The sequence below is a fragment of the Streptomyces sp. KMM 9044 genome, assembly GCF_024701375.2.
GTDB lineage: Bacteria > Actinomycetota > Actinomycetes > Streptomycetales > Streptomycetaceae > Streptomyces.
In genome coordinates, this window is record NZ_CP113910.1 from 4,994,279 (window position 1) to 5,455,651 (window position 461,373).

Annotated in this window: 380 protein-coding genes, 8 tRNA genes, 1 other RNA gene, 37 pseudogenes and 1 riboswitch (1 of these 427 running past the window's edge); of the genes and pseudogenes, 233 read left to right on the forward strand and 193 right to left on the reverse strand. The window is 71.1% G+C overall.

The genetic code is table 11. The annotated features are described in order from the left end of the window. Both HUV60_RS22490 and HUV60_RS22495 read right to left on the reverse strand, forming a co-directional pair. A protein-coding gene (locus HUV60_RS22490; protein ID WP_257849035.1) for a DUF7848 domain-containing protein crosses the window boundary here: on the reverse strand, positions 1-180 show its 5' portion. 51 nt of this gene lie to the left of the window's left edge; the window shows 180 of its 231 coding nt (coding positions 1-180); its start codon is at positions 178-180; its stop codon lies off the left edge, out of view. Then, positions 177-374: a hypothetical protein gene (locus HUV60_RS22495; RefSeq protein WP_257849036.1), complete on the reverse strand. Its 198-nt coding sequence runs from the start codon at positions 372-374 to the stop codon at positions 177-179. Before HUV60_RS22495 ends, HUV60_RS22490 begins: the two co-directional genes overlap by 4 nt. 156 nt (positions 375-530) lie before the next feature. Between HUV60_RS22495 and HUV60_RS22500 the strand changes: the two genes are divergently transcribed. Beyond that, entirely contained in the window at positions 531-1,253 is a 723-nt protein-coding gene (locus tag HUV60_RS22500) for a GntR family transcriptional regulator (RefSeq protein ID WP_257849037.1), read from the forward strand. 70 nt (positions 1,254-1,323) lie between these two features. On the opposite strand, the gene HUV60_RS22505 is transcribed toward HUV60_RS22500, so the two are convergent. Continuing rightward, a complete protein-coding gene (locus HUV60_RS22505; RefSeq protein WP_257849038.1) occupies positions 1,324-2,169 on the reverse strand; it encodes a GntR family transcriptional regulator in 846 nt (281 codons plus the stop codon). 259 nt (positions 2,170-2,428) lie between these two features. Here HUV60_RS22505 and HUV60_RS22510 point away from each other — a divergent pair, with 259 nt between their 5' ends. The 8 genes from HUV60_RS22510 (at position 2,429) to HUV60_RS22545 (ending at position 9,492) form a co-directional block, all read left to right on the forward strand. After that, entirely contained in the window at positions 2,429-2,755 is a 327-nt protein-coding gene (locus HUV60_RS22510) for an SCO3933 family regulatory protein (protein ID WP_257850212.1), read from the forward strand. Continuing rightward, on the forward strand, positions 2,755-4,074 hold the full coding sequence (locus HUV60_RS22515) for an FtsK/SpoIIIE domain-containing protein (protein WP_257849039.1): 1,320 nt from the start codon (positions 2,755-2,757) through the stop codon (positions 4,072-4,074). Before HUV60_RS22510 ends, HUV60_RS22515 begins: the two co-directional genes overlap by 1 nt. Before the next feature lie 138 nt (positions 4,075-4,212). Beyond that, positions 4,213-5,559, forward strand: coding sequence for a replication initiator (locus HUV60_RS22520; RefSeq protein ID WP_257849040.1), 1,347 nt, complete (start codon positions 4,213-4,215; stop codon positions 5,557-5,559). After that, positions 5,552-5,737: a helix-turn-helix domain-containing protein gene (locus HUV60_RS22525; RefSeq protein ID WP_257849041.1), complete on the forward strand. Its 186-nt coding sequence runs from the start codon at positions 5,552-5,554 to the stop codon at positions 5,735-5,737. Before HUV60_RS22520 ends, HUV60_RS22525 begins: the two co-directional genes overlap by 8 nt. Continuing rightward, complete coding sequence (locus tag HUV60_RS22530) at positions 5,734-7,002, forward strand: tyrosine-type recombinase/integrase (protein WP_257849042.1); 1,269 nt, start codon at positions 5,734-5,736, stop codon at positions 7,000-7,002. The genes HUV60_RS22525 and HUV60_RS22530 overlap by 4 nt, the downstream gene beginning before the upstream one ends. A 1,013-nt stretch (positions 7,003-8,015) precedes the next feature. Next, entirely contained in the window at positions 8,016-8,240 is a 225-nt protein-coding gene (locus tag HUV60_RS22535; RefSeq protein WP_257849043.1) for a hypothetical protein, read from the forward strand. Then, a complete protein-coding gene (locus HUV60_RS22540) occupies positions 8,237-8,647 on the forward strand; it encodes a type II toxin-antitoxin system VapC family toxin (RefSeq protein ID WP_257849044.1) in 411 nt (136 codons plus the stop codon). The genes HUV60_RS22535 and HUV60_RS22540 overlap by 4 nt, the downstream gene beginning before the upstream one ends. A 653-nt stretch (positions 8,648-9,300) precedes the next feature. Then, entirely contained in the window at positions 9,301-9,492 is a 192-nt protein-coding gene (locus HUV60_RS22545; RefSeq protein WP_257849046.1) for a hypothetical protein, read from the forward strand. Positions 9,493-10,088: 596 nt separating this feature from the next. Here the strand turns inward: HUV60_RS22545 and HUV60_RS22550 are convergent. Next, positions 10,089-12,709, reverse strand: a pseudogene (locus tag HUV60_RS22550) (beta-N-acetylglucosaminidase domain-containing protein); the annotation flags it as partial. A 295-nt stretch (positions 12,710-13,004) separates the two neighbouring features. On the opposite strand from HUV60_RS22550, the gene HUV60_RS22555 reads away from it, so the two are divergent. The 3 genes from HUV60_RS22555 (at position 13,005) to HUV60_RS22565 (ending at position 15,909) form a co-directional block, all read left to right on the forward strand. Beyond that, complete coding sequence (locus tag HUV60_RS22555) at positions 13,005-13,268, forward strand: hypothetical protein (RefSeq protein ID WP_042172227.1); 264 nt, start codon at positions 13,005-13,007, stop codon at positions 13,266-13,268. Next, positions 13,268-15,526: a 4-alpha-glucanotransferase gene (gene malQ, locus HUV60_RS22560; protein ID WP_443047382.1), complete on the forward strand. Its 2,259-nt coding sequence runs from the start codon at positions 13,268-13,270 to the stop codon at positions 15,524-15,526. Before HUV60_RS22555 ends, malQ begins: the two co-directional genes overlap by 1 nt. Before the next feature lie 107 nt (positions 15,527-15,633). Beyond that, positions 15,634-15,909, forward strand: coding sequence for a hypothetical protein (locus tag HUV60_RS22565; protein ID WP_257849048.1), 276 nt, complete (start codon positions 15,634-15,636; stop codon positions 15,907-15,909). Positions 15,910-16,018: 109 nt separating this feature from the next. Here the strand turns inward: HUV60_RS22565 and HUV60_RS22570 are convergent, their stop codons facing one another. Further along, the gene (locus HUV60_RS22570) at positions 16,019-16,564 is read right to left on the reverse strand and encodes a MarR family winged helix-turn-helix transcriptional regulator (protein WP_257849050.1); all 546 of its coding nucleotides are present in this window, start codon (positions 16,562-16,564) and stop codon (positions 16,019-16,021) included. 110 nt (positions 16,565-16,674) lie between these two features. On the opposite strand from HUV60_RS22570, the gene HUV60_RS22575 reads away from it, so the two are divergent. Beyond that, positions 16,675-17,622, forward strand: coding sequence for an EamA family transporter (locus HUV60_RS22575; protein ID WP_257849052.1), 948 nt, complete (start codon positions 16,675-16,677; stop codon positions 17,620-17,622). Between the two features lie 54 nt (positions 17,623-17,676). On the opposite strand, the gene pepN (HUV60_RS22580) is transcribed toward HUV60_RS22575, so the two are convergent. Next, positions 17,677-20,265: an aminopeptidase N gene (gene pepN / locus HUV60_RS22580; protein ID WP_257849056.1), complete on the reverse strand. Its 2,589-nt coding sequence runs from the start codon at positions 20,263-20,265 to the stop codon at positions 17,677-17,679. A gap of 236 nt (positions 20,266-20,501) precedes the next feature. Between pepN (HUV60_RS22580) and HUV60_RS22585 the strand changes: the two genes are divergently transcribed. From HUV60_RS22585 to HUV60_RS22595, 3 genes are read left to right on the forward strand one after another with little or no spacing between them, the layout of a single operon-like run. Then, positions 20,502-20,777 carry a hypothetical protein gene (locus HUV60_RS22585; RefSeq protein ID WP_257849057.1) on the forward strand — a complete coding sequence of 92 codons (276 nt, stop codon included), beginning with the start codon at positions 20,502-20,504 and terminating at the stop codon, positions 20,775-20,777. A 35-nt stretch (positions 20,778-20,812) separates the two neighbouring features. Further along, positions 20,813-21,190: a UTRA domain-containing protein gene (locus tag HUV60_RS22590; protein WP_331462015.1), complete on the forward strand. Its 378-nt coding sequence runs from the start codon at positions 20,813-20,815 to the stop codon at positions 21,188-21,190. A 2-nt stretch (positions 21,191-21,192) separates the two neighbouring features. Continuing rightward, positions 21,193-21,396: a hypothetical protein gene (locus HUV60_RS22595; protein ID WP_257849058.1), complete on the forward strand. Its 204-nt coding sequence runs from the start codon at positions 21,193-21,195 to the stop codon at positions 21,394-21,396. 122 nt (positions 21,397-21,518) lie between these two features. Here the strand turns inward: HUV60_RS22595 and HUV60_RS22600 are convergent, their stop codons facing one another. Further along, complete coding sequence (locus HUV60_RS22600) at positions 21,519-22,535, reverse strand: aspartate-semialdehyde dehydrogenase (protein ID WP_257849059.1); 1,017 nt, start codon at positions 22,533-22,535, stop codon at positions 21,519-21,521. 366 nt (positions 22,536-22,901) lie between these two features. Between HUV60_RS22600 and HUV60_RS22605 the strand changes: the two genes are divergently transcribed. Together HUV60_RS22605 and HUV60_RS22610 are read left to right on the forward strand one after the other, a co-directional pair. Continuing rightward, positions 22,902-23,438: an RNA polymerase sigma factor gene (locus HUV60_RS22605; protein WP_257849060.1), complete on the forward strand. Its 537-nt coding sequence runs from the start codon at positions 22,902-22,904 to the stop codon at positions 23,436-23,438. 1 nt (position 23,439) lies between these two features. Further along, entirely contained in the window at positions 23,440-24,333 is an 894-nt protein-coding gene (locus tag HUV60_RS22610; RefSeq protein ID WP_257849061.1) for a hypothetical protein, read from the forward strand. 76 nt (positions 24,334-24,409) lie between these two features. Here HUV60_RS22610 and HUV60_RS22615 read toward each other — a convergent pair whose 3' ends face one another. Beyond that, a complete protein-coding gene (locus HUV60_RS22615; RefSeq protein WP_257849062.1) occupies positions 24,410-27,724 on the reverse strand; it encodes a S8 family serine peptidase in 3,315 nt (1,104 codons plus the stop codon). A 253-nt stretch (positions 27,725-27,977) separates the two neighbouring features. Here HUV60_RS22615 and HUV60_RS22620 point away from each other — a divergent pair. Both HUV60_RS22620 and HUV60_RS22625 read left to right on the forward strand, forming a co-directional pair. Beyond that, positions 27,978-28,444, forward strand: a pseudogene (locus tag HUV60_RS22620) (NUDIX hydrolase). A 318-nt stretch (positions 28,445-28,762) separates the two neighbouring features. Beyond that, positions 28,763-30,529, forward strand: a complete 1,767-nt coding sequence (locus HUV60_RS22625) for a TIGR03767 family metallophosphoesterase (protein WP_257849063.1) — start codon at positions 28,763-28,765, stop codon at positions 30,527-30,529. A 60-nt stretch (positions 30,530-30,589) separates the two neighbouring features. Here HUV60_RS22625 and HUV60_RS22630 read toward each other — a convergent pair whose 3' ends face one another. Next, entirely contained in the window at positions 30,590-31,642 is a 1,053-nt protein-coding gene (locus HUV60_RS22630; protein WP_257849064.1) for a hypothetical protein, read from the reverse strand. Between the two features lie 166 nt (positions 31,643-31,808). Next, positions 31,809-34,403: an aminopeptidase N gene (gene pepN, locus HUV60_RS22635; protein ID WP_257849065.1), complete on the reverse strand. Its 2,595-nt coding sequence runs from the start codon at positions 34,401-34,403 to the stop codon at positions 31,809-31,811. Positions 34,404-34,574: 171 nt separating this feature from the next. Between pepN (HUV60_RS22635) and HUV60_RS22640 the strand changes: the two genes are divergently transcribed. After that, positions 34,575-35,222: a DsbA family protein gene (locus tag HUV60_RS22640; protein WP_257849066.1), complete on the forward strand. Its 648-nt coding sequence runs from the start codon at positions 34,575-34,577 to the stop codon at positions 35,220-35,222. Positions 35,223-35,271: 49 nt separating this feature from the next. Here HUV60_RS22640 and HUV60_RS22645 read toward each other — a convergent pair whose 3' ends face one another. Together HUV60_RS22645 and HUV60_RS22650 are read right to left on the reverse strand one after the other, a co-directional pair. Further along, the gene (locus tag HUV60_RS22645; protein WP_257849067.1) at positions 35,272-35,514 is read right to left on the reverse strand and encodes a hypothetical protein; all 243 of its coding nucleotides are present in this window, start codon (positions 35,512-35,514) and stop codon (positions 35,272-35,274) included. Positions 35,515-35,646: 132 nt separating this feature from the next. Next, positions 35,647-36,289 (reverse strand): annotated as a pseudogene (locus tag HUV60_RS22650) (superoxide dismutase). Between the two features lie 432 nt (positions 36,290-36,721). Between HUV60_RS22650 and HUV60_RS22655 the strand changes: the two are divergent. The 5 genes from HUV60_RS22655 (at position 36,722) to HUV60_RS22675 (ending at position 41,172) form a co-directional block, all read left to right on the forward strand. Further along, the gene (locus tag HUV60_RS22655; RefSeq protein WP_257849068.1) at positions 36,722-37,327 is read left to right on the forward strand and encodes a biotin transporter BioY; all 606 of its coding nucleotides are present in this window, start codon (positions 36,722-36,724) and stop codon (positions 37,325-37,327) included. Positions 37,328-37,851: 524 nt separating this feature from the next. Then, positions 37,852-38,337, forward strand: coding sequence for a ribose-5-phosphate isomerase (locus HUV60_RS22660; RefSeq protein ID WP_257849069.1), 486 nt, complete (start codon positions 37,852-37,854; stop codon positions 38,335-38,337). Positions 38,338-38,473: 136 nt separating this feature from the next. After that, complete coding sequence (locus HUV60_RS22665; protein ID WP_257849070.1) at positions 38,474-39,298, forward strand: Fpg/Nei family DNA glycosylase; 825 nt, start codon at positions 38,474-38,476, stop codon at positions 39,296-39,298. A gap of 127 nt (positions 39,299-39,425) precedes the next feature. Then, positions 39,426-40,604: a PP2C family protein-serine/threonine phosphatase gene (locus HUV60_RS22670; RefSeq protein WP_257849071.1), complete on the forward strand. Its 1,179-nt coding sequence runs from the start codon at positions 39,426-39,428 to the stop codon at positions 40,602-40,604. An 82-nt stretch (positions 40,605-40,686) separates the two neighbouring features. After that, complete coding sequence (locus tag HUV60_RS22675) at positions 40,687-41,172, forward strand: HD domain-containing protein (RefSeq protein ID WP_257849072.1); 486 nt, start codon at positions 40,687-40,689, stop codon at positions 41,170-41,172. A gap of 112 nt (positions 41,173-41,284) precedes the next feature. Here the strand turns inward: HUV60_RS22675 and HUV60_RS22680 are convergent. Beyond that, positions 41,285-42,389 (reverse strand): annotated as a pseudogene (locus HUV60_RS22680) (acyltransferase family protein); the annotation flags it as partial. Between the two features lie 670 nt (positions 42,390-43,059). Here HUV60_RS22680 and HUV60_RS22685 point away from each other — a divergent pair. Then, on the forward strand, positions 43,060-43,254 hold the full coding sequence (locus HUV60_RS22685; protein WP_257849073.1) for a hypothetical protein: 195 nt from the start codon (positions 43,060-43,062) through the stop codon (positions 43,252-43,254). A 1,308-nt stretch (positions 43,255-44,562) separates the two neighbouring features. Here the strand turns inward: HUV60_RS22685 and HUV60_RS22690 are convergent. Next, positions 44,563-44,636 (reverse strand) — tRNA-Gly (locus tag HUV60_RS22690). A 178-nt stretch (positions 44,637-44,814) separates the two neighbouring features. On the opposite strand from HUV60_RS22690, the gene HUV60_RS22695 reads away from it, so the two are divergent. The 5 genes and pseudogenes from HUV60_RS22695 (at position 44,815) to clpX (ending at position 50,035) form a co-directional block, all read left to right on the forward strand. Next, positions 44,815-44,891, forward strand: a tRNA-Pro gene (locus HUV60_RS22695). A 168-nt stretch (positions 44,892-45,059) separates the two neighbouring features. Then, a pseudogene (gene tig, locus HUV60_RS22700) lies at positions 45,060-46,430 on the forward strand (trigger factor); the annotation flags it as partial. A gap of 676 nt (positions 46,431-47,106) precedes the next feature. Further along, positions 47,107-47,715 carry an ATP-dependent Clp protease proteolytic subunit gene (locus HUV60_RS22705; protein ID WP_257850214.1) on the forward strand — a complete coding sequence of 203 codons (609 nt, stop codon included), beginning with the start codon at positions 47,107-47,109 and terminating at the stop codon, positions 47,713-47,715. 163 nt (positions 47,716-47,878) lie between these two features. Beyond that, positions 47,879-48,559: an ATP-dependent Clp protease proteolytic subunit gene (locus HUV60_RS22710; protein WP_269441225.1), complete on the forward strand. Its 681-nt coding sequence runs from the start codon at positions 47,879-47,881 to the stop codon at positions 48,557-48,559. A 189-nt stretch (positions 48,560-48,748) separates the two neighbouring features. Continuing rightward, positions 48,749-50,035 carry an ATP-dependent Clp protease ATP-binding subunit ClpX gene (clpX, locus tag HUV60_RS22715; protein ID WP_257849074.1) on the forward strand — a complete coding sequence of 429 codons (1,287 nt, stop codon included), beginning with the start codon at positions 48,749-48,751 and terminating at the stop codon, positions 50,033-50,035. Between the two features lie 101 nt (positions 50,036-50,136). Here clpX and HUV60_RS22720 read toward each other — a convergent pair whose 3' ends face one another. Further along, the gene (locus HUV60_RS22720) at positions 50,137-51,048 is read right to left on the reverse strand and encodes a hypothetical protein (RefSeq protein WP_257849075.1); all 912 of its coding nucleotides are present in this window, start codon (positions 51,046-51,048) and stop codon (positions 50,137-50,139) included. 138 nt (positions 51,049-51,186) lie between these two features. Between HUV60_RS22720 and HUV60_RS22725 the strand changes: the two genes are divergently transcribed. The 12 genes from HUV60_RS22725 (at position 51,187) to HUV60_RS22780 (ending at position 67,458) form a co-directional block, all read left to right on the forward strand. Beyond that, positions 51,187-53,835, forward strand: a complete 2,649-nt coding sequence (locus tag HUV60_RS22725; protein ID WP_257849076.1) for a valine--tRNA ligase — start codon at positions 51,187-51,189, stop codon at positions 53,833-53,835. A 102-nt stretch (positions 53,836-53,937) separates the two neighbouring features. Beyond that, entirely contained in the window at positions 53,938-55,506 is a 1,569-nt protein-coding gene (folC, locus tag HUV60_RS22730; protein ID WP_443047384.1) for a bifunctional tetrahydrofolate synthase/dihydrofolate synthase, read from the forward strand. A 6-nt stretch (positions 55,507-55,512) separates the two neighbouring features. After that, positions 55,513-55,863, forward strand: coding sequence for a DUF4233 domain-containing protein (locus tag HUV60_RS22735; protein WP_257849077.1), 351 nt, complete (start codon positions 55,513-55,515; stop codon positions 55,861-55,863). A gap of 70 nt (positions 55,864-55,933) precedes the next feature. Continuing rightward, positions 55,934-56,347, forward strand: coding sequence for a nucleoside-diphosphate kinase (ndk, locus tag HUV60_RS22740; protein WP_257849078.1), 414 nt, complete (start codon positions 55,934-55,936; stop codon positions 56,345-56,347). A gap of 487 nt (positions 56,348-56,834) precedes the next feature. After that, positions 56,835-57,854, forward strand: coding sequence for a rod shape-determining protein (locus HUV60_RS22745; RefSeq protein WP_257849079.1), 1,020 nt, complete (start codon positions 56,835-56,837; stop codon positions 57,852-57,854). Positions 57,855-58,024: 170 nt separating this feature from the next. After that, positions 58,025-58,966 (forward strand): rod shape-determining protein MreC, encoded by a 942-nt coding sequence (gene mreC, locus HUV60_RS22750; protein ID WP_257849080.1) that lies wholly within the window; start codon positions 58,025-58,027, stop codon positions 58,964-58,966. A 12-nt stretch (positions 58,967-58,978) separates the two neighbouring features. After that, complete coding sequence (gene mreD, locus HUV60_RS22755; protein ID WP_257849081.1) at positions 58,979-59,644, forward strand: rod shape-determining protein MreD; 666 nt, start codon at positions 58,979-58,981, stop codon at positions 59,642-59,644. A 34-nt stretch (positions 59,645-59,678) separates the two neighbouring features. Continuing rightward, positions 59,679-61,955, forward strand: coding sequence for a penicillin-binding protein 2 (gene mrdA, locus HUV60_RS22760; RefSeq protein ID WP_257849083.1), 2,277 nt, complete (start codon positions 59,679-59,681; stop codon positions 61,953-61,955). Beyond that, complete coding sequence (gene rodA / locus HUV60_RS22765) at positions 61,952-63,154, forward strand: rod shape-determining protein RodA (RefSeq protein ID WP_257849084.1); 1,203 nt, start codon at positions 61,952-61,954, stop codon at positions 63,152-63,154. Before mrdA ends, rodA begins: the two co-directional genes overlap by 4 nt. A gap of 109 nt (positions 63,155-63,263) precedes the next feature. Then, positions 63,264-64,826, forward strand: coding sequence for a CYTH and CHAD domain-containing protein (locus HUV60_RS22770; RefSeq protein ID WP_257849085.1), 1,563 nt, complete (start codon positions 63,264-63,266; stop codon positions 64,824-64,826). Positions 64,827-64,914: 88 nt separating this feature from the next. Then, positions 64,915-66,873 carry a TIGR03960 family B12-binding radical SAM protein gene (locus tag HUV60_RS22775; protein ID WP_257849086.1) on the forward strand — a complete coding sequence of 653 codons (1,959 nt, stop codon included), beginning with the start codon at positions 64,915-64,917 and terminating at the stop codon, positions 66,871-66,873. Between the two features lie 225 nt (positions 66,874-67,098). Then, positions 67,099-67,458: a hypothetical protein gene (locus HUV60_RS22780; RefSeq protein ID WP_257849087.1), complete on the forward strand. Its 360-nt coding sequence runs from the start codon at positions 67,099-67,101 to the stop codon at positions 67,456-67,458. Between the two features lie 24 nt (positions 67,459-67,482). On the opposite strand, the pseudogene HUV60_RS22785 reads toward HUV60_RS22780, so the two are convergent. Beyond that, positions 67,483-68,310 (reverse strand): annotated as a pseudogene (locus HUV60_RS22785) (HARBI1 family protein). A gap of 267 nt (positions 68,311-68,577) precedes the next feature. On the opposite strand from HUV60_RS22785, the gene HUV60_RS22790 reads away from it, so the two are divergent. From HUV60_RS22790 to HUV60_RS22805, 4 genes and pseudogenes are all read left to right on the forward strand, one after another. Further along, complete coding sequence (locus HUV60_RS22790; protein WP_257849088.1) at positions 68,578-69,342, forward strand: barstar family protein; 765 nt, start codon at positions 68,578-68,580, stop codon at positions 69,340-69,342. Between the two features lie 77 nt (positions 69,343-69,419). Continuing rightward, on the forward strand, positions 69,420-69,734 hold the full coding sequence (locus tag HUV60_RS22795) for a DUF6444 domain-containing protein (protein ID WP_257849089.1): 315 nt from the start codon (positions 69,420-69,422) through the stop codon (positions 69,732-69,734). A 55-nt stretch (positions 69,735-69,789) separates the two neighbouring features. Then, positions 69,790-71,076 (forward strand): annotated as a pseudogene (locus HUV60_RS22800) (ISAs1 family transposase). Between the two features lie 113 nt (positions 71,077-71,189). After that, positions 71,190-71,294 carry a S1 RNA-binding domain-containing protein gene (locus HUV60_RS22805; RefSeq protein WP_257849090.1) on the forward strand — a complete coding sequence of 35 codons (105 nt, stop codon included), beginning with the start codon at positions 71,190-71,192 and terminating at the stop codon, positions 71,292-71,294. Between the two features lie 330 nt (positions 71,295-71,624). Here the strand turns inward: HUV60_RS22805 and HUV60_RS22810 are convergent, their stop codons facing one another. Next, positions 71,625-73,049, reverse strand: coding sequence for a VanZ family protein (locus HUV60_RS22810; protein WP_257849091.1), 1,425 nt, complete (start codon positions 73,047-73,049; stop codon positions 71,625-71,627). 76 nt (positions 73,050-73,125) lie between these two features. Further along, complete coding sequence (locus HUV60_RS22815) at positions 73,126-73,413, reverse strand: hypothetical protein (protein ID WP_257849092.1); 288 nt, start codon at positions 73,411-73,413, stop codon at positions 73,126-73,128. Positions 73,414-73,448: 35 nt separating this feature from the next. On the opposite strand from HUV60_RS22815, the pseudogene HUV60_RS22820 reads away from it, so the two are divergent. The 3 genes and pseudogenes from HUV60_RS22820 (at position 73,449) to HUV60_RS22830 (ending at position 75,803) form a co-directional block, all read left to right on the forward strand. Further along, positions 73,449-74,745: pseudogene (locus HUV60_RS22820) on the forward strand (ISAs1 family transposase). 36 nt (positions 74,746-74,781) lie between these two features. Further along, positions 74,782-75,186, forward strand: a pseudogene (locus tag HUV60_RS22825) (ATP-binding protein); the annotation flags it as partial. 320 nt (positions 75,187-75,506) lie between these two features. Beyond that, positions 75,507-75,803 carry a hypothetical protein gene (locus tag HUV60_RS22830; protein ID WP_257849093.1) on the forward strand — a complete coding sequence of 99 codons (297 nt, stop codon included), beginning with the start codon at positions 75,507-75,509 and terminating at the stop codon, positions 75,801-75,803. 410 nt (positions 75,804-76,213) lie between these two features. Here HUV60_RS22830 and HUV60_RS22835 read toward each other — a convergent pair whose 3' ends face one another. Beyond that, positions 76,214-76,993 carry a GntR family transcriptional regulator gene (locus HUV60_RS22835; protein ID WP_257849094.1) on the reverse strand — a complete coding sequence of 260 codons (780 nt, stop codon included), beginning with the start codon at positions 76,991-76,993 and terminating at the stop codon, positions 76,214-76,216. 165 nt (positions 76,994-77,158) lie between these two features. Between HUV60_RS22835 and HUV60_RS22840 the strand changes: the two genes are divergently transcribed. The 8 genes and pseudogenes from HUV60_RS22840 (at position 77,159) to HUV60_RS22875 (ending at position 82,546) form a co-directional block, all read left to right on the forward strand. Beyond that, the gene (locus HUV60_RS22840; RefSeq protein WP_257849095.1) at positions 77,159-77,509 is read left to right on the forward strand and encodes an SCO3933 family regulatory protein; all 351 of its coding nucleotides are present in this window, start codon (positions 77,159-77,161) and stop codon (positions 77,507-77,509) included. After that, on the forward strand, positions 77,509-78,810 hold the full coding sequence (locus tag HUV60_RS22845) for an FtsK/SpoIIIE domain-containing protein (protein WP_257849096.1): 1,302 nt from the start codon (positions 77,509-77,511) through the stop codon (positions 78,808-78,810). Before HUV60_RS22840 ends, HUV60_RS22845 begins: the two co-directional genes overlap by 1 nt. Next, a complete protein-coding gene (locus HUV60_RS22850) occupies positions 78,807-79,004 on the forward strand; it encodes a hypothetical protein (RefSeq protein WP_257849097.1) in 198 nt (65 codons plus the stop codon). The genes HUV60_RS22845 and HUV60_RS22850 overlap by 4 nt, the downstream gene beginning before the upstream one ends. Positions 79,005-79,305: 301 nt before the next feature. Next, a pseudogene (locus tag HUV60_RS22855) lies at positions 79,306-80,514 on the forward strand (replication initiator); the annotation flags it as partial. 124 nt (positions 80,515-80,638) lie between these two features. Beyond that, entirely contained in the window at positions 80,639-80,992 is a 354-nt protein-coding gene (locus HUV60_RS22860) for a hypothetical protein (RefSeq protein WP_257853088.1), read from the forward strand. Next, a complete protein-coding gene (locus HUV60_RS22865) occupies positions 80,980-81,321 on the forward strand; it encodes a transposase (protein ID WP_257853090.1) in 342 nt (113 codons plus the stop codon). The genes HUV60_RS22860 and HUV60_RS22865 overlap by 13 nt, the downstream gene beginning before the upstream one ends. Further along, entirely contained in the window at positions 81,318-82,097 is a 780-nt protein-coding gene (locus HUV60_RS22870) for a transposase (protein ID WP_257853091.1), read from the forward strand. The genes HUV60_RS22865 and HUV60_RS22870 overlap by 4 nt, the downstream gene beginning before the upstream one ends. A 323-nt stretch (positions 82,098-82,420) precedes the next feature. Next, positions 82,421-82,546 carry a hypothetical protein gene (locus tag HUV60_RS22875; RefSeq protein ID WP_257849098.1) on the forward strand — a complete coding sequence of 42 codons (126 nt, stop codon included), beginning with the start codon at positions 82,421-82,423 and terminating at the stop codon, positions 82,544-82,546. A gap of 60 nt (positions 82,547-82,606) precedes the next feature. On the opposite strand, the pseudogene HUV60_RS22880 reads toward HUV60_RS22875, so the two are convergent. The 3 genes and pseudogenes from HUV60_RS22880 to HUV60_RS22890 all read right to left on the reverse strand — a co-directional run. Next, positions 82,607-82,918: pseudogene (locus HUV60_RS22880) on the reverse strand (recombinase family protein); the annotation flags it as partial. Between the two features lie 89 nt (positions 82,919-83,007). Then, positions 83,008-84,414, reverse strand: a complete 1,407-nt coding sequence (locus HUV60_RS22885) for a recombinase family protein (RefSeq protein ID WP_257850217.1) — start codon at positions 84,412-84,414, stop codon at positions 83,008-83,010. Between the two features lie 282 nt (positions 84,415-84,696). Next, positions 84,697-85,686 (reverse strand): ion transporter, encoded by a 990-nt coding sequence (locus HUV60_RS22890; protein WP_257849099.1) that lies wholly within the window; start codon positions 85,684-85,686, stop codon positions 84,697-84,699. Positions 85,687-85,877: 191 nt separating this feature from the next. Here HUV60_RS22890 and HUV60_RS22895 point away from each other — a divergent pair, with 191 nt between their 5' ends. The 3 genes from HUV60_RS22895 (at position 85,878) to HUV60_RS22905 (ending at position 92,513) form a co-directional block, all read left to right on the forward strand. Next, the gene (locus tag HUV60_RS22895; protein WP_257849100.1) at positions 85,878-86,999 is read left to right on the forward strand and encodes a hypothetical protein; all 1,122 of its coding nucleotides are present in this window, start codon (positions 85,878-85,880) and stop codon (positions 86,997-86,999) included. A gap of 48 nt (positions 87,000-87,047) precedes the next feature. Then, on the forward strand, positions 87,048-87,824 hold the full coding sequence (locus HUV60_RS22900; RefSeq protein ID WP_257849101.1) for a TIGR03936 family radical SAM-associated protein: 777 nt from the start codon (positions 87,048-87,050) through the stop codon (positions 87,822-87,824). A 261-nt stretch (positions 87,825-88,085) separates the two neighbouring features. Beyond that, positions 88,086-92,513 carry an Rne/Rng family ribonuclease gene (locus HUV60_RS22905; RefSeq protein ID WP_257849102.1) on the forward strand — a complete coding sequence of 1,476 codons (4,428 nt, stop codon included), beginning with the start codon at positions 88,086-88,088 and terminating at the stop codon, positions 92,511-92,513. Between the two features lie 140 nt (positions 92,514-92,653). Here HUV60_RS22905 and HUV60_RS22910 read toward each other — a convergent pair whose 3' ends face one another. After that, positions 92,654-93,067 carry a Fur family transcriptional regulator gene (locus tag HUV60_RS22910; protein ID WP_257849103.1) on the reverse strand — a complete coding sequence of 138 codons (414 nt, stop codon included), beginning with the start codon at positions 93,065-93,067 and terminating at the stop codon, positions 92,654-92,656. A gap of 190 nt (positions 93,068-93,257) precedes the next feature. Here HUV60_RS22910 and HUV60_RS22915 point away from each other — a divergent pair, with 190 nt between their 5' ends. From HUV60_RS22915 to HUV60_RS22960, 10 genes and pseudogenes are all read left to right on the forward strand, one after another. Beyond that, positions 93,258-94,721 (forward strand): catalase, encoded by a 1,464-nt coding sequence (locus tag HUV60_RS22915; protein ID WP_257849104.1) that lies wholly within the window; start codon positions 93,258-93,260, stop codon positions 94,719-94,721. 146 nt (positions 94,722-94,867) lie between these two features. Further along, complete coding sequence (locus HUV60_RS22920; RefSeq protein ID WP_257849105.1) at positions 94,868-95,254, forward strand: ankyrin repeat domain-containing protein; 387 nt, start codon at positions 94,868-94,870, stop codon at positions 95,252-95,254. Positions 95,255-95,487: 233 nt separating this feature from the next. Further along, positions 95,488-95,808 (forward strand): 50S ribosomal protein L21, encoded by a 321-nt coding sequence (gene rplU, locus HUV60_RS22925; RefSeq protein ID WP_257849106.1) that lies wholly within the window; start codon positions 95,488-95,490, stop codon positions 95,806-95,808. Between the two features lie 14 nt (positions 95,809-95,822). Then, positions 95,823-96,077, forward strand: coding sequence for a 50S ribosomal protein L27 (rpmA, locus tag HUV60_RS22930; RefSeq protein ID WP_042172004.1), 255 nt, complete (start codon positions 95,823-95,825; stop codon positions 96,075-96,077). A 117-nt stretch (positions 96,078-96,194) separates the two neighbouring features. Beyond that, entirely contained in the window at positions 96,195-97,643 is a 1,449-nt protein-coding gene (gene obgE / locus HUV60_RS22935; protein WP_257849107.1) for a GTPase ObgE, read from the forward strand. A 210-nt stretch (positions 97,644-97,853) separates the two neighbouring features. Then, a pseudogene (locus HUV60_RS22940) lies at positions 97,854-98,363 on the forward strand (PhoD-like phosphatase N-terminal domain-containing protein); the annotation flags it as partial. 63 nt (positions 98,364-98,426) lie between these two features. After that, positions 98,427-99,605, forward strand: coding sequence for a hypothetical protein (locus HUV60_RS22945; protein ID WP_257850218.1), 1,179 nt, complete (start codon positions 98,427-98,429; stop codon positions 99,603-99,605). 224 nt (positions 99,606-99,829) lie between these two features. Then, positions 99,830-101,326, forward strand: a complete 1,497-nt coding sequence (locus HUV60_RS22950; RefSeq protein WP_257849108.1) for a bifunctional cytidylyltransferase/SDR family oxidoreductase — start codon at positions 99,830-99,832, stop codon at positions 101,324-101,326. A 153-nt stretch (positions 101,327-101,479) separates the two neighbouring features. Then, positions 101,480-103,597 (forward strand): CDP-glycerol glycerophosphotransferase family protein, encoded by a 2,118-nt coding sequence (locus HUV60_RS22955; protein WP_257849109.1) that lies wholly within the window; start codon positions 101,480-101,482, stop codon positions 103,595-103,597. A gap of 215 nt (positions 103,598-103,812) precedes the next feature. Beyond that, positions 103,813-105,042 carry a glycosyltransferase family 2 protein gene (locus tag HUV60_RS22960; RefSeq protein ID WP_257849110.1) on the forward strand — a complete coding sequence of 410 codons (1,230 nt, stop codon included), beginning with the start codon at positions 103,813-103,815 and terminating at the stop codon, positions 105,040-105,042. Here the strand turns inward: HUV60_RS22960 and HUV60_RS22965 are convergent. Then, positions 105,008-107,116 (reverse strand): hypothetical protein, encoded by a 2,109-nt coding sequence (locus tag HUV60_RS22965; RefSeq protein WP_269441284.1) that lies wholly within the window; start codon positions 107,114-107,116, stop codon positions 105,008-105,010. The genes HUV60_RS22960 and HUV60_RS22965 overlap by 35 nt on opposite strands. Positions 107,117-107,431: 315 nt before the next feature. Continuing rightward, positions 107,432-108,886 (reverse strand): polysaccharide pyruvyl transferase family protein, encoded by a 1,455-nt coding sequence (locus HUV60_RS22970; RefSeq protein ID WP_257849111.1) that lies wholly within the window; start codon positions 108,884-108,886, stop codon positions 107,432-107,434. A gap of 190 nt (positions 108,887-109,076) precedes the next feature. Between HUV60_RS22970 and proB the strand changes: the two genes are divergently transcribed. The 5 genes from proB (at position 109,077) to HUV60_RS22995 (ending at position 114,093) form a co-directional block, all read left to right on the forward strand. Further along, a complete protein-coding gene (gene proB / locus HUV60_RS22975) occupies positions 109,077-110,204 on the forward strand; it encodes a glutamate 5-kinase (RefSeq protein WP_257849112.1) in 1,128 nt (375 codons plus the stop codon). Positions 110,205-110,348: 144 nt separating this feature from the next. Further along, positions 110,349-110,807 (forward strand): hypothetical protein, encoded by a 459-nt coding sequence (locus HUV60_RS22980; protein ID WP_257850220.1) that lies wholly within the window; start codon positions 110,349-110,351, stop codon positions 110,805-110,807. A gap of 121 nt (positions 110,808-110,928) precedes the next feature. Further along, positions 110,929-112,215, forward strand: a complete 1,287-nt coding sequence (locus HUV60_RS22985; RefSeq protein ID WP_257849113.1) for a glutamate-5-semialdehyde dehydrogenase — start codon at positions 110,929-110,931, stop codon at positions 112,213-112,215. 90 nt (positions 112,216-112,305) lie between these two features. Next, positions 112,306-112,902, forward strand: coding sequence for an SCO2584 family spore wall biosynthesis protein (locus HUV60_RS22990; RefSeq protein ID WP_443047386.1), 597 nt, complete (start codon positions 112,306-112,308; stop codon positions 112,900-112,902). Between the two features lie 120 nt (positions 112,903-113,022). Next, a complete protein-coding gene (locus HUV60_RS22995) occupies positions 113,023-114,093 on the forward strand; it encodes an SCO2583 family membrane protein (RefSeq protein WP_257849115.1) in 1,071 nt (356 codons plus the stop codon). A 33-nt stretch (positions 114,094-114,126) separates the two neighbouring features. Here the strand turns inward: HUV60_RS22995 and HUV60_RS23000 are convergent, their stop codons facing one another. Continuing rightward, a complete protein-coding gene (locus HUV60_RS23000) occupies positions 114,127-115,287 on the reverse strand; it encodes a M48 family metallopeptidase (RefSeq protein ID WP_257849116.1) in 1,161 nt (386 codons plus the stop codon). A 393-nt stretch (positions 115,288-115,680) separates the two neighbouring features. Between HUV60_RS23000 and HUV60_RS23005 the strand changes: the two genes are divergently transcribed. The 8 genes from HUV60_RS23005 to HUV60_RS23040 all read left to right on the forward strand — a co-directional run bounded on the left by HUV60_RS23005 (position 115,681) and on the right by HUV60_RS23040 (position 120,686). After that, positions 115,681-115,845, forward strand: a complete 165-nt coding sequence (locus HUV60_RS23005) for a hypothetical protein (RefSeq protein ID WP_257849117.1) — start codon at positions 115,681-115,683, stop codon at positions 115,843-115,845. A gap of 83 nt (positions 115,846-115,928) precedes the next feature. Next, positions 115,929-116,639 carry a nicotinate-nucleotide adenylyltransferase gene (gene nadD / locus HUV60_RS23010; protein WP_257849118.1) on the forward strand — a complete coding sequence of 237 codons (711 nt, stop codon included), beginning with the start codon at positions 115,929-115,931 and terminating at the stop codon, positions 116,637-116,639. A 16-nt stretch (positions 116,640-116,655) separates the two neighbouring features. Further along, entirely contained in the window at positions 116,656-118,509 is a 1,854-nt protein-coding gene (locus HUV60_RS23015; RefSeq protein WP_257849119.1) for an LCP family protein, read from the forward strand. Between the two features lie 134 nt (positions 118,510-118,643). Continuing rightward, on the forward strand, positions 118,644-119,090 hold the full coding sequence (gene rsfS / locus HUV60_RS23020) for a ribosome silencing factor (protein WP_257849120.1): 447 nt from the start codon (positions 118,644-118,646) through the stop codon (positions 119,088-119,090). Beyond that, positions 119,081-119,758 carry a histidine phosphatase family protein gene (locus HUV60_RS23025; RefSeq protein ID WP_257849121.1) on the forward strand — a complete coding sequence of 226 codons (678 nt, stop codon included), beginning with the start codon at positions 119,081-119,083 and terminating at the stop codon, positions 119,756-119,758. The genes rsfS and HUV60_RS23025 overlap by 10 nt, the downstream gene beginning before the upstream one ends. Positions 119,759-119,863: 105 nt before the next feature. Beyond that, positions 119,864-119,936: transfer RNA gene (locus HUV60_RS23030), tRNA-Ala, on the forward strand. A gap of 340 nt (positions 119,937-120,276) precedes the next feature. Continuing rightward, entirely contained in the window at positions 120,277-120,510 is a 234-nt protein-coding gene (locus tag HUV60_RS23035; protein WP_042172034.1) for a hypothetical protein, read from the forward strand. 103 nt (positions 120,511-120,613) lie between these two features. Beyond that, positions 120,614-120,686, forward strand: a tRNA-Ala gene (locus HUV60_RS23040). A gap of 134 nt (positions 120,687-120,820) precedes the next feature. Here HUV60_RS23040 and HUV60_RS23045 read toward each other — a convergent pair. Further along, positions 120,821-122,428, reverse strand: a complete 1,608-nt coding sequence (locus HUV60_RS23045; RefSeq protein WP_257849123.1) for an NADH-quinone oxidoreductase subunit NuoF family protein — start codon at positions 122,426-122,428, stop codon at positions 120,821-120,823. Continuing rightward, positions 122,425-123,684: a cytochrome b/b6 domain-containing protein gene (locus HUV60_RS23050; protein ID WP_257849124.1), complete on the reverse strand. Its 1,260-nt coding sequence runs from the start codon at positions 123,682-123,684 to the stop codon at positions 122,425-122,427. Before HUV60_RS23050 ends, HUV60_RS23045 begins: the two co-directional genes overlap by 4 nt. Positions 123,685-124,214: 530 nt before the next feature. Between HUV60_RS23050 and leuS the strand changes: the two genes are divergently transcribed. From leuS to holA, 8 genes and pseudogenes are all read left to right on the forward strand, one after another. Then, on the forward strand, positions 124,215-127,103 hold the full coding sequence (gene leuS, locus HUV60_RS23055) for a leucine--tRNA ligase (RefSeq protein WP_257849125.1): 2,889 nt from the start codon (positions 124,215-124,217) through the stop codon (positions 127,101-127,103). Between the two features lie 175 nt (positions 127,104-127,278). Then, positions 127,279-128,028, forward strand: a complete 750-nt coding sequence (locus HUV60_RS23060; protein ID WP_257849126.1) for a hypothetical protein — start codon at positions 127,279-127,281, stop codon at positions 128,026-128,028. A 98-nt stretch (positions 128,029-128,126) separates the two neighbouring features. Beyond that, entirely contained in the window at positions 128,127-129,008 is an 882-nt protein-coding gene (locus HUV60_RS23065) for a DegV family protein (protein WP_257849127.1), read from the forward strand. Between the two features lie 83 nt (positions 129,009-129,091). Beyond that, entirely contained in the window at positions 129,092-130,309 is a 1,218-nt protein-coding gene (locus HUV60_RS23070; RefSeq protein WP_257849129.1) for a ComEA family DNA-binding protein, read from the forward strand. A 47-nt stretch (positions 130,310-130,356) separates the two neighbouring features. Then, positions 130,357-133,008, forward strand: a complete 2,652-nt coding sequence (locus HUV60_RS23075) for a ComEC/Rec2 family competence protein (protein WP_257850221.1) — start codon at positions 130,357-130,359, stop codon at positions 133,006-133,008. A 160-nt stretch (positions 133,009-133,168) separates the two neighbouring features. Then, a pseudogene (locus HUV60_RS23080) lies at positions 133,169-134,006 on the forward strand (arylamine N-acetyltransferase family protein). Between the two features lie 30 nt (positions 134,007-134,036). Further along, a complete protein-coding gene (locus HUV60_RS23085; RefSeq protein ID WP_257849130.1) occupies positions 134,037-134,282 on the forward strand; it encodes a hypothetical protein in 246 nt (81 codons plus the stop codon). Between the two features lie 105 nt (positions 134,283-134,387). Further along, positions 134,388-135,377: a DNA polymerase III subunit delta gene (gene holA / locus HUV60_RS23090; protein ID WP_257849131.1), complete on the forward strand. Its 990-nt coding sequence runs from the start codon at positions 134,388-134,390 to the stop codon at positions 135,375-135,377. A gap of 228 nt (positions 135,378-135,605) precedes the next feature. On the opposite strand, the gene rpsT is transcribed toward holA, so the two are convergent. Beyond that, positions 135,606-135,872: a 30S ribosomal protein S20 gene (gene rpsT / locus HUV60_RS23095; protein ID WP_257849132.1), complete on the reverse strand. Its 267-nt coding sequence runs from the start codon at positions 135,870-135,872 to the stop codon at positions 135,606-135,608. 291 nt (positions 135,873-136,163) lie between these two features. Here rpsT and lepA point away from each other — a divergent pair, with 291 nt between their 5' ends. The 4 genes from lepA to HUV60_RS23115 all read left to right on the forward strand — a co-directional run bounded on the left by lepA (position 136,164) and on the right by HUV60_RS23115 (position 145,453). After that, positions 136,164-138,032, forward strand: a complete 1,869-nt coding sequence (lepA, locus tag HUV60_RS23100; RefSeq protein WP_257849133.1) for a translation elongation factor 4 — start codon at positions 136,164-136,166, stop codon at positions 138,030-138,032. Between the two features lie 341 nt (positions 138,033-138,373). Further along, a complete protein-coding gene (locus tag HUV60_RS23105; protein ID WP_257849135.1) occupies positions 138,374-140,248 on the forward strand; it encodes an AMP-dependent synthetase/ligase in 1,875 nt (624 codons plus the stop codon). Positions 140,249-140,594: 346 nt separating this feature from the next. After that, entirely contained in the window at positions 140,595-144,278 is a 3,684-nt protein-coding gene (locus HUV60_RS23110) for a DEAD/DEAH box helicase family protein (RefSeq protein WP_257849136.1), read from the forward strand. Further along, positions 144,275-145,453, forward strand: a complete 1,179-nt coding sequence (locus HUV60_RS23115) for a restriction endonuclease subunit S (RefSeq protein WP_257849137.1) — start codon at positions 144,275-144,277, stop codon at positions 145,451-145,453. Before HUV60_RS23110 ends, HUV60_RS23115 begins: the two co-directional genes overlap by 4 nt. Before the next feature lie 145 nt (positions 145,454-145,598). On the opposite strand, the gene HUV60_RS23120 is transcribed toward HUV60_RS23115, so the two are convergent. After that, positions 145,599-147,059, reverse strand: coding sequence for an IS1380 family transposase (locus HUV60_RS23120; protein WP_257847758.1), 1,461 nt, complete (start codon positions 147,057-147,059; stop codon positions 145,599-145,601). A gap of 387 nt (positions 147,060-147,446) precedes the next feature. On the opposite strand from HUV60_RS23120, the gene HUV60_RS23125 reads away from it, so the two are divergent. Together HUV60_RS23125 and HUV60_RS23130 are read left to right on the forward strand one after the other, a co-directional pair. Next, positions 147,447-149,063, forward strand: coding sequence for a type I restriction-modification system subunit M (locus tag HUV60_RS23125; protein WP_257849138.1), 1,617 nt, complete (start codon positions 147,447-147,449; stop codon positions 149,061-149,063). A 143-nt stretch (positions 149,064-149,206) separates the two neighbouring features. Further along, positions 149,207-150,703, forward strand: coding sequence for an HsdM family class I SAM-dependent methyltransferase (locus tag HUV60_RS23130; RefSeq protein ID WP_257849139.1), 1,497 nt, complete (start codon positions 149,207-149,209; stop codon positions 150,701-150,703). Between the two features lie 45 nt (positions 150,704-150,748). Here the strand turns inward: HUV60_RS23130 and HUV60_RS23135 are convergent, their stop codons facing one another. Both HUV60_RS23135 and HUV60_RS23140 read right to left on the reverse strand, forming a co-directional pair. Next, entirely contained in the window at positions 150,749-150,943 is a 195-nt protein-coding gene (locus tag HUV60_RS23135; protein ID WP_042172068.1) for a DUF397 domain-containing protein, read from the reverse strand. Then, positions 150,933-151,817 carry a helix-turn-helix domain-containing protein gene (locus HUV60_RS23140; RefSeq protein WP_062191821.1) on the reverse strand — a complete coding sequence of 295 codons (885 nt, stop codon included), beginning with the start codon at positions 151,815-151,817 and terminating at the stop codon, positions 150,933-150,935. The genes HUV60_RS23135 and HUV60_RS23140 overlap by 11 nt, the downstream gene beginning before the upstream one ends. A gap of 138 nt (positions 151,818-151,955) precedes the next feature. On the opposite strand from HUV60_RS23140, the gene HUV60_RS23145 reads away from it, so the two are divergent. Beyond that, positions 151,956-152,429 carry an ATP-binding protein gene (locus HUV60_RS23145; RefSeq protein WP_257849140.1) on the forward strand — a complete coding sequence of 158 codons (474 nt, stop codon included), beginning with the start codon at positions 151,956-151,958 and terminating at the stop codon, positions 152,427-152,429. A 46-nt stretch (positions 152,430-152,475) separates the two neighbouring features. Here HUV60_RS23145 and HUV60_RS23150 read toward each other — a convergent pair whose 3' ends face one another. The 4 genes from HUV60_RS23150 to HUV60_RS23165 all read right to left on the reverse strand — a co-directional run bounded on the left by HUV60_RS23150 (position 152,476) and on the right by HUV60_RS23165 (position 156,887). Beyond that, the gene (locus tag HUV60_RS23150) at positions 152,476-154,647 is read right to left on the reverse strand and encodes an AIPR family protein (RefSeq protein ID WP_257849141.1); all 2,172 of its coding nucleotides are present in this window, start codon (positions 154,645-154,647) and stop codon (positions 152,476-152,478) included. Between the two features lie 366 nt (positions 154,648-155,013). After that, positions 155,014-155,268: a hypothetical protein gene (locus HUV60_RS23155; protein ID WP_257849142.1), complete on the reverse strand. Its 255-nt coding sequence runs from the start codon at positions 155,266-155,268 to the stop codon at positions 155,014-155,016. Beyond that, complete coding sequence (locus HUV60_RS23160) at positions 155,259-155,999, reverse strand: NUDIX domain-containing protein (protein ID WP_257849143.1); 741 nt, start codon at positions 155,997-155,999, stop codon at positions 155,259-155,261. The genes HUV60_RS23155 and HUV60_RS23160 overlap by 10 nt, the downstream gene beginning before the upstream one ends. Positions 156,000-156,224: 225 nt before the next feature. Further along, the gene (locus tag HUV60_RS23165; RefSeq protein ID WP_257849144.1) at positions 156,225-156,887 is read right to left on the reverse strand and encodes a pyridoxine/pyridoxamine 5'-phosphate oxidase; all 663 of its coding nucleotides are present in this window, start codon (positions 156,885-156,887) and stop codon (positions 156,225-156,227) included. 201 nt (positions 156,888-157,088) lie between these two features. Between HUV60_RS23165 and HUV60_RS23170 the strand changes: the two genes are divergently transcribed. The 3 genes from HUV60_RS23170 to hemW all read left to right on the forward strand — a co-directional run bounded on the left by HUV60_RS23170 (position 157,089) and on the right by hemW (position 162,124). Then, positions 157,089-158,303 carry a glycosyltransferase gene (locus HUV60_RS23170; RefSeq protein ID WP_269441226.1) on the forward strand — a complete coding sequence of 405 codons (1,215 nt, stop codon included), beginning with the start codon at positions 157,089-157,091 and terminating at the stop codon, positions 158,301-158,303. A 383-nt stretch (positions 158,304-158,686) separates the two neighbouring features. After that, a complete protein-coding gene (locus HUV60_RS23175; protein ID WP_257850222.1) occupies positions 158,687-160,843 on the forward strand; it encodes an ATP-binding SpoIIE family protein phosphatase in 2,157 nt (718 codons plus the stop codon). Positions 160,844-160,891: 48 nt separating this feature from the next. Further along, the gene (gene hemW, locus HUV60_RS23180) at positions 160,892-162,124 is read left to right on the forward strand and encodes a radical SAM family heme chaperone HemW (RefSeq protein ID WP_257849147.1); all 1,233 of its coding nucleotides are present in this window, start codon (positions 160,892-160,894) and stop codon (positions 162,122-162,124) included. 145 nt (positions 162,125-162,269) lie between these two features. Here the strand turns inward: hemW and HUV60_RS23185 are convergent, their stop codons facing one another. Both HUV60_RS23185 and HUV60_RS23190 read right to left on the reverse strand, forming a co-directional pair. Beyond that, positions 162,270-163,076: a DUF3097 domain-containing protein gene (locus HUV60_RS23185; protein ID WP_257849148.1), complete on the reverse strand. Its 807-nt coding sequence runs from the start codon at positions 163,074-163,076 to the stop codon at positions 162,270-162,272. Positions 163,077-163,118: 42 nt separating this feature from the next. Further along, positions 163,119-163,844, reverse strand: a complete 726-nt coding sequence (locus HUV60_RS23190; RefSeq protein WP_257849149.1) for an MBL fold metallo-hydrolase — start codon at positions 163,842-163,844, stop codon at positions 163,119-163,121. A 169-nt stretch (positions 163,845-164,013) separates the two neighbouring features. On the opposite strand from HUV60_RS23190, the gene hrcA reads away from it, so the two are divergent. The 4 genes from hrcA to HUV60_RS23210 all read left to right on the forward strand — a co-directional run bounded on the left by hrcA (position 164,014) and on the right by HUV60_RS23210 (position 168,140). Then, positions 164,014-165,030 carry a heat-inducible transcriptional repressor HrcA gene (hrcA, locus tag HUV60_RS23195; protein ID WP_257849150.1) on the forward strand — a complete coding sequence of 339 codons (1,017 nt, stop codon included), beginning with the start codon at positions 164,014-164,016 and terminating at the stop codon, positions 165,028-165,030. After that, the gene (dnaJ, locus tag HUV60_RS23200; protein WP_257849152.1) at positions 165,031-166,170 is read left to right on the forward strand and encodes a molecular chaperone DnaJ; all 1,140 of its coding nucleotides are present in this window, start codon (positions 165,031-165,033) and stop codon (positions 166,168-166,170) included. A 159-nt stretch (positions 166,171-166,329) separates the two neighbouring features. Then, on the forward strand, positions 166,330-167,403 hold the full coding sequence (locus tag HUV60_RS23205) for a nitronate monooxygenase (RefSeq protein WP_257849153.1): 1,074 nt from the start codon (positions 166,330-166,332) through the stop codon (positions 167,401-167,403). Then, entirely contained in the window at positions 167,400-168,140 is a 741-nt protein-coding gene (locus HUV60_RS23210) for a 16S rRNA (uracil(1498)-N(3))-methyltransferase (protein WP_257849154.1), read from the forward strand. Before HUV60_RS23205 ends, HUV60_RS23210 begins: the two co-directional genes overlap by 4 nt. A gap of 9 nt (positions 168,141-168,149) precedes the next feature. Here the strand turns inward: HUV60_RS23210 and HUV60_RS23215 are convergent, their stop codons facing one another. Further along, positions 168,150-168,536 (reverse strand): hypothetical protein, encoded by a 387-nt coding sequence (locus HUV60_RS23215; protein ID WP_257849155.1) that lies wholly within the window; start codon positions 168,534-168,536, stop codon positions 168,150-168,152. Positions 168,537-168,608: 72 nt separating this feature from the next. On the opposite strand from HUV60_RS23215, the gene HUV60_RS23220 reads away from it, so the two are divergent. From HUV60_RS23220 to era, 14 genes are all read left to right on the forward strand, one after another. Continuing rightward, positions 168,609-169,181, forward strand: coding sequence for a hypothetical protein (locus HUV60_RS23220; RefSeq protein WP_257850223.1), 573 nt, complete (start codon positions 168,609-168,611; stop codon positions 169,179-169,181). 45 nt (positions 169,182-169,226) lie between these two features. Continuing rightward, positions 169,227-172,463 carry a S41 family peptidase gene (locus HUV60_RS23225; protein ID WP_257849156.1) on the forward strand — a complete coding sequence of 1,079 codons (3,237 nt, stop codon included), beginning with the start codon at positions 169,227-169,229 and terminating at the stop codon, positions 172,461-172,463. 577 nt (positions 172,464-173,040) lie between these two features. Continuing rightward, positions 173,041-173,394, forward strand: a complete 354-nt coding sequence (locus tag HUV60_RS23230) for a histidine triad nucleotide-binding protein (RefSeq protein WP_257849157.1) — start codon at positions 173,041-173,043, stop codon at positions 173,392-173,394. A gap of 12 nt (positions 173,395-173,406) precedes the next feature. Then, on the forward strand, positions 173,407-174,312 hold the full coding sequence (locus HUV60_RS23235) for a ribonuclease Z (protein WP_257849158.1): 906 nt from the start codon (positions 173,407-173,409) through the stop codon (positions 174,310-174,312). 21 nt (positions 174,313-174,333) lie between these two features. Then, on the forward strand, positions 174,334-175,326 hold the full coding sequence (locus tag HUV60_RS23240) for an adenosine deaminase (protein WP_257849159.1): 993 nt from the start codon (positions 174,334-174,336) through the stop codon (positions 175,324-175,326). A gap of 331 nt (positions 175,327-175,657) precedes the next feature. Next, positions 175,658-176,983, forward strand: a complete 1,326-nt coding sequence (locus HUV60_RS23245) for a glucarate dehydratase family protein (protein ID WP_257849160.1) — start codon at positions 175,658-175,660, stop codon at positions 176,981-176,983. Between the two features lie 114 nt (positions 176,984-177,097). After that, entirely contained in the window at positions 177,098-178,357 is a 1,260-nt protein-coding gene (locus HUV60_RS23250) for a carbohydrate kinase family protein (RefSeq protein WP_443047388.1), read from the forward strand. Positions 178,358-178,545: 188 nt separating this feature from the next. Beyond that, positions 178,546-179,616, forward strand: coding sequence for a PhoH family protein (locus tag HUV60_RS23255; protein WP_257849161.1), 1,071 nt, complete (start codon positions 178,546-178,548; stop codon positions 179,614-179,616). 12 nt (positions 179,617-179,628) lie between these two features. After that, the gene (gene ybeY / locus HUV60_RS23260) at positions 179,629-180,126 is read left to right on the forward strand and encodes an rRNA maturation RNase YbeY (RefSeq protein WP_257849162.1); all 498 of its coding nucleotides are present in this window, start codon (positions 179,629-179,631) and stop codon (positions 180,124-180,126) included. Then, positions 180,123-181,475: a hemolysin family protein gene (locus HUV60_RS23265; protein WP_257849163.1), complete on the forward strand. Its 1,353-nt coding sequence runs from the start codon at positions 180,123-180,125 to the stop codon at positions 181,473-181,475. The genes ybeY and HUV60_RS23265 overlap by 4 nt, the downstream gene beginning before the upstream one ends. Continuing rightward, positions 181,472-181,831 (forward strand): MmcQ/YjbR family DNA-binding protein, encoded by a 360-nt coding sequence (locus tag HUV60_RS23270; protein WP_257849164.1) that lies wholly within the window; start codon positions 181,472-181,474, stop codon positions 181,829-181,831. Before HUV60_RS23265 ends, HUV60_RS23270 begins: the two co-directional genes overlap by 4 nt. 101 nt (positions 181,832-181,932) lie before the next feature. Next, positions 181,933-182,286 carry a cytidine deaminase gene (locus tag HUV60_RS23275; protein ID WP_257849165.1) on the forward strand — a complete coding sequence of 118 codons (354 nt, stop codon included), beginning with the start codon at positions 181,933-181,935 and terminating at the stop codon, positions 182,284-182,286. Between the two features lie 252 nt (positions 182,287-182,538). Then, complete coding sequence (locus HUV60_RS23280; RefSeq protein ID WP_257849166.1) at positions 182,539-183,018, forward strand: hypothetical protein; 480 nt, start codon at positions 182,539-182,541, stop codon at positions 183,016-183,018. Between the two features lie 151 nt (positions 183,019-183,169). Continuing rightward, a complete protein-coding gene (gene era / locus HUV60_RS23285) occupies positions 183,170-184,123 on the forward strand; it encodes a GTPase Era (protein ID WP_257849167.1) in 954 nt (317 codons plus the stop codon). A 433-nt stretch (positions 184,124-184,556) separates the two neighbouring features. Here era and HUV60_RS23290 read toward each other — a convergent pair whose 3' ends face one another. From HUV60_RS23290 to HUV60_RS23300, 3 genes are all read right to left on the reverse strand, one after another. Beyond that, positions 184,557-185,885: a GH1 family beta-glucosidase gene (locus HUV60_RS23290; protein WP_257849168.1), complete on the reverse strand. Its 1,329-nt coding sequence runs from the start codon at positions 185,883-185,885 to the stop codon at positions 184,557-184,559. Between the two features lie 74 nt (positions 185,886-185,959). Then, on the reverse strand, positions 185,960-186,226 hold the full coding sequence (locus tag HUV60_RS23295) for a protealysin inhibitor emfourin (protein ID WP_257849169.1): 267 nt from the start codon (positions 186,224-186,226) through the stop codon (positions 185,960-185,962). 54 nt (positions 186,227-186,280) lie between these two features. Next, the gene (locus HUV60_RS23300; protein WP_257849170.1) at positions 186,281-187,351 is read right to left on the reverse strand and encodes a M4 family metallopeptidase; all 1,071 of its coding nucleotides are present in this window, start codon (positions 187,349-187,351) and stop codon (positions 186,281-186,283) included. Between the two features lie 350 nt (positions 187,352-187,701). Between HUV60_RS23300 and leuA the strand changes: the two genes are divergently transcribed. Together leuA and HUV60_RS23310 are read left to right on the forward strand one after the other, a co-directional pair. Then, a complete protein-coding gene (gene leuA, locus HUV60_RS23305) occupies positions 187,702-189,423 on the forward strand; it encodes a 2-isopropylmalate synthase (protein WP_257849171.1) in 1,722 nt (573 codons plus the stop codon). Between the two features lie 186 nt (positions 189,424-189,609). Beyond that, positions 189,610-190,311 (forward strand): TerB family tellurite resistance protein, encoded by a 702-nt coding sequence (locus tag HUV60_RS23310; protein WP_257849172.1) that lies wholly within the window; start codon positions 189,610-189,612, stop codon positions 190,309-190,311. 20 nt (positions 190,312-190,331) lie between these two features. Here HUV60_RS23310 and HUV60_RS23315 read toward each other — a convergent pair whose 3' ends face one another. Then, positions 190,332-190,880: a GNAT family N-acetyltransferase gene (locus tag HUV60_RS23315; RefSeq protein WP_257849173.1), complete on the reverse strand. Its 549-nt coding sequence runs from the start codon at positions 190,878-190,880 to the stop codon at positions 190,332-190,334. A 392-nt stretch (positions 190,881-191,272) separates the two neighbouring features. Here HUV60_RS23315 and HUV60_RS23320 point away from each other — a divergent pair, with 392 nt between their 5' ends. From HUV60_RS23320 to HUV60_RS23345, 6 genes are all read left to right on the forward strand, one after another. Then, positions 191,273-192,025, forward strand: coding sequence for an SCO2525 family SAM-dependent methyltransferase (locus tag HUV60_RS23320; RefSeq protein WP_257849174.1), 753 nt, complete (start codon positions 191,273-191,275; stop codon positions 192,023-192,025). 55 nt (positions 192,026-192,080) lie between these two features. Beyond that, positions 192,081-193,922, forward strand: coding sequence for an SCO2524 family protein (locus HUV60_RS23325; protein ID WP_257849175.1), 1,842 nt, complete (start codon positions 192,081-192,083; stop codon positions 193,920-193,922). A gap of 3 nt (positions 193,923-193,925) precedes the next feature. After that, the gene (locus HUV60_RS23330) at positions 193,926-194,843 is read left to right on the forward strand and encodes an SCO2523 family variant P-loop protein (RefSeq protein WP_257849176.1); all 918 of its coding nucleotides are present in this window, start codon (positions 193,926-193,928) and stop codon (positions 194,841-194,843) included. Next, positions 194,840-195,805 (forward strand): SCO2522 family protein, encoded by a 966-nt coding sequence (locus HUV60_RS23335; protein WP_257849177.1) that lies wholly within the window; start codon positions 194,840-194,842, stop codon positions 195,803-195,805. Before HUV60_RS23330 ends, HUV60_RS23335 begins: the two co-directional genes overlap by 4 nt. Before the next feature lies 1 nt (position 195,806). Further along, positions 195,807-196,841: an SCO2521 family protein gene (locus tag HUV60_RS23340; protein WP_257849178.1), complete on the forward strand. Its 1,035-nt coding sequence runs from the start codon at positions 195,807-195,809 to the stop codon at positions 196,839-196,841. Positions 196,842-196,927: 86 nt separating this feature from the next. Beyond that, positions 196,928-198,118 carry a hypothetical protein gene (locus tag HUV60_RS23345; RefSeq protein ID WP_257849179.1) on the forward strand — a complete coding sequence of 397 codons (1,191 nt, stop codon included), beginning with the start codon at positions 196,928-196,930 and terminating at the stop codon, positions 198,116-198,118. Positions 198,119-198,175: 57 nt separating this feature from the next. Here the strand turns inward: HUV60_RS23345 and HUV60_RS23350 are convergent, their stop codons facing one another. Both HUV60_RS23350 and HUV60_RS23355 read right to left on the reverse strand, forming a co-directional pair. Beyond that, positions 198,176-198,460, reverse strand: a complete 285-nt coding sequence (locus HUV60_RS23350) for a hypothetical protein (RefSeq protein ID WP_257849180.1) — start codon at positions 198,458-198,460, stop codon at positions 198,176-198,178. A gap of 502 nt (positions 198,461-198,962) precedes the next feature. Then, a pseudogene (locus HUV60_RS23355) lies at positions 198,963-199,302 on the reverse strand (helix-turn-helix domain-containing protein); the annotation flags it as partial. Positions 199,303-199,428: 126 nt separating this feature from the next. Between HUV60_RS23355 and HUV60_RS23360 the strand changes: the two are divergent. Genes HUV60_RS23360 through HUV60_RS23375 form a run of 4 tightly spaced genes read left to right on the forward strand, consistent with a single transcriptional unit; the run spans position 199,429 to position 201,525 of the window. Next, complete coding sequence (locus HUV60_RS23360; protein WP_257849181.1) at positions 199,429-199,647, forward strand: hypothetical protein; 219 nt, start codon at positions 199,429-199,431, stop codon at positions 199,645-199,647. After that, on the forward strand, positions 199,644-199,859 hold the full coding sequence (locus tag HUV60_RS23365; RefSeq protein ID WP_257849182.1) for a hypothetical protein: 216 nt from the start codon (positions 199,644-199,646) through the stop codon (positions 199,857-199,859). The genes HUV60_RS23360 and HUV60_RS23365 overlap by 4 nt, the downstream gene beginning before the upstream one ends. Positions 199,860-199,907: 48 nt before the next feature. Then, complete coding sequence (gene recO, locus HUV60_RS23370; protein ID WP_257849183.1) at positions 199,908-200,654, forward strand: DNA repair protein RecO; 747 nt, start codon at positions 199,908-199,910, stop codon at positions 200,652-200,654. A 34-nt stretch (positions 200,655-200,688) separates the two neighbouring features. Further along, positions 200,689-201,525: an isoprenyl transferase gene (locus HUV60_RS23375; protein ID WP_257849184.1), complete on the forward strand. Its 837-nt coding sequence runs from the start codon at positions 200,689-200,691 to the stop codon at positions 201,523-201,525. 66 nt (positions 201,526-201,591) lie between these two features. Here HUV60_RS23375 and HUV60_RS23380 read toward each other — a convergent pair whose 3' ends face one another. The 4 genes from HUV60_RS23380 to HUV60_RS23395 all read right to left on the reverse strand — a co-directional run bounded on the left by HUV60_RS23380 (position 201,592) and on the right by HUV60_RS23395 (position 204,864). Next, positions 201,592-202,014 (reverse strand): Fur family transcriptional regulator, encoded by a 423-nt coding sequence (locus HUV60_RS23380; protein WP_257849185.1) that lies wholly within the window; start codon positions 202,012-202,014, stop codon positions 201,592-201,594. A 65-nt stretch (positions 202,015-202,079) separates the two neighbouring features. Then, positions 202,080-202,982 carry a metal ABC transporter permease gene (locus tag HUV60_RS23385; protein ID WP_257849186.1) on the reverse strand — a complete coding sequence of 301 codons (903 nt, stop codon included), beginning with the start codon at positions 202,980-202,982 and terminating at the stop codon, positions 202,080-202,082. Positions 202,983-202,988: 6 nt separating this feature from the next. Further along, positions 202,989-203,765 carry a metal ABC transporter ATP-binding protein gene (locus HUV60_RS23390; RefSeq protein WP_257849187.1) on the reverse strand — a complete coding sequence of 259 codons (777 nt, stop codon included), beginning with the start codon at positions 203,763-203,765 and terminating at the stop codon, positions 202,989-202,991. A 49-nt stretch (positions 203,766-203,814) separates the two neighbouring features. Then, entirely contained in the window at positions 203,815-204,864 is a 1,050-nt protein-coding gene (locus HUV60_RS23395) for a metal ABC transporter substrate-binding protein (RefSeq protein ID WP_257849189.1), read from the reverse strand. 171 nt (positions 204,865-205,035) lie between these two features. Here HUV60_RS23395 and HUV60_RS23400 point away from each other — a divergent pair, with 171 nt between their 5' ends. After that, complete coding sequence (locus HUV60_RS23400; protein ID WP_257849190.1) at positions 205,036-206,418, forward strand: glycine--tRNA ligase; 1,383 nt, start codon at positions 205,036-205,038, stop codon at positions 206,416-206,418. A 73-nt stretch (positions 206,419-206,491) separates the two neighbouring features. Here the strand turns inward: HUV60_RS23400 and HUV60_RS23405 are convergent, their stop codons facing one another. Continuing rightward, complete coding sequence (locus HUV60_RS23405; RefSeq protein WP_257849191.1) at positions 206,492-206,698, reverse strand: hypothetical protein; 207 nt, start codon at positions 206,696-206,698, stop codon at positions 206,492-206,494. Between the two features lie 67 nt (positions 206,699-206,765). Beyond that, positions 206,766-206,960: pseudogene (locus tag HUV60_RS23410) on the reverse strand (MFS transporter); the annotation flags it as partial. A gap of 138 nt (positions 206,961-207,098) precedes the next feature. On the opposite strand from HUV60_RS23410, the gene dusB reads away from it, so the two are divergent. After that, the gene (gene dusB / locus HUV60_RS23415) at positions 207,099-208,283 is read left to right on the forward strand and encodes a tRNA dihydrouridine synthase DusB (protein ID WP_443047390.1); all 1,185 of its coding nucleotides are present in this window, start codon (positions 207,099-207,101) and stop codon (positions 208,281-208,283) included. A 33-nt stretch (positions 208,284-208,316) separates the two neighbouring features. Here dusB and HUV60_RS23420 read toward each other — a convergent pair whose 3' ends face one another. After that, a complete protein-coding gene (locus HUV60_RS23420; protein WP_443047391.1) occupies positions 208,317-210,230 on the reverse strand; it encodes a CDP-alcohol phosphatidyltransferase in 1,914 nt (637 codons plus the stop codon). A 600-nt stretch (positions 210,231-210,830) separates the two neighbouring features. Between HUV60_RS23420 and ppdK the strand changes: the two genes are divergently transcribed. Next, the gene (gene ppdK, locus HUV60_RS23425) at positions 210,831-213,578 is read left to right on the forward strand and encodes a pyruvate, phosphate dikinase (RefSeq protein WP_443047393.1); all 2,748 of its coding nucleotides are present in this window, start codon (positions 210,831-210,833) and stop codon (positions 213,576-213,578) included. Positions 213,579-213,777: 199 nt separating this feature from the next. Then, positions 213,778-214,371, forward strand: a complete 594-nt coding sequence (locus tag HUV60_RS23430) for a winged helix-turn-helix domain-containing protein (protein ID WP_257850227.1) — start codon at positions 213,778-213,780, stop codon at positions 214,369-214,371. Positions 214,372-215,129: 758 nt separating this feature from the next. Here HUV60_RS23430 and HUV60_RS23435 read toward each other — a convergent pair. From HUV60_RS23435 to HUV60_RS23460, 6 genes are all read right to left on the reverse strand, one after another. After that, positions 215,130-215,579 carry an excalibur calcium-binding domain-containing protein gene (locus HUV60_RS23435; RefSeq protein ID WP_257849193.1) on the reverse strand — a complete coding sequence of 150 codons (450 nt, stop codon included), beginning with the start codon at positions 215,577-215,579 and terminating at the stop codon, positions 215,130-215,132. A 209-nt stretch (positions 215,580-215,788) separates the two neighbouring features. After that, a complete protein-coding gene (locus HUV60_RS23440) occupies positions 215,789-216,946 on the reverse strand; it encodes a PhoX family protein (RefSeq protein WP_257849194.1) in 1,158 nt (385 codons plus the stop codon). A gap of 147 nt (positions 216,947-217,093) precedes the next feature. Then, on the reverse strand, positions 217,094-218,053 hold the full coding sequence (locus tag HUV60_RS23445; RefSeq protein ID WP_257849195.1) for an SMP-30/gluconolactonase/LRE family protein: 960 nt from the start codon (positions 218,051-218,053) through the stop codon (positions 217,094-217,096). A gap of 135 nt (positions 218,054-218,188) precedes the next feature. Continuing rightward, complete coding sequence (gene nirD, locus HUV60_RS23450) at positions 218,189-218,539, reverse strand: nitrite reductase small subunit NirD (RefSeq protein ID WP_257849196.1); 351 nt, start codon at positions 218,537-218,539, stop codon at positions 218,189-218,191. Then, entirely contained in the window at positions 218,536-221,154 is a 2,619-nt protein-coding gene (gene nirB / locus HUV60_RS23455; protein WP_257849197.1) for a nitrite reductase large subunit NirB, read from the reverse strand. The genes nirD and nirB overlap by 4 nt, the downstream gene beginning before the upstream one ends. Next, positions 221,154-222,380, reverse strand: coding sequence for an NAD(P)/FAD-dependent oxidoreductase (locus HUV60_RS23460; protein WP_257849198.1), 1,227 nt, complete (start codon positions 222,378-222,380; stop codon positions 221,154-221,156). The genes nirB and HUV60_RS23460 overlap by 1 nt, the downstream gene beginning before the upstream one ends. A gap of 252 nt (positions 222,381-222,632) precedes the next feature. Between HUV60_RS23460 and HUV60_RS23465 the strand changes: the two genes are divergently transcribed. Further along, positions 222,633-223,415 carry a sulfite exporter TauE/SafE family protein gene (locus tag HUV60_RS23465; RefSeq protein ID WP_257849199.1) on the forward strand — a complete coding sequence of 261 codons (783 nt, stop codon included), beginning with the start codon at positions 222,633-222,635 and terminating at the stop codon, positions 223,413-223,415. A 682-nt stretch (positions 223,416-224,097) separates the two neighbouring features. Here the strand turns inward: HUV60_RS23465 and HUV60_RS34030 are convergent. Beyond that, positions 224,098-224,577, reverse strand: coding sequence for a helix-turn-helix domain-containing protein (locus HUV60_RS34030; protein WP_443047542.1), 480 nt, complete (start codon positions 224,575-224,577; stop codon positions 224,098-224,100). 91 nt (positions 224,578-224,668) lie between these two features. After that, positions 224,669-225,396 (reverse strand): annotated as a pseudogene (locus tag HUV60_RS23475) (NAD(P)-binding domain-containing protein); the annotation flags it as partial. 156 nt (positions 225,397-225,552) lie between these two features. Here HUV60_RS23475 and HUV60_RS23480 point away from each other — a divergent pair. Further along, complete coding sequence (locus tag HUV60_RS23480; protein WP_257849200.1) at positions 225,553-225,900, forward strand: winged helix-turn-helix transcriptional regulator; 348 nt, start codon at positions 225,553-225,555, stop codon at positions 225,898-225,900. Here HUV60_RS23480 and HUV60_RS23485 read toward each other — a convergent pair. From HUV60_RS23485 to HUV60_RS23500, 4 genes are all read right to left on the reverse strand, one after another. Then, on the reverse strand, positions 225,838-226,437 hold the full coding sequence (locus HUV60_RS23485) for a class F sortase (RefSeq protein ID WP_443047395.1): 600 nt from the start codon (positions 226,435-226,437) through the stop codon (positions 225,838-225,840). The genes HUV60_RS23480 and HUV60_RS23485 overlap by 63 nt on opposite strands. Positions 226,438-226,643: 206 nt before the next feature. Beyond that, entirely contained in the window at positions 226,644-227,234 is a 591-nt protein-coding gene (locus HUV60_RS23490) for a hypothetical protein (RefSeq protein WP_257849202.1), read from the reverse strand. A 290-nt stretch (positions 227,235-227,524) separates the two neighbouring features. Then, entirely contained in the window at positions 227,525-229,663 is a 2,139-nt protein-coding gene (locus tag HUV60_RS23495; RefSeq protein ID WP_257849203.1) for a molybdopterin oxidoreductase family protein, read from the reverse strand. Between the two features lie 325 nt (positions 229,664-229,988). Further along, positions 229,989-230,738: a SanA/YdcF family protein gene (locus HUV60_RS23500; RefSeq protein WP_443047396.1), complete on the reverse strand. Its 750-nt coding sequence runs from the start codon at positions 230,736-230,738 to the stop codon at positions 229,989-229,991. 225 nt (positions 230,739-230,963) lie between these two features. On the opposite strand from HUV60_RS23500, the gene HUV60_RS23505 reads away from it, so the two are divergent. The 6 genes from HUV60_RS23505 to HUV60_RS23530 all read left to right on the forward strand — a co-directional run bounded on the left by HUV60_RS23505 (position 230,964) and on the right by HUV60_RS23530 (position 240,767). Next, positions 230,964-231,794 (forward strand): sirohydrochlorin chelatase, encoded by an 831-nt coding sequence (locus tag HUV60_RS23505; protein WP_257849204.1) that lies wholly within the window; start codon positions 230,964-230,966, stop codon positions 231,792-231,794. 178 nt (positions 231,795-231,972) lie between these two features. Further along, positions 231,973-233,319: a deoxyguanosinetriphosphate triphosphohydrolase gene (locus tag HUV60_RS23510; RefSeq protein WP_257849206.1), complete on the forward strand. Its 1,347-nt coding sequence runs from the start codon at positions 231,973-231,975 to the stop codon at positions 233,317-233,319. Between the two features lie 152 nt (positions 233,320-233,471). After that, positions 233,472-234,737 (forward strand): NAD(P)/FAD-dependent oxidoreductase, encoded by a 1,266-nt coding sequence (locus HUV60_RS23515; RefSeq protein WP_257849207.1) that lies wholly within the window; start codon positions 233,472-233,474, stop codon positions 234,735-234,737. Between the two features lie 624 nt (positions 234,738-235,361). Continuing rightward, complete coding sequence (gene dnaG, locus HUV60_RS23520; protein WP_257849208.1) at positions 235,362-237,302, forward strand: DNA primase; 1,941 nt, start codon at positions 235,362-235,364, stop codon at positions 237,300-237,302. 65 nt (positions 237,303-237,367) lie between these two features. Then, on the forward strand, positions 237,368-238,705 hold the full coding sequence (locus tag HUV60_RS23525; RefSeq protein ID WP_257849209.1) for an RNA polymerase sigma factor: 1,338 nt from the start codon (positions 237,368-237,370) through the stop codon (positions 238,703-238,705). Between the two features lie 325 nt (positions 238,706-239,030). After that, complete coding sequence (locus tag HUV60_RS23530) at positions 239,031-240,767, forward strand: IS1182 family transposase (protein ID WP_257849210.1); 1,737 nt, start codon at positions 239,031-239,033, stop codon at positions 240,765-240,767. Between the two features lie 174 nt (positions 240,768-240,941). Here the strand turns inward: HUV60_RS23530 and HUV60_RS23535 are convergent, their stop codons facing one another. Next, positions 240,942-241,571 carry a hypothetical protein gene (locus HUV60_RS23535; RefSeq protein WP_257849211.1) on the reverse strand — a complete coding sequence of 210 codons (630 nt, stop codon included), beginning with the start codon at positions 241,569-241,571 and terminating at the stop codon, positions 240,942-240,944. A 250-nt stretch (positions 241,572-241,821) separates the two neighbouring features. Between HUV60_RS23535 and HUV60_RS23540 the strand changes: the two genes are divergently transcribed. After that, entirely contained in the window at positions 241,822-242,655 is an 834-nt protein-coding gene (locus HUV60_RS23540; RefSeq protein ID WP_257849212.1) for an IS5 family transposase, read from the forward strand. On the opposite strand, the gene HUV60_RS23545 is transcribed toward HUV60_RS23540, so the two are convergent. Then, on the reverse strand, positions 242,624-243,139 hold the full coding sequence (locus HUV60_RS23545; protein ID WP_257849213.1) for a hypothetical protein: 516 nt from the start codon (positions 243,137-243,139) through the stop codon (positions 242,624-242,626). The two genes, HUV60_RS23540 and HUV60_RS23545, sit on opposite strands and share 32 nt — an antisense overlap. A gap of 65 nt (positions 243,140-243,204) precedes the next feature. On the opposite strand from HUV60_RS23545, the gene HUV60_RS23550 reads away from it, so the two are divergent. Next, positions 243,205-243,897, forward strand: a complete 693-nt coding sequence (locus HUV60_RS23550) for a hypothetical protein (protein WP_257849214.1) — start codon at positions 243,205-243,207, stop codon at positions 243,895-243,897. A gap of 212 nt (positions 243,898-244,109) precedes the next feature. Here HUV60_RS23550 and HUV60_RS23555 read toward each other — a convergent pair whose 3' ends face one another. From HUV60_RS23555 to HUV60_RS23570, 4 genes are all read right to left on the reverse strand, one after another. Further along, positions 244,110-246,038, reverse strand: a complete 1,929-nt coding sequence (locus HUV60_RS23555; protein WP_257849215.1) for an ABC transporter ATP-binding protein — start codon at positions 246,036-246,038, stop codon at positions 244,110-244,112. Further along, the gene (locus tag HUV60_RS23560; protein ID WP_257849216.1) at positions 246,038-247,771 is read right to left on the reverse strand and encodes an ABC transporter ATP-binding protein; all 1,734 of its coding nucleotides are present in this window, start codon (positions 247,769-247,771) and stop codon (positions 246,038-246,040) included. The genes HUV60_RS23555 and HUV60_RS23560 overlap by 1 nt, the downstream gene beginning before the upstream one ends. A 134-nt stretch (positions 247,772-247,905) precedes the next feature. Continuing rightward, on the reverse strand, positions 247,906-249,360 hold the full coding sequence (locus tag HUV60_RS23565) for an FGGY family carbohydrate kinase (RefSeq protein WP_257849217.1): 1,455 nt from the start codon (positions 249,358-249,360) through the stop codon (positions 247,906-247,908). An 83-nt stretch (positions 249,361-249,443) separates the two neighbouring features. Beyond that, positions 249,444-249,749 (reverse strand): YtxH domain-containing protein, encoded by a 306-nt coding sequence (locus tag HUV60_RS23570; protein ID WP_257850229.1) that lies wholly within the window; start codon positions 249,747-249,749, stop codon positions 249,444-249,446. Positions 249,750-249,930: 181 nt separating this feature from the next. Between HUV60_RS23570 and HUV60_RS23575 the strand changes: the two genes are divergently transcribed. From HUV60_RS23575 to HUV60_RS23590, 4 genes are all read left to right on the forward strand, one after another. Beyond that, positions 249,931-250,003, forward strand: a tRNA-Asn gene (locus HUV60_RS23575). A 5-nt stretch (positions 250,004-250,008) separates the two neighbouring features. Next, positions 250,009-250,081 (forward strand) — tRNA-Asn (locus HUV60_RS23580). A gap of 201 nt (positions 250,082-250,282) precedes the next feature. Then, a tRNA-Ile gene (locus HUV60_RS23585) sits at positions 250,283-250,356 on the forward strand. Between the two features lie 103 nt (positions 250,357-250,459). Continuing rightward, a complete protein-coding gene (locus HUV60_RS23590) occupies positions 250,460-251,236 on the forward strand; it encodes a hypothetical protein (protein WP_257849218.1) in 777 nt (258 codons plus the stop codon). On the opposite strand, the gene HUV60_RS23595 is transcribed toward HUV60_RS23590, so the two are convergent. Further along, positions 251,227-252,279, reverse strand: a complete 1,053-nt coding sequence (locus HUV60_RS23595) for an IS3 family transposase (RefSeq protein WP_331462053.1) — start codon at positions 252,277-252,279, stop codon at positions 251,227-251,229. The two genes, HUV60_RS23590 and HUV60_RS23595, sit on opposite strands and share 10 nt — an antisense overlap. 113 nt (positions 252,280-252,392) lie before the next feature. Continuing rightward, positions 252,393-252,800, reverse strand: coding sequence for a transposase (locus HUV60_RS23600; RefSeq protein ID WP_257849220.1), 408 nt, complete (start codon positions 252,798-252,800; stop codon positions 252,393-252,395). A 78-nt stretch (positions 252,801-252,878) separates the two neighbouring features. Between HUV60_RS23600 and HUV60_RS23605 the strand changes: the two are divergent. Then, positions 252,879-257,111: pseudogene (locus HUV60_RS23605) on the forward strand (RHS repeat-associated core domain-containing protein); the annotation flags it as partial. Positions 257,112-257,248: 137 nt separating this feature from the next. Further along, on the forward strand, positions 257,249-257,857 hold the full coding sequence (locus HUV60_RS23610) for a hypothetical protein (RefSeq protein ID WP_257849221.1): 609 nt from the start codon (positions 257,249-257,251) through the stop codon (positions 257,855-257,857). An 871-nt stretch (positions 257,858-258,728) separates the two neighbouring features. On the opposite strand, the gene HUV60_RS23615 is transcribed toward HUV60_RS23610, so the two are convergent. Next, entirely contained in the window at positions 258,729-261,722 is a 2,994-nt protein-coding gene (locus HUV60_RS23615; protein ID WP_257849222.1) for an FG-GAP repeat domain-containing protein, read from the reverse strand. 241 nt (positions 261,723-261,963) lie between these two features. On the opposite strand from HUV60_RS23615, the gene HUV60_RS23620 reads away from it, so the two are divergent. From HUV60_RS23620 to HUV60_RS23660, 9 genes and pseudogenes are all read left to right on the forward strand, one after another. Beyond that, positions 261,964-262,434: a hypothetical protein gene (locus HUV60_RS23620; protein ID WP_257849223.1), complete on the forward strand. Its 471-nt coding sequence runs from the start codon at positions 261,964-261,966 to the stop codon at positions 262,432-262,434. Between the two features lie 91 nt (positions 262,435-262,525). Then, a complete protein-coding gene (locus HUV60_RS23625; RefSeq protein WP_257847758.1) occupies positions 262,526-263,986 on the forward strand; it encodes an IS1380 family transposase in 1,461 nt (486 codons plus the stop codon). Positions 263,987-264,197: 211 nt separating this feature from the next. Then, positions 264,198-270,650 carry a polymorphic toxin-type HINT domain-containing protein gene (locus HUV60_RS23630; RefSeq protein ID WP_257849224.1) on the forward strand — a complete coding sequence of 2,151 codons (6,453 nt, stop codon included), beginning with the start codon at positions 264,198-264,200 and terminating at the stop codon, positions 270,648-270,650. Beyond that, positions 270,650-271,000 carry a hypothetical protein gene (locus HUV60_RS23635; protein ID WP_257849225.1) on the forward strand — a complete coding sequence of 117 codons (351 nt, stop codon included), beginning with the start codon at positions 270,650-270,652 and terminating at the stop codon, positions 270,998-271,000. Before HUV60_RS23630 ends, HUV60_RS23635 begins: the two co-directional genes overlap by 1 nt. A gap of 164 nt (positions 271,001-271,164) precedes the next feature. Next, positions 271,165-271,932, forward strand: coding sequence for a polymorphic toxin-type HINT domain-containing protein (locus HUV60_RS23640; RefSeq protein WP_257849226.1), 768 nt, complete (start codon positions 271,165-271,167; stop codon positions 271,930-271,932). A 775-nt stretch (positions 271,933-272,707) separates the two neighbouring features. Continuing rightward, the gene (locus tag HUV60_RS23645; RefSeq protein ID WP_269441228.1) at positions 272,708-273,316 is read left to right on the forward strand and encodes a DUF4277 domain-containing protein; all 609 of its coding nucleotides are present in this window, start codon (positions 272,708-272,710) and stop codon (positions 273,314-273,316) included. Beyond that, positions 273,274-273,735 (forward strand): hypothetical protein, encoded by a 462-nt coding sequence (locus tag HUV60_RS23650; RefSeq protein ID WP_269441229.1) that lies wholly within the window; start codon positions 273,274-273,276, stop codon positions 273,733-273,735. The genes HUV60_RS23645 and HUV60_RS23650 overlap by 43 nt, the downstream gene beginning before the upstream one ends. A 31-nt stretch (positions 273,736-273,766) precedes the next feature. Next, positions 273,767-274,789, forward strand: a complete 1,023-nt coding sequence (istA, locus tag HUV60_RS23655) for an IS21 family transposase (RefSeq protein WP_443047398.1) — start codon at positions 273,767-273,769, stop codon at positions 274,787-274,789. Next, a pseudogene (locus tag HUV60_RS23660) lies at positions 274,725-275,798 on the forward strand (RHS repeat-associated core domain-containing protein); the annotation flags it as partial. The gene istA and the pseudogene HUV60_RS23660, both read left to right, overlap by 65 nt. 13 nt (positions 275,799-275,811) lie before the next feature. Here HUV60_RS23660 and HUV60_RS23665 read toward each other — a convergent pair. Continuing rightward, positions 275,812-277,099, reverse strand: a pseudogene (locus tag HUV60_RS23665) (ISAs1 family transposase). Positions 277,100-277,530: 431 nt separating this feature from the next. Beyond that, positions 277,531-278,358 carry an HARBI1 family protein gene (locus tag HUV60_RS23670; protein WP_257849228.1) on the reverse strand — a complete coding sequence of 276 codons (828 nt, stop codon included), beginning with the start codon at positions 278,356-278,358 and terminating at the stop codon, positions 277,531-277,533. Positions 278,359-278,914: 556 nt separating this feature from the next. Between HUV60_RS23670 and HUV60_RS23675 the strand changes: the two genes are divergently transcribed. Then, a complete protein-coding gene (locus HUV60_RS23675) occupies positions 278,915-279,040 on the forward strand; it encodes a hypothetical protein (RefSeq protein WP_257849229.1) in 126 nt (41 codons plus the stop codon). A 191-nt stretch (positions 279,041-279,231) separates the two neighbouring features. Further along, complete coding sequence (locus tag HUV60_RS34035) at positions 279,232-279,540, forward strand: hypothetical protein (RefSeq protein WP_443047544.1); 309 nt, start codon at positions 279,232-279,234, stop codon at positions 279,538-279,540. Positions 279,541-279,581: 41 nt separating this feature from the next. Here HUV60_RS34035 and HUV60_RS23680 read toward each other — a convergent pair whose 3' ends face one another. The 5 genes from HUV60_RS23680 to HUV60_RS23700 all read right to left on the reverse strand — a co-directional run bounded on the left by HUV60_RS23680 (position 279,582) and on the right by HUV60_RS23700 (position 282,321). Continuing rightward, on the reverse strand, positions 279,582-280,382 hold the full coding sequence (locus HUV60_RS23680) for an HARBI1 family protein (RefSeq protein ID WP_443047502.1): 801 nt from the start codon (positions 280,380-280,382) through the stop codon (positions 279,582-279,584). Between the two features lie 178 nt (positions 280,383-280,560). Then, the gene (locus HUV60_RS23685) at positions 280,561-280,923 is read right to left on the reverse strand and encodes a hypothetical protein (protein ID WP_257849230.1); all 363 of its coding nucleotides are present in this window, start codon (positions 280,921-280,923) and stop codon (positions 280,561-280,563) included. Between the two features lie 369 nt (positions 280,924-281,292). After that, a complete protein-coding gene (locus HUV60_RS23690) occupies positions 281,293-281,685 on the reverse strand; it encodes a type II toxin-antitoxin system death-on-curing family toxin (protein WP_257849231.1) in 393 nt (130 codons plus the stop codon). Beyond that, positions 281,682-281,876, reverse strand: coding sequence for a ribbon-helix-helix protein, CopG family (locus HUV60_RS23695; RefSeq protein WP_107021548.1), 195 nt, complete (start codon positions 281,874-281,876; stop codon positions 281,682-281,684). The genes HUV60_RS23690 and HUV60_RS23695 overlap by 4 nt, the downstream gene beginning before the upstream one ends. A gap of 109 nt (positions 281,877-281,985) precedes the next feature. Next, positions 281,986-282,321: a hypothetical protein gene (locus HUV60_RS23700; protein ID WP_257849232.1), complete on the reverse strand. Its 336-nt coding sequence runs from the start codon at positions 282,319-282,321 to the stop codon at positions 281,986-281,988. 170 nt (positions 282,322-282,491) lie between these two features. Here HUV60_RS23700 and HUV60_RS23705 point away from each other — a divergent pair, with 170 nt between their 5' ends. The 8 genes from HUV60_RS23705 to HUV60_RS23740 all read left to right on the forward strand — a co-directional run bounded on the left by HUV60_RS23705 (position 282,492) and on the right by HUV60_RS23740 (position 288,139). After that, positions 282,492-283,826, forward strand: coding sequence for an ISL3 family transposase (locus HUV60_RS23705; RefSeq protein ID WP_269441230.1), 1,335 nt, complete (start codon positions 282,492-282,494; stop codon positions 283,824-283,826). A gap of 339 nt (positions 283,827-284,165) precedes the next feature. Further along, complete coding sequence (locus HUV60_RS23710) at positions 284,166-284,402, forward strand: integrase core domain-containing protein (protein WP_443047545.1); 237 nt, start codon at positions 284,166-284,168, stop codon at positions 284,400-284,402. A 208-nt stretch (positions 284,403-284,610) separates the two neighbouring features. Beyond that, positions 284,611-284,958, forward strand: a complete 348-nt coding sequence (locus tag HUV60_RS23715) for a hypothetical protein (protein WP_257849234.1) — start codon at positions 284,611-284,613, stop codon at positions 284,956-284,958. A gap of 186 nt (positions 284,959-285,144) precedes the next feature. Beyond that, the gene (locus tag HUV60_RS23720; RefSeq protein WP_443047546.1) at positions 285,145-285,945 is read left to right on the forward strand and encodes an HARBI1 family protein; all 801 of its coding nucleotides are present in this window, start codon (positions 285,145-285,147) and stop codon (positions 285,943-285,945) included. 244 nt (positions 285,946-286,189) lie between these two features. Next, a complete protein-coding gene (locus HUV60_RS23725) occupies positions 286,190-286,543 on the forward strand; it encodes a hypothetical protein (RefSeq protein ID WP_257853088.1) in 354 nt (117 codons plus the stop codon). Further along, positions 286,531-286,872, forward strand: coding sequence for a transposase (locus HUV60_RS23730; RefSeq protein WP_257853090.1), 342 nt, complete (start codon positions 286,531-286,533; stop codon positions 286,870-286,872). The genes HUV60_RS23725 and HUV60_RS23730 overlap by 13 nt, the downstream gene beginning before the upstream one ends. Beyond that, the gene (locus tag HUV60_RS23735) at positions 286,869-287,648 is read left to right on the forward strand and encodes a transposase (protein ID WP_257853091.1); all 780 of its coding nucleotides are present in this window, start codon (positions 286,869-286,871) and stop codon (positions 287,646-287,648) included. Before HUV60_RS23730 ends, HUV60_RS23735 begins: the two co-directional genes overlap by 4 nt. A 215-nt stretch (positions 287,649-287,863) precedes the next feature. Then, positions 287,864-288,139, forward strand: a complete 276-nt coding sequence (locus tag HUV60_RS23740) for a hypothetical protein (RefSeq protein ID WP_257849235.1) — start codon at positions 287,864-287,866, stop codon at positions 288,137-288,139. An 89-nt stretch (positions 288,140-288,228) separates the two neighbouring features. Here HUV60_RS23740 and HUV60_RS23745 read toward each other — a convergent pair. Further along, positions 288,229-289,055: pseudogene (locus tag HUV60_RS23745) on the reverse strand (glycoside hydrolase domain-containing protein). A gap of 302 nt (positions 289,056-289,357) precedes the next feature. Between HUV60_RS23745 and HUV60_RS23750 the strand changes: the two are divergent. Then, positions 289,358-289,671, forward strand: a pseudogene (locus HUV60_RS23750) (CU044_5270 family protein); the annotation flags it as partial. A gap of 37 nt (positions 289,672-289,708) precedes the next feature. Here HUV60_RS23750 and HUV60_RS23755 read toward each other — a convergent pair. Continuing rightward, positions 289,709-290,536, reverse strand: a complete 828-nt coding sequence (locus tag HUV60_RS23755; RefSeq protein WP_269441231.1) for an HARBI1 family protein — start codon at positions 290,534-290,536, stop codon at positions 289,709-289,711. Between the two features lie 342 nt (positions 290,537-290,878). On the opposite strand from HUV60_RS23755, the gene HUV60_RS23760 reads away from it, so the two are divergent. Then, positions 290,879-291,178, forward strand: coding sequence for a hypothetical protein (locus tag HUV60_RS23760; RefSeq protein ID WP_173313100.1), 300 nt, complete (start codon positions 290,879-290,881; stop codon positions 291,176-291,178). Further along, positions 291,175-291,687, forward strand: coding sequence for a hypothetical protein (locus HUV60_RS23765; RefSeq protein ID WP_257849237.1), 513 nt, complete (start codon positions 291,175-291,177; stop codon positions 291,685-291,687). The genes HUV60_RS23760 and HUV60_RS23765 overlap by 4 nt, the downstream gene beginning before the upstream one ends. Positions 291,688-291,856: 169 nt before the next feature. Here the strand turns inward: HUV60_RS23765 and HUV60_RS23770 are convergent, their stop codons facing one another. The 5 genes from HUV60_RS23770 to HUV60_RS23785 form a co-directional block, all read right to left on the reverse strand. Beyond that, positions 291,857-291,988 (reverse strand): hypothetical protein, encoded by a 132-nt coding sequence (locus HUV60_RS23770; protein WP_257849238.1) that lies wholly within the window; start codon positions 291,986-291,988, stop codon positions 291,857-291,859. Between the two features lie 13 nt (positions 291,989-292,001). Beyond that, positions 292,002-292,358: a trehalase-like domain-containing protein gene (locus HUV60_RS23775; protein ID WP_257849239.1), complete on the reverse strand. Its 357-nt coding sequence runs from the start codon at positions 292,356-292,358 to the stop codon at positions 292,002-292,004. A 599-nt stretch (positions 292,359-292,957) separates the two neighbouring features. Next, the gene (locus HUV60_RS33630; RefSeq protein WP_331462016.1) at positions 292,958-293,194 is read right to left on the reverse strand and encodes a WD40 repeat domain-containing protein; all 237 of its coding nucleotides are present in this window, start codon (positions 293,192-293,194) and stop codon (positions 292,958-292,960) included. Positions 293,195-293,460: 266 nt separating this feature from the next. Next, positions 293,461-293,724 carry a Txe/YoeB family addiction module toxin gene (locus tag HUV60_RS23780; RefSeq protein WP_257849240.1) on the reverse strand — a complete coding sequence of 88 codons (264 nt, stop codon included), beginning with the start codon at positions 293,722-293,724 and terminating at the stop codon, positions 293,461-293,463. After that, positions 293,721-294,002, reverse strand: coding sequence for a type II toxin-antitoxin system Phd/YefM family antitoxin (locus tag HUV60_RS23785; protein WP_164493698.1), 282 nt, complete (start codon positions 294,000-294,002; stop codon positions 293,721-293,723). The genes HUV60_RS23780 and HUV60_RS23785 overlap by 4 nt, the downstream gene beginning before the upstream one ends. Positions 294,003-294,349: 347 nt before the next feature. Between HUV60_RS23785 and HUV60_RS23790 the strand changes: the two are divergent. Continuing rightward, positions 294,350-294,505, forward strand: a pseudogene (locus tag HUV60_RS23790) (transposase); the annotation flags it as partial. 57 nt (positions 294,506-294,562) lie between these two features. On the opposite strand, the pseudogene HUV60_RS23795 reads toward HUV60_RS23790, so the two are convergent. The 15 genes and pseudogenes from HUV60_RS23795 to HUV60_RS23865 form a co-directional block, all read right to left on the reverse strand. Then, positions 294,563-295,504: pseudogene (locus HUV60_RS23795) on the reverse strand (IS3 family transposase); the annotation flags it as partial. A 265-nt stretch (positions 295,505-295,769) separates the two neighbouring features. Beyond that, positions 295,770-296,381, reverse strand: coding sequence for an ANTAR domain-containing protein (locus HUV60_RS23800; protein ID WP_257849241.1), 612 nt, complete (start codon positions 296,379-296,381; stop codon positions 295,770-295,772). A gap of 277 nt (positions 296,382-296,658) precedes the next feature. Then, complete coding sequence (locus HUV60_RS23805; protein ID WP_257849242.1) at positions 296,659-297,696, reverse strand: rod shape-determining protein; 1,038 nt, start codon at positions 297,694-297,696, stop codon at positions 296,659-296,661. A 375-nt stretch (positions 297,697-298,071) separates the two neighbouring features. Then, on the reverse strand, positions 298,072-299,451 hold the full coding sequence (locus tag HUV60_RS23810) for a carboxyl transferase domain-containing protein (RefSeq protein WP_257849243.1): 1,380 nt from the start codon (positions 299,449-299,451) through the stop codon (positions 298,072-298,074). Further along, positions 299,444-300,910 (reverse strand): acyl-CoA synthetase, encoded by a 1,467-nt coding sequence (locus tag HUV60_RS23815; protein ID WP_257849244.1) that lies wholly within the window; start codon positions 300,908-300,910, stop codon positions 299,444-299,446. Before HUV60_RS23815 ends, HUV60_RS23810 begins: the two co-directional genes overlap by 8 nt. A gap of 239 nt (positions 300,911-301,149) precedes the next feature. Next, a complete protein-coding gene (locus HUV60_RS23820) occupies positions 301,150-301,797 on the reverse strand; it encodes a hypothetical protein (RefSeq protein ID WP_257849245.1) in 648 nt (215 codons plus the stop codon). After that, on the reverse strand, positions 301,763-302,608 hold the full coding sequence (locus HUV60_RS23825; protein ID WP_257849246.1) for an FkbM family methyltransferase: 846 nt from the start codon (positions 302,606-302,608) through the stop codon (positions 301,763-301,765). Before HUV60_RS23825 ends, HUV60_RS23820 begins: the two co-directional genes overlap by 35 nt. Continuing rightward, positions 302,605-302,889, reverse strand: coding sequence for a Trm112 family protein (locus HUV60_RS23830; RefSeq protein WP_257849248.1), 285 nt, complete (start codon positions 302,887-302,889; stop codon positions 302,605-302,607). Before HUV60_RS23830 ends, HUV60_RS23825 begins: the two co-directional genes overlap by 4 nt. Next, positions 302,886-303,800, reverse strand: coding sequence for a DMT family transporter (locus HUV60_RS23835; RefSeq protein WP_257850230.1), 915 nt, complete (start codon positions 303,798-303,800; stop codon positions 302,886-302,888). The genes HUV60_RS23830 and HUV60_RS23835 overlap by 4 nt, the downstream gene beginning before the upstream one ends. Positions 303,801-303,827: 27 nt before the next feature. Continuing rightward, positions 303,828-304,574 (reverse strand): class I SAM-dependent methyltransferase, encoded by a 747-nt coding sequence (locus HUV60_RS23840; RefSeq protein WP_257849250.1) that lies wholly within the window; start codon positions 304,572-304,574, stop codon positions 303,828-303,830. Next, on the reverse strand, positions 304,571-305,935 hold the full coding sequence (locus tag HUV60_RS23845; RefSeq protein ID WP_257849251.1) for a condensation protein: 1,365 nt from the start codon (positions 305,933-305,935) through the stop codon (positions 304,571-304,573). Before HUV60_RS23845 ends, HUV60_RS23840 begins: the two co-directional genes overlap by 4 nt. Then, on the reverse strand, positions 305,932-310,407 hold the full coding sequence (locus HUV60_RS23850; RefSeq protein WP_257849252.1) for an alpha-(1->3)-arabinofuranosyltransferase: 4,476 nt from the start codon (positions 310,405-310,407) through the stop codon (positions 305,932-305,934). Before HUV60_RS23850 ends, HUV60_RS23845 begins: the two co-directional genes overlap by 4 nt. Continuing rightward, positions 310,404-311,261, reverse strand: a complete 858-nt coding sequence (locus HUV60_RS23855) for a class I SAM-dependent methyltransferase (protein WP_443047399.1) — start codon at positions 311,259-311,261, stop codon at positions 310,404-310,406. Before HUV60_RS23855 ends, HUV60_RS23850 begins: the two co-directional genes overlap by 4 nt. Beyond that, a complete protein-coding gene (locus HUV60_RS23860; RefSeq protein WP_257849253.1) occupies positions 311,258-312,409 on the reverse strand; it encodes a glycosyltransferase family 4 protein in 1,152 nt (383 codons plus the stop codon). Before HUV60_RS23860 ends, HUV60_RS23855 begins: the two co-directional genes overlap by 4 nt. A 342-nt stretch (positions 312,410-312,751) precedes the next feature. Further along, positions 312,752-313,723: a DUF3068 domain-containing protein gene (locus tag HUV60_RS23865; RefSeq protein WP_257849254.1), complete on the reverse strand. Its 972-nt coding sequence runs from the start codon at positions 313,721-313,723 to the stop codon at positions 312,752-312,754. A 250-nt stretch (positions 313,724-313,973) separates the two neighbouring features. Between HUV60_RS23865 and HUV60_RS23870 the strand changes: the two genes are divergently transcribed. From HUV60_RS23870 to HUV60_RS23885, 4 genes are all read left to right on the forward strand, one after another. Beyond that, entirely contained in the window at positions 313,974-314,126 is a 153-nt protein-coding gene (locus tag HUV60_RS23870; protein WP_257849255.1) for a hypothetical protein, read from the forward strand. A 3-nt stretch (positions 314,127-314,129) separates the two neighbouring features. Then, complete coding sequence (locus tag HUV60_RS23875) at positions 314,130-315,377, forward strand: PucR family transcriptional regulator (RefSeq protein ID WP_257849256.1); 1,248 nt, start codon at positions 314,130-314,132, stop codon at positions 315,375-315,377. A 159-nt stretch (positions 315,378-315,536) separates the two neighbouring features. After that, a complete protein-coding gene (locus tag HUV60_RS23880; protein WP_257849257.1) occupies positions 315,537-316,310 on the forward strand; it encodes an IclR family transcriptional regulator in 774 nt (257 codons plus the stop codon). After that, positions 316,307-317,176 carry an SMP-30/gluconolactonase/LRE family protein gene (locus HUV60_RS23885; RefSeq protein ID WP_257849258.1) on the forward strand — a complete coding sequence of 290 codons (870 nt, stop codon included), beginning with the start codon at positions 316,307-316,309 and terminating at the stop codon, positions 317,174-317,176. The genes HUV60_RS23880 and HUV60_RS23885 overlap by 4 nt, the downstream gene beginning before the upstream one ends. A 37-nt stretch (positions 317,177-317,213) precedes the next feature. Here the strand turns inward: HUV60_RS23885 and HUV60_RS23890 are convergent, their stop codons facing one another. From HUV60_RS23890 to HUV60_RS23905, 4 genes are all read right to left on the reverse strand, one after another. Further along, positions 317,214-318,632 (reverse strand): FAD-dependent monooxygenase, encoded by a 1,419-nt coding sequence (locus tag HUV60_RS23890; protein ID WP_257849259.1) that lies wholly within the window; start codon positions 318,630-318,632, stop codon positions 317,214-317,216. Then, the gene (locus HUV60_RS23895; protein ID WP_257849260.1) at positions 318,622-319,872 is read right to left on the reverse strand and encodes an MAB_1171c family putative transporter; all 1,251 of its coding nucleotides are present in this window, start codon (positions 319,870-319,872) and stop codon (positions 318,622-318,624) included. The genes HUV60_RS23890 and HUV60_RS23895 overlap by 11 nt, the downstream gene beginning before the upstream one ends. A 208-nt stretch (positions 319,873-320,080) precedes the next feature. Next, a complete protein-coding gene (locus tag HUV60_RS23900; protein WP_257849261.1) occupies positions 320,081-321,340 on the reverse strand; it encodes an MAB_1171c family putative transporter in 1,260 nt (419 codons plus the stop codon). Beyond that, a complete protein-coding gene (locus tag HUV60_RS23905) occupies positions 321,337-321,900 on the reverse strand; it encodes a toxin (protein ID WP_257849262.1) in 564 nt (187 codons plus the stop codon). The genes HUV60_RS23900 and HUV60_RS23905 overlap by 4 nt, the downstream gene beginning before the upstream one ends. Positions 321,901-322,120: 220 nt before the next feature. On the opposite strand from HUV60_RS23905, the gene arfA reads away from it, so the two are divergent. After that, positions 322,121-323,635 (forward strand): arabinosylfuranosidase ArfA, encoded by a 1,515-nt coding sequence (gene arfA, locus HUV60_RS23910; protein ID WP_257849263.1) that lies wholly within the window; start codon positions 322,121-322,123, stop codon positions 323,633-323,635. 37 nt (positions 323,636-323,672) lie between these two features. On the opposite strand, the gene HUV60_RS23915 is transcribed toward arfA, so the two are convergent. Then, complete coding sequence (locus HUV60_RS23915) at positions 323,673-326,669, reverse strand: glycoside hydrolase family 35 protein (protein WP_257849264.1); 2,997 nt, start codon at positions 326,667-326,669, stop codon at positions 323,673-323,675. Positions 326,670-327,085: 416 nt separating this feature from the next. Between HUV60_RS23915 and HUV60_RS23920 the strand changes: the two genes are divergently transcribed. Beyond that, complete coding sequence (locus HUV60_RS23920) at positions 327,086-327,736, forward strand: DUF4360 domain-containing protein (protein ID WP_257849265.1); 651 nt, start codon at positions 327,086-327,088, stop codon at positions 327,734-327,736. A gap of 162 nt (positions 327,737-327,898) precedes the next feature. On the opposite strand, the pseudogene HUV60_RS23925 reads toward HUV60_RS23920, so the two are convergent. From HUV60_RS23925 to HUV60_RS23980, 12 genes and pseudogenes are all read right to left on the reverse strand, one after another. Then, positions 327,899-328,138 (reverse strand): annotated as a pseudogene (locus tag HUV60_RS23925) (helix-turn-helix domain-containing protein); the annotation flags it as partial. Between the two features lie 60 nt (positions 328,139-328,198). Then, complete coding sequence (locus tag HUV60_RS23930) at positions 328,199-328,657, reverse strand: Asp23/Gls24 family envelope stress response protein (protein ID WP_257849266.1); 459 nt, start codon at positions 328,655-328,657, stop codon at positions 328,199-328,201. Between the two features lie 166 nt (positions 328,658-328,823). Further along, positions 328,824-329,102: a gas vesicle protein K gene (locus HUV60_RS23935; RefSeq protein WP_257849267.1), complete on the reverse strand. Its 279-nt coding sequence runs from the start codon at positions 329,100-329,102 to the stop codon at positions 328,824-328,826. Continuing rightward, positions 329,099-329,326, reverse strand: coding sequence for a gas vesicle protein (locus HUV60_RS23940; protein ID WP_257849268.1), 228 nt, complete (start codon positions 329,324-329,326; stop codon positions 329,099-329,101). The genes HUV60_RS23935 and HUV60_RS23940 overlap by 4 nt, the downstream gene beginning before the upstream one ends. A gap of 3 nt (positions 329,327-329,329) precedes the next feature. Further along, complete coding sequence (locus HUV60_RS23945) at positions 329,330-330,181, reverse strand: GvpL/GvpF family gas vesicle protein (protein WP_257849269.1); 852 nt, start codon at positions 330,179-330,181, stop codon at positions 329,330-329,332. Beyond that, positions 330,178-330,531 (reverse strand): gas vesicle protein, encoded by a 354-nt coding sequence (locus HUV60_RS23950; protein WP_257849270.1) that lies wholly within the window; start codon positions 330,529-330,531, stop codon positions 330,178-330,180. The genes HUV60_RS23945 and HUV60_RS23950 overlap by 4 nt, the downstream gene beginning before the upstream one ends. After that, the gene (locus HUV60_RS23955) at positions 330,528-331,658 is read right to left on the reverse strand and encodes an SRPBCC family protein (protein WP_257849271.1); all 1,131 of its coding nucleotides are present in this window, start codon (positions 331,656-331,658) and stop codon (positions 330,528-330,530) included. Before HUV60_RS23955 ends, HUV60_RS23950 begins: the two co-directional genes overlap by 4 nt. Before the next feature lie 6 nt (positions 331,659-331,664). Beyond that, complete coding sequence (locus HUV60_RS23960) at positions 331,665-332,453, reverse strand: histone protein (RefSeq protein ID WP_257849272.1); 789 nt, start codon at positions 332,451-332,453, stop codon at positions 331,665-331,667. A gap of 7 nt (positions 332,454-332,460) precedes the next feature. Further along, the gene (locus HUV60_RS23965) at positions 332,461-332,721 is read right to left on the reverse strand and encodes a gas vesicle protein GvpG (protein ID WP_257849273.1); all 261 of its coding nucleotides are present in this window, start codon (positions 332,719-332,721) and stop codon (positions 332,461-332,463) included. A 1-nt stretch (position 332,722) separates the two neighbouring features. Then, a complete protein-coding gene (locus tag HUV60_RS23970; RefSeq protein WP_257850232.1) occupies positions 332,723-333,469 on the reverse strand; it encodes a GvpL/GvpF family gas vesicle protein in 747 nt (248 codons plus the stop codon). A 5-nt stretch (positions 333,470-333,474) separates the two neighbouring features. Next, on the reverse strand, positions 333,475-333,933 hold the full coding sequence (gene gvpJ / locus HUV60_RS23975) for a gas vesicle protein GvpJ (protein WP_257849274.1): 459 nt from the start codon (positions 333,931-333,933) through the stop codon (positions 333,475-333,477). Between the two features lie 34 nt (positions 333,934-333,967). After that, a complete protein-coding gene (locus HUV60_RS23980; protein WP_257849275.1) occupies positions 333,968-334,288 on the reverse strand; it encodes a gas vesicle protein GvpO in 321 nt (106 codons plus the stop codon). A gap of 175 nt (positions 334,289-334,463) precedes the next feature. Here HUV60_RS23980 and HUV60_RS23985 point away from each other — a divergent pair, with 175 nt between their 5' ends. Both HUV60_RS23985 and HUV60_RS23995 read left to right on the forward strand, forming a co-directional pair. Beyond that, on the forward strand, positions 334,464-334,634 hold the full coding sequence (locus HUV60_RS23985) for a hydrophobic protein (RefSeq protein WP_257849276.1): 171 nt from the start codon (positions 334,464-334,466) through the stop codon (positions 334,632-334,634). A 746-nt stretch (positions 334,635-335,380) separates the two neighbouring features. Further along, positions 335,381-336,253, forward strand: a pseudogene (locus HUV60_RS23995) (RICIN domain-containing protein); the annotation flags it as partial. Positions 336,254-336,270: 17 nt separating this feature from the next. On the opposite strand, the gene HUV60_RS24000 reads toward HUV60_RS23995, so the two are convergent. The 9 genes from HUV60_RS24000 to HUV60_RS24040 form a co-directional block, all read right to left on the reverse strand. Beyond that, a complete protein-coding gene (locus HUV60_RS24000; RefSeq protein ID WP_257849277.1) occupies positions 336,271-338,025 on the reverse strand; it encodes a pyridoxal phosphate-dependent aminotransferase in 1,755 nt (584 codons plus the stop codon). Positions 338,026-338,236: 211 nt separating this feature from the next. Beyond that, entirely contained in the window at positions 338,237-339,418 is a 1,182-nt protein-coding gene (locus HUV60_RS24005) for an aldose epimerase family protein (RefSeq protein ID WP_257849278.1), read from the reverse strand. A 53-nt stretch (positions 339,419-339,471) separates the two neighbouring features. After that, positions 339,472-340,716, reverse strand: a complete 1,245-nt coding sequence (mmsB, locus tag HUV60_RS24010; RefSeq protein ID WP_257849279.1) for a multiple monosaccharide ABC transporter permease — start codon at positions 340,714-340,716, stop codon at positions 339,472-339,474. Next, entirely contained in the window at positions 340,713-342,263 is a 1,551-nt protein-coding gene (mmsA, locus tag HUV60_RS24015; protein ID WP_257849280.1) for a multiple monosaccharide ABC transporter ATP-binding protein, read from the reverse strand. Before mmsA ends, mmsB begins: the two co-directional genes overlap by 4 nt. 58 nt (positions 342,264-342,321) lie before the next feature. Next, entirely contained in the window at positions 342,322-343,434 is a 1,113-nt protein-coding gene (gene chvE / locus HUV60_RS24020; RefSeq protein WP_257849281.1) for a multiple monosaccharide ABC transporter substrate-binding protein, read from the reverse strand. 201 nt (positions 343,435-343,635) lie between these two features. Then, the gene (locus HUV60_RS24025; RefSeq protein ID WP_257849282.1) at positions 343,636-344,604 is read right to left on the reverse strand and encodes a hypothetical protein; all 969 of its coding nucleotides are present in this window, start codon (positions 344,602-344,604) and stop codon (positions 343,636-343,638) included. Between the two features lie 141 nt (positions 344,605-344,745). Continuing rightward, complete coding sequence (locus tag HUV60_RS24030) at positions 344,746-345,771, reverse strand: zinc-dependent alcohol dehydrogenase (RefSeq protein WP_257849283.1); 1,026 nt, start codon at positions 345,769-345,771, stop codon at positions 344,746-344,748. Next, on the reverse strand, positions 345,768-346,931 hold the full coding sequence (locus HUV60_RS24035; protein WP_257849284.1) for a mandelate racemase/muconate lactonizing enzyme family protein: 1,164 nt from the start codon (positions 346,929-346,931) through the stop codon (positions 345,768-345,770). The genes HUV60_RS24030 and HUV60_RS24035 overlap by 4 nt, the downstream gene beginning before the upstream one ends. A gap of 617 nt (positions 346,932-347,548) precedes the next feature. After that, the gene (locus HUV60_RS24040) at positions 347,549-348,001 is read right to left on the reverse strand and encodes a MarR family winged helix-turn-helix transcriptional regulator (protein ID WP_257849285.1); all 453 of its coding nucleotides are present in this window, start codon (positions 347,999-348,001) and stop codon (positions 347,549-347,551) included. Between the two features lie 92 nt (positions 348,002-348,093). On the opposite strand from HUV60_RS24040, the gene HUV60_RS24045 reads away from it, so the two are divergent. After that, entirely contained in the window at positions 348,094-349,116 is a 1,023-nt protein-coding gene (locus HUV60_RS24045) for an NADP-dependent oxidoreductase (RefSeq protein ID WP_257849286.1), read from the forward strand. A gap of 78 nt (positions 349,117-349,194) precedes the next feature. Further along, positions 349,195-350,016: an EI24 domain-containing protein gene (locus HUV60_RS24050; RefSeq protein WP_257849287.1), complete on the forward strand. Its 822-nt coding sequence runs from the start codon at positions 349,195-349,197 to the stop codon at positions 350,014-350,016. Between the two features lie 211 nt (positions 350,017-350,227). Here HUV60_RS24050 and HUV60_RS24055 read toward each other — a convergent pair whose 3' ends face one another. Then, the gene (locus HUV60_RS24055) at positions 350,228-351,202 is read right to left on the reverse strand and encodes an aldose epimerase family protein (protein ID WP_257849288.1); all 975 of its coding nucleotides are present in this window, start codon (positions 351,200-351,202) and stop codon (positions 350,228-350,230) included. 15 nt (positions 351,203-351,217) lie between these two features. Further along, the gene (locus tag HUV60_RS24060) at positions 351,218-352,144 is read right to left on the reverse strand and encodes an SGNH/GDSL hydrolase family protein (protein WP_257849289.1); all 927 of its coding nucleotides are present in this window, start codon (positions 352,142-352,144) and stop codon (positions 351,218-351,220) included. Between the two features lie 322 nt (positions 352,145-352,466). Here HUV60_RS24060 and HUV60_RS24065 point away from each other — a divergent pair, with 322 nt between their 5' ends. Further along, positions 352,467-352,961, forward strand: coding sequence for a DUF3145 domain-containing protein (locus HUV60_RS24065; RefSeq protein WP_257849290.1), 495 nt, complete (start codon positions 352,467-352,469; stop codon positions 352,959-352,961). A gap of 109 nt (positions 352,962-353,070) precedes the next feature. On the opposite strand, the gene HUV60_RS24070 is transcribed toward HUV60_RS24065, so the two are convergent. The 5 genes from HUV60_RS24070 to fasR form a co-directional block, all read right to left on the reverse strand. Further along, on the reverse strand, positions 353,071-354,342 hold the full coding sequence (locus tag HUV60_RS24070) for a beta-ketoacyl-[acyl-carrier-protein] synthase family protein (RefSeq protein ID WP_257849291.1): 1,272 nt from the start codon (positions 354,340-354,342) through the stop codon (positions 353,071-353,073). A gap of 86 nt (positions 354,343-354,428) precedes the next feature. Further along, positions 354,429-354,677, reverse strand: coding sequence for an acyl carrier protein (locus HUV60_RS24075; RefSeq protein WP_004988657.1), 249 nt, complete (start codon positions 354,675-354,677; stop codon positions 354,429-354,431). 101 nt (positions 354,678-354,778) lie between these two features. After that, on the reverse strand, positions 354,779-355,810 hold the full coding sequence (locus HUV60_RS24080) for a ketoacyl-ACP synthase III (RefSeq protein WP_257849292.1): 1,032 nt from the start codon (positions 355,808-355,810) through the stop codon (positions 354,779-354,781). Between the two features lie 22 nt (positions 355,811-355,832). Next, on the reverse strand, positions 355,833-356,777 hold the full coding sequence (locus tag HUV60_RS24085; RefSeq protein WP_257849293.1) for an ACP S-malonyltransferase: 945 nt from the start codon (positions 356,775-356,777) through the stop codon (positions 355,833-355,835). A gap of 89 nt (positions 356,778-356,866) precedes the next feature. Continuing rightward, positions 356,867-358,072, reverse strand: coding sequence for a fatty acid biosynthesis transcriptional regulator FasR (gene fasR, locus HUV60_RS24090; RefSeq protein WP_257849294.1), 1,206 nt, complete (start codon positions 358,070-358,072; stop codon positions 356,867-356,869). 103 nt (positions 358,073-358,175) lie between these two features. Between fasR and HUV60_RS24095 the strand changes: the two genes are divergently transcribed. Both HUV60_RS24095 and HUV60_RS34040 read left to right on the forward strand, forming a co-directional pair. After that, the gene (locus tag HUV60_RS24095) at positions 358,176-358,835 is read left to right on the forward strand and encodes a pirin family protein (RefSeq protein ID WP_257849295.1); all 660 of its coding nucleotides are present in this window, start codon (positions 358,176-358,178) and stop codon (positions 358,833-358,835) included. Positions 358,836-358,946: 111 nt separating this feature from the next. Beyond that, positions 358,947-359,941 (forward strand): annotated as a pseudogene (locus HUV60_RS34040) (DEAD/DEAH box helicase family protein); the annotation flags it as partial. Here HUV60_RS34040 and HUV60_RS34045 read toward each other — a convergent pair. The 3 genes from HUV60_RS34045 to HUV60_RS24120 all read right to left on the reverse strand — a co-directional run bounded on the left by HUV60_RS34045 (position 359,838) and on the right by HUV60_RS24120 (position 362,134). Further along, positions 359,838-361,007, reverse strand: a complete 1,170-nt coding sequence (locus HUV60_RS34045) for a GmrSD restriction endonuclease domain-containing protein (RefSeq protein WP_443047402.1) — start codon at positions 361,005-361,007, stop codon at positions 359,838-359,840. The pseudogene HUV60_RS34040 and the gene HUV60_RS34045 sit on opposite strands and share 104 nt — an antisense overlap. Positions 361,008-361,128: 121 nt before the next feature. Next, positions 361,129-361,326, reverse strand: coding sequence for a DUF397 domain-containing protein (locus HUV60_RS24115; protein WP_257849298.1), 198 nt, complete (start codon positions 361,324-361,326; stop codon positions 361,129-361,131). Further along, the gene (locus HUV60_RS24120) at positions 361,286-362,134 is read right to left on the reverse strand and encodes a helix-turn-helix domain-containing protein (protein WP_257849299.1); all 849 of its coding nucleotides are present in this window, start codon (positions 362,132-362,134) and stop codon (positions 361,286-361,288) included. The genes HUV60_RS24115 and HUV60_RS24120 overlap by 41 nt, the downstream gene beginning before the upstream one ends. Positions 362,135-362,217: 83 nt before the next feature. On the opposite strand from HUV60_RS24120, the gene HUV60_RS33635 reads away from it, so the two are divergent. Beyond that, a complete protein-coding gene (locus HUV60_RS33635; protein ID WP_331462017.1) occupies positions 362,218-362,460 on the forward strand; it encodes a hypothetical protein in 243 nt (80 codons plus the stop codon). A 221-nt stretch (positions 362,461-362,681) separates the two neighbouring features. Further along, positions 362,682-363,275 carry a TetR/AcrR family transcriptional regulator gene (locus HUV60_RS24130; protein WP_257849300.1) on the forward strand — a complete coding sequence of 198 codons (594 nt, stop codon included), beginning with the start codon at positions 362,682-362,684 and terminating at the stop codon, positions 363,273-363,275. A 21-nt stretch (positions 363,276-363,296) separates the two neighbouring features. Here HUV60_RS24130 and HUV60_RS24135 read toward each other — a convergent pair. Continuing rightward, positions 363,297-364,045, reverse strand: a pseudogene (locus HUV60_RS24135) (SMP-30/gluconolactonase/LRE family protein). A gap of 234 nt (positions 364,046-364,279) precedes the next feature. On the opposite strand from HUV60_RS24135, the pseudogene HUV60_RS24140 reads away from it, so the two are divergent. Continuing rightward, positions 364,280-364,529, forward strand: a pseudogene (locus tag HUV60_RS24140) (monooxygenase); the annotation flags it as partial. Between the two features lie 676 nt (positions 364,530-365,205). Here HUV60_RS24140 and HUV60_RS24145 read toward each other — a convergent pair. Then, complete coding sequence (locus tag HUV60_RS24145) at positions 365,206-365,712, reverse strand: CGNR zinc finger domain-containing protein (RefSeq protein ID WP_257849301.1); 507 nt, start codon at positions 365,710-365,712, stop codon at positions 365,206-365,208. Between the two features lie 108 nt (positions 365,713-365,820). Between HUV60_RS24145 and HUV60_RS24150 the strand changes: the two genes are divergently transcribed. Next, the gene (locus tag HUV60_RS24150; protein ID WP_257849302.1) at positions 365,821-366,696 is read left to right on the forward strand and encodes an alpha/beta fold hydrolase; all 876 of its coding nucleotides are present in this window, start codon (positions 365,821-365,823) and stop codon (positions 366,694-366,696) included. A gap of 287 nt (positions 366,697-366,983) precedes the next feature. On the opposite strand, the gene HUV60_RS24155 is transcribed toward HUV60_RS24150, so the two are convergent. Together HUV60_RS24155 and HUV60_RS24160 are read right to left on the reverse strand one after the other, a co-directional pair. Beyond that, entirely contained in the window at positions 366,984-367,829 is an 846-nt protein-coding gene (locus HUV60_RS24155; protein WP_257849303.1) for a serine hydrolase domain-containing protein, read from the reverse strand. Positions 367,830-367,847: 18 nt separating this feature from the next. Beyond that, positions 367,848-368,323, reverse strand: a pseudogene (locus HUV60_RS24160) (GNAT family N-acetyltransferase). Positions 368,324-368,419: 96 nt separating this feature from the next. Between HUV60_RS24160 and HUV60_RS24165 the strand changes: the two are divergent. Together HUV60_RS24165 and HUV60_RS24170 are read left to right on the forward strand one after the other, a co-directional pair. After that, a complete protein-coding gene (locus tag HUV60_RS24165) occupies positions 368,420-368,896 on the forward strand; it encodes a MerR family transcriptional regulator (protein ID WP_257849304.1) in 477 nt (158 codons plus the stop codon). After that, a complete protein-coding gene (locus HUV60_RS24170) occupies positions 368,893-369,930 on the forward strand; it encodes an aldo/keto reductase (RefSeq protein WP_257849305.1) in 1,038 nt (345 codons plus the stop codon). The genes HUV60_RS24165 and HUV60_RS24170 overlap by 4 nt, the downstream gene beginning before the upstream one ends. Positions 369,931-369,954: 24 nt before the next feature. Here HUV60_RS24170 and HUV60_RS24175 read toward each other — a convergent pair whose 3' ends face one another. The 3 genes from HUV60_RS24175 to HUV60_RS24185 form a co-directional block, all read right to left on the reverse strand. Beyond that, positions 369,955-370,803: a DUF4429 domain-containing protein gene (locus tag HUV60_RS24175; protein ID WP_257849306.1), complete on the reverse strand. Its 849-nt coding sequence runs from the start codon at positions 370,801-370,803 to the stop codon at positions 369,955-369,957. Between the two features lie 67 nt (positions 370,804-370,870). Continuing rightward, entirely contained in the window at positions 370,871-372,097 is a 1,227-nt protein-coding gene (locus tag HUV60_RS24180; RefSeq protein ID WP_257849307.1) for an alpha/beta hydrolase family protein, read from the reverse strand. Positions 372,098-372,221: 124 nt separating this feature from the next. Continuing rightward, positions 372,222-372,890 (reverse strand): TetR family transcriptional regulator, encoded by a 669-nt coding sequence (locus tag HUV60_RS24185; RefSeq protein WP_257849308.1) that lies wholly within the window; start codon positions 372,888-372,890, stop codon positions 372,222-372,224. 179 nt (positions 372,891-373,069) lie between these two features. Here HUV60_RS24185 and HUV60_RS24190 point away from each other — a divergent pair, with 179 nt between their 5' ends. Continuing rightward, entirely contained in the window at positions 373,070-374,692 is a 1,623-nt protein-coding gene (locus tag HUV60_RS24190) for an MFS transporter (RefSeq protein ID WP_257849309.1), read from the forward strand. Between the two features lie 256 nt (positions 374,693-374,948). Beyond that, positions 374,949-375,296 carry a small hydrophobic protein gene (locus HUV60_RS24195; RefSeq protein ID WP_257849310.1) on the forward strand — a complete coding sequence of 116 codons (348 nt, stop codon included), beginning with the start codon at positions 374,949-374,951 and terminating at the stop codon, positions 375,294-375,296. Positions 375,297-375,698: 402 nt separating this feature from the next. Here the strand turns inward: HUV60_RS24195 and aceE are convergent, their stop codons facing one another. Beyond that, positions 375,699-378,446 carry a pyruvate dehydrogenase (acetyl-transferring), homodimeric type gene (aceE, locus tag HUV60_RS24200; protein ID WP_257849311.1) on the reverse strand — a complete coding sequence of 916 codons (2,748 nt, stop codon included), beginning with the start codon at positions 378,444-378,446 and terminating at the stop codon, positions 375,699-375,701. A 409-nt stretch (positions 378,447-378,855) separates the two neighbouring features. Here aceE and HUV60_RS24205 point away from each other — a divergent pair, with 409 nt between their 5' ends. The 6 genes from HUV60_RS24205 (at position 378,856) to HUV60_RS24230 (ending at position 383,698) form a co-directional block, all read left to right on the forward strand. Continuing rightward, positions 378,856-379,293, forward strand: coding sequence for a DUF3052 domain-containing protein (locus HUV60_RS24205; RefSeq protein ID WP_042170042.1), 438 nt, complete (start codon positions 378,856-378,858; stop codon positions 379,291-379,293). 175 nt (positions 379,294-379,468) lie between these two features. Then, a complete protein-coding gene (locus HUV60_RS24210) occupies positions 379,469-379,927 on the forward strand; it encodes a peroxiredoxin (protein ID WP_257849312.1) in 459 nt (152 codons plus the stop codon). A 132-nt stretch (positions 379,928-380,059) separates the two neighbouring features. Further along, on the forward strand, positions 380,060-380,635 hold the full coding sequence (locus tag HUV60_RS24215) for a TerD family protein (RefSeq protein ID WP_042170048.1): 576 nt from the start codon (positions 380,060-380,062) through the stop codon (positions 380,633-380,635). A gap of 351 nt (positions 380,636-380,986) precedes the next feature. Continuing rightward, positions 380,987-381,562, forward strand: a complete 576-nt coding sequence (locus HUV60_RS24220) for a TerD family protein (RefSeq protein WP_257849313.1) — start codon at positions 380,987-380,989, stop codon at positions 381,560-381,562. 75 nt (positions 381,563-381,637) lie between these two features. Beyond that, positions 381,638-382,777 carry a DUF475 domain-containing protein gene (locus HUV60_RS24225; protein ID WP_257849314.1) on the forward strand — a complete coding sequence of 380 codons (1,140 nt, stop codon included), beginning with the start codon at positions 381,638-381,640 and terminating at the stop codon, positions 382,775-382,777. A 183-nt stretch (positions 382,778-382,960) separates the two neighbouring features. Then, positions 382,961-383,698 carry a TerD family protein gene (locus tag HUV60_RS24230; protein WP_257849315.1) on the forward strand — a complete coding sequence of 246 codons (738 nt, stop codon included), beginning with the start codon at positions 382,961-382,963 and terminating at the stop codon, positions 383,696-383,698. A 198-nt stretch (positions 383,699-383,896) separates the two neighbouring features. Here the strand turns inward: HUV60_RS24230 and HUV60_RS24235 are convergent. Continuing rightward, positions 383,897-384,455 (reverse strand): annotated as a pseudogene (locus HUV60_RS24235) (GNAT family N-acetyltransferase). Between the two features lie 335 nt (positions 384,456-384,790). Continuing rightward, a complete protein-coding gene (locus HUV60_RS24240; protein WP_257849316.1) occupies positions 384,791-385,699 on the reverse strand; it encodes a TerD family protein in 909 nt (302 codons plus the stop codon). A 204-nt stretch (positions 385,700-385,903) separates the two neighbouring features. Between HUV60_RS24240 and HUV60_RS24245 the strand changes: the two genes are divergently transcribed. From HUV60_RS24245 to HUV60_RS24255, 3 genes are read left to right on the forward strand one after another with little or no spacing between them, the layout of a single operon-like run. Then, the gene (locus HUV60_RS24245; RefSeq protein ID WP_257849317.1) at positions 385,904-387,070 is read left to right on the forward strand and encodes an HpcH/HpaI aldolase/citrate lyase family protein; all 1,167 of its coding nucleotides are present in this window, start codon (positions 385,904-385,906) and stop codon (positions 387,068-387,070) included. Between the two features lie 46 nt (positions 387,071-387,116). Continuing rightward, entirely contained in the window at positions 387,117-389,735 is a 2,619-nt protein-coding gene (locus HUV60_RS24250) for a phosphoribosyltransferase (protein ID WP_257849318.1), read from the forward strand. Continuing rightward, positions 389,735-390,547, forward strand: a complete 813-nt coding sequence (locus tag HUV60_RS24255; RefSeq protein WP_257849319.1) for an HAD family hydrolase — start codon at positions 389,735-389,737, stop codon at positions 390,545-390,547. The genes HUV60_RS24250 and HUV60_RS24255 overlap by 1 nt, the downstream gene beginning before the upstream one ends. 7 nt (positions 390,548-390,554) lie before the next feature. Here the strand turns inward: HUV60_RS24255 and HUV60_RS24260 are convergent, their stop codons facing one another. From HUV60_RS24260 to HUV60_RS24275, 4 genes and pseudogenes are all read right to left on the reverse strand, one after another. Continuing rightward, a complete protein-coding gene (locus HUV60_RS24260) occupies positions 390,555-391,316 on the reverse strand; it encodes a DedA family protein (RefSeq protein ID WP_257849320.1) in 762 nt (253 codons plus the stop codon). An 82-nt stretch (positions 391,317-391,398) separates the two neighbouring features. Beyond that, positions 391,399-391,617, reverse strand: coding sequence for an FmdB family zinc ribbon protein (locus HUV60_RS24265; RefSeq protein ID WP_257849321.1), 219 nt, complete (start codon positions 391,615-391,617; stop codon positions 391,399-391,401). Positions 391,618-391,689: 72 nt separating this feature from the next. Further along, on the reverse strand, positions 391,690-393,114 hold the full coding sequence (locus HUV60_RS24270) for a hypothetical protein (protein WP_257849322.1): 1,425 nt from the start codon (positions 393,112-393,114) through the stop codon (positions 391,690-391,692). Between the two features lie 80 nt (positions 393,115-393,194). After that, positions 393,195-394,008 (reverse strand): annotated as a pseudogene (locus tag HUV60_RS24275) (DUF4097 family beta strand repeat-containing protein); the annotation flags it as partial. Between the two features lie 262 nt (positions 394,009-394,270). Between HUV60_RS24275 and HUV60_RS24280 the strand changes: the two are divergent. Next, positions 394,271-394,342: transfer RNA gene (locus HUV60_RS24280), tRNA-Val, on the forward strand. A 63-nt stretch (positions 394,343-394,405) separates the two neighbouring features. Here the strand turns inward: HUV60_RS24280 and HUV60_RS24285 are convergent. After that, positions 394,406-394,762 (reverse strand): hypothetical protein, encoded by a 357-nt coding sequence (locus HUV60_RS24285; RefSeq protein WP_257849323.1) that lies wholly within the window; start codon positions 394,760-394,762, stop codon positions 394,406-394,408. Positions 394,763-394,900: 138 nt separating this feature from the next. Here HUV60_RS24285 and HUV60_RS24290 point away from each other — a divergent pair, with 138 nt between their 5' ends. Further along, positions 394,901-395,143: a DUF2277 domain-containing protein gene (locus HUV60_RS24290; protein WP_257849324.1), complete on the forward strand. Its 243-nt coding sequence runs from the start codon at positions 394,901-394,903 to the stop codon at positions 395,141-395,143. Between the two features lie 64 nt (positions 395,144-395,207). Here HUV60_RS24290 and HUV60_RS24295 read toward each other — a convergent pair whose 3' ends face one another. The 4 genes from HUV60_RS24295 to HUV60_RS24310 all read right to left on the reverse strand — a co-directional run bounded on the left by HUV60_RS24295 (position 395,208) and on the right by HUV60_RS24310 (position 399,309). After that, complete coding sequence (locus HUV60_RS24295; protein WP_257849325.1) at positions 395,208-395,834, reverse strand: DedA family protein; 627 nt, start codon at positions 395,832-395,834, stop codon at positions 395,208-395,210. Between the two features lie 278 nt (positions 395,835-396,112). Beyond that, complete coding sequence (locus tag HUV60_RS24300) at positions 396,113-396,571, reverse strand: DoxX family protein (protein ID WP_257849326.1); 459 nt, start codon at positions 396,569-396,571, stop codon at positions 396,113-396,115. A 248-nt stretch (positions 396,572-396,819) separates the two neighbouring features. Beyond that, positions 396,820-398,565, reverse strand: coding sequence for an alkaline phosphatase D family protein (locus HUV60_RS24305; RefSeq protein WP_257849327.1), 1,746 nt, complete (start codon positions 398,563-398,565; stop codon positions 396,820-396,822). Positions 398,566-398,664: 99 nt separating this feature from the next. Beyond that, on the reverse strand, positions 398,665-399,309 hold the full coding sequence (locus HUV60_RS24310) for an HNH endonuclease family protein (RefSeq protein ID WP_257849328.1): 645 nt from the start codon (positions 399,307-399,309) through the stop codon (positions 398,665-398,667). A gap of 502 nt (positions 399,310-399,811) precedes the next feature. Between HUV60_RS24310 and HUV60_RS24315 the strand changes: the two genes are divergently transcribed. Both HUV60_RS24315 and HUV60_RS24320 read left to right on the forward strand, forming a co-directional pair. Beyond that, positions 399,812-400,393: a TMEM165/GDT1 family protein gene (locus tag HUV60_RS24315; RefSeq protein ID WP_257849329.1), complete on the forward strand. Its 582-nt coding sequence runs from the start codon at positions 399,812-399,814 to the stop codon at positions 400,391-400,393. Positions 400,394-400,672: 279 nt separating this feature from the next. After that, positions 400,673-401,356 (forward strand): HAD-IA family hydrolase, encoded by a 684-nt coding sequence (locus tag HUV60_RS24320; protein WP_257849330.1) that lies wholly within the window; start codon positions 400,673-400,675, stop codon positions 401,354-401,356. Between the two features lie 31 nt (positions 401,357-401,387). Here the strand turns inward: HUV60_RS24320 and HUV60_RS24325 are convergent, their stop codons facing one another. Then, on the reverse strand, positions 401,388-402,830 hold the full coding sequence (locus HUV60_RS24325; RefSeq protein WP_257849331.1) for a peptidoglycan-binding protein: 1,443 nt from the start codon (positions 402,828-402,830) through the stop codon (positions 401,388-401,390). Positions 402,831-402,990: 160 nt separating this feature from the next. Here HUV60_RS24325 and HUV60_RS24330 point away from each other — a divergent pair, with 160 nt between their 5' ends. After that, entirely contained in the window at positions 402,991-405,138 is a 2,148-nt protein-coding gene (locus HUV60_RS24330; protein WP_257849332.1) for an MDR family MFS transporter, read from the forward strand. A gap of 29 nt (positions 405,139-405,167) precedes the next feature. Here the strand turns inward: HUV60_RS24330 and HUV60_RS24335 are convergent, their stop codons facing one another. Next, the gene (locus HUV60_RS24335) at positions 405,168-405,659 is read right to left on the reverse strand and encodes a GNAT family N-acetyltransferase (RefSeq protein WP_257849333.1); all 492 of its coding nucleotides are present in this window, start codon (positions 405,657-405,659) and stop codon (positions 405,168-405,170) included. A gap of 124 nt (positions 405,660-405,783) precedes the next feature. Here HUV60_RS24335 and HUV60_RS24340 point away from each other — a divergent pair, with 124 nt between their 5' ends. The 3 genes from HUV60_RS24340 (at position 405,784) to HUV60_RS24355 (ending at position 408,053) form a co-directional block, all read left to right on the forward strand. Continuing rightward, complete coding sequence (locus tag HUV60_RS24340) at positions 405,784-406,458, forward strand: hypothetical protein (protein ID WP_257849334.1); 675 nt, start codon at positions 405,784-405,786, stop codon at positions 406,456-406,458. Between the two features lie 5 nt (positions 406,459-406,463). Continuing rightward, positions 406,464-407,096, forward strand: coding sequence for a hypothetical protein (locus HUV60_RS24345; RefSeq protein ID WP_257849335.1), 633 nt, complete (start codon positions 406,464-406,466; stop codon positions 407,094-407,096). 564 nt (positions 407,097-407,660) lie between these two features. Next, positions 407,661-408,053, forward strand: coding sequence for a hypothetical protein (locus HUV60_RS24355; RefSeq protein WP_257849336.1), 393 nt, complete (start codon positions 407,661-407,663; stop codon positions 408,051-408,053). A gap of 48 nt (positions 408,054-408,101) precedes the next feature. Here HUV60_RS24355 and HUV60_RS24360 read toward each other — a convergent pair whose 3' ends face one another. Beyond that, positions 408,102-408,773 (reverse strand): O-methyltransferase, encoded by a 672-nt coding sequence (locus tag HUV60_RS24360; RefSeq protein ID WP_257849337.1) that lies wholly within the window; start codon positions 408,771-408,773, stop codon positions 408,102-408,104. A 547-nt stretch (positions 408,774-409,320) separates the two neighbouring features. Here HUV60_RS24360 and HUV60_RS24365 point away from each other — a divergent pair. Beyond that, the gene (locus tag HUV60_RS24365) at positions 409,321-411,417 is read left to right on the forward strand and encodes a bifunctional glycosyltransferase 87/phosphatase PAP2 family protein (RefSeq protein ID WP_257849338.1); all 2,097 of its coding nucleotides are present in this window, start codon (positions 409,321-409,323) and stop codon (positions 411,415-411,417) included. A 140-nt stretch (positions 411,418-411,557) separates the two neighbouring features. Here HUV60_RS24365 and HUV60_RS24370 read toward each other — a convergent pair whose 3' ends face one another. The 8 genes from HUV60_RS24370 to HUV60_RS24405 form a co-directional block, all read right to left on the reverse strand. Continuing rightward, entirely contained in the window at positions 411,558-411,968 is a 411-nt protein-coding gene (locus tag HUV60_RS24370; protein ID WP_257849339.1) for a lytic transglycosylase domain-containing protein, read from the reverse strand. A 356-nt stretch (positions 411,969-412,324) separates the two neighbouring features. After that, positions 412,325-413,095: an ECF transporter S component gene (locus HUV60_RS24375; RefSeq protein ID WP_257850233.1), complete on the reverse strand. Its 771-nt coding sequence runs from the start codon at positions 413,093-413,095 to the stop codon at positions 412,325-412,327. 116 nt (positions 413,096-413,211) lie between these two features. After that, positions 413,212-414,945 carry an ABC transporter ATP-binding protein gene (locus tag HUV60_RS24380; protein ID WP_257849340.1) on the reverse strand — a complete coding sequence of 578 codons (1,734 nt, stop codon included), beginning with the start codon at positions 414,943-414,945 and terminating at the stop codon, positions 413,212-413,214. Then, positions 414,942-416,096 (reverse strand): CbiQ family ECF transporter T component, encoded by a 1,155-nt coding sequence (locus tag HUV60_RS24385; protein ID WP_443047404.1) that lies wholly within the window; start codon positions 416,094-416,096, stop codon positions 414,942-414,944. The genes HUV60_RS24380 and HUV60_RS24385 overlap by 4 nt, the downstream gene beginning before the upstream one ends. Further along, a complete protein-coding gene (locus tag HUV60_RS24390; protein ID WP_257849341.1) occupies positions 416,089-416,766 on the reverse strand; it encodes an SCO2322 family protein in 678 nt (225 codons plus the stop codon). The genes HUV60_RS24385 and HUV60_RS24390 overlap by 8 nt, the downstream gene beginning before the upstream one ends. Next, entirely contained in the window at positions 416,763-418,034 is a 1,272-nt protein-coding gene (locus tag HUV60_RS24395) for a prenyltransferase/squalene oxidase repeat-containing protein (RefSeq protein ID WP_257849342.1), read from the reverse strand. The genes HUV60_RS24390 and HUV60_RS24395 overlap by 4 nt, the downstream gene beginning before the upstream one ends. A 130-nt stretch (positions 418,035-418,164) precedes the next feature. Next, a riboswitch (cobalamin riboswitch) is annotated at positions 418,165-418,237 on the reverse strand. A gap of 186 nt (positions 418,238-418,423) precedes the next feature. After that, a complete protein-coding gene (locus tag HUV60_RS24400) occupies positions 418,424-419,764 on the reverse strand; it encodes an endo-1,4-beta-xylanase (protein WP_257849343.1) in 1,341 nt (446 codons plus the stop codon). 296 nt (positions 419,765-420,060) lie between these two features. After that, positions 420,061-420,678 (reverse strand): TetR family transcriptional regulator, encoded by a 618-nt coding sequence (locus HUV60_RS24405; protein ID WP_257849344.1) that lies wholly within the window; start codon positions 420,676-420,678, stop codon positions 420,061-420,063. A gap of 296 nt (positions 420,679-420,974) precedes the next feature. Here HUV60_RS24405 and HUV60_RS24410 point away from each other — a divergent pair, with 296 nt between their 5' ends. From HUV60_RS24410 to HUV60_RS24420, 3 genes are read left to right on the forward strand one after another with little or no spacing between them, the layout of a single operon-like run. Next, the gene (locus tag HUV60_RS24410) at positions 420,975-422,408 is read left to right on the forward strand and encodes a glycosyltransferase family 4 protein (protein WP_257849345.1); all 1,434 of its coding nucleotides are present in this window, start codon (positions 420,975-420,977) and stop codon (positions 422,406-422,408) included. After that, on the forward strand, positions 422,402-423,172 hold the full coding sequence (locus tag HUV60_RS24415) for a class I SAM-dependent methyltransferase (RefSeq protein ID WP_257849346.1): 771 nt from the start codon (positions 422,402-422,404) through the stop codon (positions 423,170-423,172). The genes HUV60_RS24410 and HUV60_RS24415 overlap by 7 nt, the downstream gene beginning before the upstream one ends. Continuing rightward, on the forward strand, positions 423,169-424,245 hold the full coding sequence (locus HUV60_RS24420) for a prenyltransferase (RefSeq protein WP_257849347.1): 1,077 nt from the start codon (positions 423,169-423,171) through the stop codon (positions 424,243-424,245). Before HUV60_RS24415 ends, HUV60_RS24420 begins: the two co-directional genes overlap by 4 nt. 104 nt (positions 424,246-424,349) lie before the next feature. Here HUV60_RS24420 and HUV60_RS34050 read toward each other — a convergent pair. From HUV60_RS34050 to HUV60_RS24435, 3 genes and pseudogenes are all read right to left on the reverse strand, one after another. Then, positions 424,350-424,595: pseudogene (locus HUV60_RS34050) on the reverse strand (ISL3 family transposase); the annotation flags it as partial. Between the two features lie 475 nt (positions 424,596-425,070). Beyond that, on the reverse strand, positions 425,071-425,250 hold the full coding sequence (locus tag HUV60_RS24430; protein WP_257849349.1) for a hypothetical protein: 180 nt from the start codon (positions 425,248-425,250) through the stop codon (positions 425,071-425,073). Positions 425,251-425,446: 196 nt separating this feature from the next. Further along, a complete protein-coding gene (locus HUV60_RS24435; RefSeq protein WP_257849350.1) occupies positions 425,447-426,304 on the reverse strand; it encodes a helix-turn-helix transcriptional regulator in 858 nt (285 codons plus the stop codon). 137 nt (positions 426,305-426,441) lie between these two features. Here HUV60_RS24435 and HUV60_RS24440 point away from each other — a divergent pair, with 137 nt between their 5' ends. Next, entirely contained in the window at positions 426,442-427,143 is a 702-nt protein-coding gene (locus tag HUV60_RS24440) for an SDR family oxidoreductase (protein WP_257849351.1), read from the forward strand. A 452-nt stretch (positions 427,144-427,595) separates the two neighbouring features. Here HUV60_RS24440 and HUV60_RS24445 read toward each other — a convergent pair whose 3' ends face one another. From HUV60_RS24445 to HUV60_RS24465, 5 genes are all read right to left on the reverse strand, one after another. Further along, complete coding sequence (locus tag HUV60_RS24445; RefSeq protein ID WP_042170251.1) at positions 427,596-427,889, reverse strand: hypothetical protein; 294 nt, start codon at positions 427,887-427,889, stop codon at positions 427,596-427,598. A 132-nt stretch (positions 427,890-428,021) separates the two neighbouring features. Further along, positions 428,022-428,846 (reverse strand): DUF5336 domain-containing protein, encoded by an 825-nt coding sequence (locus HUV60_RS24450; RefSeq protein WP_062190785.1) that lies wholly within the window; start codon positions 428,844-428,846, stop codon positions 428,022-428,024. A 157-nt stretch (positions 428,847-429,003) separates the two neighbouring features. Then, the gene (locus HUV60_RS24455; RefSeq protein WP_257849353.1) at positions 429,004-430,008 is read right to left on the reverse strand and encodes an N-acetylmuramoyl-L-alanine amidase; all 1,005 of its coding nucleotides are present in this window, start codon (positions 430,006-430,008) and stop codon (positions 429,004-429,006) included. A gap of 89 nt (positions 430,009-430,097) precedes the next feature. Then, positions 430,098-430,760 carry a class I SAM-dependent methyltransferase gene (locus tag HUV60_RS24460; protein WP_257849354.1) on the reverse strand — a complete coding sequence of 221 codons (663 nt, stop codon included), beginning with the start codon at positions 430,758-430,760 and terminating at the stop codon, positions 430,098-430,100. 129 nt (positions 430,761-430,889) lie between these two features. Continuing rightward, positions 430,890-432,380: an MFS transporter gene (locus HUV60_RS24465; RefSeq protein WP_257849355.1), complete on the reverse strand. Its 1,491-nt coding sequence runs from the start codon at positions 432,378-432,380 to the stop codon at positions 430,890-430,892. A gap of 183 nt (positions 432,381-432,563) precedes the next feature. Here HUV60_RS24465 and HUV60_RS24470 point away from each other — a divergent pair, with 183 nt between their 5' ends. Then, on the forward strand, positions 432,564-433,997 hold the full coding sequence (locus tag HUV60_RS24470; RefSeq protein ID WP_257850235.1) for an MFS transporter: 1,434 nt from the start codon (positions 432,564-432,566) through the stop codon (positions 433,995-433,997). A 130-nt stretch (positions 433,998-434,127) separates the two neighbouring features. On the opposite strand, the gene HUV60_RS24475 is transcribed toward HUV60_RS24470, so the two are convergent. Together HUV60_RS24475 and HUV60_RS24480 are read right to left on the reverse strand one after the other, a co-directional pair. Further along, the gene (locus tag HUV60_RS24475) at positions 434,128-434,295 is read right to left on the reverse strand and encodes a hypothetical protein (RefSeq protein ID WP_257849356.1); all 168 of its coding nucleotides are present in this window, start codon (positions 434,293-434,295) and stop codon (positions 434,128-434,130) included. 97 nt (positions 434,296-434,392) lie between these two features. Next, complete coding sequence (locus HUV60_RS24480; protein WP_257849357.1) at positions 434,393-435,595, reverse strand: hypothetical protein; 1,203 nt, start codon at positions 435,593-435,595, stop codon at positions 434,393-434,395. Positions 435,596-435,790: 195 nt separating this feature from the next. Between HUV60_RS24480 and HUV60_RS24485 the strand changes: the two genes are divergently transcribed. The 3 genes from HUV60_RS24485 to HUV60_RS24495 are packed head-to-tail and all read left to right on the forward strand — an operon-like array spanning position 435,791 to position 438,969. Beyond that, entirely contained in the window at positions 435,791-436,657 is an 867-nt protein-coding gene (locus HUV60_RS24485) for a Nif3-like dinuclear metal center hexameric protein (protein WP_257849358.1), read from the forward strand. After that, positions 436,654-437,397: a zinc ribbon domain-containing protein gene (locus HUV60_RS24490; protein ID WP_257850236.1), complete on the forward strand. Its 744-nt coding sequence runs from the start codon at positions 436,654-436,656 to the stop codon at positions 437,395-437,397. The genes HUV60_RS24485 and HUV60_RS24490 overlap by 4 nt, the downstream gene beginning before the upstream one ends. A 42-nt stretch (positions 437,398-437,439) precedes the next feature. Beyond that, the gene (locus HUV60_RS24495) at positions 437,440-438,969 is read left to right on the forward strand and encodes a bifunctional RNase H/acid phosphatase (RefSeq protein ID WP_257849359.1); all 1,530 of its coding nucleotides are present in this window, start codon (positions 437,440-437,442) and stop codon (positions 438,967-438,969) included. On the opposite strand, the gene eda is transcribed toward HUV60_RS24495, so the two are convergent. From eda to HUV60_RS24510, 3 genes and pseudogenes are all read right to left on the reverse strand, one after another. Next, positions 438,944-439,633 carry a bifunctional 4-hydroxy-2-oxoglutarate aldolase/2-dehydro-3-deoxy-phosphogluconate aldolase gene (gene eda, locus HUV60_RS24500; protein WP_257849360.1) on the reverse strand — a complete coding sequence of 230 codons (690 nt, stop codon included), beginning with the start codon at positions 439,631-439,633 and terminating at the stop codon, positions 438,944-438,946. The two genes, HUV60_RS24495 and eda, sit on opposite strands and share 26 nt — an antisense overlap. Before the next feature lie 78 nt (positions 439,634-439,711). Continuing rightward, on the reverse strand, positions 439,712-440,500 hold the full coding sequence (gene yaaA, locus HUV60_RS24505) for a peroxide stress protein YaaA (protein WP_257850237.1): 789 nt from the start codon (positions 440,498-440,500) through the stop codon (positions 439,712-439,714). Between the two features lie 647 nt (positions 440,501-441,147). Next, positions 441,148-441,941, reverse strand: a pseudogene (locus HUV60_RS24510) (MerR family transcriptional regulator). Between the two features lie 164 nt (positions 441,942-442,105). Between HUV60_RS24510 and HUV60_RS24515 the strand changes: the two are divergent. The 5 genes and pseudogenes from HUV60_RS24515 to rnpB all read left to right on the forward strand — a co-directional run bounded on the left by HUV60_RS24515 (position 442,106) and on the right by rnpB (position 445,235). Next, a pseudogene (locus tag HUV60_RS24515) lies at positions 442,106-442,696 on the forward strand (Uma2 family endonuclease). A gap of 306 nt (positions 442,697-443,002) precedes the next feature. Beyond that, on the forward strand, positions 443,003-443,911 hold the full coding sequence (locus HUV60_RS24520; protein WP_257849361.1) for a DUF3800 domain-containing protein: 909 nt from the start codon (positions 443,003-443,005) through the stop codon (positions 443,909-443,911). A gap of 81 nt (positions 443,912-443,992) precedes the next feature. Further along, positions 443,993-444,273 (forward strand): annotated as a pseudogene (locus tag HUV60_RS24525) (AraC family ligand binding domain-containing protein); the annotation flags it as partial. Between the two features lie 123 nt (positions 444,274-444,396). Then, positions 444,397-444,714, forward strand: a pseudogene (locus HUV60_RS34055) (EamA family transporter); the annotation flags it as partial. 115 nt (positions 444,715-444,829) lie between these two features. Then, positions 444,830-445,235, forward strand: an RNA gene (gene rnpB, locus HUV60_RS24535) — RNase P RNA component class A. Between the two features lie 482 nt (positions 445,236-445,717). Here the strand turns inward: rnpB and HUV60_RS24540 are convergent. The 9 genes and pseudogenes from HUV60_RS24540 to HUV60_RS24580 all read right to left on the reverse strand — a co-directional run bounded on the left by HUV60_RS24540 (position 445,718) and on the right by HUV60_RS24580 (position 452,235). After that, positions 445,718-446,305: a tyrosine-type recombinase/integrase gene (locus HUV60_RS24540; RefSeq protein ID WP_257849363.1), complete on the reverse strand. Its 588-nt coding sequence runs from the start codon at positions 446,303-446,305 to the stop codon at positions 445,718-445,720. A 124-nt stretch (positions 446,306-446,429) separates the two neighbouring features. Beyond that, complete coding sequence (locus tag HUV60_RS24545) at positions 446,430-446,849, reverse strand: nuclear transport factor 2 family protein (RefSeq protein ID WP_257849364.1); 420 nt, start codon at positions 446,847-446,849, stop codon at positions 446,430-446,432. 223 nt (positions 446,850-447,072) lie between these two features. Further along, the gene (locus tag HUV60_RS24550; RefSeq protein WP_257849365.1) at positions 447,073-447,879 is read right to left on the reverse strand and encodes an MBL fold metallo-hydrolase; all 807 of its coding nucleotides are present in this window, start codon (positions 447,877-447,879) and stop codon (positions 447,073-447,075) included. Positions 447,880-447,937: 58 nt separating this feature from the next. After that, positions 447,938-448,561, reverse strand: a pseudogene (locus tag HUV60_RS24555) (DsbA family protein). Positions 448,562-448,692: 131 nt separating this feature from the next. Continuing rightward, positions 448,693-449,187, reverse strand: coding sequence for a MarR family winged helix-turn-helix transcriptional regulator (locus HUV60_RS24560; RefSeq protein WP_257849366.1), 495 nt, complete (start codon positions 449,185-449,187; stop codon positions 448,693-448,695). A 394-nt stretch (positions 449,188-449,581) separates the two neighbouring features. Beyond that, positions 449,582-450,067 (reverse strand): shikimate kinase, encoded by a 486-nt coding sequence (locus HUV60_RS24565; protein WP_257850238.1) that lies wholly within the window; start codon positions 450,065-450,067, stop codon positions 449,582-449,584. Positions 450,068-450,099: 32 nt separating this feature from the next. Then, positions 450,100-451,284 carry a chorismate synthase gene (gene aroC / locus HUV60_RS24570; protein ID WP_257849367.1) on the reverse strand — a complete coding sequence of 395 codons (1,185 nt, stop codon included), beginning with the start codon at positions 451,282-451,284 and terminating at the stop codon, positions 450,100-450,102. Between the two features lie 121 nt (positions 451,285-451,405). Then, positions 451,406-451,624, reverse strand: coding sequence for a CmcJ/NvfI family oxidoreductase (locus tag HUV60_RS24575; RefSeq protein WP_257849368.1), 219 nt, complete (start codon positions 451,622-451,624; stop codon positions 451,406-451,408). Further along, the gene (locus HUV60_RS24580) at positions 451,621-452,235 is read right to left on the reverse strand and encodes a CmcJ/NvfI family oxidoreductase (protein WP_257849369.1); all 615 of its coding nucleotides are present in this window, start codon (positions 452,233-452,235) and stop codon (positions 451,621-451,623) included. The genes HUV60_RS24575 and HUV60_RS24580 overlap by 4 nt, the downstream gene beginning before the upstream one ends. Positions 452,236-452,479: 244 nt before the next feature. Here HUV60_RS24580 and HUV60_RS24585 point away from each other — a divergent pair, with 244 nt between their 5' ends. Beyond that, positions 452,480-453,307, forward strand: coding sequence for an HARBI1 family protein (locus HUV60_RS24585; RefSeq protein ID WP_269441233.1), 828 nt, complete (start codon positions 452,480-452,482; stop codon positions 453,305-453,307). Positions 453,308-453,647: 340 nt separating this feature from the next. Here HUV60_RS24585 and HUV60_RS24590 read toward each other — a convergent pair whose 3' ends face one another. Together HUV60_RS24590 and HUV60_RS24595 are read right to left on the reverse strand one after the other, a co-directional pair. Further along, entirely contained in the window at positions 453,648-454,190 is a 543-nt protein-coding gene (locus tag HUV60_RS24590; protein WP_257849370.1) for a DoxX family protein, read from the reverse strand. A gap of 387 nt (positions 454,191-454,577) precedes the next feature. Next, entirely contained in the window at positions 454,578-455,579 is a 1,002-nt protein-coding gene (locus HUV60_RS24595; protein WP_257849371.1) for a Gfo/Idh/MocA family protein, read from the reverse strand. A gap of 177 nt (positions 455,580-455,756) precedes the next feature. On the opposite strand from HUV60_RS24595, the gene HUV60_RS24600 reads away from it, so the two are divergent. The 3 genes from HUV60_RS24600 (at position 455,757) to HUV60_RS24610 (ending at position 459,546) form a co-directional block, all read left to right on the forward strand. Then, positions 455,757-457,181: a multidrug effflux MFS transporter gene (locus tag HUV60_RS24600; RefSeq protein ID WP_257849372.1), complete on the forward strand. Its 1,425-nt coding sequence runs from the start codon at positions 455,757-455,759 to the stop codon at positions 457,179-457,181. Positions 457,182-457,192: 11 nt separating this feature from the next. Then, positions 457,193-458,311, forward strand: coding sequence for a serine hydrolase domain-containing protein (locus HUV60_RS24605; RefSeq protein WP_257850239.1), 1,119 nt, complete (start codon positions 457,193-457,195; stop codon positions 458,309-458,311). Between the two features lie 230 nt (positions 458,312-458,541). Continuing rightward, entirely contained in the window at positions 458,542-459,546 is a 1,005-nt protein-coding gene (locus HUV60_RS24610) for a small ribosomal subunit Rsm22 family protein (RefSeq protein WP_257849373.1), read from the forward strand. A gap of 170 nt (positions 459,547-459,716) precedes the next feature. Here HUV60_RS24610 and HUV60_RS24615 read toward each other — a convergent pair whose 3' ends face one another. Further along, on the reverse strand, positions 459,717-460,445 hold the full coding sequence (locus HUV60_RS24615; RefSeq protein ID WP_257849374.1) for an NAD(P)-dependent oxidoreductase: 729 nt from the start codon (positions 460,443-460,445) through the stop codon (positions 459,717-459,719). 94 nt (positions 460,446-460,539) lie between these two features. On the opposite strand from HUV60_RS24615, the gene HUV60_RS24620 reads away from it, so the two are divergent. Next, on the forward strand, positions 460,540-461,223 hold the full coding sequence (locus HUV60_RS24620) for a TetR/AcrR family transcriptional regulator (protein ID WP_257849375.1): 684 nt from the start codon (positions 460,540-460,542) through the stop codon (positions 461,221-461,223). The last annotated feature ends 150 nt before the right edge of the window (positions 461,224-461,373 follow it).

A 461,373-nucleotide genomic window follows, 5' to 3' on the forward strand; every position in this document is an offset into this window, starting at 1 on the left:
GTCGTGACCGGTGCGTCCGGTGTGGCGGAGTGCCCAGTCCTGTGCGACTTCCTGTTCATCGCGCGGGCCGGATTCGGCTCCGCAGTCGGGCGCGGTGCAGAACGTCTCGTAGGTGATGCCGCCTTCGGGCGCGTGGCGGATGGTGTGTGCGACGTGCCGGTAGACGGCGCGGGGGCTCACTGGTGCCCCTCCGGGTGGCGTCGCATGTAGACGTTGCAGTCGCTGACGGTGGTCATATCGCCGACCACGCGGGCCCGGTCGCGCACGTTGGCCAACTCAGCACACCCCGCGCAGCCTTCAACAGGTGCCGGGTTCGGCTCCAGGCGCAAGGGGAGTTCAACCGGCGGGGTCGAGTACCTGGTCGGCTCCGTCATTGCACATCGCCACCTCTCGAACGTCACATGGCCGACCTCTTGACAGGTCGGTGCTCTAGTTCAGTATTCGAGTGGCCGAAGCACTCCCGCTACGGTTCGTAGTGCACTAGTGTGCTCGCACTGACAGCACGTCAACTCAATGGAGGGGCGCGCCTTATGCCCAGTCCCAAGACGTTCACGAAGATCGCGGATCACTTCCGGGAGCGCATCCTGTCGGGAGAGCTTGAGCCGGGCGCCAAGCTGCCGACGAACCGGGAGATCGCCGGGCAGTGGCAGGCCGCAGCGGCCACTGTCTCCCGGGCCTTGCAGGCCCTTCAGGTGGAGAACTTCATCCGCACCACCCCGCGCGGCACCTACGTCGCCGACGATCCTCGCTGGACGCTGTCGGCGCGGGACCGGCTGGCCCGGGTCCAGCGGGTGAAGTCGTTCCTGGCCGAGGGCGAGACGAGCCGGGTGACGGCGGCCGAGCTGATCATCCCGCCGCTGTATGTGGCGGAGATCTTCGACCTGGAATCCGGGGACCAAGTGGTTCGGCGCGAGTGGCTGGCCGGACGGGGCAAGACCCGGACCGTGTTCGCGGTGACCTGGTACCCGGCCCCGTTCGCCGCCCTCGTACCGGACCTGCTGAACACCGCCCCGGGCCGCAATCACGGACTCTCGGCCAGGGTTCTGGAAGCCACCGGGCGCACGATCACCCACGCCCGCGACGACATGCACGCCCGCCCCGCCGACGCCCGAGAGTCAAGCGCACTGGGGCTGCCGGTCGGCTCCCCGATCCTGGCCGGCGCCCACCGCTGGTCGGACGCGGAGGGGATCATCGAGTACGGGGAATGGTGCCTGCCGCCTCGATTCACCATCGGCTACGAGTACCAGCCCTGACCGATCCACGCGAAGCGTCCCCGGAAGCCAGCCTGCGGCCTTCGGGGACGCTGTCGTTCACGTGCCTGCCTCAGTTGGCGTCGCGGCCTTCGAGGCGTTCGACGCGCTCCTCCAGCTCCTCGATGCGCTCCAGGGCGCGTTCCAGCTTGTAGGCGAGATCCGCTACTCCGGCCGCCGCCGGAAACTCCTTCTGCGGGGCAGCCGACGGTTCGTCCGACTCGGCTACCGGCTGCACCGTGACGGGCACCTCTGTGCCGAACTCGCCCCCCACGACGACGTACGCCATCGAGCCATTGCGCTGGTGGGCCTTCTTCATCCTGCCCTCCAGGGTGAGGAAGGTCAGGGCCTGGTCGGCGGATTCCGGGTCGCCGCCGATGGTGTCGACCACGTCGTCCACGGTGACCGTGGCTCCCCTGGCGAGTGATCCGTCCCTGATCTTGTGGACCAGGCGGCCGTGGGTGAGCTGGGTGGCGAAGCCGTGGTCGTCCCAGTCGCGTACGTAGACCTCGTCGCCGGGCAGTTCGCCGGGGTAGCGCAGGAGGAAGTTGCCGGCCAGCAGGGCGATGGCGTTGGTGACGACGTTGAGTGGCACCGCGTAGTGCTCCGCCAGGACCTCGCGGGCCGGGAGCCTGGCGCCGGGTGCCAGGGTGCCGGAGTAGATCTGCTGTTGGAGGTCGCCGGCGACCTTCTCGAAGGCGTCCTCGAAGTCGGCCGAGCGCGTGACGAACGTGCCGCGCCCCTGGCGGGCGATGACCCAGCCCTCGTTCCTGAGTAGCCGGATCGCCTTCTGCACCGTCAGGCTCGATGCCTTGTAGGTCTGCATGAGCTGGCTCTGGGTCGGCAGGAGCTGGCCGGGTCGCAGTTCGCCGTCCCGGATCTGCTGCCGCAGGTCGTCCGCGATGCGCTCGAACGTCAAGCGCGCTTCGTCAGCAGCAGCCATGTCCATCCCCGGTCCCAGTCCGATTCCACCCACTGCGGGCCGCTCGCTGCCTGTCGCGTTTCACCAGTTCAGCGGCCTCACGGGGTCAGGGTAGCCGCCGTATGGATGGACCACCCCACCAACGGATGGAACTTAATAGGGATGGACTTTGGATGGAATGAATGTAGGGTTGCGGCACGCGATCACCCACACGGGTGACTCGCACCCCTCTACCTGGAGGTTTGCCGTGAAGACCATGCCCATCGACCAGACTCCGGCCCTGGTGATCCTGGCCTCCGAGTCCCGCCCGCACTTCAAGGACCGCGAAGGTCAGCAGCCCGCGATCGACCGGGCCACCGGCGCCCACCTGCACCTGGTGGACGTGATGTTCGCCTTCAACGGCCGCGCCGAAGTGATCACCGTGAAAGTCCCGGAGCCGGGCCTGGGCAAGGGCCTGAAGGTCGGCCTGCCCGTCGTCTTCACCGGCCTGGTCGCCTCGGCCTGGGAGAACGAGATCAACGGCAAGGACCGCCACGGCATCTCCCTGCGCGCCGACGCCATCACCGCCAAGGCCGGTGCCTGATGACCGACAGCCCCCTCGGCCTTGTGCTCCTGACCGTGGTCGTTCTCGGGCTGCTGGGCTGGGCAGGCTTCTGCTTCGCCCGCTGGTACCGGGCCGATGCCGAGACCCGGGTCAGCCTGCGGCAGGCGCGGCGGATGCGGTGGGGCTGGAAGCGGCTCGCCCCGATGCTCGACCTCGCGGTCAGGGACGCCACCCCGACCGTGCTCCAGCAGTACGGCCCGCAGGACCAACCGACCAAGCCGCGCGTGCTGGTGCCGCGCCTGCGCACCCGCGCCGACGCCTTCGGCGTCACCGTCACCGCCGATGCCCTGCCGCAGGTCGGATTGAGCGCCTGGCAGGACGCCGACGAGGGCCTGTGCGACGCCTGGGGCATGCGCCGCATCCGGATCAGCCAGCCCAAGCCCGGAGTGATCGTCGCGCGAGGCTTCCGCCGCGAGCCGCTGGAGGCGGTGATCCGCTCACCACTCCTCGGCCCCGACGGCTCCCCCGTCTGCCGACCGGGGCAGTTCGTCTCCACCGATGACGTGCTGCTCGGCTGGGACGAGGACGGCACCCCGATCGTGCTCAACCTCGCCTACTCCGCCCACGCCCTCATCGCCGGCCTCACCCGCTCCGGAAAATCGATCACCGTCAACACCCTGCTCGCCTACGCCTCCCTCATGCGGGACGTGCGGCTGATCGTGATCGACCCCAACCTCGGTGCGGTCGCGCCCTGGTGGCGTACCGCCTACAAGGTCTCCGACGCCGTCCACCCCGACGAGCCGACGGAGATCCTGCGCTGGGTGCGCGAGGAGATGCAGCGCCGGGAACGGCTGTTCTGGTCCGGCCGTACCGACCGCATCACCGAGTTCAGCCCCGAACTGCCGCTGCTGCTCGTGGTGATCGACGAGGTGGCGAACTACACCCGGCACCCCGACCGCAAGGCCCGCGAACGCTTCGAGGCCGAGCTGCTGGCCATCGCCGGCCAGGGAGCCAAGTTCGGTATCCGGCTGTGGCTGCTCACCCAGAAGCCCTCCGCCGACGTGCTCACCACCGCCGTACGCACCAACCTGTCCGCCCGGATCTGCCACCGCGTCGACACCGTCGAGGACTTCCTGCACCTCTTCCCCGACGGCCGGGACCTGGACATCACCGCCGCCGACCGCACCATGCCCCAGGGCGTGTCCATCGCCTCCGTCGGCGACATGCGCACCCCCGTCCGGCTGCGCTCGGTCTACCTGCCCACCGAAGCCTGCTGGCAGATCAACGATCTGATGTGCGCAGAAGGGCTCAAGGTCCGCGAGCTGCCCGACCGCGTCGACCTGGACAAGGCCGCGTGACCGCCGCCTCCTGGTCCCGCTTCGCAGTGATCCCCGGCAAGGGCGTGTAGTCGCCAAACCCTCGCCCCTGCCGGGGCCTCCCTCCCTTACCCATCTACGGCACACGTGTGTGCCGCAGTGCAGAGAGGTCCCGTCAGCATGCCACCGCACGACCCGACCGCCACAATCCCCCGCCCCGAACCCGCCACGGCCGCGCTGCCCACATTCACCGGGTACCGCGACCTGCTCGGCCTGTTCCGGCAGCTGTCCTCCCTGGGTGGCTGCGCCCAGCCGGTCCGGCTCGAAGGCCAGCGCACCGAGATCGACGCCTTCACCGGCGAGATCCTGCGCGAACTGAAGTCCAAGGAACTTCCCGCCGGACACCTCCTGGTCCGCTGCGGCAACCGCCGCACCACCCGCTGCCCCTCCTGCGCCGAGCTCTACCGCCAGGACACCTACCACCTCATCGCCGCCGGCCTGCGCGGCGGCAAGACCCTACCCGAACAGGTCGCCACCCACCCCCGCGTCTTCGCCACCCTCACCGCACCCTCCTACGGACCCGTCCACGGCCGACGCACCAGCGGCTCCGCCCGCTGCCGCTGCGGACACACCCACACCAAGGACGACCCACTGCTCGGCACCGCGCTCGCCCCGGAGCGGTACGACTACACCGGCGCCGTGCTGTGGAACGCCCACGCCCCCGCCCTGTGGGCCCGCTTCATGCTCCACCTGCGTCGCACCATCGCCGCCGCAGCCGGTGTCCCTCAGCGGCTGCTCCACAAGGTCGCCCGCGTCTCGTACGCCAAGGTCGCCGAGTACCAGCAGCGCGGACTGATCCACTTCCACGCCGTCATCCGCCTCGACGGCCCCGCAGGCCCCTACACCCCGCCACCCGCATGGGCCACACCCGACCTGCTGGCCGACGCCATCCGGATCTCGGCCACCCGCGCCCACATCGACGGGCCGGAGGCCAACGGCCGCACCCGCTCCTTCGCCTTCGGTAAGCAGATCGACACCAGGATCATCCGGTCCTCCGCCTTCCAGGGCGGGACCACGATCACCGAGGGCAAGGTCGCCGGATACGTCGCCAAGTACGCCACCAAGGGCACCGAAGCCGCCACCGGCACCCTCGACCACCGGCTGAAGAAGATCACCGACCTCTGGTTCGAGTCCGTGCCCGAGCACGCCGCCCGCATGATCCGCACCGCCTGGAGCCTCGGCGCCCGCGACGATCTCAAGCACCTGAACCTGCGCAAGTGGGCCCACATGCTCGGCTTCCGCGGCCACTTCTCCACCAAGACCCGCGCCTACTCCACCACCCTCGGCGCGCTCCGCGCCGCCCGAGCCGCCTGGCACCGCCGCCACACCGCACCGCCCTCACCGACCACCCTCGTCCTCGCCCACTGGGCCTACGACGGCACCGGCCTCACCCCCGACCTCGAACGCCTCGCCGCACTCATCCACGGCGGCCCGACACGCGAACAGGCGGTGACAGCCGGTGCGTGACGACGAACTCCTCACCGTCCCCGAGGCAATGGCCCGCCTCAAGATCGGCCGCTCCGCCCTCTACGACCTCCTGCGCACCCGCCGCCTCGCCTCCCTGACCATCGGCCGCGCCCGCCGCATCCCCACCCACGCCCTCGCTGACTACGTCCAGCGCCACCTGGAAGAGGCCGCCCGATGACCGCCCCCAAGCGCAAGAAGGCCCGCGCCAACGGCGAAGGCACCATCTACCAGCGCAAGGACGGCCGCTGGGAAGCCGCCGGCTACGTCCTCGCCGCCGACGGCAGCCGCAAACGCGTCCGCGTCTACGGCAGCACCCGGAGAGAAGCCGCCGACAAACTCGCCGAGAAGATCGCCAACAGCAACCGCGGCCTCCCTGTCGCCACCGCCGACAGCACCGTCGCCGACTACCTCACCTACTGGCTGGGCAGCGTCGCCATCCACCGACTCCGCGAGAACACCCACACCCGCTACGCCGCCTGCATCCGCCTCCACCTCATACCCGGCCTCGGCACCAAGAACGTCGCCCGCCTCACCGCCAAGGACGTGCGCACCTTCCTCGACCGGCTCCGCACCACCTGCCAGTGCTGCACCCAGGGCCTGGACACCGAACGCAAGAGGTGCTGCGCCATCGGCGAGTGCTGCCAGAAGCGGTTGTCCGCTTTGACCGTGACCTACGTGCACTCGGTGCTCAAGTCCGCCCTCGAACACGCCGTCCGCGAAGACGAGCTGCCCCGCAACGTCGCCCGCAACGTCAAGACCACCCCGCACCAGCCCAGGCGCTTCCAGCCCCTCACCGCAGCCGAGGCCCGCCGGTTCCTCGACGCGGCCCGCGCCGACCAGCTCCACGCGCTGTACGAACTCGCGCTCCGCACCGGGCTCCGCAAGGGCGAACTCCTCGGCCTCCACTGGGAAGACCTCGACCTCACCACCGGAACGGCCAGCATCCGCCGCTCGCTCCAGCGCACCCGCACCGGCGGCCTCACCCACCTACCCACCAAAACCCGGGCGTCCGAACGCCGCATCGCCCTCCCGACCGAATGCATCCACTCCCTCAAGAAGCACCAGGAACGGCAGGACAGGGAGCGCGAGACCGCAGGGCCGGACTGGAGAGACAACAGCCTCGTCTTCACGACGCCCACAGGACGGCCTCTCGACCCTGCCAATCTCACCCGCTGCTTCCGCAGCTTCCTCAACCGGGGTGGGCTCCGCCGCATCCGCTTCCACGACCTCCGCCACTCGACCGCCACCCTGCTCCTGGAACAGGGCGTCGACCTCGTCGTCATCAAGGAGCTGCTGGGCCACGCCCACATCGGCGTCACAGCCGGCGTCTACGCCCACGTCCGACTCCGACTCCAACGCCAAGCCATCGATGCTTTGGGCCACGCCCTCGGCCTTACCGACGACGACCCCGACGATCCGCCCGCCACAGCCGTCGTCCGCTGACGTTGCCGTCAGCGTTGCCGTCAAACACCCCAGAAGCCCCGCCGGATCCCGGCGGGGCTTCCCATTCGCGCCCGGAAGTAGATCCGATCAGACTCTATGACATGACTATTCGATCCACCTCTGGGAGCGAAGTCGGGGGTTCATCGCCATACCAGGCGTATTCAAGGCCGGACAACATGCCCGTTTCAGTCCAGAGAATGATTTCGCCAATAAGCTCGCCCCCCTCGTCAATAACCGTGCAAGTTACCGGCACAACCCCATCCGAGATAGGAGCAGGAGGCGTGTCATTCGTGACTCGCAAGTCAACACTTGCAGAATTGGATCCCCACAGGGCCACCACCCGAACCCAATCAAGCTGATGGCGGAGCTCTGCCGCTCCAGGGAAGTCCAGTTGCAGAATCTGCTCCGCTACTGCCCGCTCCTTACTGGTCAGCGGGCGCGGTTCAACGGGAACCCGCATCTACTTGCCTCCAGGGAACTTATCGGGGTTGAACGCCGTGCCGATTCTCGGAACGCCGTTTACGACAGCTCCTCGAATAGTCACGTTCTCACCATCAATGACTCGACCCACTTCAAATCGCCCCGCTGTCGGAAGGTCGCTTACATCTCCCAGACTGTCCACGATACGTCGCATTGCCTGCTCGCGGCCGCCAGAACGAGCGACTAGGTCAGCGAAGCCATGCTTCTCCGGGTCGATAACATGCTCCAGCTTTGCTGGCGTACTCGCCGACTTGTAGGTCTCGTCCAGGATTTCCGGACAGAGTCCACCCGAATTGTGCACGAGGACCGGAGTCTGTCCCGCCAGCACATAGTACGTGTGCTAGGCGACCCCTCCCCACCTGCGTTTTCACAGGTCATCGACGGTTTCGTGCTCCGCTGGCGGCCGTGGCTGTGCCCTGGTGTCCGTGGTTGTTGCCGTCAGCGCTGCCGTCAGAGGTGCAGACCACCACGAAGCAGCGGAGCGGCCCGGCAACTCCTGGGCCGACGGCGGCTGCGGGCCCTACACTGAGCGCATGACCGTACGCGAGGAAGCACACCGGCTGCTCGACGCGGTGCCGGAGGACCGGCTGTCCGATGCCATAGAGCTGCTGCGGCAGTGGGCGGAAGTGGAGCGCGGCGAGCGGCCCCGTCGCCGGTTCCGCACGACCGGCGTCTTCGACGGCGAACCCGACCTTGCGGTCCGCTCCAAGGAGATCGTCCGCGACGCCTGGGCCGGTGAGGAGCCCCGGAGCGCGTGATCGTCATCGACACCGGCCCCGTGGTGGCAGCCGCCAACCGCAAGGACGACTACCACCTGCAGTGCGTCGACCTGCTCCAGAACTTCCCCGGCCCGCTCCTGCTGCCCGCCCCACTGCTGACCGAGATCGGTTACATGCTCGCCACTCGCGCCGGGGCCAAGGCGGAGGCCGATTTTCTGCGCGACGTCGCGGACGGCGTCTACGAACTGGTGCTCGTGACCTCCTCCGAGGTCAGCCGGGCCGCCGACCTGGTCGAGCAGTACGCGAGCCTGCCCCTGGGCACCGCCGACGCCTTCGTCGTCGCGGTCGCCGAGAAGTACCGCGCGGTCAACATCGCCACCCTGGACCGCCGCCACTTCAGCGTGGTGCGCCCGAGTCACCTCCCGGCATTCACTCTGCTGCCGTAGCCGGGCCGCCGCGCTGACGTGCCCGAGCGCGCAGGGGTCGGCAGGGTCTTGGACCGATGTCCTGTCCGGTGCTTCCCCCGGCGACCCGTTCGCCGGGCAGGCCGTCGGGGCGGGGTCGGTGCGCTTGCCGGTCCGGCGGCGCGGAGACCGGGCGGAGAGGGGTCTGCCGACAGCGGGCCGCCGGGGGCATCGCTCCCCGCCGGGGGCGGGACCGGCCGCCGCCCCCGGCACGCCTGCGCGACGGACGTGAAGGGTCGGCCCCTGGTCGGTCCTGTGCCTGCGGTCCGGCCGTAGGACGGTCGTAGGCGACAACCTGCTGTGCGACGCGCAAGTGCTCACGCCCACAACTTGCTCCCGGCGGTGCCAGGTTGAGCCCCGCGCACGCCCGGGACCGGCAGCCCGCCGACACTCGGCACGAGCGTCGGCTCGCTCGACGGTGGGGCAGTCGGCGATGGCGGCCAGGCCCTGGCGGGCGGGGGCCGCCTTGATCAAGTAAAGAAACTCTGAACAGCTCACCCTGTCGCCGCAGGCGTGATGGTGCGGCCGGTGGAGCTGTTCGCCACCCCGTGGGCGCGGATCTTCAACGGGCAGCTCTCCGACGGCGTCGCCTACCGCGCCGCCCGCCTGGAGCTGTTCGCAGCGGAGGCCGCGCAGTGACCGGCTTCGGCACTCAGGGGCCGCAGCGGGAGCTGCATGCGCTGCGGCCCCTGGCGGGCACCGAGGGCAAGGCCACGTTCTCCGCGTCCGGTGCAGTGCTCGCCCGGCTCGGCCTGACCCCGGCGGACGCGGCCGGGCTCGACCTGGCCGACGTGCTTCACCTGATACGCGCGACCGAGGGGGACTGACGTGGAGAACCTGACCGATCACTCGCCGCAGGTGTTGCTGGTCGTGGCCGTGCTGGTCAGTCTGACGCTGCTGCTGGTCGTGGTGCGCTACGCACGCGCCGACCGGGGCACGCGGGTCAGCATGCGGCAGGCCGTGCGGGTGCGCTGGGGCTGGGTGCGCCTGGCGCGGATGGCCGGGCTGACGGTCACCGACAAGACGCCGGGCCTGCTCGCGCAGCTCACCGCCCAGAAGGACAGTCCCGCCCCCGCGCCCCGGATACTGACTCCGAAGATCAAGGTCAAGCCGGACCGGTTCGGCGTGATCGTCCGGGCCAGGCCCCTGCCGCAGGTCGGGCTGGAGGAGTACCAGAAGGCGGCACGCTTCCTGGCCGACGCCTGGCGGTGCACGCGGGTCTCCGTCCTGCCGGACGGCCCCGGCAAGGTAGTGATCCGTGTCGTGCGCTCCGACCCGCTGACCACGCCGACCAAGCACCGGCCCACCGGCCACCCGCCGGAGGATGTCGCGCGCCGGGAACTGGGTGTGGACGAGTACGCCGCACCAGTGTGCGTGTCCCTGGCCAACGTGCCCGGGGTGACCGTGGCCGGCACACCCGGCGCGGTTCAGACCAACGTGTCCCGGGGTCCCCGTCGTTCGCCGTCGAGGCGGGGAAGTCGGGCGTCTCTTCGGCCGAGGAGGTCGCCGTGCCGGTACGGGCCAGGTCGGGGCCTGCGGTGCGCGGGACGGCGTTGACCGTCAGGGGCCGGGTCGCCCCGCCGAATCCGAGCCGCACCTCGTACGACCGGGTCGGTGTCCCCGGCGCCACCGTCACCTCGACCGGCACCTCCACGGGCGTGCCGCGCGGGACGGTCGGGGTGTTCTTCGGGATGCCCACCTTCACGCCCTTCGGCGCCTCGACGGTCACCTTGCCGCGCACCTCCCCGGGCAGCAGCGAGCCCAGTGTGGCCGTCAGCCGGCGGGTGCCGCCGATGTCGGTGTCCAGGGTTCCGTCCGCGAGGTCCGGCAGCTTCAGTGAGGCGTCGGGCTCGTCCGTGAACCACGGCACGACGTGCCGTACCCGGGAGGCGTCCGTGCCGGTGACGCGGACGGCGCCGGCCGGGCCGTCCACCCGCAGCTCGGTGGCGCCGGACGCGGCCAGTGTGCCCAGGCTGCGCCAGCCCGCGCCCGGGGCGTGGATCTCGACGGTCCCCGCGGTGCCTGGCTCGGCCAGGACCGTCACCGTGCTCAGGTCCCGGACCCGCGGCAGCTGGAGCACGCCGTCGTCCGTCCGGCCGCCGGACCCGGCGGTCGCCTCGCGGCCGATGCCCGCCCAGGTCTCGTACGCGTTCCGCGCCCGGTCCAGGAACGGGTCCAGGACGCCCTTGCCGACCGTCACCCGGGCCGGCTTCAGTCCCGCCCGCTGCCCGGCCAGCTTCCGGTACGCGGTCCAGGCGGCGCCCGCGTCGTCGGACTCCTGCGCGCGCAGCATGTCCAGCGCGGTGATCCCGGCCTCCCCGTACCGGGCCAGCCGGCCGGCCCAGGGGGCGACCTCGGTGGCGAGGGAGGCGGTGCGCGGGTGGCCGGCCAGGGTGTCGGGCAGTTCACGCAGTACCGTGAAGGCCGCGCGCAGCCGCTTCTCGGCCGCGCGGCCGTCGTCGCCGCCGGCGTCCGCGCGGGTCCGCCAGAACTCCTTCAGCAACGGCCGCAGGTACGCCGACTCCTCGGCGCCGAGGACCGAGGACGCGTCGTTGCCCGCCAGCGTGGACAGCGCCTCGTCCAGCTCGGGGTCGCCGCCCGCGAGATCCGCGATCGCGGCCCGCCAGGACTCCTGGGGGTGGTAGTCGCGCGGGTTCCACGCGAAGTCGGTGGCCGTGAACAGGGGGATGCGGGACGCCTCGGGCTGCTCCATCGCGTTCGAGAGGAGGGCGGCCGAACCGGCGGCCACGGCGGGCTCGCGGCCCTGGTAGGGGCCGAGGAAGATCCGGCCGGGGGCGAAGTCGTTGACCGGGTAGTTGTCCATGGTCACCAGCGGGCGCGCGAACACCTGCCGTGCCTCGGCCAGGTCGCCGCCGGTGATGGTGCTCGGCACCACCCCGACCCCGGTCCACGCCACCTCCACCCCGGAGTCCAGGGCGTCCGAGAGGGCCCGCCGGTACTCGGTCGCCCCCTCCTCGTAGTACTCGGTCGGCATCAACGACAGCGCGGCGGAACCGGGGTGGCGGTCCGCCAGGTGGCGGGCCACCGCGTTCGCCACGTACGCCTGGGCGCGTGCGGCGGCGTCCGGGCCGGAGCCGAAGAGGTCCGCGTCCGCGCCGCAGTGCCACTCGCTGTAGCTGACGTCCTGGAACTGCAGCTGGAAGTGGAAGGCGCGGAAGCCCAGTGCCCACATCGCGTCCAGCTTGCGGGTCAGCGCCCGCAGGTCGTTGTCCGAGGCGAAGCACATCGCCTGGCCCGGCGACACCGCCCAGCCGAGCGTGACGTGGTTGTTCCGGGCCCGCTCCGCCAGCTCCCGGAACTGGGCGCGCTGTCGGTCCGGATACGGCTCGCGCCAGCGGGCCTGCCGGTGGAGGTCGTCGCCGGACGCGTACAGGTACCGGTTCTGCTTGGTGCGGCCCATGAAGTCCAGCTGGTCCAGCCGCTGCCGGTGCGTCCACGGGGTGCCGTAGAAGCCCTCGGTGATGCCGCGCACGGCGGTGCCCGGCCAGTCGCGTACGACGGCGGCGGTGAAGGTGCCGTCGGGGCGCAGGAGCTGCCGCAGCGTCTGGACGGCGTGGAACAGGCCGTCCTCGCCCGCCCCGGCGAGGGTGACCGCCTCCTCGACGACACTCAGCGTGTAGCCGCCGGAGGGAAGGGAACGGAGGTCCTGCTGGCGGGAGCCCGCCGGCCGGTCCGCGCCCATCCGCACCACGAGCGCCCCTGCGGGCACCTTGCCTCCGGGGCGGTGAACCGGCGTGCGCCGGCTTCCCGCAGTAGCTCCCGCAGGGCGGCGACGGCACGGGGGTCGGCCGACGGGTCGGCGGTCAGCGCGACCTCGGCGGTCACCGCGACCGGGGCGCCGTCGGCCCGCAGGGACTGGGGGCGGGGCCAGACGGCCAGGCCCGCCTCGGCCCGGTCGGGAACGGGGGACGCGGTCGTCCCGGGAACGGACGGCGCCGCCACCGATACGGGCGCGACGCCCAGAGTTCCGGCGACGACCGCGAACGCGAGAGCGACCGCGCTCTTCCCGCGCCGTAGCTGCAAGGTTCCTCCCGGGGAGGCGGAACTGTCCTGATCATCCATTGGTACGCCCGGAGCCCACCATTGTGCTCCGGGCGTGTCAACGGGAGTGGCCGTTGTGGCGGGTTTGTCCGCATGCGAGGCGTGGGAACGGGAACACCATGTGAGCAGGAGCACGTTGTACGGATTGGGATGCCTGCCTTCGCGTCCGCTGGGTAGGGGCAGCGAGGAACGCGCCGAACGGCGCATCCGTACACGAACCGTAACGACGAGGAGGCCCTCCGTGGCTGCTGCACCCGCGTTCCTTCTGGCTCCGCCCATGTCCAAACCCGGGGCGGAGCCGTCCGCCGCCTTCGAAGACCTGCACAGCGCGGAGGCCGAGGGCCTGCAGGCCTGCGTCTTCAGCGCGGAGGGTCCGTGCGCGGGGGTCCCGCTCACCAGCGAGCCCCCGCTGCTCGACGCCGAACCCCTCACCAGCGAGCCCCCGCTGGCCGACGCCGCCCCCCTGACCAGTGAGTCCGATGCCGCCATGGACGCCACCGGACTCGACTCCTTCCCGGCGCAGTACGTCCCGGAGCCCTAGTGGCCGCGCCCGGACCGGCCGAGCCGCCCTCCGCCCCCTCCGAGCTTCCCGGGCCGTCGGCCGGGCCGCCCTCCGGCCCCTCGGAAGACCTCTCCCGGCTCGCCGCCCTGTACGGCGTCGCCACCTCCTACAACCCCTCGCCGGACCGTACGGTCGCCGTCTCGGTCACCGCCGTCACCCTCGCCCTGGCCGCCCTCGGAGTGGACACGGGGACCCCCGAGGCCGTCCGCGACGCGCTCGTCGCCCGCGAGCGGGAACTGGCCGAGCGGCTGCTGCCGCCCACCGCGGTCGGCTGGGGCGCCGGTACGCCGCCCGCTCTGGGCGCGCTCCCCGAGGGCACCCGGTTGCTCGTGCGCACCGAGCAGGGTGAGACCCGCGTCTCGGCCGCGGACCTCCCGCCCGGCGTGCACCGGGTGAGAGCCACCGCGCCCGACGGCCGCACCGGCGAGGCCCACCTGATCGTCGCCCCGCCCCGGCTGCCCGCGCCCCCGGCCCGTTCGTGCGGGCTTCTCGTCCAGCTGTACTCGCTCCTCTCCCGCCGCTCCTGGGGCATGGGCGACCTCGCTGACCTCGGCGAACTCGCCGCCTGGGCCGGACGCGCCCTCGGCGCCGGATTCGTCCAGATCAACCCGCTGCACGCGGCCGTCCCCGGCACTCCGACCGACCCGTCCCCGTACCGTCCCTCCTCCCGACGCTTCCCGGACCCGGTGCACCTGCGGATCGAGGACGTTCCGGAGTTCGCGTACGTGGGGGCCGGGGAGGCAGTCGAGGGCCGGGCCCGGACGGGGGGCCGGATGCCGGAACTGCTCCGGCGGGCCGCAGAGCTGCGCGAGGCGGTGCTGGACAAGGGCGCGCTGATCGACCGGGACGCCGTCTGGGCGACCAAGAAGGCCGCACTCGAAGCAGTGGTGGACGAGGTGCCGCTCGGCCCCGGCCGCCGCGCCGCCTACGGAGACTTCCTCGCCGAACAGGGCCAGGCCCTGGAGGACCACGCCACCTGGTGCGCGCTCGCCGAGGTGCACGGCCCCGACTGGCACGGCTGGCCGGCCGGACTGCGCGACCCGCGCTCGCCCGAGACCGCGCGGGCCCGCCGCGAGCTGATGGCCCGCGTCGACTTCCACTCCCGGCTGGCCTGGCTCACCGACACCCAGCTCAGGGCGGCCCAGCAGGCCGCGCGCGAGGCCGGGATGCCGCTCGGGATCGTCCACGACCTCGCGGTCGGCGTGCACCCCGAGGGCTCCGACGCCTGGGCCCAGCAGGACGTCCTCGCCGCCGGCATGTCGGTCGGCGCGCCCCCTGACGCGTTCAACGCGCGCGGCCAGGACTGGGGCCTGCCGCCCTGGCGCCCCGACCGGCTCGCCGCCTGTGGCTACGCGCCGTTCCGCGCCCTGCTCCAGGCCCTGTTCCGGTACGCGGGCGCCCTGCGCATCGACCACGTCATGGGGCTGTTCCGGCTCTGGTGGGTGTCCCGGGGGCAGCCGCCCACCGAGGGCACGTACGTCCGCTACGACGCCGAGGCGATGCTCGCCGTCCTCGTCCTGGAGGCCTCCCGCGCCGGGGCTGCGGTGATCGGCGAGGACCTGGGCACGGTCGAGCCCGGCGTACGCGAGGCGCTGCGCGCACGCGGGGTGTACGGGACGTCGGTGCTCTGGTTCGAACGGGCCTGGGAGGGCGACCGCCGGCCGCTGCCTCCGGAGACCTGGCGCGCCGACTGCCTGGCCACCGTCACCACCCACGACCTGCCGCCCACCGCGTCCCGCCTCACCGGCGAACACGTCGAGCTCCGCGACGGCCTCGGCCTGCTCACCCGCCCCCTGGCGGAGGAGCGCGCGGAGGCCGCCGCCGACACGGCGGAGTGGCTGGACCTGCTGACCGAACTGGGCCTGCTGCACGGCCCCGGCGGCCCGGTGGGCCCCGGCGGCCCCGGCACGGGGGGCGCCGTCACCACGGGGGAGGAGGCACGCGTCCAGGCCGTCCACCGCTACCTGCTGCGCACCCCCGCCCGGATGATCGGCGTCTGGCTCCCCGACGGTGTCGGCGACCGGCGCCCGCAGAACCTCCCCGGAACCTGGGACCAGTACCCGAACTGGCGCCTGCCGATCGCCGACGCGCGGGGCCGCCCGATGACCCTGGAGGACCTGACGACGTCCCCGAGGCTGCACGCGCTGCTCGACGTGGTCCGTATCCGCACCGACCGGCCGGAGGGGACAGGGGGAGCCCTGAGACGGAACGGGCGGGGCACGGAGCCGGACGGGTGAGAGACGCGGGGGCGAAACGCCGCATACCTGGGCAGGTGCGTGCCGGCCGGAGTCTCGTGAACCACCCCGGGCGCGCGGGCCCCAGGGCTGTTCGCTACGTTGGCACCGTGGACAAGACGAACGCCCTGCGCGCCGGCGCCCTGGCAGCCGGTACGACGCTGATGATGCTGCTCATGACGTCCCCCGCGCTCGCGCTCACCCGCGACGACGGCGACGACCCCGGCACGGGCCTGAGCGTGATCGAGACGCTGGGCCTGTACGTCGTGGCCCCGATCGTGCTCTTCCTGGTCATCGCCGGCCTGGTGATGGTCCTCGACAAGTCGCACAAGAAGAAGGACACGACCAGCTCCAACATCAGGATCAAGGCCGACGCCAGGGCCTGACCCGGCCGTCGTCCCGCACTCTTCCCGAAGGCGCCGCCCCTGCCCGTACCCGCGTTCCGCGGTACGGGCAGGGGCGGCGCCTTCGGCGTGCGCGGTCCTTCCTGCGGCCCTACGGCTCTGAACGCTCGGTCGCGAGGAGCAGTTCGCGGAGCAGGCCGGTGAGCTGCCGTGCGCGGTCCGGGGGAAGGGCGGCCAGGGCCTCGGTCTGGACGGCGAGACCCGCGCCGACCGCCTGGTCGACGACGGTGAGCCCCTGTTCGGTGAGGGTCACGCGCAGGCCCCGGCGGTCGTGGGGGTCGGGGGAGCGGTGCAGCAGCCCCGCGCGCTCCAGCTTGTCGAGGCGGCCGGTCATTCCGCCGGTGGTGAGCATCAGGGTGCCGGAGAGCTGACGGGGCGAGAGCGTGTAGGGCTCACCGGCGCGGCGCAGCGTGGCGAGGACGTCGAACTCGCCCCGGGCGATGCCGTGCCGCGCGTACGTCTTCTCGGTGCGGTCGCCCATGGCACGCGAGATCCGGTGGACGCGGCCGAAGACCTCCATGGCGGTGGTGTCGAGATCGGGCCGGACGCCGGCCCACTGCTCGACGATCGCGTCCACGGGGTCCTTGTGGTCTCTGCCGTCCGTGCCGTCCATGCGCTGCTCGGGGCGTGCGTTCATGGCGTCGAGTATCGGCCGGTCCTCACTCTCCCGCAAGAAAGAAGCTTGATGGTAAGTAGCTTGCTGTTAAGCTACTTACCATTGACCTGATGAAAGGGGTGCCCCGGGCCATGACCGCAACCCGATCCGCGCCGGCGGGAAAGCGGGCGACGGGTCTGATCCTGCTCACCGCCGTGGCACCCGTCTCCTGGGGCACCACGTACGCCGTCACCACCGAACTGCTCCCGCCGGACCGCCCCCTCTTCACCGGCCTGATGCGCGCCCTGCCCGCCGGACTGCTGCTGCTCGCACTGGCCAGGGTGCTGCCGAGGGGGGTGTGGTGGTGGAAGGCGGCGGCGCTCGGCGCGCTGAACATCGGGGCGTTCTTCCCGCTGCTGTTCCTCTCCGCGTACCGTCTGCCCGGCGGCCTGGCGGCGGTGGTCGGCTCGGTGGGCCCGTTGTTCGTGGTCGGCCTCGCGGCGCCGCTGCTGGGCCAACGCCCGACCGTACGCACGCTGCTCGCGGGGGTGGTGGCCGCGCTCGGGGTGAGCCTGGTCGTCCTGAAGGCGGCGGGGGCGCTCGACCCCCTCGGAGTGGCGGCGGCGCTCGCCTCCGTGGCGTCCATGTCCACCGGCACGGTGCTGACGAAACGCTGGGGACGCCCGGAGGGCGTGGGTCCCCTCGCCCTGGCCGGCTGGCAGTTGACCGCGGGCGGCCTGCTCGTCGCCCCGCTCGCCCTGCTGGTCGAGGGTGCCCCGCCGGCCCTGGCCGCCCCGGCGGTCGGCGGCTACCTCTACCTGGCCCTCGCGAACACGGCCCTCGCGTACTGCCTCTGGTTCCGGGGCATGGGCCACCTCACCGCCACCCAGGTCACCTTCCTGGGCCCCCTCTCACCCCTGACCGCGGCCGTACTCGGCTGGGCAGCCCTGGACGAAACCCTCACTCCACTCCAACTGACAGGCATGGCACTGGCGTTCGGCGCGACGGTGACGGGCCAGCTCGCGCCGGCGCCCCGGCTGAAGGCCTCCTGGCGCACGGGGGCGGCGTCGGAGATCGGCTCAGGTGCCTCGAAGGACTGAAGGAACACCAGGGGCACCCGGCACGGCACCGGACGCCCCTGGCACTCGTACGGGCTACGCCCCTGCGGCCGCCGCGTCCGCGGCCTGGGCGCGCAGGGCTCGTTCCACGCCTGCGCGGGACTCCGAGACGAGGCGGCGCAGGGCCGGGGTCGGGTCGGCCGCGGTGAGCCATGCGTCCGTCCTGGCCAGGGTCTCCTCGGAGACCTGGACCGCCGGGTAGAGGCCGACCGCGATCTGCTGGGCCATCTCGTGCGAGCGGGACTCCCAGACACCGGCCAGTGCCTCGAAGTACCGGCCCGTGTAAGGCGCCAGCAGTTCGCGCTGGTCGGTCTGGACGAAGCCGGCGATGACCGCCTCCTGGACCGCGTTCGGCAGCTTGTCGGACTCCACGACCGACGCCCACGCCTCGGCCTTGGCCTCCTCGGTCGGCCGGGCGGCGCGCGCGGTGGCGGCGTGGCGCTCCCCGGCGGCCGTACGGTCCCGCTCGTACTCCGAGGCGATCTCCGCCTCGTCGTACCGGCCCACCGCCGCGAGCCGCTGCACGAACGCCCAGCGCAGCTCGGTGTCGACGGCCAGACCTTCGACCGTCCGGGTGCCGTCCAGCAGGCTTTCCAGGAGGTCCAGCTGCTCCGGCTTGCGCGCCGTCGCGGCGAACGCGCGCGCCCACGCCAGCTGGTGGTCGCTGCCCGCCTCGGCGGCCCGCACATGGGCCAGCGTGGCCTCCGTCCAGTGGGTGAGCAGCGCCTCGCGGGAGGACGGGGCGGCGTACAGGTCGATCGCCAGCTTCACCTGGCGGTGCAGCGACTGCACGACGCCGATGTCCGACTCCTTGCCGATGCCCGACAGCACCAGCGACAGGTAGTCGCGGGTGGCCAGTTCGGCGTCGCGAGTCATGTCCCAGGCCGAAGCCCAGCTCAGCGCGCGTGGCAGCGACGCCTCGAAGTCGCCCAGGTGCCCGGTGACAAAGGCCAGCGACCGCTCGTCCAGCCGCACCTTGGCGTACGACAGGTCGTCGTCGTTGAGCAGCACGACGTCCGGGCGGGCCCTGCCGACGAGCTCCGGTACGGCCGTCAGCTCGCCGTCGACGTCCAGCTCGACCCGGTCCACGCGCACCAGCTTGCCGCTCGCCCCGTCCAGGTCGTACAGGCCGACCGCGATCCGGTGCGGGCGCAGGACCGGCTCGCCCTTGGCGCCGGAGGGCAGCGCGGGGGCCTCCTGGCGGATGGCGAAGGAGGTGATGGTTCCCGTACCGTCCGCGCCGTCCGTCTCGATCTCCGGGCGCAGGACGTTGATGCCGGCGGTCTCCAGCCACTTCTCCGACCAGGCACTCAGGTCGCGGCCGGAGGTCTCCTCCAAGGCGCCCAGCAGGTCGGGCAGGCGCGTGTTGCCGTACGCGTGGCGCTTGAAGTACGCCTGCACGCCGCTGAAGAACGCGTCCTTGCCGACGTACGCCACCAGCTGCTTGAGGACCGAGGCGCCCTTGGCGTACGTGATGCCGTCGAAGTTGACCAGCACGTCGTCCAGGTCACGGATGTCGGCCATGATCGGGTGCGTGGACGGCAGCTGGTCCTGGCGGTAGGCCCAGGTCTTCATGGAGTTCGCGAACGTCGTCCACGAGTGCGGCCACTTCGAGCCCGGCGCCTCCGCCTGGCAGGCGGCCTCGGCGTAGGTGGCGAACGACTCGTTCAGCCACAGGTCGTTCCACCACTCCATGGTGACCAGGTCGCCGAACCACATGTGGGCCAGCTCGTGCAGGATCGTCGCGGCCCGCCCCTCGTACGCCGCGTCCGTCACCTTCGACCGGAAGACGTACTGGTCGCGGATGGTCACCGCGCCCGCGTTCTCCATCGCGCCCGCGTTGAACTCCGGCACGAACAGCTGGTCGTACTTCCCGAAGGGGTACGGGTAGTCGAACTTCTCCTGGAACCACTCGAAGCCCTGCCGGGTGACCTCGAAGATCGCGTCCGCGTCGAGGTACTCGGCGAGCGAGGGCCGGCAGTAGATGCCGAGCGGCACCGACTGGCCGTCCTTCTCGTACACGCTGTGCACGGAGTGGTACGGGCCGACGATGAGCGCCGTGACGTACGTCGACATCCGCGGGGTCGGCTCGAACTCCCAGACGTTGTCACGGGGTTCGGGCGTGGGCGAGTTGGAGACGACGGTCCAGCCGTCCGGCGCCTTCACGGTGAACCGGAAGGCCGCCTTGAGGTCCGGCTGCTCGAAGCTCGCGAACACCCGGCGGGCGTCCGGCACCTCGAACTGGGTGTAGAGATAGGCCTGGTCGTCCACCGGGTCCACGAACCGGTGCAGTCCCTCACCGGTGTTGGTGTACGCGCAGTCGGCGCTCACCCGCAGGACGTTGCGGCCCGGGAGCAGACCGGGCAGGGCGATGCGGGAGTCCTCGAAGACCTCGGCGGGGTCGAGGACGTCCCCGTTGAGGGTCACCTCGTGGACGGTGGGCGCCACCAGGTCGATGAAGGAGTCCCCGCCGTCCCCGGAGACGTCGAAGCGCACCGTGGTCACGGACCGGTAGGTGCCGCCCTCCTGCGCGCCGGAGAGGTCGAGATCGACCTCGTACGAGTCAACGGTCAGCAGTTTCGCCCGCTGCTGCGCCTCTTCGCGAGTCAGGTTTGTGCCAGGCACGCGGTCATCTCCTCGTTATGTGTGGGTTGCGTCATCCTTCCACGCCACCGGCTCGGAACGCGATGTCCGTTTCCCGCCGGTGGCGTGCCCGGTCGGGCAAGGGCCCGGAGGCCTGCGCCCCCCTGCGCCGCCGGGCGGGAGAAACGGGCAGCGACCCGGCGGCGGGGAAGGAACCGGGGCACCCACGTCTGTGAGGCGTCAAGCCCGTGTCGGAGCGTCCGCCGCAGGAGGACATCGTGAGTGCGAGCACGTGGGTCAGTACCTCGATGCCGTATCCGACGCCGTGTGAGAAGAGGCGGCCCGACGCCTGGGAAGCCGGGTCCGCAGCCCGTGGCGGCAAGGGCAGCCAGACCATCGTGCACGCCGGCGCGGTGCCCGCTCCCGACGGCATCGCCGCACTGCTCGGCTTTGCTGGGGGCGAGGACTCTGCTGCTCAATTCGGCGAGCGATCACGTGCCGTGCTTTCAGGGCTCGGCCGCGCCCGGCCTGCCTGCATCTGCGACGCGCTCTGAAGGCCGTATCGGCACGGCGTCATCACGCCGGGTAATTGCGCAGCAGAGTCGGCGAGGAGACCGTCGTTCGCCGCAGAGTCGTCCGACTCGACGGTGAACCGTACGAGCTGACCGACACGTACTCCCCGGCGGCCGTCGCCCTGGGCGCCCGTCTCACCGAGAGGCGGAGGATTCCGGGCGGCGCGGTGACCTTCCTCGCCGAGCGGGGACACGCCGGGGTGTGGGTGCGAGAGGACGTGCCCGCGCGCATGCCCGGCGCCGAGGAGCGCGAAATCCTGCGGATGGGCCAGGACGAGCCGGGCATCGGACTGAGCAGGGTGACGCTGGACGGTGGGGGCCGCCCGATCCAGGCGGACGTGATGGTCGTGCCGGCCTCGCGACAGCGGCTGCGCTACGAGATCCGGATCGGGTGACCGTGCCTGAGCCGGGAGGTGTGTACGACGACAGCGACCGCCCGCCGGACCCCGGGCCACTCCGGCAGGCGCAGCCCGAGCAGGAGTACCGGGAGTACCGGGAGTACCAGGAGTACTCGGAGGCGTTCGCCGAGTGGGACGGGAGCGAGGGCGCGCGTTTGCGGGATCAGGTGAGCGGAGACGGGATCACCGGGCAGGTGAGGTGACCGCGGTTCCGGGGCTCTCGCGTGCGGGAACCGCGCCCTGTCCGGCCGGGGTCATGGCGCTGCCGGCATGCCGAAGGGGGCTCACCCCGGCCGGGTGGACCCCCTTCGGCGAGCGGGAGCGGTCAGCCCTTGAGCTCGGCCGCCACCAGTTCCGCGATCTGGACGGCGTTCAGGGCCGCGCCCTTGCGGAGGTTGTCGTTGGAGACGAAGAGGGCCAGGCCGTTGTCGACCGTCTCGTCGCGGCGGATGCGGCCGACGTAGGACGGGTCCTGGCCCGCCGCCTGCAGCGGGGTGGGGATGTCGGTGACGACGACACCGGGGGCGTCGGCCAGCAGCCCGGTCGCGCGCTCCGGGCTGATCGGGCGGGCGAACCGGGCGTTGATCTGGAGGGAGTGCCCGGAGAAGACCGGGACGCGCACGCAGGTGCCGGAGACCTTCAGTCCGGGGATGCCCAGGATCTTGCGGGACTCGTTGCGCAGCTTCTGCTCCTCGTCGGTCTCGTTGAGACCGTCGTCCACGACGTTGCCGGCGAGGGGCAGCACGTTGAAGGCGATGGGACGCTTGTAGACGGTCGGCTCCGGGAAGTCGACCGCGCCGCCGTCGTGGGTCAGCCTGTCGGCGTCGGCGACGACCTTCTGGCTCTGGCCGTGCAGCTCCGCCACGCCCGCGAGACCGGAACCGGACACCGCCTGGTACGTGGCGACCACCAGCGCGTCCAGGCCCGCCTCGTCGTGCAGCGGACGCAGCACCGGCATCGCGGCCATCGTGGTGCAGTTCGGGTTGGCGATGATGCCCTTGGGGCGGTCCGCGATCGCGTCCGGGTTCACCTCGGAGACGACCAGCGGGACCTCGGGGTCCTTGCGCCACGCGGACGAGTTGTCGATCACGACCGCGCCCTGCGAGGCGACCTTCTCGGCCAGCGCCTTCGAGGTCGTACCGCCCGCCGAGAACAGCACGATGTCCAGACCGGTGTAGTCGGCGGTGGACGCGTCCTCCACCGTCACGCCGTCCAGCTCCGTCCCCGCCGAGCGGGCCGAGGCGAACAGGCGCAGCTCCGTGACCGGGAAGTTCCGCTCCTTGAGGATGCTGCGCATGACCGTGCCCACCTGACCGGTGGCTCCGACGATTCCGACCCTCACGGCGTCTCCCTCACTGCGTTCTGCGTCATACGACGTATACGGCGTACATGTGCCCATTGCCTGCCGGCCGGGGCATTTCCATCATGCGGCCGACCATGGCCCGCCTGTCCAGTTCTGTGCGCCCCCTGCCCGCACAGTGGGACGCACCGGCCCCCCCACCGGTCGCGGACCTGCGGTCGCCACCTCTTTGAGCTGCAGGAATTCAGTCGTCGGGGGCGGTCGGCCGCAAGGTTCCCTGCCCCGCCCCACTCTCCTCACACGGAGGTGTGACGTACGCCTCTGCCCGGCTCGCGGCCGGTTCACGCGGCGGGTGAACGTTCCGGGCGGCACCGGCGTCGTAGGAGAAACAGCGCGAGGGGGTGGGCAGTGCTGCGCGGAAGGATCCGACGTGGCCGGCAGGCGTCCGGCGCCGTGGACGACGACCCGCTGGACGCGGCGCAGGAACGCCGGGTACGGGCGGTGCTCGCGCTCGGCGGGGTACCGCAGACCGACCTGCCGGACGGGGTGCAGCAGGTCCGGCTGCGGCTGCTGGAGCGTGCCGCGAGCGGGCGGGAGGCGCCCCGGGACGTCTCGGCCTGGGCCGCCGTCGTCGCCTCCAACCTCGCCATGGACTGGCACCGGGCCAGGCGACGCCAGGAGCGGCTCGGCGAACGCCTCGCCGCGCTGCGCCCCGCCGAGGCGCCGGCCGACGAGGAGACCCGTCTGCTCTCCCTCGCTGTCGCCCGCGGCCTGGACGGGCTGCCCGACGCCCAGCGCCAGGTCGTCGTGCTGCGCTTCTACGCCGACCTTCCGGTGCGCTCGATCGCCGAGCAGCTCGGCGTGCCGGAGGGCACGGTCAAGAGCAGGCTGCACACGGCCGTACGGGCCCTGCGCGCCCGCCTGCACGAGGACGAGGTGGTCTGACGTGAGCGTCCACGACGACGACCGGAACAACGCCGCCGAAGGCGAGGGCGGCACCGAGTACGACGCCCTCATGGCCGCGATCCTCGACGAGCCGCTGTCCGCGGCGGCCCGGCGGGACCCGGCGTTCATGGCCGCGCGGGAGGCGGCCGTCACCGATGTCGCCGTACTGCGGCAGCAGTTGGGACTGATCGGGGAGACGCTGGCAGCCGTGGGGACGCCGGCGGCGCGAGGGGAGGCCGTGGGGCCGGGGGCCGGCGGTCCGGAGGCTGCCCCGGCGGCCGGGACCGGGACTTCGGCCGCCCCCGGTGGCAGCCCCGCGGCGGGCCCCCGCGCGCCGGTGACGCCCCTGCCCTCGCGTCGGGTGCCCCGCCGCCCCCCGCGGGTCGCCCTCGGCGCGCTCGCCGCCGCGGCGGGCGCCTCGGTGGTCCTCGGTACGGGCTGGCTCGTGACGGGGTCCGGGCAGGGCGACACCGCCTCGTCGGCAGCCGAGTCCGCCGACAGGGCGGCGGACGCCAAGCGGTCGACGGGTGCCGGGGATCCGGCCGGTGTCCTGTTCGGCAGCCCCCGCTACCTCGCCTGCGCCCGGCTCGTCGCCGAGGGCACGGTGGCGGAGGTGGAGCCGGTGCCCGGCGCCGGACGGGACCGGGTCACGCTGGAGGTGACCCGCGGCTACAAGCCGGAGCCCGGCACGAAACCGGGGGACCGCGGCGAGGTCACCTTCCTGACCGGGGCCCCCGGCCGGCCCCGGCTGCACACCGGCGACCGGGTCCTGGTCGGCCTGCCCCACGAGGGCACCGTCCCGGACGCGGTGGTCGTCGGCGAGGAGGACATCGCCCCCGAGCGGGCGCGCATCACCGCCGCCCTGCCCGCCTCCCGCACCCTGGCCTGCGAGTGACCGGCGCGGGCGCGGGGTGCGGACGACGAAGGGGCGGGCGCCCTGACGGACGCCCGCCCCCGGTGGTGGCCGTCGGTTACGGCACGACCTTCTCGATCGTCACGCTGCCCGTGCCCGCGACCGTGCCGCGCGCGTTGACCAGCTGGACCTGGCCGAAGAACTCGCGGCCCTCGGGGGCCGCCGCGGCGGCCGTGACGGTGCCGGAGACGGTGGCCGACTCGCCCGTGCCGATCCGCACCGGCGTGGAACCGTCGACCGTGACCTCGCCGAGCGTGGCGGAGAAGAACACGTCCCGGTAGTCGTAGTCGGTGGAACCGGCCGGGACGGAGTAGCCCACGACCTCGACGGTGTACGTACCGGCCGCCGGGTCGGCGACGGACACCGACTCCTCCGAGTCGCCGTCGGCGGACTGGCCGACGAGGGAGCCGGCCGCGTCGTAGACCGCGAGGTCCAGGTCGGCGGAGGCGTCGGAGACGTTGCCGATGACGACGTCGAGCGACGCGGCACCCTCGGGCACCTCGACCGTGGTGGTCCGGACGTCACCCGTGCCGATGGCCGGACGGTTTGACAGGGCGGAGCCCAGCGGGCCGCCGGCCAGCTTGCCGTCCAGGTCGGCGGCCTCGTTGGTCACGTTCCAGGAGACGTCCGCCGGGGTGCCGACCCTGGCCTCCGGCACGGTCACGGTCTCGGGGTCGAAGACCGCGCCGAGCACGGCGACGTCCAGCTTGTACGGGTTCTTCAGCAACGGCGAGGTGCGGCGTGCCTCGACCTCGATCTCCCAGACGCCCGGCTGCGGGTTCGCGTACGAACGCAGGTCGGGGCGGCAGGTGTTGGCCGGGTTGCTGTAGTTCGGGTAGCAGTTGACGGTCGACGTCGGGTCGGCCGGGACGCCGTACGGGTGGAGGGCGACGAACCGGGTCTGGCTCGTGGCCTTCAGCCCGCTCATCGCGATCTCCAGCGTCTTCGCGCCCTCGGGCACGGTGACGAAGTAGGAGGTCGAGGCGTTGCGCTGGGCGGTGCCGGAGGCGGAGAAGGTGTGCGCCAGCGGGGCCGAGACGACCACGGTGCTCAGGATCTGCCGGTCGACGCCCTCGGTGCGCGGGTCGTCGACCTCGAGGATGGCGCTCGTGAGGCCCGCCGACCGGGGCGAGGCCTGGACCTTGACGGTCACCGGCTCGTTCAGCGGCAGCCGCACGTCGTCGTCGCCGACGATGCGGAAGGCGCGGTCGGTGTTGTTCTCGAGGTCCAGTTCGTGCCGGATCGCGCGGTCGGGACCGGACGTACGGGTGACGGTGATGTCGTACGTCTTCTTCTGGCCCGCCTTCAGGCCGCCCTCGCGGTCGTAGAGGCCGGTGCCGAAGCCGGGGGTCTCCAGGAACTGCTCGATCGCGGTGTCGACCGGTGCCTTCACGCTGTACTCGTGCGCGGTGGCCCCGCCCCGGATCGAGTCCCAGGCCTCCTCGACGTCGATGAGGCCGGCGCCCTCCTCGTAGGCCTGCAGGCCCTTGACGTGCCGGGCGGTGGAGGTGAGGGCGGTGCGCAGCTTCGCGGGCGTCAGGTCGATGCGCTTCTGCTTCGCGGCCGACAGCAGCAGCGCGGCGGAGCCCGCGGCCTGCGGGGACGCCATCGAGGTGCCCTGGAGCATGCCGTAACCGGCCGGCAGGCTGTAGCCCGCCTCGGCGACCGGCTGGCCCGCCGCCCAGGTCTGGATGGTGTTGATCGCCGCGCCGGGCGCGATCAGCGTCGGCGTGAAGCCGCCGTCCTCACGCGGACCGCGGGAGGAGAACGGCATCATGGCGTACTTCGTCTTCACGACGGAGCCGTAGTTGGCGGCCCAGGTCTCCCTGGAGACGGACGCGCCGACCGAGATGACCTTGTCGGCCAGGGCCGGGTCGCCGATGGTGTTGGCTCCGGGGCCCGAGTTGCCCGCGGAGATCACCAGCTGGACGCCGTAGGTGTCGATGAGGCGGGTGTACAGCTCGGCGCGGGCGTTGTTGCCGTCGTTGAGCGCGGGCAGGCCGCCGATGGACATGTTGACGATGTCGACACCGCGCTCGGTGACGAGGTCGATCATGCCCTCGGTCAGCGCCACGTTGGTGCAGCCGCCGGACCAGGTGCAGGCACGGGAGGAGACGAGCTTCGCGCCGGGCGCCGCGCCGTCCATCCGCCCGCCGAACAGTCCGTTGGCGGCGGTGATGCCGGCGACGTGCGAGCCGTGCGAGCCTTCGATGACACCGATGTTGACGAAGTCGGCCGTCCTGCCGACCCAGTCCCCGCCGTACGGGTCCATCGGGACGTCCTCGCGGATCTCCACGACGAACGGCTGGCGCTCGGCGATGTCGGTGGCCGGGTCGTCGGTGCCGAAGTACCCGATCTGGAAGCCGTCCTCGTAGGGCTTCATCGGGGTGTCGTCGGAGAAGTCCTGGTTGTTGTTCAGGTCGACCCGGACGGTGCCCGCCCCGGCGTCGTACAGCACGCCCCAGGAGTCGGTGGTGTCGCCGTCGCGGTTGGCGTCACCGCCCGCGTCGCCGCCGGTGGTGTACGACTCCAGGAAGGTGCTGACCTGGTACGAACCGGCGGGGGCCTGCCAGGTCCTGCCGTTGTACGTGAAGGTCGGGCCGGAGACCGAGGAGGTCATCGGGCGCCAGGTCCGGTCGCCGTCGACGATCGGGTCGGTCGCCGTCACCCAGTCGACGATCTTGCGTTCGCCGGTGGTGGTCTTCTGCAGCGCGGGGTGGGCCAGGTCCACACCCGAGTCGAGGATGCCGATGGTGACGCCGCGGCCGTCCGCCGTGCGGTTCTTCTTCACGAAGTCGACGGCGCCCGTCTCGAAGGACGGGTTGTACGGGTTCTTCGCGGGAGTCCGCCTGTCGGGGCCCGCGTAGGTCGCGGAGCCGCCCTTGCCCTTGGCCTTGGCGGTGGTGTCCGCGGCCGGGGTCGGGTCGTCGAGAGGGATCTCGTCGCGCAGGTCGATGCCGTGGACGGTGGAGAGCTTGGCGGCGGCGGCGATGGCCGAGTCCGCCCTGGAGGTGGGGACGGTGGCGCGGACGTAGCCGAGCCCGTCGTGGGTCCGGCCGACCGAACCGCCCTTCACCGCGTTCAGCTCCTCGGCGACCTGCTCGGTCCTGCCGGGGGCGGTGGCGATCATCATCGTGATGTTCTTGACGCCGTCGGCCTTGGCCTCGGCGAGGAGGTCCGCGTCGCTCGAACCGAGCTTGTCGTGCGCGGACTTGACGTCACCGTCGACGGGTGCGGCGGTCGGCGCGTCGGCGGCGACCGCCAGGGGTATCGGCCCGACCGCGCAGAGCGCGGCGACGAGGCCGGCGGCCAGGGAGATACGGGCCGCGCGTCTCGCGCCCGACAGCGGTTCGCGCTGGGAGGACTGGGTCATCGGCATCCCTTGTAAGTAAAGGCACCATCGTGGAGCGACCGGAGCCGATCGACCCTGGCCGCGATCGTCCGGAAGTACGATCCCGGACGATCGTTGAGCCTTACGCAAGGGGTGTGTGTTTGGCGAGGGTTGGCTGAACCGAGATGAATGTATGGGGAAAACCCGCGATGCGTTTATGGGGTGTCGGGGGACCGAAGCGGGCAAGTCGCCCGTGTGGTGGGTCTCGTGGGTGCTCGCGGGTCAACGTCCCGGAATGCGGCAGACCCTGAGAGCGGCGGCCCACGCCGTGGTGGTACGCGACGGACGGCTCCTGCTGGCCCGGTCCCCGGTCCCCGGAGGTGCTCCGGAGTGGGTGCTGCCGGGCGGTGGGATGGAGCACGGTGCGGACCCGTACGACACGGTGCGGCGGGAGGCCGAGGAGGAGACCGGGTACCGCGTCGAGGTCACCGGACTGCTCGGCGTGGACTCCGTCCGGCGTGCCTTTCCCCGCCGCCCGCTCCGGCTCCGCCGCGCCGTCGGCCATCAGGCCGTACGACTGGTCTACGAGGGGCGGATCGTCGGCGGCGAGCTGCGCAGCGAGATCGGCGGCTCCACCGAGCTGGCCTCCTGGCACCCCTGGACGCCGTCGCGGACCTCGTCGGGGTCGGCTTGATCGACACCGGGCTGCGGCTGTGGCGGGAGCGCCCGGCGACGGGACGGGTGGGACAGGTGGAAGGCTGACGGGTGGAGCGCGCGAACCTCGGGGCCTCGTACGCCAATGGGAAGCGACGCCCGTCATGTGAAGTTGTGGCGTCCCTGGGGTTCCCCGTGAAGTGAACGCGGCGTGACCGGTCCCGGGCCGGTGCGGAAGCGGGGGCCGACGGCCCGGGTGGTCCAAGATCCACGTACGGCGATCGGTGTCGCGCGTTGCCGCCGCGTTCACACGCAGGCCATTCGCGCTGCCAAGCATCCAGTACGAGCGGGACGTCCACCCGGCGAACCACCGGCGAGCGCCCCGCGGTCACTGCCGATGCGTTCGCACCCGGGGAGACAAGCGCCATGTCGCGCATACGCCCAGTAGCCGGCTCCACCGCACTCCACCGCCGTTCCCTCCTCACCGCCACCGGCGCCCTCGCCCTCTCCGTCGGCACCGGATACGCCCTGCTGCCCGGCGACGACCAGGCCGTGGCCGCCGGCCGTGCCGACGACGCCGCGGACGAGGCCGTACCGGCCTCCTCCCGGCAGGCGCCGGCCGCCCCGCTCACCCCGTACACGCGCGGCACCACCGTCGCCGGGGTGTCCGCACCGCGCGGCGGCGGTGGTGCCGGCTACCGGCGCCTCGACGAGGGGCCCGGCTGGAGGCGGGTGGTACGCGGCGAGCTGGCCGGTGCCCGCTCCGGCCGGGATGACCGCCGCGCCACGCTGGCCGCCTTCGTGCAGCTCACCGACCTGCATGTGATCGACGCGCAGCATCCGCTGCGCCTGGAGTACCTGCGCTCCGCCGATGTGCACGCCTGGCGGCCCCACGAGGCGCTCACCGTGCACGGCGCCGTCTCCCTCGTCGAGCGGATCAACTCCCTGCGCGGCGCCCCCGTCACCGGCTCCCCGCTGCACTTCGCGATGACCACCGGCGACAACACCGACAACAACACCCGCTCCGAACTGGACTGGTACCTGACCGCGCTCAGCGGCGGTCGCATCACCCCCAACAGCGGGGACCCGCGCCAGTACGAGGGCGTCCAGAGCAGCGGTCTGCGCCAGTACTGGCAGCCGGACGCCACCACCCGCGACGCCGACAAGCAACTCGGCTTCCCGCACCTCGACGGCTTCCTCGCCGCGGCCGTCCGCGAGGTGAACAGCCCCGGCCTCAACCTCCCCTGGTACTCCACCGTCGGCAACCACGACACGATGCCGCTCGGCTGCTACGCCTCCCACGGCGACCCGTACCTCACCGAGCTCGCCGTCGGCGGACGCAAGCTGATGGAGCTCGGGGCGGCCGAGGCGAAGAAGCTCCGGCGGACCATCAAGAAGGCCACCGACCCGCGGGGCGTCCAGTACGGCGCGTTCCTCAGGTCCCGGGCCCGCGCCATGCGGCCGGTGACCCCCGACGAGGCGCGCGCCCCCTTCACGCCCGCCGAGTACGTCGAGGCCCACCTCGCCCCCTCGTACCGCGGGTTCGGGCCGGTGGGGCACGGCTACTCCGCCGCCAACCTCGACGCGGGCACCCAGTACTACTCGTTCCGCGTCTCCGAGGACGTCATCGGCATCAGCCTCGACACCACCGACCCGGGCGGCCACTACACGGGCTCCCTCGGCACCGCCCAACTGCGTTGGCTGGAAAGAACACTGCGCACCAACAGGGGTGCCCGCGCGATCGTCTTCAGCCACCACACCAGCAAGTCGATGACGAACACGCACCGCGACCCGGCCCGCCCCGACGAGCGGCGCCACGACGGCGCGGAACTCGTCGAACTCCTCGGCGGCCACCCCAACGTGGTGGCCTGGGTCAACGGCCACATCCACCGCAACGCCGTCACCCCGCACACCGGCTCGGCCGGCTCCTTCTGGGAGATCTCCACCGCCTCCCACGTCGACTTCCCCCAACTCGCCCGCGTCATCGAGCTGGTGGACAACAAGGACGGCACCCTGTCCCTGTTCACCACCCTGGTCGAGTCCGCGGCCCCGGCCCGCACGGACTACAGCGACCTCACCCAGACCGGTCTCGCCGCCCTCTACCGCGAACTGTCCTGCAACGCCCCCGGCGCCCGCACCGACCTCGGCGGCACCCCCCAGGACCGCAACACGGAACTCCTGCTCAAGGCGTAGGGCCAAGGCGCGGCGGGGTGCGTCGGGGCGAACGGCCCGGGGCTGTGTCCCGGGACCGGTTCAGCGAGGCAGGACCACGACGTGGGCCGCGGGTTCGCGGTCGTCCGCCGCCGTCAGGGCCGTACGGATCACCGCCGCCTGTTGCTCCGCCGCGTCCCGCAGCCTGTGCGGGGCGACCCGCACGACCGTGATGCCGAGCCGCTCCAGGTACTCCCGCCCGCGGGCGTACTCGGACCGCAGGACGTCGTCGTCCGGACGTTCCTCCCGGCGGATGTCCAGGTGGAGTGCCACGGCCTGCTGCGGCCAGTACGCGTCCAGGCCGCCGAGGTGGGGGCCGCCCGGCAGGCGCAGGTCGACGTTCCACAGCGGGTCGGGCAGGCCGTACTCGCGCACCATCCGGTACAGGCGGTCCTCCGCGTGCGCGCGGCCCTCGGCCACCAGGGAGTTCACCGCGTCCTCCACGTGCGGCCGGTTCAGCAGCTTCGCGGCGGTCAGCTCCCCTACCAGCGCGGCCGCGTCGCAGTGGCCGCCGACCACCGCCTCCGCGAGCAGCCTGCGCGCCGTGCCCGTGTCGTCCAGGCCCGCCACCGCGTCGGCCAGTGCCCGCGGGACAGGCGCCACCGGTACGCCCGCCACCCGCTCGGGGGCCGGCAGCACCGGGGCGCGGACGATGCGCACGCAGCCCGTGGAGCGCAGCCGGCGCAGCCGCGGGACCAGTACGTCGAAGGTGTCCAGGGAGGGCAGCGGGGGAGCGGAGGAGAAGCCGTGCAGGGTCAGCGCGGCAAGACCGGTGATCATCGCGTCCTCGTAGTGGGGCGCCGTCGAGTCGGCCGGGCCGGGCTGGACGGGGACGCGCCCGGACCGGGCGGACGGCCGCTCCCGGGTCGTGTACAGCAGCACCGCGTGCAGCCGCTCCTCACTGGTCGGCGGACCGGGGTGGAGCAGGAGGACGCCGGGCAGGAGCCGCTGCCAGGGTCCGCCGGGACGGCACTGGTCGTCGGCCTTCGCGGCCGAGACGCCGTACGCGCGGAGACGGGCGGTCGTGAGCACGCGCCGCGGCCCGGCGTCGAGATGGCGCAGAGGACGGGGGGAGAGCGGGGAATCGTGGTTCATGTCCGGCAATTTCCCGCGCCGGATCGGCTCCCGAACCTTTGTTACGCGCCCGTCGACAATTCGGCACAAGCCTGCCCCGGGGGAAGCGTGTTCGGATGTCGAAAACCCCTGGTCCATTCGGGTGGGGCCAGGGGTTACGGCTGTTATTGACCGAATTCCGTAACGGTCACCCCGCCGCCGCGTCGCACGCCTGGCCGCGCAGCGCACGGGCCAGGTCGTCCCGGGCCTCCAGCACCAGACGGCGCAGAGCCGGGGGCGCGTCCTCGTGGGCCGCGAGCCACGCGTCCGTCGCGTCCAGCGTCCCGGGCGAGTCCAGCAGTTCGGGGAACAGACCCCGTACCACGTGCATGCCGATCTGGATCGACCGTTCCTCCCACACCCGTTCGATCACCGCGAAGTACTTCTCCGCGTACGGGGCGAGCAGCTCCCGCTGCGAGGGCTGGGCGAAACCGGCGATGGTCGCCTCCACCAGCGCGTTGGACAGCTCCTGCGACTCCACGACCCGGTCCCAGCCCGCCGCCTTGACCTCCGCCGACGGGCGGGCGGCCAGGCAGCGGACCTGGTGGCGCCTGCCGGAGGCGGTGTCGTCCCGGGCCAGCTCCTCGGCCAGCGCCTTCTCGTCGGCGAGCCCGTGCGCGGCCAGCGGCTCCAGGAACGCCCAGCGCAGCTCCTGGTCGATGTCGAGCCCTTCGACCGTCACCGTGCCCGACAGCAGCTCCCGGAGCAGCTGGAAGTCGCCCGGCGCACCGGCCGACCGGGCGAAGAAGCGGGCCCAGGCCAGCTGCTGCTCGCTGCCCGGCGCGGCGGCCTCCAGCTCGCGCCGGGCTCCCTCGGCGAGCAGCCGGCCGCCGGTCTCCCGCCAGGCGGGCGCCGCGTAGTGGACGAGCGCCGACTCGGCCCAGGCGTGCAGCATCTGGAGCACGCCGATGTCGGACTCGCGCCCGCCGAACCGCAGGACCAGGTCCACGAACTCCCGCGCGGGCAGCAGCGCGTCCCGGGTGAGGTTCCACAGCGCCGACCAGCACAGGGCGCGGGCCAGGGGGTCGGTCAGCGCGCCCAGGTGCTCGCGGAGCGTGGCCAGCGAGGTCTCGTCGAAGCGGATCTTGCAGTACGTGAGGTCGTCGTCGTTGACCAGCACCAGCTCGGGCGTCTCGGCCCCGGCGAGTTCCGCGACGACCGTACGGGCCCCGTCCACGTCCGCCTCGGCGCGCGCGTACCGCTCCAGCACGCCACCGTCCGTACGCCGGTACAGGCCCACCGCGACCCGGTGCGGGCGCAGTTCGGGGAACGCCTCGGAGGCCTCCTGCACCACTGCCAGCTCGTCGATCCTGCCCTCCGCGGTCAACAGCACCTGGGGTGTCAGGGAGTTGACTCCGGCCGTCTGGAGCCAGGCCCGCGACCACGCCCTCATGTCGCGCCCGCTGGTCTCCTCGAGGACGGACAGCAGATCACCGAGCCGGGTGTTGCCGTACGCGTGCCGCTTGAAGTAGCGCCGGGCGCCCTCCAGGAACGCGTCCTGGCCGACGTACGCCACCAGCTGCTTGAGCACCGAGGCGCCCTTGGCGTACGTGATGCCGTCGAAGTTCAGCTTGGCGTCCTGAAGGTCGCGGATGTCCGCGGTGACCGGGTGCGTGGACGGCAGTTGGTCCGCGCGGTACGCCCAGGCCTTGCGGCGGTTGGCGAAGGTGACCCAGCCGTCGGTGAACCGGGTGGCGCCCACGAGCGAGAAGGCGCCCATGAAGTCGGCGAAGGACTCCTTCAGCCACAGGTCGTCCCACCACCGCATGGTGACCAGGTCGCCGAACCACATGTGCGCCATCTCGTGCAGGATCGTGTTGGCGCGGCCCTCGTAGGACGCCCGGGTGACCTTGCCGCGGAAGATGTACTCCTCCCTGAAGGTCACCAGGCCCGGGTTCTCCATCGCGCCCAGGTTGTACTCGGGCACGAACGCCTGGTCGTACTTCCCGAAGGGGTACGGGTAGTCGACGTGGTCATGGAAGAAGTCCAGGCCCTGCTTGGTCACCAGGAAGACGTCGTCGGCGTCGAAGTGCGGCGCGAGACCCCTGCGGCACATCGCGCCGAGCGGGATCTCCAGCCGTGTGCCGTCGGGCAGTTCACGCTCGTAGGAGTCGGTGACGTAGTGGTACGGCCCGGCGACCACGCAGGTGATGTACGTCGAGATCGGCTTGGTCTCCGCGAACCGCCATACGCCGTCGGTGAGTTCACCGACCCCGTTGCTCCACACCGTCCAGCCCTCCGGGGCCCGCACCTCGAAGCGGTAGGGCGCCTTGAGGTCGGGCTGCTCGAAGTTGGCGTACACCCGGCGGGCGTCGGCCGGCTCGTACTGGGTGTAGAGGTACACCTCGCCGTCCTCGGGGTCGACGAAGCGGTGCAGGCCCTCGCCGGTACGGGAGTACGCGCACCACGCGTCGACGATCAGCTCGTTGTCGGCGGCGAGGTCGTCGAGGAGCAGCCGGGAGCCGTCGAACACCTCGCCCGGGTCGAGGTCCCGCCCGTTGAGCGAGACGGCCGTCACGCTCGGCGCGATCAGGTCCGCGAAACTGCTCGCGCCGGGCTCCGCGCAGCGGAACCGGACGGTCGTCACCGAGCGGAACGTGCGCGGCCCGTCCACGCCGCCCCCGCCCTCCCCGCCGGCCGTGCCGGTCGCGGTGCGCAGGTCGAGGGACACCTCGTACCCGTCCACCGACAACAGCGCGGCCCGCTCCCGGGCCTCGTCGCGGGTCAGGTTCTCACCGGGCACAGGCGGACTCCTCATGCGTCGTCGACATCGACAGGTCTTGTACAGCACCGATCCTGCCATGCGCCCCTGACGCGTGGCAGGAGGGAAGGGGAGGGGCGGGAATGAGGGGCGGAGCGCGGGTGTTTCCCGGGCGAGAGACCGACCGCACCTGATTTCCTCCCGAGGAGCGACATGCCGGACACGTCCCCCACCACTCCTGTCGACTTCTGGTTCGACCCGCTGTGCCCCTGGGCCTGGATGACCTCCCGCTGGGTGCTGGAGGTGGAGAAGGTGCGGGACATCAAGGTCCGCTGGCACCTGATGAGCCTCGCCGTTCTCAACGAGGACAAGCTCGACGAGCTGCCCGAGGAGTATGCCGAGATGCTCGCGACCAAGGCGTGGGGCCCCGTCCGTGTCGTCGCCGCGGCCCGGGAGGAGCACGGCGCCGAGGTGCTCGGTGACCTCTACACCGCGATCGGCACCCGCATCCACAACGACGGCGAGGGCCCGGCGAAGGGGGCCGTGGCCGCCGGCCTGAAGGAGGCCGGGCTGCCCGGCTCCCTCATGGACCACTGGGACGCCACCCCCTACGAGCCCCAGCTGCGCGCCTCCCACAAGGAGGGCATCGACAAGGTCGGCCAGGACGTCGGCACCCCGGTCATCGCCGTGCCCGGCGCCGACGGCGAGCAGATCGCCTTCTTCGGCCCGGTCGTCACTCCAGTCCCCAAGGGCGAGGAGGCCGCCCGCCTCTGGGACGGCACCCTCGCCGTGGCCTCCGTCCCCGGCTTCTACGAGATCAAGCGGACGCGGACGAAGGGCCCGGACTTCGGCAACCTGTGACGGGACGCTCCGGGGCCGGCCGCTTCGGACAGGGGTGACACCGGGACCGTCACTCCGGTTCGGGCAGGCGGATGGGCTTGGGGAACGGCTTCACCGTCCACCCCGTGCGCAGGTTGCGGCACTGCCTGCCGGACTCCGGGTCCAGTACGTTCACGCAGATCCAGAACTCGTTCACCCCCGCCCGCCCCAGCCTCTCCTTGAGCTGCTCCCGCTCCGCCCTGTTCAGCTGACGATGCGGCTGCTCCGCGTCGCACGTCGAGCAGGGGTACTTCTTGGTCCTGGCTGTCGTCATGAGGAACTTTGACCCGGAACGCCGCATACCGGAAGCCCCCGCGAGTCGAGTCCTCGCGGGGGCTTCCGTCTTTCCGCCTGCCGGGTGAACGGTGAGAAGGCGATCACGGGGCAGGACGTTCGGGAACAGCCCTCAGGGGGAGAGCGGGAGCGCATCCGTGCGGGACTTCGCGGCCTCGTGGCGCCTGGCCACGTCCTGCCAGTTCACGACGGCCACATGGCCTCGATGAAGTCGGCCCTCCGGTTCTTGTACTGGAGGTGGAAGGCGTGCTCCCGGGCGTCGAAGACCAGGATCGGGGTCGCGCCCTGTCCGACGTTGCCCTGGTGGTCGTAGGCCTGCTCGACGATCAGCCGCCCGCTCAGCGGCTCGTACGCCAGGACGCCCCAGCCCGGCCCCCCTGCGGGGCCGCCGCGGCCTTGGTCAGCTGCGCCTTGAAGCCCGCGAAGGAGCCGAAGGACACCGCGATCGCGTCGGCCGGCTCACCCACGCCGTCCTTCTCCGGGGGCTCGCCGCCGCCGGCACCGGTCATGTTGTGCCAGTAGATCGAGTGAAGGATGCGCCCGGAGAGATGGAACGCCAGGTTCTTCTCCAACCCGTCGACCGAGTCCCGCGACTCCTTGTCCCGGGCCTCCGCGAGCTGCCCCGGCGTGTCGTTGGCGTCCTTCACGTAGGCCGCGTGGTGCTTGTCGTGGTGCGGCTCGATGATCTCGGGGCTGATCACCGGTGCGAGCTCCGCGTGGTCGTACGGCAGGTCGGGCAACGTGTAGACGGGCATGGGCCCCCTTCGGAACACTTATTGCAACCAGCTTGCAACTGCACGCTAGCAGCAGAAGGGGCGGTGCGGGTGCCCGGTACGCGCGGAGGCGCAGAGAGTGGGGAGTGGACGCATCCTGTTCGGAGGATGCTGTTCCGGTTACCCGGCGGCCGGGAGCCCGCCGGCCGTCCCCGCCCCCGTCCACCGGCAGGAGAAAGCCCGGGCCGCCTGCTTTGGCGGGACCCTACAGACGCCGTACGGCCGGGTCCTGCAGGAGAGGCCACGTCACCGCAGTGACCGGCGTCACCCCGTCCCCCCGGTTGGCGGGGGTTCTTTGTCCGGAGCCCACCACGGGCGCGCCGGAGCCTTTGTCGGGCGCTGACGGTGATCGGCGCGAGGGCGCTGGGATAGCGTCGCGGTGTCCCGAACCGCCCTCACCTCCGCGGAGTCCTCATGAGCACCGCAGCCGCCCCATCCGCTCCGCCCCGGCAAGGCGGGACCCGAGTCGGTCTGGTCCTCGCCGACCTCGTCCCGGCGTCCCGCGTACGGGACGTCGCCCTGGTCGCCGGAGGTGCCGCGCTCACCGGCATCGCCGCCCAGCTCGCCGTCCCCGTCCCGGGCTCCCCGGTCCCGGTGACCGGCCAGACCTTCGCCGCGCTGCTCGTCGGCACCGCCCTCGGCGCCCGGCGTGGTCTGTTCGCTCTCGCGCTGTACGCGATGGCGGGCGCCGCCGGTGTGCCGTGGTTCGCCGAGGGCGGGTCCGGCATCGGGATGCCGTCGTTCGGCTACGTCCTCGGCATGCTGCTGGCAGCGGTCGTGGTGGGTTCCCTCGCCCGCCGCGGCGCCGACCGCTCCGCCTGGCGAATGGCGGGCACCATGCTGCTCGGCTCGGCGGTCGTCTACTCCGTCGGCGTGCCCTACCTGGCGCTGGCCACCGGCATGTCGGCCTCCGCCGCGGTCGCGGCCGGCCTCACCCCGTTCCTCGTCGGCGACGCCCTGAAGGCGGCGCTGGCCATGGGCGTACTGCCCACCGCCTGGCGGTTCGTCAACAAGCATTGACGGCAGGGTTCTTCGGGCCGGTCAGGCGCGGATGGACGGGGGGAAGGAGGCCGGCCGGGCGCGTGCACAGGGCCCGGCCGGCCTCCTTCCGCGTTCCCGGCGCTCATGGTGCGAGGCCACCGGTGAGCCCGCCGGCGGGTCCGGTCGGCCCTCCTGCCGCCGTGGCCGCCGCGACGGCCACCACAGCCCGGCCGTACGGACCACGCCCCGCCGGCCGTGGCGTCCGCGCCGCCCGGTACGGCGGGCGGCACCCCACCCGCCGTCGGCGGCACCTCCCGCCCGGCCGTCCTTCCGCCGGGAGGCCGGCGGGTCCGCCCGGCACGCACGTCTGCTCGGCTTCGACGCGGACGGGAAGCCGTGCCGGACCAACACCTGGTACCAGCCGCACACCGAGGACACCGCGCTCAGCACGTACGAGAAGGTGAAGGAGAGCTTCACGCTGCTCCGACCCGGCCCTTGCGCTCCCCCGCCCGTGGCCCCGCCCCGGCGTGCCCGCACGCGATCAGCCGTGTCACACTCGGAGCATGCGCGTGTACCTCGGTTCCGACCATGCCGGATACGAACTCAAGAACCACCTCGCCGCGTGGCTCAAGGACGCGGGTCACGAGCCCGTCGACTGCGGGCCCCACCTCTACGACGCCCAGGACGACTACCCGCCCTTCTGCCTCCGCGCGGCCGAGCGGACCGCGGCCGACCCCGGCAGCCTCGGCATCGTGATCGGCGGCTCCGGCAACGGTGAGCAGATCGCCGCGAACAAGGTGAAAGGCGTCCGGGCGGCCCTGGCGTGGAGCGAGGAGACCGCGGCGCTGGGCCGCACGCACAACGACGCCAACGTGGTCGCGGTGGGGGCGCGCATGCACACCACGGACGAGGCGACGAAGTTCGTCGAGATCTTCCTGGGCACCCCCTTCTCGGGCGACGAGCGCCACAGCCGCCGCATCGACATGCTCGCGGACTACGAGACCACCGGCGGCCTCCCCCCGATCCCGCCCCACCACCCCCAGCAGTAACCGGCGGCCGGCCCGTACGCTACCCGCCGGGGAGCAGCAGCTCCTGCGACGGGACGCACGGGCGCGCCGGCTCCGGCAGGCAGGGGCCGGCGGCGGACGAGGGCAGAAGAGAACAGAGAAGGAAGGGGCCGGACCCGTGCCGGAGGGCCACACCATCCACCGGCTGGCCGAGGACTACGCCGCCGCCCTCGCCGACGGCGGCCCACTGCGCGTCACCAGCCCCCAGGGCAAGTTCAGCGCCGCCGCCCTCCTCGACCGCACCCCCCTGCACGCCGCCGACGCCCACGGCAAGCACCTCTTTCTCGGATTCCGTGACCCGGACCCCGAGCACACCGCCTGGGTCCACATCCACCTCGGCCTCTTCGGCAAGGTCGCCCTGGGCCCGGCCCCCGCGCCCCCGCCCACGGACACCGTCCGCCTGCGCCTCGCGCATCCCACGGCGTACGCCGATCTCCGCGGACCCGCCACCTGTGCCCTGATCACCGGCCCCGAGAAGCGGGCGATACACGACCGCCTCGGCCCCGACCCCCTGCGCCCGGACGCCGAACCGGACGCCGCGTACCGCAGGATCAGCCGCAGCCGTACGACGATCGCCGCGCTTCTCATGGACCAGAAGATCATCGCCGGCGTCGGGAACGTCTACCGCGCCGAAGTCCTCTTCCGGCACCGCATCGACCCCTACCGCGCGGGCCGGGACATCACCCCCGCCGAGTGGGACGCGATCTGGGCCGACCTGGCCGGGCTGATGCGCGAGGGCGTCCGCAACAACCGCATCGACACCGTCCGTCCGCAGCACACCCCGGAGGCGATGGGCCGCCCGCCGCGCGTCGACGACCACGGCGGCGAGGTGTACGTCTACCGCCGGGCCCATCAGCCCTGCCACATCTGCGGCGGCGAGATCCGCACCGCCGGTCTCGCCGCCCGTAACCTCTTCTGGTGCCCCGCCTGCCAACACCGTTAGAGATTTTCCGCCGGACGACCCCCGCGACGGCGCCGGGTGAAGTTGACTGTGAAGCCGGTCCCCCAACGAGGGACAACCAGGACCTCCCGTGCCAAGTGGCCGGTCCGATGGATAGGGTCCCGAAGTAATGGCAGCAGGACGAGAGAGGCGCGCAGAAGCCGACACGTTGACGGCCCGGGTGAAGAAGCAGTGGCACCGGGCCCGCGTCGGCGTGCGCCGGGCCGCCGTCGACTACTTCCGCGGGGACGGCTCCGACTGGATAGCCCTCGCAGGGCTGCTGCTGACGGTCCCCCTCATCGCGGTGGCGACCCTCGCCAACTCCGTGTGGTTCGCGCCGTCCGCGCTGGTCCTGCCGATCGTCGCCGGCGGGCTGCTGCTGCGCCCGGCGAGCCTGCTCAGCCTGTACGCGGCGGCGGCGACCGCGCTGATCGTGGAGGCCGTCCGACTCGGCCCGTACACCGAGGGCGCCTCCCGGGTCACCCCCGGCGTCGTCCTCGTGGTGGCCGCCGGAGGCTTCTTCGGCCTGGTCGTCGCCCAGTTCCGCAGCCGGGTCGGCGTGCCCTGGCGGCGGGGCGGCACCATGCTGTTCGACCTGCGCGAACGCATCCGCGTCCAGAGCCAGTTGCCGACCCTGCCGAGCGGATGGCACCGGGAGATGTCCCTGCGTCCCGCGGGCGGCCAGTCCTTCTCGGGCGACTTCGTGGTCGCCGCCCGCACCAACGGCGGGCGCACGCTGGAGGTCGTCCTGACCGACGTCTCCGGCAAGGGCATGGACGCGGGATCGCGCGCCCTGCTGCTGTCCGGTGCCTTCGGCGGCCTGCTCGGCAGCCTCCCGCCGCACGCCTTCCTGCCGGCCGCCAACGGCTATCTGCTCCGCCAGGAATGGGAGGAGGGCTTCGCCACCTCCATCCACCTTGTCCTCGACCTGGACTCCGGCGACTACGAGCTGTACTCCGCCGGACATCCGCCGGGCCTCCAACTCAGTGCGGGCAGCGGCAAATGGGAGGAGAAGACGGCCGACGGCCCGCTCCTCGGTGTGTACGACGGCGCCCAGTTCGACCCGGTGAAGGGGGCGCTGCGTGCCGGCGACGTGCTGATGCTGTTCACCGACGGTCTGGTGGAGACGTCGGAGCGGGACATCGTCGAAGGCATCGACCGCCTCACCGGCGAGGCCGACCGCTATGTCGCCGGCGGCTTCCACGGAGCGGCCTGGCATCTCATCGAAGCGGTCGCCAAGGACGTCAACGACGACCGGGCGCTCCTGCTGATCTGCCGCGAGGGCCCGACAGCCGCCGTGACCCGCTGACCGGGTGCCGGGCGGCTCGGCGCCGTCACTCTTCTGCCGTCCTCCTGTCTGCTCGTCGTCGCGGGCGAGGGACACTGGAAGGGTGACCGGGACACCGCGCAACCTGCTGACCCCCGCCCAGATCGAGGCGACCGCCCGCGCCGTGCACGAGGGCCAGACCGACAAGGCGGGCGTACCGTACGGCGAGCACCTGAGGGCCGTCGCCGAGGGCGTCCGGGTGCGCGGCGGCGACGAGGAGCAGGTCGCGGCGGCCTGGCTGCACGACGCCGTCGAGGACGGCAAGCTGTCGCAGGAGTGGCTCCGGGAAGCGGCACTGACCCGGCGGACCAAGGACATCGTCCTCGCGGTCACCAAGCGGTCCGGGGAGCCGCCCGAGGTGTACGCGGCCCGCATCCTCGCGACGCCCGGCGCACTGCTGGTGAAGGAGGCGGACCTGGCGCACAACGCCGATCCGGCGCGGCTGGCGGTACTCGACGGTGCGACCCGCACCCGGCTGACCGAGAAGTACAAGCGGATGCGCACTCTCCTCGGCCTCGTGGCGGGCGAGCGGCCGGACCGGCCGGCCTGACCGGACGCACCAACCCACTGGACCGGCTAGGCGGAGACCTGTTCCTGAGCCTCCCGGGACGCAGGGGTCTCCCGCCCCTCCCCGGCCGCCGGCCCCTCCCGATTCCCGCGGCGCGCCCGCGGGCCGGTTCGGCGGCGTCGCGCCTGAACGCCCGGCTCCACCGCGAACCGGAAGACCCGCTGCACCGGCTTGGAGCACAGGAACGTCACAAGGACCGCGGCGCACACGGTCACGGCGACCGCGCCGCCCGGCTCGTGCAGCACCGGGTGCTCGCACCAGCCCCGGTAGTCACCGGCCTTCACCACGAACCCGTGCAGCAGATAGCCGTACAGCGTGCCCGCGCCGAGCGCGGTGAACCACATGTGGCGGCCCGGCACCCAGGCGAAGAAGCAGGCCGTCAGCAGCAGGGAGCAGGGAGCAGGGAGCAGGGAGCAGGCGGACAGGCGGACAGGCGGACAGGCGGACAGCACCAGCACCATGACCGGACCGGCCCACCAGGGAGCGCCCAACTCCTGCGCGGAGTCGCGGTGGTAGAGCCACCCGGTGGTCATCCGGGGTTCCGCCCACCAGGCGAGTGCCGGTGCGGAGACGAACACGGGCACCGGGAGGATCCGCACCGAGCGGCGGCGCACCAGGTGGAAGTGCCCGGGCTCCATGCACAGGCCGAGCACGAAGGAGGGAAGGAACCGCAGGGCCCGCTGCAGATCGAGGTCGTCGCCGATCTGCGGGGAGACGCTCGCCAGCACGGCGATGCCGAGCGGCAGCGGGTGACGCACGACCTTCCAGACCGGCGTGGTCAGCCGTCAGACGAACAGCGCGCACGGGAACCAGGTCAGGTACCAGGGCTCGAGAAGACTGGTCTCCTGCTGCGGGTCGCTGTCGACGACCCGCTTGAAGAGCGGATAGGCCGTCTCGAAGACGACGTAGGGCACGGCGACGCCGGTGATCAGCCGCCGCAGCCGGTCGGGGCGCATGTCGAAGCCGTGCGAGAAGTAGCCGGAGACGATGATGAAGGCCGGCATGTGGAACGCGTACACGACGGTGTACGCGGCCTCCAGGGACCGGCTGTCACCCTTGACGGGCTCCCAGAAGTGGCCTGTGGCCACCAGCACGATCGCCAGGTACTTGGCGTTGTCGAAGAACGTGTCCCGCCGCTTGCCGGAGCCCGGTGCTCCGGACGCTCCGCGGCTGCCGTTCGGTCGTGGCGATTCCGGCACAGGGCCACCCGCCAGGAACTCGGGGGAGGGGGGCGCACTCGCTGTGCTTCGGGGGGCGGGGCAGGGTGGAACATCTGAGGCACCCTGGCATTCGCCGTGGAGGGCGTAAAACTCCACGTCATTCCGACTCTCCATTCCGGATACCAGCGATCGGTGAATGCGGGCGGCTTTGCCGCCGTGGCGGCCGGTACACGCGCAACGCACTGCGCGAGCGGGGCTCCCAGAGTGTCCGGGCGCCTGTTGTGCGCTGATTGCCCCAGGGTGAACCGTGCATATGCCTCATCGTGCGAGCTCGTGGGATACCCATTCCATTCCCTTTCGCGGCCTGCCCGAGGGCTCGTCGGGAAGTGGGGGAGGCAAGAGGAAGTGGCCGTGGACGCGTTGTGTGGATACGGCAAGGGTCCGGTCGAATTCCGCCTACGGGTGGTGAGTCGAATTACCGTGCGAGATCGAACCGTTGGCTTCGCGCGGGACCCGTCCGGCACACTGTCGCACCCGGCCCGTTGCCCCTCGCGGGCGGACGCGCGCGCGAGGGGCGGCCGATGCGAGGCGGATGATGCGTCACTGGCCGCATGACCCGGCCCTGTTGGTGGCACGATGGTTCTGGCGGGGCGCGCGGGGATGCGTCACCCGGACCGGACGAGCGGACCGACCAGGGGTGTGATCAGTTGTGGCCATTTCACTGTCTGTGGTGGTGTTGTTGGCGGTCATCCTTGTGGTGCTGATCAGAGGTGGCTCCATCAAGGCCGGCCCCGCGATCGTCGCGATCCTCTTCGGTTTCTTCCTTGCCTCCACCGGCATGGCGCCGTCGATCAGCCGCTTCATGGACTCGATAGCGGACATGATCAACTCCATCAGCTTCTGACGCCTTCTGCCGGCGTCCGGTCCTGCCGGCGTCCGAGGACGCGAACAGGGCCGGCCGGGGGAGCGAAGCTCCGGCCGGCCCTGCGCCGCGTGGAGCAGGCGACGGAAACCGGACCCGCGCGGCCGGTGTGGAAGATCACGTCACCAGGCCTTGTCTGACCTGGTGAGACGCCGGCCCGGACTGGTTCGAGTCGGTGGCCGGTGTTCCCCGCCGCTCCCCGCCCGTTCCTGCTGGATCGGGCACGCCGGGGACGCGGACGGCCCTCTCCCGGCTTGCCGGGGAGGAGGGCCGGGAGGGCTTCGCCGGGTCTAGTGGCCGGTCACGCGGTCGTCCGTGGCCGTCGGGCCGATACCGCTCTCACCGCAGAGCCGCAGACCAGGACTGCTGACAGTGCGGTCAAGTTGGTCAGAACGTCTTGGATCTGTGCGACGGGGACGTAGACGACCACGATGACGACGAGGACGGCGGTCCAGTCTCGCGGCCGGGGGATCGGAAGCGGGTTCGTTGAGGTCACACTCACGGCAGTACCTCCTAGGCGCCCGCCCGTCGATCGCTGCTCCTGCCGGGGCCCGTGCAGCGATCGGTGGGCTTTTGCGGTGGGCCACTGTGATGTAGGTCTCCCCTCGACACGCAGTGGAGTAACGATGCGTAAGAGTGATCTAACCCATGGTCATGAGATGCGGGGGTGTGCGAAGTCATGACATCTGCGATGCGGACGGTAAGGCCCGCCCGGCAAGGTCGGCGGAGTATCGATGGCCGAGCCGAACCGGCGGGGTGCCACCCGTCGGTTGAGGGCGGCGCCCCGCCGGTGACAGGTTCGAGCCTTGTCCTCATGAGGTCGGTCATGGCGGCTTCCGGCCCTCGCGATGCGCCGGGCGCGCGGCGCGGCGACGGCCGCCGCGGTCCCGCCGGGTCCGGCCGCGTTCGCTGTTGTCGGTGTCAGCCGCTGATGTCGGGAACGAAGGGCTCCTCGACAGGTGGTCGCTCCGCACTCTTTCCAGTGCACGGCATCCGGTGGGCCGGCGCGACCCGTTCTCCGGGCAACGGGTCAATTCCGCGGACCCGGACGGCCGTGACGTCGATGGCCAGTGGCGGCCGGGGTGTCTGGATCCTGACAAGGTGCCACCGGAAGCGCCCGGGCCCGACCCTGGCCGGTGATTCTGTCACTGTCAGGCTGACCCGACGGCGCCCCCTCCGTCCCGGTGCCGGCCCGCGCCTCGCGCGGGGACCACGACCGACTGGCCGGGGCCCGGAACACGATCGGGGCCAGGTCGGAGGAATGATCCTCCGACCTGGCCCCGAGTCGTATGGAGCGGGCGACGGGAATCGAACCCGCGTAGCTAGTTTGGAAGACTAGGGCTCTACCATTGAGCTACGCCCGCACATCACACACCGCCGACCCTGGGGTCGCGGTACTGACAGGCATCGTAGCGGGTGGTGCGCCCTCGTCGCACACCCCGTGCCCGTCCCGGTGCCGACGCCGCGCCGGACCGCGCACCACGCCCGGTGAATGCGGCGTCCCGACCGGGCGCCGGCATGTACCCTACGTGTCGCACCAGACGGGGTGTGGCGCAGCTTGGTAGCGCGTCCGCTTTGGGAGCGGAAGGCCGTGGGTTCAAATCCCGCCACCCCGACCAGTCACCTGATCACCGCCAGTGATCGGCTTTGGGTCGCTGCAGCCGCTGCCGTTACTATGCAAGCTGCACGCCCGTGTGCTCATCGTCTGAAGTCTCCGGGCTGCGAATCGGCCGGACCGTTCTGGTCCCGGCAGAAATCCAGAAGTCAGCCACCAAGGAGACCGAACCGTGAAGAGCGCCGTGGAGACCCTGAACCCGACCCGGGTTCGGCTCACTGTCGAGGTGCCCTTCGAGGAGCTCAAGGACAGCCTCGACGCGGCGTACAAGAAGATCAACCAGCAGGTCACGGTGAAGGGCTTCCGCAAGGGCAAGGTCCCGGCCCGGGTCATCGACCAGCGGTTCGGCCGCGGTGCGGTGCTGGAGGAGGCGGTCAACGACGCGCTCCCGAGGTTCTACACCGACGCGGTCAACGAGGCCGAGCTGAACCCGCTGGGCCAGCCCGAGGTCGACATCACGGAGCTGAAGGACGGCGAGACGCTGAACTTCACCGCCGAGGTCGACATCCGCCCGACCATCGAGATTCCGGACTACTCCGGCATCGAGGTCGAGGTCGACGCCGTCGAGGTCAGCGAGGAGGACGTCGACAAGGCCGTCGAGGAACTGCGTGAGCGCTTCGCCTCCACCGCCCCGGTCGAGCGCGCCGCCGAGGACGGCGACGTCGTCACGATCGACCTCGAGGCCAAGGTCGACGGCGAGGTCCTCGAGGACGGCATCGCCAGCGGCATCTCCTACACCATCGGCTCCGGCGAGCTGCTGGACGGCGTCGACGCCGCGGTGACGGGCCTGTCGGTCGACCAGGAGGCCACCTTCACCTCCGAGCTCAAGGGCGGCTCCGCGGTGGGCAAGGAGGCCGAGGTCACCGTGAAGGTCACCCAGGTCGCCAAGCGTGAACTGCCCGAGCTGGACGACGAGTTCGCGCAGCTGGCCTCCGAGTTCGACACCCTCGAGGAGCTGCGCGCGGACAGCCGCGAGCGCCTGGAGAACATGAAGCAGTACGACCAGGCCACGCAGGCCCAGGAGCGCGTCCTGGACAAGCTGCTCGAGCTGGTCGAGGTCCCCGTCCCCGAGAAGCTGCTCGAGGACGAGGTCAACACCCGTAAGCACAACCTCGAGCACCACCAGCTCGGCCAGATGGGCCTCGACCTCGAGAAGTACCTCGAGATCCAGGGCAAGACCGCCGAGGAGTTCGACACCGAGACCCGCGAGGCCGCGGTCAAGGGCATCAAGACCCAGTTCGTCCTCGACGAACTGGTCAATCAGGAGAAGCACAACGTCAACCAGGAGGAGCTCACCGAGCACCTCATGCGGCGTGCGGCCTCCTCCGGCATGTCCCCCGACCAGTTCGCCCAGGCGGTCGTCGAGGGCGGCCAGGTTCCGCTCCTGGTCGGCGAGGTCGCCCGCGGCAAGGCCCTGGCCTCCGTGGTCGAGAAGGCCGTGGTCAAGGACACCAACGGCGAGATCGTCGACCTCGACGACGAGGACGACGAGGACGACGAGGGTGAGGGCGCCGATGCCCCCGACGAGGCCCCCGCCGCCGACGCCAAGGCCGACGCCGATGCCAAGGCCGACGACGCCAAGGTCCCCGCCGATGCCAAGGCCGACGACGCCGACGCCAAGGCCGACGCCGATGCCAAGGCCGACGACGCCGACGCCAAGGCCGACGCCGATGCCAAGGCCGACGCCGACGCCAAGGCCGACGAGAAGACCGAGGGCTGACCCTCGCATCGCCTCTGACGGACGCACGACGGGCCCCCGGCATTCATGCCGGGGGCCCGTCTGTCGTACGGCAGGGCCCCCGCCCCAGGGGTGCGGGGGCCGTACCGGTGCGCGGATCCGCCGTGTGGGCGCCACCGGCCGCCCCGACCCGAGGCGCTCCCTGCCGGGGCCCCGCGATGTCCCGACGCCCGGCGACGCCCTCCCGGCCCGCCGGACGCGCCGCTCCTCCTTCCCCGGAGACCCGTCGGAAGCGCCCTGACGGATCTCCACCGGCGGATACGCCCACGATGCGGGAACCCGGCGCACCCGGCGGGGCACCCTGCGCTCACAGCGAACACCCCCCGCTCCGGGATTCCCCGAAGGGGCCCGCGCGTTAGGGTCCATGAGTACGAGGGCAGGGGAGTCCGCGAGCACGGCCGGACGGCCCCACGCCCCGGCAGAACACGTGAGACGGCCCGGCGCCGTCGTAAGACGAGCAGGTGGATACGTGACGAATCTGATGCCTTCAGCCGCCGGCGAGCCTTCCATCGGTGGTGGCCTCGGCGACCAGGTCTACAACCGGCTGCTCGGCGAGCGGATCATCTTCCTCGGCCAGCCGGTCGACGACGACATCGCCAACAAGATCACCGCACAGTTGCTGCTCCTTGCCGCCGACCCGGACAAGGACATCTTCCTCTACATCAACAGCCCCGGCGGCTCGATCACCGCCGGCATGGCGATCTACGACACCATGCAGTTCATCAAGAACGACGTGGTGACCATCGCCATGGGCCTCGCGGCCTCGATGGGCCAGTTCCTGCTCAGCGCGGGCACGCCCGGCAAGCGCTTCGCGCTGCCGAACGCGGAGATCCTGATCCACCAGCCGTCCGCCGGCCTGGCCGGCTCGGCCTCGGACATCAAGATCCATGCCGAGCGGCTGCTGCACACCAAGAGGCGCATGGCCGAGCTCACCTCGCAGCACACCGGCCAGACGATCGAGCAGATCACCCGCGACTCGGACCGCGACCGCTGGTTCGACGCCTTCGAGGCCAAGGAGTACGGCCTCATCGACGACGTCATCCCCACGGCCGCGGGCATGCCGGGCGGCGGCGGCACCGGGGCGGCCTGAGCGGCCCACGGGAGCCACACGGCTCCGTAGGACCCCCGCCGGCCCCCGATCGGACGGACCGGCTCCGAGCAGCTCCGCTCGGAGCGGCCCGGACCGGCTCCAGGGTCCGGCGGCAGCCCCAGCAGCCCCGGCCCACCGCCTCAGCCCCTTTCCAGGAGACACTGTGAACGACTTCCCCGGCAGCGGCCTGCACGACCGCACCCGTGCCGAGTACACCGGACCCGCGGCCGAGTCCCGCTACGTCATCCCGCGCTTCGTCGAGCGCACCTCCCAGGGCATCCGCGAGTACGACCCGTACGCGAAGCTCTTCGAGGAGCGCGTGATCTTCCTCGGCGTGCAGATCGACGACGCCTCCGCCAACGACGTCATGGCGCAGCTGCTGTGCCTGGAGTCGATGGACCCCGACCGGGACATCTCCGTCTACATCAACAGCCCCGGCGGCTCCTTCACCGCCCTCACGGCGATCTACGACACCATGCAGTACGTGAAGCCCGACGTGCAGACGGTCTGCATGGGCCAGGCGGCCTCCGCCGCCGCGGTCCTGCTCGCCGCCGGTACGCCCGGCAAGCGCATGGCGCTGCCGAACGCCCGCGTGCTGATCCACCAGCCGTACAGCGAGACCGGCCGTGGCCAGGTCTCCGACCTGGAGATCGCCGCCAACGAGATCCTCCGGATGCGCGCGCAGCTCGAGGACATGCTGGCCAAGCACTCCACCACGCCGGTCGAGAAGATCCGTGAGGACATCGAGCGCGACAAGATCCTCACGGCCGAGGACGCACTGAGCTACGGTCTGATCGACCAGATCATCACCACCCGGAAGATGGACAACTCCAGCCTGCGCTGACGCGTGGGGCCCGGGAGGCTGTATCGTCTGCCGCCCCTTGGCATGGTTCATGACGGTCCGCGTCGAAGCGAACCGTGCCGAGGGGGGCCCGAACGGGGGGCCCGGCAAGGTACCGTCGGACATAAGGCAGCACCAGGAGTCGCTGGACGTTGACGTCCAGGCGGCTCCCAGGCGAAGGGGAAGCACACCGTGGCACGCATCGGTGACGGCGGCGATCTGCTCAAGTGCTCGTTCTGCGGCAAGAGCCAGAAGCAGGTCAAGAAGCTCATCGCAGGGCCCGGTGTGTACATCTGCGACGAGTGCATCGACCTCTGCAACGAGATCATCGAGGAAGAACTCGCCGAGACCAGTGAGGTCCGCTGGGAGGAACTGCCCAAACCCCGGGAGATCTACGAGTTCCTCGAGGGATACGTGGTCGGCCAGGAATCGGCCAAGAAGGCCCTCTCCGTCGCCGTGTACAACCACTACAAGCGGGTCCAGGCGGGGGAGAACGGCGGTGCCCAGGGCCGCGAGGACGCCATCGAGTTGGCGAAGTCCAACATCCTGCTGCTGGGCCCCACCGGTTCCGGCAAGACCCTCCTCGCCCAGACCCTCGCCCGTATGCTGAACGTCCCGTTCGCGATCGCGGACGCCACCGCCCTCACCGAGGCCGGGTACGTCGGTGAGGACGTCGAGAACATCCTGCTGAAGCTGATCCAGGCCGCCGACTACGACGTCAAGAAGGCCGAGACCGGCATCATCTACATCGACGAGATCGACAAGGTCGCGCGCAAGAGCGAGAACCCGTCGATCACGCGTGACGTGAGCGGCGAGGGCGTCCAGCAGGCCCTGCTGAAGATCCTCGAGGGGACCACGGCGTCCGTCCCGCCGCAGGGCGGCCGCAAGCACCCGCACCAGGAGTTCATCCAGATCGACACGACGAACGTGCTGTTCATCGTGGGCGGCGCCTTCTCCGGCCTGGAGAAGATCATCGAGGGCCGCGCGGGGGCCAAGGGCATCGGTTTCGGCGCGACGATCCGCTCCAAGCGGGAGATCGAGTCCAAGGACCAGTTCGAGCAGGTCATGCCGGAGGACCTGGTCAAGTTCGGCATGATCCCCGAGTTCATCGGCCGGCTCCCGGTCATCACCTCGGTCCACAACCTCGACCGCGAGGCCCTGCTCCAGATCCTGATCGAGCCGCGCAACGCGCTCGTCAAGCAGTACCAGCGCCTCTTCGAACTCGACGGCGTGGAGCTGGACTTCGAGCGCGAGGCCCTCGAGGCCATCGCGGACCAGGCCATCCTGCGCCAGACCGGCGCCCGCGGCCTGCGTGCCATCATGGAGGAAGTCCTCCAGGGCGTCATGTACGAGGTCCCGTCCCGCAAGGACGTCGCCCGCGTGGTGGTCACCGCGGACGTGGTCCTCTCCAACGTCAACCCGACCCTGATCCCGCGCGACGCCCGCGGCCGCGGACCGGGCGAGCAGAAGACGGCGTAGGGCGCGGCGGCAGAGGCCACTCCCCGCACACGCGAAAGGGCCCCGGTCGAGCGACCGGGGCCCTTTCGCGCCCTCCCCGGTACGCGGGCACGCGCCGCGTACTACGCGGGCACGCGCACGTCGTCGCGGAGCTTCGTGGTGATGTCCGCGGCGGCGTCCTTCGTGATGTCCTTGGTGTTGTCACCGGGGGAGACGACGGCGACCGTGCTGTAGTCGGCCCAGATGCAGAACCAGTTGGTGGTCTCCTTCTGGGTGAGGTTGTTGTTGCCCTTGCCCGCCTGGCACTTCATCACCGCACCGTCGAGGTCGACCGCCTCGGGCTCGCCCACCAGCTCGGTCATGAGCTCGTTGGACGTGCTCTCCTCAGTCTCCTTCTCGATGTTCGCGAAGAGCGCGTCCACGGCCGCCTCGGGCTCCTCGACCTCGCCGTAGGCGCCGAAGAACGTGACGCCCTTCGCCTTGAGCAGCTCGTCCTGGCCGGGCATGTCGGCCGGGTCGGGGTTCGCGGGGTCGTAGTTGCTGAAGTCGGCCGTCGAGTAGGAGGCGCCGACGGACTTGCCGTCCTTCACCCCGCCCTTGGCCAGGTCCTTGGCGGTGCTGGAGCTCGAGTCCTCGCCGCCCTCACCGACGCGCGTGTACTCGCCGACGACCGTTTCCGGCGCGGAGAGCTTGTGCGGCCCGTCGTCCTCCAGGCCGTCCGCGCCGCCGCCCCCGCCGATCACGAAGTACGCGCCGACACCGATCGCCACCACGACCGCCACCGCGCCGATGATCCAGCCGGCCTTCTTGGCGCCGCCCCCCGGGGCCTTGCCGGACGGGGGCTGCTGCGGCGGGACGCCCTGGCCGGGCCGGGGCGGGTAGCCGTAACCGGGCTGGCCGGGAGGCGGGGTCTGCTGGGGGTAGCCGTAGCCGGGCTGCGGAGCCTGCGGCTGCTGGCCGTAGGGACCCGGCTGACCGTACGGTCCGGGCTGCTGGGGCTGCCCGCCGTACGGCCCCGGCTGGTGGTAGCTCATGTTCTGGGTTCCCCTCCAGATACTTATGTGTCGCTGACATCCTGTCTCAGCTCCGGCGTGATCAGGCCGTCGGGGGGTGCACCGTTACAAAGGAATCGCGTTTCGGGACTGGCCCGTGACACCTCTAAACTGAGGCCCGTGACCGAGAACTCTCAGCAGCCGCAGCCGCCCACCTCCGAACTGCCGACCCAGTACGCGCCGGCCGACGTAGAGGGGCCGCTGTACGAGCGCTGGGTGGAGCGGGGCTATTTCGAGGCCGACGCGAAGAGCGACAAGCCCCCGTACACCGTCGTCATCCCCCCGCCGAACGTCACGGGCAGCCTGCACCTCGGGCACGCCTTCGAGCACACCCTCATCGACGCCCTGACCCGCCGCAAGCGCATGCAGGGTCACGAGACGCTGTGGCAGCCCGGCATGGACCACGCCGGCATCGCCACGCAGAACGTCGTCGAGCGGGAACTCGGCAAGGAGGGCAAGTCCCGGCACGATCTGGGCCGTGAGGCCTTCGTCGAGCGGGTCTGGCGGTGGAAGGGCGAGTCCGGCGGCCAGATCTCCGGGCAGATGCGCCGCCTCGGCGACGGCGTCGCCTGGTCGCGTGAGCGCTTCACCATGGACGAGGGGCTGTCCCAGGCCGTCCAGACCATCTTCAAGCGGCTCTACGACGACGAGCTGATCTACCGCGCCGAGCGCATCATCAACTGGTGCCCGCGCTGTCTGACCGCGATCTCCGACATCGAGGTCGAGTACCAGGACGACGACGGCGAACTCGTCTCCATGACGTACGGCGACGGGGACGAGACCATCGTCGTCGCCACCACCCGCGCCGAGACGATGCTCGGCGACACGGCCGTCGCCGTCCACCCCGGGGACGAGCGGTACCAGCACCTGATCGGCAAGCTCATCAGGCTGCCGCTGACCGACCGCTCCATCCCGGTCGTCGCCGACGAGCACGTCGACCCCGAGTTCGGCACCGGCGCCGTCAAGGTGACCCCGGCGCACGACCCGAACGACTTCGAGATCGGCCGCCGCCACGACCTGCCGTCCCTCACCGTGATGGACGAGCACGCCGTCATCACCGTCCACGGCCCCTTCCAGGGCCTGGACCGGCTCGAGGCCCGCTCCGCCATCGTCGCCGCGCTGCGCGCCGAGGGCCGGATCGTCGCCGAGAAGCGGCCGTACGTCCACAGCGTCGGCCACTGCTCGCGCTGCAGGACCACCGTCGAGCCGCGGCTGTCCATGCAGTGGTGGGTCAAGGTCGGCCCGCTGGCCAAGGCGGCGGGCGACGCCGTCCGCGACGGCCGGGTCACCATCCACCCGCAGGAGATGGAGAAGCGGTACTTCGACTGGGTCGACAACCTCCACGACTGGTGCATCTCGCGCCAGCTGTGGTGGGGCCACCGGATCCCCGTCTGGTACGGGCCGGACGGCGAGGTCGTCTGCGTCGGCCCCGACGACGAGGCACCGAGCGGCGAGGGCTGGCACCAGGACACCGACGTCCTCGACACCTGGTTCTCCTCCGGCCTGTGGCCCTTCTCGACGCTGGGCTGGCCCGAACAGACGGAATCGCTCGCGAAGTTCTACCCGAACTCCGTCCTGGTCACCGGCTACGACATCCTCTTCTTCTGGGTCGCCCGGATGATGATGTTCGGCCTGTACGCGATGGACGGCACCCCGCCGTTCCACACCATCGCCCTGCACGGCATGGTCCGCGACCAGTTCGGCAAGAAGATGTCGAAGTCCTTCGGCAACGCGGTCAACCCGCTGGACTGGATGGACAAGTACGGTTCCGACGCCCTTCGCTTCACCCTCGCGCGCGGCGCCAACCCGGGTACCGACGTGCCGATCGGCGAGGACTGGGTCCAGGGTTCCCGCAACTTCGCCAACAAGATCTGGAACGCGACCCGCTTCGCGCTGATGAACGGCGCCACGGTCGACGGCCCGCTGCCGGACGCGTCGAAGCTGTCGCCGACCGACCGCTGGATCCTCTCCCGGCTCAACGCGGTGGTCGCCGAAGTCGACGCGTTCTACGACGACTTCCAGTTCGCCAGGCTGTCCGACGCACTGTTCCACTTCGCGTGGGACGAGGTCTTCGACTGGTACGTCGAGCTGTCCAAGACGACGTTCCAGGCGGGCGGGGAGCCGGCCGAGGTCGGCAAGCGCGTCCTCGGTGAGGTCCTCGACGTCACACTGCGGCTGCTGCACCCCGTGGTCCCGTTCGTCACCGAGACCCTGTGGACCACCCTCACGGGCGGCGAGTCGGTCGTCGTCGCCGACTGGCCGACGGCGGTGTCCGTCCCCGGCGCCGACACGCCGGGCGGCTTCCGGGACGCCGGCGCCGAGCGGGAGATCGCGACCCTCCAGTCCGTCATCACCGAGGTCCGCCGCTTCCGCGCCGACCAGGGCCTGCAGCCCGGGCAGCGGGTCCCGGCCCGGCTGTCCCTGGACGGCTCGGCGCTCGCCCCGCACAAGGCGGCGATCCGGCAGCTGCTGCGTCTCCAGCCGGAGGGCGACGCGTTCACCGCGACGGCGACCCTGCCGGTGGCGGGCGTCGAGGTCGCCCTGGACCTGTCCGGGGTGATCGACTTCGAGGCCGAGCGCAAGCGCCTCGCCAAGGACCTCGCGGCCGCGCAGAAGGAGCGTCAGCAGGCACAGGCCAAGCTGGGCAACGAGGCGTTCCTGGCGAAGGCCCCCGACCACGTGGTCGACAAGATCCGTACCCGGCTGGCCAAGGCGGACGAGGACATCACCCGCATCGGGGCCCAGCTGGAACGGCTCCCGAAGGCGTAGCCCCCAGCCGTCCCGCGTCCTCGAAAGCCCCCGGAGCCCGAGCGGTTCCGGGGGCTTTCGGCTCCCGTGGGGCGGACGCGGGCGGATACGTAGACTGGCCCCGTGAGCGACCTCCCTCCGAACGGCAACCACGACGACCACGGTGACCACGGTGACCACGACGACCGGCCGGACCCCCTCTACCCTCTCGACTCCCCCGACCCCTTCGAGGAGATCATCGAGGCGGAGACCCACCGGGACCCCGACCTCGCGGTGATCGAAGCCGGCAGCCGCACCCTGCGCACGCAGGGCGGCGCGCCCGAGTCCGACGTGCCCGCGCGGCCGGCGGACCCCGAGGTCGACCAGGCACTGCGGGAGGTCGAGGGGGAACTGGCGAGCCGCTGGGGCGAGACCAAGCTGGAGCCCTCCCTGGCCCGGGTCGCCGCGCTGATGGACGTCCTGGGCGAGCCGCAGCGCGCGTACCCCTCGATCCACATCACCGGCACCAACGGCAAGACGTCCACCGCCCGCATGATCGAGGCCCTGCTCGGCGCCTTCGAACTGCGCACCGGGCGCTACACCTCGCCGCACGTCCAGTCGGTCACCGAGCGGATCAGCCTCGACGGCGCGCCGGTCTCCGCCGAGCGGTTCGTGGAGACGTACCGGGACATCGCGCCGTACGTCGAGATGGTCGACGACCGGCAGGAGCACCGGCTGTCCTTCTTCGAGGTGCTCACCGGCATGGCGTACGCGGCCTTCGCCGACGCGCCGGTGGACGCGGCCGTCGTCGAGGTCGGCATGGGCGGCAGCTGGGACGCCACCAACGTGATCGACGGCAGTGTCGCCGTGGTGATGCCGATCGACCTCGACCACACCGACCGGCTCGGCACCACGCCCGCCGAGATCGCCGCCGAGAAGGCCGGCATCATCAAGCCGGACGCGACGGTGATCATGGCCCAGCAGCCGGTCGACGCGGCCCAGGTGCTGCTGAAGAAGGCCGTCGAGGCCGACGCGACCGTGGCCCGGGAAGGACTGGAGTTCGGGGTCGTCGCCCGGCAGGTCGCCGTCGGCGGCCAGCAGCTGACCCTGCGCGGCCTCGGCGGCGAGTACCCCGAGGTGTATCTGCCACTGCACGGCGCCCACCAGGCGCACAACGCCGCCGTGGCGCTCGCCGCCGTGGAGGCGTTCTTCGGCGTCGGCGCCCAGCGCGCCGAGCCGCTGGACATCGACACCGTCCGCAAGGCCTTCGCCGCCGTCGCCTCACCGGGCCGGCTGGAGGTCGTACGCCGGTCGCCCACCGTCGTGCTGGACGCCGCCCACAACCCGGCGGGCGCGCGGGCCGCGGCCGGGGCGATCGGGGAGGCGTTCCAGTTCAGCCGGCTCATCGGCGTGGTCGGCGCGAGCGGCGACAAGAACGTGCGCGGGCTACTGGAGGCCTTCGAACCGGTCTTCGCCGAGGTCGTCGTCACACAGAACTCCAGCCACCGTGCGATGGACGCCGACGAACTGGCCGGGATCGCCGTCGAGGTGTTCGGCGAGGACCGCGTCCAGGTCGAACCCCGGCTGCCCGACGCGCTGGAGGCGGCGATCACGCTCGCCGAGGAGGAGGGCGAGTTCACCGGCGCCGGTGTGCTCGTCACCGGTTCCGTCATCACCGTCGGCGAGGCCCGACTGCTTCTGGGGAAGGGCTGAGACACCGTGCGTACACTCTGCGCGTCGACCCTGATCGGCGAGTTCTTCGTCATCGGTTTCGCCGGACTGGTCGCGATGAAGGACCCGGACCTGGCGACCGGCACCGTGTGGACGGTCTGCGGCATCGCCATGTTCCTGTCCGCGGCACTGTGCGGGGTGATCACCAGGCCCGGCGGCGTCGCCCTCGGCTGGGCCCTGCAGATCCTGCTGATCGCCTCCGGCGTCTTCGTCCCGGTGATGTTCCTCCTGGGCGTGATGTTCGCGGCGGTGTGGTGGGCCTCGGTGCACTACGGGCGGAAGATCGACGAGGCGAAGGCCCTGTTCGCTGCCCGGACCGAGGGGCCTGACACTGCGTGACAGGCACGGAGCCCCGCCCGGTAACCTTCACAAAACCTCGCACCACCCTTGATGCATAAGGAGCTCCGCCGTGACCCAGCGCACCCTCGTCCTCCTCAAGCCCGACGCCGTCCGGCGCGGCCTGACCGGCGAGATCATCAGCCGCATCGAGCGCAAGGCCGGCTGGCAGCTCACCGCGCTGGAGCAGCGGACCCTGGACCGCGCCACGCTGGAGCAGCACTACGCGGAGCACGTCGGCCGCCCGTTCTACGAGCCGCTGATGGAGTTCATGGCCTCCGGCCCGGTCGTGGCGATGATCGTCGAGGGGGAGCGGGTCATCGAGGGCGTGCGCCAACTGGCCGGTCCGACCGACCCGGTCGCCGCGGCCCCGGGCTCGATCCGCGGGGATTTCGGCGTCATCGTCCGGGAGAACCTGATCCACGCCTCCGACTCCGAGGAGTCCGCCGAGCGCGAGGTGAAGATCTTCTTCCCGGGCCGCGCCTGACGCTCACGGGCAACACCGTCCGCATCGGCCGCGCGTGGCAGCCCCACGGGTACGGGCCGCGCGTACCGACCGCCCGCGTGGCCGTACGGGGCGTAACCGCCGTGCACAACGAATGCGCACAACGGTTGTGCACGACACGTGTACGGCAAGGGGCGCGAGGACCGCACACGACGATCACCCGCCAAGGCCGTGCATAACAATCACGTAGCGGCCGTGGACTGCGGTTTCGGCCGCCTGACGACGGTCTGGGGGCTTTGCCCCGGACCTTTTCGGCGCACGGCCTGCGTTCGGGGGAACGAGTGCCCCCGATGGCCCGTCTCCACAAGCAACGGGCCCCTCCATCTGATGACAATGGCGAAGACCCTCGCGCCGTGTTCGCGGTGGCGCGTCTACGATGGAAGCCCTCGCGCCACCGCACCCACCTCGCCTACCTGAAAAGCCCTCAAAAGCCAGCGGGAAGGCCAGACGAATCCTGATGGGGAACTCAATGTCGTTCATCGGCCGTGACATGGCTGTCGACCTCGGGACCGCCAACACGCTGGTGTACGTCAGAGGCCGCGGGATCGTACTCAACGAGCCGTCCGTCGTCGCGATCAACACCAATACCGGTGGCATCCTCGCGGTCGGGGCCGAAGCGAAGAAGATGATCGGGCGCACCCCCGGCAACATCGTTGCCGTCCGCCCCCTGAAGGACGGCGTCATCGCCGACTTCGAGATCACCGAGCGGATGCTCCGCTACTTCATCCTGAAGATCCACAAGCGGCGGTATCTGGCCCGTCCGCGGGTCGTCGTCTGTGTCCCCTCGGGCATCACAGGGGTGGAGCGCCGCGCCGTCATCGAGGCGTCGTCCCAGGCCGGCGCCCGTCAGGTGCACATCATCGAGGAGCCCATGGCCGCGGCCATCGGCTCCGGCCTGCCGGTCCACGAGGCCACGGGCAACATGGTGGTGGACATCGGCGGCGGCACCACGGAGGTCGCGGTCATCTCCCTCGGCGGCATCGTCACCGCCCAGTCCATCCGGGTCGCGGGCGACGAACTGGACAACGCGATCATCCAGCACATCAAGAAGGAGTACTCCCTTCTGCTGGGTGAGCGCTCGGCCGAGCAGATCAAGATCACGATCGGTTCGGCGTACGACCTCGACTCCGACGAGCACACCGAGATCCGTGGCCGGGACCTGGTCTCCGGGCTGCCCAAGACCGTGGTCATCTCCGCCGACGAAGTCCGCAAGGCGATCGAGGAGCCCGTCAACGCGATCGTGGACGCCGTCAAGACCACTCTCGACAAGTGCCCGCCGGAACTGTCCGGCGACATCATGGACCGGGGTATCGTGCTGACCGGTGGCGGCGCCCTGCTGCGCGGCCTGGACGAGCGGCTGCGCCGGGAGACGGGCATGCCCATCCACATCGCCGAGGACCCGCTGGACAGCGTGGCGCTCGGTTCCGGAAAGTGCGTCGAGGAGTTCGAGGCACTCCAGCAGGTGCTGGACGCCCAGCCGCGCAGATGACACGACTCCTCGATTCCGCCGTACGGGACGATCTCCTCTCGTACGGCGGATCGTTGATATGGAGACACCAGCCCACTCATACTTTCCGACCGTTCCCGAAGACCCCCGAAGACTTCTGACGACTTTCGTTCTCGCTACCCGTTTCGACGAGGAAGGCACGGCCGCCGCACGTGAGGGACACACGAGAGAGCCGGCTGCTCCTGGTGCTGCTGATCACCACCGCTTTCGCACTGATCACGGTGGACATCCGCGGGGGAGAGGATTCGCCGGTCGACGGTGCCCGGCAGGCCGCGGCCACGGTCTTCGGCCCGATCGAGAACGGGGTCTCCGGCGCGGTCGACCCGATCGGCAACGCGGTCGCCGCGGTCCGTGACTCCGGCGACCGGCACGACCGGCTCGCCGAACTCGAGCGGGAGAACGCCGCGCTCAAGGCCGAACTCGGCAGCGACGACCGCAACCGCAGCAGAGCCAAGCAGCTCGACACGGTGCTGAAGGTCGCCGGCCAGGGCCAGTACGGCATCAAGGGCGCCCAGGTCATCGCCATAGGAGCGGCCCAGGGCTTCTCCTGGACGATCACCATCGACGTCGGCGCGGCCGACGGCATCGAGCGCGACATGACCGTCCTCAACGGCGACGGACTCGTCGGCCGGGTCACCACCGTCGGCCCGCACACCGCCACCGTGCTGCTCGCCAACGACCCCGACTTCACCGTCGGCACCCGCATGGAGGCCGGCGACGAACTCGGCTTCGCCTCCGGCCAGGGCGACCGGCCCCTGCGCGTCGAACTCCTCAATGGCAAGGCCGAGGTCAAGAAGGGCGACCGGCTGGTCACCTTCGGCTCCCAGGCCGACAAGCCGTTCGTGCCCGGCGTCCCCGTCGGCACCGTCTCCCGCGTCGACCCCTCCGGCGGCGACCTCACCCGCACCCTCTACGTCACGCCGTTCGTCGGCTTCACCAAGCTCGACATCGTCGGTGTCGTGGTCCAGGCCCCCGAGAAGGACCCGCGCGACACGGTGCTGCCCAGGAAGCCGAAGCCGACGCCCACCCCGACCGTCACGGTGACGGTCACCCCGTCCGCCCCTGCCGACGGCCAGTACCAGCAAGAGCAGTAGGAGCTGTCACCCATGCGCCTCAACCGGATCCTGCTCTCCAGCTCACTGATCGTCGTCGCCCTGGTGATCCAGGTGAGCGTCCTCGCCCGCCTCCACCTCCCGGGCGCCGTCCCCGACCTGCTCCTCCTCACCGTCCTCGGCCTCGCCCTGGTCTACGGCCATGTCGGCGGTTCCCTCATCGGTTTCGGCGCCGGACTCCTTGCCGACCTCGCGCCGCCCGCCGACCACGCCGTCGGCCGCTACGCCCTCGTGCTGTGCCTCATCGGATACCTGGCCGGACTGGTCAAGCCCGAGTCCGGCCAGGTGAGATCGGCGACCGGCCCGATGACCGTGGTGGTCGCCGCCGCCGTGGGCTCCACCCTGCTCTACGCCGGCGTGGGTGCCCTCGTCGGTGACACCGCCGCCCGCCATGTCGGCCTCGGTGGACTGCTCCTCAGCGCCGCCCTGTACGACCTGCTGCTCGCCCCGTTCGTCGTCCCCGGCGTCATGGCCCTGGCCCGCCGGGCCGAGAACGATCCGCTCGCCGAGACCAGCTCCGCCAAGTCCGGCGACGTCGCCTCCGGCTGGAGCTCCGGCGGCACCGGGCTGCGCATCGGCGCCCAGCGGGGCCTTCGCGTGAAGGCGGCGCGGGCACGGGTGGCGCGGGCCGGCCGCATCAAGGGGGTCAAGCGCCTGTGACCCCGCACCACCTCACCGAGGGGGAGGAAGCCGCGTGACCAACATTCCCGAGACCGGGCGCAGTACACGGGTGCAGATCCGGCTCGTCGTCATCCAGGTCCTCGTCCTCTCCCTCCTCGGCACCCTCGGCGGGCGCCTGTGGTACCTCCAGATCCGCGAAGGCGCCGAGTACGCCAAGGAAGCCTCCGGCAACCACGTCCAGCAGGTCGTCCAGCCCGCGGTCCGCGGCTCCATCCTGGACGCCCGCGGGGTGGCCCTCGCCGACAACGAGACCCGGCTGGTCGTCTCCGCCTCCCGCACCGAGCTGATGAAGATGCGCGACGACGGCAAGGCGGTCCTCACCAAGCTCGCCGGTGTCCTCGGCATGCCCGCCAAGGACGTCATGGAGAAGATCCGGCTGTGCGACGCCGAGACCCCGCAGCCCTGCTGGAACGGCTCGCCGTACCAGCCCATCCCCATCACCGACGAGGCCACCGCCAAGCAGGCCCTGCAGATCCGCGAGCGCACCGAGGACTTCCCCGGCATCAGCGCCGAGCCCCAGGCCGTACGCCGGTACGCGGCTCCCGGACAGGCCAACACCGCCCAGGTCCTCGGCTATCTCTCGCCCGTCACCGACGAGGAACTCCAGAAGGCGCAGGACACCGACTCGCCGTACCTGCGCTCCGACCAGGTCGGCCGCTCCGGTCTCGAGCGCCAGTACGACAGGGAGCTGCGCGGCAAGGCCGGCGTCACCCGCTACGAGGTCGACAACCTCGGCCGCGTCATCGGCGAGGCCCAGGCCGACCCCGCCGAACCCGGCGCCAACCTCGTCACCAGTATCGACGCCCGCGTCCAGCGGGTCGCCGAGTACGAGCTGAACGAGGCGATGAAGGCCGCCCGCAAGGAGATGGACCGCAACACCAACCGCCTCTACGAGGCCGACTCCGGTGCCATCGTCGTCATGGAGGCCAAGACCGGCAGGGTCGTCGCCATGGCCTCCAACCCGAGCTACGACCCCAACGCCTGGGTCGGCGGCATCTCCGGCAAGGACTACGCGAGCCTGACCGGCAAGGACTCCAACTACCCGCTGCTCAACCGCGCCATCCAGGGTGTGTCGGCACCCGGCTCCATCTTCAAGGTCATCCCGACCGCAGCGGCGGTCAACGCCGGGTACTCCTTCGACGGCCCCTACGAATGCTCCAGCTCGTACTCCATCGGCGGCCAGGTCTTCAAGAACTTCGAGTCCCAGAACCACGGCCAGATCAGCCTCGGCCGTGCCCTCGAGGTCTCCTGCGACACCGTCTTCTACCGCCTTGCCCACGAGGAGTGGAAGCGCGACGGCGGCAACAAGCCGAAGAAGAACGCCGAGGACTGGTTCTACAAGACCTCCCACCAGTTCGGTCTCGGCGAGCTGACCGGCATCGACCTGCCCAACGAGGTCACCGGCCGGGTCCCCGACCGCCAGTGGAAGATCGACTACTGGGAGGCCAACAAGGACGCCTGGTGCAAGTCCGGCAAGAAGGGCGGCAGCTACGTCGAGCAGATCGCCTACGAGAACTGCCTCGAAGGCAACCGCCTGCGCGCCGGTGACTCCGTCAACTACTCCATCGGCCAGGGCGACACCCTCGTCACCCCCATCCAGATGGCTTCCGTCTACGCGGCCCTCTCCAACGGCGGCACGCTCTACCAGCCCACCGTCGGCAAGGCCGTCATCAGCCCCGACGGCAAGAAGGTCACGGAGATCGAGCCCGAGGCGCAGAGCAAGCTGCCGGTCAGCAAGAAGACCCTCGCCGAAATAGACGGCGCCCTCGAGGGAGTCGCCACCCGCGGTACGGCCGCCTGGCGGTTCGGCGGCTGGCCGCAGGAGGAGATCCCGATGCACGCCAAGACCGGCACCGCGGAGGTCTACGGCAAGCAGACCACTTCCTGGTTCGCCACCTACACCAAGGACTACTCGATCGTCATGACGATCGCCCAGGGTGGTACCGGCTCCGGCGCCTCGGGCCCCGCCGTGCGCAACGTCTACAACGCGCTGTACGGCGTCTCCCCGGACGGCGACATCGACGAGAAGAAGGCACTCCTGCCCACCCCGCAGAAGACGCTGCCCAAGGTCAGGACGGACGGAACCATCCTCTCCCCGAAGGTCTCCAAGGACCCGGCCAAGGAGCAGCGGGCCGCCGCGGAGAGCGAGCAGGCACCCGACGGCCGGCCCCAGGAGCAGGGCGCGACCACGCCCACACCCCCGCCCGCCAACCGCGACACCCGCCGCCGCGGCGCACGGCCGGGCGGCGCCCGGGCACGCCGCCCGGCAGGCCGGAGGTCGGCGCCATGACCGGCGGAGTCAACAGCTTCCACGTCTCCGGATACGGACCCGAGCGGGCCGGCTGGACGCGGCTCCTCGCCCGCGACTCCCCGGCCCGGCGCCTCGACTGGCCGATACTGCTCTCGGCGGTCGCCCTGTCGCTGCTCGGCTCCCTCCTGGTCTACTCGGCGACCCGCAACCGCACCGACATCAACCAGGGCGACCCGTACTACTTCCTGGTCCGGCACTGGCTGAACACCGGCATCGGTCTGGCCCTGATGATCGCCATGCTCTGGCTCGGCCACCGCGCCCTGCGCACCGCGGTGCCGGTCCTCTACGGCGCCTCGGTGCTGCTGATCCTGCTGGTGCTCACCCCGCTGGGCTCCACCATCAACGGCGCCCACTCCTGGATCAAGCTCGGCGGCGGCTTCTCGATCCAGCCGTCCGAGTTCGTGAAGCTCACGATCATCCTGGGCATGGCGATGCTCCTCGCCGCCCGGGTCGACGCGGGCGACAAGCCCTACCCCGACCACCGCACGGTCCTGCAGGCACTCGGACTGGCCGCCGTCCCCATGGCGATCGTGATGCTGATGCCCGACCTCGGGTCGGTCATGGTCATGGTCATCATCGTGCTCGGCGTCCTGCTCGCCTCCGGTGCCTCCAACCGGTGGGTCCTCGGCCTGATCGGCGCCGGCGCGGCCGGCGCGATCACCGTCTGGCAGCTCGGGGTGCTCGACGAGTACCAGATCAACCGCTTCGCCGCCTTCGCCAACCCCGAGCTCGACCCCGCCGGTGTCGGTTACAACACCAACCAGGCCCGCATCGCCATCGGCTCCGGCGGTCTCACCGGCTCCGGGCTCTTCGAGGGCTCGCAGACCACCGGCCAGTTCGTGCCCGAGCAGCAGACCGACTTCGTCTTCACCGTCGCCGGGGAGGAACTCGGCTTCGTCGGCGGTGGACTCATCATCGCCCTGCTCGGCATCATCCTGTGGCGCGCCTGCTGTATCGCCCGCGACACCACCGACCTGTACGGCACCGTCGTCGCCGCCGGCATCGTCGCCTGGTTCGCCTTCCAGTCCTTCGAGAACATCGGCATGACCCTCGGCATCATGCCGGTCACGGGGCTGCCCCTGCCGTTCGTGTCCTACGGCGGCTCGTCGATGTTCGCGGTGTGGCTGGCCGTGGGCCTCCTGCAGTCGATCAGACTGCAACGCCCGCTGTCCGCGTGACCCGCCCGGTCCCGCGGGGCCGCCAGGCCTTTTCGACCGACCCGGTTTCCCCGGCACCGACCGGGGAAACCGGGATGGTGCAACCATCGGCGACGAGTAGATTCGGGTCATGGCGGACACCAAACGTGAAATCGAGCGCAAGTACGAGTCAGGCGACAGCGGACTCCCCGACCTGACTGACATCCCAGGCGTCGAGTCCGTCGTCGAGCGGGGCGTGACCCACCTCGACGCCACCTACTACGACACCGCCGACGAGCGCCTCGCCGCCGCCTCCCTCACGCTGCGCAGACGCACCGGCGGCTCCGACGCCGGCTGGCACCTGAAGTTCCCCGTCGCCCCCGGGGTGCGCGACGAGATCCACGCCCCGCTCTCCGACACCCTCCCGGAGAGCCTCGCCCGGCTCGTCCGCTCCCGCGTCCGCGACACCGAACTGAAGCCCGTGGTCCGGCTGCGCTCCGAGCGGGACCTGCGCCACCTCCTCGACGCCGACCGCCGGCTCCTCGCCGAGATCAGCGTCGACACGGTGCGCGCCGAACGCCTCACCGGCCACGGCGGCACCGCCCGGTGGACCGAGACCGAGGTCGAACTCGCCGACGACGGCGACCCCGCCTTCCTCGACAAGGTCGGCAAGCGGCTCCACAAGGCGGGCATGCGCCCGTCGAAGGCCGCCTCCAAACTGGCCCGCGCCCTCGCCGAGACCGCACCCCCGGCCGGCCTCCCCGAGGAAGCCGCCCCCGCTCCCGCACCCGCCCCGGCCGCGGCACCGAAGCGCAAGCACCGCAGCCGACCGGTCGGGAAACCCGTCAACGCCGGCGACCACGTCCTCGCCTACGTCCGCGCCCAGCGGGACGCCCTCGTGGATCTCGACCCCGCCGTACGCCAGGACGTACCCGACTCCGTGCACCGCATGCGGGTCGCCACCCGCCGCCTGCGCAGCACCTTCCGCTCCTTCCGCTCAGTCCTGGACCGGGAGACCACCGACCCGGTCGGCGTCGACCTGAAGTGGCTGGCCGCCGAACTCGGCCTGGACCGCGACCAGGAGGTACTCGCCGAGCGCCTGACCTCGGCCCTGGGCGAGCTGCCCGACACCCTTGTCCTCGGCCCCGTCCGCGAACGGCTGGCCTCCTGGTCCGAGGCCGGCCACCGCGGAGCCCACAGCGAGGTCACCGCCATCCTCGACTCCCGCCGCTACCTCTCCCTGCTCGACACCCTCGACGCCCTGCTGGCCGACCCGCCCCTGCGGAAGAAGGCCGCCCGCGACCCGGGGAAGGTGCTCGCCGAGGCCGTGAGCGAGGACCTCGCCAAGGTGGCCGACCTCGTCACCCGGGCACTGGACCTGCCGCCCGGCCACGACCGCGACGTCGTCGTGCACGAGGCCCGCAAGAAGACCAAGCGCACCCGCTACGCCGCCGAGGCCGCCGCCCCGGCCCTCAAGGGCCCCGCCAAGGACCTGGTCAAGAACATGAAGACGCTCCAGAGCCTCCTCGGCGACCACCAGGACAGCGTCATGGCCCGCCAGACCCTGCGCGAGCTGTCCGCCGTCGCCCACGCGTCGGGGGAGAGCGCCTTCACCTACGGTCTGCTCCACGGACACGAGGAACGCCGGGCCGAGATCGTCGAAGCGGCCCTCCCGGAAACCTGGAAGCGGATCAAGGACAGCACCGCCTTCTGACACCGGGCCGGCCGCGGACCGTGCGGGGGACCTCTCAGGCCGGGTTAGGCTGGATGGTCCCCCTTGCCCGCACACAAAGGTTCCCGAGATGCCTGCCGAAGCCGCCGAGGCCGCCGAGTCTGTGTTTCCGCAGCTCGAAGCTCTGCTCCCGCATGTGCAGAAGCCGATCCAGTACGTCGGCGGAGAGCTCAACTCCACGGTCAAGCCTTGGGACAGCTGTGACGTCCGCTGGGCGCTCATGTACCCCGACGCGTACGAGGTCGGACTCCCCAACCAGGGCGTCATGATCCTCTACGAGGTCCTCAACGAGCAGGACGGCGTCCTCGCCGAGCGCACCTACAGCGTCTGGCCGGACCTGGAGGAACTGATGCGCGAGCACCACGTCCCCCAGTTCACGGTCGACAGCCACCGCCCGGTCAAGGCCTTCGACGTGTTCGGCCTGAGCTTCTCCACCGAGCTCGGCTACACCAACATGTTCGCCGCCCTGGACCTCGCGGGCATCCCGCTCGAGGCCCGGGACCGCGGCCTGGACGACCCGATCGTCATGGCCGGCGGCCACGCCGCGTTCAACCCCGAGCCGATCGCCGACTTCATCGACTGCGCCGTCATCGGCGACGGCGAGCAGGCCGTCCTCGAGGCCACCCGGATCATCCGCGCCTGGAAGGAGGAGGGCCGCCCCGGCGGCCGCGAGGAACTCCTCTTCCGCCTGGCCAGGACCGGCGGCGTGTACGTCCCCGGTTTCTACGACGTCGAGTACCTCCCCGACGGTCGGATCGCCCGTGTCGTACCGAACAGGTCGGGTGTGCCGTGGCGCGTCTCCAAGCACACGGTCATGGACCTCGACGAGTGGCCCTACCCCAAGCAGCCCCTCGTCCCGCTCGCCGAGACGGTCCACGAACGCATGTCGGTGGAGATCTTCCGCGGCTGCACCCGCGGCTGCCGCTTCTGCCAGGCCGGCATGATCACCCGCCCGGTGCGCGAGCGCTCCATCACCGGCATCGGCGACATGGTTGAGAAGGGGCTTCGGGCGACCGGCTTCGAAGAGGTCGGCCTCCTGTCCCTCTCCTCCGCCGACCACTCGGAGATCGGCGACATCGCCAAGGGTCTCGCCGACCGCTACGAAGAGGACAAGATCGGTCTCTCGCTGCCCTCCACCCGCGTCGACGCCTTCAACGTCGACCTGGCCAACGAGCTGACCCGCAACGGCCGCCGCTCCGGCCTCACCTTCGCCCCCGAGGGCGGCTCGGAGCGCATGCGCAAGGTCATCAACAAGATGGTCTCCGAGGACGACCTGATCAGGACCGTCGCCACGGCCTACGGCAACGGCTGGCGCCAGGTGAAGCTCTACTTCATGTGCGGCCTGCCCACCGAGACCGACGACGACGTCCTCCAGATCGCCGACATGGCGATGAACGTCATCCAGAAGGGCCGCGAGGTCTCCGGCTCGGGCGACATCCGCTGCACCGTCTCCATCGGCGGCTTCGTCCCCAAGCCGCACACCCCCTTCCAGTGGGCCCCGCAGCTGTCGGCCGAGGAGACGGACGCCCGCCTGACCAAGCTGCGCGACAAGATCCGCGGCGACAAGAAGTACGGCCGTTCCATCGGCTTCCGCTACCACGACGGCAAGCCCGGCATCATCGAGGGCCTGCTCTCCCGCGGCGACCGCCGCGTCGGCGCGGTCATCCGCGCGGTCTACGAGGACGGCGGCCGCTTCGACGGCTGGCGCGAGCACTTCTCCTACGACCGCTGGATGCGCTGCGCCGACAAGTCCCTCGCGCAGTTCGGCGTGGACGTCGCCTGGTACACCACCCGCGAACGCACCTACGAGGAGGTCCTCCCCTGGGACCACCTCGACTCCGGCCTCGACAAGGACTGGCTCTGGGAGGACTGGCAGGACGCCCTCGACGAGACAGAGGTCGAGGACTGCCGCTGGACCCCGTGCTTCGACTGCGGCGTGTGCCCTCAGATGGACACTTGGCCACAAGTAAGCGACAGCGGCAAGAAGTTGCTGCCGCTGACAGTCAAGAAGTCCGCTCCGACCAGCTGAAACGGGGTGTGCGGGGGTGAGTGAGGCGCTGCGGCGGATCGCTGAGGCTGTGGTCGATATCACAGAGGATGAGGTCGCCGCAGCGCTCGGCTCGCTTGGGTTGCCAAAGGCTCGGCAGGTCGCCCGAGACGTTCCGAGCACACCCCTGCCGTCGGCGGGCAACCATGCAGGCATCCAGTCCGATGTGGAGTGGGTTTAGCCGGCCTCTCGTGAGAGCCCGGCGCCATGGGGGAGACGTCGGCAGATCAGGCCGTCAGGCGGTTCCTGGCAACGATCCATGTCGGTGATCTCTGCCAAGGGACGGTGACGGCGGCCACTCGGCCTGAGGCGTCGGTGATCCTGGATGGCTTTGCCGCCTACCCGCTCGGGATGCTGGGAGTGCTGGACGGTTCCTGGCGTCAGCGCTTTGCCGACGTCGCTGTGGTCGGGCGGAGGATCATCGCCGAGGTGATCGCCGTGGATCCGGACGCGGACCGGGTACGGATGTCGATGGCAGCCACCGAGAACCCGGAACTCTGGGCGTTCCTCAAACAGCTTCGACTTGGCGAGTTCGCCGATGGCATCACAGTGAGCCTTTCCCAGTAATGAATCATGACGTTGTGTGATCGTTCAGATGGTGCGGTCGTATTCGAGTTGGAGCAGGACGAGGGCTGCTGCGGCGATCTTCGTGATGCGGCTGGGGTCGAGGCTGACCCGGCGTAGGGCCTTGAAGGTGGTCTTGAGCAGGGAGTTGGCGCGCTCGCAGACGCCGTGGATGCCGCGGATGACCTTGTTGTAGGTCTGCTGGGCCTCGGTCAGCTCGCCTCCGGCGGGCTTCTTGTGCGGGTGGCGGAAGCCGTCGCCGGCGTTCTCGTAGCCGAGGTCGACGAGGGTCGGCATGTCCAGTTCGGCGGCGATCCGGTTGAGGGCGTCGACCAGGCCGTGGTGGCGGGCGCAGGTGGTGTCGTGCTCCCTGCCCGGGCGGACCGGTGAGACCTAGATCGGCCAGCCGTCCGGGGTGGCGATGACCTGCACGTTCCCACCATGGTGCCGGTGTTTTCCGGACCACCAGAGGTCTGCGCCGTTGGGGCCGGGGGCGGCGACGCGGTCGGTACGGATGACGGTGCCGTCCAGGTTCAGGTGCGTCAGCCCGGCCGCCTTCGCGCGCTCCAGCGCGGTCGCGAGGTCCGGTGCCCCAGCCGCCAGAACGGTCAGCCCCTCGTGGAGGTAGCGGTAGGCGGTGGAGGCCGACAGGCCGTTTTCGCAGGCAAGTTGGGAAAGGCGGGTGCCGTCGATGAACCAGCGCAGGACGAACACCGCCTGGCGGAAGCAGCCCAGCGCACGCCTGTCCTTGCGGGTTCCGGCCGCGATGCGGTGATCGCGCAGCAACCGGGCCAGGTGCTCGGCGGTGGACCGCTTCACATCGAGCACCGCGGTATATGTGACACTGGTCGACACGTGAGGCCCCTCGGTCAGAACAATTTGTCGCAAGATCGTTTCTACCAGGGGCCTTACGTCTGCCCCGACTTGAGGACCGCACGGGCCGCAGCGTAAGCATCGCGATCACAGCGAGCGACGGGCGCTTACCGGGAAAGACTCATTACACGAAGATCCAACGCTTCAGCGCACCCCATTTCCCTGACTCGGGGTGGAATTAGTAGCTCTATTGTTAACTGGTGTAGCGACTTGATTGTCGCTGCACCAGTTCCGGTTTGGGGATTAGGCATGGCTGGCGAACTGCCTGTAGTGGGCAAGGTGGATTTTCCGCTGTACGTGGTATCGGATGAAGAGTCAGGGAGGGTGCTTGTTGCGGCTGAAGAAGTAGAGGGATTTTTTGTCGACCCGGAAGAAGAGTCGTCGGAAGTGGCCTTCCTGAGGGCCCATGAGGTCGAGAAGGGTAGGCAGAGGGTCGAAGATGCAGTGATGGCAGTCATGAATCGCCGACGGGAGAAGATTGGTGAGTACTTCATTGGTCGGGTTGTGCTCGGTGATTCGGGCGTAGAGGGGCCAGGCGGAAATATTTCGAGAGTCGCGTACCGGTTCTTTGGTAGTCGCTGCGACTATCCCGAAGCTGAAAGAATTTGGCCGCGTTGGGCATCAGGGATCGCCCTGGAGGAGGGTGAATGGCTTCGGTGGCCGACGAACTATCAGGGTGCATGGCTGCACGTCGTTCAGAACTCATGGTTCGCTTCGAATCGTAGGGCTGCTCGCTATGGAGTGGAGGAAGTTGTCCACTTGGACGGGGCGCAAATTTCCACGAAATCGGGGTTCTATTGCGCATTGGGAGAGGCGGTCAATGGCCCGGGCGGGTACTTTGGATCGAATCTTGACGCTCTCGCGGACTGTATTTCTTCGAGTTTCGGCGAGGGGCCTCCGGCGAGGATCATTTGGCGGAACTTTCAGGCGTCTCAAGAATTTCTCGACCACGCCTTTCTTGATTCGATTGTGGGACTAATGCGTGAATTCCGCGTGGATCTTGACACTTGCTGACTGTGACTGTTTAGGACGGCTGCTGAGTTGCGGCGATGCCGTTCGGGGTGGCCGTTCCGGTCGGGTAGGTTGATCTTGTGTCCGTCAGCCCGCCGTCGCCGCCTTCCTACGAGGAGTTGGCCACGCTGGTCACGGAGTTGAAGCTCCTGGTGTCCGCGCAGGCGGAGCGGATCGCGGAGCTGGAGCGGCAGGTCGCCGTCAACTCGCGCAACTCCTCCAAGCCGCCGTCGAGTGACGGGCTGCGCAAGAAGCCCGCGCCGAAATCGCTACGCAAGGCGTCTGGCCGTAAGCCGGGTCGGGCCAAGGGGGATCCGGGTCAGGGCCCCGGCGTTTGCCCGGATCGCCCCGGCCTGGGCCGGTTGATCATGCTGGCGGGCCCCGGAAGCAGATGAACACGGCACCTGTGGATCATGGAGTTCTCTACGCTGCAAGATCCACGAAGGTGCCGTGTTCGTTCCTCCATCATCCCCTGCCGTCGTTCCCGTCTCTCCGGCGCCCCGCCTGGAGGCCCTCGGCTCGGATGCTGCGCGAGGCCAAGTCCGCGGCCCGGTTGCCGAGTTCGAGTCGGTCACCGATCCTCGCGGGGCGTGCGGGGTGCGCTACCGGGTCTCCTCGCTGCTGGCCCTGGTGGTCTGTGCGATGACCCCGGCGGGCCATGACTCCATCACCGCGGCGGCGGAGTGGTGCCGACGTGCGACGCCGGAGGAACTGGCCGCTTTCGGTCTGCCCTACCATCCGTTGCGCGGCCGCTACCGGATCCCGAGCGAGAAAACCTTGCGCACCGTTCTGGGGCGGCTCGATCCCGGTGAGGTCAGCGCGGCCGGCTACGACCACCTGCGGCCCCTGCTGTCCCACTCTCCCGAGCCGCTCATGCCCGACCGCGGCATCGAACGCGAACAGCGCCGCGCCCACCGGGCAGCCGCCCGCGCCGAACCGGTGCGCTCCCGGCGCCGGGCGATCGCAGTGGACGGCAAGTGCCTGCGCGGCGCGAGGCGCCCGGACGGCAGCCGGGTCTTCGTGCCCTCCGCCGTCCGGCACGGCGACGGCATCACCCTCGCCTCCCGCGAGATCGGCGCGAAGACCAACGAAATCCCCGAGTTCCAACCCCTCCTCGACCAGATCGACGACGCGGACCCCAGGGGGCGGTCGTGACCGCCGATGCCCTCCACGCCCCACGCGACCACGCCACCTACCTGCACGAACGCGGCGCGCACTACCTGCTGACCATCAAGAACAACCAGCGCGGCCAAGCCCGTCAACTCCACTCCCTGCCCTGGAAGAAGATCCCCGTCATCCACCGCGACGACGCCCGCGGCCACGGCCGCCACGAACAGCGTCTCGTCCAGGCCGTCACCGTCAACGGCCTGCTCTTCCCCCACGCGGCCCAGGTCCTGCGCATCCAGCGCAGACGCCGTCTCTACAGGGGCGAAGAAGTGGTCCAGCGAGACCGTCTACGCCATCACCGACCTGCCCGCCGAGGAGGCGAGTGCCGCCGAGATCGCGTCCTGGGCTCGCGGGCACTGGACCGTGGAGAACACCGTCCACTGGTGCCGCGATGTGACCTTCAACGAGGACAAGTCCCAGGTCAGGACCCATAACACGCCCTCGGTCCTCGCCGCCGTCCGCGACCTGATCCGCGGTGCGCTCAAGCTTGCCGGGTACGTCAACACCGCCGCCGGACGCCGAGCCCACACCGAACGCACCCTCGTCCTCAGCCTCTACGGCATCACATGATCAAACCGGACGACCCGGGCAAACGCCGGGGCCCTGCCGTTCGGTGCCTTCGTGCAAGTTACGGATGGCATCGAAGGCCTGGCCCGGCTGTTTGAGCTGAGTTCGGCGCCGGGGTGGCTCCGGGGGATGTCGTACAGATCGGCGACGAGCTTTCGGTCACCGTCACGGACGTCGACAGGAAGAGACACCGGCTCTCCCTTTCTCGACGACAAACCTGAGCGGTTACGGCGCAGACCGTGCCCTCAGATGGGCACTTGGCCACAAGTCGCTCAGGGGAACGCCGCTGCCGCAAACTGCAGAGTGATCCACTCTCCGTTCCGAAATGCAATGGATCTGAAGGGTGAGTCCCGGGGTAACGTTCCGGTGGTCTTGCTTGACGGGCTGGGCTTCCACTTTCTGTACCTGTCGGTCACCTTCGGCGGCCCTGCACGGACTATCTCCGGGCAGGGCCGCTTTGGGTGGCGTTCTTCTCATGGTCGTGATCTGCACTGGTGGGGCGCCAGAGGTGAGTGGCCTGCGGATCGAACGGTGTTTACCAGGGATGTGGGTCACCCGGCCTTGACTGGGGCGTTGGTGCCGTCATAGACCTGTCCGTCGACTGCATCGGCCCGCCACAGGTCTGCCTCGATCGACGACTCCGAGTCAGCGCCCTGCTCGCCTTGGCGCATTGTCAGGTTCACGAGCCACTCGGGTCGCCAGATTCCGTTTCGCTCGGCCGCCTTGAGGGTGAACGCTTCCGCCCGATACAGGGCCTTTACCTGATCGATGTCCATGCTGGAATCTCCGTTGGCTCGAGCCTGGGCAACCAGCCCGTCGAGCACTGCCGTCTCAGCCTGCTCGGCGTCGAGCTTCGCCTCCGGGAGATCGACCTCCGTTAGTCCAAGAGTGACGTCCACCTGTGCTATTTGTCCCGCCCTGCTGACCTGGACGTCCAGCGTTCGGGGCATTAGTACGTCATTGTGAACCCAGCGGTAACCAGTCATCCAACCCAGTTCTGCTTTTTCACCCATCCGGTGCGTTTCATGTTCTGATGCTCCCGTTGCCCAGGGGTAATGGGAGCGCATGTACTGCTCAGCGATCTCGTAGGCCTCCTGCTCAGTGGACGGATTCTTGGCGCCCTTCACGGGATAGCCCATGACGCTGGGGCGGTCGCTGTCCACAAGGAGTACGTTCAGGTGTTCCTTGTCCGGCCACGACAGGCTGCCACTGCCAAATGCTTCCGGGTGTCCCTTGTCCCGACTGAGCAGGTTGAAGATGACGGTTGTGCAGGGTGCTCCCACGCATGGCTGCTCATATACGTCACCCAGTTTGTAGTGGTCGCCGAACGCCTCGTCGACCACTTCCTCTACGGCCTGACGCTGCACAGAGCCTGCGGTTTTGAGGCTGGTGCCGTCCACGTGGGCGAAGGCGACCAGCGGGCGTGCGACACCCGCGCCCAGGATGAGGATGACTGCGGAAGCGATCGCTGATGCCTTGGCTCCGGCATGCCAGCCGAGTGCACCGCGTCGGGCCAGCACCGCAGTAGCGATGGCGAGGCCGATCAGGCCGCCGAGGATGTTCATCTGGGCATCTGCGCTGTCGCATACGCGGCCCAGGCCGTTGACCGTGGCTTGGGTGAACTCGATGGCCAGGGGCAGCGACACGACTCCCACCAGCGAGGGCAGGAATCTACGTACTGCGAAAAGCGCGAAGAGCCCGAGTGGCACGGTCATGGCGAGGTTCCACAGGCCCTGTGTGGTGTGGAAGGGCTCGGCGAGGCTGTGGTTGATGACGCATTGCCGGCTGGCTGTACCGCTGTCCATGAAGGTGACACCGAGCACGCCGGTGAGCGTGACGACAAGCCCGCCCCACCACAGACCGAATGGTTTACCGAGCCGGTGAGAGAGCAGCCACGTCGCACTGCCGAGGATGAGAGCGACCAGCACGCATGTGGCCAGGTAGATGAGGTGGTCTTGGAAGATCGCGGTGAACACAGGGATCCTTGCCAGGGTCAGGGCGCGGGGAGCAAAGGGCCCCGCCGCGGAGGCAGGGCCCTCGTTATTGCTTGTTTCAGCACTTGGTGGACGGCGTCTGGAAGGTGCCGCCGCTGTAGTTCAGTACGCCGGTGCTGCTGTAGCACAGGTAGTTACCACTCCTGCTCCAGGACTTCTTCACCGTCTGGCCGGAGCTGATGGAGAAGTAGCCAGAGTAAGTGGTGGAGCCGGACAGGATGTAGCCCAGGCGGACGCTGACCGCGCTTCCGCCAGGGCCCCGGCGAGTGCCTGGATCATCCCGTTCTGGGATGTTGATCTCGGTGATGGGTCCCGGAAGCAGGTGAACACGGCACCCGTGGATCATGGAGTTCTCTACGCTTCAAGATCCACGAAGGTGCCGTGTTCGTTCCTCCATCATCCCCTGTCGCTGCCCCCGCTTGCGCGGTGCCCCGCCTGGAAGCCCTCGGCGAGGGGGCCGCCAAGGATCAAGTCCGCTGCCTGGTGACCGAGTTCGAGTCGGTCACCGATCCGAGAGGGGCTTGCGGGGTGCGGTACCGGCTCTCCTCGCTGCTGGCCCTGATGGTCTGCGCTATGACCCCGTCCGGACACGACTCGATCACCGCGGCGGCGGAGTGGTGCCGACGCGCGACGCCGGAGGAACTGGCTGCCTTCGGCCTGCCCTACCATCCGCTCCTCGGCCGCTACCGGGTGCCGAGTGAGAAGACTCTGCGCAGTGTCCTGGGACGCCTGGATCCCGGCGAGATCAGCGCGGCGGCCTATGGCTACCTTCGGCCCTTGCTGTCCCCACGGCCCCGCCGGCCGGAACCGGTCATGCCCGACGGCGGCACCGAGCGTGAACAGCGCCGGGCCCACCGGACAGCCGCCCACGCCGATCCGGTACGCATCCGGCGGCGGGCGATCGCGGTGGACGGCAAGTGCCTGCGCGGCGCCCGCCGCCCGGACGCCAGCCGGGTCTTCGTCCTGTCCGCCGTCCGCCACGGCGACGGCGTCACGCCCGCCTCCCGCGAGATCGGCGCGAAGACCAACGAAATCCCCGAGTTCGCCCCTCTCCTCGACGGAATCGACGACGCAGATCTCGCGGGGACGATCGTCACCGCCGATGCCCTCCACGCCCCACGCGACCACGCCACCTACCTGCACGAACGCGGCGCTCACTACCTGCTGACCATCAAGAACAACCAACGCGCACAAGCCCGTCAGCTCCACGCCCTGCCCTGGAAGAAGATCCCCGTGATCCACCGTGACGACGCCCGGGGCCACGGCCGACACGAGCAGCGGCTCGTGCAGGTCGTCACCGTCGACGGCCTGCTCTTCCCGCACGCGGCCCAGGTCCTGCGCATCCAGCGCAGACGCCGCCTCTACAGGCGCGAAGAAGTGGTCCAGCGAGACCGTCCACGCGATCACCGACCTGCCCGCCGAGGAAGCGAACGCCGCCGAGATCGCGTCCTGGGCTCGCGGGCACTGGACCGTGGAAAACACCGTCCACTGGTGCCGAGATGTCACCTTCAACGAGGACAAGTCCCAGGTCAGGACCCACAACGCGCCCGCCGTACTCGCAGCCCTCCGCGACCTGATCCGCAGCACACTCAAGCTCGCGGGTTACATCAACACCGCCGCCGGACGACGAGCCCACACCGAACGCCCCCGCGTCCTCGCCCTCTGCGGCATCACATGATCAAACCGGACGATCCAGGCACTCGCCGGGGCCCTGGCCGTGTTCCTCCGGAGCGTTGGCGCTGGTGACCTCGCAGACGACGCGTGTCTCGTGGTCTCGGAGCTGGTCGGGAACGTGGTCAACCATGCGGTACCGGACCGACGCCGGGCTATGCCTGGCTCCTGCCGACGCGTCGACGTGAGGTTCAAGAAGTATCCGAAGTGGCTCTTCATTGGGGTCTCCGACGAGGACTCGACGCCTCCGCTGCTTCCGGCGGGTGAGGCGTTCGCGCCGGGACTGATGGGCGAGTTGTCCGAGGCTGTGTTGCCGGACTCCGGCCGTGGTCTGTTCATCGTGCAGCGACTGGTGACGGCGCTGTGGTGGACGGCGGACGAGAGAGGCGGCAAAACCGTGTGGTCCCGATTCGATCTTGACGAGTCCACGGCCGCTCAATCGGTCTGAAAGACCCCGGGCCGCCGCCCTGGCGTACTCCCTCGAGATCGGGAGTGGGCGGTGCCCCGGTCATCGGCAGGAGTCTGACCACTCCCGCCGAAGGGGCGCGGCCTCTCGGACGTTCGGGGGCTCCCCTCCCGAGTGAGGGGCCGCGCTTCACATCACCCATATAGGCCGGGCCACCCCATCTGCCCTGGAAAGCGAAGGGTGGCCCGGCTGGGAACGCGACGGTCCCCGGTGCCTGATGGTACCGGGGCCGTCGTGCTGCATTCCGGCTCTGTTCCAAGGAAGTTGACGACCCGTTACTAGAGCAGGGCAGAGGTGGCAAGGTGACTGGCTCGGGTGAAGGCTGGCTGAGCGATGGTCTCGATGTGCCGGGCGCGGACTCGGGTCTCTGGGTGTCCGGTGTCGACTACATCGCTGGGTGGCATGAGGCGCGCGAGGCTGCCGACCGGTTCAACCGGGCGCTCCTGGGCGCGGGCTTCGAACTGTCCGCAGCGCGGGCCGTCGCCTCGACGAACGAGGACGGACGCGGCGTCGTACGGCTTACCGGCTGGCCCGGCGCGGTGGAACGGCTCGCTCAGCTCCTGGAAGCGCGTGCGAGCAGCGATGGCGGTGCAGCCTGAGGGCCCGCTCCGCTGGTGGGTGCCGCGGATGGGCACGTCGCCGGCCGGAGGGACTTTGGGCGGGAGCTGCCATGGGGCGAGTGAACAGGGGGCCCTACGCTGGCCCGGCGAATCGGGCAGGCACTGGTCCTGCCCGCGTATGTGCCCGATGGGCCCCCTGTTCTTCGAGGCTCGCCCCACGGTGGCTGCCTAAAGTCTCGGAGGGCGGCGACCCCCAGCCCCGTGGGCCCCTGCTCGCTGCGGCTGCTCGACGCCTCGACTGCCTTGAGGGGCTGCGGCGTGGGGCGTCGGGCGACCGGACGGGACCGGCGGCCACGCCGCACGCCCGGCCGGGGCGGCCGGGCGGCCCGGCGCGCCGCAGGCGCGCCCTTGAGGAAGTGAAGGCTGTTTCGACCGATGCCGTATGCCGCTCAGGCGCGGGCGCCTCGCGCGGGCTGCTGGTCGGTGGTGATCCGGTAGGCGAGTTCGGCGCGGTCCGCACCGAAACGCAGTTCTTCGAGGAACAGGGGGCGACTGTCGGCACTGTGCGCGGTTCGGGCCACGTGCAGAACCGGGGTCGCGTCCGGGAGCTGGAGCGCGGTGCGCTCGTCGGGCAAAGGCATGTGTGCGCGTACCGTCTCGCTCCACGACAAGGTGTGTCCGGCCTGGGTGAGAACCCAGTAGATCGCGGCGGGCGGCTTGCACGGCTCCGTGCCGAGGAGTGGAACGGCTTCGGCGACCTGGAAGGGGATCAGCGTGCGGTGCATGGCGCGCGTCCCGGTGTTCGGGTCGACGAGCAGCCGGTCACAGCCGAACAGGGCTTCTTCTGTTTCGAGCTTGAGGTGCCGGCCGGTGTCCTTCGTGGTGCGGGTGCGGTAGGTGTGTGGCTGCTCGGCCTCTTGCCAGATGTCGCCGTTGGGCATCACGAACTTGCCCTCGGCGGTGCAGCTGACGCGGCGCTCGATGGTGAGGACCGGCTGTCCACTGGAGCGTACGAAGCTGCCTTTGCCGTGGCGGACGTCGATGAGTCCTTCCGCGCGCAGTGCCGCGACGGCGTTGCGCACGGTGGGCCGGGAGACGCCGTAGCGGGCCATGAGCTGGGCTTCGGACGGCAACAGGGACTCGGGCGTGAACTCGCCGGACAGGATCGCTTCTCGGATTGCCGCAGCCACCTGCTGGTAGAGGGCTCCGGGGCGCTGGATCTCCGACATCTCGGCATCTCCGGGGTGAGGTCGTAGGTACGTCGCACGCGCGACATCACTCGTCAGCATAAGTAGTTGCAGCGTCGCAGTACAGGACTCCATAGTTGTAACTCGTAAGGACAAGTGACGTCAGCACCTTGCTGGCGTCCCGATTGGCCAGGGAGGCCATAGAACATGCAGTCCATTCCCGTGGACACGACGCGGCTCGGCGTACTGCGCTGCGCCATCGCGCCGGAAGCCAAGCTCAGCAACCCCGAGACGCAGGAGGTGAAGAAGGACCGGGACGGCAATCCGGTCTACACCGTGGCCGTGACCGTGCGGCAGGACCGGCGGCGGATCTCCGTCATCGAGATCGCCGTGAGCGGTGAGCCGAAAGGCATCCAAGAGGGCCAGATCGTCAAGGTCACCGGCCTGACCGCGTTCGCCTGGTCGATGGGAGACCGGCACGGCGTCAGCTTCCGTGCCGACGCCATCACCCCCGTACCCGGCGCTGCGGCGACGCACGGCAAGGGCGGCGACGCCTGATGGGACCCGTCCTTCTCGCCTTCGTCCTCGCCGTGCTGGCCTGGCTGCTGGTCGTCGGTGACCTGGTGCGCCGGCACCGCCCGGCCTGGCACTGGCACCTCGTCGGCTACCCGGCAACCACGTGCCGGCTGATGGCGACCTGGCGCAAGGTGGCCATGCTCAACGACCTCGCCGTCTCCCGGCGTCCTCCGCGCGGGCTGCTCGGTGACCTGGTCGTCAAGGGAGACCCACTACGGCCGGTGGCTCCTCGAATCTCCTTCCCGCGTGCCACGCGCATGGGCCTGACCCTGGTCGTGCGGCTGCACGCGGGACAGACGCCAGCCACGTACATAAAGGCGGCGGATGCGCTGGTGCACGCATGGAAGGTCCATGCGGTTCGTGCCACCTCCCCGGAACGTGGGCTCGTGCTGCTGACCGCGACGGCCACGGATCCGCTGGAGCGGCCCGGCTTAGCCACGGCCCATGTCGAGCTGCTCTCGGCGCTCATCGGTGCTCTGGAGAGCGGCGGCGCCTGGGTGATGAACCTTCGGCTCGTGCCGCACTGGCTGATCACCGGGGCCACGCGGTCCGGTAAGTCCACCCTGCTGGCCCGGCTGATCACCCAACTCGCGACTCAGCCGGTCGCCATGGTTGGCATCGACTGCAAGGGCGGCATGGAACTCGGACTGTTCGCCGGACGGTTGAGCGCGCTCGCCACGTGCAGGCGTGAGGCGGTCGCCGTGCTCTCCGCCCTGGTCGTCGATATGCAGGACCGGATGAGCGCGTGCCGGTCGGCGGGGGCACGCTCCATCTGGGAACTGCCGGACACACTACGGCCGGTGCCGGTCGTCGTGATCGTCGACGAGATCGCTGAGTTGTATCTGTCCGACGGCACCCGAGAGGGCAAGGCAGAGGCGGAGCAGTGCTCCACGCTTCTGCTCCGCCTGGCCCAACTCGGTGCCGCCCTTGGTATCCATCTGGTGGTGGCCGGTCAACGGGTCGGCTCCGACCTCGGCCCCGGCGTCACCGCCCTGCGCGCCCAACTCGGCGGTCGTATCTGCCACCGCGTCAACGACCCCGGCACGGCAGAAATGACCCTGGGAGACCTGAACAAGGACGCTGTCGCCGTCGCCCAGTCGATCACGGCGGAGGAGCGCGGGGTCGCCGTGTGCACCGGCCCGGACGGCGGCTGGAGCCGCGCCCGTTCCCACCTCACTCCCACGGAAGAGGCCGTCTCGACGGCTCGGAAGTACGCCGCGATGGCACCGGAACTGCCTGCCCTGGATCGCGCTCTCGCATCGCTGGAAGGAGACGACAAGTGATCAGCGAAGGTGTGGCGTTCACGTTCGCGGTGATCTTCGGGATCATCACCGTCCTCCTCGTCCGCTCCCGTGACGTCCGCGCCTGGGAAGCGGCCTGCGTCGGCCTGTTCGGCCTCTACCTCGGCCAGACCCCCGTGCTCTACACCGTCCACGGCCTCGTCACCTGGGTCATCAGCGGCTTCTCCCACACCTGACCAGCGAAGGGAACACAACGGCATGCCTATGCCTCGCGTGAGGTGCCCCCACTGCAAGGGCGACGGAGCCCGCAGGACCTGGACCGGACGCCATCGGCGCTGCCGCGTCTGCCGCGGCACCGGAACCATCCGCTGACCCCACAGCACCACCTCGGAACAGGAAGGAAGTGATCCCCATGAATGCCGGCGCATCACCACCCGCCATCCGTGCCGCTCCGGCGGCCCACCCCGGAAGGTCACCACCATCACCCCGGATTCCACCCCGGCTGTCAGGCGCGCCGCTCTCGACCGCGCGGCGCGCCTGCGTCAGCTTCCCGAAGCAGACCGCGACGCCATCCGCCTGGCCCAAGGTCCCAAGTTTCCCCGCCTCCTGGAGCAGATCACCGCAACTGGCGGCTGCACCCACCCCATCCATCTCTCCGGCTTCACCACCACTCTCCACGGTGCGACCGGTGAGATCTTCCACCACTACGACACCCGCAACGAGCCCGGTGAACGCCTCCTCGTCCGCTGCCGCAACCGACGCGCAACTGTCTGCCCCGCCTGCTCCCGCCTCCATGCGGGCGACACCTACCACCTCGTACGTGCCGGCCTCCTCGGCGGCAAGAACGTCCCCGCAACGGTCCGCCATCGCCCCCGGCTGTTCGTCACACTGACCGCGCCGTCCTTCGGCGCCGTCCACCGTGCCGGGGAACGGTGCCGTCCCCGACGTGACGGCGGCACCTGCGAACACAGACGCCCTCTCGGCTGCCCCGTCGTGCACGCCCCGGATGCTGCGGCTGTGGGCCAACCCCTGTGCCCCGACTGCTACGACTACACCGCTCACGTCCTGTGGCACGCCCACGCCTCCAGGCTCTGGGACCGGTTCGTCATTGACGTACGCCGCCGCCTCGCCTCCTCGGTCGGCCTCGTACAGTCCCGGTTCGCCCAGCACGCTCGCCTGTCCTTCGCGCGCGTCGCCGAGTACCAGAAGCGCGCTGCCGTCCACGTGCACGCCGTCGTCCGCCTCGACGGCCCGGCGGGCTCGGACGACGAACCCCCGGCCTGGGGCACAGCGGAACTGCTCACCGACGCCGTACGCGTATCCGCCCGGCGGGTCCTGGTCCGCACGCCCTACAGCCTGGCCGTCGGCGAGCTGGCGTTGCGCTGGGGCGCCCAGGTAGATGCCCGGCCCCTGCGCGCTGATGGCGACGGACCCGACGATGACGCGGTCGCCGCTTACGTGGCGAAGTACGTCACCAAGGGAGCGAGTGAGACCGGTGCCGGCCTCGACCACCCGCTCACCACCTGGGCCGATATCGACTCCGCCCCTGTCAGCGAGCACGTGCGAACCCTCATGCACACCTGCTGGCGCCTCGGCGCTCTTCCCGAGTACGCACCGCTCCGTCTTCGCGCCTGGGCTCACACCCTCGGTTACCGGGGCCACATTCTCACCAAGTCCCGCGCCTACTCCACGACATACGCGGCCCTGCGAGCGGAACGCGCCCACCACATGGGCCGCTCCGACCTCGTGTATTCAGCTACGAGGGCCGTCCGTCAGTGATGTGACGCCCTGATAGCGGAAGGGTGCCCCTGACCTGCGATGATCTGAACTTCCTAGATCAAGAACGTCGCAGAGTGGGGGCACCCAACAGGTGCAGGCTACCGAATGGGATCGTCGGCTCGTTGTGCGGGCCGACGGCAAGAACCTGGTCGGGCATGCGGGCGTGGTGCTGCTGCACCGGATCGCGGACCGGGTCGGGCTGACCCGCGCCCTGGCCGCCGCGCTGCCCCGCGGCGTCGGGCCGGGGTGGCGGGATCGCGGGATGGCCCTGGTCCAGCTGGCCTGCGCGATCGTCCTCGGCGCGAGGAATGTCCTGCAGGCCGAGCAACTGCAGCAGCACTGGAGGCCGTTCTTCCCCGTCCGGTCTCGGACAGCACCCTGTGGCGCACGCTGGAAGCCATCGACGGCCCTGTCGGAGCCCGGGTGGAGCGCGTGCGCGCCGTGATACGGCGTGGGGTGTGGACGCTGCTCGCCCTGCGGCCCGGTGGGTTCCCGTGGATCTCGGTATGCGGGCGCACGCTCACCAACTGGTACGTCCTGGATCTCGATGCCACCTTGGTGACCTGCACCAGCAAGAAGGACGGCGCGGCCGGCACGTTCAAGGGCGGCTACGGACATCACCCGCTGGGCGCCTGGCTGGCCAATACCCGCGAGTGCGTGACCATGCTGCTACGGCCGGGCAACGCGGCGTCCAACGACGTCGCCGACCACAAGACGGTGCTGGCCGCCGCGCTGCGGCAACTCCGCTGCCGCTGTGGTCGAAGCTGCTGGTGAGGATCGACGGCGCGGCCTTCAGCCACGGCCTCCTTGAGCATCTGCAGGCGCTGACCACCAGCCGCCGCCGAGTGCGCTGGGTGACCGGCTGGGCCATCAATACCGCCGACGAGGCCGCGATCGCACTGCTGCCCGCGGACGTGTGGAACGACGCGCTGCGGCAGGACGGCGAGGTCCACGAGATCAAGGGCCCGGACGGACAGAAGGTCACCTACCAGGTCGCCGAGCTGACCGGGGTGCGCGACCTGAGCGGCTGGCCCGAGGGGATGCGGCTGATCGTGCGCCGGGTCAAGCCCTCGCGCCGCGATCTGAAGAAGCTGACCGCGTTCGAGCAGCGCACCGGCTGGCGTTACCAGATCGTCGCCACGAACATTCCCGCCCACCAGGGGCTTTCCGGGGTGTCCGGCTCCGGGCAGGTGTGGTTCGTCGATGCTCTCTACCGTGATCATGCCGAGGTCGAGGATCGTGTCAAGGCGATCAAGCGGATCGGCCTCGGGCTGCTGCCCTCGAAGTCCTGGCAGCTGAACGCCGCCTGGGTGCTGGCTGCCACTATCGCCGCGGACCTCGACGCATGGACCAGGCTCCTTCTCCTGCATGACGAGCCCGAACTCGCCGCCGCCGAACCGGAGACGATCCGCAGGAGGCTCTACCACCTGCCCGCCCGGCTCACCGCCCACGCACGCAGACGCACCCTCCACCTCGACCGCACCTGGCCCTGGGCGCCGGCGTTCGCCACCGCCTGGCAGCGGGCCACCCAGCTTCCGGCCCACACCTGACGGTCGGCCCCGCCCCGACGACAGCGGAGAGGAGAGGACCCGCAGCACCCTCGGGCCCGTGGAACCCGACGCCCCGCAGCGTCACGCGACGGCCCGTCCTCGAACGGCAGGGGACATTACGGGCAAACCGCCGAACCGACCGACGTCACACCGCAAGTGAAGAATCGAGGCCGATGTGCCTGACGCCGTCGCTGAAAGGCACTGGCGTTACCTCGGCTCCGGCCACACCCCCGGCGCTGCGCTTATCGCGGCAGGCGTTGCCGAAGACCTTGCCGAGACCCGGCGGCTCAGCGCTGATGCGGTGCAGCAGGGGAGGTGGGGCGATGACTCCCTTGCCTGAGCGAGAGACCGCGGACAGCGGGGCCATGAACCTGATCGAAAGCGAGATCGTGATCGTGGATGAGGACGGCACGGAAGAACCGTTCGACGCCTCCTCGTGGTTTGAGTGAGACGAGAGGCCGTCTCTCTTATATAGGGGAGACGGCCTTGTCCGTCCGAGCCGGGCTACGTCAGAGGGCCTGCGCGAAGTCGTCCTCTCGGATCACAAGTCGTTCACGGACGTCCTTCGGGATCAGCAGGCGAAGGTGCACCTTCGGGGCTCGTACCTTGGGCACCTTCGTGCGGGTGACCTCACAGCGGATCCCGACCCGGTACAGGTCTGCGGCCATGGCCTCCATGCCTCCCTCCTGCCAGTGCTCCCGGAACGTCTTCCCACCGTGGACGTTGACCCACCGGTCCTTAGCCGTCTCGGGGGCGATGGCCTCGAGTTCCCCGATGAGCTTGTCGAGCGTTGTCTCTGCCTGCTCCTTCGTGAACCGGGTCGGGTGTGGCTCCTTTGGAGGGACGGCCCTAGCTGCGTGAACTGCGGCTTGAGGCACGCCCGAGTGATCGACTCGACCACGACAGCGGGTCACGCGGTGACCGGCACCCTCCGCGCTGTCGATCTTGATGCGACGCGCGGGCGTGACCTGCTGGTTCCGAAAGGATCTCCACGACCGGCAGTCGAGCCCAACCGGCAAATGCCCAGCTCAGCCTGTCCCTCCAAAGGAGCCACACCCAACCGGGTCTTCGTGTACCGGCCACCGGGTTCGAGCTCCTTCATGTACAGCGCGATGGAGTCTTGAAGGCGCTTGATCTCCCTCCGGACCTCGGCCCCCTCCGCGTACTGGCGAACTTCCACAGGGAAGTCCCCGAGGACCTTGAGCACGTCCTCTACCAAGCGCTCGTAGATGCTCTGCGGGTTGGGTGCGCCACGTCCACCGCTCTTGCAGTTGCGGCACCGTAGGTAGTGGTAGGTCCCGAAGACGTTGTCCGTGATGTGAACGGTCATGTTCGTCTTGCAGTCGGCGCACAGCAGCACCCCCAGGAACTGGGTGAGTCCGCCGACCCGGCGCGGGGGCTGCTTCTTCATCCGCTTGTCGAGAGCCGCACCGAGGGATGCGAACTCCTCCTCGCTGAAGATCGGGGGAGCGACCTTGATCGGCCTGCCATCCCTGCCGAGTACTGGCTTCGAACGCCGTTGCCCACCGTTCTTGTCCTCCTCCACCCGGTAGCCGAGCAGAGCGGGGTTACGGAGACGGCGTACAAGCGTCGCCACCGTAAGTCCTTGGCTCATGAGGCCGGACCGCTTCAGGCACCGCACCATGAACATGGCGGAGCGTCCTCGAAGTGCCATACGTCGGGCCCAGTGCAGAGCCTTGTGAGCCTCGGGATCGATGGCGAGAACGACCTTCCCCGTGCCGTCCTCGGCCGTGACGTAGCCGTATGCCGGCTTGCCGATGATCCAGTTCTCCTGGGTCTTCGCGTAGTCCCACAGGCTCGTGACGCGGGTGGAGGTGTTGGCCGCTTCGATCTCGGCGATGCCGCCGATGATCGTGACCATGATCTTCCCGGCGGTCGTCGTGAGGTCAAGACTGTCGTTCTTCGAGACCAGGTTCTTCCCGCGCTTGAGACTCCACTCGATCATCGTTGAGAGATCGGAGAGGCGGCGCACGAACCGATCGAGTTTCCAGAACAGGATCTCGTCGAACTCGGGGGAACGGTTGTTCAGCCAGTCACCCAGCTCCTTCCTCTTCCATGGTGGGACCTTCGTCGCCGACACGTTCAGGTCCGAGGCGACACCGATGACTCGGCACCCTCGTTCCCTGGCCAGGATGCGAAGGTCAAGCTCCTGCCGCACCGGTGAGGTCGTCTCGTCCGTCAACACGGATAAGCGGATGGACAGGAGAGCCCGAGGTGCGTCCTCGGGAAGCAGGGCCTCGGCCCGCTTCAGCTCCTCCAACAGCGCAAGGTCGGCTTCGGTCCACTCGGCTTCCACGTTGTAGGCCGCTCGCGCGGTTGCGAGCTGCCGCTGTCCTCGTTTGCCCATGTGGGGGAGCATGGCGCGGTTTTGAACGTATTTCCATATGCCCTCAGCTCGACACCAGTATTCAAATCGGACCAACTGGTGAGAAGTTGCTGCCGTTGACGGTCAAGAACGCGGCGTCGGCTCCCAGCGGGGCGACGTCCTGAGCCGTCGTCCACCAGACGTCCAGTGGGCCCACTCCCGGACACCGGGGCGGGCCCACTGGGGTTCGCGGCCCGAGGTGGTGACGCGGTGTTACGGGCGCGCGGTGTCGGACACCGGTGCCGGTGTCCGTGCTGGTGCCGGCCCGGGCGGATGGGTGGTGAGGACGGGCGGGAGGACGGCTTCGAGGTCGTCCAACGCCCTTCTGGCGATGGCGATGCGGATGCGCAGGTCCACGTCGGGGTCCGGGGCCGGAACCGGGGAGGGAACCGGAACCCGGGCGGGGGCCGGGGGGACGTCGGGGGCGGGGGACTGTTCGTGCTCCAGTTCGCGGGCCTCGTCCAGGGAGCTGATGACGACCCCGATCAGGACGTTGACCAGGACGAACGAGGCGATCAGCACGTAGGAGGCGTAGTAGACGATGCTCCAGCGGGAGATCTCCAGGCCCGCGTGGACCGCGTCCCCGAGGCCGTCCAGGGTCATCAGCAGGAAGAGGGTGAGGACGGCGCGGCCGAGGGAGCCGTACTGGCCCGGGTTCGCCTCGCCGAAGAAGACCCAGCCGACCATGGCGTAGACGTACAGCAGGAGCGCTCCCACCAGCAGGAAGCTGATGGTGCCGGGCAGGCTGCGGGTCACCGCCACGATCACGATGCGCAGTTGGGGCAGGAAGCGGGCGGTGCGCAGGACGCGGGCGAGGCGCAGAAGCCGCAGGACTGTGGTGTTCTCGCGGACGACGGGGAGGAACGCGCAGACGACGACGGCGAGGTCGAAGACGTTCCAGGGGTCGCGGAAGAAGCCGCGGGGGCGGTCGGCGTGGGCACAGGCGCGTACGGCTATCTCGGCGGTGAAGGCGGCGAGGCAGAGGTGTTCGGCGAGGCGTAACCAGCGGTGCCAGTCCTCGGCGAGCCCGCTGTAGGTCTCGGCTCCGAGGAGGACCGCGTTGACGATGATCAGGGTGAAGACGGACAGGGCGAACCAGCGGGCTTCGGTGAGGGCGTGGGCTCTCTCCGCCAGGACCCGACGCAGGGGGCGGGACCGGGGCGGCCGGGGCGCGGCGCCCGTGGGGGCAGGGTGGTCGTTCATCGTGCTGTATCTGCTCCTTCGTGCCGCGCGCCATGCCCGAGGTGCAAACGGGCCCGCGGGTTCGCGCGGCGGTGACACTCCAGAGCTGATTTCCACAACATTGTAGATTCGCGGGCATGTGATGCGGGGAGGGTGACGCGTCGGCCCGGTGCCGGTGCATCCGAACGGCCTGCCGGGGCGTCTACCTCTGCATGGACCTGGAGAAGCCGGACGCCGAGAGACCGCCCCCGCCCGTGCCGCAGCCTCCGCGGCGGCAGCCGGAGGCGGCGGGTGAGGGATGTCTGGTCGTGGCGGTCCGCCTGCCGGTGCGGATCGTCGTGTTCCTCGTGGTCCTGCCGGTGCGGCTGGTGTGGGGCGCGTGTGCCGTCGCCGCGCGGTGGCTGGGCCGCGCCGTGTTCCGTCCGCTCGGGCGGGCACTGCTGTGGACCGGGTGCGCGGTGTTCGTGTGGCCGCTGGCCGGGCTGTGGCGGTACGTCCTCGTGCCGCTCGGCAGAGCGCTCGCGTGGCTGGGGAACCTGATGGTCCTCGTGCCCGCCGGGTGGCTGTACCGCTATGTGCTCGTGCCGCTCGGGCACGCGCTGGTGTGGTTGTACGCGCGTGTGCTGACGCCCTTCGGGCACGGCGTGATGTGGGTGCTGCGCGGGATCGCGGCCGTCTGTGCCGCGATCGGGCTCGGGGTGTTCGCGGCCCTCGCCCGGCTCACGCGGTATCTGGCCGTCGTGTCCTGTGCCTGGCTGTACAGATGGGTGCTCGCGCCCGTCGGGCATGCCGTCGCCTGGTGCGTGAAGGGGCTGGTGCGGCTGGTGGGCATGCTCGTCACCGGCATCGGGGTGGGGCTGTACTGGATCACCCGGATCCTGTTCGTGCTGCCGCTGCTCGGCATGTGGCGCTGGGTTCTGACGCCGGTGGGGCGGGTGCTCGCCGTCGTCGCGCGAAAGATCTGGAACGCACTCGGACACGCCTGGCGGGTCACCGGGTACGTCTCGCTCGCGGTGGGGCGGTTTCTGGGGGCCTTCCTCCGGTGGACCGTCGTGGAACCGGCACGCTGGGTGTGCACACGGGTGCTGACACCGGTGGGGCATGTGGTGCGGGACATGGTGCTGCGGCCCGCCGCCGCGGCGGGCCGTGCCGTGGGGAGGGCCGTACGGCAGTCCCTCGCCTCCGCCCGCGCGACGCTGCGGCAGGCGCGCGCCGACCTCCGCCGGATGCTCGTCGGGGAGCGGCGGCCGGCACCGGTGGGGAACCGGCGGGAACCCATCGGCGGTGACGCGCGTACTCTTGGTGGCAGTACGACCGCACTCACGAAGGACTGAGCGACACTGGGCAAGCGACAGCCCGAAGGCCCGCCGCCCGCACCCGCGGTGCAGCGCATCCGACTGCGTTACACCAAGCGCGGCCGCCTCCGGTTCACCAGCCACCGTGACTTCCAGCGTGCCTTCGAGCGCGCGCTGCGCCGTGCCGAGGTGCCGATGGCGTACTCGGCGGGGTTCACGCCGCACCCGAAGGTGTCGTACGCCAATGCCGCACCCACCGGCACGGGCAGTGAGGCGGAGTACCTCGAGGTCGCGCTCACCCAGGAGCGCGACCCGGAACTGCTCAGAGCGCTCCTCGACGAGTCGCTGCCCGCGGGCCTCGACATCGTGGAGGCGGCCGAGGCCAGGACCTCGGGGCTCGCCGACCGGCTCACAGCCTCGGTGTGGGAGCTGCGACTGGACGATGTCGACGCCGAGGAGGCCCGCCGAGCGGTGGACGCCTTCAACGCGGCCGGGACCGTCGAGGTGCAGCGCCGGACGAAGAACGGCGTCCGTACGTTCGACGCCCGCTCCGCTGTCGTGGATCTGGAGAGCGTGGAAACGCCCTCTTCACCAGCCGATAGGCCGACCGGCCGGCCCTGTGCGATACTGCGGCTGGTTGTTCGGCACGTGACGCCTGCCGTTCGACCCGACGACGTTCTGTCCGGTCTCCGCGCCGTGGCCGATCTGGCGCCGCCGGTCCCCGCAGCGGTGACCAGGCTGGCGCAGGGGCTGCTCGATGAAGAGAGCGGCACGGTGACCGATCCGCTCGTGCCCGACCGCGAGGCAGCAGCGGCCGAGCCGCAACCGGCCGGTGCCACTGCCACCGCGACGGTGTCGGCGTAAGGAAGGTCCCGCGTAGGGACGGACGTCGTAGCGCCGCCCTCGTACCTCGGGAGCCACCCGGGTCGGGCAGCGCACCCACCACAAGACTTTCGCCAGGCCGTACGCATTCGGTGTACGGAACCGGCGAGACAGGACACAGAGAGCTCCCGTGCGGCGCCCGCGCCCCGGACGGCGGTAACCGCGCTTCGCGCGAACCGCGGACGTCACCGGCATCGCCGGACCAGGTGCGGCGCCCGGGAGCCTGACGGGAGAAACCCCCGCATGCTCGAACCGACCGAGCCCACAGAGGGCTCCGAACCGAACAGCCCCAGCGACACCCTGCCGCCGCTCCGTAGGCGCCGGGCCGCCTCCCGGCCGGCCGGCCCGCCCGCGGCGGCCCCCGGCACGACGGACCCGGCGACCGCCCCGGCCATACCGGCCGACGAGTCCGCCCGGTCCTTCGACCCGCTCGAGCAGAACGACGGGCCCGAGGCCGCGGAGGGCACCGGGAGCGAGCCGGCCGCGGCACCCGCGCCGGTCGCGGAGCCGGTGGCGGCCCGGACCGGGACCCCGGCCGACGCGGACGACGCCGCTCCGCGCAGGCGCCGACGGGTCGCGCGCCGCCCGGCCTCGTCCGCGGGCGCGTCGGAGGCGGCGCAGGCCGCCGAGACCGTCGTACCGGCGACCGAGACTTCGGCCGCTCCGCCCGTCGAGTCCGTCGTGGACGTCGAGCCGGCCGCTCCGGCCGTGGATGCGGCTCCGCCGCGGGCGCGTCGTCGTGCCACGCGCCGTGTGACCTCGCCGGCGGCCCCCGTCGCCGGGGCCGCCGAAGCGCGGGCCACCGCGAGCGCCGTGAGTGCGGACGGTCCGCAGGCCGCCGACACCGCGGCCGTTTCGGACGACGTCCCCCTCGCGGACACCGCCGTCGTGGACGTCGAGCCGGCCGCTCCGGCCGTGGATGCGGCTCCGCCGCGGGCGCGTCGTCGTGCCACGCGCCGTGTGACCTCGCCGGCGGCCCCCGTCGCCGGGGCCGCCGAAGCGCGGGCCACCGCGAGCGCCGTGAGTGCGGACGGTCCGCAGGCCGCCGACACCGCGGCCGTTTCGGACGACGTCCCCCTCGCGGACACCGCCGAGGCCGCCGTCGCCGACGAGGCTCCCCGTCGTGTCCGGCGTCGCGCCTCGCGTCGTGCCTCCGCCCCCGTGACCGCCGAGACGGCGCAGGACGGCCCGGCCGTTCCGTCCGCCGAGACCGCCGCCTCCCCCGCCGAGGAGGCGAAGCCTCCCGTGACCGAGAGCACCGGAGAGACTCCCACGTCCCCCGAGATCCCCACGACGTCCGAGACCCCCGAGACCCCCGAGGCGCCCGCCGCGGACGAGACCGCTCCGCGCCGTCGCCGCCGTGCGGTCCGCAAGGCCGCCGCCGGATTCGCCGAGCCCGCCCGGCCCGCCGCTGGATCCGCCAGGACCGCCGAGGCCGAGCCGTCGAAGCGTCCCGCGCGTCCCGCGGTCGCCGTGTTCCAGGCTCCGGTGTTCACCGAGCCCCAGTTCCAGACCCCGGAGCGGGCCGCCGCCGAAGCGGCCGCGGAGGCCGTCGGCCCGGCGGAGCCCGGTGAGCCCGAGGCGACCGAGGCGACCGAGGCGACCGAGGCGCTTTCGGAGGAGCAGCCCGCCCCCCGGCGCCGCCGCCGTCGCCGGGGTGCCGCGGACGAGACCGACACGGCACCGCACGCCCAGGCTGATTCCGCCGGAGCCGGCAGCACCCGTACCGGGCCCGCCCCCGACGCCCGCACCGACGAGGAGGCCGACGAGGAGGCCGACGAGGACACGGACGTCGACGAGCAGGCCGAGGACCACGCGGACGACGACCAGGACGAGAACGAGGGCGCCGGTTCCCGTCGCCGTCGCCGCCGGGGCGGCCGTCGCCGCAGGCGCGGCGAGTCCGCCGAGGCCGACGCCGAGGGCGACGAGCCCGGGACCGACGCCGAGCGGGACCACGAGAACGCCGCCGACGGATCCGCCGACGACGCGGAGGACACCGACGAGCCGGCCGAGGACCGTGACGACTCGGGCGCCGCGGGCGGCTCCAGCAGCAGCCGGCGCCGTCGTCGCCGGCGCCGCCGGGCCGGGGACGGAGGCGAGGCCGAGACCCCCACCGACGACCCCGAGCGCACCGTCGTCAAGGTCCGCGAGCCGCGCAAGGCCGCCGAGCCGTCGGACGAGGTGCAGTCCATCAAGGGCTCCACCCGCCTGGAGGCGAAGAAGCAGCGCCGCCGGGAAGGCCGTGAGCAGGGCCGCCGACGCGTCCCGATCATCACCGAAGCCGAGTTCCTGGCCCGACGCGAGGCCGTCGAGCGCGTCATGGTGGTCCGGCAGTACGGCGACCGCACGCAGATCGGCGTCCTGGAGGACGGCGTGCTCGTCGAGCACTACGTCAACAAGGAGCAGGCCACCTCGTACGTCGGCAACGTGTACCTCGGCAAGGTGCAGAACGTGCTGCCGTCGATGGAGGCCGCCTTCATCGACATCGGCAAGGGCCGCAACGCCGTGCTCTACGCCGGCGAGGTCAACTTCGAGGCGCTGGGCATGGCCAACGGCCCGCGCCGGATCGAGGCCGCGCTGAAGTCCGGCCAGTCGGTCCTCGCCCAGGTGACGAAGGACCCGATCGGGCACAAGGGCGCCCGTCTGACCAGCCAGGTCTCCCTCCCGGGCCGCTACCTCGTGTACGTCCCCGAGGGCTCGATGACCGGCATCAGCCGCAAGCTGCCCGACACCGAGCGGGCCCGGCTGAAGACCATCCTCAAGAAGGTCGTCCCCGAGGACGCGGGCGTCATCGTGCGCACCGCCGCCGAGGGCGCGAGCGAGGACGAGCTGCGCCGTGACGTCGACCGGCTGCAGGCGCAGTGGGAGGACATCAGGAAGAAGTCCAGGAGCGGCGGCAGCTCGAACGCGCCGACGCTGCTGTACGGCGAGCCGGACATGACCGTCCGGGTCGTGCGGGACATCTTCAACGAGGACTTCACCAAGGTCATCGTCAGCGGTGACGAGGCCTGGGAGACCGTCCACGGGTACGTCGCGCACGTCGCGCCCGACCTGGCCGACCGGCTGCAGAAGTGGACCAGCGAGGTCGACGTCTTCGCCACGTACCGGATCGACGAGCAGCTCGCCAAGGCCCTGGACCGCAAGGTCTGGCTGCCCAGCGGCGGTTCGCTGGTGATCGACCGGACCGAGGCGATGGTCGTCGTCGACGTCAACACCGGCAAGTTCACCGGGCAGGGCGGCAACCTCGAGGAGACGGTCACCAGGAACAACCTGGAGGCGGCCGAGGAGATCGTGCGCCAGCTGCGGCTGCGCGACCTCGGCGGCATCATCGTCATCGACTTCATCGACATGGTGCTGGAGTCCAATAGGGATCTTGTTCTGCGGCGTCTCCTTGAGTGTCTGGGCCGGGACCGTACGAAGCACCAGGTCGCCGAGGTGACCTCGCTGGGCCTGGTGCAGATGACCCGCAAGCGGGTCGGCCAGGGTCTGCTGGAGTCGTTCTCGGAGACCTGCGTCCACTGCAACGGACGCGGTGTCCTCGTCCACCTGGACCAGCCCACCTCCACCGGAGGCGGCGGCAAGCGCAGGAAGCGGGCGCGGGCCGGGGCCGGGGAGCACACCCACGAGCACGAGGCCGACGTCGCCCTGACGGCGGAGCAGGAGGCGGAAGCGGAGTCGGAGGCCGAGGTCGCCGCCGAGGCGGCCGAGCCCGTCGCGCTCCCGGCGCCCGGGTACATCCCCGACGAGGAGCTGTACAGCAGCGCTGCCGAGGCGGAGGCCGCGGCCACCCGCGGCCGTGGCCGCCGCCGGGCGAGCCGGAGGGCCTCGGCCCCGGCCGGCGCGCCGAGGCGCGAGGAGCGTCGCCGCGAGCCGGCCGCCGTCGAGGAGCCGGTGGCGGAGGTGCCGACGGCTCAGGACACGACGGCCGCCCAGGAGGCCGCGCGTCCGGTGCAGCCGGAGCCGGCCTCGGGGGCGCACGCCGAGCCGGTCGCCGCCGAGGACCCGGTCGTCGAGGCACCGACCGAGGCGCCCGTCGAGGCACCGGCAGCCGAGGAGGCCGCGCCCAAGGGCCGTACGCGTCGTCGGGCCACCCGTAAGGTGTCCGCGCCGGCCGGTTCCCCGGCGGGTGCCGAGGCCACGGTGGTGACGGTCGCGGAGGCCGCGTCCGCAGCCGCCCCGTCGGAGCCCGAGCAGGCGCCGAAGCAGGTCTCGACCGAGCCGGCCGAGGCGCCCGAGGCGGCGGCCGAGACCGCCGCGCCGCCTCGCCCGCGCCGCCGCGCGGTGCGCCAGCCGACCGTATCCACCGCGTCCGAGGAGGCGGCCGTCGTGGTCGTCCCGTCGGCCACGGCGGACCAGGCGGCCCCGGTGGACGAGGCGGCAGCGGTCACCACTGACGCGGAAGCCGTCGAGGAAGCCGCTGACGAGAAGGCCCCGGCCAGGAAGACCGCCCGCGCGGCGGCCAAGAAGGCCACGGCGAAGAAGGCCACCGCGAAGAAGACGGCGGCCAAGAAGACGGCGGCCAAGACCACCAAGTCGGCCACGAAGAAGACGACGGCCAAGAAGACGGCGGCCAAGACCACCAAGTCGGCCACGAAGAAGACGACGGCGAAGAAGACCGCGGCAGCGGCCCAGCAGCCGTCGCCCTCGGTCACGGCGTCGATGGAGGACTGATCAGGGCCCGCCCGGCAGGGCGGCACGCGGAGAGGGGCGGGCACCGGCGACACCCGGTGTCCGCCCCTCTCCGTGTTTCGTCTCCCTCGCGTCTCTCGCGTCCCTCGCGCCGGACCTCGAACGCCGGCCCGGCCCCGGCATCACGCCGTGCAGTTCGGACAGGTGCCGCGGTACGTCAGCTCGACGTCAAGGACCGTGTACCCGAAGCGTTCCGACGCGGGGAGCGCCGAGAGCGCGTCACCCGCCGGGTGCACGTCGCGGATCGTTCCGCAGCGGTCGCAGAGCAGGTGGTGATGAGGGCGGTGCGCGTTCGGGTCGTAGCGCGTGGCGCGGTGGTCGGTCGAGACCTCGGTGAGCTCGCCCAGGGTCACCAGTTCGCCCAGGGTGTTGTAGACCGTGGCCCGGGAGATCTCGGGCAGCCGCTCCGTCGCGCGCGCGTGCACCTCGTCGGCGGTCAGGTGGATGTGGTCTCCGCCGAATACCTCGGCCACGACGCGTCGCTGCGCGGTCAGGCGCCAGCCGCGTTCCCGAAGCCTCTTCAAGAGATCACTCATACCGTCACCCTAACCAGCGGTGGAACCCATCTCAAGAACAGGTATGGTTCTGAAAGTTGCCTTGACTTAGATCTTGTCCAACGTAGGGTGTGTGCCGATGCGAGCCGCGGAGCGGCTTGCGCGGACACTCGGACGGCCAGGACCGCAGGCCTTGATTCCAAGCGAAGAACCACTCACCGAGGAGCGAGCTTTGACCGAGAACCCCCAGAAGCCGTTGACCACGGCTGCCGGTGCACCGGTTGCCGACAACCAGAACTCCCTGACGGCCGGTCCGCGCGGTCCGATGCTCCTGCAGGACGTCTGGTTCCTGGAGAAGCTCGCGCACTTCGACCGTGAGGTCATCCCGGAGCGCCGGATGCACGCCAAGGGCTCGGGCGCGTTCGGCACCTTCACGGTGACCCACGACATCACGCAGTACACGAGTGCGAAGATCTTCTCCGAGATCGGCAAGAAGACCGACCTGTTCGTCCGGTTCTCCACCGTCGCGGGTGAGCGCGGCGCGGCCGACGCCGAGCGCGACATCCGCGGCTTCGCCCTGAAGTTCTACACGGACGAGGGCAACTGGGACCTGGTCGGGAACAACACCCCGGTCTTCTTCTTCCGCGACCCGCTGAAGTTCCCGGACCTCAACCGCGCGGTGAAGCGCGACCCGCGGACCAACCTCCGCGACGCCGAGAACAACTGGGACTTCTGGACCAACCTCCCCGAGGCCCTGCACCAGATCACGATCGTGATGTCCGACCGCGGCATCCCCGCCTCGTACCGGCACATGCACGGCTTCGGCTCGCACACCTACAGCCTGATCAACGCCGAGGGCGAGCGGTTCTGGGTCAAGTTCCACCACCGCACCCAGCAGGGCATCAAGAACCTCACCGACGCCGAGGCCGAGGCCCTCGTCGGCAAGGACCGCGAGTCCCACCAGCGCGACCTCTTCGACGCGATCGAGAACGGCGACTTCCCGAAGTGGAAGATGTTCATCCAGGTCATGCCGGAGGCCGACGCGGAGAACTACCGCTTCCACCCCTTCGACCTCACCAAGGTCTGGTCCAAGAAGGACTACCCGCTGATCGAGGTCGGCGAATGGGAGCTCAACCGCAACCCCGAGAACTACTTCGCGGACGTCGAGCAGGCCGCCTTCACCCCGGCCAACGTGGTTCCGGGTATCAGCTACTCGCCCGACAAGATGCTGCAGGGCCGTCTCTTCTCCTACGGTGACGCCCAGCGCTACCGCCTCGGCGTGAACCACCACCAGATCCCCGTCAACGCCGCGAAGAACCCGGTGAACACCTACCACCGCGACGGCGCCATGCGGGTCGACGGCAACCAGGGAGCCACCCCGGGCATCGAGCCCAACTCGTACGGACGCTGGCCGGAGCAGCCGGCCTACCGCGAGCCGAGCCAGGCCGTGGGCGCCGTCGCCGACCGGTTCAACTTCCGGGAGGACGACGACAACTACTTCGAGCAGCCCGGCAACCTGTTCCGCCTGATGAGCGCCGAGCAGCAGCAGGTTCTCTTCGCCAACACGGCGCGCGCCATCAACGGCGCGTCGCAGCGGACCGTCGAGCGGCACATCGCCAACTGCACCCAGGCCGACCCGGCCTACGGTGAGGGCGTCCGCAAGGCGATCGAGGCCCTGGTCGACGGCAGCCTCTGAGCCCCGCTCGCGGGGGCGCGCTCCGCGCCCCCGCACCGTACCCGGCGTGGGCCACGGAGCACCCCCGCGCCGGGTAGGGCACGGCCACCGGCCCGGCAGCCCTCACGGGCACGACCAGCAGAACCGCTCGATCGGGAGAGATACGCATGAGCAGGGACGGTCTGACTCCTGAGCAGACGGAACGCGTCATGGCCATCGCCATGGAACTGGCCCGTGAGGGCAACACCGAGGAACTCGTGGGGTTCGTGGAGCACGGGCTGCCGGTGGACACGGCCGACGCGGACGGCAACACCCTGCTCATGCTCGCCGCCTATCACGGCCACGCCGACACCGTGCGGGCTCTGGTCCGGCTCGGCGCCGACCCGGACCTGCGCAACGCCCGGGACCAGGCCCCCCTCGCCGGTGCCCTGTTCAAGGGCGCGGACGAGGTGGTCGAGGTGCTGCGGGAGGCCGGTGCGGACCTGGACTCCGGCACGCCGACCGCGCGGGCCGCGGCGTCCATGTTCGGCCGCGCCCACCTGCTCGCGCGCTGATCCACCGGGGCCCGCGCGGTCCGTCACCGTGACCGCCCGGGCCGGGCCCGGTTTGACCGGTCAGGCCATGTCCCCGTAGCCTTGACCACCGGCGTGTCCATCGGGACCGCCACATTCCCGTAAACCTCTTCCTCCCGGGTGCATGGACTGGCTCGGGAGAGGTTGCCCGCGTGTCTGTACTGTCGGGCGGCTGGCCTGCGGGGTGCCGTTCTTCGAGTGAGAGAGAGATCCGCGTGTACGCCATCGTGCGCAGCGGTGGTCGCCAGCACAAGGTTGCTGTCGGCGACATCGTTGAGGTTGACAAGATTTCCACCGCCAAGGTCGGTGACACGGTCGAGCTCTCGACCCTGCTCCTCGTCGACGGCGATGCCGTGACCAGCGACCCGTGGGTACTGGACGGCGTCAAGGTCCAGGCCGAGGTCGTGGACCACCACAAGGGCCAGAAGATCGACATTCTGCGCTACAAGAACAAGACCGGCTACCGCCGTCGTCAGGGCCACCGCCAGCAGTACACGGCGATCAAGGTCACTGAGATCCCCACGGCTGCGAAGTAAGGGACTGAGGAGAGATGGCACACAAGAAGGGCGCATCGTCCACCCGGAACGGTCGCGACTCCAATGCCCAGCGGCTCGGCGTGAAGCGCTTCGGTGGTCAGGTCGTCAACGCGGGTGAGATCCTCGTCCGCCAGCGTGGCACCCACTTCCACCCGGGCGCCGGCGTCGGCCGTGGTGGCGACGACACGCTGTTCGCTCTGGCGGCCGGTTCGGTGCAGTTCGGCACCCACCGTGGCCGCAAGGTCGTGAACATCGTTCCGGTCGCCTGATCGGAAGCTTTCGCGAGGCGGACCTCACTTCCCTGGCGGGAAGGCGGGTCCGCCTTTCGCGTGTTGACCAGGAAACACGTACGTACGTACACCGCACTGTCTCTGGAGGCACCCCACATGACCACCTTCGTGGACCGCGTCGAGCTGCACGTCGCCGCGGGTAGCGGAGGTCACGGCTGTGCCTCCGTCCACCGTGAGAAGTTCAAGCCGCTGGGCGGACCCGACGGCGGGAACGGCGGGCGGGGCGGCGATGTGATCCTCACCGTCGACCAGTCCGTGACCACGCTGCTCGACTACCACCACTCCCCGCACCGCAAGGCCACCAACGGCAAGCCCGGCGAGGGCGGCAACCGCAGCGGCAAGGACGGCCAGGACCTGGTCCTGCCGGTGCCGGACGGGACCGTCGTCCTGGACAAGGCGGGCCACGTGCTCGCCGACCTGGTGGGGCACGGGACCTCGTACATCGCCGCCCAGGGCGGCCGGGGCGGGCTCGGGAACGCCGCCCTCGCCTCCGCGCGGCGCAAGGCGCCCGGGTTCGCGCTCCTCGGCGAGCCGGGTGGCCTGCGGGACATCGGCCTGGAGCTGAAGACCGTCGCCGATGTGGCCCTGGTCGGCTATCCGAGCGCGGGCAAGTCCTCGCTGATCTCCGTGCTCTCCGCCGCCAAGCCCAAGATCGCCGACTATCCGTTCACCACCCTCGTGCCCAACCTGGGTGTCGTCACCGCCGGTTCGACCGTCTACACCATCGCCGACGTGCCGGGGCTCATCCCGGGCGCCAGCCAGGGAAAGGGCCTCGGGCTCGAGTTCCTGCGGCACGTGGAGCGGTGCAGCGTGCTCGTGCACGTGCTGGACACGGCGACGCTGGAGTCCGACCGCGACCCCGTCTCCGACCTCGACATCATCGAGGAGGAGCTGCGGCAGTACGGCGGTCTCGACAACCGTCCCCGCGTCGTCGTCCTCAACAAGACCGACGTGCCGGACGGCAGGGACCTCGCCGAGATGGTGCGCCCCGATCTGGAGGCACGCGGCTACCGCGTCTTCGCGGTGTCCGCCGTCGCCCACCTCGGGCTGCGGGAACTGTCTTTCGCGCTGGCCCAGTTGGTGGCCGAGGCGCGGGCCGCCCGCCCGAAGGAGGAGTCCACGCGCATCGTCATCCGGCCGAAGGCCGTGGACGACGCCGGGTTCACCGTCGCCCGCGAGGACGAGGGTCTGTTCCGGGTGCGGGGCGAGAAGCCCGAACGATGGGTCCGCCAGACCGACTTCAACAACGACGAGGCCGTCGGTTACCTCGCCGACCGGCTCAACCGGGTCGGTGTGGAAGCGGCGCTGATGAAGGCCGGCGCCCGGTCCGGCGACGGTGTCGCCATCGGCCCCGAGGACAACGCGGTCGTCTTCGACTGGGAGCCGACGGTGACCGCCGGTGCGGAGATGCTCGGCCGGCGCGGCGAGGACCACCGTTTCGAGGAGCCCCGCCCGGCCGCCCAGCGCCGCCGAGACCGGCAGGCCGAACGGGACGAGGTCGAGCAGGCGTACGACGACTTCGACCCGTTCCGCGACAAGTCGTAGGGCCCGCGGGGCCGGCGGGGGGGCAAGGGGCCGATCCGGCGACGGGATTCCCGGCCGCCGCCCGACGCTCACCTCGAGGACCCGCCCGGGCAACGGGACGTTCCCGTGCCGGGGCGGGTTCCCTCCTGTCCGTATTCTTGTCATGCCCCTGCCTTTCTGGGCTCGGTGTGCGGACCATCCGGAGCGGAGGCTTCCCGGCGTCCGGAACGCATGCGAGGCAGGGGAGTCCGCTCATGTCCGGAGCAGTGCCGCCCGACCGCCGCCGTGTTCCGACCGCCGCCGTGTTCTGACCGCCGCCGTGTTCTGACCGCCGGCGCCGCCGCGCCCGGCGCCACGGCCTTCACCCAGCTGCGGCTGCCGGCCACCGCTCGCGCGGCGGAGCGGAAACCGTTGCCAGACGGGGTGTTCAGCCTGGGAGTCGCCTCCGGCTACCCTCCCCCCACTGCCTTGAAGGTGTGGGGACCCCCACCCCGACGGCGTCGTGCTGTGGACCCGGCTGGCCCCCGCCCCCCGAACGGTGGCGGCATGCCGGACCGCGCGGCCCCCGTCGAGTGGCGGATCGCCCCAGGACCCGGTTCAGGTGGATCGTCCGCCGGGGCACCGCAGAGGCCCGGCCCGCCTCCGGGCGCAGCGTCCACGTCGACGTACGCGGGCTGCGCCCGGACACCCGGTACTGGTTGGTACCGCTTCCGTGCCGACGGACAGCTCTCCCGCACCGGCAGCCCAGCGGGTTCCGGGCTCCTCTCATGGCATCCTCAGCGAACCGCCCTACCATGCCTAGACATGGACACAGAACGTACGCGAGAAGAACTCCCGGTCGCCGGCGCCGCCGTCTCCCCGCTGCCTGCCGGCACCCGCCTGCTGCACATAGGCCCCCACAAGACCGGCACCACCGCCGTCCAGGGCGCGCTGTTTGCCGCGAAGGAGGAGATGGCGCGGCACGGCGTCGACTTCCCGGCGCACAGCCGGCATCCGATCGAGGCCGCCCTCGCCGCCTGTGCCCGGCCCGCGATGATGGGGGACACGGCCCCCACCGAGCGCCACTGGCAGCGGCTGCTGGACCAGGTGCGGGCCACCGAGGAGCGCACCTCCGTGATCAGCAGCGAGTTCTTCGCGGACGCCGAGGAGGAGACGGCCGTCGCCCGGATCGTCGAACAACTCGGTGGCGACCGGGTGCACGTCCTGGTCACCCTGCGTCCCCTGGCGCGGATCATGCCCTCGCAGTGGCAGCAGTACGTGCAGAACGGGCTGCGCATGGACTACGAGCAGTGGCTGGAGCACATGCTCCGCCGGCCCCCGTACGGCAGCCCCACTCCCAGCTTCTGGCGCCGGCACCGGCACGACCGGCTGGTCGAGCGGTGGGCCGGGGTGACCGGGCCGGACCGGGTGACCGTCGTGGTGGTCGACGACCGCGACCGGGACGCGCTGATGCGCACCTTCGAGACGCTGCTCAGACTCCCCGAGGGGCTGCTCAGGCCGGTTCCGGAGACCGCGAACCGCTCCCTCACCCTCGCCGAGACCGAAATGCTGCGGAATCTTAATAAAGAATTCCGCGGCAACGCGCTTCCGGAAGAGCTGTATTCGAGGCTCGTACGGCACGGCGCCATCGCACATATGAAGAACTCGTGCAGCCCCACTCCGCAGGACGTGAAGATCCGTACTCCGCAATGGGCCCTGGAGGCCGCCGCCGGGATCGGCGCCGAGGCGGCCGCGCGGATCGGAGGCATGGGCGTGCGGATCCTCGGCGACCTGGAACCGCTGTCCCGCGTACCGGAGTCCGCGGGGCCGGCGGGTGAGCCGCGGCTCGCTCCCGAAGTGGCCGCGCAGGCCCTGTTCGGGGTGCTGGCCACGGTCGCCGCGACGAACGGTGCCGGCAAGGGGCGTAGCGTCCACCGGACACCGTCGAAGGAACTCGTGAAGGTCCTCGGTCACCGCTGCCTGAAGCGACTGCGTCTGCGCTGAACGCGCCGGAGGCGTCCCGTCCGTCACGAACGGTGAGGGCGTGACTCCTGTGGGGTCGCTCACGGCGATTCAGGGGGCGTCCCGGGAGCCGTCGTCCGACACCGGGAGTCCCAGGTGAATGACAGGTTGCGTGCACATATGCGGCGGAGGTCGCTCACCTTGCACTGCGGTAACCGCTAGTGGGACCATTTGGAAGTTCCCTGTCGCCCCAAGGTAGGTCACCTGTGTCCCAGCGCATAGCCAAGCCCCGTACCACCGCAGTGATCCTGGCCGGTGGCACCGGCCAGCGGGTGGGTCTTTCGATCCCCAAGCAGCTGCTGAAGATCGCCGGCAAGGCAGTCATCGAGCACACCCTGACCACCTTCGAGAACACCGACTCGATCGACGACATCATCGTGCTGATGGCGCCGGGCTATGTGCCCGACGTCGAGAAGATCGTCGACAGGGCCGGGTTCAAGAAGGTCTCCCGGGTCATCGAGGGCGGCTCGACGCGGAACGAGACCACCGAGCGGGCCATCTCGGCACTCGGCGAGAGCCTGGCCGAGGGCGAGGACCGCAACGTCCTCTTCCACGACGCCGTCCGCCCCCTGCTGTCGCAGCGTGTCATCGAGGACTGCGTGAGCGCCCTGGAGCGCTACCAGGCCGTCGACGTGGCCATCCCGTCCGCCGACACCATCATCGTCACGCGGACGCACGGTGAGGACGGCGAGTTCATCACCGAGATCCCCGACCGCTCCCGGCTGCGCCGCGGGCAGACCCCGCAGGCGTTCAAGCTGTCCACGGTCCGCCGTGCCTACGAGGTCGCCGCCGGCGACCCCAACTTCCAGGCCACGGACGACTGCTCGGTCGTGCTCAAGTACCTGCCCGACGTGCCGATCCACGTCGTCGCGGGCGACGAGTACAACATGAAGGTCACCCAGCCGGTCGACGTCTTCATCGCCGACAAGCTGTTCCAGCTCGCCTCCACCGCCACCCCCGAGCAGATGGGGGAGGACGCCTACCGCGAGCTGCTCACCGGCAAGACGGTCGTCGTCTTCGGCGGTTCGTACGGTATCGGCAAGGACATCTGCGGGCTTGCCGAGTCCTACGGGGCCACCGTGTACGCGCTCGGCCGCTCCACCACCGGCACCCACGTGGAGAACCCGGAGGAGGTCGACGACGCGCTGTCCAAGGCGTACGCCGAGACCGGCCGCATCGACTACGTCGTCAACACGGCAGGTGTGCTGCGCATCGGGAAGCTGGCCGAGACCGACAACGCCACCATCGAGGAGGCGCTGAAGGTCAACTACCTGGCACCCGTGCAGATCGCCCGGTCGGCGTACAAGTACCTCGCCGAGAGCAAGGGTCAGCTGCTGCTCTACACCTCCAGCAGCTACACCCGGGGGCGCGCCGAGTACAGCCTCTACTCCTCGACCAAGGCCGCAATGGTCAACCTCACCCAGGCCCTGGCCGACGAGTGGGCCGGTGACGGCGTCCGCGTCAACTGCGTCAACCCGGAGCGCACCGCCACACCGATGCGGACCAAGGCTTTCGGCCAGGAGCCGGCGGGCAGCCTGCTGTCCTCCGAGGCGGTGGCCCGTACGTCCCTGGACGTGCTGCTCTCCGAGCTCACCGGCCATGTCATCGACGTGCGCCAGCAGGACCCGACGGCGGGCGCCGCCCGTGCCAGCGGTTTCGAACAGGCGCTGGCGTCGGTGCTGGACCGTCAGGACGGCGTGTAATAATCGACTGCAAATAGACTCCGGTAATTCAGGCCTCTGCGGCCTCCCGTTTACGCAGTTCCTGCGCGGGTGTTCGCAGGGGCCTGAATCCGTCGCTCACGAATTACCCACAGGCACAAACCGGCACTCACCCTCCAAGAGCAGGTTTCTCCGTTGATATCCACCGCTATTCGCGTCGCCCGGGTGGGCAGCGCGGCCGAACTGGCCGCGGCGGCCCTCATGATGCTGGGCTTCCCCTGTCTCATGCTGGCCGCGATCGTCCCGAACGTCCCCGCCTTCGCGGCAGCGGCCGCCGTGACGTACCTGGCGGACCACTATCTGCACCGCAGGGGCAGCTACCTGGTCAACCGCCTCAGCAAGGTGCGGGCGGGCCTGTCGATCCGCTTCCTGATCCGGCAGCTGCTGCTGATCCTGCTCCTGGCCCGGATGTCCCTCGCGGACAACCTGATCTACTACGGGGCGATCGCCTGCTTCATCACGTTCTACGGTCTGCAGGCCCCGCACGGTGCGCTGACCACGTTGATCCGCAACCGGCGGCGCATGCCGGTGGCCACCCGCAACGTGGACCTGGCCTCCCGCATCCGGATCCCGGACGCGCCGCCGCGCGCGCTGATGAACCGCGCCGCGGAGAAGATGCTCCACCTCGACCTGGCGGCGGTCGTCGGCATACTCCTCGCCGCCGCCCTCGACTCGGCCGTCATCGGCTTCGCCGGCATCGGCATCACGGTGCTGCTGGGCCTCCTGTACGTGCTGGGCCTGGTGCCCTACGTGCGCGGCCGGCGGATACCGCCGAAGGCCGACCAGGTTCTGGTGGCGGTCGACGACTGGCTGCGCGAGTACCGGCCGCAGACGGTGCTGTACTTCTCCGGCTCCAAGGACTCCGCGTACCAGGTCAACATGTGGCTGGAGACCATGGAGCAGCTGGACACGCGGCCGTTGGTCGTCCTGCGCGAGCGGGTCATACTGAACAACCTGGCCCCCACCACGGTCCCGGTCGTCTGCGTGCCCGGAGGGGTGCACCTGATGAACCTGGACCTGTCCTCGGTGCGGGTCGCGCTGTACGCGGCGAACGTCGGCAAGAACATCCACCTGCTGCGCGTACCGACCATGAAGCACGTCTTCATCGGTCACGGCGACAGCGACAAGCTCGCCAGCGTCAACCCGTTCAGCAAGGTCTACGACGAGGTGTGGACGGCCGGCCGTGCGGGCCGCGACCGCTACGCCATCGCCGACGTCGGCGTCCGTGACGACGACATCGTCGAGGTCGGCCGCCCGCAGCTGGCCCCCATCGAGACCCGGCAGGCCACGGCCGCGGGCTCCGCCGAGGGGCGCTGCCCGACGGTCCTGTACGCCCCCACCTGGGAGGGCTGGGACGACAACCCGGGCAACACCTCGCTCCTGCTGGCCGGTGAGAACATCGTGAAGCGGCTGGTCACGGCCGACCCCGCGGTCCGTGTCCTCTACAAGCCGCACCCCTTCACCGGCACCCGCAGCGCGCAGGCCCTGGCCGCCCACCTGCGGATCACCGCGCTGATCGAGCAGGCCGCCGCCGAGCGCGCCGCCGACCCCCGTCTCACCGCCGACCCGGCGGCGCAGGACCGGGCGCGGGGCGAACTGGCCCGTATCGAGGCCCGGCTGGCCGAACTGACCGGCTCCGCCGACAAGGGCGACGAGGCCGAGGCCAGTCGCGACGGCGTGATCGACGTGGCCCTGCACGAGGAGACCACCCGGCTGCGCGCCGAGTGGGACACCGCGTACTGGAGTTCCTTCCCCGACTGGGAGCACCGCGTCATCACGGGGGCCGAGCCGCGCCTGTACGACTGCTTCAACGTCTCCGACGCGATGGTCTCCGACATCTCCAGCGTCGTCTCCGACTTCATCGCCAGCGGCAAGCCGTACGCCGTCACCGACTCGGCCGGGCTGGGCCTGGAGGAGTTCAAGCGGCAGAACACGGCGGTGCGCGCCGCGGTGATCCTGTCCAACGACGCGGCCCAGCTGGCCGAGCTGCTCGAGGCGGTCCGCACCCCGGAGGCCGACTCCCTGGCCGGAGAGCGGGGCGAGCTCAAGCGCTACCTGCTGGGTCCGGACGAACCGACGTCCATCGACCAGTTCAACGCGGCGGTCGCACAGCTCGCCCGCAAGGCCGAGACGCGCAACCTCGGCCAGGAGTCCCGGACCACGGTCGGCGGCCCGGACGTGGAGCCGGTGGACGCACTGCCCGCACCGTCGGCGTCCGTCACCGGCGAGCCGGACGCCACCGGAGCGAACTGACCGGGGCCGGACACCTGACAGGGCTCGGCCCCCGAGGAGAGACTCCTCGGGGGCCGAGCCCTTTTGCGTCCGAGACCGCCGACAGGTTCCCGCCACACCCGTGTGGTGTAGGCCACTTGAGGGGTGGGTCGAGGCAACCATCCACCTCGAACACACGTCTAACAGGTAGAGAATGAGGCGATACAAAGGGAAATATATCGTAATGAGGGGGAAACGTGACCGTGGCGCAGCCTGATGTCACCGTGGTCATCGGGGCGTACGAAGCGATGCCGTACCTGATCGACTGCCTCGCCTCGGTGGAGGCGCAGACCATCGACCCGGAGCGCGTCGAGGTCGTCGCCGTGGACGACGGCTCGACGGACGGCACGGGGGAGTACCTGGAGGAGTTCACGGACCGCGCGCCCATGCGGGTCACCGTGATCCGGCAGGCGAACTCGGGCGGCCCCAGCGGCCCGCGCAACGTCGGTCTGGGCAGGGCCTCCGGGCGCTACGTGTTCTTCCTGGACGCCGACGACCGGCTGGGCCCCGAGGCCCTCGAGCGGATGGTCGCCATGGCCGACCGGGCCGGCACCGATGTCGTCCTGGGTCGGGTCGAGGGCGTCAACCGCGGCGCCCCGAAGTCGATGTGGGGCCGCACGGTGGAGCGCACCGACGTGCACTCCTCCAACATCATGTTCACCCTCAGTGCGCAGAAGCTGTTCCGCCGCGCCCTGCTGGACCGGCACGGCTTACGGTTCGACGAGTCGCTCTACACCGGTGAGGACGCGCTGTTCACCATGGAGGCGTACCTCAGGGCGGACGGCGTCTCCGTGGTCGCCGACCACACCTGCTACTACCTGGTGGGCCGCGACGACGGCAAGCACGTGACCAAGAGCGGGAGGTACACCCTGAGGTTCGACTCCGCCCGCCTCCTGACGAACCTGATCGCCGACCTCGTCCCCGAGGGCCCGCAGCGTGACCGGCTGATGGTGCGGCCCTTCACCGTCACCCTGCTCCCGCAGTTCGGCCCCCGGTTCCTCAAGGACAGCGACCAGGTGCGGCGGCACAAACTGGAACTGGCGAAGCCGCTGACGGACGCCCACTGGACCGAGGACGTCGCCCAGCACCTGAAGGTCGAGGAACGGCTGCGGCTGCACCTGGTGGCCGAGCAGCGGCTCGGACTCCTCACCGAGACGGTGAAGTTCACGGCGTCGAAGAAGCAGGCGCCGGCCCTGCTGGAGCGGCGGGGCCGGCGCGTCTACCTCGCCTACCCGCACTTCCGCGACCGGGCGGCGGGCATCCCCGACTCCGTCTACCTCGCCGCGCCCCGTGAGGCCCGCGCCTTCCCCGGCTACCGCGAGGGCGGCACGGTCACCGTCCTGCGCCGCGCCGCCCGCCGGGCCCGCCGCCTGCTGGTCCCCGGCGAGAAGGTCACGCCGGAGGGCCCGACCTCGACGGCGGCGTGACGGGCCCCACCGTCTCGGCGTCGGCTGCGGTGGGGGCTCCCGTGCCGGCGTCGGAATCCCGGCGCTGACCGGGCAGGCCGGACAGCAACTCCTCCGCGAGCCGCTGAGAGTGCGGATGCCGCCGTGCCTCGGCCTGTCCACCGTGCGCCCTGCGGTGCAGGGCCGCCGCGTACAGGCCGTGCAGGGCCGCGTTGCAGCGCTCCTGGGACGCCGGCTCGTCGGGTCCCAGCAACCGTAGCTTCAACTCCGCTCGGGTATCGGCCAGTTCGTCCTTCTCCGGGTGCCGGACCGCCTCCAGCAACTCCGGTACCCCGCCCGCGTCCGGGGTCAGCACGGTCGCCGCCGCCGCCGTCGGGAACTCGGCGCGGAAGGCCTCCTCGGACAGCCCGCTGGTGTTCGCCACCGCGTACGGCTTGCCACTGGCGAGGAAGTCGCTGATGACACTGGAGACGTCACTGATCAGCAGGTCGGCGGCGTTGAAGCAGGAGTACAGGGTGGGCCGTACACCCGTGACGATCTGGTGCTCGTCCGCCGGCAGCGACGCCCAGTACGCCTCCTCCCAGGCCGCCGTGGCCCTGGCCACCGCCTCGGCCCGTCCAGGCGGCGGAGCGGACTGGGCCAGCATCCTCTCCACCTGGTCGGCGCCCTCCCGGACCCCGGCCGCCGTGAGCCGGTCCAGCTCCGCCGTGAGCCGCTCCAGCTCCGGGGCGGATCGCTCGGGCCCCGCGGATGCCGCGGGCCGTTCCCGGTTCGCCGCCCGGACCAGCTCCCGGATGCGCCGGTCCGCGGCGCCCGCCGCCGGCTGCACCGAGCCGGTCAGCGGGTGCGGCTTGTACAGCAGCCGCACGGCCGGATCCGCGAGCAGCGCCCGTACGAGGTTCTCCCCGGCCGCGACCACCGAGGTGTTGCCCGGGTTGCCGTCCCAGCCCTCCCAGGTCGGCGCGTACAGCACGGTGGTGCGGGCACCGGCGGCCGGCGGGCCCGACCGGGGGCGCACGGCGTCCAGTTGGGGACGGCCGATCTCCACCACGTCCTTGTCCTCGACCCCGACCGCCGCCCGGGCGTACCGCTCACGTGCCTGCGGACCGGCCACCCACACCTCGTCGTACGCCTTCGCGTACGGGTTGCAGGACGACAGCTTGTCGCTCTCGCCGTGGTTGACGAAGGCGTGCTTGATCGAGGGGATGCGCAGCACCTGCGAGGTCTTGCCGGAGTTCGACGGGTGGATGAGGACCCGCAGCGTGGAGTGTTCGAGCCGCATGAGGGTGGATACCTTCGGCAGGCACACGACGGGAATGTCGGTCGCCGCGATCCTCGCCACCATGAACCGCTCGCGCAGGATGACGACAGGCCGCCCGTCGAGCCTGCTCATCGTCTCCAGCCACATGTTGGCCTGATAGGCCGAGGACACCCCGCCGGAGAAGTACAGGCCGACCGTGGGCCGGTAGTCGGCCAGCCAGGCGTCGAACCAGCCGAGCACCTCCTGCTCGCCCGCCGGACGCCGGGAGGGCAACAGCCGCACCAGCAGCGCGCCCAGTCCCGCCGCCGCGAGTACCACCGACACCGTGATCCCGGCCGCAGCGGGCAGGGGCTCCCCGGTCACCGCCGCCGCGGCCAGGCCGGCGGTCGTGGGCAGGCCGAGGAGCAGCAGCCGGTGGCCGGGCCGGCGCAGCGGCGCGGCGGGAGCGGGGGACAGGCGCAGCGCCGAGGCGTCGATGTTCCGGGTCAACACCGGCGGTGTGCGGGTGCGGCGGACCAGTACGGACACCGCCTGGATCGCGCAGTGCAGCGCGTAGAAGGCGAGCAGACCGGCGACCGGCCACGCGAACTGCTGCTCCCGGCCGTGTTCCCCGAGCCGCAGCAGGCCCACCACCAGGAGCAGATCGCGCAGTACATGACGGACGGTGATGTCCGCGTGCGACTTGGCCAGCAGCGACAGCATGCCGGGCTGCCACCGGTACAGCACGCCCTCGACCGTCAGGGACACGGCGGTCGCGGCGAGCAGCAGCGGGACGTCGGGGAGCAGGGCCCCGGCCGCCTGCGCCACGAAGGCACCGGCCAGGACGGCCGCCACCAGCACCTTGGCGACGAGCGGACGGCCGGACGGACGGGGCGAGGTACGGCACCGGCGGATACTCGCCGTGAGCCGGCGACGGGACCGGGACAGCCGGCCGGACCGGGACGGCCGACCGGATCGGGACAGGGGCAGGGGCACGCGGTCACTCCAGGGTGCGTCGCGGAGACGGACGTCCGGGTTAACGCGTACCGACGTCCGGACGACACGCGCGTGTCCGCAACCTGTGGAGTGACTGTTGACTGCTAGGGCCTGTCCGGCAGATCTGCCGGACAGGCCTCGACGTCCCGGGGGCCCCGAAGGCCTCGAGGAGCCCTACCCGCGCCCGCCCTGGAGGGCTCGTCGCAGCGGGCGGCCCACGACCCGGCGGGCCTTGCGGTACACCGAGCCGGAGGCGGGGGCGACCACGGTGGTCTTCGCGGCGCCGGTCTTGGCCCCCGCCTTGGCCGCGGCCTTGCTCTTCGCCTTGACGGCGGCCAGTTCCTTCTTCAGCCTGGCGTTGTCCGCGCCCAGTTCGCTGACCCGGGTGTGCAGCCAGCCGAAGCGCGCGACGAGCGAGGCCGGGTCGGTGTCGGTCCACGGGCGGACACCGTCGGGGAAGTCCAGCGAGCGCAGCTTCTCCTCGTAGGCCGCGCCACCGTCGCCGTGCGTGAACGTGTTGTCCAGCCCGTTGCGGTCGAGGAACGACGTGAACCGCTCGAACCGTTCGTGGTGGTTGCCGGTGAGCGCCCCGAGGTCGGTCTCCTCGTACAGCCGCGCCGGGTCGATGTCCTCGGGCAGCTTGTCGAGGGTGTGGTGCGGGATCTCGAAGTAGCGGCACAGCTCCAGCGTGCGTGAGTCCGAGCACAGCACGTTCGCGGGCGTACCGGCCAGCAGCGCCGCGATGTTGCCGTGGATGCGGGAACCGAAGGAGAAGTCGAAGTCTCGCAGGTCGTCGATCCAGGTCACCGGGTCGATGTAGACGCGGGCCTTGCCCTCCCGGTACATCGGGTGGTCGGGGTGCGTCGGCATCCCGGTGACCTTCCCGTTCGGGTCGGACAGGTCCCGCCAGTGCAACTGCATCGCGTCGCTGAGGTTCTGGCCTATGAACCGCAGGTTCGGGTAGCGGGCGTGGGTACGGGTGACGACCCGGTCCAGTCCCTGGTTGCGGACCGCGTTGTGCGAACCGTTGATCGCGATGCGGGAGTCGGCGGTCAGTTCCTGCGTCCGCTTCCGTACGTCGAGTTCCTTGCCGTACATGAACAGCGAGGGACAGCCGATGACGTCGACGTCCTTGAAGCCCAGGTCGTTCAGGTACTTCTCGGTGAACTCGCCGCGCACACCGATCGAGGCGCTGCGCTCCAGTACGGCGGAGACGAACTCGCGCACCGCCGGCTCCATCGGCTTCAGCCGCGCCGGGTCGTAGTCGAGGCCCGCCTGCGCGCCGATGCCGACGACGACCACCGGGATCTTCAACTGGCCGATCAGCCGCGTCAGCCGCCGCAGGCTCGGCTCGAAGGACGGCCGGAAGGCGTTGGCGAGCGGCACGACGAAGGCGTCGTACTCCTCGTTGATGCGTCCCGCCGGAGTCCCGTCGGCCCGGATGCCGTTGGACACCACCGTGGTGTGCGGTGTCTCGAGGATCTTGTGCGTGGCGTCGCTGAAGATCAGGTTGCCTGCGTTGCTGGCGATGACGTCGCGGTGGAGGGCTTCCTCGACCGGGAAGACGTCGTAGGGGCTCTTCCCCGACCTGAGGAGGATGCGCTGTATGCGAGAAGCGTTGGGTGACACGGAGTTCACAATATGTTTCCGGAAGCTTTTATTTCTATAGGCAACCAATGCAATCTTTTTCACACGCGCGGCCTGTGAGCGGGGGGTCACGACGGAGTATCCGGAGGCTGGACCGACGGGCGTGCCCCGCCCCGCTTCGCGTAGATTGCCGGGCGAGGCGACCGATCGGCGTGAGGGGACGGGCGGCACGGTGGCAGGGGCAAGGCAGGTCGTGGGCGAGGCCCGCAGGATCGTCGTCAAGGTCGGGTCCTCGTCGCTGACGACCGCGGCGGGCGGCTTGGACGCCGACCGGGTCGACGCGCTCGTCGACGTGCTCGCGAGGGTCCGCAGTGGGGGAGCACGCGAACTCGTCCTCGTCTCCTCAGGCGCCATCGCCGCCGGGCTCGCCCCGCTGGGCCTCGCCCGGCGACCACGCGACCTCGCCCGCCAGCAGGCCGCCGCCAGCGTCGGCCAGGGCCTGCTGATGGCCCGCTACACCGCCTCCTTCGCCCGCTACGGCGTCCGCGTCGGCCAGGTGCTGCTCACTTCCGACGACATGAGCCGCCGCGCCCACCACCGCAACGCCTCCCGCACCCTCGACAAGCTGCTCGCCATGGGCGCCTTCCCGGTCGTCAACGAGAACGACACCGTCGCCACCGACGAGATCCGCTTCGGTGACAACGACCGCCTCGCCGCCCTCGTCGCCCACCTGGTCCGCGCCGACCTGCTGGTCCTGCTGTCCGACGTGGACGGCGTGTACGACGGCGACCCGGCCCGGCCCGGTACCGCGCGGATCGCGCAGGTGCGGGGCCCCGGGGACCTCGCCCACACCGAGATCGGCAGCGCCGGGAAGGCGGGCGTCGGCACCGGCGGCATGGTCACCAAGGTCGAGGCCGCCCGGATCGCAGCCGCCGCGGGCGTCCCGGTCGTGCTGACCAGCACCGTCCACGCGGGCGACGCCCTCGCCGGCGCGGACACCGGCACCTACTTCCACCCCACCGGCCGGCGCTCCGCCGACCGGCTGCTCTGGCTCCAGCACGCGTCCACCCCGCAGGGCTCGCTCACCCTCGACGACGGGGCGGTGCGCGCGGTCGTCGAGCGCCGCAAGTCGCTGCTGCCGGCCGGGATCGCGGGCGTCGAGGGCGCGTTCAGCGCGGGCGACCCGGTCGAGCTGCGGGACCACGCGGGGCGGCCGGTGGCCCGCGGCCTGGTCAACTTCGACGCCAAGGAGATCCCCCGGCTGATCGGCCGTTCCACCCACGACCTCGCCCGCGATCTCGGACCCGCGTACGAGCGAGAGGTCGTACACAGGGACGATCTGGTGGTCCTGTATCCGTAAATGTCCCGGAGGGTCCGCCCCCCGTGGTGGACGTTCCGTAAAACCGCCCCACGACGTCCGGCGGCCTGCTCAACTTTGTCCCAGGGACACATCCGCCCGGCCACCAGGGCCGGCCTGTGCGTGAAGGAGGCCGTCGTGAGACGAGTGCGCCCTGGGACGACGACGTCCCGCGGTGGTGCCGGCTCCCGGGCGGCCGGCGAGGAACGCGCCCTGACCAGCGTCGCGACGGGGGACCGCTGCCAGAGCGGCGAGCCCCACGACCTCCCGCGCCTGTGGCACGTCACCCTCAGCGTCTCCGGCGGCCGGGCCCCGATCGCCGAGGTCCGCCGCGCCCTGGAACAACTCGCCCACGACCACCCCTTCCTGCTGACCAGCCGGTACGCCGACGACCACGCGGAGATCCGCTACTGGGAGGAGGCCCGCGACCTGCACGACGCCGCCGCCGTGGCGCTGCGGCTGTGGGGCGAGCACCGGCAGACCGCGGGACTGCCGCCCTGGGAGATCGTCGGCCTGGAGGTCATCGACCGGGCCACCTACCACCAGCGCATCGCCGCGGGCTACGGCCCGGCGCCGGCGACGCCGGTGGGGGTACATCCGTTCTGACTTCAGGGGCCGGTCCGGCTCTCCGTGAGGCGACGGACCCCCGTGCCGGCGGCGACGGGCCCCGTGTCTCGGGGTTCGGGACGACAGTGGTCCGGCCCCCCGGCCGCACTACCCTTCCCCCATGACCACGCTTTCGCCGTACGACTCGATGTCCCCGGTCAACCAGGCCGCCTACCGTGCCAAGGGGGCCGCCGCCACCCTCGCGCCGCTGCCGCGTGCGGCGAAGGACGACGCGCTGCTCGCCGTCGCGGACGCGCTGGAGGTCCGGGCGAGCGAGATCGTCGAGGCCAACGCCCAGGACGTCGCCAGGGCGCGCGAGGCCGGCATCGGCGAGGGCATGATCGACCGGCTCACCCTCACCCCGGAGCGGGTGCGCGCGATCGCCTCCGACGTGCGGGACGTGGCCGCGCTGCCCGACCCGGTCGGCGAGATCGTCCGTGGCTCCACCCTGCCCAACGGCATCGACCTCCGGCAGGTCCGGGTGCCGCTCGGCGTCGTCGGGATCATCTACGAGGGCCGCCCCAACGTCACGGTCGACGCCGCCGCCCTGTGCCTGAAGTCCGGCAACGCGGTCCTGTTGCGCGGCTCGTCCTCCGCGTACCGGTCGAACACCGCGCTGGTCCGGGTGCTGCGCGACGCCGTGGGCGGCGCCGGGCTGCCCGCCGACGCCGTACAGATGGTGCCCGGAGAGGGCAGGGACAGCGTGCGCGATCTGATGCGCGCACGCGGCCTGGTCGACGTCCTCATCCCGCGCGGCGGCGCCTCCCTGATCAACACGGTCGTCCAGGAGTCGGTCGTCCCGGTCATCGAGACCGGCACCGGCAACTGCCACGTCTACGTCGACGCCCACGCCGACCTCGACACCGCCGTGAAGATCCTGGTCAACTCCAAGACCCAGCGGGTCGGCGTCTGCAACGCCGCCGAAACGCTCCTGGTCCACCAGGACATCGCCCCCGCGTTCCTGCCGCGCGCCCTGGACGCCCTGGCCGCGGCCGGGGTCACCGTGCACGCCGACGAACGGGTGATGGCGTATGCCAAGGACTCCGCGGCGACGGTCGTGGAGGCCACCACGGAGGACTGGGAGACCGAGTACCTCTCCCTCGACATCGCCGCGGCCGTCGTCGACTCGCTGGACCGGGCCGTGGAGCACATCCGGCTGTGGACCTCCGGCCACACCGAGGCCATCGTCACCACCTCGCAGCCGGCGGCCCGCCGGTTCACCCAACTGGTGGACTCCACCACCGTCGCCGTCAACGCCTCGACCCGGTTCACCGACGGCGGCCAGTTCGGCTTCGGCGCGGAGATCGGCATCTCCACGCAGAAGCTGCACGCCCGGGGGCCGATGGGGCTGCCGGAGCTGACCAGCACCAAGTACGTCGTCACCGGCGACGGCCACGTCCGCCGCTGACCCACCGGCCCGCCGTCCCACGCGCTGGGGCAGACGGACGAATTTCCTTACCGTCTGCCCAAATTGACCCCTCAGGTCTACTCTGGAGAGGTGCCGGAGGACGTGGGGGGCACGCCGTTCTCCGACGGCGGGGAGCCCGACGACGACCACGACCGCGGGGTGCCGGACGAAGAGTTCGACTCCGTGGTCTTCGACGAGGCCTTCATCGGCGCGGCCCTGGTCCATGAGCCGACCGCCGTCGAACGTCTCCTTGCCGCCGCCCGGGCCAGAGCGGAGGCCTCGGAGGCCGAGGCCCACCGCACCCGCCCGAAGACCGAGCGGTACGACGACGGGTACCACGGGTACGGAGGCCGAGGGCGGTACGACCGCCGCCGGGGCGACGGCTTCGAGGACCTGGACGACGACACCGGCACCCCCGAGGACGACTACGGCATCACCGGGCGGCCGTACGGCAGACCGGTCCGCTGGCACCGCCCGGTGGCCTGGGTGCTCGCCCTCGTCATGGGCATCGGCATGGTCGCGCTCGCCTTCTCGGCCGTCTACCGGGGGTCCTCCGCCGACAACCGGCAGGACCCGGTGCCGCCGCCCGCCTCGACCGGTCTGGAACAGGGCGGCAGGGGCGCGGCCCCGTCCGCCTCCGCAGACTACTCCCGGCCGGACGTCCCGGTGATCCCGGGCAGCCCCTGACGGGCCACCGGCAGGTCCGGCGGCAGGTCCGCCAAGGTGTCCCGGCCGGGGCGGGACCCTGTCACAACCTGGCGTGCGCCAGGGCGTTTACGCGGGCCCACCGCGACCTACCCTGAAGATATGGCAAGCCCTGAGGACCCGCCCGGAGGGACACCCGAGGGGGCCTCCGGAGGCGGCGAGGACGAGTACCGGTCCGTCGTCTTCGACGAGACCTTCGTCCGCGCTGCCCGCCTCCAGGAGTTCTCCGCCCAGGAGCGCATCGCCGACCACGCCCCCGCCGTGCGCCGCCGGCCGCCCCGGCACCGGAGCCTGTCCCGGCAGGCGCTGGTCCTCGTGATGCTGATCGCCGTGGCCTTCGGCACCGCGCTCTACATGGGCGTACGGCATCCCTACCGGACGCCCGCGACCTGGGCGGCCGCCGAGCCGCTGCGCATGACCGTGATCCCGCTCGCCCCCGAGGACAAGGTGCCCGGCACCTCCGACTCCGAACAATTGTACGACAGTAGTCCGGCGGCGCAGTTCCGCATCGGCGCCGAGGGAGTGACGCTCCCGGCGGCCCGGAACACCGCGCACTTCTCGGACGGACAGGTCGTGACGGCGCTGCTCACCGCGAAGGACTACATCGTCCGGTCCGCGCTCGACCCCGAGGTACTGACCGGAGGGGAGACCCGCGCCGTACGCGTCCTGCTCGACACCGACCAGCAGGACCAGTTCGACCGGAGCTTCAGGCGGCCGGCCCCGGACGGGCGGCACGCGCCCACCGGATGGCTCGTGCGCTTCGACCCCTCCCGCGCGGAGCTGGCCGACCGCAGAATCAGGGTCCAGGGCACCCTGCAGGCGTCCGAGGCCGACTCCGGCCTCCTCGAGGTCACCGCGGACCACACCTCGGTGTACGCGCTGCGGCCGGCCGGCGCGGACCCGGGAGCCCGGGTGTCGCTCTTCACCGTCCGGCGCGAGCTGCACTTCCGCTTCGACCGCGAGGACCTGCGCCTGCACCAGGCACAGCTCGTCGCCTCCTACGTCCAGGCCGGCCCACTCTCCTGCGCCGAGGACTCCGCGGGCCATCTGCGCCCCCTGCTGGCGGGCGGCACGGCCAAGGAGGGCGGCCCCGTCGGCACCGACCCGTACGCCACCGGCGGCACCCGGGCCCTGTGCGGCTCACTGGCGGCGGGGGCACAGCCCCAGGTGTGACGCCCGGACGCGGACGCCCGTGGTGCCCGTGCCTCAGGCGCCGTCGCGCGGCGGCCGGCCGTCCCCGGCGTCCGGGTCCGACGACGTACCCGGCTCCTGCGGGCCGCCCTCGGTTCCCCGGGACCCGTCCGGTCCCTGCGCGGGCTTCGGTCCCGAGGACGTGAAGCCGCCGAAGCCGCGGCGGACCCGGCCGCCCAGGTCCCCGGCGCCGCCCGCGATGTCGCTGACCAGCTTCATCAGCGGATCCTTGGAGTTCTTCACATCACCGGCGTAGCTGGTCGCCGAGTCGCGCCAGGAGTCCCGCACCGAGGCGTCCTTGTCCTCGTCGCGGCGCGGGTAGTGGCCGTCCATGGTCCGCTGGTAGTCGCGGCTCTCCGCCCACTTCTTCAGCTCGGCGGCCCGGACGGTGGTGAACGGGTGGGAGCGGGGCAGCACGTTGAGGATCTTCAGCACGGAGTCGCGCAGGTCGCCCCCGGCGTCGTACTCCTCGGCCTGCTCCAGGAACGCGTCGACGTTCATCTCGTGCAGGTGGTTGCCGCCGGCGATCTTCATCAGGCCGCGCATCGAGGCCTGGAGGTCCTGGCCCACCAGCAGCCCCGCACGGTCCGCGGACAGCTCCGACTTGCGGAACCACTCGCGCAGCGCCGTCACGATCGCCATGATCGCGACGCTGCCCAGCGGGATCCAGGCCACCCGCACCGCGAGGGACGTCAGGAACAGCAGGATGGTCCGGTACACCGCGTGCCCGGACAGCGCGTGCCCGACCTCGTGCCCGACGACGGCCCGCATCTCCTCCTCGTCGAGCAGCTCGACCAGACCCGTGGTGATCACGATGATCGGCTCGTCCAGGCCGATGCACATCGCGTTCGGCGTCGGGTCCTGGTTCACGTACATCGGCGGGACCTTCTCCAGGTCCAGGATGTAGCAGGCGTCCCGCAGCATGACGTTGAGGTGCGCGAACTGGCGTTCCGAGACGCGCACCGAGTCGGACAGGAAGAGCAGCCGCAGGCTGCGCTCGGGCAGCAGACCGCTCAGCGTCTTGAAGACCGTGTCGAAACCGGTCAGCTTGCGCAGCGCCACCAGGGCGGAGCGGTCGGCGGGGTGTTCGTACGCACGCGAGGAGATTCCGGGGAAACGCCTGTGCTGCCTGCTCGGCACCTTCTCGTGCCCGTTGTGCTGATGGCCGTCGGACATGTGTCCCCCCTGTGCGTCTGTGTGACCTCGCGGTCCGTCTTGACCTGCGTGGTCGTCAGTACGGTCCCTTGGCGGTCCTCTGTTCGCTCCTTCACCCGCCCCAGGCGAAGCCCAGCCTAGGCGGAGAAGGCGTGGACCGGCAGACCGGTGGAGCGGAAGAGCGGCACGGCCGGGGGACCGCGCGTGGAGCACCGTTCCCGAGCCGCCCGGCTCCCAGGGAAGGACGATCAGGACCGCGGAATGGTTGCCTGAGCCGGCCCCCACCCGCCCGGGAAGAGCCGGGCGCGGCGGCCGGGGCCCGCAACGGCGGAGTCGGAGTGATCGGGGGGAAGGCGCCCGCATACGATGAGCCGACGTCCTTGTCCCGCCCACACGCGATAGGTACTGCCGAAGATGAGCTTCCCCAGCACCGCTGCCCAGTTGGTCACCCTCGCCGCCGAGGGCGGAGAACACAGTGGCAACCACGAGAGCCTCGACCCCTACTTCGTGGGCGGCTGTGTCCTGGCCGCCCTGCTGCTCCTGTTGTGGATCACGACCCGCTTCAACCGCGACCGGTAGACCCCCGGGGCCTGTTGGGGGCGCGGCCGGAGGGCGTACCTGGCGGCCGGACCGTTCAGGGAGGGCCGGTAGGGTCTGCTCGCATGGGAGAGCAGGACATGCCTACCGGTCCGGCGAAGGGCACGGCCGGACGGCCGGCGAGCGGCACCGGGCGCCGGCCGGCGCCGAGCCGGGCAGACGGACCGGGCGGCGGCCTGCCGCAGCAGGGCAGGCGCCGCCTCGGCGTCATGGGCGGCACCTTCGACCCGATCCACCACGGGCACCTGGTGGCGGCCAGTGAGGTCGCCGCGCGGTTCCACCTCGACGAGGTGGTCTTCGTCCCCACCGGGCAGCCGTGGCAGAAGAGCCACCGGATGGTCTCCGCGGCCGAGGACCGCTACCTGATGACGGTCGTCGCGACCGTCGAGAACCCGCAGTTCTCGGTGAGCCGGATCGACATCGACCGCGGCGGACCCACCTACACCGTGGACACCCTGCGCGACCTGCGCGCGCTCAGCCCCGACACGGACCTGTTCTTCATCACCGGCGCCGACGCCCTCGCCCAGATCCTCACCTGGCGGGACAGTGAGGAACTGTTCTCCCTGGCGCACTTCGTGGGCGTCACCAGGCCCGGCCATCATCTGACCGACGCGGGCCTGCCCGAGGGGGGCGTCTCGCTCGTGGAGGTTCCCGCCCTGGCCATTTCCTCGACGGACTGCCGTGTGAGAGTCGCCAAGGGAGATCCCGTCTGGTACCTGGTGCCGGACGGGGTCGTGCGCTACATCGCCAAGCGCGAGCTGTACCGCGGCGAGTGAGCGGAGAGGGGCACCGGTGAACGACCGATACGACGCGGGATACGGCGACGGAGGGGACGACCCGTACGGACTCGTGGGCTACGACGAGTACGGCCGGCCCGTCTACCGCCAGGCCGACACCCAGGAGGCCCCGCAGGCCCCGCAGCAGCCGTACGACCCGTACCGGCAGCAGGGGCAGCAGGACCAGTACGGACAGGGGCAGCAGGACCAGTACGGACAGGGGCAGCCGGGCTACGGCGGCGGTTACGGCTACGACCCGTACGCAGCCGGCGGCCCACAGCAGCCCTCGCAGCCGTACGACCCCTACGGGGCAGGGACCGGTACCGGGCAGCAGCCGCCCTCCTACGACCCCTACGGGACCCAGGGCGGCTACGCCGCCTCCCAGGGCGCCGCGGCGGCCACCCCGTACGACCTCTACGGCGACTCCTACGGGCAGACCGTGCAGGGCGGCACCGGGCAGCAGCCCCGGGTCACCGAGCAGACGGCGCACATTCCGCAGCAGCCCGGCCCGGCCGACGGCACAACCGGCCCTCACGACCGCGAAAGCCGCGAGGACCACCCGGCCGCGGCCCCCGGGGCGCCCGGGGCGCCCGAACGGGATTACCGCACCGAGCAGTTCGCCTTCGTCGAGGAACCGGACGACGACTCCGAGGACGTCATCGACTGGCTGCAGTTCACCGAGAACCGCACCGAGCGCCGCGAGGAGGCCAAGCGCCGTGCCCGCAGCCGGATCGTCGCCCTGGTCGTGGCCCTCGCCCTGGTCGCGGCCGGCGGCGTCGGCTACCTCTGGTACGCCGGGAAGCTCCCCGGCCTCTCCGGCTCCGACGCCGGTACGGGCACCACGACGGACGCGGGCGCCCAGAAGCGGGACGTCATCGTCGTCCACCTGCACGACACCAAGAAGGGCGGCACCGCGACCGCGCTGCTCGTCGACAACACCACCACCCAGCAGGGCGGCACCGTCCTGCTGCCCAACTCCCTGGCACTCGCCGCCGACGACGGCACCACCACCACACTCGCCAAGTCGGTCGAGGACGACGGTTCCGGCGGCACCCGGAGCGCCCTCGACACGGTCCTCGGCACCGACATCGAGGGAACCTGGCGGCTGGACACGCCCTATCTGCAGAACCTCGTCGACCTGGTCGGCAACATCGACATCGACACCGACGCCGACGTGCCCGACCCGGACGCCGACCAGAAGGGCGAGGCCCCCCTGGTCAAGAAGGGGAAGAGCCAGACCCTCACCGGGAAGGCGGCCGTCGCCTACGCCACCCACCGCGCCCCCGGCGAGGTCCAGAACGCCCAGCTGGAGCGGTTCGGGCAGGTCATGCAGGGCGTACTGCGGAAGATGACGTCCGACGCGGGCGCCGCGACGACCACCATCCAGACCCTGGGACAGATCATCGAGCCGCCCCTGACCGACAAGGACCTCGGCTCCTTCCTCGCCCGGCTCGCCGACCTGGCCAAGGGCGGCGACCACAGCACCGCGCTGCTGCCGGTCGAGGAGGACGGCACACTCACCGCTCAGACGAGCGACAGTGTGGTCAAGGAGGTGCTCGGCGGCACCGCGAAGAGCCCCGACAAGGACGCCGCCGTCAGCGTCTCGGTGCGCAACGCCACCGGCGTCGAGGACAACACCGAGAAGGCCCGGGTGGTCCTCCTCAACGGCGGCTTCACCTTCCTGGAGGGCGGCACGGCCACCGCGGCGGCGTCCTCCGAGGTCGTCTACGCGGACGACGCCGACAAGGAGAACGCCTCCGAGGTCGCCAAGACCCTCGGACTGCCCACAGAGGCCGTCACCAAGGGCGAGGTCTCCGGCAACGCCAGGGTCTCGGTGGTCCTGGGCCAGGACTACGGGCCGGGCACCTGAGCGGACCGCGGCGCGGCCCCGGCCGGGACGCCCCGTACCGGGCGGCCCGGCCGGGGCACGTCGAAACGCGTGGGGCGTGCCCGGCGGTCCGTGAGACCCTTGAAGGCAAACGACCGCCGAGCGAAAGCCTTGCAGTGACCGCAACCGACCGTTCCATCGAGCTCGTCCAGGCCGCCGCCCAGGCCGCGGCCGACAAGCTCGCGCACGACATCGTCGCCTACGACGTCAGTGACGTGCTGTCCATCACCGACGCCTTCCTGCTGGCCTCCGCGCCCAACGACCGTCAGGTCAAGTCGATCGTCGACGAGATCGAGGAGCGGCTCAGCAAGGAGCTCGACGCCAAGCCGGTCCGCCGCGAGGGCGACCGCGAGGCCCGCTGGGTGCTGCTCGACTACGTCGACATCGTCGTCCACGTCCAGCACAGCGAGGAGCGCGTCTTCTACGCCCTCGAGCGGCTGTGGAAGGACTGCCCCGAGCTGGAGCTGCCCGAGGACGCCGTGGCCACCCGCGGCAAGGCCGCCGAGCACGCCCGGCAGAAGGAGGCCGAGGAGGCCGCGGCGCCGGGTGGTGAGTGGCGGTGAGCCCCGCCGGCGAGGTCTCCGGTTCCGGCGTGGGCCGGGGCCGCCGCGTCATCCTGTGGCGGCACGGCCAGACCTCCTGGAACGTGGAGCGCCGCTTCCAGGGCAGCACCGACGTGGAGCTGACCGACACAGGCGTCGCCCAGGCCCGCCGGGCCGCCCGCCTCCTCGCCGGCCTCGAGCCCGACGCGATCATCGCCTCCGACCTGAAGCGGGCCGTGCACACCGCCGCGGAACTCGCCGCGCTCACCGGTCTGGAGCCGGTCCACGACGAGGCCCTGCGGGAGACCTACGCGGGCGTCTGGCAGGGCCTGACGCACGACGAGATCATCGCCAGGTACGGTGACGAGTACACCGCCTGGAAGCGCGGCGAGCCGGTACGCAGGGGCGGTGGCGAACTGGAGACCGAGGTCGCCGACCGCGCCGCTCCGGTGGTGCTCCGGCACGTGGACAAACTCCCGGACGACGGCACGCTCGTGGTGGTCAGCCACGGCGGCACGATCCGCACCACCATCGGCCGGCTGATCGGGCTCGCCCCGCGCAGTTGGGAGAGCCTCGGCGGGCTCACCAACTGCTGCTGGTCCGTCCTCGGCGAGGGCGCCCGCGGCTGGCGGCTGCTCGAGCACAACGCCGGCACCCTGCCGGAACCGGTGCTCGGCGACGACGACTGAACCCCCTGGCCGCGGCCCTGGGCCCGGCCCGGGGCCGGATTTCACTTTCCGGCAGGACGCAGGCTAAAGTTCTTCTTGTTCGCCCGCCGAGCGGGAAGAACACTCGGGGCTATAGCTCAGTTGGTAGAGCGCCTGCATGGCATGCAGGAGGTCAGGAGTTCAATTCTCCTTAGCTCCACAGAAGCTCCACAGGTCGCATGACGAAGATCCCGTCCTCACCGCGAGGGCGGGTTTTTCGTTGCTCCCGGTTGAGCAGGAGGCGGCCGGCAGGCGTATACCTCCACGGGGCGGTCAGCCGTGTCCCGACCGGTACCCCGGCGTCGCTGACCGTACTGGTCCGGCCGTGGCAGAATCAAACGACCGGAAGGAGGGCGCGGCCCGACGGGAGGGAGTTGTTGATGCCTGCGAGCATCCACGAGGAGGTCGACCACCTCTTCGGCGGGGTGTTGACACGACGGACCTCTGCCCGCTTCCGCTCCTCCGCGCGTACGGCCTGCGGCCACAGCTGGAGCTGAGCGATGGGTGCACACAGGCGAAGGTGCGACTGGTGCGGCAGCGGGACTCCGATCGTGCGGGACATGGAGCCGGTCAATCCCGACTACCAGTACTGGTGCGCGGAGTGCGCGCAGGCGCTGATCATAAAAGGCGACCCGATCGAGACGTACCGCGAACTCGAGGGTGAACCGATCTACGGCCGGCTCCTCGAGGAGCACTGCACGCTCAAGCGTTTCTATTCGTTCGTGACCGCGTGAAAACGCGGGCAGAACCGGGCGGAGCGGAATCGATTTGGTGTTGGGCCCGGATGACCGTGTAAAGTTGGCGTCGCCGCCGGGGCAGCCGGGCGGGATGTGACCTGGGGCTATAGCTCAGTTGGTAGAGCGCCTGCATGGCATGCAGGAGGTCAGGAGTTCAATTCTCCTTAGCTCCACAGCAGTAGAGGGCGGATCATCCGATCGGATGATCCGCCCTCTGCGTATGGTCGGGGCGTGTGATCGGGCGTGCGGCTACAGGGATCGTGCGGCCGTACGGGCCGGCCCGGAGGGCGGCCCGCACGAAGCCGTGTCAGCGGCCCAGCGCGCGCCGGCCACGGCCCTGGGAGAGGACCGGCAGATTGCGGGAGGGTGCCTTGGACTGCGTCCCCTCTTCGAGGCGCAGGGCCAGCGCCGGGCAGCGGCGCACCGCGCGGATCGCCTTGGCCTCCGCGTAGCGCGGCACCTGGGCCTGGGCGACGGTCGGGAAGCCGTCCGCGCCGAGCTGGAAGACCTCCGGGAGGATGTCCGCGCACAGGCCGTGGCCTCGGCACAGCGTCCAGTCGACGAAGATCTTCTGGCGGCTGGGGCCGTTCTCCTCCCCGCCACCGCCCGGGATGCCCGTAGGGGCCCTGCCGCCCTCGAAGAGCGGCAGCACGCCCTCCACGGGGCGCCCGCAGCCGTTGCCCAGGACGTGGGCGGCGAGGTCGTCGGTGAACGCCTTGACGGTCGATTCCAGGAACATCGCGGAGCCGTCCGGGTGCGAACAGGCGCCCCGCCGCTTCACGTTCTTGGCGACCTGCTTGACCGCCTCCAGAGCGGCCGGACCGCCGCCGTTCAGGATGTCCTCCAGGCCGCGCGCGGCGGCCGGCAGTCCGAGGTAGCAGGGGCCGCACTGGCCGGCGCTCTCCTCGGCCAGCCATTTCGCCACCATCAGGGACTCACCCAGCGGACAGGTGTCCTGACTGATCGGCAGGATCGCGCCCGCGCCGAGCGCGCCGCCCACCGCGTCCAGGGAGTTGCGGGAGATGATCGCCTCGTTGACGGTCGCCGCGTCGATCCACTTGCCGTGGTAGCCGCCGGTGAGCACACCCTGCGGCATCGGCGGAGCGCCGGCGAGCTGGAGGACGTAGCGCAGCGGTACACCCGTGGGGACCTCGATCACCATGGGGCGGGCGACCGCCCCGGAGACCGTGAGCAGGACGGTGCCCGGCTCGTCGTACAGGCCGGTGTTGCAGTAGCGCTCCGGGCCTATGCGGGCGGCGATGGCGAGCTGCGCGAAGGTCTCGGCGTTGGAGAGGAGGGTGGGGGCGCCGCCCACCCCGTTCTTCGAGGCGCTGACCTTGCGGCCCGGCGGCACCGCAGGACCACCGTCGATGGAGCGGATCAGCGAGGCCGCGGCACCCGTGACCATGCGCACCGGGTTGAGCTGCACGCGGGCGCGCAGCGCGGACCGGCGTCCGTTGTTCAGGCCGCGTTCGGCGAGCGCGGCCTCCATGGAGCGCTTGGTGGACTCCCGGGTGACCCCCACCACGAGCGTGCGGGCACCCATGGCCTCGGCGCACAGCAGCGCGCCGTCCAGGATGAGGTGCGGGGCACGGTTGATCATCACCGTGTCCTTGCGGCAGGCCGGTTCGTCCTCGCTGCCGTTGACGACGACGACCGGCCGGACGCCGCGTTTGATCGCCGTCTCGGCGACCGAACGCAGCTTTTTGTGGAAGGGGAAGCCGGCGCCGCCGCGTCCCCTGAGGTTGATGCGTTCGGCGAGCTGGGCGAGCTGCTCGCCGCCCAAGGGTTCGAGCGGCCCGTGCACCTTGAGGTGCATGGGCAGATCGAGCCGGTCGACAAGGTCGAAGCCCGACGTGAGCTGGGGAAGCCCGACGACGCGGACTTCGGGTACGTCGGGCAGAGCCTCGTTCACTTGAAGCCTCCGGAAGGCGTGTTCCAAGGTTCGCCCGATCCCGGTGCGTCGAAGTCGTACGACGCACCGGGGGATGGATCAGTGGCGGGACCGCTGTTGTACGTGTCACTCGGGTTGTACGTGTTGTAGAGGTTGTTCGACTCACCGGTGTCGTACACATCACTCGAGCCGTAGCCGGAGGCAGCCGAATTGTCGTAGGTCGGGATGTTGTATCCGGTGTCCTGGAGCGGGTCGTAGGCCGACGGCGGGGCCTCGCCGACCGGCGGCGGGGACGGGATGGGCCAGCTGCCCGACGTGCTGGAGAGGCCGTCCGCGATCGGGCCGTCCACGGTGGGGACGGCCTGCGTGGGCTGCATGTCCGGGGGCAGCTGCATGGGGGCGGTCCGGTCGGTGTGGAGGGGCTGCTGCGGCTGGGACGGGGCGGAGACCGCGCGGTAGGCGGCCGCGAAGCCGTTCGCAGGGTCCGGGGCCGGTGGCGCGACGCGTTCGGCGGTCTCGTACAGCGGCCGGGACGCCGGTTCGAGGCGCTCGGCACGGGACCGGGAGTCCCGCCTGCCGCCACTCTCGTACCCGGGGAGCGAGGCCTCGGCGACGCGGGCCCGGCTCTCGTCCAGTCTGTCGCGGCCACCCTGCTCGGCGGTGCCGAGCAGGGTGGTGGCCCGGTCGGCGACCTTGCGCTTGACCTGCGGCGGGGAGGCGCGCAGGGCAAGGGCTGCCATGACGCCGAGCAGGGACAGGCCGTACAGGATCAGGAAGACCGGCTTCGCCGCTCGACCCGCGTAGAGCCCGTGCACGAGCGCCGCGCACCAGGCCGGGTAGGCCAGCATGTGCATGGCGCGCCAGCGGGCCGCGACGGGTGCCGGCGAGGTGAAGCGGTTGCGCAGGACGCCGGTGACGCCGACGAAGATCATCAGCATTCCGGCCAGGGTGCCCAGGCCGATCAGGAAGGACCTGCCGAGGGCTGCCTCGTCGTCGGTGAGGGCCAGCCCGAAGGGGATCGCCGCGGCGATCCAGGTGGTGTGGTCCAGTGCCAGCTTGATGCCGATGTGCACCAGCAGGAAGGCGATCGAGGCGGCCGCGGTCGCCCGGTGCACCGCCTGCGCCAGGATGCGCTGGCGCGGACCGAGCAGGACCCGGTCCTGGGCGACGAGTCCCCAGATCACCGAGCAGCTCAGGCAGACGAGCGACAGGACGCCCATGCCGAAGTTGAGGAACTCGGCGAACCAGTCGTCCGCCGTGCTGTCGTCCGGCCTCACGCCCCGCCTCCCCGTGTCGCGACGGAGAACGGGGGAAGGCGCACTGCGGAATGCGGGTACGGCCGAGCGGCAGCCGGCCGGCCCTGAACGGGAGGCGGGCTGCTGTCTGGACGAGGGCTCATGGGGGAACTCCGAACGTTCGGGAGAAGCGGTCCCGCGCCGCACTCTAAACCTCGTTGTACCGGGTAGTACGAGGTTTGAGTTATTGCGCTGTTATTAAAAGACGATCTGACTGTCGTGATGCCCCTTAGGGGTTGTTACGCGAAGTAATTTTTGACCGGGATTCAGGAGCGGTGCCCGTCGCGGCGGGGCACGGTGCGTCGCGGCGCGCGCCGGGCCTGCGGTACCCTGACGTCATGCGTGCCGTACGCCTTCTGCTTAGCGAGCCGCGCTGATCAGCCCCGACCACGGTCGAAGAGCGAACCGGACGGCCGGAATCGGCGCGGCGTCCCCTCCTGTGCGAGGGGATTTTTCATTTCCGAATGTCGCAGCGGCCGTGGGCGCAGACGATCGATGGAGCTTTGAGGATCATGAGCGAGACGAACCCCGCGGCCACCCCCGAAGTGGCCGCGCCGCACCGCTACACGGCCGCCCTGGCGGCCGAGATCGAGGCACGCTGGCAGGACTTCTGGGACGCCGAGGGCACGTACGACGCACCCAATCCGAGCGGCGACCTGGCGGGCGACCCGGAGACGGTGGCCCGGCCCAAGAAGTTCATCATGGACATGTTCCCCTACCCGTCGGGTGCGGGACTGCACGTCGGCCACCCCCTGGGGTACATCGCCACCGACGTCTCCGCCCGGTTCCAGCGCATGACCGGCCACAACGTCCTGCACACCCTGGGCTTCGACGCCTTCGGCCTGCCCGCCGAGCAGTACGCCGTGCAGACCGGCACGCACCCGCGCGCGTCCACCGAGGCCAACATCGAGAACATGAAGGCCCAGCTGCGCCGCCTGGGACTGGGCCACGACCGGCGCCGGTCGTTCGCCACGATCGACCCGGACTACTACAAGTGGACCCAGTGGATCTTCCTGCAGATCTTCAACTCCTGGTACGACGACGAAGCCGGCCGGGCCCGGCCCATCGCCGAGCTGATCGCCGAGTTCGAGTCCGGTCAGCGCCCCGTACCGGGCCGCACGCGCCCGTGGAGCGAGCTGAGCGGTGCCGAGCGCGCCGACGTCCTGGGCGGCTTCCGGCTGGCCTACGCCTCCGACGCGCCGGTCAACTGGTGCCCCGGGCTGGGCACCGTACTGGCCAATGAGGAGGTCACCGCCGAGGGCCGCTCCGAGCGCGGCAACTTCCCGGTCTTCAAGGCGAAGCTGCGCCAGTGGAACATGCGCATCACCGCCTACGCCGACCGGCTGCTGTCGGACCTGGACGCACTGGACTGGCCCGAGGCCATCAAGCTGCAGCAGCGCAACTGGATCGGCCGCTCCGAGGGCGCCCGCGTCGACTTCCCCGTCGACGGCGAGCGGATCACCGTCTTCACCACCCGCCCCGACACCCTGTTCGGCGCGACCTACATGGTGCTGGCGCCCGAGCACCCGCTGGTCGAGAAGTTCACCCCGGCCGCCTGGCCCGAGGGCACCCACGACGTCTGGACCGGCGGCCACGCCACCCCGGCCGAGGCCGTCGCCGCGTACCGCGCACGGGCCGCGTCCAAGTCGGACGTGGAGCGGCAGGCCGACGCCAAGGACAAGACCGGCGTCTTCATCGGCGCGTACGCGACCAACCCGGTCAACGGCGAGCAGGTGCCCGTCTTCATCGCGGACTACGTCCTGATGGGCTACGGCACCGGCGCGATCATGGCCGTACCGGCCGGCGACCAGCGCGACTTCGAGTTCGCGCGCGCCTTCGAACTGCCGGTCCACTGCATCGTCGAGCCGACCGACGGCCGCGGCACCGACACCTCCACCTGGGAGGACGCCTTCTCCTCCTACGAGGCGAGGATCATCAACTCGTCGAACGACGAGGTGAGCCTGGACGGCCTGGGCGTCGCCGAGGCCAAGGCACGCATCACCGAGTGGCTGGAGCGCCGGGGCATCGGCGAGGGCACCGTCAACTTCCGGCTGCGCGACTGGCTGTTCAGCCGGCAGCGCTACTGGGGCGAGCCCTTCCCGATCGTCTACGACGAGGACGGCACCGCCCACGCCCTGCCCGAGTCGATGCTGCCGCTGGAACTGCCCGAGGTCGACGACTACTCCCCGCGCACCTTCGACCCCGACGACGCCGACACCCGGCCCGAGACGCCGCTGTCACGCAACGAGGACTGGGTCGAGGTCACCCTGGACCTGGGCGACGGCCGCGGCCCGCGCGCGTACCGCCGCGAGACCAACACCATGCCCAACTGGGCCGGCTCCTGCTGGTACGAGCTGCGCTACCTGGACCCGCACAACAGCGAGAAGCCGGTCGACCCACGGATCGAGCAGTACTGGATGGGCCCGCGCGAGGGCATGCCGCACGGCGGCGTCGACCTGTACGTCGGCGGCGCCGAACACGCCGTCCTGCACCTGCTGTACGCGCGCTTCTGGTCCAAGGTGCTGTACGACCTGGGGCACGTGTCGTCGGCGGAGCCGTTCCACAAGCTGTTCAACCAGGGCATGATCCAGGCCTATGTCTACCGTGACAGCCGGGGCATCGCGGTGCCGGCCGCCGAGGTGGAGGAGCACGAGGGCGCCTACCACTACCAGGGCGAGGAGGTCTCCCGGCTGCTGGGCAAGATGGGCAAGTCCCTGAAGAACGCGGTCACGCCGGACGAGATCTGCGCCGAGTACGGGGCCGACACGCTGCGCCTGTACGAGATGGCGATGGGCCCCCTGGACGTGTCGCGGCCGTGGGACACCCGCGCGGTGGTCGGCCAGTTCCGGCTGCTGCAGCGGCTGTGGCGCAACATCGTCGACGAGAACACCGGCGAGGTGACCGTCGTCGACACCCCGGACGCCGACATCGACGTGGCCACCCTGCGTGCCCTGCACAAGGCGATCGACGGGGTGCGCCAGGACCTGGAGGGGATGCGTTTCAACACCGCCATCGCCAAGGTCACCGAGCTGAACAACCACCTGACGAAGGCGGGGGGCCCGGTCCCGCGCTCGGTCGCCGAGCGGCTGGTGCTGCTGGTGGCGCCACTGGCCCCGCACCTCGCCGAGGAGCTGTGGCGCACGCTGGGCCACACCGACTCGGTCGTCCACCGGGACTTCCCGGTCGCCGATCCGGCGTACGTCGTCGACGAGACCGTCACCTGCGTGGTCCAGATCAAGGGCAAGGTGAAGGCCCGGCTGGAGGTCTCGCCGTCCATCTCCGAGGCGGAGCTGGAGAAGGCCGCGCTGGCCGACGAGAAGGTCACCGCCGCGCTGGGCGGGGCCGGGATCCGCAAGGTGATCGTGCGGGCGCCGAAACTGGTGAACATCGTTCCGGCGTGACGGTGCAGGGCCGGCGCCGGTCGGGCCGCGGGCTGGGGGGCCGCTGGTTCGGGGCAGCCCCCTACGGGCAGGTTCGGGGTTCTTCCGGAACTCAGGGCCTGCCCGTTGCGTTTACCGTTGAAGAACGGCGCAGTGCGTGTGACGGGTGGCCCCAGGGCCTTGGAGGAGGAGTCTCGTGGAAGCAGTGATCGCAGTGCTGGCCCTGCTCTTCGTGCTCTTTGTCACGCTGGGCGTGTACGCCACGGTGAAGGCCGTCGGCGCCGCCAGGCGCAGCGCGGACCACCACATCACGCAGGCCCGACGCACGGTCGAGGACCACACCCTGAGGGTCAAGTCCTTCGCCCAGCCCGGCCCGGTCGGTGAGATCGCCCAACTCAGGCTGAAGCTGCGGACGTCCATGCGCGCCACCCAGGACGCGCTGCAGTCCGGCATGTCGGAGGACCAGTCCCTCAAGGAGTCCCTCGGCCTCTTCGAGCGGCTCAACGCACACGGGCACGAACTGGACGCCGAACTCAGGCGCCTGGAGTCCGAACCGGACCGCGGCACCCTCGCCAAGCGGCTGCCCGAGCTGCGCGAGCGCACCAACCGCATCGTACGGTCGGCCGACTCCCTGCGCTGGGCGGCCCGTGACCGCGCCCGCCACTTCGCGGAGGACGACCTCGACTCGCTCAGCACCCAGATCGACATGGAGACCGGCGCCCTGCGGCACTGGACGGCCACCGACCCGCAGTCCGCGCCCGGGTCCGCGCCCGCGTCCGGGTCCGCCCACAGCGCCCCGGCGGCGGATCGGACCAGGCCGGAGCCGTCGCGGTCCGAGGCCGTGCGGGAGCCCGCGCCCGAGCCGGCGCAGCCCTCGATCGCACCGGCCGCGCCCCGTCCCACGTACCCCTGGCAGAAGAAGCCCCGCCCCGAGAGCACCACCTGACCGGGCGCACTGTCCTGACGCGGTGATCCGGCCCCGGCTGCGTTTGGCCCGCGGGGCCGGGCTGCCCAGGGGGCGGTACGCCAGGTAACCTCCAGCTCATGTCCCGCCATGTCGCTATCGTCACCGATTCAACGGCCTACCTTCCGGCCCGGACGATGGAGCGGCACGGCATCACGGCGGTCCCCCTGACCGTGGTCCTCGGCGACCGCGCGCTCGAAGAGGGCACCGAGTTCTCCACCCGCTCCCTCGCCCAGGCGCTCCAGAAGCGGCGGCCGGTGACGACGTCCCGGCCCGGCCCCGAGGTCTTCGCCGCGACCTACCGCCGGGCAGCCGAGGCCGGCGCCGCCGGCATCGTCTCCCTCCACCTCTCCGCCGAACTCTCCGGCACCTACGACGCGGCGGTCGTCGCGGCCCGCGAGGCGCCGGTGCCGGTGCGGGTGGTGGACACCGGCATGATCGCCATGGCGCTCGGATTCTGCGCGCTCGCGGCGGCGGAGGCCGCGGAGGCGGGCGGCACCGTGGACGACGCCGTCACGGCTGCGGAGAAACGGGCGGCGGGCACCGCCGCCTACTTCTACGTCGACACCCTGGACTATCTGCGCCGGGGCGGACGCATCGGGGCCGCGCAGGCCCTGCTGGGGTCGGCGCTCGCCGTCAAGCCGCTGCTCCAACTGGCCGGCGGCCGCATCGAACCCCTGGAGAAGGTGCGCACGGCGTCGAAGGCCATCGCCCGCCTGGAGGAGATCGCGGCCGAGCGGGCGGGCGGCGCCGAGGTCGACATCGCCGTCCACCACCTCACCGCCCCGGAGCGTGCCTCGGCTCTCGCGGACCGGCTGAAGGTGCGGGTGCCCGGACTGACCGAGCTGCACGTCAGCGAGGTCGGCGCGGTGATCGGGGCGCACACGGGACCGGGCCTGCTGGGGGTCGTGGTCTCGGCCCGACGAGGCGGCGGCGGGACCGCGCCGGGGCCGTACGGGTGACGGAGTTGTCCACAACCGGGAAGTGATCCACCGGAATTGAGCAAGATCATCGCGGAGGCGGCGGGATGCCCGATCCTCCCGGCATGGCACTTCGATCACGTTCGCATCCACCGTCGCGTTCGGCCGCGGCGACCAGCGGCCCGGGGCGCGCGCCCGCGTCCGACGGACGGGCCCGGCACCGCCGGCCGACCACTGCCGGTACCGCAAGAGGGCCGGGGCCGGGGCTGAGGCCCGGTGGTCGGGAGACCCGGCGCGGGCACCGGCTCCGGGGCGGCCGGGACCGGGACGCCTCGGCGGAGGAGCTCGTGCGCCGGGCGGAGGCGCTGTTCGGGGAGGGAACAGGGCCCGGCACTCGGGGCGTCGGAGGCGTCGGGCGGACCCGGCGTGTGCCGACCTGGGCCGTGGGTGGTGAGGACGAGTCGGTAGCGCGATCCGGGAGGGGCCCGGCCGCAGCCCGTGGCGATGTGGACGGAGGGGAGGCGGGGACCTGGGAGGAGGTTCCGGAGCCGGCCGCCTCGGACCCGGTGTCGCCGGGGGAGCGGCGGCCGGTCGGCCGGACGGTGCTCGCGCTGCGGGAGCGGTTGCCGTTGTGGGTGCGGACGCGGTGCGGGCTGGAACGGCGGAGCGTGGTCGCGCTGTCGGTGCTGCTCGTGCTGGCGGTGGGGTTCGCCGCGCAGCACTTCTGGGCCGGGCGGACCCAGCCCGTGCGGGCGCCGGAGGTGGTGGGAGCGGCCGTGCCCCGGGCCGGGGACGGAGCGGGAAGCACGCCGGTCACCTCGGCGGGGGCCGTCGGCGAGGCCCCCGGCACGAGTGCGGGCTCCGGTACGGCCATGGCGGGCACGGCGCTGCCCGAGATCGTGGTCGACGTCGGCGGCAAGGTCCGCGACCCGGGCGTTCACCGTCTCCCGGCCGGCTCACGGGTCGCGGACGCGCTGCGGGCGGCGGGCGGAGTACGGCCCGGGACCAGGACCGACGGGCTCAACCGTGCCCGGTTCCTCGTGGACGGGGAGCAGGTGATCGTCGGCGGCCCGCCGCCGACGGGGGCGGGGGCCGGCCAGGCACCGGCGGCGGGCGGTCCGGCCGGGGTGGCGCCGGGCGCCGGGCCCGCGACACCGGTGTCCCTCAACACCGCGACGCTGGATCAACTGGACGGCCTTCCGGGGGTCGGCCCCGTACTGGCCCGGCACATTCTCGACTACCGTACCCGCAACGGCGGTTTCCGCTCGGTGGACGAACTGCGGGAAGTGAACGGCATCGGCGACCGCCGCTTCGCGGACCTGAAGAACCTCGTACGGCCGTGAACAGCCGGACGGACCTGACGCCCCCGGACCTGAGGCACCCCGGGCGGATGGCCCCGGGGCGGACGGATACGGCGCCCCCCGCTCCCGGTGACCCGCCCGCCCGGCTGTCCGTGCACGCTGCCTCGGGGAAGCGGCTCGGGGCGTCCCACCCCCGGCAGGAGGGACCTGCCGACCTGCGGCTCGTACCACCCGCGCTGGCGGCCTGGGCCACGGCGGCGGTGATGCTGCACGCCCCGCCCGGCCTGGTGACGGGCACGGTGGTCATCTCTCTGCTCCTGGCCGCGGTCCTCCTCGCACGGCGAAACCGCCGGACGGAGCCACGACCTGCGGGGCAGGGACGTGCGGGAGCCGGACACGCACGCGGACAAGGCCGGTCGCGGGTTTCCGGAGCCGCGGTGCTCCTGTGCGTCGCCGCTGCCGCCGGATCGGCAGGCCTGCACGGCGCCGATCTGCGGCGGGGCCCGGTGCCGGAGCTGGCGCGGGCGTACGCCTCGGTCACGGCCGAGGTCGAGGTCACCGCCGATCCCCGGCTCACCCGGCCCCGGGCCGGCGCCGGCCACGTGGCTCCGACAGCGGTGCTCGTCGAGGGAGATGCGCGGCGGGTGGAGCGGGAGGGGGACGGCGCGGCGGTCGTGACCCGGGTCCCGGTGCTGATGATGGTCGACGCGCGTTCGGCCCGGTCGGGCCCGCGGGACGGCGGACAGGCGCGGGCGGGGGATGCGCGGGAGCACACGCCGTGGCTCGGGCTGCTGCCGTCCACCCGGCTGCGGGTCGAGGGCCGGCTCGCGCCGGCGACAGCGGGTGGTGACCGGTTCGCGGCCGTGCTGCGGGTCAGGGACGAGGCCGGGCCGCACACGGTGGGAGAGCCCTCGGCACCGCAGCGGCTGGCCGGACGGCTGCGCGCCGGACTACGGGCGGCGACCGACGGCCTGCCGGCGGACGCGCGAGCCCTGCTGCCGGGACTGGTCGTGGGCGACACCTCCCGTGTCACCCCGGAACTGGAAGAGGCGTTCGAAGAGACCGACCTGACGCACACCTTGGCGGTATCCGGTGCGAACTTCACGATCCTCCTCGCCCTGCTCCTCGGCCCGCCGGGGCTGGCGCAGTACGCCGAACGCCGCGGTCTCGCGTCCCGCCTCGGTCTCTCGCTGCGCACGACCGCGCTGCTCGGCGGGGCGGTCTCGCTCGCCTTCGTCGTCGTGTGCCGGCCCGATCCGAGCGTGCTGCGGGCCGCCGCCTGCGGATCCGTCGCGCTGCTCGCGCTCGCCACCGGCCGCCGCCGGTCCCTGATCCCGGCACTGGCGACCGCCGTCCTGCTCCTGGTGCTCTACGACCCGTGGCTGGCCCGCAGTTACGGCTTCCTGCTCTCCGTGCTGGCCACCGGCGCCCTGCTCACGCTCGCGCCGCGCTGGAGCGCCGGGCTGCGACGGCGCGGGGTGCCGCCACGGCTCGCGGAGGCGCTGGCCGCTGCGGGTGCCGCGCAGGCGGTGTGCGCGCCGGTGGTCGTCGTGCTGTCGGCGCGGGTGAGCCTGGTGGCGGTGCCGTGCAACCTCCTCGCCGAGTTCGCGCTCGCCCCGGCCACCGTGCTGGGCTTCCTGGCCCTGGCCACCGCCCTGCCGGCGTTACCGGTGGCGAAGGCGCTGGCCTGGTGCGCGAGTTGGCCCGTGGAGTGGATCGCGCAGATCGCCCGGACCGGGGCGGCGCTGCCCGGCGCCGGGGTCGACTGGCCGGGCGGCTGGCCCGGGGCAGCGCTGCTCGGGGCGCTCACCCTGGTCCTCCTGCCGGTCGGCCGGAGACTGCTGCGGCACCCTTGGTGGTGCGGGGCCTGCGCCCTGCTCCTGGTGCTGCTGGTGGTGCAGCCGCCACTGCTGACCCGTGCGGTCACGGGCTGGCCGCCACCGGACTGGCGGATGGTGATGTGCGACGTGGGGCAGGGCGACGCGATGGTGCTGGCTGCGGGCCAGGACACCGGCGTGGTCGTGGACGCCGGTCCGGACCCGGTCCTGGTGGACCGCTGTCTGCGCTCCCTCGGCATCACCCGGGTCCCGCTGGTCGTGCTGACCCACTTCCACGCCGACCATGTGGCGGGCCTGCCCGGCGTCCTGCGCGGACGGTCGGTGGGCGGCATCGCGGCCACGGGACTGGAGGAACCCGCCGGGCAGGCCCGGTTCGTCCAAAGACTCGCGGCGGACCGGCACCTGCCGGTGACGCGGGCCGTCGCGGGGGAGCGGCGGCGCACGGGGGAGCTGTCCTGGGAGGTGGTGTGGCCACCGCCACCGAACACCGTTCACCCGGTCGGCACTTGGCCGGCCCCGGCCCCGGAGGGGCCGAACGACGCCAGTGTGGCCATGCTCGTCCGCACGGCGGGGCTGCGCCTGCTGCTGCTCGGGGACATGGAACCGCCGGCCCAGCAGGCCCTGGCGAGATCGCCCGGGGCGGGCCGACTGGCGGACGTCGACGTCCTCAAGGTCGCCCATCACGGCTCGGCGTATCAGGATCCGGGCCTCGTACGCCGGTTGGCGCCCCGGCTGGCGCTGATCTCCGCGGGCCGCGACAACCCGTACGGACATCCGGCCCCGGGCACGGTCGCCGCGCTGCGGGAGACCGGGGCCGCGGTGCTGCGGACGGACCGGGGCGGGTCGATCGCCGTGCTCGGTGGGAAGAACGGGGGCGGAGAGCTGCGGGTGGCGCGACACTGAAGGCATGAGGGAAGCCGCGCACGAGCACATGCACGAGCACATGCACGACCGCACGCGCGTGGACACGGACGAGGGAGCGTACCCGAGCCCGGACGCGGGTACGTGGGCCGACGCCGGCCCGGACGCGGCGGCGGTCGATGCCTATCTGCGGCGGCTGGGCATGGAGCGACCGGCCCGGCCCACCGCCGACGCGCTGCGCGAACTGCACCTGCGCCATCTGCGGACCGTGCCCTTCGAGAACCTCTCGGTCCACCTCGGTGAGGAGATCGTGCTCGACGGGAGACGACTGAGGGACAAAGTGGTGAGCGGCCACCGGGGCGGCTTCTGTTACGAACTCAACGGAGCCTTCGGCACCTTGCTCACCGCCCTCGGGTACGAGGTCACCCTGCTCGCCGCGCGGGTGTACGACGACGGAGGACGGCTCGGCATCCCGTACGACCATCTCGCCCTGCGCGTACGGACCCCGGACGGGGACGACCGGCTGGCCGACGTCGGGTTCGACGCGCACTTCCTGCTGCCGCAGGCGTTCGGGGAGCGGGGAGACCAGGAGGACCCCGGGGGTACGTTCCGCATCACCGGGGCGGAGCCGGACGCGGCCGGGACGCGCGGCGGTCATGACGCCGACCCGAGCACGGACCTGGACGTGCTGAAGGACGGGAAGCGGGTGTACCGGCTGGAGCAGCGCCCGAAGGCGCTCGGCGACTTCGTGACCGGGGCGTGGTGGCACAGCACCTCGCCGCAGTCGCATTTCACCCGCTCACCCGTCTGCTCACGGGTCACCGAGGAGGGAGGGAGGATCACCCGTCTGCTCACGGGTCACCGAGGAGGGAGGGAGGATCACCCTCAGCGGCCGCCGGGTCACCACGACGGCGGCGGACGGCACGCGTGAGGAGCGGGAGTTGAAGACCGACGGGGAGGTGCTCGCGTTCTACCGGGACCGGTTCGGAATCCGCCTCGCCCAGGTGCCGACAGTGAGAAATCCCCACCGGGCCGGCTGAGCGCGACCGGCCGGGTCTTTAATGGCCGACGTGAGCGATGTGAGACATGTGCTGGTGCTGCCCGACCGCGAGGCCGCGGAAGCGGTGGCGGAGGAGCTGGGTGAGCGGTTCGGCGTCGACGAGGAACCGCAGCTCGTACGGGACGCCCTGGCCGGCGAGGACGACGCGGAGGACGCCCAGTGGCTCGTCGTCCTGCACGACGAGAGGCAACGGCTGGACCCCGGCGCACTGGACGAGTTCGCGGCGGAGTGGGAGGGCTGGCGCGAGGAACCCTGACGTCCTGACGTCCTGACGTCCTGACGTCCTGACGTCCTGGCCTCCGGGATCCCGGAGGCCAGGGAACACGTATCGGTGTCAGTGGTGCGTGGGATGCTTGTCGAGATGGCCAGGAAGACAGCTCAAGACGACCCTCTCGCCCCGGTGACGCTCGCCGTGGGCCAGGAGGACCTTCTGCTCGACCGTGCCGTGCAGGAGGTGGTGGCCGCTGCGAAGGCCTCCGACGCCGACACGGACGTACGCGACCTCACCCCGGACCAGCTCCAGCCCGGCACCCTCGCCGAGCTGACCAGCCCCTCGCTCTTCGCCGAGCGCAAAGTCGTGGTCGTACGCAATGCGCAGGACCTGTCGGCCGACACCGTCAAGGACGTGAAGTCGTATCTCGGGGCGCCCGCCGAGGAGATCACGCTCGTCCTGCTGCACGCCGGCGGAGCCAGGGGCAAGGGCCTGCTCGACGCGGCGCGCAAGGCCGGGGCGCGGGAGGTGGCCTGCCCGAAGATGACGAAGCCGGCGGACCGGCTGGCCTTCGTGCGGAGCGAGTTCCGGACCACCGGGAGATCGGCCACACCGGAGGCGTGCCAGGCGCTCGTCGACGCCATCGGCAGTGATCTGCGGGAGCTGGCGGCCGCGGTCTCCCAGCTGGCGGCGGACATCGAGGGCACGATCGACGAGGCGGTCGTCGGCCGTTACTACACCGGGCGGGCCGAGGCGTCGAGTTTCACGGTCGCCGACCGCGCGGTCGAGGGACGGGCGGCGGAGGCGCTGGAGGCGTTGCGCTGGTCGCTGTCGACGGGGGTGGCGCCGGTGCTGATCACCAGTGCGCTGGCCCAGGGCGTCCGGGCGATCGGGAAGCTGTCGTCGGCGCGCGGCGGCAGACCGGCCGATCTGGCACGGGAGCTGGGCATGCCGCCGTGGAAGATCGACCGGGTGCGTCAGCAGATGCGGGGCTGGACCCCCGACGGCGTGTCCGTCGCCCTGCGGGCGGTGGCCGAGGCGGACGCCGGTGTCAAGGGCGGCGGGGAGGACCCGGGGTACGCCCTGGAGAAGGCGGTCGTCACCATCGCACGCGCGGCCAGGTCGAGGGGCCGGGCGTAGGTCCTGCCGTCGCCCTCGGGCATCCTGCCCCGTGACAAGCCGAGGACCCCGCCGCACGCCCGGGGAAGGGCGGACGAAGCGGGGTCCTCGGTCACGCTCGGAGCCCGTACCCGCGTGGCGAACGCAGGCCGCGTACAGGCTCGGGGTTGCCGGTCGGGGGCGGAGAGAGAGGGCCCGCCCGGGGTCCTTCCGGCGGTCGGATCAGATCCGGTCAGATCAGCGAGTGGTTCAGCCCTTGAGGGACGCGACCTTCAGAGCCAGCGCCGACTTCTTGTTGGCGGCCTGGTTCTTGTGGATGACGCCCTTGGAGACGGCCTTGTCGAGCTGACGCGCGGCAGCGCGCTGGTACGCGGTGGCCTTCTCGGCGTCGCCTGCGACGGCGGCCTCACGAGCCTTGCGGATCGCGGTCTTCAGAGAGGACTTGACGGCCTTGTTGCGCAGCCGGGCCTTCTCGTTGGTCTTGTTCCGCTTGATCTGGGACTTGATGTTCGCCACGAAGGAGCCTCTACAGGTTCTGGTACGGGGCCGCACGGGTCCCGTACCGGTGAATTTCTTGAGATGCGCCCCACGCCGGGAGGGCAGGAGACGCAACGCCCCACGTTACCAGCGGCCCGGCGGACGGCCCAAACCCGGCCCAGGCCGGGTGCCGGTACGGGCCCCGGCCGGACCCCCGGTCCCCACCCGGGGCACCACGCCCCCCGCCCGTGGGACCATGGAAGCTACGTATCGATCCGATCCGACCCGAGACCGCAGACACTGCGGACGCCTCAAGAATCAGGACCCTGCGTGCCCGCGACCCCCAGCCACGTGCCCGAGCCGAGCCGTACCGACCCGGCTCTGATCCGCAACTTCTGCATCATCGCGCACATCGACCACGGCAAGTCCACGCTCGCCGACCGGATGCTCCAGCTGACCGGTGTGGTCGATCAGCGGCAGATGCGCGCCCAGTACCTCGACCGCATGGACATCGAGCGTGAACGCGGCATCACGATCAAGTCCCAGGCGGTGAGGCTGCCGTGGGCGCCCACGGACGACAAGGGCAGCACGCGCATCCTCAACATGATCGACACGCCGGGGCACGTCGACTTCACCTACGAGGTGTCGCGGTCGCTCGCCGCCTGCGAGGGCACGGTCCTCCTGGTGGACGCCGCGCAGGGCATCGAGGCCCAGACCCTCGCCAACCTGTACCTGGCGATGGAGAACGACCTCACGATCATCCCGGCGCTCAACAAGATCGACCTGCCGGCCGCACAGCCCGAGAAGTTCGCCGAGGAGCTCGCCAACCTGGTCGGCTGCGAGCCCGACGACGTGCTGAAGGTGTCCGCGAAGACCGGTCTCGGTGTCGAGGCGCTGCTGGACAGGGTGGTCGCCGACGTCCCCGCCCCGGTCGGCGTCGAGAACGCCCCGGCCCGTGCGATGATCTTCGACTCGGTGTACGACTCCTACCGCGGTGTCGTGACGTACGTCAGGGTCATCGACGGCCAGCTCAACAAGCGTGAGCGCATCCGGATGATGTCCACGGGCGCGACACACGAGCTGCTGGAGATCGGTACCAACTCGCCGGAGATGCTGCCCGCCGACGGCCTCGGCGTCGGCGAGGTGGGCTACCTCATCACCGGTGTGAAGGACGTCCGCCAGTCGAAGGTCGGGGACACCGTCACCAGCCAGCACAAGGGGGCCGAGGAGGCGCTCGGCGGCTACAAGGACCCCAAGCCCATGGTGTTCTCGGGCCTGTACCCGCTGGACGGTTCCGACTACCCCGAGCTGCGCGAGGCGCTGGACAAGCTCCAGCTCAACGACGCCGCCCTGGTCTACGAGCCGGAGACCTCCGCCGCCCTCGGCTTCGGCTTCCGCGTCGGCTTCCTCGGCCTGCTGCACCTCGACGTGATCCGCGAGCGCCTCGAGCGTGAGTTCGGGCTCGACCTGATCGCCACCGCGCCGAACGTCGTCTACCGCGTGGACATGGAGGACGGCACCGAGCACATCGTCACCAACCCGAGCGAGTTCCCCGAGGGGAAGATCGCCGAGGTGTACGAGCCGGTCGTGCGTGCCACCCTCCTGGCGCCCAGCGAGTTCATCGGCTCGATCATGGAGCTGTGCCAGACCCGGCGCGGTGTCCTGCTCGGTATGGACTACCTCTCCGAGGACCGGGTGGAGATCCGCTACACCCTCCCGCTCGCCGAGATCGTCTTCGACTTCTTCGACCAGCTGAAGTCCAAGACCCGCGGCTACGCCTCCCTCGACTACGAGCCCACCGGCGAGCAGACCTCCAGCCTGGTGAAGGTCGACATCCTGCTGCACGGCGACAAGGTGGACGCGTTCTCCGCGATCACTCACAAGGACCAGGCGTACGCCTATGGTGTGCGGCTCGTCGCCAGGCTCAAGGAGCTGATCCCGCGGCAGGCCTTCGAGGTGCCGGTGCAGGCCGCCATCGGCTCCCGGGTGATCGCCCGCGAGACCATCCGCGCCATCCGCAAGGACGTCCTCGCCAAGTGCTACGGCGGTGACATCTCGCGCAAGCGCAAGCTGCTGGAGAAGCAGAAGGAGGGCAAGAAGCGGATGAAGATGGTGGGCTCCGTGGAGGTCCCGCAGGAGGCCTTCATCGCCGTCCTCTCCAGCGACGAGAACGCGGGGTCGGGCAAGGCCAAGAAGTAACCGCGGGTCACCGGAGGCGGCCGGGGGAGCGCCCGCCGGAGAGCCCGGGGCGGAGCGAGGCCCGTCGTGCGCGCGCACGACGGGCCTCGGCGCGTTCGCGCCGGGTCCGCAGCGGCTCCCCGGCGGGTTCGTCGTCCGCCCGTCAGGGGATTTCCTGTACGAAGTGACAGGCCGTGGCCCCTTACGCAGCCGCCGGTGGGCCTTTACTCTGTCCCTGCTCGACGGTTACTCGCGAGTTAAACAAGGGTACGACAGCGTAACCGGCCGAACACCACCCGCATGTCAGCCGTACACCAGCCGCATCTGAGCCAGCCGCACCGTCGCGGGTCCCGGAGGATGTCTTGAGCGACACACAGACTTTGATCGAGAACCGGCCGCCGAGCGTGGCGACCCTCTTCCTGGAGCGTGTCGCCGCCACACCGGACGCCGAGGCGTACCGCTATCCCGTCCCGCCCGCCTCGGGCGGGGGACCCGACGACTGGAAGTGCCTCACCTGGGCCGAGGCCGCCGAACGGGTCAACGCCATCGCGGCCGGCCTGATCGAGCTGGGCGTGAACCCGGAGGAACGGGTGGCGCTCGCGTCCGCCACCCGGGTCGAATGGGTCCTCGCCGACCTCGGCATCATGTGCGCGGGCGCCGCCACCACCACGGTCTACCCGCAGACGAACATCGAGGAGTCCGCGTACATCCTGTCGGACTCCGACAGCCGGGTGCTGATCGCGGAGAACGCCGAGCAGGTGGACAAGGTCGCGGCGAAGCGCGCCGAGCTGCCCCACCTCGGCCACGTCGTGGTCATCGACGCGGCCGGCGTCGAGACGGACGACTGGGTGATCAGTCTCGCCGAGCTGGAACGCCGCGGCACGGCCCGGCTGGAGAGGGACGCCGGGCTGGTCAAGGAGCGGGTCGCCGCGATCACCAAGGACCAGCTGGCCACCCTCATCTACACCTCGGGCACCACCGGCCGCCCCAAGGGCGTCCGCCTGCCGCACGACAACTGGGCGTACATGGCGAAAGCGATCGCCGCGACGGGCCTCGTGCACGCGGACGACGTGCAGTACCTGTGGCTGCCGCTCGCGCACGTCTTCGGCAAGGTGCTCACCTCGGGCCAGATCGAGGTCGGCCACGTCACCGCCGTCGACGGTCGTGTCGACAAGATCATCGAGAACCTGCCGGTGGTGCAGCCGACCTACATGGCGGCCGTCCCGCGCATCTTCGAGAAGGTCTACAACGGGGTCGCCGCCAAGGCGCGGGCCGGCGGCGGAGCCAAGTACAAGATCTTCCAGTGGGCCGCGGGCGTATCCCGCGAGTATGCCAAGGTCACCCAGGACAACTTCCGCCGCACCGGCACCGCCAGTGCCCCCTTCGGCCTCACCGCCAAGCACAACGTCGCCGACAAGCTGGTCTACGCCAAGATCCGCGACGCGTTCGGCGGCAACCTGCGCGCCTGCGTCTCCGGTTCGGCGGCCCTCGCGCCCGACATCGGCTACTTCTTCGCCGGCGCCGGGATCCACATCCTGGAGGGCTACGGACTCACCGAGTCCTCCGCAGCCTCCTTCGTGAACCCCGGCGAGGCCTACCGCACCGGCACCGTCGGCAAGCCGCTGCCCGGCACCGAGGTGCGCGTCGCCGACGACGGCGAGATCCTGCTGCGCGGCCCCGGCATCATGGAGGGCTACCACGGGCTGCCCGAGAAGACCGCCGAGGTCCTGGAGTCCGACGGCTGGTTCCACACCGGTGACATCGGCGAGCTGTCGCCCGACGGCTACCTGCGGATCACCGACCGCAAGAAGGACCTCATCAAGACCTCCAGCGGCAAGTACATCTCGCCCGCCGAGGTCGAGGGACAGTTCAAGGCGGTGTGCCCGTACGTCTCCAACATCCTGGTGCACGGCGCCGACCGGAACTACTGCACCGCCCTCATCGCCCTCGACGAGGTGGCCCTCGCGGCCTGGGCGCAGGAGAACGGCCTGGAGGGCAAGCCGTACGCGGAGATCGTCGCCGCGCCCGCCACGGTCGAGATGGTCGACGGCTACGTCAAGCAGCTCAACGAGGGCCTCCAACGCTGGCAGACCATCAAGAAGTTCCGCGTCCTGCCCCGCGACCTCGACATCGAACACGGCGAGATCACCCCGAGCCTGAAGCTGAAGCGCCCGGTGGTGGAGCGCGAGTACAAGCACCTGATCGACGAGATGTACGCGGGCGCCCGGGAGGCGTGACCGGCACAGTCTGACGCGCGGGACGGGGGTGGAGTCCCGGACCCGGCCGACTGGCCGGGTCCGGGACTCCACCCCCTCGCCGTCTCCCGGTCCCCCGTCGTTGTCCTCTGTCCGTGCCTCCCCGCTCACTGCGGCCAGGTGCACGCCAGGGTGGGCCGTGGGCACGGGATTCCGGGGGACGCAGGGGTTCATATGGACTGCCGGCGAAGGCAGTGACAGAGGAAGCCCGTGCGTAAAGGCGTGGCCTGACGGGCCGACGGCCACTAGGCTCAAAGATCCTCAGGAGCCCTCGACGAACCGGACCACGGACTCGGGGCGGACAGCTATCAGAGAGCGTACTCACCCGATGAGTGCAGACGGCGCGGCACGGACGCCGGATCCCGGACTTGCCGAACTCGCCCGGAATTCCCGCAACTTCGGATTCCTGTACGACCATCTGGCGCTGCTCGTCGCCTACGGCACTGCGGCCGAGGCCTACGTCTTCACTGACCCGAACACCTCGCTCATCAAGTCCCGCCAGTTCGGCGAGGCCCTCGCCGCTGACCTCGTTCTCCGGGGCCGGGTCCAGTACGCGGGCAGCAAGCAGATCGAGCGGCTGGCGGCTCTGGACCGAGAGGGCTACCTGCACGGCAACGTGAAAAACGCCTTTCACGAGGTCCGAGTGCTGGGCAACAAGGCCAGTCACGACGGCTACGACGACCCCGACGACGCGTTCCGGGCGCTGCGGACCTGCCACCGCCTGGGCGTCTGGTACTACCGGCTGCTCACCGCCTCCCGGGACCAGCGGACCTTCGTCCCGCCGGACCCGGACCGCACGCCGGCCGCCGAGAACCGTGCGCTGCGCGCGCAGGTGGCCGAGTCGCGTCGTGCCCTTCAGGAGGCACGCCTCAGCTACGCGGGCCAGGCGAGCCAGGCGCAGGCCGAGCAAACCGCACGCACCGCCGCCGAGCAGGAGCTGGCCGCTGCCACCGCCGAGCGCGAGGAGCTGGCCCGCCAGGTCGAGGCCATGCGCGACCGGCTCGCGGCCCTCCAGCAGACACAGTCCGCCGACGACGACCGCCTGCTGTACGCACGGGCCACCAGCCCGGCTGCCGCATCCGAAGCAGTGGCCGAACGCGCCCGGCTGCTGGACAACGCAGAGCAGGCCGCCCGCGAGCCGCTCACCGAGGCCCAGGTGCGCGTACGCCTGGACGAGATGCTCACCGAGGCGGGCTGGAGCGTCCAGGACGCGGGCGCCGACCTCAACCTGTACGTGCAGGGCGACCGACGGGGCAGTGGCGTCGCCGTCCGTGAGGTGACCACCGCGACCGGCCGCGCCGACTATGCCCTGTACGTGGAGCGCAAACTGGTCGGCGTGATCGAGGCCAAGCGGGAGGGCGCCGACCTCACCGCCGCCCAGGAACAGGCCGACCGGTACGCGGACCACCCCACGGACGCACAACAGCGCCTGATCGCCTGGCGCACACCCCTCCCCTTCCGCTATGTCTCGGACGGCGGTGAGACCCGGTTCCGTAACGCCCTCGACCCGGATTCCCGCACCCGGCGCATCTTCTCCTTCCACCAGCCCCGCACCCTGGCCCGGTGGATCCGTCAGGCGGAGCAGGACCCGCAAGCCCCGTCCTACCGGGCCCGGTTGCGCTACCGGATGCCTGACCTCGACGAACGCCCGCTCCGTCCCGCCCAGATCAAGGCGGTGCGCGAGGTCGAGAAGTCCGTCGCGTTGGGCAAGGGTCAGCAGGGCACTGGTCAGTCACGCTCCCTGGTGCAGATGGCGACCGGAGCAGGCAAGACGTACACGGCCGTCACGTTCGCCTACCGGATGCTCAAGCACGCCCAGGCGGAGCGTGTGCTGTTCCTGGTGGACCGCAACAACCTGGGCGCCCAGGCGCAGACCGAGTTCGAGAACTTCGTCACCCCCGACACCAACCGCACCTTCGCCGACCTGTACAACGTGCAGCGCCTCGGTGCCGAGGGCATGAATCCGTCCGCGAAGGTCGTCGTCTCCACCGTGCAGCGCCTCTACATGGAGCTCACGGGCGCGAGCGTGCCCCCGCGACCGGACTCGGCGGAGGGCGAGGAGGACCACTCCTACGACGTGGCCGCGGACATCTCCGTCGGCTACCACGCGAACATCCCGCCGGAGTCCTTCGACCTGATCGTCGTCGACGAGTGCCACCGCTCCATCTATGGCAAGTGGCGTTCCGTCCTGGAGTACTTCGACGCGCCGATCGTCGGCCTGACCGCGACACCCGTCGCCCAGACCTTCGGCTACTTCAACGGCAACCTGGTCAGCGAGTACACCTACCAGGAGGCGGTCGCCGACGGCGTCAACGTCGACTTCCAGGTGTACGAGATCCTCACCCGGATAACGGGGGAGGGCGGCGCCATCGCCCGCGGCATCATCCCCGTCCGCGACCGGCGCACCCGGCGACAGCGCTACGAGGACTTCGACGAGGACGTCATCTACGGCGCCAAGGAAGTCGGCGTCGGCGTGATCAGCAAGGATCAGCTGCGCACGGTGATCCGCACCTTCCGGGAGCGCCTGTTCAGCGAGATCTTCCCCGAGCGCGCCAAACGCGACCGGCAGACCGGCGAACTGCTGTGGGACGAGATGTACGTCCCCAAGACGCTCATCTTCGCCAAGAACGACAACCACGCCGAGGAGATCGTCGAGGTCGTCCGGGACGTCTTCGGCAAGGGTGACGACTTCTGCGCGAAGATCACCCACGCGGCGAGGAAACCCGCCGAACGTCTCTCCGCCTTCCGTAACCTGCCGCAACTGCGCATCGCGGTCACCGTCGACATGATCGCGACGGGGACGGACGTCAAGCCGCTGGAGTGCCTGCTGTTCCTACGGGACGTCAACAGTTGGGCCTACTTCGAGCAGATGAAGGGCCGGGGCGCCCGAACCCTGTCGCTGACCGAGTTCGAGCGGGTCACGCCGGGCGTCGGCCCCAAGACGCACTTCGTGATCGTCGACGCGGTGGGGGTGACCCGCAAGGAGAAGGTGGACGCGGGTCCGCTGGAGCAGCACACGGAGAAGGACCTCAACCTCGAAAAGCTCCTGCGTCTCACCGCGCGGGGTCTCGTGGAGGACGCGCACGTCTCCACTTTGGCCTCGCGTCTCGCCAAGCTCGATCTCCAGATGACGGACGAGGAACGGGCGGAGATCGAGACCCTCAGCGAGGGCGTTCCGCTGAAGACCGTCGTGCACAACATGGTCAAGGCCGTCGCCGTCGACGAGCAGGCCAAGATCCGGGAAGCCGCGGAACGGCTCGGGCTCGACCCGGACGAGGCCGTCAGGGCTGCGGTGGTCCGTGCCCTGCAGCCACTGGCGTCCAACCCGCCGCTCCGCAAACGGCTGCTGGAGATGCGCCGCGCGAAGGACATCCTGTACGACGAGACCAGCCGCGACGCCCTTGTTTCCGCCGGCGCGGTCGCGGAGGACGAGTCGACGGCCCGGGTCACCGTCCGTGACTGGAAGGTGTACGTGGACGAGCACCGGGACGAGATCGCGGCGCTCTCCCTCGCCTTCGCCGCCGGATCACAGGTCCCGCCGCGCGAGGCATTGCGGCGCCTCAAGGACCTCGCGCGGTCCGTGGCCCGCCCGCCGCGCGCCTGGACGGCGGACCGGCTGTGGCGTTCCTACGAGAAGGTGGGCGAGGCCGTGACGGCCGACCGCTCCGGCGCCCGGACGGCGGTCGATCTGCTTGCCCTGCTCCGGTACGAACTCGATGGCGGCGCGGAGAACGGCGCGGACCGGCCACGCCCGCACGGGGAGGCGGTACGGGAGCGGTACGCGGGGTGGCTGGCGAGGCAGGAGCAGGCCGGTGTGACCTTCACCGACAACGAGCGCTGGTGGCTCGACCACATCGCCACCGCCACGGTCAAGCATGTACGCTTCGACACCGCCGACCTCGACTACGCCCCGTTCATCAAGCGGAACGGCACGGACGGCTTCCTCGCGGAGTTCGGCGAGACGAGGGCGGAAGAAATCCTCGACGAACTGGACAGGGAGCTGGGCGCGTGACGCTGGGGCTGAGTGCGGCTGCGGGGGATGGGGCCGAGGGGGCTTCGGGGGAGCTTCCGGCGGGGTGGGTGCGGGCGACGGTTGCCGAGCTGTGTGACGTCAATCCTCGCGGCTTCGACGAGGAGCCCGAAGACGATGAGCTGATCTCTCAGGTCCCCATGGCAATGGTCGAGGCCGGGACGGGGCGCCTGGATGCCTCGATGCAGGTGCGGTACGGAGACTTCAAGAGGAAATCCCTGACTCGCTTCCAGGAGAACGATGTTCTCTTCGCGAAGATTACGCCGTGCATGGAGAACGGGAAGATTGTGCAGGCGCAGGCGCTGGCTGGTGGTCGAGCTCTCGGTAGCACCGAATTTCACGTTCTTCGCAGTCGGGGGGCCGTCCTTCCCGAATACTTGATGCACTATCTTATGCAGCGCTCGGTGCGAATGGTTGCTGAACAGCATATGTCTGGCGCTGTGGGTCAACGGCGTGTGCCTCGCCCCTACCTTGAATCGCTCGAGATCCCTGTGCCGCCTCTTGAGGAACAATTGCGGATCGTTGCCGAGGTCGGACGCCAGGTGGCCCACATAGAGGCTGGCGAGCGGGCTGTTTCGCTCGCGGTCGAGCGTGCGGTCGACCTCCACGCAAGTATCGCGGACGGTGCAATTGAGCAGCTTTCTGACGCCCCAGTGGTGAAGCTGGAGTCAGTGTTGCGTGAACCGCTGCGCAACGGTGTCTCGGCGAAGGCGACCAATAGTGGGGCTGGAATTCGCACCCTCACCCTGACCGCAGTCACCCGAGACGACTTCAGCGACCAGTTCACCAAGATTACCGGCGCAGATCCAAAGAAGGCGAAGAACCTCTGGCTGGAGGACCAGGATATTTTCATCCAGCGGTCGAACTCGGCCGAGTTGGTCGGGACGTCAGCTATCTACCGAGGGGCTGAAAACTGGGCGATCTATCCCGACCTCCTCATTCGCGTGCGGGTGCAGCGTGACCAGTCTTTGCCTGATTATGTAGCTTTGGTCTTGCGTACGAGCCGGGTCCTTTTCTATTTGCGCCAGAATGCCCGTGGGCTGTCAGGGTCGATGCCGAAGATTGATCAGGCGACGATCGAGAACGTGGAGTTTCCGTTGCCTTCCTTGCCGCGCCAGAAGGAAGCCATAGACCTCGATTCTTCACTTGCGGTGTGACGTCGGTCGGTTCGGCGGTTTGCCCGTAATGTCCCCTGCCGTTCGAGGACGGGCCGTCGCGTGACGCTGCGGGGCGTCGGGTTCCACGGGCCCGAGGGTGCTGCGGGTCCTCTCCTCTCCGCTGTCGTCGGGGCGGGGCCGACCGTCAGGTGTGGGCCGGAAGCTGGGTGGCCCGCTGCCAGGCGGTGGCGAACGCCGGCGCCCAGGGCCAGGTGCGGTCGAGGTGGAGGGTGCGTCTGCGTGCGTGGGCGGTGAGCCGGGCGGGCAGGTGGTAGAGCCTCCTGCGGATCGTCTCCGGTTCGGCGGCGGCGAGTTCGGGCTCGTCATGCAGGAGAAGGAGCCTGGTCCATGCGTCGAGGTCCGCGGCGATAGTGGCAGCCAGCACCCAGGCGGCGTTCAGCTGCCAGGACTTCGAGGGCAGCAGCCCGAGGCCGATCCGCTTGATCGCCTTGACACGATCCTCGACCTCGGCATGATCACGGTAGAGAGCATCGACGAACCACACCTGCCCGGAGCCGGACACCCCGGAAAGCCCCTGGTGGGCGGGGATGTTCGTGGCGACGATCTGGTAACGCCAGCCGGTGCGCTGCTCGAACGCGGTCAGCTTCTTCAGATCGCGGCGCGAGGGCTTGACCCGGCGCACGATCAGCCGCATCCCCTCGGGCCAGCCGCTCAGGTCGCGCACCCCGGTCAGCTCGGCGACCTGGTAGGTGACCTTCTGTCCGTCCGGGCCCTTGATCTCGTGGACCTCGCCGTCCTGCCGCAGCGCGTCGTTCCACACGTCCGCGGGCAGCAGTGCGATCGCGGCCTCGTCGGCGGTATTGATGGCCCAGCCGGTCACCCAGCGCACTCGGCGGCGGCTGGTGGTCAGCGCCTGCAGATGCTCAAGGAGGCCGTGGCTGAAGGCCGCGCCGTCGATCCTCACCAGCAGCTTCGACCACAGCGGCAGCGGGAGTTGCCGCAGCGCGGCGGCCAGCACCGTCTTGTGGTCGGCGACGTCGTTGGACGCCGCGTTGCCCGGCCGTAGCAGCATGGTCACGCACTCGCGGGTATTGGCCAGCCAGGCGCCCAGCGGGTGATGTCCGTAGCCGCCCTTGAACGTGCCGGCCGCGCCGTCCTTCTTGCTGGTGCAGGTCACCAAGGTGGCATCGAGATCCAGGACGTACCAGTTGGTGAGCGTGCGCCCGCATACCGAGATCCACGGGAACCCACCGGGCCGCAGGGCGAGCAGCGTCCACACCCCACGCCGTATCACGGCGCGCACGCGCTCCACCCGGGCTCCGACAGGGCCGTCGATGGCTTCCAGCGTGCGCCACAGGGTGCTGTCCGAGACCGGACGGGGGAAGAACGGCCTCCAGTGCTGCTGCAGTTGCTCGGCCTGCAGGACATTCCTCGCGCCGAGGACGATCGCGCAGGCCAGCTGGACCAGGGCCATCCCGCGATCCCGCCACCCCGGCCCGACGCCGCGGGGCAGCGCGGCGGCCAGGGCGCGGGTCAGCCCGACCCGGTCCGCGATCCGGTGCAGCAGCACCACGCCCGCATGCCCGACCAGGTTCTTGCCGTCGGCCCGCACAACGAGCCGACGATCCCATTCGGTAGCCTGCACCTGTTGGGTGCCCCCACTCTGCGACGTTCTTGATCTAGGAAGTTCAGATCATCGCAGGTCAGGGGCACCCTTCCGCTATCAGGGCGTCACATCACTGACGGACGGCCCTCGTAGCTGAATACACGAGGTAGATTGGGTGGCCCGGCAGGAAGCGTCCCTGGAGCCCATCCTGTCCTCGATCAACGATGCCCGGAACAGAAGTACCAATCTCCGCGCCTCCCTCCTCCGCGCAGCCTTCACCGGTGCCCTCGTCCCTCAGGACCCTGCCGACGAACCGGCATCAGTACTGCTCGACCGGATTCGCGCTGAGCAGAAGGCGAAGCCTCCCCGTAAGCGCACCGCACGCAAGCCCCGTTCCACCCCGCCCGGTCAGGAAGAACTGCCCTCATGAGCACCACCCCCGCTCCAGTGAACAGCGCCACGTCTCCCCGCCGGTCCGCCGGAGAGACGACCTCGACACTCGTCAACCGGCTCTGGTCGTACTGCGAGCTGCTCCGGCACTCCGGCGTCTCCACCCTCGACTACGTCGAGCAGCTGACCTACCTCCTCTTCCTGAAGATGGCCGACGAGCGTGCCAAGCGCCCGGCGAGGTTTCGTAGGAATGAGCCCGAGGAGGCGCTCGTCCCCGAGGGCCTGGACTGGCCCAGCCTCACCAGCCGGTCGGCCGAGGACCTCTTGGAGCACTACGAGCACATTTTGCGGGAGCTCGGCCGCAAGGGCGGCACCATGCTCGGCGAGGTCTTCACCAAGGCGCAGAACAAGATCCACGAACCGGCCGTCCTGGACCGGCTGGTCAAGGACCTGATCGACCCCCACACCTGGACCCGCGCGAACCAGGACCTCAAGGGCGACGCCTACGAAGGCCTCCTCCAGCGCGGTGCCGAGGACCGCAAGACCGGAGCCGGCCAGTACTTCACCCCCCGCCCGCTCATCGACGCCATGGTCGACTGCGTGCAGCCCAAGCCCGGTGAGTCGGTCACCGACCCCGCCTGCGGCACCGGCGGCTTCCTCATCGCCGCGCACGCCCACATCGCCGAGCGCTACGAGGACGAGCTCTACGGCGACCAGGCCCGCAAGCTCCAGACGGGCGCCATCACCGGGTACGAACTGGTCCGGGAGACCGCCCGGCTGGCGCTGATGAACATGCTTCTGCATGGCATCGGCACCTCCGAGGGCCGCCCCCTCATCACGGTCCAGGACTCCCTTGCGAAGTCGCCCCACAAGTTCTACGACATCGTGCTCGCCAACCCGCCCTTCGGCGTGGGATCGGTGACCGGCGAGGCCTACACCGCCCGTAAGGACTTCTGGACGCAGACCACCAACAAGCAGCTCAACTTCGTCCAGCACATCTACACCCTGCTGAAGACGAACGGCCGGGCCGCGCTCGTCCTGCCGGACAACGTCCTGTTCGAGGGCGGCGCCGGTGTGGAGATCCGCCGCCGCATGCTGGAGCTCACCAATGTCCACACGCTGCTGCGGCTGCCCACCGGCATTTTCTATGCCAACGGCGTCAAGGCGAACGTCCTGTTCTTCGACAAGGTCCCGCCCCGTCCCGGCGGCAAGCCCGCCACCAAGCAGCTCTGGGTCTACGACTTCCGCACCGACCAGAGCTTCACCCTCAAGCAGCGCGCCCTGCGCCGCGAGCACCTCGACGACTTCGTCGCCGCCTTCCACTCCGGAGGCAAGGACTACTCGACCCGAAAGCCCAGTGAGTGCTTCCAGCCTTATGAGTACGATGAGTTGATCGCACGCGACAAGGTCAACCTCGACCTGACGGTTCTTCAGTCCGCCTCCGCTTCCTCCGCCCCGCTCGCGCCTCCGGACGTGATCGCTCAGGAGATCGTGGATGAACTGGAAAGCGCTCTGGCCGAGTTCACTGCCGTCGCCCAGGCCCTGAAGAAGGCCGTGGGCACGGCCGCCGGTCCCGAAACGGACCAGGTCGAGGGCGACCCCACGAACAGCACCACTACTGGCACCACCGAAGAGACAGACCAGGAGCGGTAGTCCGGCTCTCGGCCCCTTTGGCCACCCAGCCCAGAGGTCCCGTCGGCGGCCACTCCGTCAAACGGGACGGAACGGCGTGTGGGCCCGTACACGCGTACGGGCCCACACGCCGTTCCGGGACAGGCACAGGGACTGGGTGAAACATGGTCAACGGGCTCGGCAACGGCGTGACGGGAACGGCCGCAGGGGGTGTGCCGGAGAGACTCTGGACCGGAGAGGACATTGCCGTACGGCTCCTGAGGTTCTACGACGAGAAGACCAGCACCCGTGCCATCACGCGCCTCCAGTTCGTGGAGCACGTCGGCTACCTGCTCTTCCTGAAGCTGGACCATGAGCGCTCACAGCGGCCGGGACGGTTCGCCCGCAAGTCCGTTGCCCCCGAAGGATCCTGGCCGAAGCTCACGGACCTCGGCGGGGACGCCCTGCACAGCGGACTCACCGATCTCATGCGTGAGCTCGACGACCAGGCACCCAGCCGCTCCGACCGGCGGGTCGCCGGCATGGTCTTCCGCGACGCCCAGCCCTGGGACCTCGGCCGCATGGCCGAACTCGCCAAGCTGATCACGGAGCAGATAGACCCCTACCAGTGGCGGCTCATACCCCAGACCGAACTGGGGCGTGCCTTCACCATCATGCTGCGCGCCTGCCGGGAGGACATCGACCGAAAGATCGACACCGGTCAGACGCTGACCCCGTTTCCCGTCCTGAACGCTGTCGTCAAGATCCTCGACGTAGGGCCCGACGACATCGTCATCGACCCGGCCTGCGGCACCGGCTCCACGCTCATCGCGGCCTACCAGGAGATGCAGTCCACCGACCCGGCCGCCATTGCCGGAGCGGACCTGGACGCCCAGATGTGCCGGCTCGCCACCCTGAACATCCTGTTCAACACGGGCCGCCCTCTCTCTGACCCCGCGCCGGTGAAGCTCGCGGACACCCTCACGCACAAGGTCCCCGTGGTGCGGGAAGACAGCAGGCTCCCCACCGTGGCCATCTGCAACCCGCCCTTCAGAAGCGACGGCGTGGTGCCCAACGCCACCATGCGCGACGACTTCCTTGCCTACGGAGACTTCCCCACCAACTTCCTCCAGCACCTCATGGTCACTCTGGGGTCAGGGGCGCGGGCTGCGGTGTTCGTGCCCGACGGTGTGCTGTTCGGCGCAGGCGCGGCAGCCACCACAAGGCGCGCGCTGCTGAAGAACTGCGACGTGCACACGCTCCTGCGGCTGCCCACCGGGATGTTCCACCGCAAGGGAGTGAAGTCGAACATCCTCTTCTTCACCAAGTCCACCCCTAAGCCGAACGGCCAGCCCGTCACGCAGAACCTGTGGGTCTACGACGCCCGCACGGGCAACCACCGCACGGACACCGGGAACCCGGTCACGGAGGCCGACTTCGACGACTTCGTCGCCGCGTGTATGCCTGGTGGGGACATCACCGAACGCACCGAGTCGGAGCGCTTCCGTCGCTACCCGGTGAACGAGCTGCTGGACCACCCGGCCGTGACCTTCGACCTGAAGGCCAACCTCGCGCCGGAGGTGGACGACTTCGGCTCCCCGAAGGAGATCGCCACCGAGATCGCCGATCTGCTGGACACCGCCGCAATGCACTTCCGTGAGGTTGCGGAGGCTTTGCCGTAGATAGAAGTGGGGGGCTACTGCGCCCAGCAGCCCCCCCGTGTTCGCTCAGCCAGCCGCGGCGAAGGCCACGAACGTGGCCCAACCGTCTGCCCGCACGGAGAGGTGCGGCCGGTGTACGTCCTTGGAGTCACGGACATGGATTACGACGGTGTCGACCGCGACCTCCACGCACTCGCCCCCCTCGTTACCGCTGTAGCTGCTCTTGCGCCAGACGAGCTGTCGGAAGCTCTCAGCACTCATCGTCGGTCTGCATCCTCTCGATCAGAGCCAGAGACTCTCGCGGAGTGAGTGCCTGGGCCCTGATACTGCCGTAGCGTGCGGCCAGAATACGGACCTCGTCCATGTCCGTGGCCAGACGTGCGACAGCCTGTACTTCTGTGTACCCCACCTGAGGCTTTCCCTTTGGTGTCAGCAAGGTGAAAGAACCGCCCATACAGGCATGCTCGGATCGGTTTGTGGGCATCACCTGCAACTCGACTGTGCGGAACCGTCCGAGTTCGAGTAGCCGGGACAACTGCTCCTTGTGGACCTCTGGGCCGCCGATCGGTCGACGAAGTACTACCTCTTCGATCACGGCAGTCACCATGGGCGGGGGCCATTCGGTCAGGATGTGTTGGCGGTCCATCCTTGAGGTCACTCGCTGTTCGATGGTCTCCTCTGTCAGTAAGGGCTTCCGCATCTCGTACAGCGCCCGGGTTCGCCGTTCGGTCTGGAACAGCCCGGGGACGTCATGGTTGTTGTAGAAGTTGACCTCAACCGCCTCCGCCTCCAGCCGCGCATAGTCCCGGAACCAAGCCGGGTGCCGGACCCGTGCACGTGCCTTGGCCCGCGCCACGTCCTCCTTCGTCGCCTTCAGGAGTCCGCCCGCATCGAGCAGGTCGTCCGCCGCGTCGAGGAACTCGGGCTGAGGCGTTCTGCGGCCCCGTTCCAGGGACGAGACCTGGTCCTCGCCGTACCCCAGCCGGTCGCCCAACTCCTTTTGGGTCAGGCCGGCGCGCTCCCGCAGGAGTTTGACCTGTCTGCCGACAGCCCGGTTCAGGTCGATGAGGCCGTCCGCGTCCTCCGAGGGCTCGGGGCGGCCTTCGGTGTCGTTCTGACGGGGTCCCGATGTCATCACGCTTCCCCCAACTCACCTGCCCCCGCCCGGTTACTTCCGTCAGAACGGACACGCAACCGTCAGCAGCGGTACAGGCGCGTGCTGTACCGGTGGTTCTTCTGGTCAGCGTACGACCAGTCAGCCACGCTCTGTCACATGAAGTACGAAATCCGTGACCGATCCTGTCTGCCCCGCCGACTTCCCGCGCCCGCCCCCTTCCGTCAGCAGTTCAGCTCGACCAGATGCGGAGCACGGCTTGCTCGTCTCCTCGCGGCTCAACAGTTGGCGGACTGGGGGTGGGCCAGGGGCGGCGAATACCTGGAGGCCGCCGAGCTGGTGGTGGGTGAACTCGCCGCGAACGCGGTCACCCACGGCCGCGTGCCCGGCAGGGACTTCCTGCTCACGATGACGCTGGTCAGGCCCCAGGAGAGCGGCTCCGGCACCCTCCGGATCGAGGTGGCGGACAGCAGGGGAGAGCGGCTGCCCTTCCCGGCGCCGGAGCCCTGCCCGGACGGAGAGCACGGCCGTGGACTGGTCCTCGTGAGCGCGCTCGCGGCCCGGTGGGGCGTCGTACCCCGGTCGCCCTCGGGAAAGACCGTATGGGCCGAGCTGCCAAGTCCGCCGGGATGAGGCGGCGCGTGATCTCAACTGCCTGCCTCGCCCCTCTGCCCGACGATTACGACAGGTGCTCGTCCTCGGCCGCCTCCGCGGCTGCGATCCGCTGCCACAGCCGCTCCGCGATCTCGACCAGCGTTCCCTCACCCGGCACCCGCCACTGCTTGGGCCCCTGGACCGCGCTCCACTGCTCCTTCCAGTCGGCCTCGTTCCACATCTGGGAGACCAGCCCCGTCGGCGAGTAGCGCTTGCCGTCGGCTTCCCAGAGGAGCGGCGACTTGCGGTCGTTCACCCAACTCGCGCGGCGGCGCCGGGGGTCGGCGTTGAGCCAGGCGCCGATGGCGAGTTCCTCGACGGCGCTGGGGGCGTACTCCAGACGCGTACCCTCCTCGATCGCGTCGTGGTCGACCAGCAGCCGCACGGTCTGGGGCCTGCGCTGCCGCGTCCGCCCGGCAGTCTTCAGCAGTGCCGCCAGGTTCATGGGGGAGTCGGGCCCGGCGCCGCGGTCCAGTGTGCCCAGCACCGCCGAGGCCAGGCGCGCACAGCGTTCCTCGTTCGCGAAGGTGCTGGTGACGAAGCTCTTGGGGGTGAAGAGGTGGTCGACCATGCTGATGAGGCAGGCCAGTACGGCGCTCACCTGGTTCGGGACATCCGCGAGTACGCCTGCCCACTCGCTGTCGGAATCGTCGAACCGTTCCCGCCCGATGCGCTGGAAGACCAGATGGGCCACCAGGAGCCCACCACTGTCCACGACAGCGGCCGGGCGTCCGGTGAGCTTCGCCCGCGTCGTCGTCAGCTCGTCACGTACCACCCGGAACACCTGGACCGCACGCCAGATCTGCTGAGCGCTCGGCTGCTGCCCGAAGAGACGCGTGTAGGCACCGCTCGGCCCCTCGCTCCACAGGGCGTTGGTCGATCCCTTGACCCGCACGGCGAGCGACGAGTCGCGGTGCATGCAGGCCAGGGCGGTGGCCGCCTCCGTGACCGAACAGCCCGACTCGGGTGCGGGGTCCAGCTCGCCGCGACGGAAGACGTACTCCTTGTCGAGGGAAATGCGGAAGTCCTTTTGGATCTCCCCCTGGACCGGGTCGATCGCGATGAAGTCCCGGCGCTCCATGTGGTTCTGCGTGTTGGTGGCCTTGGTGATGGAGCGGCCGAACCCTTCCGGTGCCCCGTCCAGAGAGATGACGCGCACCATCACGTACGCCTCCCCGCTGGCGTCCGCGTCCTTCTCGTACGCCCGGAACGCGGAGGTCACCGTCTGTGCGCCGTTGACGACGCTGGCGTTGGTCAGCGTGAGGACGGTCGGCTGTCCCACCGCCCGCTTGAAGGGGTACTCCTGGACAATCTCGTCACACTGCACGGTGATGCCGTTGTGACGGTAGAGGAAGCCCTCCGGGTCCTCCAGCATCGAGTCGACCATGGTCTGGTTGACTCCGGTCAGCCCGAGCGAACGGCGGACGTTACGGTCGTACAGGCGTTCTCCGTGCCCCTCACCCTCGCCCTTGCCGCCGTACCAGCGGGCCAGCTGATCGGCGCTGACCTCGCCGATCACCGCCTTGAACGGTGTCTCGCGGGCGTACCACTCGCGGTTCATGGTCGCCTTGAGTGTGATCGGTTGCGGCTCGAGGTCTTCCCGGACGGCCCGGTGGAAGTCGGCCTGGCTCACCACCCGGTACGCGACGGTCCGGCCGAGTCCGCCGAATTCCCGGGCGGCCTCGTCCAGGATGTCGCGGGTCTCCTGGGAGAGGCGGCCGTCGCCCATGAGGGCAATGACCAGGTTGACCTTGCAGGTGGGAAGCTGGAGGACACCGTGCACGCGGTCCGACAGGAGTTGCAGTCGCTCGTTGAAGTGGTCGAGGTCGCGATTGTCGAGCTTCTTGAGCCCGTGGACCAGCTTGAGGGCGGCTTCCGTGTCGAAGCCGGCCGTCCCCTTGTCCTTCCACTTGGCCTGGACGAGGTAGATCTCCGAGCCCGAAGCGGAGAACGCCACACAGTCGATGCCGAAGTCGTCGCGGCCGTCGATGACTCCGGCTGCCGCCTCTTCCGATGTGCAGTCCGTGAGGATCCGGGCCGCCTTCGCCGAGACCGCCCGCGACAGCAGAGCAGTTTCACGCTCCTTGGGATCCTTCTTCACGAAGTCGTCCATGGAGATGGTCTCCCCGAACTCCTTCAGCAACGCCTTCCTGATGTGCTGAACCTCCAGCGGCATGTTCTGCCCGCCCTGCGTCATGCATCCCCCAACATCGAGGTCTCGACCAACCGGGCAGTTTAACCACATCAGATGATTGCTAACCGGCCAAATGGCCTATTCTGTAAGTGATTTGATGGTAGCGAAGGTATCTTGTGGGCTAAAATAAAACCGGTCGACCTGTTTGATTTCCTGCGGGCATCGGTTGCGCGATGCCCTGCCCGGGCTGAACGCGCACACGCTCTGCCGCGGTGCCCCCGGCGACGAGATGCCGTTCTGGGCGATGGCCTGGGGGCCACCGGTCGCGTCGGTGTATTCCCGCACCGCCAAGGTCCACGAGACCCTGGGAGACCACCGGGCCGCCGCCGAGCAGTACGCGCTGGCCGCCACGGCCCGCCCGGCGGACACCTACGCGCGGATCGTTGCCCTGGACCTGGTGGCGAGCGCGGAGATGGACCTCAAGCGCGGCAGCATCGAGCAGGCGTGCGCCACCTGGCGCCGGGCCATCGACCACATGGGCGGTGTCCGCTCCGTCCGTACCCGCAAGGCGGTCTCCCGTATGCGCGGCGACCTCGCCGCTTCCGGGCCCGTGGCCTGCGGTGCGTGGCCGAGCTCGACGAACGGGGGCGTGACTTCCTCGCTGGCGTCTGACCTCAGCGGCACCCGGAGAAGCGGCGGACGACCGGCTCCAGGTAGTCCGCGTGCGGACCGGTCAGAACAGCCAGTTCGTCCGGTGAGCGCAGCAGGGCGATGTCGTCGAGTTCAGGTTCGCGGCCCTGGGCGCATTCGGCTGCCGCGGCAGCGGTGAAGTCCGCGCGCAGCGTTGCCTCGGGAAGGGCCGGAGCGAGGTAGGTCAGGCCGACACTGCCGTTCTCGCCGCGGGTGACGACCCACAGCTTCAGGTCCTCGGGTGCCGCACCGGTCCCCAACTCCTCGACCAGTTCCCGCGCGGCCTGGCCGGCCAGTGCCGGCTCGTCCAGCACCGCCCCGCCCTGGGGAGGCTCCACGGACCCCCCTGGCAGCTGCCAGCGGCCCGGGGTGGCCGTGGAGGGCGACATCCTCGCCACCAGCACACGGCCGTCATCGGTCGGCTGGACGACGTTCACGAACAACGAGGGCAGCGCAGTGGCGCCGGAAACGCGACGCAAGGCGTAGTGCCGGTAGGTCACACGCACCCACGACAGACGCAGGACGCGCGAGTCCGCCCATTCCAGTCCCCCACACGCCACCACAGGCCCGTCGAAGAGGGCGGGGTTGGCCCGGACCGCCATGTTCCACACCCGGTCCCGGGCCTCGGCGTCCTGGGGCGGCAGCGGCGGCTCCGCAGCTTCGGTCAACAGGAGCCGTTCAACGTCGAAGAGGTCAACGCACGCAGGGGGCAGTCTCTCGCTCACCGGCCCATCGTAGAACCCGCCCCACTCCTGCCCGCCACGAGTGCCTGCTCGTCCTTCAGCAGCGTCCAGAGCTCAACCGGCGTCGTTTGTGGCCGGTGACAGAGTTCTTACCGGCACCCCGAGTTCCACGGAGTCCGGGGCTCTTGTCCCAGAGAGATTGGTCCGGCCTGCCCACAGTCCGAGAGGGCCGCTTTCCGGCGGCCCGGCAGTGAGATCGGACAGGTGTCAGGGCCACAGCAGTTGCTTGGTCCACCCGTCGGGTGAGGACAGGTAGGCGAGCCTGGTGTGGCGGCGCTGCTTGTCGCCCTGCCAGAACTCCACCGACTCCGGGCGCACTGAGTACAGCGTCCAATGGGGCGCCACGAGGTCCGGCTCGCTCTTGATCCGCGTGAGTGATGCCTCCACCTGCGCGTCCCTTTCGGCCAGATCCGCGAGCGGTTGCGATTGCCGACCGAGCAGGGCTTCCGCCCGTGCCCCCGCGCCGCGGGCGAGGAAGTCCGCAGCGCACAGTTCTGGGGTCTCTCGCACGACCGGTCCGCGCACCCGGACCTGGCGGGCGAGCGGTGCCCAGTAGAAGGTCAGCGCCGCATAAGGGCGGGCGGCGAGGTCCCGGCCCTTGAGGCTGCTCGCGTCCGAGGCGAATTGCCAGCCCTCAGGGCTCACGTCCTTGAGGATGAGTACGCGGGCGGTCGGATCACCCTTGGCGTCCGCCGTGGCCAGCGTCATGGCATGCGGCTCCTGCACCCCGGCGCTCAACGCCTTGAGCAACCACTCGGTGAACAGCTCGAACGGCGTGTCCGGCGCAGTGGACGGGTCGAACCCGGGAAGCTCGCCGGCGAAGACCTCGATGTCCCGCAGCGTCTGACGCAGGTCGGCCGCACCGGTCACGTTCCACTCCCTCGGTCGTGATCGCTCAAGTCGAACTGAACCTGTCAACTCGCATGATCCTCAAGCTGATTGTGGTGGATCACGCCGTTGCATCCCCGAGGTGTCGGACAAGGTGGCCGTTTTCGAACGGGGTTCCGGCGCAGACGAGGGGCCTCGACGGGCCACGGTGACCGGGCGGCGCGCGCCGAGGATAATCGCCGCATGCGGATTCTGATCGTCACCGCCGGCTCACGGGGAGATGTCGCGCCCTTCACAGGTCTGGGGCGGCGCCTGCTGGACGCGGGCCATCAGGTCGCCGTGGCCGCTCATCCGTCCTTCGGCGCACTCGTCGGCGGGTGCGGTCTCGGCCACCGGCCTGTGCCGGGAGACCCGCAGGGGCTGCTTCGAGCCTGGTCCCGGGCGGCTTCGCGGGAGGAAGCCCGGGCGATGACCAGGGCGTACGCGGACGGCCTCGCCGATGGAGTGGCGGACGCCGTGGCCGCCGGAGCCGACCTGGTGCTCACCCCCTTCGGTCCCGCACCGCTCAGCCGGACGGCCGGCGAAGCGTTCGGCGTCCCCGTCATCGGCACCTACCTCACACCGGCGTTCGCCACCGCGAAGTTCCCGCTGCCCGGGGCACGAGACATTGACGGCCCGGGCCCGGAGGGGAACCTCGCGGCCGGCCGGGCCGTGCTGGAACGCGCAAGAGGGGTCTTCGCGGACGCCGTGACCAGGCTGCGCGACCGCCTCGGGCTGCCTGCCGACGCACCATCGGCACCGGAGGAGATCCGGCCGGTCCTCCACGGCTTCAGCCCGCTGGTCGTGCCGCGTCCCGGGGACTGGCCGTCGGGGGTGGGCGTGGCGGGCTACTGGTGGCCCGCCCGGCCGGACCGCTGGCAGCCTCCGGCTGAACTGGTCGACTTCCTCCAGGCCGGTCCGCCTCCGGTGTTCATCGGGTTCGGCAGCATGGCACCGGGGCACGGGGAACGGCTCAGCGAGCTGGTGGCCGCGGCGGTGGAGCGGGCAGGTGTACGCGCGGTGGTGCAGGCGGGGTGGGCCGAACTGGGCGGCCGCGGCGCCGACGTCCTGGCCGTCGGCGACCTTCCGCACGACTGGTTGTTCCCCCGCACCGCCGCCGTCGTCCACCACGCAGGGGCGGGTACCACCGCGGCCGGACTGCGGGCCGGAGTGCCCGCCCTGCCCGTACCGGTCATGGCCGACCAGCCGTTCTGGGCGTCCCGGCTGTACCGGCTGGGAGTCGCTCCCCGGCCCCTGCCGTTCCAGGATCTCACCGCCGAAGCCCTCGGCGCCGGGATCACCGCCTGTCTGTCCGATCCGGCCCACCGCCGCCGCGCGGCCGAACTCGCCCGCGGCATCGCCGCAGAGGACGGCGCCGCCGCGGTGCTCGCCCACATCGGCTCAGGACGCGCCGGGTGAATCCGGGGACACTCCATCGCCGTGGGCACCCGCGAAGGCTTCGGGGCAGCGCCGGAGGGTGCGTGTCCGTCCCCTTTCTGGCCACTCGTGGCGCGCCGTCCACCGCGGCGATGTGGCGTGCACCACGTCGATTCGTCCGGTTGGTCCGAGCAGGGGCGGGATCCCGGTTCGGCTGCCCGGGGCCCGTCGAGGGGCACGGGCCTCCCACTCTCCCGTGCTGCGCGAAATTGGCCGGTTTTCGGTCAGTTCTTGACCGGGTGCGGGGTGCTGTTCCTGTTTTCAGTGGTCCAGTTCGGTAACTGGTTGCTTATGGGTGGGGTCGGTCTGTCACTCTGTCGGCATTGATCGAGGTGTATTCGTACGAACTGCCCGGGGAGCTGCCCATGGGGGCCATTCCGACGCAACGGGAGGCCTCGCCTGCCGCATCCGAGGCGTTCGCGCGGGCGTGTGCGCGGGCGGACGCGACCCTGCCCGGCGGTTCCCTCGCCCCGGGGTCCGCGCGCGCCCTGGTGCGGGCGGCGCTCGCCGAGTGGACGGAACGCGCCCTGCCCGGCGTCGAGCACCTCACCACCCGTGCCGGTGACGACGCCACGCTGATCGCCAGCGAGCTGGTCACCAACGCCGTCGTCCACGCCGGGACCGAGGTACGGCTGACCTGCACGCTGGAGGACACCGGTGTGCTCGTCATCGAGGTCGCCGACCGGCACCCCTCCCGCGCCCCGCGCGACGGCGGGCCGGACGCGGTGCCCTCCGAGAGCCCCGAGCACGGGCGGGGGCTGCGGCTCGTCGCCGCTCTCTCCGAGGCCTGGGGGATCACCTACCGGCCCGGCGCCCACACGAAGACGATCTGGGCCCGGGTCCCCGCCAGGGGCCTCGCGCCGGACGACCCCGACGACCCCGACGCCCCGGACGACCCGGACGAGGTGACGGGCGGTACGGGGCGCCCGGCCGGCGGGGGCGCCTGGGGCGACGACGTGTGCGCGTACGCGGGGGAGGCGGAGCCGGACGGGGCGTACGAGGTCCCGGTGCCCGGCGGGGGCCGGGAGACGTGGCGTGCCTCGCGGCCGTACCGGCGGGACGGGGCCTGGCTGGGACGCGGAGCGCTGTCGTTCCTGGCCGAGGCGTCCGATCTGCTCGCCGGGCAGCTCGACGAGGATCTCGTCGCCGCGCTCGCCGGGCAGCTGATTGTTCCGCGGCTCGCGGACTGGTGCGCCGTGTGGCTGGAGGACGAGAGCAGCGGCCACGGCGGCTGGGGCGGGAGCGTGTCGGCCGACGGGTCCCGTCTCGCCCGGGTCTGGCACGCCGACGAGAGCCGCGTCGAGGAACTGAGCCGGGTGCTCGAGCAGAACCCGCCGCCGCTCTCCGACCCGTTGTCCCCCGGCCCGCTCGACTATCCCTGGCCCGAGAAGGCGTTCCGGATGCCGGAAGCCGGCCTCGGCGTGCCGGAGGGCTTCCACGTGCCGGGGAGCCTGGGCATGCCCGGGGTCGTGGACGGCGTTCCGGCGTACGACTGCGTCGTCTCCGTCTCCCTCCCCGTTCCTCTCCCCCCTCCGGTCTCCGTTCCCGCGCCCGGCGCGGCCCTCGCCTACCGGCTCGTCGTCGGCGGACGGTCGCTCGGGACGCTGGTGATCGGTCGGGCCGGGATCGGGCGGTTCCCGGACGAGATCACCGGGCTGGTGGAGGATCTCGGGCGGCGCGTGGCGCTCGCCATCGGCGCCGCCCGGCAGTACGCCCGGCAGGCCACCATCTCCGCCGTGCTCCAGCGCGGACTGCTGCCCGGCGCCGTCGCCGAGATCCCCGGTGTGCGCTCCGCGTTCGTCCACGAGCCCCTCGACAAGGGCGGGCCGAGCGGAGACTTCTACGACCTGTTCCAGGCGGGCGAGGGCCGCTGGTGCTTCGCCATCGGCGACGTCCAGGGCAAAGGGCCCGAGGCGGCCGTCGTCATCGGTCTCGCCCGGCCCTGGCTGCGGCTGCTCGCCCGGGAGGGTTACCGCGTCGCCGACGTCCTCGACCGCCTCAACCAGCTGCTCCTCGACGACGCCACCGAAGCCGCCGACGCCGCCGCCCGTGCCCTCGTCGCCGCAGGCGCCCGCCCCTCCGCCCCGGGCGACGGACCCCAGACCCGTTTCCTGTCCCTGCTCTACGGCGAGCTCACCCTCCGCGGCGGAGCCGAGGGCGGCGCCCGCGTCACCCTCGGCTCCGCCGGGCACCCCCTGCCACTGCTGCTCGCCCCCGACCGGACGGTCCGTACCGTCGCCCAGCCGCAGACCCTGCTCGGGGTCGTCGAGGACGCCACCTACAGCAGTGAGACCTTCGAGCTGCGCTCCGGCGACACCCTGCTCTGTGTCACCGACGGAGTCACCGAGCGGCGCTCCGGATCCCGCCAGTTCGACGACGGGGACGGGCTCGCCACGGCGCTGGCCGGCTGTGCGGGGCTGGACGCCGGGCTGACGGCGGAAAGGATCCACCGGCTCGTCCACGAGTTCGGGGCACGGCCACCGGCCGACGACCTCGCGCTGCTCGTGCTCCAAGCGGAGTGACTCCGCGGCGCGGTAAAGGACCAGGAGACGTGCGGGACAATGGAGCACATGCCTTCCGCACTCCCCGACGGCGAGCCCGTCCCCGCCGACGGCGCGCTGCCCGCGTCCGCGCTCGCCGGGGCCGCAGGCCGCCCCCTCGGGTTCTATCTGCACGTGCCGTACTGCGCGACCCGCTGCGGCTACTGCGACTTCAACACCTACACCGCCACCGAGCTGCGCGGCAGCGGGGGCGTGCTCGCCTCCCGTGACAATTACGCCGAGACCCTGACCGACGAGGTCCGCCTGGCCCGCAAGGTGCTCGGCGACGACCCGCGCGAGGTACGCACGGTGTTCGTCGGCGGCGGCACGCCCACCCTGCTGGCCGCCGGCGACCTCGTACGGATGCTGGCCGCGATCCGCGACGCGTTCGGGCTCGCGGCGGACGCCGAGGTGACGACGGAGGCGAATCCGGAGTCGGTCGACCCGGCCTACCTGGAGACCCTCCGCGCGGGCGGCTTCAACCGGATCTCCTTCGGCATGCAGAGCGCCCGGCAGCACGTGCTGAAGGTCCTCGACCGCACGCACACCCCCGGCCGCCCGGAGGCCTGCGTCGCCGAGGCGCGCGCGGCGGGCTTCGAGCACGTCAACCTCGACCTGATCTACGGCACCCCCGGCGAGTCCGACGACGACTGGCGGGCCTCGCTCGACGCGGCGACCGGTGCCGGGCCGGACCATGTCTCGGCGTATGCGCTGATCGTCGAGGAGGGCACCCAGCTGGCCCGGCGCGTCCGGCGCGGCGAGGTCCCGATGACCGACGACGACGTCCACGCCGACCGGTACCTGATCGCCGAGGAGGCCCTGTCGGCGGCCGGATTCGACTGGTACGAGGTGTCGAACTGGGCCACCTCCGACGCCGGCCGCTGCCTGCACAACGAGCTGTACTGGCGGGGCGCCGACTGGTGGGGCGCCGGCCCGGGGGCGCACTCGCACGTGGGCGGGGTGCGCTGGTGGAATGTGAAGCACCCGGGCGCGTACGCGACCGCCCTGGCCGAAGGGCGCTCACCGGGGGCCGGGCGCGAGATCCTCTCCGAGGAGGACCGCCGGGTGGAGCGCGTCCTGCTGGAACTGCGCCTGAAGGAGGGCGTTCCGCTGTCGCTGCTCCGCGGGGAGGGCCTCGAGGCCGCCCGCCGCGCCCTGACGGACGGCCTGCTTCGGCAGAGTTCGTACGACGAGGGCCGGGCAGCCCTCACCCTGCGGGGGCGGTTGCTGGCGGACGCGGTGGTGCGGGACCTGGTGGACTGAAGGGGGTCCCGGGGAGTGGGTTCTCGCCCCCGCGGCCCTCACCCGTTCCCCTCCTGCGGGGGCTGCGCCCCCAGACCCCGCAGCCGGCCTGAACGGCCTCGTCCGCAAACGCCGGACGGGCTCAGGCACCCGAGGACTGACGGCGTCAGGCCGGAGCCGTCACGAAATCGATCAACTCCTCCACCCGGCCCAGCAGAGCGGGCTCCAGGTCCCTGTACGAGCGCACCGAGCCGAGGATGTGCTGCCACGCCTCGCCGGTGTTCGCCACGCGCCAGCCCAGCGCCCGGCACACCCCCGTCTTCCAGTCCTGGCCGCGCGGGACGCGGGGCCAGGACTGGATGCCCAGGGACGACGGTTTCACCGCCTCCCAGATGTCGATGTAGGGGTGGCCCACCACCAGGGCGTGCTCACGGGTGACCGCCTCGGCGATGCGCGACTCCTTCGAACCCGGCACCAGGTGGTCCACCAGGACCCCCAACCGCGCGTCCGGGCCAGGACCGAACTCCTCGACGATCGCCGGGAGGTCGTCGACGCCCTCCAGGTACTCCACGACCACGCCCTCGACGCGCAGGTCGTCGCCCCACACCCGCTCGACCAGTTCGGCGTCGTGGCGTCCCTCGACGTAGATGCGCCCGGCGCGTGCCACGCGCGCGCGTGCGCCCGGGACGGCCACCGAACCGGACGCCGTACGGGCCGGACGCGACGGACCGGCGGCCGGCCGCACCAGCGTCACCACATGGCCCTCCAGGAGGAACCCGCGCGGCTCCAGCGGGAACACCCGGTGCTTGCCGAAGCGGTCCTCCAGGGTCACCGTGCCCGCCTCGCAGCGGATCACCGCGCCGCAGAATCCGCTGCCGGGCTCCTCCACCACCAGACCGGACTCGGCCGGCACCTCGGGGACGGGCCGGGACTTCTTCCACCCAGGGGTCAGGTCAGGAGAGTACGGGCGCATTCCGATGACGATAGGAGAAGCAGGCCCCGTTCGGCCGATGACTCAGCACGACACGCCGGAGCGGGCCGCGAGGGCGTCGCGCTGGGTCCGTACGAACGCCGCGTCCACCGCCGCGCCGTGGCCGGGGACGTACACCGCGTCCTCGCCGCCCAGGGCCAGCAGCCGGTCCAGAGCGGACGGCCAGTGCGACGGGACGGAGTCGGGGCCCGCCTGCGGTTCGCCGGACTCCTCCACCAGGTCGCCGCAGAACACCACCTTCGGGTCGCCGGTCACCAGCACCGCGAGATCGTGCGCCGTGTGCCCCGGGCCCACGTTCGCGAGCAGCGCCGGCCGTCCACCGCCCAGGTCGAGCGTCCACTCGCCGGACACCGTGTGCCGGGGGCGGACCAGCGCGTCCACGGCCTCCTCCGCGGCCCGCCTGTCCAGGCCGTGGCGCACCGCGTCCCTGAGCAGTTCCTCGCGCCCCCGGGCCAGTACCGTGTCCAGCCCCACCGCGCCGAACACCTCCGCACCCGCGAACACCGCGGCCCCCAGCACATGGTCGAAGTGGGGGTGGGTGAGCGCGAGATGCGTCACACGCCGCCCGGCGAGCGACTGCGCCCCGGCCCGCAACCGCGCGCCCTCGCGCAGGGACGAACCGGCGTCCACGAGCAGCACCGCGTCCGCCCCGACGACGAGTCCCACCGTGCAGTCCCACACGGGAAGCCGGCACCGCCCCACCCCCGGCGCCAGCCTTTCCCATCCCGACTCTTCCCAAGCCACCGTCATACCGTGACGCTAACGGCCTACGGCTTTCTCGGCGCGACCGCGCGGTACCGGCCTTGCCCGGGGAGTACCCCCCGGCCGTACACTGGGCGGGGAGTCTGGCACTCGCGTGCGAAGAGTGCCAGGGCATCCAGGGAACGGACCGGGCGGACGGCTTTTGGAGGTGTGCGTGATGCTCAGTGAACGCAGGCTCCAGGTGCTGCGTGCCATCGTCCAGGACTACGTCGGCACCGAGGAGCCCGTCGGCTCCAGGGCCCTCACCGAGCGGCACAACCTGGGCGTCTCCCCGGCCACCGTGCGCAACGACATGTCGGCCCTGGAGGACGAGGGCTTCATCGCCCAGCCGCACACCAGCGCCGGGCGCATCCCCACCGACAAGGGCTACCGGCTCTTCGTGGACAAGCTCGCCGGCGTCAAACCGATGACCGCGCCCGAGCGGCGCGCCATCCAGAACTTCCTGGAGGGCGCCGTCGACCTGGACGACGTCGTGGCCCGCACGGTGCGGCTGCTCGCGCAGCTCACCCGGCAGGTCGCCGTCGTGCAGTACCCGTCGCTGACCCGCTCGACCGTGCGGCACGTGGAACTGCTCCCGCTGGCGCCCGCGCGCGCCATGCTGGTGCTGATCACGGACACCGGACGGGTCGAGCAGCGTATGGTCGACTGCCCGGCGCCGGTCGGCGAAGCGTCCCTGGCGGATCTGCGGGCCCGGCTCAACAGCCGTGTCGCGGGCCGCCGTTTCACCGACGTACCGTCCCTCGTCGAGGACCTCCCGGAGGCCTTCGACCCCGAGGAACGCGGTACGGTCTCGACCGTGCTCTCCACCCTCCTGGAGACGCTGGTCGAGGAGAACGAGGAGCGGCTGATGATCGGCGGCACCGCCAATCTGACCCGCTTCGGGCACGATTTCCCCTTGGTGATCCGGCCTGTCCTGGAGGCGCTCGAGGAGCAGGTGGTGCTCCTCAAACTGCTCGGAGAGGCGAAGGATCCGGGCGTGACCGTCCGTATCGGTCATGAGAACGCCCATGAGGGACTCAACTCCACGTCCGTCGTGTCGGTGGGCTACGGTTCGGGCGGCGAGGCGGTTGCCAAGCTCGGCGTGGTCGGACCGACCCGCATGGATTACCCGGGAACGATGGGAGCGGTACGCGCAGTGGCACGGTACGTCGGACAGATCCTGGCGGAGTCGTAAGTGGCCACCGACTATTACGCCGTACTCGGCGTGCGCCGGGACGCGTCGCAGGAAGAGATCAAGAAGGCCTTCCGGCGACTCGCCCGCGAGCTGCATCCGGACGTCAACCCGGATCCGAAGACCCAGGAGCGGTTCAAGGAGATCAACGCCGCCTACGAGGTCCTGTCGGATCCGCAGAAGAAGCAGGTCTACGACCTCGGCGGCGACCCGACCCAGCAGGCCGGAGCAGGCGGCGGCGCGGGAGGCTTCGGGGCGGGCGGCTTCGGTAACTTCTCCGACATCATGGACGCGTTCTTCGGCACGGCGTCGCAGCGCGGTCCGCGCTCGCGCACCCGCCGCGGTCAGGACGCGATGATCCGCCTCGAGGTCGAGCTGGACGAGGCCGCGTTCGGCACGACCAAGGACATCCAGGTCGACACGGCGGTCGTCTGCACCACGTGCAGCGGTGAGGGCGCGGCGCCGGGAACCACGGCGCAGACCTGCGACATGTGCCGCGGCCGGGGCGAGGTCTCGCAGGTCACCCGGTCCTTCCTGGGCCAGGTCATGACCTCGCGCCCCTGCCCGCAGTGCCAGGGCTTCGGCACCGTCGTCCCGAACCCGTGCCCCGAGTGTGCGGGCGACGGACGGATCCGCTCCCGCCGCACCCTGACGGTGAAGATCCCGGCCGGTGTGGACAACGGCACCCGGATCCAGCTGGCGGGCGAGGGCGAGGTCGGCCCCGGCGGCGGCCCCGCCGGCGACCTCTACGTCGAGATCCACGAGCTGCCGCACAGCATGTTCCAGCGGCGCGGCGACGACCTGCACTGCACGGTCACCCTCCCGATGACGGCGGCCGCCCTCGGCACCAAGGTGCCGCTGGAGACGCTGGACGGCATGGAGGAGGTCGACATCCGGCCCGGCACGCAGTCCGGCCAGTCGATCCCGCTGCACGGCCGGGGCGTCACGCACCTGCGGGGCGGCGGCCGGGGCGACCTCATCGTGCACGTCGAGGTGCAGACCCCGGGCAAGCTCGACCCCGAACAGGAGCGCCTGCTGCGCGAACTCGCCAAGCTCCGCGGCGAGGAGCGCCCGCTGGGCCAGTTCCAGCCGGGCCAGCAGGGCCTGTTCTCCCGGCTGAAGGACGCCTTCAACGGGCGCTGACGGGCGGGGACCGGACGAGGTCCCCGCGGTGGCCCTGGAAGCCGGCCGCGCCCAGGGCGCGGCCGGCTTCCGGGGCCGGTTCGGACCCGTTCCCGATTCGGTTGTGGTCCTTCTCCGATCCAATTCGGAGATGTCCGAAGGACGTGGCAACATGCCGTCATGTCCTTGGCCCTCACCGACCTCCTCCGGCACCCCGTGGTGCAGGCCCCGATGGCGGGCGGAGTCGCCGTGCCACCGCTCGCCGCGGCCGTGTCCGAGGCGGGAGGGCTCGGGTTCCTGGCCGCCGGGTACAAGACCGCGGACGGGATGTACCAGGAGATCAAACAGCTGCGCGGGCTGACCGGGTCCCCCTTCGGCGTCAACGTCTTCATGCCCCAGCCCGAGACCCCCGACCCCGCCGCCGTCGGCGTCTACGCCCATCAGCTGGCCGGTGAGGCCCCCTGGTACGACACCGAGCTGGGTGACCCCGACAGCGGCCGCGACGACGGCTACGACGTCAAACTCGCCGTCCTGCTCGACAACCCGGTGCCGGTGGTGTCGTTCCACTTCGGCGTGCCCGCCGGTGACGTCCTGGACGCCCTGCGCCGCGCCGGCACGTTCACGCTGGCCACCGCCACCACCCCCGACGAGGCGCGGGCCGTTCAGGACGTGGGTGCCGACGCGGTGATAGCGCAGGGCGCCGAGGCCGGCGGCCACCAGGGCACCCACCGGGACTGCCCGGAGACGGACTGCTCCGGCATCGGGCTGCTGTCCCTGATCAGCCAGGTGCGGGAGGCCGTGGACATCCCGATCGTCGCGGCCGGCGGCATCATGCACGGCAGCCAGATCGCCGCGGTCCTCGCGGCAGGCGCCTCGGCTGCCCAGCTCGGCACGGCGTTCCTCGCCACGCACGAGTCCGGTGCGCACATCCTGCACAAGCAGGCGCTGACCAACCCCCTGTACACCCGCACCGAACTGACCCGCGCCTTCTCCGGACGCCCGGCCCGCGCCCTGGTCAACCGCTTCCTGCGGGAGCACGGCCGGTACGCCCCCGCCGCCTACCCGGACGTCCACCATCTGACCGCCCCGCTGCGCAAGGCCGCCGCCACCGCCGGGGATCCGCAGGGCATGGCGCTGTGGGCGGGACAGGGCCACCGGATGGCCCGCGAGCTGCCCGCCGGGCAGCTGGTGGAGGCGCTGGCCGCCGAACTCACCGCCACCCGGAACGCGTTGTCGGCGGGAGGTGCCCGATGACCGCCCCGGTCTTCGTCGTGGACGACTTCGGCACGGACGGCTCTGACCACCACGTGCTCGACGGCCCCGAGGGACGGCACGCCGTCTCCGTGAAGCGGCTGCGGGCAGGGGAGAGGGTCGTCCTCACCGACGGCGCCGGCCGTCGGGCCGAGGGCGAGGTGACCGGCACCGAGGGCAAGGACCGGCTGATCGTGCGCCTCGGCGACGTCGTCGAGGAGCCCGTGGAGTCGCCCCGGCTCACCGTCGTCCAGGCCCTGCCCAAGGGTGACAGGGGCGAGCTGGCCGTGGAGACGATGACCGAGGTCGGCGTCGACGCGGTCGTGCCGTGGTCGGCGGCGCGCTGTGTCACCCAGTGGCGGGGCGAGCGCGGGCTGAAGTCCCTCGGCAAATGGCGGGCGACGGCCCGCGAGGCGGGCAAGCAGTCCCGACGGACACACTTCCCGGAGGTCGCGGACGCGGCCACGACCCGGCAGGTCGCGTCACTTCTCGCCGAAGCCGACTTCGCCGCCGTCCTCCACGAGAGCGGCACCGAACCCCTCGCGACCGCCGAACTCCCCTCCTTCGGCACCATCGTGCTGGTCGTCGGCCCCGAGGGCGGGGTATCGCCGGAGGAGCTGGAGCTCTTCGCACAGGCCGGCGCCAAGCCCTACCGCCTGGGCCGCAGTGTCCTGCGCACCTCCACCGCCGGCACCGCGGCGACGGCCGTGCTCCTGACCCGCACGGGCCGCTGGTCCTGACGGCACAGGTCAGCCGTCCGCCGCGAGGGTGGCGGCGACCGCCGGGAACAGCTCCCAGCCGTCGAGCTCCGCGAACCCGGACCCGGACCCGGTGAGCAGCCCGCGCCGGGCCGCCTCGTCGGCGAAGGCCCGTACGACACCGGGCTCGTGCAGGTTGAGCCCCGCCTGTCCCCCGAGGGCCACGCACCCCGGGTGCAGGAAGCCGTCGGGGACGAAACGGCCCTCACTGCCCCGGAACACGAGGCGCGTCGTCCTTTCGCCCCGGTGCAGCGAGAGCACCTCCTGACAGGACTCCTCGGTACTGTGCCGATGGCGCACCGACCACAGGTGGGCGGTCGCTCCGCCCGCGACGGAACCGTCCACGACGAGTCTCCTGAGCCGGCGTTCGCTGCGCATCCGCTCACGGTAGTGCGCGGTGGCCGTATGCGCCCTACCGTCACGCCGGGGGGCGGTGGCAGGCTGCTGTCCATGGCGTCCAAGGGGGCACTGACAAGGAGTTGGCCGAGGTCCTGGCCGAGGGCTCGGCGCGGGACACGGTGGCGGCGGCCGGTCCTGGCCGTGGGGTTCGCCGTGGTCGCCGTGGGAGGGGCCGTGGCGTGCGAGCCGGGCTCGGTCGGCTCGCACGCGGTGGCGCTCACGACCGACGAGACGGTCACCCGGGAGCTCAACCGGCAGAAGGCCGGGGTGCGGTGGCTCAGCTGCACCGCCTCCTACGGGGACGACGCGAGCACGTCGTCGCGGTCCGCGAGCGCGAGCGAGAACACGGTGGCCACCGTGGACTGCGACGGGGAGACCGAGGACGGCAAGGAGATCACCGTCACCGGGAAGATCACCCACGCCGTCAACGGCGCCTGTGTGCGCGGGGACATCACCGCGAAGGTGGACGGCAAGCAGGTGTTCCGGGTCGACGGCCTGGGCGACTGCGACGCCACCAGCCCGCCTCCGGTGGGCGATCCCACGAGCCGCGGCCCGCGGCCCGCGGTCACGACGACCGTGTGGTGCGACCAGTACCCGTCCTGCCGCCCTGTCGAGGGCAAGTGATCCAAACCCCTGTCCACGCCGACCGCGCCTGCATAGGGTGACCGGGTGACGCACTCTGCTCCGGTCGCCTCCGCCGCGTATCTCCGGTTCCCGCATCCGCACGGCGGGTTGGTCGCCTTCACCGCCGAGGACGACGTGTGGCTCGCCCCGCTCGACGGCGGCCGCGCCTGGCGGGTCAGCGCGGACAACGTGCCGGTGACGGTGCCCCGCGTCTCGCCCGACGGCACCACCGTAGCCTGGACCTCCACCCGTGACGGTGCCCCCGAGGTGCACATCGCCCCCGTCGAGGGCGGCCCCGGTCGGCGCCTGACGCACTGGGGGAGCGCCAGGACCCAGGTGCGCGGCTGGACCCCGGACGGGAAGGTCCTGGCGCTCAGCACCCACGGTCAGGCCAGCCTGCGCCGCACCTGGGCCCGTGCGGTCCCTCTCGACGGCGGACCCGCCGCCACGCTGCCTCACGGCCCCGTGGGCGACGTCGCCCACGGGCCGCGCACCGTCCTGCTCTCCGCGACGATGGGCCGCGAGGCCGCCGCGTGGAAGCGCTACCGGGGCGGCACGGCGGGCAAGTTGTGGATCGAGCAGGACTCCGGCGACGGCGCGGAGAACACAGCCGACGGCCCCGGCGAGTTCGCCCGCCTGCACGCCGACCTCGACGGGAACATCGAGTACCCGATCTGGGTGGGGGCCAGGATCGCCTTCCTCTCCGACCACGAGGGCACCGGCGCGCTGTACTCCTCCCTCGCGGACGGGTCCGACCTGCGTCGGCACACGCCTCTCGGGGGCTTCTACGCCCGGCACGCCGCCACCGACGGCACCCGCGTCGTCTACTCCAGCGCCGGCCGGCTGTGGACCCTCGACGACCTGGACGGGGCGGAGCCCCGCCCGCTCGACATCCGGCTCGGCGGCCAGCGCGTCGACCTTCAGCCGTTCCCGGTGAACGCCGCCCGCTGGTTCGGCTCCGCATCCCCCGACCACACCGCGCGCGGCAGCGCCGTCTGCGTGCGCGGCACCGTCCACTGGGTCACCCACCGGTCGGGACCCGCCCGCGCCCTCGCCGCCACCCCCGGCGTCCGCGCCCGGCGCCCGCACACCTTCCGCGTGGACGGCGAGGAGTGGGTGGTGTGGGTGACCGACGCCGAAGGCGACGACGCCCTGGAGTTCGCCCCGGCCACCGGCCTCGCCCCCGGGGCGAGGCCGCGCCGGATCGCCGCCGGACAGCTCGGCCGGGTCCTGGGGCTCGCGATGTCGCCGGACGGCAGCCGCGCCGCGGTCGCCTCGCACGACGGCCGCGTCCTGCTCGTCGAGCGCGAGACCGGCGAGGTCCGCGAGGTCGACCGCAGCGCCGACGGCGACGTCCGTGGGCTGACCTTCTCCCCCGACTCCGCCTGGCTCGCCTGGTCCCACCCCGGCCCCCGTCCGCTGAGCCAGCTGAGGATCGCCGGCACCACCGACCTCCAGGTCACCGAGGCGACCCCGCTGCGCTTCCAGGACTACGCGCCCGCCTTCACCCTCGACGGCAAGCACCTCGCGTTCCTGTCGACCCGCTCCTTCGACCCGGTCTACGACGAGCACGTCTTCGACCTCGCCTTCGTCGAGGGCGCCCGGCCGCATCTGATCCCCCTCGCCGCGACGACCCCGTCGCCGTTCGGCCCGCAGCGGCACGGCCGCCCCTTCGAGACGCCGGACCGGGACGAGACCCCCGACAGCGAGGGCACTCCCACCACCCGGATCGACATCGAAGGGCTCGCCGACCGGATCGTGCCGTTCCCGGTCGAGGCCGCCCGCTACTCCAACCTGCGCGCCGCCAAGGACGGGGTGCTGTGGCTGCGGCACCCGGTGCGCGGTGTGCTCGGCGCGTCCCGGGCCACCCCCGACGACCCCGACCCGAAGACCGAGCTGGAGCGCTACGACCTCGCCCAGTCGCGCATCGAGCATCTGGCCTCGGACGCCGACCACTTCGAGGTCAGCGGCGACGGCAAGCGGGTGCTGCTGTGGACCGACGGCCGGCTCAAGGTCGTCCCCAGCGACCGGCGCGCCTCGGGCGACGACGACAGCGACAGCAACATCACCGTCGACCTCGACCGGGTCCGCCAGTTCATCGACCCGGCCGCCGAGTGGCGGCAGATGTTCGACGAGGCCGGCCGCATCATGCGGGACAACTACTGGCGGCCGGACATGAACGGCGTCGACTGGGGCGCCGTCCTCGACCGCTACCGGCCCGTCCTCGACCGGCTCGCCACCCACGACGACCTGGTCGACCTCCTGTGGGAGGTACAGGGTGAACTCGGCACCTCGCACGCCTACGTCACCCCGCGCGGCGGCTTCGGCGGCGGCGCCCGGCAGGGCCTGCTCGGCGCGGACGTCTCCCGCCACGAGAACGGCAGCTGGCGCGTGGACCGCATCCTGCCCGCGGAGACGTCCGACCCCCAGGGCCGTTCCCCGCTGGCCGCGCCCGGCGTCGCGATCCGCACCGGTGACGCGATCGTCGCCGTGGCCGGGCAGCCCGTCGACCCGGTGCGCGGGCCGGCCCCGCTGCTGGTCGGTACCGCGGGCAAGCCCGTCGAGCTGACCGTCTCCCCGGCCGGCGGCGGCGAGGCGCGGCACGCGGTCGTCGTCCCCGTCGCCGACGAGGAGCCGCTGCGCTACCACGCGTGGGTCGCCGACCGGCGGGCCCATGTCCACGAGCTGTCCGGCGGCCGGCTCGGTTACATCCACGTCCCCGACATGCAGGCTCCCGGTTGGGCCCAGATCCACCGGGACCTGCGGGTCGAGGTGGTCCGCGAGGGCCTGATCGTGGACGTCCGGGAGAACCGCGGCGGCCACACCTCCCAGCTCGTCGTGGAGAAGCTGGCCCGGCGGATCGTCGGCTGGGACCTGCCGCGCGGCATGCGGCCGGAGAGCTATCCGCAGGACGCGCCCCGCGGTCCGGTCGTCGCCGTCGCGAACGAGTTCTCCGGCTCCGACGGCGACATCGTCAACGCGGCGATCAAGGCGCTCGGCATCGGCCCGGTCGTCGGCACCCGCACCTGGGGTGGCGTCGTCGGCATCGACAGCCGCTACCGGCTGGTCGACAACACCCTCGTCACCCAGCCCAAGTACGCCTTCTGGCTGGAGGGTTACGGCTGGGGCGTGGAGAACCACGGCGTGGACCCGGACGTGGAGGTCGTCCAGCGCCCGCAGGACCATGCGGCGGGCCGGGACGTCCAACTGGACGAGGCGGTACGGCTGGCGCTGGCCGCGCTCGAGGAAACCCCGGCGAAGACGCCGCCGACAGTGGGGTAGGCAGCCCGGCGCCGGGGCGCGACCGGGTGGACGACGGCTTCCCTCGTCCTCCCGCGTCCGGGTGTCCGCCCGCGTCCCGGCGTCGTCCGTGTCCCCCCGTATCGGCGTCACCCGGCGTCCCGGGGTGCCCGCCCGCGTCCCGGCGTCGTCCGTGTCCCCCCGTATCGGCGTCACCCGGCGTCCCGGGGTGCCCGCCCGTGTGCTGGCACCGCCTCTGTCTCCGTGCATCGGCGTATCCGTGTGCCCCGGTGTCCGGCCCGTTCCTGTATGGCTCCGTATCCGCCCGCGTCCGGGTGTCCGCCCGCGTCCCGGCGTCGTCCGTGTCCCCCCGTATCGGCGTCACCCGGCGTCCCGGGGTGCCCGCCCGTGTGCTGGCACCGCCTCTGTCTCCGTGCATCGGCGGTATCCGTGCGCCCCGGTGTCCGGCCCGTTCCTGGACGTCCCCGCGTCCGGCCGTGCCCCCGCTCGATCCCGTGCCCGCATGTCCCTCCGGGCTGTCCCCGGAGGCCTGCCCGCCGCGGCGGGGGCGACTACGATGCCTCCGTACGCGATCACCACGCACCGAGGAGGGCCTGTTATGGCAGGGGAACCGCAGGACGACTGCCTGTTCTGCAAGATCGCCGCAGGGCAGACCCCGGCGACGATCGTCCGGGAGACGGACACCACCGTCGCGTTCCGCGACATCAACCCGCAGGCGCCCACGCACATCCTGGTGATCCCGAAGGCGCACCACAAGGACGCGGCGGCCCTCGCCGCGGCCGCCCCCGAGATCGCGGCGGACGTCCTGCGCGAGACGCAGACCGTCGCGGCCCAGGAGCAGTTGGAGAGCTACCGCATCGTCTTCAACACCGGCAGCGGCGCCGGCCAGACCGTCTGGCACGCGCACGCCCACGTCCTCGGCGGACGCGGTCTCCACTGGCCCCCCGGATAGGCGGCGGCTTCCTTGTCCGTACGCGAACTGGTGGTGCTCGGCACCGCCAGCCAGGTTCCCACCCGCCACCGCAACCACAACGGCTATCTGCTGCGATGGGACGGCGAGGGCATCCTGTTCGACCCCGGCGAGGGCACCCAGCGCCAGATGCTGCGCGCCGGGGCCGCCGCGCACGACCTGAACCGGATCTGCGTCACCCACTTCCACGGCGACCACGCACTCGGCCTCGCCGGAGTGATCCAGCGCATCAACCTCGACCGGGTCCCGCACCCCGTCACCGCGCACTACCCGGGTTCCGGGCAGCGCTTCTTCGACCGGCTGCGGTACGCCACCGCCTACCACGAGACCGTCGGTATCACCGAGCAACCCGTCGCCGCCGACGGCCCGCTCGCCCGGACCGCCGGATACACCCTGGAGGCGCGGAAGCTGTCGCATCCCGTCGAGTCGTACGGCTACCGGCTGGTCGAACCCGACGGCCGGCGGATGCTGCCCGAACGGCTCGCCGCGCGCGGCATCAAGGGTCCGGACGTCGGCCGCATCCAGCGTGAGGGCACGCTCGGCGGGACCGTGCTGGAGGACGTCAGCGAGGTGCGGCGCGGCCAGCGGTTCGCCTTCGTCATGGACACCCGGCTCTGCGAGGGGGTGCACGCGCTCGCCGAGGGCTGCGACCTGCTCGTCATCGAGTCCACGTTCCTCGACGAGGACGAGGAACTCGCTGTCGAGCACGGTCATCTGACGTCTGGTCAGGCTGCCCGGGCGGCACGGGACGCAGGCGTGCGGCATCTGGTGCTCACCCACTTCAGCCAGCGCTACAGCGACCCGGAGGAGTTCGAGCGGCAGGCGCGGGCCGCCGGGTACGAGGGCGAGCTGACCGTGGCACGCGACCTGCTGCGGGTGCCGCTCCCCAAGCGCCGCTGAGGCCGCCCGTACGATGCTTCGATGCCCGTACCGAAAGCCGAACTGCACCTCCACATCGAAGGCGCCCTCGAACCCGAGCTCGCCTTCGCCCTGGCCGCCCGCAACGGCGTCGACCTGCCCTGGGCCGACACGGACGCCCTGCGCGAGGCGTACCGGTTCCAGGACCTCCAGTCGTTCCTGAACCTGTACTACGGGCTCATGGCCGTGCTGCGCACCGAGCGGGACTTCGAGGACCTCGCCGACGCCTACCTGGCCCGCGCCGCGGCGCAGGGCGTGCGGCACGCGGAGATCTTCTTCGACCCGCAGGCCCACATGGCGCGTGGCGTCGGCATGGGAACCGTGGTCGACGGGCTGTGGCGGGCGCTCGGGCGCAGCCGGGAGACACACGGCGTCTCGACCAGGCTGATCATGTGCTTCCTGCGGGACGAGTCCGCCGAGTCGGCCCTGGCGACGCTGGACGCGGCCGGCCCCCATCTGGACCGGATCACCGGTGTCGGCCTGGACTCGGCCGAGGTCGGCCACCCGCCCGTGAAGTTCCGTGCGGTGTACGAGGCGGCCGCCGCGCTCGGGCTGCGGCGCGTGGCGCACGCCGGTGAGGAGGGGCCGCCGGAGTACATCACCGAGGCGCTGGACGTCCTCGGCGTCGAGCGGGTCGACCACGGGCTGCGCTGCGTGGAGGACCCGGCGCTGGTGGAACGGCTGGTGCGGGACCGGATCCCGCTGACCCTGTGCCCGCTGTCGAACGTCCGGCTGCGCGCCGTGGAGACCCTCGCCGACCATCCGCTGCCCGCGATGCTCGACGCCGGCCTGCTGTGCACGGTGAACTCCGACGACCCGGCCTACTTCGGCGGCTACGCGGGCGACACCTTCGACGCGGTGCGCGACACACTCGGTCTCGGCCCGGAGCGGCTGCGCGAGCTGGCCCGCAACTCCTTCCTCGCCGCCTTCCTGGACGACGACGAGGGCCTGCGGGGCCGGTACCTCGCCGAGGTGGAGGCGTACGTCTTCCCGTAGTCCCCATGCCGTGCCCGCCGTCAGCCGTCCAGTGCATCCGGCGCACGGACCGATGGGGGTGCCGACGCCCCTGTGCACACGGGTCGCAGCCCCATCGACCGCCGCAACGGCCGTCCGTGGCCCCGTGGCCTCGCCGGTCGGGACGTCACCGCGCAGGCCGCCGGCTGACGGCCCGGGACCGGCTGCCGGTTGTCCATTGACGCACTCTTTTCGTCTATCTAACCTCTGTTCTCATACGTGGATGGCGTCCTGCGGTCCGGCTGCGCGGATGCCGCCCGTGGCCCCGTACGCGCCCGCTCGCCGCCGGCCTGGACCCCGTAGGAGCCGCCCCGTGACCGCACAGACCGTGCCCGCCGCGCCGACCGCCCGCGACCTGACCGTCACCGAGGTACGGCTCACGCCGATCCTGGTCGCCGACCCGCCGCTGCTGAACACGCAGGGCGTCCACCAGCCGTACGCGCCCCGGCTGATCGTCGAGGTCGTCACGGCGGACGGGACCACCGGGGTGGGGGAGACCTACGGCGACACCAAGTACCTCGAACCGGCCCGGCCCTTCGCCGAGCAGCTCACAGGCCGAAAGGTCACGGATGTGAACGGGCTGTTCGCGCTCCTGGACGACGTCGCCGTCGAGGCCGCCCGGGTCGAGAACGCCGTCGACGTCGGCGGGCTGCGCGGCGTGCAGACCGCCGACAAGCTGCGGCTGTCCATCGCCTCCGCCTTCGAGGTCGCCTGCCTCGACGCCCTCGGCAAGACCCTCGGCCTGCCCGTGCACGCACTGCTCGGCGGCAAGCTCCGCGACACCGTGGAGTACAGCGCGTACCTCTTCTACAAATGGGCCGGCCACCCCGAGGGCGTCCCGGCCGGGAAGGACGACTGGGGTGCCGCCCTGGACCCGGCCGGCGTCGTCGCGCAGGCCCGCGCCTTCAAGGAGCGGTACGGATTCGGCTCCTTCAAGCTCAAGGGCGGCGTCTTCCCGCCCGGGGAGGAGACCGCCGCCGTCCGCGCCCTCGCCGAGGCCTTCCCCGGCCACCCGCTGCGGCTCGACCCCAACGGCGCCTGGTCCGTCGAGACCTCGGTCAAGGTGGCCGAGGAGGTCGGCGGACTCCTGGAGTACCTGGAGGACCCGGTGCTCGGCACCCCCGCCATGGCCGAGGTCGCCGCCCGCACCGGCGTGCCGCTCGCCACCAACATGTGCGTCACGACCTTCCCCGAGATCAAGGAGGCGTTCACGACGAACGCCGTCCAGGTGGTCCTCTCCGACCACCACTACTGGGGCGGACTGCGCAACACGCTGCACCTCGCCGCCGTCTGCCGCGCCTTCGGCGTGGGCGTCTCCATGCACTCCAACACCCACCTCGGGATCAGCCTCGCCGCGATGACGCATGTCGCGTCCACCGTCCCGGGCCTGCGCCACGCCTGCGACTCCCACTACCCGTGGCAGTCCGAGGACGTCCTCACCGAGCGCCTCACCTTCGAGGACGGTGCCGTGCGGGTGTCCGACGCGCCCGGCCTCGGCGTCACCCTCGACCGCGACCGGCTCGCCGCGCTGCACCGGCGGTGGCTGGAGGACGACGGCGCGCTCCGGGACCGCGACGACGCGGCGGCCATGCGGGCCGCGGATCCCGACTGGGCCACCCCGGCGGTGCCCCGCTGGTGAGAGGCCCGGCGGCACACCGGGCCCCGGGCGGGGGCGGCTCCGGCGCGACGGGCGGCGCGTTGTCGGTGGCGTGGTGCACACTGGCCAGAACCACACCAGGCCAGGGAGCGCAACGTGAGGGCGTCCACCGCGTCGGCCGCGTCAGCCGGAGAGGGAACCACCGAGGGCGGCACCGGGGGTGCCGACCGGGGCGCCCCGGACAGCGCGCCCCGGGCCGCCGCCGTCCGCCCGGGATCGTCCTGCGTGCCCCATGTCGACCCGCTCGCCGCGCTGCGCGCGCCGGGCGACCCGCCCTGGGACGTCTACCTCACCGGCACCGTCTTCCTCGACATCATCTTCACCGGGCTCGACTCCGCCCCGGTGCGCGGGACCGAGTCCTGGGCGCGCGGGATGGGATCGAGCCCCGGCGGCGTCGCCAACATGGCCACCGCCCTGGCCCGTCTCGGCCTGCGCACCTCCCTCGCGGCCGCCTTCGGCGACGACCACTACGGGGACTACTGCTGGGACGCCCTGGAAAAGGGCGAGGCCATTGACCTCTCCCCGTCGCGCACCGTGCCCGGCTGGCACTCCCCGGTCACGGTCTCCATGGCGTACGAGGGGGAGCGCACGATGATCTCCCACGGTCACGAGCCGCCCCCGGAGCAGCCCTCCCGCCCGTCCGACCCCGCCGCCCGCAAGAGGCTCCCGCCCGGCGCGGACCTGCCGCCCTGCCCGCCCCGCGCGCGGGCCGCCGTCGCCTCCCTCACCCCGGGCCGCAGCGACTCCTGGATCGCCCGCGCCGCGGCGCGGGGCACCCGTGTCTTCGGCGACGTCGGCTGGGACGACACCGGCGCCTGGGACCTGGCCGCGCTGCCCGACCTGCGGCACTGCGAGGCCTTCCTGCCGAACGCACAGGAGGCCATGCGCTACACCGGCACCGACTGCCCCCGCGCCGCCGCGCACGCCCTCACCGACCAGGTGCCGGTCGCCGTCGTCACCCTCGGCGCGGACGGGGCGTACGCGGTGGACCGGCGGACCGGTGAGAGCGCCGAGGTGCCGGCCATCGCCGTCGAGGTTCTCGACCCGACCGGCGCCGGGGACGTCTTCGTCGCGGGCTTCGTCACCGGCAGCCTGGCCGGCTGGCCGCTCGCCGACCGCCTCGCCTTCGCCGGTCTGACCGCGGCCCTGTCCGTCCAGGAGTTCGGCGGCTCCCTGTCGGCGCCCGGCTGGTCGGAGATCGCCGCCTGGTGGCGCGAGGTCCAGTCCGTACGGGCCCAGGACCCGGCCCCGCTGAGGCGCTACGCGTTCCTCGCGGACCTGGTCCCCGACGACCTGATCCGCCCCTGGCCCCTGCGCCGGGCGGTCCCGACCATCGGCTTCGGCCGGTCGGCCTGACCCGCCCCCGCCCTTCCCCGGTCCGCCGGTGAGGGGCAGCCGTCACCCCGTCCCCACCCGTCCGCAACCACCCCGCTGTGAAAAGGCCTACGGAGTTGTCACTCCCGCGTCGTACCCTGGAAGTCGGGAGGCCGCCCTCAGTTGCGCGGCCCTGACGAGGAGGAACCGCAGGCCTTCAGAGCCGGCCCATGACTCAGACACCCACAGATCGCACCTCCGCGCAGGAGCAGGCGAGAGTTCAGCTCACCGTCCCGGCCAAGCACCCCATGGTGACCGTGCTGGGGTCCGGCGACTCCCTCCTCCGCGTGATCGAGAAGGCCTTCCCGGGGGCCGACATCCACGTCCGGGGCAATGAGATCAGCGCGGCCGGCGACGCCACGGAGGTCGCCCTCGTCTCGCGCCTGTTCGACGAGATGATGCTGGTGCTCCGCACCGGACAGCCGATGACGGAGGACGCGGTGGAACGCTCGATCGCGATGCTCAGGACGACCGAGGACGGCGACGGCGACGGCCGGGAGACCCCGGCCCAGGTGCTCACGCAGAACATCCTGTCCTCGCGCGGCCGCACGATCCGCCCCAAGACGCTCAACCAGAAGCGCTACGTGGACGCGATCGACAAGCACACCATCGTCTTCGGCATAGGCCCCGCCGGTACCGGCAAGACCTATCTCGCCATGGCCAAGGCGGTGCAGGCCCTGCAGTCCAAGCAGGTCAACCGCATCATCCTGACCCGCCCCGCGGTCGAGGCCGGAGAGCGCCTGGGCTTCCTGCCCGGCACCCTCTACGAGAAGATCGACCCGTACCTGCGCCCGCTCTACGACGCCCTGCACGACATGCTCGACCCCGACTCCATCCCCCGCCTGATGGCGGCCGGGACCATCGAGGTCGCGCCGCTGGCGTACATGCGGGGCCGGACGCTCAACGACGCCTTCATCATCCTGGACGAGGCGCAGAACACCAGCGCCGAGCAGATGAAGATGTTCCTCACCCGGCTCGGGTTCGACTCGAAGATCGTCATCACGGGTGACGTCACCCAGGTCGACCTGCCGAGCGGCACCAAGTCCGGGCTGCGGCAGGTGCAGGACATCCTGGAGGGCGTCGAGGACGTGCACTTCTCCCGGCTGTCGTCGCACGACGTCGTACGCCACCGGCTGGTGGGCCGTATCGTCGACGCGTACGAGCAGTACGACAGCGAGCACGGCACCGAGCACGGCACGCACAAGAGCGGCCGGGGCGGGTCCGGGCACAAGGGGAAGTAGACCGAGCAGCAGATGTCGATCGACGTCAACAACGAGTCCGGAACCGAGGTCGACGAGCAGGCGGTCCTCGACATCGCCCGCTACGCGCTCGCGCGGATGCGCATCCACCCGCTCTCCGAACTCTCGGTGATCGTGGTGGACGCCGCCGCGATGGAGGAGCTCCACATCCAGTGGATGGACCTGCCGGGACCGACGGACGTCATGTCGTTCCCGATGGACGAACTGCGGCCGCCCGCGAAGGACGAGGCCGAGCCCCCGCAGGGGCTGCTCGGCGACATCGTGCTGTGCCCCGAGGTCGCCGCCAGGCAGGGCGCCGAGGCGCCGACGCGGCACACCATGGACGAGGAGCTCCAGCTGCTCACCGTCCACGGTGTGCTGCACCTGCTGGGTTACGACCATGAGGAGCCCGACGAGAAGGCCGAGATGTTCGGCCTGCAGGCCGCCATCGTCGACGGCTGGCGCGCGGAGAAGGGCATCACCGGCCCGTCCCCCGCCCCGACCGTGTCATGAGCCCGCAACTCGTGCTGGGCGCGATCGCCCTGACCGTCGTCGCCTGGCTGTTCGCCTGCGCGGAGGCGGGCATCGCCCGGATCTCCACCTTCCGCGCCGAGGAGGCCGTGCGCTCCGGCCGCCGGGGCAGTGCCGGGCTCGCGAAGCTCGCGGCCGACCCGACCCGCTACCTCAACGTGGCCCTGCTGGTCCGCGTCGGCTGCGAGATGGCCGCCGCCGCGCTGGTCACCTACGCCTGTCTGCGCGCGTTCGACGGCACCGCCGAGGCCCTGCTGATCGCCATCGCGGTCATGGTTCTCGTCTCCTACGTCGCCGTCGGTGTCTCCCCGCGCACCATCGGCCGCCAGCACCCCATGAACACGGCCACGGCGGCGGCGTACGTCCTGCTGCCGCTGGCCAGGATCATGGGCCCGATCCCGAACCTGCTGATCCTCATCGGCAACGCGTTCACCCCCGGCAAGGGCTTCAGGCGCGGCCCCTTCGCCTCCGAGGCGGAGCTGCGCGCGCTGGTCGACCTCGCCGAACAGGAGTCGCTGATCGAGGACGAGGAGCGTCGCATGGTGCACTCCGTCTTCGAGCTGGGCGACACCCTGGTCCGCGAGGTCATGGTCCCGCGCACCGACCTGGTGATGATCGAGCGCTACAAGACCGTCCGGCAGACCCTCACCCTCGCCCTGCGTTCCGGTTTCTCCCGGATGCCGGTGACCGGTGAGAGCGAGGACGACGTCGTCGGCGTCGTGTACCTGAAGGACCTGGCCCGCAAGACGCACATCAGCCGGGACGCGGAGAGCGCGCTGGTGTCCACGGCGATGCGGCCCGCGTACTTCGTGCCCGACACCAAGAACGCCGGTGACCTGCTGCGCGAGATGCAGAAGGAACGCAACCACGTCGCCGTCGTCATCGACGAGTACGGCGGCACCGCCGGCATCGTCACCATCGAGGACATCCTCGAGGAGATCGTCGGCGAGATCACCGACGAGTACGACCGTGAGATCGCGCCGGTCGAGGAACTGGGAGAGGAGCGCTACCGGGTCACCGCCCGCCTCGACATCACCGACCTCGGCGAACTGTACGGCCTGGAGGAGTACGACGACGAGGACGTGGAGACCGTCGGCGGACTGCTCGCCAAGATGCTCGGCCGGGTACCGATCGCGGGCGCGTCCGCGGTGGTCGAACTCCCCGATGAGAGCCGGCTGCGGCTGACGGCGGAGGCCGCGGCCGGCCGCCGGAACAAGATCGTCACCGTGCTGGTGGAGCCGGTCGCCCCCGGCGACCCGGGGGAACCGACCGACCCGTCCCGGGACGAGGCGCAGGAGAGGGGCGAGCGGGCAGGGGAGCCGTCGGCGTGACCCCGGCACAGCTGCGCGCCTTCTGCCTCTCCTTCGACGCGGCCGTAAAGGACTTCCCGTTCGACCCGGAAACCTCGGTCTCCAAGGTCGGGGGCAAGCTCTTCGCCCTGACGAACCTGGACGCGCGGCCCCTGACGGCCACCCTCAAGCGCGACCCGGACGACGCGGTCAGGCTCCGTGCCGAGCACCCCGGGCTGATCGTCCCCGGCTGGCACATGAACAAGAGGCACTGGAACACGGTGACCGCCGACGGCGGACTCCCGGACCGGCTGGTCCGGGAACTGGTCGAGGACTCCTACGACCTGGTCGTCGCCGGCCTCCCCCGCGCCGAACGCCTCCGCCTCGACCACGCGTGAGGCGCGGTCCCGCGGCGGGGGGAGCCCCGGCGGTCCCGTGCCCCGGCGCCGCAAGCGGCCCCGGGGCACGTCCCCGGGCCGCGCTCCGTATGCTCGGGGCCATGACCGACAGCAGCGCGCTCGACCCCGAGGACCTCAAGATCGTCACCCTGGCCCGCTCCGCGCGGGCCCGCAACGGTGTTCCCGAGGGGGCCGCCGTACGGGACGAGAACGGCCGGACCTATGTCGCCGGAACCGTGGACCTGGACTCCCTGAGGCTGACCGCCCTGCAGACGGCGGTGGCGATGGCGGTGGCGTCCGGGGCGAAGTCGCTGGAGGCGGCGGCCGTGGTGACGGACGCCGGTGCGGTGCCGGAGGCGGACCGCGCGGCGGTGCGGGACCTCGGCGGCTCCAGGACCCCGGTGTTCCTGGCCGGCCCGGACGGGACGGTCCGGGAGGCGTCGACCGCGGGCTGACCTGCTCCAGTACTCCCGGAACGAGCCCGAGTCTTCAGGGCCCGTCCGGCGGATCATGCCGGGCAGACCCTGGGCGTTACCGGCGGTAAATGGGCCGGAATTCAACCTTGCCGTCCTCTGCCTCCCCCGCATCAATGGAACCGTTGTTCCGACGGCCCGTCAGGCACGGTCCGTCGGTCCCCGGCTCGCGCAGCGTGACGACCGCTCTCACCTGCCGGGCGCTTCCCCCCCACGGAAAGGGAACCGGATTCCATGAGAGGCACACGAATCGGAACAGGCGCGTCACTGGTCGCGGGAGCGCTCGCGGTCTGCGGGCTCGCCTTCGCCCCGTCCGCCGCCGCAGTCGCCCCCGGGTCGGCGACGATCACCGCCGACTGCGGAAGCTTCGGCGGCGGTGAGGCCACCCTCACGGCGACCCAGAACGGCTCGGCCGCCACCCTCACCCTCAGCACCTCCGCGTTCACCGCGCCTGTCGCCCTCGGCCAGAACTCCATCAACTCCACTCTCACGCTGGTGAACGACAACGGGGGGACCGTGAGGTTCGCCGGCAAGAAGAACCCGGCCATGGCGGCCGGCGACTCCCTCTCCGTCGGACCGCTCGGCGGCACCGTGGCCTCCGGCGACAGTCTGGAGGCGTACGGGGGTTCGCTGCGGATGACCGTGTTCGGCTTCATCACCATCACGTGCACGGCGGAGGGGCCGCAGTCACCGGGCCCGTTCGTCTTCGACTGATCCCGCGCGGGCCCCACCCGGCCGCTGCCCGATCGCTGTCTGCTCGCTCCCGTTTTCCCGGGCCGGACATCTCACGGGGTGCCCGGCCCTCCGGGGCACGTCGAGGGCGGGTGGTACGGCGGGGCTCCGGGGATCAGGGAGAATGGGCGGCATGAGCGTTCGTACCCAGTCATCCGAGCAGCCCGCCGAAGCAGTCCACCGGGCCGGCTTCGCCTGCTTCGTGGGCCGCCCCAACGCGGGCAAGTCCACCCTCACGAACGCTCTGGTCGGGCAGAAGGTGGCGATCACCTCCAACCGGCCGCAGACGACCCGGCACACCGTGCGCGGCATCGTCCACCGCCCCGACGCGCAGCTGATCCTCGTCGACACCCCCGGCCTGCACAAGCCGCGCACCCTGCTCGGCGAGCGGCTGAACGACGTGGTCCGCACCACCTGGGCCGAGGTCGACGCGATCGGCTTCTGCATTCCCGCGGACCAGAAGCTCGGCCCCGGCGACCGCTTCATCGCCAAGGAACTGGCCGGGATCAGGAAGACCCCGAAGATCGCCATCATCACCAAGACCGACCTGGTGGACGGCAAGGCGCTGGCCGAGCAGCTGATCGCCGTCGACCAGCTCGGCAAGGAGCTCGGGATCGAATGGGCGGAGATCGTCCCGGTGTCGGCGACCGCGAACCAACAGGTCGACCTGCTGGCCGACCTCCTCATTCCGCTGATGCCCGAGGGCCCCGCCCTCTACCCCGAGGGCGACCTGACCGACGAACCCGAGATGGTCATGGTGGCCGAGCTGATCCGCGAGGCCGCCCTGGAAGGCGTCCGCGACGAGCTGCCGCACTCCATCGCCGTGGTCGTGGAGGAAATGCTGCCCCGCGAGGACCGCCCCGCCGACAAGCCCCTCCTCGACATCCACGCCAACCTCTACATCGAGCGCACCAGCCAGAAGGGCATCGTCATCGGCCCCAAGGGCAAGCGCCTGAAGGACGTCGGCATCAAGTCCCGCAAGCAGATCGAGGCACTGCTCGGCACTCCCGTCTTCCTCGACCTCCACGTCAAGGTCGCCAAGGACTGGCAGCGCGACCCGAAGCAGCTGCGCCGCCTGGGCTTCTGAGGCGGTTCGGGGCGGTGTCCGGGGATCCTGCCGTGCGGCGGTGGCCGCATGTCGATGTGGTCTCGGCTGCCACGTCGAGGTCGCCAGGGACTGGCAGCGCGACCCGAAGCAGCTGCGCCGCCTGGGCTTCTGAGGCGGTTCGGGGCGGTGTCCGGGGATCCTGCCGTGCGGCGGTGGCCGCATGTCGATGTGGTCTCGGCTGCCACGTCGAGGTCGCCAGGGACTGGCAGCGCGACCCGAAGCAGCTGCGCCGCCTGGGCTTCTGAGGCGGTTCGGGGCGGTGTCCGGGGATCCTGCCGTGCGGCGGTGGCCGCATGTCGATGTGGTCTCGGCTGCCACGTCGAGGTCGCCAGGGACTGGCAGCGCGGCCCGAAGCAGCTGCGCCGCCTGGGCTTCTGACGCGAAGCCAGGTGCCTGCGAGAGCTCCGGTGCCTCAGGTGCGGACCGGCCGGCCCCGGTGCTGTTCGCGCAGCACCTCGCGCAGCCAGCCGTACGACGCCTTCGGTGTGCGCCGCTGGGTCTCGAAGTCCACGTGGACCAGGCCGAAGCGGCGGGCGTAGCCCTCCGCCCACTCGAAGTTGTCCATCAGGGACCACACGAAGTAGCCGCGTACGTCCACGCCCGCCTCCAGCGCCCGGTGCAGGGCGCGGAGGTGGCCGTCGAGATACGCGATGCGGGCCTGGTCGTCGATGCCCCCGTAGGAGCAGCCGTTTTCGGTGATGACGACCGGGGGGAGCCGGTCGCCGTAGCGGTCGCGGAAGCCGGTGAGGAGCTCGGTCAAGGCCTCGGGAACCACCGGCCAGCCGGAATCGGTCACCGGGTATCCTTCTATCTCCCTTACGGAGAAGGGGAGTTCGGCGGGCATCCGGACACCGCCGAAGTCGATCTCCGTACCCTGCGGGGCGCCCACACGGGTCGGCGCGTAGTAGTTGACGCCGTACCAGTCGACCGGCTCCGTGATGATCCGCAGGTCCGCTCCGACGTCGCCCGGCATCAGGTCGCCGAGGCCGTCCGGGTAACGGCCGAGCAGCACGGGGTCGGCGAACAGGCGGTTCAGGAGCGTGTCGTAGAAGTCCGCCGCCGCCACGTCCGCCGGGTCGGGGGAGGCCGGCCAGGTCGGGCCGTGGGAGTTGGCGATGCCGATATCACCGGCGCCGGCCGCGCGCAGGGCGCGTACCGCCAGCCCGTGTGCGAGGAGTTGGTGGTGCGCCACCGGCAACGCGCCGAAGAGCAGTTTCCGTCCGGGCGCGTGGATGCCCAACGCATGCCCGAGCAGGGTGTGTTCGGCAGGCTCGTTGAGGGTGATCCAGCGCTTCACACGGTCGCCGAGACGCCCGGCGACCTCGGACACGTACTCCGCGAACCGCTCAGCGGTGCTCCGATCCAGCCAGTCCAGACCGGCCGGCAGGTCCCAGTGGAACAGTGTCGGTACCGGCCGTACGCCCGCAGCGCACAGGTCGTCGACCAGACGGTCGTAGAAATCAAGGCCGCCTCGCGCACGCACCCGGGGCCAGGAGACGGAGAAGCGGTACGCGTCCACGCCCAGGCCGGACAACAGCGCCACGTCCTCGCGGTGCCGGTGCACGTGGTCGCAGGCCACCACCGCCGTGGAACCGTCCCGCACCCGGCCCGGCTCGGACGTGAACACGTCCCACACGGACGGCTCGCGTGCGTCCACCGCGCCCTCGATCTGGTGCGCCGAGGTCGACACGCCCCACAGGAAGCCGTCCGGGAAGAGGGGGACCGGGTTCGTCGTCGCCATGGGGTGGATCATTCGCACCGGCCGTGGGAGAAGTCAACGCCCTTGCAGCCGAAGGAGGTTGCGCAGAGCGGCGATTACGCGCCCTCCTTGAGCACTCTGCTGATCAGCGCGCGCTGTTCCTCGGTCAGCCGGGGGTCGGCGCAGTACACCGACCGCCCGTCCACCGTGATCCGATAGCTGAAGCCGTCCGGGACCCCGGCCGAAGGTGTGCCCCGGCCGGCGGTCAGGGCCCGCTCGGCCAGGGCGTGCCAGTCGGCGGCGTCGGCCCGGCCCGAGGTGTCCACCTCGGCCTGCCGCTCGATCCCCGCGAAGCCGCCCGTACGCCGCACCTGAATACGCATGGGTCCCTGTCTAGTACGAGAACGGACGTGACGCCCACACCGCTGCCACCGCCGCTACCGCGTCGGCACCCCCACCCGCTCCCACGCCTTCGACACCGCCAGCAGTTCCTCGCCCTCGCCGAACCGCTCCCGCGCCGCCTTCACCGTGAGCGTCGCGAAGTCCGTGAACTGCGCGTCCTGCTCCAGCTCGCCGCCGGTCAGCACGTCGTACCAGACCTGCCCCGCCCGCTCCCACGCGTTGCCCCCGAGGGCGGTCGCCGCCCGGTAGAAGGCGTGGTTGGGGATCCCGGAGTTGATGTGGACGCCGCCGTTGTCCCGGCCGGTGCGCACGTAGTCGTCCATCGTCGCGGGCTGCGGGTCCCTGCCGAGGACGTCGTCGTCGTACGCCGTGCCCGGCGCCTTCATCGAACGCAGCGCCACCCCCGTCACCCGCGGGGCGAGCAGCCCGGCGCCGATCAGCCAGTCGGCCTCGGCGGTGGTCTGGCCCAGCGTGTACTGCTTGATGAGGGCGCCGAAGACGTCCGACACCGACTCGTTGAGCGCGCCGGACTGACCGAAGTAGTCGAGGTTGGCGGTGTGCTGCGTGACGCCGTGCGCGAGCTCGTGGCCGATGACGTCGACGGGGATCGTGAAGTCGAGGAAGATCTCCCCGTCCCCGTCGCCGAAGACCATTTGGTCGCCGTTCCAGAACGCGTTGTTGTAGTCGCGGTCGTAGTGCACGGTCGCGACCAGCGGCAGGCCGAAGCCGTCGATCGAGTCGCGGGAGAAGGCCTTGAGGAACAGCTCGAAAGTGGCGCCGAGGCCCGCGTGGGCGCGGTTGACGGTGGCGTCCTTGCCGGGCTCGTCGCCCTCCTCGCGGACCTTCGCCCCGGGCAGCGCGGTGCGGTGCCGGGCGTCGTGGATCGTCCGGTGCGGCTTGCCCGGTTCGGCCCCGGCGAGGGGCGCGACGGCCGCGGCGCCGATCACCGTGGTCAGGCGGCGCTGGGTGCGCTCGTAGGCGTCGCGCTGGAGGGTGCGGCGGGCGGGGTCGGCCAGCGCGGGGTCGTCGGCCTGCGCGAGCTGGTCCAGGACGTGCGGCGGGACGATGGTGCAGAAGACGGGCTCGAAGCCACCGTGGGTCGTCATGCCCGCACCTTCGCACTGCGTCACGGTGTTGTCACGGTTGGCAACCGCATCCTCGACCGCGATGGATGAAATGTGTCGCCAATCCCCGCGTCGGGACCCTCCGAGTGGTATACGGCACTTTTTGTCCCCTTCCTCCCTCTGGTCCCGCATACTGATACGGAACCTCGCGCGGCGGTGCGTCTCGGTTAGGCTCCGGAGCATCATGCGTTTCGGGCTGCTTCTCCTTAGCTGCCGCGGCGAGGGCCTGTAGTCGAGGCCGACCCCCTCCCCGCGGAGTTCGGCGCTGCGCCGTCGGCCGTCCCTTCCGGATCCCACCGGATGACCGCGGACCATCGAGGAGCCCACGCACCATGGCGAACCGCCAGCAGTCCAGCCCCATGCCGATCCACAAGTACGGCCGTTACGAGCAGGTCGACCTCCCCGACCGCACCTGGCCCGAGAAACGGATCACCACCGCCCCCCGCTGGCTCTCCACCGACCTGCGCGACGGCAACCAGTCCCTGATCGACCCCATGTCGCCCGCCCGCAAGCGCGCGATGTTCGACCTGCTGGTCACCATGGGCTACAAGGAGATCGAAGTCGGCTTCCCGGCCTCCGGCCAGACCGACTTCGACTTCGTGCGCTCCATCATCGAGGACCCGGACGCCATCCCCGAGGACGTCACGATCTCCGTCCTGACCCAGGCCCGCGAGGACCTGATCGAGCGGACGGTGGAGTCCCTGAAGGGCGCCCACCGCGCCACCGTGCACCTGTACAACGCGACCGCGCCGGTCTTCCGCCGGGTCGTCTTCCGCGGCTCCAAGGACGAGATCAAGCAGATCGCCGTCGACGGCACCCGGCTGGTCGTGGAGTACGCGGAGAAGCTGCTGGGCCCCGAGACGCACTTCGGCTACCAGTACAGCCCCGAGATCTTCACCGACACCGAGCTGGACTTCGCGCTGGAGGTCTGCGAGGCGGTGATGGACGTCCATCAGCCGGGTCCGGGCCGCGAGATCATCCTCAACCTGCCCGCCACGGTGGAGCGTTCCACGCCGTCCACGCACGCCGACCGCTTCGAGTGGATGGGCCGCCACCTGTCCCGCCGCGAGCACGTCTGCCTCTCCGTCCATCCGCACAACGACCGCGGTACGGCCGTGGCCGCCGCCGAGCTGTCCCTGATGGCCGGCGCCGACCGCGTCGAGGGCTGCCTGTTCGGGCAGGGCGAGCGCACCGGCAACGTCGACCTGGTCACCCTGGGCATGAACCTGTTCTCCCAGGGCGTCGACCCGCAGATCGACTTCTCCGACATCGACGAGATCCGTCGTACGTGGGAGTACTGCAACCAGATGGAGGTCCACCCGCGCCACCCGTACGTGGGCGACCTGGTCTACACGTCCTTCTCCGGCTCCCACCAGGACGCCATCAACAAGGGCTTCGACGCCATGGAGGCCGACGCGGAGGCCGGGGGCGTCACCGTCGACGACATCGAGTGGGCGGTGCCGTACCTGCCCATCGACCCCAAGGACGTCGGCCGCTCCTACGAGGCCGTCATCCGCGTCAACTCGCAGTCCGGCAAGGGCGGTATCGCCTACGTCCTGAAGAACGGCCACAAGCTGGACCTGCCCCGCCGGATGCAGATCGAGTTCTCGAAGATCATCCAGGCCAAGACGGACGCCGAGGGCGGCGAGGTCACACCGGCCGACATCTGGTCGGTGTTCCAGGACGAGTACCTGCCCAACCCGGACAACCCCTGGGGTCGCGTCCAGGTCAAGAACGGCCAGTCCACCACCGACCGGGACGGCGTCGACACGCTCACCGTCGAGGCCGCCGTCGACGGCGTCGACACCGTGCTGACCGGCACCGGCAACGGCCCGATCTCCGCGTTCTTCGAGGCGCTGCAGTCCCTCGGCATCGACGTACGCCTGCTCGACTACCAGGAGCACACGATGAGCGAGGGCGCCTCCGCGCAGGCCGCCTCGTACATCGAGTGCGCCGTCGGCGACAAGGTGCTGTGGGGTATCGGAATCGACGCGAACACCACCCGCGCCTCGCTGAAGGCGGTCGTCTCGGCCGTCAACCGGGCGGCCCGCTGAACAGCCGCTTCGAGGGGTTCGACGGGGCCCCGCCCGCCGTGTCCGGCGGGCGGGGCCCCGTCGGTTACCGGCCAAATCCCGTGGAGATCACGGAAAGGTCTCGTCCGGGGTGCTGACTCGGCCTCACCGATGTGGCTAACATCACGGGGGCGCGGCGACGGAGCCGGGGCGATGTGGAGGTGCGACGTGCTGCCAGGACGGGGACCCGACGGCCGTGCCGTTGTCGCCAGACTTTCGCGCCTGCTGGGCACCCGGACCGCGTGGACGGCCGTCGGTGACGGCGAGTTCTTCTGCCCCGGCTGCGGCGGCGACCGCAACTACCGGCGGCTGACCGGACAGCGCCGCTTCGCCCTCCTCGGTGTGCCCGTCGTGCCCCGCGGCACGACCGGGCCGGTCGTCGAATGCGCCGCCTGCCGCCGCCACTTCGGCACCGACGTCCTGGACCACCCCACCACCACCCGCTTCTCCGCGATGCTCCGCGACGCCGTGCACACCGTCGCCCTCGCGGTACTGGCCGCGGGCGGCGCCTGCGCGCGCGCCTCACTGGAGACCGCCGTGACCGTCGTCCGCGCGGCCGGTATCGACGACTGCACCCAGGACCAGCTGGCGGCCCTCGTGGAGGCGCTGGCCGCCGACACCGGCCGCTTCACCGGCGAGCCCTGTGCGGCGGGCCTCGCCATCGAGCTGCACGAAGCCCTCGACCCGCTGGCCCCGCACCTCGCCGCTCCCGGCCGCGAATCGATCTTCCTCCAGGGTGCCCGCATCGCCCTCGCAGACGGCCCCTACACCCCCGCCGAACGCGACACCCTGTCCACCATCGGCGCCGCCCTCGCCATCTGCGCGACGGACGTGACCCGCCTGCTGACGGTGGCCCGGACGCCGTCCTGACCGCCCGGGCCGGGCTCGGCTCAGTGGAAACCGGTGAGTCCGAGGTGCATGATCAGGCGGTCCTGGCCGGGGCCGAAGTAGTCCCGGCGCGGCCCGGCGTCGGGTTGCTCGGGGCGAAAGCCCAGGGACCGGTAGAGCAGGATGGCCGCGCGGTTGGCGGGTTCCACTGTCAGACGGACCTGTGTGATGCCGCTCTCGCGCAGCCGCGCCAGGACCTCCACCATCAGCTCCCGGCCCAGTCCGTGGCGGCGGCGCTCCTCGTCCACGCACAGACCGAGGATCCAGCTCTCCCGGTTGAGTGCCGTGGTCGCGGCCAGGACGTAGCCGCGCAGGCGTCCCTCGCCGTCGTCGAGGACCAGGAGGTGCTCGGCGTACATGTCGTAGAGCTGGCGGAACAGGAACGCGGGGTACGCGACCTCCTGGAAGACCGCCTCGTCGAGCCGCCGGAGCTCGGACAGGTCGGACTCCCGCGCCGGCCGCAGGACCAGGGGCCGCGGGTCGGGGAAGAGGTCCGGTTCCCCGAGGAACCCGCGGCGGTCCAGGGCGTGCTCCAGCGGTTCGGCGGTCATGCCACCCCCAGTCGGGACGTACGGAACGGTCGGGATGTGCGGACATGCGGACGGCGTACGAACGCACAGCCGTCAACACCGGCGCCCCTGCGGAGGCTCACTCATGGGTGACGAGGGCCCCGGTGGCGGCCGGTTACTTCAACTCGCTACAGTGAGCGTCCAACTCGCTGAGAGCAAGAGCGAGTTGAGGTTTGTCGGCGAAGTGCTGACGTGCGCCTGTCGTGCGCCTCTTCGTCCAGGGTCGGCCGGATTACCGGCTCTCCAGGTGTTCTGCACCGGTTTACCGTGCGAGTACCGGCAGACCGTGCTCCACCTGCCGATGTCCGTGAGGGCAGGCATACGGAGCGCAGGGTTTTGTCCGGTACTGACGGGACAGGGAACACGACAGGGTGATGATGGATCGCAACGCCGACGCGCCGTGGGCGCAGTTCGATCCCGAGGCCTACGTCGACCTCAACTACCGAACTCCGCTCGAAGTCGATCTGCTGATCGTGCGGTTGATGCGCGACCACTTCAGCAGGTGCTTCGCCGGCGGTGTCCCGGACCCGATGCGAGGTGTCGACGTCGGCGCGGGCGCGAACCTCTATCCGGGCCTGGCCATGCTCCCGTGGTGCGAGAAGATCACCCTGCTCGAGTACGCGCAGCCGAACGTCGAGTACCTGGAGCGGCAGACGTCCCCCAAGGGTTACGACGAGGCCTGGGACGCGTTCTGGAACGAGCTGAACGAGGCTCCCGCGTACGCCGCCGTCGAACCGAAGGGCCGGTTCGGCGAGATCGTCCGCGTGGAGCGGGCCAGCCTGCTCGACCTCGACGGACAGCGGCGCTGGGACATCGGCACGATGTTCTTCGTCGCGGACTCGATGTCCGAGTGCCCCGACGAATTCAGGCGGGGCGTACGGTGCTTCATGGACGCGCTGACCGAGGGAGCTCCCTTCGCCGCCGCGTTCATGAAGGAGTCGGTCGGTTACCAGGTCGGCGAACACCGTTATCCGGCCTGCCGGGTGAACGAGGACCGGGTCCGGGAGAGCCTGGAGCCCTTCACTTCCGAGCTGGTGATTCACGATCTGCATCACATGGTGCGGGCGGGTCACGAGGGAATCATCCTTGCCCTGGGACGGCGCAATCCGGAGATTGCCGTCCCCTAGGAGCGGGGACGATGTCCGAACACAGGGCAACCAGGTCTGTACGAGGGGTGCGGGGATGCAGATCAAGCCACGGCAGCATCTGCTGGACATCTGGCGGGCCGCGGCCCGTCATTTGTTCGACGACGGAAAGCTCGTCTGGGGGGACACCGACGGGCTGAGTTCCGTCGCGGACGCCGAGCGGCTGCTCTGCCTGCTGTATCCCGCCACCGAGGTCCCCGCGTTCCGCCTCGACCAACCGGACACCACCGAGCGGGACGTCCTGCGCGCGCTGGAGCGGGTCGGCAGCAGGCTGGAGATCCCGCCCAACCTGATCACCGTCCTGTCCCAGTTCATGCGCACCCACACCGGACCGGACGACAGTCCCACCTTCTCCGGCGGGCACTACTTCAGGCCTGCCGACCCGAAGCAGGAACTCACCTATGAACAGACCCAGTTGGGCATCGTCGACGCCTACTCCATGTCCGTCACGCTGTGCCTGGCCACCCTGGGGTTCCTCAAGGTCTACGAGGAGAACACCACCCGGCCCGAGGTGCGCAGGTCGCTCGGGGAACTGAGAGACGCCACCAACACCCGGCTGACCGCGGCGATGGTCAGCCTGTTGCGCTCCTTCACCGTGAACGTCTTCGACGCCGAGTCCGAGCAGGGCCGACGGCTGATCCAGGTCATCGGGCAGAACCAGCAGTCCGACCGGGCCGTGCTCCAGCACTTCTCCCGCCGGTTCCGCCCGCTGCGCGCCACGATCATCGAAAGTCTCAGCCGCGGCATCGAGGTCGACGAGAGCATCCGCGACGAGAGCCAGCTCTTCGAGTGCGGCTGGGCCTGGGGAGTGGTGAAGGACGCGCCGGCCGTCGTCGACCTGGACGTCCCGGTCAACGGCCAGCCCGACGGCATCGCCGACCGGCTGCCCTACGTGTACTTCACCGTCGTCGCCCTGGACGGCATCCAGGACCTGTTCTCCGAGCGCACCCTCACCCTGGGACTGCTCGACGCCGACCAGCAGAAGCTCGCCGAGGCGTTACGCCTGCGCTGGGAACTCAGCCAGCAGTACTGGTCGGCCATCGCCCGCTTCGGCACCGAGCGCTGGCCCCTGGAGGACCTCCCCTGGCAGACCACCGGTCTGCGGCTGGAGTCGGAGTACTTCTCCCTCACCGTGGCGGCGATCCTCGTCCACGACCTGATCCGCCGCAGGGCGACCGACGACGACCTCACCCGCACCGTCGCCATCATGGAACGCCTCGCCGACCGGGGCCGCGTCACCAGCCGGATGACCAGGGACGACCCCACCGTCGGGCTGCACCACCCGGGGGTCACCATGCCGCTCGCCGGGTCCGGGCGGTCCGGTGCGCCGCTGGAGTGGCGGATGACGGACTTCTCCGCACAGCTGCTCAAGCGGATCATCCAGCTCGCGGCACTCTCCCGGAACATCGCGGCACAGGACCGCCTGATCCGCCTGGGCGAGCAGGCGTTCGAACACCTGTGGAGCCGGAGGATCGAGGACGGCGACGGAGCCGGCCTCTGGGACAACGCGGCAGCCGTCTTCCCGGACGCGGCCGTCGGCCGGCGCCTCTCCTGGAGCATCACCGAACGCATCACCGAGTGCCTGGTCGCCGCCCGCGGCCTGTACGAGCAGGAGCCCATCCGCAGCCCCGAACTCGCCGAGCTGGCCCGCGAACTGCTCAGCGAGGCCACCCACCTGTTCGGCAAGGAGCAGCTGGAGACCTCCGCCACCGTCGACGGCGGCCGGGGGCGGGCCATGCGGAGCATCGAGAACCGTCTGGACCACGCCCGCGACCTGGTCGACGAGCGTCCCGCCACCGCGTTCGCACTCGCCCTGCCGGTGCTCCGGGAGCTCGACACCCTGGCCCAGGCCCGCGGTGCCGCCGCAGAGGAGATGTGAGCCGTGCTCGTCTTCGCCGCCTCCGACAAGGGAGGCACGGGCCGTTCGGTCACCAGCGCCAACCTGGCCTATCAGCGCGCTCTCACCGGTGACCACGTGGCGTACGTGGACTTCGACTTCGGCTCGCCCACGGCCGCCGCCGTCTTCGACGTACCGGGCGCGATGCGCGGCGTCGCGGAGCGGGGCCTGCACTCCTACCTGGAGGGCGAGGTCGCGGAACCGGCCAGGATCGACGTCTGGCGGCAGACCGAGCACCCCCTGCTGCACGCCCGGCCGAACCAGTCCGGCCGCCTGGCCCTGTTCCCCGGCGACGCCGGCGGTGGCGAGTTCGTCACCGGCGAGGAGACCCTCGACCGGTGTGTCGACCTCCTGCTCCGGCTGAACGGCGAGTTCGACCTGACTGTGGTGGACCTCAGCGCCGGCCGCAGCTACGCCGTGGACATGGTCCTGGCGGCGACCGCCCACCCCCGGATGCGTTACGTGCCCTTCCGCTGGCTCGTCTTCCACCGCTGGACCCGGCAGCACGTGATCGCCGCCGCCGGGCTGGTCCACAAGGAACACGGCATCATCAGGGGCGGCGTCGACCGCGGGCACGACGAGCAGGCCCTGCGGGGCGCCGTCCGGTTCGTACGGGCCGCGGTGCCCGACCCCGACTCGCCCATGTGGGCCCAGAGGTCTCTCGCCCAGATCGCCTGGATGGATTCCTGCGACGAAGCCCTGCGCCGGCTCGCCTCGGACCACCTCGTCGGCGACAGCGTGGTCCTCGGCGCCGTACCGCTGGAACCCGTCCTGCAGTGGCGCGAGCAGCTGATCACCGAAGAGGACGTGTTCTCCACCCAGATCGCCAACAAGGAGACGCTCGAGGCGCTGGAGGAGATCGCGCGACGCCTGACCGACGACTCCTGCTGGGGGCGGCCGTGACGGACGCAGTGTTCCGCGAGACCACCGCCGAACCGCGCACCCAGGCGCTGCCGCTGTCCCACCTCTCCCTGGAGCTGGGCCACCTCTACATGGAGGACTTCGAGGCCGGTCCGCAGCACCTGCGGCGGCACTTCGCACAGGTACGGCCCTGGGCGGACGCGGCGCGGGCCGCGGCGGCCGCGCAGACGGGCGGAAAACGCCCCCGGATCAGCACCTGCTTCCTCATCGACGACTACTTCACCCGGTTCTCCAGTCCCGCCGAACTCGTTCCGCTGCTGCTGGCGGAGGCGGAACGGGCCGGGCTGGCCGTCGACTACCTGGCCCGCGAGTCCGGCTGCGCCGTCGCCGGCAAAGTACCGGTCGCGGAGGCGGTGGCCGGCCGCATCGTCGAGGAGCCACCGCCCGGCAGCTACGGCCTGCGCCCGCCGGCCGCGCAGACCGGCTGGCTGGCCAACGGCGAGCGCAGCCCCGCCGCGCGTGCCCCGCAGGCGATGAAGAGGGCAGCCGCCTGGCAGCCGCCCAGGGAGACCGCGGCCCGCCGCCACTCCGTCTTCCTCGACGTCGAACTCTGGAGCGACGCACCCGACGGACAGCGCACCTGGTCCTGCCCCTTCCTCGCCGCGGTGTGGCAGCTCGCCCGTCTCGGGCTGCTGCGCACCGAGGGCGAGGCTGTCCTGACGCCCCAGCCGCACACCGCCGACGGCTTCCCCGAGGACTGGGACGAACTGCCCCCGCTGATCCGGCTCGACCCCCGGGCGGACCCGTTCGCCGCCTACCGCACCTGCTCGGTGGTGCCCAACCGGTTCCTGCCCGTCGAGCACGCCGTCCGCGTCGTCCTCGACCAGACCGAGGTGGACCCCGAAGCCCTGAGCCAGGTCGCCCGCCGGTCCGCCGGTGAGAAGGTGACCGTCCCCGCCCCGGTCGCCGACCGCGTCTCCTACGTCTTCTACGCGGGGCCGTGACGTGGGGCCGGCAACGACCGCGCCGCGTGTCGTGCTCGCCTGCGGCGAGGTCCGCACCTCACTGCTGCCGGCCCTGCAGGCCCTCGACAGCCGGGCCGCCGCCCTGTTCCTCGGTCTGCGCGCCGACGAACGCGTCCTCCTCTCCGAACGCCCCAACCGCTACGGGCGCTCGCCCGACACCCTGACCGGTGTCGACTGCCCCCTGCCCAGCGCCAACGGCGCCCGGGTCCGCGCCGTCGGCACGGTCGCCGCACGGGCCGTACTCACCGAGGGGCGTCTGCTCCAGGCCTCCGCGTACTTCGAAGTGCCCGCCGGCGGCCCCGACCACCGGCGGCCGTGGGGCCAGTACCTGGTACGGCCAGGGGTGGTCGAGCCGTTCGGGAAGCTGCCCCACGAGGCGGTGGCCGAGGGCGTGCTGAGCGGCGGGCGGCACGGCGATCTCGACATCGGCCTGATCGCGGACGGACTGCACACCCGGCTGCTGCGCCACCCCCTGCTCGACCACCGGCCGCCCCTGAGATCCCGCCCCACCCGGCTCCGCTGGGTGGCCCTGCCCGCGGACCCGGGCGCAGGCCACTCGATCGAGCGGTTCACCCTCGCCGAGGACGAGTTGCGCACCGTGCGGCTCCGGGTTCCCGAGGGCACACCCAGCGACAGGATCGCCGGGCTCTGCGACGACCTCGCCCTGCACGACTGGCTGCTCACCACCGTGGTCCGCATTTTCGACGGCATCCGGCTGGAGGCGGGCGCGGGTGCTGCGGGGGCACCGCCCGCCCGGCGGCGGCAGCGGCCGGGAGCGGAAGCGGGAGGGGAGCATCCCGCCGTGGTCCGGGCGCTGCGTCCCGCCGTCGACCATCTGCTGCATCTGTGGATGCCCCGGGCCCGGGTGGCGCAGGACCTGGCCCCGCTCTGGGACGCGCTGGAGGAACGGCCGGGCTTCTCCCGGCAGTGGCAGACTCTCGTCCAGCGCATCCGTGACCAGCTGACCCTGCACGCGATCCCCTCCCTCCACAGGGAGGGGGACAGGGGGCCCTGACCGGGCACCGGGCAGCCGCCGGCCCCGGCCCCACGCACATTTCCGCACTCCGATCCGACGCGTATCCCAACGGGGGGAAGAGCGAGATGAGCACGGCACCATCACCTGAGTCCGAGGGCACCCAGCCCGAACCCGGCACGGCGGTCCCCGCACAGGCGGGCCCGCCGGACGACCCGGGCAGCACGGCGTTATCCCCTTCGGCCGCCACACCGGTCGTGCCGGACGTACCGAGCACACCGGACGAGCCACCCGGTCCGGCCCCGTGGACGCGTCGGCTGCCGGCCGGGCTGGTCCTCGGCCTCCTCGCCTGGGGTGTCGCCGCGCTGCTCGCCCCGGACGCCGGTGCAGCCAGGCAGCTCGCCGCCGCCGCGCTCTGCGCCGGCGGTGCCGTGGCCCTCCAGTACCTCCTCGCCCCATCCCGCGGGGGGCGGGAGCGGCGGGCGGAGCGCGCACTGGCCGAAACCGCCGCCACCGTGCAGGACGGTCTCCAGCGGTACGACGACGAACTGACGGCCGGTCTCGCCCGGCACGGCGAGGACATGAAGCACCTGGTCGAGAGCCGTTTCGCCCAGCTGGACCGGCCCTCTCAGCCCTACCCGCCGCTGGACCGGGTCCGGATGGACGGCCTGCCCGAACTGGCCCAGCGCTTCGCCGACGTCCTGGCGCCCGGATCCCCGCTCCTCTACTCGTTCATCCGGCTGGAGATGCAACGGGTGATCGGGCACATGTCGGCGCTCACCCGGCTGAACGTGGAGAGCCACGGGGAGAACCACGACTGGATGCTCACCCTCACCCAGGTCGCGGAGCAGTCCATCTGCGCCATCAGTACGTCCGTCGACCGGGAGTTCTGGAGCAGCGAGCCCGCGGGCCGCTACCTCGACGCGCAGAAGCAGGCGATCGAGGAGCACGGGGTGCCCGTGCGGCGCCTGTTCCTGCTGGAGAGCGCCCGCGAACTCGACGACCGGCTGCTGCGGCTGTGCGACGAGCAGGAGGCGCTGGGCATCGAGGTACGTGTGGCGGTGCTGCCCGAACTGCCGCCGCACATCCAGCGCGGCCACGCCAACGACTTCATCGTCTACGACGAGGAAGTGTCCTTCGAGATCGAGCAGGACCTGCGTGACGTCAACGTCAGAACCCGGCTCATCGCCCACCCGGACCACGTCCAGGACCAGATGAAGCGTTTCTGGAAGCTCTGGGAGGCGGGGATGAGTATCCGTGAACTGGAGGTGCGGGTCGACGACGAGGAGGACGGCACCTGGATGGTCGACCGTACCTGAGCCGCCGTACGGGACGGACGCCACGTCCTCCTCCCCCACGCCCCACCCCGCCTCGCGTCAGAGGGCGTGCTGCAGCCAGCGCTGGATCGTGTCGTTGACGTTGCCGGGCAGGGCGCTGAGCCTGTCGATGGCCTCGCGGTCCTCGGGGAGCGGCGGGATACCGGCGGCGGTCAGGGCCGCGTGGAGTTCCAGTCGGCGCCTGTCCTGCGGATCGATGGCGATGTCCAGCCGCGCCGGCGGGTGCGGCGGTGCGATCGGGAAGTCGCCGTAGCCGCTCCCGTCGAAGGCGTACGGGTCGACGTAGGTGTGGTGGGGGCCGTACTCGTACGAGGTGGCGGTCACGTCGGTCTCCAAAGAATTGCGGTCCTACCTCACAGGAGACCGCCCCGGAGCCCGCCACGGGCGCAGCCCCGCCGAAACGTCACGCCAACGGCGTCATAGCCGGGTCATCCTCAGGTCGGACCAACAGCCCAGCGGAAAAGCGGAAGTTGGGAGGAACCGAGGAGGGATCAGAGACGTCCCGCGGCACGAACGCCCGCCACGTATTCGTACGCTTCAACCTGTATGCCCACCAAGGCGTGAATCAATCCGTGACGCACAACCACCCGGAGCCCTCACAGGTTGTACACCCACGCCGTGTGAATGACCCCGTTCCGCCGCCCGACGGCAGTACGTGTCCCGGTCCCGGCCGTCCTCGGCCGGGAGGCGCGACAGCGCGAGGGAGATGGCCGGGCCGTCCGGGCCGGCGTGGCCCAGGGGGGCTCGGAGCGTGGCGCACTCGGGGACCGGCTGTGTGCCACCGGCGCCCTCGCGGGGTTCCCGGGGGAGGAGGCGGACGGCAGCGGTACGGGCTCGTCGCCGGTGTGACCGCCCGCGCACAGGCCGGTGTCTGCGGCAGACCGGATGCCGGCGCCGACGCGAACTCGCAGATCTTCGTCGCCCGTTTCTCCAGCCCCGCCGCCTTGGTGAAATAATCCGCACACCGTCGGTTTGCGGTGTGCTGTCGATCCGCTGGGTCACGTCCAATTGAGGTTTCCGAATGGCCTGTTCGAATTGGCCGATGCGGCCACCCGAAACGAACGCCCGCGCCCCGGCCCCGCCTGCGTGAACCCCGACTCCTCCCGGCGCCGTTTCCGCCCCGGGCCGGAGAAGTCCCATGCCGCCTGGCGTGAACCATTGGCCATTGCTGATCCCTTTCCCAACCTCTTTGTGCGGCCCTTTGCTTGTAGAGCACAAGCCTCTTCCGAGTGTAGGTTCCGCCGGGCGCCTCAAGGAACGTGAGCGTGAAAGCCGAATAGAAGGAGACCAGGGTGAAGGAGCGGCACTCGGCGCTCTGCGTCGAAGAATCGGAGGACGTGGTGAAAGAATTGCGGGCGTTACTCGCGAAGACCGGAGTTGTTCTGCCGTCACTGGGTTCGGACCCGGTGAGTCTTGCGCGGGAGGCGACCTGTCCGCTCGTCGAGCTGGGGCGGTGTTCCGTGGAGACCGCACGGCGGCTCGCGGCCGTGATGGCGGTGGCGGCGCGATGAGACCGCCGGTCGGTGTATGTGCCGTGGACACCCGGACCGAGCGGATCGGCATCGTGATGGGACACGAGGGGCCCTACATCCAGCTGAGACCGTACGGCGGCGGCCGGGAGTGGGACGCCGAGCCGGTCGCGGTGCGGCAGGCGACGCCCGCCGAGAGGCTGCGCGCGGCGACCGCGTACGCCAACGCGCGCAGCCGGGGGGAGCTGCCTTGACGCCGGGCCCCGGGCCCGGCGGCTTCGCGCGTGCGCGAGAATGGGCGCATGAGTCTGTTCCGCGACGACGGCATCGTGCTGCGCACCCAGAAACTGGGTGAAGCGGACCGGATCATCACGCTGCTCACCCGCGGTCACGGACGTGTACGCGCCGTGGCGAGGGGCGTGCGCCGGACGAAATCCAAGTTCGGCGCACGCCTCGAACCGTTCTCGCACGTGGACGTGCAGTTCTTCTCCAAGGGCAGTGAGCTGGTCGGGCGCGGCCTCCCGCTGTGCACGCAGAGCGAGACCATCGCGCCGTACGGCGGCGGGATCGTCACCGACTACGCCCGCTACACCGCCGGAACGGCGATGCTGGAGACCGCCGAGCGGTTCACCGACCACGAGGGCGAGCCGGCCGTCCAGCAGTACCTGCTCCTCGTCGGTGCCCTGCGGACCCTCGCCCGCGGCGAGCACGCACCGCATCTCGTCCTCGACGCGTTCCTGCTGCGCTCCCTCGCCGTCAACGGCTACGCCCCGAGCTTCGGCGACTGCGCGAAGTGCGGGATGCCCGGACCGAACCGGTTCTTCTCGGTCGCCTCCGGCGGTTCCGTCTGCGCCGACTGCCGGGTGCCCGGCAGCGTCGTACCCTCGCCGCAGGCCCTGGAACTGCTCGCCGCGCTGCTCACGGGAGACTGGGAGGCGGCGGACGCGTCCGAGGCGCGGTACGTCCGGGAGGGAAGCGGGCTGGTGTCCGCGTACCTTCACTGGCACCTGGAGCGCGGGCTGCGCTCCCTGCGGTACGTCGAGAAGTAAGCACGACACGTCAGTACGAGGAGACGAGAAGCACATGGCCGTACGCGGGTTCCTGGGGCGTCAGCGCCGGGAGTACAGGACGCCGGAACCACACCCCTCCGGCGCGCGGCCCCCGAGGTTCCCGGGCGAGCTGGTCCCCAAGCACGTGGCGATCGTGATGGACGGCAACGGCCGCTGGGCCAAGGAACGGGGCCTGCCGCGCACCGAGGGGCACAAGGTCGGCGCCGAGCGGGTGCTGGACGTGCTCCAGGGCGGGATCGAGATGGGCGTCGGCGCGATCTCGCTGTACGCCTTCTCCACCGAGAACTGGAAGCGCTCGCCGGACGAGGTGCGCTTCCTGATGAACTTCAACCGCGACTTCATCCGCACGTCCCGTGACGAGCTCGACGAGCTGGGTGTGCGGGTGCGCTGGGTGGGCCGGATGCCCAAGCTGTGGAAGTCGGTCGCCAGGGAACTCCAGATCGCGCAGGAGCAGACCAAGGGCAACGACCGGCTGACGCTGTACTTCTGCATGAACTACGGCGGGCGGGCGGAGATCGCCGATGCGGCGCAGGCGCTGGCCGAGGACGTGAAGGCGGGACGTCTCGACCCGGCGAAGGTCAACGAGAAGACGCTGCAGAGCTACATGTACTACCCGGACATGCCGGACGTGGACCTGTTCCTGCGGCCGAGCGGTGAGCAGCGTACGTCCAACTACCTGCTGTGGCAGAGCGCCTACGCCGAGATGGTCTTCCAGGACGTCCTGTGGCCGGACTTCGACCGCCGGGACCTGTGGCGCGCGTGTCTGGAATTCGCCTCCCGCGACCGCCGCTTCGGCGGGGCGATCCCGAACGAGGAGCTGCTCGCCATGGAGGGCAGGCAGGAGCAGTAGGGGAAGGCGTGGGTACGGCGAAGGGGCGCGGAGATCACCTCCGCGCCCCTTCCCGTGTCCTGGGTCTCAGGTGCCGCTCGATGCCGCCGCGCACTCCGCGCACGTACCGAAGATCTCCACGGTGTGGGCCACGTTGACGTAGCCGTGCTCGGCGGCGATGGCCTCCGCCCAGGTCTCCACGGCCGGGCCCTCGACCTCGACCGCCTTGCCGCAGCTGCGGCAGACCAGGTGGTGGTGATGGTCCCCGGTGGAGCAGCGGCGGTAGACGGACTCGCCGTCGGCGGTGCGCAGTACATCCACCTCGCCGGCGTCGGCGAGGGACTGCAGGGTGCGGTAGACCGTGGTGAGCCCGACCGAGTCGCCCTTGTGCCTGAGCATGTCGTGCAGTTCCTGTGCGCTGCGGAACTCGTCGACGTCCTGGAGCGCAGCCGACACAGCGGCCCGCTGCCTGGTGGCGCGGCCCTTCACGGGCGGTCCAGCGGTGGTCACCGGTTTCCTCCTCACGTCTGCCTCTGCCCTGCCGCGGTCATTGTGCCAGGCCGGGCGGAGACGGGTCAGACGCCGACCCCGCCGGACGGCTTCCGGCCGGCCGGAACGGCGCACTCCGCGGGGTCCGGGGTGGGCCGCGCGGCGGCCAGAGCACGGGCGCGGCGACGGGCCAGCGGTGTGGCCAGCACGGTCAGCACCATGAACGCGGCGATCGTCAGCAGCACGATCGTCGCTCCGGGCGGCACGTCCTGGTAGTACGAGGTGACCGTGCCGCCGATAGTCACGCTCACGCCGATCGCGACGGCGATGGCGAAGGTGGCGGCGAAGCTGCGGCTGAGCGCCTGGGCGGCGGCGACGGGCACCACCATGAGCGCGCTCACCAGGAGCAGGCCGACCACGCGCATCGCGACGGTGACGGTGACCGCCGCCGTGATCGCGGTGAGCAGGTTCAAGAACCGCACCGGCAGACCCGTGACCCGCGCGAACTCCTCGTCCTGGCTGACCGCGAACAGCTGGCGGCGCAGGCCGAGGGTGACCAGGACCACGAACGCGGCCAGGAGACAGATCGCCGTCACGTCGGACTCGGAGACCGTCGACAGGGAGCCGAACAGGTACGAGGTGAGGTTCGCGTTGGAGCCGCCCGGGGCGAGGTTGATGAACATCACGCCGCCCGCCATACCGCCGTAGAACAGCATCGCGAGGGCGATGTCACCGCGGGCCTTGCCGTACCAGCGGATCAGTTCCATCAGGACGGCGCCGACGACGGAGACCAGGGTCGCCATCCACACCGGCGACCAGGAGAGCAGGAAGCCGAGGCCGACGCCGGTCATCGCGACGTGCCCGATGCCGTCGCCCATGAGGGCCTGGCGGCGCTGGACGAGGTAGATGCCGACCGCGGGGGCGGTGATGCCGACCAGGACGGCCGCCAGCAGCGCCCGCTGCATGAAGGCGTAGTTCAGGAGGTCCATCAGCAATCAGCTCAGCAGTCCCGTGCGGATCGGTTCGGCACCCGCCGGCGCGTGCGGGTGTACGTGGTCGTGGCCGGGCAGGGCGTGCTGGCCGACCGCCTTCGGGGGCGGGCCGTCGTGCGTCACGCAGCCGTCGCGCAGGACGACCGCCCGGTCGATCAAGGGTTCCAGCGGGCCCAGCTCGTGCAGGACCAGCAGGACGGTGGCACCCTGGGCGACCTGGTGGCGCAGGATCGTCGCGAGCACCTCCTGGCTGGCCAGGTCGACGCCCGCCATCGGCTCGTCCAGGATCAGCAGCTCGGGTTCGGCGGCGAGCGCGCGGGCGATCAGCACCCGCTGGTGCTGGCCGCCGGAGAGCGCGTCCACGGAGTCCTTCGCCCGGTCCGCCATGCCGACCAGCTCCAGCGCGTGCCGTACGGCCTCGCGGTCGGTCCTGCGGAACACGCCGAAGCGGGTGCGGGAGAGCCGGCCGGAGGAGACCACTTCGGTCAGCGTGGCGGGTACGCCGCCCGCGGCCGTGGTGCGTTGCGGGACGTACCCCACCCGCGCCCAGTCGCGGAAGCGGCGCCGCGGGGTGCCGAACAGCTCGATCGCGCCGGCGGCGACCGGTACCTGGCCGATGACGCTGCGCACGGCCGTCGACTTGCCGGAGCCGTTCGCGCCGAGCAGGGCGACGACCTCACCGCGGTGCACGGTGAGGTCGATGCCGCGGAGGACGGGACGCGAGCCCAGCTCGGCGTGGACGCCCCGCAGGGATATGACGGGGTCGGTTTTCGTCGTCATGCTGCCGCCCTCAGGTGGGTCGGTCGGTGGTACGCGGCCGGGCGGCCGGTCATGTGGCTCCCAGAGCCGTCCGCAGGGCCTTCAGGTTGGACTCCATGACCTCGAAGTAGTCGTCTCCGCGGGAGGTGTCGGTGATGCCCTCGAGCGGGTCGAGGACGTCCGTCCTCAGTCCGGCGTCGCCCGCGACGGTCTTCGCGGTGTCGTCGCTCACCAGTGTCTCGTAGAACACGGTGGTCACGCCGTCGGCCTTGGCCGTCTCGGAGAGTTCCTTCACGCGGGCGGCGCTGGGCTCGGCCTCGGGGCTGAGGCCGTTGATGGCCTCCTGGGTCAGGCCGTAGCGCTCGGCGAGGTAGCCGAAGGCGGAGTGGGTGGTGATGAAGACGTCGGACTCGCGGTTCTCCAGGCCCGTCTCGAACGTGGTGTCCAGCTCGTTCAGCTTGCCGACCAGGGCCTCGGTGTTCTTCCTGTAGTCGGCGGCGTGATCGGGGTCGGCCTTCTCGAAGGCCTTGCCGACGCCCTCGGCGACCTCGGCGTACTTGACCGGGTCGAGCCAGACGTGGGGGTCCCCGCCGCCCTCGGTCTCGTGGCTGTGGCCTTCGTCCTCGCCCTCATGGGCGTGGTCCTCGCCCTCGCCCTCGCCCTCGTCCGTGTGCTCGTCCTCGTGACCGTGCTCGTCCTCGTGACCGTGCTCGTCCTCGTGGGCGCCGGCCTCGGTGCCGTGCGTCTCCAGGGTGGTCAGGGTGGCCGCGTCGATCTTCGTCTTCACCCCGGACTGGCCGATGGCCTCGTCGACGGTGGGCTGCAGGCCCTTGAGGTAGAGCGCCGCGTCGGACTCCTCGAGCTGCGCGGTCTGCTTGGCGCTGATCTCCAGGTCGTGCGGCTCCTGGCCGGGCTGGGTCAGGCTCGTGACGTTCACATGGCCGCCGCCGATCTGCTCGGCGAGGAACGCCATCGGGTAGAAGGAGGCGACGACGTCGAACTTCCCGGCGTTGCCGGCGGCGGCGGTGCTGTCGGAGGAGCAGGCGGTCAGCGTGCCCAGGGCGAGCGCGCTGACCGCGGTCGCCGCTGCCGCGGGTATGAGGCGTCGTCGTACGTTCATGACTCCCATTTTCAACAAAGATGGAAACCGTTGTCAACAAACGGGACGGGAGGCGCTGAGCACAGTGAGCAGGGCCCCGAATTGGTCGGGGGGCGGGCCCCGCCGGTAGCCTGAGTGCTTCGCTGGAAGCAATCTCGCTTCGTCGCCCGTCGTCGTAATGAAGAGAGCACCGTGGCCGCCGACAAGATCGACACCATCGTCAGCCTGAGCAAGCGCCGAGGCTTCGTATTCCCCTGCAGTGAGATCTACGGCGGTCAGCGTGCCGCCTGGGACTACGGGCCGTTGGGTGTCGAGCTCAAGGAGAACCTCAAGCGCCAGTGGTGGCGCTACATGGTGACGTCCCGTGAGGACGTCGTGGGTATCGACTCGTCGGTGATCCTGGCCCCCGAGGTGTGGGTCGCCTCCGGTCACGTCGCTACCTTCTCGGACCCGCTCACCGAATGCACCGCCTGTCACAAGCGGTTCCGCGCGGACCACCTGGAAGAGGCGTACGAGGAGAAGAAGGGCCGCGCCCCGGAGAACGGCCTCGCCGACATCAACTGCCCCAACTGCGGCAACAAGGGCCAGTTCACCGAGCCCAAGCAGTTCTCGGGCCTGCTCTCCACCCACCTCGGCCCCACGCAGGACTCCGGCTCCGTCGCCTACCTGCGCCCCGAGACCGCCCAGGGCATCTTCACCAACTTCGGCCAGGTGCAGACCACTTCGCGTCGCAAGCCGCCCTTCGGCATCGCCCAGACGGGCAAGTCCTTCCGCAACGAGATCACGCCCGGCAACTTCATCTTCCGGACCCGCGAGTTCGAGCAGATGGAGATGGAGTTCTTCGTCAAGCCGGGCGAGGACGAGACGTGGCAGGAGTACTGGATGCAGCAGCGCTGGAACTGGTACACCGGCCTCGGCATGCGCGAGGAGAACATGCGGTGGTACGAGCACCCGAAGGAGAAGCTCTCCCACTACTCCAAGCGCACCGCCGACATCGAGTACCGCTTCCAGTTCGGCGGCAGCGAGTGGGGTGAGCTCGAGGGCGTCGCCAACCGCACCGACTACGACCTCGGCGCCCACTCCAAGGCCTCCGGCCAGGACCTCTCCTACTTCGACCAGGAGGCCGGCGAGCGCTGGACGCCGTACGTCATCGAGCCGGCGGCCGGTGTCGGCCGGGCGATGCTCGCCTTCCTGCTCGACGCGTACATCGAGGACGAGGCGCCCAACGCCAAGGGCAAGCTGGAGAAGCGCACCGTGCTGCGCCTCGACCCGCGCCTGGCTCCGGTGAAGGTCGCGGTGCTTCCGCTCTCCCGCAACCCGGAGCTGTCGCCGAAGGCCAAGGGCCTCGCCCAGGCGCTGCGGCAGAACTGGAACATCGAGTTCGACGACGCCGGCGCCATCGGCCGCCGCTACCGCCGCCAGGACGAGATCGGTACGCCGTTCTGCGTCACGGTCGACTTCGACACGCTCGAGGACAACGCGGTGACGGTGCGCGAGCGCGACACCATGAAGCAGGAGCGGATCTCCCTCGACCAGATCGAGGGCTACCTGGCGAGCCGCCTGGTCGGCTGCTGACGCCGCAACCCCCTTGAGCCGTCGGCTCCCGTGAACCGCCCCGGGCGGCGCTTCCCGCGCCGCCCGGGGCGGTTCACGTTCCCGCGGGGTCCACCGTCGCCTGGTGGGCCTGGGCCAGATGTTCCTCCGCCTTCAGCCAGGGCAGGAACTGGGCGCGTCTGCGCCAGTCGCAGGTCCCGCAGCTGATCGTGCGCTGCACACCGGTGCGCCGGACCCGTACGACGTGTTCCCGCCCGTGCTGGTCCCAGCGGCTGACCTTGCTCGTGTCGATCTGGGGCATGACGCAGAGTGTGCAGCAAGAGCAACATCAACGGGGGCTCGGCGCAGGTGAATCCGGTGGAGGTCCGGCCCGCGGGGGAGACCTGTCTGCGGCCGACCCGGTCCGCCGTGGAGCCGGCGAGCAGCAGCAGGGACGCCGGGACGAGCGTGTACGCGTCGATGGTCCACCGCAGACCCGAGGTGTCGGCGTCCAGGTCTCTCCGGAGCGAGGGCGGGGCGACGTTCACGAGCGTGTTGTCCAGGCTCACGAGGGGCAGGCCCATGCAGCAGATCGCCAGGACGAGAAGACGTCGGCGCGGATCGGGCTCGGGCGTGGCCGTCACCGTAGCGCGATTCGATAGTTCGACTGACCAATGGCTGTTGCGTGGTGTCGCCCGGGCGCTCCCCGGGCAGTGCTCGGCATGCGGGACAATGGGGGAATGCCCACGCCCCCCTCCACCCTGAACCCGGCCCCGGACGCGCGCGACCTGGCGATCGGCCCGTACGCGGTCCGGCCGCCCGTCGTGCTGGCCCCCATGGCAGGGATCACCAACGCGCCCTTCCGCACCCTCTGCAGGGAGTTCAGCGGCGGCAAGGGGCTGTTCGTCAGCGAGATGATCACCACCCGGGCGCTGGTCGAACGCAACGAGAAGACCATGCAGCTGATCACGTTCGACGCGAGCGAGACGCCGCGCTCGATCCAGCTGTACGGCGTCGACCCGGTGACCGTCGGCAAGGCCGTCCGTATGATCGTCGAGGAGGACCTCGCCGACCACATCGACCTCAACTTCGGCTGCCCGGTACCGAAGGTGACCCGCAAGGGCGGCGGTTCGGCCCTGCCCTACAAGCGGAACCTGCTGCGCTCCATCCTGCGCGAGGCGGTCGCCGGCGCCGGGGACCTGCCGGTCACGATCAAGATGCGCAAGGGCATCGACGACGACCACCTGACCTACCTGGACGCCGGCCGCATCGCCGTCGAGGAGGGCGTGAGCGCCGTCGCCCTGCACGGCCGCACCACCGCCCAGCACTACGGCGGCATCGCCGACTGGGACGCCATCGCCCGGCTCAAGGAGCACGTGCCGGAGATCCCCGTGCTCGGCAACGGCGACATCTGGTCCGCCGACGACGCCCTGCGGATGGTCCGCGAGACCGGCTGCGACGGGGTCGTGGTGGGACGCGGCTGCCTGGGGCGGCCGTGGCTGTTCGCCGACCTGGTCGCGTCCTTCGAGGGGCGGGACGACCTGTACCGGCCCACGCTGCGCGAGGTCGCCGACGTCATGGTCCGCCACGCCACCCTGCTGGGCGAGTGGATCGGTGACGAGGCCCGCGGGGTGATCGACTTCCGCAAGCACGTCGCCTGGTATCTGAAGGGCTTCGCGGTCGGCTCCGAGATGCGTAAACGGCTCGCGGTCACGTCCTCCCCGGAGACCCTGCGGGCCGGGCTGGACGAGCTGGACCTGGACCAGCCCTGGCCGGCCGGCGCGGACGGCCCCCGCGGCCGTACGTCCGGCAACAACCGGGTGGCGCTGCCGGACGGCTGGCTGAAGGACCCGTACGGGTGCGCGGCCGTCGGCGAGGACGCCGAACTGGAGACGTCGGGCGGCTGAGCCGGGCCGAGCCGGGCGGCTGGTGCCGGCGGATCAGCCCTTCGCGGGGTGCGGGACGGAGCCGTAGGCCTCCAGGAAGCGATCGCGGAACGCGTCCATCCGCCACACGGGCGCGTCCTGGTCCGGCCTCAGCCCCTCGGTCCAGTTCCAGTCGGCGATGTCGTCCAGCGCCTTCGGGTCCTTGGCGACGATCGTCACCGGCACGTCCCGGCTCGCCCTCGGACCGCTGACCCGGGCGATGGGCTGGTGGTCGCCGAGGAAGACGAGGACGGTGTCGTCGGTGCCGTAGCGCTCCAGCCACTGGGTGAGGGCGGTCACCGAGTACTCGACCGACCTGCCGTACTCCCGACGGGACCTGGTGGCGTCCGTCATGAGGCTGCCGGGGTCCTTCCCCGCCTTCTGGATGGGCCCGAAGACGGAGCCGTCGCCGAGTTCGTCCCAGCCGACCATCTCGGGCAGGGGCGCCCAGGGCTGATGGCTGGAGGTCAGGATGACCTCCGCCATCAGGTTCTTGCCCTCCTCGCGTTCCCTGCCGTGCTCCAGACGCTGGAACGCCTCGAGCGTGTACTGGTCGGGCATCGTCGACCAGCTGAACTTCGGGCCCTGGTAGCCCAGCCGGAAGGCGTTGTAGACCTTGTCGAGGCCGAACCACTTCGCCTCGGGCCAGCCCTTCTGGACGCCCGGCACGATGCCGACGGTGTCCCAGGCGCCGGACCTGCCGAACGCGCTGGTGAGGGTGAGGCGGTCGCTCGCGGCGGCGGTGCGGTAGCGCTGCTGGTTGTCGATCCACAGGCCGGACAGCACCGTCGAGTGGCCCAGCCAGCTGCTGCCGCCGAACGTCGACGACGTCAGCCAGCCGCTGCGCGCCTCGAACCCCGCCTTCGCGAGCGACTCGGTGCCGGCGTCCAGAGTGCCGGTGACGCCGGGGGCGGTCACCGGGTCCTCCAGGGCGGTCCGGCCGTAGCTCTCGATGAACGCGATGACGACGTCCTTGCCGCGCAGGCCGGGCAGGAGCTGGTCGGAGGGCGTGTCCGCGAAGGGGTCCGAGCGTGCCACCTTCTCGAACGCCGCCTCGTCGCGCAGCGTGTCCCGCACCCGCTTGCCCTGCACCTTCAGCGCGGCCGCGGCCCGGTCGGAGGCGACCGGCACGCCGGACACCTGCAGGCCGAGGGCGGTACAGGTGATCCACACCGTGCCCGCGATCAGCGCGCCCCGGGTGGCCCGCGTACGGTGCCGGGCCAGCAGGCCGCTCAGCCGGACCGCGGCGAGCGCCATCACGACCACCAGGAGCAGGACCAGGACGACCGCGCCGACGGCGGCGGCCGTGGCGGTGGCACCGCCCATCGAGTCCTCCACGTAGTGCTCCGCGTCGTCCAGCAGCCCCCAGTCGAGCACCACGTTGAAGCCCCGGCCCAGGTACTCGTTGAACCCGATGTCCAGCAGGTTCAGCACGGTCAGCACGGCGATGCCGACCCCGTACAGCGAGGCCGCGACGATCCGCGGCCGGCGCGGCAGGGCGAGCAGCAGTACGGCCCCGACGATCGCCTCGGCCGGAATCCGGGTGAACCGGCTGGGCCGCAGGGCACCGGCGGTGTTCGGCAGCAGGAGCGCGCCGACGATCAGCGCGGCGGCGAGTCCGTGCAGGGTCCAGCGGGCGGCGCGCGCGGCACGGGGGTGCCGCGCGCGCAGGCGGGCGCAGCGGGAGCGGAGGGCGTGCAGGGCGCGCGGGGCGGGGCGGGTGAGCTTCCTCGAGGCCGCTTCCCCCCGCTGTCCCCCCGTGCCTTCCGCGCTTTCCGTGCCTTCCGTGCCTTCCGTGCTTTCCGTGCCTTCCGTGCCCTCCGTCTCTTCTGCCTCCGCTGTCTCTTCCGCCGGGTGCGGGCGTTCTTCCTCCTGTCGGTTCTCCTCGGTCGTCCGTGTCGGTCGGCGCAGGCGTGTGAAGACAGGCACCCGGAGGTCCTTCCGTGCAAAACCCGGTGAGGTGGCGGACCCGGCATGGGGGGGTCCGGATCCGCCGTAGTTCCGTACGGGCGCACCGGCCGGCGTGTTCAGCGCGGCGGGAGGTACGTTCGGCACACCGGGCGCGGAGGCCGGGCACGCCGTCCGTGGAGCCCCGGTGAGACGCCTGCACGGCCGCCCGGGCGGCCACCGGGGGAGGCGTACGGGGTACGTCCGCGGGGTGGAATCCCGGTGACTGTGACAGCGTGATTCTCGCCACCCCTGATATGGGTTGCGCTCAGATGAGCGAATTATGGATGGCTGCACTTCTCAAAGGGTGGCACTCGGTGCCACCTCTTGATCGTTCATCGAGCGAAATCAGACGTGCCGATTGTCGCTCACATGAGCGCCTGGGGCGCCTCGTTCGGAGTCGGCGTGTTCAAGAGGTGAACACATGCGGCTGCGGGAGCTTGCCCCGCCTTGACTTTCGATCCCGTGGCGGCAGAGTGGTCGCAGGCGTATGACGCACGTGTGGACGTACCCAGATGCCTTTGATCTGGGTATGTTCCTGCCCGTCAGGGCAGCCACCGCGTCCTCGAGGAGTCGAGACCCGTGTCGGAAAACAAAGATCCCCACGTAGGCCAGCAGGGTCACAGCGTTGAGGGCGTGAAGTTCGTCTACGACTTCACCGAGGGCAACAGGGACCTCAAGGACCTGCTCGGCGGCAAGGGCGCGAACCTCGCCGAGATGACCAATCTGGGTCTTCCCGTCCCTCCCGGATTCACCATCACCACGGAGGCCTGCAAGGTCTACCTGGAGAGCGGCGTGGAGCCGGCGGCGCTGCGTGACGAGGTGAGTGCGCACCTCGACGCCCTCGAAGCGGCGATGGGCAAGAAGCTCGGCCGGAGCGACGACCCCCTGCTCGTGTCGGTCCGCTCCGGAGCCAAGTTCTCCATGCCGGGCATGATGGACACCGTCCTGAACATCGGCCTGTCCGACAAGTCCGTGCAGGGGCTCGCCAAGCAGGCCGGCGACGACCGCTTCGCCTGGGACTCCTACCGGCGCCTCATCCAGATGTTCGGCAAGACCGTCCTCGGCGTCGACGGTGAGCTGTTCGAGGACGCGCTGGAGGCGGCGAAGGCCGCCAAGAAGGTCGAGGTCGACACCGAGCTGGAGGCCGCCGACCTCAGGAAGCTGGTCACCAGGTTCAAGAAGATCGTCAGGACCGAGGCCGGCCGGGACTTCCCGCAGGACCCGCGCGAGCAGATGGACCTCGCCATCCACGCGGTCTTCGACTCCTGGAACACCGACCGGGCCAAGCTCTACCGCCGCCAGGAGCGCATCCCGCACGACCTGGGCACCGCCGTCAACGTCTGCTCCATGGTCTTCGGCAACCTCGGCCCCGATTCGGGCACCGGCGTCGCCTTCACCCGCGACCCCGCCTCCGGCCACCAGGGCGTCTACGGCGACTACCTGCAGAACGCCCAGGGCGAGGACGTGGTCGCGGGCATCCGCAACACCGTGCCGCTCGCGGAGCTGGAGCGGATCGACAAGAAGTCGTACGACCAGCTGATGCGGATCATGGAGACGCTGGAGAACCACTACAAGGACCTCTGCGACATCGAGTTCACCATCGAGCGCGGCCAGCTGTGGATGCTCCAGACCCGCGTCGGCAAGCGCACCGCGGGCGCGGCCTTCCGCATCGCCACCCAGCTCGTCGACCAGGGACTGATCGACGAGGCCGAGGCGCTCATCCGCGTCACCGGCGCACAGCTCGCCCAGCTGATGTTCCCGCGCTTCGACGAGGACACGAAGGTCGAGAAGGTCGGACGCGGCATCGCGGCCTCGCCGGGCGCCGCGGTCGGCAAGGCGGTCTTCGACTCGTACACCGCCGTCAAGTGGTCCCGCTCCGGCGAGAAGGTCATCCTGGTCCGCCGCGAGACCAACCCCGACGACCTGGACGGCATGATCGCCGCCGAGGGCATCCTCACCTCCCGCGGCGGCAAGACCTCGCACGCCGCCGTCGTCGCGCGCGGTATGGGCAAGACCTGTGTCTGCGGCGCCGAGGAGCTCGAGGTCGACACCAAGCGCCGCCGGATGACCGTCCCCGGCGGGCACGTCGTCGAGGAGGGCGACCTGATCTCCATCGACGGCTCGACCGGCAAGGTCTACCTCGGCGAGGTCCCGGTCGTGCCGTCGCCGGTCGTGGAGTACTTCGAGGGCCGCATGCACCCGGGCGCCGACGACGCCGACGAGCTCGTCGAGGCCGTCCACCGGATGATGGCCTTCGCCGACCGCAAGCGCCGGCTGCGCGTGCGCGCCAACGCCGACAACGCCGAGGACGCGCTGCGCGCCCGCCGCTTCGGCGCCCAGGGCATCGGCCTGTGCCGCACCGAGCACATGTTCCTCGGTGACCGGCGCGAGCTGGTGGAGCGGCTGATCCTGGCCGACACCCAGGAGGAGCGCGAGGAGTCCCTCAAGGCGCTGCTGCCGCTGCAGAAGAAGGACTTCGTCGAACTGTTCGAGGGCATGGACGGCCTCCCGGTCACCGTCCGCCTCCTCGACCCGCCGCTGCACGAGTTCCTGCCCGACATCACCGAACTGTCGGTCCGCGTGGCCCTCGCCGAGTCCCGCCAGGAACCGCACGAGAACGAACTGCGCCTGCTGCAGGCCGTGCACCGGCTGCACGAGCAGAACCCGATGCTGGGTCTGCGCGGCGTGCGGCTCGGCCTGGTCATCCCCGGCCTGTTCACCATGCAGGTACGGGCCATCGCCGAGGCGGCGGCCGAGCGCCGGGCGGCCAAGGGCGACCCGCGCGCCGAGATCATGATCCCGCTGGTCGGCACGGTCCAGGAGCTGGAGATCGTCCGGGAGGAGGCCGACCAGGTCATCGCGGAGGTCGAGGAGGCCACCGGCACCAGGCTGAAGCTCGCCATCGGCACGATGATCGAGCTGCCGCGCGCCGCCCTGACCGCCGGCCAGATCGCGGAGGCCGCCGAGTTCTTCTCCTTCGGCACGAACGACCTCACCCAGACGGTGTGGGGCTTCAGCCGGGACGACGTGGAGGCCAGCTTCTTCACGGCCTACCTGGAGAAGGGCATCTTCGGCGTCTCCCCGTTCGAAACCATCGACCGGGACGGCGTCGGCTCCCTGGTGAAGCTGGCCGCCGAGGCCGGCCGCGCCACCCGCCCCGACCTCAAGCTCGGCGTCTGCGGCGAGCACGGCGGCGACCCGGAGTCCGTCCACTTCTTCCACGAGGTGGGCCTGGACTACGTCTCCTGCTCCCCGTTCCGCATCCCGGTCGCCCGCCTGGAGGCCGGCCGCGCGGCGGTCACCTCGAAGGGCAGCGACCACCGCTGACCCCTCCGGGGCGAAGCGGACCCGACCCACCAGCCCCGGAGTCGTCGCCTGTCACCCGATCACCCTCACCGATCGGCAACGGCTCCGGATCACAAGGAGAACGGCGGCACCCGTGCGGGGGCGCCGCCGTTCTCCTGCCGTCGAACGAGTTGCGAAGAAATACTTGCAAGTACTCCTTTGCGACGCTGTCCTCGTGGACATGAACGAGTCCCGGGAACCGCAGGGCCCGCCGGTCCGCAGCCTCGACGCCCGCTCGCTAAACGGACTCGCACACCCGCTGCGCATGCGACTGCTGGACGCCCTGCGTCACGGCGGCCCGGCCACCGCGTCCCAGCTCGACGCGAAGCCGGGCGAGTCGAGCGGCGCGACCAGCTACCACCTGCGCCGGCTCGCCACGCACGGCTTCACCGAGGACGCTCCCGAGCACGGCAAGGGCAGGGAACGGTGGTGGAAGGCGGTCCACAAGGGTCTGCGTTTCGACGACGCGCTGCTCACCGACGCCCACCCGGACGTACGCGGGGCTGCCGACCTGTACCTCCACGAGGTCGCGTCCAGCCAGGCCCGGGGCCTGTCGACCTGGCTGGACGACCGCCCGGCCTGGCCGGAGGAGCGGAACCGCACCTGGGACATGAGCAGCGCGACGCCGCGCCTGACGCCCGAACCGACCCGGGATCTCCTCGAGAAGATGCACGCCCTCGTCGGAACCTACCGCGACCGGGCCGCAGACGACGCCGACGCCGACACCGCCCAAGTACGCATCCGCGCCCGCGCCTTCCCTCTCACCACGGACTGAAAGGCCACGGCCCGATGCATCCCGAGACCCGCCTCGCCCTGCACCACCTCCGCGCCGCCGAACTCCGTGCCGAAGCCGACGCGTACCGCCTCGCCGTGGCAGCCGGGCCGGCTCGGCGCCTCCAGCCCTTCCGACCCGCCTCGGCTGGACCCTGGTGGAAGTCGGCCTGCGCACGGCCGCCGGTCCCAGGGCGGCAGTCCCGTTCCACAGACCTCGCACCTGTGTCTGATCCCACCGGGCCCGGTCGCAACAGGCCCCGGGACACCTGTTTCTCCGGGTGCCGCTCCAGCTCCCGTATCGGCGTCGGTCAGGACGCGCGGGTCCACACGGCCCTCCACCCGGAACAGCGGCACCGGGAACTTTCGCTGGGGAGTGATCGTGGACCTGGGACTGTCCCGTGTCGGCCTCGTTGACGCCCTGTACGTCGACGATGGGGACGATTACCACGTTGGTGATCGAATCAGTGGCCATCTGGACTGCTTCGACGAGCAGAAGGACAAGTTCATCTTGAGGCCGCCCGATCAGATTCCGCTTGCTGAGCGACTGAGGCGGGCAAGGGGGTGACAGGGAAGGCTTCCTTCCTCTGCTCGTCCGGCTGACCGGACCACGGTCGGGATAGTTGCCTTCCCGGGCGGCGCGGGTCCCGGCCTTCGGGTGAGTGCCGCGCCGCCGGAAGGGTGGCATCCCTGCGGCCGTCGAGCGCTCGAAATGGCGGCGCCCTCGTGCGGGGTGCCGCCATTTCGTCGTTTCGGAGCGCCTCAGTCGGTGCTGCGGCGCCGGCGTGCCGCGAACAGCACCCCGCCGCCCGCCAGGACGACGGCCGCGCCGCCCGCCGCGATGTACGGGGTGGCGCTGTTGCCGCCGGTCTCGGCGAGGTCGGTGCCGGTGTCCGAGCCGGTGTTCTGCGCCCCGGACTCCGTGTCCGAGCCGGCGGCGGTGTCCTCGTCCTTGTCGTCGTCCTTGTCGTCGTCCTTGTCGTCGGCGGGGACGAAGCCCGCCGGCGGGTTGTCGCAGCCGATGCCGTCGTTGTCGCGGTCCAGGTGCTTGCCGTAGTGCTCGCTGTCGGCCGGGATGTTGGAGTACCCGGCGGTGTACGCCGCGTCGCAGTTCTTGAACACGCCCTCGTGGGCGGCGGCGGTGGTGACGGGCAGCGTGGCCAGTGCGAGCGCGGCGACGGTCACGGCGGCGGACTTGCAGGACAGGTTCACAGGGGGTCCCCCAGCTATGTGCGGATATCCGGCAGTGTGCCCCTGTCCGGGGTGGTCTGCCGGGTGTGAGCTACCGACGGTAGGGGAGGGATGGGGGAGGGCGGGGAGGTTTCGCGGACCCGTGATGCGAACGTGACGTGACCGGACGGTAGCTCTCCGCTCATGCCGGTGCGTTCTGTGCACCGGCATGAGCCGGCAACCGGGAGCGTTTACCTGCGGAACGGGCCCCTCACCTCGTACGTGATGCCACCCGACGAACTCCCGCTCGTCCCGCGCTGGCTGGAGAAGTACAGGCGGGTGCCGTCCGGGGAGAAGGCCGGGCCGGTGATCTCGGAGCCGGACTGGCCGCTCACCCGGAGGAAGGGGGCCACGACGTCGTCGGGCGTGATGACGCAGATCTCCATGTTTCCGCCGTCCTCGGCCACGAAGAGGTCGCCCGAGGAGGAGCCGGTGACGTTGTCCACGCCGGTCAGGGGAGCGGAGCCGCCCGTCGTCAGGGAGTCGTCGTAGGTGAGTTCGATCGTCTGGGCGGCGGCGTTGTACTGCCAGACGCGGTTGTCGCCCTTGGTCGTGAACCAGCAGGTGTCGTTCGCGTAGTGGCAGCCCTCGCCGCCGTTGAAGCGCTTGGCGCCGGAGACCTGGTTGCGGGTCGCGGTGGCCCCGGACGGGTCCGGGACCCTCGCCCAGCTCACCGGGCCGCTCGTGCCGCTGCCCGCCACCAGTACCTCCAGTGTGCCGGAGGACAGGTCGCCCCACGTCGTCGGCCGGAAGCGGTAGAAGCAGCTGTCCGAGACGTCCTCGGTCAGGTAGATCACCCTGCGGACCGGGTCGGCGGCCGCCGCCTCGTGCTTGAAGCGGCCCATCGCGTCCCGGCGTACCGCCGCCTTCGTCCCCCACGGGTCGGTCTCGTAGACGTAACCGCGGTCCACCTCCTCGCAGGACAGCCAGGTGTTCCACGGCGTGCTGCCGCCCGCGCAGTTCTGCCGGGTGCCGGACAGGATGCGGTACGCGCCCGTGACGGCGCCGGTGGCCGAGAAGCGCACCGCGCCCGCGCCGCCGGACGGGTTGATCTCCGAGTTGGAGACGTAGATCCAGCCGCTGCCGTCCGCGTAACAGGCGCCGCCGTCGGGGGCGTTGTGCCAGGTGTACGACGTGCCCGGGACCTGCCGGCCGGAACGGGCGATGACCCTGCTGGTGAACCCGGCCGGCAGCCCGATCCCGTTGGCGTCCGCCGCGCCGAGCGCGCCGTAGGGGCCCGTGCCGGGCTGGGCGGGCGCCGCGTACGCGGCGCTGTGCCAGAGCGCGCCGCCGAGGACCGCGCCGGTGCCGCCCATGGCGCTCGCACGAAGGAAGGTACGACGTTCCACTGCCGCTCCTAGAGGTGCCGTGAACCGTCCCGCCACCGGCCGGTGACGGGGACGTGCGGTCACGGAACCTACAGGTGCGGCATGGACACATCATGACCATGGGTGTACCGGAGGGTGACCATCCCGAGCGCCACCCCGGCAAACGCCCTACAGCGGCACGCCCACCGCCGTGAACGCCGTCTCGGGTGTCTGCGGGCTGGTGAAGCGGGCGTTGACCAGGTACAGGCGGTCGCGGTAGCGGGCCGCGGTGGCCGGGACGTCGAAGCGCGGGTCGGTGATCGAACGGCGCAGGGTCGCCGTCGTCGCGCCGGCGTCGAGGTGGAACACGGCGACCACGTTCAGCCGGTTCTGGACCACGTACAGCGTGCGGCCGACACGCACCAGGCCGTCGCCGTTGACCACGTCGTCCGCGCCGGACAGGGTGATGCGGGTGGCGTGTCCGGTGCGCAGGGCGACCCGGTACAGCTCGCCCGGGGTGCTCTTGACCACGATGACGTCGCGGCCGTCGGGCGTGCTCACGATGCCGTTCGCGTTGTTGACGTCCGGCAGCTGCTCCCAGTCGCCGCTCAGCGGCAGCGCCCGCACGGTGCCGCGCCGCCCGCGCGGGACGCCGTACAGCACCGCGTCGCGCGAGTCGGTGAACCAGGCGCGGTCGCCGAGCAGGACGACGTCGTTGAGGAAGTGGCCCGTGGCGGAAGTGAGCTGGTGGACGGTGCGGAGGGCGCCGGTGCGGGCGTCCACGAGACGCGCGGTGCCGCCACCGCCGCCGGCGACGTACAGTAGGCCGCCGTGGTCGTCCAGCTTCAGGCCGATGGACGCCAGGCCCGGGGTGCCCTCGTGGAACACCGCGCCCTGTCCGGTGCGCAGGTCGGTGCGGTAGATAGCGCCGTTCGCACGGGAGCCCATGTACGCGTACGGCCTGCTGCCGATGGTGATGCCCTCGGGGAGCCAGCCGTCGGGCAGCGGGAACCCGGTCGGCCAGGCGGGGCGGTCTCCGGCCGCCTGCGCGGTACCGGTGCCGGCGGCCGCTGCGAGGGCGGTGACCGCGGTGGCCGCGGCACCACCGAGCAGGGCGCGGCGGGACGGCGGGGAGTGTTTCCGGTTCATGGTTCGGGCCTCCGTGGTGGGCGGGGTTCTCGGAGTCGATGAAACTCCGAGAACCCCGCCCACCGAACGGAAACACACGGATCCGACAGGAACCCGACAGGTGGACGGCTGTCCGGGGCGCCGCCCCTTACCGGCTCACGCCGCCTTGACCTCGTACGTCGTCAGCCGGACCGTGTCGTCGTCCAGGCACTGGCCCGTCTCCAGGTCGAAGCGCTGCTTGAGCAGCGGAGAGGCGACGAACAGGCGGCCCCGGTGGGTGCCGGTCAGGCCGCGGGAGAGGACCGCCGCGCCGGTGAAGGGGTCGCGGTTGTCGACGGCGTACAGGCCGCCGTCGCGGTCGGTGAAGACGGCGGCCTGCCGGCCGTCGGGCAGCAGGGCCGCCACGCCGCGGCCCGGAACCAGTGCGCTCAGGTCGCAGACCGCGAACCAGGCGTCGGTCAGCTGGAGTCGGACCTTCAGGTCGGTGGTCTCGAGGGCCAGGGTCATCGCTGGGCGCTCCCTTCCAGGGCGGCTTCCTTGGACTGTGCGGGTCGCATGCCGATGTTCAGCAGGGGCAGGTCGGGCTTCATCTGGTCGCGTTCGGGGACGAAGCCGACGACCGGGTCCGGGGTGTCGGGGGCGTTGACGAAGGACACGAACCGGGAGAGCTTCTGGGGGTCGTTGATGGTCTCGGCCCACTCGTCGCGGTAGTGCGAGACGTGGGCGGACATCAGGGACTCCAGCTCGTCGCAGATGCCGAGCGAGTCGTGCACGACGACGTCCCGTACGTGGTCCAGGCCGCCCGGGATCCGGTCCAGCCAGGTCGAGGTGCGCTCCAGCCGGTCGGCGGTGCGGATGTAGAACATCAGGAACCGGTCGATGAGGCGCACCAGTTCGGCGTCCGAGAGGTCCTGTGCGAGCAGGTCGGCGTGGCGCGGGGTGGCGCCGCCGTTGCCGCCGACGTACAGGTTCCAGCCGCCCACGGTGGCGATGACGCCGAAGTCCTTCGACTGGGCCTCGGCGCACTCGCGCTGGCAGCCGGAGACCGCCGACTTCAGCTTGTGGGGCGACCTGAGTCCCCGGTAGCGCAGCTCCAGGTCGATCGCCATGCGCACCGAGTCCTGGACGCCGTAGCGGCACCAGGTCTGCCCGACACAGGACTTCACCGTGCGCAGCGACTTGCCGTACGCGTGGCCGGACTCGAAGCCGGCGTCCACCAGGCGGGCCCAGATGACCGGGAGCTGCTCGACGCGGGCGCCGAACATGTCGATGCGCTGGCCGCCGGTGATCTTCGTGTAGAGGCCGAAGTCGCGGGCGATCTCGCCGATCACGATCAGCTTCTCCGGGGCGATCTCACCGCCGGGGATGCGGGGGACGACCGAATACGAGCCGTTCCTCTGCAGGTTGGCGAGGAAGTGGTCGTTGGTGTCCTGGAGGGCGGCCTGTTCGCCGTCCAGGACGTACGTGCTCGCGCCGATGGCCGGGGCGAGGGAGGCGATGATCGAGCCGACCGTCGGCTTGCAGATCTCGCAGCCGTCACCGCCCCGGGCGTCCTCGCAGCCGTGCCGGTCCAGCAGGTCCCGGTGGGAGGTGACGCGCAGGGCGTGGACGATCTCGTACAGCTCCTCACGGGTCTGCGAGAAGCAGCCGCACAGCCCCTTGTCGACCTCGACGCCGTTCGCCTCCAGCTCGGCGTTGACCAGCTGGCCGAGCACCTTCACGCAACTGCCGCAGCCGGTGCCGGCCTTGGTGCACTTCTTCACCTCGGGCACGGTGGTGCAGCTGTGCTCGGTGACCGCGCCGCGGACGGCGCCCTTGGTGACGTTGTGGCAGGAGCAGATGACGGCCTCGTCCGGCAGCGCGGACGGGCCGAGCTGGGCCGGGGCGCCGGCTCCGGCGGGCAGGACCAGGGACTCGGGCGAGACGGGCGGCACCGACCCGGTGAAGGCGCGCAGCGTGCCGTACGCCTCCGCGTCGCCGACCAGGATGCCGCCGAGCAGGGTGCCGTCGCTGCCGATGACCAGCTTCTTGTACAGGCCGGCGCGGGAGTCGGAGTAGACGACGTCCAGGCAGTCGGCGGTGGTGCCGTGCGCGTCGCCGAAGGACGCCACGTCCACGCCGAGCAGCTTCAGCTTGGTCGACAGGTCGGCGCCGGTGAACGACGCCTCGTCGGAGGCGATCGTCGCGGCGGCGGTCTGCGCCTGCTCGTAGCCGGGGGCGACCAGGCCGTACACCCGGCCGTCGGCGGCCAGCGCGCACTCGCCGATCGCGAAGACGTGCGGGTCGGTGACCGTGCGGCACTGCTCGTCCACGGCGATGCCACCGCGCTCGCCGACCTCCAGCCCCGACGCACGGGCGAGCTGGTCGCGGGGGCGGACACCGGCGGAGAACACCACCATGTCGGTGGCGAGCTCGGAGCCGTCGGACAGCTTCATGCCGGTGACCGCGCCGTCCTCGCCGACCACGATCTCCTGCGTACCGGTGCCGGTGTGCACGGCCAGGCCCATGTTCTCGATGGTGCGCAGCAGCGCGCCGCCGCCGCCGTCGTCGACCTGCACCGGCATCAGGCGCGGCGCGAACTCCACGATGTGCGTGGTCAGTCCGAGCCCCTTGAGTGCGCCCGCCGCCTCCAGGCCGAGCAGCCCGCCGCCGACCACCGCGCCCACGGTGGCCCTGCTCCTCGCGTACTCCTCGATCGCGAGCAGGTCCTCGATGGTGCGGTAGACGAAGCAGCCGGCCGCGTCCTTGTTCGGCACCGGCGGCACGAACGGGTAGGAGCCGGTGGCCAGCACCAGGACGTCGTAGTCGACGGCCAGTCCCGAGCGGGCGGTGACCCTGCGGGCCTCCCGGTCGACCGTCTCGGCCGGATCACCGATGTGCAGCTCGATGCCGTGTTCCTCGAGGAACGCCAGGTCCGTCACGGACAGGTCCTCGGCGGTGCGCCCCGAGAAGTACGAGGTGAGCTGGACGCGGTCGTACGCCGGACGCGGTTCCTCGCACAGCACGACCACGCGGTGCGTGGCGGTCAGGCCGCGCTCGGCGAGCGCCTCCAGGAAACGCTGGCCGACCATGCCGTGGCCGACGAGCACGATCGTGGGGGTGGGCCCCGGGGTGGCGGTCATCAGGAGCCTCCGTCGTTGGTGAGCAGGTGGAGCAGGGGGCCGCCGTCGGACGGGAGCGGCTCTGCTCCCTCCCACGCGCGGGCGAGCGCGCCGACCGTGCCGAGTTCGCCGACCAGGACCCCGCCGATCAGCCGGTCGTCGCGGACGACGACCTTGCGGTAGGTGCCCCGGGTGGCGTCGGTGAGCTGGACGACGTCGTCGCCGGGCCGTGCCTCGGTCTCGCCGAACGCGGCGAGGTCGAACGGGCTGTCGGGCCCCGTGAGGGTGAGCCGGGTCAGGGAGCGGGTGCCGGTGTAGCGGGCGCCCGCGTCCCCGGCGAGCAGGGCGGCCAGTGCCTCGGCCTGTTCCAGCGCCGGGGCGGCCAGTCCGTACACCGTGCCGGCGTGCTGGACGCAGTCGCCGACGGCGTGGACACGGGGGTCACTGGTGCGCAGCTCGTCGTCGACGACGATGCCCTTGCGGACCTCCAGGCCGGCCGCCTGGGCGAGCCCCACCCGCGGGTGCACCCCGCAGGCCAGGACCACCAGGTCGGCGTCGAGCGCGTACCCGTCGGCCATCTCGACCGAGCGGACCGCGCCGGCGCCGCAGCGCACGTCCCGTACCCGGCACTCGGTGTGCACCTCCACGCCGAGGTCCGTCAGATGCCGCCGGACGAGCTTGGACGCCGCCGGGTCGAGCTGGCGTTCCATGAGCCGCTCGGACTGCTGGGCGAGGACGACCTGGGCGCCGCGCACGGCGAGTGCGCGGGCCGCGGACACGCCGAGCAGCCCGCCGCCGATGACGACGGCCCGCGTCCCCGGACGTACCGCCCCGGCCAGGCCCAGGCAGTCGTCCATGGTGCGGAACGCGTGCACGCCCTCGGGCAGCGCGTGGTCCTCGGTGAACAGCCCGCGCAGCGGTGGCAGCACCGGGTTGGAGCCGGTGGCCAGGACGAGCCGGTCGTAGCCGATCCCGGTACCGTCCGCGCAGGCGACGGTGCGTGCCGCGCGGTCGATGCCGGTGACCCGGCCGCGGGTCAGCACCGTCGGCGCCACCGGGGCGGGGAGGGCGATCAGTTCGGGGCTGTAGCGTCCGGCCAGCACCTCGGCGAGCAGCACCCTGTTGTACGGACGGTGCTCCTCCTCGCCGATCAGCGTCACCGGCGTGCCGAGCTCGCCGAGCCGCCGGGCGAGTGTCACGCCCGCCAGGCCGGTGCCGATCACCACCACACGCTCGTTCGAGGTCATGTCCCTGAGCGTGCGGTGCGGGTGTTACCCGGCGGCATCACGTCTGTTTCCCGCGCGGAACGCTGCCCTCAGCGGGGACGGGGGGTGGGTGTGAGGGTTCGGAGCGCCGGGCCGGGGCGGCGGTGAGGAGGCGCCGACGGGGAGGCGGGGGTGATGCCGGGGTGATGCGGGGCGGCACTGTGACGACGCTCAACCTCAGGAAAAGCTCATCTTGATGGACGGCACAACTACCCGCTCCATAGGGTCACGCCCATGCCCGACATTTCGCTGACCACGGTCGTTCTCCTCTGCCTCGCGGCGCTCGCCGCCGGCTGGATCGACGCCGTGGTCGGCGGCGGCGGGCTCCTGCTCCTGCCCGCGCTGCTGCTCGGCCTGCCCGCCGGCACGCCCGCCGCGCACGCGCTCGGCACCAACAAGGCGGTCGCCATCGTCGGCACCACCGGCGCGGCGGTGACCTTCGCCCGCAAGGCACCCGTCGACGTACGGACCGCCGTACGCATCGGTCTCGCCGCCCTCGCCGGATCGTCGGGCGGGGCCTTCCTCGCCGCGGGGATGAGCACCGAGGTCCTCAAGCCGGTGATCATGGTGGTGCTGCTCGCGGTGGCCGCCTTCGTCATCCTCCGGCCCGGCTTCGGCACCGCGCCGCAGCCCGGCCCGGTCTCCCGCCGCCGCGTCCTCGCCGCGATCGGCTTCGGCGGCCTGGGCATCGGCTTCTACGACGGCCTCATCGGCCCCGGCACCGGTACGTTCCTCGTCCTGGCCCTCACCGCCCTGCTCCACCTCGACCTCGTCACCGCGTCCGCCACCGCGAAGATCGTCAACTGCTGCACCAACGCCGGCGCGCTGGCGATGTTCGCCTGGCAGGGCGCGGTGCTGTGGCAGCTGGCGGGCCTGATGGCCGTGTTCAACCTGGCGGGCGGCACCCTCGGCGCCCACACGGCCCTGAGGAAGGGCAGCGGCTTCGTCCGTGTCGTCCTGCTGGTGGTCGTCTTCGCGCTGGTGGCGAACATGGCGCACGAGCAGTGGCTGGCCTGAGCGCCGCACCCGGTGATCAGCCCGGCTGACGTGATCCCTTCGGACGGGCCGGGCTCCAGCGCCGCTCCGTGACGCGAGCGGCCGGTACCGGGGAGCGCCGCGGAACAGGACGACGCCGCCCGGGCCCCGGCCGACGACCTCCGCACGCAGATCGTCGACATGCAGGGCCGGCTGCGGGAGGCCGGGACCCGCCTCGAACACCTCGCGACCGTCCAGAAGACCAGCACCGCACTCGCTGACCGCCTCCCGGCCCGGGCCTCCGCGCCCGACCTGCCCGAGCACCCGGACCCCCGCGTCCTCGCCTTCCTCAACGGGGCCGCCGGCCCCCTTCGGGCCCGCGACATCTGCGAAGCCCCCGACCACGAACTGATGCCGAAGGACATCGGAGCCACCTGCCCGTCCCGCAGGACCGCGTCCCGCGTCCCGGGTCCGGCCGATGATACGGATGCCGCCCCGGCCGTCGTCCCGGGTCAGGTCGCCGGTGTCGAACCAGCCGGCCTCGCTCAGCTCGGCCGCGAACGCCTCGGGACGCTTGTGGTATCCGAGCGCGAGCGACGCCCCGCGCACCTTGGGCCGCCCCACGGAGCCGGTCCTGCCGGATCACGGTCGACGGGGTGGTACTCGTACCGGCGGACCCGGGCACGGCGGAGCCGGGGGCCACGAGCCCGGGTGAGGACGCGCACTACGACCCGTACGAGGTGACGACCGGGGCGATCCTGCGGCGCGTACGGGAGCGGGAACTGCCCGCCGGCACGGCCCTGCTCTTCACGGGTACGGGCATGAGCACGCTCGCCGCCCTCGCCGAGCTGGCCCGGCGCGAGCCGCGGCGCGCACTGCTGACCTCGAATCCGGCGTCGGCCTGGTGGGCGCGACGGGCGGTGGGGGAGACCGGAGAGGCGCACCACCCGCTGCTGCGGTGGCTGGAGGGCGGCGGTGTGACGGCGAGGGCCCCGGGGAGCGTGGTCGTACGCTCCCCGGGGCCCTCGCGCCGCCCGTTTGCTCGGCCGGCGAACGTCTCCGGCATGCGCCAGGCGTGCCCCATGCGACAGCCGACACCCCGTACCGTGATGATCCAGCCGCTGGAGCCGAGTTTCGTCCGGAGGCTGCTCACAAGGGTGCCGATGGTGCGGTGCCCCCAGTTGCTTCCCCAGACCCGGGACATCAGCTCTTTCCGCGGCACGACCTTTTCGGGGGGCGGCCAGGACGGGGAGCAGCTCGAACTCCGTCGACGTGACGCCGACGAGCCGGTTGTCCTGCATCGCGGGCTCAAACACCACGTCCGAGGTGTAGTCGCCGCCGCGCAGCCGCCCGGCGGTCTCGTGCACGGCCGGCGTCATCGCGGTGAGCCAGGAGGCGGGCAGGGGCGCGAAGTCCCCGGGATCGATGTCCTCCCGGCGGATCAGCGCGAAGGCGTGGGTGACACCGGCGAACAGCCCGCTCATCGCGCTCAGCAGCGCCACGTCGTGCAGCGCGGCGAACCCGGGGTCCTCCCCCTACGTACCGGGTGCCGGCCGGGACGGTGAGTGTGTTCCGGTGCTCCTCGAACAGGGGGCGCGCGCCGCTGCAGAAGACGCACGCCCCGGACTCCGGGGCTCCGATCACCGGCGGTACCGCCATGAACGACCCCGGCGTCCAGGAAACGGGCGCCGCGTGCCGTGGCTCAGGCGGCGCGGGCACGGCCCTGGGCCGGCGTTCCGGTGGTGAGGTTCGCCAGGTCCCGCCCGGCGAGGCCGGCGCCCCCGAGCGTCTCGCCGACGGAGCCGACGTCGGGCAGGCGGGCGACCACCGGGCGGTTCGCGGCCACCGCCTCGGCGGCGGTCGCGGCGACCCCCGCGCCCCCGGCGGTGCGGGCGGCGGTGCGGTTCCAGACGGTCACCGGGTGACCGGCGGCGAGCCAGGCGCGGCCGAGGGCGGTGCCCAGGGCGCCGGCGCCGAGGAGGGGCAGGGAAGCAGGAACGGGGGAGGGGGTGTTGTGGGTCATGGAGACCAGGCTCGCCGCGGGGAAGAACCTGCTCAAGTACGTACTTGGAAGTGGACGCTTACCCCGGGGAAGGGGCGCGGGCAGCGGAAGCGGACGGGGCGACGGGCATGGGGGCGGTACGGCGGCGGGGCGTATCTGTGCGGGATCGACGCGGCGGTGGACGTGATCGGCGGCAAGTGGAAGGTGCTGATGCTCTGGGCGTTGCACGAACGGCCGTACCGCTTCGGCGCCCTGCGCCGGGAACTGCCCGGGGTCACCGGGAAGGTGCCCGCCTCGCATCTGCGGGAGCTGGAGTCCGACGGCATCGTGCACCGCGAGGAGCACGACGAGACCCCGCCGCGTGTCGAGTACTCCCCGACGCCCGGGGGCACGGCGCTCAACGAGGCGCGGGAACCCCTGGGTGCGTGGGGGAGGGCGAACGTGCTGGGACCGTCCGAGGGCTCAGCGGCTGCCGGTGAGGTGGGCGTAGACGACGACGTTGCCCTGGTAGCCGGTGGCGCGTGAGTAGCCTCCGCCGCAGGTGATGATCCGCAGCTCCGGGCGCTCTGCCGCGCCGTACACCTTCTCGTCGGGGAAGTCCCGGGCGTCGTACACCTCGACGGCGTGCACGGTGAACACGGCGGTGCCGCCGTCGCGCCGGTCCACCTCGACGGTACCGCCCTTGCGCAGGGCGCCCAGGGAGTAGAAGACGGCGGGGCCCTCGGCGTTGTCGACATGGCCCGCGACGACCGCGGTGCCGCTCCCGCCGGGCGTGGTGCCTGCCTCGTACCAGCCGGCCAGGCCGGGCCGCTCGGGCGGCGGCACGTCGAGGCTGCCGGTGCCCGTCAGGCCGAGGCCCGTCAGGGGGGCGTCCACACCGATCGCGGGGATGCGGATCCGGTCGGGCGGGGAGGACGGCAGCGCGGCGGACGCCGGGTCCTGCCCGGCACCGTGCCCCGGGCCCGTGGAGTGGGCCTGGGCGGCCGACGGCTGCGGCGGGGCGCTCGTGCCGGTTCCGGCGTGCAGCAGCCACAGGCCGCAGCACAGGGTGAGCGTGCTCATCGACGCTATGACCGTGTCGCCCGGTCGCCCGGTCGCCCGGCCGGGCCTGCGCGGCATGCGGCGTATGCGGTATGTCCGGCGTATGCGGTGCATCGCTCACTGACCTCTCCAGCGTCGGCCCCGTGCCCCCTCCGGGCCGCGAGGGGCGTCGGACCCGGAGGGGGAGGGGATGCGGTACCGGCGGACGGGCGGCGGAGGGGCGCCCGTCAGATCCCGTCGCCTCTCGCCCGGCGATGCAGGAGCCAGGTACCGCCCGCGGCGGCGACGGCGAGAGCCGTCACGCCGGCCGCGGTCTGCGCGGGGTCGGTGCCCAGGGCGCCGCCGACCCCCGTCTTCACACTGCCCCGGGGGTACACCTGCTGCGCCGCGGGCGTCAGCCTGACCACCAGGTCACCGGTCACCCGCTGCCCGCCCGCCTCGCACGTCGCGACGATCTCGTACGTCCCCGGCTGCGCGCCCGGCGGTACCCGGAACCGGCCGGTCGAGTCCCGTCCGGCCGCGTCGGGACCGTCGTCGCGGGGTGCCAGCGTGAAACGGCCGGCGCCCACGGCGGTGGCATCGCCCGCGACCGTGTCGCCGTCGCCGCACGCCGAGGTGTCCACCGTCACCCGCGTGCCCGCCACGACCACGGACGGGCGCAGTTCCAGGCTCCTGGCCGGGTTTCCGGCCGGCCTGCCGTCGCCGTGGGGAGGTCCCGCGGGGGCGGTGTACGCGGCGGGCGCCGCGAACAGCCCCGCGGCGGTCACGGCGAGCGCGGGTCCGGTCAGGTTGGTCAGCCGCCGGGCGGTACCTCGCATCGATGCTCCCTCGGGCTCACGGAGGGGCCGCGCCCGCGGCACCCCCATGTGCCGCCGTCGGTCGCGTCCCCGCTAGTCCGAGGTAAAGGCCGACGGGCGCGGCCCGCTCCCTGAGGGAGCGTCAGAAATGAGGTGAATGGGTGTCAGAAAGTTCCCGCCGGAGCCCCGCCCGTACCCGTTTCGGCAGGTCACCGCAGTGCCGCGGGCCCGGCCGGGGGAAAGAACCCGAAGGGTGCGCCACGCGCCGGTGAACGGGTGAGGCGGCGGGGTACGGGTGGAGCGGCCGGAACTCAGGACCGCGCCGTCTCCACTTCCACCCGTACCGCGCACACCTTGAACTCCGGCATCCGCGACGTCGGGTCCAGGGCGGGGTTGGTGAGGGTGTTCGCGCGGCCCTCGCCCGCCCAGTGGAACGGCATGAACACGGTGTCGGGGCGGATCGCGATGGTGATACGGGCCGGTGCCACCGCCCGGCCCCGCCGGGACACCACGGCCAGCGGATCGCCCTCGGCCGCGCCGAGCCGCTCCGCGAGCCGCGGGTGCAACTGCACGAACGGGCCGGGCGCGGCCGCGTTCAGCTCGTCGACGCGCCGGGTCTGCGCACCGGACTGGTACTGCGCCACGACCCGGCCGGTGGTCAGCAGCACGGGGTACTCGTCGTCGGGCTCCTCGGCGTTCGCGCGGTGCGCGACGGGCACGAACCGGGCCCGCCCGTCCTCGGTGGCGAACCGGTCGAGGAACAGCCGGGGGGTGCCGGGGTGCACGGCACCGTCCGCCGGCACAGGTGCCTCCGCCGGCGTGGGTCCGGGGGCCGGGCACGGCCAGAACACGCCGTTGTCCTCCGCGAGCCGCCGGTAACTGATCCCGGAGTAGTCGGCGGGCCCGCCCGCGCTCGCGCGGCGCAGTTCCTCGAAGACCTCCTCGGGATCGGTCGGGAACCTCTTCTGGGGACTCGGCCCGGCGCCGAGCCGGGCGGCCAGCTCGTGCAGCACCTCGAGGTCGCTGCGCACGCCGTCCGGCGCGGGCAGCGCGCGCCGCCGCAGCAGGACCCTGCCCTCCAGGCTGGTCGTCGTGCCCGTCTCCTCCGCCCACTGCGTCACCGGCAGGACGACGTCGGCGAGCGCGGCCGTCTCCGACAGCACGACGTCGCACACCGCCAGGAAGTCCAGCGACCGGATGCGCTCCTCGACGTGCGCGGCGCGGGGCGCCGACACCACCGGGTTGGAGCCCATCAGCAGCAGCGAGCGGATGTCCCCGCCCAGCGCGTCCAGCAGCTCGTACGCGCTGCGCCCCGGGCCGGGCAGCGAGTCGGGGTCCACCCCCCAGACGCCGGCGACGTGCGCGCGCGCCGCAGGGTCGGTCAGCTTGCGGTAGCCGGGCAACTGGTCGGCCTTCTGGCCGTGTTCGCGCCCGCCCTGCCCGTTGCCCTGACCGGTCAGGCAGCCGTACCCGGACAGCGGGCGGCCCGCCCGGCCGGTCGCCAGGCACAGGTTGATCCAGGCGCCCACCGTGTCGGTGCCCTTGGCCTGCTGCTCGGGCCCGCGGGCGGTGAGCACCATCGCCGCCTCCGGCTCGCAGAACAGCCGTACGGTCTCCCGAAGCCGGGGCACCGGCACGCCGGTGATCCGCTCCACGTACTCCGGCCAGTGCGCCATCGCCGCGGCCCGGGTCTCCTCCCAGCCGGCGGTGCGTTCCCGGATGTACGCCTCGTCACTGCGGCCCTCGGCGACGACCAGGTGCAGCAGGCCCAGCGCCAGCGCGAGGTCGGTGCCGGGGCGGGTCGCCAGATGCAGATCGGCCAGCTCGGCGGTCTTCGTCCGGCGCGGGTCGACGACGATCAGCGTGCCGCCGTTCTCCTTCAGCTCGGCGAAGTAGCGCAGCGCCGGCGGCATGGTCTCCGCCGGGTTCGAACCGACGAGGATCACGCAGCCGGTCCTCGGGATGTCCTCCAGCGGGAACGGCAGCCCCCGGTCCAGCCCGAACGCCTTGATACCGGCCGCCGCCGCGGACGACATGCAGAAACGGCCGTTGTAGTCGATCTGGGAGGTGCCCAGCACCACCCGCGCGAACTTGCCCAGCGCGTACGCCTTCTCGTTCGTCAGCCCGCCGCCGCCGAACACCCCGACCGCGTCCGCCCCGTGCTCGCCGCGCGTACGGCCCAGCCCCTCGGTGATCCGGTCCAGCGCCTCGTCCCAGCCGGCGGGCACCAGCTCGCCACTCTCCCGTGACCGCACCAACGGCGAGGTCAGCCGCACGGCGGAGGACAGCACCGCCGGTGCCGTACGCCCCTTGCCGCACAGCGCGCCCCGGTTCACCGGGAAGCCCGCGCGCTCGCTCACCTGTACGGTCCCGTCCGGCGTGGGCGTCAGATTCATCCCGCACTGCAGTGCGCAGTACGGGCAGTGCGTGGGCGTCACGGTGTTCGGCATACCGCCCAGCGTGCGCCGCACGTGTTACACACCGCACCGGCCCCTGTTACACCCCCGGTACGGCGACCTCCCCGGGGGCGGGGGAGCGCGGTGAGGCCGGGAGCGGGCCTCGGCCGGCTCCTTCTCGGTGAAGGCCCGTGCTCTTCCTGCCGGCGCAGCGGGTCGGCGCCGGGCAACTGGTGCCGCGGCTGACGGGCCACCGCTTCGGTGACGTACCCGAAGACGTTGCCGGTGGGCGCTCCCGGCTCGGCGGCCTGCTCGGCCGGGAGGGCGACCGTGACGCGGGCGGTGTCCGCCGTGGTGCGGGCATGCCGCAGTACGCGCGTTACGGCCGCGGTGTCGCCGACGGGGCACGGATACCGTCGAGCGCCTGCTCCACCCCCGCCTCCCCCGGCCCGAGGAAGTGCGGGTCCGGTCGGAAGGCCGCGTCCAGGGCCGCCTTGCCCGCGGCGAGGATCTCGCGGGCGCCCCCGTAGTACCAGGTGACGTCGTGCCGGTCGTCGACGCCGACGCCGTACGAGGAGACGCCGGCCGCCTGGCACAGGGTGACCGCGCGCCGGATGTGGAAGCCCTGGCTGATCAGCACGGCCCGGTCCACGCCGAAGATCTTCTTCGCGCGCACGCACGAGTCCCAGGTGTCGAAGCCCGCGTAGTCGCTGACGATCCGCGCGTCGGGCACGCCGTGCCGGGTCAGATAGGCGCGCATCGCGTCCGGCTCGTCGTACTCCTCACGGCTGTTGTCGCCGGTGACCAGGACCACCCCGATCCTGCCCGCCCGGTACAGCTCGGCCGCCGCGTCCAGCCGGTGCGCGAGGTACGGCGACGGCTCCCCGTCCCACAGGCCCGCGCCGAAGACCACGGCGACGTCGGTGCGGGGCACGTCGGTGGTGGTGTGCAGCCGGCCCTCCGCCGCCAGACGCATCCACGTCGCCGGCAGCAGCGCCAGTACGCAGGCCACCATCCCCGCCTGCACCAGCCGCCGCCGGCCGGCCCGGGTGCGCGGCAGGCGGGGCGGACGCGGCCGGCGGAGCCATCGGGCCGCGCCCGCCCTCACACGGAGCAACAGATGAAGCATGAAACGGGCGCCCTCCCCGGTCGGTCCTCGACGTCGAAGACGCCCTCGCGCCTCCTACGGTTCAGCCGTCTGCTGTGATCAGCGGCACGGTACGGGGGTACCCGGGGGGTGAAGCCGCAGCTCGAACGGGCTCACACCGGGCGGGGGCCGTGCCGTGAACCGCCGGAAAACACCCGTCACGTCCGCGCAACGGGCAGGCAACGCCCCCCGGCGACGATCGGAGACATGACGGTGCACCCCACGACCTCGACCCCGGCCCCGCTCAGCAGCCGGCCGCCCGGGCACGGGGCGTCCGGCGGGAGCGGCCGGCGCCCTCCGTTCCCGCCACCCCCGGCCCTCGTCGTGGTGGCCCACGGCAGCCGTGATCCACGCGCGCTGAGTACCGTACGGGCGCTCCTGGACCGCGTCCGCGCGCTCCGCCCCGGTCTGCCGGTGCACCTCGGGCACATCGAGCTGAACGAGCCGCTCCTTCCCGACACCCTCGCCGGTCTGCACGCGCGGGGGACCGGTTCCGCCGTACTGGTGCCGCTGCTGTTCGGCCGCGGCTACCACGTCAAGCAGGACATCCCCGAGACGGCCGCCGCGTCGCCGCTGCCCACGCGCGTGGCCGCCCCGCTCGGCTCGCACCCGCTGCTCGTCGACGCGCTGCACGCCCGCCTGACGGAGGCCGGCTGGCGGACCCCGGCCGACGGGGCGACCCGCCGGGCGAGCGCGGTCGTGCTGGCCGCCGCCGGGTCCCGCGACCCCGAGTCGCGGACCGACACCGCCCGCACCGCCGACCTGCTCGCCCAGCGCCTCGGCGTCCCCGTGGTCCCCGCCTACGCCTCCACGGCCGCCCCCACCGTCTCCGAGGCCCTGCGCGCCCTCGCGGCCGAAGGCCGTCGCCGGGTGGCCGTCGCCTCCTGCTTCACCGCACCCGGCCGCTTCGCCACGGAGTGCGCGGCGGCCTCCCCCTGGGTCACCGCGGCCCCCCTCGGCACCCACCCCGCCATGGCCCGCCTCCTCCTCCACCGCTACACCCAGGCCCGCACGGCGCCCGTCCTGACTCCCGCATGACACGGAGGTCCACGACAGCGCCCCGTCCAGGGGTGCGCGGGGCCCGGCCCGGGACCAGGACAGCCCCGTACCCGCCGACTGCCCGTCCGGCCCCGCCCGGCGCCCCGCGCAGCCCGGCGCGGCGCGGCAGCCCTCCGTGCGTCCCTCGGCCGTCACCGCGTACCCGTAGTGTCGAGACATGGCAGGCACCCCCACCCCCACCCCCACCGGCCCTCCGGCTCAGGCGCACCCGCGGCAGAACCACACCCCGCCCCCCGGCTACGACCCGGGCTCGGCCGCCCGCTGGGCCGCCGAGCCCGACAAACGTCCCGGGCGTACCGCCTTCCAGCGCGACCGCGCGCGCGTGCTGCATTCCTCGGCCCTGCGCCGCCTGGCCGGCAAGACGCAGGTCGTCACCCCCGGAGCGGCCAGCCCGGTCTGGGACGCCAGCCCCCGCACCCGCCTCACCCACTCCCTCGAATGCGCCCAGGTGGGCCGGGAACTCGGTGCCGCCCTCGGCTGCGACCCGGACCTCGTGGAGGCCGCCTGCCTCTCCCACGACCTGGGCCACCCGGCCTTCGGCCACAACGGCGAACAGGCGCTGAACCTGTTCGCCGAGGACTGCGGTGGCTTCGAGGGCAACGCCCAGTCGCTGCGCCTGCTCACCCGCATCGAACCCAAGCGGTTCCTCACCGACCCGGAGAGCGGCGACGTCGTCAGCGTCGGCCTCAACCTCACCCGCGCCACCCTCGACGCCGCCACCAAGTACCCCTGGGCGCGAGGCGCCCACCCCACCGACCCGGCCTCCCCGAAGTTCGGTGTCTACGAGGACGACCGCCCCGTCTTCGACTGGGCCCGCGAGGGTGCCCCCGAGGGCCGTACCTGCTTCGAGGCCCAGGTCATGGACTGGGCCGACGACGTCGCCTACTCGGTGCACGACGTGGAGGACGGCCTGCACGCCGGCCACATCGACCCCAACTGCCTGCACGCCGAGCCCGAACGGCAGGAGATCTTCGCCGTCGCCGTCGGCCGGTACGCCGGCGCGGGCACCGATCCGGCGGAACTCGCCGAGGCGCTCGACCGCCTCCTCGCCCAGGAGTGGTGGCCGCACGGCTACGACGGCACAGCGGTGGCCCAGGCCCGCCTCAAGGACGCCACCAGCCAGCTCATCGGCCGCTTCTGCCTCGCCGCCGAGGGCGCCACCCGGGAGGAGTTCGGCAGGGGCCGTCTCACCCGCTACGGAGCCGAGCTGGTCGTCCCCAGGAGCATCCGTACGGAGTGCGCCGTCCTCAAGGCGGTCGCCGACCGGTACGTCATGCAGCGCGCCGAGCAGGAACAGCTCCGCGTCGACCAGCGGATCGTCGTCCTCGAACTGGCCGAGGCGCTCACCGCCCGTGCCCCCGAAGGCCTGGACCCGCAGTTCCGCACCCTGTTCACGCAGGCCCCGGACGACCGAGCCCGCAAGCGGGTGATCGTCGACCAGATCGCGTCCCTCACCGACGCCTCGGCCCGCTCGCTTCACGCCCGCCTCACTGGGCAGGCGTGAAGCAGACATGAGGGAGTACGGCACCGGGGGGCACCGGAGACGGGTGCTTGCCCGAAGGTGACCCTCCGTGGCCTGATCGGGTCACTCCCTCTTCCGGCATCACTCTGTGTGCGGGACGCTCGCACATGGCGGCACTCAAGAGGAGGCATCACGTGGTCGACGCGGATCAGACATTCGTCATCGTCGGAGGAGGCCTGGCGGGCGCGAAGGCGGCCGAGACGCTGCGGGCGGAGGGATTCACCGGCCGGGTCCTGCTGATCTGCGACGAACGGGACCGCCCGTACGAGCGGCCGCCGCTGTCCAAGGGCTTCCTGCTCGGCAAGGAGGAGCGCGACAGCGTCTTCGTGCACGAGCCCGCCTGGTACGCGCGCCACGACATCGAGCTGCACCTCGGCCAGACCGTCGACGCCGTCGACCGCGCCGCGAAGACCGTCCGCTTCGGCGAGGACGGCACCACCGTCCACTACGACAAACTGCTGCTGGCCAACGGCTCCGAGCCCCGCCGCCTGGACATCCCGGGGACGGACCTCGTCGGCGTCCACCACCTGCGCCGCCTCGCGCATGCCGAGCGGCTCAAGGGCGTCCTGGCCTCCCTCGGCCGGGACAACGGCCACCTGGTGATCGCCGGCGCCGGCTGGATCGGCCTGGAGGCCGCCGCGGCGGCCCGCGAGTACGGCGCGGAGGTCACCGTCGTCCACCGCGGACCCACCCCGCTGCACTCCGTCCTCGGCCCCGAGCTCGGCCAGCTCTTCGCCGACCTGCACAGCGGGCACGGCGTCCGCTTCCACTTCGGCGCCGCCCTCACCGGGATCACCGGCCAGGACGGCGTCGTCCTCGCCGCCCGCACCGACGACGGCGAGGAGCACCCGGCGCACGCGGTCCTCGCGGCGATCGGCGCCGCCCCGCGCACCGGCCTCGCCCAGGCGGCGGGCCTGGACCTCGCCGACCCCGCGGACGGCGGCGGCATCCGGGTCGACGACCGGCTGTGCACCTCCGACCCCGACATCCACGCCGCCGGTGACGTCGCCTCCTTCCCGCACGCCCTCTTCGGCACCCGGCTGCGCGTCGAGCACTGGGCCAACGCCCTCAACGGCGGCCCGGCCGCGGCCCGCGCGATGCTCGGCCGGGAGGTCACCTACGACCGGGTCCCGTACTTCTTCAGCGACCAGTACGACCTGGGCATGGAGTACTCCGGCTGGGCCCCGCCCGGCTCCTACGACCAGGTCGTGATCCGGGGCGACGCGGGCAAGCGGGAGTTCGTCGCCTTCTGGGTGAAGGAGAGCAGGGTGCTGGCCGGCATGAACGTCAACGTGTGGGACGTCACCGCCCCGATCCAGCGGCTGATCACCTCCCGGACCCAGGTGGACACGGACTCCCTGGCGAACCCACGCGTCCCACTGGAAAGCCTGGTCCCCTGACGGCCGGCGGAGGCCGCGCGCCCCGACGGCCGGGGACACCGGCGCTCAGGCGTTCGGCCTCGGCCCCGTGGCCGCCGTCCGGCAGGACCGTGTGCCGTACCCCCCGGCGGACACCCGCGCCCCGTCGGCCGCCGGGGCGCGGGTGTCCCGGCCGGCTGAGGCGCCTGCATGCTGTCGGCCGGCCGGCGGAATGCCTGTGCTCCTGTGGGCCGGTGGGGACATGGCTGTTTCCGTCGGCCGGCCGGGGCGCCCGTGTTTCGGTCGGCCGCCGGGGCGCGGGTGTCCCGGCCGGCTGAGGCGCCTGCATGCTGTCGGCCGGCCGGCGGAATGCCTGTGCTCCTGTGGGCCGGTGGGGACATGGCTGTTTCCGTCGGCCGGCCGGGGCGCCCGTGTTTCGGTCGGCCGACGGGGCGCGGGTGTCCCGGCCGGCTGAGGCGCCTGCATGCTGTCGGCCGGCCGGCGGAATGCCTGTGCTCCTGTGGGCCGGTGGGGACGCCGGCACTTCCGTCGGCCGGCCGGGACGCACGGCCCCGCGGGCATCCGCACCCCGCCGACGGGGAACCGCACACCGGCGGGGCGGGTGCCCCGGGGCCGGCTGTCGGCGGACCGCCGTAGACTTCACGCGTGGCTGGGCGGATCAACGACGAGGACGTGAAGGCGGTACGGGACGCGGTCCCGATCGACGCCGTGGTGTCCGAGTACCTCCAGCTCAAGGGTGCGGGCGGCGGGAACCTCAAGGGCCTGTGCCCCTTCCACGACGAGAAGTCGCCCTCCTTCCAGGTGAGTCCGAGCAAGGGGTTCTTCCACTGCTTCGGCTGCCAGGAGGGCGGCGACACCATCACGTTCGTGATGAAGATCGACCACCTCTCCTTCTCCGAGGCGGTCGAGCGGCTCGCCGCCCAGGCCGGCATCACCCTGCGCTACGAGGAGGGCGGGTACAACCCCGCCCACCAGCGCGGCGAGCGCATCCGTCTGGTCGAGGCCCACCAGATCGCCGCCGAGTGGTACACGGAACAGCTCGCGACCTCCGCCGAGGCGGACACCGGCCGCACCTTCCTCGCCGAGCGCGGCTTCGACCAGGGCGCCGCCCAGCACTTCTCCGTCGGCTACAGCCCCCAGGGCTGGGACCACCTCACCCGCTTCCTGCGCGGCAAGGGCTTCACCGACAAGGAGCTGATCCTCTCCGGCCTCTCCCAGGACGGCCGCCGCGGTCCGATCGACCGCTTCCGCGGCCGCCTGATGTGGCCCATCCGAGACATCGCCGGCGACGTCGTCGGCTTCGGCGCCCGCAAGCTCTACGAGTCGGACAACGGACCGAAGTACCTCAACACCCCCGACACGGCGATCTACAAGAAGTCCCACGTCCTCTACGGCATCGACCTGGCGAAGAAGGACATCGCGAAGTCGTCCCGCGCGGTCGTCGTCGAGGGGTACACCGACGTCATGGCCTGCCACCTGGCCGGGGTCACCACCGCCATCGCGACCTGCGGCACCGCGTTCGGCACCGACCACATCAAGATCCTGCGCCGGCTGCTGATGGACAACGGCTCGGCCCGAGTGATCTTCACCTTCGACGGTGACTCGGCCGGACAGAAGGCGGCCCTGCGCGCCTTCGAGGACGACCAGAAATTCGCCGCCGAGACCTACATCGCCATCGCGCCCGACGGCATGGACCCCTGCGACCTGCGCCTCGCCAAGGGCGACGACGCGGTCGCCGACCTCGCCGAACCACGCACCCCGCTCTTCGAGTTCGCGCTGCGCCACATCGTGGGCCGCTACGACCTGGACACCCCGGCCGGCCGGGCCGCCGCCCTCGACGAGGCCGCCCCCGTCGTCGCCCGCATCAAGAACAGCGGCGCCCAGCACGAGGTCGCCGTCCAGCTCGCGGGCATGCTCGGCATCCTCGACACCCAGTTCGTGGTCAAGCGGGTGGCGCAGCTCGCCCGCTGGGCCCGCGACCGCGGCGGAAAGGGCCCCGCCCCCGACCGGCAGCAGCGCGGCGGGGGCGGCGGTGGTAGCCCGCAGCAGTACGGCTCCGCCCCGGCACCGGCCCTCCCGCGCGGCCCCGCGCTCAACCTGCGCAACCCCGTCTTCGCCACCGAACGCGAACTGCTCAAGCTCGCCCTCCAGCGCCCCGAACTGGTCTCCCCGGCCTTCGACGCGTATGGCCTCGACGAGTTCACCGCCCCGGTGTACGCGGCGGTGCGCCAGGCCGTCCTGGACGCGGGCGGCGCCGAATCCGGCGTCCCCGACCCGCAGGACTATCTGGTCCGCGTCCGGGAGGCCGCCCCCGACGACGCCGTCCGTGCCATGGTCACCGAACTCGCCGTCGAGGCGATCATGCTGCACCGGGGCGTCAAGGAGGTCGACGAGACGTACGCGGGCGCCCAGCTGGTCACCGTCCGCCGCCGCGCCGTCGAGCGCCGCATCCGTGAGATCACCGGCCGGCTGACCCGCGTCGCCTCCCAGGGCGACCCGGCCGAACTGGCCTCCGTGCAGAACGAACTGTGGGTCCTCCAGCAGTACGACCAGGCCCTGCGCGAACACGGCGCGGCGGCGCTGTAGGCAGTCCGTAACCGCCGGGTCACCGCGCGGAAGCAAAAAGTCGTCGCACGCCCCTCGTGGGGAGGATGTGCCGTACCCCACACTGGGGTGCGGTACCCGAGTCCTCGGAGCGCGGCCGACCCGTCCCCGGCGGGTCGCGGACCCCCGCGGCTGCGCTCGTCGCGTACGGGACGAACAGCGGCGAGGCCGCCGACTCCGTCCCCGAAGTACCGCTGCCGCCCCCCTCGGCAGCGATCATCCTGGAGGTCGCCCCGGTGCAGACCCAGATCCAGACCCTCGCCCAGTCCGCCGCGCGTACGGCCGGTGCGCGGCCCGACGCGGACGTCCTGGTGGCGGTGCCCGCGCAGAGCCGGGCCGCACATCACCCCGAGACGGAGGGCGAACCCCCGTCCGAGGATCTTGAACCGGGGGGCCCGGCGGCGGCCTCGGACCCCGTGGACCCCGCGGACCCGGTGGAGGCGGCCCCGCCGCCGGTGCGTGCCGAGTCAGGCAGCGCCTCCTCGGACCTGTTCCGCCAGTACCTGCGGGAGATCGGCCGCATCCCGCTGCTCACCGCGGCCGAGGAGGTCGAGCTCGCCTGCCGTGTCGAGGCCGGACTGTTCGCCGAAGAGAAGCTGCGGCTCGCCTCCGACCTGGACAGCAGGCTCGCCCTCGACCTGGACCGGCTCGTCGTCATGGGCCGGATGGCCAAGCGGCGGCTGATCGAGGCCAACCTGCGGCTCGTCGTCTCCGTCGCCAAACGGTACGTGGGCCGCGGGCTGACCATGCTGGACCTGGTGCAGGAGGGCAACCTCGGCCTGATCCGGGCCGTGGAGAAGTTCGACTACGCACGCGGCTACAAGTTCTCCACCTACGCCACCTGGTGGATCCGCCAGGCCATGTCCCGCGCGCTCGCCGACCAGGCCCGCACCATCCGCGTCCCCGTGCACGTCGTCGAACTCATCAACCGCGTCGTCCGCGTCCAGCGCCGCATGCTCCAGGAGCGAGGCCGTGAACCCACCGCGGACGAGGTCGCCGCCCAGCTCGGCCTGACCCCCGAGCGGGTCGGCGAGGTGCTGCGGCTCGCCCAGGAACCCGTCTCCCTGCACGCCCCGGTGGGCGAGGAGGACGACGTCGCCCTCGGCGACCTCATCGAGGACGGCGACGCCGCGAGCCCCGTCGAGTCGGCCGCGTTCCTGCTGCTGAGGGAGCACCTGGAGGCGGTCCTGTCGACGCTGGGGGAGCGTGAGCGCAAGGTCGTCCAACTCCGCTACGGCCTGGTCGACGGACGGCCCCGCACCCTGGAGGAGATAGGCCGCATCTTCGGCGTCACCCGCGAGCGCATACGCCAGATCGAGTCCAAGACCCTCGGCAAACTCCGCGACCACACCTTCGCCGACCAACTGCGGGGCTACCTGGAGTGAGGCCGAGGCCATGGCGGCGATCGTCCGCTCGTGGCTCGGGTCCATGCGCACCACGGACCACAGGCGTAGAGGGAGTACGCGTTTTCACCGACGCCGAACCCGCCGCATTCTGCCGTCGTCCTCAACACTGTTGCGTTTATGTCCGTGAGCGGTTCGCAAGTCCGTGCTCGAAGAACGTGACGGTGGCGTGGACGGTGTAGTTCTGGCTGGTCGTGGGGTGTTGTCCAGGGTGACTCTGGTGCGCAATTCCTGACTGTGCGTCTGGTGGTTGCGGCATGATCGTTCCTGCGGGCGTTTCCTCCGTCTACGGCCGCAGGGGTGAGAGATGTCGATACGTCCCAAGGACCTGCCGCCGGTCCCCGAGCAGACCGCGGCCGTGGCCCGTAAGGCGTTCCCCAAGGGGAGCTTGGCGATACGCGTGCGCGACCACCTCGGCGGGGTCTTCACCGATCAGCCGTTCGCCGGGGCGTTCGGTACGCGCGGCGCCCCGGGGCTGTCGCCGGGTGTGTTGTCGCTGGTGACGGTGCTGCAGTTCGCCGAGAACCTGACCGACCGGCAGGCCGCGGCCATGGCGGTGCGGGCCATCGACTGGAAGTACGCCCTCGGGATGGAGCTCGCCGACACCGGCTTCGACCACACAGTGCTGCCCCGCTTCCGCGCCCGCCTTGCCGAACACGGCTTGGAGCGCGCCGTGTTCGACCGGCTGCTGGAGCACTGCAAGGAGGCCGACCTGGTGGCCGCCGGCGGCAAGCAGCGCACCGACGCCACCCATGTCATCAGCGCGGTACGGGACCTGAACCGCACGGAGCTGGCCGGGGAGAGCGTCCGCGCGGCTCTGGAGGCCCTCGCGTCCGCGGCCCCGTCCTGGCTGGCCGACACGATCGACGTGGCGGAGTTCGCCCACCGCTACGGCGAGCGGATCAACGGCTGGACGATGCCGTCGTCCCGGACCAGGCGGGAGAAGCTGGCCCACGTCTTCGGCCAGGACGCCCTGACGCTGTGCCGGGCGGCCTACGCGCCTGCCGCCCCGCCCTGGATCCGCGACATCGAGGCCGTGCAGACCCTGCGGCAGGTGCTGGTGCAGACCTACTGCCTGCACACCGATGCGCGCGGGCGGGAGGTGGTCAGGAAGCGGGAGGCCGAGACGGACGGCGTCCCGCCCGGCAGTATCCGCCTGGCCTCCCCCTACGACACCGACGCGCGCTGGGCCGCCAAGGGCGAGGACCTGTTCTGGTACGGCTACAAGATCCACCTGACCGAGAGCTGCCACGCTCCGGCCGAAGCCGAAGCCGAAGCCGAAGCCGAAGCCGAAGCCGAAGCCAGGGCCGACATCCTGCCTCCGAACCTGATCACCGATGTGATGACCACCGACGCCACTGTGCCGGACGTGAAGGCGACCGCCCCCATCCAGCAGCGGCTCGACGAGCACGGACTGCGGCCCGGTGAGCACTACCTGGACTCCGGCTACCCTTCTGCCGGCCTCGTCCACGACGCCGCGAAGCAGGGCACCGACATGGTCACCCCGGCCCTGCTCGACCACTCGGCGCAGGCCAAGGCCGCGAGCGGCTTCGACAAGGCCGCCTTCACCGTCGACTGGAAGACCCGCCAGGCCCGCTGCCCCGAAGGGCGGACCAGCAGCGGCTGGTATCCCGTCACCCAGCACGGCCGCGACGCCATCGTCGTGGAATTCGCCAAGGCCGACTGCCGCACCTGCCCCTCCCGCGGCAAGTGCACCGCAGCGGCCCGCGGCAACCGCATGCTCACGCTGCGGCCGAAGGAACTGCATGAAACCCTCGCCGCCGCCCGCGCCGAGCAGAAGACCGACTCCTTCAAGACCCGGTACAAGCTGCGGGCCGGGGTGGAGGGCACCATCAACCAGGCCCTGGACGTCACCGGGATCCGCCGGGCCCGCTACCGCGGACTGCCCAAGGTCCGCCTCCAACACGCCTTCTCCGCCGCCGCTATCAACATCGTGCGACTCGACGCCTACTGGAGCGCGCATCCCCTGGACCGCCACCGAACCAGCCGCCTCACCCGCCTCAGCTACCAACTCACCAGCTGACCAACGGAATTGCGCACCAGAGTCCAGGGTCCCGGCAAAGTCGCCCTGTAGCGCTGTGACGTGGGGTTTTGTGGTGGGGTAGAGGCGCGCGGGCGTGTTCCGGTCCGGTTGGATGGAGGTTCCTACGCCGTACCGTCCGACCAGGGGATCACGCCCGCGCCATGTCATCGTCTCTCATCCCCGCGCCAGGGCCCCGGCAAAGTCGTTGATCATGCCGTCAGGAACAGATTGATGGGGCGGTCGGTGTCGCGTGCGTGATGCCGTAGGGCGGCGGCGATGTTGTGGTGGCCGTCCAGGCGGAGCACTTACGGGGAGCAGCCATGGTCGGCATCCTTCCGGGTCTTCGATGTCTCCATCAAACCCGGGGCGATTCAGCTGTGTTCCTGCATCGGTGCCGGTGGTGCCTGGGGCCCCCTGCTTGGCAACCCGGCCTTGGTCGTCGTACTGCGTGGTGGTGATGGCGAGGCCGGCCGGGTCTTGGACCACCTGGGTGGGCAAGCCCTTGGCCCAGTCGTAACCGACTGTGGTCAGCTGCGCATCCGCCATGACGGCCGGGTGCTCACGGACCTGGGCGCCTTCATTTGTGCTGGTGATCTGGTTGCTGGTGACTGCGTTGTCGCCTGCGGGACGGCCCTCGTCGTAGCGTTTGCTGGTCCAGCTCCGTGCGATGACGGAGGTGCCCTTAGCCACGAGAGTGGTGTTGCCCGACTGCAGGTCCTTGACCAGTTCGACACGGCCGAGCGGCCCGAACTTCTCTCGTTCCTGAGTGCCGCTGTCGTCAGAAGCCGTATTCCTATCGATCATGGATGCGGTTCTGATCGAACACCGGGGTTGGCCGGGTGATTTCGGGTCACGGAGCGCATGAAGACAGGGCCTCCTGCGCAGCACGAGGGGTGTTGAGTCCAAACCGTGCGCCCCGGAGGCCCTGATGTCGCAGTTGTACGCGGTTACGTCCCTGGAGTTCGACTCGGCGCGCTCGGTGTGCGATTGCCTCGCTCACCGGTTCGGGAACGCGGCCGATCGGCCGGGGAGGGCCCCGGTCTACCACTCGGATATGACGGACGCCCAGTGGGCGGTGGTCCGTGATGCGATGCCGACACCGGGCTGGCTGGAGGGGAGGGGCGGCCGGCCGGAGGGCTACTGCCACCGGCAGATGATCGACGCGGTCTTCTACGTCACCGACAACGGCACGAAGTGGCGGTCCCTGCCGGTGGACTTCCCGCCCTGGGACCGGGTCTACGCCTTCTCCCGCAGGTGGCGGAAGAACGATCTGCCCAAGGAACTGCACGACCGGCTGCGCGACAAGGTCCGCCTCGCCGAGGGCCGGGATGTGGAGCCGACCGCGGGGATCATCGACTCGCAGTCGGTGAAGGCGGCAGCCTCGGTGCCCGCCGCGTCACGCGGATACGACGGCGGGAAGAAGATCAACGGCAGGCGCCGGCACGTCATCACCGACTGTCTCGGCACGATCCTGATGGTCATGGTGACCGCCGCGAACGTCACCGACCGCCAGGCGGCCCGGATCATGCTGCCCGGGCTGCGGGAGAGGTTCCGCGAGCTCACCCTGGTGTGGGCCGACGGCGGATACACCGGCCGCCTCGTGGACTGCGCGAAGGAGGAACTGCAGCTCACCCTGCAGATCGTCAAACGCAGTGACGACATGAAGGGCTTCGTGGTGCTGTCGCGCCGGTGGGTGGTGGAGAGGACGCTGGGATGGCTGATGCGCTCGCGTCGCCTGGTCCGGGACTTCGAGGCCCTGCCCGAAAGCAGCGAGGCGTTCATCTACTGGTCGCAGACCATGCTCATGAGCCGCCGCCTGGCCCGCACCACCCGCACCACCCGCACCACTGTGCCTGTCAGTTCGCCCGTGACGACGCTCGCGGCTTGAACCTGCCCTCCGGGGTCCGCTCCGCCCAGTCCCTCTCGGCCAGCCGCTTCGCTCTCGACCGCACCCCTTCGATCTTCGCCGCTGTCAGCTCCAGCCCCAGCCTGGCCGTCATCTCCTTCGCCTGCATGCCCTCCACGCCGAGCCCGGGCTCGGCCTCCAACAGCTCCACGATCTTCCGGTACTCCGACGACAGTGACACAGCCGTCATGCCCTCCCGCCGCTCCGGCACTCTCGACCGGTCGACCGGGGCCTTGCCCACCGGCGGCGGCCGCTGACCAGGCACGTCCGACGCCGGCACGTCTCCCACCTCCTCAGGAACGGCCAGCGCTTCGGACAGTTCTTCCCGCGCGATGACCCGGCGCTCCAGCACCATTTCGGCTTCACCCAGAGCGGCCAGGATCCGGTCCGCCTCCGCCTGAAGCTCCTCCACGGCCACCCGGGCCACCCGCTCCCGCTCCTCCAGCAAGCCCCTCACCGATGACACCGACCGCCTCCACACCGCCCTCGACGAACAGAACGGTCCAAGCCTCCCTCGGCAACACCGAAACCATGCCTGAGCAGCGAAAAGTCGGCGATCACATCCGAAAAGACAACAGCTTCTCAGGCGATCCGGCCGGCGTCGAGCAGGAGATGTGGGCCCTTCTCACGCTCTACCAGGCCCTGCGAACCCTGATGGTCGAGGCCGCCGAGTCCCGTCCCGGCACCGACCCGGACCGCTGCTGCTTCACCGTCGCCCTCCAGACCGCCCGTGACCAGGTCGTCCAGGCCGTCGGCATCGTCACCGTCCCCGCCGACATCGGTCGCGGCGGGCTGATCGGGCACCGGATCCTCGCCCGTCTCCTCCCGCCCCGACGGCGGCGGGTCAGCACCCGCAAGGTCAAGTCGCCGATGTCCCGGTACAACACCCGTCACGACGACGGCAGACCCGACACCAGCTGCACCATCACCGGCCTCGACATCAGCGTCCTCGTACCTCGCGACCCACACCCCCAACTCCCCGCCATCTCCCGCGACGACCGGAACACCGCCCTCGCCGACCGCCGCCGACACCGGATCCTTGGTCTGCTCGAGGAAGACCCCACCCGCCTCTGGCGCCCTCGCGACATCGCCTCCCACTTCGGCGACATCATCATGGAGACCATGTACCGGCAGCTCTCCAGATGGGCCGAGACCGGCCTCATCCACAAACTTGTCCCCGGCCTCTGCGCCGCCACTGCATGGACCCCAACACCCCTTGCGTGACCTGTAAAAACGTTAACTACCCGGCCTTGGGGAAAGGCCCCCTCCCCTGTCGCCGTCTTCGGCCGGCAGGGCCTGGCCGCGCACAAGCGCGCGGGCGTCGTACCGGACGAGGTGATCACCGTCCAGCTGAGGAAGCCGACGGAGACGGCCGGGACGGGCTGAGCGCCGGCGGCGTCACGCTGCCGTGACGCCGCCGGCCGGGCACGGGCCCGTCAGTCCACCTCCACTGCCGCCTGCGCGAACTGCGCCCGGTACAACCGGGCGTAGGCTCCGCCGGCCGCCAGCAGCTTCTCGTGGGCGCCCTGTTCGACGATCGAGCCGTTCTCCATGACGAGGATCGTGTCCGCGTCCCGGATCGTGGAGAGCCGGTGTGCGATGACGAACGACGTCCGCCCGTGGGCCAGTCCGGCCATCCCCTTCTGGATCAGCACCTCGGTCCGGGTGTCCACGGAACTCGTCGCCTCGTCCAGCACCAGGATCACCGGATCGGACAGGAACGCCCGCGCGATGGTGATGAGCTGCTTCTCACCGGAGCTGACCCCGCTGCCCTCGTCGTCGATCACCGTGTCGTACCCGTCCGGCAGCGTGCGGACGAACCGGTCGGCGTGGGCCGCCCGCGCCGCCTCCTCGATCTCCTCGTGGGTGACCTTCCGCGAGGCGCCGTACGCGATGTTCTCCGCGATGGTGCCGCCGAACAGCCAGGTGTCCTGGAGCACCATGCCGACCCCGGCCCGCAGCTCGTCCCGGGACATGCGCGCGATGTCGACGCCGTCGAGCGTGATGCGCCCGCCGGACACCTCGTAGAACCGCATCAGCAGGTTCACCAGCGTCGTCTTGCCCGCGCCGGTCGGGCCGACGATCGCGACCGTCTGACCCGGCTCCACCGTGAGCGACAGGTCCTCGATCAGCGGTTTCTCCGGCTCGTACCGGAACGAGACGTGCTCCAGCGCCACCCGCCCGCGCAGCTCGGCCGGCTTCTCGGCCGGCGAGAGGTCGGCCCCCTGCTCCTCGGCGTCGAGCAGCTCGAAGACCCGCTCCGCCGAGGCGACACCCGACTGCACCAGGTTCGCCATCGAGGCGACCTGCGTCAGCGGCATCGAGAACTGCCGCGAGTACTGGATGAACGCCTGCACGTCGCCGATGGACAGCGCGCCCGACGCGACCCGCAGCCCGCCGACGACCGCCACCAGCACATAGTTGAGGTTCGACACGAAGAGCATCAGCGGCTGCATGACGCCGCTGTTGAACTGCGCCTTGAAACCGGCCTCGTACAGCGCGTCGTTCTCCTCGGCGAACCGCTTCGCCGACTCCTCCTGGCGCCCGAACACCTTCACCAGGGTGTGTCCGGTGTACATCTCCTCGATGTGCGCGTTGAGCTTTCCCGTCGTACGCCACTGCTGCACGAAGTGCGGCTGCGACCGCTTGCCCACGCGGGTGGCGACCACGAACGACAGCGGCACCGTCACCAGCGCCACCAGCGCGAGGATCCAGGACACGTAGAACATCATCGCCAGCACCCCGATGATGGTCAGCAGCGAGTTGATCAGCTGGCCCATCGTCTGCTGGAGCGTCTGCCCGAGGTTGTCGATGTCGTTGGTCGCCCGGCTCAGCACCTCACCGCGCTGCCGCTTGTCGAAGTACGACAGCGGCAGCCGCGACAGCTTCGTCTGCACGTCCTCACGCATCCGGTACATGGTGCGGTTCACGGCGCCGTTGACCAGCCGCGTCGCCACCGCCATCAGCAGGCCGGCGACCACGAACACCGCCAGGGCGAACAGCAGGACGTTGCCCACGGCCGTGAAGTCGATGCCCTCGCCCGGCGTGAAGTCGGTGCCGCGGAGCATGTCCGCGACACCGCCCTCACCGCGCTCCCGCATCGACTCCAGCACCTGCTCCTTGGTGACCCCGGCCGGCATGTCCCGTCCGACGATGCCCGCGAAGACCAGGTCGGTCGCCCGGCCGAGGATCTTCGGCCCGATCACGCTGAGCCCCACGCTCAGCACCACGCAGGCCAGCAGCCCGTAGAGGGTCAGGCGTTCCGGCCCGAACCGCCTGACGAGCCGTGTGCCCGACTCCTTGAAATGCAGCGACTGGTGGTCGGGGCCCGCCCCGGCCCCGGCCCGCGCCATGGCCCCGGCCATCAGGCGGCCTCCGCTTCCGTCAGCTGGGAGAGCACGATCTCCCGGTAGGTCTCGTTGTCCGCCATCAGTTCGTGGTGCCGGCCGGTGCCGGCGACCCGGCCCCCGTCCAGGACCACGATCCGGTCGGCGTCCCGGATGGTCGCCACCCGCTGGGCGACGATCACCACCGTCGCATCGGCGGTCTCCTCGGCCAGGGCCGCCCGCAGTGCCGCGTCGGTCGCGTAGTCGAGCGCGGAGAAGGAGTCGTCGAAGAGATAGATCTCGGGACGCTGCACCAGCGTCCGTGCGATCGCGAGCCGTTGGCGCTGGCCGCCGGAGACGTTCGTCCCACCCTGCGCGATCGGCGCGTCGAGCCCGCCCTCCAGCCGCTCCACGAACTCCCTGGCCTGCGCCACCTCCAGCGCGTGCCACAACGCGGCGTCCGTGGCATCCGGATGGCCGTACCGCAGATTCGTCGCCACCGTCCCCGCGAACAGGTACGGCTTCTGCGGCACCATCCCGACCGTCCTCGCGAGCAGCGCCGGATCGAGGTCCGCGACGGGTACGCCGTCCACCAGGACCTCGCCGTCGGTCGCGTCGAACAGCCGGGGGACCAGCCCGAGCAGCGTCGACTTGCCGCTTCCGGTCGAGCCGATGACGGCGGTGACCTCGCCCGGCCGGGCCACCAGGTCCACCGACTTCAGCACCGGCTCCTCGGCACCCGGGAAGCGGAAGCCGCCGCCCCGGATCTCCAGATGGCCGTGCCGGGGCAGCTCGGTGACGGGCGCGGCGGGCGGTACGACGCTGGAGGAGGTCTCCAGCACCTCCTGGACGCGCTCGGCGCACACCTCGGCCCGCGGCACCATCATGAACATGAAGGTGGCCATCATCACGGCCATGACGATCTGCATCAGATAGGCGAGGAACGCGGTCAGGTCACCGATCTGCATGCCACCGCTGTCGATCCGGTGCGCGCCGAACCACACCACCGCGATCGACGACAGGTTCACCACCGTCATCACCACGGGAAACATCAGCGCCAGCAGATTGCCGGTGCCGAGCGACACCTCGGTCAGCTCGGCGTTGGCCCTCCCGAACCGCCGCTGCTCGTAGGCGTCCCGGACGAACGCCCGGATCACCCGGTTGCCGGTGATCTGCTCGCGCAGCACCCGGTTCACCGTGTCGAGCCGTTCCTGCATGGTCCGGAACAGCGGACGCAGCCGCCGCACGATCAGCGTCACCGAGACGCCCAGCACCGGCACCACCGCGACCAGCACCCCGGACAGCGGGACGTCCAGACCGAGCGCCATCACGATGCCGCCCAGACACATGATCGGTGCCGACACCATCAGCGTGAACGTCATCAGGGCCAGCATCTGGATCTGCTGGACGTCGTTCGTCGTACGGGTGATCAGCGAGGGCGCGCCGAAGTGGCCGACCTCACGCGCGGAGAACGACTGCACCCGGTCGAAGACGGCCCCGCGCACGTCCCGCCCGAGCGCCGCCGCGGTCCGGGCGCCGTAGTACACGGCAGCGACGTTGCACACGACCTGTGCCAGCGAGATGCCGATCATCAGGGCGCCGTAGGACAGGATGTAGCCGGTGTCCCCCTTGACGACACCCTCGTCGATGATGCCGGCGTTGAGGGTGGGCAGGTAGAGCGTGGCGCAGGTCTGCAGGAACTGCAGCAGCACCAGAAGGACGATGGGTCTTTTGTACGGCCGCAGGTAAGCCCGCAGTAGTCGTATCAGCACGCTGAATCTCTCGGGTGGTCGGCGGGGGCCAGTGGTTGCCCCTGGCCCCTATCGTCGGACACTCCACCCGCGTTACTCCAACCGATTAAATCCGGTTCCGCGCGCCGCCGGTGCCCCCTTCGCAGCCTGTCCGGTCACATCCGGAACGCCCCCGGGTGGGTCTGCTCGCGCACCGACACGAACTGCTGGCGCACCGCCTGCCCCACCGCCAGGTCCTCGCCCGGCTCCAGCACCTGCGCCGCCGCGCCCTGCCAGACGGGCGGCGTCCGCGGGTCGAGGGTGCCCCGGGACGCCCCGAGCGCCCACGCCGCCTGCCGGGCCGCGCCGATCGCCGCGTAGTCCGCGGGCTGCGGCACCACCACCTGCGCCCCGAACAGAGAGGGCGCCGCCGCCTGCACGGCGGGCAGCTCCGCGGCCTGTCCCAGCAGGAACACCCGCCGGACCTCCACGCCCCGGCCCCGCATCACGTCCAGCGCGTCCGCGAGCCCGCACAGCATGCCCTCGAACGCGGCCCGCGCCAGGTGCTCCGGCTTCATGGACTCACGCCGCAGTCCCGACAGGGTCCCGGCGGTGTGCGGCAGGTTCGGCGTCCGCTCGCCCTCCAGATAGGGGAGCAGTACCAGCCCGTGCGAGCCCGGCGTCGACTTCATCGCCAGGTCGGACAGGCTCTCCAGATCGGGCAGTCCGAGCAGTTCCGCGGTCCCGCGCAGGGTCCGTACCGCGTTCAGTGTGGTGACGACGGGCAGGTGCATCCCGGTGGCGTCCGCCAGCGCGGTGATCATGCCGTTCGGGTCGTAGAGCGCCTCGGGGTGGACGGCCATGACCGAGCCGGACGCGCCCAGCGACACCACCGCGTCGCCCAGGCCGATCCCGAGCCCGAAGGCCGCCGCCATCGTCTCCCCGGTGCCGGCCGAGATCAGCAGCCCCTCCGGAGTGGCCCCGGCCGCCTCGGCGGGGCCGATCACCTCCGGCAGCATGGTCTGGTGCCCGAGCGCCAGCTCCACCAGGTCGGCCCGGTAGTTCCCGGTCGCCGCCGCCCAGTAACCGGTGCCGGACGCGCCGCCCCGGTCGGTGATCCGGCGCACCGGACGGCCCAGGAGCTGCCACACCAGCCAGTCGTGCGCCTGGAGCAGTACGGCGGTGCGCGCCGCGTTCTCGGGCTCCGTACGGGCCAGCCAGCGCAGCTTCGTCACCGGGTGCGCGGCCTGCGGCACGCTGCCCACCGCCTGCGCCCACGCCTCACGGCCGCCGAGCGCGTCGATCAGATCGGCCGCGGCGACCTGGGTCCGTTTGTCGGCACCGACCATGGCGGGCCGCACGGTGTTGCCCTGGGAGTCCAGCGGCACCAGCGCGTTCGCCTGCGCGGACACCCCGATGGCCTGGACACCCTCGAGCAGTCCGCCACCCGCCGCCTCGCCCAGCGAGTACAGCCAGTTCTGCGGATCGACGTCGGACGGACGGCCCGTGCCCTGGGGGGTGTCCACCGGATGCGGCGCATACCCCTGTTTGAGCACGGTCCCGCTGTCCGCGTCACAGACGACGATGCGAGTAAAATCGGGCGCACTGTCCAACCCGGCGACTATCCCCATGGCCAAAATTCTGCCGTACCCGGCGACGTCACGACGCCGGGCCGGTCCGCCGCGGGCTCCCCGCCGGTGTCACCGGGGCCCGGTCAGGTGCTGCCCGTGCCCCAGTCGTCCTCGCCCGCGCCCTGCGCGCTGCGCTCGCGCAGGCTGCGCACCCGCTGTGAGACCGAGTCGGGCATCCGGTCGCCGACCTTGTCACTCACCACGTGGTACGCCCGGCCCGCGATGTCCCGGCCCTGCTGGGCCGCGGTCTCCGCGGTGTTGCGCACGGCGGGGTTCTGCGCGAACTGCTGCGCGGACTTCTTCAACTGCTCGTAGCGCTCGCGTCCGGCCCTCGTGCCCAGCACGTAACCCAGGACGACTCCGGCGACGAACGTGAGCCGGTAACGCATGGCGGCCACCCTTCCCTTGTGTAGGACTGCGTGCAGGTCTGCACGGATCTGCGGTGTGGCGACAGCGCCGGGGAGTACCGATTGGCGAAGCACCCCCCTGCTTGCGCTAATGTATGTGTCGCAGCGAACGCGCGCCCTCTGGCGGATACCCAGGTAGGTGCGTTCGATGCAGACGAGGCATTCCTCCGTAGCTCAATTGGCAGAGCAGCCGGCTGTTAACCGGCAGGTTACTGGTTCGAGTCCAGTCGGGGGAGCTCGGTCCTCCGTAGCTCAATTGGCAGAGCAGCCGGCTGTTAACCGGCAGGTTACTGGTTCGAGTCCAGTCGGGGGAGCATGCTGAACGAGGACCCCATGGGGGTCCTTTTTCATGCCCGGTTCGCGTCCTGGTCCACCGCCCGGAGCAGCCGTGCGGGCCCCGTGGCAGTCCTCGGGGTCGCGAGGGGGCCGTGCCTGGTCGATCATCGAGGCAGGAGATCGTATGAGCGGCTATGCTGCGGCAGACGGCACGCACACCTGTGCGCGACACGCCGCTTGGGGCGGTAGCTCAGCCGGTTAGAGCAGCGGACTCATAATCCGTCGGCCGTGGGTTCGAGTCCCACCCGCCCCACTCCAGCAGAAACGTCGTGACCTGCGAGAACGCAGGTTTCACGCTAGCGCAGGCGTCGCGTTCGCCACACAAACGCCACACCGAAGCCCCGTACGATTTCTCCATGGCTTCGAGCAAGACCAATTCCCGGCTGTCCGGAGACCCCTCGTACACCATCGTCTGGCGGGCCGGCGGGTCCCGAACAGGGGACTGGTGTCGCGAGACCTTCGATGACGAGGATCAGGCGAAACGTTTCCGCGACCTGGTCAACGGTCACGGACAGCAATGGCCGCCGGGGTGGGTCAAAGGGAAGGGCTTCGTCGAGGCGGGGGCGCCGCCGATGCCGGACTCGGAGAAGTTTCCGGTCTATGCCCACGCCTACGTGGGGCTACTGACGGACATATCTGAGCACACCAGAACCAACTACACGAGATTCATCGATAACCACATGATCCCGTGGTTCGGCGAGCTGTCAGTCTCCGACCGTGGGAGCAGGCTTACTCGGGACCACGTCAGCCAGTGGATTCTGGACCTTCAGAACGGGAGGCCCGGCCCGCTGCACCCCGCGGGTACGAAGCGCCGGCCGTACGCCCCGAAGACCATCGCCAACCTCCACGGCTTGCTCTACAGCATCTTCCAGTCCGCCGTGAGCGCCGATCCCGCCCTGCGTGACTCGAACCCCTGCGCCCACACGCGCTTGCCCAAGGGCAACGACACAGAAGACGACGAGGTCTTCCTCGAACCCGAGGAGTACGCCCTCCTCAAGACGCACGTGCGCGCCGACGCGGTCGATATCGTCGACGCCCTGGTGAGCACCGGCCTCCGATGGGGAGAGATAACCGCTCTGCAGCCCCCGGAACCTGTCAATTTTGGTGAGTCAGGATTTTGCGGCTATCCCTGAGCTGGGATCTCTGCGTCGGGGTGACGCGGGTCGGTCGGCTTGTTGATCCAGACGGTGCCGGGGAGTTTCGGGGGTTCGGGGGCCTTGCGGACGAAGCGTTCGGGGTGCCGGTCGTAGACGGAGGCCAGGACGTCGGCACGCATCTCGCGGAGCTGGTCGGCGAGACCGAAGTGGACGTCGAAAGGCGTGTGCATGCCGATCCCCGAGTGTCGGTGCGCCAGGTTGTACCAGTCGAAGAAGTCTTCGCACCAGGCGCGGGCGTCCTCGATGCACCCGAACCGGTCCGGATAGTTATGGCGGTATTTGAGGGTTTTGTACTGGCTCTCGCTGAAGGGATTGTCGTTCGAGGTTTTCGGGCGCGAGTGCGACTTGGTGACGCCGAGGTTGGACATCATCTGTGCGACGTTCTCGGCGACCATGGGCGAGCCGCGGTCGGAGTGGATCGTCAACTGCCCTTCTCCGATGGTGTACTTGGCGATGCTGGAGGACAGGAACTGCTCGGCCAGCTCCTTGTTCTCGTGACCGGCGAGCATCCAGCCCACCGTGTAGCGGCTGTAGATGTCCACGATCGTGTAGAGGTAGTAGTAGCTGCCCTTGACCGGACCCTTCAGCTTCGATATGTCCCACGACCAGACCCTGTTCGGGCCCTCGGCGACCAACTCCGGTTTCTTGCGCGGCGGGTGGGTTGCCTGCCGGCGCCGTTCGCGGACCTCGCCGTGCCCGCGCAGCAGCCGGTACATCGTCGACTCCGAGCACAGATAGATGCCCCTGTCCAGCAGGACCGCGTAGATCTCGCCGGGCGCCATGTCCGCGAACTCCTCACTGTGCAGCACGTCAAGCACCTCCTCCCGCTCGGCCGCCGACAGCGAACGCGGGTGCGGCCGACGCTCGGCGCGCGGCCGCACCGGCGCCGGGGACCGGCGATGATGCCGGTAGTACGTCGCCCGACTCACCCCGAGCGCGGCACATGCCCGCACCCGGCCGACCACACCTGCCAGCTCCTCCAACGCCGCAACCCTGGCCCGCTCGAAACCGGCCCGCACCTCCTCGGCTCCGGCTCCGGCTCCGGCTCCGGCTCCGGCTCCGGCTCCGGCAGGATCTTGGCCGACCGTCACTCCGGCGCCTGCCGCCGGGTCCAACTCCTCGCTGGAGATGGCTACTTCGTCTCGCCCGTGCTCGTCGCACCGCCAGTGGCGAACTGGTCCAGCAGTGCCGAGAGTTTTGACTGGACCTCGATCACCGTCTGGGCCTTGCCCAGCTCGTTCTCCAGCCGGGCGACCTTCGCCTCCAGGCGGGCGATCTCCTTGTCCCGCGGATCGGCCTTCGGCCGCCCCGCCGGCGCGGCGAGCGCGGCCTTCGCGCCCGCGTCCCGCTGCTCCCGCCAGTTCGCGATCAGCGACGAGTACAAACCCTCCCGGCGCAGCAGGGCTCCCTTGCCCTTCTTGTCGAGTGTCTCGTACTCGGCGAGGATCCTCGCCTTGTACTCCGCGGAATACCGGCGCGGACCGGCTGAACGGGGCTCTACCTGCGGATCAGGGGTCCCGTGGTCGTTGATGCCGGCCACTTGGGCACTACTCCTTCTCCACCCTCAATACATCGAATCATCCAGCATGCCTGACCCGCCCAAGAATGACAGAGAGGGAAGGACGGCAGTCATACCTTGATGGCGCGGGCGGTGGACAAGGCCGACAACAAGTCGGAGGCCATCGAGTACACCTTCCACGCCGGGCCCGGCGGCTTCGTCCAGCCCGCAGAGGGTGAGCGCACCGCACGCCGTCTGCCCCTGGTCGCCGAGGCCGAATCGGGCAAGTACAACGCGGTGTCCTTCTCGTGGCGCCGCTCCGAGGCCGATCCTTGGGTGAAGATCCCCGCAAGTGACGTGACGGCCGGCGGTACTGTGCTGACCGCGTGGCCGGTGCCTATGACGAACGGTAGGAACGCTCCGTTGGTCTGGAATGCCACCGACACGGTCAACCCCGACGGCAGTGTCCAGGTCAAGGCCGACTTCACCGGCCCCGACTCCGCCGCCGGTAACACGCAGCCTCTCAACGTCGTCGTCGACCGAACCGCCCAGGGTGCCGCGCCCGGCCGGGTCGGGCCGGGCGCGCTGAACCTGCTCACCGGTGAGTACACGCTGTCCGAGTCCGAATCTTCCTACTTCGGCATGTCGGTCACTCGTACTGCCTCCTCGCTCCAGCCAGAACTGGCGACGGAGCAGGAGGGACAGCTGCCGATCTTCGGCAAGCAGTGGTCCGCAGGCATGAACGCGGAATCGACGGACTCCGATTTCACTTACATCCAGAAGATCTCGGACACGGCCGTCCGTTTGATGGCAGGGAGCGGCGACGCTGTCCACTTCACCGCGAATGCGGCGAGAACGGGCTGGATAGCCGAGCCGGGCGCGCCCAAGCTGACTCTGAGGGGCAGCGTCACGGGCACCTTCATCCTGACGGACACCGAGGGCGCGGTCACTACGTTCAGCAAGCTCGACGCCGCCTCCACCGTCTGGAACGTATCGGCGACCATGCTCGACGGCAAGGACGACTCGACAGTCACTATGGTCTCGCAGACCGTGACCGTGGACGGCAAGAAGCTAGCCCGTCCGCACCGTGTGATCGCGCAAGATTCGGGTGTTCCCGCGGCGACGTGTGCGGCGACGCCGTCCACCAGGGGCTGTCGCGTTCTGGAGTTCGTATACGCGACGAGCACCACGGCGACGGACTCGACCTTCGGTGAGTACACCGGCCAGGTCAAGGAGATCCGTCTGTGGGCGACCGCACCAGGCGCCGCCGTCGCGACAGCCAAGGCGGTCCAGGCATACGCGTACGACAACTTGGGTCGGCTTAGGGAGACTTGGCAAGCGCAGATCTCGCCTGCGATCAAGACGAGCTACGGATACGACACGAGGGGCCGAGTCACGACCTATACCGCTCCCGGTCAGATACCGTGGACCCTCACCTACGGCAAGGCGGGCTCCTCCGCGAACGCCAGTGAGGGGATGCTCCTCAAAGCGGCCATCCCCACGCTGAAACCGGGCACGGTCGACACCATTGACGGTGAAGCCGTGACCAGCGTCGTCTACGAGGTGCCGCTGACCGGCTCCGCGGCACCGCATCAGATGGGCACGTCGGCCGTGAAGACGTGGGGACAGATCGAGGCGCCCACTGATGCGACCGCTATATTCCCAGCCGACTCCATACCCTCCGGGCACTCCGGCACCGCGCTGGGAGCGGCCGACTACCAGCGGGCGAGCATCCTTTACCTGGCAGCATCCGGCAATCAGGTGAACTCAGCCGCTCCCGGTGGTCACATCTCCACCACGGAGAACGACCGCTTCGGCAACACCGTGCGTGAGCTGAGCGCGTCCAACCGATCTGTCGCGCTCGGTCTTGCTGCAGAGGACAAGGCCGTCCAAGAGGATCTCGGGATCGCCCAGTTGACGGGCGCGGAGCGCGCTGAACTGCTCTCGGCACGCTCGGTCTACAACGCCGCAGGGACGCGCAAGCTGGAAGAGTTCGCCCCGCTGCGACGGATCGACCTCACGGCGGATCTCAAGTCGGGCACCACGCTGTTGGTCCCCGCGGGCACCCCCGTGACCGCGCGGACCTGGACAGTCAACGAGTACGACGCGGGCCGGCCCACCGACGGGACGGCGACGATCAAGGATCAGGTCACCACGGTCACCGTCGGCGCCCAGGTTCGGGAGCATCCGGCCACGCACGCCGACATTCGCCAGACCCAGAGCACCTACGACTGGGCCAAGGGTGTCCAGGTCAAGACCGTCAAGGACCCAGGCGGCCAGGCGCTTACGACCGAGACGGTCCACGATGCTCAGGGCCGGGTCATTAAGCAGCTGCAGCCCGGCTCCAACGGCGCCGACGCAGCCTACCGGGTGACCACCTACTGGTCCGCTACAGGCACTGGTGCTTGCGCCGGCCGCCCGGAGTGGGCTGGCAAGGTGTGCTCCACCGGTCCCGCGGGTCCGGTCACAGGCGGTGGGAGCAACCCGACGCAGCTGGTCACGACCACGACCGAGTACGACTGGTGGGGCAACACGGCCAAGACCATCGAGTCCGCCAACGGCGACACCCGTACCACCACGACTACCCCCGATGCGGCAGGCCGCCCTGCCGGGGTCGCGATCACCGGCGGTTCCGGGGCAGCTGTTCCTCAGGTCACCATCTCGTACGACCCGACCAACGGGGAGGCTGTCAAGTCCGTCTCCGCGACTGGTGGGACAATCACGCGGGTCTATGACAAGCTGACGCGTCTGATTTCCTACACGGACGCCGACGGCGGCCAGACCCAGGTGCAGTTCGACGCACTCGACCGTCCGGTCAAGGCGACCGACTCTGTGCCGTCCACCGTTACCTTCTCCTACGACCACACGGCCGAGCCGCGCGGTCTGCCGACGAACGTCACGGACTCCGTGGCCGGTGCCTTCACGGCGGTCTACGACGCGGATGGCGGCGTCGTGAGTGAAAAGCTGCCCGGCGGTTACACGCTCACTCAGGCCAAGGACACCGCGGGTTCTGCGGTCGCACGGACCTACACCCGGGACAGCGACGGCACGGTCGTGTTCTCCGACCGCCTCAGCGAGTCTGTGCACGGTCAGGTGACCGCGCAGGCCGGCTGGTCGGACCAGGAGTACACGTACGACACAATCGGCAGACTCAGCACCGTCAAGGACACCGCGGAGACCGTCTGCACCCGCCGCGCATACGGCTTCGACCAGCGGAGCAACCGTACCTCGCTCACCACGGCGGTTGGTGTGCCCGGTGCCGACTGCCCCACCACGGGAGGTACGACCAAGGCCTACGCATACGACTCCGCCGACCGAGCCGCCGACGCAGGTTGGACGTACGACGCCTTCGGCCGTGCCACGGCCGCGTCCGGGCACGGCACGATCAGTTACTACGCCAACGACCTCGTCCAGCAGCAGATTGCAGACGGCAAGCGCCAGACCTGGCAGCTCGACGCCGCTCTGCGCTTTCGTTCGTGGAAGGTGGAGACCGGCAGCGGCAGCACCTGGACCCAGACAGGGGCAAAGCTGAACCACTACGACAGCGACGGTGACAACCCGCGCTGGATCGTGGAGGACACGACCACCGGCGCGCTGACCCGTAACGTCGAGACGGTCACCGGAACCCTCGGGGCGACCACCGGCAAGACAGGCGATACGGTGCTGCAGCTCACCAACATCCACGGTGACATCGCGCTTCAGTTGCCCCTCGACACAAGCAAGCCGCCGGTCACGCTCGACAACGACGAGTACGGCAACGCGCGTTCGGGGCAGTCGGCCGCGCGGTACGGCTGGCTGGGCTCGCAGCAGCGTTCCGCCGAGACACCGACTGGCCTCGCGCTCATGGGCGTCCGGTTGTACGACCCGGCTCGCGGCAGATTCATGCAAGCTGACCCTGTCTACGGTGGTTCGGCCAACGCCTACGACTACTCAAACGCCGATCCATGCAACGCCACCGACACCGACGGCATGTTCCCGAAGTGCGGCACACGTCGTATCAGGAACGGCTATGGCATGAGGATCGTCACGAGCCGGCGAGGAGGCGGTGTCGCGAAGAACGGTTACCGCTACATGGGCTACTACATCAACGTCCAGGTGACCGGCTTCGCCAACCGCTATCTGTCGAGGAACGCCACCCAGGCCGAGACCTGGGGTGTCAAGCCGGGACGAAGCGGCAAGATGGTCAAGCTCCAGAGCAAGAAGAGCTGGTACACGCCGTTGAAGCTCCAGTGGGCGGTCCACTACAACATCCAGGTGAAGCCAGGGACTCGCATATGGACCGGTGGAACAGTCGTGGTCTTCGGCTGGAGAGGATTCGTCGCCAGCATGACCGATAACTGTATGGCCAAGTGACCGGCCGGGTTCACTTCTGAACCGGTGGCGCGCCCCGAGGGGCGCGCCACCGCGATGTCGTACGCCGCATGGCTTGACTATGATCAGCCGAACGGCGGAAGCGCAGTGCGATGGAAGGCGGATACATGAGGCGTCCCTTGTCCGAGATCGCCTTGGAGGCCCTCGGAGCTGGCCCGCCGGTGGCAACCGCGGGCACTTACCGCACCGCAGAACCGACCGTCGCGGATGTCTGGACAGAGCGCCATCTCGGATTCGTCCTGCTTTACCACCGCAGGGATGACGGGTACTTCGCAGAAGAGCTGTACTACTCCCTGCGCGGCAGCGACGACGGCGCGGAGGAGGGATGGGCCGCCTGCGATCACCTCAGTGGTGGTCTCCTGGGTTTCGACCCGGAGGACGCATCATCCCGCGAGGAGGTACTCGCCGGAAATGCCATGGCGATCGTCACGGAATCCGAATCCATGGTTTATACCGGCAGGTTGGCCGAGAACGAGGGCGACGAACTGCTGCGCGTCGTGGAGCTCCTCGTCTCCGCGGAAGCCGATGTTCTCGAAATCGAGAACCTGACCAGGCCATCTCATTATCGCCGCTCCCTGCCTTCGGCTCTGGCTTTGCTCGTTCTCCTCCCCGGTGACCGTATCCGTGTCCGCGCGGCGCGATCCACGCGATCCGGGTGCATTCCTGTCGGCGACGTCATCGAGCTATCGCACTCGCCCAATTCGGCAACGCGCAGTGGCTGGTTGTGATCGTCGAAACCTCGCACCGGGGCAGTCTGCAGTTCCCGGAGGTCCTGGACTAGCGGGTGTTTACGTTGTGTAGATGAGGTCATGCCTGAGCAAGGTTTCGATCACCGTGGTGAACGGGCGCGGGTCACGTCGTAGCCAGCATCCGAGGTGACCGGTACCCAGATGCTTTCCATCACGGAATGTAGCCATGAGTGGTGGGCGGCGATCAGGCGTGAGTTGTGAAGCTCACCGCAGCGCGGAGGTGGTTGATGGTACTGACAGGCGAAGTTCTGCCTGTGCTCCTCGGGAGCAGTGCTTGTGCGAGACGTAGAAGAAGCGGTGTGGCGAACGCCTAACCGATCCCCATCCGAGCGGGATCGAGGCGGATGCAGCCGGATGTAAACGGGCTGCTTTGTCCATTATTTCGGCATCGTCGCAGGTGAGAGGCGTCACGCTTTTGGGTTCGAGTCCCACCCGCCCCACCCACCTTCCCCAGGCAGAATCGTTCTGACCTGGGGAGACGTGGATTTCGCGGCTTTTTTCCGTGCGGTACTAGCCGCCCGCCGTGCGGTACAGACCCGCTATCGCAGCGTGTCGGTGACACCAGATGCGTCTGACCTGACCTTTTACGGCGATTGCCGGGGAGAGCATCGTGGTGCGGTCCCACGGCCGTCGAGGGGCTGCCACGCTCCGCCACACGCTTGTCGATCTTGAGCTCGCGTCCCAGCATTGCCGTGATCACCGAGTTCTTCATGGCGGCCGGCGGGCGTAAGCCTGCCGCCTGAGGGGCTATTTCAACCGGACCACTGCCGTCGCCCGGCCGTCTCCCGGGGCGGCGCGGGCCGTTCCTTCGTGTTCGGGCCGCACCGCCCCGGGAGTCATCGGGGCAGGGTCAGGCGATGGACCTGATGGCGTGCCAGCCCCCGGGCCCGACGAGGAGCGGCGGCTGTGCCGCGCCGGTTGCCCGGCCGGGGTGGAACATCAGGTTGCCGCTGCCCGTGACCAGGTGGGTGGACCACAGGTCGGTGACGCCGTCCCCGTTGGCATCTCCGGTCGAGGTCATCAGTGGGTGGGTGGTGGCGGGCAGGCCGGTCGCGTAGGCGGTGCGGGTGGCCGGGTCGGCGAGGGAGAACGGGTCTGTGCCGCCGTCCGGGCCGGGCTTGCCCCGGTGGAGCCAGACCTGACCGCTGACGGTGTCGCGGGCGATCAGGTCGGGGTGGCCGTCGCCGTCCAGGTCGCCGGGGGAGACCAGGGTCATGTTCTTCCAGCCGGTGTCGGCGATGGGGTAGCCGTAGTCGAGGTGGCCCCCGGTGTAGCCGGGCAGGTACCACAGGGAGTCGCCGATCACGGCGGCGAAGTCGACCTTGGCGGCGTCGGGATCGGCGCTCATGTCACCGAGGGAGACGAGCTGGTCGACGGAGGCGGGGTCGATGTACTCGGGCTCGCCCGGCGTGGCGAACTGGCCGATCTCCTGGCGGGTCTCCTCATCCACACGGCCGAGGCCGTCGGTGGGGTAGAGCCACAGTTTGCCGTCGCTCTGGCGGGTGATCAGGTCCTCGTACCCGTCCGCGGTCCAGTCGCCGCGGTGGGTGATCAGGGAGCCTGCCCACTGTCCGGTCGTGGAGACGTCCATCCGGGCGCCGAAGCGGCCTTCACCGTTGCCGGGATAGAAGCGCAGGTTGCTGCTCGAGTCCACGGCGTAGAGGTCGGGGTGGCCGTCGCCGTTGAGGTCACCCGGCTTCTCGGGGGTCCCGGGGCTGGAAGCGTAGAAGAGGTAGGCCTGGGTGTCAGACTTGTTGCCGGCCCCGTCGTGGCTGACGACGTACAGGATGTGGGGGCCGGTGTGGGTAGGGGTGAGCCTGACCGTTACGGAGCCGCCTGCCGATGACGGAGTGGCCTCGGTGGTGGGCGGGTTGCTGTTCAGCCCGTAGGTGTACTTCACGACGTCGGAAACGCCCCCGGAGGCCAGGGTGAATGATCCTTCGGTCCGGGCCGGTGCGCCCCAGGTGCCGCTGTCACCGTTCGGGAACTCGGTGGAGGTCACGCCGGGAGGGGATGAGGGGCGGCTGGAGTCGAAGCCGAACGCGCAGCCGCCACCGGTGGGGGTGTATCCGGAGGACGTGTGGGCGTCGAGGGCCGACACCTTCCAGGAGAACCGCCCCCCGGATCCGAAGCCCTCGTAGCGCTTGAGGTCGTTCTTGGAGACCACGGTGGAGGCCATACTGCCGGAGGTGACCTGGACGTCGCGGTTGATGATCAGGACCCCGTCCGCCGCGTCGTTGGGGTGCTTGCCGGTGGGCCACAGGTGGAAGCGCGCCTTGACGGTGCCTCCATCCGGGTCGGAGATCTTCGCCCTGAGGGTCACGTCCGTGTTGCCCAGGGTGACGTAGGGAGCGACGTTGCAGGCCGTACTCGTGCTGGTGGAGGGCGAAGTCTGCATGCTAGAGGGCGTGTTGGGCTTGCGGTTGTAGCTAATGATGATCTTGGGGTTGTTGTTGAACCGTTTCCAGGTGTAGGTGTCCGTCTCCGATGTGGAGCGCAGTCCGACCGTGATGTTGGCCCAGTTTCCCGCGGCGGCGCGCTCGGCGGCGACCTTCGCGTCGAAGTCGACCGGGCGGGCGTTGCAGCTTGAGTCGTAGCCGTAGGCGAAGGACTTGGTCTGCAGCTTGGTGGACCAGGAAGGCTGCTTGCTCCAGGTGGTCTGGTTCGATATACCGCCGGTCAGCCACAGTTCGGTGCTGCGCCCGGAGCAGGACCAGGAGTACGTGTTGGTGATCTGGAACTGGGCGGAGAGGACCTGGACCCCGCCCAGCCCCTTGGAGTTGAGGCGGAAGAAGGCGCGGGACTTGCCGCCGGTGTCCTTCTCGTAACCGACGCGCGGCTGGTCCTTGTAACTGCCGTTCCAGTTGGCGCCGTTCCAGTAGGAGGTGGAGGGGTAGCGGGAGTAGGCGATGGTCCACGCCTGCTTCGCACCGTTGAAGTTCGGGTCGAGGTAGACCGGATAGGTGGTGGCCTCGCCGTTGAGCAGCTCCTGGTCGGGCGTCAACGTCAGGGCGTCGGGCGAGAGAGTCAGCGGCAGGTCGGCGGTCTGGACGCCGGGGTCGGACTCCCGGGCGAGGGCGGCGCGGCGGGCCGTGCCGGTGCTCGAGGAGTCCCACATGCGCGGCGTCGAGGTGGAGAAGACCTCCTGGCCCTGCGGGGTGACGGCGCGAAGGGTGTCGGACGCCTCGTCCTTCTCGACCCGCAGCCCGTCCGCTTCGAGGCCGTAGGTGATGGCCTTCAGACGGGGCTGCGCCGCGGCCTGTGCGTCCTTCACAATGAGTACGTGCCCGAAGCCGTCCAGCTTCGCCGAGACCGTCAGGTCCACACCGGGAAGGACCTCCGGATAGGTCGCGGTGGGGCCTTCCAACTGCGGCTGCGGCAACGGGTCGGGCCACTTCAGGGTGACGCTGCGCCCCTTGTCGGTGAAGGTGGCCAGCTCCCTGTCGCCGCCGGAGGAGAACGTGACTTCGCCGGGGGCCGCCTTGGGGGCCAGCCGGTCCCCGCTGCGGTGCAGGTCGGTGTTGATCGCCTGCCACTGGCCGGCCCGCTTGACGCGCACCGGAGCGGTGTGTTCGGTGCGGCGCATGGTGCCGTCGGGCATGGCGTGGACCTCGCCGGTCTCCGTACGGGCGGAGGTGACTTCGACCGGCTCGCCCTCGGCCGTCGCGCGTGCGGACGCCTTGGCCTCTGCGGCCATGAGGGCCGTCGCCTCGTCAGGGGCCGCTGTGGGTTGCCCCGGTGCGGCAATGGCGGGGGTGGTGCCCGAAAGGCAGGCAGCGGCGAGGAGGCCGGCGAGGAGGGCACTGGTGCGCCGCCGTCTCGCCCTGCCCGGTATGTGTGACATGTGGTCACTTTCTTCTGCTGAGAAGTCGACAGCCGCAAGCCGCAGAGCGGGCGTTCGGGCCCGTAAGCGCGTCTTGCGTGAGGCGCTTTGCGCGGTCCTTCCGGTCACGGATCACTCCGTCCGGGGAGTCGACCGCACAGGGGCCAGTGATCTGCATCCAAAAGGAAAGGTCAAGGATTGACTTGATCTTCACAGCAACTTTACATTGAGCGCCTCTCGGCGATCTTGTGAGGATTCCCTCGTGTACGTGGACACCACGCTGCCCAAAATTCGTTACCTGGCCCAGGTGCTGATCACCATCGCCATAGTGACCATGGTGGCGCTTCTGGCCTCCCTGATCCCGGGCATGGACGTCGCCCAGGCAGCCGAGCAGAGGACCGAACCGCCGGGCATACGGCACGAGAAGTCCATACCCGGCAAGGATTTCGTACCGGGGAAGCAGGATCGTTCCAGCGGCACGGACCGCAACTGGAAGGCCTCCGAACCGAGTTGGCCGACCGGTAAGCAGACCGAGCGGATTGCCGCGGCCTCGGCCAAGAGCAGGTCGGCCGCCATCGACGCGGGGCCGGTATCGGTGCAGCAGGCGGATGGCGCCCGGACCGAGAACACCGCCGACACCGGCCTTGTGGAAGTCGAGGTCCTGGACCGGAAGGCCGCCGAACAAGCGGGCGTCAACCTCGTGTATTCAGCTACGAGGGCCGTCCGTCAGTGATGTGACGCCCTGATAGCGGAAGGGTGCCCCTGACCTGCGATGATCTGAACTTCCTAGATCAAGAACGTCGCAGAGTGGGGGCACCCAACAGGTGCAGGCTACCGAATGGGATCGTCGGCTCGTTGTGCGGGCCGACGGCAAGAACCTGGTCGGGCATGCGGGCGTGGTGCTGCTGCACCGGATCGCGGACCGGGTCGGGCTGACCCGCGCCCTGGCCGCCGCGCTGCCCCGCGGCGTCGGGCCGGGGTGGCGGGATCGCGGGATGGCCCTGGTCCAGCTGGCCTGCGCGATCGTCCTCGGCGCGAGGAATGTCCTGCAGGCCGAGCAACTGCAGCAGCACTGGAGGCCGTTCTTCCCCCGTCCGGTCTCGGACAGCACCCTGTGGCGCACGCTGGAAGCCATCGACGGCCCTGTCGGAGCCCGGGTGGAGCGCGTGCGCGCCGTGATACGGCGTGGGGTGTGGACGCTGCTCGCCCTGCGGCCCGGTGGGTTCCCGTGGATCTCGGTATGCGGGCGCACGCTCACCAACTGGTACGTCCTGGATCTCGATGCCACCTTGGTGACCTGCACCAGCAAGAAGGACGGCGCGGCCGGCACGTTCAAGGGCGGCTACGGACATCACCCGCTGGGCGCCTGGCTGGCCAATACCCGCGAGTGCGTGACCATGCTGCTACGGCCGGGCAACGCGGCGTCCAACGACGTCGCCGACCACAAGACGGTGCTGGCCGCCGCGCTGCGGCAACTCCCGCTGCCGCTGTGGTCGAAGCTGCTGGTGAGGATCGACGGCGCGGCCTTCAGCCACGGCCTCCTTGAGCATCTGCAGGCGCTGACCACCAGCCGCCGCCGAGTGCGCTGGGTGACCGGCTGGGCCATCAATACCGCCGACGAGGCCGCGATCGCACTGCTGCCCGCGGACGTGTGGAACGACGCGCTGCGGCAGGACGGCGAGGTCCACGAGATCAAGGGCCCGGACGGACAGAAGGTCACCTACCAGGTCGCCGAGCTGACCGGGGTGCGCGACCTGAGCGGCTGGCCCGAGGGGATGCGGCTGATCGTGCGCCGGGTCAAGCCCTCGCGCCGCGATCTGAAGAAGCTGACCGCGTTCGAGCAGCGCACCGGCTGGCGTTACCAGATCGTCGCCACGAACATTCCCGCCCACCAGGGGCTTTCCGGGGTGTCCGGCTCCGGGCAGGTGTGGTTCGTCGATGCTCTCTACCGTGATCATGCCGAGGTCGAGGATCGTGTCAAGGCGATCAAGCGGATCGGCCTCGGGCTGCTGCCCTCGAAGTCCTGGCAGCTGAACGCCGCCTGGGTGCTGGCTGCCACTATCGCCGCGGACCTCGACGCATGGACCAGGCTCCTTCTCCTGCATGACGAGCCCGAACTCGCCGCCGCCGAACCGGAGACGATCCGCAGGAGGCTCTACCACCTGCCCGCCCGGCTCACCGCCCACGCACGCAGACGCACCCTCCACCTCGACCGCACCTGGCCCTGGGCGCCGGCGTTCGCCACCGCCTGGCAGCGGGCCACCCAGCTTCCGGCCCACACCTGACGGTCGGCCCCGCCCCGACGACAGCGGAGAGGAGAGGACCCGCAGCACCCTCGGGCCCGTGGAACCCGACGCCCCGCAGCGTCACGCGACGGCCCGTCCTCGAACGGCAGGGGACATTACGGGCAAACCGCCGAACCGACCGACGTCACACCGCAAGTGAAGAATCGAGGTCAACGGGGTCCTGTTCACGGTGACTCCCACCGTTCCGCTTATGGCGAGCAGAGCGCGGTCCACGGTTGACGCACCCCCCTCGGGTAAAGCCCAGGTCAAGTTCAATTATCGTGATTTCGAAGGCAGTTTCGGCGCCAACTGGGGTTCCCGCCTCGAACTGGTCGACACCGCCACCGGCGAGTCGCTCACCCAGCACAACGACACCTCCGCCCGTCAGCTGACCGGCGAGATCGACCTTCCCCAGGCCCGCGCGGGCAGGGCCGCCCAGCCGCTCGCCCTGGCCGCGGTGGCGCGGGCGGCGGGATCGGGCGGCGACTACTCCGCCACGTCGCTCTCCCCTTCCGGTTCCTGGATGGGAGGCTCCTCATCGGGCGGCTTCTCCTGGACCTACCCCGTGGACGCGCCGGAGGTCCCGGGCGGGCCTGAGCCGGAGGTCGCGCTGGGGTACTCCTCGCAGGCCATCGACGGGCGTACCGCCTCGACGAACGCGCAGTCCTCGTGGATCGCCGAGGGCTGGGACTACGAGCCCGGCTTCATCGAGCGCCGGTACCGCTCCTGCTCGGACGACCAGGGCACCGGTGCCAACAACCCGGGCCAGGCGGGCAAGACCGGGGACCTGTGCTTCGGTTCGGACCAGATGGTGATGTCCCTGGGCGGGTCCTCCACCGAGCTGGTCAAGGACGACGCGAGCGGCACCTGGCGGCCGGCGGACGACGACGGTTCCAAGCTGGAGCGCAAGACCGGCGCGGAGAACGGCGCCCGGGGCGGCGAGTACTGGATGCTCACCACCACGGACGGCACGCAGTACCACTTCGGCCTCAACAAGCTGCCCGGCGCCGCTGCCCAGCGCACCAACTCCACCCTGACCGTGCCGGTCGCGGGCAACCACGCCGGGGAGCCCTGCCACGCCTCCGCGTTCGCCGACTCGTTCTGCGACCAGGGCTGGCGCTGGATGCTGGACTACGTCGTCGACCCGCGCGGCGACGCCATGTCCCTGTGGTGGACCAAGGAGTCCAACCACTACGGCAAGAACAATAAGCCCGACGGCGTGAAGTACGACCGCGGCGCCTACCTGGAGAACATCGACTACGGGCAGCGCGCCGACAAGCTGTTCACCCAGAACGCCGCCGCGCGCATCACGTTCACCGTGGCCGAGCGCTGCATACCCGGCTCCGGTTTCACCTGCGCGGAGGCCGACCGGACCCCGGCCAACGCCAGGCACTGGCCCGACACCCCGATCGACCAGCAGTGCAACGCCGGCGATCAGTGCAAGGACAAGAATTCCCCGACGTTCTGGTCCACCAAGCGCCTCACGAAGATCACCACCCAGGTCAACAACGCCGGCTTCAAGAACATCGACTCCTTCACCCTGGACCAGAGCTTCCCCGCCACCGGGGACGGCACCTCGCCGGCCCTGTGGCTGAAGTCCATCGAGCGCACCGGTCACGGCCAGGACGGCACCACCGCGACCATGCCGAAGGTCACCTTCCGCGGTGAGCAGATGGACAACCGAGTCGACGGCTTCGAGGGCCTGGAGCCGTTCTCCCGCTACCGCATCCACGCCGTGGACACCGAGAACGGCGGCACGATCGGGGTCACCTACTCCCCGCAGCAGTGCAAGCGCGGCGGCACCATGCCCGCCAATGCGCACACCAACACGCTGCGCTGCTACCCGCAGAACTGGACGCCGAAGGGCGCCCTGGAGCCGATCACCGACTACTTCCACAAGTACGTCGTCACTCAGGTCCGCGAGGAGGACAACGTCACCGACGCCGTGGCCAAGGTGACGAGCTACGAGTACCTGGGGGGCGCGGCCTGGGCGTACGACGACTCCGAGAACACCGAGGCCAAGCGGCGCACCTGGTCGCAGTACCGCGGTTACGAGCGGGTCCGCACCCGGCTGGGGTCCGGCACCGACGTCAAGCAGCTGACCGAGAACCGCTACTTCCGCGGCATGCACGGTGACAAGCTGCCGTCGGGCACCCGCTCGGTGGAGATCGAGGACTCCGAGGGCGGCAAAATCGCCGACCGCCTGGAGTACCAGGGCCAGTTGCGCGAGGAGATCACTTACGCCTCCGACGGCGGAGCGATCGCCGCGGCCACCAAGCTGACGCCCTCCGCGGTGAAGACCGCCGAGCGCGAGCGCACCGGCACCACCCCGCTCCAGGCGTACATGGTGTCCCCGGTCAAGTCCGAGACCCGTGAGCACGTCAAGGACTCCACCTGGCGGCGCAGCTCAGAGACCACCACGTACGACAGCGTCGGACTGCCCACCGAGGTCGAGGAGACCACCCCTTCGAGCAAGAAGGTGTGCACCCGGATCGAGTACGCCCGCAACACCGCCAAGCACATCCTCGACACCGAGTCCCGCGAGGTCACCACCACCGGTGCGTGCGGTGCCTCCGGCGGGAAGGTCATCGACGACACGCGGTCCCTCTACGACGACGGCGCGTACAGGGCCGCTCCGACCCGGGGCCTGGTCACCGAGGTCCAGGAGCTCAACGCGGCGGGCGACGGGCACATCACGGTCGACCGGACCGAGTACGACATCCACGGCCGGGAGACCACGACCTTCGACGTCGAGGGCGACGAGACCCGGATCGCCTTCACCCCGGCCACCGGCGCCGTCCCCACCAAGCAGGTCGACACCGATCCGCTCGGCCACACCGAGACCACCGAGTTCGACCACCGGGGCCTGCCCACCGCGGAGATCGACGCCAATGGCAAGCGCGTCGACATGCGCTACGACCCGCTCGGGCGCCTGCTGAAGGTCTGGGACATCGACCGGAACCCGGCCACCCAGTCCCCGTCCGCCGAGTACGACTACACCGTCCGGCGCGACGGCCCGACGATCGTCACCAACAGGACCCTGAAGGACGACGGTTCGTACGCCACGAGCTACGAGATCCTCGACGGTCTGCTGCGCACCCGCCAGACGCAGGACGCCGCGGTCGGCGGCGAGGGCCGGATCGTGAGCGACACCTTCTACGACAGCGTGGGCCGTGCGTACAAGAGCAACGACGGCTACTTCAACGACCAGGACGTCGCCCCCAGCCTGCTGACCGTCGGCGACAACGTGGTCCCCTCGCAGACCCGGGCCGTCTTCAACGGCCTCGGTGAGGAGACCTCCGAGGTCACCTACCACTACGGGGACGAGAAGCTCCGCAGCACCACCGTCAAGGACGGCGACGCCGTCACCGTCACCCCGCCCAAGGGGGAGACGGTGACCACCACCTACCAGGACACCGACGGCCGCGACACCAAGCTGCGCGAGTACACCAAGGCCGACCGGTCCGCCTGGCAGGACACCACCTACAGCTACGACGACCAGGACCAGCTGACCAAGGTCACCGAGCCCGGCGGTGAGCACACCTTCACCTACGACGCCCGGGGCCGGCAGACCTCGGCAACCGATCCCGACGGCGGCACCACGCGCTTCGAGTACGACCGGGGCGATAACCTCACCACCGTCGTCGACGCCCGCGGCAACAAGCTGGTGACCACCTTCGACAAGGGCGGCCGCCCCACCAGCCTGCGCGAGGGCTCCGCGAGCGGCCCCAAGCGGGTCGAGTGGACCTACGACACCCTCGGCAAGGGCCTGCCCGTCGCCTCCATCCGCTACGACAAGGACGGCAACGCCTACCGCGACGAGGTGACGGAGTACGACGCCAACTACCGCCCCCGCACCACCAAGACCACCATCCCGGCGGCCGCCGGAAAGGTCGCGGGCGAGTACACGTACACCTACTCCTACACGTCCACCGGCAGCCTGTCCTGGGTGGAGCTGCCCAAGGTCGGGCCGATGGCCAAGGAACGCCTCGTCTTCCGGTACAACGGTGACGACCTGCCCATCTCCATCTCCGGTGCCGCCAACTACGTCACCGACGTCACGTACTCCAAGTACGGGGAGATCCTGCGCTCCGAGGCCGGGCCCGCCGGCAAGAAGCTGTTCTCCACCTACTTCTACAACGACTTCACCCGCCGGACCGACCGCGTCGTCCACGACCGTTCCGTCCAGCCCGGCCGTATCGACGACACCACCTACTCGTACGACGAGGCAGGCAACGTCACCGGTATCTCCCGCACCCCCGGTCCGGGGATGCCCGATGCGCAGACCGGCACCGACACCCAGTGCTTCGCCTACGACCAGCTGCGCCGCATGACCTCCGCCTGGACGGCGCGGGAGAAGTGCGCGGCGGACGGCCCGAGCAAGGAGACGGTCGGGGGCCCCGAGGCGTACTGGCATTCCTACGAGTTCGACGCGTCCGGCAACCGCACCAAGCTGGTCGAGCACGACCCCGCTGGGAACGCGGCCAAGGACATCACCCGTACCTACAGCTACGGCGGTGACGCGGGCGGCCCGAACCGGCTGAGGGAGATCACCTCCACCGGCGCCGACGGGACCACCAGGTCCACCTTCGGCTACGACACGGCCGGCAACACCACCACCCGACAGAACGGCGGCGCCACCCAGTCCCTGTTCTGGGACGTCGAGGGCAATCTGGAATCCGTCACCCAACCCCTGGAAGGGGGAGGCGAGAAGAAGACCTCCTACTTCTACGGCGCCTCCGGCGAGCGCCTTCTGCGTACCGGCGCGGACGGAGCCACCACCCTCTACCTCGGCGAGACCGAACTGACCGTCAAGGCGGACGGAACCGAATCGGTGGAGCGCTCCTACGCGCACCCCGACGGCGCCACCACCGTCCGCTCCTCCGACGGCGGACGCGAGGTCCTCCTCGCCGACCACCACGGCTCCACCCAGACCTCCGTCGACATGATCGCGGCGGGCATGCCGGTCACCCGGCGTCTGCTCACCCCGTTCGGCGAGGACCGCGGCGCGGCCCCGTCCACCTGGCCCGGACACCGCGGATTCGTCGGCGGCACCCGCGACCAGGACACCGGTCTCACCCAGCTCGGCGCCCGCCCCTACGACCCCGCCACCGGCCGCTTCCTGTCCGTCGACCCCATGGTCGACTACGAGCAGCCCGCCACCATCAACCCCTACGCCTACTCCAACAACGCCCCCGCCACCTTCTCCGACCCCGACGGCCTCTTCTTCCCCATCCTGATCGGTATCGCGGCCCGTATCGCGATCCAGGCGGCCATCCGCGCCGCCGCCCGCCGGGCCGCTCAGATCGCCGCCCGCAAGGCGGCCGAGGCGCTCCGCAAGAGGCTCCTGGCCGAAGCCCGCAAGCGCGCCATCGCCGCGGCCCGCAAGAAGGCCGCCGCCAAGGCCAAGCGCGAAGCCGCCCGCAAGGCCGCAGCGGCGAAGCGGGCCGCCGCCAAGCGGGCCGCCCAGCGCGCCGCGGCGAAGCGCGCGGCAGCCCGCCAGGCCGCCGCCCGCGCCAAGCAGCGCGCACAGCGCGCCGCGGCGAAGAGGGCCCAGGCAGCCCGCGCCGCCGCCCGCAAGGCCAAGCCCAAGCCCAGGCCGCAGCCGAAGTCGCAGCCGAGGCCCAGGCCGAAGCCCTCGCAGAAGGCGAAGCCGGCTCAGCAGAAGAAGGCCAGCCCGAAGCAGTCGGTCGGCAGCAGGGTCCGTGAGGAAATCAGGAGCGAGGCCAGGGGCCAGGCTCAGGACGCCGTCACCGAGCAGACCAGCTGCAGGATCAACAGCTTCGTGCCCGGCACTCTCGTGGTGATGGCGGACGGAACCCGTAAGCCGATCGAGAACGTCAAGCTCGGCGACAAGGTCCTGGCCACCGACCCCAAGACAGGTGAGACAACCGCGCAGCCGGTGGTCTCCACCATCCTCGGCGACGGAACGAAGAACCTGGTCAAGGTCACGATCCGGACCGTGGAGGTCTCACCCGGGAATACTGCTGCCGCGACTCCGGCAGACAGCCGGGCCGATGGCGGGATTCCCGTCGACACCGGTCTGCTCCAGCCGGACGCTGACGGAAACGGTGCTGACACCGGGACCGGCACGGTCGTCGCTACGGACGGACACCCCTTCTGGGTCCCGGTCCTCGGTGAATGGGTCGACGCCGATGACCTGGAACCCGGCCAGCGGCTCCAGAGCTCAACGGGAAGCTGGCTGCAGATCACCGCGGTACAGGCGTGGGCACAGAGTGCCACTGTTCACAACCTGACCGTTGCGGATACCCATACGTACTATGTGCGGGCTGGGGCCACGTCGGCACTGGTGCATAACTGTGGTGAGCAGATATATGAGGCAGGTGGAAAACATGGTTCTGAGGCGCGAGGTAGTTCGCGTGGTGAAAATAGCGCCGAGCCTAAGGACGGTCAGGGGGCATTGAATAACTCGGTGCAGATCAAGGCCACTTCTCCACGTCGAGTCGGAATTGACCCCTCTAACGGAGACAATGTGATCATGGACCGAACCGGTGAAGTTCCTTGCGGCTGCACTAGGCCCGGCGGAACCAACGAGATCTTCCATGGGCACGTTCGGGCCAATATGGGCAGTGATCCCGGTATGGCGAAAGCGCAGTCCGTCCTGCGCAAGGGGATCAAGGCAGGGCTTATTAAGGTGCCGTGATGAACCAAGAACAACAGGAACTGGAAATTTGGCGGGCAGCCATGGTGTCCGAGGTTGAAGGTTCGGACACCAGGCTAGCCACCAGAGCCCTGCTGGCGTTGGCGTATGACGATCCAGACCGCAGGGCGGTCGAAGCCATCTTGCTCCGTCAGCTTTCCCCTGAGGTTGATGATCAACTTAGGGCGCTGGCAGTCACTTGCATGGGTCATATCGGGAGAATTCATCAAATGGTGAGCCCCGATGTAGTCCATCGCCTCGAAGGCTTGATCGACGATCCAGCATTGGGCGGCCGAGCAGAGGATGCACTCGACGACATCAGATCGTTCGCGCGTGGCAATTCAGAGCTTTAGTGATCTGAATTCTTGTTCCCCGCGACAAGCGTTGAATCCAGCAGGCGTTGACGGGGCTCGAATATCGCAACGTCAGTTCAGTTAAGCCGATGGAGCGCCGGTGAAAAGAAGTTCAACGGCGCTCCATCGGCGTTTGACGCTCATCTTTCTGCACCCTCGTGGTGATGGCGGACGGAACCCGTAAGCCGATCGAGAACGTCAAGCTCGGCGACAAGGTCCTGGCCACCGACCCCAAGACAGGTGAGACGACCACGCAGCCGGTGGTCTCCACCGTCCTCGGCGACGGGGCGAAGAACCTGGTCAGGGTCACGATCCGGACCAGGGACGCCGCCCCCGGGGATACGGCGGCTGCAACTTCAGCAGACGGTCAGGGCGGGGGCGAGATTCCCGTTGACACCGGTACTGGCACGGTCGTCGCCACCGGCGGGCACCCTTTCTGGGTGCCGGCCCTCGGTGAGTGGGTCGACGCCAGTGAGTTGGACCCCGGCCAGTGGCTCCAGAGTTCAGCGGGCGACCGGTTGCAGATCACCGCAGTCCAGGCCTGGACACAGAACGCCGCTGTCCACAACCTGACCGTTTCGGATACCCATACGTACTATGTGCTGGCGGGGGCTACGCCAGTATTGGTGCACAATATTGGCGGCGGGCCTGTCACCGATGATTTCAACCGGGCACGGAATCAGGCTCTGACTTGGCTGAGTTCTCGCGGATTCAAAGCTGAAAAAGTGACACTGGGCAAGTTCGGGACGATCAAAGGTAAGCCCATCGGCAGGCAGACGGCTAACGGCAAGGTGGGATTCCGGATCGAATTCGATGATCGGCATGGGGCTCACATCAACGTGTGGGCCGGCAAGGAGAAGGGGCCGCACTTCCAGTTCAATGCTACTGAGTCGGCAGTGACGAAGCTTCAGGGTCTGCACGGATGCGGTTGATGGAGGAATATTTTGTCCGGTGATTACTGGGAGGAAGAGGTATTTTCCATGCCGCCTCTAGCCGCCCTGACGAAAACAAGTGCGTCAGATGTATTCGATTGGATGGAGCTCCATTTCCCTTTCGCGGGAGGGAAGATCGATTGGCGTCGCACGAGCGGGATGCATAGGCATTGGATAATCGACGATGAGCAGTTGCTCGCAGCGAGTGCATCCAGGGAAATCTGTGCACGAATTGGGCCAGGCTGTGCAGTCGAGCATGTAGGGGACGGGCTTTCGCCCTACGGCGTGCGTTTTACTGGGAGTGAGGCCGCTTCGGTCACGGCTGCACTTCTTGAGGTGCCGGAGCATCACTACTTCCTCGCAGAGGATCGAGCGTGGATTGTGGTGGTCTCCCTCGAAGGCGACTTGGATGTTTTGGATCGAGTCGGCACTTAAGCGATCAGTTAGTCCACCTCGGTCTTTCGTGACGGGCCGCCGGATTCTCCAGTGGTCCGTTTCGACTTGTCGGGTCGGTGACGGGTAGGCCGATGGCCCGGCCGTCACGTCGGGTGTGCACCGAGCCCCACGGTTCCGGTGGGCGGTTCGTGTTCCTCCGAGCGCTAGCTAGGCCCATCCTCCGCGCGTAGCGGTATCGGTTGAATCCGCTGGTGGGCCGTAACGGTGGGCGGGGTGTCGGTGTTGTCTGAGCATGTTGATGACTCCGCCTCCTGCCCGCCGTGTCGCTGTCCGGCGTGAGCGTGGCCCGCTGCGCATGCGTGCGGTGGTGACGCAGGTGGTGACCAAGCGTCTGGGCGCTCTGCCCGTGGTCGCGGAGTTTCTGCATCGACTGCGGGTGGCCGATACCGTCGATGGGCTGTGTCCGGTGCGGGATCTGGCGCTGGCCACGCACGGCGAGGTGATCGAGGCCCTGGTCGCCAACCGGCTCACCAGCCCCCGGCCTTTGGTCCGTGTGGAGGACTGGGCCCGGACCTGGGCGGTCAAGGAGGTCATGGAGCTCGATCCCGGGCTGCTCAACGACGACCGGCTCGGCCGCGCCCTGGACGCGATCGCCCCGCACCTGGACGAGATCACCGGATCGATCGCCGCCCGGGCGATCTGCGAGTTCGGGATCGACACCGCCACCTTGCACTGGGACATGACCTCGATGTCGCTGACCGGGGCCTTCGACCCCGAAGACCAGGACCCGGACTATCCCACGGTCGCCTACGGGCACCCGAAGGACCGGCGGGTGGACCTCAAGCAGATCCAGGCCGGCCTGGGGATCAGCGCGGACGGGGCCATCCCCTGCTGGCCACCGCGGTCTCCGGCCAGAGCGGCGAGATCACCCAGGTGGTCTCGGCGATGGCGCGGTTCCAGAAGACCGCCGCCGTCAAGCGCTTCCTGATGATCGGGGACAGCAAACTGGTCTCCTACGACAACCTCACCGCGCTGTCCGGCGCGCAGGTCGAGTTCATCGCACCGCTCGCGGCCTCGGCCACCGACACGGCGGTGTTCGCCGCCCTCGACCCCGCCACCGCGGAGCGAGTCGACTACGTCCCGGTGCGGGTGGCCGACCGCCCCACCATGGACCGCCCCGACTACCGGGTCCTGGAAGACACCCACACCCTGACCGGCAAACGCAGAAGCGACCCGCCGATCACCGTGCGCCGCATCCTGGTCCACAGCGCCGGCAACGCCCTCGCGCAGGCCAAGGCCCGTGTCGGCGTACGGGCTCTGATGCAGGGGTCCGTACGGGCTGATGTACAGAGATCATCCGGCGTGTCCGTACGGTGCTCGGGGGTGATGGGAGGAGCCTGGCGCTGATCGTGTGCGGCGTTGAGGAGGGCTTGGGCGGGTGTTGCTGGAACCGGAGCGGTGGCTGGAGCTGCGGCGTTTCCGAGCTCTGCACGAGGCGGGCGCGACCATCTCCGAGATCGCCCGGGAGACCGGCCTGAACTGGCGGACGGTCAAGAAGTACCTGGAGAGCGACGGCCCTCCCGCCCCGCCGGCGCCGGCTCCGCGTTCCGATCTGGGCAATCAGGTGATCAAGCCGTGGGCGCATGTCATCGATGCCTGGCTGCGGGCCGAGATCCTGTTGAAGGCCGCGGTCATCCATGAGCGCCTGGTTGAGCAGTACGGCTTCCCGCACCACTACCAGCGGGTGAAGATGTATGTGCAGCAGGCCCGTCCCAGGGTTGCGGAGGAGCTCGGTTTCACCCCGCGCGAGCTGGCGAAGCTGCATCGTCGCTTCGAGGTGGTTCCCGGGGCCCAGGCCCAGGTCGACTGGGGCGACGAGGGCAGGATCCTTACGCACATGGGCATCGAGAAGGTCTATTCCTTCCACATGGTGCTGTCCTACTCCCGGGATCCGTTCTGCTGTTTCACCACCAGTCAGAACCCGGCCTCGTTCTTCGAGTGCCACCGCCGGGCGTTCGCGCACTTCGGCGGGGTGCCCGGGGTGATCGTCTACGACCGGACCAAGACCGTCGTACGCCGTCACGTCGCACCCGGCGAGGCCGTGCCCCTGCACCCGGAGGCCGTCGCGTTCGCCGGGCACTACGACTTCGACATCGACGTCCTGGCCGCCTACCGCCCGACCGGGAAGGGGCGGGTGGAGCGGCAGGTGCGGATCGTTCGTGATCATGTGCTGGCCGGGCGGTCCTTCTCCTCGATCGAGGACATGGACGGGGCGTTCATGGCCTGGGTGCCCAGGCGCCGGGCGGTGACGCACCGCACCCACGGCGAGGTGATCGGGGTGCGGGCCGAGCGGGACCGTGCCGCGCTGCGAGCCCTGCCCGCCAAGCCCTATATCGTCGCCGACCGCTTCCTTCGGCACGTCGCCAAGGACTGCCTGGTCGCCTTCGACGCCAACCTCTGAGAAGCTGCCCGGCGGCTACACCCTCAAGCAGACCGAGGACACCACCGGCGCGGCCATCGACCGGACCTACACCCGCGACAGCGACGGCACGATCGTCTACTCCGACACCGTGACCGAGTCCATCCACGGCCAGGTCGCCTCCCACGCGGGCTGGTCCGACCAGAACTACCGCTACGACAACTCCGGCCGGCTGACCGCGGTCGAGGACACGTGGAACACCGAGTGCACGCGCCGCGGCTACACCTTCGACGCACGCAGCAACCGCAAGTCCCTCACCTCAGCCAAGGGCGCCCCCGGCGCTGACTGCCCCACGACAGGAGGCACGACCACCAGCCACACCTACGACAGCGCTGACCGCATCGTCGACACCGGTTACACCTACGACGCGTTCGGCCGCACCACCACGGTCCCGGGCAACGGCACGATCGGCTACTATGCCAACGACCTCGCCTACCAGCAGACCGCAGGCGGCAAGCGCCAGACCTGGCAGCTCGACGCCGACCTGCGCTTCCGCTCCTGGAAGGTCGAGACCGGCAGCGGCACCACCTGGACGCAGGAACAGTCTAAGATCAACCACTACGACAGCGACGGCGACAACCCCCGCTGGATCACCGAGGACATCACCAGCGGAGCTCTGACGCGAAACGTCGACTCCGCCTCCGGAGACCTCGTCGCCACCACCAGCAAGACCGGCAACACCATTCTCCAGCTCACCACCATCCACGGAGACGTCGCCCTCCCGCTCCCGCTGGACACGTCCCAGGCCCCCGTCGCCCTGGACGGCGACGAGTACGGCAACCCCCGTGCGGGCCAGGCGGCCACCCGCTACAACTGGCTGGGCGGCAAGCAGCGTTCCGCCGAGACCCTCACCGGTCTGACCCTCATGGGTGTGCGCCTCTACAACCCCGCCACCGGACGGTTCCTGTCCATGGACCCGGTCTACGGCGGCAACCTGAACGCCTACGAGTACGCGCATGCCGACCCCCCAGGGCCCCGGCGTTTGCCCGGGTCGTCCGGTTTGATCATGTGATGCCGTAGAGGCTGAGGACGAGGGTGCGTTCGGTGTGGGCTCGGCGTCCGGCGGCGGTGTTGACGTACCCGGCAAGCTTGAGCGCACCGCGGATCAGGTCGCGGACGGCGGCGAGGACCGAGGGCGTGTTGTGGGTCCTGACCTGGGACTTGTCCTCGTTGAAGGTCACATCGCGGCACCAGTGGACGGTGTTCTCCACGGTCCAGTGCCCGCGAGCCCAGGACGCGATCTCGGCGGCACTCGCCTCCTCGGCGGGCAGGTCGGTGATGGCGTAGACGGTCTCGCTGGACCACTTCTTCGCCCCTGTAGAGACGGCGTCTGCGCTGGATGCGCAGGACCTGGGCCGCGTGGGGGAAGAGCAGGCCGTTGACGGTGACGGCCTGGACGAGACGCTGTTCGTGGCGGCCGTGGCCGCGGGCGTCGTCGCGGTGGATGACGGGGATCTCCTTCCAGGGCAGGGAGTGGAGTTGACGGGCTTGGCCGCGCTGGTTGTTCTTGATGGTCAGCAGGTAGTGCGCGCCGCGTTCGTGCAGGTAGGTGGCGTGGTCGCGTGGGGCGTGGAGGGCATCGGCGGTCACGACCGCCCCCTGGGGGTCCGCGTCGTCGATCTGGTCGAGGAGGGGTTGGAACTCGGGGATTTCGTTGGTCTTCGCGCCGATCTCGTGGGAGGCGAGGGTGATGCCGTCGCCGTGCCGGACGGCGGAGGGCACGAAGACCCGGCTGCCGTCCGGGCGCCTCGCGCCGCGCAGGCACTTGCCGTCCACTGCGATCGCCCGGCGCCGGGAGCGCACCGGTTCGGCGCGGGCGGCCGCCCGGTGGGCGCGGCGCTGTTCGCGTTCGATGCCGCGGTCGGGCATGAGCGGCTCGGGAGAGTGGGACAGCAGGGGCCGCAGGTGGTCGTAGCCGGCCGCGCTGACCTCACCGGGATCGAGCCGCCCCAGAACGGTGCGCAAGGTTTTCTCGCTCGGGATCCGGTAGCGGCCGCGCAACGGATGGTAGGGCAGACCGAAAGCGGCCAGTTCCTCCGGCGTCGCACGTCGGCACCACTCCGCCGCCGCGGTGATGGAGTCATGGCCCGCCGGGGTCATCGCACAGACCACCAGGGCCAGCAGCGAGGAGACCCGGTAGCGCACCCCGCACGCCCCGCGAGGATCGGTGACCGACTCGAACTCGGCAACCGGGCCGCGGACTTGGCCTCGCGCAGCATCCGAGCCGAGGGCCTCCAGGCGGGGCGCCGGAGAGACGGGAACGACGGCAGGGGATGATGGAGGAACGAACACGGCACCTTCGTGGATCTTGCAGCGTAGAGAACTCCATGATCCACAGGTGCCGTGTTCATCTGCTTCCGGGGCCCGCCAGCATGATCAACCGGCCCAGGCCGGGGCGATCCGGGCAAACGCCGGGGCCCTGGCCGACCCCCTCAACCGCTTCGACCTCCACGGCAAGCGCAGCTGGTTCAAGAAGCAATGGAGCCGCTTCAACAACAAGAGGCACCGCGTCGGACGCAACCCCAACTGGCGTTCGATTTACTGGTCTGGCAAGTTCGCCGTCAGCACGGCAGCGCTGTTCTCACCGTTCGGCCGTGTGAAGACCGTCAGAAACGTGTGGAGGTCAGCGAAGAGTCCCCGTAAGACAGTCAAGCGATGAGGCAAGTCCGCAGGCAGGTTCATTGAGCCCTTCCCAGTAATGGATCATGACGTTGCGTGATCGTTCAGATGGTGCGGTCGTATTCGAGTTGGAGCAGGACGAGGGCTGCGGCGGCGATCTTCGTGATACGGCTGGGGTCGAGGCTGACCCTGCGCAGGGCCTTGAAGGTCGTCTTGAGCAGGGAGTTGGCGCGCTCGCAGACGCCGTGGATGCCGCGGATGACCTTGTTGTACGTCTGTTGCTCCTCGGTCAGCTCGCCTCCGGCGGGCTTCTTGAGGGGATGGCGGAAGCCGTCGCCGGCGTTCTCGTAGCCGAGGTCGACCAGGGTCGGCATGTCCAGTTCGGCCGCGATGCGGTTGAGTGCCTCGACCAGCCCGTGGTGGCGGGCGCAGGTGGTGTCGTGTTCCCGGCCCGGCCGTACGGGCGAGACCCAGATCGGCCGGCCGTCCGGGGTGGCGATGACCTGCACGTTCCCGCCATGGTGCTTGTGTTTTCCGGACCACCAGAGGTCTGCGCCGTTGGGGCCCGGGGCGGCGACGCGGTCCGTGCGGATGACCGTACCGTCGAGGTTCAGATGCGTCAGCCCGGCTGCCTTCGCACGCTCCAGCGCGGTGGACAGGTCCGGTGCGCCGGCGGCCAGGACGGCCAGTCCTTCGTGGAGGTAGCGGTAGGAGGTGGAGACCGACAGGCCGTTGTCGCGGGCGAGTTGGGCCAGTCGGGTGCCGTCGAGGAACCAGCGCAGCACGAGCACGGCCTGCTTGAAGCAGCCCAGCGCGCGTCGCCCCTTGCGGGTCCTGGCCACGATTCGGTGGTCGCGCAGGAGACCGGCCAGGTGCTCGGCGGTGGACCGCCTCACATCGAGCACGGCGGTGTATGTGACACTGGTCGGCATGTGAGGCCCCTCGGTCGGATCTTTCTGTCGCAAGATGTTCCTACCAGGGGCCTTACGCCTGCCCGGACTTGGGGGATACCGCGGACGGCGCGACGCGCCTCCCGCTCACGGACGGTGGCCGACGGTTACTGGGAACAGCTCATTCACTGCGCCGGTGTCGGATGGGGAGCTCAAACTGCAGTCGGCGATTTCAGGAACTGGAACAAGAACCGCCGCTTCCATAACGCCTGGAACGACTCGCTGACCTACTCGGGTCGGCGCTCGGTCTGCCGCAAGTACACGGGCAGAAACAGCTGTAGGTAGCCCACGCTCTGCTGGCAGGGGACCTGCTTCGTAAGCGCACGCAGGCCCCCTGCCAGCAACTACTCCGGCACATGTGCAATAGAGCAAGGAAGGCATATGAAGTACAAACTGACGTCCCTCCTCATCTTCGTCCCGTTCATGATTACCAGCGGGATAGACCGATTTCAGCAGACGGGATGGCGGCCGGTCTGGGGAGTGCTTGAGATCATCCTGGCGCTGGCCATCTCAGTGGGCGCTGCCAGAGAAATCCGGGATGGCCGGAGAAGGCGGCGGGCAGAAGGACAGTCGCGGCAAGACCAGTGAACACGCCGAGCTGCCCTCGGCGAACGGCTACTTCGCCATTGAGGTCGTTTCGTGCGCCCAGCAGAACAGGAGGTGACACCGTGACGTAGCGGTGTTCTTGCTGTTCGGAAGCTCGTCGTCGCCTGCCGGTGGAAGTCCGGTCCGGGTAGCTGCCAGGAGGCCCGGTAGCAGGCTGGCGGCGTCGGAGGGAAACGTCCGGCGTCGAAGCCCAGCGTCAAAGGCCCTGCAAGGGGGAGCGACGATACGGTCCGTAGCATTACGCGAAGCCTGCGGCGTCGTTACTCAGCCACTCTTCCGGGGGGAACTTCAAGCGGTACGACGCCTGTTGTCACGGCAACCCGTCGCACTCAGGCGGTCCGCACTGTTTTCAACCTGACTGTCGCTGGCAGCCATACCTTCTTCGTGGTCGCTGACGGGCAGCCGGCTCTCGTGCACAACTGCAGCCCACGAAACAGCAGCAAATGGTTCAGCAACAAGAGGAAGGCATACCAGCAGCGCCGAAAGGACCACGCGCGGCTGAGCCGGAGGGGCTACAGCTGCGAGCTCCGTGGCCCGTGCAGCAATGGTGGCCACTGAACCCTTCTCGGTAACGTCTCGTGACGGTTTGTGATCTTCGTTCAGGTGGTGCGGCCGTGTTCCATCTGGAGCAGGACGAGGGCGGCTCGGGCGATCCGGGTGATGCTGCCAGGGTCGAGGCTGACCCGGCGCAGAGCCTTGAACGTGACTTTGAGCAGGGCATTCGCGCGCTCGGCGACGCCGTGGATGCCACGGATCACCTTGTTGAACGTCTGCTGTTCGAGGTCGAGTTCGCCGCCCTGCGGCTTCTTGGCCGGGTGGCGGAAGCCGTCGCCGGCGTTCTCGTAGCCGAGATCGGTCAGAGTCGGGATGTCCAGAGTGGCGGCGAGCCGGTTCAGCGCGCCGATCAGGCCGTGGGTGCGCGCGCAGGTGGTGTCGTGCTCGCGGCCGGGGCGGACCGGGGACACCCAGAGCGGCCAGCCGTCCGGGGCGGAGATGACCTGCACATTCCCGCCATGATGCTTGTGCTTCCCGGACCACCAGAGATCTGCCCCGTTGGGACCGGGGGCGGCGACGCGGTCGGTGCGGATGACAGTGCCGTCCAGGTTGAGGTGGGTGTACCCGGCGGCCGCCGCCCGCTCCAGTGCGGTGGCCAGGTCCGGGGCGTGGTCGGCGAGCACGGTCAGCCCCTCGTGGAGATAGCGGTAGGCGGTCGGCACCGAGATCCGGCTGTCCCGGGCGAGTTGGGCCAGCCGGGTTCCGTCGACGAACCACCGCAGGACGAGGATCCCCTGCTTGAAGACGCCCAGGGCGCGGGTGTTCTTGCGGGTGCCGAGCCGGTCGCGGTGCTCGCGCAGGAGCCGGGCCAGGGTCTCGGCGGTCTCCCTGCCGACATCGAGCACGGCGGTGTAGGTGATACTGGTCAACGTGTGAAGCCTCTGGCCGTACGGAACTTGATTTTCGCAGACCTGTTCCTACCAGGGGCTTCACCCATATCTGACAGCGGGGCACTCGACGCGGTCCGGCTCACCCCGCACGCGGTCACGCACCGCAACCGTCACGTTGCCGAGAAGACCTCAGTCAGGCGGATACGGGTTCGAGGGTGACCTGGCGGCCGAGAGCTTGGAGCTGGCGGACGAGGCCGCGGGTCTTGGGCGCTGGGCTGAGGTGGCGTTGGTGCCACTCGGCGCCGAGTTCCGGGCGGAAGGGGTCCAGGTTGTTGATCAGGTGCCAGGTGATGACGAGTAGCGAGCGGGCGACGGCGACCGGGGCTTTGGCGTGGCCGCGGCGTTTGACGATGCGCCGATAGCGGGCGCCAAGGAAAGTGTCGGTGCGGGCGCCGGAGGCGTCGGCAACTTTTTCGACGCAGTCGATGAGGCGGTTCGCGTCGCCGAGCCGCCCGGACCGGCTAGCTGCGACGGCCAGCTTGATGAAGGTGTGCACCCCGCCCCCTCCGCGCCACGTTCGTCGCCCACGTAACCATGGCGTGGGTGCACTCTCGACATCCGCGACAGGCAGCTGGCGCAGGGTGGACAACCGCATCAGCGGCAAAGTCCAGCACGGTCCCGTCGTCCAGTCAGGCACCGTTACCGGGCTGACCTTCCACGTGGATCACGTTGATCGACGGTACGGCCAGTGCAGGGAGGGCACCGCGCGCTCCTGTGCTCAGTCAACCCGTTCCTGCCCCGGCGCGAACGATAAGGAAGCCACGCCTTCCAGTGCACAGCGTTCCATTCCGGCTTGACCTGAGCAGGGCTCGGACCGCGCGTGAGGGCAGGGCACGCGCGTGCCCTGCCCTCACGTCGTCGAACGTCAGGAAACGGGGAACCAGGCCGCCAAGCGCTTCGCGATGACCGGTACATCGATGTTGTCCTGCGCAACGTCCTCGACGAATGGGCCGGCAATGGAGACAGGCCGTGGGGCGGTGCTGGCACTGACGCCGTTGAACCGCAGGAAGACGCGCATGGCAAGCCAAGCAGTGCGCTTGTTGCCGTCGATCAGCGCGTGATTGCGGGCGACGGAGTGCAGCAGTGCTGCAGCCTTCTCGTGCAGCGTGGGATACAGCTCGGTTCCGAACACGTTCGTCCGGGGTCGTTCGATCGCTGACACCAAAAGGCCCATGTCACGCACGCTGTGCTCCGTACCATTGACCGTACGGGCGATGGCCAGGATTTCGTCGAGCTGGATGTAGCGCACGTCGGTCACTTCAGGTAGTCCAGGATCTCCGCATCACTGTCCATGAGCTCGACCAGAACGTCATCGACCTTCAGCTCGGCCCGGTCCTGGGCGTCACGGATGGCCTCGATGGCGAGTTCCTGCTTGCTGCGGCCCTCTCGGCGAGCCCGCTCGGTGAGCTTCGCGTCAAGGTCGTCGGGGAGTCGGAGTGTCATCGCCATACACCCATGATACCAGTCCGGTATCAACGGTGCTCTTGGTGGGGATCCCATCCGAAGCGGCGTGACGCAGGGCCTTAGTGGTCTGCGTCGTAAGTTCTTCGGGGGTTGATCATGCGGCTGGGGCGGCGGAGGATTCTGCCTGGTGATCGGCGGTGTGCCGGTCGAGCCTGGCCAGTAGATCGTCCAGGTCGGAGGTGGTGAACTTCCACTGGAACGGCTGTGCCGTGGTGTTGTAGCGGTCTTCGAATGCTCGGAGCCTGTCCTCGACCTCGTTGAGGTCGGTGAAATCGTTGGGTGTCACGACCTTGCGCTGCACGACGGAGAAGTAGATCTCCACCTGGTTCAGCCAGGAGGCGTGGACCGGGGTGTGGACGAGGACCGCGTTCGGGTAGGCGACTCTCAGCCGGTCGTTGAGGTGCCCCGGAGTTTCCGGACAGGGACCCAATAGGGTTGTTGGGTCTTCGAATTTAGTCGGGGAGGGCCGCCCGTGACCTGTACCGCCGGTTGCCGAGAGTGACCGTCGTGGGTGCGTGAGGGGTGAACGCAGACCGCCCGCGCTGCTTGTGGATCATGACTGGTGTCTAGACAGCCGATCTTCAAACAGACACGGGCGGCATGGGCCACGATACCGGCGCGACGGCGCTGTTCGATCTGGAGGGGGTCGCGGTGGCCGAGGTCGTCCGCGACGAGGACGGGATACGTACGGTGCGTCTGGTGACCACGGCCCCGGCGGCGCGGGCCTGCCCGGCGTGCGGGACCTTCGCCACCCGGGTCAAGGAACGGGCCGTGACGCGGCCTCGTGACCTCGCCCATGGCGGTGGCGCGGTACGGATCCGCTGGCACAAACGGCGCTGGCAGTGTCGTGAAGATGCCTGTGAGCGGGGCTCGTTCACCGAACAGATTCCCCAGATACCCGCACGGATGCGGCTCACCGAGCGGCTGCGGACCGCGTGCGGGCAGGCCGTGGCCGACGGCGGACGCACCGTGGTGCAGACCGGCCGCGACCTGGGGCCGTCCTGGCCGGTCGTCATGCGCGCCACCCGCACCTACGCCGAGCGCCACCTGCCCGCCGCACTGCCGACGACCGAGGCGATCGGGATCGACGAGACGAGGCGGGGCAAGCCGGTATGGAAGCAGAACCCGGACACGGAGAAGTGGGAGCTGGTCGCGGATGCCTGGCACATCGGCTTCGTCGACGCGATCGGCGGACGCGGCCTGTTCGGCCAGGTCGAGGGCCGCAACGCGGACTCGGTCGCCGACTGGCTCAGCGCCCAGCCCGCCGCCTGGCGCGAACACGTGCGCTACGTCGCCATCGACCTGTGCACCACCTTCCGCGCCGCAATCCACCGCGCCCTGCCCCACGCCACCGTCGTCATCGACTGCTTCCACATCGTGCAACTCGCCCAGCGCCACCTCGCCGACCTGCGCCGACGCCTCACCTGGAAACAGCACGGCCGCCGGGCCCGCAAGGGAGACAGCGTCTACACCGTCCGCAAACTCCTGCGCCGCAACAAGGAAGACCTCACCGGAGAACAACTCGCCCTGCTCAAGGTCGAGTTGGAGTACATGGGCACCTACGGCCGTCAGATCTACGCGGCCTGGCAGGCCAAGGAACTCCTGCGTGACCTCCTCGGCCTGGCCCTCCACCGCACCCACGTCACCCCCGACCGCTCCGCGATCTCCGCAGCCCGCCACCGCTTCAACGCCCACGTCGCCGACCACGCCCACCTGCCCGAACTCGTCACCCTCGCCGAAACCGTCGATCAGTGGTGGAACGGCATCGAGGCATACGTCCTGACCGGGATCACGAACGCCGCCAGCGAGGGCAACAACCGCGTCATCAAGCTCGACGCGCGATGCGCCTTCGGCTATCGCAACCGCGCCAACCAACGCCTACGGTCACTCTGCGCGACCACGAGACGAGCCCGCCGCGAGGGGGTCCCCGACTAACTTCGAAGACCCGTGAAGCCCAGACTGAGCTCGCGCCACCTTCATGCCGGACACCGCCAGACCAGTAAACAGGTTCCCGTCTGGCTTGTCCCAGGACAGCATTGAGGCCCTGGTTTTGATGTCGTCTAAGCTTTACGACACGTCATCGGCGGTTCACTTGCGTTCGCCTTCTCAGCCCACACCTGCCATATTTAGTACGGCTTTTCCATGACGCTCACCACCACGGCTCATTCACCGCAGCAGCTCATGGTGGTTTGACACCTGCACCTGCATGCCGATGCCGAAGGACCTACCTTCATCTCCACAACAGCATGGCAACTGTTCGTTCCCGTCTTCTACATCAGAACCTCACAATCACCTTCTGGACACACCAACGCCATGGCAGAATCGTTCTTCGGGGCCTTGAAGAACGAGCGGGTTTCCCGCGTGACTTACCTGACCCGAGAGGCCGCCCGACAGGACATCACTCGATACATCGAACTCTGGTACAATCACAAGCGCCTCCACTCGACTATTGGTTACCGCCCGCCGCGAGAAGTCCACGCCGAATACACGGAGTTGCACATAGCTGCGTGAAATAGACGGTCAGCTCACTGTCCGGAAAACGCGAGGCCCCTCAAGCCCCACCCTGGGGCGCTTCCTGTCCGCAGACCCGGTCCCCGGTGGCAGCTGCAACGCCTACGACTACGCCTGCGCCGACCCGATCAACAACGAGGACGTGACCGGCTGCGCGACCTGCCGGGTCCCTAAGCACGCCTGGACCGGCCGCAGCTATACGACCGTCTTGCGTACCACCGGCTGGAGCTACGGCAGCTGGCAGAGCTACAACTACCACTGGTTCTGGGACGTCGTCAGCGGCGACTGGGGCCCGCTGCCCATCTCATCCTGGAAGCGCCAGTACAAGTACCGCAAGCAGTACGTCTTCAAGTGTAAGGTCGTGGCCTGGTACGGCTGGGGCAGGCAGAAGATCCTCGCATCCTTCGAAACCCGCTACCAGTACTCCTACCGCGACCGCACCACGTACCGCGTCGCATGGTCGGGCTACAAGTGGACCCGCACCGGCGGCTGGAGCTGGGCCCGAACATCACGGACCTACGTCTCCTACTACCGCATCGTCTACACCAAAGGCTGACCTGGACACTGAGGTCTTCTCGGCAACGTGACGGTTGCGGTGCGTGACCGCGTGCGGGGTGAGCCGGACCGCGTCGAGTGCCCCGCTGTCAGATATGGGTGAAGCCCCTGGTAGGAACAGGTCTGCGAAAATCAAGTTCCGTACGGCCAGAGGCTTCACACGTTGACCAGTATCACCTACACCGCCGTGCTCGATGTCGGCAGGGAGACCGCCGAGACCCTGGCCCGGCTCCTGCGCGAGCACCGCGACCGGCTCGGCACCCGCAAGAACACCCGCGCCCTGAGCGTCTTCAAGCAGGGGATCCTCGTCCTGCGGTGGTTCGTCGACGGAACCCGGCTGGCCCAACTCGCCCGGGACAGCCGGATCTCGGTGCCGACCGCCTACCGCTATCTCCACGAGGGGCTGACCGTGCTCGCCGACCACGCCCCGGACCTGGCCACCGCACTGGAGCGGGCGGCGGCCGCCGGGTACACCCACCTCAACCTGGACGGCACTGTCATCCGCACCGACCGCGTCGCCGCCCCCGGTCCCAACGGGGCAGATCTCTGGTGGTCCGGGAAGCACAAGCATCATGGCAGGAATGTGCAGGTCATCTCCGCCCCGGACGGCTGGCCGCTCTGGGTGTCCCCGGTCCGCCCCGGCCGCGAGCACGACACCACCTGCGCGCGCACCCACGGCCTGATCGGCGCGCTGAACCGGCTCGCCGCCACTCTGGACATCCCGACTCTGACCGATCTCGGCTACGAGAACGCCGGCGACGGCTTCCGCCACCCGGCCAAGAAGCCGCAGGGCGGCGAACTCGACCTCGAACAGCAGACGTTCAACAAGGTGATCCGTGGCATCCACGGCGTCGCCGAGCGCGCGAATGCCCTGCTCAAAGTCACGTTCAAGGCTCTGCGCCGGGTCAGCCTCGACCCTGGCAGCATCACCCGGATCGCCCGAGCCGCCCTCGTCCTGCTCCAGATGGAACACGGCCGCACCACCTGAACGAAGATCACAAACCGTCACGAGACGTTACCGAGAAGGGTTCACTGACCGAACCTGATTAATGTGGCGCTCCGCGGATCCCTCTGCGGAGCGCCACATCCGCTTGCAGCCTTCAACCTCGTGTATTCAGCTACGAGGGCCGTCCGTCAGTGATGTGACGCCCTGATAGCGGAAGGGTGCCCCTGACCTGCGATGATCTGAACTTCCTAGATCAAGAACGTCGCAGAGTGGGGGCACCCAACAGGTGCAGGCTACCGAATGGGATCGTCGGCTCGTTGTGCGGGCCGACGGCAAGAACCTGGTCGGGCATGCGGGCGTGGTGCTGCTGCACCGGATCGCGGACCGGGTCGGGCTGACCCGCGCCCTGGCCGCCGCGCTGCCCCGCGGCGTCGGGCCGGGGTGGCGGGATCGCGGGATGGCCCTGGTCCAGCTGGCCTGCGCGATCGTCCTCGGCGCGAGGAATGTCCTGCAGGCCGAGCAACTGCAGCAGCACTGGAGGCCGTTCTTCCCCGTCCGGTCTCGGACAGCACCCTGTGGCGCACGCTGGAAGCCATCGACGGCCCTGTCGGAGCCCGGGTGGAGCGCGTGCGCGCCGTGATACGGCGTGGGGTGTGGACGCTGCTCGCCCTGCGGCCCGGTGGGTTCCCGTGGATCTCGGTATGCGGGCGCACGCTCACCAACTGGTACGTCCTGGATCTCGATGCCACCTTGGTGACCTGCACCAGCAAGAAGGACGGCGCGGCCGGCACGTTCAAGGGCGGCTACGGACATCACCCGCTGGGCGCCTGGCTGGCCAATACCCGCGAGTGCGTGACCATGCTGCTACGGCCGGGCAACGCGGCGTCCAACGACGTCGCCGACCACAAGACGGTGCTGGCCGCCGCGCTGCGGCAACTCCGCTGCCGCTGTGGTCGAAGCTGCTGGTGAGGATCGACGGCGCGGCCTTCAGCCACGGCCTCCTTGAGCATCTGCAGGCGCTGACCACCAGCCGCCGCCGAGTGCGCTGGGTGACCGGCTGGGCCATCAATACCGCCGACGAGGCCGCGATCGCACTGCTGCCCGCGGACGTGTGGAACGACGCGCTGCGGCAGGACGGCGAGGTCCACGAGATCAAGGGCCCGGACGGACAGAAGGTCACCTACCAGGTCGCCGAGCTGACCGGGGTGCGCGACCTGAGCGGCTGGCCCGAGGGGATGCGGCTGATCGTGCGCCGGGTCAAGCCCTCGCGCCGCGATCTGAAGAAGCTGACCGCGTTCGAGCAGCGCACCGGCTGGCGTTACCAGATCGTCGCCACGAACATCCCCGCCCACCAGGGGCTTTCCGGGGTGTCCGGCTCCGGGCAGGTGTGGTTCGTCGATGCTCTCTACCGTGATCATGCCGAGGTCGAGGATCGTGTCAAGGCGATCAAGCGGATCGGCCTCGGGCTGCTGCCCTCGAAGTCCTGGCAGCTGAACGCCGCCTGGGTGCTGGCTGCCACTATCGCCGCGGACCTCGACGCATGGACCAGGCTCCTTCTCCTGCATGACGAGCCCGAACTCGCCGCCGCCGAACCGGAGACGATCCGCAGGAGGCTCTACCACCTGCCCGCCCGGCTCACCGCCCACGCACGCAGACGCACCCTCCACCTCGACCGCACCTGGCCCTGGGCGCCGGCGTTCGCCACCGCCTGGCAGCGGGCCACCCAGCTTCCGGCCCACACCTGACGGTCGGCCCCGCCCCGACGACAGCGGAGAGGAGAGGACCCGCAGCACCCTCGGGCCCGTGGAACCCGACGCCCCGCAGCGTCACGCGACGGCCCGTCCTCGAACGGCAGGGGACATTACGGGCAAACCGCCGAACCGACCGACGTCACACCGCAAGTGAAGAATCGAGGTCAACAACTGGTGAAAGCCTGCCCACCTCCGTACGGGAGACACTCATGCTGTTCGTCATCGCCATTATCGGAATCTCCATACTCGGCTTCACCCTGTGGTACTCGGCGCGCGTCGCCAGAATGCGCGGCCTGCCCCCGTGGCGCAGGTTCCTCCCCCTCAGCCTTCTTGTGTTGTCCATCGCAGCCAGCCTGCTGCGAGCCGCCGACATCCCCCAGGTCGCGAACGCTGTCGCCTTCCCCCTGCTCCTGGCCGCGATCGCGGTGTCCCTGATGGAAGTACGGGCCGAGAGGAGCCGGCGCACACCAACGGTGACGCAGTAGAAAAACCCCACCCTTCGGGTACCCCGCGCCCCTGAGCTGCCCCGGCTGGCCTTCCCTAACCAGCCGGGGTCTCGCTTGGTTAGAGCTTCTCAGCCGATGATGGCGACAGGGGCGTCCCAGGCGTTGCGGTCGACTGTGATGGTGTAACCGCCCCGCGTTTCCTTGCTATTTACCATGTACTGGTGGCCGCGACTGTGGTTGGTGTACTGAGCGGGGTTCCACGGCCAGTCGGTGGTGGTCGTGTTCTTTTTGTCCCACAGTGCGTACCAGAGGTTGCCTGGCAGGTCCGTCTTGTTCGGGGCGGTGGCGATAGCCTTGGCACTGGAGCTGCTGAAGCCGTAGAGGCCGCCACGGTAGGTTGCGTTCCGCAGCGTCTTGGTGAAGGAGCGCACGTAGGTCAGAGTGGCGTCGTTGCACGCCTTGTCGGTGATGTCGTACGACTCCATGTTCAGGTAGATCGGGCTGCCGGCTTTCATCCCGAGGGCTGATGCCTTGGCCACCGCGTCCTTCGCGTTACTCGCACCGACGGAGGCCGCCGTGGAAGCGGTGAATCTTTCCGGGTTTGCGCTCTTCTGGCAGGGCGGCTGCGCGCCGACGTAGAGCGGAATGAGCTTCCAGCCGGTGGAGTTGACCGACTTCGCCCATGACTTGGTCAGGTTGGGCTGAGCGCAGCCACGGTTCTTGCCGCCGATGTAGACAGCGGCGGCGCCATAAAACTTCGTGTTCCACGCTTTCATCGCCGCGAGCGAGGGCGCAGTGCACGTATCGAACGCTCGACCGGTGTACGTCTTCTGTGCGGGCCAAACGGTGGCCGCCATGGACGTCTGCGCTGCGATCCCGGCACCCGCAGCGACGGCGACCCCGCCGTCGCCCAGGCGATGTAGCGGCTCTTTTTGGACAGCCGATGACTGGACAACCCCCACCCCATTCGTATGGCAGCCTATGGCCGCCGTGAATCCGACGCGCCCGCAGAGGACAGCTTGCGCTACCCCGCAACTCGACCGCAGTACGGGTGCAGCGTCTGCGTAGTGGCGCGCCCTCCGCTTCGGATGCCCGAAGCGGATCGCAGAATAGCCGACGTCCGTGTCGTGAAGGTGAGCAGCTTCGCGTGGGCTCGGTTGGCGGCTGCACCAACGCTGACGCCGGTCCGTGTGCAAGCCGACAGCCTTGATTCCGATAAGTGACTTGCCTAATGAACTGCCGGGCACTGCGGGCGGAGGGAATCTGAACTCACCGACCTACAACTTCCTGGCTGCCCTGCCGGCCGATCCCGACGCTCTGCTGAAGCGGATCCGCGACGACGCCGAGGAGAATCACGGTGCCGGTTCCGACTCCACGACGGGACCGGACCAGGAAGCCTTCGTCACGATCGGCGACCTTCTGCGCAATGGAGCGACTCCCCCGAGACCACCGCGGCTCTCTACCGGGCCGCTGCCCTCATCCCCGGAGTCGACGCCGTTTCCGACGCTGTGGACGCGGCAGGCCGACACGGGGTCGCCGTCGCCCGAACACACGGCGGCGAACGCACTGAGCCCTTCCCAGTAATGGATCATGACGTTGCGTGATCGTTCAGATGGTGCGGTCGTATTCGAGTTGGAGCAGGACGAGGGCTGCGGCGGCGATCTTCGTGATACGGCTGGGGTCGAGGCTGACCCTGCGCAGGGCCTTGAAGGTCGTCTTGAGCAGGGAGTTGGCGCGCTCGCAGACGCCGTGGATGCCGCGGATGACCTTGTTGTACGTCTGTTGCTCCTCGGTCAGCTCGCCTCCGGCGGGCTTCTTGAAGGGATGGCGGAAGCCGTCGCCGGCGTTCTCGTAGCCGAGGTCGACCAGGGTCGGCATGTCCAGTTCGGCCGCGATGCGGTTGAGTGCCTCGACCAGCCCGTGGTGGCGGGCGCAGGTGGTGTCGTGTTCCCGGCCCGGCCGTACGGGCGAGACCCAGATCGGCCGGCCGTCCGGGGTGGTGATGACCTGCACGTTCCCGCCATGGTGCTTGTGTTTTCCGGACCACCAGAGGTCTGCGCCGTTGGGGCCCGGGGCGGCGACGCGGTCCGTGCGGATGACCGTACCGTCGAGGTTCAGATGCGTCAGCCCGGCTGCCTTCGCACGCTCCAGCGCGGTGGACAGGTCCGGTGCGCCGGCGGCCAGGACGGCCAGTCCTTCGTGGAGGTAGCGGTAGGAGGTGGAGACCGACAGGCCGTTGTCGCGGGCGAGTTGGGCCAGTCGGGTGCCGTCGAGGAACCAGCGCAGCACGAGCACGGCCTGCTTGAAGCAGCCCAGCGCGCGTCGCCCCTTGCGGGTCCTGGCCACGATTCGGTGGTCGCGCAGGAGACCGGCCAGGTGCTCGGCGGTGGACCGCCTCACATCGAGCACGGCGGTGTATGTGACACTGGTCGGCACGTGAGGCCCCTCGGTCGGATCTTTCTGTCGCAAGATGTTCCTACCAGGGGCCTTACGCCTGCCCGGACTTGGGGGATACCGCGGACCGCGCGACGCGCCTCCCGCTCACGGACGGTGGCCGACGGTTACTGGGAACAGCTCACTCCCACCTCACGTGGCGCAAGAACGGTCGGTACGGCACCATCCACTACCGCTGGCACGGACGTGGTCTCGGGCGCCGGGGCTGATCAGAAGACGTTTTACTGCTGACCAGTAGAGTCGATTCCCGTCACAGGGACTGGGTGGCGAGGCAGCCTTTCGGCGGCCTCGCCACCCGCAACCGATGGAGTGAACATGGGTGGTATGAGTGCCAGAGCCCGAGTCGCGGGCTCGGTGATCGCATACGCGGTCCTGGCCGACGAGAGCAATGCCTGCGACGCTCTCGACGAAGTAGTGGTGGCATCGGACAGCTGGGCCTCGGCTACGACGCTCATGCGCGCGTGCGGCTACCGCAAGGTTCCCCGGCGTACCGAGAGCCGCGACGTGCCCCATGAGGCACTCGAAGTCGCCTTCGCGACTCCCGGCACGGTTTTCCGTAAGCGCTTCATGGCGGAGACTTCCTGGGCCCCCGCCTCCCGCACAGAGAGCAGCGAGCGCCCGTGAGCATGCAAGGCCGCCTCGACGAGTTGATCGTTGCCCTGCGGCAGCATGCTCAGGTCATGTCCGCACCGGATCAGGCCGGTGAGGCCGGCATCGAAGCGTTTGAAGCCCTCAGAAGAGCTGCAGCCGCATACGGTGAGTGTGTTCGTGAACAGACTCACTGGGACAGCCCCTTCGCCGAGCTTGAGGAAGACAGCTGGGAAGACAGCTCGGAGGAACTCGACGCCACATCGGAAGCAGAACAGGACAGGGATCTTCTCGTGGTGTCAGGCACTTGGACATTCGAGGTGACCTACCGGGACGCATGGAGCAGATTCGCGGCCGACCAATTGGAGTCCGCCACCCCCGCGCTGCGGCAGCTCAGCGGCGACCCTGCCGAGGCCGCCTCCGCGCTGTTGTCGTACGACGGCCTCTCGGCATGGCTCGGTGCTCACGGCGTCGCGCTGCTGGCCGACGACTGGACCGTCCGCGATACGGAGGAGGAGCTGCCTGAGGACGACCCGGAAGAATGATCGCCCTGCCCATACGTGACTGGCAGGCCTGACCCACCGGGACATCAAGCCGTCCAACACCATCGTCAGGTCCAACGGCAAAGCGACGGTCGTCGACTTCGGCATCACCAGGAGCAGCGACGCCCGACACGACATCACCACCACCGGCGTCCTGATCGGCACCCACGGCCTACATGGCGCCCGAGTGCTTCAGCGGCGCCTTCGACCACCGCTCCGAGTCGGCGATGCGCCGCACCGCGCCCGTCCGCGCCGCGGGGTCCTTGCAGGCCTCGACGGCCAGGCGGGTCGCGCGCTCGCGCAACTCGTCAGGGTACTTACGGGAGCAGCCATGATCGGCACTCTTCCGGGTCTTCGATGTCTCCATCAAACCCGGGGCGGTTCAGTACGTGGAGGCGGACGTTCCCGGCCACCACGCGTACGCGTCGGGGGAGAGCTCCGTTTGCCGCTGGTACGCCTTTTTCCAGGAAGGACTCCGACCGGAGCGAGAACGCGTCGGTGACGTCAATGACACCGGTGGTGCTGCACGTGCGGGTTACCAGCACGGCGGTCTCTTCCACGTACCACTGTTCGCTGCTGCGCAAGTCCTCAGGAGTGATCAGGAATAACCCACCGCGGTCGGCGTCCAGCAAGCCACAGAACAGAGGGGACGAATCAAAGCGGGGCACGCACATGAAGCTGACCGACGTTCCGCCCCACCAGGGCGGACCCGCAGATGCTGCCTAGCAAAGCGTGGTCCGCTACGGATAGGTACCCATCACGCTCCACCACGCGCCTTGGCCCGCAGCCCGCCGTTCACGACGGAGCGTAACCGTGCGCGGCAGCCCGATTCCAGCGGTGCCCTCTGCAACGCGGCGGCGATCCGGTGACGCTGAAGACGAGATCGTTTTCTACTTCTCGAGAGCGGTGCTCGTTCGGAGCGGATACGAACCGGTGTGGCGAACGCCTAACCGATCCCCATCCGAGCGGGATCGCGGGGGATGCAGCCGGATGGAAACGGGTGGCTATGTCCGCCGTTTCGGCATCGTCGCAGGTGAGGGGGCGTCACGCTTTTGGGTTCGATTCCCACCTGCCCCACTCGGCATCCCCGGGCAGAATCGTTCTGACCTGGGAAAACGCGTTTTCCGGGGGCGTTTCGCGTGCAGCGTTCGCCGCGCGTAGGTGCAGCAAACGTGAGGCTTCGGTCTTTCCAAGCAGGTATCGCACGGCTGTGACCTGGCCTTTTGTTGCCCTCGTGTCCGTGGGAGCGTTAAGGGCGGTCCCACGGCCGCACCTACCGGTCCATGTTGCTAGTGGCGAGCCGGGTCCCGTCAGGCGAGACCGCCACTGAGTGCACCTCACCGGTGTGACTGGTGAGGGTTTTGGTGCATGAGGTTGTCAAACGCCTCCTGCTGGCGGGGGGTCTCGTTGGGCGCCGGAGAACATCGACGCCCTCGACTTCGAGCTCACCGAGGCCCAGAGGGACGCCAACGCCACCCCGGAAGCCGGCACGTAGCTCTTCTTCGACCACCGCGACCCGGAGATGGTCGCCTGGCTGAGCGCGCGTCGCCTGGATTCCTGACCTCCTGCGGTGGGTAGGGGCGATGCTCGCTCCCAGGAGCGTATGCCCGCGAGGTCATCATGGAGCAGGGGGTCACGATCATGCTCAGCGTCCGATACGCCCCCGAGTAAACGGTCGCGCCCTGGTCACGTGGATCGTGAGCCCGTGCCTGTGTCCTGCGAAGGCTGACGGATGCTGTCAAGAGCCGAGGCGTGGCCCGTGGGTATGCGCCTGGTTCACCGTTCGTAGTGGAAGCGGCATGCCACCACGTGGATGATGGTGTTCTCATCGATGCGGTACACCAGTCGGTGTTCGGAGTTGATGCGCCGCGACCAGTAGCCGGAGAGGTCGTTCCGCAGCGGTTCGGGCTTGCCGATTCCTTCGTGGCCGCCCCGGTCGATGTCGGCGATCAGCTGGTTGATGCGCTTCAGTATTTTGCGGTCGTTCCCCTGCCACCACAGGTAATCGTTCCAACCGTCGTCGACGAACAGCACCTTCACGCGGCGCCCCGCCCGGCCTCGTCATCGGGATCCACCAGCTCGCGAAGTGCACCCTGGCCGGCCCGGTCCTGCTCGATGGACCTGCGCAGGCGCTCGGCCATCGCGGGTGACCGCAGCAGGTAATCGGTCTCTTTCAGTGCCTCGTACTCGGCGAGCGAGACGACGACCATCGGCTCATGGCCAGTCCGGGTGATGACCAGCTCCTCGGCGTCGTTCTCCACCGCGTCGAGGGCGTCGGCGATGCCCGCGCGTAGCTCGGTGACACTCATCGTCTTCATGACGTACACGATAACGTACAGAGGGGATCCCCGTGTGGCTGATCGCAATCCGCTCCGGAGGGAGTGTTCAATGAACCGCGGATCCGATGATCGAGGAGACGCCAGATGAGCGACACCACCATCGAGCGGATACCGGGCAGCGAGTCGGCGGTGGCCGTGCCGGCGAGCGATGAGCAGTTGGTTGCGATGCTCGTGGACCGGGCCCGCAGCGAGGGTCTGCAGCCGGCTGGGAAGTGCCGTCGGGGCTTTCCCCCTGAGTGTGGACACCTTGGACACTGGGCCTTGAGGGGCCGGATGACCTTCCCCTCGTAGCGGAGAGGCCGTGACTGCAGGGGAAGTTGGGAGTCATGGCGGAGAAGAGGCGGAAGTTCGACGCGGAGTTCCGTGAGGGGGCTGTGCGTATCGTGACCGAGACAGGCAAGCCGCTCGCGCAGGTCGCGAGGGAGCTGGGGATCAACGAGACCACGTTGGCCAGCTGGGTCTCCCGCGCCCGACGGAACGGTGCGGCTGCTGGCGGGCGGAGCGAGAGCGTCCAGGAGGAACTGGAGCGACTGCGCAGGCGCGGCGGACGTGTACTGCGACCCCCTGTCCGCGTGGAAGATCACCCCGGGGACGTTGCCACCGCGGGTCGCCACAGCCATCTTCAGTGCGTCGATGACCAGCTCGGCGCGCATGTGCGAGGCCATCGACCAGCCGAGCACCCGGCGTGAGCAGATCTCGATGACGCAGGCGATACAGCCACGAGCCACCCACCTGCACGTAGGTGATGTCGCCGCACCACTTCTCGTCCAGCCGCGCGGCGGTGAAGCGGCGTCGGACGAGGTCCGGGGCGGGCGGTGCGAGCCGGTCGGGGATCGTGGTGTGCTGGCGACGCCGCAGATGGCGGCCTTGGAGCCGGTTGACGCGCATCAGGCGCTCGACGCGCTTGCGGTTGACCGTGTGTCCGAAGCCGCGCAACTCGGCATGGGCGCGCCGGACTCCGTAGGTGCCCTTGTGCTCGGTGTGGATCTCACGGATCTCCGCGAGCAGGGCGTCGTCGTCGGCCTGCCGCTTCTGGCGGGACGTCGCGCCGGCGGTCCACCGGTAGTAGCCCGAGCGCGAGACCCGAAGGACCCGGCATATCCGCTGAACGCCGAAGGCCTGGGCGTGGGCGGAGACGAAGTCCCAGCGGTGGGTCTTCACTTCATCTCCTGGGCGAAATACGCCGTTGCCCGGCGCAGGGTCTCTCGCTCGAGCTCCCACTCCTTCTCCGCCTTGCGCAGCCGGCCGTTCTCCGCGCGCAGCCGGGCCAGCTCCTCGTCCCGGCTCTCCGCGCCCTGCTCGCCGTGGCCATGAGCGCGGCCCGCGTGCTCGTCGGCCTGGCGCACCCGGCTCCGCAGCGTCTCGCCGGTCACCCCGACGTCCGCCGCGACCGCCGCGTACGTGCGCTTCCCGCCCGCCGCGCGGTACAGCGCGACAGCGTCGTTCCTGAACTCCGCCGGATACGGAGACCTGCGTTCCACCGGAACACCTTCCCTTGGATCTGCACGATCCATTGTCAGAGTGTCCACGGCACGGGGGTCGCCTCACCGGTGGACGCACCCTCCTGACCCGGCACCGCCGCCCGGCGGACGCCGACGACCGGCCGCGATCCCCCGACCGGGCTTTTTCCTGTGGCGGTACGGGTCGTCCGGGACGGGTGACGGGAATCCGCGCCACGTGTGCCGTCTTCGGCAGCATGACGGCGATGTCCGGACCTTCGTCCGCGGCCGGGGCGTCCGCTCCGGCTCAGGGCAGGTGGCGGGCCAGGGCAGTGGCCAGGGCCTCCCGTACCTCCTGCGGAGGGCGGGGGCCCGCCCGGTCGGTGTCGGCGGTGACGGCCGCGGCGACCGTGTGGAGTGGGGCGCCGGACAGACGGGAGGTCTCGCGCAGGATGTGCCAGGCGGCGTCCGAGCCGCAGCCGTGGGCGGCCATGAGGATGCCGCGGGCCCGGTCGACGGCCAAACGGGCGGCGATCTCCCGCCGGAGCTGTTCGACCTCGTCCTCCCGTACCCGCACAGGTGGCCGCCGCGCCGGTCCCGGGGCCGTCACCGGGGTGGGGACGTCGCCCCGGCTCCGGGAGCGCAGGGGATCGGCCGGGTCCAGGCCGACGAGCGCCAGGATGCGCCGAGGCTGACCGCTCCAGCGGGTGGCCGTGACCGGCACCGACCGCCGACTGCCGTGGTCGCGCAGGACGTCCAGGAACCGCAGTCCCGCCGTGTCCATGAAACGCACGCCGCTCATGTCCAGGTCGACCCGGGCCGCGCGGGCGGGCAGCTGGGCCAGCTTTCGGGCGAGGGCGTCGGCGCTGCCGTGGACCAGTTCACCGCGCGGGGTGAGCAGGGCCCGGTTCCCGTCCATGCGCCCACCGATGACCAGCGTGTGTCGTCTTCCCGAGGAAGGGGGTGGAGCCGCGAAGGTCATGTCACCGCCTGGTTCGGTATGCGTGCGGGCCGTCGGGCGTGCTGGTCGGGTGCCGTGGACCGGGCGGCAGGAGGTGCGGGAGTGCGGGGCGGGACGTATACGGTCCGTGCAGTACTCGCGGAAGCGCCTGCCCGGTTTGCCGCGCCCTACACCCCTCGTTCGCGCACCGGCCGGAATTCCGGCCGGTTACGGCCGGTTACGGCCGGCCGGTGGCTCAGGTAGCCAGCGGGTTCAGCACCAGGGGGGCGATCTTGCCCTCCAGCATGGCGCCCAGGCCCTGGACGGCGCACACGTCCGGCCGCTCGGCGATGTGGACCGGCATGCCCGTCGCCTGCCGCAGCATCTGGTCGAGACCCGGCAGCAGGGCGCTGCCGCCGACCATCATGATCCCGCGGTCGGCGAGGTCGGCGACCAGGTCGGGCGGGCAGCCCCGCAGCACCTTGCCGATCCCGTCCAGTACGGCCGTCAGCGGGGTCTGGATGGCGTGCCGTACGGCCGCCGTGTCGACCTTGACCGAGCGGGCGAGGCCGGTGGCGACGTCCCGGCCGTGGATCTCCGTCGACTCCGGGCCGTGCGGGGTGAGCCCGTTGCCGGACAGGGCCACCTGCAGCGGCCGTACGGACTGGCTCGGCAGCATCAGCTCGTGCTGGTGGCGCAGGTGCTGGATGATGGCGTGGTCCACGGCGTCCCCGCCGACGGACATGCGCTCCGCCGTCACGATCGAGCCGAGCGAGAGCACGGCCACCTGCGTGGTCGCCGCCCCGCACACCAGGATCATGGTCGCCTCGGGACGCTCCACGGGCAGTCCGCAGCCGACGGCGGCCGCGATGAGCGTGTCGACCAGCTCCACCCGGCGGGCGCCCAGCCCGACCAGCGTCTCGATCGTGGCGCGCTGGGCCAGCGGATCGGCGTCGTGCGGGGTGGCTGCCGCGGCGCGCAGCCGGGGCCTGCGGCGCAGGGTGCGGCGGATCCGTTCGCCGAGCAGATGGCGCAGCATGCGCTGCGCCATCTCGATGTCGACGACGGTGCCGCCCGAGACGGGCCGTACGACACGGATGTAGCTCGGCGTCCGTCCGGTCATCCGTTCCGCGAGCTCACCGACCGCGATCAGCGCACCGGTACGGGTGTTCACGGCGGCGGCGGACGGCTGGTCGACGACGAGCCCGGCACCCTTGACGTAGACCCGGGTACGGGCCGCTCCCAGGTCGACGGCGAAGTGGCAGCGGCGCAACTGCTCCAGACTGGCGGTCACGGCAGATCCTCCCGAGTGCGCGGTTCTGCGGGCCGCCGGACGGCGAACCTCAGGACCATCGTGCGCGCGGGCGGGAGCCACCGCCTGTTGTGGAGGGCCGGGCGGGGGGCCGCTGAACGGGGGTGGGGCACGGCAACCGCAGGGACGGCCCCGAGCCTTTCACCGGCCCCGTCCCCGTCGGGGGCTCGGCCGAGGTGCTGCGGGAAGAAGGCGGTGGCCGCCTCCCCACCGATGCCGATGCCGATGCCGATGCCGATGCCGTCACCGACGCGGGCGCGGGTGGTCGTGGGCGGCCCGGTCCTGTGCTCCGCCTGCCGCACGTGGGACGAGGTTCGGGGCCGGAGGCGACCGCGTGGGCCGCGGGTGGCCCCCGGTTCACCTGTCGTCGTGACGGCGACCGGGGTCGTGGGCGTGGTGGCCGACGATGCCCCGTACGACGCCCAGGTCCACCAGGTCCTGGGGGCGGACGCGGAGCTGGTCCGCCGTGGCCCCGGCCTCCTGAGGGGGGCGCTTGAGGATCGCCGCCGCGAGTTCCGGGGCGATCACCGAGAAGTAGCTGTCGGGTGCGGCCCAGGTGTTGCCCGGTGCCGCCAGGGCCAGCGCGCCGCCGGAGCCGCCCTCGCCGACGACGAGCGTGGTGACCGGGGTGCGGGCGGCGGCCACCGCGGCGAACAGGTCGGCGATGGCCGTCCCCGCGCCCTGCCGTTCCGCCTCCGCGTCGTTGGCCGCGCCCGGGGTGTCCACCAGGGTCAGCACCGGGATGCCGAGCCGGTCCGCGAGCCGGATCAGCCGGGCGGCGGTGCGGTACCCGGCGGGACGGGTCGCCGTCCCGGTCTGCGCCGCGTAGGCGACCGTACGGCCCTCGTGCTCGCCGAAGCCGCAGAGCACGCCCTGCGGATCGGTGCCGCCGCAGCGGTCGCCGTTGATCGCCACGCGGTGGGTGAAGTACGCGTCCAGGTAGGCGTGTGCGCGGGGGCGTTCGGGGGAGCGGGCACGCTGTACGGCGTCCCGGCCGGTGGCCGGAAGGCCGCCCGGGCCCGTGCCCAGCGGTTGCGGTGGAGCGACCGGGGTGGTGGACGGGCGGGTCAGCAGCCGCAGCCACCGGCCCAGCGTGCCACGCAGGTCCTCCGGCGGGACCACGGCGTCCACCGTGCCCGCCGCCACCTGCGCCTCGGCCGTGTACGCCGCCGGGTCGGCGTCCGCCGGGCGGACCCGCGAGCCGGCGAAGCCGACCTGTGCGCCGGGCAGCGCGAGGACCACGTCGGCGCCCGCGCCCAGGGTGGCCCAGCCGCCGCCCGTCGTCGGATCCCGGACCACCGCGATCTGTACCGGCCCGGCTTCCCTGGTGAGCACCGACTCACGTACCACCCGCTGGAGTTGGGTGAGGGCGAGCATGCCCTCCTGCATCCGGCTGCCGCCGGTGGCGACCAGGGGGACGACCGGTAGCCGGTGCTCGCGGGCGTACGCGTACGCCGACACCAGCCGGTCGCCGGTGCGTTCGCCCAGCGAACCGCCGAGGAAGCCGAACTCGAAGGCGATCAGCACGGCCCGGACGCCTCCGACCAGGGCGGTGCCGCAGACCACCGACTCCTGCTCACCGGTGCGCTCGGCCGCACCGGCGCGCAGGGCGTCGTAACCCGGCCAGCCGAGCGGGCCGTCGGGGGCGGACTCCCGGACGGGGTGAGGGAGTTCGGTGAACGTGGAAGCGTCGGCGACGCGCGCGACGGTCTCGCGTGCGGAGAGCCGGTCAGTCATGACGCAGCGCCCGCTTCATGATCTTCCCCATGTCGTTGCGGGGGAGCGAGGTGAGGTGATGGAGTACCCGCGGACGCTTGTGCGGGGCCAGACGGTGGGCGACATGGTCCGCCAACTCATCGAGAGCAGCGGGCGACTGAGGATTCGCCGGGACGATCCACGCCACGATCCGCTCGCCCAGGTCGGCGTCCGGCTCCCCGGTCACCGCGGCCTCCCGGACGCCGGGGTGTTCCAGCAGCGCGTTCTCGATCTCCCCGGCACCGATCTTGTAACCCCCGCTCTTGATCAGGTCGGTGGCCTTGCGGCCGACGATCCGGACACAGCCGCCGGCATCGCGCACCGCCATGTCACCGGTACGGAACCAGCCGTCGGCGGTGAAGGCGCCCGCGGTGGCGTCCGGCCGGTTCAGGTACTCGGTGAACAGGTTCGGGCCGCGCACCTGGATCTCGCCCACGGTCTCACCGTCGTACGCCGTCACCGGGGACCCGTCCTCCTCCACCAGCCGCAGCTCCACGCCCGGCAGCGGCACACCCACGGTGCCGGGGCGGGCCTCGCCGTCCGCGCGGACGCTGGTGTTCATCAGCGTCTCCGTCATGCCGTACCGCTCGACGACCCGGCGTCCGGTGGCCGCCGCGATCCGCTCGTGGTCGTGCACGGGCAGCGCCGCCGACCCCGACACCAGCAGCCGCGCCCCGGCCAGCGCCGTGGCCAGCTCCGGCTCGGTGGACAGCGACTCCGCGACGCGGTGGTACATCGTCGGCACGCCGAACAGCATGGTCGCGCCGGTGCTCAGCTCCCGGGTCACCCCCTGGATGGTGAACCTGCCGAGGTGACGCACCGAGCCGCCCCGGCGCAGCGGACCCAGGACGCCCAGGACGAGACCGTGCACATGGAACAGGGGGAGCCCGTGGACGAGGACGTCGTCGCCGGTCCACTGCCAGGCGTCGGCGAGCGCGTCCAGGGTGGTGGCGATCGCACGGCGGGGGATGACGGCGCCCTTGGGCGGGCCGGTGGTGCCGGAGGTGTAGACGACCAGGGCCGGGTCCTCGTCGCCCGCGCTGTCCCCGGGGAACGTGCCCGGGGTGCGGTCGGCGGGGTCGACGTCCAGGCGGGGCAGGCCGGCCAGTGCCTCCGGGAGCTCCTGGCCGGGCGCGGTGAGGACCAGGTCCGGGGTGCTGTCGGACAGGATGTGGCCGAGTTCCCTCCCGCCCGACTTCGGGTTCAGGGGCACCACGGTCACTCCGGCGAGCAGTGCCGCGGTGACCGCGACCGCCGTCTCCAGCGTCGGCGTCGCCCAGACGGCGACCCGCCGCGCCTCGCGGACGGCCCCGGCGACCGGGCCGGCCACGGCGGCGAGTTCCCCGTACGTCAGTGAGCGCTCGCCGAACCGGAGGGCGGGCCGGCCGGAGGCGGAGCCGCCGGCCCGGCTGTCGGCCAGGGCCGGGAAGAGAGAGGACACGCGTCGTACTCCTTGACCGTCGGGTGGTGAGGTGGCCTGGTGCGGGGCGGGCGGGCGGGCGGGCCGTGGGGCGTGAGGTCGTGCGGCCGGCCTTCATGGTCGCCGACGTGCGGCGCGGGCGGCAGGCGGGGTCAGCCGTGCGTCCTGTCGGCCTCGCGGTCGGCCAGTCGCTGGTATGCCGTGGAGGGGGGCCCGCCGTCTTCGGCGCAGCCCTCGTGACCCCCGGGTGGTGGACGCGATCATCCGGGCGGCGGCCCGCCGGCTCCGGTCCGTGGGCCGGGCGCAGTCCGTTGCAGCAGGCCCCAGGTGAACTCCGCGACCACCTCGTGCCGCACGCCCCGCACGTCCGGTGCGACGAGGGCGAGACCCCACCGGGTGGGGGCGGTGCCTTCGAGCGGGCGGGCCGGGGCGAAGGCGCGGGCGGCCTCGCCGACCGTGCAGGACCAGGGCGTCAGGTCCTCGACGGTGCGCAGCACGGGCGGGCCGGCGTCGGGCGCGCGGACCAGCCACTCGTTCCAGACGGTGCCGTCGGGCGCGGTGAGGATCTCGAAACGGAGGTCCGGCCAGAGCGGGAGCCGCCACCGCGACGCCTCGCAGTCGAGGTCGCCGATCCGGCGCCGGGCCCGGGACTCCGGCTCGCCGAGCACGGACCGGTACCTGGAACGGGCCGGACGGGAGCGCGGCGAGCGGACCGTGGCCTGCCAGCGCTTGTTGGCCTCGCGCATTCTGGCGAGGGAGACGCCCAGTTCGTGACGGGCGTCCTCGACCGGGCCGGGATTGTGGTCCGCCATGCGGCGCAGCAGGACGAGCTGGAAGTCGAGCGGGGTGAAGGGGCCGGACGGGCCGGACGGGCTACCGGGGGTTCTCGCGGAAGGCACGGGAACCATCGTCGCTCACCGCGGGCGCTCCGGGGCGGCGGCCGTCCGGGAGGAACAGCACCGAGTTCACGTAGCGCGGGCCCCTGAGTGCGCCGTGCGGCAGGACGCGGCGGAGCAAGCCGTGCGAGACGACGTAGGAGGCCCTGGCCTGGTGGGCCTCCAGCGGGAAACGGGCCAGCGGGACCCAGGCGTCGTCGGGCAGCACCCAGCCGTGGTAGCCCAGCAGGGACAGCTGGGCTACCACGGGTGCGATCGGCTGGATGCGGGACTCCAGCTCCACGAAGAGCGCCGGGCGGTCGCGGGCGAGGATGCCGGCGGCGCCGCGCAGTACCGCCGACTCGTTGCCGTCCACGTCGATCTTGATGAAACCGACGTCCTCCAGGCCCAGCTCGTCCAGCGTGACGCAGGCGACGTCCAGGGCGTGGCCGTGGATGTCCCGGCGGACCAGGGAGGACACGCCCCGGTCGCCGCCGTCGTCCGGCGGCAGCCACAGCCGGGCGATCCCGGTGCGGTCCGAGGCCGCCGCACGGATCACGCGGACGTTCGGCGGGGCGCCGGAGATGAGCAGCCGCGCCAGGTGGGGGACCGGTTCGACGGTCACCACCTGGCGGGCGCGCCGGGCCAGCCGGTGCGTCCAGGGGCCGTACCAGCCGCCGACGTCGACCGCCGTGCCGCAGTCCGGCGGGCACAGGTCGGCGAGCCGGGCCAGCTCGGGCTCGAAGCGCGGGTAGACCGCGCGGGCGACGGCGGCCACGGCCCGGGTGGGCAGGACGGACGCAGCACGGGCGGCGAGTGTGACCCGGGGGAGGCTCTCCGTCATGGGGTCGCCCCCGGGGCCCAGGGACGCCCGGCGGGGTCCGTGGGCGTACGGCCCCCGGACACGCGCGCCAGCAGTCTCTCGTGCTCCTCGCCCGAGACCTGCTCGCCGGAGGACGGGAGCAGTTGCGGGATGCCGTCGACGATCGGATAGCGGCGGCGCAGGCGGGGGTTGTACAACGCCTCCTCGTGGCCCTCGGCGTCCGCAGCGGCGGGGAGCAGGTGCAGCGGTCCCTTGTCGAGCGGGCAGGCCAGAATCCTCAGCAGTGGGTCGTCGGGCTTCACGGCGGAGTCAGCTCCTTCGTAGAGGTACTTTTTTGCGAGGCGGTGTCGTGCTTCGGCATGGCCAGCAGCACGGTGACCGCGAGCACCGTGCCCGCCACGCGCAGGCCCAGCCGCAGCGGTTCGTCGGGAAGTTCCTCGCCGAACGACAGCGTGCCGAGCACCGCCGTGTACAGGCAGGTCACGGTCGTGCAGACCGGCACGATCAGCGAGGCCCGGCAGCGCTGGAGCGCCGCCTGTGACAGCACCAGGCCGAACGCGCCGGTGAACAGCAGCAGATACGGATACGGGGAGCGCAGCAGCCCGAGCACCGCGTCGCCGACGCCACTGGTCGTCAGATGGCTCGACACGCCCTTGATGGCGAGCGAGCTGACGCCGTAGAGCAGGCCGACGGCGACCCCGTACTCGACGCCGGTGGTCGGCATCCGGTGCCGGCGCCGGGCCCGGCGCTCGGCGGAGTGGTAGAGCCACACCCCGGTCGCCAGCGACGGCACGCACACCAGCAGGATCAGCCGGTGCGGCGCATCCCGGCCGACGGTGTCGGCGCCCTCGACGCCCTCCTTCAGGGACAGCACCACCATCAGCAGCGCGAGCAGGATGGCGCCCAGCGCGTACCGTTCCCGGCCGGTGGTCTCCTCACCCAGGAGCCGTGCCGACAGCATCACGAGCAGTACCAGGCCGGAGACGAACAGACCTTGGGCGGCGGCGATCGGCAGGGTCCGGTACACCGCGAGCTGTGCGGCGAAACCGGCGGCGAGGGACAGGGCCCCGGCGATCCACAACGGGTTGCCGAGCACCAGCCGCAGCAGCCGCGCCGGCCGGTGAACCGATACTTCGGGCAGGGTGGACAGCGCTCGCTTCTCCAGGACGAACCCGCCGCTGTACAGGACGTTCGACACCAGGGCAGCGGCCACTCCCCACCACATCGTCCCCGGCCTCCCTTACGTCCGGCGGGCGTGCAGGAGCAGGATCGAGGCGAGCGGTGGCCGGGCACAGGCCAGCCGGTCCATCATCCGCAGCGGGCGCGGCACCCCGTGGAACGGAGCGCCTTCGAGGCGTACGACGGTGAAACCGGACGCGTCGACGAACTCCCGCAGCGCACGGGCGGTGTACAGCCGCAGGTGTCCCACCACCTCCGATCCCGGCCTGCCGTGGATGCCGCGCAGGCTGACCTCGGAGAACACCGGCTGCACTCCGGCCAGCAGCAGCGCACGGTTGTACCAGGCGGCCAGATTGGGGGTGGACAGCATCAGATGGCCCCCGGGGCGCAGCACCCGGTGGATCTCCTCCAGGGCCGCGTCAGGGTCGACGAGATGCTCGATCACCTCGCTGAACAGCACCGCGTCGGCCGACCCGGACACGAACGGCAGCCCGCCGTCGGTGAGCTCGCCGCGCACCGCGTACGGCATCCGGGTGCGGGCCCGCGCCAGGGCGTCCTGGGACCAGTCGACGCCGACGAGGCGGTGGCCGTGCAGGAGGGGTGCGGCCGTGGCCGCGGCCGAGCCGTCGCCGCAGCCGATGTCGAGGATCGTCCGCGCGCCCCGGGCACCGGCCGGGCCGAGCGCCCGGGCGAGCATCCGGGCCTGGCGGAGGCTGCGGGAGGGGCCCGAAGCCACCGGGACGGCAGGGTTCTCGTAGAAGTCGCGCAGGTCGCGGGGTGGGGAGGCGGTGGTCGCGGTGGTCGTCACGGGGCTGCCTCCGTGGAGTGCAGATGGTGTGCGAAGAGGTCGTGGAGGTGGACGCCGTCCGCCCGCCCCAGCAGCGCCCGGGACCAGCGCACGGACAGATGGAGACGGCCCGCGGTGGAGGCGGTGGTGAAGGTGAGGCCGCGCGGCATCCGGGACGGCGCCGAGAACCACACCGCGTGGGCGCTGCCCGCCTCCTCGCCGAAGTCCAGCGGGTACGGGATGCGGCCGATGTTGCTGAGCAGCGTGGTCGACAGCAGGGGCGCCGCGGTCCTGCGCAGGGCGCGGGTGAGGACCCGGCGGGCGGCGACCGGGGCCCAGGGCGCTGTCAGCAGGTTCGCCCCGCGGCCCAGTTGGGGACGGGAGAGGGACTTCAGGGCACGGGTGCGCAGAGCGGTGCGGTGGAGCAGGCCGGGCAGGTCGCAGGTGTCCAGTTCCGTGAGGGCGAAGGGGACTTCGACCAGCCGGGTGCCGTTGCCGATGGGCATCGTGGCGTCCCTGGGGCGGTCGTCCACCGGCATGGTGATGCGCAACGGGCGCGGGCGGGCGCCGCGTTCGCGGTTCCAGCGGGCGAGGGTCAGGGCGGTGGCGACCATGAGCTGGTCGTTGACGGTGTACGGGGCCCCCTTGGGCCGGTGCGGCAGGGGGAGTTCGGAGACGATCAGCCCGTTGCCGGTGCGGTGGCCCGGGTCCGGGGTGCCGGGGGCCACCCGGGCGGGCGGCGACCAGGGGGAGGGCGCGTCCGGCGCGCCGGCCTGCGCGGGTGCGGACCGCCGTACCGGCGGGGCGGCGGCGGAGTTGTCCCTGCCGCCGTAGATCTCGGCGGCGGTGGCCAGGATGCGCAGGCAGGCGGGGCTGTCGAGCGCGGTGTGGTTGACGGTGAGGAGCAGCGCGGCGCCCACCCCGGCATCCGCCCCGCCGTTCCCGCCGTTCCCGCCGTTCCCGTCCGCCCCGCCGGGCCCGCCATACGCGCCGGCCTGGACGGTGTCGCCGGGGCCCGGGGCGTTCACCAGTTCCAGGCGGATCGGCGGGGAGGCGGTGAGCGGGGGTGCCTGGGTCAGGGTCCGGGCGCGGGCGTCCCGCAGGGCGCCCGGGCCCGGCGGCGCGAAGCGCACCACCTCCACGTCGGGTTCGTCGGTCAGCTCCCACTCGTAGCGGCGCCGGTACCAGGGGCCCGGGGCCTCGCGCATGAGGATGCGCGGGTGCCGGTGCAGGGCCTCGAGGAACGCCTTGCGCAGCCGGCCGGGGTCCAGTTCCCCGGGGAGATGCACCTCGACGTGCACCGTCTCCGGCTCCTCCTCCTGGAGACAGTGCCGGGACACCTCGTCCACCACGGGGAACGGGATGCGAAGGGGTGTGGTCATCCGGTGCCGCCCTTTCCCGCCGAGCCGTTCGAGTGGTTCGGGTCGTCCGGGCCTCCCGTGCCGTGGGTGCGGGGAAGCTGCCGGGTGGACTTCTCCAGGCCGGGCGGCGGCCGGTGCGTCGGAACGCGTGAGCGCACCGGAGGCAGCTCGGCCGTACGGTGGTCCGGTCTGTCGGAGGACCGCTGCCACTCGGTGGAACCGGCCCTGGCCGCCGCGGGCCCGCCTGCGGCCGTCCCGGCCCCGTCGTCCGTCCGCCCGGACCCCCGGCCGTCCTCCCGCACCGCCCGCCCGGACCCGGGGCCGCCCAGGCTCACCAGCGCCGCGAACAGTCCGATCAGTGCCAGCAGCTGCGCCACGTGCCCGAAGGCGCCCTCGCCCGCGCCCGCCGGCTCCCCGGCCCCGAGGGCGGACGCGATCCCCGCTCCCGTGAGGGCGGCGAGCGCCACCGGCACCAGCAGGGCGGCCCTGCGCCACGCGAGCAGCGCCAGCGCCGGGACCAGCAGGGCCCACCAGCCCGCGACGACCACGCCGACCAGCGTCAGCGCCACCGTGCCCAGCCACAGTCCGGGCGCCGCCGGCTCGGGCTGCGGGGCGTCGGGGTTCTCGGCCCTCCGGCGCCACAGCGCCAGCCCGATCAGCACCGCGATCCCGACCCCGCTGCCGATCAGAGCGGCGTCGTAGGCCGTGGCGGGACCGTAGGACAGCTTCACGGTGCCGCTCTCGCCCGCCGGGATCCGCCAGCCCTGCTGCCAGCCGTCCAGCCGCAGCGGTGTCAGTTCCTCGCCGTTCAGGGTGGCTGTCCAGCCGTCGTTGTAGTTCTCGTACGTCGTGAGGTACGAGGCGGCTCCGGAGCCGACCGACAGCTCCCGCTGGTCGCCCAGCCAGTCCTTGACCTCCAGTTCGCGCTCGGCCGCCGAGGCGTCCGGCACGGTGCCGCGGGTCAGGGTCACGGAGGTCACGGTGAGCGGTCCCGCGTCACCTGCCTCGACCCGGTGCTTGCCGGTGGACAGCTCCAACACCGTCCTCACCTCTCCTTGCTGGCAGAGCGTCACGTCCACCGGACGCCGCTCGGTCAGGTCCCCGACCGTGCCCTTCACGCCGGTCTCGTACAGCTCGCCGTCGACGGCGAGCACCGGCCCCCTGCCGCACTCCAGGGTGAACTCCCGGTCGGCGGACGGCTGCGGGGTGCGGTACTCGTCGAGCGCCGGTATGTAGACCTCCGTCAGTCCCACCGGCAGGCTCAGGTCGTCGCCGACCACGGGGTTGTGCAGGGTGAGCGGGGCGGTCCGGGTGATGGCGATGTCGAGCCGGTCCGTGGTGATCGGCGGGAAGCGGACCATGCCGTTGTCGTCGACGTTCGCGATCGCCGCGCCGTCCGGGGAGCTGATGCGCACCTCGGTCGGCCGGGTGGACAGGCCGCCCGCGGCCGCCAGCACGATCTCGCCCACCGGCTGCTTGCCGTCCCAGCTCAGGTGGACGACGGGCCTGTCGCCCGCGATCCATGAGGTGGTCAGGTCACCGTCGGTGAGGTTGCGCGCGGTCAGGCCCGCGCCGAGGCGGGCAGTGGAGTCGGCGGTGGCGGTGATCCGGGCCTGCTGCTCGGGCGCCACGTCGTACAGCAGCCGGTCCAGCGCCTCGCCCGGCACGGCCACGCCGCTCGCCTCGACCTCGTACGTGCCCGCCGTGCCCGTGGTGAACACGCGGTGCAGCCCGTTCTCGGTGCCCGTCGGGGACAGACCGGTCGGATCGGCGGAACGGTGCAGCGAGACGACCTGCGCGCCGGCGGTCGAGTTCTCCGCGTCCGTGGGCAGCCGCAGCAGCCGGGTCACCTGCACGTCCGGCAGGTCGATCTCGGAGAAGCCCGCGCCGCCCAGACCGGAGTGCCGGGCCACCGAGTCGACGATCGTCAGCTTCATCCAGCCCGTCGCGCCCTCGGGCGCCTTGACGTCCTGTTTGATGCCGTTCGCCTGGAGGAAGCTGGTTTCGGAGCCGCGCTCCGTCTCCACCCGCACCTTGGTCGCCGCGGCCCGCACACTGCCCTGCGGCAGCGGGACGATGCCGATGGAGTCCGGCATCTCGTAGCTGTCGTCGAAGGCGATCCGCAGCCACTGCCCGTCCGGTGAGCCGGCCGAACCCTCGGCCCAGGCCGTCTCCGGGTTGCCGTCGAAGGCGTTCACCGGGTCGTACTGCGGCAGATGGAACAGCCAGTTGCCGTACGAGGACGCCGACACCGCGCGGGCGCCGCGCAGTTCGGCCACCGTCTGGTGGTCCAGGCCCTCCTTCGGCAGGATCTGGTGCGGCTTCTCACCCGCGCCCTGCGTGGCGTCGGGCGCGTTGCGCTCGTCGGAGGTGTACGTGTACGACGTGTTGGAGTTGACCAGGCCGAACCGGGTGTCCGCGTACCGCATCCCGTCGCCGGTCACCTGCAACGCCGGTGTGCCGAGCCCGGGATGGGCGTCACCGGTCAGCACGGTCGGCCGGCCGCGCAGTTCGCCGGCCAGCGGCAGCAGCGCCTCCGGGCCGCCGGAGACCACGGCGGTGTCCGCGATCGGGGCCAGCGAGGCCTGCCCCGGACGCCGGACGTCCGCCCCGGTCGGACGGTAGATCTCCACCGCCCGCTGCTGCGGGTACAGCCCCTCGACCTGGAGCGGGGTGTCGTTCGCGATGACTCCGCCGGTCTTCACCGGACCGAGCCCGGTGACCCGCTCGTACCCGGACTGCGTGAGGGTGCGCTTGACCGTCGTGGTCGGCACATGCCCGACCTGGTCCGGATCGAGGTCGTTGCGCACGACGACGTAGTAGAGGCCGGCGCGGCTCAGGTAGTCGGCGAGCCCCGGCACCTCGGCGCCGGTCAGCAGGGCCTGCTCGACCGCGTCCATGGCCCGCCGGTTGCCCGGGGTGCCGAACGGGACGTAATCGCGCTGTGCCCAGCGGGATTCGGCGACCACGTCGAGCGGCTGGTCGATGGTCGAGCCCCAGGTGTGGATGCCGTGCGCGGTCGCCGGCACGACGAGCGCCCGCGAGTCCGGGGAGTTCTCCTCCAGCCAGTCGGCCGTGGCCCGCCAGTACGTGGGGATCTCCTGGAACGAACCCGGACCGGGGATCGACCCGTTGAGGTACGGCCACATCAGCCCCGGCAGGATCAGCACCGCGGCGACCAGCGGCGCGAAGCGCCCGCCCCGCACCCGCCGCCGGATCCGGCCCGTTTCGTCCGTCCCGTGTGTTCCGTGTGTTCCGTTCGGCCGGCCGGCCTCGTCGGCGCCGCGTGAGCGGGCGGCCGTGCCCACCAGATGGCCCAGGCCCAGCACCAGGGCGAGCGCCAGGCCCGTCTGGAACTTGTAGATGTTGCGGAACGGCGACAGCCAGCCGTCCAGCCAGTCCTGCACGACCCCGTGGAACGGAGCGCCGAACGCGCCGCCGTACCCGGCGAGCAGCACCAGCACCGTCACCAGCACCGTCAGCACCAGCCAGCGGCGCTCCGGCAGGTCCCGCCGGGCCAGCCCCGCCAGGCCCAGACCGGCCGCGAGTGCCGAGCAGACGATCACCAGCGCCGAGGAGGCGACGGTCCAGCCGGCGGGCAGCCACGCCTCACCGAAGTGCAGATACGCCACCCAGTTCCCGGCCCCGCGCAGTGCCTCGGTGGCCGCCATGGTGTCCGTCGTGGTCCGCGCGGTCTCGACATAGGGCAGGAAGTTCTCGCCGTACACGCCGAGCAGCAGCAGCGGGATCCACCACCAGGCCGTCGCCACCGCGACGGCGGGAGCCCACCAGGCGATCAGCCTCCGCCGTCGCGGTCCCGGCGGCCGGGACAGCAGGTACAGGCCCACGGGCAGCAGCGACGCCAGCGTCGAGGCGGCGTTGACCCCGCCCATGAACGGGACGAGCAGGGCCGAACGCAGCGCCGCGACCCGGGCCGTGTAGCGTTCGTCCGTCAGCGGCAGCAGCACCCACGGCAGCAACGCGCCCGGCAGGGCGGCGGCCGACGTGGAGCCGATCACCGTGGTGAACAGCGGCCACAGCGCGTACGCCGCCGCCGCGAGCAGCTGGGACGCTCCGCTGCCCACACGCAGCCGCTCGGCGAGACGCAGAGCGCCCCAGAACGCGACGGACACGATCAGCGACAGCCACAGCCGCTCGGCCAGCCACACCGGCAGCTGCACCAGGTCGCACAGCCAGTAGAACGGCAGCATCGGCCACAGGTAGCCGATGTACTGGTTGTTGACCCCGCCGAACGACCCCTGGTCCTGCCACAGCTGGCCGAGGGCGGCGAGGAACCGCCCCGGGTCGACGGTGACACCCAGTTTGGTGTCGAAGGTCTGCCGCCCCGGTTGCACCGCCAGGAGCAGGACGAACATCACCGCCCAGAAGCCCAGCAGCCAGCGCCGCGACCGCCGCGGGCCCCGGGGCGGACCCGCGGCGGTCGCGGTACGAGGGACGGCTGCCGGAGGGGGAGCCTGGACCGTGGTCGTCATTCGGGACACCGCCGGAGGATGAGGAGGAGGTTCCACGTAGCGAACTCACGCAGACCGGGCACCTTGACCACGGTCTCGGTGAGGAACGGCCAGTAGCGGGAGCGCGCCGAGACGATGCGTACGTCGGCGCGGCCCCGTACCTGCCGCAGGGTGGTACCGATGTGCACCGGGAAGAGGTTCTCGCCGAGCGTGTGCTTGGCGGGTCTTCCGGTACGGCGCCGGTAGCGGGCGCGGGCCCGCTCGGCGCCGAGATAGTGCCACGGGGCCCATTCGTGCCCGCCCCACGGCGAAAGCCAGTTGGTGAACGACACGTAGATGAGCCCGCCCGGCCGGGTCACCCGGGCCAGCTCGCTGAGGAAGGTCTGCGGATCGGCCACGTGCTCCAGGACGTTGGACGAGAACGTCACGTCCGCGGCGCCGTCGCACAGCGGCAGCAGATAGCCGTCCGCGACCACGGTCTTCTCGGGCGGCTTCCGGGCCAGCTCCCGCACGTCCGGTTCGAACAGGAAGGCGTCCGCGCCGCGGCGGCGGAACTCCTCGGTGAAGTGCCCGCTGCCGCCGCCGACGTCGACCACGACCCGGCCCGCCACGGGACCGCCGTACGCCTCGACCTGGTCGGCGGCGTCCCGGGCGAGCAGCGCGTAGCAGGTGTCGGGGTCCTCCTGCTCACGCAGGAAGGCGCGGAAGAGGGCGAGGGAGCGGTGAGGTGAGGGGTCCTTCGGACGGCTCCCGGCCAGTGCGCCGCCGGCCGTGCCTCTGTCGCCCGCCCCGCCTCCCCTGCGTCTGCCACCCGGCTCTCCGCCACCCGATCCGCTGTCGGTCATGCTCCTGTCACCCATGGGTCCCTCGCTCATGGCCGGTGACTCCGCACCGCCTCCGCCGCCACCGCGCGGAACTGCCGCACGGTACGGTCCCAGCGGTAACGGGCCGCGCGCTCCCTGGCCGCCCCGCCCATCAGCTCCCGCCGGGCCCCGGACAGGGCGAGGGCGCACCAGGCCGCCGCGAACGAGGACTCGCCGCGCGCCAGCACACCGGTCTCGCCGTCCACCACGGAGTCCCTCAGGCCGGGCACGTCGAAGGCGACGGCCGGGGTCCGGCGCGTGGCAGCCTCGGTGACGACCAGGCCCCAGCCCTCCACCGCGGAGGGATGCAGCAGAAGCCAGGCCGCGCACAGCAGACGGTGCTTCTCCGCCTCGGAGACATGGCCGGTGAACTCGACACCGGGACCGGCGAGACGTTCGAGACGCTCCCGCTCGGGGCCGTCGCCGACGATCACCAGCCGGCCGCCGGTGACCGGTCGCACCCGTTCCCACAGCCTGAGCAGCAGGTCGATCCGCTTGTACTCGACGAGCCGGCCCACCGCCACGAACAGCGGCTCCGGGGAACGCCCGGTGCCCGGACCGGGCTCCTCCACACCGTTGTGCACGACCCTGATCCGCTCGCGCGGCACGCCGATGCCGTGCAGCGCGTTCGCGGTCGACGGGGAGACGGCGATCAGCAGCCCGTGCTGCCGGGCACCGGTCAGCGCCCAGTGCTCGAGCCTGCGCCCGACCCGCGCGGCCGGAGTCAGCGGACCGCCGAAGCGCATCCCCCACAGGTCGGTGTGCACATGGTTGACCAGGCACAGCGTCGGCCCGCGATGCCACAGGGGCGCGAGGTACGGCATGCCGTTGCACACCTCGACCAGCAGGTCGCAGTCGCCGACCTGACGGGTGAAGGCGGAACGGGCACGAAGGTAGTGACCGTAGGTGCCGCCCGCCGACACCACGCGGTAGTCGCGGAACGCCGCGGGACCCCCGCACAACAGGGTGACCTGGTGGCCCATGCGGGTCAGGCCGCCGGCCAGCCGGTCGACCAGCAGCTCGGAGCCGCCGGCGGAGGGGTTGTCCAGATCGCGGTGGGCGAGGAAGACGATCCGGCGGGGATGTGCGGGGAGTGCCGGAGGGTGCTGCGGCACGCTGGGGAGCGGCGTGCGCAGCCGGGAGGGCACGTGCTGGGGCATCGGTGCTCCAACTCGTCTCGGAGTGCGGAACCATGCGTGGGGTACGCGGGACAGGTGCGGGGTGGGGTGGGGTGGGATGTGCGAAGGTCGGAGAGTGGTGCGGTGGTGCAGGGGGTGCGGAACGGGGTGGGCGGGTGGGTACGGTTTTCGGACGGGCGGGGTGACGTCGGTCGGAACTCACGTGCTTCGGAGGAGCGTTCGGGCCCTTCCCGGGCGTGAGCTGTGCGCGGCTTGTGCTGGGGTGGGGGTGGACAGTTTTCGCCCAGACGTTCCCCAGTGCTACTCACCGGGGTGACAATTTCGGGCCCTGTTGGACCCGAAGTCACGTAGTTCCGTGAGCGTCTACTGAGCAGTACGGGACGAATCAGGACACTCTTCCTTTTTCCTGCCATGCGCTACTATAAACCCACCGGCCATCGCGAGCATGAAACCCGCCACGGCCGCGCCGGCGGGAGCGGTCTCCCCCACCAGGCGCAGCTGTCCGCTGTCGCGCTTGGCCTGCCGCACAGCCTCCTTCTGCGTGCTGGTCGTGAACGAGAGCTTCTCCGCGTCCAGCAGCACCGCCGCGTCCTCGTCCCCTCCCGGCGCCCGCAGCGTGCGCCGCGGGCCGGTCTGCGCGTAGACCACCCGGCCGGTGGCCTGGTCCACGACCAGCTCGAGGCCGTGGTTCGAGTACCACTCCTCGGCCAGTACCTGCGGCCGGTCCGGCTCGTCCACGAGGGCGCCCGGCACCAGCCGGGTGCCGGTCTTCGTCGCCGGCACCGAGGCGGTGAACCGGTAGCCCGTGTGCCCCTGCACCTTCTCGGTGCCCCGGTAGCGCATCACGACCGTGTCGCCGAGGGTGTTGTCCCACCACTGGTAGGAGCGTTTCTGCACGTCGAAGGGGAACTTGAGGTACGCCTCGCCCTCGATGCGCGGCGTCTCCTCGCAGCAGTGCACCGGCTTCGTGGTCCTGCGGTCCAGCACCCAGCGGTGCGGGGTGAAGTCCAGCGCGTCGTGAGGGTCGGCGGCCGGCAGCGACTTGTCGGTGTCGACCGTGGTCGTCACGTCCCACACGGCGTTCCCGCTGCGTTCGCTGTCCTCGACGTTCCCGCGCACCTTCTGGGTGACGGTGATCGTCTGGCCTGGCACGGTCTCGACCTTCTCGAGGTCGATCACGCTGCCTCGGCCCTTGTAGACGGCGGTGGTGTCGATGTCGATCGGGTTCACCGCGGCACGTGGCTGCACGTACCAGGCCAGCAGGGGGGCCAGTACCAGCAGAAACGTGCCGAGGCCCAGCAGGACCAGGGAAAAAGGGGAGGCGGTACGGCGCATCCGGGCACTCCAGAGGCTCGGGACGGATCGGCGCGGACAGGCCGACTCCGTGGAGGAAAACGCGCGTGCGGGAGGGGCGGAGCCATCCGGCACCCCCTGCGGGCCGGGACCGTACTCCCTCTGGGCCGGGAACCGTAGGCGCCCCTTGACTCAGTGTCAATGTGCACTCGACACTGGGGGGCGACGGGCAGGAGTGGCCGGACGAACGTACGGGGGTGGGGAAACCTCCGACAGAGAGGCTGTCCCTGAGATGTCCAGACTGCTTGCCGCCGCCCTGACGGTCGCGCTCGCCGCGGTCCTCGCCGTGGGTGCCGCGCTCGGCGTGGTCGCGCTGCTCGAGGCCCGGCCCGACCAGCCGAACACACCGTTGATCACCTACGAACAAGCGGGCCAGGGGAGCTGACCGGTGACGGCGTCCAGAACCGTCGCGGCCCGCTCCGCCTGGCACGACGTACCGCGCACCCAGGTGCACCGGTTCGCCGAGACCGCCATGGCCGAGATACCCGGACTCGCCGAAGAGATCATGAGCGAGATCCAGCGCGAGTACCCGGAGCTCCCCGTCGTCCTCGACGCCTCGGGCGAACCGATGGCACTCGTCGGCATCCGCCGTGCCATCGAGGTGTTCGTGCAGCACCTCGAGCATGCCGACTACTCGGTCGGCCGTCCCACCGTTCCGCCCGGCATGTTCCACGACTTCGGGCGCGGTGAGGGCCTGCACGGACGGTCGCTCGACTCGCTCCAGGCGATCTACCGGCTCGGTGTCCGGCTGGCCTGGCGCCGGCTCGCCGAGATCGGCCAGCGCATCGACATCCCGCCCCCCGCGATGTACGAACTCGTCGACGCGGGCTACGAGTACCTGGACGGACTGGTCGACCAGTCCGTACGCGGCTACGCCGAGGCGGCCGCCCGCCAGGCCGGGGAGCGGCTGCGGCTGCAGCGCCGGCTGATGGAACTCCTGCTCACCGAGCACCATCGGGGCGATCCCGCCGACGCGCTCGCCGAGCGGGCCGCCCGCATCGGCTGGCCGCTGCCCGGGAAGGTCGCGGTGGGCGTGCTGCGGCGCCCCGCGCGCGAGGCGGTCGCGCCCGCCGTGGGCCAGGAGGTGCTGCTCGACATGGAGTCCGAGCAGCCCCGCATGATCGTCCCCGAGCCGGACGCCGCCGGCCGCTCCGAACTGCTGCACCGCGCGCTCACCGGCTGGTCCGGAGCGATCGGCCCGCCGGTGCCGCCGGCCGACGCGGCGAAGTCGCTACGCTGGGCCGAGGCCGCCCTGCGCCTGATGAAACGCGGACTGCTGCCCGACGGTGAGATGCTGCGCTGCACCCGGCACACCGAGGCGCTGGTGCTGCTCCAGCCCGAGGAACTCATCGACGACCTCGCGCTCAAGTGCCTCGCCCCGCTGGGCCACTGCGCCCCCACGAACGCGAGGCGGCTCGCGGAAACGCTGCTGGCGTGGCTGGAGACCCGGGGCGGCGCGCCCGAGGTGGCGGCACGGCTCGGCGTGCACCCGCAGACCGTCCGCTACCGGCTGCGGCAGATCCGCGAACTGTGGGGAGACGAGATCGACGACCCGGACCGCCGCTTCGAACTCGAACTGGTCCTCCGCTCCCAACGCCTCCGCGGCGAGCTGGGAGCCCCCGGCCCCCGCCGCTGAACGGGGCGACCGCCCCGGCGGGACCCGGGGGGCGGGAACCGTGTCGGCTCCTCGGCAGGCCATTGCCCGGGTGGGGCCGGATGGTTAGCCTGTGTGTTCGTCATTCCGATCGCCTGTTGATATCTCGAACGGGCTGAGACACAGGGAGGGGGGCCGGTCGTGGGACGCCTTGTACCAGCGGTGACCCGGGCTCTCGACATTCTCGAACTCTTCCTCGACGGGGACGGGGTGCTCTCCGCCCCCGACATCGTGCGCAGGCTCCAGCTGCCGCGCACCACCGTGCACGAACTGGTGACCACGCTCGCCGCCCGGAAGTACATCGTCCCGGTGACCGGCCAGCCAGGCCGCTACCGGCTCGGCGTCCGCCCGTACCAGCTCGGTGCCCGCTACGCCGAGTACCTCGACCTCGCCGCCGAGGGCCAGCAGGTGGCCCGGACCGTCGCCGAGACCTGCGACGAGACGGTGCACGTGGCGATCCTGGAGGACACCGACGTCATCTACATCGCCAAGGTGGACTCCACCCACGCGGTGCGGATGGTGTCCGCGGCCGGCCGTCGGCTGCCCGCGCACTGCACCTCCGTGGGCAAGATGCTGCTGGCCTCCCTCCCGGAGAGGGAACTCGCCGCGCGCCTGCCCGACGACGCCGGGCTGGCCGCGATGACCCCCAACAGCATCACCGACCCGGCCGCCCTGCGCGAGGCCCTCGCGGAGATCCGCGCCCGGGGCGTCGCGGTGGAGAGCCGCGAGTCCAACCCGGACGTCAGCTGCGTGGCCGCCCCGGTCCGCGACCGCACCGGACAGGTGGTCGCCGCTCTGTCCATCTCCGTACCGATGATCCGCTGGAGCGACGACCGTCTCGCCGAGCTGGAACAGCTCGCCGCCAAGGGCGCCGACGACCTGTCCGAGCGCCTCGGCCACCGGAGGGTGTCATGACGACGAAGAGCGATGCCACCCCGTACGAGGTCGCGGTCCGGGCGGAGTCCGCCCTGGGCGAGGGCCCCACCTGGGACGCGGCGGCCGGCCGCCTCCTGTGGATCGACATCCTGGGCTCCCGGATCCACACCTACGATCCGGCCACCGGCCGGCGCACCCTGCGCCGCGGCGAACAGCACGTGGGCGCGGTCAAGCCGCGTGCGGGCGGCGGCCTGGTCCTCAACCTGCGGGACGGCATCGGCCTGCTCGACCCCGACGACACCTTCCGCTGGCTGCGCCACGAGCCCGTCCCCGGCCGCCGCGGCAACGACGCCGCCGTGGCCCCCGACGGCGCCCTGTGGACCGGCACCATGCGCTACGACGAGGCCGTCGCCGGTGGCACGCTCTCGCGCGTCACCGGCGACGGCACCGCCGAACCCGTCCTCGACGACGTGACGGTGAGCAACGGCACCGGCTGGAGTCCCGACGGGCGTCTGATGTACTACATCGACACCCCCACCCGACGCATCGACGTGTTCGACCACGACCCGGACACCGGCAGGGTCACCGGCCGGCGCCCGCTGGCCGAGGTCGAGGACGGCGCGGGCTTCCCCGACGGCCTCACCGTCGACGCCGAGGGCTGTGTGTGGGTGGCGCTGTGGGACGGCGCGGCGGTACGCCGCTACACCCCGGCCGGCGCCCTGGACCGGGTGATCGGCCTCCCGGTCCCGCGCGTCACGGCCTGCGCCTTCGGCGGCCGGGACCTGACCGACCTGTACATCACCACGGCCCGGGTGGGCCTGGACCCCGCACCCCCGCTGGCCGGCTCGCTCCTGGTCGTCCCGGGCGCGGGCGAGGGCGTGGCCCAGCCCGCCTTCGCGGGCTGAAGCAGGGCCCGGCTCCCCTCCGGGGCGACCCTCCTGCTCAGACCCCCGTGCGATCCAGCCGCTCGAGGACCTTCCGCTCGCCCGGAGTCATCGGCGGCAGGGCCGACGGGGGCAGCGGGGAGCCCGCGAGGGCGGCGAGCACCGTGGCCGGGTGGAACATCCGGGCCGGGGGCGTCCGCAGACCGGTGACGCCCCAGAGCGTGGAGGCGGCCGGGTACGAACCGGTGGCCGCCCGTGTGACGCGCCGTGTGTACGCGGAGACGACGCGGTCGGCGGCGGTCGGCGTACCACCGCGCACCCCCGGGTACAGCACGTCCTGGCTGACCGCCATGGCCCAGGCCCCCTCCGCCACCCGTGCCGCACCCCGCTGCACCCGCCGGGCGAGACCGGGCGCGCCGAGGTCGCCCGCCACCCCGTTCAGCTCCCGGCCGAGGACCTGCGCGCCGAACGCGGCCACCGACATGCCGTGCCCGTACGCCGGGTTGAAGGTGGCCAGCGCGTCCCCGAGCGCCACGAAGCCGTCCGGCCACCGGGGCACCCTCTCCAGATACCGCCGCACATTGCTCGTCGACCGGCTCAGATGGATGTCGGTGAGCGGCTGAGCGCCGGAGACCAGCCGGCCCACGATCGGGTCCGGCAGGTCGAGCATGTACCGCAGGAAGCCCTCCGGGTCGGCGGGCGGCTCACCGCCGCGCGAGCCGCCGCAGCTCACCAGCCACCGGCCGCCCTCGACGGGCATGACCATCGCGCTGCGCGCCGGCCGGGAGACGAACGGGTTCGCCTGCACGATCGTCAGCGGGAACCTTTCTGCACCCTCCGGAACCCGGTACAGGCGCGACGCGTTGACCAGCCCGGAGTCCACGGTCCGCTTCCGGATGCCGGACAGGCCGAGCTCGTTCAGCCAGGGCACGACCCGCGTACCGCGTCCGCTCGCGTCGACGACGAGGTCCGCGTCGAGTTCCTCGTCACGGTGTTCGCCGTCGTCGGCCACCGCCACCCGTACCCCGTGCACCCGCCCGGCGGAGCCGGTCAGCCCGGTCACCGCCGCCCTGCGGATCTCCACCGGCGCGTGTTCCAGCACCGCGGTCCGCATCACCCAGTCCAGCAGCGGCCGGGTGCACGTCAGCATCACCGGTCCCGCGCGCCGCCACCGCCGCAGCCAGCCCTCGGAGGTGAGGGCCAGCATGCCCGAACTGAGGGAGACCTCGTGCGCCCCGGCGGCGAGCAGCCGCCCCCGGGGATCCCCGCCCGGCAGCAGCTCCTCCATCGCGTCCAGCCCGCCCGGCATCAGCAGATGCGCGTGGTGCCCCTGCGGCAGGCCCCGGCGGTGCCCGGGGGCCTCGGGCAGATCGTCACGGTCCAGCACGATCACCTCGTCCGCTCCGGTGTCGGACAGGGCGGCCGCGGCCAGCATGCCGGCCAGCCCGGCACCGATGACGACAGCTCTACGCGACATGGGGCTCCTCGGGTTCTGCCATGGGTCCAGCCATGGAGTTCGGCCCCGCGCCGTCGGGTGCGGGGGGCATGAGGGGTGAGGTGGCGGCGGTGGCGTCGGCGGGAGGGCGGTCCCGCACGCGTTCCAGCGCCTGGGCGAGTTCCACCAGACCGCTCGTGCCGGACACCTCGGTGGCGTGCAGCCGGTAGCTGCCGTCGGCCTCGGGCGGTTCCTCGCGGGCGGCGGCCCGGCGCGCGGCATCGGCGAGCATGGCGGCCTCCGCCGCCAGCCGGGCCGCGTGGGGGAAGAGCCCGGTGGCCAGGGCGTCGTCCCGCGCCCGTTCACGGACGCGGTGGTCGAAGTACGGCGCCAGGGCGAGCAGGGCGTCGTGGATGGACACCTCGCGCCACTGCAGCCGGACCTGGGGGAGCTGCCACCAGGCGGTGGGCGGCCTGGGAGCGGTGGACGCCGACCGCACGAGGTGCCACAGGGGTGCCAGCCGCCGGTGGTCGAGCAGTCCCCGCCACTGGGCGAGCGTCGGCGGCAGCAGCCTCGGCAGCACGAATCCCGCCGAGCACAGCACCGCGCCCAGCGAGGCCATCGGCGGGGCGACGACGGTGGACAGGAAATCGAGGTCGTGTCCGTTCCAACGGGCCACGACCGCCGTGTACTTGGTCAGCTGGAAGCCCACCACGTCCAGCAGGGTGCCCAGCAGGATCAGCCGCAGCCCGGTGCGCAGCAGCCCGGTGACCTCGCGGGCCCACTTCAGGCACATGGCGCACATGACCAGCATGGCCGCGCTGTGCCCGAGCAGATACAGCAGGATCATCTCCCGCATGAACGGGGTGTTGGCGTAGTACGTGTCGAGGTCGGTCAGCCGCTCGGTGTCCGCGTCGGCGAGCGCGAACAGGACGACGATGGCGAGCACCAGCAGCCCGTACGCGGCGACGCTGCGCAGCACCAGGCACCGCACCAGTTCACGGGGCCCGCCCCGCCAGTTGACGAGCAGGACGAGCGCGGCGCAGCTGTACGCGGAGAGCATCCCGTAGGTCAGCGGGGCACCGAAGTTGGGGACGCCGGTGAGCTCGTTGACGGCGGCCAGGGTCGCCGGGGCGGCGCAGACGAAGACCACGGCGGCGAGCGCGATCGCCACGCAGGTGGACAGCGTCAGCGGGTCGCGCAGGGCGGTGCGCGGGCGGCGCCGCACAAGGACGGAGGAGATCCCCAGCATGACGGCCGCCACATACACGACGAGACTCATCCCGTACACCCCCCTCGCGGCGTGGCGTGCCCGCCACGGCCGACACGTCCGTCGCGGTTCGTGCGGCCCCCGTCGGTGCGGTCGGTGCGGTCGGTGTGATGGGTGCGGGTTGCGTCGCCGGTGCGCAGGGTGCTGTGCCAGGCAGGGGGCCGGTGGTTCGGGCCGGTTCGGCGGGTCTGCCGGTCGTGGGCGGTGTGTTCGTCGTGGTTCACGTGGCCCCCGTCGGTGCGGCGGATGCCGGTGCGGTCGGTGTCGTGGGCGCGGGTTGCGGCATTGTCGCGGTCTGTGCCGCCGGGGCTGCCCGAGGAGCCGTCCCGGCCCGCGTCGCCGGGGCGGCCGGTCCCGTGCCGGCCAGCGCGTCGGCGACGCGGGCCAGTCCGGCGGGTCCCGGTATCCGGCCGAGGAGCCGCCCGGCGCCGCGGGCCGGCGGCAGGTGGTGTCCGAGGGCGGCCTCGTCCCGTACCGCGGTGACGATCACGGCGGCCCAGGCGGCGGCCTCGGCCCACTCGGGGTCGGCAGTCGTGCCGAGCGCGGACGCGCGGGTCCGGTCGAACAGGTCCCGGTCGAAGTAGGCGTCCAGGTGACTCAGCGCGTTGTGGATGCTGGTCTGGCGCCACATGAGAAGGGCGGCGGGGGAGGTGAGGCGGGGCCGGGGCAGCCGCAGCGTGCGGCGGACGAGCAGGTCGTCGAGCGCCCGCTCCAGCGGTTCGAGCCGGGTGTACGTCCGCCGGGCCCCGCTCCACCGGGCCGCCCGGGGCGTCACCAGCGGCACCAGCACCCCGACGACCGTCAGCAGCGCGCCCAGCCCCGCGGCGGCCGGCGAGACGGCGGTGCCGAGCGCCGACCAGTCCCGGCCGGACCAGCGGGCAGCCACCGCGACGAGCTTGGCCACGCTGTAGCCGGCGCCGCACAGCGCGCCCGCCCCCATCAGTGTCAGGCCCGCCCGCAGCCCGCCCCGCACCCGGCGCGCCCAGCGCAGCGACGTCACCGCGGTCACGGTCACCGCGGTGAGGTGCGTGACCAGGTACAGCACGATCATCTGGGCGAGGAACGGGGTCGTCGCGTAGTAGGTGTCCAGGTCGGTGCGGCGCTCCACCGGGGCGTCCCCGAGGGCGAAGGCCACCGCGACGACGACGATGACGCCGGTGCAGGCGAGGATCCAGCGGCGGGAGGTACGGCGCACCCCGGGACCGCCGCGCCAGTGGACGACGAGGACCTGGGAGGCGGCGCAGTAGGCGATGATCGCTGCGTACGTCAGCGGCGCCGCCAGGTTCGGCACCCCGCCGAGCCGGTTGACAGCGCCGACCGTCGGCGGGGCCCCGAGGAAGAAGCAGAGCCCGGCCAGCCCCAGCACGGCGCAGATGGCCCGCAGATACGGATCGTGCCGGTGCCGCAGCAGATCCGGGGACCGCACCAGCAGACCGAGCCACAGCGCCCCGCAGCTCACGTAGTTGATCAGGCCGTTCATCGTCTCGTCCCGCGGTGGTTGAGCGCGGCCCCGATGCGTCCGGCGAGGTCCTGCGGTTCGCCGGAGCCGCCGCCCTCGGCGGCGAACACGGAGTCGGTGGAGGCGTCCAGCCAGATCCTCAGCCGACGGCCCATCAGCATGCCGAAAAGGTCGGCCTCCTGCTCCTCGGCGAGGCTGAAGTCGGTGCGGGCGGCGACGGGCCGACGTCCCGTGGGACCACCCGGACTCCCGTCGGATGCCGTTCCCGCCTTCGCTCCGGCCTCCTCCTCCATCCGCCGCCGGTTCATGTGCCACACCTCGTGGCAGAAGATCACGATCTGGTGCCACACGGCGGCCCGTTCGTCCACCACCACGTCGTCGTGGCTCTCCCGCTCCAGCCACAGTCCGCTCGCGGTGTGCGGCGGGAACGCCGCCCGGTGGACCAGGACTTCACGCCCCCGCCAGGCGCCGACGGAGTCGACGAGCGCGTTGAACAGGGCCTCGGGCTCGGCGGGCACCGGCACCCGGATGGGCTCGATGAGCGCGTCGGCGAGACGACGCATCTCCTTCCTGGTACGCACCGCTTACTCCCTTGTTCCCTGTTCCCCCGGGGTGATCTCAAGGCCGTTCGAGACTACGCGCCGTGAGGGTCCACGTCATGCGAACCGGTGTCCCTTCGGACTTCCAGCGCCGGATCGTGGCGGGCGTCGCCCACACTGGCCCGGCCGGCCAGTGGCGCCCGCCGGCGCACCGGCACCCGTACCGGCCTCGTGGACACCCGCGAACCCCTGAGAGGACCCCATGCGTACTGCCCGCTTCACCCTCGACCCCGCCTTCACCGTCGGCCCGGTCGACCCCCGTCTCTTCGGCTCCTTCGTCGAACACCTCGGCCGCTGCGTCTACACCGGCATCCACGAACCCGGCCACTCCGCCGCCGACGCCGACGGACTGCGCACCGACGTCCTGGACCTGGTCCGGGAACTCGGCGTCACCGCGATCCGCTATCCCGGCGGCAACTTCGTCTCCGGCCACAGGTGGGAGGACTTTGTCGGCCCCGCCGAGGACCGCCCGCGCCGCCTCGACCTGGCCTGGCACTCAACCGAGACCAACCGCTTCGGCCTGTCCGAGTACATCGCCTTCCTGCGGAAGGTCGGCCCGCAGGCCGAGCCCATGATGGCCGTCAACCTCGGCACCCGCGGCATCACCGAGGCGCTCGAACTCCAGGAGTACGCCAACCACCCCGCCGGCACCGCCCTGTCCGACCTGCGCGTCGCGCACGGCGACAAGGACCCCTTCGGCATCCGCCTGTGGTGCCTCGGCAACGAGATGGACGGTCCCTGGCAGACCGGCCACAAGACCGCCGAGGAGTACGGCCGCCTCGCCGCCGAGACCGCCCGCGCGATGCGGCAGCAGGACCCCGGCGTCGAACTGGTCGCCTGCGGCTCCTCGAGCCAGTCCATGCCCACCTTCGCCGCATGGGAGGCGACGGTCCTCACCGAGACGTACGACCTCGTCGACCACATCTCCCTGCACGCCTACTACGAGCCGCACGACGGCGACCTGGACTCCTTCCTCGCCTCCGCCGTCGACATGGAGTCCTTCATCGAGAACGTCGTCGCCACCTGCGACCACGTCGGCGCGAAGCTCAAGTCCACGAAGAAGATCAACCTTTCCTTCGACGAGTGGAACGTCTGGTACATGACCCGCTGGCAGGAGCAGGCGACGACCTTCGCGCAGGACGACTGGCCCGAGGCGCCGCGTCTCCTCGAGGACAACTACAGCGTCACCGACGCCGTCGTCCTCGGCTCGCTCCTGATCGCGCTGCTCCGGCACGCCGACCGGGTCAAGATCGCCTGCCTCGCGCAGCTCGTCAACGTCATCGCCCCGATCCTGACCGAGCCGGGCGGCCCCGCCTGGCGGCAGACGACCTTCTTCCCCTTCGCGCAGACGTCCCGTTACGGGCGCGGCGAGGTCCTCGACGTCCGTGTGGACTCACCGACGTACGAGACCGCCGAGTACGGCACGACCGACCTGCTGCACGCCACCGCCGTACGGGCCGACGACGGCGCGGTCACCGTCTTCGCCGTCAACCGGAGCCGTACCGAGGCGCTGCCGCTGGAGGTCACCCTCGGAGACCTCGGCCTCACCTCGGTCGTCGAGCACACCGTCCTCGCGGACGCCGACCCCGACGCACGCAACACCCTCGCCGAACCGGAGCGGGTCGCCCCGCACCCGGTCGACGGCACGGTCCTGACCGACGGCGGGCTCGAAGCCGTGCTGGAACCGCTGTCGTGGAACGTGATCCGGCTGGCGTGAGCGGCAGGCACGGAAAAGGGCCGGGGAGGCGGTGGGGTCAGGGTCCCGGTGACTCCACCGCCTCCACCGGCACCCCGCCGCGCGCCGCGCCCACCAGGGTCAGCCGCGCCCGGTCCGGCCCCGAGGGTGTGGTCCCGTCGGACAGCACGGCCAGGGCCAGTGTGTTGGCGCCACGTGTGCGGAGGATCCCGTTCGGCAGCATGAAAGTGTGCTGCGGGCCCACGTCGTTGACGTACTGGCCCATGTTCCAGCCGTTGAGGAAGATCTGGACGCGGTAGGCGCGCTCCGGCTCGTCCTCGAGGACGAGCCCGACCGAGGCGTCCACATCCGGGTCGACGTCCAGCCGGAACTCCGTCCGGTACCAGGTGACCCCCTGCCGCCGCCGGTCCTCGCGCGGCCGGTCCACGGCCTCCCAGGCGCTTTGGTCCCGGTCGTCGCCGTGCCCCGGCAGGTGCCAGCCCTCGCGCTCCCCGTACAGCCCGCCGTTGTTCAGCGCCCCGCGCACCCGGTCCGGCGCCCCGGCCCCCTGGATCCGCCACCTCACCTCCGGGGAGGCCCCCTCGAAGCCGACCCCGGTCAGTCCGCGGGCCGGCCTGCGCGTGCCGCGCGAGCCCGCGCCCGCTGCGCCGTCCTCCTCCTGCTGCATCCGCCGTACGAGCACGGACAGGACGTGCTCACCGCGCCCGCGCAGCTTCCCGGGCACGGGGAAGGCCGCGGTCGCGGTCCAGGTGCCACGGCCCGCCGTGTCCTCGTCCGGCACCGGCATCCGGTGCGTACCCAGCGGCCGTCCGTCCAGCCAGGCCATCAACAGCCCCTGCGTACCGGTGCTGTAGGACAGGAACACCGACTCGGTGCCGCGCGCGTCCTCGAAGCGTCCCCGGTACCAGACGTCGCCGTAGTGGAAACCGTAGTCGTCCGCGAACAGCACGGGCTGCCCCTCGGGCACGGGCGTGGTGCCTACGGATGCGGTGCGGTCGGCGGCCGTCCACCCCGCGTCGTCGAAGTCCGGCTCGGACTCCGGGTTCTCCGCCCGCCGCCGCCAGCCGGTGAGGGCGGGCAGGGACGGTGCGGGTGTGGCCGGCAGCAGCCCCTCCATCAGCAGGGACCCGGACCGGCTGACCATGGTGCGCACCGGCTGCCCGTTCCAGGTCACGGCGGTGATCCCGCGGGGCGCCCACACCTCCAGGCCGGTCTCGCCCGTGATGTCGCCGGTGAGGCGGACGGTGGAGCCGCGCAGCGTGGCCGACCGCAGCAGCGGCGGACCGTAGACCAGCAGCGGACCGGACGGGGTCTCGCAGGGCCACAGCCGCTGGGCGGTCGCGTCGTCGGCGAACAGCAGCAGCATCGGTGTGTCGGAGTCGCCGCCCTCGAGCAGGACCCGGCTCAGCCCGCCCACGCCGAGCGGTGTGACCACGTTCAGCCTGCCCCGGTCGTAGGACCAGGCGGGCTCGACGTCCAGCCGGTTGGTGAGCGGCTGGACGCCGCAGTCGAGGGCGACGTGCGCCGTCTCACCGGTCCGGCCCACGAACGCGGCGATGTCCTGGCGCCCGACGGTCACGTCGAACAGGGGCTGCGCGGTGGAGAACGCCAGCTTCCGCCGTCCCAGCCCGAGCCCGGTGGCGAGCAGCTTGGCGTCCCGTGGGCCGACCGTGACCGGCACGTCGACGTCGGTGCCCGGCAGCGCCGACCTGACCTCGTCGTCGGAGTCGTTGCGCAGGACGTAGACCTGGGCGTCGGTGTCGGGGTTGGCCAGGTGGTAGACCTTCAGCCGGTCGTCCTGCGGCCGTACCGCGGACGCCGGTTCGAGGCGGGCGAGGTCCGGCACGGTCCGCAGCAGATGCCCGAGCTGGTGGAGCGGGCCCAGCTTGACGGTGGGCCGGCGGGCCTGGTCGACCGGGGCCCCGTAGTCGTACGAGGTGTAGACGTCCGGCGAGGCCAGCCACCCCCACGAGGTGCCGCCGGCCACCACACGCGCGTTGTGCACGGTGATCCCGTTGGCGAGGCTGGTGAGGAGGCCGCTCCGCTCGTGCGCCGGGTCCCACTCCTCGCGCACCTGCACGTACCCCCTGCCCGCGGAGGTGGCCCCGCCCCAGGGATCGGACGCGCCGACGGCGGCCCCGGCCACGAACCCGGGCGTGCGCGCACTCGCCCCGGCCCCCGTCCCGTGCCTGCCGAAGTACCCGAGATCGGCAGGCACCTCACCGGGCACGGGCGAGGACTCGAACCCGTACAGCCAGTTCGCCTCGCCCTTCTCGGTGCCGGCGGGGAAGGACCCGGGTGCCCACAGCCCGTCCGCACCGCCGTCGTTGTGGAACAGCGGTACGTCGATCCCGTCGGCGCGCACCTTCTTGCAGAGGTGGGACATGTAGGCCCCCGCGCCGTCCCCGGGGCGTGTTTCTCCGTACCGGTCCTCGACCTGGTACAGGAGCACGGTGCCGCCGCCCCCGGTGAACAGGTGCCGGACGGCGATGGAGTTCACGGCTCCCAGCCAGGCGTCCACGTGCCGCAGGTACGCGGTGTCGGCGGTGCCGGCCGCGCCCTCGGCGACCGTCAGCCATCCGGGGAAGCCCCCGGCGTCGAGATCGGCGGTCCCGAGGTACGGCCCCGGGCGCAGGACGACGTACAGCCGTTCCTCGGCGGCCATGGTGAGGAACAGGCCGAGATCGCGGACGCCGGTGAAGTCGTGCGTGCCGGGCGCGGGGGAGTGGAGGTTCCAGGGGACGGGGACACTGACGGCGTTGTGGCCGTGGGCGCGCAGTTTCTGCAGCACGTCCCGCCACAGGGACGGGCCCGGCAGCCGGAAGGGGTGCATCTCGCCCGACCAGAGCACCAGCCGCCGGCCGTCGACCAGGAGCGAGTACCGGTCGAAGCCGACCTCGTGCCGTTTGCCGTCCGCGCGCGGCGGGGCGGGCGGCGGCCCCGTCGGCACGGCACGCGCCCCGCGCGAGCCGGTTGCCGCCCCGCTGCCGGCCAGCGCGAGGCCGAGCGCCGCCGTGCCGGCCAGCGCGGTGAAGGTACGCCTGCTGAGCTCCAAGGGAGCCGCCTCCTGTTGTGCCGCTGGTGCGGCCGCATGGGGCCGCGGGTGGTGCCGTCGAATGGTCCTGGTCCCCCCGGGACGGGTGGTCCTGGTGGGCCATTGTCTATGCCGGAGCACCACTGCGTTCACGCCAGGTTCCCGGTACGTCCGTTTCACCCGGTACGAGTGACACGCGCGCGGGCTGTTCCCCCCGCCCGTTCCCTGTGAACGCCGGGCCGGCGCGGCGGGACCGAATGGCCGGAGTTCGTCCTGTCCGCCCCCCGTCGCGCCGCCTACGATGCGAGCGCTCCCGGACTTCACGTCCTCTCCACGCCTCCTGCGCGAGGATCGGAAGTCCGCTCGCTCCTTGTCAGGTGCATGATATTTCAATCGTCACGTCCCACTCACCCCCCACTGAACGAAGAGGGAGAACCATGGCTGGTGGCCTGCTTCTGAGTACCGCGGTGGCCGCGCTGCTCATCGCCGCGACACCCGCACACGACCCGTCCGCCGGGTTCGTCGACCCGCCCCCGGACAAGATCGTCATCAAGGTCGCCACGGTGAACGGCTCCGGCTGCCCCCGGGGCACCACCGCGGTCGCCGTCTCCGAGGACAACACCGCGTTCACGGTGACGTACAGCGACTACCTCGCCCAGGCGGGCGGCACCTCCGACCCCACGGCATCCCGCAAGAACTGCCAGCTCAGTCTCATCGTCCACGTCCCCCAGGGCTTCACCTACGCCATCGCCAGCGCCGACTACCGCGGCTTCGCCGCCCTCCAGACCGGTGCGAGCGGCATGCAGCGGGCCTCGTACTACTTCCAGGGCTCCCCGAGCACGGAGTACCGCAGCCACTCGTTCGCCGGCCCCTACGACGACAACTGGCAGGCCACGGACACCACCGACTGGGCCCAGCTCGTCTACGCCCCCTGCGGCATCCAGCGCAACTTCAACATCAACACCGAGCTGCGCGTCAGCGCCGGCACCTCGTCCCCCGACAAGGTCAGCTTCATGACCATGGACTCCACCGACGGAGACATCAGCACGACCTACCACATGGCCTGGAAGGAGTGCCCCGGCACCTGACGGGGCGACCGGTGCGCGGCCCGTGGGGCCGGCCCCCGGCCGCACGGGCCGCACACCGGTCTCTGCCGGCGGCAACCCCTGGGCGCGACGTCCTGTCGCGCCACCGCACGGTGCGTGGGCAAGCCGGCCCGGGCCGCGGTGGAGAGGGCCGGCTGCGGGGCGTCACTCCTGGCTGTCGAGGCCGCGCAGGTGGAGGGCGCACAGGTGGAGGGCGCACAAGGTTGCTTCGAGGGTGAAGCGGTGGTCGGGGTCGCCGAGGTTGTCGCCCAGGTAACTGTCCAGGTTCCGCAGGCGGTAGCGGACGGTCTGGGCGTGGACGCCCAGTATCTCGCCCATCTGCTCGGCGGGTGCCCGGGTGGAGACGTGGACCCGGAGGGTCTCGACGGGCCGTTCGCGCCGGCTGCACGGGGAGGTCCTCCGGGGGCAGCGCGGATCCTGCCGCACGTCACGAAGGCTGCCGTGTCACTCGACGCGGGACGACGAGGACGCGCCCTCCGTGTCCTCGTCCTCGTCGGAGCCCGGGACATGGACGTCGAGCACCCTGATGTTGATCTCGACGACCTCCAGCCCGGTCATCGTCTCGACCGCGTCCGTGACCTGCTTACGGAGGTCTTTCGCGGTGTCGCGGATCCGGGCTCCGTACTCCACCACGACGTCGACGTCGATGGCGGTCTGTTTCTCGCCCACCTCCACCTTCACGCCGCGCCTCGGATCACTGGAGCGGGACACCTTCTCCTTGACCGCTCCCAGCGCTCGCGAGGCACCGCCGCCGAGGGCGTGGATCCCCTCGGTCTCGCGTACGGCTATGCCCGCGATCGTCGCGACCACGGTGTCCGCGATGGTGGTCGTTCCGCGGGTCGCGCCCTCGGCGCCGCTCGTGTCCAGTGCGGTACCGCTCCGACTGCCGGTCGTCGTCGTCATGAGTTCCCTCGCACAGCGTCGTTCGGTGAGAGGGCGGTCCGGAGCCGGCAGATGTCTTCCGCCGTTTTGCGCCCTCGTTTCCACTGTGCTCCGGACGCCGGCCATCCGCCATTCGGGTGGTGACCGGCGGCTTCACCTGCTCTGCTCCGCCCGCATCGCCGCCCCGTCAGTCCCGGGGCAGCAGGGTGCCGAGCGGCCCCAGGTCGAGGTTGAGATCCTCCGGGCGTACGCCGTGCTGCTCGCAGAGCTCCGTCATGCGCTGGTCGAGCAGCATGAGTGTGGTGCCGATCTCGTCGGTCTGGTCGTCGGTGAGGTCGCCCTGGTCGATGCGTCGCAGGGCCTGCCGTTCCATCAGCTGCCGGAGGAGCTCGACCACGGTGAGGACCAGGGTGACGAGATCGCGTCCCACCTGCTCGGAGTCCAGGTCCACCCGCGAGGCCGTCACAGCGGCCCGCTGTCGGCCCACGGGGCCGGTACGCGTTCGCTGACCGACGACAGCAGGGCGTGCAACGAGACCCGTACGAGAGGGACATCGGCGATCGCGATGACCAGGTCCCCGCTGACGACGACCCCGGTCGCCAGGACCCGGTCCAGGAGATCGACCAGCGGCACCCCGATGGGACCGCTCAAGGGGCCCGGGGTGTCCCAGGGAACAGCCTCGTGCGTCATCCCTCACACCTCTCCCACGAAGGAGTAGGGCACCCACGGGCCCGAGAGTTCGATCCGTGCGCCGGTACGTTCCCGCAAGTCCCTTGCGAGCATGTTCAGTTCGGCCGACCGGTGCTCGGCGACCAGGTAGGTGGCGTTGAGGACCTGGACCCGGTGGTCGCCGTCGGCCGTTCGGGGACCGTGCGGCCGGAGCCGGCGGGACGCCGTGGCGATGCGGGACACCTGCGCGTCCACCGTCTCGGCGACGCGCAGGGAGTCCTCCCTGTGCTGCTCGCGCCGCGCCCGCAGGTTCCGTCTGCGCTCCAGATACGCCCGCCCCGCTCCCGGAGCCGGACCGCTGCCCCGGTCGCCCGGAGGGTTCGGCCGCTGCGCCGTTCTCTCGCCGCCGCCCGAGGCGTCATCTCCCGAAGCGGCGGCCGCGTAGACCTTCACGCCCCATTCGGCGTGGTGCGCGATACGTTTCAGGGCGGTGTGGAAGCGCGCCGACTCGTTGCCCAGCACGCGTCTGGCCCTGTCCTCGCCGTTGTACAGCGTCGCCAGTGGCAAGGGGACCGTGGGCGCCTGGGCGGCGACCGCCGACACGACCTCGTGGTGGGCGCGTGCATACCGTTCGAGCTCGGGCTCGTCCGCCAGACGCTCCTGCCAGGCCTCGTCCGTGAACTCGGCCGCCCGAACGGTCTGCACGATCGCGGTGAGGGAACCGAAGGACAGCGAACGCAGGGGTTCGCCCCGGGTGACCCCGGACACCCCGTCGAGGGCCGGCCCTCCGTCGGCGCGGCAGACCGCGTACACGTAGAGGGCGCTCGGTTCCGATGTTTCCGATGTTTCCGAAGCCCTGGGACTGCGCTCCGTCATTCCTCTGTTTCTCCCCGGCTCGATGATGCGGATGCGGAGGTGGACTCGAGTGCCTCCAGGCGGGCGCGCAGTTCGCGGTTCTCGGCCTGCAGAGCGCTTCGCGCCGCTCGGGAGCTGAGCGCCGGGTCGGTCTCCCACCAGTCGATGCCGGCCTTCTTCGCGGTGTCCACGGACGCCACGAAGAGACGCAGCCGGATGGTCAGCAACTCGATGTCGAGAAGGTCGATCTTGATGTCGCCGGCGATCACGATGCCCTTGTCGAGCACGCGCTCGAGGATGTCGGCGAGGTCGGTGTTCCGCGGCCCGGGGACAGGGGAGCAAGCGTCCTGCCTGAAGTCGAGGTCGGTCACCGGGCCCTCCGGGGGCGCCGCTTGGCGGGAGCCGCACGCTTCTTGGGCGGGCTCTCCTCGTCTTCGTCCTCTTCCTCGTCCTTCTCGTCCTTCTCGTCCTTCTCGTCCTTCTCGTCCTCCTCGTCCTTCTCGTCCTCCTCGTCCTCCTCGTCTTCCTCGTCTTCCTCGTCTTCTTCGTCCTCGCCCGTCAGTTCGTCGTCCTCGGCCTCGCCGTCCTCCCAGCCGTCCTCGCCTTCTTCCTCGTCCTCGGGAGCCTCCGCCTCCGGGCCCTCCTCGCCCTCCTCGCCTTCTTCGCGCTCTTGTTCCTCCTCCATAGCCTCTTCGTGGGACTTGACGACTTCTCCGTCCCGGATCTCGCCGCGCCAGCTCTCGGGCTCCTCGTCGGTGAGCGTGACGTACCGCTGGAAGTGCTTGAAGTCCAGGCGAACACGGCGCCCCTGGGCACGCCAGATGTTGCCCGTCTTCTCGAAGAACCCGGCCGGGTAGTACTCGAGGACCAGGACGATACGGGTGAGGGACGGAGCCAGTTCGTGGAAGCTCACGGCACCCCGCGTGGTGCCCTTGGCGCCTTCCGACGTCCACACGATGCGCTCGTCGGGCACCTGCTCCTGCACCGTCGCCTTGAAGCTGCGCGAAGACGGTCCGATCTTGACCTTCCAGTTGCTGCCCGTCTCGTCATCCATCGAGACGTCCTGAACACCCTTGGCGAAACCGCTGAATTTGTCGTACTGGGTCCAGTGGTCGTAAGCGGTCCGCAGAGGCACTCCCACATCGAGTACCTCGATGATGTTCATGAGCTTGCCGCCGCCCGACTTGCGCTTGCCCTTCCCCCCGCCGCCGAAGGTCTCCTTGACCTTGCCCACGACACCGTCCTTGACCCCCTTGACCTTTTCCGAGGCGAACGCCTTCACCGGCGATTCACCCTTGAGGACGCGTGAGCCGATCGCGGGCAGGGACCCGCCGTTCTCCGCGACGTCGGTCAGTCGGCCTGTGACGTCGGTCAGCTTGTCCTTCGCCTTCCCGGCGAGCTTCTCCGTCTGCGCACCGAGGAAGCCGGACATCTCCTGCCGGAGCCTGCTCAGTCCGGACTCCTCCGCCTCGGGCTCTTCGTTCTTCGTCTTGGCCATGACTCGCTACCTCCGACGCTTCGTGCGCTTGGATGCGGTCCCCTTCGCAGGAGAGGTCTTCTTGGAGGCCGACTTCTTGGCCGGGGTGGATTTCTTGGCCGGGGTGGATTTCTTGGCGGTCGCCTTCTTCGCGGGAGCCGTCTTCTTGGCCGCGGTCTTCTTGGCCGGGGCGGACTTCTTGGCCGGGGGCTTCCTGGGGGCACGCTTTCCCGACGGCCGTTTCTCCGGCTTCTGCTCGGGGCTCTCCTCTTCCTCTTCCTCTTCCTCTTCCTCGCCTTCTTCTTCCTCTCCTTCCTCTCCTTCCTCTCCTTCCTCCTCTGCGTCGGGTTCCTCTTCCTCTTCCTCCTCTTCCTCGGCGCTGGGTTCTTCCTCTTCTTCCTCCTCGCCCTCGCCCTCGCCGTACTCTTCGTCCTCGTACTCGTCCTCGAGCTCCTCGTCGACGTCTTCGTCCTTGTCCTTGTCCTTGTTTTCGCCCTGCGGAGTTTCGAGGAGACGGGCCGTGCGGGCGCTGACCGCGTCGGCCAGCGAGCTCATGCGGCGGTTGGCGGCGGCGGTCGCGGCCTTGCGGCTCGCGTCGAGGACCTCGCCCTTGAACTGGTTCTGGAGTTCGGCGAACTGGGGAACCTCGCCGAGCCGGCGCATCCCCTCCGCGGCGAGTTGGCGGGGCTCCAGGCCGAATCGCCTGCCGGCCAGGTACGTGGCGACGCTGAGGGCCACCCGTCCCTTCTTGGTCCGGCCCAGCACGTAGCCGCCGAGCAGCGCGGCCCCCACGACAACCTTGGACTGGTCTTCCATCAGCACGTCACCTTCGATCGTGATCGCTCTTCGCCGGGCCGACCCGCACGGCGTGCAGCCGGTCGAGCAGCCTTTCCTCTTCCCGTTCGAACTCCTCCAAAGTGATCTCGCCCGCCTCGAGTTCCTGGTTGAGTACCGCCAACTGCGTACGCAGCACGGCGGGGTCGTGCAACTCGCGCTCGGCGGCGTCGTGGAGCTTCTCGGCCACCCAGACCACGCCGCGGACCGGTGCGATGGGCAGCGTGAGCAGGCCGGTGATCAGCCCCATGTCACGCCCCGCCCACGGGGGCGGGGCGGGCCTCCGACGAGACGAAGCTGTAGCAGGGGAGCGGGCCGGCGAGCCGGACCTCCAGGTGCTCTTGATGAGCGTCCGCGAAGTCCCGGGCCCTGGTGAGGAAGGTGTCGCTGTCGCCGCGGTCGACGAGGAAGGACACGTTGAGGGCGCAGCCCGGGACGGCGGGGCCTGCTGCCACGGCGCGGGCCCTGGGTGTGAGGTCACGCAGCAGGCGCTGCCCTGCCGCCGCCGCTCTGCGGGTGAGTGCGGTGGTGACGGCCTCGCCCAGTCTGATGCTGGCTTCGTAGCCGGGGCGCCGCCGTGCGGCAACGCGAAGCCGCCGCACGTCCTTCTCCTCGGCGACGAGGGCCGCCAGCGCGTTCTGTGCCGGAAGCGCCTTGACGTTGATCTCGAAGCGGCCGGCCAGCTGTTCCAGGGTGGCCGCATGGCGGGACCCGGCGGCGGCCAGTTGATGCAGAATCGTTTCTTCGTCCGGCGCGACCATGCCGAACCGCATGGGCAGCACCGGCCCCTCGTCCGTCAGGCGCATGAGGAGTTCCTGGTGTGCCAGCAGGTCGCGACGTCGCGCGCGCAGTTCGGGCGGCGCGTCGCTGATGACCGCGTCGAGCGGGCCCTGCCTGATCGTCCGGACCCGGGCGGGAGGGGAGCCCACGCCGCCGAGCCCTTTCGGGAGCGCCGTTCCCGCCCGCAGGATCGCGTAGACGTACACACCGTCGGTCATTACGGTCATGCCTCCACGCGGCGTCGGCTGCTCTTGCGCGCGGGGGCACGCTTCTTCGGGCGTTCCTGCCGCTCGTCCTCGTCCTCGTCCTCTTCGTCGTCGGACGAGTCGCCGCCGCCGACCGCCCTGCGCATGGTGTCGCCCACGGTGTCGGCCGCCTTGCGCACCTTGCGCTTGCCGACGGCCTTGGCCGCACCGCCGCCGAACAGTTCGGGGACCGTGGTGCTGCCGGAATCACGCTCGAGGTCCAGCCGGTTGCACGCTTCGGCGAACCGCAGATAGGTGTCCACACTCGCGACGACGATGCGCGCGTCGATCTTGAGGATCTCGATCCCGACCAGCGAGACCCTTATGAACACATCGATGACCATGCCGCGGTCGAGAATCAGTTCCAGCACGTCGTACAGCGTGCCGGCGCGAGGCGGGCAGGCCACTCCTTCGTCGGAGTAGGTGGTCACGGGCATGGAAGGTCCTTCCAGCAGAGGGAGCGAACACGGATCACTCGTCGGCCGCACCGCGGCGGTAGCGGCGGACCCTTCGGTACTCGAGGAGCTCGCCGGCCCGGTCGAGTTGCACCTCGTAGGAGGCCAGGAGGCTCGTGGTGTCGGGAATCCGTGGAACTTCCAGAACGTCCACCACCACACACCAGCCGTCGTCGGAACGGCGGACGGCGGACACGCCCTCCGCCGGGTGGTCGATCAGCCCTTCCAGGGTCTGGAGGGCGGTACGGGCCGCGTGATCGGGCCCTCGCGCGGATCCGGTACGGCGAGCGGGCGCCGTTTTGGTATTCCCGGCGGGTGTACGACGTGGTGGTGCCATATGGTCAGTTTCGCCCTTCCCGTCGGACGCGCATCTTGAGCGGATCCATCGGTGCGGGACAGGTCACGCCGCCGTAGACATGCGCGCGCCTTCCCCCTGCGGGGTGAAAGAAACATCAGGTTATGTGCGTGGTGTGAGAACTCCGGGGCATTCGGTTCATCGGAGGTTGATAATCATGGTTCCCCTGCTTCTTGTTCTTCTTTTGGCCCTCGTCCTCTTCGGTGCCGGATTCGCTCTGAAGGCCCTGTGGATCGTGGCGGTGATCGTGCTCGCCGTGTGGCTGCTCGGTTTCGTCATGCGCTCCGCAGGCGCGGGCGGCAACAAGGGCCGGTGGTACCGCTGGTAGACCAGCCGTACCGGCACGCGTGCGGGGTGGTGACGGACTTGTTCTCCGTTACCACCCCGCACGCACGCCCGCCGGCCTCGCCACCCTGACGGGGTGGCGAGGCCGGCGCGTGCCACCGTCTCCGACGGCATGACCGCTTTCCCTGCAGGGACGTCAGCCACAGCGCCGCCCCGGCGTCCGTACAACGCCGCTGAGGCGACGTCCCGGGCAAGGGGCGAGATCGCACAACGGTGACCGGCCCCTCGCAGGGCACCTGCCGAGTACCCGGCGCAACACGGCGGTCGGTCGCGCGGGAAGCGGCACCCCCCGCCTCGTGGGTACGTGCAGGTCCTGCACGGCCTGGTCCCAGCTGTCCTGGAGATCGTCCTCGTTCGGTGGGGACTGCGCGGCCTCCTCGCGGGCACGCACGACCACCGTCGACCAGCACGACGAAGGCGCCGAGCACAGGGCTTCAAGCCGACCGAGACCCGCCGCTCCGGGCGGTGGATCGACCTGGCTCCGCCCCACGGCGCCGGGACTGGCGAGCACCACCACGGACGGCGTGGACACCGGATTCATCCGGGAACCGGCGGGCACGTTGAACTCCATGACCACTGGGGGAAAGTCCTTCTACTACCTCACCGACGTGACGGGCAACGTCCTCGGACTGGTCGACGACGCGGGCAGGCACACCCGCACCTACGCGTACGGGCCGACCGGCCTGCCCCGCACCACCCCCACCGAGGCGGTTCCGCAGCCGTACCGCTACGCCGGTGTCCACGCCCACCTACGACTGGGAGCGGCAGGGCGCGGCCGTCAACGAGGGGCCGGAGATCCTGCAGCGGGGCGGGCGGACCTTCCTCGTCTGCTCCGCCGGCGGCTGCCGGACCCCCGACTACAAGCTCGGCCGGCTCTCCCTCACCGGCTCCGACCCCACCTCCGCTTCCTCCCGGAGCAAGAAGTCCACGCCCGTCTTCCAGCGCAGCGACGGCAACGGCGTGTACGGGCCGGGGCACAACGGGTTCTTCGCCTCCCCGGACGGGAGCGAGAGCCGGATCGTCTACCACGCCAACGACTCGGCGTCGGACGGCTGCGACAACGGGCGCACCGCCCGGGCGCAGAAGTTCATCCGGAACTCCGGCGGTTCACCGAACCTTGGCACGCCCGTACGGCCCGGGGCGAGCCAGACCGGGCCCCCGGGCGAGCCGTCGGGCGTCTCCACCACCTACACCCTCACCCACCGCAACAGTGGCAAGTGCCTTGGAGTCGCCGACAGTTCATCCGCAGACGGGGCCGACGTGCGGCAGTACACCTGCAACGGCGGCGCCAACCAGCGCTGGCGGCTGGAGGGTTTCGGCGATGACCCCCACCGGCTGGTCAACGCCTCTACCGGCAAGGTGCTGGACACCGAGAACTGCTCCGCCGCCGACGGGGCCGGCCTGCGCCAGTGGTCGTGGCTGGACGACACCTGTCAGCGGTTCCGGTTCGTCGCCACCGACGGCGGTCATGTCCGGATCGTCAACCAGGCCACCGGCAGGGTCGCCGACGTCGCCGACTGCTCCACCGCCGACTCGGCCGACGTACGGCAGTGGACCTGGCTGAACAACCACTGCCAGCAGTGGCGGCTCAATCCGGCCTGATCGGCAAAGCCCGGGCGTCAGACCACCTGGCCCACGCCCGCCGCCTCCGGCCAGCTCTGCGCCCCGGCCGGCCAGCCCGTCGCCGGGGCCGGGGAGAGGCCGTCGGTGCCCCTGACCTGCGCCGCCGTCAGGCCGCCGCGAGCGGGGACACCGGGCGGGGTGGGGCCGGTGGGCATCGGGGAAGGGGCGAAGGACGCCGCGGCGGACATCGGGGCCGGCGCGGGTGCCGGGACCGGAGCCGCCATGGGCTGCGGCGGCATCTGCTGGGGCATCTGCGGGGGGACCGGCTGCTGAGGAATGTGCTGGGGCACCTGCTGCGGTACGGGCTGAGGAACCGGTTGCTGCACGGGTTGCGACTGCACGGGTTGCGGCTGCAGGGGCGGTGGCTCCTGCAGCGGCCCCGACGAGGCTGCCGCCGGCATCGGCATCCCGCCGCCCGTGCCCACCGTGCCCGGGGGCGGGGCGGCGGTGAGCGGCATGCCGATGCCGGCGGCCGGAGCGGCGGGGAGGCCCGGGACACCCGCACCGGCCCCGAGGGCCTGCGCGGCGAGGCCCTGGGTGCCGGCGCCGTTGGTCTCGCTGACCAGGCGGTCTATCGCCGCCGTGCCCGAGCTGTAGCCGGTCCCCGTGGCCTGTTCGGGCACGGCGGCTCCCCTCCTGGAGGTCCCGTAGAGCACCTGTTCCAGGCCGGACACCAGGCGGCGCACGTCCACCTGAGGGCGCACCACGAGACGCAGGAAGCGGCTGGACGAGCCGATCTTGTTGCCGCACTCGCGGACCAGGAGCCGGTGCTCGGTGAGCATGCGGTCCCGGACCACGGTGCCTTCGGCGCCCACGGGGAGGCGCACGAAGAGGAAGTTGCCCTGGGACGGGTAGACGGTCAGACCGGGCAGTGAGGAGAGCTGGCCGGACATGTCCATCCGGTCGCGGCGCACCTGGTGCAGGCTCTGCTGGTACTCGGTGCCGTGCTCCTTGAGCATGAACACCACGTGCTCGGCGAAGGAGTTGAGGTTCCACTTCGGCAGCATCGAGCGGACGCGGCCCGCGAGCGAGGGGTTGGCGACGAGGTAGCCGAAACGGATGCCGTGCAGCCCGAAGTTCTTGCCGAGGCTGCGCAGGACGATGACGTTGGGGCGCAGCATCGCCTCCTGCACCACGGACGGTTCCACCTCGGCGTCGGCGAACTCCAGGAACGACTCGTCGATCACCACCAGGTCGAGGTCGGCCATCGCGTCCATGAACTGCACGATCGCGTGCTTGTGCAGGAACCCGCCGTCGGGGTTGTTGGGGTTGCAGATCACCGCGACCCTGGTGCCCCGCGCCCGGATGAACTCGCCGTACTGGGCCAGGTCGAGGGCGAAGCCGCTGGACTCCTGGAGCGGGAACATGTCGACCCGCTTGCCGGTCTCCATGGGCTGGTCGGTCCAGCGGCCGAAGGTGGGGACGGGGACGGCGAGGGACTCGCGGACCAGCAGGTGGTCGATCCAGGTGATGAGTTCCGTCGAGCCGTTGCCCATCGCCACGCACTGCGGCGGAAGCCGGAGCAGACTGCACAGCTCGGCCGTGATGGTGTCGGCGCTGCTCGGGTAGTACGTGATGATGTCGCGCAGCCGCGCCGCCATGTCCTCGAACATGGCCGGGGTGGGGAAGTACGGATTGCACGGAATGCAGAAGTCCACCGGGCCGACCCCGTCGCTCTCCCGTGCCAGCGCAGCCATCGAGGGGCTGTGTGCCGCGGTGCTGCGGAACAACGAGGTGACGTTGTCGGCCATGGAACCTCCGTGTACGGCGGGCCCGCCGGGGACGTACCGGGCCCGTCATGCGTGGGTGGCCCGCGCGGGGGAGCACGGGCCACCCGTACATACGGAGGGGGGTGTGGCGCTGTTCAGCCGATGTGAAAAAAGTGTGACGGCGTGAACCTCTGGCGCGGTTTACGCGTCACGCGCCCCCGCGCGGGGCCCCACCACGGACGGCGCCCGTGGTTCAGGCGCCGAACGAGTGCACCGTCGTCGTCCGGTACGTCTCGCCCGGACGCAGCACCGTCGACGGGAACGACGGCTGGTTCGGCGCGTCCGGGAAGTGCTGGGTCTCCAGGCACAGTCCGTCGCCCTGGCGGTAGACCCGCCCACCGGTGCCGACGAGGGTGCCGTCGAGGAAGTTCCCCGAGTAGAACTGCAGTCCGGGCTCGTTGGTGGCGATCCGCAGGGTGCGGCCGGAGGACGGGTCGCGCAGGGTCGCGGCGTGTCCGGGGCGCGCGGTGATGCCCTTGTCGAGCACCCAGTTGTGGTCGAAACCCTGCCCGTACAGCATCTGTTGGTGCGCCACGCGGAGGTCCCGGCCGATCGGCTTGGCGCTGCGGAAGTCGAACGGGGTGCCGCCGACCCGGGCCAGTTCGCCGGTGGGGATCAGCCCGGCGTCGACCGGTGTGTAACGGTTGGCGGCGATGGTCAGCTCGTGGTCGTCGACCGAACCGCTGCTCTCGCCGGCGAGGTTCCAGTAGACGTGGCTGGTGAGGTTGACGACGGTGGCCCGGTCGGTGGTGGCCGCGTAGTCGACGCGCCAGTCGCCGTGCCGGGTAAGGGTGTACGTCACCTTCGTGCGCAGGGTGCCCGGGTAGCCCATCTCGCCGTCGGCGCTGACGTAGGACAGGCGCAGTCCGACGTCGGAGCCCTCGGCGAACGGCTCGACGTCCCAGACCCGCTTGTCGAAGCCCTGGGCGCCCCCGTGCAGGCTGTTGGCGCCGTCGTTGACGGAGAGCTGGTGGGCCGTGCCGTCGAGGGTGAAGCGGCCCTCGGCGATCCGGTTGCCGTAGCGGCCGATCAGGGCGCCGAAGTACGGGCTGGACGCGACGTACTCCTCGATGGTGTCGAAGCCGAGCGAGACGTTGGCGTAGCGGCCCCGGCGGTCGGGGATCTCCAGGGACTGGACGATGCCGCCGTAGGACAGGACCTTCAGCCGTGTCCTGCCGTTGGCCAGCGACCAGCTGTGCACCTTCGTGCCGTCAGCGAGTGTGCCGAAGAGCGTCCGTACGGGCTTCCTGCCGCCCGCACCCGGGCCCCGGCCGCCGCCCGAGGCGTGTGCCGTCCCACCGGTCGTGGTGGCGGCGGTGACTCCGGCGGCCGCGGCCGCCGCTCCTGCGATGACCGTGCGTCTGTTCAGTTCCACTATCAAGCTCCCTCAAGAAGAGGGCCCCGCCTTCCGGCGGGGCCCGAGCCGACTTACGAACCGACCTTGCGCTTGTTCCACACGTCGAAGCCGACCGCCGCCAGGAGCACCAGGCCCTTGATGACCTGCTGCCAGTCGGTGCCGACGCCGACGAGGTTCATACCGTTGTTCAGCACACCCAGGACCAGGCCGCCGATGATCGCGCCGAGCACGGTGCCGACACCGCCGCTCATCGACGCGCCGCCGATGAACGCGGCCGCGATCGCCTCGAGTTCGAAGTTGAGGCCGGCCTTGGGCGAGGCCGCGTTGAAGCGGGCGGCGAAGACCAGACCCGCCAGGGCCGCGAGCATGCCCATGTTCAGGAAGACCAGGAAGGTGACCTTCTTCTCCCGTACCCCCGACAGCTTGGCCGCGGGCAGGTTGCCGCCGATGGCGTAGATGTGGCGGCCGATGACGGCGTTGCGCATCACGTAGCCGAAGCCGACGAGCAGCGCGCCGAGGATCAGCAGCACGATCGGGGCGCCCTTGTAGCTGGCCAGCAGCAGTGTGACGGTGAGGATGGCGGCGGTGAGCGCCACCAGCTTCAGCAGGAACAGCCTGGTGGGCAGGACGTCGAGGGCGAACTCCTGCTGGCGGCGCCGGTCGCGGAGTTCCTGGAGCACCACGAGGGCTATCAGTCCGAGGCCGAGCAACAGGGTGAGGTTGTGGTAGTTCGTGTTCGGGCCGACCTCGGGCAGGAAGCCGTTGGCCGTCGTCTGCAGCCCCTTCGGGAACGGGCCGAGGGTCTGCCCGCCGAGGAAGATCTCGGTCAGACCGCGGAAGGTGAGCATGCCCGCCAGGGTCACGATGAACGACGGCAGCCCGCCGTACGCGATGAACCACCCCTGTACCGCGCCCGCGATCGCGCCCACGGCCAGGCACAGCAGCACCGCGACGGGCCAGGGCAGGTCGTTGCGGACCATGAACACGGCGGCCATCGAACCGACGAACGCCGTCAGCGAACCGACCGACAGGTCGATGTGGCCCGCGATGATGACCAGCATCATGCCGATCGCCAGGATCAGGATGTAGCTGTTCTGCAGCACCAGGTTGGACACGTTGCGCGGCAGCAGCAGGTCGCCCTCGGTCCACACCGCGAACAGCGCCACGATCAGGCCCAGGGCGATCAGCATGCCGTACTGGCGCATGTTGCGGCGCATGCCGTCCAGCATCAGCCGGAGCAGGCCGTCACCGGTGCCCGTCCCGTTCTTGCCCGGCGGCGCGGCGGCCGGGTTCTTGTCGGTGACATCCGTGCTCATCGGGTTACCTCTTTGTCCTTCGTCATCTGACGCATCAGCGATTCCTGGGATGCCTCGGCCCGCGAGAACTCCCCGGTCAGCCGTCCGGCGGCCATCGTGTAGATGCGGTCGCACATGCCGAGCAGTTCGGGCAGCTCGGAGGAGATGAAGACGACCGCCTTGCCCTGGGCGGCCAGCTGGTCGATGACCGTGTAGATCTCGTACTTGGCGCCGACGTCGATACCGCGCGTCGGCTCGTCCAGGATCAGCACCTCGGGACCGGCGAAGATCCACTTGCTGAGGACGACCTTCTGCTGGTTGCCGCCGGACAGCTTGCCCACCGGCTCGAAGACCGTCGGCGCCTTGATGTTCATGGACCTGCGGAAGCCCTCGGCGACCTGGCGCTCCTCGTGCTCGTCGACGATTCCCCGCTTGGCGACCTTGCCCAGCGCGCTGAGCGAGATGTTGCGGTTGATGGTGTCGATGAGGTTCAGGCCGTAGTGCTTGCGGTCCTCGGTGACGTACGCGATGCCGTGTCCCACTGCCTCGGGGACGGTCTTGGTACGGATCTCCTTGCCGTCCCGCAGGACGGTGCCGCCCGTGTACCGGCCGTAGGTGCGGCCGAACAGGCTCATCGCCAGCTCGGTGCGGCCGGCGCCCATCAGACCGGCGATGCCGACGATCTCGCCGCGCCGGGCCTCCAGCGACACGTCGTCGACGACCTTGCGCTGCTGGTCGATCGGGTGGTGCACGGTCCAGTTGCGCACCTCGAGAGCCGGGGCCGTGCCCTCCTCCGGGTGGTGCGGGGTCCGCTCCGGGAAACGGTGTTCCAGGTCGCGGCCGACCATTCCGCTGATGATCCGGTCCTCGGTGGTCTCCACGGCCTCCACGTCGAGCGTCTCGATGGTCCGCCCGTCCCGCAGGATCGTCACCGAGTCGGCGACCTTGCGGATCTCGTTCAGCTTGTGGGAGATGATGATCGAGGTGATGCCCTGCTCCTTCAGCTGGAGGATCAGGTCGAGCAGCTTGCCGCTGTCCTCGTCGTTGAGCGCGGAGGTCGGCTCGTCGAGGATGAGCAGCTTGACCTTCTTCGACAGCGCCTTGGCGATCTCCACCAGCTGCTGCTTGCCCACGCCGATGTCGGCGACCCGGGTCTCCGGGTGGTCGTCGAGCCCCACCCGGCGCAGCAGTTCGGTGGCGTGCCGCAGCGTCTCGTGCCAGTCGATGCGGCCGTGCCTGGTGTGCTCGTTGCCGAGGAAGATGTTCTCCGCGAGGGAGAGGTAGGGCACCAGGGCGAGCTCCTGGTGGATGATCACGATGCCCTGCTGTTCGCTGGCCCTGATGTCCTTGAACCGGCAGGGGTTTTCCTCGAAGAGGATCTCCCCCTCGTAGGTGCCGTGCGGGTGGACGCCGGAGAGGACCTTCATGAGGGTCGACTTGCCGGCGCCGTTCTCGCCGCAGATGGCGTGGACCTCGCCCCGCTGGACGGTCAGAGTGACGTCCGACAGCGCCTTGACGCCGGGAAAGGTCTTGACGATCGAGCGCATTTCCAGGACGGGTCCCGCCATGGTCGTGCCTTCCAATCCGTAGGGGTACGGCGGTGGTTGGGTCGCCTGCTGAGGCCGCCTACTTGAGGTCGCTCTCCTTGACGTAGCCGGAGTCGACCACGGTCTCCTGGTAGTTGGCCTTGTCCACGGCGACCGGCTCCAGCAGGTAGGCCGGCACGACCTTCGACCCGTTGTCGTAGGTCTCGGTGTCGTTGACCTCGGGCTCCTTGTCCTTCAGGAGCGCGTCGACCATGTTCGTGGCGACCTTGGCGAGCTCACGGGTGTCCTTGTAGACGGTCATGGACTGCTGGTCGGCGATGATCGACTTCACCGAGGCGACCTCGGCGTCCTGGCCGGTGACGATCGGCAGCGGCTTGTTCTTGGAGCCGTAGTCGTCCGACTTCAGCGCCGACAGGATGCCGATGGAGATGCCGTCGTACGGGGAGAGGACCGCGTCGACCGCCTCGCTCTTGTAGGACGAGGTCAGGATGTCGTCCATGCGCTTCTGGGCGGTGCCGCCGTCCCAGCGCAGGGTGGTGACCTGGTTCAGCTCGGTCTGGCCGGACCGGACGACGAGCTGCTTCTCGTCGATGTACGGCTGCAGGACGTTCATCGCGCCCTGGAAGAAGTAGCGGGTGTTGTTGTCGTCGTTGGAGCCGGCGAACAGCTCGATGTTGAAGGGGCCCTTCTCGCTGCCGTCCTTCAGACCGAGCTTGTCGACGATGTAGTCGCCCTGGAGCTCGCCGACCTTCTCGTTGTCGAACGAGGCGTAGTAGTCGACGTTCTCCGTGCCGAGGATCAGGCGGTCGTAGGAGATCACCGGGATGTCGGCGTCCTTGGCCTGCTGCAGGACGTTGTTCAGCGACTTGTTGTCGATGGCCGCGACGATGAGCGCCTCGACGCCCTGCGTGATCAGGTTCTCGACCTGGGCGACCTGCTGGTCCGGGTCGTCCTCGCCGAAGACCAGCTTGGTCTCGTAGCCCTTGGACTCCAGGTTCTTGACGACATTGTCACCGTCGGCTATCCAGCGCTCGGAGGACTTGGTCGGCATCGCGATGCCGACGGTCGCTCCGCCGGAGCTCGACTTGTCCTCCTCGCTGCCGCCCTCGCCGCTCTGGCCGCAGGCGGACAGGGTGAGGGCGAGGGAGGCGGCGGTGGCCACGGTGGCGAGGGCGGCTCTGCGATTACGCATGATCATCATCCTTGATGTGGGTGCAGTGACGGTCCGGAGGTGCGCACTCGCCTGTGGGGCGAGGCGCTTGATGGCGAAGGGCGGATCGAAGGGGCGGGGCGGGGAGGTGCGGTGGGCAGGAGGCGCCGGGTGGAACCGACAGGGAGTGTGTGGGATTGTGCGGGTCTGTGTCTGCTTCTGTGAAGTCGAGTTTCCGGAACGTTATGACGAGATGTCGAACCTGTGCAGCTTCCCCGGAAGCCGTGAACCGAGCGGGTCCATGTCGCGGTCCGCGCCGTGGCGGGCGAGCAGGTCCAGGGCGAGCCGGCCGCGCCGCACCCGCTCCTTGGCGCTCGTCAGCGTGACGTCCCGCATGTGGTGTCCGTAGGGGTAGATCCCGGGCGCCTTGGACAGTCCGAACTTCAGGTACAACGGCGCTCCGCGCCGGATCAGTTCGGCCACCTCGTACATCCGGACGTAACCGCCCAGGTCGTCGGGGGCCTCGATGTACATGTCCATCGGAGCGGTCGAAACCCTTCTGATCTCGGTGAGGTGATCGAGCGTCAGGTCGCTCGGTACGTTGACCGAGTCGGCGCCGAGCTGCTCGTAGACCGCGTACGAGGCCGGGTTGACCGGTCCGACGAGGGCCGAGACCTTCAGTGTGGTGTCCTGCGGAATGATCCCGGCCACCCGTGCCCGGTGCAGCGTCCACAGCACCCCCTCGTCGGCGACGAGCAGGCACTTGACGCCCAGCTCCGTCGCCCGCACGGCGTCTTCGATACAGCCGGCGACCGCGTCGTGGCCCCGGGCGCGCAGCCCGGCGCCGCGCGAGTCGGTACGGGTGGAGCCGCCGATGTCCCAGGTGCCGCGCGGGCCGGTGAACAGGCAGAGCTCGATGTCCCGTTCGGCGGTTGCCCCGGCCATCTCGGTGATCTCGGCGTCGGTCAGCATCCAGACGCCGCTGCCCTGGCTGATCCGGTGGATCGGTACGTCCAGCCGGGAGGCTTCCTTCAGGACCACCGCCAGCGCCTCGGGCCCCTCGCAGGAGGGGACCTCGGTGCGCCAGAGGCCGCCGCCGGGGAAGGAGTGCGGCGAGGCGTCGGCGGGGTCGGGGGCGGGAGCACCCAGGCCGAGCGCGGTGAGTGCCTGCTCACCGGGCCTGCGGGCTGCCTTGGCGGAAGCGTCGGTCACAAGATGTCCTTCTGTTCGGTATGTCGGACGAGGTTCGTGGCCCCGAGGAGGAGCCGGGCGGGGCGGGGAGCCGAGGAGGCGCTGTGCGCGCAGGTACGGGGCCGGTGGAGGGACCCCGCCCTCGCGCGTACCAGCGGGGCCCTACGGGCGCAGCAGGACCTTGCCCACTTTCGGGTCACCGGACCCCACCAGCTCGATGGCCTCCGAGAACCCGGCCAGTGGCAGCTCGTGCGTGACCAGCGGCAGCGGATCGAGCAGCCCGGCGGCGAACACCCGCACCGTGTGCGCCCAGGCGTTCGGCGGCGCCCCGAAGACGGTGTGCACCTCCAGCTGCCGTACGACCAGGTCCGTCGGGTCGAGACCGTCCGCGCCCGGCGCCGGGATGCCCGTCAGGACGACCCGCCCGCCGCGCCTTGACAGCGCGGCGGCCGTGCGGGCCGCGTCGGCGGACCCGGCGGTCTCGATCACCACGTCGAAGTCGTCCGGGAGCGGCTGGTCCTTGGTGCGAAAGGCGGTGGCGCCGTACCGGCGGGACAGCTCCTCGCGGTCGTTCCGGGTACCGACGACCAGGAGCTCGGCCGGGGAGTTCGCGCGCAGGAACTGCACCGCGAACATGCCGAGGGTGCCCGTACCGACCACGGCGACCCGCTCGCCGGGCACGGTGTTCGCCCTGAGCGCGGCGGCGGCGATGCAGGCCGCCGGCTCCAGCAGCGCCGCCGCGGTGAGGTCGGCGTCGTCCGGCAGGACGTGCAGCAGGCGGGCCGGGAGGGTCAGCGTGGCGGCCATCGCCCCCGGCTGGGTGAACCCGGTCTCCTCGTAACCGGCCGAGCACAGCGTCGTCTCACCGGCATGACAGCGGTCACACACCTGGCAGTTCCGGAAGCCCTCACCGACGACCTTGCGGCCGGTGAGCGACGCGGGTACTCCCGCGCCCACCCGCTCCACGGTCCCGGACCATTCGTGGCCCGGGGTGAGCGGGTAGCGCACGTATCCCTCGGGGCGGTTGCCCTGGTACACCTCGCGGTCACTGCCGCAGATACCGGTCGCGTGCACCCGGACCAGCGCCTCGCCGGGGCCGGGATCGCGTGGCTCGTGGGCGACGAGGCGGTGAGCGCCGGGGCCCTCGACGACGACGGCCACGGAGGACGCGCCCGCGGCGCCGGTCACTGCGTGCCCTTGGGCTTGCGCTGCTCCCAGCCCTCGGCCCACAGGTCGAACCGGGCCTGCTGCTGCGGGAACTCGGCCGCCGCGTCGACGTCCAGCTCCACGCCGAGGCCGGGGGCGTCGGAGAGGTGGAAGCAGCCGTCCTCCGGGTTCACCTGCGGTGCGCCCTTGACGACCTTCTTGATCTCCGCGTCGGCGAAGTCGTTGAAGTGCTCCAGGATCTTGAAGTTCGGCGAGGTGAAGCCGACCTGGAGGGACGCAGCGGTGAGCACCGGGCCGCCGACGTTGTGCGGCGCGACCAGCATGTAGTGGGTCTCGGCGGTCGCGGCGAGCTTGCGCGTCTCCCAGATGCCTCCGACGTGGCCGACGTCCGGCTGCAGGATGTCGACGGCCTGGCTCTCGAACAGCTCACGGAACTCGATGCGGTCGTGGATGCGCTCACCGGTGGCGACCGGGATGTCGACCTTGGCGGCGACCTTCTCCAGCGCCTTGAGGTTCTCCGGCGGGACCGGCTCCTCCAGCCAGGCCGGCTTGAAGGGGGCGAGGTCCTTGGCCAGGCGGACGGCGGTGGCGGGGGAGAAGCGGCCGTGCATCTCCAGCATCAGCTCGGCCTCGGGGCCGATGGCGTCGCGCACCGCCTCGATCAGGGAGACGGCGTACAGGCTCTCCTTGTGGTCGAGTTCGAAGTGCCCGGTGCCGAACGGGTCGATCTTCAGGGCCCGGTAGCCGCGCTCCACCACCGCCTGCGCGGCCTTGTGGTACGCCTCCGGGGTGCGCTCCGTGGTGTACCAGCCATTGGCGTACGCCTTGACCTTGTCGGTCACCCTGCCGCCGAGCAGTTGCCAGACGGGGACGCCGAGGGCCTTGCCCTTGATGTCCCAGCAGGCCATCTCGACGACGGCGATACCGGACATCACGATCTCCCCGGCGCGGCCGTAGTCGCCGTACTTCATCCGGCGGACCAGGTCCTCGACAGCGAACGGGTCCGAGCCGAGAATGTGGTTGGCCTGGGCTTCCTTCAGGTAACCCACAAGGGCGTCGGTGTGCCCCAGCATCCGAGTCTCGCCGACTCCCGTGATTCCCTCGTCGGTGTGCACCTGGACGTACGTCAGGTTGCGCCACGGCGTCCCGACCACGTGTGTGCTGATTCCGGTGATACGCACGGACGTTGCCCCTCGCTGCGTTGGTGGACCCTGTGACCGGTCGGTGGTGCGGTGCGACGTGTTCGATATTTCGTCACACGTTCGAAATGCTGGCGTGACAGTAAGGACGTCGCGGGGGACGTGTCAATGGGTCGCACGCATAACGGTTTCGACAGTTTCGAAACCATCGGGCATTGGTCTCTGTCAAACCTCTACGCCCCGCTCCAGGAGTCGGGAGTGAGCGGAACCTGGTCTTCCCGCGTCATGGATTACCGTCACCCGTGTCGAAAGCACCTCAACGGCGCCCTCGCCCGCCCCGGGCGCGGCGCCCCCGCCGAGAGCCGCGCCGCCCGTCCGGAGACTTCGGACGCCTCTCCGGGGGCGGCGGCCCACGGGAGCGGTTTGCCGGGCCCGGAGCGGGAGGCGGAGCCGGAACCCTCCCGGAGTTGCGACCGCTTCCTGTGGGGGTGCGCCATCTGACCGGACACGCCCGGCCCACGCCCGGCCGCACGGGGTGTCGGAGCGCTCCGATCCGGCGGAGGCCGCGCTGTGCCGGGAGGGGGCTGCTCCGAGCGGTAAAGGCGGGCCGGTGTCCTGTCCCGCTCGGCCGGTGCGGGACCCCTCGCGGCCGGGCGCCCTCAGCCGTGGGGGCCGGTGTCCAGCATCGTCCGCAGGGTGTCGCGCAGCGAACGGCGCTGCTCGTCCGTGAGGGCCGCCAGCGGCTCGCGGGCGAAGCGCAGCGACTCACGCAGACTGCGGGCCACCCTGCGGCCCTCCTCCGTCGCCGCCGCCACCTTCACGCGGCGGTCCGCCGGGTTCGGGCGGCGCTCGACCAGGCCGCGGGACTCCAGGCGGTCGACGATGCCGGTGACGTTCGACGGCTCGCACTTCAGGCGGTGGGCGAGCTTCCGCATGGGCAGGGGCTCCAGGCAGAGCAGGTTCAGGAGCCGGGCCTGTGCGCCGGTGAGCTCGTGTCCGGCCGCCGCCTCCTCGTACTCCTCGTGGTAGCGGGCCACCACCGAGCCGATGAGGCCGACGACCTCCAGCGTCAGGTCGTCGGGGCGATGGGGTGAACCGGGTGTGGCGGCCATGCCTCCAGGGTACCCACATGGTTGACATTCTGAAATATCCAGTTGCATGGTTGTTTCAGGTAGTGAAACACTTCGAGGAGAGGCTCCACCCCATGTCTGACACCCCCGCACTCCCCGCCACCGGCCGCGCATGGCACCTGGCGAGCCGGCCCGTCGGCTGGCCGACGCCCGAGGACTTCGCCCTGGTGGAGGCAGAGGTCCCCACCCCGGGGGAGGGCCAGGTGCTGGTGCGGAACACGTACCTCTCCGTCGACCCCTATATGCGCGGCCGGATGAGTGACGCCAAGTCCTACGCGGCGCCGTACACGGTGGGCGAGGTCATGCAGGGCGGTGCCGTCGGCGAGGTCGTCGCCTCCCGCGCGGAGGGGCTGGCCGTCGGCGACCACGTGCTGCACGGTCTCGGCTGGCGCGAGTACGCGCTGGTGGAGGCCGAGGGCGCCGTCAAGGTGGACGCGCAGGCCGCGCCGCTCTCCACCTACCTGGGCGTGCTGGGCATGACCGGGCTCACCGCCTACGCGGGACTGCTGCGCACCGCCGCCTTCAAGGAGGGCGACACCGTCTTCGTGTCCGGTGCCGCCGGTGCCGTCGGCAGCCAGGTGGGACAGCTCGCGAAGCTCAAGGGGGCCTCGCGCGTGATCGGCTCCGCCGGCTCCGACGAGAAGGTCGCCCTGCTCCTCGAGGAGTACGGATTCGACGCGGCCTTCAACTACAAGAGCGGCCCGGTGAGCAGGCAGCTGCGTGAGGCCGCGCCGGACGGCATCGACGTCTACTTCGACAACGTCGGCGGGGAGCACTTGGAGGCCGCGATCGGCTCGCTGAACCGGGGCGGGCGGATCGCCGTGTGCGGGATGATCTCCGTCTACAACAACACGGAGCCGGCGCCGGGCCCGCGCAACCTCGCCCGTCTCATCCAGACCCGGGGCCGCGTCGAGGGCTTCCTGGTGGGTGACCACTACGACCTCCAGCCGGAGTTCGTGCGGGAGGTCGGTCCCTGGGTCGCCTCCGGCGAGCTCAAGTACCGGGAGACCGTCGCCGAGGGCATCGAGAACACCCTCGAGGCGTTCCTCGGCGTCCTGCGCGGTGACAACACCGGAAAAATGGTCGTCAAGCTCTGACGCCGTCCGTCGGCAGGCGGTCCGAGGGCCGGACCGGCGGCCGACGACACGCCGTCGCCGGGCCCCTATAGTTCCCCCATGCGCGATCTTGGGGTGGGTTTCCGGTATCTCCTGAAGGGCCAGAGATGGGTGGCCCGGCACGGCAAGCAGTACGGTTTCGGTCTGCTGCCGGGACTTGTCACGCTGGTGCTCTACGCGGCGGCGCTGATCGCGCTGGCCGTGTGGGGAACGGACTTCGTCGGCTGGGCGACACCGTTCGCGGACGACTGGTCCAGCCCCTGGCCCGGCCTGTTCCGCGGCCTGCTCACCGTCCTCCTCTTCGCGCTCGGCCTGCTGCTCTCCGTCATCACCTTCACCGCGGTGACGCTGCTCATCGGCCAGCCCTTCTACGAGAGCCTCTCCGAGAGGGTCGACCGGGACGTCTCACCCGACGGCACCGCCCCCGAGTCCGGCCTGCCGCTGTGGCGGGAGCTGTGGATCTCCGGCCGGGACAGCCTCCGCATCGTCGTACGGGCCCTGCTCTGGGCGGTGCTGCTCTTCGCGCTCGGGTTCGTCCCGCTCGCCGGGCAGACCGTCGTACCGGTGATCGGCTTCATGGTCACCGGGTTCTTCCTCACCGAGGAGCTGACGGCGGTCGCCCTGCAGCGGCGCGGGGTCGAGCTGCGGGCGCGGCTGGCCCTGCTGCGGGGCCGCAAGTCCCTCGTCTGGGGCTTCGGTACGCCGCTGGGGCTGGCCTTCCTCGTCCCGTTCGTCGCCGTCTTCCTGATGCCGGGCGCGGTCGCGGGCGCCACCCTCATGGCGCGGGACCTGCTCGGCGAGGAGACCAGGGACGACAACGGTGCCAAGGAGCCCCTGGCGCCGTCGCAGCCGCCCCCGGCGATCCGCGGGGAGGAGTACTGAGCGTGCTACGAGGTGACCACACCGTGGTCCTTTGCGAAGGGTTCGTGCGAACTTCTGACCGAATGCCCGATCGCGGGCCGCTGGATCACCGCGACGATTACCGTCTGGACCGGGGTAGTTCCCGCAGGCCGGGGTATTCCTCTGCATGAGCAGCCCCGGTCCGGGACCCTGACCCCGGACCGGGGCTCATGTGCGTCCCCCCAGGGCCCCGCTACTGCCGCACCGCGAAGCCGTACACCGTCTCCGAATGGAACGTCCCGCCCGGCCGCAGGACCGTGCTCGGGAAGCCGGGCCTGTTCGGGGAGTCGGGAAAGTGCTGCGTCTCCAGCGCGATGCCGGCGCCGGGAGCGAAGGGCTCCCCGATGTGGTCGGCGGTGTAGAGCTGCACCCCGGGTTCGGTGGTCGCCACCGTGAGCACCCGCCCGGACGCCGGGTCGTACAGCTCGGCGACCTCCGCCGGAGCCGGCGTCACGCCCTTGTCGAGCACGAGATTGTGGTCGTACCCGGTGCCGGTGCCGCGCGCCTCGCGGAAGTCGAAGCGGGTTCCGGCCACCTCCTGGTGGTCGCCGGCCGGGATCAGATCCGCGTCGACGGGCGTGAACCGGGAGGCGGCGATCCGCAGTTCGTGCCCGGCCGCGCTGCCGGAGCCGGCCAGGTTCCAGTACGAGTGGTTCGTCGGGTTGACGACCGTCGGCGCGTCCGTCACCGCCTCGTACGCGATCCCCAGGGCGCCCCGCTCGTCCAGCGTGTACGTCACCGACATCTCCAGACGGCCCGGGAAGCCCTCCTCGCCGTGCGCGGAGACCAGGGTCAGGCGCAGACCGTGCGCAACCGGCGTCACGTCCCACACGCGCTTGTCGAAGCCGCGCTCACCGCCGTGCAGCGAGTTCGGCCCGTTGTTGGGCACGAGCGTGTGGACCCGGCCGTCCAGCGCGAAGCGGGCGCCCGCGATGCGGTTGGCGTACCGCCCGACCAGGGCGCCCAGGTACGGCTCCGGACGGGCGAGGTAGCCGTCGAGGGCGGGGAAGCCCAGCACCACGTTCCCGGACCGACCCTGACGGTCCGGCACCTCTACGGCCTGCACGATCCCGCCGTACGACAGCACCCGCACCCGCACGCCGGCCCGTTCCAGGGTCCAGCGGTGCACCGGGGTGCCGTCGGAAAGTGTGCCGAAGAGTTCGTTCATGTGTGAAACACTAAGTCACGGCTTCACCGCCGTGACCGTACGGTGGGCGATCTCCGCCAGCCTGGCCTGACCGTCGACACCGGGATGGAACCAGTCCCAGCGGCTCAACTGCGCGGTGCCGAACCTGTACTCGTACACCGCCCCGCCGTCGTAACGGCACCGCCCGTCCTCGGCGCAGACCTCCTCCAGTGCCTCGTTGTACTCCTCCACCCGGCCCTGCACCGTCTCGCGCCGCTCGTTCGCCGCCGCGTCCAGGGCGTCCGGGTCGCTCAGCATCGACGGGCAGACGCCGAGCTCCCACACCCGCTTGCCCATCGCGCTGGTCCGCCCCTGCGACCACAGCCGCTTCAGGTCCGGCACGCTCGCCACGTACACCTGGGCCTTGGGCAGCGCCTTGCGCAGGGTGCCTATCGCGTCCTCGAAGTCCGCGCGGAAGTCGGCCACCGGCGTCATCGCCGACGTCGTGGCCCGGCAGGCGTCGTTCGCCCCGGCCATCACCGCCACCAGCTCCGGTGCGCGACTCACCGCCCGGGCCATCTGACCGGGCAGGTCCGCCATCCGCGCCCCGGTGACCGCGTAGTTCCAGCTCCGCTCGGCCGCCCCCGCCGGACCCAGCAGCCGCACCGCCAGACTGTCGACCTTCTCGCTGGTGCCCGTCGCCCATGACACCTCGGGGCAGTCCGTCAGCACCGAGCACGCGTCGAAACCGGTCGTGATCGAATCACCCACGGCGGCCACGGAGGCGGGGCTGGTGTCCCAGACCGGGGTGGGCGACGAGGCCGGCGCGGCCTTCTTCTCCCCGGTGCCGGGCGGAGCGGCCCCGTCACCGCCGACGGCGTCGCAGCCGGCGGTCCCCAGCACGGCGGCGGTCGCCACCACGGCGAGCACGGCCCGCGACCGGCCGCCGCGTTCCCGGCCCCTCCACCGCGTCCCCTGGTCCATCCCGCAGCCTCCCCGCACATCGTCGTCACCGTCCCCCCTGCATAACAACGCACGGGAGTTCCCGCCTGTCCTGCCATCCGCCCCGAACGGGTCATGCCGAACGGCCCGGGCGGAGCGGCGCCCATGGGACGGTTCACACGATCCGGAGCCGAAGCCCCCGGGGTTGTCGGCCTGCCGGGTGAATGACGGAGATTTCCGGGCACCTGGACGGACGGTACGTCACACTCCTTCCCCCACCACGCGGTAGCCTCGCCACAACGGGCCCTCCCGGCCCCCGCTGATCGGCCTTTTCCGACCTGTCCCGCTCTGCCCGGAGGTTCCGGTGACGACACGTGGAGTCCTGTACGTGCACTCCGCGCCGCGCGCGCTGTGCCCGCACGTCGAGTGGGCTGTCGCCGGGGTGCTCGGCGTGCGCGTCGGCCTGGACTGGATCCGACAGCCCGCCGCCCCCGGCACCTGGCGCTCGGAGTTCTCCTGGAAGGGCCAGGCCGGCACCGCGTCCAAGCTTGCCTCCGCGCTGCGCGGCTGGCAGTTGCTGCGCTTCGAGGTCACCTCGGAGCCCTGCCCCACCGCCGAGGGAGAGCGCTACAGCTGCACCCCCGACCTCGGCATCTTCCACGCCGTCACCGGCATCCACGGCGACATCATGATCCCCGAGGACCGGCTGCGCGCCGCCCTGGTCAGGTCCCAGCACGACGGGACCGACCTGGAGGCCGAGATCGCCAAGCTCCTCGGCAAGCCCTGGGACGACGAACTGGAACCCTTCCGCTACGCGGGCGAGGGCGCCCCGGTCCGCTGGCTCCACCAGGTCGTCTGACCACAGCCGCACCGCGTGTCCCCCACCACGTTCCCTCCGGCACGCCGAAGGGCCCCACCTCGTGAGGTGGGGCCCTTTCCCGCGTACGCACATGGCGCACCGGCGCCGGTCAGACCGACCGGAACGCCAGCACCACGTTGTGCCCGCCGAACCCGAACGAGTCGTTGAGGGCGGCGATGCGGCCCTCGACGGGCAGCTTGCGCGCCTCGCCGCGGACCACGTCCGCGTTCGCCTCGGCCTCGGAGTCGATGGTGTCGATGTTGATGGTCGGCGGAGCCACCCGGTGGTACAGCGCGAGGACCGTCGCCACCGACTCCACACCACCGGCACCGCCGAGCAGGTGCCCGGTCATCGACTTGGTCGCGGAGACCGCCATGTGGTCCACGTCGTCGCCGAACACCTTGCGCAACGCCTTCAGCTCGGCGATGTCACCGGCCGGCGTCGAGGTGGCGTGCGCGTTGACGTGCACGATCTCGGACGGCGCCAGGTCGGTGGCGTCCAGCAGGTTCTGCAGGGCGTGCGAGATGCCGCGGCCCTCCGGCTCCGGCTGCACGATGTCGTGGCCGTCGGCCGAGACGCCCTGGCCGACCGCCTCCGCGTAGACGCGGGCGCCGCGCGCCGCGGCGTGCTCGGCGGACTCCAGGACGATCACACCCGCGCCCTCGCCGAGGACGAAGCCGTCCCGGCCGACGTCGTAGGGACGCGAGGCACCCTGCGGGTCGTCGTTGTTCTTGGACATCGCCATCATGTTGCCGAACGCGGCGATCGGCAGCGGATGGATCGCCGCCTCCGTGCCCCCCGCGACGACGACGTCGGCGCGGCCGGAACGGATCATCTCGATGCCGTAGCCGATGGCCTCCGCGCCCGACGCACAGGCGGAGACGGGCGTGTGCACGCCCGCCTGGGCGCCCACGAGCAGGCCGACGTTGGCCGACGGGCCGTTCGGCATCAGCATGGGGACGGTGTGCGGGGAGACGCGCCGGACGCCCTTCTCCTTCAGCACGTCGTACTGGTCCAGCAGGGTCGTCACGCCACCGATGCCGGAGGCGATGACCGTGCCGAGCCGGTCCGGGGCGACGTTCGGGTCCTCACCGGCCCTGCCCTCGAAGCCGGCGTCGGCCCACGCCTCCTTCGCCGCGACCAGTGCGAACTGCGCCGAACGGTCGAGGCGGCGGGCCTGCGGCCTCGGGATGGTCTCGGTCGGCTCCACGGCCACGCGGGCCGCGATCCGGACCGCCTGTTCGGCGGCCCACTCCTCGGTCAGGGCCCTGACGCCGGAACGTCCGGCGACCAGACCCTCCCAGGTCGAGGCCGCGTCGCCACCCAGCGGTGTGGTTGCGCCGATACCGGTGACGACCACGGTGCGATTGGTCGAACTCATCGGAATTCTTTCTCCAACGGATTACGAGGATTCGTACGGCGCCACCGCCGGGTGGCGGGGCCGGGATTTCCCGGCCCGAGCGTTGCTCAGGCCTGGTGCTTGAGGATGTACTCGGTCGCGTCACCGACCGTCTTGAGGTTCTTGACGTCGTCGTCCGGGATCTTGACGTCGAAGCGCTCTTCGGCGGCGACGACGACCTCGACCATGGACAGCGAGTCGACGTCCAGGTCGTCGGTGAAGGACTTGTCCAGCTGGACGTCCTCAACCGGGATGCCGGCGATCTCGTTCACGATCTCCGCGAGACCGGCGACGATCTCTTCCTGAGTGGCGGCCATGAGGGCTCCTTCGCTGTGATTCCTGAGGGTGTGGCGCCTGCCGCGACAGCGGCAGGTGGTGCGTTTCCCGTACCGGACCGGGGTGATCCGGCACGGAGTGCCTAGGGGAGGGTAACGACCGATGCGGCGTAAGCGAGACCCGCCCCGAAGCCGATGACGAGCGCGGTGTCGCCGCTCTTCGCCTCGCCGGTCGCCAGGAGCCGCTCCATCGCGAGCGGGATCGAGGCGGCCGAGGTGTTGCCGGTGGTACGCACGTCACGGGCGACCGTGACGTGCTCCGGCAGTTTGAGGGTCTTCACCATCGAGTCGATGATCCGCACGTTGGCCTGGTGCGGGATGAAGACGTCCAGCTCGTCCGAGGTGATCCCGGCCGCGTCCAGCGCCTGCTGGGCGACCTTCGCCATCTCGAACACGGCCCAGCGGAACACCGCCTGGCCCTCCTGGGTGATCGCGGGGAACTTCACGTGGCCCGCGCGGTCGAGGGGCAGCTCGGAGACGTCGCCGATCCGGAACCGGTCCCACGCCACCGTCTGCTTGATCGTCTCGGACTTGTCGCCCTCCGACCCCCACACGGTCGGGCCGATCGCGGGCTCCCCGGACGGGCCGACGACGACCGCGCCCGCGCCGTCACCGAACAGGAAGGCGGTGGCCCGGTCCTCCAGGTCGGTCAGGTCGCTCAGCCGCTCCACGCCGATGACGAGGACGTACTCGGCGGAACCCTCCACCACCATGCCCTTGGCGAGGGTGAGGCCGTAGCCGAAGCCCGCGCAGCCGGCCGAGATGTCGAAGGCGGCGGCCTTGTCCGTGCCCAGCAGGTCGGCGATCTCGGTGGCCACGGCCGGGGTCTGCTTGAAGTGCGACACGGTCGAGACGACCACGGCGCCGATCTGCCCGGCGTGGATGCCCGCGTTCGCGATCGCCTTGCCCGACGCCTCGACGGACATCGCCGCGACGGTCTCCTCGGGCGACGCCCAGTGCCGGGTCTCGATGCCGGAACGTGAGCGGATCCACTCGTCGGACGAGTCGATCGTCTCCAGGATCACCTCGTTCGGCACGACCCGGGTGGGCCGGTACCCGCCCACCCCCAGGATGCGGGCGTACGGGGCGCCCTTCGCGGGCTTGATCTTCGCCATGCGGATTCTGCTCCTTGGGGCGTCAGACGTGCTCGGAGACGAGCTCGCGGGCGGCGTCGAGGTCGGCGGGACTCTTCAGGGCCAGCGTCTTCACACCGGGCAGCGCACGCTTGGCGAGGCCGGTCAGGGTTCCCCCGGGGCACACCTCGATCAGCGCGGTCACCCCGAGCTCCTTGAACGTCTCCATGCACAGGTCCCAGCGGACCGGGTTCGCCACCTGGCCGACCAGGCGCTCCAGCACCCCGGCACCGGTCGCGACCGTCGCGCCGTCCCTGTTCGACACGTACACGGCCTTCGGGTCGCCCGGTGTCAGGTCCTCGGCCGCCTTCGCCAGGGTGTCGACCGCGGGAGACATGTGGTGGGTGTGGAAGGCGCCGGCCACCTTGAGCGCGACGACCTTGCGCACGCCCTCGGGCTTGTCCGCCTCCAGCGCCGCCAGCTGCTCCCTGGTGCCGGCTGCCACGATCTGGCCCGCGCCGTTGACGTTCGCCGGGGTCAGCCCCAGCTTCTCCAGGTGCGCCACGGTGACGTCCGGGTCGCCGCCGAGCAGCGCCGCCATCCCGGTCTCGGTGACCGCGGCGGCGTCGGCCATGGCCAGCCCCCGCCTGCGGACCAGACTCAGCGTGGCCGTGTCGTCGAGGACCCCCGCGAACGCGGCCGCGGTGAACTCGCCGACGCTGTGACCGGCGACCGCGCCGGGCGCGATCCGCGCCACCGCCGAGGCGGCGTCGGCCGCACCGGCACCCAGTGCCGAGACGGACAGCAGCCCGGCCGCGACCAGCAACGGCTGGGCGACGGCCGTGTCGCGGATCGCGTCCGCGTCGGCCTCGGTGCCGTAGCGGGCGAGGTCGAGTCCGATGGCGTCGGACCAGCCGGCGACGCGGTCCGCGACACCGGGAAGGTCGAGCCATTCGGTCAGGAAGCCGGGCGCCTGAGCGCCCTGGCCGGGAGCGACGAGTACGAGCACTCTCACACTCTCTCTTGACGACGGCCGAAGCCGCCCGTGGGGACAGAGACCAAGAACACGAGGGGGTTTTGTGGAACCCCGACAAGAAGCTAGAGCTGAAGATCGCCGTCGACCAGACGCCCCAGGATCAGCGCGATCCGCAGTGTGAACGCAGAGCGTACATCGGAGGGTGACCATCCGGTGACGTCTGTCACACGTCGGAGCCGGTAACGCACGGTATTGGGGTGCACGAACAGCATCCGTGCGGCCCCCTCGAGGCTGCTCGCCTGCTCCAGGTAGACGCTGAGCGTCTCCAGCAGTGCGGACCCGGCCTCCTCCAGCGGTCTGTAGATCTCCTCCACCAACTGCTCGCGGGCCGAGGGATCACCGGCGATCGCCCGCTCCGGCAGCAGATCGTCGGCCAGCACCGGACGCGGCGCGTCCTCCCAGGCGGAACACGCCTTCAGGCCCGCCGCGGCGGCCTGCGCGGACCGGGTCGCCGCCTGGAGGTCCGGCACCACCGGCCCCGCCACCACCGGACCCTGCGCGTACGGCCCGATCAGTGACTTGGCGACGGCCAGCGGGTTGTCGCTGCCGCCCGCGATCACCACCAGCCGGTCCCCGAGCACCCCCGTCAGCACCTGGAGCTTGGCGTGCCGGGCGGCCCGCCGGATCGCCTCCACGGTCAGTTCCGAGTCGCCGTTGGGCGCGGTGCCGAGCAGCACGCACACGTGCTCCGGCGAGTTCCACCCCAGGGCGGCGGCCCGGGACACGGCACCCTCGTCGGCCTCGCCGCTGAGCACCGCGTTCACGACCAGCGACTCCAGCCGCGCGTCCCAGGCACCCCGTGCCTCGGCGGCCTGCGCGTACACCTGCGCGGTGGCGAACGCGATCTCCCGCGCGTACACCAGCAGCGCCTCGCGCAGCACCGACTCGTCGCCCGGCGCGGCCACCTCGTCGATGGCGCTCTCCATGACCTCGATGGTGGTGCGCACCATCTCCACGGTCTGCCGCAGCGTGATGGCCCGGGTCAGCTCGCGCGGCGCCGTCCCGAAGACGTCGGTGGAGATGGCCTGCGGCGCGTCCGGGCGCCGGAACCACTCGGTGAAGGCGGCGATGCCGGCCTGGGCGACCAACCCGATCCAGGAACGGTTCTCCGGGGGCATCGCCCGGTACCAGGGCAGTGTCTCGTCCATCCGCAGGATCGCCTGCGCGGCGAGGTGGCCGGACGATCTCTCCAGCCGCTTCAGCGTCGCGGGATGCGGGTGGGCGGGGCCTGCCGGGGTCTCGGGCTTGCCGGTTTCGGGTTCGGGCACGGTGACAAGACTGCCTCATCCGGACGCCGGGACGCGTCGCCGGGTCTGCTGCGAGGTCTCCCGCCGGGACCGAGAGGCCCACGTCGGGACTACCGTGGACGGCGTGACGGACGTACGGCGCGCGCACGGGCGCTTCCAGGGCGGCGATCCGGCGGCCGGCATCGAGAGCCGGCACGCCTTCTCCTTCGGCCCCCACTACGACCCCGACAACCTCCGCTTCGGCGCGGTGATCGCCTGCAACGAGGAGCGGCTGGCCCCCGGTGCCGGCTTCGGCGAGCATCCGCACCGCCACACCGAGATCGTGACGTGGGTGGTGGAGGGCGAACTGACCCACCGCGACTCCACCGGCCACGAGAGCGTGGTCCGCCCCGGCGACGTGCAGCGGCTGAGCGCCGCGTCCGGCGTGCGGCACGTGGAACGCAACGACGGCCCCGGGCCCCTGACCTTCCTCCAGATGTGGCTGGCCCCGCTGGAACCCGGCGGCGACCCCTTCTACGAGGTCGTCCGCGGCGTCGCCGACTCCACCCCGTACGCCCTCCCCGAGGCGGGCGCCGTGCTCCACGTCCGCCGGCCGTCGGCGGGGGAGCGGACCGCCCTGCCGGACGCCGCGTACGTGTACGCCCATGTGGTGCGCGGTGAGGTGCTGCTGGACGGGGCCCGGCTGGGGCCGGGTGACGCGGCCCGCCTCACGGACACCAGGGACGCCGAGGCGGTCGCGGTGACCGGGGCCGAGCTGCTGCTGTGGGAGATGCGCGGCGCGTGACCGATGCGCGGGCACCGTAATGGGCGAGCGTCTCTGCCCTGCGGATGAACGACTCTGATGGATCTCGCTGTTTCGGCGCGATTGTCAGAGGCATGAAGTACATCTGTGTCCATGGGGACCGACGCATACGAGTTGAACGAGGACGAGACCTGCAAGCGGTTCGTCCTTCCCGCTCTGCGGGCAGCGGGGTGGAGCGAGAAGCAGATCCGTCCGCAGCACCGGATCAACGACGGCCGGTTGGTGCCGACGCGCAGGCGCCACAAGCGGGGGGCGGCGCTCGCCGCCGAGTGTGTGCTCGAGTACATCCCCGATGTGCCGATCGCAGTGGTGGAGGCCAAGCGCTACCGGCTCAGCGAGGAGAACGGGGTGGAACAGGCTCGCCGTTACGCGCGCAAGCTGGGCTTGTCCTTCGCGTACGCCACCAACGGCCGCAACATCGTGGAGATCGACTTCAGCGGGGACAAGCCGGCCATCCGGCCTGTCGCCGGTTTCCGTCGCCCGCCGACCTCTGGGCGCGCTTCCTGCGTGATCAGGGAGTCCGTGGCACCGAGGCGGGCGAGGAGCTGATGCCGGCTCCGTACGACTACACCCTCCGCAACACCGACAACTCCGTGAAGCGCCCGCGCTACTACCAGCGGGTCGCCATCACCCGGGCACTCGCGGCGCTTGCCCGTGACGAGCGCCGCATCCTGCTGGTACTCGCCACCGGTACGGGCAAGACCATGCTCGCCCTCCAACTGGTGGCCCGGCTCTCCGAGGCTCCCGGAGCGTTCGGAGGGCGCAAGCCCCGGGTGCTCTACCTCGCGGACCGCAACATGCTGGTCGACGACCCCAAGGACCGTTACTTCCTGCCGGTGTTCGGCGAGGACGACGTCCACAAGATCGGTGGCGGTGAGGCCAAGCGAGGCCGGAAGATCTACTTCGCGCTCTACCAGTCCCTGGAGCAGGGGGAGGCGCAGACCGGGCTGTTCCGGGAGTACCCGCCGGACTACTTCGACATCGTCATCGTCGACGAGTGCCACCGGGGCAGTGCGAGCAGCGACTCGCGGTGGCGCAAGGTGCTGGAGCACTTCTCGCCCGCTGCGCAGATCGGGCTGACCGCCAGTCTCCGCTGCTTCCCGCCGCCGAGCCGATGAGCTCCATGAGCCGCCGATGCAGCGTCTTTGACCGGGCCCGCAGGAAAGCGTCGTAGTCGTCACGCAGTGCGGCCTGGTAGGCGTCCTCTTCGATCAGGCAGGTGCGCAGGCGCTCCCGCAGGACGTCCTCGCCGTGCCAGACGGCGAGGTCCCTGAGGTAGGCGGAGGGGCGGCGGTCGGAGATCCAGTTGTTGGTGATCGCGCTGAGCATGATCAGGTTGCCGCAGACGTTGTCCCTCCCCGCTTTCACCCCTTCCTTCTTCAGGTACGCGCGCGGGAAGAAGTGGTGGAGCTGCTTACCGTTCTGCCAGGACAGCGCGTCGGCCACGTCGATGACGAGGCCCGTGTTCAGGTCGACCGACTTCTCGTACGACATCAGCAGCACCAGAAGCTTGCCGGGGGCGTTCTGCCGGGAGAACTGCGCACGCTGCCAGAGGAGGGCTCGGGGAAGGGCGGCTGCCGTCTCGACCTCCGTCGAGCGCCCCGCCGCGAACTCGGTGACGGCCGACAGGTCCGGCCCCATCTGCGACTCCCGCCACCCCTTGAAGTACTCGCTGCTCGCCGTCAGCCAGAACCAGCGCGTCACGGCCTCGTACTGGGCCGCCGTCGGCTTGGGCAGCTGCCTGAACAGCTCGACCGGGACGGCGAACTGGTTGTAGCAGGGCAGTGCTTCGGCCTGCGGTGTGCGGATCTGGGTGGAGAGGAAGTCCACGGCTCGTGCGGCCGCCTTCCCCGCGTCGGCGACGGCGGCCTGGAGCTGCTGACGGCCCGTCGAGGACGTAGTGCACCGGGGCGCCCTCGTGCTGGGGCACGGTGTCCAGGCCCGCGATCTCTGCCCGCTGGCCAGCTTGGCCGTCGTACGCCACATGAGAAGGCTGCCGATGGGGTAGTTCCGGCGCACCGAGTCGAGCAGGTACAGGATCTGCTGCGGGGTCCAGACGAACGCCCGTTGGAACTTGGGTAAAACGATGTCGCCCGACAGAACCCGCGAAGCGAGTGAGGTGATGGGCGCGATCGTGGGCTCGGGCGCGCGCACCCGAGCCGCAGACGTCGATGACGTTCCCAACGTGTTTCCCCCTACCTGATGGCCTCCGCCGCACGAGCGACCACGCAGTCGAGAGCAGGGGGTGCCACTGACAGTCGAACGGGTCTGTGGATTACCGCAGACCGTCGACGAATGCTCGCCAGGCGTCGACGCCGACGGTGACGACCGGGCCGGACGGGTCCTTGCTGTCGCGGACGGGGACGGCGCCGGTGGGGCAGCCGTCGGCGACCTCGACGCAGTCGCCGCCAGTGCTGCCGCTGTAACTGGACCTACGCCACTGGCCGTTCCACAAACTGGGAGCGGTCTCCATAGCGTTCCTCCATCGGGCGGGCGATCAGTTCCACCGACTCCTCGACCGGGAGAGCGGCAGCCTGCAGGCGAGCGTAACGGAGCGAGGCTTCCTTGATGGTCTCGGGATTGGCCGTCATGTGGCCAGAGATGAGGTCTTCTGTGGAGATGATGTCCGGGGCGTCCTCGAAGCGGAGGAGATTGAACGCCCCGTCCAGGCTGGCGTGTTCACCCGCCCTATTCGGCAGGACCTGCACATGCATCCACCGGTGACCGGCGAACTCCAACAGGCGGGCCGGTTGGCGTCGCATGACACCGGTGCCGCCGATCGGCCGGTGCAGCACCGCCTCATCCAGGACCACCCAGACCAGCGGCGGCTGTTCTCGTTCCAAGATGCGCTGGCGTTCCATCCGGGCGGTCACCAGACCTTCCAGATCGTCCGGCGCTCCGGTGGCGAGCACCGCCCGCGCGTACTCCTCCGTCTGCAACAGCCCGTACGCCACCTGCACCTGATACGTGGAAATGTACGCCGCCTTCGCCTCCATCTCCGCGTACGGCTGGAACCACGTGGGCAGTTGGCTGCGCAGGACCAGGCCGATCAGGCGGGAGAAGAGGCCGTCCGTGCCGAGGGCCGCGTCCACGCGTTCGGAGAAGTCGCGGGCGGGGACCTTCTTCGTGGTCTCGATCTGGCAGATCAGCGAGCCCGTACAGAAGATGATCTCGCCGAGCTGTCCCTGCTTGAGGCCGTGGGCCTCGCGTTGGCGGCGCGGTTCCCAGCCGTAGTAGTCGAGTGGGGACGCCGTGGGGCCGAGCGTCTGGATGTTGGCCACGGTGGTGCCTCCGGCCTGAAACGCCTCCCGGCGTTGATTTCTTTGCGTGGCCGATCGCATGCGCCGCGTTGCAATCTGGTGATGTGGATCACGCAACTGGTCCGCGTACGACGGACTTCGAGACGCACTATCGGGCCGAGTTCGCGTTGGGTGAGCACTCGGTCCGGCATCTGCGCCGCATCCTGCGGCTCTATCTCAAGGGTTCGGGCCTGCTGGAGGTGGCGGACGCGGCCGAACTCGCGGTGTCGGAACGCCTCGCCAACGTCTCCGGCCCGTGCCCGACCGTCGTTGCGGCATCCGCTTCCTTCTGTTGCCGGGCGCGGTGAGGGTGGAGGTCTCCGACAGGTGCCCGCGACTGCCGGTGCCGGCGGGCCGGGACGTGCTGGCCGAGGGCGGGCGAGGGCTGCTGCTCGTCGAGGCGGTGACCGACCGGTGGGGTGTGACGTCGTCTCCGACCGGTGGTGGTAAGACCGTGTGGTTCGAATGCGACGTCAAACCTGCGCCTGTCCGCGATGGTAGTGGGCGGGTGTTGTCGTAGCCTTCCGGGATGACGCAGCACCCCGTGCCGGACCAGCGGCGGCCCGCGAACGACGGGCCGAAGGCCGCCGCCCGCAACCGTGCCGCGCTGGTCGCCGCCGCCCGGGAGATCTACGCGGAGCACGGTCTGGACGCTCCGCTGTCCGCGATCGCGCGCCGCGCAGGGGTCGGGCAGGGCGTCCTGTACCGGCACTTCCCCGACCGGGCCGCGGTGACGACCGCCGTACTGGAGGAGAACGTCCGGGAGGTCGAACAGGCGGCCGCGGCCGAGGACGCGACCCTCGCCGGCGTGCTCGGGGTGCTGACCTGGCACCTGAAGGAGTCGGCGGCGTTCATCGGCCTCCTGCACGCCGACGGGTCGGACCACCGTTCCGCCGTCCGCGCCCACGCCCTGGCCCTGTCCCGGCGGGTCGAACACGCCCTGCGCGTGCACCTGCCGGCCGCCGGCCGCCGGCTGGCCACGGCGGACGACCTCATGCTCGCCGTCGCCATGGTCTCCGGCGCCGCCACCGGCCCCTCCCACGAGGAGCGGGAGCGCAGGGCACTGGCGGCCTGGCGGCTCCTCGGCGTCGAGGTGGGGCCGGTGCGGCCCTTCCACGGGTAGCGGGCTTCCCCGTCGGGGGCGTCAGCCGCCGTTGGACTGCCGGGTGCCTTCCGCCAGCGCGGCGAAGGTGTAGAGGTACCCGCCCGCGGGCCCGCTGACGGTCATGTACGCCCTGGCCCCGCCGGGCGTGATCGCCACGTTCGTCGCCGACTCGGGGCCCTCGGCGGCACGCGCGGGCACCTCGACCGTCGCCAGCCGCTCACCGTGCGGTCGTACACGACCATCGCGGGCCGCCCGTGCAGCCCCTGGCAGAGGTTGCCGTCCGCGTCCACGGCGATCGAGTCGGTCTGCGCGATCCCGCCGTCGACCCGGATCGCGGTGTGCCGGGCGGTGACCCCGCCCCTGCCGCCGACGGGGAGGTAGGAGATCCGGTTCTCCGTCAGTTCGCCGAACCACAGCCCGCGGTACTCCACGTCGAAGGAGATCCCGTTCGTCGCGGCCAGTTTGCCGGCCAGGACGGTGGCCTGCCCGCCGTCGCGGTCGATCCGCACCACACGGCCGAGCGCCCGGCCCTCGGTCAGGCCGCGCGAGTCGCTGACGTACAGGTGGCCGTCCGCGCCGAAGACCGGCCCCTCCAGCAGCGTCGTCCCGGTCTGTTCGTGCACCTCGGTCAGTTGCGTCACCTGCTGCGCGCGCAGGGTCCGGCCACCCGCACCGGGCGCCCCGGCCGTCCGCTCACCGACGTCACCCGTCTGCGTGCCGCAGCCGGTGAGGGCGAGGGCGCCGACGGTGGCGAGTACGGCGAGGGAGCGGAGGGGGAGTCGTCGCATGGGGGTCACTCTTCCTGTCGGCTGCTGGGTGGGAGTGGGAGTGGGGGTGGGGGTGGGGGTGCCGGCGGCGGTGGGGCCGGGACGGACCAGTACGCGCCACCGCGCGTCCGATCCCCAACCGGAGAATTCTGTCCGGTAGTTGTTGCCGTAGCGGAGCCGACGGCCGCACGGGCCGACGCGGCCGGAACACCATGAGGATTGAGGCAGGGCCCCCACATGACGATCCCCCGCACGATGCCCCACCGAGCGCCGTCCCCCGAGGAACTGGAGGCGCTGCGGCAGCGCTACCGCGTCGAGCGCGAGCGGCGCGTACGCCCGGACGGCGCGGCCCAGTACCAGGCCACCGAAGCCGAGTTCGGCTACTACGCCGCCGACCCGTACGTCGGTGAGGCCGCCGGGCGCGAGCCGTTGCACGACACCGCCGACGTCGCCGTGGTCGGCGGCGGGTTCGGCGGCATCCTGGCCGGGGCGCGGCTGCGGCAGCGGGTCGATGACCGTGCCGAGCCGCCTCGGCAGGGCCGACGGTGCGTCGGCCACCCATTCACCCACCGCGAGCAGGGATCGCGCTCCGGCGAGGACCGCGCAGGCCGTCAGTGCCAGGAGCGTCACGAGTGGATGCCCCCCGCACCTCCCCCGCACCTTCCCCGCACCTTCCCCGCGCCCCCCGCGCCCCCCGCGGGTCCGGGACCTGCGCGAGACGTTCCAGCAGATCCAGGAGCTCGCTCCCGGACACTGCCGGATGCGGTCCGAGCCGGTCGAAGGCAGGGGAGATCAGAGACGATGCGTCGGCAGGCGCGGGCAGCCCGAGGGCACAGCGCGTAGAGAGCCATACCCGGAGCCCCCGGGCCCACCAATCTTACGAATGACCAGCGGAAACCCACACCCGAAAGGTAGGACTCCATGATCACGGACGTACGTGCCTGCTCTGCGTCGGGCCCTGCCCGACATGACGAGACGTCAGCAACCGGACATCGGCCGACTACGCCGAAGCCTTGGGTGTTCCGCAGGCCGGAGTCGGTCTCCACGGCGTTCCTCCATGAGGCGTGTGATCAGTTCTGCCGCGTCGACCCGACGCATCTCCTGGGCGTCTCGTGCCGGGGCCCGCGCCCCGGCACCGGTCGGGCCGGGGCGCGGTGGGGCCCCGTCGACTCGCCGGTGCCCTATCCGGGGTGTGGGGTCTCGCGCGTCCGGGCCTGGTGCCGACGGGCTTTGAGCCGGTTCCCGCAGGTCTTCATCGAGCACCACCGTGCGGTGTTGGCGCGGCTGCGGTCCAGGAGGAAGAGGCGGCATTCGGGGTTCCCGCACGGCCGCAGGCGGCCGGGCATGCGCTCCTTGACGTCCGCCCAGGCGAGTACGAGTTCCACGGCGAGCCTGCGTTCCGGCGGCACCTCCAGGTGCCACTCGATGCCCGACGTGCCGGGCTGCGGGACTTTGTGAACGCCTGCGAGGACCCGGCGCAGCCGGGGCTCCGCCGGAGTGTCCGACTCCACCGCCTGGAGCGCGTCCCGGGCGGTGCGCAGCCACCGGCGCTCCTCGTCGCCGCCGAGGCCCCCGTGCTCCCGCGCCCACCTGTCCACCTCGTGGTCGTCGCGCCACAGGTCCCGGCGTCGGCCATCCGTGACAGGGGTGCTGTTCAGCGCCTGCATCAGGGCTTGGTCGTCCAGCACGGACCTCACCTTCCCAACTAACTCCATCAAGTCGTTTGACAGGTTACTCCAGGGGGGGTCTACTGGGCGCCGAAGAGTAACCGTCAATATGAGTCAAAGGGGTTAGTCATGGTCGAGGTCCGCCACCAGTACGCGACAGTGCGGGGGCATCGCGTCTTCTACCGCGAGGCAGGACCCCGCGAGGCACCCACGCTGGTACTCCTGCACGGATTCCCCTCCAGTTCACGCATGTTCCGCCAGCTCATTCCGGCGCTGGCCGACCGGTTCCACGTCGTCGCCCCCGACCACCTCGGCTTCGGCACCTCCGATGCCCCGGCCGTGGACGAGTTCACCTACACCTTCGACTCCCTGACCGACATCACCGAAGCCCTTCTGGCCCAGCTCGGCGTGACCCGCTACGCCGTGTACGTCCAGGACTACGGCGCCCCCATCGGCTGGCGGCTGGCCCTGCGCGCCCCGGACGCGATCACCGCGGTGATCACGCAGAGCGGCAACGCCTACGAGGACGGCTTCGTACCGGATTTCTGGAAGCCCGTATGGGCCTACGCGGAGGATCCGGGCCCCCGGACCGAACCCGCCGTCCGCGCCGCCCTCTCGCTCGACGCCATCCGCTGGCAGTACCTGCACGGAGTGGACCGACCCGAGCTGGTCGACCCGGACACCTGGGTCGCCGACCACCGCGAGGTCAACCGGCCGGGCAACGACCTCGTGCAGCTCGCCCTGTTCCGCGACTACGCCGGCAACCCGCCCCTCTACCCCCAGGTGCACGCCTACTTCCGGGAACGCCGGGTTCCTCTCCTCGCGGTCTGGGGCGCGAACGACGAGATCTTCGGCCCGGACGGAGCACGCGCCTTCACCAGGGACCTGCCGGACGCGGAGATCCACCTGGTTCCCGGAGGTGGACACTTCCTGCTCGAAAGCCACCTGGACACCGTGGCCGGGTACATGCGCGGGTTCCTGACCGCCACCGCGTCACCGGCGTGAAGCCCACGAAGAGTTCCCGGGGTGGGTGAACGGCCTCTTCGGGACAGGCCGGGGTCGTCCGGCTCCGTGCCCCGGTCGGCACCACCCCGGTGAACGGCCGGGCCGCCGAGGGTCGTGCAGTACGGCAAAGGTTCTGGTCTCGCACGGGGTGCTGCGCGAAACTCGAACAAACCCTGGGTCGTACGGCCGGCCAGAGGGTGACGCCATGGCCGGAGACCGTGTCGTCGGCCGCTCTGCCCTCTGGCGGACCACACGGGCACACCGGCGGGCGCCGCCGCTGCCGGCGGTCAGGTGGCCGCGCCGGTGCTTCCGCGGAGTTCCGCCAGCACCGCGTCCGTGAAGGGCGGCCAGGCCTCGACCGCCCAGGGACCGAAGGCGCGGTCGGCCAGGGCCACGCAGGCGACGTCCGCCGCCGGGTCGATCCACAGGAACGTGCCCGACTGGCCGAAGTGGCCGAACGTGCGGGGCGAGGAGGAACCGCCCGTCCAGTGCGGGGACTTGGCGTCGCGGATCTCGAAGCCCAAACCCCAGTCGTTGGGGTTCTGGTGGCCGTAGCCCGGCAGGACGCCCTTCGTGCCCGGGTACTGGACCGTCATCGCCTCGGCGACGGTACGGACGTCCAGCAGGCGCGGGGCCTGCACCTCGGCGGCGAAGCGCAGCAGGTCGTCGAGCGTGGACGTGGCGTCCTTCGCGGGGGAGCCGGCGCCCTCCAGGGAGGTCGACGTCATCCCCAGCGGCTCCAGCACCGCCTGCCGCAGGTACTCGGCGAACGGGATCTCCGTCGCCTTCGCGATGTGGTCCCCGAGCTGCTCGAACCCGGCGTTGGAGTAGAGGCGGCGTTCGCCGGGGGCGGAGGTCACCCGGTGGTCGTCGAAGGCGAGGCCGGAGGTGTGGGCGAGGAGGTGGCGGACCGTCGAGCCCTCCGGGCCCGCCGGTTCGTCCAGTTCGATCGCGCCCTCCTCGTACGCCACGAGCACCGCGTACGCCGCGAGCGGCTTGGTGACCGAGGCCAGCGGGAAGCGATGGCCGGTGGGGCCGTGGGTGCCCAGGACGGTGCCGTCCGCCCGGACGACGCCCGCCGCCGCGGTGGGAACCGGCCAGTTCTCGATCAGCACGGGGCTCTTGAGCGACATGCCGTCGAGCCTAAGCGCTCACAGGGTCGGCTCCGGCAAGGGGTCCGGCTTCCGCGTGAAGCCCATCGAGGCGTACAGCGGCTCGGCCTGCGCGGACGCCGTGAGGCGGACGCGGCGGGCGCCCCGCTCACGGAACCGGTCCAGCAGTTCCTCCACGCAGGCGCGCGTAGCCCCGGCGGCGGGCGTCCGGGTCGGTGGCGACGCTGAAGGCGTAGCCGTCGGTGCCGTGCGGGCTGGGCGCGCCGCCGATGCGGTACCCGATCGTGCCGGCCACCAGCGCCGTCGGCCCGCCCCGCTCCGGCAGACCGGGCCGGCCCACCACGAACGCCGCGAACGGGCCTTGCGGCTCGGCCGGCTTCGCGCGCAGGACCGGCAGTGCGGCGGCGTGCCAGTCCGTGGCGGGGGAGGAGCGGGCCAATGAAGTCGATCATCGCCTGGCGCAGGCGCGGTACTTCCTCCGCGTCCCCGGGCACCGCACGGCGTACGAGTGTCATGGCCGGCATGGTAATCGGCCAGAATGTCCGCCCTCCTGCCGTTTTCCCGCCGGTCGTGCTTGCCTGGAGTGCACTCCAGGGATTTAGCGTGGACGCATGACGGTGACGGAGACCACGGGTGAGAGCACGGGTGCCACGACCGACACCTGCGCAGGTCCGCCGCAGGGCGACCGGCGGCCGGACGGCGCGGACAAGTACACGATCAGCGAGGTGGCCGCCCTCACCGGGCTCAGCGCCCACACCCTGCGCTGGTACGAGCGCATCGGGCTGATGCCGCACATCGACCGGTCGCACACCGGGCAGCGCCGCTACAGCAACCGCGACCTCGACTGGCTCGCCCTCGTCGGCAAGCTCCGTCTGACCGGGATGCCGGTCGCGGACATGGTCCGGTACGCGGAGATGGTGCGGGAGGGCGATCACACCTACACCGACCGCTTCGACCTCCTCAAGGCGACCCGCGAGGACGTGGTGGCCCGGATCGCGGAGCTCCAGGGCACCCTCGCCGTGCTCGACCGGAAGATCAGCTTCTACGCGGACGCCGGGCGCGCCCTGGCGTCGGAGAGGTCCCGATGACCAACGGCACGAACAGCGCGAGCGGCAGGATCACGACGGCGGTACTGGGCGCGGGCGGCCCCGAGGTGGGCGTGCAGGGCCTGGGCTGCATGGGCATGAGCTTCGCCTACGGCCCCGCGGACGCGGACGCCTCCCGGGCGACCCTGGAGCGGGCCCTGGAACTGGGCGTCACGCTCTACGACACGGCCGACTCGTACGCGGCGGGGGAGAACGAGCGGTTCCTGTCCCCATTCCTCAAGGCGCACCGGGACGAGATCCTGATCGCGACCAAGTTCGCGCTGTCGATCCCGCCCGACGAGCCGACCCGGCGGATCGTCCGCAACGACGCCCCGTACGTCCGGCAGGCCGTCGAGACGAGCCTGAAGCGCCTGGACATCGACACCATCGACCTCTACTACATGCACCGGCGCGATGTGAACGTGCCGATCGAGGAGACCGTCGGCGTCATGGCCGGGCTGGTGCACGAGGGCAAGGTCAAGCAGCTGGGGCTGAGCGAGGTCACCGCCGGCGAACTGCGGGCCGCGCACGCCGTGCACCCGATCGCCGCCGTGCAGTCGGAGTGGTCGCTGTTCAGCCGCGACATCGAGGCGAACGTCGTACCGGCCGCCCGGGACCTGGGCGTGACGCTGGTGCCGTACTCGCCGCTCGGGCGGGGATTTCTGACCGGTTCCTTCGCCGATGCCGGCCAGGACCTCACACCGGACGACTTCCGCCGTCTCATGCCCCGGTTCACCGGCGAGAATGCGGCAGCCAACGCGGCCCTGCTCGCGCCGGTCCGCGCCGTCGCCGACGCGCACGGTGCCACGCCCGGCCAGATCGCCCTGGCCTGGGTCCATCAGCGGGCTGCCGTGCACGGCCTCCCGGTCGTCCCGATTCCGGGCACGCGCAAGCCGTCCCGGGTGGAGGAGAACACGGCGGCGACCCGGATCGCCCTCACGGACGCGGAACTGGCCCGACTGGACCCGATCGCCGGCAAGGTGGCGGGCACCCGCTATGCGGACATGGCCTTCACGTCCGCCGGACGGGAGGAGTGACCCGCACGTCGGAACGGCGGAGCCCTACAGCTCCGCCAGTAACTCCGCCTTCTTGGACGAGAACTCCTCGGCCGTCACCAGTCCCGCCTGGTGCAGTTCCCCCAGGTGGCGTATGCGTTCGGCGATGTCCGCGGGGTCGCGGCGTACGGTGGCCACGGCGACCGCGGGTACCGGCGCGGACGTCCGTGCCGCCGCCAGGACGGCCGCCGCGAACGGCAGTGACTCGTGCACCGGGCCGTAGCCCAGCCCGAACACCACGGCCGCCAGGTCCTGGTCGGCGTGCGGCAGCCGGGCCGGCTCGTCGCGGCGCAGCAGGCGCAGATGCCCCTCGAACACCTCCGGTGACCGCCACTCCACGCCGCTCAACTCGCCCACGGGGAAGCGCTGGTCACCCGCCTTCCACTTCGTCGACGAGGCGCCGGTCCAGGACCAGCGGAAGGAGACCGTCTTCCCGTCGAAGGAGGCCCGCCCGTCGTACGCCTTGAAGTGCAGCGGCCCCTCAGGGGCGGCCACCAGATGGCGCTCGGCGGGGCCCGACTCGGTGATCAGGGCGAGGAGCTCGTCGGCGTAGTACTCGGCGAGCGTCTCGCGTTCGGCGGACAGCACGAGACGGTAGGGGTCGCAGCCGTCCTTCAGCTGCCCGGCCGCCGCCTCCATCAGCGGATCGGCGCCGGGCCGCGGCTCGATGCGCAGCACGACGGTGTCGCGCCTGCCGGGGGTCAGCGTCACTCCGGCGACGGCCTCCAGGGGGATGCGGCGTTCCCCGAGTGCCTGAAACAGCTTGGGTGTTCGAATCCCCCTTTCGTACCGGATGAGCACGGAGTCGGACTCGAACTCCCAGTCAGCGTGAAATCCGGCCAGCACGTCACCCATGCGGCTCATCGTATGCGGCACGAGCTTTTTCGTCCCCTCCCCGTGCATACCGCAGTTCCTCCGTTCTCTACGCGCGTCTTGATGCGGCGGCGTCCGACAAACCCGCCCGGCATACGCCACTCCCGTGCGCGCAGTCCACCGCGCGGTATGCGCCAACGCCGATCTCGGCGAAGTTGCGCAGGCTGTCGGTGCCCGGCACGAAGTACCCGCCGTGGCCGTCCGCCTCACGCGCCGACAGCACGCGCGCCCCGAAGGCCGGGGACACCGGGTCGGCGCCGTGGCCCAGTCCGCCGACCTCCAGGTAGGGCACGTCCCGGATCCAGTCGTCGGCGTCCCGCATCGCCCACACCCGTGCGCGGGTGCGCAGTTCGGAGACGGTCTCGGCCCGCATGCCGGGACTGCCGGCCACCGCTATGTCGGTCACCCGGCCGGGCAGTGCGGGCGCGGCCAGCCCGCACACCACGGAGCCGTAGCTGTGGCAGAACAGGGAGACGTGGGATTCGCCGGGCAGGGCGCGCAGCAGCGAGTCGAGGCGTACCGCGCCGTCCTCGGCGCGCGTCGCCATCGCCGCCTCCATGCCCAGCCCGCTGGGCGCGGTGTAGTCGGCCCAGGCGATCACGGCGGTGCGCGTCGAGGGGGCCGCCGTGTGCTCGGCCGCGTACAGCGACCTGGCCATACCGACGGGTGCCGACCAGCGGCGGTAGGTGCGCTGGAAGGTCAGCAGATCGGTGTCGACGCCGGGGACGACGACCGAGACCCGCTCGGCCTCGCGCAGGTCGCCGAAGACCTCGGCGGCCCGGCCGGACCCCGACGGGTCGAAGGCGAGAAGCTGGCGGTCGGGGTTCAGCAGCGCCCCGAAGCGGTTCATCCGGCGGCCCGCCTGATGCTGTCCTGCGGGTGTGAGCCGCTCGTCGCGCATCCGTTGTCGCTCGACCTCACGGGCCTCCCCCAGCGCGAGGCGGTTGGCGCGGTAGCGCAACTCGACCGGGGCGCCGTTCATGTTGCCGACCGCGAGCGGGAAGCGGTGGGCGAGGCTCACCCGCTGCACCTCGGAGAGGGAGGCGAAGAAGCGGGCCAGCGCGGCGGGCGCGGACCGGGGGTCCGGCAGCCGGTGACCTCCTATTCGGCCGTGCTCCCAGGCACTGAGCGAGGCCGGGAGCGGGGCCGAATAGGAGGTCACCGGCTGCCGGCGCAGGGCCGTCCAGCCGGTGCTCGCCAGCATCACGAAGACGACGGCGAGTGCGAGGAGCGCGCGCCACACGTTCAGTTGCGGGGAGGCGTCGAAGGAAGTCACTGAAAGGACACACTAGGAGAACGGGAGGGCCTCGCGTCAATCGAGTGACGGGTATCACGTTTCGGTGCGTCACCGGGGGGCAGGGCGCACCCGCCGACCGACCAGGTGCCACCCGGGAGACGGCTCAGGTGCTGCTCCAGGATCCTGCCAGGGCGGGCCCCAGCTGGTCCAGGTGAGCCGTCATCAGCTCGCGCAGGGCGGTGAGGCCGGCGTCGTCCCCGGCGGACCAGGACCGCTCCGCCACCCGGATCGCGCTGCAGACGGCGGCCACCAGCACGCGCGGCCGGGGGTCGGTGTCCAGGTCGACGCCCTCGCGGTCGGCGATCACATGGGCCAGCCGCTCCTCCAGTTCGCTCGAACGCCGCAGATGGGCGGCGAGCAGCGCGGGCGTCGACTCGATCACCCGGTACACCCGCAGATGCAGTTCCAGGGGCACGACCTGCTCGACGGCCTGGTTGATGCCGTCCCAGCTCTCCCGCAGGGCGCCGCGCAGCGCGTCCAGCGGCGGCTCGCCGGGCGGGCGCCCCTGCACGGCGTCGACGACGAGGGACTCCGCGAGGTGCGGGACGTGGAACGCGACCTCCTCCTTGCTGGCGAAGTAGCGGAAGAAAGTGCGCTGCGAGACGTGGACGGCCGCCGCGATGTCGTCGACCGTCGTCCCCTCGTAGCCGCGGGTCGCGAACAGCTCCAGGGAGGTACGGACCAGCGCGTCGCGGGTGAGCCGCTTCTTGCGTTCCCGCAGGCCCGTCCCCGGCGCCGGCATCGCGCCGGCGACGGTCCCGATCGTCTCCATCGTTCCTCCCGTGCTTCCCCCGGTCCGTTTCGCGGACCGGCTTCCGGGCCGGTTTCCGGTGGGCCCCAAGTCCTTTCCGGAACTGTTCGCGCAGTTCACGCTATACGGACATGTCGGCTCAGTTGCTGGTCGGTGAATTGGTTTGTCAACTGTCAGTGGCTGTCATTAGCCTCGAAGATATGACTAGTCAGACCATCATCGACGCGACGGGACCCGGGGACGGGACACCTTCGGACGCCCCGTCGGACACGGCACCCGGCAGAGGGCTTCGCGGCCACCCCTGGCTCACCCTCTTCACCGTCGCCGTCGGCGTCATGATGGTGGCCCTCGACGGCACCATCGTCGCCATCGCCAACCCCGTCATCGCCAGTGATCTGGGAGCCCGTTTCGCCGAGGTCCAGTGGATCACCAACGCGTACTTCCTCGCCCTCGCGGTCTCCCTGATCACCGCCGGCAAGCTCGGTGACCGGTTCGGCCACCGGCAGACCTTCCTCATCGGCGTCGTCGGCTTCGCCGCCGCCTCGGGTGCGATCGGCCTGTCCGACAGCATCGCGTCGGTCATCGTCTTCCGTGTCCTGCAAGGCCTGTTCGGCGCGCTGCTGATGCCGGCCGCGCTGGGCCTGCTGCGGGCGACCTTCCCGGCCGAGAAGCTCAACATGGCCATCGGCATCTGGGGCATGGTCATCGGTGCCTCCACCGCCGGCGGCCCGATCCTCGGCGGTGTCCTCGTCGAGCACGTCAGCTGGCAGTCGGTCTTCTGGATCAACGTCCCGGTCGGCGTCGTCGCGCTCGCCCTCGGCGTGTGGATCCTGCTCGACCACCGCGCGGAGAACCGCCCGCACTCCTTCGACATCCCCGGCATCGGCCTGCTGTCCGGTGCGATGTTCTGCCTCGTCTGGGCGCTGATCAAGGCCCCCGAGTGGGGCTGGGGGGACCTCAAGACCTGGGGTTTCATCGCCGTCGCCGGGGTGCTCTTCACCGTCTTCGCCCTCTGGGAGAAGCGGGTCAAGGAGCCGTTGATCCCGCCGGCGATGTTCCGCTCCGTCCCGCTGTCCGCGGGTGTCGTGCTGATGGTCCTCATGGCCATCGCCTTCATGGGCGGCCTGTTCTTCGTCACCTTCTACCTGCAGAACGTGCACGGCCTGAGCCCGGTCGACGCCGGTCTGCACCTGCTGCCGCTCACCGGCATGATGATCGTCGGCTCCCCGCTGGCCGGCGTGGTCATCACCAAGGCCGGTCCGCGGATCCCGCTGGCCGGCGGCATGGCCTGCACCGCGATGGCCATGTTCGGCATCTCCACACTCGAGAAGGACACCGGCAGCGGCGTGATGTCCCTCTGGTTCGCCCTGCTGGGTCTCGGCCTGGCGCCCGTCATGGTCGGCGCCACCGAGGTCATCGTGGGCAACGCGCCGCTGGAGCTCTCCGGTGTCGCCGGCGGTCTCCAGCAGGCCGCCATGCAGGTCGGCGGCAGCCTCGGTACAGCCGCGCTGGGTGCGGTGATGGCCTCCGAGGTCGACAGCGACCTCGCGGACAACTGGGCGGGCGCGGGGCTCCCGCCGCTCACCCCGGAGCAGAGCGCGCAGGCCGCCGAGGCCGTCCAGGTGGGCGTGCCCCCGGTGAGCGAGCAGATGCCCCCCGAGATGGTCGCGACGGTCACCGGGGTGGCGCACGACACCTTCCTCTCCGGCATGAGCACGGCTTCCCTGGTCGCCACCGCGGTCGCCGTCGTGGCGGTGGGCGTCGCCCTCCTCGCCAAGCGCGGTGAGAACGCGGAGGCCGGCGCGGGCGGCGGCCACATCTGACGGCTCCGGTGACCGGGTTCGCTCATCAGGGTGAACCGCTGGGGTGATCCCTCCCGTTCGGAGGGTGCCGCAGGTCACAGTGGGTCAGGTCCTCCGCAGGGCCTGGAGGATGCCGGGTGCGGCGCGCTGCTGGAGGGGGGCAGCGCGCCGGCAGCGGCTCGCCCGTTCTCGCTCCGGGGGCATTCACGCCCCGAGTGGGGGTCCTCGCGTGTCGAACCCCACTACACCCCAACCGACTACCGCGTTCAGGGAGTTGATGATGGCGAGCTTCGGAGACAGCGCGCGCGGGCACCCCCGCTCACGTGGCCGGGCGTGGTCAGGATGGGGGTCCCCCCTGCTCGAGCGAAGCCGAGAGCTTGGGGGAGGGCCGGATCGCGCGACGCTCGAAATCATCGGAGTCATCTGCGCGGTCGCCGGATTCTTCGTACTGGGGATCGTCCTCGGCCCGGTGGCGATGGTCTGCGGCTGGCTCGCCATGGGCCGCAGCTGGTCCGGGGCCCGCCCGGTCCAGGCGGTGGTCGCGCTGGTTCTGGGCGCCATCGACACGCTGCTGGCGATCATCTGGCTGGCCTCGGCCACCGGATCGGGCTACGGAATGTTCTGACCACCCCGGGTTTTGGCCCGGATCCCGACTCCGCTGCTCAATTCGGCGAGCGATCACGTGCCATGCTTTCAGGGCTCGGCCGCGCCCGGCCTGCCTGCATCTGCGACGCGCTCTGAAGGCCGTATCGGCACGGCGTCATCACGCCGGGTAATTGCGCAGCAGAGTCGATCCCGACTCTGCTGCTCTATTCGGGGGAGGGTCACGCACCGCATCCGAGAGGGGCCGGCCGGGGCCGGACCGCCTCCTCGCGAGGCCCGTTCCCTGCGCCCCGTCGACAGGCCGGTGTCACTCTCCGCAATGGAGCAACAGAGTCGATCCCGACGGAAATCTCCGCGGCGGAACGGCGGAAGGGCCTCCGGCGAAACGCCGGAGGCCCTTCCGCATGCGCCGCCCGCGGGTGTGTCAGGCGTCGCCGCCCGCCGCACCCGGGTCGGCCGCGGCCACGTCGAGCAGCTGGTAGCGGTCGATGGCCTGCTTCAGCACGGACCGGCCGACGTGTCCCTCCCGGGCCAGCTCCGTCAGCACTCCCACGACGATCGACTGCGCGTCGATGTGGAAGAACCGGCGGGCCGCCCCGCGTGTGTCCGCGAAGCCGAAGCCGTCCGCGCCCAGCGACTGGTACGTCCCGGGCACCCAGCGCGCGATCTGGTCCGGCACCGACCGCATCCAGTCCGACACCGCCACGACCGGCCCCTGTGCCGGGGCCAGCTTCCGCGTCACGTACGGCACCCGCTGCTCCTCCTCCGGGCCCAGCAGGTTGTGCCGCTCGCATTCCACGGCCTCGCGCCGCAGCTCGTTCCAGGAGGTCGCCGACCAGACGTCGGCCCGCACATCCCACTCCTCGGCGAGGATCCGCTGCGCCTCCAGGGCCCAGGGCACCGCGACACCGGAGGCGAGGATCTGCGCCGGCTTCGAGCCCGCCGTCCCCTCACGGAAGCGGTACAGGCCCTTGAGGATGCCGTCCACGTCCACGTCCTGGGGCTCGGCCGGGTGCTGGACGGGCTCGTTGTAGACGGTCAGGTAGTAGAAGACGTCCTCGCCGTGCGGGTGCTGCTCGTCGCTGCCGTACATCCGGCGCAGGCCGTCCTGCACGATGTGCGCGATCTCGAACCCGAAGGCCGGGTCGTAGGCGACGCACGCCGGGTTCGTGGAAGCCAGCAGCTGCGACTGGCCGTCCGCGTGCTGCAGCCCCTCACCGGTCAGGGTCGTACGACCCGCGGTCGCGCCGAGAACGAAGCCGCGCGCCAGCTGGTCGCCCATCTGCCAGAACTGGTCGCCGGTGCGCTGGAAACCGAACATCGAGTAGAAGACGTACACCGGGATCAGCGGCTCGCCGTGCGTGGCGTACGCCGAGCCGGCCGCGATCAGCGAGGCCGTGCAGCCCGCCTCGGAGATGCCGTCGTGCAGCATCTGCCCGTTCGGTGCCTCCTTGTACGCGAGCAGCAGCTCACGGTCCACGGACTCGTACTGCTGCCCGAGCGGGTTGTAGATCTTCGCGCTCGGGAAGAAGGAGTCCATGCCGAACGTGCGGTACTCGTCCGGTGCGATCAGTACGAACCTCTTGCCGATCTCCTTGTCCCGCATGAGGTCTTTGAGGAGTCGGACGAACGCCATGGTCGTCGCGATGGACTGCTGCCCCGAGCCCTTCTTCACGTTCGCGTATGTCTTGTCCTCGGGCAGTGCGAGCGGCTTCGAGCGCACCACACGTGTCGGCACGTACCCGCCGAGCGACGTGCGGCGGTCGTGCATGTACTGGATCTCCTCCGAGTCGCGGCCCGGGTGGTAGTACGGCGGCAGGCCGGACTCCAGGTCCTTGTCGGGGATCGGCAGGTGCAGCCGGTCGCGGAAACCCTTGAGGTCGTCGACCGTCAGTTTCTTCATCTGGTGCGTGGCGTTGCGGCCCTCGAAGTTCGGGCCCAGCGTCCAGCCCTTGACCGTCTTGGCGAGAACCACCGTCGGCTGGCCCTTGTGGTCCATGGCCGCCTGGTACGCCGCGAAGATCTTCTTGTGGTCGTGGCCGCCGCGCCCCAGGTGCAGCACCTGGTCGTCGGTCATGCTCTCGACCATGGCGCGCAGCCGGTGGTCGTCACCGAAGAAGTGGTCGCGGATGTACGCCCCGGACTCGGTGGCGTAGGTCTGGAACTGGCCGTCCGGCGTGGTGTTCATCCGGTTGACCAGCACGCCGTCCCGGTCCTGGGCGAGCAGCGGGTCCCAGGAGCGGTCCCAGACCAGCTTGATCACGTTCCAGCCGGCGCCCCGGAAAACCGACTCCAGCTCCTGGATGATCTTGCCGTTGCCGCGCACCGGCCCGTCGAGGCGCTGCAGGTTGCAGTTGACGACGAAGGTCAGGTTGTCGAGGTTCTCGCGGGCCGCGAGCGTCAGCTGGCCCAGCGACTCCGGTTCGTCCATCTCGCCGTCGCCGAGAAACGCCCACACGTGCGACTTCGAGGTGTCGGCGATGCCGCGCGCCTGCATGTAGCGGTTCATCCGGGCCTGGTAGATCGCGCTGATCGGACCGAGGCCCATCGACACGGTCGGGAACTCCCAGAACTCCGGCATCGAACGCGGGTGCGGATACGAGGCCAGGCCCTCGGGGGCCTTCGACTTCTCCTGCCGGAATCCGTCCAGCTGCCGCTCGCTCAGCCGGTCCAGCAGGAACGCGCGGGCGTAGATGCCCGGCGAGGCGTGCCCCTGGAAGAAGACCTGGTCGCCGCCGTCGCCCCCGTCCTTGCCGCGGAAGAAGTGGTTGAAGCCCACGTCGTACAGCGACGCCGAGGACGCGAAGGTGGCGATGTGGCCGCCGACGCCGATCCCGGGCCGCTGGGCGCGCGAGACCATCACCGCCGCGTTCCAGCGGGTCGCGTTGAGGACCTTGCGCTCGATCTCCTCGTTGCCGGGGAAGAACGGCTCCGCGCGGGTGGGGATCGTGTTCACGTAGTCGGTGCTGCGCATCTCGGGCACGGCCACACGCCGTTCGCGGGCCCGCTCGATCAGCCGCAGCATCAGGTGGCGGGCCCGCTCCCGGCCGCGCTCGTCGACGGCGGCGTCGAGGGAGTCGAGCCACTCCTGGGTTTCCTCGGGATCGAAGTCAGGCACCTGACTCGGAAGGCCACCAATGATGATCGGGTTGCGATCGGATGCGGAAGCCACGCTGTTCCTTACCTGTCGAAGGGCCCTGAGGAGCCCGCTGCTTCACTGACGTAGCCGGGTCTGCGCGCTCCCCATGGTCCACCCCGGGGCCGCACACGTCATCTCTACCGATAGGTAGCCGGCACGCGACACCGGTACGGTGGCGTACGGAGCGAATCTCGCGTTCATGCGAGTCTCGTACCCGTATGCAGTTCCCAAACGCCCATTCGGGGCACAAGGGTGTGGTGTGAGTCACTGTGGGCCAGGATGATGTGCCTGGAGTTGCGGTGACCCGGTCAGGATCGTCACCGTTTAGGCGGTCCGGGCGGCCGGGTACTTGCGCGATCCGCCCTGCCCGTGTGGACTACGGCCAATGCCGCGCGCCCGCGCGTGGCTGAGATATTCCCAAACCATGATCAGGAGGCACCCCGTGAGCGCGACCGCGGACCACGCGGAGGAGCGGACGAACCCTGCCGCCAGGCTGGGTTTCCAGCCCGGGCAGGTGGTCCAGGAGATCGGCTACGACGACGACGTCGACCAGGAGCTCCGCGAGGCCATCGAGGGCGTCATCGAGAGCGACCTTGTCGACGAGGACTACGACGACGTGGCTGACGCCGTTGTGCTGTGGTTCCGCGACGACGACGGCGACCTGACGGATGCGCTGGTGGACGCCGGCACGTACATCGAGGAGGGCGGGGCGATCCTGCTCCTCACGCCAAAGACCGGCCGTTCGGGGTACGTGGAGCCGAGCGACATCTCGGAAGCCGCCACCACGGCCGGCCTGACCGCCGCCAAGAGCGTCAGCGTCGGCAAGGACTGGAGCGGCAGCCGGCTGGCGACGCCGAAGGCGGCCAAGTCGCGGAGGTAGCCGCGTCCCGGAGGTAGTCACGACGGCCCCGCCCCGGCGGGCAGCCGTATCCCGTCTTTCCACCGGACGGGCTGACCGGTTCAGCCCGTCCGGACCGTTGTCGTACCCCCTGCGTAGGGTGTTCCCAGGGAACAGGCCGGGCACAGCACCCCCCCCCGAAGGGACGAACCAGGCGATGGCGATCCAGGTCGGCGATCACGCCCCCGACTTCGAGCTCAGGGACAACCACGGCGCGCCCGTGCGGTTGTCCGACCACCGCGGCCGTCGGAACGTGGTGCTCGTCTTCTACCCCTTCGCCTTCACCAGCGTGTGCACCGACGAGCTGCGCGCCCTGCGTGACGGCCTGGACCGCCTCGCCGGCCGAGGTACCCAACTGCTCGCCGTCTCGACCGACTCCGTCCACACCCTGCGCGTCTTCGCCGAGCAGGAGAACCTGGAGTACCCCCTGCTGTCGGACTTCTGGCCGCACGGGAACGTCTCGCGCGCCTACGGCGTCTTCGACGAGGGCAAGGGCTGCGCCGTTCGGGGGACCTTCGTCATCGACCGCGAGGGTCTCGTACGGTGGACGGTCGTCAACGCGCTGGCCGACGCACGTGACCTGGACGGCTACATCGAGGCGCTCGACGCGCTGTGAGCACGTCCGGCAGCGGTGATTTCCGGGTATTGGGGCCTGCGGTGGCCGGGAACCCGTTACTAGGATCGACTCGTTGATCCGATATCCAACGCACGACGGGGCTTCCCGCCCCCGGACATCAATGGAGGACTCGTGGGAGTCAGCCTCAGCAAGGGCGGCAACGTATCGCTGACCAAGGAGGCGCCGGGCCTGACCGCGGTCATCGTCGGACTGGGGTGGGACGTCCGCACCACGACCGGCACCGACTTCGACCTGGACGCCAGTGCGCTGCTGGTGAACAACACGGGCAAGGTCACCAACGACGCCAACTTCGTCTTCTTCAACAACCTCAAGAGCCCCGACGGCTCGGTCGAGCACACCGGCGACAACCTCACCGGTGAGGGCGAGGGCGACGACGAGCAGATCAAGGTCAACCTCGCGGGCGTGCCCGCGGAGATCGAGAAGATCGTCTTCCCGGTGTCCATCTACGACGCCGAGAACCGTCAGCAGTCCTTCGGCCAGGTGCGCAACGCGTTCATCCGCGTCGTCAACCAGGCCGGCGGTGCCGAGATCGCCCGCTACGACCTGTCGGAGGACGCCTCCACGGAGACGGCGATGGTCTTCGGTGAGCTGTACCGGCACGGCGCCGAGTGGAAGTTCCGCGCCATCGGCCAGGGCTACGCCTCCGGTCTGCGCGGCATCGCGCAGGACTTCGGCGTGAACGTCTGAGACGCTCGCACCCCGGGGCCGGCCGTCTCGCACGGCTGTTCCGTCCGGCGCCGCACGGTTTACGCGCGGCGCCGGACGCGCAGGAGACCACCTGAGAAACATCACGGGCCTGTCTCTGGGTTCGTCCGGACTCCGGGCGACAACGCCTGGCAGGGCCCCGGCGCGCGGGGGCTGGTGCGTGCATCTGCAAGGCGGAGGAGGAAGCCGGCGCGAGGGGAGACGGTCCCTGCTCGAGCTCGTCGAGGGCTCGGGGGAGTCGGCGGCCGACGACAACGCGGCAGATGTGCGTGCCAGGCCTCGCGTCCCCCGGGACGAACCGGAAGACAGGCCCCAAGGGGAGGGACCAGCAACATGGGCGTCACGCTCGCCAAGGGAGGCAATGTCTCCCTGTCCAAGGCCGCACCGAACCTCACGCAGGTGATGATCGGGCTCGGCTGGGACGCACGCTCCACCACGGGAGCCCCCTTCGACCTCGACGCCAGCGCGCTGGTGTGCAGCGACGGCCGGGTCATGGGGGACGAGTGGTTCATCTTCTACAACCAGCTCACGAGCCCGGACGGCTCGGTCGAGCACACCGGCGACAACCTCACCGGCGAGGGCGACGGCGACGACGAGTCCCTGATGGTCGACCTCTCCAAGGTGCCGGCCCGGTGCGACAAGATCGTTTTCCCGGTCTCCATCCACCTGGCCGACGACCGCGGTCAGGCTTTCGGTCAGGTCGGCAATGCTTTCATCCGAGTGGTGAATCAGGCGGACGGTCAGGAGCTCGCCCGCTACGACCTCTCGGAGGACGCCTCCACGGAAACCGCGATGATCTTCGGCGAGCTCTACCGCTATCGGGGCGAGTGGAAGTTCAGAGCGGTGGGGCAGGGGTACGCGTCGGGGCTTCGGGGTATCGCCCTAGACTTCGGAGTCAATGTTTCGTAAAGCCGACTATGGCGACGGGGAGAGTCTCCTCCGGAGATCGTCCGGGGGAGCTCCCCACACATGATGGGGTAGCCAGTGGTTCTGAAAACCTTCGGCTGGTCGTTCGCGGTCACCGCGCTCGGCCTGGTCGCAGCGATCCTCTTCGGGGGGTGGACCGCCTTCGGTATCGTGGCGATCCTCTCGATCCTCGAGATCTCGCTGTCCTTCGACAACGCGGTGGTCAACGCCGGAATCCTGAAGAAGATGAATGCCTTCTGGCAGAAGATCTTCCTCACCATCGGCATCCTGATCGCCGTCTTCGGCATGCGGCTGGTCTTCCCCGTCGTGATCGTCGCCGTCAGCGCCTCGCTCGGCCCGCTCGAAGCGGTCGATCTCGCTCTCAGTGACAAGGACCGCTACCAGGAGCTGGTCACCGACGCGCACCCGTCGATCGCCGCCTTCGGTGGTATGTTCCTGCTGATGATCTTCCTGGACTTCGTCTTCGAGGACCGGGACATCAAGTGGCTGACCTGGATCGAGCGTCCGCTGGCCAAGCTCGGCAAGGTCGACATGCTGTCGGTCTGCATCGCGCTGGTCGTCCTGCTGACCGCCTCCCTGACGGTCGGGGTCAATGCCCACCAGCACGGCGGCACCCATGTCGACAAGGCGGAAACGGTTCTCCTCGCCGGTATCGGCGGTTTGATCACCTACATGATCGTGAGCGGGCTCTCCGGCTTCTTCGAGAACCGGCTCGAGGAGCAGGAGGAACGCGAGCACGAGGCCGAGGAGAAGGCCGAGCGGGCCGGCAAGCCCAAGACGGCCCTCGCCATCGGCGGCCAGGCCGCGTTCTTCATGTTCCTCTACCTCGAGGTCCTGGACGCCTCCTTCTCCTTCGACGGCGTGATCGGCGCCTTCGCCATCACCAACGACATCGTGCTGATGGCCCTGGGCCTCGGTATCGGCGCCATGTACGTCCGTTCGCTGACGGTCTACCTGGTGCGCCAGGGCACCCTCGACGAGTACGTCTACCTGGAGCACGGCGCGCACTACGCGATCGGCGCCCTCGCCGCGCTCCTGCTCATCACGATCCAGTACGAGGTCAACGAGATCATCACCGGTCTCATCGGTGTCTTCCTGATCGGCCTGTCCTTCTGGTCCTCCGTGCGCCGCAACAGGGCACTCGCGGAGGCCGAGGGCGGCACGGCCGAGAAGACCGAGGTCTCCTCCGGGGTGTGACAGCCCTCCGGGTGAGGAACGCTCTGTTCGGGGCGGCCGTCGCGGACCAGTCCTCGACGGCCGCCCCGACGGCCGTCCGGAGCCCGCCCGGGCGCCGGACGGCCGGACACGTGCGGGCAGCAGGGCAGCAGGGCAGCAGGACCAGCGGGGCAGCGGGGTTCGACGAATGGACTTGGGGCGGGAATGGGCTTCCTGGACGGACTGCGGCGCGGAAACGACAGTGCCTTCGACTCGGGCAACGCGGCCACCAACGCCATCGAGCTGACAAAGCGGAATGCGCAGGTGTCCCTGACCAGACAGGGCGCGGCCACCGGAAACCTCCGGATCAACCTGAGCTGGCGGATGCGCACCTCCGACCTGGGCGGCTCCCAGCGGGAGAGCCTGCTGCGCCACCCCCTCAAGGCGCTCAGGCCTCCGGAGGTCATCGCCCACAGCCAGAGCATGGTCAACGTCGACCTGGACCTCGGCTGCCTGTACGAGCTCCAGGACGGCACCAAGGGCGTGGTCCAGCCGCTCGGCGGCCTCCTCGGCGACGTCAACGGGCCGCCGTACGTCAAGCTCAGCGGCGACGACCGGTTCGGCTCGGGCTCCGGGGAGACGATCTACGTCAACCTGGACCACCGCGAGAACATCAAACGCCTGCTGGTCTTCGTGTACATCTACGACCAGACGCCCGCCTTCGACCGGACCCAGGCCATGGTCACGCTCTACCCCAGCAACGGCCCGCGGATCGAGATAGGCCTGGACGAACGCCATCCGCAGGCCCGCTCCTGCGCCGTGGTGATGATCGAGAACGCCAGGGACGAGCTCATCGTCCACCGCGAGGTGAAGTTCGTCTACGGCTTCCAGGGAGAACTGGACCGCCTCTACGGCTGGGGCCTGCAGTGGGGGCGCGGCTTCAAGTCGAAGACGGGCCGCTAGTCTTTCGAGCCGGGCTCCTCGGACACGTCGAGCAGCGTCGTCACGAGCGCGGCGATGGGCCCGAGGGCCTCCCGTATCTCGCGTGCCCGTCCTCCGTCACCCCGCGAACCGGTCCGCCGGGTACCGCCACGGATCGATGGCGGGTCGATCTCGGCCTGGTCGTAGGGCCGCTCCTCGCGTGGTGCGCCTGTTGCCGGCTCAAGGGCAGGGCATGCTCATGTAAAGCGCCTGCTCGCCCTCCGAGGGGTGCCGTCGTACAGGGTGGTGTCCAGCCCGCAGAAGGCGAAGCCCACCCGCCGGTGCGCGTGGACCGCCGGCGCGTTGACGTTGGTGACCTCCAGCCAGATGTGCCCGGCACCCCGCGTGCGCGAACTCCACCGCGAGCCCCATCAAGGCCCCCGACCCCCCGCCCCCGGTGCTCCGGAGCGACCTCGATGTCCTCGATGGCCGGCCGCCGGTTCCAGCCGGAGTGCGAGACGGCCATGAACCCGGCCAGGTCGCCGGCCCTCCCGTGCGCGACGAAGGTACGGGAGTCCGCGCCGCCCTCGCCGTCCCCGTCGTCGTCCGACCCGTCGTCGGGGAACACCTTGGTCACGGGCGGTTCCACCGGCACCTCCCGCAGCGCGAACCCGTCCTCGGCAACGGTCATCCGGAAGACGGTGCCGGTGGTGAAGGACCCGTCCAGGGCCCCGATGGCCTCGGCATCCCCGGGAACGGCGGTGCGGTACCGGTAAGCCGTGTCGTCCGCGGTGGTCAGGGCAGGACGCTACGACCGCTCCGCCCCGGCACGACATGGTGCGGCCGACCGCGCCCGTCCCGGGCGTCGAGGCCGACCGCTTCCCCGCCCGGCGCGGGTGTCGAACGGGGCGCTCGGCACGCTGGTGGAGTGTGTACAGGGCCGAACTCCGCATCCGCACCGCCCAGGACGCTCCGGCCCGCGCACCCGGCGGACTCCCGCACGGCTACGACCGCGGCCGGACCAGCGCTGGTGGAGGGCAGGAGGTTGTCGAAGCCGAGGGCGCGGGCGGCGGCCAATGTCCCTGGACGGCACACCCCGGGCCTGTCCGGCCGGCGGCCGGGCCCGGCCGGGCCCTACCGTCCGATGAACTGCGGCCCCTGCGGGGGCAGGCGGAAGTCGGGGTCGGGGGAGTGGGGAGCCGGGGGCGGGTAGCCGTAGCCGGACGGGGCCGCCGCGGTGGCGGGCACGGGGGACGTCTGGGGGTAGCCGTAGGTGGGCCGGCCGGCCGGCTGCGGGTAGCCGTAGGCCGGCTGCGTGGCCGGCGGCTGCTGGGGCGGATAGCCGTACGCGGGCTGAGCCGGAACGCCCGGCGGCTGCTCGGGCGGCAGCGGGCCGGACCGGTCGGCCGCGGCGGGGGCGTGCACCTGGGTCAGGGCCTCGGGGGAAACCGAGGGCGAGGACGTGGCGGGGCCGGCGGCCGACGGCTCCTGCGCGGCCTCCGACTCGTCCACCGAGATCCCGAAGTCCGTCGCCAGGCCCTTCAGCCCGTTCGCATAGCCCTCGCCGAGTGCCCGGAACTTCCAGCCGTCCCCGCGCCGGTACAGCTCACCGCAGATCAGCGCGGTCTCCTGGCCCGTCTCCGGGGTGACGTCGAAGTACGCCAGCGCTTCCGCGTCCGGGGCCTGCGCGTCGTACAGCAGGATGCGCAGCGTGTCCACGGTGTCGAAGGTGACACCGTCCGCCGACGCCACCAGCAGAATCCGCCCGACGCCCTCCTCGACCCCGCCGAGATCCGTCTGGATCGTGTCGGTCAGGACCTCGGCGACGCGCTTCTTGCCGAGTCGCCACACCTTGCCGGACGGGTGCCGCGGCTGGTTGTAGAAGACGAAGTCCCCGTCCGAACGGACCCGGCCGTCGAGCCCGAGGAGCAGAGCGGACGCGTCCACGTCGGGGACACCCTGGCCGGGCGACCACCGCAGGACGGCGCGTACCGTGGTGGTTCGGAGCGGGACGTTCGACCCCTTCAGCATGGCGTGCGTCATGCGGTCATCCTGCCTTCTCCGTCCTGGTCACGACAATGCGGGGTGCGGAGGCGCGCCGGCGCCGTCCGTCACCGACACGACCGGGACACCTGAAGTTCACGCCCGGCGGGAACCGCCGACATCGATACCTACGTACTATTACCGGCCACCTTCCGACATTCCACAGCCATTTCACGCCATGCCCAACGGTCACGGGGGAGTTCAATGCGTCACTTCGGACAGTTCGCCCCTGCGGTGCGGAAACGTCTCTTCTACCGGGAGCCGGGCCTGTTCACGGCACAGTCCCCGGCCCGTCTGCTCTCCATGGCCCTCGGTGCCACGCTGTACAGCCCCGCGACCCGCCCCCGGCTCGCCGACGACATCGTCAAGCAGGCCGGGAACGGTGTGGTCTCGATGGTGCTGTGTCTCGAGGACTCCATCGGAGACGACGACGTGAGCGCCGGCGAGGCGAACCTCGTGGCCCAGTTCGCCGACCTGGCCGACCGGCCCGGAGCCGACCTGCCGCTGCTGTTCATCCGGGTCCGCACCCCCGAGCAGATCCCCGACCTCGTCCGGCGCCTCGGCCCCACCGCCCCCCTGCTGTCCGGGTTCGTCCTGCCGAAGTTCACCGAGGAACGCGGCATGCCCTTCCTCGAGGCCCTCACCGTCGCCGAGGCCTCCTACGGCCACCGCCTCTTCGCGATGCCGGTGCTGGAGTCGCCCGAGCTGCTCTACCGGGAGACCCGGGTGGAGACCCTCGAGGGCATCCTCCGCGCGGTCGACAAGTACCGCGACCGGGTCCTCGCGCTGCGCCTCGGCGTGACCGACTTCTGCTCCCCGTACGGGCTGCGCCGCGGCCCCGACATGACGGCCTACGACCTCCAGATCGTCGCCTCCGTGATCGCCGACGTGGTGAACATGCTGGCCCGCGTCGACGGCACCGGATTCACCGTGACCGGGCCGGTCTGGGAGTACTTCCGGGCCCAGGAGCGCATGTTCAAGCCACAACTGCGGCAGAGCCCGTTCCTCGAGGTGAAGGCCACGGAGCTGCGCCAGTCACTGATCGAGCACGCCATGGACGGCCTGCTGCGGGAGATCTCCCTGGACCGGGCCAACGGACTGCAGGGCAAGACCTGCATCCACCCCTCGCACGTCCTGCCCGTGCACGCGCTGTCCGTCGTCAGCCACGAGGAGTACAGCGACGCCCAGGACATCCTGCGGCCGGAACGCGGCGGTGGTGGTGTCATGAGGTCGGCGTACACGAACAAAATGAACGAGGTGAAGCCGCACCGCGCGTGGGCCGAGCGGACCGTGCTGCGCGCCGAGGTGTTCGGCGTCACGAACGAGGACATCGGGTTCGTGGAGCTGCTCGCGGCCGGCCTGGTCAAGTGACCGACCTGAACCGACCTGACACGACCGGATCGACAGCAAGGGATTCATGGAAAAGGCAGTGAACGAGGGAGCGCGCCGCGGGGCACACGACGTGGTGCGCGACGGATCGCGGGCCGGCGGGGACCTGCCCGCCGGGGACGTCTGGTCCGGCAGCTGGGTCGCCGAGCGGCTGGGCGTCGAGCTGGCCGGCGACGACCGGCTGACCGGACTGCTCGGGCTGGCGCTGCGCCGCAACCCCAAGCGGGCGCACCTGCTGGTGTCCAACGTCCTCGGCAAGCACGTACCGCAGTCACCCGCCGTCGTGTACGGCCACGGTGTCGAGCTCGGCCGCCGGGTCCGCGAACTGCTCGGCGACCAGGCGTACCGGGCGGTGGTCCTCGGGTACGCCGAGACCGCCACCGGCCTCGGCCACGCGGTCGCCGACGGCGTGGGCGTCGCCCCCTGCCTGCACTCCACCCGCCGCCCGGTCCCCGAGGTCGCCACGGCGGGCGGCTTCGAGGAGTCCCACTCCCACGCCACCTCGCACCTGCTGCTTCCCGAGGACCCCGGGCTGCTCGCCGGGGACGGGCCGCTGGTCCTGGTCGACGACGAGTTCTCCACCGGCAACACGATCCTGAACACCATCCGAGACCTGCATGCACGCCACCCCCGGCGCCGGTACGCGGTGGTCGCCCTGGTCGACATGCGCTCGCCCGCCGACGCGGGCCGGCTGGACGACCTCGCCCGCGGGATCGGCGCCCGTGTCGACCTGGTGACGACCGTCTCGGGCACGGTACGGCTCCCGGAGGGCGTGCTGGAGAAGGGCAGGGAACTCGTCGCCCGGCAGGAGGCACAGGAGGCACAGGAGGCACAGGAGGCCGCGCAGCCGGCGGCCGGTCCGCAGACGCGGACCGGCCGGGTCGCGCGCATCGAGCTGGGCTGGCCTGAGAGGCTGCCCGACGGCGGGCGGCACGGGTTCACGCCCGCGCACCGCGCCCGTCTGGACGACGCCCTGCCCGCCATGGCCGGCCGGATCGCCGACGCGCTGCCCGACGGCGCCCGGCGCGTCCTCGTCCTCGGCTTCGAGGAGCTGATGTACGCCCCGCTCCGCCTCGCCCACGCGCTGGAACAGCGACTGGAGCAGGACCGCACGCCGCAACAGGCACCGCCCGCCCGCGCGGGCGGCACCGAGGTCCGCTTCTCGACCACCACCCGCTCGCCCGTCCTCGCCGTGGACGACCCCGGCTACGCGATACGCACCCGGCTGGCCTTTCCCGCCCACGACGACCCCGCCGACGGCCCCGGCGAGCGCTACGCCTACAACGTCGCAGGCGCCGGCTTCGACGCCGTCGTCGCCGTCGTCGACTCGGCCGCCGACACCCCCGCGCTGCACGCGCCCGGCGGGCTGCTGGCCGAGCTCGCCGCACACACCCCGCAGGTCCTCCTCGCCGTCGTACCGTCGTACGTGCCCGCCGCCCCGGACCTCCACCGTCCGGGCGGACCGGACGCCCCCGAAAGGCCCGCCTCCATGCTGCCCGAGCCCCTCCGCGGCCCCGCCTTCTCCTCGTACGCGCCCGAGGAGGTCGGCTGGCTGCTCCAGGACCTCTCCGGGGTCACGCTGGAGGCGCCCACCGAGGAGCGCGAGGAGGCCATCCAGAGCGGCGGCGCGCACTACGCCGAGTCGCTGCCCGTCGAGTACCAGCCGAGCGAGCAGTACCAGGAGTTGTTCCGGGCAGCCCTCGAGACCTCGGCGGCACGCCTCGCCCACGCGGTCGGCGTGGTCACCGAGACCGTCCTCGCCGAACGGTCACCGCGACCGGTCCTGGTCTCCCTGGCCCGCGCCGGCACCCCCGTCGGCATCCTGATACGCCGCTGGGCCCAGCACCGGCACCAGCTCGACCTCCCGCACTACGCCGTCTCCATCGTGCGCGGCCGGGGCATCGACGCCAACGCGCTGCGCTGGCTGGCGGAGCACCACGACCCCCGGGACATCGTCTTCGTGGACGGCTGGACCGGCAAGGGCGCCATTACCCGCGAACTCGCCCAGGCTGTCGAGGAGTTCGAGAAGGCTCACGGGGTCACCGGCTTCGACCCGGAGATCGCGGTCCTGGCCGACCCCGGCTCCTGCGTACGGACGTACGGCACCCGTGAGGACTACCTGATCCCGTCCGCCTGCCTCAACTCGACCGTCTCCGGCCTCATCTCACGCACCGTGCTGCGCGCCGACCTGGTCGGTCCCGACGACTTCCACGGCGCCAAGTTCTACCGCGAACTCGCCGGAGCGGACGCCTCGGTGGCCTTCCTGGACGCCGTCCGCGCCCGCTTCCCCGAGGTCACGGACGCCGCCTGCGCCCGGGCCAAGGAGCTGCTCGCCGCCGACCGCACCCCCACCTGGGAGGGCTGGGCCGCGGTCGAACGCATCAGTGAGGAGTACGGCATCCACGACGTGAACCTCGTCAAACCCGGCGTCGGCGAGACCACCCGCGTCCTGCTGCGCCGGGTGCCGTGGAAGATCCTCGCGCGCGCCGGAGCGGGCCACGACCTCGACCACGTACGGCTGCTGGCCGAGCAGCGGGGCGTCCCCGTAGAGGAGGTCGCCGACCTCCCGTACACCTGCGTCGGCCTGATCCACCCCCGGTACACGCGCGGCGCGACCGGTGTTGACGGGCACGCGGTGACGCCCTGATGACCGTCCTCGTCGCCAGCGACCTCGACCGCACCCTCATCTACTCCGCCAACGCCCTCGCCTTGACCGGGCCCGACACCGATGCCCCGCGCCTGCTGTGCGTGGAGGTCTACGAGAGCCGTCCGCTGTCCTACATGACGGAGACCGCCGCCGGGCTCCTGGCCGAACTCGGCGACGCCACCGTGTTCGTACCCACCACCACCCGCACCCGCGAGCAGTACCGGCGCGTCAGCCTCCCCGGCCCCGCCCCGGCGTACGCGATCTGCGCCAACGGCGGCCACCTCCTGGTCGACGGCGAGACCGACCACGACTGGCACGCCCGGGTGAGTGCCCGCCTCGCCGCCGAGTGCGCCCCGCTGGCCGAGGTGCGGGCCCACCTGGAGCAGACCGCCGACCCGGCCTGGACACGCAAGCACCGCGTCGCCGAGGACCTCTTCGCCTACCTGGTCGTCGAGCGCGGACTGCTGCCCGAGGAGTGGGTGAAGGAACTCGCCGTCTGGGCGCAGAACCGCGGCTGGACGGTCTCCCTGCAGGGCCGCAAGATCTACGCCGTACCGGGACCGCTCACCAAGAGCGCGGCCATGCGCGAGGTCGCCCGCCGCACCGGCGCCGACCTCGCCCTCGCCGCCGGGGACTCGCTCCTCGACGCCGACCTGCTCCTCACCGCCGACCGGGGATGGCGTCCCGGGCACGGCGAACTGGCCGACGCCGACTGGACGGCCCCGGGCATCACCGCGCTCCCCGAGCGCGGGGTCACGGCCGGGGAGCGGATCCTGCGGGAGTTCCTGGGGGTGGCGCGGTCGGCCCGGTGAGGCGGCTTCAGCCGGCGCGTTCCCGGCGGGCCGGGCCGTACCGGTCGGCGGGGCCGTCCCCCTCGGGGGAGTCCGACGTCCATACCTCTTCCGGGCCCGCCCGCCGGTCTCGCCGCCTGCGGCCGGCGCCCGGCCGCAGCATCCGCGTGACGAAGAACGCGAGCACCGCCAGCGCGGCCAGGCCGAGGACCACCTTGGAGTAGCCCGACACGATGGCCGTGACCTGCTGCCAGTTCTCGCCCAGCGCGTAGCCCGCGAGGACGAAGACGGTGTTCCAGATGGCACTGCCCAGCGTGGTCAGGCCGAGGAACACGGACAGCCGCATGCGCTCCACGCCGGCCGGCACCGAGATCAGCGAGCGGAAGATCGGGATCATCCGGCCGAAGAACACCGCCTTGGTCCCGTGCCGCAGGAACCACGCCTCGGTCTTCTCGATGTCCGAGACCTTCACCAGCGGCAGCCGCCCCGCGATCGCCACCGTCCGCTCCCGGCCGAGCAGCGCACCCACGCCGTACAGGGCGAGCGCGCCGATCACCGAACCGGCCGTCGTCCACAGCAGCACCGCGAGCAGACCCATCCGGCCACTGCTCGCGGCGAACCCGGCCATCGGCAGGATCACCTCGCTCGGCAGCGGCGGAAAGAGGTTCTCCAGCGCGATGGCGAGCCCCGCCCCCGGCGCGCCCATGGCGTCCATGAGGTCGTTGACCCACTGGGGTCCGGCTTCCCCGCCCGCCGCGGCGGACACGCTGTGCGCTGCGATGGCTGTCATGCGGGCCACCGTACAAACGCGTAGCTGAAGAGAACCTGAGGAAGATCCCGGAGGCTGCCGGGGCGGTCCGGCGCGGAGGCCGTCAGCCGCAGCAGCCTCCGCCGCAGCAGCCGCCCCCGCCGCCCCCGCGGGGAGCGGCGGCCGGTGCGGAGGCGGCACCGCCCACGGCGACCGTGGACAGCAGCTTCACGGTGTCGTCGTGTCCTGCAGGGCAGTCGGCCGGGGCGGAGGACTCCGCCATGGGACGGCTCAGTTCGAAGGTGTCGCCGCAGGTCCGGCAGCGGTACTCGTAGCGAGGCATGAGCACAGGCTAACCGGCCGACGGCGGGTTGCGGCCGGTCACGGGGGAGCGGGGCGGCCGGATGCGTACCGCTCAGCCGGCGGAGCCGCCCCGGTCCTCGCGGATCAGGGTCACCACCTGCGCCACCGACCGGCGGACCGCTTCCGTCTCCGTCAGGAAGTGCCAGTAGTCGGGATGGCGTTCCTCCAGCCCGGCGACGGCCCGCTCCAGCCGGGCCACGGCGCTGTCCAGCGGGTGGGCGTGGCGCGGGTCGGGGGTGTGACGGCCGGCCATGGCCAGGCGCTGGGCGTCCCGGATGGCGAAACGGGTGCGCTCGATCTCCTGCTCCGGGTCCTTCTGCACGGCATTCAGCCGGTGCAGCCGGTCCCCGGCGGCGGACACGGCCTCGTCGGTCGTGTTCAGCAGAGCCCGTACGGTCGACAGCAGAACGGTGGTGTCCGCCCAGCGCTGCTCGTCGCGTGCGGTGCCCGCCTCGGCGAGCCTGCTCTCGGCCTGCCGCACGTTCTCGGTGGCCACGTCGGGAACGCCCTGGAGGTCCTGCCAGCAGGCGACGGCGAAGCGCCGGCGCAGCTCGCTGAGCACCGGTTCCACCTGCTCGCTGCGGGTGGTGAGAGCCTGGGCGCGGGTGCGCAGGGAGACCAGCCGGCGGCCGGTCTCGGCGGCCAGTTCCGGCAGCCGGTCGGCTTCCGCGCGAATGGCCTCGGCCTGGCGGATGACCTGTTCGGTCCGCTCCAGGGTCTGCGGCACGCCGTGCTGCCCGGCGCCCTGGTTCAGCTTGGTCAGCTCCGGGGAGAGCGCGGCGAGCCGGGCGGCGAGGTCGTCGGCCCGCAGCCCGGACGCGCGGGCGGCGTCCAGCGCGTTCGACGCGGCGAGCAGCGCCTGACGGGCCCGCTCTACGGCGGGGGCGAGCCGGGCCAGCTGGGTCTCGGCCTTGTCGAGGAGGGGGCCGAGCCCGTCGGTGAAGCGGTCCAGTTCCCGCTTGACCCGGTCCAGTTCGCCCTTGGCGGCGGTCAGTTCGGTGCGGGCCCGGGAGGCGACGGAGGCCTCCAGGCCGTCGCGGTCGAGATCATGGGCGTCGACGGCGGCGATGTAGGTGTGGCTGGCCTCGTCGATCCGGCGGCCGAGCGCCTCGAAGTCGGCGACGGCGCGACGGGCGGCGGGAGAACTGTCGACGGCGGTGATCGTCTCTATGGAGATCCGCAGGTCCCGCTGGGCGGTGTCCAGCTCGTAGAACGCGGCCGCCGCCGCGTCCTTGGCGTCCTGCGCCTCGGCCCGCTGGTTCTCGGCCCGCCCGCCGAACCAGCGCCGGGTGCCGCCGCCGGCGAACGCGGCGGGCAGGACCAGTGCCGCCACCAGCGGCAGGACCGTCAGCGCGAACGTGGCACGGAGCGGACCGGCGGCCCGGCCCCGGGAGACAGGGTCCCGGGACGGAAGACCACGCATGCGGCGCACGCGTGGTCCCGACGGCGAGTACGGCTGCCCTGGTATCGCCGTCACATCCCTCTCCCGTCGTACTGTCGTTCGCCTGCCCGATGGCCATTGTCCCACCGGTCAGGGACGAACACACGGGTCGTTCGGTTCGCCGTACGGACCGTGATGCTCCCGTCGCCGGTGCGGACGTCGGCCAGAGGGGAACTGGTGTCGTCGCGCGGCACCGGCACCTTCTCTGCGCCGTCACCGGTCCCGGTCGTCACCCGGTAGGTGGCCCGGGGCAGTTCGACGGTGACGGAACCGTCGCCGGTGCGGGACTCCACCAGGTCGGGGACGGTGCTCAGTTCCAGGCGGACCGAGCCGTCGCCGGTCCGGGCGCGCACCGTGCGGGAGGCGACCTCGGCCCGCACCGACCCGTCGACGGTCCGCACGTCCAGGGGACCGGTGGTTTCGGTGACGTGCACGGAGCCGTCCCCGGTACGGATGTCCCGCGCGTCACGGAAGCCCCGGGCGCGCACACTGCCGTCGCCCTCCTCGACCTTCACGGCGGCTTTGCGGGGGAGCTCGATACGGTGCTTGGCCGAGCAGCCGGCGACGATGCCGGAGCACTTGATCCGCGGCTTCAGCCGGTCGCCCTCCAGTGACCAGGCGGCCTCCGGGTCCGTGCCGAGGGCGACGGCGCCCTGGAACCACCGGGCGACCTCGATCCTCCCCGACGGGCTGCGGTCCGTGGCGACGGTCGGGCGCGGAGGCGTCGGAGTCGACGGTGAGGGTGCTGCCGGGCAGGCCGGAGGACCGGCGGTCGGGGCCGGTGTCGTCCGAGGCCGCCGCCCCGCAGGCCGTCAGCCCGCCGACGAGCACCACGGCGGCCCCGCCCAGGGCGACCGCACGCGACCGCACGCCACGGGAGGAGCCGGTGGGGGTGCGGGTCGTGCCGGTGGTGTCGGACGTGCGGGTCATGACGGTCTCCCCCGGGATGGACGGTCGCGCTTTCCGGCGCTCTTCGGCCGTGCGGAAACGGGCCCCGCCCGGGGATCCGGGCCGCTACCGGAACCGAGGTGGGGTTGTCCCCAGCACGGCCCCCGCACAGGCCCCCGGGAAGAACCCGGAGGCGACCCGGAAGGAATGCCGCCCGGACGGATCGCGGCAGGACCCGGGAGCCCGGATCGTTCCCCGGGCCATGTAGGGTGTCGATTCGGCCCGGGCGCTGCGCCCGGGGCCCGGGTGCGTAGCTCAGGGGTAGAGCGCCTGCCTTACAAGCAGGATGTCGGCGGTTCGAAACCGTCCGCGCCCACCGGTACCAGGGTCCTTCGGAACTTCTCCGGAGGGCCCTGTGCCGTTCGCACCGGGAACGCCCCTAAGGGGACGGCTCCCTCCCGCCCGGCGGCGGTGTCCCGTGCGCGTGCTTCAGCCGGGAGCGGGCCTGGACGCGGTCGACGCCGGCCAGGTCCGCCCAGTACCGGTGGGTGCTGACGAACACCACCAGCTCGTGCTCCCGGCGCCGGAGTTTCTCCACCTCGGCCTGCTCGTCGTCCGTCCAGCCGGGTGAGGCGGGGCGCTCCACCAGGCGCCAGCCGGTGTCGTCGCTGAACCCGTCGAGAGGTTCCACCGACCAGGGAAGCCGTCTCAACAGGGCCGACAGCTCTGCCTGGACCTGACGCAGCTCCTCCTGACCGGCGAGGAGGTCACTTGGAAAGTCATAGGTCGCAGCCACGCGCTAATGATACGCCTGTTCGATTTTGGGTGGCGAGTCAACCAGGGGGTCGCCTCGGCCGGTTCACCCGATCGGGCAAGTCCCGGAACGCGGTCGTCCGGCATGGCTTTCAGGGCCCCTCGGGGTGAGACTGGGGGCATGTGCCGGAGTATCAAGACCCTGCGTCCGCCCGCGTTGTCCGAGGAGGCCACCGAGGACGAGATCAGGGCCGCGGCCCTGCAGTACGTGAGGAAGGTGTCCGGCTTCCGGGCGCCGGCCGCCCACAACCGTGAGGTCTTCGACCGGGCCGTGGACGCGGTCGTCGAGGCCACGGCCGACCTGCTGGACGGCCTGGAGGTGCGCGGCGCGAGCACCGGCGTGGTGGAGAGGCGGGACGGATAGGCGGGGCAGGCGGGGCGGACGACGCGGCGGGCGGTGAGGAGGGCGGTGAGGGCCGCTGCCCGCGCTACGACGCCTTCGCCGGCTGGGCGACGACGCCCGCGCCGGGCATCGGCCGCCTGCGCATCAGGTAGGCCGCCCCCGCACCCGCCCCGAACAGCGCGGCGACCGACACCGCGGTGGCGAGCCAGGTCGCGCCCAGCCAGTGGGCGCCGAGGTAGCCGAGGGCCACGCTGTAGGCGGCCCAGGACAGCCCGGCCAGCGCCGACCAGGGGAGGAAGTCGCGGGCCCGGCGCCGGGCGGCTCCCGCGCCGAGCGAGACCAGCGAGCGGCCGGCCGGGGCGAAACGGGCGAGGACGACCAGACCTCCGCCGCCCCGGGCCAGCGCGCCGCCGAGACGTTCCTGCGCGCCGGTCAGCCGTCTGGACCGGGCGAGCGCCCGGTCCAGGCGGTCACCGCAGCGCCAGGCGAGACGGTAGGCGACCAGGTCGCCCAGGACGGAGGCGGTGGCGGCGCACAGCGTCAGGATCAGGATGCCGGGCACGTCGGTCGCGGTGCCCGCGGCGGCGGCCGTGGCCGCGGCGATCACGAGGACCCCGCTCGGCAGCACCGGCAGGAACACGTCGAGCAGGACCGAGAGGGCCACCACCGCATAGACCCATGGGCTGCCGATCAGCGACCCGAAACTCTCCACCCGGACTCCCCGTTGCTCCTCCGTCGGCCAGACCGTGCCGCGGTGTCGCGGGGGGAGCGGCAGGAGAATGACTGTTGACAGTCACTGAGAGTACGCCGGGCAGATGACGGAAAGGTCACGAAGGGTTCGTGCGTGCGGCACCGGGAGTTCGCGTTCCCCTGCGGCCTCCGTTCGCGAACTCCCCCTCCGGCACCGGACGGTGCTCTCCCCGGGGCGTGAGAACCGGGGAGAGCACCGTGGGGGCGGGGGCGGGGGCGGGGGTGGGGGCCCGCGGAAGGTCAGGCCGTCACCGGGGTCCGCTCGGCCGTGTGCTGCTCCACGGTCCGTGTCCGGGCGCGGCGGGTGAACAGGCGGTCCAGGCCGAAGGCGCCGGAGCCGGTGAACACCAGCAGGAGCATGGCCCAGCAGTACAGGGCCGCGCCCTCGCCGTTGTTCTGGATCGGCCACAGGGCCTCAGGCTGGTGCACCTTGAAGTAGGCGTAGGCCATCGCGCCCGACGATATGAACGCGGCGGCACGGGTGCCCAGTCCGAGCAGGACGAGGCTGCCGCCGACGAGCTCGATCACCGCCGCGTACCAGGTGGGCCAGGCACCGGTCCCGGCGGTGCCGCCGCTGCCGTCCGTGCCGCCGAGCACGCCGAACAGGGCGACGGCGCCGTGGCAGGCGAAGAGCAGGCCGACGACGATGCGGAAGAGGCCGAGGGCGTACGGCTGGGCGCTGTTGAGACGTTCGGGCATGTGGGGGGTCTCCTTCGGTAGGCCGTCCCGGAACGGGCCGGTCCGGGACGGGAGCCGAGCCGAGAACCCACGTTAGGTGCCCCCCCTTATGCTTGCAAGTTCAACATTTGGCCACGGGGTGCCGTGGAAAACGGAGGGCCGGCCGCCTGCTGCCGCACGTGAACGCTCCCCGCTCCCCGTCCTCGCGCTCAACGGGGTGACCGAATACACCCCCGGCGTCACAGCGGACTCACAGGTTCGACCTCGTGTCACCTGCTGAGTTCGGTCTCCGTCACCGTTCCCAGCCGGACACCCGGCCCCGCTCCCGGCCGCACCGCCTCCGTCTCCGGCGCCGGGTCCTGCGCCGCGCGCGCGTGCTCCAGCCGCAGCACCGCCGAACGCCCGCGCATCGTCAGCGTCATGAGCTGGTTGCCGAACCAGGGCCCGCCCGTCTTGCGCCACTTGACGGGCGGCTGCCCCGCGCGCCCGTGCCTGGCAAAGACGCGGCCGACGCCCCGGGCGACGGCGCTCCAGCCGAAGCGGAACCCGAGCCGGATCGACAGGGGGATGGAGTTGTGCACGGGGGAGCAGGTCAGCTGCACCACCCGGGCATCCGGCCCGCGCCCCTGCCCGTTCCCGCCCCGGAGTCCCCGCTCCGGCCCGTCCGCGCCCCAGCTCGGCTCCGCCGCATACGCGTGATGGACGTCCCCGGAGAGCACGCACACGGTCGCCGGCGCGTCCGGCCCCGTACCGGCCTCGGCGATCAGCTCCGCCAGCTCCCCGAAGGACTCCGGGAACGCCGCCCAGTGCTCCAGATCAGCCGCCCGCCGCAGCCACTCCCCGAACCGGGCCCAGCGGGGCCCCTTGTCACCCCGGGCCAGCGCGGAACTCCACCCCTCGACATCGTGCACCAGATGCGGGAGCAGCCAGGGCAGGGACGTGCCGATGAGGAGGTGGTCGTACCCGCCGCGCCCGTCCAGCGCCTGTTCGCGCAGCCAGGCCACCTCGGCGGGGTCGAGCATCGCACGCTCGCCTTCCGTCAGGACCCGGGCCGCCCGCGTGTCCACCATCAGCAGCCGCACCCGGCCGAAGTCGCGCCGGTAACTCCAGCGCGCCGAGGCCGTGTCCGCCTCGGCGCCGGCGGCGAAGGCCCGCAACGCGTGCGTGCCGTCCGGCAGTTCCCGTACGGACGCGTACAGCGGGTCCGCGGCCAGTTCGCGCGGGGAGAGATTGCCGAGATGCTGGTACACCCAGTACGACATCAGGCCGCTGCGCACCCGCTCGCCCCACCACGGCGTGGCCCGCATGTCGGCGACCCACGAGGCGGAGGTGTTCCAGTCGTCGATCACGTCGTGGTCGTCGAAGACCATGCACGTGGGAACCGTCGAGAGCAGCCAGCGCACCTGCGGGTCGAGCCAGGACTCGTAGTAGAGGTGGGTGTACTCCTCGTAGTCCGCCACCTGGTCGCCCGGCGCGTCGGCGAGGTCGCGGCGGGCGGCGAGATACGCGCGGGTGGCGTCGGAGGTCTCGTCGGCGTACACCTGGTCGCCCAGGAGGAGCAGCACGTCGGGCCGCTCGCCGTCCGGGTCGGCTGCGATGCGCGCGGCCAGGCCGTGCAGTGCGTCGGGGCCGACGGGATCGTGCTCGCCGGCCGGCGGGGACGCCCAGCGGCAGGAGCCGAAGGCGACCCGCACGCCGTCACCGGCTCCGGAGCCGGGAGTGGCGATGACGGAGGGCGGCAGCGACGCGAAGGCCCTGTCCTCGGCGTTCCCGGCCGGCGGCCACACCCGGGCCCGGTCGAGGAACACCTCGTACGGCGTCGTCGTGCCCGGGGTCAGGCCGGTCACCTCGACGAGCGCGTAGTGGTGCCCCGCGACCTGGAAGGTGCGGGCCGTCCCGCCGGATCCGTCCGCGCAGCGCACCTCGGCGGTGCCCGGCCGGTCGGTCTCGGCCCAGACGGTCGCGGACGAGCCGTCGATGTACCTCAGCAGTGGTCCGAGGCGCAGTCCGGTCATGGTGGTGATCCCTTCCCTCCGTCGCCCCGTACGGTACGGAACGGCGGAGGGGTCCGGGGGATCTCGGGCCGGTCGCGGCGTTCTGCGCGGTCGGCGGCCTCAGCAGCTCGCGAGGTAGCCCTGCAGGGCGGACTTCTCGGCCGAGTCGACCGACAGGCCGTAGTAGTACTTCACCTGCACCCAGGCGCGGACGTAGGTGCAGCGGTAGGCCGTCCGGGACGGCATCCACTCGGCGGGGTCCTTGTCGCCCTTGGACTGGTTGACGTTGTCGGTGACCGCGAGCAGTTGCGGGCGGGTCAGGTCGTTGGCGAAGGACTGGCGCCGCGACGTGGTCCAGGACCCGGCGCCGGAGTCCCAGGCCTCGGCGAGCGGGACGAGGTGGTCGATGTCGACGTCGGAGGCGGCTGACCAGGTGGCGCCGTCGAACGGGGAGTACCAGCTGCCGCTGGTGGAGGCGCAGGCGGAGTCGGTGACGACGTTCGTGCCGTCGCGCTTGAGGACCGTCTCGCGGGTGTTGCAGGTGCCGCTGATGGTGATCCAGTGGGGGAAGAGGTCGCGGTTGTAGCCGGTGCGGCTTTCCGTGGACACGGTGAGAGAGGCGAGGTAGGTGCGGGCGGTGGAGGCGCTGACCGGGGTGGGGAGGGCCGCGGAGGCGCTCGGGCCGTTGAGTGCTCCGGCGGAGGCGATGAGCCCGGTGAGCGCCGCGACTATGCCCAGACGTCGACGCGCGTAGAACTTCGGCATGCGAACTCCCTTGTGGCATGGGGCCGTTGAAGTGCGAGCAAGGGGAATGCTCGCCTCGCGGTATTACGGGGAGGAGTGGACCCGGTGAGAAGTTAATGACGTGTGCATGGCGTGTCTAGGCATGCTGCGGTGCCGATGTGGTGCGGATGCCGTGCGGGCGTGACGCTTCCGCGGGAGCCCCGCAGGGGCGGACGGGGCGCGGAGGAGGGTGCGGGTCCGCACGGAGACGCGCGTACGGGGACTCGGGCCGGGCTCGCGTACGATGGACGGCGCAGAGGGGGAGTAGCCCTTCGCCGGACCGTCGACATACTGCTCAGCCCGTCTGGGCCGGCGCCCGGAGGCAGGTCCCGTACAGGGGCCGGCCGGCGAGACCTTCGGCAAGCAGTGCACCGCTCGTGCCTCTCGGTACGGGCGTCATGTGTGCTGCCGTGCCGAGGCGTCCCGTGGACACGCAGGACACGCGCAGACTCTCGGCGGGGCAGCCCCGACCGATCGAGGGACCTTGATCAACCCGACCGTGACGGCCGTCGTGTTCGGCGTCGTCCTCCTCGCCGAGCTGCCGGACAAGACCGCGCTCGCCGGCCTCGTCCTCGGCACCCGCTACCGGGCCTCCTACGTCTTCGCCGGCGTCGCCGCCGCCTTCGCCGTGCACGTCGTGCTCGCGGTGGCGGCCGGCAGCGTGCTCACCCTGCTCCCACAACAGCTCGTGCACGCGGTCACGGGCGTGCTTTTCCTGGGCGGCGCGGCGATGCTGCTGTTCAAGAAGGACGAGGGCGACGAGGAGATCCGCAAGCCGGAGAACCAGTCCTTCTGGAAGGTGTCCGGGGCGGGCTTCATGCTCATCCTGGTCGCCGAGTTCGGCGACCTCACCCAGATCATGACGGCCAACCTCGCCGCCCGTTACGGCGACCCGCTCTCGGTCGGTCTGGGCGCGGTGCTGGCGTTGTGGGCGGTGGCCGGGCTGGGCATCGTCGGCGGAAAGGCCCTGATGAAGCGGGTGCCGCTGAAGCTGATCACCCGGATCGCGGCGCTGCTGATGCTGGGGCTCGGCGTGTGGAGCCTGTGGGAAGCGGTGACCGGCTGAGCGGGGCGAGCCGTGGCCGGCGGGTGGCGGACCGGGGGGGCGAACGGCGGGTCGGCCGCCCGGCCGGTTCCGTCGGTGGCGGTGGCGGTGGCTGTGGCTGTGGCTGTGGGGGTGCGGGCGGCGGTGATGGCGCGGCCAACGATCCGTGAATGGTTGGCGGAGAAGCTGGCGGGAGACCGGGTTTGTTTTGTATCGTTAATAAACAAAGTGGCTCCCGCCCGTTTTCCCTGACCGGCGGGCGGGGCCGCCTTGTCCCCTTCCCGTGCTTTGGAGCTGCCGATGACAGCCACCGCCGTACTCACCGCCCGTGCCCTCCTGCTGGACATGGACGGCACCCTCGTCAACTCGGACGCCTCGGTCGAGCGCGTCTGGCGGCGCTGGGCCGAGCGGAACGGGCTCGACGGGAACGAGGTCATGAAGGTCGTGCACGGGCGGCAGGGTTACGCCTCGATGGCCCTGCTGCTGCCGGACCGGCCCGTGGAGCAGAACTACGCCGACAACGCGCGCATGCTGGCCGAGGAGACCGCGGACGCCGAGGGCGTCGTCGAGATACCGGGCGCCCGCGACTTCCTCGCCTCCCTCGACGGCGTGCCGCACGCCCTGGTGACCTCCGCCGACGTCGCCCTGTCCGCGGCACGGATGGCCGCCGCCGGACTGGAGCAGCCCCAGGTGCGGGTGACCGCCGAGTCGGTGGGCGCGAGCAAGCCCGACCCCGAGGGCTTCCTCAAGGGCGCGGCGGAACTGGGCATCGCCCCGGCCGACTGCGTGGTCCTCGAGGACTCCGGGGCGGGGATCGCCGCGGCGCGCGCGGCCGGCATGCGCGTCGTCGGCATCGGCCCGCGCGCCGGATTCCACACCCCGGACGTGGTCGCACGCGACCTGACCCGGGTACGGGTGGAGCGCGGCGCGGACGGGACGGTCCTGCTGCACATCACGGAAACCGGACACACGGCGGGCCGGTAGGGCCGGCCCGCCCGAGGCCGGCCCCGTCGCCTCAGAGGCCCTGGGTCTCGGACTCCAGCCGGTTGCGGGTCTCCGGCCCGTACACACCCAGCTCGTCGCCACGGATGCCCCGTGACCACTGGTAGTTGCGGAGGGCGCCCGCCGTGCGGCGGTCGAACCGGCCGTTGACCTCGTCGTTGTACAGGTACACCTTGCTCAGGAGCTCCTGGAGTTCGGCGACCTCCGGCCCCCGGTCGCCGCGCCTCAGCGTGGGACCGGTGGCGTCGCCGCCGTCCAGCTCCTCCGCGTCCTCGGGGGCGTCGGCCGGCGGGCCGGTGGTCGGGGTCGCGGACGGTTCCGGCTCGTCCGACGGGGCCGCCGAAGCACTGGCCTCCGCCGACTCGGAGCCGGACGGCGACGCCGACGGGCTCGCGCTCTCGGACGGCGGGGCCGAGACCGACGCCGGGGCGGACGCCTCCGGCGAGCCGGACGCGCTCGTGGCCGGTGCCGCAGAGGGTGTGCCGGACGGCGCGTTCGGCACGCTCGCCCGTACGGTGTCCGCCGTCGCGCCGTCCCGGGACGGCGTCTCATGAGCGAACAGTCCGCTCGCCCACCCGGCGGCCCCGATCACCGCCACCACGGTCCCGGCGGCCACGAGCAGCGCGGCACGGCGACGGCGGCCACCGCCGGGGGGAGTGGGGCCGCCGGCGGCCGGGAGCGGGGACGCTGCCGGGCCTGCGGGCGGACCCGTGGCGGCGGACACCGTCCTGAAGGGGCGGGTGGAGTCGAACAGGTGCAGGTCGGTGGCGCTCGGCTCGGTCGTGGGCGGCGCGAGGGGCGCGGCGAGGGGCGCGGGCCGGGAGGCCGGGGCCGCGGGAGCTCCGGCGGTGCCGGGTGCGGCGAGTGTGTCGGGGGCGACGGCGCGCAGTTGCATGGTGGCGTCCGCGGCCGGCCGCGGTGCGCCGGGTGCCGTCTGCCCGGCCTGGGCGGTCTGCTCACCGGGAGCCGTCCGCCCGCCGTCCGCGGTCCGCCCGTCCTGCGCCGCTCGGCCGGCCTGGGCCGCGGGTGCGCCCTGCCGGCCCGGGCCGGCAGGTGTGCGGGTCTCCTCGGCCCCCTGCCCGGCCTCCCGTTCCAAAGCGCGGCCGCTGTCCGGCGCACCGCCGTCTGCCGGGGCGTCACCGTCCTTCGGTGTGCCGGGGGCCCCGTCGGCCGGTGCGGAGGGCTCCGGTGCCGCGTTCGGAGTACTCGCCGCCCCTGCTCCTGGTTCCGCCCCTGCTCCTGGTTCCGCCCCTGCTCCCGCCGCCGTGGTGCCGTCGTCGAGTCCGACGTACGGGCGGATGCGGAGCGGAGGGAAGTCCGCCGCCTGTGCCGCCTGCGCCGCACGGGCGTCGCGGAGGGCGTCGGACGCGTGCAGAGTGCAGGCGCAGGAAGGGGTGTTGTCCTTCTTTCTGGGCGTACCGCATTCCGGGCACGGGGTGCCCGTCGAGTCGTTCACGCGTAGTCCCTCCCCTCGCGATCTCCAGAGATTATGCAGATCTCCTCCGCACCCCGGCGCGCACGCCCCCGGAATGCGGACTTCCGGAGGGACTCAACAGGCCATAACCGGTCACACCGATCACGATGGACCGTGGAATCGAGAACTTGTGGAGGTGGTCATGTCCGGGCACGCGCACGGCAGGGCGGAGAGGGCGGGCAGCACGCGGCCCTCGCCCGGTTCCGGACCACCGGCCTCCGACGCAGGCCCGGGCCGTCCGGGAGGTCCAGGTGGTCCGGGTGGTTCCGGCGGCCCTCCGGAGCAGGTGTCCCGCAACGTCGTCGTCTCGATGAGTGCCCTGCTCCTCGGCCTGCTGCTCGCCGCCCTCGACCAGACCATCGTGGCCACCGCGCTGCCCACCATCGTCAGTGAACTGGGCGGCCTGGAACATCTGTCTTGGGTGGTCACCGCGTATCTGCTGGCCTCCACCGCCGTGACCCCGCTGTGGGGCAAGCTCGGTGACCAGTACGGCCGCAAGCGGTTGTTCCAGGCCGCCATCGTCATCTTCCTGGTGGGGTCCGCGCTGTGCGGCACGGCGCAGGACATGGCCCAGCTGATCGGTTTCCGCGCGCTCCAGGGGCTGGGCGGCGGCGGACTGATCGTGCTGTCCATGGCGATCGTCGGCGACCTCGTGCCGCCCCGTGAACGGGGCAGGTACCAGGGCATGTTCGGTGCCGTCTTCGGCACGACGAGCGTCCTCGGGCCGCTGCTCGGCGGACTGTTCACCGAGCACCTGAGCTGGCGCTGGGTGTTCTACATCAACCTGCCCCTCGGGATCCTCGCCCTCGCCGTCATCGCCATGGTGCTGCACATCCCGCGCAGGTCGACCCAACACGTCATCGACTACCTCGGCACCTTCCTCATCGCCTCCGTCGCGACCTGCCTGGTCCTGGTCGCCTCCCTCGGCGGCACCACCTGGGCCTGGGGCTCGCCGCAGATCATCGGCCTCGCGGTACTGGGCGCCGTCCTCGCCGTCGCGTTCGTGGCCGTGGAACGCCGGGCCGTCGAACCGGTGCTGCCGCTGGGGCTGTTCCGGATCCGCACCTTCACGCTCACCGCCGTGATCAGCTTCATCGTCGGCTTCGCCATGTTCGGCACGAGCGTCTATCTGCCGACGTTCCTCCAAGTGGTCCAAGGCACCAGCCCGACCATGTCCGGTGTGCACATGCTGCCGATGGTGGCCGGAACGCTGCTGGCCTCGACCGCCTCCGGACAGATCGTCAGCCGTACCGGCCGCTGGAAGGTGTTCCCGATCGCGGGCACCGGCCTCATCGCCGTCGGCCTGCTGCTGCTCCACCAGCTCGACGAGAACAGCTCCACCCTCGTGATGAGCGCCTTCTTCTTCGTCTTCGGCCTGGGGATCGGCCTGGTGATCCAGGTCCTGGTACTGATCGTGCAGAACGCCGTCTCCTACCAGGACCTCGGCGTCGCCACCTCCGGCGCGACCTTCTTCCGCTCCATCGGCGCCTCCTTCGGCGTCGCCGTCTTCGGCATGATCTTCACGAACGGTCTCGACGACAAACTCACCGCCGCCTTCCGCGGCGTCCAGCTCCCGCCCGGTGTGTCCGCCGACGCACTGGAGTCCGACCCGCGTGGCATCGCGGACCTGCCGGCCGCCCTGCGTCCGGAGGTCGTCCACGCGTACGCCTCCTCCATCACCGACGTCTTCCTGTACGCCGTTCCCGTCGTCCTCGCCGGGTTCGTCCTGGCCTGGTTCCTCAAGGAGGACAGACTGCGCGCCTCGGTCACCGCGCCCGACGGCACCGAGACACTGGCCAGCAACCCGGTGGAGCGCTCCTCGTACGACGAGGTGTGCCGCGCGCTGTCCCTGCTCGGCACCCGCGAGGGCCGGCGCGACATCTACCAGAAGACCACCGTCCGCGCGGGCTACGACCTGCTGCCCGCCACGGGCTGGCTGCTGCTGCGGATCAGGAGGCACGGCTCGGTGGAACCGGCCCTGCTCGCCGCGCGCAGCCCCGTCCCGCTCGGCGTCGTCCTGGAGGCCGCCCGCCAGGCCGAGGTGCGGCACCTCGCCCGGCGCGAGGGCCTCGGCCTCGTCCTGACCGACGACGGTTTCGAGGCCGCCGAGAAGCTGGCGCGGGCCCGGGAGGAGTCCCTGGCCGAACTGCTCGGCGACTGGTGGGGGCCGGACCGGCCGACCGACCTGGTCCAGCTGGTGCACGAGTTGTCGGGGGAACTGGGCGGATCGCGCGGAGAACGTCCGCACGGCGACGGCGGGCACCCGGGTACGGGTACGCCGGTCGGCTGAGCCGGCGCGAAGTCACCCGGGCCGCCCGCTCACCCGAGTTGCCTGGTGAACCAGTGCTCCGCGGTCGGTTCGCTGTTGTGCGGTCGCGTCTCGGTGAAGCCGAGCCGGGCGTACAGGGCGCGGGCCTCCACCGGGTCGCCGCGCGTGTCCAGGATCAGCCGGGCGGCCCCCGACGCGCGGGCCGCGTCCTCGGCGGCCCGCACCAGGAGCGCCGCACCGCCCCTGCCCCGCATCCTCCGGTGCGGGAAGACCCGGGTGAGTTCGGCGGTCGCACCGTCCAGCAGCCGGACCCCCGCGCCGCCCGCCGCCCCGCCCCCGTACCGCGCGACCAGCAGATGCCCGCGCGGCGCAACCAGGTCGGCGCCCGACTCCGCGGCGATCTCGCGCTCCAGCTCCGCCGGGTCGGTCCGGCGCCCCTCGTGCAGCAGGTACCAGCGGTCGCTCACTTCGGTGTAGGACGCCCGCCAGAGCGCGGCGGCGACGGGGGAGCCGGGGAGTTCGGGGGCGACGGTCCAGACCATCACCGCATTCTCCGCTCCTCCGACACCGGTTCCGCAACCCTGTTTGCGGGCGGGTCTTCGGGCAACACGAACGGAGAACCGGCGCGCGAGAGGTGCCGGTTGGCCGACACACCGGAAGGCATCCATGTCCACTGGCCTGATCATTGCGTTGATCGTGATTGTGGCGGTCGTTGTCGTCGCGGCGGCCGTACTGACCCTGCGCGCCCGCGGCCCACGCCACGGCGCGAACCTGAAACGGCGCTTCGGCCCCGAGTACGACCGGGCCGTCGCCCGGCACGACGGGGACACCGAGGCCGCCGAACGTGAACTGGCCCAGCGTGTACAGCTCCACGGCGACCTGCGGACACGACCGCTGGAGCCCGCCGAACAGGAGCGGTACGAGGCGGGCTGGACGGCCACGCAGGAGCGGTTCGTCGAATCGCCGCGGGAGGCGGTCGCCGAGGCGGACCGCCTGCTCGCCGACCTCGCCGCCGCCCGGGGCTTCCCCGGCGGCGGACAGTACGAGGAGCAGCTCGCCGCGCTGTCCGTGCACCACGCCCACCACGTCGACGGCTACCGGCGCGTGCACCGGGTCGCGCAGGCCCGCGTGAACGGCGGGCACGAAGGCGGCGCGGGCACCGAGGAGATGCGCGAGGCCATGGTCGAGGCCCGCGCCCTCTTCGACGACCTGGTGCGCCCCTCCCGCCACGACGGCGGAGACCACCGCGGCGGCCCGGACGGCCACCGCGCGGGGACGGCCGAACACGGCCGCACCCACACCCCCTCATTGCTCCACCGGCGACAGGCGAAGGAGAGCTGAGCGAGATGACTGACAGGACCCGGCGCCCCGGCGGCGACCCGCTGACCGGAACGCCCCGCACCCCTACCACCCCCACCCCCACCCCTACCACCACTCACGGGACCCGTGACGGCGCCCACGGAGACCTCCCCCAGGACCTCCACGGTGACCCCCGCCGGGACGCCTACGAGAAGGGCGCCCGAGCAGGCACCCCGGACCTCCGCGAGGACACCGGCACAGTGACGCCCTCCCACGAGAGCGTGGACTCTCCGGGTGCCGACCGCTCGCGGACCGGCGGCACGCCGGAGACGTACACGTCCCTGGACGGCCGCCACGACGGCGACCGCGCCCCCGGCACGGCGCACGGCCCCGGTCTGCTCCCGCTCGACGAGGGCGACAAGCTCTCCGCGCAACTGCAGCACGCCGTGGCCGGTTTCGTGGACGCCCCGAGGGACTCCGTCGAGGAGGCCGATCGCCTGCTGGAGGAACTCGCCGCCGGCTTCACGGAGGCGGTCACCGAGCGGCGCCGTACCCTGCGCCGGTCCTGGCAGACCGCGGAGGTCGGCGAGGGCCCGAACGCCGCGGAGACCGGCACCGAGCAACTGCGCCTGGCACTGCGGGACTACCGCGAACTGGCGGACCGGCTCCTGCGCGCCTGACCGGCTCCTGCGCCCGGGGCCGCCGTCAGACATCCCCGGGCGCCGGCCCGTCCGCACCCGCCCGGCGTTCCCGCCACTGCCGTACGACGTCCTCGACGTCGTACGGCTTCTTGCCCGGCGGGGCCGGGCGGGGGCTTGTACATCACGTCGCGGATCCTGGTGTCGGCCTCCGTGAGGATCTTCCGCACGATCCGCTCCGCGGGGGCCGCGAAGGCCGCCTCCACGGCATGTCCCCGGCCTCCTCGCGCAGTGCCGGTGCCGGCGGCAGCACGTCTCGTCGGACGCGGTTTCCCGGTCGCGTGCCTCGGCGCCACGAGTCTGCCTGTCCGCCCTCCCCCCCCCACTCCCGACTCCGCTCGAGCGGGGCGGCCCCACCTCGAAACCGGCATCCGGCGGCCTCCGCTCGGTCATGAGGCCGTTGCGGCCGCCAAACGGACGGACGGGAGGGAGCCGGGCGTTTTATCATGCGGCGACAGCGGGTCGTTCCGGTCGGCGCACCAGGCCGTTCCGGTCGTTGCCGGGCCGGTACCGCCGGCCCGCCAGAACGTCTCAGGAGGAGCGCGCGTGCTCGAACTCACCATGGCCACGGTGTCGTCGGCGGAATCGGGGGCCACGGCCGGCATGCTCATGGCCGACGCGCCCACCGAGCCGGGCGCCGTGCTGCGGGTGGGCCGGGACAGGTCGGTGTGCCGTCTCTCCACGCCGGACGACTGGCTGTTCGTGTCCAGGGTCCACCTGGAGTTCCAGTGCGCCCAGGACGGCATCTGGTACCTGAGCTGGCTGCGCGGTTCGCTCCCCGAGCCGTCCTGCGAGGTCCGGCTGACCATCGGGGGCCAGGCCCACCCGGTAGCCTACGGCGGCGGTGTCGCGCTGCCCCGGGGAGGCAACGGCGAGGTCGTCATCCTGGACCGCGCGGCCCCGCGCAGCGTCAACGTGGGTTTCTACCACGAGGTGTGAGGCCGGCCGGCTCCGCACGGGTTCCGCCGGGGACCGCCGCGGGACGGCTCACTCCAGCACCCGCGCCAGGGCGAAGCCGTCGTACCCCTTGGCGCCGACCGTCTGGATCGCCGTACCGCTCAGCCTCGGGTGGCCGGCGATCAGGTCGAGGGCGGCGCGGATGCCCAGCACGTCCGGGTCGGTGCTGTCCCGGTCGATCACCCGGCCGCCCCGGACGACGTTGTCGAGGACGATCAGGCTGCCCGCGCGGGTGAGCTCGAGGGCCCACTCCAGGTAGTGCGGGTTGTTGGCCTTGTCGGCGTCGATGAAGACCAGGTCGAACGGGGGCGGGTGCTCGTCGGCCAGCCGGGGCAGTGACTCCAGCGCAGGGCCGACGCGTACCTCGACGAGCCCGCCCAGACCCGCGCGCGCGATGCTGCGGGTGGCGACCTCGGCGTGGAGCGGGTCGTGCTCCAGGGAGATCAGCCGCCCGCCGGCCGGGAGGGCACGGGCCATCCAGAGGGTGCTGTAGCCGCCGAGGGTGCCGATCTCCAGGATGTGCCGGGCGCCCTGCACCTGGGCGAGGAACTGGAGGAACCCGCCCAGGGCGGGGGTGACGGCGATGGGCGGGAGGCCGGCGGCCCCGCTGTCCCGCAGGGCGGCCGTCAGGGCTTCGTCCTCCGGTGAGAGGAGGGCGGCGAAGTAGTCGTCCACCTGGTGCCAGAGCTGTGACTCGCTCATGTGCGCACACCTTCGTCCTTCATCTCGTTCCTGGCTCAGCCGGCCGACCGGGCCAGCCGGTTCGTCCGACCGGTCATGCGGGTGACGGTACATCTCCGGCCTCCCGTGTGATCCATCTCGCACCCCAGGGAACAACCCGACGCTCCTCCGTCTACCGTCATCCGGACCAGGGACTGTCCGGCGGGGCACGTCGGAGTCGACCGGCGGCATCTGTCCAGCCGGGGCGAGCGGGAGCTGGCGCGTTCAGCTGCAAGGCGGAGGAGAGCACAGCCGAGAACGGGGGAGGCGGCAACCGACGAGAACGCCGCCGGGGGCGCCCCCCTGTTCGAAGAGCCCGGGGGAGGGAGGGGAGGGAGGGCGTGCCGGCCCCCGCATCTCCGGCCTGATTCGCCGGGCAGAACCTACAACTGGACCAAAGAGGGACGGACGTCAGGTGAATCGGGGGTTGCCTGCGTCTCTTCCGGGGGCAGTGCGAGCCTCATAGGGTTCGCAGAGGGATCCTCGCGCGCGGACGCGGGGGACCAACGGGGCGGGAGGCCGACGAGGCGTGGCAAACGCGGAACACAGAGGGCGACCGGCGGAGGCCTTCCCGGCCACGGCCGTCGGCGACACCGGAACACGCCTGCACACGGTGCGACTCGGACTGTGGCTGCTCGCCGCCGTCCTCGCCGTACGCCAGGTCGCCGCCGTCCTGACCTCCCCGCGCGGGGAGCGGCTCACGGACCTCGAGACCTGGTTCGGACACGACGGCGTGCTGCAGGTCAGCGGGTCGCTCTACGAGTCGACCCGGTTCACCGGTACGCCGTTCGGCGGGCTCGTCCTCAAACCCCTCACCCGATCGGCTGAACAAGCGCTCGGCTGGGGCTGGACCTTCGGCACGCTGCTGCTGGTTGTGGCGCTGGGCCTGATCGTCGCCCGCGCCCTGCCCCAGCCGGTCGGCCGCCGCACCGTGCTGCTGGCCGCGCCGGTCGCGGTCAGCCTGCTCATGCTGTCCCTGCCGGTGCGCAACACCCTGTGGCTCGGGCAGACCAGCATCATCCCGGTCCTCCTCGTCCTGCTGGGCTGCTTCGTCGCCCGCGGGCAGCGGGCCGGCGGCATCCTGATCGGTGTCGCCGCCGCCCTCCAGCCGACCCTGCTGCTCTTCGCTCCGCTGCTGTGGTTCACCGGCCGCCGCCGGGCCGCCGCCGCGTCCGGCACCACCTTCGCCGCGGGCACCGTGCTCGCCTGGGCCGCGCTGCCCCGGGACTCCTACACCTACTGGGTGCACCACATGGCGGGCGTCGGACTCGGCGGCCGGGCCGACGACCTCGCCAACCAGTCCCTGCACGGCGCCCTGCTCCGCCTGGGCGTCGAGGGCCCCCTGGAGATCGGGCTCTTCCTGCTGGTCGGCGCGGCCGTCGCCACCCTCGGCCTGCGCCGTGCGGTGCGCTACGCCCACGACGGCCAGCTGCTGCTGGCCGTCGCGATCACCGGCTGCGCCGCCATCGCCGTCTCCCCGACCGCGTGGCAGCACCAGCTGCTGTGGGTGCTGCTCACCCTCGTCGGCACGGTCGGCACACGCGCCTCCGACCGGCTGGTGTGGCCCGTCGCCGTCGTCCTGGTGATGACGCTGCCGGCCCCCATGACCCTGCCGAACATGGCGGCCCTCCACCCCGTCCGCGACAACATCGTCCTGCTCGCCGCGCTCGCCGCCGCCACGGTGATCCCGTTCCTGTCGCGCACCTCGCCGTACTTCCGGGCGCCCGTCCCGACCCGGTACGCCGACCCCGTTCCCACCCGCCTGCGGTACGTTCCGCTGCCGCCGTTCCTGCGCCGGGTCCTGACCCGCCCCAACCTCCTGCTGGAACTGCTGCTGATCCGGGTCACCTACGCCGCCTACTCCAAGGTGCGGCTCGCGGCGACCGGCGGCCGGGAGCGCGCGGAGGAGCACGCCCGGCAGATCCTCGACCTCGAGCGTCTGCTCCACCTGGACATCGAGTACGCGGTCAACCACGCCGTCGTACAGATCGGCTGGCTGCGGAACTTCTTCGACTTCTACTACACGTCGTTCCACTTCGCCGTCCCGCTCACCGTCCTCGGCCTGCTGTACTGGCGGCACCCCGTCGACTACCGCTGGGCACGCGCGAGCCTGGGCTTCGCCACGCTGCTGGCCCTGCTCGGTTTCTGGCTCTACCCGCTGGCCCCGCCGCGCCTGATGCCGAACCTCGGGATCATCGACACCGTGCACGGCGTGCAGGACTTCTCCAAGCCGGACTACGGCGCCCTCACCGCCCTCACCAACCAGTACGCGGCGATGCCGTCCCTGCACTTCGGCTGGTCCCTGTGGTGCGGCCTGGTCATCGCGATCATCGCACCCCGGATGTGGATGAAGGCGCTCGGCCTGCTCCACCCCCTGTTCACCGTCGCCGCGATCGTCGCCACCGGCAACCACTGGGTTCTGGACGCGGTGGGCGGCGCCCTCGTCGTCGCGGCCGGCTTCGGCCTGACGTACCTCTTGCAGGGGCCGCGGGCCCGGGTGGTGACGGCCGCCACCGCCGTCACCGGCACGGCGCCGGAGTCCACGGGCGCCACGGGCGCCATGCACGCGAAGCCACCGGGCCCCGCCCCCACGCCACCCGTACAGGAGGAGCCGGCCCGGAAGTAGCAGCACGGCGTTGTACACGCGGGCGCGGCTTCGGCCGGGCACGGCGAAAGCGGCGGTCCCGGGGATCTGGGGGCCGCCGCTTTCGGTCTTTGGGGTGGTGCTGGGTGGTGCGTGGAGCGCCGGGGTGGCGCCGGGGCCGGTCAGTACCAGTTGTTGGCCTGCCAGAAGTCCCAGGCGGCGCACGGGCTGCCGTAGCGCTCGTTCATGTAGCTGAGGCCCCAGGAGATCTGGGTGGCGGGGTTGGTCTTCCAGTCCGAGCCGGCCGAGGCCATCTTCGAGGCGGGCAGGGCCTGGACCAGGCCGTAGGCGCCGCTGGAGGCGTTGGTGGCGGTCGGGTTCCAGCCGCTCTCGTGCTGGACGATGTTCGAGAAGCACTGGTACTGCGCGGAGTCGCCGATCATCGACTGCGCGGTCGCCTGGGCCGAGCCCGTGGTGGCTGCCTGCGCGGGGGCGGCGGCGATCAGCGTGCCGCAGGCGGCGGCAGCGAGGGCGGCACCGGCGACGGCCTTCTTCGGGGTGGTGACGGTGCGGAGGATGGAAACAGCGGACACGTGGAGCCTTTCTTCGGGTACGGGGCGTCGTCGTGGGCCCGGTGCCCGGACACCTGGGGTGCGTGGGGCGGGGCACACGGCGGCGCCGCGGCCCGTGGGGGGCACGTCGGCGCCTGGCGACTGCTCCACAGAAACAGCTTCCGGCGTTTGTCCGCAAACATCCCTTTTACTAGTCCTGGTCGCATTCAAGGAGAGTGCGGTTCCGCGGCCGGTGGCCATCTGCGCAGGTCGGGGCGACGGGTGAGAGGGCAGGGAGGAGGTGAGGGCTACGACCCCGCTTCGTATGTGACCCGGGTCATGTGGGGCGCCTCACGGCGGGCCGTCAGCTGCGTCACTGTCGGCGTGCGCGGGGCCACTCAGGGGTGGGTGGTGAAGGTGACCGGCGTCTCGAAGGCCGCCCTGCGGGTGGCGCGGCGCAGGGCGCGGAGGACCGGGGCGCCCAGGGTCAGGGCCAGGACGACGGTGAGCAGGGCCCGGCCCAGGTCCCAGCCCAGCGACGTGGCCAGGCAGTACGCCAGGAAACGGGCCAGGTTGGCGGGGACCGACGCGTCCGGGTCGAAGGAGATGTTCGAGGCGAGGGCGGCCATGAAGGGCCAGCCCGCCATGTTCATCACCGTGCCGTAGGCGAAGGCCGCCAGGAAGCCGTAGACGGCGAGCACGCACAGCTCCGCCCGGCCCCGCAGCCGGTCCGGGCCCGGGAGCAGGCCCGCGCCCATCGTGAACCAGCCCATCGCCAGCATCTGGAACGGGAGCCACGGGCCCACCCCGCCCGTGAGCAGCGCGGACGCGAACATCGTCACCGAGCCGAGCACGAAGCCGAAGCCCGGCCCGAGGACCCGGCCGCTGAGGACCATCAGGAAGAACATGGGTTCCAGGCCCGCGGTCCCCGCCCCGATGGGGCGCAACGCCGCGCCCGTCGCCGCCAGGATGCCCAGCATCGCCACCGCCTTCGGGCCCAGGCCCGACTCCGAGATCGTCGCCGCCACCACCCCGACCAGCAGCACGAGCAGCCCCGCGAACAGCCAGGGCGCGTCCTGCGCGTGGGCGTTGAGCGTGGAGGCGGGCGGGGCAAGGAAGGGCCAGCCGAACGCCGCCACGCCCACCGCGCTCACCAGGGCCAGCGCCATCAGCGAACGCGGGCCCAGGCGGACGGCCCGCGCCTGGCGCTGGATGCCGGTGGAGGTGCCGACGGCGGTGCCGGCGGCCGGGGCGGCCCTGCCCGTGACCGGGGTGGGTGCGGGTGTCATGACAGGGCCTCCCGGACCTGGGAGACCGTGAGCCAGTGCTGCGGGGCCAGGATCTTCGCCACCTGCGGGGCGAAGGACGGTGACGCGACGACCACTTCGGCTGCCGGACCGTCGGCGATGACCTCGCCCTCGGCGAGGAGAACGACCCGGTGGGCGAGTTCCGCCGCCAGCTCCACGTCGTGCGTGGCCAGGATGATCGCGTGCCCCTCGGCGGCCAGCCCGCGCAGGACGGTCACCAGGCGGGCCTTCGCCGCGTAGTCCAGGCCGCGGGTCGGCTCGTCGAGGAGGAGCAGCGGCGGACGGGCGGTGAGGACGACCGCCAGGGCGAGGGTCAGGCGCTGGCCCTCGGACAGGTCACGCGGGTGGCTGCCGTCCACGATGCCGGGCAGCAGCTCGGACAGCAGGGCGCGGCAGGCGCCCGGCTCCGCCGCCGCGTCCCGGTCCGCGGCGGCGCACTCCGCGGCCACCGTGTCCGCGTACAGCAGGTCCCGCGGCTCCTGCGGGACGAGTCCCACCCGGCGTACCAGGTCGCGGGGGCGGGTGCGGTGCGGCACGACGTCACCGGTGCGGACCGAACCGGCGGACGGTTCCACGAGCCCGACCAGCGCGCCGAGCAGCGTGGACTTGCCGGCCCCGTTGCGGCCCATGAGCGCGATCGTCTCGCCGGGGGCGACCGTCAGATCGACGTGGCGCAGCGCCCGGACGCCGCCCCGACGGACGGCCAGGGCACGGACCTCGGCCACGTGGAGGGGGGCGGGAGCGGGGGAGACCGTGGCTGCTGTGCCCGGCCGCTTGCGGGTGAACAGGGAGCGGGGGGGCCTGCGGGTGGTGGAGGAGGTGAGGGCTGCCGGGGATCTCCGGACGGGGGCCGGTACCGCTGCCGGTGCCGTCGCGGATACGGCCTCCGCCCCCGCCTCCGCGAGGCGCTCGCGCAGTGGGGTCGCGCGGCGGCGTGCGTCGCGTACGGTCAGCGGGAGCGGGGACCAGCCGGCGAGCCGGCCCAGGGCCACCACCGGCGGGAACACCGGCGACACCGCCATCACCTCCGCCGGGGTCCCGAGCAGCGGGGGCTCGCCCGGTCCCGGCAGCAGCACGACCCGGTCGGCGTACTGGACGACGCGTTCCAGACGGTGCTCGGCCATGAGGACGGTGGTGCCGAGATCGTGGACCAGACGCTGGAGCACCGCGAGGACCTCCTCGGCCGCCGCCGGATCCAGCGCGGACGTCGGCTCGTCGAGGACCAGCACCCGGGGGTGCGGGGTGAGGACCGAGCCGATGGCGACGCGCTGCTGCTGGCCGCCGGAGAGCGTGGAGATGGGACGGTCGCGCAGGCCGGCCAGCCCCAGCAGGTCCAGCGTCTCCTCGACGCGACGGCGCATCACGTCCGGGGGGAGGCCCAACGACTCCATGCCGTAGGCGAGTTCGTCCTCGACGAGGTCCGTCACGAAGTGCGACAGCGGATCCTGACCCACCGTCCCGACCACGTCGGCGAGTTCGCGCGGTTTGTGCGTACGGGTGTCGCGGCCGGCCACCGTGACCCTGCCGCGCAGGGTGCCGCCCGTGAAGTGCGGGACGAGGCCGCTGACCGCGCCCAGCACTGTGGACTTGCCGACCCCGGACGGCCCGGCGAGCAGGACGAGTTCACCCTCCGGGACCTCGAAGTCGACGCCCCGCACGGAGGGTTCGGGGGAGCCGTCGTACGTCACGGAGACGTTCTCGAAGCGGATCACGACGGCTCCTTGCCGGTGGTGTCCTCGGGGGCGGGGGCGGGGGCGACGATGACGGGGAGCAGACCGATGAGTACGGCCGCCGCCGGCCACAGGGGCAGTGTGGGCGCGACCAGCGGCACCACGCCGGGGTGCAGGGCCGCCGGATCGCGTACGGAGGCGAGGGCCAGCAGTGCCGCGACCGCCGTGCCGCAGCCGGCGACCAGCCACGCGCGGGCGTCCCAGCGGTCCGGGCGGTACCGGGTGCGCACGGAACGCCGGCCGCCCCGCCACAGCCCCGCGAGCGCGGCCGCCAGACCGCCGAGCAGCACGGGGACGCCGTACGCGGCGCCTTCGGCGGTGAGCAGCCCGTACGTACCCGCGCAGACGCCGAGCAGTCCGCCGAGAGTGAGGACGGCGGTGGTACGCCGGACCCCTGCCGGGACCTGTGCCGTACGGCCGTAGCCGCGGGCGTCCATCGCGGCGGCGAGCGCGACCGAACGCTCCAACGCGCCCTCCAGCACCGGGAGTCCGACCTGGAGCAGACCCCGGACCCCGCGGTCGGGACGGCCCCGCAGCCGGCGGGCGGCGCGCAGCCGCTGGATGTCCGTGACCAGACTCGGAGCGAAGGTCAGCGCCACGACCACGGCCACGCCCGTCTCGTACAGCGCGCCGGGCAGGGACTTCAGCAGACGGGAGGGATTGGCGAGGGCGTTCGCGGCGCCGACGCAGATGAGCAGCGTGGCCAGCTTCAGGCCGTCGTACAGGGCGAACGCCAGCGCCTCGGCCGTGACCCGGCCGCCCAGGCGGATGCCCTGCGCCCAGTCGGGGAGCGGGACTTCGGGCAGATCGACGAGGACGCGCGTACCGGGAACGGGGGAGCCGAGGACGATCGCGAAGAGCAGCCGGACGACGATCACGGCCAGTGCCAGCTTGACGAACGCGCCGTACGAACGGGCCCAGGGGGCGTCCGGCCGGCGGACGGCCACGACGTACGCGGAGACCACGACCAGCAGGGCGAGCAGCAGCGGGTTGGTGGTGCGGGTGGCGGCGGCCCCGAGGGCCAGCGCCCACAGCCACCACGCGCCGGGGTGCAGGGGGGTGCCCTGCCGCCGGCGGGGGGCGGGGGCGGAGACAGGACGTTTCCGTGGCCGGTCGCCGCCGGGCTCAGCCACGACGGCGTACCTGCCAGAAGGCCGCAGCCCCGAGCAGCGCCACCACGGCGATCCCGGCGACGAGGCCGAGGGACGGACCACCGCTGTCCTCGGACGCGGACTCGCCCTTGGCCCCGTCCTCGGTCTCCTTGCCGGTCGCCGGCCCGTCCGCCCCCGACACCTGTTCCCCGCACCCCCGCTGCGGGTATCCGGCGATGGCGCACAGCAGGGCTCCGGCGTCGTAGCGCAGGGGCTCGGCGACGGAGGCCAGGGCCTCGGCCGTACTGGCGTCCGGGGCGACACGTGCGCAGGCGGTGCGGTTCGCGGGCGGGGTCTCGCCGGACGGGGCGTCGCCGGCCGTACCGAAGTCGATGACGAGGGCCACCCGCTTGCTTCCCTCCTTCGCCGGGGTCTGCGCGCAGATGTCGGTGAAGTCGGCGGCCCCCCGGGGCTGCGCCGAGTCGCCGGACTCCTCACTGACCGCGAAGCGGAAGCCCTGGACGTCGCCGTCGGCGGGGCGGGCGACGGACGGACCCTGGGTGGCGTACGTCCAGGTGCCGCCGTCGAGGTCCCAGAACGACCAGTACCGGTAGCCGGCGGCCTGCGCCTGGCCCGCGCCCGCCGACAGGGACAGGAGCGCGGCCAGGAACAGGACGGCGGCCCGGCCGGCCGCGCCGGCTCGGCGGATCACGGCTGTTGCCTCTTCTTCCTGCCGTTCGCCAGGAAGGCCACGACGGCACCGGCGACCAGGAGGGCCCCGAGGACCCACCAGACGCCGGACCCGGAGCCCGAGTCGTCCTTCCCCTTCGCGTCCTTCGCGTCCTTCTCGCCCTGCCCGCCGGAGGTGTCCGCAGCCTGCGCGGCCGGCCCGGTGGCGGTCAGCTGCTTCACCAGGTCCGTGCCGCCGAAGGCGCGCGGGTCGGTGCCGGTCGCGTGGGCGGCGAAGATCAGCTGGGCGTAGGCGGCGGGACCGCTCCCGGCGGCCCAGTCGGCGGCGTTCTCCTCCAGCCAGGCCGCGGACTTCGCGGCCGGCCCGGTGGCGCCCTGCGCCGCGAGCGCGACCACCGCGTCGGCGGTGTTGCCGTAGTCCGGCTGGTCCTCGGCGCCGGGGAGCGAGGAGACGAGGTGGCCGTCCGCGGCGAGCGCCTCCGTGAGACGGGCGGCACCGTTGGCGGCGGCCTGCCCGGGCGTCCCGGCCTCCTCGCACGCGGTGTCGTCCGCCTCGTTCGACGTCTTGTCCGCGCCGGGCTCGACCACGAAGCCCGCGCCGAGGGAGCCGGTCACGCCCGCCGCGGTGGCGTCGGCGTCGGCGATCAGCTCACCCTTCTTGTCCGGCTGGAAGGCGAAGGCACCCGCGCCGTCGTCCTTGCCCGCGCCCTCGGTGTCGCACGGTATCGCCAGCGTCAGCAGGGCGTCGTAGGGGGACTTGCCGTCCTTGACCACCCCGGCCGGCCTCTCGCCCGCCGCGGCGAGCGCGCCGACCACGACGGACGTGGAGTTGGCGTCGCTGGCCCCGCCCGCCGTGTAGCCCCAGCCGCCGTCCTCGTTCTGCACGGACTTCAGCCAGTCGACGGCCTTGCCGGTGACGGCGTCGTGCCCGCCGAGCGCGGCGAGGGCCTGCACGGCGGCGGCGGTCTGGTTGGTGTCGACCATGGTCCCGGCGTCGCACGCCGTGCCGGGGTCGGCGCGGAACGGGGCGAAGGAGCCGTCGGCGCACTGCTGGCCGGCCAGCCAGTCGACGGCCGCCTTCGGCGGCTCGACGCCCACCGTGTCCTGGGCGAGCAGGGCCAGCGACTGGCGCCACACGCCGTCGTACTGCGGGTCGCTCTGCCCGTACAGGGCGGAGGGCAGGGCCTGCCGGGACGGCGAGGGGGACGGGGACGGGTCGGCGGAGGCCGGTGCGGCGGCGCCGATCACGGCGACGGCGGCCAGGGCCGCTGCGCTGCTGCGGACGTTCATGATCGGCGGGTGCCTCTCCCTGTGGGGGAGCCGGGCAGCACGGGACACCCCGGCGGCTCGGCTCCGTATACCTCGACGGTGCCGCGCACCGGCGGACCGCCGGACGCGTGAGCCGGTCACTTTCCGCCCGGGGCATTCCGGCTCGCCGCCTCGGCGGACGGCTCACGGCTGCGGGTCAGCGCCGGAATTGCACCGGCTTCCCCCTGTACGGGTGTGATGACGACGTCGCCACTGTACCCGCCCGTAGGAAAGCGGTCAGGAGCGGCCCGAAGAGGGTGGCCGGGGTCACCGGCGGCGTAGGTCGCCGCTCACGCCGCCGGCCCGCCCCCGTGGGCTCGGGGCGGGCCGGCGGGTCTGCCTGTGGTGCCTGTGGTGCAGGGAGGGAGCGGTCAGGACGCGGTGCAGGCACCGACGCTCGGCGGTGCCGTGTTGCCGTTCGTCATGACGGTGAACCCGAAGCTGGTCGACGCCCCGGCCGCCAGTGAACCGTTGCCGTTGGGCCGCATCGTCATCACGTTGCCGCTGCTGTCCCAGCTGGGTGAGCCGTTCCAGGTGGCCGAGACCTTCTGCGGGGACGTCACCGTGACGTTCACCGACCAGTTGCTGATCGCCGAACTGCCCGCGGTGATGGTCACCCTGCCGTTGAAGCGGTCACCCCACACCTCCGCCCTGTTGTAGACGGCGGTGCAGCCCGCGCCCGGGTTGCCGGGGTCGCCGCCCCCGCCGAGGGCGCTCAGCACCGCGTGGTAGGCGGGCTTCTTGTTGTAGTTGTTGTCGAACAGCAGGGGTGTTCCGCCCGACCGCCACGAGTACTTGTCAGGGATGCCCCACACCGTGATGCCGGTGCACCGCGCCACCGCGAGGCAGGCCGTGACGACATTGCCGTAGTGGGTGGCCTGGGTCGAGCCCGAGCCCTCGATGTCCAGCTCGGTGATCTGCACGTCCACGCCGAGGTCGGCGAAGCGCTGGAGGTTGGCCCGGTAGTTGGACGGTACCGGGGAGGCGCTGTTGAAGTGGGACTGGAAACCCACGCAGTCGATGGGCACGCCACGGGACTTGAAGTCCCGGACCATGTTGTAGACCGCGTTGCTCTTCGCGTTGATGCCGTCGGTGTTGTAGTCGTTGTAGCAGAGCTTGGCGTTCGGGTCGGCCGCGCGGGCGGTGCGGAAGGCCTCCTCGATGAAGCCGTTGCCGAGCCTGTCCTGGAAGGGCGAGCTGCGCCGGGCGCCGCTGTTTCCGTCCTGGAAGGCCTCGTTGACCACGTCCCAGGAGTGGATCTTGCCCCGGTAGTGCGCCATGACCTGGTTGATGTGGTTGTTCATCGCCGAGCGCAGGTCGGAGGTGCCGAGGCCGGAGACCCAGCCGGGCAGCTGGGAGTGCCACACCAGGGTGTGCCCGCGGACCGCCATGCCCCGGCTCTGGGCGTGGTTCACGATGCGGTCGGCGTTTCCGAAGCGGAACGAACCGCGGCTGGGCTCGAGGGCGTCCCACTTCATCTCGTTCTCGGGCGTCACCGAGTTGAACTCGGTGTTGAGCGTGTTGACGTACTGCGCCTCGCCCAGGTGGTTCGCGGCGACCGCGGCACCGAAGTAGCGGCCCTTCTCGGCCGCCGCCGCACCCAGGGTGTCGGCGGCGTGCGCGGTGCTCTGGGGGAGCGCCACGAGCGCGGTCACAGTGAGCAGCGCGGTCGCGACGACGGCCAGCGGGCCTCTGGCCTCCCTGGCTCTCATCTCTCGGACTCCCATTTTGATCATGCGCATGTCATCCTTTCTCTGGTGGGGGTGCCGTAGTGGTGCGGGTGTGCGGGGTGCGACTGCTGCCGCGCTCGCTCTGCGCGCCCAGGCGTCCGAGGTCCGCTCCGGGCGCCCGAATGTTTCGAAATGAATTCCGAATGGCAGCGCAGACGATATGAACGAACGGAAGGGCGGTCAACCGTCCGCGCGCAACTGGAGTGCGGATGGCCGAAGGGTGACGGGTGCGGAGCGAAGGCAGGTGTATCGGTCCAGCGTCGAAAGTTTCGACGTTCTCAGTCGAAATCCTTCGCTGCCGTCAGGTCGATCAGACGGCACACCGTCTCTATGTCGATCTTGACCTGGGCGATGGAGGCCCGCCCCGACAGCCAGGTGATGAGCGCCGAGTGCCACGTGTGCTCGATGACGCGGACCGTCGAGAGCTGCTCCGGCGTGGGATCCTCGAGCCCCATGGAGTCCAGGATGATCATCGTCGTCTGACGGGAGACCTGGTCGACCTCCGGACTCACGCTGCGGTCCGCGAACGTCAGGGCGCGCACCATCGCGTCGGCCAGCTGCGGCTCGCGCTGGAGCGCGTGAAAGGCCCGCATCAGGGTCTCGGCGACCCGTTCGGCGGCCGTCTCGCCCGCCGGAGGCCTCTTTCGCAGGGTGCCGTGCATGTGCTCCAGCTGGTCCTGCATCGTGGCCACCAGCAGATGGATCTTGGATGGGAAGTACCGGTACAGCGTGCCCAGCGCCACCTGTGAGGACTCCGCGACCTCGCGCATCTGCACCGCGTCGAAACCGCCCCGGCCGGCCAGCTGGGCGCTCGCGCGCAGGATGCGGCGCCTGCGCGCCTCCTGCTGCTCGGTCAGGGGTGAGGCAGGGGAGGTTCGAGTGGTGCCGGCTTCCATCTTCGCCGCCTTGTTCGCCTTGTGGGTCCTGGCCGGTTCATCCGGCTCCGCCGCCCGGCCGCCTTGCCCCTGCGGGCTTCTGCGGGCATGGGCCCCGTTCCGTGACCGTCGGTGAGGGTTGGTGATCGGACAGCATGGCACGCATCCCGCCGTGGCGTGAATCACCTGATCCACTGCCCGCCGCGTCCTTACCTGCCGGTAGATTCGGAGCCTCCGAACGATCAACTCTGTAACTTGTTCTAGGTTAGCGTCCCGACGTACAGTCGCGGGACCATGCAGGGAGAAGGGGGCCCAGAGTGACCGCTGAGGCCAGTCGGACCGGGCTCTCGCAGGGCCCGGCCTCCGATGACTTGCGACCGCTCCGCATCGCGCTCCTCACCTACAAGGGGAACCCGTTCTGCGGCGGGCAGGGCGTCTACGTCCGTCACCTCTCCCGTGAGCTCGCCCGCCTCGGACACCGGGTCGAGGTCATCGGCGCCCAGCCGTACCCCGTCCTCGACGAGGGCTACGACGGGCTGAGCCTGACCGAGCTGCCCAGCCTCGACCTCTACCGCCAGCCGGACCCCTTCCGCACACCCGGCCGCGGCGAGTACCGCGACTGGATCGACGCGCTCGAGGTCTCCACGATGCGGACCGGCGGCTTCCCCGAACCGCTGACCTTCTCGCTGCGCGCCCGCCGTCATCTGCGGGCCCGGCGGGGCGACTTCGACGTCGTCCACGACAACCAGACGCTCGGCTACGGCCTGCTCGGCGACGTCGGCGCGCCCCTGGTGACCACGATCCACCACCCCATCACCGTCGACCGGCAGCTGGAACTGGACGCGGCGGGAAGCAGACGCCGGCGCGCGTCGGTGCGCCGCTGGTACGCGTTCACCACCATGCAGAAGCGGGTCGCCCGCCGTCTGCCCTCCGTGCTCACCGTCTCCGGCACCTCCCGTGACGAGATCGTCGACCATCTGGGCGTCCGGCAGGACCGCATCCACGTCGTCCACATCGGCGCCGACACCGACCTGTTCTCGCCGGACGCGTCGGTGCCCGTCGTGCCGGGCCGGATCGTGACGACGTCCAGCGCGGACGTGCCGCTCAAGGGACTGGTCTTCCTCGTCGAGGCGCTGGCGAAGGTCCGCGCCGAACAGCCCGGGGCGCACCTGGTCGTCGTCGGCAAGCGCCCCGTCAAGGGGCCCGTCACGCAGGCCATGGAGCGGCACGGGCTCGGCGACGCCGTCGATTTCGTCAAGGGCATCTCGGACGCGGAACTGGTCGACGTCGTGCGCTCCGCCCAGGTCGCCTGCGTACCGTCGCTGTACGAGGGCTTCTCGCTGCCGGCCGCCGAGGCCATGGCCACCGGCACCCCGCTGCTCGCCACGACCGGCGGCGCGATCCCGGAGGTCGCCGGCCGTGACGGCGAGACCTGCCTGGCGGTCCCGCCCGGTGACGCACAGGCGCTGGCCGTCGGACTGAACCGGCTGCTCGGCGACCCGGAGTTGCGCGCCCGTCTCGGCGCGGCCGGACGGGAACGGGTGCTGCGGCACTTCACCTGGGCCCGCGCGGCCGAAGGCACGGTGGCCCGCTACCGCGAGGCGATGGCCCGCGCCGGGGCCGCAGCCGGGGGCGTCGGGCCCGGTCCTGTCGTCGCCGGTCCCGACGCCGGCCCGGCGCCCGGGGCCGCTCGGACGCCCGTCGCAGAAGAATCCGTCACCTCCGACCGTGAAAGCAGGGCCACGTGCTGACCGTCGACTTCTCCCGGTTCCCGCTCGCCCCGGGCGACCGTGTCCTGGACCTCGGATGCGGTGCCGGCCGGCACGCGTTCGAGTGCTACCGGCGTGGGGCGCAGGTCGTGGCGCTGGACCGGAACGGCGAGGAGATCCGCGAGGTCGCCCAGTGGTTCGCCGCGATGAAGGAGGCCGGGGAGGCGCCCGCCGGGGCCACCGCCACGGCGATGGAGGGCGACGCCCTCGCCCTGCCCTTCCCCGACGAGTCCTTCGACGTCGTGATCATCTCCGAGGTCATGGAGCACATCCCCGACGACAAGGGCGTCCTCGCCGAGATGGTCCGCGTGCTCAGGCCCGGCGGCCGCATCGCGGTCACCGTGCCGCGCTACGGGCCCGAGAAGGTGTGCTGGACCCTGTCCGACGCCTACCACGAGGTCGAGGGCGGCCACATCCGCATCTACAGGGCCGACCAACTGCTGGCCAGGATGCGCGAGGCCGGCCTGCGCCCCTACGGCACCCACCACGCGCACGCGCTGCACGCGCCGTACTGGTGGCTCAAGTGCGCCTTCGGCGTGGACAACGACAAGGCGCTGCCGGTGCGCGCATACCACAAGCTGCTGGTCTGGGACATCATGAAGAAGCCGCTGGCGACCCGCCTCGCGGAGCGGACCCTGAACCCGGTGATGGGCAAGAGCTTCGTGGCGTACGCGACCAAGCCGCACCTGCCGCGCGCCGACGCCACGACGGCCGCCACCGCCGACGCCGGAACGGCCACCTCGTGACGACCCCCCGGACAGAACACCTCGTCCTGCCCGGGGTCCTCACCGCCGAGCAGGCCGCCGACACCGTCGCCGGCATCCTCGCCGTGCAGCGTGAGGACGGGGCCATCCCGTGGTTCAGGGGTCACCACCTCGACCCGTGGGACCACGTCGAGGCCGCGATGGCACTGGACGCCGCGGGCGCCCACGAGGCCGCCGAGCAGGCCTATCTGTGGCTGGCCGGACACCAGTTGCCGGACGGGTCCTGGTACGCGGCGTACGCCGACGGTGACCCGGACGACGTCACCGACCGGGGGCGGGAGACCAACTTCGTCGCCTATGTCGCCGTCGGGGTCTGGCATCACTACCTCTCCACCGGCGACGACCCCTTCCTGGACCGTCTGTGGCCCACCGTGTACGCGGCCGTGGAATGGGTGCTGCGGCTGCAGCGGCCCGGCGGACAGATCGGCTGGCGGCGCGACGACGACGGCACGCCCACCACGGACGCGCTGCTCACCGGCTGCTCCTCCGTCCACCACGCGCTGCGCTGCGCCCTCGCCATCGCCGAGCAACGGGAAGAGCCGCAGCCGGACTGGGAGCTGGCGGCCGGCGCGCTCCGGCACGCGATCCGCCACCACCCGGAGCGGTTCCTCGACAAGGACCGCTACTCGATGGACTGGTACTACCCCGTGCTGGGCGGAGCCCTCACCGACGCCGAGGCCAAGGAGCGGATCGAGGAGGGCTGGGACCGCTTCGTCGTCCCCGGGCTCGGGGTCCGCTGCGTGGCCCCCAACCCGTGGGTGACCGGCGGTGAGTCGGCCGAACTCGCCCTGGCTCTCTGGGTGATGGGCGAGTCCGACCGTGCGCTGGAGGTGCTCCAGTCCATCCAGCACCTGCGCGATCCGAAGAGCGGTCTGTACTGGACGGGGTACGTCTTCGACGACGAGGCGCTCTGGCCGGTCGAGCTGACGTCCTGGACGGCCGGCTCACTGCTGCTGGCCGTCGCCGCGCTCGGCGGCCATGAGGCCACCTGCGCCGTCTTCGGCGGCGACCGCCTCCCCAGGGGCCTCGCCCCCGACTGCTGCCCCCTGGCCTGAGCGGTACGGCCGCCGGGGGACGAGCCGGCCCGATGCTGCGGCCGGGGGCCGGTCCGTCAAGCGTTCGGCTCCGACCCGTAGCCGGTGGTGACGCCGGGTGTCCGTCAGAGCCGGAGGACGCGGTGACGGAGGAGGCCGAGTCTGGCGCGTCCGTGTATCTGTCTCATGATCCTTTTGGTGCGGGTGCTGACGCCTTCGGTGCGGCCGTTGTGGTGGGGCAAGGCGAGGCCGGCGTGCACGGCAGGCCGGTCGGTTTCGCGGCCGTTGGTGAAGCTGCGCAGGTGGGGCAGGTCGACGGCGCGGGCGGTGGTGATCCATCCGGTGAGTTTCACGTCGTTGCCCTCGCCCGGCGGCCTCGGCACCAGGATGTTCGCGCGGCCGGGGCTCCAGGGCGGCCCTCTTTCGGCCGGGCGGGACCGCGACGCGTCGGCCGGTCCCGGCGCCGTGGCGATCGTGGCGCGGCGGTGGCGGCGGCGCGGGGCGAAGTCGTCCACGCCGATCACTTGTGGGACCGCGGGTTGTGGTGGCAGCGGGTGGTGCAGCGCGGTGCTGGGGGAAACGGGTACGGCCGGCAGGCCGGAGAGGTGTGCGCCGGTCCGGCCGCACACCTCCCGTGCCGCCGGGGATGTCTGCCGGGCAGGCCGCACCGTGCGGCGTCGACGGTGCTCCAGCAGTCCGGGAATCCGCTCGTGGAGGGTCTGCCGTCGGCGGCCCGGGACCGGACAGACCGACCGCTGAACGTGCAGGTGGGACCGGCGGAGAATAAGTAGCGTGTTCCACAAGGTCACATTGCTGGCCGGATCGCCACAAGGCGCAGTAAGCAGGTCACTTGTTCATCGACGGGTCCGTGGCCGTCGACCGGCACGTCCGTCGTACCGGGCGCGGTACCGCCGCCTCCCGGGTGCGAGACGTGACCACCACCGCGTCACCATCGTCCGCCGCGTCCTCGACGACCAGCACCGACAGCCCGGGAAAGGCCGTATCGGCAAGGGGGCCGACATCCATCACATGATCGGGACCGAGGACGGCTGCCCGGCGTCACCACCGACTACGGGCCGGAGCCGACCGTTGTGCGGTCCCCGACCGACGGCGTCGACTCCCGTGTCGTTTCGTGATCTGTGCGGTGGATGCGTCAGCGAGCCGTCGCCGGTGGCCGGCGCGCCGGGCTGCGGGCCGTGGGGTCAAGTGCGCCCGCCGGCGGCTATCCAGGGGTGCCGTCTTCGGCCAGGGCTTGGGTGCCGATGACGCCGAGGAGCTTGAGCTGGTCGGCGGCGTCGCTACCGGAGGCGGCGGTATAGGCGACGATGCGCAGATCGCTGCCGGGAGCAGTGAGCAGGTCGCAGTCGAGGACAAGTGTTCCCATAACAGGGTGGTGGACGGTCTTGGTGTGCGTCTCGTGGACGCCCACGATCCCGGTGTCCCACAGGACCGCGAAGCCGGTGCTGATGGCCCGCAGGTCCTTGACCAGAGAGCGCAGGCCGGCATCGGCGGGGTAGCGGGCGGTCGCCGCCCTGAGGTCGGCGACCACGGCCGCCTCGAACCGGGCCTCCTGCTCGGGGGTGTGGCTGACCCGGCCCGGCAGACCGGCGAAATGCCGCCAGGCGATGTTGCGCTCGCGTCCGCGCAGCGCGGACGCGTCCCCGAGCAGGGCGGCCCACAAGGGGTTCCACAGGACCAGGTTCCAGGCCGCGTCATACACGCTCAGCGGTGCGCCGTCCAGCTGATCGAGCACCCTGCGGACTCCTGGTGGGATGTGTGCCGACACCTGCCCGGGGCCCGGTGGCGACTGGCCCGCGAGGAGATACAGGTGTTCGCGCTCGGCCGCCGACAGCCGCAGGGCACGGGCCAGCGCGGACAGGACCTGCTCCGACGGGGAGGTGGCCCGGCCCTGCTCCAGGCGGACGATGTAGTCCACCGACAGACTGGCGAGCTGCGCCAGTTCCTCGCGTCGCAGCCCGGCGGCCCGCCGTACTCCGCCGGTGGGCACTCCCACCGCGGTGGGGGCCGTACGGTCGCGCCAGCCGCGCAGCGCCCTGCCCAGTTCTCTGGATCCGCTCACGGCCCCATTATCCGGCCACCGCGCCTGGACAGCCTGGTACTGGCAGTCCACAGGCAACGGCGGGCACTGTCTGTCCGTCCGCGGGGCGGGGAGGGTGCAGGCGTCACCACCTGAACCGATCACCGGAGTGAACACCCATGACCACCTCACTGATCACCGGAGCGAACAAGGGCCTCGGCTTCGAGACGGCCCGACGCCTGGTCGAGGCCGGGCACACCGTCTACGTCGGGGCGCGCGATGCCCACCGCGGCCGGGAGGCGGCCGCGCGGCTCGGCGCCCGCTTCGTTCAGCTCGACGTCACCGACGAGGATTCCGTCAAGGCTGCCGCCGAATTCGTCCGCGCGGACGCCGGCCGCCTCGACGTCCTGATCAACAACGCCGGGATCGCGGGCGCGCGCAAGCTCGGCCGGGTCGGCGAGGTCACCGGGGCCGACATGCTGACCACGTACGACACGAACGTCTTCGGCGTCGTGCGCGTCACGCACGCCTTCCTGCCGCTGTTGGAAGCGGGCGACGCCCCGGTCGTCGTCAACGTCAGCAGCGGTCTGGGCTCTCGGGCGGCGACCACCGACCCCAGCCGGGTGGAGTTCCAGGTGACGGTGCTGGACTACAACTCCTCCAAGACCGCGCTGGTCATGGTCACCTCGCAGTACGCCAAGGCGTACCCCACCATCCGGTTCAACGCCGTCGATCCCGGCTACACCGCCACCGACCTCAACGGCCACCAGGGCACCCAGACCGCCGAAGAGGGCGCGGAGATCATCGTCCGTATGGCCTTGATCGGCGCCGACGGTCCGACCGGCGGCTTCTTCGACAAGACCGGCCCGGCCGCCTGGTAACCATCGGGTCGCTGATGCGTGGCGGGCGGCAGCCCGGCGGACGGGTCGGGTCGTAGGCCGACCACCCAGGCAACAGCGCGGCGAATCGGTCCCAGAGCGGTGCGGTCCGCCATGACGACAGGAGACGACAGGACAGGCACAGGTCTCCCTGATGATCACAGAGCGTCGCAACTCCGGGATCGACGGGAACTGTGCCTGCTTCGTTGACGGGAGCGCCGCCGCGCCTGTCGGCGCGACCTCTTGGCGCCGGTTTTCGTCCCGGTGTTCCACGTGGCCGCGAGTGCATCGGACGCAACACTGCGGACGGACCGCACACCGGCGGCAGCTCGACCGGCGACGCCACGGGTGCACGCCTCGTCGAACGTGCTGTGGTCTCCGGGGGCGCGCCCGGGCCCCCGGGTCACGCGCCCGTGGGCCGGGCAGGCCGTGGGTGGGGGCCCGGGAGGGGCCGGTCAGCGTCGGTGGAGGCGGTTGGCGACGGCGTGGCCGACGAGGAGGTAGACCACGGCGGCCAGACCGTAACCGGCGACGACACGGGCCCACGCCTCGTCGAACGTGAACAGGTCACGTGACCAGCCGGCCAGCCAGTCGGCCGCGTCATGGACGAACCGGACCAGCTCGTTGGCCCGGTTGGCGTCCAACAAATACATCAGGATCCAGAGCCCGAGAATGCCGGCCATGATGTCCGCGATCACCGCGACGACCGTTCCTGCGGAGTTGGAACCACTGCGATTTCGTGGGGACATGGTGTCCGTCTGACCCCGGAACCGCGATTGAAACCCGCACGACCGCACGGTCGGCCGGACGCCTGCCGTACGACAACGGCCCCCCGCCGGAAGGGCGAGAGGCCGCGCGTGCCGCGGATGCGGAGTTGCGGGTCAGCCGCGCTGGATGCCCGAGGTGTCCTGGAGGACACCGCGACGGCCGTCCTGTGTCTGGGCGACGAGGGCCGGGCCGCGCTGCTCGACGGCCAGGTACCAGGTACCGGGGGCCAGCTCGGCGACCGGCGTCTGCGAACCGTCCTCCGGGAACAGCGGCCGGGGCACCGGCACCGCGAACCAGAACGGCGAGAAGTCACCGGCGGGCGGCGCGGCCGGCTGACCGGGGAACGACTGGCCGGGCTGACCCGGGCCGGGCCGGCCCGGCTGCGGCTGACCGCCGAAGCCGGCCTGCTGCGCACCCGGGTAGCCGTAACCACCGGGCGGCTGGGCACCGTAGGGCTGCGGGGCGGGGGGACGGGCCGCCGGCACGAGCACGCCCTTGAGGGCCGGAACCAGCGGGGTGGCCACCGCGGCGGCGGCCATGACCAGCGTGGCGATGAGGGCCAGGATGAGGCCGATACCGGAGTCGGGCCCGTCGGAGGACGAACCGGTGGTGACGTTGTTCGCGCCGCCGGCCGGGTCGAAGATGTTGCCGAGCGCGCTCCAGGCGGCGAAGACCGTGAACGCCACCCCGAACTGGCCGAGGTCCAGCCCCGCGACCTTCGGCGGCTGCGGCAGCCCGCGGGACACGACGACCAGTGCCGCGCCGATGATGCCCGCCAGCACGACACCGAGCACGACCGGGCCACTGCTCCACAGGCTCGGGATGATGTCGTCGGGAGCGCCGTCGATCGAGTAGAGGTCGAGGAACGACGCGATGAACAGCAATACCGCTGCTCCGATCACCACGCCGTCGCCTCGAGTGAGGGAGCGGATATTCACTTCAGGTCCTTCTCGGTCGTCTCGTCGTCGGCAGAGGCGTCGCTGTCACCACGTCGCCCTCGGGGCCCGGTGTGAAGCGCGGGGGTGACCCCTCATCGTGAGGACGACACTATCGTCCGCACGATCGGGCTGTCCGCCCGGATCGGAGCGCCGATCCCTACCCGCGCAGGAAACCCATGATTCCCTCGGAGATTCCCTGCGCCGCTTTCTGCCGCCAGGCACCGCTGGCCAGAAGTGCCGCGTCCTTGCTATCGCGCATGTTGCCGCACTCGACGAACACCTTGGGAACCGTTGACAGATTGAGACCGCCCAGGTCCTTACGTGTGACGAGACCGGTGCCGTCGCCCACATAGTTGGACGGGGCGTTACCGGTGACGCGTACGAAGGTGCCCGCGATGCGCTCACCGAGGTCGCGGGACGGTTCGACGATGGCCCGGGTGTCGGCGGCGCCGGAGTTCACGGAGCCGGGCAGGATCACGTGGAAACCGCGGTTCCCGGTGCCCGAACCGTCCGCGTGGAGCGACACGACGGCATCCGCCCCCGCCTCGTTCCCGATCTGCGCCCGCTCGTCGATGCACGGCCCGAACGGCCGGTCGTCGTCCTGCGTCAGCTTCACCGTGGCGCCCTGCTCCTCGAGGAGGGCGCGCATCCGGTGGGCGACGTCCAGGTTGAACCTCGCCTCGGTGAAACCGTCGTTGGTGGACGTGCCGGTGGTGTCGCACTCCTTGGAGTTCGTCCCGATGTCCACCTGGCGGTTGATCTCGGCGGTGTGCTGGAAGTTGCCCGGATTGTGCCCGGGGTCGATGACCACGACCTTCCCCTTGAGCGGCCCGGTCCCGGCAGGCGCGGACGCGGACGGGGAGGAGGGCGCGGACGGGGAGCCGGGGAAGGGGCTCGGATTCCTGCCGTCCGTGTCACCGGCCCCGCCCGACGCACCCGACGGCGAGGCGCCGGAGGCGGAAGGTGTGCCGGAGGACGCCGAGGCGGAGGCCCCGGCGGACGTACTCACGTCGCCTCCGTCGTCGCCCGACCCGCCCACGGCCGCGTAGACGGCCCAGCCGAGCAGTGTGCCCGGTACGAGCGCGGCGAGCGCCACGGTCAGCGGTCCACACCGGAGGCGGCGGGACCGCGGCGGCTCGAAGTCGGGCCCTGTGTACGACACGTAACCACCCTAACGGCCGCCCGCACCGCCATCGTCCCGATCGGGAGGCGTTCACCGCCGACGGTGCCGACGGCCGGGCGGCACCCGCCTCAGATTCCCTCTCCCGTACGGCGCAGGACGCGCAGCGAGCCCGTCGACGGGAGCTCCGTGAAGGCGCCGGAGGCCAGCGCACGGAGGTAGACGCGGTACGGGGCCTGGCCGGTGAACTCGTCGGCAGGGTCGGGGAAGACGTCGTGGATGACGAGGAGACCGCCCTCGGCGACGTGCGGGGCCCAGCCCTCGTAGTCGGCCGTGGCGTGCTCGTCCGTGTGGCCACCGTCGACGAAGACCAGCGCGAGGGGGGAGTTCCACAGGGCCGCGACCACGGGGGAGCGGCCGACCAGGGCGACCACGTGGTCCTCCAGGCCCGCCCGGTGGAGCGTGCGGCGGAAGGCGGGGAGGGTGTCCATCACGCCCAGCTCGGGGTCGACCGTCTCCGGGTCGTGGTACTCCCAGCCCGGCTGCTGCTCCTCGCTGCCCCGGTGATGGTCCACCGTGAGGGCGGCGACCCCGGCCTTGCGGGCGGCACCGGCGAGCAGGACCGTGGAGCGGCCGCAGTAGGTGCCGACCTCCAGCAGGGGGAGACCCAGCCGTCCCGCCTCGGCCGCCGCCGCGTACAGGGCCAGGCCCTCGCCGACGGGCATGAAGCCCTTCGCCGCCTCGAACGCGGCCAGGACCTCGGGCTGGGGTGCCGGGGGGTTCGGCGTCGGCATCGGTTCCGGCGTCCTCTCGGTCAAACGCGCCTCGGGGACGCGTGTCGGGGTGTCCATGCTGCCGTACCGCCCGCCGTGCGGCCCGGCGGGGGCAGCGGCGACCACCACCGAGCGGGGCCGGCCCGGTGGTCAGGCCGTGACCGGTCCGCGCAGAGCCTGCTCCGCGCGCTCCAGGCCCGTGTCCTCCCCGCCGCTCGCGCGCAGCCGCAGAGTGCTCGGCGGGCGCCGGCCGGGGATGAAGAGGGCCAGCACCAGGCCCACGGCCACCGCCGCCGTCGCGATCAGGAAGGAGAGGCGGAAGCCGTGCATGCTCGGGATCTCCGTCCCGCCCACCGTGTTCGCCGTACTGGCCAGCACCATCCCGACGACCGCGCTCGACACCGACGTACCGATCGAGCGCATCAGGGTGTTGAGACCGTTGGCCGCGCCCGTCTCCGAGGCCGGGACCGCGCCGACGATCAGCGCGGGCAGGGACGCGTAGGCGAGTCCGATGCCGGCTCCGATGACGACGGAGATGACGACGGGCCCCCAGACCGCGTGCAGCAGGCCCAGACCGCCGCCGTAACCGGCCCCGATGATCAGCAGGCCCAGGACGAGGGTGACCCTGGGCCCGTAGCGGGCGGACAGGCGGGCGTAGACGGGGGCCGTGAACATCATGGTCACGCCCAGCGGCGCCACGCACAGTCCCGCCACCACCATCGACTGGCCGAGGCCGTACCCGGTGGAGGCGGGGAGCTGGAGCAGCTGGGGCAGCACCAGGGAGATGACGAAGAAGGAGACGCCGATCATGATCGACGCGAGGTTCGTGAGGAGGACCTCGCGGCGGGCGGTGGTGCGCAGGTCCACCAGGGGCGCGGGCACCCGCAGTTCCATCAGGCCCCAGAGCAGGAGCACCACGACCGCCGCCCCGGACAGGCCGAGCGTGGTCCCGGACGTCCAGCCCCAGTCGCTGCCCTTGGTGAGGGGCAGGAGGAAGAGGAGAAGACCGGCGGACAGGCCCAGCGCACCCGGCAGGTCGAAGGTGCCGGGCGCGCGTGCCGGGGACTCCGGTACGAGGGTCAGGGTGAGCGCGATGGCGAGGACGCCGAGGCCGGCCGCGCCGAAGTAGAGGGCGTGCCAGTCGGAGTTCTGGGCCACCAGCGCGGCGGCGGGCAGTGCGAGGCCGCCGCCGACGCCTATCGAGGAACTCATCAGCGCCATCGCGGAGCCCAGCCGCTCCGGCGGCAGCATGTCGCGCATCAGCCCGATGCCGAGCGGGATCGCACCCATCGCGACGCCCTGGAGCGTACGGCCGGCGATCATCAGCAGCAGGTCGCTGGTGAGCGCGCTGACGAGCGCGCCGGCGGCCATGACCGAGAGGCTGGCGACCAGCATGCGCCGCTTGCCGTAGAGGTCGCCGAGGCGGCCCATGACGGGGGTGGCGACGGCGCCGGACAGCAGCGTCGAGGTCAGGACCCACGTGGCGTCGCCGGGTGTGGTGTCCAGCAGGCGCGGCAGATCCTTGATCACCGGGACGAGCAGGGTCTGCATCACCGCGACAACGATGCCCGCGAAGGCGAGCACCGGGACCACGGCCCTCCCCGCCCCGCCTGCGGGACGGCCGTTCGTCGACTGCGTCATGTAAAGGGGCCTCCAGGCCGGGAACGTGAGGCCGGCACGGGACAAGGCGTACCGGATGCGTGGGTACGGAACCTGTGTGCCGGGGCAACTATTCCGATGCTTTGGCATACTAACGATTTCTTGGCCCCTCCTTGGTCTCGCCCGGCGGGACACCGATGCAAGGGGCGCGGGGTGGTTGAGACCATGACACCCATGCTCAGAGTCCCGGACACCGCCATCGCCCGCGCATCCCGCCGTACGCCGCCCCCGTGGCTGGCGGTGGCGCTCGCGTGCGTCGGGCAGTTCCTCGTCGTGCTCGACATCTCCGTGGTCAATGTCGCACTGCCGTCGATGCGGACCGGCCTCGGGCTCGGCGAGCAGGGCCTGCAGTGGGTGGTGAACGCGTACTCGATCGCCTTCGCCGGGTTCATGCTGCTGGGCGGACGTGCCGGTGACCTCTACGGGCGCAAGCGGATGTTCCTCGTCGGCCTCGGCCTGTTCACGCTGGCCAGCCTGGCGGGCGGGCTGGCCCAGGACGACTGGCAGCTGCTGCTGGCGCGGGCCGTGCAGGGGCTCGGGGCCGCGGTCCTGGCGCCGTCCACCCTCACCATCGTCACCTCGGCGGTCCCGGAGGGCCCCGCGCGGGCCCGTGCCGTCGCGACCTGGACCGCCGTCGGCGCGGGCGGCGGCGCGGCCGGCGGTTTCGTCGGCGGGGCGCTGGTGGACACCCTGTCGTGGCGGTGGGTGCTGCTGATCAACGTGCCGATCGGGGTACTGGTGCTGGCCGGGGCGGCCTGGTGGCTGGCGGAGGGCCGGGCCGGGGACGGACGGCGGCTCGACCTGCCCGGCGCGATGCTGGTGACGGCCGGCCTCGCCACCCTGGCCTTCGGCATCTCCCGGACCGGGGCCGAGGGGTGGACGGCGCCGTCCACCCTGGTGCCGCTCGGCGCCGGACTCGCCCTCACCGCCCTGTTCCTCCTCGTCGAGGCCCGGACCAGGGCTCCGCTGATGCCGCTGGAACTGTTCCGGGTGCGGTCGGTCTCGTCGGCGAACGTGGCGATGTTCCTGAGCGGCGCCGCCATGTTCTGCATGTGGTTCTTCATGACCCTCTACGCCCAGAACGTCCTCGGCTACACCCCGCTCGAGGCCGGCTTCGCCCTGGTGCCCAGCTCTCTCGCCGTGGTCGTCGGCTCCAAGATCGCACCGCGGCTGATGCGTGCCGCCGGGGCACGGACCGTGGCCGTGCTCGGCACGCTCGTCGCGCTGTCCGGCTTCGCCTGGCAGTCGACGATGACGGCCGACGGCGCGTATCCGACGGCGATCCTGTTCCCCGGCATCCTGATGATGCTGGGCGCGGGCCTCGCCGGGACCCCGCTCGCCGCGCTCGCGACCTCCGGCGCCGCGCCGGAGGAGGCCGGCCTGGTCTCCGGCCTGATCAACACCTCGCGCACGATCGGCGGTTCGCTCGGCCTCGCGGTCCTCTCGACGATCGCGGCGGCCCGTACGGGAGACAGCACCACCCCTCAGGCCCTGACCGAGGGCTACGCCCTCGCCTTCCGCGCCGGAACGGCGATCCTGGCGGTCGGCCTGGTCCTGATGTGGCTGTGGCTGCCGCGGAAGGCCGCGACGTCCCCCTGAGTCCGCCGACGGAGGTGCCGGAGCCCGGACGCGCGTGAGGCACGGACAGGTGAGCGGCCCCGCTCGTCGTGTGACGAGCGGGGCCGCTCACCTGTCCGCTTGGCGCCCGTGGAACGTGCCTGACGTGACGTCAGACCACTCCCTCCACAGGCTCGTTCTCCTTGGCAGGCCTGCGGTGGCGGCCGCGAGGGGCCGCCGTGGCGTCCTGCTGGGACACCGGTCCGCGGTGCTTGCCGTGCCCAGTGACGGTCTGCCCGCCCTCGGCGGCCTGCGGCTGGTTCGTGCTCGCGTCGTTCATCGGAAGGAACTCACCCCGTAAACATGATCTTTCCTGCAGACGGACGAGTTTATCCGGCGGACCAGGGGGTGGATCCAGGCGGCCGCGCGGACCGCCGCTACTTCGTTACAAGCCGTCCCAGGGGCGCCTGTTGAAGGGGTACGGGACGGTGCACGGCCGATGCGGCCAAAGGTGCGGACCCCCCTTCCGGGAAGGGCTGCCCAGGCTTCGCGGAGGGGCCCTCCCCGGTCTCCCCCCGCTCTTGCCCCGACTGCCGTTCCGGCCCGGGCGGGTGCAGTACGGCCACCGCGCAGGGCATGGCCGGGGTGGCGCACGGCAGGCGCAGCTCCCCGTCCGTCGTCCATCGTCCGGTCCCGGCCAACCACCCTTCGGGCGCCGGGAGATGATCGATCCGCCGCCGGGCCGGCCGCCACACCCCGACCCAGCTGCCGAGCGCCCCGTCGACGCGCAGTGCCACCGCGCAGCCCTCCGGCGTCAGTGCCTGGCCGGGCTGGATCGCGAACGGCGTGACCGCGCAGTCCGGCAGCCGCAGGCACTCCGGGAAGCGCACCGGCAGTGTGCTGCCCAGCACGCCCCAGCCCAGCCGGCCCCGCCCCGGTGAGGGCGCGTCCGAGCGGATCAGCAGCAGGCCGCTGTCCGGGTCGGCGAGCAGGACCCGGTCGTCACTCTCCTCGGCGATCTGCAGCAGCGGCGACACCTCGCCTCCGCGCCCCAGGTCCACGACGACCGCCTTGGTGCGCCCGCCGCTCTCCCGGTCCAGGGCGAGCATCCGGCCCGTGCGGTCCAGCCACGCCCCGCCCGAGCAGCGGCCCGGGACCTCGGCGACGCGCTCGGGCCCGAAGGCGCCGCCCGCCACCAGCCACAGGGCCGTCGACCGCGGGCCCACGGCGACGGCGTACGCCCGCCGCCCGCACGGCGCGGGCGGCAGGAGCCGCAGCCGGGTCTCCTCGTCCGGGCAGGCGACCGCGCCGAGTGCCACCTCGCCGGTGCCGGGGCCGGTCGGGTACAGCAGGGAGAACGCGTGCCTCCCGTCCGCCGGCCGGTGGATGAGGACCCGCCCGTCGCCCATGGGCTGCACGGCGGTCCCGGGCTCCTCGGGCCGGCCGCCGGGCAGCGGCACCGCGTAGGGCTCGGGCCCGTCCAGGGTCCAGCGCTCCGGGAACAGGCGGTTGCCGACGAGGGCGAGGCGCGCGCCGTAGGAACCGTCGGCGCTGAGGACGCAGCCCGGCGGCGCGGTCACCCCCTCCTCGTGCCCGGCGCCCCCGTGCTCCGCCGACGGCTCTGTCGCACACATCGTCATCGTTCGGTCACCTCCGGTGACGAACGTAGTTTTCGTACGCGCGGTCGGGAGACCCACCGGACCCCGCTTCACACATAAGGGTGTCCCAGGAACGATTCGCCTGAGGAAACGGAAGCGTGTGTGCTGGCCGGTGCGGGGTCCGTTCCCCCGCCCGCGCCGGTACTCCTGCGGCATAAGGGCAGGTAGCCTTGCGTCGTGCTCCGTCTGTCTGAAGTCATCGCCGCGCTGGAGACCCTGTGGCCCCCCGAGCGGGCCGAGTCCTGGGACGCGGTCGGCACCGTCACGGGCGACCCCGGCCAGGAGGTCGGCCGGGTCCTGTTCGCGGTGGACCCCGTCCAGGAGATCGTCGACGAGGCGGTGAAGCTGGGCGCCGACCTGCTCGTCACCCACCACCCGCTCTATCTGCGCGGCACGACCACCGTCGCGGCCTCCACCTCCAAGGGCCGCGTGGTGCACACGCTCATCAGGAACGACATCGCGCTGCACGTCGCCCACACCAACGCCGACACGGCCGACCCCGGCGTGAGCGACGCCCTGGCCGGCGCCCTGGACCTGCGCGTCGTACGGCCCCTGGTGCCGGACACCACGGACCCCGAGGGCCGCCGCGGGCTCGGCCGCGTCTGCGAACTGGACCACCCGCTGACCGTCCGCGAGCTCGCCGCCCGCGCCGCCGAGCGCCTGCCCCGCACCGCGCAGGGCATCCGCGTCGCCGGCGACCCCGAGGCGCTCGTGCGGAGGGTCGCCGTCAGCGGCGGCTCCGGCGACAGCCTCTTCGCCCACGTCCGGTCGGCCGGCGTGGACGCCTACCTCACCGCGGACCTGCGCCACCACCCGGCGTCGGAGTTCACGGCGGAGCATGCCACAGGCCGTTCGCCCGCGCTGCTCGACGCGGCGCACTGGGCCACCGAGTGGCCCTGGTGCGAGCTGGCCGCGGCCCAGCTCGACGCGATCTCCGACCGTCACGGATGGGGCCTGCGGGTCCATGTCTCCGCCACGGTCACCGACCCCTGGACCGCCCACGCGGCGTCCTTCGAACCCGACACATCTGGAGCCCCCAACTGAACGCCGAGCCCGCCGACCAGATCCGACTCCTCGACGTCCAGGACTTCGACGTCCGCCTCCAGCAGCTCGCGCACAAGCGGAAGTCGCTCCCCGAGCACGCCGAGATCGAGTCGCTGACCCGGGACCTCGCCCAGCTGCGCGACCTGCACGTGGCCGCGCAGACCGAGGAGAGCGACTGCGCCCGCGAGCAGACCAAGGCCGAACAGGACGTGGACCAGGTGCGCCAGCGCGCCGCCCGTGACCAGAAGCGCCTCGACTCCGGAGCCGTCTCCTCGCCCAAGGACCTGGAGAACCTCCAGCGCGAGATCGCCTCCCTCGCCAAGCGCCAGGGCGACCTCGAGGACATCGTCCTGGAGGTCATGGAGCGCCGCGAGTCCGCGCAGGAGCGGGTCGGCGAACTGTCCGAGCGGGTCACCTCCGTCCAGTCGCGGATCGACGACGCGACCGCCCGCCGGGACGCGGTCTGCGCGGAGATCGACGGCGAGGCCGCCACGGTCACCAAGGAGCGCGCGGTCGTCGCCGGGTCGGTCCCCGCGGACCTGCTCAAGCTGTACGAGAAGCTGCGTGAGCAGCAGGGCGGCATCGGCGCGGCGAAGCTGTACGCCCGCAGCTGTCAGGGGTGCCGCCAGGAACTCGCCATCACCGAGCTGAGCGAGATCCGCCAGGCCGCGCCCGACACCGTGGTGCGCTGCGAGAACTGCCGCCGCATCCTGGTCCGCACGTCGGAGTCGGGCCTGTAGGGGCATCCGAGGAGATCTGAGCAGAGCCGAGGAGATTTCCCGGTGAGGGAGTTCATCGTCGAGGCGGACGGCGGGTCGCGGGGCAACCCGGGACCCGCGGGCTACGGAGCCGTGGTCAGTGACGCGGCGACGGGGGAGACGCTGGCGGAGGCGGCCGAGTACCTCGGCGCCACCACGAACAACGTCGCCGAGTCCTCGGGCCTGCCGGCCGGCCTGCGGGCCGCGCGTGAGCTGGACCCGCAGGCCACGGTCCACGTCCGGAGGGACTCCAGGCTCGTCGTCGAGCAGATGTCGGGCCGCTGGAAGATCAAACACCCTGCCATGAAGCCGCTGGCGGCCGAGGCGGCACACGTCTTCCCGCCGGGCCGGGTCACGTACGAGTGGATCCCGCGCGAGCGGAACAAGCACGCGGACCGGCTGGCGAACGAGGCGAGGGACGCGGGGCAGCGGGGCGAGCCGTGGAATGCGTCGGCCTCGCGCGCCGCGCTGGACACACCGGCCGCGCGGCCGGTGACACCCGAGCCGTCCGGACCGGTCGGGGAGGCCGGAGCCGAGGGAGCCGGCGTGCGGGGGGCGGATGCCGCCGGTGCGGATGAGTGTGACACCCCTGCCGGAAAGGCCGCCGCGGACGCGCGGGCCGCATCGAACGCGCAGGGCGGACGGCCGGTGGCAGCCGAGGAATCGGGCCCGCCCGGGGACACGGCGACCTGTGCGCCACGGGCCCGTGCGGTGTCGGCCCCGGCCTCCGGCCCGGGGGCAGGGGTGCGGGGGACCGGCGGGCCCGGGGCCGGGGCCGCCGACGCGGGCAACACCCCTGCCGGAAAGGCCGCCGCGGACGGGCGGGCCGCGCAGGCCGTGGCCGCCCCCGGCACGGAGACGGACGCCGCTCGCGGCACCGGGCCGGCAACGGCTGCCACCCCCTCTTCGGGCTGGGCGCCCGCGGACATGGGGCCGCCGGCCACCTTCGTGCTCCTGCGGCACGGTGAGACCCCGCTCACCCCACAGAAACGGTTCTCCGGCAGCGGCGGCAACGACCCCTCCCTCTCCGACGTCGGCCGGGAGCAGGCCGGGCGGACCGCCGCGGCGCTCGCCCGGCGCGGCACGATCCAGGCGGTCGTCGCCTCCCCCCTCGCCCGTACCCGTGAGACCGCGGGCGTCGTCGCCGCCCGCCTGGGGCTCGAGGTCGCCGTCGACGACGGGCTGCGTGAGACCGACTTCGGTGCGTGGGAGGGCCTCACCTTCGCCGAGGTGCGTGAGCGCCACCCCGACGACCTGAACGCCTGGCTCTCCTCCCCGGACGCCGAACCCACCGGCGGCGGCGAGAGCTTCGCGGCCACCGCGACCCGGATCGCGGCCGCCCGGGACCGGCTGGTCGCCGCGTACGCGGGCCGCACGGTTCTCCTCGTCACCCACGTGACCCCGATCAAGACCCTGGTCCGGCTCGCCCTGGGTGCCCCGCCCGAGGCCCTGTTCCGGATGGAACTGTCGGCGGCCTCGCTGACGGCGGTGGCGTACTACGCCGACGGCAACGCCAGCGTCCGGCTGTTCAACGAGACGTCCCACCTGCGGTGAGGTCCGCCGCCGCGCGGGCCAGCCGCTCGACCCGGACCCAGTCGCGCGCCGCCACCGCGTCCGCCGGGAGCATCCAACTCCCTCCGACACAGGCGACGTTGGGCAGCGCGAGGTAGTCCGGAGCGGAGTCCGGACCGATCCCTCCGGTCGGGCAGAAACGGGCCTGTGGGAGCGGCCCGGCGATCGCCTTCAGATACGCCGTGCCGCCCGCGGCCTGAGCCGGGAAGAACTTCATCTCCCGCACCCCGTGCTCCAGCAGCGCCACGACCTCCGACACCGTCGACACCCCCGGCAGGAACGGCACCCCGGACGCCCGCATCGACCCCAGCAGGACCTCCGTCCAGCCCGGACTGACCAGGAACCGCGCCCCGGCCGCCACCACCTCGCGCACCTGCCCCGGCGTGATCACCGTGCCGGCCCCGACCACCGCGTCCGGCACCCCGGCGGCGATCGCGCGGAGGGCGTCCCGGGCGGCGGGTGTCCGCAGGGTCACCTCGATCGCGGGTAGCCCACCGGCGACCAGCGCCCGCGCCAGCGGTACGGCGTCGGCGGCGTCCTCGACCACGACGACCGGCACGACGGGCGCGAGATCCAGTACGGAGGCGGTGGTGCCGAGCGAGGGCGAGGACGAGGACGAGGAAGCGGAGTGCGGGGGTGAACTCATGGCGCCATCCTGCCCGCGGTAAAGCATCCTGCGCAAAGGGTGTTGCGCAGGATGCAACATCCGGGGTCCTGGTAGTAGTCAGTGCACCTCGTCCACCAGCACGTCCAGCGCCCACGGCGTCCCCGCACGGGCCGGCGCCTGCGCCTGCGCCTCGACCACGTAGCCGAGGTCCCGCAACGCCTCCACCAGCGCGGCGGGATCCTTCGGCGCGGCCCCGTCCGTCAGCAGACTGCGCACGATCCGTCCCTTGGTCGCCTTGTTGAAGTGGCTGACCACCTTCCGCGTCGGCGCGTGCAGCACCCGCACGGTCGCCGTACGGGCGGCCACCTCGCCCTTCGGCTTCCACGCCGTCGCGTACGCCGCCGACCGCAGGTCCAGCACCAGGCCGCTGCCGGCCGCCTCCGGCAGCACCGAGGCCATCGGCGTACGCCAGTACGCGCCCAGCGCCCCCAGTCCCGGGAGCCGTACGCCCATCGAGCAGCGGTAGGAGGGAATCCGGTCGGTGACCCGGACCGCGCCCCACAGCCCCGAGAACACCAGCAGCGAGCGGGCGGCCCCGCGCTTGGCGGCCGCGTCGAGGGAGGCCAGGTCCAGGGCGTCGTAGAGCACGCCGGTGTAGATCTCCCCGGCGGGCCGGGCTCCGGCGGTACGCAGTTCCAGGTTCTTCGCGACCTCGCCCCGCAGCCCCTCGCTCAGCCCCAGCACCTCGCGTGCCTTGTCCTCGTCGGCGGCGCACAGGTCCACCAGTTCGGCGAGGACGGCCTCCCGGGCGCCGGCCAGCCCCGGCAGCGACAGGGACCCGGGCTTCAGCGGGGCGCCGCGGCCGGAAGTGGCCTTGCCTTCGGACGGCGGCAGCAGGACAAGCACGCGGTACTCCTCACGGTAGAGCTCAGCCGTCAGGGTACGGTGCCGGGCCCTGCGCCCGAGCGGCCCGCCGCCCCTGGCCGGCGCCCGGACCAGGGCGTCGGACTCGTCGGCGTGGAACCGTACGACGCGCACGTCCCGGCGTCGCCCGAAGAGGGTGACGTGGGTGACCGGCTCCGTGAGCTCCCGCGTGACCGTGGTCTGCGAGCCGGCCTCGACGTTCAGCTCCCCGGCGGCCGGCTCATGGCTCATCCGCAGCTCACGCCGTACGGAGGCGATCCGCTCCAGCGGTATCCGCAGATCGACGTGGACGGCGCGGCGGATCCGCAGCACGCCGGAGTCCGGATCCAGCACGTGGGGCCGTACGACGTTCGCGGCGTGCAGCGCGACGACGCACACGACGGTGTACACGTCCAGGAACAGCACCACCGCGTGGACGGCCGGCCAGTCGAGCAGCAGCACCGACAACGCCACCGTCTCGACGACGCACACGAACGCGAACCCGAACATGACGGCGCCCTGCCCCCGCGCGTACCCGAAGGGAGTGCCGTCCGCCGTGCCGCGGGTGCGCCGCGCCAGCCACAGCACGAGGCTCACCGCCAAGCGCAGCTCATGCCGGACGAGGGCCCGGCCAACCCGCACGCCGCCGGTCATGCCGTCCGCTCCGTCCGCTCCGTCCGTTCCATCTGTTCTGTCCGCTCCTCCGTGACGATCCGCAGGGTCCGGCGGACCGCCTCCGCCTGGGCCGGGGGAAGTCCGCGTACATGGCACGCAGGAAGCTGTGGTCCTCGTCGAGCGGGGCCCCCTCCGGGAGCAGGCCGGCGGGCAGACACCCGGCGAGGACGCGGGCGGCCTCCTCCACACGGGGTCGTCCGGTTCGGCGTCGGCGAGTTCGTCGAGCAGCGCGTAGGCGGAGAGCGCGCGCTCCACACCGCCCGGCACCTTCATGAACCCGGCCGGCAGGCCCATCAGCCGCTCCCGCCGCTCCGGGGGCGCCGCGGTCTCGATGAGGGCGAGCACCTCCCGGTCCCTGGCGGCCATGGGCGAGTCGGACAGATCCGCCACTTCCCGGAACAGGGCGGCCAGTTCGGGGGAGGCGGGCCCCTCCGTGGTCGGCCCGCCCTCCGTCTCCGGCAACGCACGCAGCCGCGCCCGGCGGTCCCGGACCGCCGCCTCCTGCCGTGCCAGGTCCTCGTCCAGCTCGGTCAGCACCTCGACGAGGTCCTTGCCGGCGTCGCCCGCGAGCACGTCCCGCACCTCGGCCGGCCCGAGCCCCCAGCTCGGTCAGCCGCCTGATCCGCGCCAGCACGACGGCGTGCCGCAGTGTGTGGTCCCGGTACCCGTTGGCCCGCCGTTCCGGCTCCGGCAGCAGCCCCAGATGGCGGTAGTGCCGCACGGTCCGCGGGGTGACACCGACGGCCGCGGCAAGCTCTCCGATCCGCATGACCCCAGTAGAGACGTTGACGTCGAGGCAGGGTCAAGCCGGCGGCCGTGGCATCTGACGAGGGCCATGATCCTGTGCCACGACCGAGTGGACGATTCCCGATATCACGGACAGGTGATCAGCCGATGTCCCAGTCTGACGGGCGGCAGAAGGAGGGGCGTGACATGACTGCGGTGGCCCACGAGCCGCTCACGCAGGAAGACGTCCTGCTGGAGGGATTTCTCGCCCTGGACACCCCGGAAGGTTTCCGGGCGGAGCCGATCGAGGGAGAGATCGTTGTGACGCCGCCGCCGGACGGGGATCACGAGGATTGCATCGGACTGATCGTGGAGCAGGTGCTCGAGCGTTCCCGGACCAGGATGCAGTTCTCCGGGAACAAGGGGCTGAAACTGCGGAGCGGTGGTGGCTGCCCGAAGGACCGCCTGATCCCGGACGGCACTTTTGCCCCCGAGGGAGCTACGGCTCCACCGGGGAGCCGATTCCTGGATGCCCTGTGACGGGGTCGCCCCGGTCCTTGAGGTGACTTCCGCCAAGCCGAAGGCCGACCGCGAGACCAAACGCCGCTGCTACGCCCGAGGAGGCATCCCCCTCTGCCTCCTCGTCGACCGCGAAGCCTCCTCGATCACCCTGTTCGGCGCCCTGGAACGCGACGACCACCGCGATGACTACCGGGAGGTCTGCACCCGCCCTCCGGGGAAGACCCTGTCCCTCCCCGCCCCTTCGCATTCGACCTGGACACCGCCGACTTCCTCTGATCCCCTGTGGCCGGGCGTGGTGCGCAGGACGGCCGCGGTGGTCCTGGCCGCGGCGCCGAAGCCCTGCCCCTGCCCGGCGCCACGTCAGCGGTGAACCGGTCGGCCGTGTGCGCCGCCGAGCGCTTTGCCCATGCCCGGAAGGCGGCTGCCGGACAGCAGTTGGATGACAATCCGTAGTTGCGCGCGTACGGGGAGGTGTCATAGGCTGGGTTCAGTATCAAAACAAGGCTGCGCCCAGCGCAGCAACCCCTATGGCCGCCCTTCAGGATTCCGGGGCGGCCGTAGTTGTTTCCGGCGGAGGAAAGCTTGTACCTGTGCTACGTCGACGAGTCCGGCGACGGTCAGACGGTCGATCCCTCCACGCCGGAAGCGCCGCCGGTCATGGTCATCGGTGGCATCGTCGTCGAAGAGTCCGAACTGCGCTCACTCACCTGGGACTTCATCACCCTGAAGAAGCAGTTCCGCCCCACCTTGCGGACCGCCGTCAAGCTGAGCGAGGTCATCCGCACCGAGATCAAGGGATCGAACATCCGATCCCACCTCCGCAACGGCAACCGCAAACAGGTCCGCATGGCGCACGGTCTGATCGGCAAGCTGCTGACGATGCTGGAGCGCCACGACTGCCGGGTGCTGGCCAAGATCTGCGTCAAGCAGGACGGCGTCGCCAACGTGGAGGACGCGATGTACGGCGCGTCGGTCGCCTCCCTCTGTGCCCACTTCGACCACTTCCTCGCCGGGCGTGAGGGCCGAGGTGTGGTGATCCTCGACAGTCGTACGAAGAGCAAGAACGTCGACAACGTCCACTGCGTCACGACCCGGAAGTTCCGGGCGGGCGGCGACCTGATGCCGCACGTCGCCGAGTCGCCCGTATTCGGCCACAGCGACTCCCACATCGGCCTGCAGATCGCCGACCTGCTGATCTCCGCCGTACTCTTCCCGGCGGCCTGTGCCACCTATGCGGAGGACCTGACGTGGAACACCCACTGCCATCCCGCCTACGCGGCCATAAGGGATCGCCACTGCCCTCGTGTGGGTGAACTGCAGCACCGGTACCGGACGGCAACGGGCAAGTGGACGGGTGGGGTCGTGGTGTCGGACCGGCGGCGCAGGCGGTCGGCGGCGGAGCTGTTCCGGGTTGCCGAGCGGGCGCCCGTGCCGACGGCCCTCATTCCCGCCCAGCAGCCTCCCACAGCCCCTGCCGTGACCGAGCCGTGAAATCCGACCTGACCACCGCCTGCTTCCTCTGATCCCCTGTGGCCGGGGGTGCCGGGTGACGAACGTACGGGAACAGGCCGGCTGGCCTGGCCTGGCCTGGCCTGGGCGCGGCTCGGGCGCTGCGGGCCATCGGCCGACCTGCTCACCGCACGCTTCGACCGGCACGAGTACGCCCCGCACGCCCACGGCGAGTGCACGGTCGGCGTGACCTGACCGTCGAAGGTCTGGAGGCCATCGCGTACCGCGGCGGGCGCATCGTCTCCGGGGCCGGCACCATCGTCGTCCCCGAACCCGGCGAGACGCACACCGGCGGCCCGGCCGTCCCCGAGGGCTACGCCTACCGCGCCCTGCACGCCGCTCCCACCCGGCCCGCCGGCAGCACCCACGCCACCTCTCCAGATCCACTGCAGGCCTGCTGGCCGTGGGTGTCCTCGCCGGTGCCGCAGCTGAGCGGCGGCAACGCCCGCTCGCCGGCCGAGGTGCTGGTGACGGCCCGGGGCTGCGCCCTCGCTCCACTGGTCGCCGCCCGCCATCTGGAGCAGGTCCCGTCCCTCCAGCTCACCGCGGTCTGCCCGACGCTCGCGGCGCTGGTGTACGCCCCGGCCGCCGTGCTCACGAGGCCGGCCGAGCTGCCCTCGGCCGGGGCCCCGATCTCCCTCGCGGCCCCGGGCGCCGTCTGCACGGCGGTCGCGTTCGTCGTCTTCCTGGAGCTGATCAGGGAAGCGGGGCCGGCCCGGGCCACCGTCATCACGTACGTCAACCCGGCGGTCGCGGTCACGGCCGGGGTGCTCCTCCTCGGCGAGCCCCTGACGGCGACGGTCCTGGCCGCGTTCGCCCTGATCCTCACGGGTTCGGTCCTGGCCACGGCCGCCGCGCCGAAGCGGGGCCCACGCCCGGTACCATGGTCGACACGGCAGACGAGCCGGGCGGACGGCCGCGTGGAGACCCCCTGACGGAGGGCTCCCCGAGGAACGTCCGGGCTCCACAGGGCAGGGTGATGGCTAACGGCCACCCGGGGTGACCCGCGGGACAGTGCCACAGAAAACAGACCGCCGAGGGCTCCGGCCCCCGGTAAGGGTGAAACGGTGGTGTAAGAGACCACCAGCGCCTGAGGCGACTCAGGCGGCTAGGTAAACCCCACCCGGAGCAAGGTCAAAAGGAAACACCCCGGTGTTTCTGCGCGGACGTTCGAGGGCTGCCCGCCCGAGTCCGCGGGTAGACCGCTGGAGGCCGGTGGCAACGCCGGCCCTAGATGGATGGCCGTCTCCCCGGCCGCCGCGAGGCGACCGGGCGACAGAACCCGGCGTACAGCCCGACTCGTCTGCCGCTAAGCGCCTCTGACCGGCTAACTTGCAGTTCAGGGGCCCTTTTTGTCGAATCAGGGGGCTTGATCAAACCCCGTTCCGCACCGGTTCAAACGGGGTCGCGCGGCTACGTACGTAGCCATGAATGTAGCCACGGGGGCACGGGACCCCGGAACGGCGACGGCAGGGCCTGACCTGCGGCAAACAGCGTTTGTTCTGGGCTATCCGGCGGTCCCGCCGCGATGCTTGAGCAGGGTATGGAGTCCCGCTCAGCCAGTACCTCTTTGACAACCCTGCTCACGGGGGCGCTTCCCGCCGACTGTCAGCGAGCCGGGCCGCACCACTCGACTACCGGGCGCACGACAATGCCGGCGGCGCAGCGTGGAGGCGGAGGTGCAGAGGCTGGGGAAACGGCAGCGGGGCTGAGGCCGGTGTCGGCCTCAGCCCCGCTGGGGTTCGCCGCTGCGTCTGCGAGAGGGCAGCGAGTACAACGGTCAGATCGTCACGCCGCGGCGCGTACGAGGGTCGGCTTCGGCCGTGCGGTCAGGCCGGCGGCTATTGCGCCGTGGGTATCGGCATGGTCCCTCAGGAGGTGGCTATACGTACGGCGCAGCTCCTCGACGGTGTCGCCCACCCACGCGGCCACAGTGTGCTCGGGGATCCCGTTCTGAAGGCACGTGGAGATGAAGGTGTGCCGGAGGTCATGGAAGGTCGGAAGGTTTCCCTCCTCGTCCTTGATGCCCAGCTTCAGCAGCGTGGGCTTCCACGCGTCGTCGTTGAAGTGGTTCCGGCAGACGAGGTTCCCGCGCCGCGTCCAGAAGAGTGCCTGTACCGAGCCGCGCTTACATTCGGTGATCGTCTTCTTGTGCTCCCACAGGACGTTCGCTGTTGGGCGCGGCGGGCGCCACTCCATGTACTCGTCCAAAACGTCCTGGAGGTACGGAGGGATCGGCACATTCTTCGTGTTGAGGCGCGGGCTCGTCTTGAGGCGGTCCACGAGGGTGGGGCTGTAGCCACTCTCCTTGGTCCTGAGTACCTGTCGACGAACGGTGAGTAGCTTTCCGTCGGTGTCGATGACGTCGTCGCACACACTCCGGACATACACCCACTTCATGCCGCAGGCAGGCGCACGTGGGCTGTCCGCCATCGAGGCGTGGTTCAGGTCGTCAGGCCGGCGATGCCGACCGTGGCCGGTTCCGCCGACTGATGGGATGTCAGGCAGTCATCGCCTCAAGGACTTTGGCGGTGTCGACGAACTGTTCGAAGCGGACGATGCGGCCGCCGCGGACGATGAAGTGGTGGGCGACACGGACCTTGATGTCCTTGCCGGTGGTCTTGTTGGTGGCGGTGTAGCGGGCCAGGACCACGACGTTCTCCCCGTCGACGACGTACGTGTCGTCGTGGGCGGTCCAGTTGGCCCACGCCTTGCCCAGCTGTTCCATGACGGCGGAGGTGACGCCGTCGGGGGTGCGGTAGGTGCCGGCCAGGGGGAAGCCCGCCATCTCGGTCCATTCCACGTCGTCGGCCAGCGTGGCCCGCAGGGCCTCGAGGTCGCCGTGGGCGGAGGCGAGGTACTGGCGCCGCACCACGTCGGCGGGGGCGGTGGAGGTGTCGAAGTCGGTCGTCGCGTTCATGGGATGGCCTTTCTCGTGGGGTGGGGACGAGGCGAGGGCGGAAGCGGGGTGATGCGGGGCCCCGCGCGGCGTTCTTGTGGGCGTCGGCGGTCGAGTCGGGTGACCCGCACGAAGAGGGGAGACGCGCAGCGCCCCGTTGTGGCTCCCTGTCCGCGTGATGCGTGGGACGTGGTCCGGTGCCGGGGCTCGCGCTGCCCGGCACCGGACCTCGGGAGGGCCGAAGTCAGCCCCAGGCCATCTCGCCCTTGGCGACCTTGGCACCGAGTTGGGCGGCGATGAGCATTCCGGCGTCCGGGTAGCGGGCGACCAGCGCCTTGGTCAGCGCCTCGCCGTTCTCGGCCCTGGCGAGTTCTTCCTCGAACGCGGTGAGGTAGTCGCGGGTGTAGGCGACGGGGCCGGCGTCGAGGGTGTCGGTGGGCAGACGGTGGCCGGGGACGACGAAGGCCGGGTCCAGGGCCGTCATCTCGTCGAGCGACTCGATCCACACGGAGCGTGACTCGGGTGTGGCGGTGTCGGCGACCCAGACATGCTCGTTCTGGAAGAGCAGGACGCCGCCCAGGATTGCCCGGTGCTCGGCCTGCCACAGATAGTGGCGGTCGGGCAGGGCGGGATGGCCGCCCTTGAGCTGGAAGACGTGGCCTTCGAAGGTGATGTCGCCGGTCAGTTCGGCCATCTCGGCGAGCCGGGTGGGGCGGTTGGCGCCGACGGCCTCCCAGGCCTTGAGCTTGCTCTCGTAGGCGTCCCGGATGTGCGCGATCACGAGCGGGGTGGCGACGAGTTCGGCGTCGGGGAAGGCGTCGGCGATCACTTCGGCGCCCCAGTAGAAGTCGGGGTCGGCGTGGCTGACGAAGACCTTGGTCAGGGTCTTGCCGGAGTCGAGGATCTCGGCGGCCAGGCGGTGGCCGTCGGCGCGGGTGAACCCGGTGTCGATCAGGAAGGCCTGCTCCTCGCCGGTGATCAGGGTGGCGGTCTTGTTCTTCGAGCCGACGGGGAAGTCAAGGTCGATGACCTTGAAATCGAGGGTGCTCATGGTGATTCCTTCGTGAGGGGGGAGGGTGGTGGACAGGGATGGTGTGAGGAGAGGGCGGTCAGAACCGGGGGATGAGGGCGTCCAGACGCCGGTCGATCTCATCGGCGGTGGCATGGCCGACGGCCAGGACCGTGGTGCGGTGGTCGCCTGCGACGGCCAGCAGGGTCGGGAAGCCGTCCACACCCAGGCCGGCCGCCCGCGTGAAGTCGTGCTGCGCGGCGGTGGCCGAATCCGACGAGGAGAACGCGTCCACGACACTGTCCGGGTCCAGGCCGGCCGTCTCGGCGACCGCGCTGTAGGTGGCCGGGTCGGACAGGCTTAGACCGTTCACCTAGAAAGCGCGCTGCAGTGCGGCGGCCAGTTCCACCATGCGGTCGGGCGCGGCCTGCCGCAACGCGGCCACGCCCCGAACGGCGGCCCCGGAGTCCCTCACGAACGCCCCGTCCGCGATCAGCCGGGCGTAACCGGGCCCGAACTCGGCCCCGGTCAGCTCGCTGCTCTTGGCGTTGGCGCCCCGGACGTGATCGAACTCGCGGATCGGTACGCGGCGCGAGCCGGTGAACAGGCCACCGGAGATCACGTCCACTTCCGGATCGGGGTGCTCTCACGCGAGTTCGGCCAGGGCCGGCGCGAAACCGTACGACCAGCCGCAGGAGGCGTCGAAGACGTGGACGAGCTTCATGAGGGGGGTGCCTCCGGGGTTCCGGACCCGCCTTCCACGGGTCACCAACCTGACACAACAGTATCTGATTCATCAGGCATTCCCTTCCGCTGGGACTTCCCGGCCCGGCCGCAGCGGCGCCCGGGGGATCCTCACCGCAGACGGGGCAGTGCGTCGCGCGCAGACATGCTCAGCGTCCGCAGATCGCGTGCGAACTGCTCCCGCCGCTCCGCGGGCAGCGGGTCGAGGAGGTACCGCCGCACGTTCTCCACGTGGAGACGGGCGGCCCGCACCACGGTCTCCTCCCCGAGCCGGGTCAGTCTGACCAGCCGTCCCCGGCGATCGCCCGGATTCTCGGCGCGAGCCACCAGACCCGCCGCCTCCATCCGGTCCACCAGCCGGGTCACGCCGCCCGTGGTGAGGACCCGCTCCTGCGCGATGGCCCGCATCGACATCCCCGGCTCTCCTGCCCGGCCCAGAATCAGCAGCACCTCGAACATCAGGTGAGAGATCCCGCACTCCTCCTCGACGGCTCGCCCCAGGATGTACTCCAGCCGGTTCGCGGACCCTTGCAACCAGCCAAACGCCAACACCAACTGGTCGTTCGCCGCCTGCTCGGCCGTCGTGATCCGCGTGTCCCGTGCCACTGGTCCGCCCTTTCTCACCCTTGGTCGCGGCGCGGACGCGCCGTTGACCATCATCGGCTCACACACGGGACCATCGGTAACCGCGGGTCCGCCCCGCCGATGCGCAGGTGCCCCCGCGGTCATGCCATGGCGCCGGCCGGTGGCTCCATGATGGTCTCCGGCGACGCGGCAGGCGATCCGGCACGACTGCCGACGGACTTCGCCTGCGCGAGGTCCGTCGGCAGTGGACGGAAACGCTTGCCTTCAGGGCAGCAGCGCGATCCTGCCGCCGGCGTGCCCCGTGCGGTTCGCGTCGAGCGCGGCCGGCGGGGGACCGCCCGTCGGGTTCGGACGGATCATCCGGGAAGCGCGAGTCCGGACCGGTCGGGAGGACCGGGCCGCACAACCGACGTCCTTACGCGACCAGGGAGTCGTCGAGTGCGTCCAGGACGGCCCGGGCGACCTCGTCCGGCGACCGGCCGTCGGTCGCGACGACGGCCGTGGCGACCTCCTCGTACAGGTGCCGCCGCGCCCGCATCAACGCGCGCCACTGCCTGCCCGGGGCGACCGCCAGCAGCGGCCGGGCCACGTGCAGCCCCGTACGCCGGATTGCCTCCTGCACGTCCATCGCGAGGTAGACCACCGGCGCTCCGGCCAGCAGCCCGCGCGTGTCCCCGTCCAGGACCGCACCCCCGCCCAGAGCCAGAACCCCCTCGTGCTCGGCCAGCGCCCGTCCGACCGCCTCCTTCTCCAGCGTCCGGAAGACACCCTCGCCCTCGTTCGCGAAGATCTCCTCGATGCTGCGGCCCCGAACGGCGACGACGTCGTCGTCGGTGTCCCGGAAGCCGACGCCCAGCCGGCCGGCCAGCAGCCGTCCGACGGTGGACTTGCCCACGCCCATCGGCCCGACCAGCACGACCACGGGCACCGCGCTCACCGGACGGCCAGATGGCCGAGGTAGGAGCGGACGTTGCGCCGGGTCTCCGCGACACTGTCACCGCCGAACTTCTCCGCCACCGCGTCCGCCAGCACCAGCGCCACCATCGCCTCCGCGACGATCCCGGCCGCCGGTACCGCGGAGACGTCCGAGCGCTGGTGGTGCGCCCGGGCCGCCTCACCGGTGGTCACATCCACCGTCCTCAGCGCCCGCGGCACCGTCGCGATCGGTTTCATCGCCGCCCTCACCCGCAGCGGCTCACCCGTCGACAGACCGCCCTCCGTACCACCCGAGCGCCCCGACACCCGCCGGATGCCCCCGGACGTGCCCACGATCTCGTCGTGCGCCCTCGAACCCGGCACCCGTGCCAGCCCGAACCCGTCACCGACCTCAACGCCCTTGATCGCCTGGATGCCCATGAGCGCACCGGCCAGCCGCGCGTCCAGTCTGCGGTCCCAGTGCACATGGGAGCCGAGGCCGACCGGAACGTCGTAGGCCAGCACCTCGACCACGCCGCCCAGGGTGTCGCCGTCCCTGCGCGCCCGGTCGATCCCGGCGACCATCGCCTTCGACGCGTCCGCGTCCAGACAGCGCACCGGATCCGCGTCCAGCCGCGCCACGTCGGCCGGAGTCGGGCACACCCCGGCCGGCGCCCGCGCCGACCCCAGTTCCACCACATGGCTGACGATCTCGATGCCGGTCGTCTCCTTCAGATACGACCGCGCCACCGCCCCCAGAGCCACCCGCGCCGCCGTCTCCCGCGCCGACGCCCGCTCCAGAACCGGCCGTGCCTCGTCGAACCCGTACTTCTGCATCCCCGCCAGATCCGCGTGCCCCGGACGCGGCCGGGTCAGCGGCGCACCGCGGCCCTGCCCGGCCGGCACCGGTGGATCCACCGGGTCGGCCGCCATCACCCGCTCCCACTTCGGCCACTCCGTGTTCCCCACCGTGATCGCGACCGGGGAGCCGAGCGTCAGCCCGTGCCGGACACCCCCCAGGAACGTGACCTCGTCCCGCTCGAACCTCATCCGCGCACCACGCCTGTACCCGAGCCGACGCCGCCCCAGATGATCCGCGACCGTCTCCGTGGTGATCGGCACACCGGAGGGCAGCCCCTCCAGCGTCGCCACAAGTGCCGGACCATGGGACTCACCCGCGGTCAGCCAACGCAGCCTGCTCAACGAAGCTCCTCAGTACGCGTGCCCGGTACCGCCCGGCGCGCACGGCCACGCGGACGCCGTGGCCAGGCGCGCGGGGCGGTATGCCGGCTACGGCGGTCGTGCCCGGCCCCGGGCCGGAAGGTCAGTCGAAGAAGGCGAAGAAACGGGACTCGATGCTCGCGCGCGGGGAGCCGCCCTGGGCGGTCGGGTCGTCGAACGCGGTGTGCATGACGCCTGTGGCCCGGGAGGAGTCGGAGTCGAACCCCTTGAAGAGGATCACCTCGTCGGCGGTCATGCCCGAGAAGTAGAGCCAGCGGTGGTCCGCGGACGCCTTGCCCAACTGGGCCTCCAGCAGGCTCATGGGCGCGCCCTCCGGGCCGAAGACGCCGTAGAAAGGCGCGTGTCCTCCCCGCCGACCGTGGTCGCGTCGACCAGTGCCAGCACGCTGTCGTGCGGTGGAGTGGAAGTGGCACGCCATGCCTGGTAGATGGCGTAGCGGCGGTACGGTGCCGGCTCGATGTCCTCGGCCGTCAGGACGGCCTCGCGGAACTGCTCGGCCGATGTCTGCGTGTAGTCCAGGTGCGCGAAGCGGGCCGGTGTCGTGCCGACCCGCTCCTCTGCGCGCTCGCTGGTGCGCAGCACCAGACCGCTGCGCTGGACGATCACCTCGCGTGCGCCGGTCACCCGCTTGACCAGCTCGGCCATCTCCTGGTGGTACACGCGGTCCAGCACCGCGAGGTCGGTGGAGTGGACCACCGAGCTGGTGTGCCGGACCAGCTGGAAACCCTCGCGGTCCAGGCTCAGTTCGTCCTGGAAGGGGCGGGCGTCATGGATCTCGACGGTGTGCGGCACGAAGGCCAGATTGGTCCGGGACGGGTCCGCGGCGTCGAAGAGGGCGCGCCCCTCTATCTCGCCCGCGTAATTGACCTCAGCCTTCACGGACGCGTGCTGACGGGTGGCCGTGCTGGACATGAGTTCTCCTCGCTGTTCTTCGGGTAGGGATCGAAAGGCTGGGGGAGCCCGGTTCCGTCGTGGTTATGCGGGCGTTCGCCCTGTGTGCGCGGTGAGTTACAGTGAGCTGTTCCCAGTAACCGTCGGTCACCGTCCGTGAGCGGGAGGCGCGTCGCGCGGTCCGCGGTATCCCCCAAGTCCGGGCAGGCGTAAGGCCCCTGGTAGGAACATCTTGCGACAGAAAGATCCGACCGAGGGGCCTCACGTGCCGACCAGTGTCACATACACCGCCGTGCTCGATGTGAGGCGGTCCACCGCCGAGCACCTGGCCGGTCTCCTGCGCGACCACCGAATCGTGGCCAGGACCCGCAAGGGGCGACGCGCGCTGGGCTGCTTCAAGCAGGCCGTGCTCGTGCTGCGCTGGTTCCTCGACGGCACCCGACTGGCCCAACTCGCCCGCGACAACGGCCTGTCGGTCTCCACCTCCTACCGCTACCTCCACGAAGGACTGGCCGTCCTGGCCGCCGGCGCACCGGACCTGTCCACCGCGCTGGAGCGTGCGAAGGCAGCCGGGCTGACGCATCTGAACCTCGACGGTACGGTCATCCGCACGGACCGCGTCGCCGCCCCGGGCCCCAACGGCGCAGACCTCTGGTGGTCCGGAAAACACAAGCACCATGGCGGGAACGTGCAGGTCATCGCCACCCCGGACGGCCGGCCGATCTGGGTCTCGCCCGTACGGCCGGGCCGGGAACACGACACCACCTGCGCCCGCCACCACGGGCTGGTCGAGGCACTCAACCGCATCGCGGCCGAACTGGACATGCCGACCCTGGTCGACCTCGGCTACGAGAACGCCGGCGACGGCTTCCGCCATCCCTTCAAGAAGCCCGCCGGAGGCGAGCTGACCGAGGAGCAACAGACGTACAACAAGGTCATCCGCGGCATCCACGGCGTCTGCGAGCGCGCCAACTCCCTGCTCAAGACGACCTTCAAGGCCCTGCGCAGGGTCAGCCTCGACCCCAGCCGTATCACGAAGATCGCCGCCGCAGCCCTCGTCCTGCTCCAACTCGAATACGACCGCACCATCTGAACGATCACGCAACGTCATGATCCATTACTGGGAAGGGCTCACTGCGTGCCAGCGGCGTCTCCGTACCCGAGATCGCGGCCAAGCTCTTCATCCCCACCGGCAAGAACAAGGGCCAGAACCCATCCGTCGCCTCCGTCTACCGCGTCCTCGCAGAAGACGGAGCCGAGAGCTGAACAGCTCGCCTACGGCCGCAAGATCACCCTGCTATCCCTTCCGGCCGTATCTCGGCTGACCCTCGGCATCGGGATGATCGGATTCGGGTCGCTCATACGGCAGACCCTGGCACCGGGCGCCCACAACGCCCGGCCAACCGTCCGACCGGCGGGTCGTCGGTCGGACGTCAGGCGAACAGGACTTCCTGTTCGCCCTCCCGCGCCCTGCGCAGGCGTCGGCTGCGTGCACCCACAACCACCGTCGTGGCTGCCGCGGTCGCGGCGAAGGCCACGACGACCATCCAGTCCCGGTCGGCCGAGTGACCGAGGGCGTGGTCCAGCGAGAGACGGCCGGGCCCGGTGACGGCGAGGCCGGCCGCCGTCAGACCCAGGGTCGCGGCATGCTCGTAGCCGCCCTCCTGGTTGAAGAAGCCGTTGGGCGCGTGCACGGCGGCCGCGCCCGCCATCGCCCCGGCCGCCGCCGCACCCGCCGCCGGAGTGGCGAGGCCGAGCGCGAGCAGCGCGCCGCCGCCCGCCTCCGCGAGGCCCGCCGTCGTCGCGCTGACCCTGCCCGGTGCGTAGCCGATGTCCTCCATGAACTGGCCGGTGCCCTCGATTCCGCCCCCGCCGAACCAGCCGAACAGCTTCTGTGCGCCGTGTGCCGCCAGGGCACCCCCCGTCCCCAGCCGGAGCAGCAGCAGGCCCAGATCACGTCGGTCGTAACAGGTCACGTCGTCTCCCGGTCCCCGAGCAGTCCCAGTCCCAGTCCCAGTCGCTGGGCGTGACCACCGTCGCACTCCGGCGCCCGGCCCGGCCTGTGGCCGCCCGCCGTTCGGGTGATGTGGCCGGTGCTGTGGGGCGGCTGCTCGGCAGCCGTTCCACCCACCGGTGCGTACCCCGCGGTCCCACGCGGGTCCGCCCCCTACCGGTGCGGTGGAACGACTGCCGCATCCTCCCCCTCGATGTGGTCTGCGGAGCCCGCGGAAGCCGTCGCCCTCACATGCGAAGCTCTGATGCGGGAGGGATGGGCATATGGCCGCCACCGGCCGCAATGCTGCGGACTGTCTCATTCCGTTTGTGCAGCTTGTGAAGTCCGGAGGGCTTGGCTGCGAACCGGCTCAGTCGGCTTCCCCGGGGTAGCGGACGCCGATGCGGGCCCGGATCACGTCGAGCGTCCGCATCACCGCGAGCGTGCCGTCCAGTGGGACGAGCGGGGACTCGGTCTCACCGGCCCGCAGGGCGCGCATCGCCTCGGCAGCCTCGTGCTTGAGGGTGTTGCGGGCTCCGTCCGCCGGGTCCGCGGTGAACTCCTCGGCGTCCCGGCCCTCCCGGTGCAGCACGAACCGGTCGGGGAAGAAGAAACCGTACGGGATGTCGATCCGGCCCTCGGAACCGGTGACCGACGCGGAGGTCGCGGTACCGCCGACGATGGAGCAGTGCACCGACGCGACGGCCCCGTTCTCCCAGGAGAGCAGCGCGCCCGTCTGGAGGTCGACCCTCTCCTCCGAGAGCGTGGCCTTCGCCACGACGTCCGACGGCTCCCCGAGCAGCAACTGCGTGAACGACACCGGATACACGCCGAGGTCCAGGAGCGCGCCGCCGCCCAGTGCCGGGTCCCGCAGCCGATGCGACGCGGGGACGTTCGCCGCCAGCCCGAAGTCGGCCTGCACTGTGCGTACTTCGCCGATCGCGCCGTCGTCGATCAGCGCCTTCAGCCGCCGCACCATGGGGTGGCAGTACATCCACATGGCCTCCATCAGGAAGCGTCCCCGGTCGCGTGCCAGGCCGGTCAGTTCCGTCGCCTCGCGCGCGTTGAGGGTGAACGGCTTCTCGCACAGCACGTTCCGCCCGGCCTCCAGGCACAGTCCGGCCGCGGCCCGGTGCGCCGAGTGCGGGGTGGCGACGTAGACGATGTCGATCTCCTCGTCCCGCGCGAGCGACTCCCAGTCGCCGTACGCCCGCGGTATCCCGAACCGCTCGGCGAACGCCTTGGCCGGCTCCGGCGACCGCGAGGCCACCGCCACGACCTCCGCATCCACCAGATCCACCAGATCCGCCGTGAACGTCGCGGCCATCCCGCCCGTCGCCAGAATTCCCCAGCGCACGTTCTGCCCTGTCATCCGTCCCGCCCTTGCTCGTTCGTGGTTCGTGATTCGTTCGTGGTCCCGGTCACTCTTCCGTGGAAGCGCTCCCATGACACCCTCGCGAACATCTTCACCCGAGATCGCCGCTCCCGGCGAGCACCCGGTACGGGCTGAGAACATGGGGGGCGCACGAACCGAAGAGGGAGGGGCCGTATGGCCGAGGGCAGGGAGTCCATATTCACCACGACATCGAGTACGGCGTCGGGCACGGCCGCCTCGACAGCCACCGCGGGCAAGGGGAGCCGCCGCGGGAACCCGGTACGGGTGACCGGGGCGACCCGGGCGACCCTCCTGGTCACGCTCATCCTGGGCAGCCTGACCGCCACCGCCCCGCTGGCGGTGGACATGTACCTCCCCGCGCTCCCCGAGGTCACCCGGTCACTGGGGTCGGCCGCGTCCACCGTCCAGCTCACCCTCACCGCCTGCCTGGCCGGTATGGCGCTCGGGCAGCTGGTGGTGGGGCCGATGAGCGACCGGTGGGGGCGCCGCCGGCCGCTGCTCGTCGGTCTCGCCGCCTACGTCGTCACCACCGCGCTGTGTGCGATCGCGCCCAGCGTGGAACTCCTCATCGCCTTCCGGCTGGCCCAGGGCCTCTCGGGCGCGGCCGGCATCGTCATCGCGCGGGCGGTGGCCCGTGACCTGTACGACGGCGTGGCCATGGCCCGCTTCTTCTCCACCCTGATGCTGGTCTCCGGCGTCGCCCCGATCGTCGCGCCGCTGATCGGCGGGCAGGTGCTGCGGGTGACGGACTGGCGGGGCGTCTTCGTCGTCCTCACCGCCCTCGGCGTCCTGATGGCGGCCGTGGTGTGGGTGAAGCTGCCGGAGACGCTGGAGCCCGCCGACCGTCACCGCGGCGGGGTCGGCGAGGCGCTGGGCTCGATGCGCAGGCTGCTCGCCGACCGGGCCTTCACCGGCTACGTCCTCACCGGCGGCTTCGCCTTCGCCTGCCTCTTCGCCTATGTCGCCGCCTCCCCGTTCGTCGTCCAGGAGATCTACGGGGCCTCACCGCAGACGTTCAGCCTGCTGTTCGGGATCAACTCGGTGGGCCTGGTGATCATGGGCCAGATCAACGGCAAGGTGCTGGTCGGCAGGGTCCGGCTGGACCGGGTGCTCGGCCTCGGCCTGGCCGTCGTCGTGACCGCCTCGACCGCGGTGCTGCTGATGGCGCTGGGCGTGTTCGGGGACGTCGGGCTGGTGCCGACGGCCGTCGCGCTGTTCGTGCTGGTGTCCGCCATGGGCATCACCATGCCCAACACCCAGGCGCTCGCCCTGATGCGGATCAAGCACTCCGCGGGCTCCGCGTCCGCCCTGCTCGGCACGTCGTCCTTCCTCATCGGTGCCATCGCCTCCCCGCTGGTCGGGATCGCGGGCGAGGACACCGCCGTTCCGATGGGCGTCGTCCAACTGACCGCCGCCCTGGTGGCATCGGCCTGCTTCCTGGGAATGTGCCGTCCCTGGCGCGGGCGCGCAGCCACGGACGACGGAATCACCCTGCGTCCCCGCGCGGCCGGCGGAAGCAGCACAGCCGGCGGAACCAACGGAACCACTGGCACCGAGAGAGCGGAGGCGGGCAGCTGAGCACGCCGAGACTGCGCCGCGGCACACCGGAACGGGCCGGGCTCGACCCCCGCGAACTCGCCGCCCTGGTCCGGGAGGTCCGCGCCCGCACCGACGGGGAACACCCCTGGGCCGCGGGCGCCGTCGTGGTCGCCGGCCGTGGCCCGGTGCTCGCCGTGCAGGAGGCGGCGGGCTGGGCCGTACGGTACGCGGCGTACGACGAGCGGGCCGGGGCCCCGCTGGAACTGCCGCCCGGCGACCGCGTGCCGATGACCGTGGACACTCCCTTCGACCTGGCGTCCCTGACCAAACTGTTCACCTCGGTGGCCGCCGTGCAGCAGGTCGAGCGCGGCACCCTGGGCATCGACGCCCGCGTGGGCTCGTACCTGCCGGACTTCCCGGCGGCCGTACGGCACCGCATCACCGTCCGGCAACTGCTCACCCACACCTCCGGGCTGCGCCCCGAACTCCCGCTGTACGCCTGCGCCGACGACGTCGAGCGCCTGGACCGGCTCCGCGCGGAGCGGCCGACCGCGGTGCCCGGCACGTACTGCTACTCCGACCTGAACATGCTGCTGCTCCAGCACCTCCTGGAGCGCCTCACCGGCCACACCCTCGACACGCTCGTCCGCGACGGCATCACCCGGCCGCTCGGCATGACCGCGACCGACTTCGGCCCCTGCCCGGGCGCGGCGGCCACCGAGGACCAGCGGCGGCCCTGGGCCAGGGCGGACCGGGGCATGCTGCGCGGCGAGGTGCACGACGAGAACGCCTGGGCGCTCGGCGGGGTCGCGGGCCACGCCGGTCTCTTCTCCACCGGCCCCGATCTGGCGGTTTTCTGCCGCACCCTGCTGGCGGGCGGCTCGTACGGCCCCGCACGCATCCTGGGCCCCGACTTCGTGGACCTGCTCCTCGCCCCACCGGGCCTGGGCTTCGCCGTGGACCAGCCGTGGTTCATGGGGGAGCTGGCCGGGCGGGGCGCGGCCGGCCACACCGGCTTCACCGGCACCTCCCTGGTCCTGGACCGCGCCACCGACACCTACCTCGTCCTCCTGGCCAACACCGTCCACCCCCGCCGCCCGTCGACCCCGTCCCACGCCCCCCGCGCCGCCGCAGCCACGCGCGTGGCCCGCGCGGTCCGGGGGAAGTGAAAGCGCCATGGACGGGCGACGCCCGCCGGGCCGGGGCGGCCGACGCGGCGGATGGCACCGTCGCGGCGAAAACCGCCGGCGCGCTCGAACCCGGTCCCGGCGTGGGCCCCGTCCTTCCGCGGGCGTTCGTCCCGCTCCTGGACTCCTTCCGACGACGACCGCCGCGGCGAAGTGCGTGTGGCGTCGTGGCCGGTGACGGGGGCCGTCCGCCCACGCCGTAGAATCGCGAGGTGAACGCCCCCGCTCCCGCCTCGCCCGCCGACACCCTGCGCGGCGCGCTCGCCGGACTGCTCGACGGGCTTCCGCCGCGGCAGGCGGCGCAGGCCGTCGACCGGCTGATCGCCACCTACCGGGGCGCCACCCCGACCGCGGCGCCCATCCTGCGCGACCGCGCGGACGTCGCCGCGTACGCCGCGTACCGGATGCCCGCCACCTTCGAGGCCGTACGGTCCGCGCTGGCGGCTTTCGCCGACGCGGTGCCCGGCTGGACGCCCGGCGACCACCTCGACATCGGTGGCGGAACCGGCGCCGCGGCCTGGGCGGCGAGCGCCACCTGGGAGGGGAAGAGGCCGGTGACCGTCCTCGACTGGGCCGAGCCCGCCCTCGCCCTCGGCCGGGAACTCGCCGCCGCCCACCCCGCCCTCGCGGATACCCGCTGGCAGCGCTCCCGGATCGGCGCCGCGCTCCCCCTCGGGCCCGCCGACCTCGTCACCGTCTCCTACGTCCTCAACGAACTGACCGGCGCCGACCGCGTCGCCCTCGTCGACGCCGCCGCCGGTGCCGCTCGGGCCGTCGTGATCGTCGAACCCGGCACCCCCGACGGCTACGCCCGGGTCATCGAGGCTCGCGACCGGCTGATCCGGGCCGGTTTCCGGGCCGCCGCCCCCTGCCCGCACAGTGCTGCCTGCCCGATCGTCCCCGGCACGGACTGGTGTCACTTCTCGGCGCGGGTCAGCCGTTCCTCGCTGCACCGCCAGGTCAAGGGCGGTTCCCTCGCCTACGAGGACGAGAAGTTCAGCTACGTCGCCGCCACCCGCCTCCCGGTGAGCCCCGCCCCCTCCCGCGTCGTCCGCAAGCCGCAGATCCGCAAGGGCCAGGTCCTCCTCGACCTCTGCGAGACGGATCCGGCCCTGCGCCGCGCCACCGTCACCAAACGCCACGGCGACCTGTACCGGGCGGCCCGGGACACCGACTGGGGCGACCCCTGGCCGCCGCCGGCCGGCGAGGCGTACTAGGCCCTGTCTGGAGTTTCCCGTCGGCCGTGCGGCGTCTGGCACGGCCGACGCCGCACGGCCGAATCACCCAGGTACGTCCCGTACGGGGGCGATCCGGCCGCACACCGATGCACCGCACCAGACGCCGCAAGGCCGCCCTTCGGGCGACGACGGGAAACTCGAGACAGGACCTAGGTGTTCTGTCCCGGGAGGCGGTGAGAGCCGCCGGTATGGGCGAAGGCGCTGGGAGTTCGGCAGCCGACGATCGCGGGGGCCTCCTGGACGAGCGTGTTGTTGGTGAGGGCTTCCACCATGAACAGCGCGAAGTCCACCCGGCGTGTCAGGTTGCTGGCCAGTACCGGATCGCCCACGTGCCGGCTCCACACCGGTAGACCCTGGCTTTCGCCTTCCTCCAGGCTGCTGCCGCGCACCACGGTCCACCGGGTCTCGCTGGCGAACACCCGTCGGCACGCCTCCACCTGGTCGTCGATCTCGACGGCGCGGGCGAGCTTGCCCAGCGCGGCGGCGATCCGGACGCCCATGGTGAACATCCGCGAGTACGTGTCCTTGCCGTCGCGCGTGACGTGCCAGCCGCAGGAGAAGACCAGGCGGGCGCCCGGCCGTGCATGGTCGAGCACCGCCTGCGCCGTGCCCGACGCGTACTGCTGTACACCCCAGGGCACCAGGACCGTCAGCACCCCGTCGCACCCGGCGACCGCCCGCCGGATCACCTCCGGGTCGTTCGTGGGTCCGGGAACGACGGTCATCCGGCCTTCGAACCCGGCCAGTTTCGGCACGCTGCGCTCCCGGCACACGCCGACCACCTCGTAACCGCGTTCCAGTGCGTGCCCGACCATGTACTGCCCGAGCTTCCCCGAAGCCCCGACGACGCAGACCTTCTTCACGCGATCCGTACCCATGGCACAGTCCTTTCACCGGAACGCTTACCTTATGTTGTAAGGCACGCTAGACTTACACCGTAAGGCAGTCAAGAGGGGCGAGCAGGAGGGGCGGATGCGTGAGGGAGGCAAGCGTCGGCGCGGGGCGTCGGCGCGCACCCCGCTCAGTCGCGAGCGCGTGATACGTACGGCGGTGGCGGTGGCGGACGAGAAGGGGGTGGCCGCGCTCACGATGCGGGCCGTCGCCGAACCGCTGGGAGTCGAGGCGATGTCGCTCTACCACCACGTGGCGGGCCGGGAGGACATCCTCGACGGCATGGTGGACGCGGTGTTCGGCGAGATCGACCTGCCGCCGCGCGACACGGACTGGAAAAGTGCCATGCGTCATCGCGCGGCCTCCGCCCGTGCCGTCCTCCGGCGCCACCGGTGGGCCATCGGCCTCATGGACTCCCGCTCCCAGCCCGGCCCCGCGACCCTGCGCCACCACGACGCCGTCATCGGGGTGTTGCGTGCCGGAGGGTTCTCCGTCCCCATGACCGCGCACGCCATCTCGCTGATCGACAGCTACCTGTACGGCTTCGTGCTCCAGGAGCTGAGCCTGCCGTTCACGGGCGCGGCGGGGCTGGACGAGGTCGCAGGCGCCCTCGTGCGCGACATGCCCGCCGACGCCTACCCCCACCTCACCGAACTGGCCACCGAGCACGTCCTCGCGTCCGGCTACGACTACGCCGACGAGTTCACCTTCGGCCTCACCCTCATCCTGGACGCCCTCCACCCGGACGAGACCGCGAACGCCTAGAAGATCTTCATCGGTCTTCCCGGCGGTTTCCCGCGTCAGTGGTTGATCCACGGGCGCAATGCGACGCCTCCTGCTGGTGCGTCAGTTCCTCGTCGGGGCCCGAAACCGGAACCGCTGCTGTTGTCCGCCGGTGGGCGGGCGGTGCCGGAG

Excerpts from the sequence above, each read along its gene's own strand:
- HUV60_RS22495 (WP_257849036.1), bottom strand. The coding sequence starts at position 374 with ATGACGGAGCCGACCAGGTACTCGACCCCGCCGGTTGAACTCCCCTTG.
- HUV60_RS22500 (WP_257849037.1), top strand. The coding sequence starts at position 531 with ATGCCCAGTCCCAAGACGTTCACGAAGATCGCGGATCACTTCCGGGAG.
- HUV60_RS22510 (WP_257850212.1), top strand. The coding sequence starts at position 2,429 with ATGCCCATCGACCAGACTCCGGCCCTGGTGATCCTGGCCTCCGAGTCC.
- HUV60_RS22515 (WP_257849039.1), top strand. The coding sequence starts at position 2,755 with ATGACCGACAGCCCCCTCGGCCTTGTGCTCCTGACCGTGGTCGTTCTC.
- HUV60_RS22520 (WP_257849040.1), top strand. The coding sequence starts at position 4,213 with ATGCCACCGCACGACCCGACCGCCACAATCCCCCGCCCCGAACCCGCC.
- HUV60_RS22530 (WP_257849042.1), top strand. The coding sequence starts at position 5,734 with ATGACCGCCCCCAAGCGCAAGAAGGCCCGCGCCAACGGCGAAGGCACC.
- HUV60_RS22535 (WP_257849043.1), top strand. The coding sequence starts at position 8,016 with ATGACCGTACGCGAGGAAGCACACCGGCTGCTCGACGCGGTGCCGGAG.
- HUV60_RS22555 (WP_042172227.1), top strand. The coding sequence starts at position 13,005 with ATGTCCAAACCCGGGGCGGAGCCGTCCGCCGCCTTCGAAGACCTGCAC.
- HUV60_RS22570 (WP_257849050.1), bottom strand. The coding sequence starts at position 16,564 with ATGAACGCACGCCCCGAGCAGCGCATGGACGGCACGGACGGCAGAGAC.
- HUV60_RS22575 (WP_257849052.1), top strand. The coding sequence starts at position 16,675 with ATGACCGCAACCCGATCCGCGCCGGCGGGAAAGCGGGCGACGGGTCTG.
- HUV60_RS22615 (WP_257849062.1), bottom strand. The coding sequence starts at position 27,724 with ATGACCCAGTCCTCCCAGCGCGAACCGCTGTCGGGCGCGAGACGCGCG.
- HUV60_RS22625 (WP_257849063.1), top strand. The coding sequence starts at position 28,763 with ATGTCGCGCATACGCCCAGTAGCCGGCTCCACCGCACTCCACCGCCGT.
- HUV60_RS22630 (WP_257849064.1), bottom strand. The coding sequence starts at position 31,642 with ATGAACCACGATTCCCCGCTCTCCCCCCGTCCTCTGCGCCATCTCGAC.
- HUV60_RS22640 (WP_257849066.1), top strand. The coding sequence starts at position 34,575 with ATGCCGGACACGTCCCCCACCACTCCTGTCGACTTCTGGTTCGACCCG.
- HUV60_RS22645 (WP_257849067.1), bottom strand. The coding sequence starts at position 35,514 with ATGACGACAGCCAGGACCAAGAAGTACCCCTGCTCGACGTGCGACGCG.
- HUV60_RS22655 (WP_257849068.1), top strand. The coding sequence starts at position 36,722 with ATGAGCACCGCAGCCGCCCCATCCGCTCCGCCCCGGCAAGGCGGGACC.
- HUV60_RS22660 (WP_257849069.1), top strand. The coding sequence starts at position 37,852 with ATGCGCGTGTACCTCGGTTCCGACCATGCCGGATACGAACTCAAGAAC.
- HUV60_RS22670 (WP_257849071.1), top strand. The coding sequence starts at position 39,426 with ATGGCAGCAGGACGAGAGAGGCGCGCAGAAGCCGACACGTTGACGGCC.
- HUV60_RS22705 (WP_257850214.1), top strand. The coding sequence starts at position 47,107 with ATGCCTTCAGCCGCCGGCGAGCCTTCCATCGGTGGTGGCCTCGGCGAC.
- HUV60_RS22720 (WP_257849075.1), bottom strand. The coding sequence starts at position 51,048 with ATGAGCTACCACCAGCCGGGGCCGTACGGCGGGCAGCCCCAGCAGCCC.
- HUV60_RS22745 (WP_257849079.1), top strand. The coding sequence starts at position 56,835 with ATGTCGTTCATCGGCCGTGACATGGCTGTCGACCTCGGGACCGCCAAC.
- mreD (WP_257849081.1), top strand. The coding sequence starts at position 58,979 with ATGCGCCTCAACCGGATCCTGCTCTCCAGCTCACTGATCGTCGTCGCC.
- rodA (WP_257849084.1), top strand. The coding sequence starts at position 61,952 with ATGACCGGCGGAGTCAACAGCTTCCACGTCTCCGGATACGGACCCGAG.
- HUV60_RS22770 (WP_257849085.1), top strand. The coding sequence starts at position 63,264 with ATGGCGGACACCAAACGTGAAATCGAGCGCAAGTACGAGTCAGGCGAC.
- HUV60_RS22775 (WP_257849086.1), top strand. The coding sequence starts at position 64,915 with ATGCCTGCCGAAGCCGCCGAGGCCGCCGAGTCTGTGTTTCCGCAGCTC.
- HUV60_RS22780 (WP_257849087.1), top strand. The coding sequence starts at position 67,099 with ATGGGGGAGACGTCGGCAGATCAGGCCGTCAGGCGGTTCCTGGCAACG.
- HUV60_RS22790 (WP_257849088.1), top strand. The coding sequence starts at position 68,578 with ATGGCTGGCGAACTGCCTGTAGTGGGCAAGGTGGATTTTCCGCTGTAC.
- HUV60_RS22815 (WP_257849092.1), bottom strand. The coding sequence starts at position 73,413 with ATGATCCACGGGTGCCGTGTTCACCTGCTTCCGGGACCCATCACCGAG.
- HUV60_RS22835 (WP_257849094.1), bottom strand. The coding sequence starts at position 76,993 with ATGTCGGAGATCCAGCGCCCCGGAGCCCTCTACCAGCAGGTGGCTGCG.
- HUV60_RS22840 (WP_257849095.1), top strand. The coding sequence starts at position 77,159 with ATGCAGTCCATTCCCGTGGACACGACGCGGCTCGGCGTACTGCGCTGC.
- HUV60_RS22845 (WP_257849096.1), top strand. The coding sequence starts at position 77,509 with ATGGGACCCGTCCTTCTCGCCTTCGTCCTCGCCGTGCTGGCCTGGCTG.
- HUV60_RS22875 (WP_257849098.1), top strand. The coding sequence starts at position 82,421 with ATGACTCCCTTGCCTGAGCGAGAGACCGCGGACAGCGGGGCCATGAAC.
- HUV60_RS22890 (WP_257849099.1), bottom strand. The coding sequence starts at position 85,686 with ATGAACGACCACCCTGCCCCCACGGGCGCCGCGCCCCGGCCGCCCCGG.
- HUV60_RS22895 (WP_257849100.1), top strand. The coding sequence starts at position 85,878 with ATGGACCTGGAGAAGCCGGACGCCGAGAGACCGCCCCCGCCCGTGCCG.
- HUV60_RS22905 (WP_257849102.1), top strand. The coding sequence starts at position 88,086 with ATGCTCGAACCGACCGAGCCCACAGAGGGCTCCGAACCGAACAGCCCC.
- HUV60_RS22910 (WP_257849103.1), bottom strand. The coding sequence starts at position 93,067 with ATGAGTGATCTCTTGAAGAGGCTTCGGGAACGCGGCTGGCGCCTGACC.
- HUV60_RS22920 (WP_257849105.1), top strand. The coding sequence starts at position 94,868 with ATGAGCAGGGACGGTCTGACTCCTGAGCAGACGGAACGCGTCATGGCC.
- rpmA (WP_042172004.1), top strand. The coding sequence starts at position 95,823 with ATGGCACACAAGAAGGGCGCATCGTCCACCCGGAACGGTCGCGACTCC.
- obgE (WP_257849107.1), top strand. The coding sequence starts at position 96,195 with ATGACCACCTTCGTGGACCGCGTCGAGCTGCACGTCGCCGCGGGTAGC.
- HUV60_RS22945 (WP_257850218.1), top strand. The coding sequence starts at position 98,427 with ATGGACACAGAACGTACGCGAGAAGAACTCCCGGTCGCCGGCGCCGCC.
- HUV60_RS22985 (WP_257849113.1), top strand. The coding sequence starts at position 110,929 with ATGACCACGCTTTCGCCGTACGACTCGATGTCCCCGGTCAACCAGGCC.
- HUV60_RS22995 (WP_257849115.1), top strand. The coding sequence starts at position 113,023 with ATGGCAAGCCCTGAGGACCCGCCCGGAGGGACACCCGAGGGGGCCTCC.
- HUV60_RS23000 (WP_257849116.1), bottom strand. The coding sequence starts at position 115,287 with ATGTCCGACGGCCATCAGCACAACGGGCACGAGAAGGTGCCGAGCAGG.
- HUV60_RS23005 (WP_257849117.1), top strand. The coding sequence starts at position 115,681 with ATGAGCTTCCCCAGCACCGCTGCCCAGTTGGTCACCCTCGCCGCCGAG.
- nadD (WP_257849118.1), top strand. The coding sequence starts at position 115,929 with ATGGGAGAGCAGGACATGCCTACCGGTCCGGCGAAGGGCACGGCCGGA.
- HUV60_RS23035 (WP_042172034.1), top strand. The coding sequence starts at position 120,277 with ATGGGTGCACACAGGCGAAGGTGCGACTGGTGCGGCAGCGGGACTCCG.
- leuS (WP_257849125.1), top strand. The coding sequence starts at position 124,215 with ATGAGCGAGACGAACCCCGCGGCCACCCCCGAAGTGGCCGCGCCGCAC.
- HUV60_RS23065 (WP_257849127.1), top strand. The coding sequence starts at position 128,127 with ATGTCCCGCCATGTCGCTATCGTCACCGATTCAACGGCCTACCTTCCG.
- HUV60_RS23070 (WP_257849129.1), top strand. The coding sequence starts at position 129,092 with ATGGCACTTCGATCACGTTCGCATCCACCGTCGCGTTCGGCCGCGGCG.
- HUV60_RS23075 (WP_257850221.1), top strand. The coding sequence starts at position 130,357 with ATGGCCCCGGGGCGGACGGATACGGCGCCCCCCGCTCCCGGTGACCCG.
- holA (WP_257849131.1), top strand. The coding sequence starts at position 134,388 with ATGGCCAGGAAGACAGCTCAAGACGACCCTCTCGCCCCGGTGACGCTC.
- HUV60_RS23110 (WP_257849136.1), top strand. The coding sequence starts at position 140,595 with ATGAGTGCAGACGGCGCGGCACGGACGCCGGATCCCGGACTTGCCGAA.
- HUV60_RS23125 (WP_257849138.1), top strand. The coding sequence starts at position 147,447 with ATGAGCACCACCCCCGCTCCAGTGAACAGCGCCACGTCTCCCCGCCGG.
- HUV60_RS23130 (WP_257849139.1), top strand. The coding sequence starts at position 149,207 with ATGGTCAACGGGCTCGGCAACGGCGTGACGGGAACGGCCGCAGGGGGT.
- HUV60_RS23135 (WP_042172068.1), bottom strand. The coding sequence starts at position 150,943 with ATGAGTGCTGAGAGCTTCCGACAGCTCGTCTGGCGCAAGAGCAGCTAC.
- HUV60_RS23140 (WP_062191821.1), bottom strand. The coding sequence starts at position 151,817 with ATGACATCGGGACCCCGTCAGAACGACACCGAAGGCCGCCCCGAGCCC.
- HUV60_RS23145 (WP_257849140.1), top strand. The coding sequence starts at position 151,956 with ATGAAGTACGAAATCCGTGACCGATCCTGTCTGCCCCGCCGACTTCCC.
- HUV60_RS23150 (WP_257849141.1), bottom strand. The coding sequence starts at position 154,647 with ATGACGCAGGGCGGGCAGAACATGCCGCTGGAGGTTCAGCACATCAGG.
- HUV60_RS23170 (WP_269441226.1), top strand. The coding sequence starts at position 157,089 with ATGCGGATTCTGATCGTCACCGCCGGCTCACGGGGAGATGTCGCGCCC.
- HUV60_RS23175 (WP_257850222.1), top strand. The coding sequence starts at position 158,687 with ATGGGGGCCATTCCGACGCAACGGGAGGCCTCGCCTGCCGCATCCGAG.
- hemW (WP_257849147.1), top strand. The coding sequence starts at position 160,892 with ATGCCTTCCGCACTCCCCGACGGCGAGCCCGTCCCCGCCGACGGCGCG.
- HUV60_RS23185 (WP_257849148.1), bottom strand. The coding sequence starts at position 163,076 with ATGCGCCCGTACTCTCCTGACCTGACCCCTGGGTGGAAGAAGTCCCGG.
- HUV60_RS23190 (WP_257849149.1), bottom strand. The coding sequence starts at position 163,844 with ATGACGGTGGCTTGGGAAGAGTCGGGATGGGAAAGGCTGGCGCCGGGG.
- hrcA (WP_257849150.1), top strand. The coding sequence starts at position 164,014 with ATGCTCAGTGAACGCAGGCTCCAGGTGCTGCGTGCCATCGTCCAGGAC.
- HUV60_RS23205 (WP_257849153.1), top strand. The coding sequence starts at position 166,330 with ATGTCCTTGGCCCTCACCGACCTCCTCCGGCACCCCGTGGTGCAGGCC.
- HUV60_RS23210 (WP_257849154.1), top strand. The coding sequence starts at position 167,400 with ATGACCGCCCCGGTCTTCGTCGTGGACGACTTCGGCACGGACGGCTCT.
- HUV60_RS23215 (WP_257849155.1), bottom strand. The coding sequence starts at position 168,536 with ATGCGCAGCGAACGCCGGCTCAGGAGACTCGTCGTGGACGGTTCCGTC.
- HUV60_RS23220 (WP_257850223.1), top strand. The coding sequence starts at position 168,609 with ATGGCGTCCAAGGGGGCACTGACAAGGAGTTGGCCGAGGTCCTGGCCG.
- HUV60_RS23230 (WP_257849157.1), top strand. The coding sequence starts at position 173,041 with ATGGCAGGGGAACCGCAGGACGACTGCCTGTTCTGCAAGATCGCCGCA.
- HUV60_RS23240 (WP_257849159.1), top strand. The coding sequence starts at position 174,334 with ATGCCCGTACCGAAAGCCGAACTGCACCTCCACATCGAAGGCGCCCTC.
- HUV60_RS23255 (WP_257849161.1), top strand. The coding sequence starts at position 178,546 with ATGACTCAGACACCCACAGATCGCACCTCCGCGCAGGAGCAGGCGAGA.
- ybeY (WP_257849162.1), top strand. The coding sequence starts at position 179,629 with ATGTCGATCGACGTCAACAACGAGTCCGGAACCGAGGTCGACGAGCAG.
- HUV60_RS23265 (WP_257849163.1), top strand. The coding sequence starts at position 180,123 with ATGAGCCCGCAACTCGTGCTGGGCGCGATCGCCCTGACCGTCGTCGCC.
- HUV60_RS23275 (WP_257849165.1), top strand. The coding sequence starts at position 181,933 with ATGACCGACAGCAGCGCGCTCGACCCCGAGGACCTCAAGATCGTCACC.
- HUV60_RS23280 (WP_257849166.1), top strand. The coding sequence starts at position 182,539 with ATGAGAGGCACACGAATCGGAACAGGCGCGTCACTGGTCGCGGGAGCG.
- era (WP_257849167.1), top strand. The coding sequence starts at position 183,170 with ATGAGCGTTCGTACCCAGTCATCCGAGCAGCCCGCCGAAGCAGTCCAC.
- HUV60_RS23290 (WP_257849168.1), bottom strand. The coding sequence starts at position 185,885 with ATGGCGACGACGAACCCGGTCCCCCTCTTCCCGGACGGCTTCCTGTGG.
- HUV60_RS23295 (WP_257849169.1), bottom strand. The coding sequence starts at position 186,226 with ATGCGTATTCAGGTGCGGCGTACGGGCGGCTTCGCGGGGATCGAGCGG.
- HUV60_RS23300 (WP_257849170.1), bottom strand. The coding sequence starts at position 187,351 with ATGACGACCCACGGTGGCTTCGAGCCCGTCTTCTGCACCATCGTCCCG.
- leuA (WP_257849171.1), top strand. The coding sequence starts at position 187,702 with ATGGCGAACCGCCAGCAGTCCAGCCCCATGCCGATCCACAAGTACGGC.
- HUV60_RS23315 (WP_257849173.1), bottom strand. The coding sequence starts at position 190,880 with ATGACCGCCGAACCGCTGGAGCACGCCCTGGACCGCCGCGGGTTCCTC.
- HUV60_RS23320 (WP_257849174.1), top strand. The coding sequence starts at position 191,273 with ATGATGGATCGCAACGCCGACGCGCCGTGGGCGCAGTTCGATCCCGAG.
- HUV60_RS23325 (WP_257849175.1), top strand. The coding sequence starts at position 192,081 with ATGCAGATCAAGCCACGGCAGCATCTGCTGGACATCTGGCGGGCCGCG.
- HUV60_RS23345 (WP_257849179.1), top strand. The coding sequence starts at position 196,928 with ATGAGCACGGCACCATCACCTGAGTCCGAGGGCACCCAGCCCGAACCC.
- HUV60_RS23365 (WP_257849182.1), top strand. The coding sequence starts at position 199,644 with ATGAGACCGCCGGTCGGTGTATGTGCCGTGGACACCCGGACCGAGCGG.
- recO (WP_257849183.1), top strand. The coding sequence starts at position 199,908 with ATGAGTCTGTTCCGCGACGACGGCATCGTGCTGCGCACCCAGAAACTG.
- HUV60_RS23375 (WP_257849184.1), top strand. The coding sequence starts at position 200,689 with ATGGCCGTACGCGGGTTCCTGGGGCGTCAGCGCCGGGAGTACAGGACG.
- HUV60_RS23385 (WP_257849186.1), bottom strand. The coding sequence starts at position 202,982 with ATGGACCTCCTGAACTACGCCTTCATGCAGCGGGCGCTGCTGGCGGCC.
- HUV60_RS23390 (WP_257849187.1), bottom strand. The coding sequence starts at position 203,765 with ATGACGACGAAAACCGACCCCGTCATATCCCTGCGGGGCGTCCACGCC.
- HUV60_RS23395 (WP_257849189.1), bottom strand. The coding sequence starts at position 204,864 with ATGAACGTACGACGACGCCTCATACCCGCGGCAGCGGCGACCGCGGTC.
- HUV60_RS23405 (WP_257849191.1), bottom strand. The coding sequence starts at position 206,698 with ATGCCCCAGATCGACACGAGCAAGGTCAGCCGCTGGGACCAGCACGGG.
- dusB (WP_443047390.1), top strand. The coding sequence starts at position 207,099 with ATGCGGGACAATGGGGGAATGCCCACGCCCCCCTCCACCCTGAACCCG.
- HUV60_RS23430 (WP_257850227.1), top strand. The coding sequence starts at position 213,778 with ATGAACGAGTCCCGGGAACCGCAGGGCCCGCCGGTCCGCAGCCTCGAC.
- HUV60_RS23445 (WP_257849195.1), bottom strand. The coding sequence starts at position 218,053 with ATGAACCGGAAACACTCCCCGCCGTCCCGCCGCGCCCTGCTCGGTGGT.
- nirD (WP_257849196.1), bottom strand. The coding sequence starts at position 218,539 with ATGACCCTGGCCCTCGAGACCACCGACCTGAAGGTCCGACTCCAGCTG.
- nirB (WP_257849197.1), bottom strand. The coding sequence starts at position 221,154 with ATGACCGCCACCCCGGGGCCCACCCCCACGATCGTGCTCGTCGGCCAC.
- HUV60_RS23460 (WP_257849198.1), bottom strand. The coding sequence starts at position 222,380 with ATGACCTCGAACGAGCGTGTGGTGGTGATCGGCACCGGCCTGGCGGGC.
- HUV60_RS23465 (WP_257849199.1), top strand. The coding sequence starts at position 222,633 with ATGCCCGACATTTCGCTGACCACGGTCGTTCTCCTCTGCCTCGCGGCG.
- HUV60_RS34030 (WP_443047542.1), bottom strand. The coding sequence starts at position 224,577 with ATGTCCCGGGTCTGGGGAAGCAACTGGGGGCACCGCACCATCGGCACC.
- HUV60_RS23485 (WP_443047395.1), bottom strand. The coding sequence starts at position 226,437 with ATGAGCACGCTCACCCTGTGCTGCGGCCTGTGGCTGCTGCACGCCGGA.
- HUV60_RS23490 (WP_257849202.1), bottom strand. The coding sequence starts at position 227,234 with ATGCGAGGTACCGCCCGGCGGCTGACCAACCTGACCGGACCCGCGCTC.
- HUV60_RS23495 (WP_257849203.1), bottom strand. The coding sequence starts at position 229,663 with ATGCCGAACACCGTGACGCCCACGCACTGCCCGTACTGCGCACTGCAG.
- HUV60_RS23500 (WP_443047396.1), bottom strand. The coding sequence starts at position 230,738 with ATGCTTCATCTGTTGCTCCGTGTGAGGGCGGGCGCGGCCCGATGGCTC.
- HUV60_RS23505 (WP_257849204.1), top strand. The coding sequence starts at position 230,964 with ATGACGGTGCACCCCACGACCTCGACCCCGGCCCCGCTCAGCAGCCGG.
- HUV60_RS23510 (WP_257849206.1), top strand. The coding sequence starts at position 231,973 with ATGGCAGGCACCCCCACCCCCACCCCCACCGGCCCTCCGGCTCAGGCG.
- HUV60_RS23525 (WP_257849209.1), top strand. The coding sequence starts at position 237,368 with ATGTGCCGTACCCCACACTGGGGTGCGGTACCCGAGTCCTCGGAGCGC.
- HUV60_RS23530 (WP_257849210.1), top strand. The coding sequence starts at position 239,031 with ATGTCGATACGTCCCAAGGACCTGCCGCCGGTCCCCGAGCAGACCGCG.
- HUV60_RS23535 (WP_257849211.1), bottom strand. The coding sequence starts at position 241,571 with ATGATCGATAGGAATACGGCTTCTGACGACAGCGGCACTCAGGAACGA.
- HUV60_RS23540 (WP_257849212.1), top strand. The coding sequence starts at position 241,822 with ATGACGGACGCCCAGTGGGCGGTGGTCCGTGATGCGATGCCGACACCG.
- HUV60_RS23550 (WP_257849214.1), top strand. The coding sequence starts at position 243,205 with ATGCCTGAGCAGCGAAAAGTCGGCGATCACATCCGAAAAGACAACAGC.
- HUV60_RS23555 (WP_257849215.1), bottom strand. The coding sequence starts at position 246,038 with ATGGCCGGGGCCATGGCGCGGGCCGGGGCCGGGGCGGGCCCCGACCAC.
- HUV60_RS23565 (WP_257849217.1), bottom strand. The coding sequence starts at position 249,360 with ATGGGGATAGTCGCCGGGTTGGACAGTGCGCCCGATTTTACTCGCATC.
- HUV60_RS23570 (WP_257850229.1), bottom strand. The coding sequence starts at position 249,749 with ATGCGTTACCGGCTCACGTTCGTCGCCGGAGTCGTCCTGGGTTACGTG.
- HUV60_RS23590 (WP_257849218.1), top strand. The coding sequence starts at position 250,460 with ATGGCTTCGAGCAAGACCAATTCCCGGCTGTCCGGAGACCCCTCGTAC.
- HUV60_RS23615 (WP_257849222.1), bottom strand. The coding sequence starts at position 261,722 with ATGTCACACATACCGGGCAGGGCGAGACGGCGGCGCACCAGTGCCCTC.
- HUV60_RS23630 (WP_257849224.1), top strand. The coding sequence starts at position 264,198 with ATGGCGAGCAGAGCGCGGTCCACGGTTGACGCACCCCCCTCGGGTAAA.
- HUV60_RS23635 (WP_257849225.1), top strand. The coding sequence starts at position 270,650 with ATGAACCAAGAACAACAGGAACTGGAAATTTGGCGGGCAGCCATGGTG.
- HUV60_RS23640 (WP_257849226.1), top strand. The coding sequence starts at position 271,165 with ATGGCGGACGGAACCCGTAAGCCGATCGAGAACGTCAAGCTCGGCGAC.
- HUV60_RS23650 (WP_269441229.1), top strand. The coding sequence starts at position 273,274 with ATGGCGCGGTTCCAGAAGACCGCCGCCGTCAAGCGCTTCCTGATGATC.
- HUV60_RS23670 (WP_257849228.1), bottom strand. The coding sequence starts at position 278,358 with ATGCCGACCAGTGTCACATACACCGCCGTGCTCGATGTGAGGCGGTCC.
- HUV60_RS23675 (WP_257849229.1), top strand. The coding sequence starts at position 278,915 with ATGGCCGGAGAAGGCGGCGGGCAGAAGGACAGTCGCGGCAAGACCAGT.
- HUV60_RS23695 (WP_107021548.1), bottom strand. The coding sequence starts at position 281,876 with ATGGCGATGACACTCCGACTCCCCGACGACCTTGACGCGAAGCTCACC.
- HUV60_RS23705 (WP_269441230.1), top strand. The coding sequence starts at position 282,492 with ATGGGCCACGATACCGGCGCGACGGCGCTGTTCGATCTGGAGGGGGTC.
- HUV60_RS23740 (WP_257849235.1), top strand. The coding sequence starts at position 287,864 with ATGCTGTTCGTCATCGCCATTATCGGAATCTCCATACTCGGCTTCACC.
- HUV60_RS23760 (WP_173313100.1), top strand. The coding sequence starts at position 290,879 with ATGAGTGCCAGAGCCCGAGTCGCGGGCTCGGTGATCGCATACGCGGTC.
- HUV60_RS23775 (WP_257849239.1), bottom strand. The coding sequence starts at position 292,358 with ATGTGCGTGCCCCGCTTTGATTCGTCCCCTCTGTTCTGTGGCTTGCTG.
- HUV60_RS23785 (WP_164493698.1), bottom strand. The coding sequence starts at position 294,002 with ATGAAGACGATGAGTGTCACCGAGCTACGCGCGGGCATCGCCGACGCC.
- HUV60_RS23800 (WP_257849241.1), bottom strand. The coding sequence starts at position 296,381 with ATGGACGGGAACCGGGCCCTGCTCACCCCGCGCGGTGAACTGGTCCAC.
- HUV60_RS23810 (WP_257849243.1), bottom strand. The coding sequence starts at position 299,451 with ATGACTGACCGGCTCTCCGCACGCGAGACCGTCGCGCGCGTCGCCGAC.
- HUV60_RS23820 (WP_257849245.1), bottom strand. The coding sequence starts at position 301,797 with ATGGTTCCCGTGCCTTCCGCGAGAACCCCCGGTAGCCCGTCCGGCCCG.
- HUV60_RS23825 (WP_257849246.1), bottom strand. The coding sequence starts at position 302,608 with ATGACGGAGAGCCTCCCCCGGGTCACACTCGCCGCCCGTGCTGCGTCC.
- HUV60_RS23845 (WP_257849251.1), bottom strand. The coding sequence starts at position 305,935 with ATGACCACACCCCTTCGCATCCCGTTCCCCGTGGTGGACGAGGTGTCC.
- HUV60_RS23850 (WP_257849252.1), bottom strand. The coding sequence starts at position 310,407 with ATGACGACCACGGTCCAGGCTCCCCCTCCGGCAGCCGTCCCTCGTACC.
- HUV60_RS23855 (WP_443047399.1), bottom strand. The coding sequence starts at position 311,261 with ATGAGCGAGGGACCCATGGGTGACAGGAGCATGACCGACAGCGGATCG.
- HUV60_RS23860 (WP_257849253.1), bottom strand. The coding sequence starts at position 312,409 with ATGCCCCAGCACGTGCCCTCCCGGCTGCGCACGCCGCTCCCCAGCGTG.
- HUV60_RS23865 (WP_257849254.1), bottom strand. The coding sequence starts at position 313,723 with ATGCGCCGTACCGCCTCCCCTTTTTCCCTGGTCCTGCTGGGCCTCGGC.
- HUV60_RS23870 (WP_257849255.1), top strand. The coding sequence starts at position 313,974 with ATGTCCAGACTGCTTGCCGCCGCCCTGACGGTCGCGCTCGCCGCGGTC.
- HUV60_RS23885 (WP_257849258.1), top strand. The coding sequence starts at position 316,307 with ATGACGACGAAGAGCGATGCCACCCCGTACGAGGTCGCGGTCCGGGCG.
- HUV60_RS23890 (WP_257849259.1), bottom strand. The coding sequence starts at position 318,632 with ATGTCGCGTAGAGCTGTCGTCATCGGTGCCGGGCTGGCCGGCATGCTG.
- HUV60_RS23895 (WP_257849260.1), bottom strand. The coding sequence starts at position 319,872 with ATGAGTCTCGTCGTGTATGTGGCGGCCGTCATGCTGGGGATCTCCTCC.
- HUV60_RS23900 (WP_257849261.1), bottom strand. The coding sequence starts at position 321,340 with ATGAACGGCCTGATCAACTACGTGAGCTGCGGGGCGCTGTGGCTCGGT.
- arfA (WP_257849263.1), top strand. The coding sequence starts at position 322,121 with ATGCGTACTGCCCGCTTCACCCTCGACCCCGCCTTCACCGTCGGCCCG.
- HUV60_RS23920 (WP_257849265.1), top strand. The coding sequence starts at position 327,086 with ATGGCTGGTGGCCTGCTTCTGAGTACCGCGGTGGCCGCGCTGCTCATC.
- HUV60_RS23930 (WP_257849266.1), bottom strand. The coding sequence starts at position 328,657 with ATGACGACGACGACCGGCAGTCGGAGCGGTACCGCACTGGACACGAGC.
- HUV60_RS23940 (WP_257849268.1), bottom strand. The coding sequence starts at position 329,326 with ATGACGCACGAGGCTGTTCCCTGGGACACCCCGGGCCCCTTGAGCGGT.
- HUV60_RS23945 (WP_257849269.1), bottom strand. The coding sequence starts at position 330,181 with ATGACGGAGCGCAGTCCCAGGGCTTCGGAAACATCGGAAACATCGGAA.
- HUV60_RS23955 (WP_257849271.1), bottom strand. The coding sequence starts at position 331,658 with ATGGCCAAGACGAAGAACGAAGAGCCCGAGGCGGAGGAGTCCGGACTG.
- HUV60_RS23960 (WP_257849272.1), bottom strand. The coding sequence starts at position 332,453 with ATGGAAGACCAGTCCAAGGTTGTCGTGGGGGCCGCGCTGCTCGGCGGC.
- HUV60_RS23965 (WP_257849273.1), bottom strand. The coding sequence starts at position 332,721 with ATGGGGCTGATCACCGGCCTGCTCACGCTGCCCATCGCACCGGTCCGC.
- HUV60_RS23970 (WP_257850232.1), bottom strand. The coding sequence starts at position 333,469 with ATGACCGACGGTGTGTACGTCTACGCGATCCTGCGGGCGGGAACGGCG.
- gvpJ (WP_257849274.1), bottom strand. The coding sequence starts at position 333,933 with ATGCCCGTGACCACCTACTCCGACGAAGGAGTGGCCTGCCCGCCTCGC.
- HUV60_RS23980 (WP_257849275.1), bottom strand. The coding sequence starts at position 334,288 with ATGGCACCACCACGTCGTACACCCGCCGGGAATACCAAAACGGCGCCC.
- HUV60_RS23985 (WP_257849276.1), top strand. The coding sequence starts at position 334,464 with ATGGTTCCCCTGCTTCTTGTTCTTCTTTTGGCCCTCGTCCTCTTCGGT.
- HUV60_RS24000 (WP_257849277.1), bottom strand. The coding sequence starts at position 338,025 with ATGGCCGACAACGTCACCTCGTTGTTCCGCAGCACCGCGGCACACAGC.
- mmsB (WP_257849279.1), bottom strand. The coding sequence starts at position 340,716 with ATGAGCACGGATGTCACCGACAAGAACCCGGCCGCCGCGCCGCCGGGC.
- mmsA (WP_257849280.1), bottom strand. The coding sequence starts at position 342,263 with ATGGCGGGACCCGTCCTGGAAATGCGCTCGATCGTCAAGACCTTTCCC.
- chvE (WP_257849281.1), bottom strand. The coding sequence starts at position 343,434 with ATGCGTAATCGCAGAGCCGCCCTCGCCACCGTGGCCACCGCCGCCTCC.
- HUV60_RS24040 (WP_257849285.1), bottom strand. The coding sequence starts at position 348,001 with ATGGCCGCCACACCCGGTTCACCCCATCGCCCCGACGACCTGACGCTG.
- HUV60_RS24045 (WP_257849286.1), top strand. The coding sequence starts at position 348,094 with ATGTCTGACACCCCCGCACTCCCCGCCACCGGCCGCGCATGGCACCTG.
- HUV60_RS24050 (WP_257849287.1), top strand. The coding sequence starts at position 349,195 with ATGCGCGATCTTGGGGTGGGTTTCCGGTATCTCCTGAAGGGCCAGAGA.
- HUV60_RS24055 (WP_257849288.1), bottom strand. The coding sequence starts at position 351,202 with ATGAACGAACTCTTCGGCACACTTTCCGACGGCACCCCGGTGCACCGC.
- HUV60_RS24060 (WP_257849289.1), bottom strand. The coding sequence starts at position 352,144 with ATGGACCAGGGGACGCGGTGGAGGGGCCGGGAACGCGGCGGCCGGTCG.
- HUV60_RS24070 (WP_257849291.1), bottom strand. The coding sequence starts at position 354,342 with ATGAGTTCGACCAATCGCACCGTGGTCGTCACCGGTATCGGCGCAACC.
- HUV60_RS24075 (WP_004988657.1), bottom strand. The coding sequence starts at position 354,677 with ATGGCCGCCACTCAGGAAGAGATCGTCGCCGGTCTCGCGGAGATCGTG.
- HUV60_RS24080 (WP_257849292.1), bottom strand. The coding sequence starts at position 355,810 with ATGGCGAAGATCAAGCCCGCGAAGGGCGCCCCGTACGCCCGCATCCTG.
- HUV60_RS24115 (WP_257849298.1), bottom strand. The coding sequence starts at position 361,326 with ATGGAGACCGCTCCCAGTTTGTGGAACGGCCAGTGGCGTAGGTCCAGT.
- HUV60_RS24130 (WP_257849300.1), top strand. The coding sequence starts at position 362,682 with ATGACGCAGCACCCCGTGCCGGACCAGCGGCGGCCCGCGAACGACGGG.
- HUV60_RS24150 (WP_257849302.1), top strand. The coding sequence starts at position 365,821 with ATGGTCGAGGTCCGCCACCAGTACGCGACAGTGCGGGGGCATCGCGTC.
- HUV60_RS24155 (WP_257849303.1), bottom strand. The coding sequence starts at position 367,829 with ATGTCGCTCAAGAGCCCCGTGCTGATCGAGAACTGGCCGGTTCCCACC.
- HUV60_RS24165 (WP_257849304.1), top strand. The coding sequence starts at position 368,420 with ATGACGGTGACGGAGACCACGGGTGAGAGCACGGGTGCCACGACCGAC.
- HUV60_RS24170 (WP_257849305.1), top strand. The coding sequence starts at position 368,893 with ATGACCAACGGCACGAACAGCGCGAGCGGCAGGATCACGACGGCGGTA.
- HUV60_RS24175 (WP_257849306.1), bottom strand. The coding sequence starts at position 370,803 with ATGGGTGACGTGCTGGCCGGATTTCACGCTGACTGGGAGTTCGAGTCC.
- HUV60_RS24185 (WP_257849308.1), bottom strand. The coding sequence starts at position 372,890 with ATGGAGACGATCGGGACCGTCGCCGGCGCGATGCCGGCGCCGGGGACG.
- HUV60_RS24190 (WP_257849309.1), top strand. The coding sequence starts at position 373,070 with ATGACTAGTCAGACCATCATCGACGCGACGGGACCCGGGGACGGGACA.
- HUV60_RS24195 (WP_257849310.1), top strand. The coding sequence starts at position 374,949 with ATGATGGCGAGCTTCGGAGACAGCGCGCGCGGGCACCCCCGCTCACGT.
- HUV60_RS24210 (WP_257849312.1), top strand. The coding sequence starts at position 379,469 with ATGGCGATCCAGGTCGGCGATCACGCCCCCGACTTCGAGCTCAGGGAC.
- HUV60_RS24220 (WP_257849313.1), top strand. The coding sequence starts at position 380,987 with ATGGGCGTCACGCTCGCCAAGGGAGGCAATGTCTCCCTGTCCAAGGCC.
- HUV60_RS24230 (WP_257849315.1), top strand. The coding sequence starts at position 382,961 with ATGGGCTTCCTGGACGGACTGCGGCGCGGAAACGACAGTGCCTTCGAC.
- HUV60_RS24240 (WP_257849316.1), bottom strand. The coding sequence starts at position 385,699 with ATGACGCACGCCATGCTGAAGGGGTCGAACGTCCCGCTCCGAACCACC.
- HUV60_RS24245 (WP_257849317.1), top strand. The coding sequence starts at position 385,904 with ATGCGTCACTTCGGACAGTTCGCCCCTGCGGTGCGGAAACGTCTCTTC.
- HUV60_RS24250 (WP_257849318.1), top strand. The coding sequence starts at position 387,117 with ATGGAAAAGGCAGTGAACGAGGGAGCGCGCCGCGGGGCACACGACGTG.
- HUV60_RS24255 (WP_257849319.1), top strand. The coding sequence starts at position 389,735 with ATGACCGTCCTCGTCGCCAGCGACCTCGACCGCACCCTCATCTACTCC.
- HUV60_RS24260 (WP_257849320.1), bottom strand. The coding sequence starts at position 391,316 with ATGACAGCCATCGCAGCGCACAGCGTGTCCGCCGCGGCGGGCGGGGAA.
- HUV60_RS24265 (WP_257849321.1), bottom strand. The coding sequence starts at position 391,617 with ATGCCTCGCTACGAGTACCGCTGCCGGACCTGCGGCGACACCTTCGAA.
- HUV60_RS24290 (WP_257849324.1), top strand. The coding sequence starts at position 394,901 with ATGTGCCGGAGTATCAAGACCCTGCGTCCGCCCGCGTTGTCCGAGGAG.
- HUV60_RS24300 (WP_257849326.1), bottom strand. The coding sequence starts at position 396,571 with ATGCCCGAACGTCTCAACAGCGCCCAGCCGTACGCCCTCGGCCTCTTC.
- HUV60_RS24305 (WP_257849327.1), bottom strand. The coding sequence starts at position 398,565 with ATGACCGGACTGCGCCTCGGACCACTGCTGAGGTACATCGACGGCTCG.
- HUV60_RS24310 (WP_257849328.1), bottom strand. The coding sequence starts at position 399,309 with ATGCCGAAGTTCTACGCGCGTCGACGTCTGGGCATAGTCGCGGCGCTC.
- HUV60_RS24320 (WP_257849330.1), top strand. The coding sequence starts at position 400,673 with ATGACAGCCACCGCCGTACTCACCGCCCGTGCCCTCCTGCTGGACATG.
- HUV60_RS24330 (WP_257849332.1), top strand. The coding sequence starts at position 402,991 with ATGTCCGGGCACGCGCACGGCAGGGCGGAGAGGGCGGGCAGCACGCGG.
- HUV60_RS24335 (WP_257849333.1), bottom strand. The coding sequence starts at position 405,659 with ATGGTCTGGACCGTCGCCCCCGAACTCCCCGGCTCCCCCGTCGCCGCC.
- HUV60_RS24340 (WP_257849334.1), top strand. The coding sequence starts at position 405,784 with ATGTCCACTGGCCTGATCATTGCGTTGATCGTGATTGTGGCGGTCGTT.
- HUV60_RS24345 (WP_257849335.1), top strand. The coding sequence starts at position 406,464 with ATGACTGACAGGACCCGGCGCCCCGGCGGCGACCCGCTGACCGGAACG.
- HUV60_RS24360 (WP_257849337.1), bottom strand. The coding sequence starts at position 408,773 with ATGAGCGAGTCACAGCTCTGGCACCAGGTGGACGACTACTTCGCCGCC.
- HUV60_RS24375 (WP_257850233.1), bottom strand. The coding sequence starts at position 413,095 with ATGGCGCTGGCCCTGGTGAGCGCGGTGGGCGTGGCGGCGTTCGGCTGG.
- HUV60_RS24395 (WP_257849342.1), bottom strand. The coding sequence starts at position 418,034 with ATGAACGTCCGCAGCAGCGCAGCGGCCCTGGCCGCCGTCGCCGTGATC.
- HUV60_RS24400 (WP_257849343.1), bottom strand. The coding sequence starts at position 419,764 with ATGAGAGCCAGGGAGGCCAGAGGCCCGCTGGCCGTCGTCGCGACCGCG.
- HUV60_RS24405 (WP_257849344.1), bottom strand. The coding sequence starts at position 420,678 with ATGGAAGCCGGCACCACTCGAACCTCCCCTGCCTCACCCCTGACCGAG.
- HUV60_RS24430 (WP_257849349.1), bottom strand. The coding sequence starts at position 425,250 with ATGGATGTCGGCCCCCTTGCCGATACGGCCTTTCCCGGGCTGTCGGTG.
- HUV60_RS24440 (WP_257849351.1), top strand. The coding sequence starts at position 426,442 with ATGACCACCTCACTGATCACCGGAGCGAACAAGGGCCTCGGCTTCGAG.
- HUV60_RS24445 (WP_042170251.1), bottom strand. The coding sequence starts at position 427,889 with ATGTCCCCACGAAATCGCAGTGGTTCCAACTCCGCAGGAACGGTCGTC.
- HUV60_RS24460 (WP_257849354.1), bottom strand. The coding sequence starts at position 430,760 with ATGCCGACGCCGAACCCCCCGGCACCCCAGCCCGAGGTCCTGGCCGCG.
- HUV60_RS24465 (WP_257849355.1), bottom strand. The coding sequence starts at position 432,380 with ATGACGCAGTCGACGAACGGCCGTCCCGCAGGCGGGGCGGGGAGGGCC.
- HUV60_RS24470 (WP_257850235.1), top strand. The coding sequence starts at position 432,564 with ATGACACCCATGCTCAGAGTCCCGGACACCGCCATCGCCCGCGCATCC.
- HUV60_RS24475 (WP_257849356.1), bottom strand. The coding sequence starts at position 434,295 with ATGAACGACGCGAGCACGAACCAGCCGCAGGCCGCCGAGGGCGGGCAG.
- HUV60_RS24480 (WP_257849357.1), bottom strand. The coding sequence starts at position 435,595 with ATGACGATGTGTGCGACAGAGCCGTCGGCGGAGCACGGGGGCGCCGGG.
- eda (WP_257849360.1), bottom strand. The coding sequence starts at position 439,633 with ATGAGTTCACCCCCGCACTCCGCTTCCTCGTCCTCGTCCTCGCCCTCG.
- HUV60_RS24545 (WP_257849364.1), bottom strand. The coding sequence starts at position 446,849 with ATGAACGCGACGACCGACTTCGACACCTCCACCGCCCCCGCCGACGTG.
- HUV60_RS24550 (WP_257849365.1), bottom strand. The coding sequence starts at position 447,879 with ATGAGCACCCTCGATTTCAAGGTCATCGACCTTGACTTCCCCGTCGGC.
- HUV60_RS24565 (WP_257850238.1), bottom strand. The coding sequence starts at position 450,067 with ATGGGCGTGGGCAAGTCCACCGTCGGACGGCTGCTGGCCGGCCGGCTG.
- HUV60_RS24575 (WP_257849368.1), bottom strand. The coding sequence starts at position 451,624 with ATGAGCCTGCTGGAGGCCCAGTTGGGCAAGGCGTCCGCGGACCACCGC.
- HUV60_RS24580 (WP_257849369.1), bottom strand. The coding sequence starts at position 452,235 with ATGTCCAGCACGGCCACCCGTCAGCACGCGTCCGTGAAGGCTGAGGTC.
- HUV60_RS24595 (WP_257849371.1), bottom strand. The coding sequence starts at position 455,579 with ATGACAGGGCAGAACGTGCGCTGGGGAATTCTGGCGACGGGCGGGATG.
- HUV60_RS24600 (WP_257849372.1), top strand. The coding sequence starts at position 455,757 with ATGGCCGAGGGCAGGGAGTCCATATTCACCACGACATCGAGTACGGCG.
- HUV60_RS24615 (WP_257849374.1), bottom strand. The coding sequence starts at position 460,445 with ATGGGTACGGATCGCGTGAAGAAGGTCTGCGTCGTCGGGGCTTCGGGG.
- HUV60_RS24620 (WP_257849375.1), top strand. The coding sequence starts at position 460,540 with ATGCGTGAGGGAGGCAAGCGTCGGCGCGGGGCGTCGGCGCGCACCCCG.